The 409,117-nt window shown below is 43.1% G+C and carries 327 protein-coding genes, 4 tRNA genes and 5 pseudogenes (1 of these 336 only partly in view); 76 read left to right on the top strand and 260 right to left on the bottom strand.

Annotated features, from left to right (window positions below; translation table 11 throughout):
• A partial coding sequence (locus tag NYE25_RS30835; protein ID WP_341147656.1) for a ketopantoate reductase family protein occupies window positions 1-860 on the bottom strand: 860 nt, incomplete at its 3' end.
• Between the two features lie 148 nt (window positions 861-1,008).
• Between NYE25_RS30835 and NYE25_RS30830 the strand changes: the two genes are divergently transcribed.
• Window positions 1,009-1,560, top strand: a complete 552-nt coding sequence (locus NYE25_RS30830; RefSeq protein WP_076301174.1) for a TetR/AcrR family transcriptional regulator — start codon at window positions 1,009-1,011, stop codon at window positions 1,558-1,560.
• Window positions 1,561-1,983: 423 nt separating this feature from the next.
• Here the strand turns inward: NYE25_RS30830 and NYE25_RS30825 are convergent, their stop codons facing one another.
• A complete protein-coding gene (locus tag NYE25_RS30825) occupies window positions 1,984-4,494 on the bottom strand; it encodes a DUF4855 domain-containing protein (protein WP_076300827.1) in 2,511 nt (836 codons plus the stop codon).
• Between the two features lie 387 nt (window positions 4,495-4,881).
• On the opposite strand from NYE25_RS30825, the gene NYE25_RS30820 reads away from it, so the two are divergent.
• Window positions 4,882-5,139, top strand: coding sequence for a hypothetical protein (locus NYE25_RS30820; RefSeq protein ID WP_341061673.1), 258 nt, complete (start codon window positions 4,882-4,884; stop codon window positions 5,137-5,139).
• Window positions 5,140-5,456: 317 nt separating this feature from the next.
• On the opposite strand, the gene NYE25_RS30815 is transcribed toward NYE25_RS30820, so the two are convergent.
• The 9 genes from NYE25_RS30815 to NYE25_RS30775 form a co-directional block, all read right to left on the bottom strand.
• Entirely contained in the window at window positions 5,457-6,413 is a 957-nt protein-coding gene (locus tag NYE25_RS30815) for a pectinesterase family protein (RefSeq protein WP_341147655.1), read from the bottom strand.
• Window positions 6,414-6,440: 27 nt separating this feature from the next.
• Complete coding sequence (locus NYE25_RS30810; protein WP_341061671.1) at window positions 6,441-7,331, bottom strand: dienelactone hydrolase family protein; 891 nt, start codon at window positions 7,329-7,331, stop codon at window positions 6,441-6,443.
• A gap of 11 nt (window positions 7,332-7,342) precedes the next feature.
• A complete protein-coding gene (locus NYE25_RS30805) occupies window positions 7,343-8,704 on the bottom strand; it encodes a glycoside hydrolase family 28 protein (RefSeq protein ID WP_341147654.1) in 1,362 nt (453 codons plus the stop codon).
• Window positions 8,705-8,726: 22 nt separating this feature from the next.
• Window positions 8,727-9,848 carry a glycoside hydrolase family 88/105 protein gene (locus tag NYE25_RS30800; protein ID WP_042186653.1) on the bottom strand — a complete coding sequence of 374 codons (1,122 nt, stop codon included), beginning with the start codon at window positions 9,846-9,848 and terminating at the stop codon, window positions 8,727-8,729.
• 112 nt (window positions 9,849-9,960) lie between these two features.
• Window positions 9,961-11,064: a glycoside hydrolase family 88/105 protein gene (locus tag NYE25_RS30795; protein WP_042186651.1), complete on the bottom strand. Its 1,104-nt coding sequence runs from the start codon at window positions 11,062-11,064 to the stop codon at window positions 9,961-9,963.
• A gap of 41 nt (window positions 11,065-11,105) precedes the next feature.
• On the bottom strand, window positions 11,106-11,981 hold the full coding sequence (locus tag NYE25_RS30790; protein WP_042186649.1) for a carbohydrate ABC transporter permease: 876 nt from the start codon (window positions 11,979-11,981) through the stop codon (window positions 11,106-11,108).
• Between the two features lie 21 nt (window positions 11,982-12,002).
• Window positions 12,003-12,971, bottom strand: a complete 969-nt coding sequence (locus NYE25_RS30785; protein WP_042186647.1) for an ABC transporter permease — start codon at window positions 12,969-12,971, stop codon at window positions 12,003-12,005.
• 104 nt (window positions 12,972-13,075) lie between these two features.
• Window positions 13,076-14,638: an extracellular solute-binding protein gene (locus tag NYE25_RS30780; protein WP_341147653.1), complete on the bottom strand. Its 1,563-nt coding sequence runs from the start codon at window positions 14,636-14,638 to the stop codon at window positions 13,076-13,078.
• A 183-nt stretch (window positions 14,639-14,821) separates the two neighbouring features.
• The gene (locus tag NYE25_RS30775; protein WP_341147652.1) at window positions 14,822-16,339 is read right to left on the bottom strand and encodes an extracellular solute-binding protein; all 1,518 of its coding nucleotides are present in this window, start codon (window positions 16,337-16,339) and stop codon (window positions 14,822-14,824) included.
• 179 nt (window positions 16,340-16,518) lie between these two features.
• On the opposite strand from NYE25_RS30775, the gene NYE25_RS30770 reads away from it, so the two are divergent.
• The 5 genes from NYE25_RS30770 (at window position 16,519) to NYE25_RS30750 (ending at window position 23,262) form a co-directional block, all read left to right on the top strand.
• Complete coding sequence (locus NYE25_RS30770) at window positions 16,519-18,864, top strand: helix-turn-helix domain-containing protein (RefSeq protein ID WP_341147651.1); 2,346 nt, start codon at window positions 16,519-16,521, stop codon at window positions 18,862-18,864.
• 429 nt (window positions 18,865-19,293) lie between these two features.
• Complete coding sequence (locus tag NYE25_RS30765) at window positions 19,294-20,010, top strand: rhamnogalacturonan acetylesterase (protein WP_339246683.1); 717 nt, start codon at window positions 19,294-19,296, stop codon at window positions 20,008-20,010.
• A complete protein-coding gene (locus NYE25_RS30760; RefSeq protein ID WP_341147650.1) occupies window positions 19,997-21,097 on the top strand; it encodes a mandelate racemase/muconate lactonizing enzyme family protein in 1,101 nt (366 codons plus the stop codon). Before NYE25_RS30765 ends, NYE25_RS30760 begins: the two co-directional genes overlap by 14 nt.
• A gap of 17 nt (window positions 21,098-21,114) precedes the next feature.
• Window positions 21,115-21,957 (top strand): sugar phosphate isomerase/epimerase family protein, encoded by an 843-nt coding sequence (locus tag NYE25_RS30755; protein WP_341147649.1) that lies wholly within the window; start codon window positions 21,115-21,117, stop codon window positions 21,955-21,957.
• A gap of 108 nt (window positions 21,958-22,065) precedes the next feature.
• Window positions 22,066-23,262 carry a glycosyltransferase family 4 protein gene (locus NYE25_RS30750; RefSeq protein ID WP_341147648.1) on the top strand — a complete coding sequence of 399 codons (1,197 nt, stop codon included), beginning with the start codon at window positions 22,066-22,068 and terminating at the stop codon, window positions 23,260-23,262.
• On the opposite strand, the gene NYE25_RS30745 is transcribed toward NYE25_RS30750, so the two are convergent.
• The 5 genes from NYE25_RS30745 to NYE25_RS30725 all read right to left on the bottom strand — a co-directional run bounded on the left by NYE25_RS30745 (window position 23,234) and on the right by NYE25_RS30725 (window position 37,036).
• A complete protein-coding gene (locus NYE25_RS30745) occupies window positions 23,234-23,698 on the bottom strand; it encodes a DUF2269 family protein (RefSeq protein ID WP_341147647.1) in 465 nt (154 codons plus the stop codon). The genes NYE25_RS30750 and NYE25_RS30745 overlap by 29 nt on opposite strands.
• Window positions 23,699-23,846: 148 nt before the next feature.
• The gene (locus NYE25_RS30740) at window positions 23,847-30,035 is read right to left on the bottom strand and encodes a rhamnogalacturonan lyase family protein (RefSeq protein ID WP_341147646.1); all 6,189 of its coding nucleotides are present in this window, start codon (window positions 30,033-30,035) and stop codon (window positions 23,847-23,849) included.
• Window positions 30,036-30,453: 418 nt separating this feature from the next.
• On the bottom strand, window positions 30,454-32,286 hold the full coding sequence (locus tag NYE25_RS30735) for a UbiD family decarboxylase (RefSeq protein WP_341147645.1): 1,833 nt from the start codon (window positions 32,284-32,286) through the stop codon (window positions 30,454-30,456).
• Window positions 32,287-32,396: 110 nt separating this feature from the next.
• The gene (locus tag NYE25_RS30730) at window positions 32,397-32,918 is read right to left on the bottom strand and encodes a serine O-acetyltransferase (protein WP_341147644.1); all 522 of its coding nucleotides are present in this window, start codon (window positions 32,916-32,918) and stop codon (window positions 32,397-32,399) included.
• Between the two features lie 359 nt (window positions 32,919-33,277).
• Window positions 33,278-37,036, bottom strand: a complete 3,759-nt coding sequence (locus NYE25_RS30725) for an alpha-L-arabinofuranosidase C-terminal domain-containing protein (protein ID WP_341147643.1) — start codon at window positions 37,034-37,036, stop codon at window positions 33,278-33,280.
• Between the two features lie 257 nt (window positions 37,037-37,293).
• Here NYE25_RS30725 and NYE25_RS30720 point away from each other — a divergent pair, with 257 nt between their 5' ends.
• Window positions 37,294-37,878 carry a GNAT family N-acetyltransferase gene (locus NYE25_RS30720; protein ID WP_341053529.1) on the top strand — a complete coding sequence of 195 codons (585 nt, stop codon included), beginning with the start codon at window positions 37,294-37,296 and terminating at the stop codon, window positions 37,876-37,878.
• 89 nt (window positions 37,879-37,967) lie between these two features.
• Here the strand turns inward: NYE25_RS30720 and NYE25_RS30715 are convergent, their stop codons facing one another.
• Window positions 37,968-38,405 carry a MarR family winged helix-turn-helix transcriptional regulator gene (locus NYE25_RS30715; RefSeq protein ID WP_081951075.1) on the bottom strand — a complete coding sequence of 146 codons (438 nt, stop codon included), beginning with the start codon at window positions 38,403-38,405 and terminating at the stop codon, window positions 37,968-37,970.
• A 163-nt stretch (window positions 38,406-38,568) separates the two neighbouring features.
• Window positions 38,569-39,606 carry an NADH:flavin oxidoreductase/NADH oxidase gene (locus NYE25_RS30710; protein WP_341061664.1) on the bottom strand — a complete coding sequence of 346 codons (1,038 nt, stop codon included), beginning with the start codon at window positions 39,604-39,606 and terminating at the stop codon, window positions 38,569-38,571.
• Window positions 39,607-39,827: 221 nt separating this feature from the next.
• Here NYE25_RS30710 and NYE25_RS30705 point away from each other — a divergent pair, with 221 nt between their 5' ends.
• Complete coding sequence (locus NYE25_RS30705; RefSeq protein ID WP_341125715.1) at window positions 39,828-40,208, top strand: VOC family protein; 381 nt, start codon at window positions 39,828-39,830, stop codon at window positions 40,206-40,208.
• A 31-nt stretch (window positions 40,209-40,239) separates the two neighbouring features.
• On the opposite strand, the gene NYE25_RS30700 is transcribed toward NYE25_RS30705, so the two are convergent.
• Together NYE25_RS30700 and NYE25_RS30695 are read right to left on the bottom strand one after the other, a co-directional pair.
• The gene (locus NYE25_RS30700) at window positions 40,240-40,890 is read right to left on the bottom strand and encodes a suppressor of fused domain protein (protein WP_076300815.1); all 651 of its coding nucleotides are present in this window, start codon (window positions 40,888-40,890) and stop codon (window positions 40,240-40,242) included.
• A gap of 59 nt (window positions 40,891-40,949) precedes the next feature.
• A complete protein-coding gene (locus tag NYE25_RS30695) occupies window positions 40,950-42,026 on the bottom strand; it encodes an alpha/beta hydrolase family protein (protein ID WP_341147642.1) in 1,077 nt (358 codons plus the stop codon).
• 179 nt (window positions 42,027-42,205) lie between these two features.
• Between NYE25_RS30695 and coaA the strand changes: the two genes are divergently transcribed.
• Together coaA and NYE25_RS30685 are read left to right on the top strand one after the other, a co-directional pair.
• A complete protein-coding gene (coaA, locus tag NYE25_RS30690; protein ID WP_076283280.1) occupies window positions 42,206-43,141 on the top strand; it encodes a type I pantothenate kinase in 936 nt (311 codons plus the stop codon).
• 162 nt (window positions 43,142-43,303) lie between these two features.
• Window positions 43,304-44,329: a glycosyltransferase family 8 protein gene (locus tag NYE25_RS30685; RefSeq protein ID WP_341147641.1), complete on the top strand. Its 1,026-nt coding sequence runs from the start codon at window positions 43,304-43,306 to the stop codon at window positions 44,327-44,329.
• 111 nt (window positions 44,330-44,440) lie between these two features.
• Here NYE25_RS30685 and NYE25_RS30680 read toward each other — a convergent pair whose 3' ends face one another.
• The 7 genes from NYE25_RS30680 to NYE25_RS30650 form a co-directional block, all read right to left on the bottom strand.
• The gene (locus NYE25_RS30680) at window positions 44,441-45,682 is read right to left on the bottom strand and encodes an RICIN domain-containing protein (RefSeq protein WP_371915714.1); all 1,242 of its coding nucleotides are present in this window, start codon (window positions 45,680-45,682) and stop codon (window positions 44,441-44,443) included.
• 261 nt (window positions 45,683-45,943) lie between these two features.
• Window positions 45,944-46,753, bottom strand: a complete 810-nt coding sequence (locus NYE25_RS30675; RefSeq protein ID WP_076283283.1) for an acyltransferase domain-containing protein — start codon at window positions 46,751-46,753, stop codon at window positions 45,944-45,946.
• A 404-nt stretch (window positions 46,754-47,157) separates the two neighbouring features.
• A complete protein-coding gene (locus tag NYE25_RS30670) occupies window positions 47,158-47,805 on the bottom strand; it encodes a hypothetical protein (RefSeq protein ID WP_042186601.1) in 648 nt (215 codons plus the stop codon).
• 134 nt (window positions 47,806-47,939) lie between these two features.
• Window positions 47,940-48,461: a flavodoxin family protein gene (locus NYE25_RS30665; RefSeq protein WP_076283284.1), complete on the bottom strand. Its 522-nt coding sequence runs from the start codon at window positions 48,459-48,461 to the stop codon at window positions 47,940-47,942.
• Window positions 48,462-48,481: 20 nt separating this feature from the next.
• The gene (locus tag NYE25_RS30660; RefSeq protein ID WP_218640832.1) at window positions 48,482-48,904 is read right to left on the bottom strand and encodes an FMN-binding protein; all 423 of its coding nucleotides are present in this window, start codon (window positions 48,902-48,904) and stop codon (window positions 48,482-48,484) included.
• A gap of 118 nt (window positions 48,905-49,022) precedes the next feature.
• A complete protein-coding gene (locus NYE25_RS30655) occupies window positions 49,023-49,604 on the bottom strand; it encodes a TetR/AcrR family transcriptional regulator (RefSeq protein WP_076283286.1) in 582 nt (193 codons plus the stop codon).
• 181 nt (window positions 49,605-49,785) lie between these two features.
• Window positions 49,786-51,873, bottom strand: coding sequence for an alpha/beta hydrolase fold domain-containing protein (locus NYE25_RS30650; RefSeq protein WP_341147640.1), 2,088 nt, complete (start codon window positions 51,871-51,873; stop codon window positions 49,786-49,788).
• A 204-nt stretch (window positions 51,874-52,077) separates the two neighbouring features.
• On the opposite strand from NYE25_RS30650, the gene NYE25_RS30645 reads away from it, so the two are divergent.
• Window positions 52,078-52,443, top strand: a complete 366-nt coding sequence (locus tag NYE25_RS30645) for a VOC family protein (protein WP_052404224.1) — start codon at window positions 52,078-52,080, stop codon at window positions 52,441-52,443.
• A gap of 115 nt (window positions 52,444-52,558) precedes the next feature.
• On the opposite strand, the gene NYE25_RS30640 is transcribed toward NYE25_RS30645, so the two are convergent.
• From NYE25_RS30640 to NYE25_RS30580, 13 genes are all read right to left on the bottom strand, one after another.
• Window positions 52,559-56,680 carry a beta-N-acetylglucosaminidase domain-containing protein gene (locus NYE25_RS30640; protein WP_341147639.1) on the bottom strand — a complete coding sequence of 1,374 codons (4,122 nt, stop codon included), beginning with the start codon at window positions 56,678-56,680 and terminating at the stop codon, window positions 52,559-52,561.
• A 19-nt stretch (window positions 56,681-56,699) separates the two neighbouring features.
• Entirely contained in the window at window positions 56,700-57,566 is an 867-nt protein-coding gene (locus NYE25_RS30635) for a carbohydrate ABC transporter permease (protein WP_042186596.1), read from the bottom strand.
• 13 nt (window positions 57,567-57,579) lie between these two features.
• Complete coding sequence (locus NYE25_RS30630; RefSeq protein ID WP_042186594.1) at window positions 57,580-58,476, bottom strand: carbohydrate ABC transporter permease; 897 nt, start codon at window positions 58,474-58,476, stop codon at window positions 57,580-57,582.
• Window positions 58,477-58,562: 86 nt separating this feature from the next.
• Window positions 58,563-59,936: an extracellular solute-binding protein gene (locus tag NYE25_RS30625; RefSeq protein ID WP_341061655.1), complete on the bottom strand. Its 1,374-nt coding sequence runs from the start codon at window positions 59,934-59,936 to the stop codon at window positions 58,563-58,565.
• A 211-nt stretch (window positions 59,937-60,147) separates the two neighbouring features.
• Complete coding sequence (locus NYE25_RS30620; RefSeq protein ID WP_341147638.1) at window positions 60,148-64,056, bottom strand: glycosyl hydrolase family 95 catalytic domain-containing protein; 3,909 nt, start codon at window positions 64,054-64,056, stop codon at window positions 60,148-60,150.
• A gap of 46 nt (window positions 64,057-64,102) precedes the next feature.
• Window positions 64,103-64,828: a cohesin domain-containing protein gene (locus tag NYE25_RS30615; protein WP_341147637.1), complete on the bottom strand. Its 726-nt coding sequence runs from the start codon at window positions 64,826-64,828 to the stop codon at window positions 64,103-64,105.
• A gap of 49 nt (window positions 64,829-64,877) precedes the next feature.
• On the bottom strand, window positions 64,878-69,758 hold the full coding sequence (locus NYE25_RS30610) for a discoidin domain-containing protein (protein ID WP_341147636.1): 4,881 nt from the start codon (window positions 69,756-69,758) through the stop codon (window positions 64,878-64,880).
• A 96-nt stretch (window positions 69,759-69,854) separates the two neighbouring features.
• Window positions 69,855-73,820 (bottom strand): family 20 glycosylhydrolase, encoded by a 3,966-nt coding sequence (locus tag NYE25_RS30605; protein WP_341147635.1) that lies wholly within the window; start codon window positions 73,818-73,820, stop codon window positions 69,855-69,857.
• Between the two features lie 94 nt (window positions 73,821-73,914).
• Window positions 73,915-79,071 (bottom strand): endo-alpha-N-acetylgalactosaminidase family protein, encoded by a 5,157-nt coding sequence (locus tag NYE25_RS30600; protein ID WP_341147634.1) that lies wholly within the window; start codon window positions 79,069-79,071, stop codon window positions 73,915-73,917.
• Window positions 79,072-79,214: 143 nt separating this feature from the next.
• On the bottom strand, window positions 79,215-80,228 hold the full coding sequence (locus NYE25_RS30595) for an S-layer homology domain-containing protein (protein WP_341147633.1): 1,014 nt from the start codon (window positions 80,226-80,228) through the stop codon (window positions 79,215-79,217).
• A gap of 99 nt (window positions 80,229-80,327) precedes the next feature.
• A complete protein-coding gene (locus NYE25_RS30590) occupies window positions 80,328-81,959 on the bottom strand; it encodes a response regulator transcription factor (protein WP_341147632.1) in 1,632 nt (543 codons plus the stop codon).
• 27 nt (window positions 81,960-81,986) lie between these two features.
• The gene (locus NYE25_RS30585) at window positions 81,987-83,282 is read right to left on the bottom strand and encodes an ABC transporter substrate-binding protein (protein ID WP_143759572.1); all 1,296 of its coding nucleotides are present in this window, start codon (window positions 83,280-83,282) and stop codon (window positions 81,987-81,989) included.
• 118 nt (window positions 83,283-83,400) lie between these two features.
• On the bottom strand, window positions 83,401-85,200 hold the full coding sequence (locus tag NYE25_RS30580; protein ID WP_341147631.1) for a cache domain-containing sensor histidine kinase: 1,800 nt from the start codon (window positions 85,198-85,200) through the stop codon (window positions 83,401-83,403).
• Between the two features lie 353 nt (window positions 85,201-85,553).
• On the opposite strand from NYE25_RS30580, the gene NYE25_RS30575 reads away from it, so the two are divergent.
• Both NYE25_RS30575 and NYE25_RS30570 read left to right on the top strand, forming a co-directional pair.
• Window positions 85,554-86,135 (top strand): TetR/AcrR family transcriptional regulator, encoded by a 582-nt coding sequence (locus NYE25_RS30575; RefSeq protein WP_094871492.1) that lies wholly within the window; start codon window positions 85,554-85,556, stop codon window positions 86,133-86,135.
• 24 nt (window positions 86,136-86,159) lie between these two features.
• Entirely contained in the window at window positions 86,160-87,362 is a 1,203-nt protein-coding gene (locus NYE25_RS30570; protein ID WP_341053496.1) for an MFS transporter, read from the top strand.
• 98 nt (window positions 87,363-87,460) lie between these two features.
• Here the strand turns inward: NYE25_RS30570 and ptsP are convergent, their stop codons facing one another.
• From ptsP to NYE25_RS30475, 19 genes are all read right to left on the bottom strand, one after another.
• Window positions 87,461-89,197: a phosphoenolpyruvate--protein phosphotransferase gene (gene ptsP / locus NYE25_RS30565; RefSeq protein WP_341147630.1), complete on the bottom strand. Its 1,737-nt coding sequence runs from the start codon at window positions 89,195-89,197 to the stop codon at window positions 87,461-87,463.
• A 33-nt stretch (window positions 89,198-89,230) separates the two neighbouring features.
• Window positions 89,231-89,488 (bottom strand): HPr family phosphocarrier protein, encoded by a 258-nt coding sequence (locus NYE25_RS30560; RefSeq protein ID WP_341147629.1) that lies wholly within the window; start codon window positions 89,486-89,488, stop codon window positions 89,231-89,233.
• Window positions 89,489-89,506: 18 nt separating this feature from the next.
• Window positions 89,507-90,724 (bottom strand): phosphopentomutase, encoded by a 1,218-nt coding sequence (locus NYE25_RS30555; protein WP_341147628.1) that lies wholly within the window; start codon window positions 90,722-90,724, stop codon window positions 89,507-89,509.
• Complete coding sequence (locus NYE25_RS30550; protein WP_339270015.1) at window positions 90,724-91,893, bottom strand: YhfX family PLP-dependent enzyme; 1,170 nt, start codon at window positions 91,891-91,893, stop codon at window positions 90,724-90,726. The genes NYE25_RS30555 and NYE25_RS30550 overlap by 1 nt, the downstream gene beginning before the upstream one ends.
• A 41-nt stretch (window positions 91,894-91,934) precedes the next feature.
• On the bottom strand, window positions 91,935-92,840 hold the full coding sequence (locus NYE25_RS30545) for a phosphotriesterase family protein (protein ID WP_341147627.1): 906 nt from the start codon (window positions 92,838-92,840) through the stop codon (window positions 91,935-91,937).
• Window positions 92,841-92,858: 18 nt separating this feature from the next.
• Window positions 92,859-94,208, bottom strand: a complete 1,350-nt coding sequence (locus tag NYE25_RS30540) for a YhfT family protein (protein WP_341147626.1) — start codon at window positions 94,206-94,208, stop codon at window positions 92,859-92,861.
• A 31-nt stretch (window positions 94,209-94,239) separates the two neighbouring features.
• Window positions 94,240-94,605 carry a DUF2620 domain-containing protein gene (locus tag NYE25_RS30535; protein ID WP_341147625.1) on the bottom strand — a complete coding sequence of 122 codons (366 nt, stop codon included), beginning with the start codon at window positions 94,603-94,605 and terminating at the stop codon, window positions 94,240-94,242.
• The gene (locus NYE25_RS30530) at window positions 94,605-94,964 is read right to left on the bottom strand and encodes a PRD domain-containing protein (RefSeq protein ID WP_341147624.1); all 360 of its coding nucleotides are present in this window, start codon (window positions 94,962-94,964) and stop codon (window positions 94,605-94,607) included. Before NYE25_RS30530 ends, NYE25_RS30535 begins: the two co-directional genes overlap by 1 nt.
• A gap of 30 nt (window positions 94,965-94,994) precedes the next feature.
• The gene (gene yhfZ, locus NYE25_RS30525) at window positions 94,995-95,918 is read right to left on the bottom strand and encodes a GntR family transcriptional regulator YhfZ (RefSeq protein ID WP_341147623.1); all 924 of its coding nucleotides are present in this window, start codon (window positions 95,916-95,918) and stop codon (window positions 94,995-94,997) included.
• Between the two features lie 169 nt (window positions 95,919-96,087).
• Entirely contained in the window at window positions 96,088-96,918 is an 831-nt protein-coding gene (locus NYE25_RS30520; RefSeq protein ID WP_341147622.1) for a carbohydrate ABC transporter permease, read from the bottom strand.
• The gene (locus NYE25_RS30515; protein WP_339270003.1) at window positions 96,918-97,802 is read right to left on the bottom strand and encodes a carbohydrate ABC transporter permease; all 885 of its coding nucleotides are present in this window, start codon (window positions 97,800-97,802) and stop codon (window positions 96,918-96,920) included. Before NYE25_RS30515 ends, NYE25_RS30520 begins: the two co-directional genes overlap by 1 nt.
• Before the next feature lie 33 nt (window positions 97,803-97,835).
• The gene (locus NYE25_RS30510) at window positions 97,836-99,188 is read right to left on the bottom strand and encodes an extracellular solute-binding protein (protein ID WP_341147621.1); all 1,353 of its coding nucleotides are present in this window, start codon (window positions 99,186-99,188) and stop codon (window positions 97,836-97,838) included.
• A gap of 416 nt (window positions 99,189-99,604) precedes the next feature.
• A complete protein-coding gene (locus NYE25_RS30505) occupies window positions 99,605-101,515 on the bottom strand; it encodes a beta-N-acetylhexosaminidase (RefSeq protein ID WP_341147620.1) in 1,911 nt (636 codons plus the stop codon).
• A 62-nt stretch (window positions 101,516-101,577) separates the two neighbouring features.
• Window positions 101,578-102,438 carry a carbohydrate ABC transporter permease gene (locus tag NYE25_RS30500; RefSeq protein WP_341147812.1) on the bottom strand — a complete coding sequence of 287 codons (861 nt, stop codon included), beginning with the start codon at window positions 102,436-102,438 and terminating at the stop codon, window positions 101,578-101,580.
• A gap of 56 nt (window positions 102,439-102,494) precedes the next feature.
• Window positions 102,495-103,367 carry a carbohydrate ABC transporter permease gene (locus NYE25_RS30495; protein WP_149644697.1) on the bottom strand — a complete coding sequence of 291 codons (873 nt, stop codon included), beginning with the start codon at window positions 103,365-103,367 and terminating at the stop codon, window positions 102,495-102,497.
• Window positions 103,368-103,399: 32 nt separating this feature from the next.
• The gene (locus tag NYE25_RS30490) at window positions 103,400-104,731 is read right to left on the bottom strand and encodes an extracellular solute-binding protein (protein ID WP_149644696.1); all 1,332 of its coding nucleotides are present in this window, start codon (window positions 104,729-104,731) and stop codon (window positions 103,400-103,402) included.
• 105 nt (window positions 104,732-104,836) lie between these two features.
• Window positions 104,837-106,381, bottom strand: coding sequence for a response regulator transcription factor (locus NYE25_RS30485; RefSeq protein WP_341147619.1), 1,545 nt, complete (start codon window positions 106,379-106,381; stop codon window positions 104,837-104,839).
• Window positions 106,382-106,417: 36 nt separating this feature from the next.
• Window positions 106,418-108,199 (bottom strand): sensor histidine kinase, encoded by a 1,782-nt coding sequence (locus NYE25_RS30480; RefSeq protein ID WP_341147618.1) that lies wholly within the window; start codon window positions 108,197-108,199, stop codon window positions 106,418-106,420.
• Window positions 108,200-108,606: 407 nt separating this feature from the next.
• A tRNA-Lys gene (locus tag NYE25_RS30475) sits at window positions 108,607-108,679 on the bottom strand.
• Window positions 108,680-108,736: 57 nt separating this feature from the next.
• Between NYE25_RS30475 and NYE25_RS31385 the strand changes: the two genes are divergently transcribed.
• Window positions 108,737-109,078: a hypothetical protein gene (locus NYE25_RS31385; RefSeq protein ID WP_445667193.1), complete on the top strand. Its 342-nt coding sequence runs from the start codon at window positions 108,737-108,739 to the stop codon at window positions 109,076-109,078.
• 16 nt (window positions 109,079-109,094) lie between these two features.
• On the opposite strand, the gene NYE25_RS30470 is transcribed toward NYE25_RS31385, so the two are convergent.
• Window positions 109,095-113,228 (bottom strand): DUF4855 domain-containing protein, encoded by a 4,134-nt coding sequence (locus tag NYE25_RS30470; protein ID WP_341147617.1) that lies wholly within the window; start codon window positions 113,226-113,228, stop codon window positions 109,095-109,097.
• Between the two features lie 29 nt (window positions 113,229-113,257).
• A complete protein-coding gene (locus NYE25_RS30465) occupies window positions 113,258-117,562 on the bottom strand; it encodes an S-layer homology domain-containing protein (protein ID WP_341147616.1) in 4,305 nt (1,434 codons plus the stop codon).
• A gap of 592 nt (window positions 117,563-118,154) precedes the next feature.
• Here NYE25_RS30465 and NYE25_RS30460 point away from each other — a divergent pair.
• The 3 genes from NYE25_RS30460 (at window position 118,155) to NYE25_RS30450 (ending at window position 119,419) form a co-directional block, all read left to right on the top strand.
• The gene (locus tag NYE25_RS30460; protein ID WP_341147615.1) at window positions 118,155-118,925 is read left to right on the top strand and encodes a hypothetical protein; all 771 of its coding nucleotides are present in this window, start codon (window positions 118,155-118,157) and stop codon (window positions 118,923-118,925) included.
• 183 nt (window positions 118,926-119,108) lie between these two features.
• On the top strand, window positions 119,109-119,276 hold the full coding sequence (locus NYE25_RS30455; RefSeq protein WP_341147614.1) for a hypothetical protein: 168 nt from the start codon (window positions 119,109-119,111) through the stop codon (window positions 119,274-119,276).
• Between the two features lie 77 nt (window positions 119,277-119,353).
• Window positions 119,354-119,419, top strand: coding sequence for a putative holin-like toxin (locus NYE25_RS30450; protein WP_341147811.1), 66 nt, complete (start codon window positions 119,354-119,356; stop codon window positions 119,417-119,419).
• A gap of 215 nt (window positions 119,420-119,634) precedes the next feature.
• Here NYE25_RS30450 and NYE25_RS30445 read toward each other — a convergent pair.
• The 6 genes from NYE25_RS30445 to NYE25_RS30420 form a co-directional block, all read right to left on the bottom strand.
• Window positions 119,635-119,707 (bottom strand) — tRNA-Lys (locus NYE25_RS30445).
• 717 nt (window positions 119,708-120,424) lie between these two features.
• Window positions 120,425-121,990 (bottom strand): histidine kinase N-terminal 7TM domain-containing diguanylate cyclase, encoded by a 1,566-nt coding sequence (locus NYE25_RS30440; RefSeq protein WP_341055695.1) that lies wholly within the window; start codon window positions 121,988-121,990, stop codon window positions 120,425-120,427.
• A 374-nt stretch (window positions 121,991-122,364) separates the two neighbouring features.
• Complete coding sequence (locus NYE25_RS30435) at window positions 122,365-123,354, bottom strand: glycoside hydrolase family 43 protein (RefSeq protein WP_341147613.1); 990 nt, start codon at window positions 123,352-123,354, stop codon at window positions 122,365-122,367.
• 29 nt (window positions 123,355-123,383) lie between these two features.
• The gene (locus NYE25_RS30430; protein ID WP_341147810.1) at window positions 123,384-124,217 is read right to left on the bottom strand and encodes a carbohydrate ABC transporter permease; all 834 of its coding nucleotides are present in this window, start codon (window positions 124,215-124,217) and stop codon (window positions 123,384-123,386) included.
• Between the two features lie 16 nt (window positions 124,218-124,233).
• A complete protein-coding gene (locus NYE25_RS30425; protein WP_042185833.1) occupies window positions 124,234-125,130 on the bottom strand; it encodes a carbohydrate ABC transporter permease in 897 nt (298 codons plus the stop codon).
• Window positions 125,131-125,215: 85 nt separating this feature from the next.
• On the bottom strand, window positions 125,216-126,553 hold the full coding sequence (locus NYE25_RS30420) for an ABC transporter substrate-binding protein (RefSeq protein ID WP_341147612.1): 1,338 nt from the start codon (window positions 126,551-126,553) through the stop codon (window positions 125,216-125,218).
• A 263-nt stretch (window positions 126,554-126,816) separates the two neighbouring features.
• On the opposite strand from NYE25_RS30420, the gene NYE25_RS30415 reads away from it, so the two are divergent.
• Complete coding sequence (locus tag NYE25_RS30415) at window positions 126,817-127,881, top strand: GntR family transcriptional regulator (protein WP_341147611.1); 1,065 nt, start codon at window positions 126,817-126,819, stop codon at window positions 127,879-127,881.
• 485 nt (window positions 127,882-128,366) lie between these two features.
• On the opposite strand, the gene NYE25_RS30410 is transcribed toward NYE25_RS30415, so the two are convergent.
• Window positions 128,367-129,338, bottom strand: coding sequence for an aldo/keto reductase (locus tag NYE25_RS30410; RefSeq protein ID WP_341147610.1), 972 nt, complete (start codon window positions 129,336-129,338; stop codon window positions 128,367-128,369).
• Between the two features lie 144 nt (window positions 129,339-129,482).
• On the opposite strand from NYE25_RS30410, the gene NYE25_RS30405 reads away from it, so the two are divergent.
• Both NYE25_RS30405 and NYE25_RS30400 read left to right on the top strand, forming a co-directional pair.
• Entirely contained in the window at window positions 129,483-129,953 is a 471-nt protein-coding gene (locus NYE25_RS30405) for a MarR family winged helix-turn-helix transcriptional regulator (RefSeq protein ID WP_341055704.1), read from the top strand.
• Window positions 129,954-130,328: 375 nt separating this feature from the next.
• The gene (locus NYE25_RS30400; RefSeq protein WP_341147609.1) at window positions 130,329-130,871 is read left to right on the top strand and encodes an IS110 family transposase; all 543 of its coding nucleotides are present in this window, start codon (window positions 130,329-130,331) and stop codon (window positions 130,869-130,871) included.
• A gap of 474 nt (window positions 130,872-131,345) precedes the next feature.
• On the opposite strand, the gene NYE25_RS30395 is transcribed toward NYE25_RS30400, so the two are convergent.
• From NYE25_RS30395 to NYE25_RS30385, 3 genes are all read right to left on the bottom strand, one after another.
• Window positions 131,346-131,516, bottom strand: a complete 171-nt coding sequence (locus NYE25_RS30395) for an alpha/beta fold hydrolase (protein WP_341147608.1) — start codon at window positions 131,514-131,516, stop codon at window positions 131,346-131,348.
• Between the two features lie 244 nt (window positions 131,517-131,760).
• Window positions 131,761-132,351 carry a YdeI/OmpD-associated family protein gene (locus NYE25_RS30390; RefSeq protein WP_341147607.1) on the bottom strand — a complete coding sequence of 197 codons (591 nt, stop codon included), beginning with the start codon at window positions 132,349-132,351 and terminating at the stop codon, window positions 131,761-131,763.
• A complete protein-coding gene (locus NYE25_RS30385) occupies window positions 132,327-133,268 on the bottom strand; it encodes an alpha/beta fold hydrolase (protein ID WP_341147606.1) in 942 nt (313 codons plus the stop codon). The genes NYE25_RS30390 and NYE25_RS30385 overlap by 25 nt, the downstream gene beginning before the upstream one ends.
• 99 nt (window positions 133,269-133,367) lie before the next feature.
• Between NYE25_RS30385 and NYE25_RS30380 the strand changes: the two genes are divergently transcribed.
• Window positions 133,368-134,279: a helix-turn-helix transcriptional regulator gene (locus tag NYE25_RS30380; protein WP_341147605.1), complete on the top strand. Its 912-nt coding sequence runs from the start codon at window positions 133,368-133,370 to the stop codon at window positions 134,277-134,279.
• 38 nt (window positions 134,280-134,317) lie between these two features.
• On the opposite strand, the gene NYE25_RS30375 is transcribed toward NYE25_RS30380, so the two are convergent.
• From NYE25_RS30375 to nrdR, 4 genes are all read right to left on the bottom strand, one after another.
• A complete protein-coding gene (locus NYE25_RS30375; RefSeq protein ID WP_341055715.1) occupies window positions 134,318-134,722 on the bottom strand; it encodes a hypothetical protein in 405 nt (134 codons plus the stop codon).
• Window positions 134,723-135,167: 445 nt separating this feature from the next.
• Window positions 135,168-135,240 (bottom strand) — tRNA-Lys (locus NYE25_RS30370).
• A gap of 10 nt (window positions 135,241-135,250) precedes the next feature.
• Window positions 135,251-135,326: transfer RNA gene (locus NYE25_RS30365), tRNA-Ala, on the bottom strand.
• 159 nt (window positions 135,327-135,485) lie between these two features.
• Window positions 135,486-135,962: a transcriptional regulator NrdR gene (gene nrdR, locus NYE25_RS30360; protein WP_042126015.1), complete on the bottom strand. Its 477-nt coding sequence runs from the start codon at window positions 135,960-135,962 to the stop codon at window positions 135,486-135,488.
• A 164-nt stretch (window positions 135,963-136,126) separates the two neighbouring features.
• Between nrdR and NYE25_RS30355 the strand changes: the two genes are divergently transcribed.
• A complete protein-coding gene (locus tag NYE25_RS30355; protein WP_042126012.1) occupies window positions 136,127-136,345 on the top strand; it encodes an alpha/beta-type small acid-soluble spore protein in 219 nt (72 codons plus the stop codon).
• 79 nt (window positions 136,346-136,424) lie between these two features.
• Here NYE25_RS30355 and NYE25_RS30350 read toward each other — a convergent pair whose 3' ends face one another.
• The 11 genes from NYE25_RS30350 to NYE25_RS30300 form a co-directional block, all read right to left on the bottom strand.
• Window positions 136,425-136,988: a lytic transglycosylase domain-containing protein gene (locus NYE25_RS30350; RefSeq protein WP_339290104.1), complete on the bottom strand. Its 564-nt coding sequence runs from the start codon at window positions 136,986-136,988 to the stop codon at window positions 136,425-136,427.
• Window positions 136,985-137,581: a dephospho-CoA kinase gene (gene coaE, locus NYE25_RS30345; protein WP_076300911.1), complete on the bottom strand. Its 597-nt coding sequence runs from the start codon at window positions 137,579-137,581 to the stop codon at window positions 136,985-136,987. The genes NYE25_RS30350 and coaE overlap by 4 nt, the downstream gene beginning before the upstream one ends.
• 9 nt (window positions 137,582-137,590) lie before the next feature.
• On the bottom strand, window positions 137,591-138,337 hold the full coding sequence (locus NYE25_RS30340; protein ID WP_076283314.1) for an MntP/YtaF family protein: 747 nt from the start codon (window positions 138,335-138,337) through the stop codon (window positions 137,591-137,593).
• 127 nt (window positions 138,338-138,464) lie between these two features.
• Window positions 138,465-139,301, bottom strand: coding sequence for a DNA-formamidopyrimidine glycosylase (mutM, locus tag NYE25_RS30335; protein ID WP_042186551.1), 837 nt, complete (start codon window positions 139,299-139,301; stop codon window positions 138,465-138,467).
• A 52-nt stretch (window positions 139,302-139,353) separates the two neighbouring features.
• The gene (gene polA, locus NYE25_RS30330) at window positions 139,354-142,023 is read right to left on the bottom strand and encodes a DNA polymerase I (RefSeq protein WP_341049178.1); all 2,670 of its coding nucleotides are present in this window, start codon (window positions 142,021-142,023) and stop codon (window positions 139,354-139,356) included.
• Window positions 142,024-142,332: 309 nt separating this feature from the next.
• Window positions 142,333-142,992, bottom strand: a complete 660-nt coding sequence (gene phoU / locus NYE25_RS30325) for a phosphate signaling complex protein PhoU (protein WP_042186547.1) — start codon at window positions 142,990-142,992, stop codon at window positions 142,333-142,335.
• 73 nt (window positions 142,993-143,065) lie between these two features.
• The gene (gene pstB, locus NYE25_RS30320; protein ID WP_042186541.1) at window positions 143,066-143,821 is read right to left on the bottom strand and encodes a phosphate ABC transporter ATP-binding protein PstB; all 756 of its coding nucleotides are present in this window, start codon (window positions 143,819-143,821) and stop codon (window positions 143,066-143,068) included.
• A gap of 199 nt (window positions 143,822-144,020) precedes the next feature.
• The gene (locus NYE25_RS30315; RefSeq protein WP_042125998.1) at window positions 144,021-144,749 is read right to left on the bottom strand and encodes a response regulator transcription factor; all 729 of its coding nucleotides are present in this window, start codon (window positions 144,747-144,749) and stop codon (window positions 144,021-144,023) included.
• A gap of 109 nt (window positions 144,750-144,858) precedes the next feature.
• Window positions 144,859-146,655, bottom strand: a complete 1,797-nt coding sequence (gene pnpS / locus NYE25_RS30310) for a two-component system histidine kinase PnpS (protein WP_076300910.1) — start codon at window positions 146,653-146,655, stop codon at window positions 144,859-144,861.
• A 180-nt stretch (window positions 146,656-146,835) separates the two neighbouring features.
• The gene (locus NYE25_RS30305; protein WP_339269977.1) at window positions 146,836-147,222 is read right to left on the bottom strand and encodes a VOC family protein; all 387 of its coding nucleotides are present in this window, start codon (window positions 147,220-147,222) and stop codon (window positions 146,836-146,838) included.
• A 197-nt stretch (window positions 147,223-147,419) separates the two neighbouring features.
• Entirely contained in the window at window positions 147,420-148,982 is a 1,563-nt protein-coding gene (locus NYE25_RS30300; RefSeq protein WP_341147809.1) for a fumarate hydratase, read from the bottom strand.
• Between the two features lie 102 nt (window positions 148,983-149,084).
• Here NYE25_RS30300 and yfbR point away from each other — a divergent pair, with 102 nt between their 5' ends.
• On the top strand, window positions 149,085-149,690 hold the full coding sequence (yfbR, locus tag NYE25_RS30295) for a 5'-deoxynucleotidase (RefSeq protein ID WP_341147604.1): 606 nt from the start codon (window positions 149,085-149,087) through the stop codon (window positions 149,688-149,690).
• 88 nt (window positions 149,691-149,778) lie between these two features.
• On the opposite strand, the gene NYE25_RS30290 is transcribed toward yfbR, so the two are convergent.
• The 6 genes from NYE25_RS30290 to NYE25_RS30265 form a co-directional block, all read right to left on the bottom strand.
• Window positions 149,779-150,648, bottom strand: a complete 870-nt coding sequence (locus NYE25_RS30290) for an SDR family oxidoreductase (RefSeq protein ID WP_042186532.1) — start codon at window positions 150,646-150,648, stop codon at window positions 149,779-149,781.
• A gap of 224 nt (window positions 150,649-150,872) precedes the next feature.
• Window positions 150,873-153,071, bottom strand: coding sequence for an S-layer homology domain-containing protein (locus NYE25_RS30285; protein WP_341147603.1), 2,199 nt, complete (start codon window positions 153,069-153,071; stop codon window positions 150,873-150,875).
• 190 nt (window positions 153,072-153,261) lie between these two features.
• Window positions 153,262-153,690 carry a hypothetical protein gene (locus NYE25_RS30280; RefSeq protein WP_042125989.1) on the bottom strand — a complete coding sequence of 143 codons (429 nt, stop codon included), beginning with the start codon at window positions 153,688-153,690 and terminating at the stop codon, window positions 153,262-153,264.
• 173 nt (window positions 153,691-153,863) lie between these two features.
• Window positions 153,864-154,805, bottom strand: coding sequence for a malate dehydrogenase (gene mdh, locus NYE25_RS30275; RefSeq protein WP_341061637.1), 942 nt, complete (start codon window positions 154,803-154,805; stop codon window positions 153,864-153,866).
• A 56-nt stretch (window positions 154,806-154,861) separates the two neighbouring features.
• Window positions 154,862-156,157 (bottom strand): NADP-dependent isocitrate dehydrogenase, encoded by a 1,296-nt coding sequence (icd, locus tag NYE25_RS30270; protein WP_042125986.1) that lies wholly within the window; start codon window positions 156,155-156,157, stop codon window positions 154,862-154,864.
• A 251-nt stretch (window positions 156,158-156,408) separates the two neighbouring features.
• Complete coding sequence (locus tag NYE25_RS30265) at window positions 156,409-157,521, bottom strand: citrate/2-methylcitrate synthase (RefSeq protein ID WP_042186527.1); 1,113 nt, start codon at window positions 157,519-157,521, stop codon at window positions 156,409-156,411.
• Window positions 157,522-157,916: 395 nt separating this feature from the next.
• Here NYE25_RS30265 and ytvI point away from each other — a divergent pair, with 395 nt between their 5' ends.
• Entirely contained in the window at window positions 157,917-159,032 is a 1,116-nt protein-coding gene (gene ytvI / locus NYE25_RS30260) for a sporulation integral membrane protein YtvI (RefSeq protein WP_076283318.1), read from the top strand.
• Window positions 159,033-159,123: 91 nt separating this feature from the next.
• On the opposite strand, the gene NYE25_RS30255 is transcribed toward ytvI, so the two are convergent.
• The 3 genes from NYE25_RS30255 to NYE25_RS30245 are packed head-to-tail and all read right to left on the bottom strand — an operon-like array spanning window position 159,124 to window position 161,265.
• Window positions 159,124-159,522 carry an FxsA family protein gene (locus NYE25_RS30255; protein WP_042186523.1) on the bottom strand — a complete coding sequence of 133 codons (399 nt, stop codon included), beginning with the start codon at window positions 159,520-159,522 and terminating at the stop codon, window positions 159,124-159,126.
• Complete coding sequence (locus NYE25_RS30250; protein ID WP_042186522.1) at window positions 159,519-160,046, bottom strand: acyl-CoA thioesterase; 528 nt, start codon at window positions 160,044-160,046, stop codon at window positions 159,519-159,521. Before NYE25_RS30250 ends, NYE25_RS30255 begins: the two co-directional genes overlap by 4 nt.
• A gap of 37 nt (window positions 160,047-160,083) precedes the next feature.
• Window positions 160,084-161,265: an MFS transporter gene (locus NYE25_RS30245; protein WP_341147602.1), complete on the bottom strand. Its 1,182-nt coding sequence runs from the start codon at window positions 161,263-161,265 to the stop codon at window positions 160,084-160,086.
• 109 nt (window positions 161,266-161,374) lie between these two features.
• Here NYE25_RS30245 and NYE25_RS30240 point away from each other — a divergent pair, with 109 nt between their 5' ends.
• Complete coding sequence (locus NYE25_RS30240) at window positions 161,375-162,070, top strand: G1 family glutamic endopeptidase (RefSeq protein ID WP_341147601.1); 696 nt, start codon at window positions 161,375-161,377, stop codon at window positions 162,068-162,070.
• Between the two features lie 118 nt (window positions 162,071-162,188).
• On the opposite strand, the gene pyk is transcribed toward NYE25_RS30240, so the two are convergent.
• From pyk to NYE25_RS30210, 6 genes are all read right to left on the bottom strand, one after another.
• Window positions 162,189-163,607, bottom strand: a complete 1,419-nt coding sequence (gene pyk, locus NYE25_RS30235) for a pyruvate kinase (protein ID WP_042186514.1) — start codon at window positions 163,605-163,607, stop codon at window positions 162,189-162,191.
• Window positions 163,608-163,939: 332 nt separating this feature from the next.
• On the bottom strand, window positions 163,940-164,941 hold the full coding sequence (locus NYE25_RS30230; protein ID WP_341147600.1) for an acetyl-CoA carboxylase carboxyltransferase subunit alpha: 1,002 nt from the start codon (window positions 164,939-164,941) through the stop codon (window positions 163,940-163,942).
• A gap of 1 nt (window position 164,942) precedes the next feature.
• The gene (gene accD, locus NYE25_RS30225) at window positions 164,943-165,836 is read right to left on the bottom strand and encodes an acetyl-CoA carboxylase, carboxyltransferase subunit beta (RefSeq protein ID WP_042186509.1); all 894 of its coding nucleotides are present in this window, start codon (window positions 165,834-165,836) and stop codon (window positions 164,943-164,945) included.
• Between the two features lie 72 nt (window positions 165,837-165,908).
• Complete coding sequence (locus NYE25_RS30220) at window positions 165,909-166,097, bottom strand: hypothetical protein (RefSeq protein ID WP_042125966.1); 189 nt, start codon at window positions 166,095-166,097, stop codon at window positions 165,909-165,911.
• Window positions 166,098-166,243: 146 nt separating this feature from the next.
• The gene (locus NYE25_RS30215; RefSeq protein ID WP_042186505.1) at window positions 166,244-166,744 is read right to left on the bottom strand and encodes a phosphatidylglycerophosphatase A family protein; all 501 of its coding nucleotides are present in this window, start codon (window positions 166,742-166,744) and stop codon (window positions 166,244-166,246) included.
• 74 nt (window positions 166,745-166,818) lie between these two features.
• The gene (locus tag NYE25_RS30210; protein WP_341147599.1) at window positions 166,819-170,457 is read right to left on the bottom strand and encodes a DNA polymerase III subunit alpha; all 3,639 of its coding nucleotides are present in this window, start codon (window positions 170,455-170,457) and stop codon (window positions 166,819-166,821) included.
• 326 nt (window positions 170,458-170,783) lie between these two features.
• Here NYE25_RS30210 and NYE25_RS30205 point away from each other — a divergent pair, with 326 nt between their 5' ends.
• The 3 genes from NYE25_RS30205 to NYE25_RS30195 all read left to right on the top strand — a co-directional run bounded on the left by NYE25_RS30205 (window position 170,784) and on the right by NYE25_RS30195 (window position 172,039).
• Window positions 170,784-171,107, top strand: a complete 324-nt coding sequence (locus NYE25_RS30205; RefSeq protein ID WP_094874151.1) for a YtrH family sporulation protein — start codon at window positions 170,784-170,786, stop codon at window positions 171,105-171,107.
• A gap of 5 nt (window positions 171,108-171,112) precedes the next feature.
• Window positions 171,113-171,619: a hypothetical protein gene (locus NYE25_RS30200; protein WP_341049185.1), complete on the top strand. Its 507-nt coding sequence runs from the start codon at window positions 171,113-171,115 to the stop codon at window positions 171,617-171,619.
• 87 nt (window positions 171,620-171,706) lie between these two features.
• Window positions 171,707-172,039: a YtpI family protein gene (locus NYE25_RS30195; RefSeq protein WP_341147598.1), complete on the top strand. Its 333-nt coding sequence runs from the start codon at window positions 171,707-171,709 to the stop codon at window positions 172,037-172,039.
• A 95-nt stretch (window positions 172,040-172,134) separates the two neighbouring features.
• On the opposite strand, the gene NYE25_RS30190 is transcribed toward NYE25_RS30195, so the two are convergent.
• Window positions 172,135-173,469 carry a DRTGG domain-containing protein gene (locus NYE25_RS30190; RefSeq protein ID WP_341049186.1) on the bottom strand — a complete coding sequence of 445 codons (1,335 nt, stop codon included), beginning with the start codon at window positions 173,467-173,469 and terminating at the stop codon, window positions 172,135-172,137.
• Window positions 173,470-173,646: 177 nt separating this feature from the next.
• Here NYE25_RS30190 and NYE25_RS30185 point away from each other — a divergent pair, with 177 nt between their 5' ends.
• Entirely contained in the window at window positions 173,647-174,480 is an 834-nt protein-coding gene (locus NYE25_RS30185) for a hypothetical protein (RefSeq protein ID WP_341147597.1), read from the top strand.
• 104 nt (window positions 174,481-174,584) lie between these two features.
• Window positions 174,585-174,725 carry a hypothetical protein gene (locus NYE25_RS30180; protein ID WP_341147596.1) on the top strand — a complete coding sequence of 47 codons (141 nt, stop codon included), beginning with the start codon at window positions 174,585-174,587 and terminating at the stop codon, window positions 174,723-174,725.
• 308 nt (window positions 174,726-175,033) lie between these two features.
• Here the strand turns inward: NYE25_RS30180 and NYE25_RS30175 are convergent, their stop codons facing one another.
• The gene (locus NYE25_RS30175) at window positions 175,034-175,318 is read right to left on the bottom strand and encodes a hypothetical protein (RefSeq protein WP_042186490.1); all 285 of its coding nucleotides are present in this window, start codon (window positions 175,316-175,318) and stop codon (window positions 175,034-175,036) included.
• Between the two features lie 192 nt (window positions 175,319-175,510).
• Here NYE25_RS30175 and NYE25_RS30170 point away from each other — a divergent pair, with 192 nt between their 5' ends.
• Window positions 175,511-176,086, top strand: a complete 576-nt coding sequence (locus NYE25_RS30170; RefSeq protein WP_042186488.1) for a hypothetical protein — start codon at window positions 175,511-175,513, stop codon at window positions 176,084-176,086.
• A gap of 126 nt (window positions 176,087-176,212) precedes the next feature.
• Here the strand turns inward: NYE25_RS30170 and NYE25_RS30165 are convergent, their stop codons facing one another.
• Complete coding sequence (locus tag NYE25_RS30165) at window positions 176,213-176,551, bottom strand: YlbF family regulator (RefSeq protein WP_042186485.1); 339 nt, start codon at window positions 176,549-176,551, stop codon at window positions 176,213-176,215.
• 331 nt (window positions 176,552-176,882) lie between these two features.
• On the opposite strand from NYE25_RS30165, the gene NYE25_RS30160 reads away from it, so the two are divergent.
• The 6 genes from NYE25_RS30160 to NYE25_RS30135 are packed head-to-tail and all read left to right on the top strand — an operon-like array spanning window position 176,883 to window position 183,578.
• The gene (locus NYE25_RS30160) at window positions 176,883-178,250 is read left to right on the top strand and encodes a YheC/YheD family endospore coat-associated protein (RefSeq protein ID WP_341049190.1); all 1,368 of its coding nucleotides are present in this window, start codon (window positions 176,883-176,885) and stop codon (window positions 178,248-178,250) included.
• A 10-nt stretch (window positions 178,251-178,260) separates the two neighbouring features.
• Window positions 178,261-179,439 carry a YheC/YheD family endospore coat-associated protein gene (locus tag NYE25_RS30155; protein ID WP_341147595.1) on the top strand — a complete coding sequence of 393 codons (1,179 nt, stop codon included), beginning with the start codon at window positions 178,261-178,263 and terminating at the stop codon, window positions 179,437-179,439.
• Complete coding sequence (locus NYE25_RS30150; protein ID WP_076283328.1) at window positions 179,440-180,813, top strand: YheC/YheD family endospore coat-associated protein; 1,374 nt, start codon at window positions 179,440-179,442, stop codon at window positions 180,811-180,813.
• Window positions 180,810-181,922 (top strand): YheC/YheD family endospore coat-associated protein, encoded by a 1,113-nt coding sequence (locus NYE25_RS30145; protein ID WP_076283329.1) that lies wholly within the window; start codon window positions 180,810-180,812, stop codon window positions 181,920-181,922. The genes NYE25_RS30150 and NYE25_RS30145 overlap by 4 nt, the downstream gene beginning before the upstream one ends.
• 25 nt (window positions 181,923-181,947) lie before the next feature.
• On the top strand, window positions 181,948-182,466 hold the full coding sequence (locus NYE25_RS30140) for a GNAT family N-acetyltransferase (RefSeq protein WP_076283330.1): 519 nt from the start codon (window positions 181,948-181,950) through the stop codon (window positions 182,464-182,466).
• The gene (locus NYE25_RS30135) at window positions 182,448-183,578 is read left to right on the top strand and encodes a YheC/YheD family endospore coat-associated protein (protein WP_341147594.1); all 1,131 of its coding nucleotides are present in this window, start codon (window positions 182,448-182,450) and stop codon (window positions 183,576-183,578) included. Before NYE25_RS30140 ends, NYE25_RS30135 begins: the two co-directional genes overlap by 19 nt.
• A 120-nt stretch (window positions 183,579-183,698) precedes the next feature.
• Here NYE25_RS30135 and NYE25_RS30130 read toward each other — a convergent pair whose 3' ends face one another.
• Window positions 183,699-183,974: a hypothetical protein gene (locus NYE25_RS30130; RefSeq protein ID WP_076283332.1), complete on the bottom strand. Its 276-nt coding sequence runs from the start codon at window positions 183,972-183,974 to the stop codon at window positions 183,699-183,701.
• A gap of 217 nt (window positions 183,975-184,191) precedes the next feature.
• A complete protein-coding gene (locus NYE25_RS30125; protein WP_341147593.1) occupies window positions 184,192-184,917 on the bottom strand; it encodes an HAD family hydrolase in 726 nt (241 codons plus the stop codon).
• Window positions 184,918-185,111: 194 nt separating this feature from the next.
• Between NYE25_RS30125 and NYE25_RS30120 the strand changes: the two genes are divergently transcribed.
• Window positions 185,112-186,275, top strand: coding sequence for a YhgE/Pip domain-containing protein (locus NYE25_RS30120; protein ID WP_341147592.1), 1,164 nt, complete (start codon window positions 185,112-185,114; stop codon window positions 186,273-186,275).
• A 96-nt stretch (window positions 186,276-186,371) separates the two neighbouring features.
• Window positions 186,372-186,881: a PadR family transcriptional regulator gene (locus NYE25_RS30115; protein WP_042186461.1), complete on the top strand. Its 510-nt coding sequence runs from the start codon at window positions 186,372-186,374 to the stop codon at window positions 186,879-186,881.
• 143 nt (window positions 186,882-187,024) lie between these two features.
• Here the strand turns inward: NYE25_RS30115 and NYE25_RS30110 are convergent, their stop codons facing one another.
• From NYE25_RS30110 to NYE25_RS30085, 6 genes are all read right to left on the bottom strand, one after another.
• Window positions 187,025-187,282: an AbrB/MazE/SpoVT family DNA-binding domain-containing protein gene (locus NYE25_RS30110; protein WP_042125931.1), complete on the bottom strand. Its 258-nt coding sequence runs from the start codon at window positions 187,280-187,282 to the stop codon at window positions 187,025-187,027.
• A 540-nt stretch (window positions 187,283-187,822) separates the two neighbouring features.
• Window positions 187,823-188,845 (bottom strand): CapA family protein, encoded by a 1,023-nt coding sequence (locus tag NYE25_RS30105; protein WP_445667192.1) that lies wholly within the window; start codon window positions 188,843-188,845, stop codon window positions 187,823-187,825.
• Window positions 188,846-188,969: 124 nt separating this feature from the next.
• Window positions 188,970-189,629, bottom strand: coding sequence for a class I SAM-dependent methyltransferase (locus NYE25_RS30100; protein ID WP_076283335.1), 660 nt, complete (start codon window positions 189,627-189,629; stop codon window positions 188,970-188,972).
• A gap of 153 nt (window positions 189,630-189,782) precedes the next feature.
• The gene (locus tag NYE25_RS30095; RefSeq protein ID WP_341147591.1) at window positions 189,783-190,805 is read right to left on the bottom strand and encodes an SDR family oxidoreductase; all 1,023 of its coding nucleotides are present in this window, start codon (window positions 190,803-190,805) and stop codon (window positions 189,783-189,785) included.
• An 82-nt stretch (window positions 190,806-190,887) separates the two neighbouring features.
• Entirely contained in the window at window positions 190,888-191,736 is an 849-nt protein-coding gene (locus NYE25_RS30090; protein ID WP_341147590.1) for an NAD-dependent epimerase/dehydratase family protein, read from the bottom strand.
• 30 nt (window positions 191,737-191,766) lie between these two features.
• Window positions 191,767-192,699: an aldo/keto reductase family protein gene (locus NYE25_RS30085; protein WP_149645917.1), complete on the bottom strand. Its 933-nt coding sequence runs from the start codon at window positions 192,697-192,699 to the stop codon at window positions 191,767-191,769.
• Between the two features lie 174 nt (window positions 192,700-192,873).
• Here NYE25_RS30085 and NYE25_RS30080 point away from each other — a divergent pair, with 174 nt between their 5' ends.
• A complete protein-coding gene (locus NYE25_RS30080; protein ID WP_042186450.1) occupies window positions 192,874-193,218 on the top strand; it encodes a winged helix-turn-helix transcriptional regulator in 345 nt (114 codons plus the stop codon).
• Between the two features lie 191 nt (window positions 193,219-193,409).
• On the opposite strand, the gene NYE25_RS30075 is transcribed toward NYE25_RS30080, so the two are convergent.
• The 10 genes from NYE25_RS30075 to NYE25_RS30030 all read right to left on the bottom strand — a co-directional run bounded on the left by NYE25_RS30075 (window position 193,410) and on the right by NYE25_RS30030 (window position 212,085).
• Window positions 193,410-194,411, bottom strand: a complete 1,002-nt coding sequence (locus NYE25_RS30075) for an anti-sigma factor (protein WP_341147589.1) — start codon at window positions 194,409-194,411, stop codon at window positions 193,410-193,412.
• Complete coding sequence (locus tag NYE25_RS30070; protein WP_341147588.1) at window positions 194,408-194,899, bottom strand: RNA polymerase sigma factor; 492 nt, start codon at window positions 194,897-194,899, stop codon at window positions 194,408-194,410. The genes NYE25_RS30075 and NYE25_RS30070 overlap by 4 nt, the downstream gene beginning before the upstream one ends.
• 180 nt (window positions 194,900-195,079) lie before the next feature.
• Window positions 195,080-203,056 carry an Ig-like domain-containing protein gene (locus NYE25_RS30065; RefSeq protein WP_341147587.1) on the bottom strand — a complete coding sequence of 2,659 codons (7,977 nt, stop codon included), beginning with the start codon at window positions 203,054-203,056 and terminating at the stop codon, window positions 195,080-195,082.
• 253 nt (window positions 203,057-203,309) lie between these two features.
• Window positions 203,310-204,422, bottom strand: a complete 1,113-nt coding sequence (locus tag NYE25_RS30060; RefSeq protein WP_341147586.1) for a response regulator — start codon at window positions 204,420-204,422, stop codon at window positions 203,310-203,312.
• Window positions 204,419-207,505: a hybrid sensor histidine kinase/response regulator gene (locus NYE25_RS30055; RefSeq protein ID WP_341147808.1), complete on the bottom strand. Its 3,087-nt coding sequence runs from the start codon at window positions 207,503-207,505 to the stop codon at window positions 204,419-204,421. Before NYE25_RS30055 ends, NYE25_RS30060 begins: the two co-directional genes overlap by 4 nt.
• A 168-nt stretch (window positions 207,506-207,673) precedes the next feature.
• Entirely contained in the window at window positions 207,674-208,801 is a 1,128-nt protein-coding gene (locus NYE25_RS30050) for a hypothetical protein (RefSeq protein WP_341147585.1), read from the bottom strand.
• 5 nt (window positions 208,802-208,806) lie between these two features.
• Window positions 208,807-209,670, bottom strand: a complete 864-nt coding sequence (locus NYE25_RS30045; RefSeq protein WP_076301124.1) for an ABC transporter ATP-binding protein — start codon at window positions 209,668-209,670, stop codon at window positions 208,807-208,809.
• Window positions 209,660-210,484, bottom strand: a complete 825-nt coding sequence (locus NYE25_RS30040) for a hypothetical protein (RefSeq protein ID WP_339269924.1) — start codon at window positions 210,482-210,484, stop codon at window positions 209,660-209,662. The genes NYE25_RS30045 and NYE25_RS30040 overlap by 11 nt, the downstream gene beginning before the upstream one ends.
• Window positions 210,481-211,086 (bottom strand): RNA polymerase sigma factor, encoded by a 606-nt coding sequence (locus NYE25_RS30035; protein ID WP_339269922.1) that lies wholly within the window; start codon window positions 211,084-211,086, stop codon window positions 210,481-210,483. The genes NYE25_RS30040 and NYE25_RS30035 overlap by 4 nt, the downstream gene beginning before the upstream one ends.
• 141 nt (window positions 211,087-211,227) lie before the next feature.
• Window positions 211,228-212,085 (bottom strand): LysR family transcriptional regulator, encoded by an 858-nt coding sequence (locus tag NYE25_RS30030; RefSeq protein ID WP_341147584.1) that lies wholly within the window; start codon window positions 212,083-212,085, stop codon window positions 211,228-211,230.
• A gap of 124 nt (window positions 212,086-212,209) precedes the next feature.
• On the opposite strand from NYE25_RS30030, the gene NYE25_RS30025 reads away from it, so the two are divergent.
• The 4 genes from NYE25_RS30025 to NYE25_RS30010 all read left to right on the top strand — a co-directional run bounded on the left by NYE25_RS30025 (window position 212,210) and on the right by NYE25_RS30010 (window position 215,784).
• Window positions 212,210-212,719 (top strand): GNAT family N-acetyltransferase, encoded by a 510-nt coding sequence (locus tag NYE25_RS30025; protein WP_076301127.1) that lies wholly within the window; start codon window positions 212,210-212,212, stop codon window positions 212,717-212,719.
• 150 nt (window positions 212,720-212,869) lie between these two features.
• On the top strand, window positions 212,870-213,826 hold the full coding sequence (locus NYE25_RS30020) for an ROK family protein (protein ID WP_341147807.1): 957 nt from the start codon (window positions 212,870-212,872) through the stop codon (window positions 213,824-213,826).
• 74 nt (window positions 213,827-213,900) lie between these two features.
• Complete coding sequence (locus tag NYE25_RS30015; protein WP_076283349.1) at window positions 213,901-214,518, top strand: sugar O-acetyltransferase; 618 nt, start codon at window positions 213,901-213,903, stop codon at window positions 214,516-214,518.
• 66 nt (window positions 214,519-214,584) lie between these two features.
• Window positions 214,585-215,784 (top strand): MFS transporter, encoded by a 1,200-nt coding sequence (locus NYE25_RS30010; RefSeq protein WP_042193534.1) that lies wholly within the window; start codon window positions 214,585-214,587, stop codon window positions 215,782-215,784.
• A gap of 117 nt (window positions 215,785-215,901) precedes the next feature.
• Here NYE25_RS30010 and NYE25_RS30005 read toward each other — a convergent pair whose 3' ends face one another.
• The gene (locus tag NYE25_RS30005; protein ID WP_445667191.1) at window positions 215,902-216,660 is read right to left on the bottom strand and encodes an HAD-IIB family hydrolase; all 759 of its coding nucleotides are present in this window, start codon (window positions 216,658-216,660) and stop codon (window positions 215,902-215,904) included.
• An 80-nt stretch (window positions 216,661-216,740) separates the two neighbouring features.
• Between NYE25_RS30005 and NYE25_RS30000 the strand changes: the two genes are divergently transcribed.
• Window positions 216,741-217,430 carry a Crp/Fnr family transcriptional regulator gene (locus NYE25_RS30000; RefSeq protein WP_076283350.1) on the top strand — a complete coding sequence of 230 codons (690 nt, stop codon included), beginning with the start codon at window positions 216,741-216,743 and terminating at the stop codon, window positions 217,428-217,430.
• 16 nt (window positions 217,431-217,446) lie between these two features.
• Here NYE25_RS30000 and NYE25_RS29995 read toward each other — a convergent pair whose 3' ends face one another.
• Window positions 217,447-217,785, bottom strand: coding sequence for a hypothetical protein (locus NYE25_RS29995; RefSeq protein WP_341147582.1), 339 nt, complete (start codon window positions 217,783-217,785; stop codon window positions 217,447-217,449).
• A 146-nt stretch (window positions 217,786-217,931) separates the two neighbouring features.
• Here NYE25_RS29995 and NYE25_RS29990 point away from each other — a divergent pair, with 146 nt between their 5' ends.
• Entirely contained in the window at window positions 217,932-218,108 is a 177-nt protein-coding gene (locus tag NYE25_RS29990) for a hypothetical protein (RefSeq protein WP_179085880.1), read from the top strand.
• A gap of 71 nt (window positions 218,109-218,179) precedes the next feature.
• Here the strand turns inward: NYE25_RS29990 and NYE25_RS29985 are convergent, their stop codons facing one another.
• From NYE25_RS29985 to essC, 33 genes and pseudogenes are all read right to left on the bottom strand, one after another.
• Window positions 218,180-218,533: a hypothetical protein gene (locus NYE25_RS29985; RefSeq protein WP_081383105.1), complete on the bottom strand. Its 354-nt coding sequence runs from the start codon at window positions 218,531-218,533 to the stop codon at window positions 218,180-218,182.
• The gene (locus tag NYE25_RS29980; protein WP_341147581.1) at window positions 218,533-220,431 is read right to left on the bottom strand and encodes a zincin-like metallopeptidase toxin domain-containing protein; all 1,899 of its coding nucleotides are present in this window, start codon (window positions 220,429-220,431) and stop codon (window positions 218,533-218,535) included. Before NYE25_RS29980 ends, NYE25_RS29985 begins: the two co-directional genes overlap by 1 nt.
• A gap of 482 nt (window positions 220,432-220,913) precedes the next feature.
• Window positions 220,914-221,396: a hypothetical protein gene (locus tag NYE25_RS29975; RefSeq protein ID WP_076287109.1), complete on the bottom strand. Its 483-nt coding sequence runs from the start codon at window positions 221,394-221,396 to the stop codon at window positions 220,914-220,916.
• A gap of 3 nt (window positions 221,397-221,399) precedes the next feature.
• The gene (locus NYE25_RS29970; protein WP_076287108.1) at window positions 221,400-221,642 is read right to left on the bottom strand and encodes a hypothetical protein; all 243 of its coding nucleotides are present in this window, start codon (window positions 221,640-221,642) and stop codon (window positions 221,400-221,402) included.
• A complete protein-coding gene (locus tag NYE25_RS29965) occupies window positions 221,639-222,721 on the bottom strand; it encodes a hypothetical protein (protein WP_341147580.1) in 1,083 nt (360 codons plus the stop codon). The genes NYE25_RS29970 and NYE25_RS29965 overlap by 4 nt, the downstream gene beginning before the upstream one ends.
• Window positions 222,722-223,277: 556 nt before the next feature.
• Entirely contained in the window at window positions 223,278-223,691 is a 414-nt protein-coding gene (locus NYE25_RS29960; RefSeq protein ID WP_076287058.1) for a hypothetical protein, read from the bottom strand.
• 21 nt (window positions 223,692-223,712) lie between these two features.
• Window positions 223,713-224,120 carry an EndoU domain-containing protein gene (locus NYE25_RS29955; RefSeq protein WP_076287059.1) on the bottom strand — a complete coding sequence of 136 codons (408 nt, stop codon included), beginning with the start codon at window positions 224,118-224,120 and terminating at the stop codon, window positions 223,713-223,715.
• Window positions 224,121-224,244: 124 nt separating this feature from the next.
• On the bottom strand, window positions 224,245-225,489 hold the full coding sequence (locus tag NYE25_RS29950; RefSeq protein ID WP_076287060.1) for an IS110 family transposase: 1,245 nt from the start codon (window positions 225,487-225,489) through the stop codon (window positions 224,245-224,247).
• A 165-nt stretch (window positions 225,490-225,654) separates the two neighbouring features.
• A pseudogene (locus NYE25_RS29945) lies at window positions 225,655-226,200 on the bottom strand (recombinase family protein); the annotation flags it as partial.
• Window positions 226,201-227,112: 912 nt separating this feature from the next.
• Complete coding sequence (locus tag NYE25_RS29940) at window positions 227,113-227,493, bottom strand: DUF4274 domain-containing protein (RefSeq protein WP_341147579.1); 381 nt, start codon at window positions 227,491-227,493, stop codon at window positions 227,113-227,115.
• A gap of 146 nt (window positions 227,494-227,639) precedes the next feature.
• Complete coding sequence (locus tag NYE25_RS29935) at window positions 227,640-228,107, bottom strand: contact-dependent growth inhibition system immunity protein (protein ID WP_341147578.1); 468 nt, start codon at window positions 228,105-228,107, stop codon at window positions 227,640-227,642.
• Window positions 228,108-228,130: 23 nt separating this feature from the next.
• Complete coding sequence (locus NYE25_RS31380; protein WP_445667163.1) at window positions 228,131-228,337, bottom strand: hypothetical protein; 207 nt, start codon at window positions 228,335-228,337, stop codon at window positions 228,131-228,133.
• A gap of 286 nt (window positions 228,338-228,623) precedes the next feature.
• A complete protein-coding gene (imm47, locus tag NYE25_RS29925) occupies window positions 228,624-229,409 on the bottom strand; it encodes an Imm47 family immunity protein (protein ID WP_341147577.1) in 786 nt (261 codons plus the stop codon).
• A 24-nt stretch (window positions 229,410-229,433) separates the two neighbouring features.
• The gene (locus NYE25_RS29920; protein ID WP_341147576.1) at window positions 229,434-231,545 is read right to left on the bottom strand and encodes a hypothetical protein; all 2,112 of its coding nucleotides are present in this window, start codon (window positions 231,543-231,545) and stop codon (window positions 229,434-229,436) included.
• 109 nt (window positions 231,546-231,654) lie between these two features.
• Window positions 231,655-232,038, bottom strand: a complete 384-nt coding sequence (locus NYE25_RS29915; protein ID WP_341147575.1) for a WXG100 family type VII secretion target — start codon at window positions 232,036-232,038, stop codon at window positions 231,655-231,657.
• A 41-nt stretch (window positions 232,039-232,079) separates the two neighbouring features.
• Window positions 232,080-235,070 carry a DUF5704 domain-containing protein gene (locus tag NYE25_RS29910; protein ID WP_341147574.1) on the bottom strand — a complete coding sequence of 997 codons (2,991 nt, stop codon included), beginning with the start codon at window positions 235,068-235,070 and terminating at the stop codon, window positions 232,080-232,082.
• A 333-nt stretch (window positions 235,071-235,403) separates the two neighbouring features.
• Complete coding sequence (locus NYE25_RS29905) at window positions 235,404-236,594, bottom strand: copper amine oxidase N-terminal domain-containing protein (RefSeq protein WP_341147573.1); 1,191 nt, start codon at window positions 236,592-236,594, stop codon at window positions 235,404-235,406.
• 80 nt (window positions 236,595-236,674) lie between these two features.
• Entirely contained in the window at window positions 236,675-237,655 is a 981-nt protein-coding gene (locus NYE25_RS29900; RefSeq protein ID WP_341147572.1) for a hypothetical protein, read from the bottom strand.
• Complete coding sequence (locus NYE25_RS29895) at window positions 237,642-238,193, bottom strand: hypothetical protein (RefSeq protein ID WP_341147571.1); 552 nt, start codon at window positions 238,191-238,193, stop codon at window positions 237,642-237,644. Before NYE25_RS29895 ends, NYE25_RS29900 begins: the two co-directional genes overlap by 14 nt.
• A gap of 14 nt (window positions 238,194-238,207) precedes the next feature.
• Window positions 238,208-238,570: a hypothetical protein gene (locus tag NYE25_RS29890; protein WP_341147570.1), complete on the bottom strand. Its 363-nt coding sequence runs from the start codon at window positions 238,568-238,570 to the stop codon at window positions 238,208-238,210.
• Window positions 238,567-239,100: a hypothetical protein gene (locus NYE25_RS29885; RefSeq protein ID WP_341147569.1), complete on the bottom strand. Its 534-nt coding sequence runs from the start codon at window positions 239,098-239,100 to the stop codon at window positions 238,567-238,569. Before NYE25_RS29885 ends, NYE25_RS29890 begins: the two co-directional genes overlap by 4 nt.
• A gap of 57 nt (window positions 239,101-239,157) precedes the next feature.
• Window positions 239,158-239,661, bottom strand: a complete 504-nt coding sequence (locus tag NYE25_RS29880; protein WP_341147568.1) for a hypothetical protein — start codon at window positions 239,659-239,661, stop codon at window positions 239,158-239,160.
• A gap of 57 nt (window positions 239,662-239,718) precedes the next feature.
• On the bottom strand, window positions 239,719-240,225 hold the full coding sequence (locus tag NYE25_RS29875) for a hypothetical protein (RefSeq protein WP_341147567.1): 507 nt from the start codon (window positions 240,223-240,225) through the stop codon (window positions 239,719-239,721).
• Window positions 240,226-240,238: 13 nt separating this feature from the next.
• Window positions 240,239-242,320, bottom strand: a complete 2,082-nt coding sequence (locus NYE25_RS29870; RefSeq protein ID WP_341147566.1) for a hypothetical protein — start codon at window positions 242,318-242,320, stop codon at window positions 240,239-240,241.
• Window positions 242,317-244,164, bottom strand: coding sequence for an ATPase, T2SS/T4P/T4SS family (locus NYE25_RS29865; RefSeq protein WP_341147565.1), 1,848 nt, complete (start codon window positions 244,162-244,164; stop codon window positions 242,317-242,319). Before NYE25_RS29865 ends, NYE25_RS29870 begins: the two co-directional genes overlap by 4 nt.
• Window positions 244,157-244,990 (bottom strand): hypothetical protein, encoded by an 834-nt coding sequence (locus NYE25_RS29860; RefSeq protein ID WP_341147564.1) that lies wholly within the window; start codon window positions 244,988-244,990, stop codon window positions 244,157-244,159. The genes NYE25_RS29865 and NYE25_RS29860 overlap by 8 nt, the downstream gene beginning before the upstream one ends.
• Before the next feature lie 6 nt (window positions 244,991-244,996).
• A complete protein-coding gene (locus tag NYE25_RS29855) occupies window positions 244,997-245,566 on the bottom strand; it encodes a hypothetical protein (RefSeq protein WP_341049235.1) in 570 nt (189 codons plus the stop codon).
• Between the two features lie 5 nt (window positions 245,567-245,571).
• Window positions 245,572-246,621, bottom strand: coding sequence for an SAF domain-containing protein (locus NYE25_RS29850; RefSeq protein WP_076208263.1), 1,050 nt, complete (start codon window positions 246,619-246,621; stop codon window positions 245,572-245,574).
• A gap of 21 nt (window positions 246,622-246,642) precedes the next feature.
• Complete coding sequence (locus NYE25_RS29845; protein ID WP_341147563.1) at window positions 246,643-246,993, bottom strand: hypothetical protein; 351 nt, start codon at window positions 246,991-246,993, stop codon at window positions 246,643-246,645.
• A gap of 21 nt (window positions 246,994-247,014) precedes the next feature.
• Window positions 247,015-248,472: a hypothetical protein gene (locus NYE25_RS29840; RefSeq protein WP_341147562.1), complete on the bottom strand. Its 1,458-nt coding sequence runs from the start codon at window positions 248,470-248,472 to the stop codon at window positions 247,015-247,017.
• 27 nt (window positions 248,473-248,499) lie between these two features.
• Window positions 248,500-248,751, bottom strand: a complete 252-nt coding sequence (locus NYE25_RS29835; protein WP_076286996.1) for a hypothetical protein — start codon at window positions 248,749-248,751, stop codon at window positions 248,500-248,502.
• 20 nt (window positions 248,752-248,771) lie between these two features.
• Window positions 248,772-249,479: a hypothetical protein gene (locus NYE25_RS29830; RefSeq protein ID WP_341147561.1), complete on the bottom strand. Its 708-nt coding sequence runs from the start codon at window positions 249,477-249,479 to the stop codon at window positions 248,772-248,774.
• 20 nt (window positions 249,480-249,499) lie between these two features.
• On the bottom strand, window positions 249,500-253,486 hold the full coding sequence (gene essC, locus NYE25_RS29825) for a type VII secretion protein EssC (protein WP_341147560.1): 3,987 nt from the start codon (window positions 253,484-253,486) through the stop codon (window positions 249,500-249,502).
• A 557-nt stretch (window positions 253,487-254,043) separates the two neighbouring features.
• On the opposite strand from essC, the pseudogene NYE25_RS31375 reads away from it, so the two are divergent.
• Together NYE25_RS31375 and NYE25_RS31370 are read left to right on the top strand one after the other, a co-directional pair.
• A pseudogene (locus NYE25_RS31375) lies at window positions 254,044-254,262 on the top strand (cyclic nucleotide-binding domain-containing protein); the annotation flags it as partial.
• Between the two features lie 18 nt (window positions 254,263-254,280).
• Complete coding sequence (locus tag NYE25_RS31370) at window positions 254,281-254,616, top strand: Crp/Fnr family transcriptional regulator (protein WP_445667190.1); 336 nt, start codon at window positions 254,281-254,283, stop codon at window positions 254,614-254,616.
• 1,236 nt (window positions 254,617-255,852) lie between these two features.
• On the opposite strand, the gene NYE25_RS29815 is transcribed toward NYE25_RS31370, so the two are convergent.
• The 4 genes from NYE25_RS29815 to NYE25_RS29800 form a co-directional block, all read right to left on the bottom strand.
• A complete protein-coding gene (locus NYE25_RS29815) occupies window positions 255,853-256,107 on the bottom strand; it encodes a hypothetical protein (protein ID WP_341147558.1) in 255 nt (84 codons plus the stop codon).
• Between the two features lie 250 nt (window positions 256,108-256,357).
• The gene (locus NYE25_RS29810; RefSeq protein ID WP_341147557.1) at window positions 256,358-256,492 is read right to left on the bottom strand and encodes a hypothetical protein; all 135 of its coding nucleotides are present in this window, start codon (window positions 256,490-256,492) and stop codon (window positions 256,358-256,360) included.
• 496 nt (window positions 256,493-256,988) lie between these two features.
• Window positions 256,989-257,417 carry an SMI1/KNR4 family protein gene (locus NYE25_RS29805; RefSeq protein ID WP_076287069.1) on the bottom strand — a complete coding sequence of 143 codons (429 nt, stop codon included), beginning with the start codon at window positions 257,415-257,417 and terminating at the stop codon, window positions 256,989-256,991.
• Window positions 257,418-257,419: 2 nt separating this feature from the next.
• Window positions 257,420-259,489: an HNH endonuclease gene (locus NYE25_RS29800; RefSeq protein WP_341147556.1), complete on the bottom strand. Its 2,070-nt coding sequence runs from the start codon at window positions 259,487-259,489 to the stop codon at window positions 257,420-257,422.
• A 462-nt stretch (window positions 259,490-259,951) separates the two neighbouring features.
• Between NYE25_RS29800 and NYE25_RS31365 the strand changes: the two are divergent.
• Window positions 259,952-260,267 (top strand): annotated as a pseudogene (locus NYE25_RS31365) (transposase); the annotation flags it as partial.
• 487 nt (window positions 260,268-260,754) lie between these two features.
• Here NYE25_RS31365 and NYE25_RS29790 read toward each other — a convergent pair.
• From NYE25_RS29790 to NYE25_RS29665, 26 genes and pseudogenes are all read right to left on the bottom strand, one after another.
• The gene (locus NYE25_RS29790) at window positions 260,755-261,384 is read right to left on the bottom strand and encodes a hypothetical protein (protein ID WP_076287036.1); all 630 of its coding nucleotides are present in this window, start codon (window positions 261,382-261,384) and stop codon (window positions 260,755-260,757) included.
• 441 nt (window positions 261,385-261,825) lie between these two features.
• Window positions 261,826-262,611: an Imm47 family immunity protein gene (gene imm47 / locus NYE25_RS29785; protein WP_341147554.1), complete on the bottom strand. Its 786-nt coding sequence runs from the start codon at window positions 262,609-262,611 to the stop codon at window positions 261,826-261,828.
• Between the two features lie 24 nt (window positions 262,612-262,635).
• On the bottom strand, window positions 262,636-263,472 hold the full coding sequence (locus NYE25_RS29780) for a hypothetical protein (RefSeq protein WP_256721785.1): 837 nt from the start codon (window positions 263,470-263,472) through the stop codon (window positions 262,636-262,638).
• Window positions 263,473-263,817: 345 nt separating this feature from the next.
• Window positions 263,818-264,087, bottom strand: coding sequence for a hypothetical protein (locus tag NYE25_RS29775; RefSeq protein WP_076287038.1), 270 nt, complete (start codon window positions 264,085-264,087; stop codon window positions 263,818-263,820).
• Window positions 264,088-264,693: 606 nt separating this feature from the next.
• A complete protein-coding gene (locus NYE25_RS29770; protein ID WP_076287039.1) occupies window positions 264,694-265,161 on the bottom strand; it encodes a DUF6985 domain-containing protein in 468 nt (155 codons plus the stop codon).
• A 17-nt stretch (window positions 265,162-265,178) separates the two neighbouring features.
• A pseudogene (locus NYE25_RS29765) lies at window positions 265,179-265,743 on the bottom strand (HNH endonuclease).
• Between the two features lie 586 nt (window positions 265,744-266,329).
• Window positions 266,330-266,545: a hypothetical protein gene (locus tag NYE25_RS29760; RefSeq protein ID WP_341147553.1), complete on the bottom strand. Its 216-nt coding sequence runs from the start codon at window positions 266,543-266,545 to the stop codon at window positions 266,330-266,332.
• Between the two features lie 7 nt (window positions 266,546-266,552).
• A complete protein-coding gene (locus tag NYE25_RS29755; protein WP_256716444.1) occupies window positions 266,553-266,699 on the bottom strand; it encodes a hypothetical protein in 147 nt (48 codons plus the stop codon).
• A gap of 609 nt (window positions 266,700-267,308) precedes the next feature.
• Window positions 267,309-267,908, bottom strand: coding sequence for a pentapeptide repeat-containing protein (locus NYE25_RS29750; protein WP_341125800.1), 600 nt, complete (start codon window positions 267,906-267,908; stop codon window positions 267,309-267,311).
• An 11-nt stretch (window positions 267,909-267,919) separates the two neighbouring features.
• The gene (locus NYE25_RS29745; protein WP_341147552.1) at window positions 267,920-268,399 is read right to left on the bottom strand and encodes a hypothetical protein; all 480 of its coding nucleotides are present in this window, start codon (window positions 268,397-268,399) and stop codon (window positions 267,920-267,922) included.
• A gap of 675 nt (window positions 268,400-269,074) precedes the next feature.
• Window positions 269,075-269,320, bottom strand: coding sequence for a hypothetical protein (locus NYE25_RS29740; protein WP_076287045.1), 246 nt, complete (start codon window positions 269,318-269,320; stop codon window positions 269,075-269,077).
• 16 nt (window positions 269,321-269,336) lie between these two features.
• A complete protein-coding gene (locus tag NYE25_RS29735) occupies window positions 269,337-271,403 on the bottom strand; it encodes a hypothetical protein (RefSeq protein ID WP_341147551.1) in 2,067 nt (688 codons plus the stop codon).
• Window positions 271,404-271,936: 533 nt separating this feature from the next.
• Complete coding sequence (locus NYE25_RS29730) at window positions 271,937-272,416, bottom strand: antitoxin YezG family protein (protein ID WP_341147550.1); 480 nt, start codon at window positions 272,414-272,416, stop codon at window positions 271,937-271,939.
• A gap of 27 nt (window positions 272,417-272,443) precedes the next feature.
• Window positions 272,444-273,037 (bottom strand): DNA/RNA non-specific endonuclease, encoded by a 594-nt coding sequence (locus NYE25_RS29725; protein WP_341147549.1) that lies wholly within the window; start codon window positions 273,035-273,037, stop codon window positions 272,444-272,446.
• 554 nt (window positions 273,038-273,591) lie between these two features.
• Window positions 273,592-274,065 carry a hypothetical protein gene (locus NYE25_RS29720; protein ID WP_341147548.1) on the bottom strand — a complete coding sequence of 158 codons (474 nt, stop codon included), beginning with the start codon at window positions 274,063-274,065 and terminating at the stop codon, window positions 273,592-273,594.
• A gap of 6 nt (window positions 274,066-274,071) precedes the next feature.
• Complete coding sequence (locus NYE25_RS29715; protein ID WP_341147547.1) at window positions 274,072-274,437, bottom strand: CdiA C-terminal domain-containing protein; 366 nt, start codon at window positions 274,435-274,437, stop codon at window positions 274,072-274,074.
• A gap of 37 nt (window positions 274,438-274,474) precedes the next feature.
• Window positions 274,475-276,232, bottom strand: a complete 1,758-nt coding sequence (locus NYE25_RS29710; RefSeq protein ID WP_341147546.1) for a hypothetical protein — start codon at window positions 276,230-276,232, stop codon at window positions 274,475-274,477.
• A gap of 87 nt (window positions 276,233-276,319) precedes the next feature.
• Window positions 276,320-276,559 carry a WXG100 family type VII secretion target gene (locus NYE25_RS29705; RefSeq protein WP_341147805.1) on the bottom strand — a complete coding sequence of 80 codons (240 nt, stop codon included), beginning with the start codon at window positions 276,557-276,559 and terminating at the stop codon, window positions 276,320-276,322.
• A gap of 402 nt (window positions 276,560-276,961) precedes the next feature.
• Window positions 276,962-277,141, bottom strand: coding sequence for a hypothetical protein (locus NYE25_RS29700; RefSeq protein ID WP_341147545.1), 180 nt, complete (start codon window positions 277,139-277,141; stop codon window positions 276,962-276,964).
• 206 nt (window positions 277,142-277,347) lie between these two features.
• Window positions 277,348-277,725 (bottom strand): hypothetical protein, encoded by a 378-nt coding sequence (locus tag NYE25_RS29695; RefSeq protein WP_341147544.1) that lies wholly within the window; start codon window positions 277,723-277,725, stop codon window positions 277,348-277,350.
• 14 nt (window positions 277,726-277,739) lie between these two features.
• Complete coding sequence (locus NYE25_RS29690) at window positions 277,740-278,213, bottom strand: hypothetical protein (RefSeq protein ID WP_341147543.1); 474 nt, start codon at window positions 278,211-278,213, stop codon at window positions 277,740-277,742.
• Between the two features lie 901 nt (window positions 278,214-279,114).
• Window positions 279,115-279,591: an SMI1/KNR4 family protein gene (locus NYE25_RS29685; protein ID WP_341147542.1), complete on the bottom strand. Its 477-nt coding sequence runs from the start codon at window positions 279,589-279,591 to the stop codon at window positions 279,115-279,117.
• 21 nt (window positions 279,592-279,612) lie between these two features.
• The gene (locus NYE25_RS29680; protein ID WP_341147541.1) at window positions 279,613-280,959 is read right to left on the bottom strand and encodes an HNH endonuclease signature motif containing protein; all 1,347 of its coding nucleotides are present in this window, start codon (window positions 280,957-280,959) and stop codon (window positions 279,613-279,615) included.
• Between the two features lie 503 nt (window positions 280,960-281,462).
• Window positions 281,463-281,876, bottom strand: coding sequence for a hypothetical protein (locus tag NYE25_RS29675; RefSeq protein WP_341147540.1), 414 nt, complete (start codon window positions 281,874-281,876; stop codon window positions 281,463-281,465).
• Between the two features lie 18 nt (window positions 281,877-281,894).
• Window positions 281,895-283,712: a hypothetical protein gene (locus NYE25_RS29670; RefSeq protein ID WP_341147539.1), complete on the bottom strand. Its 1,818-nt coding sequence runs from the start codon at window positions 283,710-283,712 to the stop codon at window positions 281,895-281,897.
• Entirely contained in the window at window positions 283,684-283,872 is a 189-nt protein-coding gene (locus NYE25_RS29665) for a hypothetical protein (protein WP_341147538.1), read from the bottom strand. The genes NYE25_RS29670 and NYE25_RS29665 overlap by 29 nt, the downstream gene beginning before the upstream one ends.
• A 390-nt stretch (window positions 283,873-284,262) precedes the next feature.
• On the opposite strand from NYE25_RS29665, the pseudogene NYE25_RS31360 reads away from it, so the two are divergent.
• Window positions 284,263-284,578: pseudogene (locus NYE25_RS31360) on the top strand (transposase); the annotation flags it as partial.
• A 402-nt stretch (window positions 284,579-284,980) separates the two neighbouring features.
• On the opposite strand, the gene NYE25_RS29655 reads toward NYE25_RS31360, so the two are convergent.
• The 7 genes from NYE25_RS29655 to NYE25_RS29625 all read right to left on the bottom strand — a co-directional run bounded on the left by NYE25_RS29655 (window position 284,981) and on the right by NYE25_RS29625 (window position 288,452).
• The gene (locus tag NYE25_RS29655) at window positions 284,981-285,232 is read right to left on the bottom strand and encodes a hypothetical protein (RefSeq protein ID WP_076284165.1); all 252 of its coding nucleotides are present in this window, start codon (window positions 285,230-285,232) and stop codon (window positions 284,981-284,983) included.
• Window positions 285,233-285,249: 17 nt separating this feature from the next.
• Window positions 285,250-285,882 (bottom strand): hypothetical protein, encoded by a 633-nt coding sequence (locus NYE25_RS29650; RefSeq protein WP_341044531.1) that lies wholly within the window; start codon window positions 285,880-285,882, stop codon window positions 285,250-285,252.
• Window positions 285,883-285,896: 14 nt separating this feature from the next.
• Window positions 285,897-286,079, bottom strand: a complete 183-nt coding sequence (locus NYE25_RS29645) for a hypothetical protein (protein WP_341147537.1) — start codon at window positions 286,077-286,079, stop codon at window positions 285,897-285,899.
• 598 nt (window positions 286,080-286,677) lie between these two features.
• Window positions 286,678-287,181 carry a hypothetical protein gene (locus NYE25_RS29640; protein WP_076284167.1) on the bottom strand — a complete coding sequence of 168 codons (504 nt, stop codon included), beginning with the start codon at window positions 287,179-287,181 and terminating at the stop codon, window positions 286,678-286,680.
• Window positions 287,168-287,425 (bottom strand): hypothetical protein, encoded by a 258-nt coding sequence (locus tag NYE25_RS29635; RefSeq protein WP_341125805.1) that lies wholly within the window; start codon window positions 287,423-287,425, stop codon window positions 287,168-287,170. Before NYE25_RS29635 ends, NYE25_RS29640 begins: the two co-directional genes overlap by 14 nt.
• The gene (locus tag NYE25_RS29630; protein WP_076301039.1) at window positions 287,406-287,543 is read right to left on the bottom strand and encodes an AraC family transcriptional regulator; all 138 of its coding nucleotides are present in this window, start codon (window positions 287,541-287,543) and stop codon (window positions 287,406-287,408) included. Before NYE25_RS29630 ends, NYE25_RS29635 begins: the two co-directional genes overlap by 20 nt.
• Window positions 287,544-287,684: 141 nt before the next feature.
• A complete protein-coding gene (locus NYE25_RS29625) occupies window positions 287,685-288,452 on the bottom strand; it encodes an AraC family transcriptional regulator (RefSeq protein WP_341147536.1) in 768 nt (255 codons plus the stop codon).
• A 110-nt stretch (window positions 288,453-288,562) separates the two neighbouring features.
• Here NYE25_RS29625 and NYE25_RS29620 point away from each other — a divergent pair, with 110 nt between their 5' ends.
• The gene (locus NYE25_RS29620; protein ID WP_341147535.1) at window positions 288,563-290,851 is read left to right on the top strand and encodes a glycoside hydrolase family 65 protein; all 2,289 of its coding nucleotides are present in this window, start codon (window positions 288,563-288,565) and stop codon (window positions 290,849-290,851) included.
• Between the two features lie 20 nt (window positions 290,852-290,871).
• The gene (pgmB, locus tag NYE25_RS29615) at window positions 290,872-291,564 is read left to right on the top strand and encodes a beta-phosphoglucomutase (RefSeq protein ID WP_341147534.1); all 693 of its coding nucleotides are present in this window, start codon (window positions 290,872-290,874) and stop codon (window positions 291,562-291,564) included.
• 127 nt (window positions 291,565-291,691) lie between these two features.
• Here pgmB (NYE25_RS29615) and NYE25_RS29610 read toward each other — a convergent pair whose 3' ends face one another.
• The 17 genes from NYE25_RS29610 to NYE25_RS29530 form a co-directional block, all read right to left on the bottom strand.
• A complete protein-coding gene (locus NYE25_RS29610) occupies window positions 291,692-293,476 on the bottom strand; it encodes an ABC transporter ATP-binding protein (RefSeq protein ID WP_341147533.1) in 1,785 nt (594 codons plus the stop codon).
• A gap of 3 nt (window positions 293,477-293,479) precedes the next feature.
• Window positions 293,480-295,282 carry an ABC transporter ATP-binding protein gene (locus NYE25_RS29605; protein ID WP_341147532.1) on the bottom strand — a complete coding sequence of 601 codons (1,803 nt, stop codon included), beginning with the start codon at window positions 295,280-295,282 and terminating at the stop codon, window positions 293,480-293,482.
• 230 nt (window positions 295,283-295,512) lie between these two features.
• On the bottom strand, window positions 295,513-296,892 hold the full coding sequence (locus NYE25_RS29600; protein ID WP_341147531.1) for an MATE family efflux transporter: 1,380 nt from the start codon (window positions 296,890-296,892) through the stop codon (window positions 295,513-295,515).
• Window positions 296,889-297,251 (bottom strand): MmcQ/YjbR family DNA-binding protein, encoded by a 363-nt coding sequence (locus NYE25_RS29595; protein WP_042193530.1) that lies wholly within the window; start codon window positions 297,249-297,251, stop codon window positions 296,889-296,891. The genes NYE25_RS29600 and NYE25_RS29595 overlap by 4 nt, the downstream gene beginning before the upstream one ends.
• Window positions 297,252-297,434: 183 nt before the next feature.
• Window positions 297,435-298,004, bottom strand: coding sequence for a manganese catalase family protein (locus tag NYE25_RS29590; protein WP_042186391.1), 570 nt, complete (start codon window positions 298,002-298,004; stop codon window positions 297,435-297,437).
• A 50-nt stretch (window positions 298,005-298,054) separates the two neighbouring features.
• The gene (locus tag NYE25_RS29585; RefSeq protein WP_042186389.1) at window positions 298,055-298,321 is read right to left on the bottom strand and encodes a spore coat protein CotJB; all 267 of its coding nucleotides are present in this window, start codon (window positions 298,319-298,321) and stop codon (window positions 298,055-298,057) included.
• Window positions 298,322-298,324: 3 nt separating this feature from the next.
• Entirely contained in the window at window positions 298,325-298,543 is a 219-nt protein-coding gene (locus NYE25_RS29580) for a spore coat associated protein CotJA (RefSeq protein WP_042186387.1), read from the bottom strand.
• A 202-nt stretch (window positions 298,544-298,745) separates the two neighbouring features.
• On the bottom strand, window positions 298,746-299,762 hold the full coding sequence (locus NYE25_RS29575; protein WP_076301033.1) for an AI-2E family transporter: 1,017 nt from the start codon (window positions 299,760-299,762) through the stop codon (window positions 298,746-298,748).
• Window positions 299,763-299,810: 48 nt separating this feature from the next.
• Complete coding sequence (locus NYE25_RS29570; protein WP_042186384.1) at window positions 299,811-300,305, bottom strand: DedA family protein; 495 nt, start codon at window positions 300,303-300,305, stop codon at window positions 299,811-299,813.
• Between the two features lie 7 nt (window positions 300,306-300,312).
• Window positions 300,313-300,837, bottom strand: a complete 525-nt coding sequence (gene pssA, locus NYE25_RS29565) for a CDP-diacylglycerol--serine O-phosphatidyltransferase (RefSeq protein ID WP_149645893.1) — start codon at window positions 300,835-300,837, stop codon at window positions 300,313-300,315.
• A gap of 41 nt (window positions 300,838-300,878) precedes the next feature.
• Window positions 300,879-302,633: a sensor histidine kinase gene (locus NYE25_RS29560; protein ID WP_340968355.1), complete on the bottom strand. Its 1,755-nt coding sequence runs from the start codon at window positions 302,631-302,633 to the stop codon at window positions 300,879-300,881.
• Window positions 302,630-303,310: a response regulator transcription factor gene (locus NYE25_RS29555; RefSeq protein WP_060624606.1), complete on the bottom strand. Its 681-nt coding sequence runs from the start codon at window positions 303,308-303,310 to the stop codon at window positions 302,630-302,632. Before NYE25_RS29555 ends, NYE25_RS29560 begins: the two co-directional genes overlap by 4 nt.
• A 164-nt stretch (window positions 303,311-303,474) precedes the next feature.
• Window positions 303,475-304,803: a hemolysin family protein gene (locus tag NYE25_RS29550; protein WP_042193528.1), complete on the bottom strand. Its 1,329-nt coding sequence runs from the start codon at window positions 304,801-304,803 to the stop codon at window positions 303,475-303,477.
• Window positions 304,804-304,854: 51 nt separating this feature from the next.
• Window positions 304,855-305,991, bottom strand: coding sequence for a radical SAM/CxCxxxxC motif protein YfkAB (gene yfkAB, locus NYE25_RS29545; protein ID WP_341147530.1), 1,137 nt, complete (start codon window positions 305,989-305,991; stop codon window positions 304,855-304,857).
• A 230-nt stretch (window positions 305,992-306,221) separates the two neighbouring features.
• A complete protein-coding gene (locus NYE25_RS29540) occupies window positions 306,222-307,325 on the bottom strand; it encodes an HD-GYP domain-containing protein (RefSeq protein ID WP_341049259.1) in 1,104 nt (367 codons plus the stop codon).
• A 145-nt stretch (window positions 307,326-307,470) separates the two neighbouring features.
• Window positions 307,471-308,298, bottom strand: coding sequence for an undecaprenyl-diphosphate phosphatase (locus NYE25_RS29535; protein WP_042186371.1), 828 nt, complete (start codon window positions 308,296-308,298; stop codon window positions 307,471-307,473).
• Between the two features lie 72 nt (window positions 308,299-308,370).
• Window positions 308,371-309,810: a bifunctional metallophosphatase/5'-nucleotidase gene (locus NYE25_RS29530; RefSeq protein ID WP_341147529.1), complete on the bottom strand. Its 1,440-nt coding sequence runs from the start codon at window positions 309,808-309,810 to the stop codon at window positions 308,371-308,373.
• Window positions 309,811-309,946: 136 nt separating this feature from the next.
• Between NYE25_RS29530 and NYE25_RS29525 the strand changes: the two genes are divergently transcribed.
• The 3 genes from NYE25_RS29525 to NYE25_RS29515 all read left to right on the top strand — a co-directional run bounded on the left by NYE25_RS29525 (window position 309,947) and on the right by NYE25_RS29515 (window position 312,642).
• Entirely contained in the window at window positions 309,947-310,660 is a 714-nt protein-coding gene (locus NYE25_RS29525) for a molybdenum cofactor biosynthesis protein (RefSeq protein WP_042186367.1), read from the top strand.
• Window positions 310,661-310,737: 77 nt separating this feature from the next.
• Window positions 310,738-311,778, top strand: coding sequence for an HD-GYP domain-containing protein (locus tag NYE25_RS29520; RefSeq protein WP_076284183.1), 1,041 nt, complete (start codon window positions 310,738-310,740; stop codon window positions 311,776-311,778).
• Between the two features lie 615 nt (window positions 311,779-312,393).
• Window positions 312,394-312,642 carry a DUF7667 family protein gene (locus tag NYE25_RS29515; RefSeq protein ID WP_042186363.1) on the top strand — a complete coding sequence of 83 codons (249 nt, stop codon included), beginning with the start codon at window positions 312,394-312,396 and terminating at the stop codon, window positions 312,640-312,642.
• Between the two features lie 69 nt (window positions 312,643-312,711).
• Here NYE25_RS29515 and NYE25_RS29510 read toward each other — a convergent pair whose 3' ends face one another.
• The 3 genes from NYE25_RS29510 to NYE25_RS29500 form a co-directional block, all read right to left on the bottom strand.
• Window positions 312,712-314,571, bottom strand: coding sequence for an ABC transporter ATP-binding protein (locus NYE25_RS29510; protein ID WP_042186361.1), 1,860 nt, complete (start codon window positions 314,569-314,571; stop codon window positions 312,712-312,714).
• Window positions 314,572-314,576: 5 nt separating this feature from the next.
• Window positions 314,577-316,337, bottom strand: a complete 1,761-nt coding sequence (locus NYE25_RS29505) for an ABC transporter ATP-binding protein (protein WP_341061588.1) — start codon at window positions 316,335-316,337, stop codon at window positions 314,577-314,579.
• Window positions 316,338-316,776: 439 nt separating this feature from the next.
• Window positions 316,777-317,634, bottom strand: coding sequence for a helix-turn-helix domain-containing protein (locus NYE25_RS29500; RefSeq protein WP_341049264.1), 858 nt, complete (start codon window positions 317,632-317,634; stop codon window positions 316,777-316,779).
• Between the two features lie 355 nt (window positions 317,635-317,989).
• On the opposite strand from NYE25_RS29500, the gene NYE25_RS29495 reads away from it, so the two are divergent.
• Window positions 317,990-318,544 (top strand): PadR family transcriptional regulator, encoded by a 555-nt coding sequence (locus NYE25_RS29495; protein ID WP_341049265.1) that lies wholly within the window; start codon window positions 317,990-317,992, stop codon window positions 318,542-318,544.
• Window positions 318,537-319,523: a BtrH N-terminal domain-containing protein gene (locus NYE25_RS29490; protein WP_341147528.1), complete on the top strand. Its 987-nt coding sequence runs from the start codon at window positions 318,537-318,539 to the stop codon at window positions 319,521-319,523. The genes NYE25_RS29495 and NYE25_RS29490 overlap by 8 nt, the downstream gene beginning before the upstream one ends.
• A 197-nt stretch (window positions 319,524-319,720) precedes the next feature.
• Here NYE25_RS29490 and sufB read toward each other — a convergent pair whose 3' ends face one another.
• The 7 genes from sufB to NYE25_RS29455 form a co-directional block, all read right to left on the bottom strand.
• Entirely contained in the window at window positions 319,721-321,118 is a 1,398-nt protein-coding gene (sufB, locus tag NYE25_RS29485) for a Fe-S cluster assembly protein SufB (protein ID WP_042186357.1), read from the bottom strand.
• Between the two features lie 24 nt (window positions 321,119-321,142).
• Complete coding sequence (gene sufU, locus NYE25_RS29480; protein WP_036684339.1) at window positions 321,143-321,574, bottom strand: Fe-S cluster assembly sulfur transfer protein SufU; 432 nt, start codon at window positions 321,572-321,574, stop codon at window positions 321,143-321,145.
• Window positions 321,561-322,787 (bottom strand): cysteine desulfurase, encoded by a 1,227-nt coding sequence (locus tag NYE25_RS29475; protein WP_076284184.1) that lies wholly within the window; start codon window positions 322,785-322,787, stop codon window positions 321,561-321,563. The genes sufU and NYE25_RS29475 overlap by 14 nt, the downstream gene beginning before the upstream one ends.
• Entirely contained in the window at window positions 322,784-324,085 is a 1,302-nt protein-coding gene (gene sufD / locus NYE25_RS29470) for a Fe-S cluster assembly protein SufD (protein WP_042186353.1), read from the bottom strand. The genes NYE25_RS29475 and sufD overlap by 4 nt, the downstream gene beginning before the upstream one ends.
• A 27-nt stretch (window positions 324,086-324,112) precedes the next feature.
• Window positions 324,113-324,895 carry a Fe-S cluster assembly ATPase SufC gene (gene sufC, locus NYE25_RS29465; protein WP_042186351.1) on the bottom strand — a complete coding sequence of 261 codons (783 nt, stop codon included), beginning with the start codon at window positions 324,893-324,895 and terminating at the stop codon, window positions 324,113-324,115.
• A 286-nt stretch (window positions 324,896-325,181) separates the two neighbouring features.
• Entirely contained in the window at window positions 325,182-325,643 is a 462-nt protein-coding gene (locus NYE25_RS29460) for a Dps family protein (protein WP_042125852.1), read from the bottom strand.
• 243 nt (window positions 325,644-325,886) lie between these two features.
• The gene (locus NYE25_RS29455) at window positions 325,887-326,189 is read right to left on the bottom strand and encodes a YunC family protein (RefSeq protein ID WP_341147527.1); all 303 of its coding nucleotides are present in this window, start codon (window positions 326,187-326,189) and stop codon (window positions 325,887-325,889) included.
• Window positions 326,190-326,404: 215 nt separating this feature from the next.
• Between NYE25_RS29455 and NYE25_RS29450 the strand changes: the two genes are divergently transcribed.
• The gene (locus tag NYE25_RS29450) at window positions 326,405-326,932 is read left to right on the top strand and encodes a hypothetical protein (RefSeq protein WP_042186347.1); all 528 of its coding nucleotides are present in this window, start codon (window positions 326,405-326,407) and stop codon (window positions 326,930-326,932) included.
• Window positions 326,933-327,011: 79 nt separating this feature from the next.
• On the opposite strand, the gene NYE25_RS29445 is transcribed toward NYE25_RS29450, so the two are convergent.
• Window positions 327,012-327,398 carry a DUF423 domain-containing protein gene (locus NYE25_RS29445; RefSeq protein ID WP_076284185.1) on the bottom strand — a complete coding sequence of 129 codons (387 nt, stop codon included), beginning with the start codon at window positions 327,396-327,398 and terminating at the stop codon, window positions 327,012-327,014.
• Between the two features lie 169 nt (window positions 327,399-327,567).
• Between NYE25_RS29445 and NYE25_RS29440 the strand changes: the two genes are divergently transcribed.
• Window positions 327,568-328,029: a hypothetical protein gene (locus NYE25_RS29440; RefSeq protein WP_052404212.1), complete on the top strand. Its 462-nt coding sequence runs from the start codon at window positions 327,568-327,570 to the stop codon at window positions 328,027-328,029.
• Between the two features lie 87 nt (window positions 328,030-328,116).
• Here the strand turns inward: NYE25_RS29440 and NYE25_RS29435 are convergent, their stop codons facing one another.
• Entirely contained in the window at window positions 328,117-328,584 is a 468-nt protein-coding gene (locus NYE25_RS29435; RefSeq protein ID WP_076284187.1) for a hypothetical protein, read from the bottom strand.
• A 204-nt stretch (window positions 328,585-328,788) separates the two neighbouring features.
• Between NYE25_RS29435 and NYE25_RS29430 the strand changes: the two genes are divergently transcribed.
• The 4 genes from NYE25_RS29430 (at window position 328,789) to yhbH (ending at window position 339,224) form a co-directional block, all read left to right on the top strand.
• On the top strand, window positions 328,789-329,433 hold the full coding sequence (locus tag NYE25_RS29430) for a methyltransferase domain-containing protein (protein ID WP_341061587.1): 645 nt from the start codon (window positions 328,789-328,791) through the stop codon (window positions 329,431-329,433).
• A 121-nt stretch (window positions 329,434-329,554) separates the two neighbouring features.
• The gene (locus NYE25_RS29425; protein WP_341147526.1) at window positions 329,555-336,292 is read left to right on the top strand and encodes a DUF7507 domain-containing protein; all 6,738 of its coding nucleotides are present in this window, start codon (window positions 329,555-329,557) and stop codon (window positions 336,290-336,292) included.
• Window positions 336,289-337,974, top strand: a complete 1,686-nt coding sequence (locus NYE25_RS29420; RefSeq protein WP_341147525.1) for a hypothetical protein — start codon at window positions 336,289-336,291, stop codon at window positions 337,972-337,974. Before NYE25_RS29425 ends, NYE25_RS29420 begins: the two co-directional genes overlap by 4 nt.
• Window positions 337,975-338,060: 86 nt before the next feature.
• Window positions 338,061-339,224 carry a sporulation protein YhbH gene (gene yhbH, locus NYE25_RS29415; RefSeq protein ID WP_042193520.1) on the top strand — a complete coding sequence of 388 codons (1,164 nt, stop codon included), beginning with the start codon at window positions 338,061-338,063 and terminating at the stop codon, window positions 339,222-339,224.
• 206 nt (window positions 339,225-339,430) lie between these two features.
• On the opposite strand, the gene NYE25_RS29410 is transcribed toward yhbH, so the two are convergent.
• The 6 genes from NYE25_RS29410 to NYE25_RS29385 form a co-directional block, all read right to left on the bottom strand.
• Window positions 339,431-340,936 (bottom strand): alpha-glucosidase/alpha-galactosidase, encoded by a 1,506-nt coding sequence (locus tag NYE25_RS29410; RefSeq protein ID WP_341147524.1) that lies wholly within the window; start codon window positions 340,934-340,936, stop codon window positions 339,431-339,433.
• 118 nt (window positions 340,937-341,054) lie between these two features.
• Window positions 341,055-341,987: an AraC family transcriptional regulator gene (locus NYE25_RS29405; RefSeq protein ID WP_445667162.1), complete on the bottom strand. Its 933-nt coding sequence runs from the start codon at window positions 341,985-341,987 to the stop codon at window positions 341,055-341,057.
• 166 nt (window positions 341,988-342,153) lie between these two features.
• Entirely contained in the window at window positions 342,154-344,208 is a 2,055-nt protein-coding gene (locus NYE25_RS29400) for a methyl-accepting chemotaxis protein (protein ID WP_339801965.1), read from the bottom strand.
• Between the two features lie 92 nt (window positions 344,209-344,300).
• Window positions 344,301-345,143: a sugar ABC transporter permease gene (locus tag NYE25_RS29395; RefSeq protein WP_339269869.1), complete on the bottom strand. Its 843-nt coding sequence runs from the start codon at window positions 345,141-345,143 to the stop codon at window positions 344,301-344,303.
• The gene (locus NYE25_RS29390) at window positions 345,140-346,453 is read right to left on the bottom strand and encodes a sugar ABC transporter permease (RefSeq protein ID WP_042125830.1); all 1,314 of its coding nucleotides are present in this window, start codon (window positions 346,451-346,453) and stop codon (window positions 345,140-345,142) included. The genes NYE25_RS29395 and NYE25_RS29390 overlap by 4 nt, the downstream gene beginning before the upstream one ends.
• Before the next feature lie 107 nt (window positions 346,454-346,560).
• Window positions 346,561-347,895 (bottom strand): sugar ABC transporter substrate-binding protein, encoded by a 1,335-nt coding sequence (locus NYE25_RS29385; protein WP_341127557.1) that lies wholly within the window; start codon window positions 347,893-347,895, stop codon window positions 346,561-346,563.
• 806 nt (window positions 347,896-348,701) lie between these two features.
• Between NYE25_RS29385 and NYE25_RS29380 the strand changes: the two genes are divergently transcribed.
• Window positions 348,702-350,447 carry an alpha-glycosidase gene (locus NYE25_RS29380; protein ID WP_042186327.1) on the top strand — a complete coding sequence of 582 codons (1,746 nt, stop codon included), beginning with the start codon at window positions 348,702-348,704 and terminating at the stop codon, window positions 350,445-350,447.
• 168 nt (window positions 350,448-350,615) lie between these two features.
• Here NYE25_RS29380 and NYE25_RS29375 read toward each other — a convergent pair whose 3' ends face one another.
• Window positions 350,616-358,349, bottom strand: coding sequence for a pullulanase (locus NYE25_RS29375; protein WP_341147523.1), 7,734 nt, complete (start codon window positions 358,347-358,349; stop codon window positions 350,616-350,618).
• Between the two features lie 743 nt (window positions 358,350-359,092).
• Between NYE25_RS29375 and NYE25_RS29370 the strand changes: the two genes are divergently transcribed.
• The 6 genes from NYE25_RS29370 (at window position 359,093) to NYE25_RS29345 (ending at window position 367,451) form a co-directional block, all read left to right on the top strand.
• Window positions 359,093-360,139 carry a LacI family DNA-binding transcriptional regulator gene (locus tag NYE25_RS29370; RefSeq protein WP_042186323.1) on the top strand — a complete coding sequence of 349 codons (1,047 nt, stop codon included), beginning with the start codon at window positions 359,093-359,095 and terminating at the stop codon, window positions 360,137-360,139.
• A 223-nt stretch (window positions 360,140-360,362) separates the two neighbouring features.
• Window positions 360,363-361,019: a beta-phosphoglucomutase gene (pgmB, locus tag NYE25_RS29365; RefSeq protein ID WP_042186321.1), complete on the top strand. Its 657-nt coding sequence runs from the start codon at window positions 360,363-360,365 to the stop codon at window positions 361,017-361,019.
• 322 nt (window positions 361,020-361,341) lie between these two features.
• Window positions 361,342-363,660, top strand: a complete 2,319-nt coding sequence (locus NYE25_RS29360; protein WP_341147522.1) for a glycoside hydrolase family 65 protein — start codon at window positions 361,342-361,344, stop codon at window positions 363,658-363,660.
• Between the two features lie 93 nt (window positions 363,661-363,753).
• Window positions 363,754-365,436 (top strand): glycoside hydrolase family 13 protein, encoded by a 1,683-nt coding sequence (locus tag NYE25_RS29355; RefSeq protein ID WP_341147521.1) that lies wholly within the window; start codon window positions 363,754-363,756, stop codon window positions 365,434-365,436.
• Between the two features lie 144 nt (window positions 365,437-365,580).
• A complete protein-coding gene (locus NYE25_RS29350; RefSeq protein ID WP_341147520.1) occupies window positions 365,581-366,444 on the top strand; it encodes an AraC family transcriptional regulator in 864 nt (287 codons plus the stop codon).
• A 155-nt stretch (window positions 366,445-366,599) separates the two neighbouring features.
• Window positions 366,600-367,451, top strand: coding sequence for a DegV family protein (locus NYE25_RS29345; RefSeq protein WP_341147519.1), 852 nt, complete (start codon window positions 366,600-366,602; stop codon window positions 367,449-367,451).
• 60 nt (window positions 367,452-367,511) lie between these two features.
• On the opposite strand, the gene NYE25_RS29340 is transcribed toward NYE25_RS29345, so the two are convergent.
• The 8 genes from NYE25_RS29340 to NYE25_RS29305 form a co-directional block, all read right to left on the bottom strand.
• Window positions 367,512-369,152 carry a PAS domain-containing sensor histidine kinase gene (locus NYE25_RS29340; protein ID WP_341147518.1) on the bottom strand — a complete coding sequence of 547 codons (1,641 nt, stop codon included), beginning with the start codon at window positions 369,150-369,152 and terminating at the stop codon, window positions 367,512-367,514.
• A 206-nt stretch (window positions 369,153-369,358) separates the two neighbouring features.
• Complete coding sequence (locus NYE25_RS29335; protein WP_341147517.1) at window positions 369,359-370,060, bottom strand: ABC transporter permease; 702 nt, start codon at window positions 370,058-370,060, stop codon at window positions 369,359-369,361.
• On the bottom strand, window positions 370,044-370,964 hold the full coding sequence (locus NYE25_RS29330; RefSeq protein ID WP_042186309.1) for an ABC transporter ATP-binding protein: 921 nt from the start codon (window positions 370,962-370,964) through the stop codon (window positions 370,044-370,046). The genes NYE25_RS29335 and NYE25_RS29330 overlap by 17 nt, the downstream gene beginning before the upstream one ends.
• 117 nt (window positions 370,965-371,081) lie before the next feature.
• On the bottom strand, window positions 371,082-372,017 hold the full coding sequence (locus NYE25_RS29325; RefSeq protein ID WP_341147516.1) for a sensor histidine kinase: 936 nt from the start codon (window positions 372,015-372,017) through the stop codon (window positions 371,082-371,084).
• Window positions 372,017-372,730, bottom strand: coding sequence for a response regulator transcription factor (locus tag NYE25_RS29320; RefSeq protein ID WP_341147515.1), 714 nt, complete (start codon window positions 372,728-372,730; stop codon window positions 372,017-372,019). The genes NYE25_RS29325 and NYE25_RS29320 overlap by 1 nt, the downstream gene beginning before the upstream one ends.
• Before the next feature lie 282 nt (window positions 372,731-373,012).
• Window positions 373,013-373,846 (bottom strand): DUF4362 domain-containing protein, encoded by an 834-nt coding sequence (locus tag NYE25_RS29315; protein ID WP_341147514.1) that lies wholly within the window; start codon window positions 373,844-373,846, stop codon window positions 373,013-373,015.
• Between the two features lie 248 nt (window positions 373,847-374,094).
• A complete protein-coding gene (locus NYE25_RS29310; protein WP_042186303.1) occupies window positions 374,095-374,856 on the bottom strand; it encodes a CPBP family intramembrane glutamic endopeptidase in 762 nt (253 codons plus the stop codon).
• Between the two features lie 26 nt (window positions 374,857-374,882).
• The gene (locus tag NYE25_RS29305; RefSeq protein ID WP_341147513.1) at window positions 374,883-375,701 is read right to left on the bottom strand and encodes an ROK family protein; all 819 of its coding nucleotides are present in this window, start codon (window positions 375,699-375,701) and stop codon (window positions 374,883-374,885) included.
• A gap of 318 nt (window positions 375,702-376,019) precedes the next feature.
• Here NYE25_RS29305 and NYE25_RS29300 point away from each other — a divergent pair, with 318 nt between their 5' ends.
• Window positions 376,020-377,411: a SpoVR family protein gene (locus NYE25_RS29300; RefSeq protein ID WP_076284206.1), complete on the top strand. Its 1,392-nt coding sequence runs from the start codon at window positions 376,020-376,022 to the stop codon at window positions 377,409-377,411.
• A 101-nt stretch (window positions 377,412-377,512) separates the two neighbouring features.
• On the opposite strand, the gene NYE25_RS29295 is transcribed toward NYE25_RS29300, so the two are convergent.
• The 3 genes from NYE25_RS29295 to NYE25_RS29285 form a co-directional block, all read right to left on the bottom strand.
• Window positions 377,513-377,944: a GNAT family N-acetyltransferase gene (locus tag NYE25_RS29295; protein ID WP_234529879.1), complete on the bottom strand. Its 432-nt coding sequence runs from the start codon at window positions 377,942-377,944 to the stop codon at window positions 377,513-377,515.
• Window positions 377,945-378,293: 349 nt separating this feature from the next.
• Window positions 378,294-379,193: an AraC family transcriptional regulator gene (locus NYE25_RS29290; protein WP_341147512.1), complete on the bottom strand. Its 900-nt coding sequence runs from the start codon at window positions 379,191-379,193 to the stop codon at window positions 378,294-378,296.
• A gap of 471 nt (window positions 379,194-379,664) precedes the next feature.
• Entirely contained in the window at window positions 379,665-381,560 is a 1,896-nt protein-coding gene (locus NYE25_RS29285) for a PrkA family serine protein kinase (protein WP_042186251.1), read from the bottom strand.
• 180 nt (window positions 381,561-381,740) lie between these two features.
• On the opposite strand from NYE25_RS29285, the gene NYE25_RS29280 reads away from it, so the two are divergent.
• Window positions 381,741-382,679 (top strand): DUF2161 family putative PD-(D/E)XK-type phosphodiesterase, encoded by a 939-nt coding sequence (locus NYE25_RS29280; RefSeq protein WP_341147511.1) that lies wholly within the window; start codon window positions 381,741-381,743, stop codon window positions 382,677-382,679.
• 1,110 nt (window positions 382,680-383,789) lie between these two features.
• Here the strand turns inward: NYE25_RS29280 and NYE25_RS29275 are convergent.
• Both NYE25_RS29275 and NYE25_RS29270 read right to left on the bottom strand, forming a co-directional pair.
• Window positions 383,790-385,007 carry an aminotransferase-like domain-containing protein gene (locus NYE25_RS29275; RefSeq protein WP_341147510.1) on the bottom strand — a complete coding sequence of 406 codons (1,218 nt, stop codon included), beginning with the start codon at window positions 385,005-385,007 and terminating at the stop codon, window positions 383,790-383,792.
• A gap of 145 nt (window positions 385,008-385,152) precedes the next feature.
• Window positions 385,153-385,803, bottom strand: coding sequence for a DNA-binding response regulator (locus NYE25_RS29270; RefSeq protein WP_341147509.1), 651 nt, complete (start codon window positions 385,801-385,803; stop codon window positions 385,153-385,155).
• A gap of 283 nt (window positions 385,804-386,086) precedes the next feature.
• Between NYE25_RS29270 and NYE25_RS29265 the strand changes: the two genes are divergently transcribed.
• Window positions 386,087-386,494, top strand: a complete 408-nt coding sequence (locus NYE25_RS29265; protein ID WP_042186244.1) for a hypothetical protein — start codon at window positions 386,087-386,089, stop codon at window positions 386,492-386,494.
• Window positions 386,491-387,558 carry a phosphodiester glycosidase family protein gene (locus tag NYE25_RS29260; RefSeq protein ID WP_341049311.1) on the top strand — a complete coding sequence of 356 codons (1,068 nt, stop codon included), beginning with the start codon at window positions 386,491-386,493 and terminating at the stop codon, window positions 387,556-387,558. The genes NYE25_RS29265 and NYE25_RS29260 overlap by 4 nt, the downstream gene beginning before the upstream one ends.
• 366 nt (window positions 387,559-387,924) lie before the next feature.
• Here the strand turns inward: NYE25_RS29260 and NYE25_RS29255 are convergent, their stop codons facing one another.
• From NYE25_RS29255 to NYE25_RS29220, 8 genes are all read right to left on the bottom strand, one after another.
• Window positions 387,925-388,179 carry an AbrB/MazE/SpoVT family DNA-binding domain-containing protein gene (locus tag NYE25_RS29255; protein WP_039871533.1) on the bottom strand — a complete coding sequence of 85 codons (255 nt, stop codon included), beginning with the start codon at window positions 388,177-388,179 and terminating at the stop codon, window positions 387,925-387,927.
• A gap of 124 nt (window positions 388,180-388,303) precedes the next feature.
• Window positions 388,304-388,768: a tRNA (uridine(34)/cytosine(34)/5-carboxymethylaminomethyluridine(34)-2'-O)-methyltransferase TrmL gene (trmL, locus tag NYE25_RS29250; protein WP_042125678.1), complete on the bottom strand. Its 465-nt coding sequence runs from the start codon at window positions 388,766-388,768 to the stop codon at window positions 388,304-388,306.
• Between the two features lie 123 nt (window positions 388,769-388,891).
• Window positions 388,892-389,980, bottom strand: coding sequence for a 3-phosphoserine/phosphohydroxythreonine transaminase (gene serC / locus NYE25_RS29245; RefSeq protein ID WP_042186243.1), 1,089 nt, complete (start codon window positions 389,978-389,980; stop codon window positions 388,892-388,894).
• A gap of 110 nt (window positions 389,981-390,090) precedes the next feature.
• Window positions 390,091-390,978 (bottom strand): hypothetical protein, encoded by an 888-nt coding sequence (locus NYE25_RS29240; RefSeq protein WP_341147508.1) that lies wholly within the window; start codon window positions 390,976-390,978, stop codon window positions 390,091-390,093.
• Window positions 390,979-391,128: 150 nt separating this feature from the next.
• On the bottom strand, window positions 391,129-393,867 hold the full coding sequence (locus tag NYE25_RS29235; RefSeq protein ID WP_341147507.1) for a GH36-type glycosyl hydrolase domain-containing protein: 2,739 nt from the start codon (window positions 393,865-393,867) through the stop codon (window positions 391,129-391,131).
• A gap of 29 nt (window positions 393,868-393,896) precedes the next feature.
• Window positions 393,897-394,733 (bottom strand): carbohydrate ABC transporter permease, encoded by an 837-nt coding sequence (locus tag NYE25_RS29230; RefSeq protein ID WP_341147506.1) that lies wholly within the window; start codon window positions 394,731-394,733, stop codon window positions 393,897-393,899.
• Entirely contained in the window at window positions 394,733-395,626 is an 894-nt protein-coding gene (locus NYE25_RS29225) for a carbohydrate ABC transporter permease (protein ID WP_042125669.1), read from the bottom strand. The genes NYE25_RS29230 and NYE25_RS29225 overlap by 1 nt, the downstream gene beginning before the upstream one ends.
• A gap of 108 nt (window positions 395,627-395,734) precedes the next feature.
• Complete coding sequence (locus NYE25_RS29220) at window positions 395,735-397,108, bottom strand: ABC transporter substrate-binding protein (RefSeq protein ID WP_341049320.1); 1,374 nt, start codon at window positions 397,106-397,108, stop codon at window positions 395,735-395,737.
• A gap of 375 nt (window positions 397,109-397,483) precedes the next feature.
• On the opposite strand from NYE25_RS29220, the gene NYE25_RS29215 reads away from it, so the two are divergent.
• Window positions 397,484-398,518: a LacI family DNA-binding transcriptional regulator gene (locus NYE25_RS29215; protein WP_341049323.1), complete on the top strand. Its 1,035-nt coding sequence runs from the start codon at window positions 397,484-397,486 to the stop codon at window positions 398,516-398,518.
• A gap of 206 nt (window positions 398,519-398,724) precedes the next feature.
• Here NYE25_RS29215 and glnA read toward each other — a convergent pair whose 3' ends face one another.
• From glnA to liaF, 9 genes are all read right to left on the bottom strand, one after another.
• Entirely contained in the window at window positions 398,725-400,149 is a 1,425-nt protein-coding gene (glnA, locus tag NYE25_RS29210) for a type I glutamate--ammonia ligase (RefSeq protein WP_042186233.1), read from the bottom strand.
• A 283-nt stretch (window positions 400,150-400,432) separates the two neighbouring features.
• Window positions 400,433-401,479: a 3-deoxy-7-phosphoheptulonate synthase gene (aroF, locus tag NYE25_RS29205; protein WP_042186231.1), complete on the bottom strand. Its 1,047-nt coding sequence runs from the start codon at window positions 401,477-401,479 to the stop codon at window positions 400,433-400,435.
• 264 nt (window positions 401,480-401,743) lie between these two features.
• On the bottom strand, window positions 401,744-402,700 hold the full coding sequence (locus NYE25_RS29200) for a 4-hydroxy-3-methylbut-2-enyl diphosphate reductase (RefSeq protein ID WP_341147505.1): 957 nt from the start codon (window positions 402,698-402,700) through the stop codon (window positions 401,744-401,746).
• 60 nt (window positions 402,701-402,760) lie between these two features.
• Window positions 402,761-404,206, bottom strand: coding sequence for a sensor histidine kinase (locus tag NYE25_RS29195; protein WP_042186227.1), 1,446 nt, complete (start codon window positions 404,204-404,206; stop codon window positions 402,761-402,763).
• A gap of 1 nt (window position 404,207) precedes the next feature.
• Window positions 404,208-404,897, bottom strand: coding sequence for a response regulator transcription factor (locus NYE25_RS29190; RefSeq protein ID WP_042125657.1), 690 nt, complete (start codon window positions 404,895-404,897; stop codon window positions 404,208-404,210).
• A 110-nt stretch (window positions 404,898-405,007) separates the two neighbouring features.
• A complete protein-coding gene (locus NYE25_RS29185; RefSeq protein WP_341147504.1) occupies window positions 405,008-406,669 on the bottom strand; it encodes a S1C family serine protease in 1,662 nt (553 codons plus the stop codon).
• A 637-nt stretch (window positions 406,670-407,306) separates the two neighbouring features.
• Window positions 407,307-407,960 carry a response regulator gene (locus NYE25_RS29180; protein ID WP_042186223.1) on the bottom strand — a complete coding sequence of 218 codons (654 nt, stop codon included), beginning with the start codon at window positions 407,958-407,960 and terminating at the stop codon, window positions 407,307-407,309.
• 3 nt (window positions 407,961-407,963) lie between these two features.
• On the bottom strand, window positions 407,964-409,040 hold the full coding sequence (locus tag NYE25_RS29175; RefSeq protein WP_042186220.1) for a HAMP domain-containing sensor histidine kinase: 1,077 nt from the start codon (window positions 409,038-409,040) through the stop codon (window positions 407,964-407,966).
• A protein-coding gene (gene liaF, locus NYE25_RS29170; RefSeq protein WP_341147503.1) for a cell wall-active antibiotics response protein LiaF crosses the window boundary here: on the bottom strand, window positions 409,041-409,117 show its 3' portion. The gene runs 1,003 nt beyond the window's last position; only the last 77 of its 1,080 coding nucleotides appear in the window; its start codon lies off the right edge, out of view; its stop codon occupies window positions 409,041-409,043.

The following is a 409,117-nucleotide window of genomic DNA, read 5'->3' as shown; positions in this document are numbered from 1 at the left end:
AGCTGCACAATCTCATTGTTAGCATTATTCGCATAATCCGGCAACATCATATCCCTAACCATTTTAGTTCGTAGCCATGTCATAAAGAAAAGGTCCAAAAATAAGTTTGGAAATTTAAGCACCATTTTAAGCATTGGTGGATCAATTGAAACGCCAGCTTTTTGTGTTGCCCTTAGATACGCTTTTAAAGTGAATGTTATTTTGCGTGCTGTCTTTCTAGTTCTGGCTGTTTTTTTGTCAATGATCTTATTCTCAGAATGCAAAAAGCTCAACATGGCAATGTCTGATACGGAATGTGTGATCAGATACGCTTGCATATCTTTTTTAATAACGTAGGGAAGCTTTGCAGTTTTAAATAATTTTGCAAGGTTTTCTATGCGTTCTGTCACTACACCATTAATTTCTCCAAATGCAGTTGCCGCTATAAACTTTGGTAGAAATCGAGCATGCAATACTCCATCTTTAATCTGTCCGCCGAAGCCGGGAAAAGCTGGTAAAAGTCTATCCCCTACGATATCCAGCCACGAAGAAAATCCAATTGAATTACTAGTCATCGTAACTATATTTTTGCTTTGATTATCTTTTAGCGCTAACAACGCTGCTTCGGACCGATCATAACGAACGGTAACGAAAATAAAATCGTATACATCGTCATTTTCGAGCGTATCAATGACATTCACTTGTATCGATCTAACTGTACCATTTTCTATATACTGCAGGCCATTTTCTCTTAATGATTTATATCTATTCGAATGTGCAAACAGGCTAACGTCAAACCCTGCTTCAATAACCTTAATTGCGTACATGCTCCCGATGACACCTGCACCAAAAATTAAAATTCTATCTCGTTTTGCTGACATATAAACCACCCCTACTTATTAATATTCCCTTTTGATTATCCGACAACATGTTGTATGATGTGATTATAAATCTTCATTATTCCTTGATCAACCATCAGTTTTTTATGATTTGTCGGATGATATTCTTATTCACTAATAGGAGGGAAACATGAAAAAGCAACCCCAAATAACGGAGAAAACAAAACAAAAGTTTGTAGAAGTTTTTTGTGAGTTATATAGCCAAAAGCCGATTGAGAAAATTTCGATTCAGGAAATTTCGAATAAGTCAGGATATAACCGCAGCACCTTTTATCAATACTTTACTGACATTTACGAATTGTTAGACTCTGTTGAAAATGACCTATTGAATGAAATGAAAAAAGAATTGGCAAATAAAGAGCTATCGATGGATAAGGTTCAAGATACGCTCTATTGTCTGGATAAAAAAGAACATCTCCTGGTTCTTAATGCCCTTTTGGGTGATTATGGAAGTGCCCGTTTTTTAAAACGCTTAAAAAAAGAAATCACTTTGGATCAATTAGAATTAAACGTTCCGCAAAACCAATCCTTAACACCATACTTCATTGAGTTTTACCTGACAACTGCCCTTTCTTTATTTCGTCTTTGGCTCCAGCGTCAAAAGGATTTATCGTCAGAAGAATTTTTCAAGTTAGTAGAGAACCTATATTCAAAAGGGATTACACCCTATTTTAAAGAGTGAGTCTGTCATTCAAAATAAATCCATATGTTGTATAACAATAAAAAAGCGCGCATAGGCTTGTTTACACAATATACTCCATAAAGACTGACCTACTCTTAATGGTCCGCATTCTGTAAATACAGACTTCTGCAAGTTTTTCTTCAGAGAAATTGCCTCTATTTGTGATACGGTTCACCGCGCTGTCTGTAACGGCAAGTTTTTGAGCCATCCTTTGCGGGAGTGTCAATATTTTTTCAAATACGCAGTCCCGCCGACACGTGCCCACCAGCAAATCCGGTCAACTAATAGCCGAGATATTGGATATATTCCGCCTGACATGTGATGGGGTCCAAGCTAAACAAGCCCGGCACAGTGTTTCGTGCATGGGCTTGTTTTGTTATTTGGGATGAGAACCCCATATTAGGCTTTACGTATGCTAATGGATCAGCTGCCATAAACTTCGAACTCATAAAGAGAATACCAGTCGCCTGTGCCTCGATCTGTCGCATGCATCCTTATATACCTTGCATTTACCGGTTCAAAGTAGATATCGTCTATACCACCGTCTCCATTCGTTGTCATGTATATATCCGTCCAGTTGGTTGCATCGTTCGACACCTGAATCTTATAGCCCTTAGCATGAGCATACTCCCAGTTGAGTTTGACATTGTTGACGCGGGTTTCCTGTCCGAGGTCTACATAGATCCATTGCGGATTTGAATACAGGCTGGCCCATCTTGTCGTTACATTACCATCCACCGCTTTATCGGCCGTTAATGTGGATGTCTCGTTGGAAGAGGATGTTGCCGATTTGTTTAAAGCTAGATTCGGTTTGCCATAAACCTGGAATTCATATAAGGAATAACCATAGAAGGAGTAAGCTCTTTGGGTTCCGTACATTCTTACATACCTTGCATTTACGGCAGTAAAGAATATATCGTCAATCCCCCCGTCTCCATTCGTTGTCGTATACACATCCATCCAGTTGACAGTGTCATTCGATACTTGAATCTTGTAGCCTTTGCCATAGGCAAGCTCCCAATTCAATATAACTCGATTTATGTTATAAGCCTGCCCAAGGTCGATCGTAATCCATTGCGGGTCTGCAAACTGACTGGCCCATCTTGTCGTCACGTTACCGTCAACCGCATTATTCGGAGAAAGAGCTACCTCTTGATTGGAAGATGACGTAGCTGTATTATTTAACGCCAAATTTGTTGTAGTAGCGGATCCGACGCTGTCTCCATATACTTGAAACTCATAAATAGAGTAACCATAGCTCGTGCCCCTCTCTGTTGCGTGCATTCTCACGTATCTTGCCGTTGTAGGCACAAAGCCTATATCGTCTACACCTCCGTTGCCTGTCGTTGTCGAATACACATCGGTCCAATTGACCGCATCATTCGATACTTGAATTTTGTAGCTCTTGCCGTAAGCATACTCCCAGTTAAGTTTAACGCGTTTGATGTTATTAGCTTGCCCGAGATCGACGTAAATCCACTCTGTACTTGAATACTGTTGGCTTGACCACCGTGTACCCGGCAAATTGTCAACAGCTTTAGCAGCGGATAGAGAAGAACTTTGGTTGGATGAGGCTACTGCCGATTTACCGCTTGCAAGATTAACTGGAATGGTATACGTTCCTTTAACAAATTTGTAGATATCTTCATACATCTGTCTCCCGTCATAAACTCCGTTTACACCGTTGTTATTCTTGTTTTTATACAAGTTGTATATCCCAAAAATATCTTGATACCAACCCTTGACCGCTCCCGTCATGTATCCGTATTCTACGCCGGCCTTTAAGTAATTATCGAATCTGTTTTTAAAATCGGGGTCGAACATCGCTCTTTCGTCAAACTCCATTTCGATGCCCTTATTATATGTTTGAGCTTGGGTCGATACATTCGTCATTCTCGAATAATCAGTCTCCGGAACGAAATAGTGATTGGGCTGCTGGATGCTAAAATCGATTGCATAATTATTCCGGTTGTTGCTTTGTCCGGCACCAAAGTATGGAATCCAGGCAAGTTTCAGACCAAGCGTATGAAGATAGTTACCAGAGTTATTAATTGCATTTACTTCACCCGGATTGCCGGGATCAATATCTTCATGGAACCAGTAGAAGCCTTTTAATTCAAGGTTGCTGTATTGGGCTTGATTCCATCTGCTTAATACGGTGTCGATATACCATTTGGTTACCTTCGTCATATTGCTAGGCATCGAATTCAGATTTTCGCTGATTCCGTCGTTATCGACATCTCCGAAATTGGTGATTTCGCTATTAGGATAAGGCAGCATAATATATACTTTGGATTTGTAATTTGTTAGGTTTAGTGTGGTTGCAACTTGCTGGGTTGCTTGGTTGAGGGCATCGAGCTGTTGATTAGAGGTGAAAATGCGGTTTATATACCATTCCCAATCCGCCTTATAGGTCCACTTGGCAGGGTCCGCTGTATCACCAAAATCTCTATAGTCAGATGTGTTGATTCCTAGAAATAGAAATGAATCGAAAAAGGTGTCATCCATCACATTATTACTGTTGTAGTGCGCAACATAGGGCAAAAGCGTATTCTTGTCATACGTGCCGATTTCTCTTCCCTCGTATGTCGTTCGTCCACCGTAATATCCAGTATAAAGCAAGGCCATGTTCTTCACATTCCCAGATGCCGCGGTATTTGGTGGGAAATATCCTGTTGCAGCAGCAGCGGCAAGCGGCTGTTCTAAGTTAGACTGGGGTTGTTGCTCGAGATCAGGATCGGACTTTTCTTGTTGTCCCTGCTGATTAGGAACTTCAAGTAAAGGCTGTTGATCCTCCTGCCCCTGCGAAATCTTCGGCGACCTATCCCCTTCTCCCTTCACTACTGATGGTTGAACAGAAAAAACAATCGATAAGATTAACACAAATGATAACAGCAAGGAACTTCGTCTTGGATACCTCTGACTTCGCTTCATCTTTCATCCCCATTTCTTAGGTTTAAATGAATTTTAACAAGTCTGGTACATGGTCTTGATCCGAGTGTCCATTTTATCCAAGCTCCAAACGGCCCCTTTACGACTAATTCTATGAGGCAATTTTATGCTTGAAAATAGATATCTGTTTACTTTCATATACACCTTTTTACAAATCAAAAAATGAACCGATGCACCTTTCTCTTGTTTCTTCGAAATGTGACCTACGCACATATATTCAAACCCATACGCCGCAAGGAATTCCAAAAAAAACTTGCCCTTATTTGTGGTACGGTTCTCCGAGATTGATCTTAAACCTCCTACCCATTAGCTTAATGAACCACTCCATTTATTAACAATTATATTGCATATTCCACAAAGAAAAATCTAATGCCATTTTTTTGCGCTATTTTAATCAAATCGGAGCTAACTTTAGAAGAATTAAATAATTTTTATTCAAAGTATCGCGAGAATGAGTGGAGCTACGTAGTTGAAAAGCAAGTGAGTAATAACATTACCTTTATTGAACATCGTGATTTGAAATTCAAAGCATTGAAAGCAGAGGAACAACTAATCAGCTATTATATTGTTTATACTTGGGGCAGTAGTGACTATCCATTAAGTGACCTTGGTATACAAGTGCATTAACACTCAAAGCTAGCAAAATATTTTTTTAGTATTAAACAAAAGGTGGGAAGAAGAAATGCATTGGAAAAAGTATTTTATTCTATTGCTACCAACGATATTAATTGGGCTATTTTTATTTTACATTCTTCCAGCAATCCAGAGACCTTATGTTTTAATAGTTCCTATGGTATTTTGGTTGATCTATTACTTTTGGATATATATTGAAAGAAAACAAAAGAATAAATGATAAAGCGCTCATTCATTAAAAAACGGCAGCCTAGGACTTTGTTTCACTCGTCCAGGGCTGCCTCTTTTTTTAGACAAGTCAATTACAGTACCTACTTCCAAAAATCCGACCCAGCAAAAACAAACTTTTTATCCAGCGCTTCTCCCCCATCCTCAAAGCAATCTGCCCAAGGAACACGCTTCTTACTTAGGAGCGCAGCATCCTTCACCGCATATTCCTGATATCTTACAGTTTGCTCATTCGCTGAGTTATTCCAGTTGTCCCAGCCCAAAGGATGAATATGCGAACCCATCTGACAACCCACAAATACAGTCTTAGCGTACTCACGCCAAGGACGTCCTAGATACACCGGAGCAATATCAGGGTCGGCTGTTAAGAAGCAATTTTTAAAAATAAAACCATGTGACTGTCTCTCGGGTGTGGAGGCAGCTGTTATATACCCTGTATTGTTTTCATAATGACGTAAACTGCGGATTTCACATTGATCAAAATAAGCCGTTGCACCGCCAAAAATAAAATCAATCGTTCCTTCTATATAGCAATGCTGATAAAACTGATGATACTGGGCATGATGTTCTCTCAGCGGAACGCCTCCGAATGCCCCTCGCTCTCGTGGAGTAGGTGGCAAAGGCCCTGTGAACAACGTGTCTTGATGCCCTTTAAAGGTACAATGTCTGAACACAGTTCGGTCACAATGCGCATAAACGGCTACCGCCTGACCAATATGTTCTCCCTGCCCAGCACTATTAGAAATCACCAGGTTCTCTAAGACCAGGTCGGTACCTCCCAGAAATAACGTTGGTGTAGCAAACGTATTGATTTCTTCACCCGCTTCATCACGCTCTTTGGCATAATGATTCATGGTTATTTCCACGAGGCCAATCCCTATAATCGTTAAATAAGAGCGATAAATCCTAACTGTCTCATTATAGATGCCTGACAAAATATAAAGCGTATCTGCTTGGCCCGATGGCTCGCACTCTAGCGAATCTATCGCCTCTTGAATCGTGTGATAGTCACAAAAGGATTCTTTGCCTACTACTAGCATCGTTGGTTCAGTTCCCTTCTATGGATTTTAGAGATGCTTCGCCAAAAATTGCTGCCATAGAGTCCGCATTTCCAAGGTCTCCATATGCCCACCACTAGAAATGACAGGTTGCCAATGTTCTGATTTCCCTGCCGTTTGATAAGCTTCGGACAGCCCCCTATCCAAGAGTGCTACTCCTTCAGTGGGACATAGCCGATCATTTCTGCCTACTAGGCTCATTCGCGGGCGGGGAACGATCCGCTTTTGAATATCGAGCGTTGTGAAATGCTTCAATAACCCGGGCACATAAGAATAGTAACCATGGTGATCTAGTCCTCTTACAGCAATTAGGGTATGTGCATCTACTTGACCACAAATATCGACAATCACCCCGACTCGTTCGTCTAATGCAGCCAGCCACCATGCCATCAAACCACCCATGGACATACCGATTGTTGCGATTCGTGACGTATCAATATCCTCACGTTGGCACATGTAATCTAGCATACGAATATTGTCATATAGCATCATGCCCCACATGACCTGCCCCTGCCACAGCATTTCCTTCACTAACTCACTCTCAGTTCTGCCACCACGCTCATTAAATCCCCACATGTCGATACAGCAAGCAGCGTAACCCATCTCTGTTAAGACTTTAGCAAAAGAGGGCTGTTGCAAATAGGAACTACTCCGAACAAACTCGTTACGTCCATTCGCGTAATTCCCTCCATGAGAATGATTAAAGACAACTAGTGGAAACGGCCCTTCCTTATCCAAAGGGATTGCTACATAAGCAGGCACTTGTTCAATTCCATTAAGATCCAGTAAAAGAGATTTCAGACTATATCCGTCCCGCTCCTCTTGGTTCATCACAGTTACGGCAATCGGCTTATCCAACGGAAGATCGCCCAACAGTTCCTTCAGTTTATCACGATCCATGGTTCCCTCCCTTACGGACACACATTCTGTTCTGTGGGCGAAACTGTAACTTGTTCTACTAGTTTTTCAGGCTTGCTCGTGTTCTTCGAATGACAATTCATGATCTCTATCGCTTCGCCATTTTCAATATAAAAAGCAGGCCCTTCATGATTCTCGATGCTCACCTGATGAAATTGCACATCCCTTGCATTGCCCAGAAAAAATCCGCGATTGTTCATATTCTCGATCCCTGTCATCATATCCGGATGCCCGGGAACTGCATTGCGTGCCATGGAGATATCAATATTTGTAAAAGTAATCTCCGATACATACTGCTCTGCAAGTCCATATAAGAATCCCGCAGATGCATGTACATTACGTGCGGTAATATTGGCGAAATGAATTCGTCTAAAGCATGGCGTTTCATCTGTAATCGGATAAGGGTTTTTGTCCCACACATACTTCTCTTTCCCGCGAGGTCCACAGAAATAGTATAGATTTAGTGTGAACGGACAAATGACGTCTTCCATTACAATATTACTGATCCGAATATCTTCAATCGTCCCTCCTCGTCCACGTCTTGATTTCATTCGTATGCCACGATCGGTTTGTTTGAATACACAGTTACTAATGGTTACATTACGAATATCTCCGCTCATTTCACTTCCGAGTACAACTCCCCCATGTCCATGAACCATGGTACAATTGGTGATCGTAATATTCTCGCATGGAATGCGCTCTTTCGTATCTTCAGTTCCCGCTTTGATAGCAATGCAGTCATCACCTACATCAATATTACAGTTACTAATCCGAACATTCGTACAAGATTCTGGATTAATACCATCTGTATTCGGAGAATCAGCCGGGTTCAAAATAGACAGATTATCAATCGTCACATTGTAGCAGCCCACAGGATTAACGGTCCAGCTTGGAGAATTCACTAGCGAGACATCCTTAATCGTTACCCGCTGACAGCTATCAAATCCAATCAAAGTCGGACGGGGGTACTTGAGCTCTTCAGGGCGGTTCCGAAATACATCCCACCATGCTTTGCCATTACCATTAATAGTTCCATTTCCGGTGATCGATATATTGACTAAACCTTTGCCATGAATACAAGGCGTATGAACCTGCTGCTTCACCCCTTCCCATCTGCATTCCACCGCAGGATAATTCACCGAATTCGTACTGAATGAAAGAATCGCTCCTGGATTTAAATTTAATTCAATATTGCTTTTCATAACAATCGCACCCGTATAGAAAGTACCTGCTGGCACATAAACGGTTCCTCCACCAGCCTCACTTGCCGCTTCAATCGCATGCGCAATCGCCTCTGTCGCTAACATCCCGCTATTCTTAAGCGCCCCAAAATCCTCAATATTATATACGGACATTTTATAGCACTCCTATTCTATATCAGATCCAGCCTCTTAATTGTTCGTACTCCACACAGGCTTGCAAGAAAGCACCGACACCCTTTTGGTCGTTAGTAACAATAGGCTCACTAATGTAATAAGCGAACGTGCCGTCGCGTTGATCTGCTCCACCTAACCCTGCTACTTGGCAATTCTTATTTAAATTGACCCATCCTTCTTTGGTCTCAAGAACAAACTCTGAGATAAGTCCTTGGAAGGCGAGATCTAACGGTTCGTACCAACTAGCCTCTAATACGCCTAATCGAATACCTTTTGCCATAGCATACACAATCATGCTAGAAGCGGAAGCCTCTAAGTAATTCCCTTTGCGTTGCCCCAGATTCACTACTTGATACCAGACGCCAGATTCAGGATCCTGATATTTCTTTACAGCTGATAAAGTATCGTTTAGAATACGCACCAGCTCTGAATAATCGGAATGCTCACTCGGCAATAACTCTAGAACATCTACTAAAGCCATAAGATACCAGCCAAGTGAACGCGCCCAAAAGTTTGGAGAGCATCCTGTCTCGCGGTCACACCAAGGTTGAAGACGCTGTTCATCCCATGCATGATATAACAGACCTGTTTCCGAATCCTTCGTATGCTTCTCACACAAGATAAATTGTTTCGTAACATCTTCAAGCCCCTGCCCTTCTTCAAAAGCTAGCAAGTAGGCTAAATAGAAAGGCGCGCCCATATAAAGACCATCTAACCAGATTTGATAGGGATAAATATTTTTATGCCAAAAAGCACCTTCCGAGGTTCGCGGATGTGTCTCTAGCTGCTTTCTAAATAAGGTAGCCGCTTGTTTATATTTTTCCTGCTTGGTTTCTTTATATAGCGTAAATAATAATTTCCCGTTGTTAATGTGATCGATATTGTATTCATCTAGTCGATAACCCTTAACGCTGCCATCCTCCTGAATAAAGTTATCCATCTGATCTTGAATGAATTGCAGATACTTCGCATCACCGGTTTGCTTCCAAAGCCATTCAAATCCATTCAATACGACACCATAGTCATACGTCCAGCTTCCGTTGTAGCCTTTATCTTCATAGAGCTTTGGTGTCCTCGCCATGATTGAGTCTGCTGTGCGGATTGCCCAATGTGATCTCTTCATCCCAACCCCCTGATTATCATTAAATTTAAGAACTACCTTCTCCCACAAAATAATAGGACTTGATTCTCAGTCCCAGAGAATCAAGTCATTGTCTAGTAAGAATTCAATCGAATCACCCTTGGATTAAGCTCTCCATCTCAACACAAGCCATCACCAACGCGCCTACGCCATGTAAATCATTTTTAACTTTAGGTCTAGTGACGTAACTCTCGTAATCCCCAGCCGAAGTACCGATACAGATGTCCGGCAAAATCAACCTATCCTGCTCATCCCACTGAATGATTTGGATTAACCCTTCATACCCTTTTTTAGCCGCGGCTGTAGCGACTTCCACATCACTTACAATGCCATGCTTCACTGCTTTGGCAATTGTGTAGACGAATAAACATGAACCTGAGGCCTCCAGCCAATTATCCGGCTCATGCCCCTTATCTACGACCTGATACCAAAGTCCACTTACCGGATCTTGATAACGAATAAGGGCATCAACAAAATCACGTAAAGTAGAAGATAATTCAGCTCGGGCTGGGTCTTGGACGGCCAACAGATCAAGAAATTGCGACAATGCGAGACCATACCAGCCCAGCGATCTGCTCCAAAATTCCGGTGAGCACCCTGTCTCCGGGTTTGACCATGGCATCCGGCGGCTCTCGTCCCAAGCATGATACAATAACCCGGTTGTCTCATCTTTCATGTACTTACGCATTAACATCTCTTGATGGAGAACTGTATCACGCAAGCTAGGATCGCCATAGACATTAGCATATTTTAACGAGAATACGCCTGCCATATAAAGCCCATCTAACCACATTTGGTTAGCATATTTATCCTTATGCCAATACCCACCTTCAGAGGTTTTGTTTAACGTAAGCAATAAATTCCTCAGCTTCTCCGCAGCAATGCGATACTTGAGTTTACCTGTCCGTTTATGAAGATTAAACAGTAGTTGTCCAGCTTGAACAGCATCCAGCTCATCGCGGGCGAAATAAAAGTTACCATATTCATCTACCAAATCATCCACGTATTCCTGAATATAGTTAATATAGCGGTCTTCTTGATAAGCACTCCACAAAAGCTCCATCCCACACAGAAATACACCTTGATGGTAATGCCAACGATGTGCTGGAGGAAGCTCTCCCGCTCTATAAGTATCCATTAAAGAATCGCATGCCTTTTTTGCCCAATCCATTGGTGTTGTTGGTATCCTGCCAGTCATCTCCAAGCTCCTTCCAAAGAATAATCTCTCTCTTCCTCTTATTAGCCCTTCATAGAACCTAACATGGCACCTTTGGCAAAATGCTTCTGTATGAATGGATATACACAAACTATTGGTAAAGTAGCAACAACGATAACAGCCATTTTAATTGTTTGGTCTGGCGGTGGAACAGTTGTATCCAGTGTAGAGCTGTGATCCATACCGCTGGCAAGGACAACAATTTGTCTGAGCAGAACCTGTATTGGCCACTTCGAACTATCATCCAAATACAGAATCGCATTCATGTAAGTATTCCAATACGTAACCGCATAGAACAATCCGATAGTCGCTAACGCAGGTAAGGATAATGGCAATACAATTCGAAATAATATTCCGAAGTCGTTGCAACCATCAATTTTGGCCGACTCCTCCAAACCTTCAGGTATATTCTGGAAAAAATTTCTCAAAATGATCATGTTAAACGCACTAATTGCTGAAGGAAGAATAAGCGCTGCATAACTGTCTATTAGTCCCAATTCCTTTACCACGAGGAAGGTTGGGATCATTCCACCATGAAAGAGCATCGTGAACACAACCATAAAGTTAACCACTTTACGTCCGTCCAGATCTCTTCTGGTAAGAGCGTAGGCCATCAAAGAAGTTATAAACAAACTAAGGAAAGTACCGACTGCCGTAACACCAATGGAAACACCCATGGCTTTAAATATTGTATTCGTTGAAAAGATGAACTTGTATGCTTCCAGACTCCATACCTTTGGGATCAGTACAAACTTACTAGAAGCTAGTTCTGCACTCGTTGTGAAAGAGCCTGCTACAACGTGAACAAGGGGGAGCACAGTTATTAAAGCAATGATCGCAAGCAGCGTGAAGTTTATAGCAGAAAAAATTCTGCCACTGATTGTTTTATCTTCTACCATTTCTATTCCTCCCACAACATATCAATAAACGCCTTCTTCTCCCATTTTCTTAGATGCTTTATTCACCAACATAACCATGATCAAGCCGACAATTGATTTGAAGAATCCAATGGCTGTACTGTAACTAAACTGCCCCTGTCTCAGACCAGCAGTATATACATACGTATCGATAATTTCCGCAACTTCTCGATTCATGGAGTTAAGCAGCAGAAACACATGTTCAAATCCAAGATCCAGAACGGAACCAATTTTCAAAATAAATAATGTGATAATTACGCCTCTAATCGCTGGAAGTGTAATATGCCAGACTTGTCTGAGTCGTCCAGCTCCATCCATACGTGATGCTTCGTAAAGTCCTGGATCAATGGCAGCTATGGAAGCTAAATAAATAATCGTTCCCCAGCCTGCTTCTCTCCAAATCACCTGAATAATATACATGGGCCTGAACCATCCAGGATTCAGCAGGAAATTAATTTTTTCAAATCCGAAATAGGAAAGTAGCTCGTTGATAATTCCTCCATCCATCGTAACCATTACAAAAGAAATGGAGACGATGATAACCAACGACAGAAAATGGGGCAAATAGAAGATCGTCTGAAAGGTTCTTTTGAAAAAGCTGCCTTGAAGTTCATTCAACATCAGGGCAAGAATAATCGGCATTGGAAAATAGATAAGAATGTTTAATCCGAAAAGCACAAGTGTGTTCACTAAAATATTTAAGAAATCCGGCTCTGTGAACAACCTGCTGAAATGCTTCATTCCTACCCAGTTACTGCCTGTTATTCCTTGATAAGGTTTGTAATCTTGAAAGGCGATAATTAGTCCGTACATAGGAAAATATTTAAAAATAATAAAATATAGCACTCCCGGTGTTAGCATGACGTAGAGCCATTTATTTCTCCACAGACGCTTTTTAAGTTCACTGCTGCTCTTGTAAGTCTCACGCTTTATTTGTGGAGCTGGACTGGGCTGTGCGGTGAGTTCCTGCATGATTCTCTTCCTTTCTCCTTCTTTATTCAAACTCTTTATTTCTCCATGTGACTATGAAGAGAAAAGGTTGTTGAAACAAAATCAACAACCTTTTCAGCTAGGTTTTATTTCTTATACAATGCGTTGTACTCATCAATAATCTTAGCTCCACCACGGTTCTTCCAGTTCTCAACTTCTTTTTCGAACCCTGCTTTGTCGATCTGTCCATAGATATATTTATAAGTTGCATCGGTAATAATCTGTTGAAGCTCAACACCTTTTTCTGTGTACGTAGCCGAATCCATCGCAGCTGTTGGATCTGGTACCCCCACCTTGACATTCTCAAGAACCAATTGATCCGCATGAATTCTTCCTGGCAGCGTGTTATAGTTCTCGTACATTCCATTGGTTTCAGCTTCGCCGATAACGCTGTCCTTATATCCTTTTACTTCACGTTCAATCAATTCTTTGTCATCTGTAGCTTTCGCTTTACCGTCTTCAACGGTATAGTGAGTACCCTCGATTCCCCAATACATCAAATTAGCTACTTCTGGGGTCATCATTTGATCAAAGAAAGCAAGAATCTTCTTGAGTTCTGCCTCATCCTTCACAGCAGATTTTGGGAACAAGACAACATTGTTATAGCCTGGAATCATCCATTGAGCATACTTTCCATCTGGACTTGCAACCATACTATGCGCATCCAAAACAGCATCAGGGTTATTCTTAATAGTATCTTTATTGAGGGAATCAATATCTTGCATGGAGCCCCCAATATACAGTCCACCCTTTCCAGCCTTAAACATATTTACAGCATCTGTTTTACTGGTAGCAGCGAAATCTTGATTAATGTATCCGCCATCACGAGCTTTTTTGAAGAAGTCCATCGTGTCGAAATATTCATCGAATGTAAATTCAGGCGCTAATTCTCCATCCTTCTCTCCCCAGGTGTTCGGTGTTCCGAACCAAGAAGAGACAGTTTTGAAAGCTCCATAGGTCAACTCATTACGGTCAATAATACCTGTAGTATCTTTCTGTCCATTACCGTCTGGATCTTGTTCCGTGAAGGCCTTAGCCATTTCGAATAATTCATCAACATTTGCTGGTGCAGCAAGTCCTAATTTATCAGCCCAGTCTTTTCTGTAAATGATACCTTGACGTGCTAGAGGGCGGCCGATATATAAGGTGTACAGCTTGCCGTCCACTTTCGTGTTATTCAGAATTTCTGGTTTCAATTTACTCAAATTAGGAAACTCGCTTAATAGCGGACCTATTTCCCAGAATTGTCCGTCTTTTATCGCTTCTTTCATCTGAATGAAGGTTGTCTGATTCTTCAAGTACGTCACTTGCGGCAGTGAGCCGGTTGCAAAAGATGAATTAAGTTTTTCTTCATAAGTATCAGCCGGGAAAAATTGATAGGTCAGCTTCGTGTTGGTCAATTTTTCAAGTTCAAGCTTAATCGTATCAGGCGGGGTCTCTGGAATATTTAATGGAAGCATAATCTTAATTTCTGTTGGTCCTGCTTTCACTTCTTCTTTAGGTGCTTCTGTCTCAACCGGCTTAGCAGTGCTCTCACCACTTGCAGTTTCAGAACTTGCTTGATTGTTGTTGTTACCACCACATCCAGCTAACAATGTGCTGAACGCTAACAGTGCCGTCAACAACATGGTGAAGGATTTCTTCTTCATACCATTTTGACCTCCATAATTTGTATTGGTTACGAGTTCCACGTTACATCGTCGGCAAGGTTACGAAAACAATCATTTCCCCATAAAGCCCCGTTCTTAAAGGGATCTGATCAAATGATTATGGTGATAACACAAAAAAATCCACCGCGTCATCCGCAGTGGATCAAAGATTATCTAACCTATTTACTTTTCTATCCCAAGCTCAGCCTCACCATATTCCTTAATAATCTGATCTCCTCCGCTAGCTCTCCATTTCTCAACTTCCTTCTGGAATCCCTCAGCGGTTATATTGCCTAGTATGTAATTGTACGTAGCATCCACAATGATTGTAGACAATTCCACATTTTTCTCATCATAGGTGGATGAGCTTAAAGACACGGTCGGATCGTCGACCAGAAAAGATTCATTATCTTTACTTAGCTGATCTGCAAGTGAGGTCAATTGCTCCTTCTGAGCCACCTCCATAATGTTCTTATTACTAATATCTGCAATCATCAAAGAATATAACGGATTTACTTCTTGCACCCGCAGTTCTGAGGTTTCCTCGGGAAGAATGATTTTCCCTCCCTCAAGCTTATAATGGCGCCCTTCAAACCCATACATCATTATATTCGCTACATCTTTATCCATGGTTCGATCAAAGAATTCGAGTACCTCGCGGAGTTCATCCTCCGTAGCAATGGCTTTTTTGGAGAAGAGATAGAGTCCATTATAATTGGGTATCGACCACACCTTATATCCTACTGGCCCTTCGATCCGATTGATTAACGTAAGTTCTGCCTTTGGATTCAAATTCTGAGCTTCAATAGACAGCCGCTTTACATCTGTCATACTGCCAATAAATACACCAGCAATACCATTAATGAACTTATCACGTTGTACTTCTTTGCTCGTTAAGGCGAAATCCTGATTAATAATTTTCTCATCATATAATTTCTTCATGAAATTCATGGTGTTCATATACTCAGCGGTCACAAATTCAGGAACGAATTGATGATTCTCTAGTTTCCAATTATTCGGGGTGCCAAAATACGAACTTAATGTCTTGAATACCCCATACACAAGATCATTTCGATCGACTAATCCGAAGGTATCCTGTTTGCCATTCTGATCTGGATCGTTGTATGTAAATTGCCTCATAACTTCATACAGTTCATCCAGTGTTTGTGGATTACTTAGATGGAGATTGTCGAGCCAATCCTTACGAATAATGACCCCCTGTCTGGAAGAGGGGCGTTCCGTATATAGGCCATAGATCTTACTATCTACAGAAGTCTGCTTAAGAATAGCGGGGTTCAGTTGTTTAAGATTGGAGAACTCCTGAAGATAGGGGCCGATCTCCCAAAAGGCATCCGAACGAATAGCATTTTTCACCAGATTGTAGTCTGAGAATTTTACAAATGTGACCTTTCCCAGGGAATTGGTCGTAAGCGCCGTGTTCATCTTATCCGTGTAGACCCCCTCTGGAACCCACCTTATATCGAGCTTCACACCTGTCAGTCTTTCGATCTCTGCCATAATTTCTTTCGAAGGCTGTTGTGGAAAATGAAGGGGTGCCAAAATTGAGATGCTCGTGGGAGATACTACTGGGCCGGCTTCGGCAGATTCCTTATCGTTGCAAGCGCTTAAAAAAGAGAAGACGAGCATGGTAAATAAGCAGAAATACAGCGTTGCCCTTTTACCCATAGATACTTTAGACATTTCTGTGGCCTCCTAGGTATTGTAAGGATTATCACTCTATATCTTGAAAATTTTACAATTTATAAGCATAATTAGAGCTAATGATTATCACAGAACGAGATGATTATTGTTATTTCATACCAAGTTACATACACTTAGATCAAGTGTCTACTTCTACATAAGTAAAGGTGCTGAGTCCCGTGAGACCATTAAGCTTTCTAAGTAAGCTAACGATGTTTGCCTTTGTAATTAGCACGCTGCCTGTATTGTTCATCGGTTCTTTTTCATATTTCACATCTTCAAAAGAAATTCAAAAAAACGTTAACAACAGCAAAATGGAATTAATCTTACAAATCACCTCAAATGTAGAACATAAGTTAACAACTGTCAATCAAACATTAAACCAAGTGATCAATTCTAGTGTATTAAAGAAAGCACTAAACAACCCTTTAAATGAAACCGATTTCATTTTATACAATGATTTAAGAAACGAAATTCGCAATATGCAGTCCTTCGATACGAAGCTGGAAGATGTCATCTTATTAAATCAGCAGCAAAATTGGATGATCAAAAATTCTGGTGTTTATCGCTTAAATGAGTACAAGGACCATGCGCAGCTCACCAACCTGATGAATATTGCCGAAGATACCTCGTGGATCCTGAACCCGTCCTCCATATTTTACAGTGAGGAAAGCATTAACGTCACAGGCTGTAACTACAGCATTAGTCTTATCAAGAAACTCCCAACCAATAAGCTGCAAAAATATGGGCTTGCCTTAGCTAATATTCCTGTCTGCAGTCTTCAGGATTTCATTAACTCGGATGTACAGCCACTCGATGATATTATCGTTCTGGATAAGACAGGTCGATTCCTGCTCCATCCGGACCGCAACTTGATCGGGAAACCAATGAAAGAAGGCGGATTTACAGAAGATTCATTCATTACTAATCCATCTAAACTTTCAGGTCAGTTTAAGACCAGGATCCACAAGAAGGATTACTCCGTCACTTACATGCGCTCTCAGATGAATGGCTGGGTCTATCTTTCGGTCACATCCATGGAAAGTTTAACGAAAGAATCCAAAAAAATTAGCCTGTTTACGATATTCGTGTGTAGCTTTATGCTTCTATTGTCTATTCTCTTGGCATGGATCGGTTCAAGACGGATGTACACTCCCATTGAAAGACTACTCAATCAAATGGGCCAACGCAAACCGGACATTAAATCCAGACACACGAATGAATTTCAGATTATTGGAGAACAAGTTCATTCTTTATTCCAATCCAAATCACAGCTGGAAAAAGAAGTCCGTCAGCATATTCAACAGGTGCGTACCTTCTTCCTAATCAATGCTTTCCATGGCAACGTTAAGAAGCGCGATCTGCATGAAGAGCTGGAACAATTCGGCTACCATAAGCAGCTCGAAGAATGGAAGACGATGGCTGTGATTACGTTGTCGATTGATTTTGCCGATGATTCCAGCTATGAGAAAAAAGATCTTAATCTCTTATTATTCGCTGCCCACAATATAATCGAAGAGTTAGTCTGCCCTGAACAACGACTGGCACCAGTAATTATGGATCATGCAGTAGTCGTCTTATTGGGGAGTCCAGACAGTGATACCAAGTCTTTTCACAAGACATTATATTCATTAACGGAGAAGCTGCAGCAGGAAATAAACAACTACCTAAAGCTTCAGGTGAGCATTGGTCTGAGCCTTCCCTTCAACACCTTCGATAAATTATCCACGGCTTACAGAGAGGGACTCGAAGCACTGAAGCATCGGATCAAACTTGGTAAAGGTGTCATTATCCAGTATGAAAATATTAACTCTGGCAAGCACTATCTGAATTTGAACTACCCTACTCATAAAGAAAATGACTTACTGGACGCTATCAAATTAGCTGAAACAGATAAAGCAAAAGAACTCATTCATTTGCTCTTCAAATCTATCTTTGCTCATGAGCTTTCACCACAGGAATACCAGATCCCGTTGACGCGCTTACTCAATAATTTACTCATTATGATGCAGGAATCCGGTATTAGCTTAAATCAAATTTATCATGCTAATGGTTCCATATTTGAGGAGCTGCATGACCTCCATACTGTAACGGAGATTGAAGATTGGTTCTGGAGCATGGTCATTTATCCGATGATCAAGATTTTTAACAGCAGACAAAATGCTCAATACCACAACATCTCAGAGAAGATCATCGATTTGATACAACATGATTACGATACAGACCTTACTTTAGAAGAATGTGCTTCACGTCTGCATTATAATGCCAACTATATCAGCAGCGTCTTCCGTAAGGAGACTCAGTACTATTTCAGCGAATATTTAACGATGTACCGATTTAAAATGGCGAAAAAATGGCTGAAGGAAACTGATATGCCCATTAAAGATATTGCAGCCAAATTAAGATATAACAACTCTCAGAACTTCATTCGCTCTTTCCGTAAGCAGGAGGGTATGACACCCGGACAATACCGGGATCACAACGCTGGCACAAAACTTAAATCCACCTTTGACGAATCAATGTAAAAAGAGAGAACTATTGTTCAGGTGGAATCAAAAAAAAGAGTCTCTCTTTTTTTCTAAAATATGTTAACGTGTGCATATAATCTTTTAAGGAGGAATTGGAACACAATGTTGAGCTTCCGTGTACATTCCAACCATGCAGAACAAACCGAGCTCTCTCTGGAAACCTCACTACTCACCCTTTATCCTCTTGCAACGCCTGGGAGACCGCCCAACACAAGCTGAGCTTCACGCCTACTCCTCAGAATCACAGATGACTTCTCTATCACCTCCAACTTTTATATGGACTACAGCAAATGATGCCAGCGTTCCTGTGGAGAATAAGGACGGCATGGTTTAAGGCTTGCTTAAGAACATCCTCATTGCCAGCAATGGCTTTCCCTTTCTGAGAAATGGCTAAGTAAACACCACTACATTCAAGGAGAAGATCCTATGACACCCACATTATTTATCGCGGGAGATTCCACTGCGGCTATCAAAGGCGCTGGAGAAAAACCTATGACTGGCTGGGGAGAATACCTGCAAGGTTATTTTGGGATTTCTGTTCGAATCGAGAATCGCGCCATTAATGGTCGCAGTACCAAATCCTTTATAACTGACGGCCGTTTGGAGGACATCCTTAAAGACTTCAAGACCGGTGACTACCTCTTCATTCAATTTGGACATAACGATGAGAAAAAAGAAGATCCTTTGCGTTACACTGATCCCGACACTGAATATCGCCGCAACCTAATTCAATATATTGAAGCTGCTCGGCAGTTAGGCGGGACTCCGGTTCTACTAACCTCTGTAAGTCGCCGCCGCTTCAACTCCGATGGAGAGCTTGACCCGCTTGCAGTAGGCGCTTATCCCGAGGCTATGAAGCAGGTAGCTGAAGAAACGCAAACACCACTGCTTGATATTTTCGCAGCTTCGCAAGTGCTCTATCGTTCGTTAGGTGTTGAAGAATCCAAAAATTTATTCATGCATTTGCCTGAAAAAGCACATCCGAATTACCCAAATGGAGTTATGGATGATACTCATTTCTCTGATCAAGGTGCTCAGCACATCGCCAGACTTGTGGTTCAGGCTATTGAACAATCTACTGCCTTACCATTAACAGACTTACAACAACTACTACAAGGAGTGATCACAGATGTCTCTAATTAAAGAAGTTATTACAGAGTACTATCGTATCCCTTTGCCGGAAATCATGGAGGACGCTAAACACGGACTGCACACTCACTTTGAAGTTCCCATTGTCAAAATTAGAACCGATGACGGTCGTGAAGGGGTAGGTTATACCTATACTGGCGGATTTGGCGGCAAAGCGATCTGCTCACTAATTGCGAATGAATTAACTCAGATTTTAATCGGTAAGGATGCTAGCTGTGTGGAAAGTATCTGGGAGCAGATGAACTGGGGAATACATTATGTTGCTCGCGGGGGTCTGGCTAGCTTCGCCATTGCAGCATGTGACATCGCTTTATGGGATTTACGTGCGAAGAAAGCAGATGAACCGCTTTACAAACTTCTGGGTGGCGCAAGCAATGAAGTCAAATGTTATGGCGGAGCGATTGATTTGAATTTCCCATTAGAAAAGCTCCTCCTCAACAATCAAAAATACCTAGATATGGGCCTCCAGGCTGTCAAAATTAAACTAGGACAAAAAACATTAGCTGAAGATGTGGAACGAGTGACAGCGGTGCGCCAATTAATCGGTCCAGATGTGGCCTTTATGGTCGATGCGAATATGAGCTGGAGTGTAGAAAAAGCGATTAAAGCCGCTCGTGAATTTTTAAAATACGATATCCTCTTCTTAGAAGAACCAACGATTCCGGAAGATTATGCCGGCTATGCGCGTATTGCAGAAGAATCAGGCATTGCTGTTGCAGGCGGAGAAAACCTTCGGACCTTAACCGAATTCCATCACATGCTGCAATATGGCCATGTAGATTTCCCTCAACCGGATGCTTCCAATATAGGCGGAATTACGGGCTGGTTAAAGGTAGCTCACTTAACACAAGCCTATAACCTTTCCGTTTCCACACATGGGATGCAGGAATTACACGTTAGTTTATTAGCAGCTATGCCAAATGCAGGTTATCTCGAAATGCATAGCTTCCCTATCGATCAATACACTACACGTCCGCTAGTGATTAACAAAGACAATGGGATGGCAGTTGCGCCTGAAGTAACAGGCACTGGGGTTACCTTTGACTGGGATAAATTAGCACCTCACAAACAACAATACTAATAGGAGCGATCGATCATATGAGTATTCCCCTGCACCTAGGTGTTCGAGCACATGATTTCACACAAGTTCCATTGAAGGATTTAATTGAGAAGCTTCAGTTTTATAATTTCGCTCATATTCAGTTTGCACTTAAGAAATCTTTTCCTGACAGCACTCCGAGTCTGACTGCTATAAGCCCTGGAACAGCTAGTTATTACGGAAATGCCTTTAGACAGGCTGGTATTCAGATTGCGGTGCTTGGCTGTTACGTTAATATTGTAGACACCGATCCATACAAACGGGCACAAGCGTTAGCCGAGTTCAATACCCATCTTCGCTTGGCCAGAGATTTCGGTGCTAGTCTAGTAGGTACGGAAACCGGAAGTATGGGACTTGGGTATACCACAAATAATTTTACAGAAGAAGCTTTTCAACAGGTCGTTACTTCGGTAAAGCTAATGGTCGCAGAGGCCGAACGTTTTGGTGTGACGGTAGGTATTGAAGCAGGACTTCATCATCCGCTGTATTCCGCTTCCTTAACTCGCCGACTGCTGGATGAGATTCCTTCTAATAATCTTCAGATCATATTGGATTGCGCAAATCTAATGTCACCTACAAATTACTTGCATCAGGAAGCAATTATTATGGAAGCTTTGAAGCTCTTAGGAAATCGAATTGCCATCATTCATTTAAAAGATTTTATCGTGCAAGATGGAGCCATCAAAATTGTTCCTGTAGGTCAGGGCTGGCTTGAGTTTGAGCCGATTCTCCGTTATATGAAATACGAGCGTCCGCATATTCAGGGCATCTTAGAGAGTACTCCTGAATCGCATCTAAGAGAAAGCATCGCTTTTATACAGCAGATATATGAAGAAGTGTAAATATAAGATCTCATACAAAAAAATCCACTGTACACCTCATTACCTTGTGCAGTGGATTTTTATATTCTGTTTAACATCCGTTTGACCTCCATGAAATAATGGGCTGTTATGATCAAGACATCAAGAGTACCTGGGAGGGGTTCTATCCGTCTTGCTTTATTTACAGACACATTTCTTCCGCAAACGAATGGTGTCTCACTTACGCTTCAGCGCTTAACCACTCATTTGAACCGGCGAGGTATCGAGCATCTGCTATTTTCGCCGAAATCTGCTCCTGAAGACAGTTATGCCGATCCCATACGTCCCATTACCAGTATCCCCTTTTTCTTATACCCGGAATGTAGACTCGCGCTGCCGAATATGTCCTCCATCCAGTCAGAGCTAAAAGCTTTTCGACCCGATCTGCTTCATTTGGCTACTCCATTCAATATTGGTCTATGCGGCCTTCGCTATGCGCGAAAGCTTGGCCTGCCTCATGTCGCCTCCTATCATACCCATTTTGATCGCTATCTTGAATATTATCGGATGAAAAAAATTGTTCCTCTTTATTGGAAGTACATGAAGTGGTTTCATCGGTCCTGCGATGCTACCTTCGCTCCCTCCAATGAAACACTCGATTCCCTACAAGCTCAAGGTTTTCAACGTTTGAAGCTTTGGTCTAGAGGCATCGACTGCAATCTCTACACTCCGAAAAAACGCAGCCATCAGGTCCGTGATCGTTACGGAATTACCGCACCGATATTACTTCTGTACGTGGGAAGGATTGCTCCTGAAAAAGATATCAACACCCTTGCTCTCGCCATGCAGCAATTGCCCGAGTCTATGCAAGCTCAGGTACATTGGTTAGTTGTCGGAGACGGTCCCTTATTATCAGAGATGCGGGCGCAGGCGCCGCAAAATGTCACGTTTACGGGCTACAAACACGGTGAAGAGCTTGCCCAATTGTATGCCTCAGCTGATCTATTCGTATTCCCTTCCAGTACGGAAACCTTCGGTAATGTTGTCCTTGAAGCCATGGCCTCTGGACTGCCTGTCCTCGCCGTAAATGAAGGCGGGGTGAAGGATCTGGTTACACCCGGTCGCACCGGAATAATCGCCCCACCTCGTTCCCCGGATGCTTTTATTCGTGAGATTTGTGCATGTATAGAGCAACCCCAAAAGCTGGCTGCTATGGGTTATGAGGGGCGACAGCTGGCGCTCGGCCGCTCGTGGGAGAGCATTTTTGATGGACTCATTCGCGATTATGAAGAGATCATTGAGAATAGACGCTTCGATCTTATACCGGCTTTACTACCATTAATATAATAATGACGATAGTGAGCACATGAACAGCTGCTTCTAACGGAGCGATCTTGTTCATAGCGGCGGTGTAGCCTACAGGGATTTCGTCGCCTTCACTCGCCATCACGAGCTGGGTCAGCTTTTTCAATCGAGGCTCAACAAATCCAATAATAATGACTTCTATCACGATAAAAAATAATAACGAAAGATTGATCCACAACACCGACAAGCCCATTTTATCAATGATCATTAACAAAATGCCTGTAACGATCAGGGTAATCCCACCCGTTTTAGGGAATCTGTTGATTGTCTTCATCATGCCAAATACAAAACGAAGCTGGCTGCCTGTCTTGGCAGAGCTTGTCAGTATTGGCAGCACAAAAGCTGGTCCAATTCCCACTATGGCCGCTATAACATGTATGACTACCACAATCTTAGAGATAATATCCGTCAATTCCATGATTACAATCCTCCCTATCATTCGTTGTTTAGATTCATATGACGATGATAGTGGAAATAGTCTTGCAGAATCCTTTAAATCTTAGATAATCTCAAAAAGCGCCTAGCCGGATATTACCGACGTAGGCGCTTTTTTAACTATTGCTTAATTATTTTACCGAGACTTTCATAACTGTACTTTCACTAACGCCTTGATCATTCATCAGTTCTACACGGTATTCATAAACACCCGGAGATCGATTCGTGATCGAAGTAGAAGCCGTTTGGGCATTCGGAGTATTTGCTGTTAAAGTCTGTGTATCGATCAGCACTCCATTCTCATACAAGCGATACACTTTGCCGTTCATCCCCCACCATAGATTCATGGTCACTTTATACTCTCCATCACCATCCCAGTTGTCATTAGATAACACTGGCTTACCTGGCGCAGCATCCTTCACAGTAACCACATGAGAAGTAGATACCGTTGTTCCAAAAGAATTGGTTAGCTCAGCCGTGTAGGTGTAGGTACCGTTTTCTTTTCCAGTAACACTAGTCACTGCGGTCTGTGCGGTTGGGGAGTCGTCACGTAAGGTTTGCGTGTCAATCAAGGTACCGTTCTCATAAAGCTTGTAGACCGTACCGTTATTGCCCCACCACATATTCATTGTGATTTTGTAATCCCCGTCCAAGAGTCCTGTATCCTGCCCATTGTTATTGGATAGAACCGGTTGTCCCGGAACTCCTGTTGCCTTCTGAGGTCCACTTACGACCACAATTACTTGTTCAGTCGTCGAGAGTCCAGCGTTATTCACAGCTGTTGCGATGAACGTATGCGATCCCGCAAGTCCTTTGAGTGGAATCTCATCTCCATAGACAACTTCTTTTCCATCAAAGGTGATATCCAGACTACGAATACCAGACTCAGGATCTTCTGCTACGACCTGTACCTTCAAGATATCCGATTCACTCATTTGAATAGAAGGTAAACCAGTGATTACAGGCGTCGTAGTGTCCTCTGTTTCCACAGGCGAGCCTACATATTGAATTTTAGGTGCTGCTGATTGTTCCATGCCTTCGCCAAGAAAAAATCCAGGATGCGGAGGTTGATTATAACCCGCGTTCTGCCAAGCCACTCCCAGTCGGTAGATCGGATCATGCATCAAAGTGCGAATACGATAATCTGTCATATCCGTTGTTGTATAGATTCGTAATTCAGAACTGTCCGTTGCTCGCCAGATCACTTCTTCACGCCAATCCCCGAACAGATCCGCCTGCAAGCTTGGATTCGCCTTGGTGCCATTATTAGAAGAGGCTCCAGTTGCCGTCAACAAATTAGCTGTTGTCTGGTTGGTATAATCCCACTTATCCACTCGATTAGAATCCAGCAATTCACGTAAAAGATCACCGTCCCACCAAATGCCAAAATTCGTAGAAGAAGGCAGCTTATTCGTGATTAGCTCTCCCTGTGCACTATATATGCCTGTAACAGGAATCTGCACCTCATTGGTAATCGTTGCAGCCCATACCTCTTCACCGGTATAACGCGGGTCAATATCTGCTGACATTCCGCGTCCAGTATCAATTCCCGTGAACACACCCCATATGGTTTCCCCTGTAGCTGCATCACGCATTTCAATACCATACTTGGAATCGGTATGCTCATGTACATCAAAGACCTCCAACCCCGGTCTGGTAGGATCAAGATCTCCGAAATGGATCGCATCCCCATGACCAAGCTTTGTATTATACAGTGGCAATCCATCATCATCGATCGCCATCGCGCCGAAGGTTATTTCGTCCTTGCCGTCACCATCTACATCTCCTACTGAAAGGTTATGGTTTCCTTGCCCTGCGTAATCGCCATACCCTTCTTCATTACTATCAAATCGCCATACCTTCTCTAGCTTACCTCCGCGATAGTTATACGCTGCAAGTACAGTTCTTGTGTAATATCCACGGCTAAAAATCACGCTTGGCTGTTCACCATCTAAGTAAGCTACGGCGGCTAAAAAGCGGTCCACCCTATTACCATAGGCATCGCCCCAAGCACCTACGTCACCACGCGGCGGATCATAACTAACCGTATCCACAGCCCGGCCTGTTGCCCCTTCGAACACTGTTAAATACTCATTGCCGAGGAGCACATAACCCGAGCTATTGCGATAGTCTGCACTAGCATCACCGATCACAGTACCTTGACCATCAACCGTACCATCTGCTGTCTTCAGCATAATCTCAGCACGACCATCACTGTCCAAATCGTAAACCATGAATGGTGAATAATGCGCGCCCGCACGAATATTAGGCCCTAAATTAATCCGCCATAAACGTGTACCATCTAGCTTATAAGCATCCATATAGACTAGTCCTGTGTAACCTGCCTGGGAATTATCTTTGCTGTTCGAAGGCGACCATAACATGATGATTTCGTACACCCCATCACCATCCACATCCCCTACACTTGCATCCCCTGCACTATACGTATAAGGCTGACCATCTTTGGTGTAATCATCTGCTGGTTTTTGCAAGGGGATAGATAGGTATTGCTTCTGCCATACGCTGAATTCTTCCGAAGCCGCTTTTTCGACTCCATTGATTACTGATGTAATTCTGTATTTGGCGTCAGCTGTACCGGAAGTGTCGAGATAGTTCGTGCTTTGCGTAATTAACGAATCATTTAGCTTCTCTTTCCCACGATACAGATTGAATCCAATCGATTCTGAATCCAGACCTAACATCCGCCAGCTGATATAAATACCCGCATCTGTCTTAACCGCAACAGGCGCACGATCCAGCGCTTCCATCTTCCGGTATAGCGTTGTCACCGCTGAGGTTTCCAGCGAAGCGGAAAGATCAGAGATACCGCCTGCATTTACCGAGGCAACTTTGTAATAGTAAGGAATTGTACTTAAAATGGTCGTGTCTGTGTATGAAGCTTCGAATGATTTGCCGATTAGAATGAACTCACCATCCGCGGATTTCGCACGATAAATATTGAACATCCTTGCATCTGATACCTCATTCCACGTAAAGGTCACATCATTTTTGTTCGTAGATTGTACTGCTAGACCACTAGGTACGGCTGCTTTTGCTACAGCTGGATCAATCATAGACACCTTTAAGGCATTAGATGTTACGGATTCCAGTCCCGTGCTGTCCACCGAAGTTACCGTATAGATGTATTCCATACCGATATCCGCAGTGGTATCTGTGTAAAGCGGCTCTGTTGTATCGCCCAGCAGCTCTGAACTATTCGCAACCGTTGCCTGACGATACACTCGGTATTTTAGCGCACCATCCATACCATCCCAAGAAAGATTAGCTGTAATAGGCTCATTGTTTAAGTCCAGACTACCCAGTTTCAGATTCGTTGGGGCTAATAATAGCGGTGTGATTTCCAGTCCATTGAGATGAGCCGTTGTGCCACTAAAAACAAGATTCATCTGACCGTCTTTGACAGCGATCTGGTTATACAGCTTCTCAGCAATATTTTCCTTACCTGAAGAGACTGTTCCATAATCTTTGCCTTCAATCGCTACATTCGTCTTGGTAGAACCAATCCAATCTCCGGTATAGGTCTTAACGGAATAATAACCATTCGGTAAATCAACTTTAAATTCATACGAGCCTCCAAAATAGATCACGAAATCTCTACGAAGGGCATCAGTTGCACTACCGCGATCTCGATCACTCATACCTTCACTTGAGGACAAGCCATAACCACGTTCTGTTGTATAAAGTACATTACGATTCACTTCCGTATAACCGGCGGCAACGGGTGAGCCAACAGGTCCAAAATCATAACGATATTGAGCGGACTTCGTAGTCAGCTTAACTTCATCTGAAGGCTCAGACTCTCCTAACCCATTTACTGCAGTCACTCGAACGGAGTAGCTGTTACCTTCCGCCATTCCGCTTAATGTTAAAGTTGGAACAGTGGCAGTTCCCGCCAATGCGTAAGCAGTTTCAGCTTCGGACGCTAGCTTACGATAGATTTTATAAATATCAGCACCCTCTACTTTATCCCATTTCAGTACTGCACCTGCATTACTGATACTTCCCGCTACAAGACCTTGTGGCTTGGCAGGCACTGTTTCTGGCTGCTTAATGTCCTGTACAAAGCTGGAGAGCGGAATGTTTAATTGCTCTATTCCTTTGGCCAACAGACGAGCCATTTGAATCGCTCCGTACTCTTGAAAGTGAGTATCGTCTGCTGACCCATTCGGGAAAGCACCATATATCCCTGCATCGAGGTGAAGGAATACAGAGCGTGTAGCTGCAAAACCAATCGAATTGTAATAAGCGACACTTAGCGCGCTAAGATCAACCATTTCCACATGCAGCTCATTGGCTACCTCTTTCATCGCCTGCACATATTCAGGGAAACTCACATTAAATTTTTCCGTGGCAGCATTATAATCTCTGCGGCCCATCGGGGTCACCAGAATCGGAGTCGCTCCTCTTTGTCTGGCACCCTCGACATACGTTTTTAAATAATTTTTGTAATCTGCTGGAGAGGCATACCGATCAGGAACACTGATCGTTGCGTCATTGTGGCCAAATTGGATAAGGAAATAATCACCTGGCTGTATCTTTCGCAGTACTTCATCCAGCCGCCCCTCTACAATAAATGACTTAGAGCTGCGGCCTCCGATAGCGTGATTCTTAAACGTTACTTCCTCACTAAAGAAATCAGGAATCATTTGTCCCCAGCCAGCCTGTGGTATCCAGTAAGGATCGTAAGTCTGCACAGTGGAATCACCCGCAATATAAACTGTAGGCAATTCATTAGCAGGACGATCTGGCTGCTTAGTAATCACCATTGCATTGATATTAGGCTTCATGCCAGAGAACACCAAGTTCATTTGTCCATCCACCAGAGCAATGTCAAAGCTCATTTCCAAATACTGACCAGCTGTTTTACTTGTCTGCTGAACTTTTTGAATGGATTCTACTTTGATGTCAATGTCCGTGTCTCCGGCGCTATCTCCAGCGATAAGTGACACAGTATAGTCACCATTCGGTAAATCTACATTAAAGGTAGTATCCTTAGGGACTACCAAATCCGATCGCAAAGGATCAGTGGTTCCCCGGTCTACACCAGTTACCTTTGATATATCCGTAAATCCATATTTAACCGCAGAGGAATAAGATACCCCCGCATCGACCTTAAGATAACCTTCCGCCGCAGCACCTGGGCCAAAATCAAAGGAATATACATTTCCTTCTGGCAATGTTACAGGTGGCGTGTATACCATACTTTCCACTTTGTTAGATAACTGGGATTCTCCTTGGGCATTAGCAGCTTTTACTCCATAATATTGCCGTTTAGAGGTATCCACTGCTACATCCGTAAATGTCGCCGTCCCCGACTGCCCAATCTCATGGAAACTTCCATCTGCTGAATCAGACCTTAAGATTGTATAACGGGTAGCTCCCGCCACGTTGTTCCAACTTAGCTGAACAGAACTCGCACCCACGCTGACAATCGAAAGGCCCGTTGGTACTGCCGGAACCTCTGCCCCCGGAATTTCATCTACCGTCACAGATGCACTCAAAGCAGACTCCTCACCGCTGCCTTTAACAGCAGACACATTATAAATGTAGCCACTGCCTTCATTTACGTCTGAATCCACGTAGTTGTTCGCAGCAACTTGATCTATTGATTGAATGGTCCCGCTAGGAAGCTCTGTCCGATATATATTGTAATAGACTGCTTCTGTCACGCTGCTCCACCCGAGGGAGACTGCAGTGGGCGAGAGATTCGTAACCGCTAAGTCCTCAGGAGCCTGCAGTGGACCCGGCACGATTTGCTGAATTATAAGTCCATTTAAATACCCGCCAACCCCTGTACCCGTGATGCCAACGGTTAGTTGACCGTCTTGGACAGTCGTGCGGTAAGTGGCTTGATTTACAGCCTGCTTGCTGCTTATTGAACCAGCCGTAACATCTTCTAAGGTAATCGTAGTTTTAGTTGTACTTGTGCCTGCCAATAAATCTCCTGAGAATACAGTCACATCGTAATCCCCATTAGGAAGATCCACTAGAAAGGCGTAGGACAATCCCAGTACAAAATCATTAGTCAGTTCATCTCCGCCCGAGCGATTTCTTGAGGCAACCGCCTGATCTAAACCATATCCTAGCTCCTTCGTATACAACTTTGATTCATGCACAGCTGTATAACCACTCATTACAGGACTTGTTGCCGTTCCAAAATCATATCGCAAAGTTATTGGACCTGAATCCGCACTGGCTGGTTGCACTCCAAATGTTGTAGAGGGAAATAGAGATGAACAAATGAAGACCCACGACAATAACACAATAAGTATTTTATTCCCCATTTTATTTCTCTTCATCTTCCGTGCTTCACCCGCTTTCTTATGATTGAAAGAACTTAGTACGCATCTGGCCCTTTTGTAGTAAACGCTTACAATAAGCTTCATTGTCATTCGTTCTTCAAATATAAGTTCACTTCGTGCGCGTATCCCCTCCTCCTTGCTCAGACACTTTTCTGGATAATTATTTCCAGATGCACTCATATCCAACACGATACTACCACCTAAGTTTCACTATGAACATTTAAAAAACAGAGTTTATCATACACTAAACCGTTCAATTCACTCGCCTCTAGTTATAAAATCCTACGATTTTGTGACAAGCTGGGACATAAAACCCAGAATACACCTATACATTTTTAATTTCATATGAGTAAAATCATTTCAAAAAACAGCAAAAAGACCTCCTTGGTTTCCCAAGAAGGTCTTTGAGTTATGGTTAGATCTTACCGTTTAAGCTCCCACCTGGAGCAAATAATCGTTCGATATGCTTTTGAACCGCTGGATCCGGAATTAATGGTGGCGCTTGATGAGGTTTTACACGCGCATCAATAATCACGTTATCACATGACCAATGCTTATACTCCGTTGAACTGTTCACGCCATATATATCATGAGAAGGATTGCTGCGTGTGAACGTCGCCCATAGGAAGTTCTCAATTCTATCACTTAAGAACTCGCTATCATCACACACAATAATCATCGGACAAGATGGGAGTGCTCCCTGTTCTTGAATCGCTTCGCTAAGCTTGTTCATTTCCTGCGCTGCTTCAGCGTAAGTAGTGAATTTAGAGCCTTGAAGCGCCACGAGACCCGGCATCACCATCTTTGCATGTCCAAATCCCTGTAGTTGTTCAAGTATGTCAGGAACCTCTGTACATAGTTCTCTTTTCTTCTCCCCAACCGCAGCGAAAATCACCTTACTTCCGCTGTTAAGTCCTGTACCGGAATAATCAAGAGTATCAATCGTTGTATTCGTATAGAAATGAATATCTCTGCGAAGATTAATTCGCTCTAAAATATACGTCAAGAAATCCTCAACATCATGTGTGCTGATAGGTTGTTTCTCTTCGGCTGTAATAAACAAGAATTTAGCTAAACTAAGCTGACCTGTGCCTAATATCCGATTCGCGATCGTAAGAATCTCCGCTGGCTGCTTCACTTGTTGATAAGGCGTATAACGTTCACTGCCAATCGCAAACAGAAGGGGATGAACTCCCGCAGCATCGACTGCGTGAACTTCTTTAACGCCCGGGATTTCTTGGCGAATAGCTCCGCCCGTCAACTCGTGAATTAACTCGCCAAAAGCGGTATCCTCTTGTGGGGGTCTGCCGACAACCGTAAATGGAAAGATTGCATTCTTTTTAGCGTACACTTTATGTACTTTCATAACTGGAAAAGGATGCACCAAGCTATAATAGCCTAAATGATCGCCAAATGGCCCTTCTGGCTTCGTCTCACCAGGATGAATTTCCCCTGTGATCACAAAATCCGCATCATTACTAATGCAATATCCATCTACATAGCTATAGCTAAAATGACGTCCCGAAAGTAAACCGGCAACGATCATCTCACTCATACCCTCTGGCAAAGGCATTACAGCCGATAACGTATGCGCAGGAGGTCCGCCGATAAAACAGCTCACTTTAAGCGGTTCTCCTTTTCGATTAGCTCTCTCTTGATGCACGCCGATACCCCGATGAATTTGATAATGAATGCCAACCTCTTTGTTGAGCTCATAATCATTACCATTCAACTGCACACGGTACATCCCCAGATTGGAATTCATAATGCCCGGCTTGTCTGGATCTTCGGAATACACTTGCGGCAAAGTGACAAAAGCGCCACCATCCTCCGGCCAATGTGTGATCAGCGGAAGATCAGAAATACTGATTTCCTGAAAACCACTTGGTAGACCACCCGGCTTTTTAATAGGCAATGCTTTTCTCGCAGATAGTCCTGTCCCTACATATTTAAAAGGATTCTTAAGTGCCTTCATAGGATCGTTACGAAGTGCAATTACGTTATGTGTGGAGTTCCAAGTACGCCGAAAGATAAACTTACTACGCTCTAGCGTTCCAAAAAGGTTAGATACGGCACGAAATTTCGAGCCTTTTACATTTTCAAATAATAATGCAGGGCCACCAGCTTCATAAACCTTCAAGTGAATCGCGGCCATCTCCAGATAAGGGTCCACTTCTTCACGAATACGAACCAAATGTCCATGTTTCTCTAAATCATTAACACACTCTTCTAAATTGCTATATTTCATTTCATTACTCCGATCTCTAGAAGGTTATTACAAGATTTCTTGGATGCTTTAATTATACCCTGTAACTTTTTAAAATAAAGCGATACCCTATGTAATAGAACATCCCGCCGTTATCTTGTATTCTCAGGTTTGGGTTTATCTCGCAAAATATTTCTGGCAGGAATCCCTACTGCTGAAGCATTATCCGGCACATCCTTAACCACAACAGACATAGCTCCGATATTAACATCGTTCCCCAGCGTAACCGGGCCTAGTATCTTAGAACCTACTCCGATAAATGCTCTATCACCAATCACGGGTTCCCCTAAGTTATTTCTCCCCCCAATGGTCACTTGGTGAAAAATAGTAGCGTTGTTGCCAATCACCGCTTTAGGACTAATGATAATGCCATTTAACCCATGTGGTAAATGAAGCGCATCACCAATTTGAGCCTCTGCATGAAGCTCTCCACTGGCAACAATTCGAACAAAAAGCACATCCATTATTCGATATAGGAGCCACAAAGGTTTGCGGATCAGGCCACTTTTCACCCGATAATACACCCAATTTCCAAAACGATAAGTAAACAAAGCCATAATCGTTTGTGGATTTTTTAGATTTGCTTTCCAGTCCGTTTTGAATGATTTCATCATTGTATCATCCTCCTATAGGGGCAAGATATGAACTATATTCTCGTGAAATGAAAGCATTAGTGTGGCAAGCATAAACGCCTTCGGCGTCCTTACAAGGACGGTAAGCGTTTAAGCGAGAAATAGAAGGATGATGTATAGCGTGAAACTTATACTTTCTTATATTTTGAAAAAATATTCTGGGAGGATCGCAGGATGGAGAGTCATTCGGGTGATTGTGCTTTCACCAGTGTATGTTAGATTCAGAGATTCATCAAGAAGTGGACAGTTCTCCCTATATAAACATCAACCGATTACAAGCCTTCCTAAACAACAACACGCGCCGAAGTATTATCGGCGCGCGCTGAATGCTATCTTTTCTATTAAATAAGATCCAGAACAATCACGTTCACAGAATGGGCAGCTAGATTTACAATTGCAGTGTCTTTATCAAACCTGATTTCCGTTTCAACTGGAGTAACCTTCTCATCATTTTTTCTGTTCACATTAGGTGTGTGAACTAGCGAAGCATCGCCCGTTAAAGTAATCCATTTACCGGTAGTAGCTACGTTTAAGCCTTTCAGATCAAGCTTCGTTGCTTTCTCTACACGATCCGCGTTCACAAGCTTCACATAGAGATGCTTATCATCTTTAGTAACGGAATTATATACTTCTCTGTTATACGCTTCGAGCTTATAATCAAGCACTTTGCTTGTTGCCTTGCCATCTGTGTAAGAGCAAATCAAATGCTTGCCATCTGCTCCACCATAATTAACAGTGATGGTATATTCCGTATGATCCGCTAGTTCTTCATAGCAACTAGCTCTTAGGTTACCCGCTGCTGTACTAGAGGAATAATCGCCGAGTGTATAAGCCTCAATCCCTTGCTTGTACACCTTGACTCCTGTGGCATCGCCATTATAGCCAATCGCATATTCGATAACATCTTTATTTTCCGGTGAAATGTCTGTCAGACCTGCACCTACATAGAAGCCATCTTCGCCGGAAGCTTTTTCAAGAACGACCTCTACTTTATAATTAGTCCACCCGTCATTGAGAATATACAATCCATTCAGCCCGCTGTTCTGTGCCTTCAAGACTAGACCTTTGGAAGGATCAATCGTATATCCGGCAGAACCAGGAATGACTTTCCAAGCTTCATGCAGCGGCTGTGTAAAATCTTGCTCTAACATAACGCTGTCATCCGTATTCGAAGTAACCTTCACCCGCTTCACAACTACAGATGATTTTCCGGCAGCCACTTCAATTCCTCCGTGAGGAATGAGGTCTACCTTTTCCCCGTTGCGATATGTCGAGAACGATGTGCCAACCACTTTGGTGCCGAGATATTTAGCATACAGCTGTTGAACATAGTAGTTCGGCGTGTACCATACAGTTTCATCATCGAACCAAATGCAATCTGGTGTCCATCTGTAGGTGCCATCTGTTAATACCTTATTGAACAAAGGTGCCGTTGCAGCTAGTCTAATCACATCAGAGTTATTCTCAAAGCTGGACATAATCGCCGCTTCAGCAATCGCTCCTGCCAATGTATTTTTATCTGTCGAAGCATATTCACCCACAAAAACCTTCGAAGTTTCAGCCTCGTCCAAGCTGCCGTCTTCTTTATAAGCTCTGTAATAGTAATTGTAGCGATCCGCATTCTCTAACAAATACTCGTTGGAACGGTAGTAATGCTCGTCCGCAATCGTATCCATGTAGTTTTTTTGTTTCTCATACCAGGTAACCGTCTCTTCAATACTCGATGTTCCATCCGTGAAGCTGATCTGTTCCGAGCCCTGTAGATTTCCGCTTAGGAATTTCCAGCCTTGCTGATAAGCATCGTCATCTGCTTGTGCGCCAACCGTAGAAAGAATGGTCAGTTCATGATCAGGGTAGTTTTTCACCATATATTCATCAATCGTTGTTTTAAAATATTCGAAGTTGGCAAAAAACTCTGTTCCCCAGTTTTCATTCCCCACGCCCAAGTAACGCAGGTCAAACGCTGCTTCATGGCCCATCTTTTTACGCAAAGCGGCCCACTCGTTATTGTCAAAATCCATGCTAATCGCGAAATCAATCAGATCCGTAAAGTTCTTCACATAATAATCTCTTAACGCACCGCCAGCTGGATTCGCATAATCCGAACGAGCTTGACAGAGTACGCCGCAGGCCATAACCGGAAGTGGTGTTGCATTCAAATCTTCGGCTAATTGAAAATACTCCATATATCCAAGACCCATGGTCATCATGTAGCCCCATACATTATAGTTCTCTTTGCGAAGCTCAATATCGTTGACAGACTCTTTCCAATCGTACACATTCTCCCAAATGTGAGAGCCTTCAGAAATACAGCCCCCCGGGAAACGTAAGAATGTTGGATGAAGATCAACAAGTGCATTCACTAAGTCTTTTCTTAATCTATAGTTTGAATTCCCCTTATAGTTAGCGTGAGCTGTAGCAGAACGTTCTTCTTCCCCAGCGCCCCAAACATCTTCCGGCATTAAGGAGACCATATCAATGGAAATCTCACCATTAAAGGTTAACGCCAGCTGACCGAGTATAGTTTCAGATCCTGTTAATACAAGCTTAGACTCTACACCATACTTCTTCCAGTTACCGTCACCGTTCACCTCAACTACCGTTGCATCACTAATGGCTTTACCATCTTTGTCGAGCAATTGCAGGGTGATTGTTCCCGCTGCCTCTGCCTTCGCCCAAATCGTGAAGTTATACTTAGCATCCTTCTTAATAAACATTGAGCAGTGCTGATTGGAATCCGCAAAGCCTCTATTATTGATCGTCGCGCCATCTGCCACTGTCACATAATGCGCATTCATATCTTTATCTTCGATTCCGAAGAAATCATTTAATCCGCCTGTATGATGAACCGTCATTTTGTCCGTGTCACCGGACCATGCATGAAGAGGTGTATAATTTCTTCCTGTTGAAGTCCCGTGCACACCACATACATGCGAATAGCTGTCAAAAGCAAACGACTCAAAGGAACGATTCTGCACTAGCTCTGCATAAATTCCACCATCTGCCGCATTATTAATATCTTCATAGAATAGGCCATATAGAACTTCGCTAACATCCAAAATCTCATGGTTTCCATCGATCGTTAAGGTGTAGGGTGGCAAACCTTCTGGGAGCACAGATACGGTGAAGCTCTTCTCTACTGTACTGTCACCTTTTTTCAAAACTGCTGTAAGCGTTACACCTTTAGCAGAATGGACGGTTTTATTTACAACTCCCGCATTAGAAATAATTGCTGAGTCACTGGATACCCAGGACACGTCAACTTTTCCACCCATGAGCGAAGCTGGTAATTCGATATCTTTGGTGATGATTGAACTAGTGAAGGTTAAATATTTATCTTTTGCGAGCTTAACGATCTCTTCATCTGTCAAAGACTCACACATAATCTCAATCACTTCGTCCTGCGTTAATCCCGCTTTATATACACGGAAGTCCGAAAGAGAGCCGCCAAAATCTACATCTGCAGCGTACTGGGACTTGCCGATCGTATTGTTACTATAATTAACTTGATCCTCAAATGTAGCAAACCACGTGCGTAGCTTAGCATATGTACCGCTAGAAGTCTGACTTATCATTCCATCCGCAACGATCTCACCATTGACATACATCACAGGTCCTGCACTGCTTAGTGTTCCACCTTTTGTTCCTGTGACCGCAAAGGCAACGTGCACCCATTCACCAGCAGCAAAGGATTTACCAGGATCTGCGACTAAATCTTCCCCCGCAAAACAAGTCCCCCGGAAATTACGCGTTAAAAAAATATAGGGTCCTGTCTCGCCTTTGCCGAAATCGAACAGTCTTTCCCATAAGCTCCCGCCAGTACTTACATGCATCCAAGTCGAGACAGTAAGGCCAGCTTGGTCGCTGACTTCTTTAAGAAGATCATCTGGCAAAGAAATATAGGATGTACCATGTTCTCCACCCACTAGTGAAACAGCACTTCTACCCGCTACAGTCTGTATGGATGGCAGCTTAGTCCCTGAAGCGGTTCCATCGTTCCCATTCCCTGAGTAATCTTGACCCACATGATCGGGGTTATCAAACTTATAATGCGCTATCAAATTACCATTAATAGATTTATTACTGTTGTCATTGTTCATAGAAGATCACCTGTCATCTTTTGTATTAGAAATCATAAAAGCCTAACCAATCTACTGATTACTACGACAAAACCGCCCCATCCGTGAATCATTTAACCTTTATACGAAACATAATAACACACTTTATAATCAATTAATATATTAACTAATTAATATTTGTGTGAAATAAAAGAAAACTTTTTTATAATTAAAAATTACCAAATAGACCCTTTTATTCATGATAAAATGAATTTGAATGTATGAAGGAGAGATTAAATATGAATAACCATGTAGGTTATGAAACAACAAAACGCGATTTATTTACAATTGAATGTAAAGATATCCTGTTACGAGAGTTTAGAGTGGAGGATTTAGACGAATTTCACGCACTTACCACGCAGCCTGAAATCATAGAATTTCTGCCCGACTGGAATGTCCCTAAAGAACAACGGCTAGATTGGTTAATAAACTATGAAATAAAAGAAAACCAACAGTTTCTACAAGCGGTCTCAGCGGATGGAAATATCGGGGAGCTTCGTCTTCGTTTAGGCATTATTTTAAAAGAGACGAATGAGTTTATCGGTTGGTGCTGTACAGGAATGAAGGATGAATTACCCGCTCCGAACAGAGAAATCATGTATGCCATATCCAAGGATCATCGCGGCAAAGGGTATACCACACAAGCTGCCGAGGGGTTAATTAAGTATTTGTTTGAGCACACTTCTACCGATGTATTAAACGCTATTGCTCTGGTACACAATACGCCCTCAAATAGAGTCATACAAAAATGTGACTTCGACTTAATGAATGAAATTACGATTGAAAATGAAAGCTATAATTATTACCAGCTTTCTAAGCGGTAATGGAATAAGATATTCTCACGCAAAAAAACCTCTGCATGGGAAATGGAGATACGATCCATTTACCTAAACAGAGGTTTTTTTGAGCTGATTCATGATTGCTGCTTCATACGAAGCATTTGCGCTAGAAGCTGTTCTACATCTTTTTCCGGGAATGCCTTCATTAGCGTGTCTTTAAAGGTTTCTTGTGCACGGATGAGCTTGGCCTCACCAATGGAGGTTAGGGAGGTATAAATACTTCTGCGATCACTGTCGCATGCTTTTCTCTCTAAGGCTCCGCAGCCCTTGGCTTCAAACCGGCTAACTAGACGTGAAACGGCACTTTGGCTTAAACCAACCATGGATTCAAGTTTCTGCAATTTCAGTTTTTTCTCTGGGGCTTCCGACAAGAATAATAACAAGTAGAACTCTTTTAAAGATAATCCATGATTCGCTTGCAAATTAACTTCTAATTCATTCGTCACATTCATTTGTATATGCGTTAACGTCAACCAATTCGCGATAAGGTCATTGTTAAGAATTTTGTCCATCTATCTCTTCATCTCCTGAGCGTATGACTATTCATGAATTTTTTCTTCTATATAATAGTACTACACTCCACATCCATTGTGCCAAGCTTAATCCAAAAAAGAGAAAAGACCGTTTCTCCAAGAAGTCGGTCTTTCCAATTGATTCCATTTAGTTTGTTATTCCTTAGCCTTTAATTCTAGGAAATCCAAAGGCATACTGCCGAGGAATACTAGGGTCTTGCTGAAGCTCAACCCCAGCCTCCAGCGTCCAATATGGATTTCTCAGCATCCCCCGACCAACCGCAACAAGATCTGCTTCCTCATTCCCAATGACTGCATTAGCAAGAGCAGGTTCATCCAATCTGCCTACAGCAATCACCGGTACATTCAAACCATATTTGATCTCTCTTGCCAAAGGAACTTGATACGCCGCATGTGTTCCTGGCTTGCCAGCAGCCGCGATAGGACCTTCACCACCTGCACTGATATGGAAAATATCTGCGCCAGCTTCTTTATAAGCTTTACTAAATGCCAAGCTTTCTTTAATGCCGTATCCGCCCTCTACATATTCTTGAGCTGAGATACGCATGATCAATGGCATTCCTTCAGGCATTTCACTTTTCGCTGCACGAATGATTTCAGTACCAAACAAGGTCAAATCTTGGCCATATTCATCTGTTCTTTGATTCGTTAGTGGTGAATGGAACTGATGAATAAGGTAACCGTGCGCACCATGAAGCTCGATAACATCAAACCCCGCTTGAATCGCACGCTTCACGCCCAACCGAAATTTTTCAACCATACCCTTCACTTCTTCAGTCGTTAGGGCACGTGGTGTTTTGGAGTCAGCATCAAATGGAACGGCAGAAGAGGATACAGGAACTGCTGCATCTTCAGCCTTACGCCCAGCATGAGCAATTTGAATACCTACTTTTGCCCCATAAGCATGACAAGCATCAACAATTCTAGCCAATCCAGGTATTTGCTCATCGGACCAAATGCCAAGGTCAAAATCAGTAATTCGGCCATCAGGCTCTACATCGGTCATTTCAATAATAATTAATCCTGTTCCTCCAATGGCGCGGCTTACGTAATGATTATAATGCCAATCGGTAGCAATTCCGTCCTTGTTAGTCACTGAATACTGACACATTGGAGGCATAACCACGCGGTTCTTCAATTTCAAATCCTTCATTTCATAAGGGGTAAACAAGTTCTTCATGATATCTCTCCTCTTTATAAAAAACTAAATTTATTATGAACATTAAAAACATGTTTTAGCAGAAATTAATTAATGCATGCTCATGCATGTATATTAGTATAGAATAACTATGGTGTCAACCATGAATGTCTCCTGCGGTTTAATAACTCCACGTATTGTTGAAATCTTAGCCCCAAGGTAATATATGGGTATCTATTTTCTTAGAAAGGATGAACTCACAAGTGGACAAAAAGCTTTTACAATCACATAGTATCTTTCCTACCCTGAATATTGAGCGCACCGCTGCTTATTACAATCAGTACTTAGGCTTTCAAGTTGTGCCCTATTTAGATACGGAAGAACCGCATGTTTGCCTCTATCGTGATGATACAGAAATTATCCTTACTCAATCCCAAGGACAAAGGGTTATTCCTAATCGAGAATTGTATGGCTATGGTTACGATGCCTATTTTATTACGAAACAGCAAAAGCAGTTGGAGAAAGAATTTGAAGCGGCTGGTGTTAACATTGTCCGAGCATTAGCAAACACCGACTATAATAACAAGGAATTTGTTATTGAAGATGTTGATGGGCGCTGGATTGCTTTTGGGATTAAAGGATAAAAAAAACGGCCCTCGGCCGTTTTTCTTATTTTTAAAAGAGTCCAAATATCTTCTTACAGCTATTTTTACGGGAAGGATTCAGAACATCGGTGACCCCAATCTTATTTAACTTATTAAGAAGTTCTTCCTCGCCATGCTTAACTTTATAATCTAACTCTTCTCCATAAAGCGGAATTAAAGTATAGAAGTGCACAACTTTCTCACTGTTCATTTCCAAATTAAAAAATCCAGCTGTATCTTCAACATCTGGCACCCACACAAACATCCCTTGAAATCCTGTATCCTCACTATAAGGCTTTACTGGATTACCGTTTACTAGCGTATGCCCCATATAGAGCCAAGTATTATATTCATGTGGAAACCTAGCCGTTGTTTTTAGCGCACGTACAGGCCAATAATTTCTTTCGTCCTTAAAAGCCTCATCAGACAGCTTCCATGTAGGAGGAAGGCAAATCATTAATTCAGTAAATTGATATTCTTCTGCACCATCTGGAACCTGCATCGCAAATTCACTCATTCCTGATGTAATTAAAGTATAGTAATTCCGCTCAGGCGTCGGGTTAACGATTAGAATATCAATGGACAGAACATCTGAAATAACCTCTTTAAAAACATTATCAATAACCCCTATGTATTGTTCAATATGATTACATATTATCTGATGAGACTGAGCTGAATGCATTTATAATCCCCTCCCTTATATATGTTTATCGGTATAAACGAAGTGGATTTATTACTAGATTACAGAATTTCATCTCCACTGCCATTGATCACACAGAAATCACTATGATTATAACTAATGAATATAGAATAAGCATTACCCTGATTCAATAGATGCTCCTGAAAAAAATTAGCGACAAGCTCATTTATCTGATTATGAATCCCACAAGTTCTATGATATAAAGTCTCGTCCTCCTCAAAAAGAGGCATATCACTAAAGGACATATGCGTTGCCTTTCGTATTTTCAAAAAAGACTTATATCCATTCCAATTCCGGAAAAGCTTCTCTTGTCCTTTGATGAAATCATTTGCTATTTTTTCCTGTAAAATAATGCTTAAGGATTCTAAAGTAGAAGCTTTTTGCCTTATTACAAGCAGGGGTACGGTATTCTTCACTTCATTCTCAATATATAAATGCATACTTGCATCTAATAAAACTGCGGCTTTAATTCTATCATCTTCCATAGTTAAATCTAATGCAGTAGCACCACCGATTGAATGTCCAACAATGCCAACCTTGTCCATATCCAAACTTTCCATTCTTGAATTCAGATTGGATAGGTGATCTAATACATACTTTATATCCTTTTTTCGAATAGAAATTAAGTGATGTAATTCGCTATAATCTGTAGCCTGTATTGTCCTCATGACCTCTGATTGATTCATAAATTCTCCACTTGGACTAACTGTAAACATGGCTTCATAAGCAGCACTGACGGTTACCACTATAAATTCTCGCTTTACCAGCGCTTGTATATTGTAAATATACATATCTCTATCTAAGCCTAGTGCAGGAGAGTAGATAATGACAGGATAGGATCGTTTAGATTTTTGTTGCAATGCTCCCTCGCTGATTGAGGTAGATAATCCATCTATGATATCCATATTCATTCCAATATCTTGTAGAATTTCTCTTGCATGTTGTTCACAGGGCCGGAAAAGATCCATATATTTCATTTCAGATTCGTTGTTATCGAGCAAACCATCCGTATCCGGATAATAAATACTTATCACGATTTTTCTGGGCTCTGACTCTTCTTGGAACGTACCCTTGCGCGTGTAATCCGTTAATACTTCAACTTTTCGAAAAACTCCCATGGTTCCACTCCATTCTTCCTCGTTCACTATATTTTAATTTATTTTCCTATTTATTGAAATGAATTCTCAATAATGTCCATACTAATGTCGATTGCTATGAATGGAATCAAGTTGAATGAACGGTTATAATACCTAAGTGCAGGTGAATCTTTAAAAAACTCAGGGATGTGGAAACTTTAATGGTGAATAATTCAGCATATACACTTTATTTACGTGAGGATTGGAAGAAGCTAAGCGATTTCACCGCTATCCAATTATCAGAAGAAGAGCTTAGCGATATCCAAAGTATTAACGATAAAATTTCGATTGAGGATGTAAATGAGGTCTATCTTCCTCTATCCCAATTGATACATTTGCAGCTTCAAGCCTCTCATACATTTAAAGATTCTATAAATCACTTTCTTAATAACGATCTTAAAAAAGGTCCATTTATCATAGGCATCGCCGGAAGTGTCGCTGTTGGCAAGAGTACAACCGCTAGACTTCTTCAGAAGCTCCTCTCTCAATTACCTTCTCATCCAAAAGTAGATTTAGTTACGACTGACGGGTTCCTACTTCCCAATGCTGAGCTGGAAAAGCGTGGAATCATGAAGAAAAAGGGATTTCCTGAAAGCTATGACACACGTAGTTTAATTTCATTTTTAACTAAAGTGAAGTCTGGTGTTTCGGGTGTTCAAAGCCCTGTATATTCGCATCTAACTTATGATATCGTGCCAAATGAATGTATTACGATCGAGAACCCGGACATCCTAATTGTTGAAGGATTAAATGTTCTTCAGACTAGTTTGACAATTAATCAAAGTATGCCAAACTATTTTGTATCTGATTTCTTTGATTTTTCAATTTATGTGGATGCTGATGTGAATAATATTGAGAAATGGTATATTGACCGGTTTATTAAGCTTAGAGATACCGCCTTCCAAGATGAGCAATCTTATTTTAAAAAATATGCACAGTTATCACTAGAAGAATCTATCGAGATCTCGAAAAGAATATGGAAAGAAATCAATTTTAAAAATTTGATACACAATATTTTACCTACCAGAAATCGTGCAGATCTTATTCTATTTAAAAATAACAATCATCACATAGATCGCATTAAGCTGCGAAAATAAATAAGTGCTTTCATAAACCAAGCCTCTGATTTGCAGAGCTTGGTTTTTTTATGTACAAAAAAAATTGGGTGAATATCGTAGGTGTAATGCCTTTATCCTCTCGCCAGGGCAAACGTATACTGTGGTACATTCGTACACTAATGTAGAGAGAGGATAAATCATATGATCGAAATTGCCTTGGCCTTTCAAGATAAGGATGGAAAATATGTAGAGCATGCCGGTGTCGTTTTAGCGTCAGTTTTTCATCATACAAGTTCCCCAATCCATGTTCATATTTTACATGATGCCTCTTTAACCGAAGTTAACAAGCGAAAGCTCACCAGATTAACCACTAAACATCAGCATACGATTAGCTTTTATTCGATTACTTTACCCGAAGATATGCTCCAGGTTCTTGCCAATATTAATTCTATCGATATGTGGACACATGCAAGTATGTACCGATTGCTGCTTCCCGCGTTAATTCCTTCTGACAAAATTATTTATCTGGATTGTGATGTATTGGTAAACATAGACATCGCGGAGCTGTGGCAGGTCGAGCTGAATGAAAAATATTTAGGGGCGATTTGGGATCAGGGCATTATGGATGTTGCACCTATTGTGAGCGCCAAAGGGCTGAATCCCGAGATTTATTTTAATTCTGGAGTGATCGTATTTGCTTTGAATAATATCCGCCAGAATACGAACTGGTACCAAGAGATGCTGAACTTCTTGCGCACTTTCCCTGATGTCACCATGCCTGACCAGGATGTTTTAAATGCGGTTTTTGGAGCGAATTACCTCCCACTCGATATCCGTTTTAATTCATTTAACATGGCCATCCCAAATCATGACTATAATAATAAAATTGTCCATTTTGCCGGGGATGAGAAATGCTGGAATAAAGACTCCTCAGGGTTTGCGCTGTATCGCAAGTTCCTAAATTTAACCCCTTGGAGAACTTTTAAAGCCAAATTAAAACGAAGAAGACGGAAGGTCAGCTATGTTAAGCGGCGGTTCATGCGAAAAAGTAATAGACGAATCATTTATAAACGTAGAATTAAAATTATTCGCACAAGAATCTCGCCCCTTTCGCTGTTTCAATTGAAATTAATTAGAACGATTAGGAGAAGAAAAGGGACAGTAATCAACACAAGAATTCAATATCAACGACGTATTAACCGTAAAAATACAGCCCCTATTAGATAGGGGCTGCAGGATCTCGAGAAACCCAAGGCCATCCAGTGAATTGGGTTTCTCGTCATTCTGAAAAACGGCATCTCTGCCGTTTTTCTTAAACATGATCGTATAATAGATTCTTTAGTTCACTTTAGTAAAAAACCATTTCTGAGCATCGCTACCATTATCCGTCCACTGCTGAACCGCTGCGCCATCTGCGGTTGAGGCTCCGTTTACATCCATAGCTAATCCACTCACTTTAGAAATTAGTTTGTAGTAGCCACCCCCTACATCTACAATGCTCCACCGCTGAGCGTTGGTACCATTGTCATCCCATTGCTGCAACTGTACGCCGCTGGCGGTTGATGAGTTTGGCACATCCAATACTTTTCCACTATGCACTGCTGTCAGCTTATAGTAGCCGTCTCCCGTACTTTCCACCTTGAATTTCTGATTATTGGCTGTGTAATTGGTCCATTGCTGCATCTTTGCCCCACTTGCTGTGGACACATCCACTACGTCCAGAACCTTGCCACTAGCCTTGTCGGCTAAAGTATAAATCCCACCACTAACGATGTTTGAGGTAGGCGCGGATTGATACACCCGTACATAATCAACCAGCATTTGCGCCGGGAAAGCAGTTGAAGCGTTTGGACTTCCAGGCCAATTCCCACCAACAGCAAGGTTTAGCAGGATAAAGAAGGGTTTTTGGAACTCCTCCGTATTTCCCGTTCCATTCTCGATATAAAAAGCATTAAATTGGTTGCCATCTACAAACCACTTGATATAATTCGCATCCCATTCAACGCTGTACACATGGTATTGAGAGAAATCCAGATTTCCGGATACCTGCCCATACTCGGCATGCCCATTGGCATCCCAGTGTACCGTCCCATTAACAAAAGCATTATTGTTCACACGTTCCATAATGTCTGTTTCACCGGATTTAGGCCAACCTACTGTATCAATATTTGATCCAAGCATCCAAAATGCCGGCCAGAGTCCTTGACCCGAAGGCACCTTAACTCTAGCTTCGATTTTCCCATAGGTAAAACTTTTGAGTCCTTGTGTTTTGATCCGTGCAGAGGTGTAATTCATTCCACCGTAGGATTCTTTTTGCGCTGTAATAACCAGATTTCCACCCGTAACTTGCAGGTTCTGCGAACGACTAGTATAGTACTGAAGTTCATTGTTACCCCAGCCACCGCTCCCTGTGCCGATTTCGGCGGACCAGTTACCAGTATTCAGAGAATTCCCGTCAAATTCATCACTCCATACCAGATTCCAGTTCGAGGCTGCACTTGAATTACCTGTAGGCACTAGAGCAATCATGAGTGTAAACAGCAGAAATAGACTTAGCATTTTTCCTTTTCTCAACATCATCGTCTCCTCCTAATAAATGAAAAAATTATAGGACACAGGAATGCTTAAGACGATATCTGCCCAGGGTCAGCCCAATGGAATCACCTCTTTGATCTTATTGATTTCATTGCACGGCGCGCTCGTACATCTGAAACCGGTTTCGTTTTTGGATAAAACAAAACACTATCCCCAAAACCAGCTATTACAGCCAGAGTCAGGTTAACGCATCACTTCATTTGCAGTGTACGTCTTCTCTATCCGTAATATGCCAAGATTTCAACCTTACTTATGTACTTTAATCCCATAGCCACTTCCTAGTTTACCTCCTGCAATTAAAAAGGCTTTTGCACGCCGTTGCAGTTGGGTGTTCTCTTCGTACTCTTGAGGGGTCATACTTAGTTTACTAAATATTCTTTCTTCTGCTTCCTTGGAACTTTTATCGACTTCATAAATGTAGAACCGACTTTGAAACTGAATAATGTTCGATTCTGGATTCAAAATCTCACTTAATTCCGGATCAAGCAGCCATGAATGACAAATAAACACTGGAGTTATACCTCTAAAAAAAAATCTGGCTAACTGAAAGGATTCCTCGACACTTTGAACGGATAAAGGCTCTCCCGCTGGAATGTGCACATTAAGCACGATTTGATTGGTAAAGATTTTACAACCATCAACAACTAAATCGCGGTCCATCGCAAAAGGTTGAAATTGCATTCTTCCCAAACGAAATAAACGAAGCTGAACATGCTCTTGCAGCCAGTTATATTCTTCAATACCATATTCACCGTAATCACGTAGACATTGCATGCACCAGATCTGAATATCTGAGAATGTATCATAATAGATCTCATCCTCAATGTTACGAATACGATACTCTTCATAAGCATCTACTGCGAATCTCACAAATAAATATAATAGTTGCTTTCGATAGCCCTCCGATGCTTTCACAGATTCAAAAAAAGAAAATCTGTCAAAATAAAAATGTTGTTTATAAACTAGATATTCATCCTCTTTCATCTGAAACTCATAAACCTGCTGTCTAGCCGCTGGATCAAGCTTTATCCCTTCACACAATGCTCTGATGTTCACTAGAAAACCTCCTAAAAGACTACGTTAAATCATAGCCTTAATTATACATTCTCACGCGCTGGAATGCTAAATTCATAACTATAGAATCCATATCGTGTTGTGCATAATATAGAATCAAGTGCTTCTGTTGTCAACGGAATCGTTGACCGCACTCCTCATGGCTTTGCAGTAATAGCTCTCCGATGGCGGCTGTGGTACCAAAAGTCCCATCGATTTGGAAGATTGCGCGAAATAATCAATGGTAGTATCCACCATATACGGATGCCCATCAAAAAGATTAGAATTTCAAAAGCGCTTCTAAAGTGAATTGACTCAACGGATTGTAAAAACTCATAAAATAAAACAAAGAAACGGCATTTCTGCCGTTTCTTTGTTTTATGGATGGCCAGGGCTCTGAGCCTGTTTTACTCCAATCCATGTTCCTTACGGATGTTATACATGCCTTGAACAAGCAGCTCGGAAGGATCCCGATTCAATTGCAAGTGCGTTAACAATAAATGCAGTGGGAACGCACAAACGTTATTCCCATCGCTTATCGCTGGAAATCCAGCCTCGAAAACCGGACCTAGTTTTTCGTTCCAAGCTAGACCAACATGTACATCTTCTGGCGCAAATTCTTCGGTGATTTCTTTTATACATTGCGGGACTAATACATTGTCTATGATCGCTTTAGCTTCTTCTTCACTTGAAGGCGGTTTTGGAAGCGTTTTGCCTCCCTCAATCTTCATCAGATCAACAAAGAATGAAGCCATCCATGCTGCAGGATCCTTACCCGATTGGAATCTTGCAATCAATTCACGCAGAAAAAAGCCACAAGAATAGACATGGTCTAACTCAGACTTTACGTGAAAAACAAAAACCGGGCCGTAGGCCTCCATATTCAACACTTGTCCTTCAACGTCTTGAAAGTGCACTCTCAAAGCTACGAGACCGTTATGATGAACAGCCATCACTAGCTTATTCATATCCTCCTCAGACATTTCTGGATCATTGGTTATTTCCTCGTTCTCGTTTAATGTTTCTTCGTTCTCATTTGTTATCTCATTGGTCATTTTAAATTCCCTCCCGCTCCTATCATACCATCTAGTGAATTGAACTGACACTTTAATAATAGACAAATTCCTACCAGTTGAGGAGAAAATAAATAAACGGCATCTCTGCCGTTTATTTATGGGTCAACTCTTACTTAAGTCACATCCATTATTTTCTTCACTACTATACTGGTTAATTGTTTGATATCCCCAGGATCTAACTTGTAAGCAGAAGTAGCTTTTCGTGTCGGTTTAGGATTCGTCGATATTAAGTCAGCGATATACAGATCTATAAATACAACGGGATCAGCCCCAGTTCTTTTCCTGAGTTCGCCTGGTACCTTCGTGTTGGGTCCGTCCGCTCCGCCACTGATTGAAATAAAACCATACTTGTTCGGGTTTGTTTTCAAATGCTTTAAATAGGGTCGGAGTGGTGTGGCCACTTGCCCCATCCAGATCGGCCCGAAAAAGAGGATCAAATCATACTTCACTAATACATTAGGTGATGGCTGTACCAACGGTATCCTGCTGAAAATCATATCCATTGTAATGGAACTCAATGTCCGCGGCTTGGATTCAGAAATCTGAAAATATTCAGATGACAGTTCTTTAGCCACACTGCCAGCTAATGCATCATTGTTGCCTGTGAATGAATACGATATGACTGCAATGTTCATCTTAGCCCTCCTGAAACGAATTATTTCGTCTTTGCTTGCTCCAGTGCATTTTCTAGTGCCTTAAGATGTGCTTTAGAGGTAAGCGTTGCCCCACTAATAACGTCTACCTGAAGGGATTGTGATTCAATCACATGTCTAAACAAATCACCAATGCTTATCCCCCCCTTCATTTTCAGCGGATTTCCATTTTTATCTAAAGCGCCTTTGAATATTTTAATATCTAAAATTTGACCCTCAGATATTGATGCCTGAACCTTGGTATCTCTGGAATGATCCTTTGTGCCGATATATTCTCCCACATAGGTTCCATCACGCAGCTTTTGGAAATCAATGACGTTGATAGTAAGCTTCTGAACTTCACGCCTCCCTGGAGCGCTTAAGAGAATCCCTCCCCATACGATGACTACAATCACGACGAAGATGATCAGTATAACCATCCACATTGAGATCTTCCTTTTACTTCTTACAACAATGTTCATTCGCATGCCCCTCTTCTCAGTTTTTGAATGAATATTATTATATTCATTCACTTTAAGAGATAAAAAAACTGCCTCATTCGTTCTATTTGGGGCAGTCTGTAAGACCCTTCATGATTAGTTCCATCATATGGTCCAGTAGTTGTGGAAAGAACTCCAGTCCTATTTCTTCCTTGTGGGTTTCCACATTGATCATGGCGGCGAAGACCATCATAATCATTTTGCTGTCCATATCGCTTCGCATCTTGCCTTCGGTTTGCCATTGCTGCACAATTTCATGGAAGCTGTCATATAAGAAATCGTTCACCTGAATGCCGGTTTCTTCTCGATAAAGCTGTTCGATTTTCCCAAAAACACTTTTGTTGTACCATTCCTTTAGAATGGGGTTGGATATTATGCCTTCCACATTGAGTGCCATCATCTGCCGAATTACAATCACAGGGCTTTGGGTCATGTCAAGGGATTCCATACAGTTTTTTTTGAGTTTCGCATTTTCTTCAAGAAAGATATCCATAAAAAGCTTTTCCTTAGAAGGATAATAATTGTAAAAAGTTCCTATAGCTATTCCAGCTTTTTTTGTAATGTCCGAGACATTCGTATCCTTAAAACCTTTATTGCTAAATATCTCTTTCCCACAATCATAAATCTTTGTTTTTTTATCTTCCACTTTCCGCATCTCCATGAATGAATAATTATTTTTTCATTCATATCATAATGTCAAAAGTTGGATGTGTCAATGCAAAACTTATTTGTTATCTTTTCGTTCATTGAGCGACAATAAAATAAAAAAACGGCATCTCTGCCGTTTTCCCGATAGTTACAGAAACTTATAGTTTCATGAGATCCTCTTAATCCATCAGGTACAGATCCCCGAAGGCATTAACATCCTTCGAAGAACCTATGCCACTATTGTATTCCAGCCAGCCTCTACGCCCCTCGCCGTCATTATCATTGACCAGCAGCGAAAACTTAAGCTTCATTCCTTGCTTCACCTGCGTAATGTCATGGCTCAGTTCACGCCAGGGTATGGCTAATTCGTAGCTGGTTGTTGAATCTGAACGACTCACCGCATACTTTAGCTCTAGGGCATCATTTATATTGAATCCCATTGGGGTTAGCCAGCGCCACTTGAGTAAATTCCCTGCATTTCCCCGAGCCACACCTAGTTCATGATACTCCGAGGGTACCGTTCCGTCTAAGTTTGCAATACCAATCCCAATCTGAATGCTGTCCCCACTCCAAATGGCATCGCCTGATGCCGACTGTTCATGCTTGTCATCTATAACTTCTACCCCTAGATAAAGGTTATCCTCGTCCCAAGCTAAGGAACCGGTCGCACTGATATCCTGCTTACCTCGCCAATTGATTTTGATATCCTTCACATCAAAGCGAGCCAGATCACTCCAATCTGTTAGGTTACCATCAATTTCAACGGGCTTACTGAGTTTTGGCAACAACAGCGCGTTAAAGGAATCTAACGTCGTCTGCAATAGATTACCTATGTCATTATAAGATTTAAGCGTCCGTTGTCCTCTAGCAAGCTCAGGAATCTCTAACCGCACACTCTTTCCTAATTCCAGATTCTCCACAGTGGCGTTGTAGGTCCCCTGAGTAGAACGTTCTGTATCATAATCGGCTTCCACAGAACCATTGAAATTGTTCGTAGACTGATTAGTAACATCCATATGAGTTTTTATTTCCTTAGCAGCTTCATCATAAAATGTCTCATATTTCACCATCAGCGGGTCGATTACGTTAACATTGACAGCGAAGCTCATTGCCGTTTTAGGATCTTCGCCTCGTGAGACAAACAGTGTATCGTTTCCTCGCACCAAGCCTTCCGGAACCTGTATCCGAAGTCTGTCTTCTTCCTCCTGCTCACGAAGTATCCAGCCCTCAGGCAAATCGATGTTCATCGACTCCTTCGCAGGAATGCGATAGGCCCCAGGCAGCTTAATATCAAAGGCATCGCCGGAAGCAATCGAAATCCCGGAATTCTCTGGCAGCTCTGCAAGATCAGAACTATTCATGACATTCCATAGAAAATGTGTTGTCGTCTCCATAATTTCATCGATGTATTTATCATTCTTGTAGTCATGTCCGACACCTTCCATGGTGAGTAGATTATGATACACCCCCTTCTCTTTCAGCTGTTCGGCCAATTCAACACTTTGCTGGTACGGCACCAGTTTGTCTATCGTTCCATGAATGATGAGGACCGGCGGCAGCTTGCTGTCCGCACTTTTCGTCAGATCACCGCCATAAATATCAACAATAGAAAATACAGATTTAATGATGGAAGGATCCTGTGATACATATTGATTGACAAAGTTTATGGCTAGATGTCCCCCCGCCGAATCACCACCGATAACAATACGGCTTGCATCCATCCCGTAAATCTCTGCGTTATCGTTGATCCATTTAATCACATCGGTTATATCTTCATAAGCGTCATTAAGCGTGTGGCTGAAATTAGTAAATGGATCTTTTTTTAGCCTATAATCAACGGACGACAATACAGCATATCCTCGCTTCGCCAATCCCGTAGAAAAATCTGCTGCATCGTTCTTATTCCCTTCTGTATAACCTCCACCATGAATGAAAATAAATACAGGTCTCTTCTTGTTATTATCGCCATACGGCTCGTACAGGTCGAGTTTCAGCGGTTCTACAGCATCTGTCTCATTCTTCTTGCTCGCATACAAAGTATCTCCTTTCACAGTAACCTTATAAGCAGGAGTCAAGTACTGAACAGGAATTTGTCCATTATTGACAGTAACTTTAGCCGCTGATGTACTGCTGTCAGTAGTAATCACGTTAGTCACTTCTTTTCCTCCCTTTTCTAAAGCGCTCTTATTCTCTCGGTTATGCAGTAACAACCAAGAACATAGAACGATTACTAGGATCGTAAGAACGTAAATAAGCCTACGCTTCATTATGACAACCTCCCAGAATGATTTTGGATTTGAAAAAGTAATATAATTCCAATATCATCATTCTAGAATTCAAGGCATCGTTTAACAATTATGTATTCCTTCGTGAATTAGGTTTAATATTACGAACTTTTAGTGAACAAGAAAGCGTATAATTAAGTAGAATCGGCTTTGTCATAGAAATAGATAGAGGAGGACATTACAATCATGAAGTTGAGCATGAATTGGGTAACGCTTAGAGTGCGCGATCTGGAGGCTTCCCTTGATTTTTATAACCGGATTCTGGGGCTTCCCATTGACCGCAGATTTGAGAGTAGAGGAAAACAAATTGTTATGTTAGGCACGGTGGATCAGCCCAAAATCGAGCTTATTCAGGGTAGTGATCCGGCACTGAAGCCGGAATGCGGCGTTTCTGTTGGTTTCGAAGTGGAATCGCTCGACGATGCCATAGCGTATTTGAAAAGCCAAGGCATCCCCGTCGCACGCGGACCGATCACACCAAATCCCCATCTGCGATTCTTATATATACTGGACCCGGACGGCTTCGAGGTACAATTAGCGGAGCATAGCTAGGCTAGCACTCTTCAAGCAAAAAAAGGAAGTGTCCCAAAAGCCATGAAATGGCTGCGGTGACACTTCCTTTTTTTTGATTATATCTGCTAATTTGTTATAGGTTGAAGGCTACTACTCATTCTGTTATCTTACGAGCTACCAGCGCCAAGTCTTTCAAATCAATCACGCCATCTTTATTGATATCGGCACGTTTGGCCTCAGCCCAATCTGGACTGCTAGTATCCTTGCCATAATTAGCAGCGACAATCGCTAAGTCACCGATGGACACTTTGCCATCTTTATTGATGTCACCAGTCACACCAGGCTCCGGCTCCTCTGCAGTTATCTTGAGCTTATGGCTCGACGTAACAGTTTCGCTCTCCTTGCCTTCCGCATCTGCTACGATCACTTTTTCAATCTGAATAGTACTCTCTGTAGCTTCCGCCACTGTTTTAGTACCGAAATCCAAGGTTACCAGCTGCATATTGCCAGTCACAGCATTGTCCGCTCCTTCACTGACCACCAGTAGTCGCAATTTTCCTGGCGTGTTATTAGAGGTTTCAAGCACCTGGATTCCACTACGCAAGGAAGTAGCCGATTTGAATTCCAATAGCTTAGGATCATAGTTCATGGTTACATCCATCGCATAGACAGCTTCAGTTACACTCTTCACTCCAAACGCTAGTTGAAAATCTCTTCCGCCAGCTACAGTGTCTACCCCAGACAGAACAGAAGTCATCTTACCCGATGGATCAACCTCCCCATTCCCGTCTTTTTTAACGGTAATGATCTCGTGGATTTTGGGTTTAGTCGAACCCTCCCACTGAATCTTCACTTCAAACACATTACTATACTTGGAGGTATCAAATGTATTATAAGATGAGGAAAGGTTACCTACCTTATGCCATCCACTCGCATCTCGCACGGACACCGCAGCGTTTGAATTATCCGATGGATTTTGCAAAACTATCACTTCTTTTACCTTTGTATCCTTCGACAACTTATAATTTAAGGAACCCGTATTCCCAGTACCCGGCATATAGAAGGTGGATAGCTTTTGATCAACGGACAGAGACGCTTCATTCCCTATAACTCCAGAAGGTTCAGCCTGAATAGCCGGATTGGCAGTTCCCGGTCTTTCAATTCCTTCATTAACCAAAATTTCATTGAGCGCGAGCCATGCATCTTGTGTTTCTGTTGAAATTAATCTTACATATCGGGCTTGCTTGCCACCGTCAACTTGAACTCGCTTATAACGGTAAGGCACCTCGTGCTCTGGGAAATTCAAACTCCGATCGCTCGGATTAGTAAACGTATGGATCGTATCCCATGTCTCTCCGTCTAGCGACAGCTGTAAATCTCCTTTACGGAAGAAATCTCCTTCACCGTCTCCAATCACGACAGCTACATTCTGGACATTCACCACACCGCCCATGTCGATCTGAATATACTTCCCTTTCGATTGAATCGAACCGAACCAAACCTTGTTCTCTAAAGAAGCATTGTACACGTTGTTGATAGAACCTTCATAAATGCTTCCGTAATTATGAGTAATCATTGGTGGAGAGAATTTGTTCAGCTTGATCATGAGCCTTGTCAAATCTACAGTGATATTCTCAGTTCCCTTGTTTATGATCCGGAAATAGGTAGCACTAGCAAACGCCCCATTCCCCTCATTAATCTGTTCCCATTCCACACCGTTCTTTGAGGATTCTAACCGAACTTCTCCGTTAGAAGCTTCAAGCGCAACTTGCGTGATCTCTTCAATGGATTTCAAATTAATCCCAACATATTGGGATGGCTTTAATGTGATTCCATTCATATTCGATAATTGCACAGAATTATCTGCTACCATAACAGGAGTATCCTTCAACTCTGTCACATCGGTGTAAATGGCTACCTTATCTTTACCTGCATTTACGGAAAACTCGCGAACTGCCGTCCATAAATCAGGCTTACCTCCAGGTATTCCAGCATGCGTCAATCGATATCGAACCATCCTTGCCTCCACATTGAGCCCGGAAGCAGAAATTTTATACCCAGAACGCTCTTCTCCGATTGCAGTCCATTCTTGACCGTTCACGGAATACTCAAGAATCCCCCTTTGGAATATATCGTGATCCGCATCATTTCTACCTTGTGTGATCGCAATTTCTTCCACTTTAATGGTTTTTCCAAAATCAACACCATACCAGTCTCCATTCTGTTGAAGCGTCTGAATATAGACGTTCGTTGCTAAATCTCCGTCTACCATCAGGTTTAATCCTGAAGGAGAACCATAAGAGCTTACAGCTAGAGGTTTAACATATTCCGGGTTCACCAAAGTATAAATCTGAGCATCCAGTTTATTGATAAGCTGCTCAGCAAAAGGAACCAGCCGCTTTGCTCCTGCCTCGACCGTCACATCTGGAGAATTAAGCTTCTCAATTTTGAATGTTTTGGATAAGCTTAATGCGCTTGTGGCCTTAGCCAATGCTTCCCATGCCTGATCAACATTCTCTTTCTGGATTGCTATCGCAGAGAGAACTGCCAATTTATCGGCAAGAACGACATTTTGCAAGCTATTTAGCCATGGATCAATTTCTTCTTCCATATTTTCATTCGTGTTATTTACTCTAAACGACGCGATGGCATCCAATACTAGATCAAATTCTTGAATCAATGTATTCCCCGTCGTTTCTATCGGCTGACCACTTGAGTATTCACTTAAGAATTGCGCTAGCTCAGCTTTGATATTTTCCGATTCACCTACTACAAGTCCATGACCGCTAGGCGATGGGTCACTCATATGATAGGCGATCGTATTAAGCTCAGAGGCAACTTCAGGAGCAATATGTTTAAATGAATCGAGCCAGCTCTCCTCTTGATCAAAATCATCTACATTCCAAGTGTAATCCGCAACCGCGAATATACCGATCTTAGATAATTCCGCATGCTTCATAGGATTAGACACTACACCTGAAATATTATGTGTACCTGGAATGAGCACTTCTGCTTTACCGAGCAGCAGTCTTGCATCCTTATAGTCATTCACTGGCCAGTTTAACCACATATAAGGGTCTCTTCCATGTGCATCTTTGGGCCACTGCATATCTGCTGCATTAACAGAGGCAACAACGCCGTTTCCGGTCCACATTATATCTACATTCTCTGGCACATTTCTCAAGGCTTCAAGATAGGGTCTGCCAGTCGTTCCTGTCCAGCTTTTATTATAATATGGAGGACAATAAATTAATGATTTGACGTCTTTCTTGGACGTTACCCAGTTCGCAACATCCGTAATAAGCTTAACATGTTTATCCTTATCCACTAACGATTGTGATGTGCTGATATCATCCATAAATAGTCCAAATTGACGTACGCCTACACTGTACAATTGTTCAAGCTTTGCAAGTAAGGTTTGAAGTTCTGCATCATAATTGTTCCAATTGATCATATTGAACCCTGGATGAATTGCCCATACAAACTGCGTCTTGGATTCATCGCCAACTTCAACCAGTTCTTTGATCTTGGCAAGCTCAGCTGCAGGATAGGGTGTTCTCCATTGCGCGTTATGGTACTTGTCATCTTTAGGTGCAAAAATATAAGAGTTCATCTTCAGCTCTCCACCGAAACGCATCAAGCTTATTCGATCTTCATGTGACCAAGGTGTGCCGTAAAAGCCTTCGATAAATCCCCGTGAGCGAGTATCAGAGAAATCTTCGATGGTGAGATTACGAACCTGCAGATCAGGAATTTGATCAAAAATCATCTTCAGCGATGCCAGGCCATAATAAGCCGCATCCGTATTTTTACCTAATATCGCAATAACACCTTTATTCTGTTGCTTGGTGCTAACGTTAAGAACATAAGCGTCCAGCTCATTGAAGTGATCCGCCTCATAGGGAATATTCTGAGTGAAGTAGTTGTCTACATAGCCTGATGAATTTCTAGTTCCCAAAAAGATATTTGTTTTCCCTGCTACTACAGCTCCTGACTCAGTGACCTGAAGTGATTTGGAATCCAGTATCCTTTGAAGCAGCTTTCTTGTCGGCTGGTCAATCGAATCTTCAATAACAACGTTTACATTTTGTGTAATGGTTAAGGTTGTCTCTTCTTCGGTTTGTTGCTGCGGTAATGGATAGATTTCATAGGATTCCGTTAATTTTGCATCTTTTTGTGGAAGATCAGAAGCTACATCCGCTGCAGCTGCAAAACTGGAGAACAAGCCGGCCACCATCATAAGTGTAATGAAGATACTGAGAATCTTCTTCGGCATTTCCTTAACCCTCCTATAATTAACCTTTCAACGCACCTGCTGTTAACCCACCCGTAATTTGACGTTGATACAACACATACATCACAATGACGGGAATCATAGAAATGGAAAGACCCGCAAACAATGGCCCCCATTCCGTTCTGTACTGCATTTCCCCTTGCATAATGGCTATTCCGACAGGAATGGTGTATTTCGCTGGATCGTTGATCAATACTGTGGCCATAATGTACTCATTCCACACGGTTAAAGCATTCATAATTCCTACTGTGATTAATCCTGGCTTCGATAATGGCAACATGATCTTGAAGAAAACGCCGTATAGTGAAGATCCATCAATTGTTGCGGCTTCTTCAAGCTCACGGGGAAGTGCCTTGAAAAATCCAACCAGAAAGAAGATACCGAATGGAAGGATGCCAATCGTTCCGACAGAATAAACAAGCGTGAGCCCTACTAAGGAGTTGGACAAATTCATATCTCCGAGAAGAAAGAACAACGGTATCAATCCGAGTGTGGTTGGAATCATCATTGAAGCAACGTATACAAAATAAAACAGGCCTCTAGATTTAAAGGTAAACCGAGCTAATATATATGCTGTTGTAGCAGCCATAATAAGCGATAACAGTGTACTAGCCACGGTTACTATAATGGAGTTCAGGAAGTAGTCGCCAAAGTTTGCTCTGCTCCACACATTTGTATAGTTTTCAAAACGAAAAATAGATGGGAAATCCCACGGTTTCCCGAGCATAACCTGCTGATTATCCTTTAAGGATGTCAGGAATGTCCAAAGAACTGGATATAAGACTACCAAGCTCCACAAGATGAGGAAAAATCGAACTGCAATTTTTGATATCAGCAGAAGTGGTTTTTTGGCGGGATTATCGTTCAAAGTATTTTCCTCCTTACATTTCAATGGACTCTCGGTGAAGAATGCGCTGCAAAATTAGAGTAGTGATTAAAGATAACAGTAAGATCAGCACCCCGATGGTTGCCCCGTAGCTTAAATGGAACTGTTTGAAGCCCATCTGATACAAATAATAACCGAGCACTTGTGTCTGATTATCCGGGCCACCATCCGTCATCAGCTTAACGATAATAAAGGAGCCGTTCAGTGTTGTGATTACGATGTGAATGATAGAGGTTTTGAATTGCTCCCAAATCAGGGGTAAAGTAATTCGAGTAAACTGTTGCCATTGCCCCGCACCGTCAATACTGGCTGCTTCATATAGCGAGGAAGGAATACCTAGAATAGAAGCGATAATGAGCAGCATATAGAATCCGATACCAGCCCATACACTAGGAGGAAGAAGTGACCACATTGCAAGGTTTGAATCACCTAACCAGTTCGTTTCCACTGGTTTTCCTGTAAATAACGAGATGAATGCATTCAGGAATCCAAGACGGGGATTGTATATAAAACTCCACAATACACCGATAACGGCTACGGAAATGATATTCGGAAAGAAAAACACCACTCGGTAAAAACCGTATTCTTTCAATTTTAAACGGGTTAATGATACTGCGAAAAACGTTGCAAATAACATGATTAAGATGACCTTCCAAAAAATCAAGAAATAATCATTCGAAATGGCTTTTGGTATGATCTCATCCGAGAATAATTGTCTATAATTATCAATACCGATAAAATTCATCGATTCGGAACCGCCTGACCAATCGAAGAAGCTTAAGTACAAGCCTCGAAACAGCGGATAAATAGTAAATAGACAAAAGATAGCAAACGTAGGCAGCAAGAAACTCGCAATAAACAAATTACGTTTCCACAATTTATTGTTCTTCATGGGCGTAAGCCATCCTCCCCTTAAATTTGAAAGAACAATCAGAGGCACCTATGTCCTCTGATTGTTTAGAAAGAAGAGTCATGAACTTACTTCCGGATTTTGGCTGCCGCCTTCTCCATACGGTCCATCCATTCTTCTGGTGTAATAGAACCTTGCAGCAATGCAATGGTTGCATCATTCTCAGCCTGCTCAATGTCCGCGGCCAATTTAAATACAGGAGCAACGATCGTGTCACTACCGTTGAAATATTTCATTGCCGTTTTAACAACATCACTTGCGCCTGAAGATTCCAGATCTGCCTTGACGTTCATCAAAGCGCCAGTCAGCTCAGCCCAACGAACTGCGGCTTGTTTCGTAAAGATAAATTCAATAAATGCTTTTGCTGCATCTGGATTTTTAGCCTTCTTTGCAATTGCAATGTTACTAGTGTAAGGAATAGCCACAAATTTACCGCCTGGCTTTTGCATAACGGAAGGAATGAATCCAAATTTGAAGCCTTCTGGAACATCTTTTTTCATTTCATTTTCGAGCCACAAGCCATTAGGAATCATTGCATCTTTATGCTGCAAGAAGAGCATTTGGGAGTCTGTATGACTCATACCGAACGATGCGTTATCGAAATACCCTTTGTCCCTCATATCAACGATCTTTTTCAAGGTATTCGCTACAGCATCATTTTTGAAAGAACCTTCTTTAGCAGCTTCTTGATCCTTTAAGATCTGCGGATTGTCCCCATTCTCAGATACAAAACCTGTATTTAAGAGACCTCCCACGATGTAGTATGGGTATTTACCGGTATGAATGTAAGGATATACGCCATCCGCTTTGATTTTTTCACTTGTGGCGAGGAAGCTATCCCAATCTTTCGGAACATCCCATCCCTTTTCAGTAAACAGGGTTTCATCATAGAAGGTTCCCCATGATCCGAATACGAGTGGAATCGTATAGTTTTTGCCACTGTAGTCTTGTGGAGGTGCGATCAAGTTGCTCGTAAGCTGCTCGCCGTCCACATTGCTCGCATCTTTAACCCAATCTGTAATATCCATCAATTGGTCGTCGAGCACCATTTGCGTTTCGTTCGAGCCTGCTCCATCGATGTATACAACATCTGGTGGATTACCTTGGATCCAGCGGGGCTTCATTTGCTCGTTGATTTGTGAACCTGCGGATTCCTTAATGTTGACATCTGGGTACTTCTTCTTGAATTCACCAATGACTTCTTTCCACCAACCGTCTCCATAACCACCGACAAAGTATTGGATTTCGAGGTCTCCCGTTACTTTCGGCTCTTCAGGCTTGGGCTCGTCTGTCTTCGCTGGCTCAGTCTGCGTCGCAGCTGTTGTTTTCTCGGGAGCTGGAGCTTCAGCCCCATTTGTCCCCCCGCCACATCCTGCCAGAGACAATACAATGGACATCATAACTAGACTTAATGCCGCTTTCTTTTTACCCTTGCTTTTCATTGGCTATCCCCCTCGAATAAACTTGCTCGACTTCTCTAAGCACTTGATTTTACAATTCTGACTGTAATTCCATTAACACTTTTCCATTATATAGGCTATAAAAACGTAACCACATGATCTCTTTTGATGTGGAGTTGATACTTTTTGTCCTATAGAACCTTTTTTGTTTACAAAAGAAGGACACCTGAGTAAAAACTCAGGTGTCCTTCTCTCAATTCAATATTTTTTGAGCAATTGCTGCTAAATCCATAATGTCGATCTTTCCGTCATTATTAAGATCTGCACGCTTAGCCGTCTGCCAATCTGCACTGTTCTGATCTTTACCATAGTGCGAAGCTGCAATCGCCAAGTCACCGATGCTCACTTTACCATCCTCATTTAAGTCTCCGGATTTTATCGGCGGCTGCTCATCTGCCTTAATCTCGACTTCGATATTTGAAAGATCGGCTTCTGTCTCCAGTCCATTCGCGTCACCAAATACAGCACTGCTTACCTTTATGCTCGCTAACTCAGACTTCGTCACTGGCTTTGCTTTGAAGTTTAGTTCAAGCACCTTGGCATCACCGGTTAGACCAGTTCCCGTACTAGCCGTGATTAGGCGAATGGTTCCGATTGGATCATTCTTTGATTCTAACACCTGTATCCCATCGTTCATCGATTCGCCCGAGATGTACTCTAGAAGATTCTCGTCGTACTTCAATCGAATGTCTTGCGCATAGGTCGCATCCGTGACATTGCTAACGCCCATGTCAACTGTAAAGGTCAGACCTTGATTTATCGACTTAGGTCCACTTAAAGTTATCGCAGTAGGTTCATTCCGTTCAACAGGAACATATTCGAAAGCATCAATCATCGCAATGGTATTTGAAGAGGCGTTGTTCTTCGCCCCTTTCACGACAATCTTAATTGTATGTTCCCCTTTGGAGAGATCGGATTGTTGGAATAATACCTGCTGCTTCATCGTCGATGGACCATATCCATCAACACCCTCAGCTACTAGCCCTCCATCGAGATACACATCGAAATGTCCGTGGTTTGCCTGCAAAGCGCTGATAAATTTAATCGATGTTCCTGTAAACGTGAACGACGCTGAAGCCCCTTGCTGATTACTATAGCTTTCTGTGCCTTTGTAATCGCCTGCGTCACTGTAAGGACTCCACGTTCCGGTATATACAATCGACGGATCTTTATCATCTACTTTTATTGGAAGCACTGGTGGCTTTACACTGGATACAATCTTATATTGCTGTCCTTTCACTGTTGGGAATTCAATCAAGTTCCCATTCACCGTGAAGTTGATGGATTCCCCGCTTCCTGCGCGAACGACCTTAAATTTATCGGATTGTTCAAATCCAGGGTATTTAACAGAAGCCTTATTACCCTGCTTAGAAGTAAGCAAGGCTTCTTTCAAGATCGTACCTTCCCAGCGCATATCCACTTCAAATCCGCCTCTTGCCACAAGTCCTTTAACGTTTCCGGTAGCCCATGCATCTGGTAAAGCAGCTAATAAATCAATACTTCCAGTTTGGCTTTGTAGAAGCATTTCTGCGATTCCTGAAGTTGCTCCGAAGTTACCGTCAATTTGGAACGGTGGATGTGTATCGAACAAATTGTCGAGCGTGCTGCCTCTAAGCTGCTCACCTAACAGTTTATGTGCACGGTTACCATCAAGCAGACGTGCCCATAAATTGATCTTATTCGCTTTACTCCACCCCGTTCCACCATCGCCACGAGAATTCAAGGTGACTCTTGCTGCTGCAAATAACTCCGGATTATTCACTTCATTAATAAGCGTGCCTGGATACAAGCCGATCAGATGCGAGATATGGCGGTGCTGATCTGTTGGACTATCGATATCATTCTTCCACTCCTGCACCTGCCCCCAGCTTCCGACCTGCGGCATCCATAGCTTGCTTCGTTTCTCCATGACCTCGTTACGCAGCTGTTCATCCACACCCAAGATATCACTAGCCTTGATGAACTGTGTGAACAACTCCCAGACTAATTCCTGATCATAAGACACACCGATGGATATATCCCCTTGCTCTGGAGAGTAGGAAGGAGATGATACTAGACTTCCGTCTGAATCTTCGACCAGGTATTTAACCCAGAATTGTGTTGTTTCTTTGATAATGTCATACACTTGGCCTCTTAAAAGATCTTTATCTCCACTAAAAGCATAGTGATCCCACACCTGCTGCACCATGAAGGCGTTGGCAGCCGGTGACCAGCCCCAATAGAAATCAGAGCCTGGTGCAGTATAACCAAATGGGTTGTTGACGGTATGAATCGCCCAGCCTTCCCCTTCAATTCCATGATGTCTTTGGGCTGTTTCCCTACCCGGCTCGCGCAGGGAATCAATATAATCAATGTACGGAATATCGGTTTCCGCTAAATTAACAACCTCGGAAGGCCAATAATTCATCTGCACATTGATATTCGTATGATAGTCACTGTTCCATGGTGGATTATTTACTTGATTCCATACCCCTTGTAGGTTAGCAGGCAGTGAGCCTTCCCGGGAGGATGCGATAAGCAAATAACGACCATATTGGAAAAATAATGCCTCCAAGCTTCTTTTCTCTCCGTCACTAGCATTCGTTTTATAACCATTCAAAAGCTCATTCGTAGGAAGATTTGTAGCAACCCCACCAAGATCAAGTGAGACTCTATCGAACAGTTCCTTATAATCTGTCAAATGGGATGCACGCAACTGATTGAATGATTTAGCGGATGCTGCGTTTAGGTTCGCTTCTACAATTTCTTTTGGCGTCTTGTCACTCTTATACGTAGGATAATTATTGGCATAATCTGTTGCAGCGGTCATCAGGATCGTGACAACACTCGCACCGTTTACGGTAAGTTTCCCATCCTTCGCTGTTACAGTTCCTCCTTCATGCTGTACTTGAAGCTGCGCTTCGTATGCCATCTTATTACTGGGTACCTTTCCACTTAGCGTTAGTTTATTTCCTTCACCCTTAACGGTATTAGAGGGCTGAGCACCAGTAAGGCGAACATCAAAGGTCATCGGCTGATTCTCTTCCGTTGTCAGTCTCATGACCATGACCTTATCCGGATAACTGATGAAATACTCCCGCTTGTATTTTACATTGCCCGAAGTATAGGACACTCTTGCCATGGCATCATTAAGATTCAATTCACGCCGATAATCAGAGTACGTCTGAGCACCGCTATTCCCCGATGCGCTTGTCATCTCCATCTCGGACAATTGAATTTTCGTTCCGCCCTTGCTTACAAGATCGAATTTATAAAATTTATAAGCTGTAGTATTGGAAAAAGTATATGATTTCTTCTGTTTGCGGCTTGCAAACTCTTCATTGGATCTGTTATCTAGCGGGGTCCACTGCTGCCCGTCATTCGAGCCTTTCAGCGTCCAGCTCTTCGGATCCCGATCAGGCACATCATTCCCTGAAGTGAACGAATAGCCGGTAATTACCTTAGCCTCTTCATATGCCCACTGCACCCAAAAAGGTGGTGCTCCATCACCTGAATACCATTTCGTATTTACCGAACCATCGGTTAAATTGGAAATAGGCTCGCCGTATTGTGGATTATCCGAGCTCGCTGTTACCGTATACGCTGACTGACGATTAAAATCTAAGAACACGTCGCCAAATGCTTGATACGCCCCAAAAGAGCTATCACCAGCTCCCATAACACCAGTAATTTTCCCCACCAGAGCCTTAGCTTCATTAATTTTCCCTTCTTTTAGAAGCTGTCTTATGGTCTCAACATGTAGCTGAGCACCGTCTTTAATACCATATTGGTAATTTGGATCTGCTCCAGGCCCACCGCTCCACAGTGTTTTTTCATTAAATTGAATTCGCTCCTGCTCTACACCACCAAATACCATGCCACCCATATAACCGTTTCCGATAGGGAGAGCCTGCGTCTCCCAGTTCGTGGCCGGCGCTTGATACCATAATGACAAATCCTGATCTGCTGCAGCAGTTTCAGCCAGTGGCTGTTCATCTGCGTACACTTTTTGATCTAGAACCCCATGAACCGGAAGTATACTACTGAGTAACTGTGAGCAAGCGATCCATACAGATAGTAGAATTGCCGTCCTTCTGACTAATCTACTTTTACCGATTGGCATGCGTTGATCCCCTCTCATAATAACAACCAATGTTTATAAGATGATACTACTCTTGTTCAACTATTTTCTTCGCTACTATTGCCAAATCTGCAACATCAATCGTACCGCTTCTATCGAGGTCAAGACGTTTCACAGCATCCCACTCCGAGCTGCTCGAATCTATGCCATACTTCGCTGCGATAATCGCTAAGTCACCAATACTCACTTTGCCGTCGCCGTTAAGATCTCCAGGTAATCCTGTATTTACTGTGATCTGAATGGTTAAGGATGCCGGTTGGAGCACGGATTCTTCCCCTTGACTGTCACTTATTATCGCTTGAGTAAGCCGGATAACTCCCTCTGTGTCTTGTATTACATCTGCTGCTTTGAAACCAAGTTCAACAATTTCAGCATCGCTAGTAATCGGATACTGACTACCCAAACTTGCCAAGAGAACCCGTAGCTTACCGGGAGTACTTGTAGATGGTTCATTGATAATAATTACGCCTTCCTGCAGTGAGCGGATTGAATCTGGAAGGTATTCCATGACAGCCGGATCAAATTCAAAGGTAATGTCCTGTGCATACACATCACTGGAGACACTGGTGATCCCATACTTCACGGTAAAAGACTCCCCCGGCATAACAACCTTCTTACTCCCTACTAAAGTAGCTGAAGGCATAGGATCAGATGCATCTGCGTTCACTACAGGATTCGTAAAAGATACACAGCTTAAAACCACGGCGATAATGGTCATCATTACCGCCTTTTTGTACCATCGACTACTGTTCAAATTCTTCTCACCTTCATCTTTTAAATTTTGTTCAGGATGTTAGCGTGTGTTATTGAGTTACGATTTGTTTCGCTAATTGAGCAAGATCTGTAATATCGATCTTACCGTCACCATTCATATCCGCACGCTTCGCTTGCTGCCAATCAGGACTTGATGAGTCTTTGCCGTAGTGTGCAGCAACGATACCCAGGTCACCAATGCTGACTTTTCCGTCGCCGTTAAGATCGCCTGATATTCCTGTTTGTTCTGGTTTCACTTTTACAGAGATTGTAGCTGGAGCAGTTGCGGTCTCTGCTCCGTCTTCATCACCTAGCAATACCTCTGACACGCTGATATTAACGGTAACCGTCTCAGATACTTCTTTTGCCTGGAATGTCAGTTCGGCAATTTGTTGATTTCCGCTTAATCCGTATTCCGCACCTTCACTCGCCATAATCAAACGAAGCTTTCCAGGTGTTTTAATTGTCTCTTCAACAATCGCAACACCTTGGATCAGTGATTTAGCGGACACATAATCCATGCGGTCAGCATCGTACTGAATGGTGATGTCCTGTGCAAATACCTTCCCGGAGATATTGTTCACATCATACCGGACAACAAAAGGCTTGCCGGAAGTAACGGATGCATCAGCACTCAATACGGCTTGCACTTGAGCCGTTTCCTGCTGCACTTGATACACTGTTATCTCGGCTGCGGATGCGAATTCACCCACGCCTTTTACAGCTTCCAGCTTAATGTGAGTCGCCTCCACCGGAGCGAAATTCACTTCCTTGAGCTGTTTGCTTCGCAGCCAGTTCCCGCTTGTCATGAGCGTGTAATTCACACCATCGGTGCTTGTGTACACGTTGTAAGCAGTAATTGTGCCATTGCCTTCATCCGGCCGAGGTAAGTATCCTAGCTTGCTGATGGTATACTTTCCGCCCAGATTCACCATTATTGATTGCGGAAGTGGATCAACGTTAAACCACTTCGTATGCCAATGTGTATCCGGATCGCCGTCCAATGCCAAATTCGGATCGTTTTCGCCTGCTTCATAGCTCGTAGCTTCTGCACTCATTTGACTTTGCGGAATTTCGGTTAGGTTGCTCTGTCCAGTAACCGTCACCACACTTGTTGCTGTAAATCCGCCTTCTTCCGTCGTCGCGGTAATCGATGTCGTACCCTGCCCTTTTGGCGTGACCATTCCCTTACTGTCTACGCTGGCAACACCAGGATCGCTGCTTACCCACTTAACTGTCTTATTACCGGCATTCTCAGGCTCAATGCTCGCTTTCAATTGAACCGGTGCGTCCAACGCCTTAAGTGAGAGTGTCTCACGGTCAAGCTTTATGCCAGTAACCTTCTGTCCGTCTTCCAGCGGGATGCCGAACAGCTTGAATTCACGAATAGCAGCCTTTGATTGAGCATCAGGCAGTCCGGTGATCGTAATCCTAGCGAATCTACCCTGGCTTCCAAATGTATCCTGAATGGTGCCAGTTTCCTGATTATTCGTTCGATTCGTTACTGTAATCCAATTGGAGTTCGCGGTTTCCCGAACTTCAATTTTGTACTGATAAGCCTTGTTACTGTGTTCAAAAGAAACTTCGGAGGATTTAATGGAATGCATCATACCGAGATCAACCGTCCAGCTATGGCCATTGTTCTTATCCGCTGCTGACCAGAATGTGTCCACATTCCCATCATTAGCGAGGCCAGCCGGATGCGCTTGATCCTCACTGTCCGCTGTAGCAGGTTTACCTTCTGAAATCAATCGAACTTCAGGAGCTGCCTTCGGCGCCTCATAGACATCGACCTCCGAAGCCGAAGCGAACCCTCCAAGTGCAACAGCTGCTTCAAGCTTCACATAGCGGGCGGAAACACTATCGAAAAGGATGTATTTTTTCAAGTTGTTTCTGAGCCATGTACCACTGGATACCTTCGTATATGCTTCTCCATCTGTGCTGACGTAAAGGTTGTATGAGGTAATGGTTCCGTTCCCAGCATCCAGACGTGGTGCATACCGGAATTGGCTAACATTGCGAACCTTACCTAAATCGAGAATGATGGATTGCGGGAGCTTATCGGATCCATCCCATTTCGTATGCCATGCGGAATTCCGGTCCCCATCAATCGCTTTAGCTGCTTCCGCACCAGGCTGAAAGCTTTTCGCTGAGGCTGTCATCTCATTTTTAGGTATAGCTGTCGGTGAAGGCTGTGATAGATCACGATACAGATTGATCTCTGCAGCAGATACGACACCCCCAACAGCTTCTGTCGCTTCAAGTTTCACAAAAACAGCTTCAACTGTATCAAAATTCACCGTCTTCTCTAGTTTGTCATCATTCCATTGTCCACTGCTTACGAGCGTATAGTTGGTTCCATCCATACTCGTATACAGCTTGTAACCTGTAATTGTGCCGTCTTTGCCACCGTACTGTCTTGGCAAGTATTTCATTTTATTCACATACTGTTTAATCCCCAGGTCTAAAGTGATGCTCTGCTTAATTCCAGCATTTGCTGAAGAAAGCCATATCGATTCATAGCTGCCATCCAGCACATTAGCTGCCGGCGTATCCGAAGCCGCATTCGTTGCAGTTGCAATCATATCTTCCTGCGGAATACGACTTGGGTCTGTGTCCACCTGAGGCAGCTCAATTTTGACAGCATCTACAAGTGGAGTCGTATCTGCTGTAAAGCCTGCGACTTTCACAACAAATTCCTTATCAGTGGATATGGATGGTGTTTTAATGTACAGGATGCCGCCTTTATCTTGCTTAGCATAGTACCAGCCACTTGTTGCGCCATCCCATGCTGCTTTGGACTGCAATTCAGGATAGGATGTTCCATCTACAGAAACAGCCTCCGGGTGATCTGGCATATGGATTGTAAACTGATTCTTACGTGACTCCAATTTGCCTTTATAGTCACCTACGCTTGCTCCAACCTTGATAATCAAGTCTCCACTCCCTTGCTCAGGAGCGGTGGAGGTTATTAATGTTTTAGCAAATTTGCCTGTACGATGCTCCTTCGATGTACCATCATCTTCATACATCGTAAAGCTTGACGATTTATAAGGATAAATATCATAAGTAATTGGATCAGGAGGAACCTGACCGTCGTATAACGATTCAGGATACATCGGGATGATAGCCCCGCCCTTTACTAGAAGCGGCAAGCGATCCAGTGGAGCATTGTATTCGTCTAACATTTTTGAACCGTAATGTTCTTCTCCTGTCCAGTAATCGATCCATTTTCCTTTTGGAAGATATATTCCGTTTCGCATAGTCGTGTCGGTATATACTGGCGCAACCAGGAACGATTCCCCGGACATGAATTGATACTGTGTTAAAGTTCCTTTGGAGTTCGGATCATTCGGATAAGAATAGATCATTCCCCGCATAATCGGAGCTCCGGACTCGTAAGACTCATTGAGATAGGTATACAAGTATGGTGTCAATTGCTGTCTTAGTTTCAAAGCATCCCTGTTATAGCTCGTATAAGGTTCTCCCCATACCCAAGGCTGCTTATCTTTGGCTGCCCAACCAGACATGTTCATCAGGATTGGAGTGAAGATCTTCCACTGTAAGTCTCGAACGTAGGTTTTAGCGCTTCCTCCGAAAATCCCATCAATATCTCCGGTTGAGTACGGCATCCCAGATAGCCCTGCTCCGATCATCGACGGGATATGGAATCGAATGTATTCCCAGTTGCCCGACTGATCTCCAGACCAGACGGTAGAATATCGCTGGGTACCTGCCCAGCCACCAACGGACCAGACATAACCTCTGTCGTCAGAGTTATCTTCAATTCCTGTAAACGCCTGTTTGCTGGCACCCAGGGCGAAATCGTATCCAGGTCCCACCCAGGCAACGTCGAGTTTAGCGAGCCTTGTACCCTCTACGCCAACTTCTTGCGCAATTTTATCAACACCATTTTGAGTCCATAGTCCGGTATAGAAACCTTCCTTATGTAGTTCGTCAACGGTGTTGCCTAGATCCGTATAACCGCAACCATATCCGTCATTCGGCAAAATCCAGGCTCCAGGCATATCATTTTCCCGATACTTTTTAGCAATAAGGTTAACGACATCGGAGGTCTTTTCTGGATCTCTGTTGTAACAATCCGCATCACCAAGTCCCATACCCCAACGAGGAATCAAGGATGGTTTACCTGTAAGATCTGTATAAGCGTTCAAAATATCTTTCATTGTCTCACCGTAGAAATAATAAGCATCAAACCGATTTTCGTTATGCGTCAGCTTGACGGTCGAATCAAAATCATAAGTACCGCTTTGAAAAGTGTTTCGAAGCACTCCGTATCCTGCAGTACTCAAGTAGAATGGCGCAGGATTCGAAACCGTGCCGCTTCCCCAATCCCCATAGTTGTTAGCGATAGTAATTTTGCGATCACGATGATTGAAGAATCCATTCTGCATACCGCCACCGTAGAAATATTCATCCTCACCCCGGATAAGCTGTTGTGAGGCTGACTGTCCGTTATAGTTCAAGCTAGCAGATTCTTCCCACACCACCGTTTGGTTGTCACTTTTGTACATGGCGAACTTTAACGGATTTTTGTAGGCTCTCAGCACGAATTTTCCTGTTTCCATCTTGTAATACGTACCTTCATCAGACCACTTTACGTTAACAGGTCCGAAATCATCCTTGATGACGATTGGCTCGATCGGCTTTTCCACGCTTTTTCCTGACAATTCCTTGAATTGCCCGTTCACACCAAGCCAAATCCGGAACATATCCTCCCGCTGAAAAATCACTTTAATCTTGTCAGAGCCTGACGTAATCTCAAACGTGTTATTATCTTTCTTTACGAAGTCAGAAATGTTACCAACGGAAGCACCATGGGCGGTTTCCGGGCGAATCATGAGCCCTGTAACCATAAGGATCATCAATGCCAGCATCCACATACCAAAGCGATTATAAATTGATCTCAATCCATTCCCTCCATTCAAATGAAGCGGCAAGACAGGATACAGCCTCCACTGTAGTTTGAATTCCTTGTCTTGCCGCTTGGATTCAAGTTGCTATTGTTATTCAATCACAATATCTTTAGCTATAAGCACCAGGTCCGTCAGATCGACCTTGCCGTCACTATTGATGTCTGCCCGTTTCGCCTTATCCCAATCTGGGTCTGCAGAACTCTTTCCGTAGTTAGCTGCGACAATAGCCAGATCGCCGATGCTGACTTTGCCATCACCATTCAAATCCTTAGAAGGTTCTGGCACTGTTGTTGTAAACTCCACCTGAGCCGAGGAAGTAGCTGCGCTTGTTTCCTGTCCTTCGCTATCCCCAAGCGTTGCACGCTTTACAGTAATACGTCCGGTTTGGGGTTCTGTCAGATCCTTAGCCTTAAAGGTAATCTTAGCTACATCAACATCCCCTTTAATCGCACTCCCTGAACCTTGGCTAGCCAGAATCAGACGTACAGTGCCTTCTGTATTCTTCGTCTCAAGGATACTCACGCCGTCCACCAACGCATTAGCGGATACATAATCCATTAGTGAAGCGTCGAATTCAATCGTGATATCTTGGGCGTACACCGCCTTTGTAACATTGTGGAGACCTATCGTTATGTCGAAATTCTGACCATAAGGAACGCTTTTCGGAGCAGCTAAACTTGTTGCCACTTCACCTGGAACCTCCCTAGCCACTGTAATCTTACTCACCGCTTTATGTCCTCCGGATACGGTAGTTGCAGTAATATCAGCGGTTCCTGCCTTTAACGCAGTCACGACAGCTTTCCCGCCTTGAACTTGAACAGTCGCAATAGCTTCATCGCTGCTATTCCAGGTCACCTGTTTATTCGTTGCATTCCCCGGTTGAAGGGAAGCACTCAGCGTTTGTGTTTCTCCGGCCTTCATCGAAATTTCAGCTTTATCCAGCTTGATACCGGTTACCGGAACTTCAGGAACGTTATTGCTGTACATAAAATTATCAAACACGGTAACTGAAGGACCGAATACTCTAGCCCCCATTTTCCCAGCGTCTGTTGGGATCTGTGCAATAGCATCATCGAAATAAGTCGTTCCATTGATAATCAGCGTTACATGTTTCCCTTCAAACTTCACTTTTACGGTCGATGTTGTGCCTTTTTTCAATTTGGCGGCCTGAGCATTGCTCAATAAACCGTACGAATCCTGAGCGTTCACCCAGTACCAAGCACCTTGATCAAAGCCTATAGAAGCCCAAGCATCATTATTGACATAGCGCAAAATAACACCCGTTCGTATAACATCACTCTGCGGCGTAATCTTAAACTCGATCTCACCATCTCCAATGCTCGGAGATTGCTGATCGATAAACAGATTATTTACACTGTTGGAGGTGAACTTAACGGCATGCTCACCCGCTTGATCAGGTGCTTCTACAAGCTCCATACGTCCGACACCTTTACCGATGACATGCTCCCAGCCTTCGAGCGAGTTATTCTCAAAGCTCGCTGAATATCTCACAGGCGCTGGAACTTCTACAGGATCCTCTGGGTTAGGAGCGTAGGCTTCAAATTCATACATGGAGTAACCATAGGTTCCCACTCGCTTCGTACCTAACATTCGGACATATCTCGCTTGTTCAGTTGGGAATTTGACAATCTCTACTCCGCCAATGCCAGCGTTAGTCGTGTAAACGTCCCGCCAGTTCTCCGCATTATCGGATACTTGAACTTTATAGCCTTTGGCATAAGCACTTTCCCATTTGAAAATAACCTTGCTAATGTCAGTACTTTGGCCTAAATCAACATAGATCCACTCGTTGTCGGTATATTTAGAGGACCAGCGAGAAGCACCCGTATCAACCTCATCCACTACAAGACTAGCCGGAAATTGAGGTACTTCGACGGAAGAAGCTACTGCTGTTTTGTGAGCAGCTAAATTGATGGTCCAAGCGGGTGATCCTGCTTCCTCCGCAATTTCTTTTCCTGATAGCACCCGATTAAAAATCTTGAATTCATCCAGTAGTCCAGTGAATGCTTTGGATGAACTGCCGATTATAGCCGCAGGTAGCATTGTCGTTACAGCAACAGAACCTTTTAGATCCCCATCAATATACAGAGAAGTTCCATATAGATCTCCTCTGAAGGCAACATGTACCCAGCGCCCAACAGGAATCGCTGCATTAAAGCTGTAATCATAGCCCTCTCGGGTGAATCCGGCATTTGGTGTCCCTTTCTGCTTCAGCTTAATTGCACCATATTCGGATTCCATCAGTATTTTTTCATCTGCTTCTTGTTGATCATTAAGCTTAACCCACGTGGAGACCGTCCAAGGGAAGCCCTTTATTTGCAGCGGTGTTTGAATATGATCTGAAGTCCCTGCAAACCGTACGCCTTTTCCTGTTTTTCCATCATCCACGCGAGTAACGCCAGCTCCTAATGTAGCATCATAGGAATTTCCGGACTGATCAGAGACCGTCTGCGCGCCTTCTTCAAATGGATAATGAACAACAAGATCAGTGGCCGTATTCACTTCATGTAATAAATTCGTTCCAGGACCTTCGCCTAGCTTCGCTGACAACTGCTGGAACTCGGTGAATGTGCTGTCCGTGGACTGGCCTCTCCACATCTTTTCTGCAAGGACAGGCATCGCTTTCTTCACACGATCGTGGACGTCCGCCTCACTTACTTTCTTGCCCATCATATCGTTCCAAGCCCCAAACATCGCACCGAGCAGGTTCGGCTCACCTTCCTGCAGCTTCGTATTTCCACCAAAGTTCGTTGGGTCCCAGTTATTAAACAACCACTGAGAATCCAGATAATCATGGTAATATCCAGCCTTCGGTACAATGTAGAGCGTGGAATCCACCGTATTGATAATTTTGAATCCATCTCTCACCGATGCTACCGGATCTTGCCAACCGTTATTCCAGGCGTTTACGGCTATATCCTTATCTACTACCGTGGTACCCGGGAATGCATTCAAGCTGCCCCACATTCTTGATTTCTTTCCCTTGCTCTTTAAGTGTTCGTTCATCGTGTTCAAAAACTCGCGATACTTCTCAAAAGTAGTCCGATCATTAGGTGCGAATTCATCGCCTCCAAAATGAACCGTTTCTGAATCAAACCATTCCCCATCTAAATATTCGTCCCACACATCCTTGATGAAATTGACCGTTTCCTGACGTGTAATATCCAGATGATCGACAGGCAAATTATCCTTAACCAGATCTGGTCTAACCTTTGTAAATGAAAGAGCATGGCTGGGGGTATCAATTTCCGGCGTGATGTTAAGCCCCCGTATTTTGGCGATGTCCTGCAATTCACGCATATCCTGTTTCGTGTAGTGTCCATCCTTTGCCGTTAATTCCGGATACTTGGTACTTTCTAAACGGAAAGCCGTATATTTGTTCCAATGCTCCCTGCTGTTATCCTTAAAAATCTCGTTATCGTTCAGATGGAGCTGGAAATCATTCATTTTGTAGTAGGACATAAATTTGGCGTAATCCTTCAGGAAGTCTATCGTGAAAAACTTGCGTCCTACATCAAGCATAAAACCGCGTTCTCCATACTTAGGAAAATCCTTCGCTACCCCTTTTACAATGCTTGCCTTCTCAGGATCTTGCTCCAAAATTTGTAGTGCCGTTCTTGTTCCATAGAACACACCGGTCTCAGTGTTTGCATGTATTTCCACATAATCTCCTACTTCAAAGTAGTAGCCTTCCTTGCCAATCGATTCATCAGCTGTCTTATCGAGCCTAAGCAGGAAGTCCCCTTTAGAAGCAGGCTTATTTTGAACAATTGGCAAATCATATCCAGTTAATTCTTTAAGATCCTCTTGAAAGACCTCTGCGGTAGCTGGTAGTTCACATAAACATTCACTCGTGGGGACTACGATTCTGGAACTGTCAGTCATCTTGAAAGAACCACTACCGCCAGTCCACTCTTGTAAACTTGGTATCACTTTTGGTTTAGCATTCTCTGCTTCAGCCGCTGCTGCAAATGGTAGTGGAGTAGAGTAAAGCACTAGACAAAAAACTGTAAAGCCGTACAACCATTTTTTCATCTGTCATCCTCCTACTAGTCAAATCATCAATTTTGAAAAAAACCAGGTACATCATGTTTAGTTACTCACACATGTACCTGGCCTATGACTTTGATTACTCTACAATTTTGCGTGCTACAATAACCAAATCTTCCAAACCGACTTTGCCGTCACCGTCAATATCTGCTTTCTTCGCTTTCTCCCAATCTGGGCTTGCTGTAGTCTTGCCGTACTGCGCTGCAACCATTGCCAGGTCACCAATCGTTATTTTGCCGTCACCGTTAATATCGCCTTGCGTTCCTTTCTTACCAATCTCTACGTTTACGGAAGAGATCGCTGCCGAAATTTCTTTACCCTGATCATCTGAAATGATTGCACTCTTAACTGCGATTGCCCCATTTACCGTTTGGTTAACTTCCTTCGCTTTAAAGGTTAATTCGAGGACGTCTGCACTGTTACTAATTCCATTGGTCGCACCTTCACTTGCTACAATAAAGCGAAGTTTACCTGGGGTGCTGTTGATTGAATCAATAACGCTTACCCCACTAATTAACGAACGCGCCTCAACGAATTCCATAACATCCGCTGCATACTCTAGGGCGATGTCCTGCGCAAAAATCTTATCAGACAGATTCCGTAGTCCATATTGAACTTTGAACACTTCTCCTGGCTGAACTTGACTTGGCGCTGTCAAAGTAGAGGAAGATTTTAACTCACCGTCTGTTTCTGTTACGATAACCCGACTGGTCGCAGAGAAGCCTCCATCCATTGTTGTTGCCGTAATTACGGCTTCGCCTGCTTTCAATCCCCTAACAAGAGCATGATCGTCTTGCTGTTCAACGGTTGCTACAGCTTCATCACTGCTGCTCCAGAGTACTTTTTTATTCGAAGCATTCAGAGGCTCTATCACAGCGTTCAATTCGCCCGTGCTGCCTACTTTAATCTCTAGCCGTTCTTTATCCATAACGACGCCTGTGACTTTTACTGCTTCTGCCTCATCCTCCGTCTTGAACACATTGAGTTCTGCAGCAGATGCAAAGGTACCCACACCTTCTATAGCCTCAAGTCTCAAATGTGTTGCTTCTACAGCTGTAAAGCGAACAATTTTTGTGGTCTGATCGAGGGACCATGATCCATCTGCAATTTTTGTGAAATTCGTTCCGTCAACACTCGTGTACAGGTTATAGCTTGTAATCGTTCCATTGGTTCCAGATACTCTAGGTGAATAATTGAATTGATTAATGTTATATTTGCCTCCGAGGTCCAATGTAATGGATTCCGGTAAGTGTGCCGGAGTCCATTTCGTATGCCAGATTGTAGACATATCTCCATCAAGTGCAAGACTCGCTTCACCTCCAGGCTGGAAGCTACTTGCCGTTGCAGTCATTTGCGATTGTGGAATTTGCGTGTTAGGCATATACACATTAATCGTCGAGGTTGCACTTTTTTTACTTCCATCCTTTGCGGTAGCAGTAATGATGGCTGTTCCCGCTTGAAGTGCAGTAACTTTTCCGGCTTGATCCACGGATACAATTTCCGGGTGGTCAGAAGTCCAGAGCAGTGTCCGGTCGTGGGCATTTGCTGGTTTAACTAGAGCGCTAATGGAACTAGACTGTCCTTTGTTCAGATCCATCTTATTTGGCGTTAGTGTAATAGTCGAAACAAGTACACCTTCCTCCGGAAAGATCGCACCCTCATCATCGACGCGAATGTTATCGACCACCAGCGTACCGGTTAACTCCTTCTGACTGTTCAGCTTGTTTTTAATAATGGCCAGATAGGCATCTTTCGCCCCTTCGGTTGTAAAAGATAGATCCAGCGTGTCGCGTCCTTCTTTCAAATTCTCACTAACCAGATCACGAACTACCCCATTCTCCTTCACTCGAATAGCCACTGTGTACATATCCGTCTCATCTGAATTGTAGTCCATCGTCAGATGGTAACGGTTATCCTCCTTCATTCGGAGCGTGTGAGGCAATGTACGCAGCCATTCACCGGTTGCATCTTCATTCGTTTTAAGCGACCAATTACCATCCAGAACATAATTCATGATCTGATTGTCGCCTTTTTCAACTAAATGCGTACGAACTGGACCTATTTTAGAATAAACGAAGGGACCCCAGCCCTCATCAACGTTCTCGAAATCCTCGAACAATACAGAATTACCAGCGTCAGTCTTGGTTGGATTCTCCCATACTCTTACATCGTCAAAGGTTACAGTCGAACTTCCATCTTCTACATTCAAATAGAGATTGGCGGTCTCACTAACCGCATCAAAGGTAACCTTAATCCGCTGGAAGTTCGTGCTCACATATTTATGCTGCTGGGCTAAAAAGCCATGCTCTGTGTTATCCAGTGTATTGACAACCTTGTCAGCCCCTTGCTTCACACCGATTTCCACGGTGCGTTTCCCATCTACTTTCACCCATACTGATGCAGAATACGTCTTGCCCGGTGTAAGTCCGGTAATCTCCTGCTGAATTACTGCATCATCAGGACCCTTCACTTGAAGCTGGTCATCGGCGTTACTGTTCTTCACAAATTTAATGTGATCATCACTTACAGCTGTGGAAGATTTCTTCCAGCTGCCGAATGTTTGGCTGTCAAAGCCCGGGTCCTTTACCGAACTCCCTTCGCCCCATGCCATTTCCGGCTCTTCAGCAGCTGTTGTCTTATACAGGGCATAACCAATCCCCGGCTGCGCGGTAAGTGTGACTTTACCTCCAGTTACTTCTACACTGCCAACATGCTCACGTCCTAAATCTGTCAGCTTATACAACTGTGCCGTCGTTACGTTACTCCATGATTCTGGAAGACTCCAAGTCGTTTGGCCACCTGCTGGATTCCAGTGATAGATTTTTTCTTCTGTCTCAGGACTCCATGGAATAAAGACCGTACTGTCACTAATGTTGCTGCTATCTGTCATGATAGCGATTTCACGACCATCCTTACTTAAATGGATCTTACCGTCCTGCTTACGTTCAACTACAACCTTCTCTTCAAAATCGATACGGTTATCGGTCATCTTGATGATCGGGAAATGCTGCATATATTTTGTTGGTAGATTGTGATTGAAGAATGCCGCACTAGTTGATTGGTAGCTGTAGAATGGAGCACTGTTCTGCCAATAACCCACGCCTACCTGCTTATTCCCTTTCAGTAAAGGGGTTGTTAAGAAGCCATCCAGCGATTGATTCCGTAGGAAACGGGTAACCTTGCTGTCGTCACCTTGGTTCGGGTACCCCGGATCTGTTCCCCAATGAACCCAAGCTGCCTGCTCAAACAGAGGTCCTGCAAATTCTGTTCCGAGCATCCAGCCGTTACCGTTGATATAATCTGCGAGTTTCTTCGCATTGTAATCGGCACCATCATATACATCCACATATACAAACGATAGGTTGTCACCTGTATCACTTTTCAGCATATCCAGACGTCTTTTTAATTCGCCGGATTCCACGTCTTTGGTTTTGTTTACATAGAATGTCTGATCCAGCCAGCCCCAGCCTTTACTCAATGGCTGATTCATATTTTCCATTTTGGTGCCGAAAGCATCCAGCGCGTATTCTGTTGCGTTAATGTGTACACCGCCACGGATATTGTATTTCTTTCCTTCACTCAAAATATAATTAAAATCCTTCGCTCCACCCTGACGAATACCGATATGACCGCCGTAATCTGGGTGAGAGTCATCATGTCCTTCCGCCTGATATCCTTTGAATAGAATCAGCTGTCCAAAGCCATCCGTGAGATTAGAAATTTTCTTCGCATTATCAAAAGCACGCAAGAACGGAGAAGTTGTAGTAGATCCAATGTTCATGCTGATATAGGAGATATTGTCCCTTATCATTTCACTGCCGGTTGGAGCATCCGTATTCTGACGATATACAATAGCTCCATCTTGCCAGTCAACAACTTTATCTCCATTAGCATCTGGAGTCAGTACAACCTTAGCCCAAGGCAGTGGCTCCGGATCAAGCACAGTACTTCCACGATAAACCCATGAGCCTCCTGATAACGCTGCTTTCTTCGTATGAAGCGCTGTATCATCGCCTACCTTAATACGTACCTTATCAAAACCATTTACTACATTGGTGATTACACTCGCAGCTAAGACGTCGGAGTTAACGAATGCATATGCTCGCCCTCCACTCACGTCTGCTACTCCCGTCTTAAGGTCGTTAAATTCGTCTTGTACAACGTTCCAGCCCCCAGTTATCCGGACAGCCGTTTCCTGCGCTGTAGGCTGGGTTCCAATTACAGAGACAAGGTCATGATCAGGGAATTCGATCGTTTTCACTTTTTCAGTACCATTCTCTTCAATGCTGGCCACTTTGAACTGAAGTATGTTATCCTGAACCTCCATTTCAACTTTGAGATTCACTTTAATTTCTGGAATCTGAAGCGTGTAGGCTGCAGACTCACCATGAGTGGCATCTGCTGCTTTTTTACTAAAATCAGAAGCGACTACGAAATAGGACTTCTCATTGATTTTTATTTCATTAAATCCATTTAATTGTCCATACATTTCCACGCCGCTGTCTAACCATGTGTATTGTTTAACCCGTGGGAACTCTTTATCGATTTCAACCTTCATCGTATCCGAGCTTAAAGTTTCTGTAATCGTAATCGGCCTCGGTACTGGATCAGTGGATACAATTGGAGTTACCTTCACATCGTCAATCCATAGGGTCTTGTTATTAAACCAGCTGCGAAGTCCAATCTTCCCTGCACTTGTCGATAATGAGGGAAGACTCGTCGTAAGCACGTTATTGCCATCGATCGATAAAGCTACGCTACCTTTCTCATAGCGCAATTTGAGGGTATACTGTTGGTCAGCAGCAAAGGTAAAACTAGGAGCCGTAATATTTCCATACGATTCCGTCCCTCCTTTCATTGCATCCCAGCCCCAAGAACCCGCATCATATTGGATAACATTGTAGTTATTGCTGTCGACGAATCGGTAGACCAGTCCAAATCGTGTGGCAGGCTGACTAAATTTTAACTTCACCTCATATTCAGCATTGGCAACCTGAGGTGAATCTTGGTCTGCTAAAATAACAACCCCTTGTGTCACCGCCTTAACAGCACCTTGATCCGCCGAAAAAGTAGTGGTCCCCTTAGCTGCAGCCCATCCGTTGATGTTGCCATCATTGTAATCTCTGAAATACACGTCCGATTCTTGAGCCGCGAATACAGCTGCCGATGGCAAGCCAAGCTGTACCCCTAGCAACAACGTCAATAGCAAGCTAACCGCTTTGTAACGTTTTCTCATCTCTACGACCTCTTTTCACTTAAATATAAGTAGAATGAACATTATCAATTCACATATTTCCTTTAATTGTATGTTTTTGACATCACAAGGCCATAATGAGCCCTCCTTCCATAAGAAGGTGCGTCATTATATGTTTTTTTGTATTACTTGGAATTTAACAATCGCTTGATAACAGCGGCTGATTCCGCTCTTGTAGCAGATTCTTTTGGTGCAAATGTAGTCTGAGTTCTACCTTTCATTAATCCCGATTTCAAGGCAAATCCCACCGACGCTTTAGCCCACGGGCTTATTTTACTATCATCTTTAAACGTAGTGGTGGAATCTGAGGCCATACTATCGACCTTTACACCAGAAGCATAAGCTTTCGCTCGCATCAGCATCGTTGTCATTTCTTCACGAGTAATGCTTTTTTCCGGAGCAAATTTCGTCTTGGACAAACCACTAATAATTCCGGCCGCATAAGCTTTCTTTACCGTATCTTCGTACCAAACTCCTGATTTCACATCCGTAAACGGATTACCTCCAGAACCTTCTGTAAGATCTAATGCCCTGGCTATAAGAGCTGCAAATTGTGCACGAGTGATGTTATTATTCGGGGCAAAGCTGTCGGCATCCATGCCTTCAACAATTCCTTTAGTGACCATTTCCATGATATCTTGCTTCGCCCAATGTGAGACGATGTCGCTGAAAATCTTGGTGAATGTTGAGGATTGATTCGGGGTGAATTCCTGATCTTTCAGATTACGATCAAGAACCTTTAATGCGGTCCATTTTACTGCAGTTGTACCAGCCCTTTTAGCTTTAAAGGTAATCGTGGCAATGTCCAAATTACCCTTTTCACCATTCACATTTCCGATCTTGGTATGGGCTATCGTAATTTCATTGTTTTTCACGATTGGAGATACAGAAAAGCCTTTGATCTTCGTTTCTGCTTTTACAATCTCAAGCACTTTCGGGTCAAAATTAAATTTAGCTTCATATGCGTATAAGTCTTGAATATCTTTACCCTTTAATGTAACGGTGAACGTAGAATTAGCAGATTCAGTAGCTGATGTCTGCATCTCGAAGTCAGAGACTTTTTCAGCATGGACTGTACTCAACCACATGGAAGAACATAACGTACAGATTAGTGCGAATGTGAATCGTTTGCGTCTCATAAGAACATCCCTTCACCCGTGAATTTTAACTCCCCCCTATCATATGGATTTTGAAATCGGATACACATGATTTATTTTGTTCAACATTGATTATTTTTGTTATTCATTCTCTCTGCGATAAGCTAAGGGACTAATTCCTGTGATTTTTTTAAAAATACGACTGAAATGTTCTGGATTCACGTATCCTACTTGCTCAGAAACCTCGTATATTTTCATTCCGCTCTCCAGCGCCTTTTTAGCCTTCTCGATTCGCAGATTCGTCAGAAACTGAATGAAATTAACACCTATTTCTTTGGAAAACTGTTTGCTTAAATAGCTCTCGCTTACACCGACAATCTGACTAATATTCGACAAATGGACATCTTCGTTAAAGTTTTTCTCTATGAGCTCTTTCGTTTTAGCAACAACAGGGCTAAGAAAGCATTCTTTGGGTTGATCTTTCGGATGCAGCTTTTGATGCAGATGTTCCAAGAACAGTCGGCACCAATGCACCGTATTCTCCCAGGTTTCCTGCTTATAAATATGATCCGTGATGGGATAAGGCAGCTTATCATGAAGCTTTTCCCAAGAAACGCCTTTTTGATAAATTAATGCACTTGCCTCCCAAGTCATATCGACTACATCTGATTTGATAAACTCAGGTGAACAAGGGTATCGCTGAATCAACAAGTTACAGCAGTGTTCATAGACCTCCTGCCATTTCATTAAATCCGGATCACTTAATGACTTCAGCATTTCGGTTCTAGCCAAATACCATGCTTCTTTCCAGTCACTTTCCTTAATAGATGGACGCCTTTCAGCTTCCGGATAATATAATCGATTGTACCCCTGGTAGAAACTCAACCCTGCTAATCGTTCAGCTTGGCGGAATAATCGGTTCCACTGCTGATGACCATCCACAATATCACTGATGCCCATAGATAACTTCAAATTAATAAATTGCTTTAATCTCATGCTCACCTCAGACAAGATTATGTCTGTCAATCTACGAATGGCGATGATGCTGCATTGCTCTGGAAAAGAGAAGAACAAAACATAATGTCTGTCATCATATCTGCATACTTTGCAGATCCCTTCACTTCTACTTCGATTCGTTACCGTTCGTATCGTCTGCATAATCATACGGTGTGAATCTTCAAATTGAACGGTATCTGATAACCTAAGAAGCGCAACCTCCAGATTTTTTTCCCCCATATGCTTTCGAACAAGCTCCAAAGAAGGTGTTATATCATTATCTGTAACTTCTAAAGAATCCGATAGGCAAAGTCGATGCAGAACGGAACAGATCGAAGCTTCTACGTCCTCTAAGGTTGATACTGTCTTTGAGGAGCTTTGCCGCCGCTTCAATTCATCCACAGTCTTAGTCAGTACCGGTGCAATATAAGTTTCATCTAACTTGGCTTTAACAATGTAATCAAAGGCGCCGAGCACAAAGGAATCTCTTACAAAAGAATAATCTCCGTATGCGCTAAGCATGATGGTTAATGGTTGATTCGAAAAAGTAGTGTTATTCAGTGCTTCGAGTAGCTCTACTCCATTCATATTTGGCATTTGAATATCCGCCAGAACTAGATCCACATCTGGATGGATTTTCAGCATATTTAATGCCTCCTTACCATCTCCTGCTTCCCCTGCAATCTCAAAATCGGTCGAAGCAATGGATATATACTCCCGGAGGGCTAACCTAGCTAATGGTTCATCATCAACAATGAGAGCTTTAAATTTCATCATAAATCCCTCCATAATTGATCTATAGGATTACCTCAAAGCCTCAACCGCTATCTCCCAATCATCATTCAATTTTTCTTGAATATCGGACACCTCAGCACCTGAAAAAATTTCTTGTGCAGCCTTCTTTTCATCAAACTGTATGGCATTTTTTACTTTTTCAAACTTCTCATCGATCCCCAGGTACATAAACGGCTCAAAGGGGTGCTTCTCTTGAACATTGTTGAAGAACGGCAGGAATGATTCAATATTGATCACTGTCGATGAATTTTGCGAATAATTAATATACACTTGGTAAACATCCCGGCTAAATACCCACTCCAAAAATGCTTTAACTTCTTCCGTATTCTTGGAATTTTTATTGATCGCCATATATTGATCTGGCATAGTGATTGCCTGCAAACGCTCTGAAGTTGTCTCTCTCCAGGGCAATGTGAACGCATCTAAATCTTTATCATCCTTCATTTTGGATAAATGATCTCTAAGATACCACTGACCGAGTGCAAGCATAGCCGCTTTATTATTTTGAAACAGCAGTGTTGCCTGATCCACACCAATATTGAGTGCATCGGGCCCTGCTAGTTCATTCTCTGCTATTTTCTTAATCATCACTGCTGCTTTCTCGAAAGGAGAACCTTTTCCGAAAGGGCGTTTCGTCTGCGCGATTGAAGATAAATAATTCTCATCCTTGGACAGTAGAGGCGGTCCGAACTCAGTGAAAGGATAAAACGTCCAATTCTCTTTCCCACCAATCGCAATTGGAATATATTTTCCATGCGCTTTAATCTTCATCATCACATCCATAAATTCATCCATCGTTTGTGGAATCTCTACGCCGGCCTCTTGAAAGATACTTGGATGGTAATAGACATATTCAGAGAAGGATACAAGTGGTAGACCAAGAATGGAATGATCTAATCTAGCGGGATATTTATTGTTTTTTGCTGCGGTTAATCCATCCAGTGGAAGAAGCACTGCTTTGTAAGTGAGTAGGTCATCTGGCTTCAGGTAAAAAATATCCGGCAAATCATTGGCTGCTAAACGAACCTTTAAATACTGACCGCTATTATCGGGAATTGTCTCTACTTCAACCGTTACATTAGGCTTAATTTTAGAGTAGTCTCTTACTTTTTCCGTCCAAAATTTGATATCTGTCTTCGCTTCCCACATGCCGAATTTTATTTTAATCGGTTGATCCAGATTCACCTTTCCCTGTTGTTGCTCTATTGCCCCTCCTTTGGGACTGAACTTACTTAAAGAGAAGAAGCCACCTACAAAAATAAGAGAAATGATCCCTATTAAGGACACACGAAGTATTATTTTCACTTCTATTAATCACAGCCTTCGAAAAAAGTTTATACCATCATACCTCCTCTGAAGTTACACATGAATGATGTTTTCCCTCTGGACTATGATCTTTTATGATCCTCCGCAGCATTTTGCTTCATCCTCCCTCCCCTAACAACTGATCCAGCATCTCTTCCTCCGGCGTGTCGATCAACGGTAGCCTTATCGATACTATCGTTCCCTGAGGTTTATTCTTCTCGTACTTTAAACCGTAACGCCTCCCGTAATGTAGCTGAATTCGCTTATTAACGTTACTGTTTCCCATACCACTGAAAGAATGCTGATGGCGTATACCATCGCTGTCATATTCCTGAGCATCCATATCCAACATGCCTACACCATTATCAGCTATGGTTATAAGAAGATCTTCCGCTTGTTTGCTCACTATGATTTCGATGATACCAGGATAGTCAACATTCTTTAGTCCATGAATAATACTGTTTTCTAAAATAGGTTGTAGTAGCAATTTCAATATAAAATAACCTGCTAAATCCTCATCTACTTCCCATCTCGTTTGAATGGGTCTACCAAAACGAATCTCCATGATATACAAATAATTCTTTAAATGATCTATTTCCTCATCAATCGTAGTCAGAATTCCACCTCGATTAAAAGAAGAAGCCAGCAGACGAGTTAGCGCATGTGTCATATTCCGTATGTTATCTGCTTTACTGATTAAAGCCATAAACTTGATTGAATTGAGTGTATTTATTAAAAAGTGTGGATTGATCTGCGACTGAAGTGCTGCAAACTCCGCCTTTCGCTTCTCCACCTCTTGCCTTTCATGATGGTAGAGCAGATCCTGAATACGTTCCGTCATATGATTAAAAGAATGCCCAAGCTTAATTAGCTCCAGGCTGCCGGTTCTCATAAATTTAGCGTTTAAATCACCTTCAGTAACCAGATCCATTTGCCGGAGAAGCTCATTTAACGGCTTAGTAACATTAGATACAAAGTAAAATGAAACAAGAATAAATGCTAAGATGATCATCAATGCAAACACCCAGACGATATAATTCACACTAAGATAATTGGCTGTTAGATCAGCATATGGAATGGACTGTACAAGCCACCATCCGGTCTGATCAATCTTGGCGTAGGTTATCAAATTTCTATCTTCACCATTAACATCCACAACGTACCCTTTTTCCTCCGGCCCACGATTTGCGAACCAGTGCATTTGGAATTCCCCCCCTCTAGAGGCAAGGGTATTGGATGAGATAATTTGACCTTCCTCTGTGACGATGAAAAGGCTGGATTCCGTATTATCACGTGACTGCAAGATATGATCAAAGGCACTACTCTCAAACGTAAAAAGAATCATTTCTAGCTGGGATAAAGGATTGATTACACTTGGAGATAGGGCAGCAACCATATTGTAAGGATTGTAGTTACCATATAAAATATTGGGCATCATCCCCAGAAAATGAACGCTATCGGGATTATTCAGCACCTGCCCATACCACGTTTTTTGGCGAAAATAAGAATCATCCAAATTCAAGTTCTTTAAGTACGAATAGGATTGATGGTCTTTAAATAGGAAGTTCACCGACAGTACTCGTCCTGAGATGGATGCCGTGTACTTCTCTATTAAGACCTTTAGCTCATAGTAAGCCTGCTGTTTCTCGACTCCACTCTTACGATTAATTTCATAAAGCTTTGCCATCACATCCCTGTCCATACCGATGGAAGCAAATAGTCCCGTCAACCTCCTTATTTCCTGACTAACGGAATAGGAGATCGCTTGAGCCGTTTGCTGAGATCGTGATGTATTTTGCTGAAGAATATCTCGCTTATAAATATTTAGAATAATGATGGAGAATAAAATGATCGGCAGAATGACTACAAGTATAAAAAAAAGCCTTAATGTGCTAGACATCCGCCAATTTTTTCTCATAAGTTCCCTCCCCTTTAAAAGATAACTTATAACCTCTCACTTCTACCTCACCATGAATATTGAACAACATATTCCCTTAAATTTGTGCTACTTCCTGCATGGCGACAAAAGTACTCAGAATATTACACATTCAAATTTACTTCACAAATAAATCCGAGTTTATTTTCATCTTTCGACATCGCTTACGAGCTGATTCAAAATGAAAAAGAGCCGACACTATTGTAGAAAGTTCTACTTTAGGATCAGCTCTTTTAGTTCGGTCAATCGTCTTTTCAAACAATATTCATTTGCATAAAATAATTTAATTTGATAGTATAACTGACGAACGTTCGTTAATATCGAGGTGATTTTTTTTGAAAAGTAAAGAAATTAAAGACATTGCTTTGAAATGTTTCACAACTCATGGATATGAGGGGGCTTCTTTGTCTCAAATTGCTGAGCAAGTCGGGATGAAAAAACAATCTCTTTATGCCCATTTCAAAGGGAAGGATGATCTTTTTCTGCAAGTTCTACAAGATGCCAAAGAGACAGAAATCTCATCCAAACTACAATATTTGAGTAAGGTAGGGACTCAAAATCCTAAAACGGATTTATTAGGATATCTGCAATTGGTCATTGATATGTTTCAAAAGAACGAGCAGTTAAAGTTTTGGCTGCGTATCTCTTTTTTTCCACCGCCCCATCTTGCTAAAGCGATTGATGAAGAAGTAATCGACACAGAAAAAAAGATTCAACCCGTACTTGAAAGTAAATTCCAAGCTTGGATCGATGCCAAAGTCATCATGGAAGATGCAGCCTCCATCCCAACGCTTGCCTTTTTAGGTGTAGTTGATTCGATCATGCTAGAGCTTGTGTATGGCAATAATGAAATCCGTTTAAATGAAAAACTAAATGCCTCATGGACCGTATTTTGGAGAGGTATTTCACAGCTGTGATTCTACAAAGAGAGGTATTACTTCATGAAGAAACCATTGAAAGAACAAAAAACAGTCTTACTCATTCTGCTAAGTAACATATTCATTGTTTTTCTAGGCGTTGGGCTGATCGTCCCTGTTATGCCTTCCTTTATGAACATTATGCATTTGTCAGGTAAAACGATGGGGTATCTTGTAGCAGCATTTGCATTCGCGCAATTACTCATGTCTCCTCTGGCAGGGCGTTGGATTGACACTTACGGCAGAAAAAAAATGATCGTTATCGGCTTAGTGCTCTTCAGTGCATCGGAATTAATCTTTGGTTTAGGCACACATGTATCCGTTCTTTATATCGCCAGAATTCTTGGAGGGATTGCTGGTGCATTCATTATGCCTGCTGTCACTGCCTATGTTGCGGACATCACCTCAGTAGAGGAAAGACCTAAGGCAATGGGTTATGTTTCTGCCGCCATTAGTATTGGTTTTATTATTGGCCCAGGAATCGGAGGATTTATTACTGAACTAGGTATACGTGCTCCATTCTATTTTGCTGCTGGCTTCGCCTTAATCACTTGTATTTCGTCGATATTTATTCTGAAAGAGCCACTATCCAAAGAGGAGCTTTTGGAAATCAGTAAACTTAAAAAAGACACCAACTTTATCAGTGATCTGAAACGCTCGTTTCATCCAGCATATATTATTGCGTTTATTATAGTGTTTGTCCTCGCCTTTGGCTTATCGGCATATGAAACTGTGTTTAGCCTGTTTTCTGATCATAAATTTGGCTTCACTCCACGGGATATTGCAACCATCATTACAATAAGCTCAATCTTCGGGGTGGTTGTGCAGGTCTTTTTATTCGGTAAAATGGTAGATAAGCTCGGTGAAAAAAAGCTCATTCAACTCTGCTTAATTGCTGGCGTAGCCTTAGCTGTAGCCTCCACCATGATCAATAACTATTTAACTGTTCTGCTAGTAACCTGCTTCATCTTTCTCGCGTTTGACCTACTCCGTCCAGCACTAACGACCTATTTATCAAAAACGGCTGAAAAAGAGCAAGGCTTTGTCGCTGGCATGAACTCAACCTATACTAGCCTTGGTAATATCATCGGACCTGCATTAGGCGGAGTATTATTTGATGTAAACATCAACTATCCATATCTCTTTGCGGCTGTCATTATGTTTATTGGTCTTGTAATTACGATGGTATGGAAAGAAAAACAATCCGCTAGCGGATTGGTAAATTAAGGTGAGAACACTCACAAGGACAAATAAATTCTTATATTTGAAAAAGAAACAGACCGCCCAAAAGGCGGTCTGTTTCATTCCTCATGTTTATGCACGATTCAAACAAATTCCAATACATTGCTCTTAACGTAAGTTTCGATTTCTTCAGCAGATTCCATTTGCAGCACATCTCGCACTAGCTCTACCATTTCAGAACGATTTAATTTGGAGATCAATTCCCTTGCAGGCAGCAAGGCTGCAGGACTCATGCTAAATTCATCAAGCCCCATTCCAATCAATATGGGTATGGCGACTGGATGACCCGCCATTTCTCCGCACATCCCGACCCACTTATTCTGGGCATGAGCAGCTCGAATGACTTGATCAATCAGCCGAAGAACCGCTGGATGTAGTGGCTGTGTCAGATAAGCAACCTGCTCGTTCATCCGATCTGCAGCCATCGTATACTGAACAAGATCATTCGTACCAATACTAAAAAAATCCACTTCCTTCGAGAGCTGATCGGCAATCAACGCAGCAGCTGGCACTTCAATCATAATGCCTACTTCGACTGTATCATCATAGCTTTCGCCCAATGCATTAAGCTCGGCCTTAGCTTCTTTCAATATCTGGTTTGCTGCACGAAGCTCTTGAAGTGTTGCGATCATCGGGTACATGATTTTAACGTTACCATGTGCGCTTGCTCGTAGAATTGCACGTAATTGCATTTTAAACATTTCGGTATTCCCACTACTAAGGCACATACGAATCGCACGATAGCCTAGAAACGGATTGGACTCTTTGGATTGCTGTAAATAAGGAATCTCCTTATCACCACCGACATCAAGTGTACGAATGATAACAGAATCATGCTCGCCAATCGCTGTTACCGCAGCTTTATAAGCATAATACTGCTCCTCCTCACTTGGCATCTCCTTCCTATCCATGAACAGAAACTCCGTCCGATACAATCCGACCCCTTCAGCCCCAACCTTTTTTACTGCCATAGTATCCTTGGGGTGAGCAATATTGATGGCAAGTTGTACCAATATTCCGTCTGCTGTAACCGTAGGCAATTCTCTATACTTTTCAAAACGTGCTAACCTTGTATCCTCATCATGCTTCATTGATCGATAGGCTTCAACTACCTCTAAAGATGGGTTCACTATTACAGTTCCTCGATAACCATCAATAATGATGAAATCACCGGTTTGAATACTGAAGGAGATCTCCTTCAAGCCCACGACCGCTGGAATACCTAGTGATCGAGCAATAATTGCCGAATGTGAGGTTTTGCCTCCAATATCTATAGCGAATCCAATAACTTGGCTTGCATCCAGCTTCGCAGTGAGCGAGGGTGCCAAGTCCACGCCGATCATAATCACAGGCTCGGGAAATTCAGTTTGAACCCTCTCTTCTTCCCCCCCTAAATAAGAACCGATTCTTGCACTTACATCCCGCAAATCAGAGCAGCGCTCTTTTAAAACTTCATTATCCATTGCTTCAAACAGTGTAATTAATTCTTCGGTCACTTCATGTAGTATTGCCTCTGCATTGCTTGCTTCATCTTGAATCCGTTGCGTAACCTCTCCCACAAATTCAGGATCACGTAAAAGAGAGAGATGTGTTGCGAAAATGGCGGCTTGTTCTACTTTGTTATCAGCAACAGCGTCACTTTTTAATAACTCAATATCCTTAATCGACTGCTCTACCTTTGCTTCGAATCTTCCGACTTCAGCAAGAATTTCGTGTGCTTCCAGCCCTCTCCTGCTTGTATCATACAGAGCGCTAGGCAGCACGTACGTCGTTCCCAACGCATAGCCACTCGAAGCTGCAATTCCTACCCACTCGTTCATTGGCTATCCCCTTAATGTGACCCATAATCACTACTAATCAATACTAGATTGTATAATTTCTCCTACGGCAGCCAGAGCTTCAAGCTCATCCTCACCATCCGTAATGACTGTCACCGTATCTCCCATCTTCGCGCCAAGCTTCAATAGACTAACCATGCTTTTAGCATTAGCCATCTTCGCATCCTTCTGAAGGGTAATACGACAGGTGAAGGTTATTGCCTTATCCATAATTGCGTTTGCAGGTCTCGCATGAATTCCCGCAGGATTAATAATCGTGAACTCTTTTTCCATGATATCTCCCACTCCTTACTAATTAACAACCTTGAATTTTGATAGAAATGACTGCCCGTTCTCAGGTATCTCGACGTTAAAATAATCTGCAACCGTAGCACCAATGTCAGACAATGTTTGCATATGTCCGAGATTACACTCATGCATAGGCTCATGATATACAAGTACAGGAACCTTTTCCCTTGTATGATGGCTATGCCCAATTGTTGGATCATTGCCATGATCAGCCGTTACGATGAGTACATCATCCGCTTCCAGTTGATCGATGAGCTTACCTATGTAAAGATCGGATACCTGTAAGCGATCGGCATAAAGCAGTGTATTTTGAGCATGTCCAGCTAGATCTGTCTCCTGAATATTCAGGCAAATAAAGCCGTGACGAATTCGCTTTACTTCAAGTAGCAAAAGCTCAAATAATTGCTCCGTTTCAACTCCCGGTAGATTCCTTCCATTTCGATTTTCAACAATATCTCCCACTTTTCCAATTAAAGAGACCTCAATGCCATTTCTTCCGAGAATGCTTGGCACTTGAACCGCTGCATCAACACCGTATCCCAGATGAGTAACACGATAACCGGAATTGTATAACCCTGATTTCGGAGTGTCGATCCCAACATAAACACCGTCCATTTTGGCGCTCTGGGCTTGTAGCAGCTGGTCAAAGCTAACCTGTTCACCACCCAAAGCAATCACCCGTGACACCTTAACAACACTTCGTACAACCTGACCAATGTTAACAATTTCATCGAATGAAATCACATCTAAACAGCCTGACACATTGAAGACTTGACCGAGATCTGTCTCGAGATTGTCCCCTACTATAACAGATTCATTTACTGCCAGTACTCTCGTGTCATCACCTACATAGTTAGCCGAATACCCCGCTTCAATCAATGCCTGAAAGACCTGATCAATCACTTCACGAAATGGCTGAAGAAGAGGCGGCTTTGGTCTTGTTCCCATAATTTCCTGATGACCTGCGAACGAGTCTGCACCAATATGCGTTAGATTAGCTGTTCCATATGTCGATTCTTTACTAAACCTGTTAACGCCAAGCTCTTCACCTAGCGCATTCATTAAGCCAAGCTTGCACATGTTCATTAGCGATAAATCAGATACGGTCTGCAAAATATGCTTACAGGTATTCGAGCCTACATCCTGTGGCCTAACTTCATGGACGTCATCCATTGCCCCGACCCCAAAGCTGTCCAGTACAACAACGACAAATCTGCCCATTAGTCAGCCCCCTTGATCGGCTTTCCTAAACTATCATACAGGCCGACTAGTCTTGGACGATTCTTAGATAAACCCTCAACGATAGCAACTACACTTCGGGTAACAAAAATTTGTGTACGGAAAGCCATAATGACGGAATGTCCCACGGGATATAATCCATCCAGCTCAAAATGATAATCAATAGAATCAAGTGATGGTGAATGTACTTTACTAGTATGCAGGTTGCCTGATGAATCTGCGATAATTGCTTCTTTTAAAAGCGTCCGTTGATAGTAACCGCCACCATAACAATAACTCATTTGATCCAGTGTATGGGAGATTTCACTTACGTACACGATCGCAGGTCGTTCAACCAAATCCGCAACCGCATGCATCGGTGTCGTACCCAGTAAACCATGCCCAGGCTCACCATGCGTTCCTCCAGAAGCTTTTATTAGCTTAATACTGTGTGAACAGGTGGCCGAAGGCATATTCATTTGCTCGATCTTCAAGCCATACCGTTCTTCCAAAAGCTGTTTGGCTGCGTGCATGGTCTGCACATTTGTCGTCGGAGCGAAATCTTCGAGATTGGCGTCATATAGAAAACAGGGAAATGAAGTTAAACCGCTTACCCGGATATGGCTCAATCCCAATAATTGCTCCATACAGATCGGCAAGTCTTCTAAACGAATACCGCCATATTGTCCTTGATATAAGACGTCTTGATGATCGATTACCCGCAGAAGTACATTTTGAGTGTATCCTAATTTTCGGCAAGCTTGGTTAATTTCTTTCGCTTTTTCCACCGTGTAGACGGTCATCCATGACGGCTTCATGCGTACAACCTGATCAATCATTCGGGATGGGGTTTGCACCAAATGCCCAACATGACCTAATTTAATGCCAAAATCATTCAGTGTCTCAGCTTCCCGGAAATCAACAGCAACGGCTCCCTCGAATCCGAGGTTCATTAACTCCTGCGAGACAATTGGATTTCTGCCAAGCTGCTTTGTCATAAAAAATAGCTTAATTTGCTGCTCATCTGCTTCTTTTAGCATAGCACTTGCATTGCTTGATACTGCATCCAAATCTATCACATATGTATCTGGCATAATTTGCCCAGATTGATGCAGTTCAATCGCATAATGAACCAATGCGGCATTTCTCTCTATAGTTTTTTCTAGGAACATAGTGAACTCCTTAATTCTCTGACTTCAACCCTCACGATCTACTAGAAATTCAAAAAATTGCGTGGATTAACCTTAAGCATTTTCTCAAGCACGGTATCCGTTACACCATGCTGTTTTAACTTCGGAATAAAACTTTCATACAAATGGTTATATCCATGTCCACCATGCTGGCGCAAATGCGATTTGCGCGTAATATCACACGAAAGCATCAAACGATCCTCGAAGCCATCCTCTAATAGCTGAACTAAATTCAACGCACGATCTTCATCCGTACGATAATTGTTTTTGCCGATCGTATCGAATTGAATAAAAGCACCACTCCGTAGGAGCTCTCTTTGTTCATTAGTATCTAAGTTTAAATCTTGATGACCAAACGATACCTTGCTAAGATCAGCTCCGTACTTCTCAAACAAGGCTAATTGCTGCCTACCCATCGTACCGATCTCACAATGTGTGCTAATCGGTGCGCCTGTGGCCTGATGTGCGATAATCGCTGCATGGAATACAGCTTCTTCCGCTACAGTTATTTCGTTTAAGCTGCTGCCGATTTCAGCAATCAACCCAGCCTTAATTGACGTTTCATCCATCCCCACTTCAAGCTCACGAATGAAGATCTCAGAAAGACTCTCCGCGCTACTCTCAAATACGAAAGAAGGGTAAAAGCACTCTTTATAGAACCCGGTAGAAGCAATAATTGAGATTCCTGTTCGCTCCGAGATTTCAAGCATGCCTAGTGGATTACGGCCCATGCCGATATTAGATACTTCAACAATTAGATCACAGCCTGATGCTTGCAAGCCCTCAATCTCTTCTGTTACATCGCTACTATGCAGCTTAGAGTCCGCATCATTACGAACATGCGTTAAATCAAACACAAGATGCTCATGAATCATCGTGCTGTTAATCCCCATAACATCTATAAGTCCATTAACAGTATGCAGCTTCAATTCTATTTCCCCCTCGATCTATAGCAAATGGGTAAAGTAAAGTATATTTAGTGCTAATCCGACTACAATTGCGGCAACAGGCCCAAAAGCAAGTCGCATCACTGGGCGTCCCAGTCCTTCATTAGCAGCATATAGCAGAATATATAACATTAAGCCTAATCCTGCCGTGCTAGACTCCATTTGAAATACAGCCAAAGAACCACCAATCAAGAGTCCAATTTCAATCATCGTATTCATTGCTGAACGGAAATAATCAGACGTTTCACGTATCATCGGATACCGCTGGAGGCACGTCGATATCTTACTTATGGCTGCGATTTCCAGACAAACCACTACAGCCCCTAATAAACCAGCAACCATAGGATTAGGAGATAGGTATCCTATTGGCAAAACAAACATAAGTCCCATGACCCCGTAAACACCCGTTGCTAATGCTGTTGTTACAATTAGTGGCATGAAGCTCAGCAAACGTATGATATCTATAACTGCGGCGCTTTGAAGCCAACCTCCACGGGTTGTTGCTTCGCCAGCGCTCCAAGCATTTTGTAAATAAGGTATAGCTGCATCCGATCCTGTGAATAGGCCAAGATTAGTCGCAATTGCCACACAACCTCCAATAGCCATAAACAAAGGAAGACCTTTAACAATCCGTTTCAAATGAATACGCTGTTCTAACTCTTCTTCTTGCTCATCAACATCCAGATCTCGTCGCTGGGTCCAGGCTTTATGTAATACAAATCCCAGTAGAAGAAGTACTGAAACAATCGTTGTCATGGCTACTTGAATGAAGATTCCGCTATCGGTATATAATGCTAGCGATTGGCGAGTGACCAGTACAATAACAGCACTGGATAATGCCCTTTTCCAACCGAATTGATTCATAATCGCAACCAAAGGAAAAACGGCAACGGCAACCAAGAATCCCACATTTAGCTGACTGAGCGGATCAATTATATCGATGGGCAGCATGGTCGCAAGCGACAGAACACCTGCAAGCCCAAACAATGCAGTAGCTCCCCAAGCAGCACCTAACACTAGTGCGATCCACCAACGGGTTGCAAGGATACCCAAAATATCAGTTGGTAGAAATAACAGCCACGGGTTCAACATCTGAAATGAGAAGGCAAATGAAATTCCGACGGAAACAATGAAACCAAAGCTTAATCCACTAGCAATAGAGACTAGCTCACGCCGGTTCATCCGGGCTTCGATGACTTCAGTCAGAATAGGACGGATACCGTCATGAAATACAGCCTTTCCTAAATGAGCAGCAAGCGCCGTTAGTGCCGTTAAGCACATCACAACAATAAACTGCATAATAGTCAAAGGTTGTATGAGATGTAAGCTATTCCAGTCGATCTTCCCCATCCCCTTTGTAAAAATTAGTATGCTTGCTAGATTACGGATGTTTCTTAAGCAAGCTTTCAACGATAAAGGTAACAGCCGTTTCAATACTTTCTTCAGCGATTCCAAAAGCAATTGTACCGCTGTTGACAAGTGCTTCGATCTTGAGCGGATCAGGTTTGCCCCCACTCTTAGCAACCGTAGCGCACTTGCTATAACCAAGAAGTCCAATTGCGATGGATAGAGCAGCACCTCCACCTGAATTACATGCTCCGATATAATAATCAGCTTGACCAGTCTTCACTCTTTTGGCAGCATCCATATCCGTGGTTATCAATGCTTCTACGCGTTCTCCACCTGCTTCTAAAACACTTTTCTTAATCCGATCCTTCTGCAATCCTGCTATAACAATGCGTATCATTAAACTTCCTCCTCATCCGTCAGTGAGAGTAGATAAGAGGCAATAAATGCTGCCTCAACATCTAAATTAGAGTTATGAATATTAAAGGGAGCCAAGAGTTCTAATGAAAATTCATAGACCTCAGGTTTAGCTAAGGCTTGCTGTACTAATGCTGTCGAACATGTCTGTACAGCTTCATTCGTCTTTATCCGCTGAATAGCTTTCATGAGGTGAGAGGTAAAAGACCCCGCATTCTCCTCTTCAAGCTTAAGCTCCAGAAACTCTTCTACCTTCTTTAATACATTTGGAGTCTGCTCAAAGGTATCACGATCCACTTGTTCAGATTCAAATAATAGCTCTATTCGATCATTAAGTGACATGTCATCTGTCTCCCCATCCATTAGTTAATATTAGTAGCTAGGATCAATTTCAATGTTCACTACCTTGCGCTGGTAGTCGAGTACAATATCCGATTGGATCAATTCTTTTAAAATATTATTGATCCCTTTGTTATTCTTGGCAGTCAATATAACGGCCTCAGAAGTCTCGATGAATGCTGCATTATTCGATATGCTTTGGTAGGAAATCTGTAATTCCTTTTCCTTAATTTCATCCAGGTTCCATACACCAGCGTCTATTTTATTGGATTGAATACTTTGAACGATTTGGTTATATGGCATCTCTAGCAGCTTCACATGCTTTCCTTCGCACAATGCCTTCGTAATATAAGATTGGTCAATCGATTTTGGATCGAGCCCAATGGTCATTCCATCCTCGATGATTTGCTTCGTGCTGTCTGCGAACAAGATGACATGCTCAGACAAATACGTTTTTGGCCCAAAATATAGTCCTATTTCTAGCTCCAATCCCTCAGCAATAGCCTGATTGGCAGCAAGCCGGGAAACGACGACAAAATCATATGCGCCTTTAAGCAGCATTTGAATCCGTACACTCGCTCCCCGAACATACGCCATGTTTAAATCCCCACTATGCTTTTCGGCTGATTTATATAGACCTGTTGCAAAGCCTTCGTATAATTTGGAATATGGAAGCGGCATAGCTCCCATCACAAAATCAATTCCCGTGAACATCCAAACAAGCTTATAATCGATCTCTTTTACAAAGGTACCTACATGCCCTCTACTCTCGAGCGTAACTGCACCTTCTGTTTTCAATACAGAAAGTGCATTCTGGATCGTTCCCCGAGCATAGCCAAGCTCCTTCTCATACTCCGATACCGTTTCAATCCGATCGCCCTTTTTCTTAGTCATAAACACCCTAGCTAGATGCATAATGACCACTCCGCTTTTTTGGTACAATTTATCTTTCATCATTTTAACCTCGCTCCAATTCGATCACTAGAAGTTCATATTCAAAAGTACAAAATTTTGTATTTTGGTTGATGGATCAATTATACAAGAGCTCAAGGAATGATGTAAAGACTACGTCCATACGGAGATTCGATAGAGCCAATGCTTATGCTTTTTAATAAATGTTACTAAATTAACCCTTCACGCTTCCTGCTGTTACGCCTTCGATAATACTCTTTTGGAAGAAGGCGTACATCAGAATGACCGGGAAGATGCTTATTGCAATCGATGCTGTCAGTGCGCCGTAGTTCATGTTGAACTTATCTGCAAAGGCAACTACTGCAACAGGCATCGTACGTAGCTCCTGACTGGACAAGAATAAGCTCGCCATAATGTATTCATTCCAGTTGTTAATGAAATTGAGAATAAATACAGTTACTAATGTTGGCATTGTAAGTGGAATAATGACTCGCAGCAAGATACCATAGGTGGTCAGGCCATCCATTACACCCGCTTCCTCTAGCTCCAGAGGGATCGACTTCAAAAATGCACTCACAACAAACACGGTAAGCGGTATACCGAATGCAGCATAAGGGATAATTAGCGCAAAATAAGTATTATAGAGTCCAAGCTCCTGAATCATGGTATACAACGGTATAAGTAATGAAGCAGGTGGGATTAACAAGGATAACAATAGTAATCCATATACAATCCGGTTTAAGCTTTTGAACTTCATTCTAGTTAGCGCATAGGCAATGGCTGTTGACAGGAGGATCGTAGTAACTGTCGCAATTAACCCAATAAACATACTGTTCATAAAATTGTGTATGACTAGCGAGTTGGATAATACACTAGCATAATTAGTAAGGTTCCAGCTCGGCGGTAGTCCCCATGGATCATTAAACATTTCGGTATTATTTTTCATAGATGAGACAACTACAAACCATAAAGGATACAGTACCGAAAGAACATAAGCCATGAGTATTACATGAGGGAGAATGCGGCGTTTAGGCTTATTGTTCATTAGTATGCATCCTCCTTCGACCGATTGTTAAAGAAATGAAGTCCTAGTGTCACTAGCGCTGTAAATAGGGTAATTACGATTGCTATTGCGTTTGCGTAACCAAAATCATTCATACTGTAAGCTTGTTTGTACATATAGGTCGCCATCAATTCGGTACTACCGAACGGACCACCTTTGGTCATAATAAGTACAATATCAAGTGCTTTCATGGCTCCCGTAACAGATAGTAATAGCGTTACACCGATGACTGGTCGAATTAAAGGGATCGTTAGTAATCTTGCTTTGGTCCATCCCGTAGCACCGTCAATTTCCCCAGCTTCCAGAACTTCTTTGGAGATTGCAAATATGGCTGCTAGGATTAGAACGATATAAAACCCAGTCCATTGCCACCCATTCGTTACAAGCACCGCAAATATCGCGTATGCCTCATCTCCAAGCCATATTTTCACCCATGAATCCAGTCCTATTGTGCGAAGTACTTGGTTCAATAAGCCTGCTTCCGGCGCATAAATAAACTTCCAGATGATGGAGACCGAAGCTGTTGATAAAATACTTGGCAAGAACACAGTCAGCTTGTAAAAACCTAGAAACCGCTTGACCCCACTTACTATAATAGAAATGAAAATGATTAGTGGGACTTGAATGAACACTGAGAAGCCCACAAAGTAAGCGTTATTCTTAAAGGCCACCCAGAACTTCTCATCCGCTAACGCTTTTGCAAAATTCCCAAATCCAGTGTACACAGGATCATTGATACCATTCCAGTCCGTAAAGGAATAACGCAAGGAATTAAATAACGGTATCAGATAAAAAGTAATGTACAACAATAACGCCGGCACTACGAATATAAAGTAAGCTGTATAATTCTTATAGATTTTGCTCATGTCATATCTCCTGTAGTAGGCTTTATACTAAAATCACTTACCTTCTGCATTCGCGCTTTCTTGCGCTTTTTGCATACGCTCTGCTGCTGCTTCAGGTTTGATTTTTCCACCTAACAATTCTTGAACAATCGTTTCTAATTCTACCTTTACACTCGTTTGTACAAATGCGTCAAAAGCTGGGTAAGCGCCTTTGGCTGAACCTTGTTGTTTACCAATCATCGTAATCAATTCACTAGCACCTTTTACCTCCGTAATCCCTTTCATTGCAGGAATTTGGTTGGTTTCCCCGAGGATGCGCGCTTGATTGTCTAACGTATAGAAGTTCTTAATAAATGCTTTTACCGCTTGCAATTCGTTATCTTTCAGATCCGCAGAGAATCCATAACCATTCGACCAGCCACCATTGATATATCCATCACCTGCACCACCTACATCAGGGAAACGGAAGAATCCTGTGGAGTCTTTAACCACTGATGTGTCACCAATTATCGCATTTACAGCCCAGCTACCATCAAAGAGCATTGCCGCTTTACCAGTATAGAAAGTAGCTTGACCTTCAGCAAAAGCCAATCCAAGCACGTTCGGATCAATATATTTTTTATCAACTAAATCAGCAACTCGTTTGAACGTTTCAACTACTGCAGGATCCGTCCATTTCGTAGCTCCAGATGCAAAACCTTCTTGAAGACTAGGCCCACCAAGTGCAATCATCAGATTGTTCACAAGCATGTTCGCCACCCAACCATCACCACCACCAGCACCCATTGCAAGCGGGGTAATTCCTTTGGCTTTCAGCTTTTCCATTGCAACAAGTAGATCATCCCAAGTCGTTGGTACTTCTACACCTGCATCTGCAAACAGCTTCTTATTATAAAAGAAACCTTCGATGTAGCCGGATTCAGGCAAGCCATAGATTTTCCCATCCACTGTGAATTCACGAAGATCGAAAAAGCTATCCTGAATTCCCACCTCAGCCATGATGTCATTAAGCGCTAATAAACGACCTGCTTTTGAGTAGTTCTGAGTATCAGCACCACCGAACAAACTGAAAATCGGGGGTTGAGTTCCGCTTGCCATCTCTGCCTTCAGCTTTACATTTCGGTTCACCGTATCTTCAACGCCATCAAGTGTGAACTTCAAGCCTGGAACTTCTTCTTCTGTCTTTTGTACAACTTCCTCAAGCAGCTTCAAGGTTGGTAGCGCAGTTTCACGAATGTGAATATGACGAAGTACCATCTTGAATGGGTCTGATGAAGCGGGCTTACTTACTTCAGTAGTTGAAGAAGCGGCAGGGCTTGTTTTCTCCGTCGTCTCTGCATTTTTCTCCGAACAACCCGCTAGCGCCACCAGTGTTGTAATAGCCAATAACAATGATTGCTTTTTCATTTTTTCACAACTCCCCATTAATCGAATATGTAGCTATGATTTCAATAATTTCATTGTGCGCTCCACAGATTCGTACTAGGTAGCGCTTACAATATTGCCCCCTTTTCTCTCGACCTCAAAATACATTAATTTGTATATTGGGTCATAAATTTTCCCCCAACTAACTTGTTAATCAACTAACTTACTGCAATCCAATGTGTTGCTTTACAGCTTTTTGAATATATTTTTTTTTGTATTTTGACTCAAGGAAATAATACCATTCTTTTTTCTAATTGTAAATCGCAGATTTCAATGAATTTAATAACAATTGATTTCAATCTCCTTGAGAATACTAATGTTAAGATCAAATCTAAAAATAATAGGACAGCCTCAATCAGCTGTCCTCTATCTATCTTCTTATTCTATAATTCCTCAACCTAGAATGGATTGATCACATGGAAAAAGACGTTAGGTGACGCCATACGGTAATAATAGCTGCACCAGCCTGCACCTTTGTCGGTGAAACGGTTCGTCGTGCTATACAACAATCGTTCCTGCTCCAGCTCCTCGATCCGTTCGAGCTTTCCGTCCGCATATTCTAACAGCCTCATGCTCGCTGTATCCAGCCGGCTTACAACGCCGCCGTAACGAATATCGAGCACCTCCCAGCCGAACGGTTTGAACATCGATAGCCATTGCTTCCGGTGTGCGGCGCGAAGATTTTGCACACCCAGCGAGATTTCGGGCAAAACATCCTCTGCAATCCGCCTAAGCACTGCCTTGTCTCCACTATCATAAGCCCGCTTCAGCTCAAGACCGATTTCGCTCTTCTGCTTCAGCACCGCACACAGCTTTTGCGGCACCTCGAACAAGTAATCTAGCTCTGCCTCAGCTTTTCTGCGGCTAGCAATTTCGCCTTCCACCCATGCATAATGAGCCGCCATATCTAGCCCATCAATCTGTTTGTCGAACAGCCCCAGCAGTACATCCTGATACAACAGAAACTTAGACGGATTGCTCTGCTTCTGATTATTTGGTGCAGCTCCCGGTGTCTCGTCCAAATACTTCAGCCCCATGTAAGCATCCGCCTCGATGCCGGTGCAGAACCGAACGCGCTCGGCCAGCGCCTTGTCAGTCGGCGTCGATGAAGAATAAGCATGCTCCGCATAAAACTGCAAGCCGAGCAAAGCGATGTACGGATTGCTCTCCATTCCGTCGTCACCCCACATCGTCGCATAAACTTCCCGAATACCTTCCTTCTTGCATACCGTCAGCGCTGCATCGGTCGCCGGCAAGGATAGCCCGTAATTGACGCCGAACGTATTGAATACCCACACAGCACCCGCAAAAATAAGATTATTGCCGAGCGGCCGGTGTTTTGCGATCAATGTTTCGTAGTCCTTCTCCTCGACGTGGTTATAGTCCCAGTAAACCATATCTATGTCCTTAGGAATGCGGCTCGACATATCCTCTGATATTTGCGTCTCATGGCCATAATAATCTTCACCGTTAGCTGAAGCCAGCTTCAGGAACATATCGCTCCACATCATCGGTTTCAACCCTAACCGTCGAGTTACTGCCAGCACCCGCTCCAGATGGCCTGTCATGATATCAAAACGGTTCATATATCCATTGCGATCCAAAAATTTACCGCGTCCAAGCTCTTCCGCTTCATCCATGCCGATGTGGATTTTCCGGCTGCGGAATGGCGCGCTAATGCTGACAATCATATTTTCGACCAGACGATCGGTCTTCTCCGCTCCAACTAGCAACGCGCCTTTTGTATCTTTATATTCCTTTACCGGCTCCCATTTCAAAAACTCCTCCAAATGAGCCAGTGTCTGAATGCTCGGAAACGCTTCAATGCCAAATTGATCGGCGTAATCGTCGATTTCCTTCAACTCCGCCGCCGAGTAACGGCCGCGCATATAGCCGAAATAAGGCTCGCCTTCTATCTCGTAAGTGTCTTCCAAATAGAGCATGACGCTATTCAAGCCCATCAGCGCCATTTTGCGCAGCATAAACTTGAAGCTTTCAACGGTCAGCACTCCATTGCGCGATAAATCAAACATCGGACCGATCGCATCGAATTGTTGTTGCTCTGTAATTTGAAATTGCTCTCCGCCACTAATCTTCTGAATCAACAGTCCCAAGCCGCGGAAGAACTGATGTTTAACACTATAACGAATATAAGCGCTTTTACCATCATAACCAACTTCCAGTTCTCCTGAAGACGGTTCTATTAAAACGGGAATTCCATCCTCCGACCATTCTGACTTAAGTTCGGCAAGCAGCAACTGAAGCCCTGATTGAAGCTCGCTCAATTCTCCTATAAAATGTAACTTCACTATCAATCCCTCCACAAAAATGAAATATATATAAAATTACACCAAAAACTCGATCAAGGGTGTTAACCTTTGACCGAGCCTGCTACCATGCCTTTCATAATTTGCTCTTGGAAGACCAAAAAGATGAGAATGGTTGGTATTGCAGCAATAAACATCGCGCCCATCGTTAAGCTGTAGTCCGTTCCGAATCCATCGGAGAAGAGCGACAAGCTGAGGGGCAGCGTCTTCAACGCTTGAGAATTAATAAAGACGAGCGCGAAGGAGAAATCATTCCAAAATCTCAAAAATGCAAGAATTGTAATCGTAGCGACGATCGGCAGGGACAATGGGAAAATGATGCGTCCAAAGATTCCCCACCAGCCGTTGCCGTCGATCATCGCCGCTTCCTCTACTTCTCTCGGAATAGATACGATGTAGGACATTCCAAGGAAGATCGCAATTGGTAATTCAAATGCCGTATACGGTAGGATGAGTGACCAGTACGTATTCAGCATCCCGAGCTTGTTCATGAAAATAAACAATGGAACGAGTGTGCTATGAATTGGAATGAGCATGCCTAGCAAGAACAATCCTTTTATAACGCCACTCAACTTGAATGGGAACCGAGCAAGTACATAAGCTGCAAGCATACCGAGCACAATGGTCAGCAGCAGTGCTGAGAGAGTAACAATTGTGGAGTTGAGCACCGCCCGGCCCATATTTCCGAGATCCCATGCCCGGGTTATATTGTCGAACTGCCATTGCTGCGGCCAGGAATAGGGACGATTGAAAAATTCCTGATTTGACTTGAATGCACTTATTCCTAACCAGTATAGCGGATACAATGTAATTATGGCATAAAATAACAGGATGATTTTCGCAATTCCGGAAATCGGCTTACGCCACAGCGAGCCTCTCATCTTCTCCGACCGAGCGTCTATCATTGCTTGCATAGCGATTCACTCCTTCATCGGCCGGGCTAACATTAGCCGACCGCCCATTAGCCGCGTCTCTTCGTGATGATATGATTTAGGCCAATGAGCACGGCGCTAATCAGAATAATCATTGTGGATACCGCAGAGCCGTAGCCGTAACGGTATACCGTAAAGGTGTTATTGTACATATATGTGGCGAGCAATTCTGTCGATTGTGCAGGACCGCCGCGCGTCATGACGATAACATGGTCGAATGCCTTCAAACTTCCAGATATGCACAGTACGATGGTTACAACAACTGTTCCCCAAATCATCGGGAGCGTCACGAAAAATAGCTTTCTCCAGGCTACCGCCCCGTCGATCTTCGCAGCATCTTCAATTTCTGAAGAGATATTTTGGAGTGCAGCGATGAAAATGATAAGATACGGGCCGATATTCGCCCAGTTAATCGGGATCGATACGGCAAACATATTGATTTTAGGATCGTCTAGCCAAGGTCGGCGCCAAGATTCCAGTCCCAGCGTCTCCAATAATTGATTCAGCAAACCGATTTGCGGGTGATAAATATAGCCCCAGATGAGACCGACGACGACTGTAGACAGCACCATCGGGAGAAATACGGCGGAGCGCATCAACCGATTGAACATCGTGTTCTTGAGCAAGAACAATGAAAGCAGCAATGCGACCGATACTTGACCTATTACTGCCGAGACAACAAGGATCAGGTTGTTTTTCAGTGCTCTCCAGAATACTGGATCCTCTAGTATCATTCGATAATTATCCAACCCGATAAGCTTAGCAGCACCGAGTCCCTTCCACTCAAAGAACCCGTAGTAAGCTGACCAAAAAATCGGGACGATCGCAAAGATGATAAAGATGAGTAGTGCAGGAAGCAGCGCCATGATGACGAAGCTTCTGCTGCGCAATGATGCAGGCATGGCGACAGCCTCCTTTACGTACTTTTGTCTGATTACTTTTTAGTCGAACGCGCTTGCGCATCCTGCAGTTTTTTAGCTACATCCTCCGGCTTACCGCCCATCATAAGCTCTTGAAGACCGTTGTTGATCACTTCGCCTGCTTCAGCAGATAAATAGGCGTCATATACCGGCGTAATTTCAGAATTCACAGCCAATTCATAAGCTTTGAAGTATAGCGGGCTTACTTTCGACTTATCCAGTTCTACTTTGTACATAACCATTGAGTTGCTTTCTGCGATCGCCTTTTGGCCATCCGGTCCGCTTACTGCGTAGATCAGATCAAGTGCTGCCTGCTTCTGTGCGCCTTTTGTATTTTTGTTAAGCGCAAAGCCAGCGCCTGCGCCACCGGAAATCGTATTCGGTTTGCCTGCTCCACCTTCTATGCCAGGCATTGTTGTGACTTCGATAGGTGCCAACTGCTCAGGAGTTGCGGATGCTGCAAGATTCGTAAGCGACCAAGCGCCGTTAATCATCATAGCTGCCTTGCCTTGAATGAAGTATTGCTCTGCTTGCGTGTTGTCGATGCTATTTGCGCCATCTTGAAACGCTTTATTGTCAACGAGCTCTTTGTACTTGCCCAAAGCATCAATGAACACAGGATCTGTAAAAGACGCTCCATCTTGAGCTGCAGCTTTCAAGAACCATTCCGTGCCCGTCACGCGGTCAGCCAACGAACCGATAATCGTCGATTGTGCAACCCATGGCGCTTTATTGCCGAGGGCAATCGGAGTAATGCCGTTGTCGTTGAATGTTTTAATTGCAGTCATCATCTCTTCCCAAGTAGTCGGCACTTTTACACTATGCTTCTCGAAAAGATCTTTGTTATAATACATGAACGAAGTTGCGGACATACCGAGCGGCGCTGTGAAAATTTGTCCTTTTTCAAACTCATAGCGGTCGAATGCACCTGCCAAGAAACTGTTCTTCCATTCTGGGTATTTATCCATCAACTCTGTAATCGGTTGAAGCTTACCGGCATCATAGAACTCTTGGGATTGGCTGCCCGCATATACGAAAAATACATCTGGCATTTCATTTGCCGCAGCCACCGTGCTTAGGCGTTGACGATAACCGTCAACCGGGATCGCTTGCGCGTCTACCTCAACGTCTGGATGCTCCTCTTTATACTTGTCAATCAGGTCTCTAACCGCTTTGGCACGCAGGTCGTCACCCGCGAAGTTATGCCATATTGATATTTTCGTTTTTTCTCCAGAGCTTTTGTTGTCTTCATTGCTCTGCTCCTTTTTTCCGCTGTTGTTGCAAGCGGTTGCCAAAAGGGCAATCATCAAGATAATTGTCGTTACAAACGCAAGTCTCTTCTTCATTCAAATATTCCCCCTTTAGTAATAACCCTAGTATAGATAAGACAGACGAGAAGTCGTAGGGGGGAAAATTAAGCCCATACGGGGGGTATTTTCACCTTCGTCGATTCATCTTGAACGGTATTGCGAAGGAGTTTCGCCACTGTAACGCTTAAATAGCTGGTTAAAATGCTTCATATCCTCGTAGCCTACCCGCTTAGCGATCTCGCTCACCTTCGCCGGCGTTTCCTTCAACAAACGGCTAGCCCATTCCATTCTCGCTTCCGTTACATACTCAATATAGTTTTTACCTGTTTCCTGTTTAAACAGCTTGCTAAAATAGTTCGGATTCATATGTACGCTTGCCGCTACTTGCGCCAAAGACAAGCTGTCTGCAAGATGCTCGCGTATATAGGCTACAGTTCGGTCAATGGCTTCATTCCTGCTGCCGTTTAATCGTTCATACTGCGCATGGATCGCAAGCAGCATCTGCTGCAAAGTTTCTTCTGGGTTCGCAGTAAGCAGCTTTATGTCCAACTGTTCAAGCTGTGGAAGCTTCGGCATCGATTGACCAACGGACGCTGCTGCACGCTCTAGCCAGCGGTACCCTCCAACAATCAAGGAATGCAAATACGCTTGAACGGAACAAGGCGTCGCTTCCGCATCCTGTCTAATGCTCGCCAGTTCACCTTTAATCCACTGTTTTACGACCTCTCGGCTCCCGCTTCTCAGAACGGCGGTTAGCTTACTCTCCACTTCTTCCGTACAAACGGTCTGCATTCCTTTCCGATCTTTAATATCCTCATAGGCCAGCATTCTTGCTTCCTCTGCCAACCAGCGGTACGAGGCGGTATGTTCGGCGGTGCGAAGTGACTCCCTCAGTTCTACCACGTTGCTGGCCCATACACCGCATGCGGCAAAAAAAGGCTGGTTATAAACGCGCTCCGCCCGCTCCATCGACGCCTTAACCAATCGCTTCGCGCCCGGCTGCCCCCTGCGGAAAATAAGCAGCCATCCATATTCCCAATCCAGAATGACGCAGCCAAGTGAATTCCTAATCATCGCAGCCGCCTCATTCATTTCACTTTCCGTCTCCTCCTTCATTGTCAGTGGAGACGCAGATGTAACTAGCCATAACTCTAGCTTCTCCATATCCGATCCGAGCCTCAGCTCAGGATAATAGATCAACAGTTCCTCACTTTCACGCTCCGTCAGGAGATTGTCCCCGCGAAGAAACCGATCTAGTTGCTTCCAACGGAACGCCGTTTGATGGATGGCTTCTTGAAGCACGGCCTCCCGTCTGCTGACGATACGCTGCTTCACGCGCATAACCGCAGTCATGATATCGCCAGGACGGCTATTTTTAAGCAAATAATCACTTATTCCTTCCCGCATCGCTTGCTGTGCATATGCAAAATCATCGAATCCAGACAATATAACAATTTCAATGTAAGGAAAATTCCGCTTAACCTCGCGAGACAATTCCAATCCCGTCATTCCCGTCATCCGAATATCGGTTAGAATGATGTCAGGACACTCTATCGGAATGCGCATCAGCGCTTCCTCCGCGGAAGCAGCCGGCGCGAGCAACTCAATGCCATTCTCTTCCCATTTAATAACCGTGCTAAGGCCGGTCCTAATAATGACTTCGTCATCTACAATTAACAGCTTCATGTACAGATTCTCCTTCCTTCCCACAAAGGTTGTAGCCTATTTGATTTCTGATTGGATCGGTATAATGGTAAAACTAACTTTAGTGCCGCTTCCTTCTACGCTTTCGATCCGCAAACCGGCTTCATGCCCATAATGAAGCTGCAGCCGATTATGCACGTTGCGCAATCCGTAGCTGCTACCTGCCGAGTCATTATTCTTCAGCGGATCAATGCCCAAGTTTGCGCTTATCTTCTCCCTCAGCAGCTCCAATCTTTCCCTGCTCATGCCGACACCGTCATCCTGAACAATAAACGTAATACGCTCTCCCGCTGACACCGCTTTAACGATAATGCTTCCTTTACCCTCTCTTTTCAAAATGCCATGAATCATCGCATTTTCAATTAGCGGCTGGAGCAGCAGCTTCAGCATTCTCATATCGAGCAGCTCCGCCGGAATATTCGCCTCGTAATCAAATTTATCTGGATATCGAATGGACTGGATCTTCACATAATGATCTACATGCAAAATTTCTTGGCTGATTGCACAATATTCCTGTCCTTTATTTAAGCTGAAACGAAGAAAATCACTCAATGAGCCGACCATATCTGCAATTTTTTCGTCTCCCTTCATTAGTGCCATCCAGTGGACTGACGATAACGTATTGTATAGAAAATGCGGATTGATCTGCGCTTGAAGCGCCGACATATCCGCTTCCTTCTTCAACGCTTCGCTCAACTTCACCTCATCGGTTAGATTAATAATTCGCGAGCTCATCCGATTATAGCTAATAATCAGTTGTCCAACCTCATCGATCGATGTGACGGGCAGCGTCGGCAGCGGTTCGTCTGGGCTGGAATTCCTAAGAAACTTAGTTAATGCAGACAACGGTTTCGTCACCTTTTGAATAAGTACAAGTACGAACGCGATGACAAAGAGCATCGAAATGCTGACTGCAATTGCAGTTAACGTTAAGAAATACTGGTTCTGCGCTCTGTAAGCTTTTGCCGGAATGATGCCTACGAGCCTCCAGTTAACATTCGGCATCTGGTAGTACAGTACTGTACTCCGCTCCTCCGCTTCTCCGTAATCGAACGAACCCGACTTGCTCTTGAAATCAACTATTCCGGGAAAATAATCGTTCAAGTTCTTGTTAGTCGAATACCCTTCTGGCCCAGCCAATATCCGATTTTGTCCGTCCAACAGCAGGGCGACGCCTTCACCCTCTAGTCCAGCTTGCTTTAAATGGCTAGAGATAACCGATTGTGTCAAGCTAATTTTAAGCATGCCGATGCTGTAATATTTGGATGTGCTGCGAATCGGCCGCGACATCGTAATGACATCCTCTTTGCCGTCCGACGTAACGAAGTGATGCACCGGAGACCACCATTTAGGATATTCCTCATAATAACCGGGATACTCGCTTTGAATATCGGTCCATTCTGATTCGAGGACGGATCTGAAGGAAACAGATGGCTTATTATCTTCATTGGATTCGATCATGACATTGGCGATATATGGTTTGGAAATCGATAATGTTGTAAGTAAATTAACGATCGAGGTTTGCTTTAACAAATCGTGTTCCGGTGTTTTCAAATAGCTTTGGACATCAGGGTGGCCGATGAGGAATAGTGATAGATTCTCGACATCGCTCACCATATTTTCCAAATAGGCACCAATTTGCCGAAGCGTGTTCATACCGGAGCTTTTCGCTTTCTCCTCCGTTAAGCTTTCAGCAATATAATAAGAGAACAGTCCCAGAGACAACACCGGTACCAATACCGAAATAATAATCAACAAGCTCAGCTTCTGCTTTAACGATTTACCTAACCAGTTTTCCATCGTATCCTCCGTTCAGATTACCTTTGTGCTCTGTAGCTAAATTGTAGCTTTCAAGACTTCCAGAAAACTTGTTTGCGCTTTCATAATAACCTAAGTCGCTCGTACCGACTAGAGTCTATTGTTGACTTGATGAAGCATTGCCTGGTCTTGAGGTCGTCGATGTACCGGGAGAGAGCACCGGATCTTACCTCAGCACAAAAAAATAGACCGCCCTTTCGCAAAGGAATACGGTCTATTTCCTGTTTGATCCTTCGAAAAGCGGCTATTGCACCGGCAGTCGTGTTACCACACGGCTCTGCTTGCATTGAGCGTTTTTTCTACCCAAAGTATGCCATGATTGAAATCAATTAATAATCCATTCATTTTCCACACAACAAAAAAACGGCATTTCTGCCGTTTCTTTAGGATGGACTCTCAGGGGCTCGAACCCTGGACAAATAGATTAAGAATCTACTGCTTTACCAGCTGAGCTAAGAGTACATATGATGTTTGGTGGGGCCAAGGGGGATCGAATCCCTGACCTCATCGCTGCCAGCGATGCGCTCTCCCGCCGTTGTTGGTTTCACTACCAAAGACACCCCGAGGCAATCAAAAATTTTCCAAAAAAAACAACTTGCAATCCATTCTATGGATTTCGTCGGGACAACGTTATCCGGCTATACCCCGCATGGCCCTCGGTCCGAAGGCCCCGACCTGGAGCTCCTCCGGTGGATGAGCGAAGCGCTGTGCGTTACCATTCGTCGCGGACGGCGCATCAGGACACCCGAGGAAGCGCGGGACGGCTTACCGGCTTCATCTGTCCATTCAGGAAGTTTTATTCTGTATCTTCGAAAAAGCACATTCCGGTCGCGTTGCCGCACTAATCGGAATGTGCTTTAATCAATTGTTCCCGCGTCTACTCCTGCTGCTGCCCCTCGATTAATTGAAGAACGCGATACAAGAACGTCGCCGCTTCCGCTCTGCTGGTCGTACTCTTCGGCTTCATATAGCCGCCCGAGCCCGTAACCAGCCCATACTCGAACAGAGTTGCCACGCTGTCCGCAGCATATGGCGCAATCTGGCTCGCATCACGGAAGCCCTCAAGTGTTGAACCGGATGCGGACGGCTTGATTGCCCCCGTCGTTTGAAGCGCTCGGGTTAGCATAACCATAGCGTCCTGGCGGCTGATTGAGTCACGAGGAGCAAAGTTAACTTCGTTCACTCCCGAAACTATTCCCAATTGCTTGACGATGGACACCGCATCGTAGTAATAATCATTCGGTTTCACATCGGTGAACGTCGAGGTAATCTCGGCGCGCAGGTCAAGCATGTTCACCAGCATAAGGATAAAATCAGCTCGCGTTACTTGATTTAAGGGGCTGAAAGTGCCATTTTCGATCGAAGTGCCTTTGACGATACCTCTTTCGGCCAGCTTCTCTATCGCCTCGCGCGCCCATTCATGCTTGCCAAGGTCAGTGAACGCAACTGGTTTCTTGCCGCCGACAGCATAGACGCCGACTTGGTCGATGGAGAATCGCAGTACGCCCTTGTCTTTGTCATAAGACGTGCCATCAATTGCCGCCGCGCTGTCGCCCGTCAGCTCGAAAGCTTGCAGATCAGCAGCTTGCTCGCCCGCTTGAAGTGAATACGGAATCGCAATGGAAATCGGTACCTTCGCATTGTTCCAAGACAGAGCTTCACCGTCCAGTTGCAATGCAACTTCAACGATTGGCCTGTTGCCGATCCGGCCAGCCGCTTCGTTGCCGCGATACTCGCCTGCATGGTCGCTTACGATAACGAGCAGCTTTCCGGCATTCTCCTTGACTCCAGCCAGCATGTCGCCAGTCAAAGCAAGCTGGGCATACGGCGTGGAGATATGCAGAATCAGATTAGACTGGTTCGTCAGATTAGCTGCGGGAAGCTCCAAAGCATAGCTGCCAGCCGCGTTCGACAGCTTCAATTCAAGACGAATATGCTTGTTGCCGTTGCTGTCGGCTGTTGCCTTGAGAATCGCGGCATTCAGATCCGCTGCTCCGACCGAAGCCACAGCCTGATTGCCTTTCAATGTCGGGACAAGCACGGCTTTGACTGAACCGTACGTTTGCAACGTATACGGATCTTGCGCCGAACCGCCTCCAATGCTGCCCCCATTGCCTCCGCCAGTGGAAGGCGGCTTGCGATATTCGAAGGCGGCCTGCGCTGGAGTCGTCATGTCATCCGTTTCAAGCTCGACCGTATACAGTCCTTGCTCTTCTCCGGTCAACGTAAAGGCGATGCGGAAGCTTCCGTCATCCTCAGTGCCCGTCTGGCCGGTATATTGAATGTTGCCTTTTGGGTCAAGCACTTTGACATACAAATGTTCTTTCTTGCCGTTCATGACTAACCCATTGATCGTAACTTTCTTCGTGGAGGCGTCCACGTCGGCTTGTATTCCGTCCAATGTCTTCAGCTCTTGCCGCTGGGAAAGATTGTACACGCCGAATTCATAGAAGGAATAACCGTAGAACGTAGCCCGATTCAGTCCCTCAAACTTGATGTATCTCGCCGTCGTTGCCGGGAATACCAGCGTATTCTTGCCGTCGGACGCTTTAACCATGCCATTGTTGCCGACTTTCAAGGGCTCCCACGTCTGCTTATCATCCGAGACGCTCAGACGGTATTGGTCCGCGCGCGCATATTCCCAATCGATGCGGACCGTATCGAAGGTTTGCTTGCTGTCCAGATCGATCTGGAACCAAGCCGTATCGCGCACTTCGCTCGCCCAGCGCGTACCCGGTGCGCCATCCAGCGCCTTAGAAGGCTCTAGACCTGCGGCTTCCGTCGAGGATGCCTCTGCTTCTTTGTCTTGTGCGATGCTGCCAATCTCGTAATACACGCCTTCCTTCAGGGTCGTATAAGCGCCTTCCGTTACAAATTCAAGGCCTTTAGCCCCTTCCAGCTTCGCATTGAATGCCAGCAAATAGCCTATGGCTTCCTCAGGATCGCTCTCTTGCGTACGCTCCATCATAATCAGAGCGTTGCGCATAGCGCGTACCGTATCGGCATTGCTAAGCTGCTTGTTGTCCGCGTATTTATCAACAAGAGCCAATAGACCTTCAGCGCCCAAACGAGCTTCTATTACGAACTTAACCGTCTTGGATTTGGCAGCCGCCACCGTCAGCTCCAGCACATGCTTGCCCGGCTTGCCCGTCAGATCTACTATAGTTCCTTGCGTATAAGGTTTGCCGTCATACTTGGCCGTTACTTTGACGATACCGCTGTCATCATCTCCCGGAATGGCCCAGGTGAAGGCGGCCTGTGTCGTTTCAGGCACAATCGTATGCTCCGAGATCGGCTCCCCGTTCATGAGCGCTACAACATCAGGCGCAGCGGCGTCTTGCTTCTGATAAGTGCCCTTCACGAATTGGTACAGCCAATCGTAGAGGACGCGGATAGCAGGATCCTCGCTTTTCGCCGCGCTGAAAATGGCGTTGTTGCCTTGATAATACGCTCTATACCCTTGCTGCATTAGCCCTGTATCCACGCCGCTGTTCAAGTAATCGATGAACCGCTCGCGGAAGACGGCGTCATTTATCATCCGGTCATCGAACTCCAGCTCCAGCGACATGCCGTACCGTTTCGCCATATCCGCTGTATCTTCCAGACGCGAGAACTCCATTTTCTCGAAGAAATAGTTCGGCTGCAGAGATACGGCATCGATGCCGACATCCTTCCACATGAATTTCTTATAAGCCAAAGAATGAGGGATCCAGAACATCTTCAGGTCTGCGTTATGAACGATGTCGCTCGCTTTCTTGACCATCTCCGGGCCAGTCGAATGCGTGCTTATTTGTTCCTCCAGCCAATACATGCCGACGAGCTCCAGATTCGAGTAGCCCGCAGCCGCCCATCTTGCTTGCACTTCATCGGTCCACCACTGAATCGCTTTGGCCCGGTTGTTCAGCGATACGTCATTACCGACCACACTTAGGTTGAAGTCCAGATTTTCATCGTTAATGCTGCCAAAATCGGACTGATATTCGCCCGGATCGGGTATCATCATAACAACCTTCGTCTTACGGTCAGGCTCGCCAAGCTTCGCACCTACCTCGGCCGTCGCCTCGTTCAGCGCGCTCATATCGCCGCCGGTGTTAAACGTTTTATTCAAATACCATTCCCATTCCACTCTTCTGGCTTTGCCGGCCGCTTCAACCGCGCCGAAGCCTCTGCCGTTTTCCGACGTCAAACCCAGATACAGCACGCCGTCGAACAGCCAATCGACAGGCTCTCCCTGCTTGTTCACATAGCTGATATTAGGGATAACCCGTTCCTTCGTCCAGGTTCCTGTACCATCCGGGTAATGCCCGTTATACAGCAAGCCCAAATTTTCAATCCCGCCAGTAGCCTCCCCAGGTTGCTGGAGACCATAAGGTTCGGGCTGCACTGGCTGGGCTCCGTCGATCAAGCCGTCCGCGCCAGTTATCGTCACCTCGTCGATCATAGTCCACGCCCTCGGATGCACGGAGAACACCACTTTCACATACTGAGCGTAAACCAATCCTTCGGTATAATCGCCACGCTTGACGACTCCGGTCTCTGGGCTGCCGTCCCATTTATACGTCTCGGTGTTGGTCTGATCGCCCCATAACAATTTAGTCGCATTATGAGACAATACGCCCCAGTTCACCCCATCGTCAGACGCGTAGAATGAAACGGTGAGCGGTACAAGCGTTTCGTTGTTCGGCCAATCTTGCAAGAAACGCGCGCTCACGTCCTTGATCGTTTTTTGCTCGCCTAGATCAAACACAACCGAACGGGATTTCTTGTAGCGGTGGCCCACCCAGTTGCCGCTGTCACGGGATGTGTCTACGGCATTGCCGTCCGTCAGCTTCGTCCCGTCATCCGGGAAAGTGTCCTCCGGCTGATCCAACCATGTGTACGTTTTCCCTTGAACCAAATTATAAAAGCTGGCACTCTCTCCGCCCGGCTCCTCCGCATACACGGAGGATATCAACGAGAATAGCATGACCGGGACAAGCAGCAAAGCAGTCAAACTTCGTCTAGTTTTCACTTAAGCTCACGCTCTCTTTCTATACATAATTAGTTCTGCTCCTGCGCTTGCAATTCTGCAAGCGCATCGAGCATGTTCAGAATGACGACCACAGCTTCAGCACGCGTCGCCGAGGCGGCCGGGGCAAACCTGTTGTCCCCGCGACCGTTCATTACTCCCGCCTCCTGGGCTGCTGCCACATATGGCTTCGCCCAATCCGGGATTTGATCCGCGTCCGCATAAGAGAGCTCATGCCCTTCCGAAGTCTTCAGGCCCAAGCTGCGAACAATCATCGCTGCCAGTTCTGCTCGGCTAATCGAAGCCTTCGGACGGAAGGTCCCATCCACATAGCCGCTGATCAGGCCGGATTCCAAGGCTTGCGCAATATAAGGATTCGCCCAAGCATGAATTGAGCTTGCGTCCGCGAAGTCCAGCGAACTGTTCGTACCTTTCAGCTTCAACGCTTTGACCAACATGACGACGAATTCGTCCCTGCTGACCGTCTTATTCGGCTTGAACGTCTCGTCGGTATAGCCCGCTACGAATCCAAGCTCGACGGCCCGTTTGATGAACGCTTCTGCCCAATGGCTCGCAATATCGTTCAGTCGAACCGTTGTCGATCCGCCAGACTCCCCGCCATTGCCGTTGCCGTTCTCATTGCCATTGCCTGGATCTCCGCCTCCCGGATTCGAACCGCCGTTTTGGCCTCCTTCCGGATCTGGAGTTATTGGAGTCGGAACCCATCCTCCGCCACCAGAGCTAGGCAACGCTTTGATTTTGATCTTGAACGTTTTTTTCGCGGATGCATCTCCCTTGCTGATCGTCGCGGTCAGCACGACCTCCATGTCGCTGCCTGACGGACGTTGCAACAATTGTCCGTTGGCATTCAGATAGTCGGGCTTCGAGCTGCTCCAGACGATACGCGTGCCGAGCTGTCCTTTCTGCGGTAGATAGAGATTCGCGGCAATGCTTTCATTCACATTAAGCTCGATCAGACCCATTACGTCTTCGATCGTTAGACGATCGCGCGCAACGCTCAGCCCGGCATACGCCTGCTCGGCCTCAGGACGAGTCAGCTGGGCGTTTTGAATCGCCGCAGTCGCTTGTACCATCGCCTGTTGAAGCTGTGCCCAGCCCTCAGGAGAGTAATTGTCCTCAACGAGCTTGTTGGCCTCAATAGCCGTCAACAGGTCAATAATCGGCCGTAGATTGCCGAGCTTATATTCCTCTCCGTACACTTCAAATTCCTCAAAGGAATAGCCGAACATTGTAGCTCTGGACACGCCTTCGAACTTCACGTATCTGGCCGGCGTGCTTTGGAAGGTAGTCACGACGCGTCCCGGCTTGCCGTTAATCTCGCCGTTGTTGTCTTTCACGACATTCGTCCAGTTCTCCTTGTCCTCGGACACGAGAATGCGGTACTTCGAGCCGTAAGCCGTTTGCCACAAAATAGATACAGCATCAATGTTCTTCATTTCACCCAGATCCACCATGAACCAGGTATCGTCCACCCAATCGCTGGACCATCTGGTGTCCCCTCTGCCGTCCACCGCTTTGTCCGCCGTGTAGGACGAGGATTCCGGCAGCGAGGATTCGGCTTGCTTATGCAAAGCCAGATTTCCATGTAGGTCCACGTAGGTGTTCCTTACGATGAGTTCGTCAATCAAGCCTTTAAAAGCATTCGTTTCACTGCCTATTTTGGCTACTGGCAATACGAACGTTTCCAACTTGGAGCCGTCTTTGAGAGTAGCCGTATACTCACTGCCGTTAATGAAGATGGAGGTCCCCGTGTCGTCGCCGATCATTATGACATGGGTCCAGCGGTCGGTCGGCAGCTTATAATTGAATTCGCTGACGTAATTTTCTTTCGTGATGGCCAGTTTGCCGCTGCCCCCGATGTTATATTTCAGCTGTCCATCCGGAGATTCCAGCAGCACAGCTCCTTGCGGGTTGTCAGCGTCCGGTTTGATCCACATGGACATCGTCCATCCGAAACCGAGCGTGCGAAGCGGCGTTTCCACGTAGCTTGCTCCCCCTTTGAGCCTTACTGCTTGCCCGAAGATTCCCTTCTCCGCGCCTGCATTTACCGCGTTGCCATCAAAGCCGTTGCCCGAACGATCCGCGAAGCCCTCGTCGAAAGTATAATCGAGCACGATATTGCGCTCATTGTCGACTTGAAGCTTGTGCGACTGATGAACTCCTGGCGGGTCCACATACTTTGCGGCGTCCGCCTGGAAGCTTGCAAAGTTCCGGTCGACGCGGTTGCCTCTCCACAGCTTCTCCGCTAGTACTTGCATGGAAGGCAAGATACGCTGATGCGAGTCCGCCATGGAGACGCCCTTCTCTACGGACACGTCGTTCCAGAGCGCGAACATGCCGCCTTTTACCTGCGGGTGCCCATAAGGAAGCTTCGTCTCCAGCCAATCATTAGGCTCCCACTCATTGTAAATAAAATCGTAATTCAAATAGCTGCGGTACAGTTGCGGAACGATATAAAGCAAGTTCGTGTTGGTATTGACAACGTCGTAGCCAAGCTCAATGGCCTGCAGGACACTTCCGTACGGCTCATACCAGATGTCCATCGTCGCATTGTTGCTGACTGGCGTCGTGCCGTCATATGCGGACAGACTGCCCCACAGACGAGCGCGCTTGCCTTTGCTGTTAATGTGGTTAAGGAGCATATCCGCGTACCTGCGGAACGCCTCCTTGTCGTCACCGAAATATTCATCCGTGCCGACGTGCACGTCCGGGCCGACGAAGGTCGGATTGCTGCCGTCAAGATACTCGTCAAAGAGTTCTTTAATGAAGTCGAGCGTCTCCGGACGATTGATATCCAGCTGATTGTTGCTGCCCAACCTAGGGTCGTAAGCGATGAACGCGCCGGAATGGCCCGGTGTATCGATTTCCGGCACGACGTTTACGCCGTATTCCATCCCAAGCAGCTGCAGGTCTCTGAATTGCTGCTTCGTATAGAAGCCGTCCTTGCTCGTCACTCCCGGGAATTTCTCGCTCTCCAGACGGAAGTAACCGAAATCGCCGACATCATCGTTCAGATGAATCTGGAACCGGTTCATCTTATAGTAGGACATCAACTTCACATAATCCCGCAAAAATTCGATCGTATAAAACTTGCGGCCCACATCGAGCATGAAGCCGCGATCCGCGTATTTCGGATAATCGCGCGATTGCCCCTTGGGCATCGTCTTATGATCGGCATCGTGGCCGAGCAGTTGAAGGATCGTTTTTGTGCCGAACATGACGCCCGTCTGATCGGAGCCAGCGACGGAAGTATATTCGCCGATATTCAGCTCATAGCCCTCTGTCCCCAATCCCGTTTGCGCGGCATCCAGCACCAAATAGATGTCCCCCTCTTGAGGTGAACCAACCGTAACCGTCAGCGGAAGCTTCGTTAATTCAAGCAAGTCCTTCCGCAAAATATTGGCCGTCCCCTGCAGAGCCGCTTCATCCTCCGCGCGAATGACGATATTGGATTTATCCGTCAAGCGGAACTCGCCGGTTGTGCCCAGCCACTCACGCAAAGAAGGAATGACTCGCGGCTCCGGGTTCCGATCGCTCGTCTGCTCGTAAAGACCAGGTACGGTGACTAGCGCATTATCCGCTAACAGATATGTCGGATCGCTGTCGCTCTCGATTTGCAGCAGCAGCTGAACCTGAGTATCCACAAGCGGCGCATGAATATTGCCCTGCTCGTCGATCACCGGCAAGCTGTCCGTGTTCACCAGTGTCAGCGTATAACCATCCGGTACAGCGGGCAGGTTCAGCTGAGTGTCTCCCTCGGAGACGACGATGCTGTTTTTGACCGCATCCATCATAGGCGGCAACAGCGGTTTGCCCTTGTATACCTCGAATTCCCAGAAGGAGTATCCGTAATAGATATCCTCAATTGGACGTCGCGTTACTCCTTGGAACTTAACGTATTGCGCCAGTGTCGGCTCAAAATCGATCGTATCCTCGACTGGTCCGCGGGCGACGAGCACGCGGTTGTCCGCGAATACGTTCCTCCAGGTTACCGCATCGTCAGACACAAGAACTTGATATTGTTCCGCCGGAGTCTGCCAGTTGATGATTACTCTTCCAATTTCTACAGGCTCGCCCAGATCAACGTAGAACCACTGGTCATCCGTTCTTTCCGAAGACCAGCGGCTTGCATCCCGATTGCCACCGTCGACCGCTTTCTCAGGCCCGAAAAAGTCTACTTCGTTCGACGACGAATAAGCCGTCTTTCCTAAAGCCAGATTACCTGTTGCGGCGTCGGACTTCTCCGATGAAACGGCAACTAAAATGAAAGCGGTAACAAAAAACACTAAAAAAATATTCCTATACCGTAAACGCACTAAGATCCCCCCCGTTGTTTATTAGCTCGAATTTTACTCCAGCTTACCGTATGACCCTCCATGCTCAACTGCTGCAGCAATTTTATTATAAGTAGGGGCATTCGTTTCATCGATATACTTGTCTTTACAATACATATACAAATGTGGACATTCGGCCTTCTAAGGTGAATCAAGCATGCCAACATTTCTGTCATATCTCATGCTAATTAATAGTACAAAATCGTGATCCTTTCGAAGAGTAGTGAAAAAGAAAAAAAGCCATTTCAGTAGAATTGGCTTTTCTTCATGTTATGGAAATAGAGCCTAGGGGGCGCTACGCCCTGCACATTCTCCGTCTACCCGTCACGGGAGTCTAAAACGACTAGACCCATGAACAAATCTTGGCATTTGATGTGAAATTAAGGGGAATCGTCCTAGGCTTTAAGCCCTATTCTCGAGGGGGAGTATATCCGTTGCCCTATTCAGGACCCGCCGATCTTATAGGATAATATAGAAAATGTATCCACTTGAATAGGGATGGGAGTGATTCCTCTTGTTACAATTAAACAGCGAACTGTGGGGCAAGCTAACCGGTCCTTACGAGTCGGGCGAAATGGTACCTGAACTGTTGGAGCGTCTGATGCTTGATTTCGATAAAGAAGTTTTCGACGAGCTATTCCAGGAGCACTTATATCACCAAAATACGATCTATACCGTCACTTACGCGGCAATACCTTATCTGGCCAAACTTGCTCTCGCATCAAAAAATATGGAAGTGCGCCATGAAATCTACATCACTTGCGGGATTATCGAGTCGTGTCATGACAAAACAAGATCTGAGCCGTATCACTCGGATTGGAACGAACTCGCTGCTGAAGCGGGAGACGAGGTTTGCGCGGAGATGTACCAATCTTACTTAAAAGCGATAGCGGAGCTTGCTTCGCTGGTTCCAGAGATGTTGGCCTACGCCAAACAAGAAATAAGCAGCGATACCGAAAAAAGATATGTTCTCATTGCCGACGCGGCTTATCGGGAATCCCAGAGCGTGGCAAACATGTTTCTGAATTTTTCGGCTGGCGACGAATATGTGGCCGTTTGCGGAGCATGCGATCAAGAGGCTTACTTGTGGCCGAGCGGAGAAGGCGGTCGTATACAAGCATTCGCGGAAGATCCGGTATTCGAACCCCTTCAGGCGGCACATGAGGTTACTCCCGTTGAGGCATTCGTTGAAGCGGAACATCAAATACTGGCAGAGCGAGCTCATCAGCTGGGCGATTCCTCTTTTTTGAACCAATTGCCGTATTTGGCCGGGGAAATGAATTGTCCTTCATGCGGCGCCAGAATGCAGGTTTGGCCTAGTTTGCTTTCGACTTTTGGAGGGTAATGAACAGTAACTGGATATTGCATCCATTTCTATGTTTGGGGGGAATGACTTATCAGTGTTTCTATTTATTACACATGCACGAGGGAATATGTCCTAACAGAAAGCGAACAACAAGCAATCACAGCCATTGTCCAACGTTATGATCAGGATTTTGAAGGGAAAGACCGGGCGGAGTCTTTCACAGTGTACAAATTCGATTCGTCCAGATCAACGGAGATCTTCGCTGGCGCTACCAAGCTGTCCATGACGGATCAGATTAAAGATTTGCTGAACGATTTATTTCATTGGTTGAAATGTTTGACCGAGGTACGTAGAAAAGTAGACGGTGGCGAATGGCGTCAGTTCTACTGAATCTCGGTAAACCCTAATAGACTCAAAGATCGCTAATCTCCCCGAAGGGAGGTGAGGCCATGGAGGTTTATTAAGCGTTGTCACTGATGTTCATGTTCGGAATGTTCGTTATTGCTTTGCTAAATTACCTCAAAAAGAAATAGACCGCCCTATCGAAAAGGAAAACGGTCTATTTTCTGACTGAACATCTGAAAGCCGCCGCCCTTAAAAGCGGCTATTGCACCGAGAGTCGTGTTGACGCACGGCTCTCTTTGCATTGTACGTTTTATCTACCCAAACTATACCACGATCTAAACCAAAAAAAGTGACTCCACTCTCCAAACAACAAAAAAACGGCATTTCTGCCGTTTCTTTAGGATGGACTCTCAGGGGCTCGAACCCTGGACAAATAGATTAAGAGTCTACTGCTCTACCAACTGAGCTAAGAGTCCATGATATAAAGTTTTGGTGGAGCCAAGGGGGATCGAACCCCTGACCTCATCGCTGCCAGCGATAGAGATGGTCTAGGTTTTAGAATGCTAATGCAAGAAGAATCCTTATTATGCAAGCATTTCCTACGACTGTCAGATGATATAAACAATTCTTTTATGATACTTGGTAACAGCGTTTGTCCCCAGTTCGTCCCCATTAAATGATGTAATATGTTTCAGCACTCCATATGCATCGAATATGTATACTTATGCCCCACATGGACATTTAACATCCACGCCTCTACCCTTAACACATACCTCTGCTTTACCATCACTTGTGATACGGTTCCCCGCGCTGTCTGTAACGGCAAGTTTTTAAGGCCATCCATGCGGATGACCTTTCTCTTTTTGGTATGCCTGACCTGTTACACATAATCCTTTTTCGGTTGCGCTTTCAAAAAATATTCTTTCGATTTCATGCATACTCTCATTTATAACCATCTCATATACCGAAGGAGCCTGTTCAAAGCAACATACTCTAACAACATCTATACTATAGGCTTAAGTAAATAAGAAACACTTCTTACGTTTTCAATATTAGCCTGGTTGAGTAGCATACCTCTTTCCAGTTCATCCTTGATTCTAATTAATATAGGAGTTCCTTCAGGAACAAGACTTATAATACGTCCGCCAAGTTTAATAACTCTTTCTAAATTCTTTTCTTAATATTTTCTTGTACTATTCCACAAATTCGTACTTTTCAGTAAAAACCCGCACTTGATTTCGACCAGCTCTTTTGGCAGCATAAAGTGCTTCATCAGCTTTCTGAAGAAGTTGATAGATAGTTTCCTCCACAGCTCCTGTCGTTACGGATACTCCAAAACTGGAGGTAACCGATATAAATTGCTCATTTTCAACTAGAACCTTCTGTTCAATGCAAAATCTAAGGTAATTAGCGAAGTTTTCCCCTTCCGCTAGTGTATAGCCAGGTAAAGCGAGTACAAATTCTTCACCACCATATCTAGCAAATAGTATATGTTCTCCCGTCTCAGCCTTACATATTTGAGCCACATGTACTAGTATTTGATCTCCGGTTTGATGCCCATAAGTGTCGTTCACTTTTTTAAAAAAATCAATATCAAATAGAATAATTACAAAGGATGACAATTCATCCTTTGCTTTCATCAAGCTTTGCTCACTTTTCTGAAAAAAGGCACGACGATTGTATATTTGTGTAAGCTCATCATAATAGGCTTGATGCTCTAACTTTTGTTGTAATGTATGTAGCTCTGTTATATCCGTAAATATAATTAGTAAGCCGGAGTTATTACTTGATTGTTGAAGCATAGAAATACGTAACTGATAAATATAATTAGCTTGATGAATCGTAACATTCAATTTATCTGATATCGTATCTAATTGAACAGGGAATGATTGATCCGTTAGCATATACCAAACTTGATCAAATGGCTGCCCTAACGTTGATCGATCCAATTCACTAAACATATTTTTAAAAGCTTGATTATATTCGATTAATTGATAGGTATCATTAAGCACAATTACACCATCGTTCATACTATTAAAGATCGTTTCCTTCGCAACTGGCATAATTGATAACATTCGTGAGGAAGTAATAGACCAAAGATACAAAGCAGATGAAAACCAAATAACCATTGGTACAGGATCAATACCATCGGGTGTCGCTCCTATGAATAATAAAAATGCAGTCACTATTGGAAGCAATTGACCGCAGATGAGGGCAAATAATTGAAATCGATATACACTAACTGTTTCCTTCCAGCGTGAAAGTAGCAATAAGAGCGCAGCTAACATACAGCTAAAAATGTAAATATTATGTACAGCAAACCAAGCCCCATATTCAATCTCACTATATGGAGCCCCAAGCACCGAATGGATATCATATATTCTATAGTAAAAATGATGGGATTCATTAGTTACATTGATGAGAAAAGTAATACAAGGCATGGTAAGTAGAACGATTATTCTTTTTCTCGTTATTTTATAACCCAAATATTGCATGACAAACATTAATCCTAACGGAGGGAAAAATGGCATTCCTGCATACTGTACAATATTCCAAAATCTAAGCTGTTCTAACGAAGTCGATGTTAAGCTAAAGGCATAACCAAAACAATAAATCATTGAAGTTAATGTATTCCACATGAACAAATTAGCGATATTTGTATAATAATGTCTCCTCCAATAAGTAAAGACAAGTATAGACAAATTCAGAACAGCCGAAGTACAAACTAATGTTATATATGCTGCTAGCTTCGAATCCAATAGGTATACCCACTTTCATACAATACATATATATTTAAGATGTTGATCTGTTCCTTGAACCATGTAGAGGATTCCGTCCACATCACTATTGTGTCTGTACTACCCACATCGTATTGATTATTGCTTTAACTTAGCATGACATTCATGACAGTAGCAACACATTTCGCCAATCAGTAATGTTATGATTACTATTTCGTCTATACCGATCACGAAATAGTTAGTACAACATTACGTATTTCATCACTTCTATTGCATTGCAAATAAGTACCCATCGATTGAATGGGTACTTGTTTTATTTCTAATTATAAAGGTTTTTCCATGTACGACATAAGTTCAACTAAATCCATTTAGAATTTTGCAAGGCGCTTGCAGATCTATTCGTATTGTGCAGAACGTGCAAGTGCCGCAACAGAACCGCGAAAATCAGGTCTGCCATCGTCCGTCCACAACAGCTCCGCTACAAATGTATGGCGATTCGGATCGTATAGCGGATCTCCTACAATATCCTTATACGTTCTTGCGTGGAACACAAACAAAGTCTTCTCGCCAGTCTCTGACACCGTGAAACTATTATGACCAGGACCATACATCGAGATGCTCTCATCTGTCGTGAGAACCGGTACTTTCGACTTGCGCCATGAGGCAGCATCGAGCAAATCCGCGTCCGCATCGGCTTCAAGCAAACCCATGCTATAATTGAAATCAGTAGCGCTAGCAGAGTAAGTGAGGAATACCCGATTATCTTTGCGCACAAATGCCGCGCCTTCGTTCACTTTATACCCGATGACCTCCCAGTCATATTCGGGCATCGTAATCATCGTTTGCTCCCCAATCAACGTCCACGGATTGCTCATTTTAGATATGTAGAGATTAGAGTTGCCTTCGATTTCCGGATCCTTTTGTGCCCATACGTAATAGAGGCTACCATTGTGCTCAAAGGTAGTGGCATCGAGGGAGAAGCTTTCCCACGCTGTACGAACCTGTCCTCTTTCCGTCCAGCTGCCTTCGAGCGGATTTGCATTTTCATTCTCCAGTACATACATCCGATGGTCGAACAAGCCTTCTGTCGTTTCCGACGTATGCGCGGCAGCGAAATATACGTACCATTTTCCATCAATAAAATGCAGCTCTGGCGCCCAAATATTGGCACTAAGGATGCCAGTCTCTCTCTTTCTCCAGATCACTACAGGAGCTGATGTAATAAGCCCTTTAAGGTCCTGTGCCCTACGGATTTCAATCTGATTATACTCTGGAACCGAGGCCATGAAATAATAATAACCATTTGAATGTCGGCATATAAAAGGATCAGCTCGTTGCTCGATCAATGGTTTAATGACGCGTAACTCCTCTTGTTGGACTCCCATCTTATCACCTATTTCATAAGTAATAGATACTAACCTTTAACAGCACCCGCAGTCATACCATCAATGAAATATTTCTGGAAAGCGATAAACAATATGAAAATTGGAATGATGGAGAAGAAGGAGCCCACGATCAGAAGGTCATAGTTATTCCCATAAGGAGTTAACAATGTTTTTAAACCGATTGGCAGTGTAAATTTATTTTGATCTCCCAACACCATGAATGGCCACAATAGATTATTCCAGCTATTCATACCATTCAGAATGGCCATTGCCGCAAAGGAAGGCTTCATAATCGGCATAATCACTCTGAAATATATCGCATATTCGTTTGCTCCATCAACTCGCCCAGATTGAATAATTTCTTTGGGTATGCTTCTGAGATATTGCCTAAAGAAGAATATCGTCCCGGCATTAGCTATACCCGGCAGAATGATTGCTGAATAGCTATTCACCATTTGCAAATCATTTATTAAGCTGTACAAAGGAACCAGCAATATTTCAAATGGCACCATCATAATGAGCAACACACATATAAAGAGGAAGTTCTTACCTTTGAAATCATACGCTGCAAAACCATATGCAACAAAAGCGCTTACAAACAGTGTTAAAGCAACCTGAATGATTGTTAACGTCATACTGTTCCTAAACCATACAAAATAATCATGTTGTCCAGTAAATAAATAGATAAAATTACCAAAACTCATTATTTCAAAATTCAAACTTAAGTTAAGACCATATCTTATTAAAGCTTCACCTGGTTTAAAGGAAGACAGGGCCACTGCATAGAATGGAACCATAATTATAACGAATAGTATAATAAAGGTACTAATTATGACTATTCTAGCAATTAAGTTGTTCTTCATCTGACTAGCGCCCATTTTAATCCTCCTCCTTTTTGAACATTCCACTAAATTTCAGCTGCGTTAAATTGATAATCATAGCAATGACTAATAGAACGATACCAACTGCAGCAGCGTAACCGAGCTTATTCTTCTCAATCCCTTGTCTATACAGATATCCGACTATAGTTAGGCCAATATTTTTCGGTGAATTGTTACCGTTAAACATCATTAAGCTCTCGGTAAACATTGCCAAACCTGCATAAACACTAATTGTCGTAACATATATCGTGGTCGGCTTCAATAATGGCATTGTAATCGATCTGAACTTCTGCCAAGCAGATGCCCCGTCAATTGAAGCAGCCTCATAATAATCATTGTCAATGTTTTTCAAACCGGATAGATAGTACAGCATATTAACACCCGTCCATCGCCAACATGCAAGAATTAATAGTGCAGCCATACTCCATTCTGCATCTTTCAAGAATTTAGTAGGCTCTACACCAAATAGACCTAGAAAACTGTTCATTAATGAACCATCCATTTCACCGAATGTTAGGCGAAAAATAGTACCCGCCACTGCGACAGATGTCAATGCAGGAAGAAAGAACGAAGATTTAAAAAACTCCCTGCCCAGCATTAACTTACTGTTTATCATAACGGCAAATAACATTGGGAAAGGGATTAACAGCACTAAGGTTCCTAGCATGTATACAACGCTATTTTTAATAGCCGTCAAAAACACTTTATCTGTGAATAACTTCGAATAATTCGCTTCACCAACCCATTTTGGATCCTGTCCCAACATCCTATCTTGAAAACTCATTACGAATGAATTTACAAGTGGATAAGACCAGAATATCAAGAATATGATTATGAATGGCAACACAAAAACATAAGGTGCAACCTTTTGAGAGTATACAAATTTCTTTATCATAATCCCACTCTCCCTTGACTATGACTAAACCTGCCGAGCACCATTCTTGCCGACAGGCTTAATCATAACCATTTACTTATTATTTTTATTTCAATTCTTGTTCAATTGCTGCCTGTGCTTCATCGAGAGCTTCCTTCACGTCTTGGCCATCTTCAAAGATCGCATTCAGAGTAACCGTATTGAGCACACTGCCGATCGTCGGTGAAGCTTTTACGGATTTGATACCTCTAATTTCGTCTTTAATTTCATTCAAAGTATCAAATGCATTTGTTTTAAAATACTGGACGTATTCGTTATCAGGGTTTTTCGTTACAGCCTCATCTTTCCATACTTCCATATTGATTGGGTCAAATCCAAGTGTATTCCAGATTTCAGTAGTAGCTTCTTTCGAAAGCTTAGCAAAAGCTACAAACTCTTTTGCCAACTGAACGTCTTTACCAGTCTTAGTAACAACTGTGCCAGTACCGCCTAAGCCAACGGAACGAGGATTACCTTCTTCGAATACAGGCAAGGGAGCAATTGCATACTTACCTTTAAGGTCCTTCATTTCGTTTACAAAGCGGGACATGTACCACTCAGGCATCAATGCGCTTGCGTAGTTGCCTTTGTTATATTCGCCTTTTGCTTCTTCTGTGTCGGGTTGTCCGCCTGGGATCGTATGAATAACATTATTCTTCTGCAGGTCAACTAACATTTCAAACGCTTTAATCATCTCAGGTGAGTTAACTTTTGGATTGCCATTTTCATCTATAAAATCAGCGTTTTGCTGAGCAAGTAATAGCGAGGCTTGCCACGTAGCGGATGTATCAGCAGTACCTAAGTACTTACCAGTCTTTTCATAAACCTTGATACCTGCTTGTTTGTAATCTTCCCAAGTTTTGATCATCTTGTAGTCAACACCTGCTTGTTCGAGAATTTCCGTGTTGTAGAAAGCAAGCGTAGCACCTACGTGATAATCAAAGCCATAAACCTGGTCAGCTTTGGAGTAAATATCGACACGTGAGGGAACGACAACGTCTTTGTATGGTGCAAATACATCATTCAAAGATTCCAGTGGAACGTTGTCCCCTTCCAAGAATTTAGGGAACTGACCAAGCTCGATATCCGCAATATCAGGAGCACCTTTTCCGCTTGTAACTGCCAATAAGAGCTTGTTGTGCATATCATCGTAAGGCATAACCGTTACATTCAACTTAATCTGTTTGTCTGGATTCTGTTGGTTCCATAACTCCAGCATTTTATCCAAATGCTTGCCATGCAAATCTACGAATGTCCAAAATGACATTTCTGTTGCATTCTCACCGGCATCAGCGCCTAACTGCTGTGTTTCCGTAGATGAACTAGAAGACTTACTACATGCCGACAAAACTAGTGACATCATAAGGATTGTAACGATGGAGATTAATGTAATGCGTTTTTTCATTTGTTCGTCATCCTCTCTTTTTTTGTTACTCATTTGAGATGCTGGGTGACTGGTCAATTCTGTTAATTTAAGCGGTTTCAACACGTCTCGTTACCAACCTTCTTAACATGATTCTAACCTTTCAATGAAAAGACCCCTTCGTAACAAATTTCCTAATTCTGTATTGTAAGCGCTTTATAAATTGCATTATAATATATACGTAATATATTTTATATAACCAATTGATTATAAAAATCATTAAATTTTAAGGGAGATGTACTTATTTGAAAAAGCTGGTGCTCTACAAGCAAATTCAAGAAGATATTGTACAGAAAATTAAATCTGGGCAGCTTCGGCCAACGGACCGTGTCCCTTCTGAACAGGAATTAATGGATGAGTTCAAAGTAAGTAAAATAACCGTCAAAAACGCCTTAACCCAGCTAGCTGACGAAGGATTAATTATACGCGTACAAGGCAAGGGCACATTCGTCTCTTCTAGTCTTGATGTTTCTAGCATTGATTCTCCATTATCTCCACACAGCGCGTCGTCCTTGCCGCTCATCGGCTTCATTATTCCGACGATGGTAACCCGTGTCATTCAGAAGCTCGTCGACTACACGGAACAATTCCTGTCTGAAGCTGGCCTCAGCATGGTACTAAGCATCACGCGAGAGTCCTCCTCTATCGAATCGAACGCCATTCGTACACTAACGGGGCTCGGTGTGAAGGGCCTGATCGTTTTTCCAACAGAAGATGAGAAGTACAACGAATCACTACTGCGTCTGTCGCTCGATAAATTCCCATGTGTGTTCATCGACCGCTACCTGCGCAACATTGAGACGTACACGATTACATCAGACAATTACGGCGGTGCGTATAAGGCTGTCTCTCATTTGCTATCCAAGGGTCATCATCAGATTGCGCTCATCTCACCTGAAAATGCCAATACAGCCATCGAGGATCGCACGCTCGGCTTCGAGAAGGCGTACACAGATCAAGGTATATCAATTGACAAGAGCTTGTGGTGTCACATCCCTCTCGACATTCTACGTGGTGAGCAAGCATTGGAATATGTAAGCGACTTCTTGCAGGGTCATAGTAGAATTTCGGCAGCCTTCACCTTGACCGAAGAAACCGCACGCCTTACATCGGCCGCTATCAGCCGTCTGAACAATCACTCAAACATCGATTTGCTATCTTTCGATAATCCACATCTTTCATTCGTAGCTTATGTACAGCAGGATGAACAGGAAATGGCACGAACAGCCGTAAAGCTGTTACTTGAACAGATAGAGAATATTTATTCACCTAAGAACGCCGTCATTCCCGTGCAGCTCATCTTCCCTTAACTATTTCATTGGACTTTATCGACACTCTGGGGATACCTTCAGTAGAAGTTGCCTTCTCTTTGATCTATTCCCCTTGCTTTGTAAGTTATAGTCGTTTTTGTCGATGACAACCCTAGGTTACATGCATGTAAGCTTTGTTTCTCGATCAATAATAAATAGCGAAGGGGCTTTTGCTGAGAGTCGGCAAAAGTCCCCTTCGAAGTCCACACTATTCTATAGCATAAATAAACCCGCAGAAGCCCGTTTATGCACCATTCCGACCAGAGAGTAACCTACCCTGCTCCTATCGTCGTTATGCTGTAAACACAGCTCCTGCGGGTTTTTCTTAAAAAAACTTGCCCCTACTTATGATACGGTTCTCCGCGCTATTTCTAACGGCAAGTTTTAAGGCCATCCTATGCAGGATGGCCCTTTCTTTAATCTTTCATTGTTCAACTCCTGTTTCTTTAGGAGATATGCCCATACAGATTGGTTTTATACCGATTCTATACAAGCGGGTGTGGTACATAAAGCTCTTCTAAGCTCGCGATTTCCTCCGTTGTCAATTTGACCGATAACGCCGACACGGCATCCTCTAGATGGCTGATTCTGGTCGAACCGATAATAGGTGCTGTGACCTCCTCTTTTTGTAACAACCATGCCAGTGCAATTTCTGCGCGTGAAACTCCTCGATTAGCGGCAACCTCCTCAACTCTTCCCACAATTTTACGATCAATCTCTTCCGTTTTTGCAAACAATGCCTTAGCTATTTGGTCCTTCTCGGAACGTGAGGTCTGCTCATTCCACTCTCGGGTCAGGCGTCCTGCTGCCAAAGGCAGGTAAGGCGTGACACCAACCCCCTCATCTTTGCATAGGGGGAGCATTTCTATTTCTTCTTCCCGATAGAGTAAGTTAAGTCTATTTTCCATAGAAACGAACCGTGTCCAACCATTGTTCACCGCAACATGCTGAGCTTTTGCGAACTGCCATGCTAACATGGAAGAAGCTCCGATGTATCTTATCTTCCCCGCTTTAACTAAATCGTGAAGGGCCTCCATTGTCTCTTCAATCGGTGTATGATGATCCCAACGATGAATCTGGTACAAATCAATGTAGTCCGTTCCGAGTCGACTTAGACTTTTATCAATTTCGGTCATGATCGCTTTACGAGAAAGCCCCATAGCATTTGGACCTTGGCGCATCGGAACGAATACCTTTGTGGCAATGACGACTTCGTCACGACGAGCAAAGTCCTTTAATGCTTGCCCGACAATTTCTTCGCTTGTTCCGTCGGAATACATGTTGGCAGTACTAAAAAAATTAATTCCCAATTCAAGTGCCTTTTTAATAATCGGTCTGCTTTGCTCCTCATTCAGAGACCATGGGGTGTTGCCTCGTTCAGGTGCTCCAAAACTCATGCATCCAAGGCATATTTCCGAGACATCCAAACCGGAACGTCCAAGTTTTACATAATCCATTCCATGACACACTCCTTAATTGTATTAGGAAGACTTTTCCTTGCATCATCAGTGCAGGGCCTAATGATCAATGTGGTTGACATGTCAACTTGTATACACTGTAACACCTTGTGGTTGACGTGTCAACTGTGTTAAAATGGGCGTATGGACAAGAACGAACTGAATGAACAGGAAATGCAAATATGGAATATGTGGAAAGGTTCCTTCAAAAGAATCTTTGGTCGTGTTGTAAAGGACATGTCCGAACACACGGGACTATCTGAGGGTGACTTTGGGGTTTTAGACAGGTTAGTCCAATTTGGAAACGGTAAGCTTCGCCAACAGGAATTAGCAGACTCGATGGACTGGGATAAGAGCCGATTGTCACATCATCTAACGCGTATGGAAAAACGGGGACTTGTTTTGAGGAAACCACTAGATACAGATCGTGGAGTCTACGTCATCATTACTTCTTCCGGAAAAACAGCTCTGGATGAAGCCCTTCCCATTGTTTCAAAGGCAATAAGGAAGCATTTTTTAGATCAATTAACCGACCAGGACATGGAGTCTATTACTAGGCTGGCGGAAAGAACAAAAACAGGACCTTCATCGTCATGTGAAGATCCGTCAGCTTGATGGACCCTTCCCCCAACCACCGGAGGGGGTCTTTGCCTTCTGCAAACCAAGGCCCCCACCTAAAAAACTTGCCTCTATTTATGATACGGTTCCCCGCGTTTGATCTTCAACTCTCCTGCCCGTTCGTATTATGAGATCAACCAGTTCTTTCTGGTTGATCCTTTTTTCATTTGCATAGAGGATTAAAGTAGCCTGGTCGAACGTACCTGCCCGTGGGACTTGATCCCGAGAGCTATAATGTTCACCCCTACTTGTCATGACCATGATTGAGGCTGGTTGGGACGTAAGATCCCGTATAACAAGCGATGCTATGGAGCGACAAGAAGATCAACCTTAGGGGATGCCGGTGAATCTACACTTACAAGGGGAGATGAAATGAATCCAGTTATCGGTCTAGATATTTCTAAAGAAGAAAGCCATGGACAAGCCTTTCTAGAGCGCGGAAAGCCATTCCAAGGGATATTCCACTTCGAGCACACTCGAGATGGTTTAGCAAATTCCCTTCAAGTTTTAACAGAAGTTGAATTTGCATCTCAACAACGTCCTTTGCTTATTCTAGAAGCAACCGGTCATTATCAAAGTCCCGTTGTTCAGTTCCTAGAGGAACATCATTATATTTATATTGTTATTAATCCGCTCATCTCAAATCGACTTAGGAAGTCTCAACTTCGTAAAGTAAAGACGGATGCTGCTGACGCTTACCTATTGGGAGAGCTGTACTACAAAGAAGAATTTGAACCGTTTAAGAAAAGAGGTGTGCAACTTCTCAATCTGCGCTATCTTACAAGACAATATGAGTCTCTTTCAAAGATGTGTGTACAAAATAAACTACAATTCCAAGCTGTTTTAGATCAGGTTTTCCCTGCTTACAAAGGTGTCTTTGGAGCTATGTATTCCGGTATTTCATTACAGTTTTAAGTGAATTCCCAACCTCATATTCAGTATTACAGACGGATGAAAACACACTCAAATCTAAGATGAAAGAACTGCTTTCTTCAAAACGGGGGCGTTCAGAGGACTGGATTAACCAACGGGGGCAACGGCTGCTAGTTGCGGCAAAACAAAACCCATTTCAGCAAACCATGTATGCACGCCACTTAATCAATTTGAAAGTCCTTATTACCCTCATTCTTCAGTACCAAGAGCATCTTACTGGATTGGAACAGAACATAGAGCGATGCTTTTCTCTCCGCCTGTTCAATTATTGCAGTATTTCTGCTTTGTTAGTTATACGCCGTTTCCTTGCGTGAAGTAAAAAACAAACGGCACGGGGCTTTCCCATGCCGTTTTGAATTCCATTTTTATTCCCGTTCTTACCTTTGAGCTTAACTTAATGACATTGCCTGTTTGGGTGTCCTTATTATTTTTCTAAGTTTTGCTTGCTAAGCGACTCTATTCAGCATCATTCTGCTCTTCCAGCCATCTCAAAATCGCTTGGTTTGTTTCTTCCGGCTTTTCTTGCTGGATCCAATGACCGCAATCCAGATTGACCACTTCCGCATTAGGCACGAACTTTGTCAGGTTTTCAGACCTCTGGACCGTATCCTGGTCACCATAGATCATGAGGGTCGGCTGTACCATAAAAATGAAGGGGGTTGCGATTTTGGATGAGCTGTTTCATCCCTTCTTCATTTAGCGATTTGATTTATGCCTCGCATTTAAAACGTTCTGACTTTTGATGAGAATTAAACCCTAAATGATTGAGAAATACAGTAGCTCCACTCTCCTAAAGATCAGGGAAACAATAGACCCAGATTTATGCAGTACCAAAAATCCTTTTAACGATTCTTTTGTTATTTATATTTCCTTATTCTGTAATATTATTTTTGCAATGTTGAAATTTTAGCCCTTCTTCAGATGAAGCGATCAATATTCCAAGCCTTCTTAATCGTGTTTCTTCTTTCTTGGCGCTCATTACCCACCAGATAGAATCTCTTTTATAGGATGGTGATAAATTAGTGAAGAATAGCCAGGCTGTTTGATTTGCCTTGATTTGTTCTTCATATTCTTTGGCAAGTTCCACGTTTCTTTGTTCAGAGGAATAGCCTTGTGCATCGGTTCTGTTGTTAAAGACGTGCATTCCTTCTGGTCTCATCTTTCCAAGCTGTATTAGTGCTTTTACCTTCTTTACGTTCACAGCACTCCATACACTATTTACTTTGCGCGGAGTAAAGCGAATCTTATAGCTTTGTTTATCAATGGTTTTTCGTATACCGTCAATCCACCCAAAACAAAGAGCGGCATCTACTGATGCAGACCAAGTAAGGCTTTCACGCCCTGTACTTATCCCAAAATAGCCCACCCAAATTTCACTAGCTTCAGCATGATGTTCTTCTAACCAATCGTTAAACTCTTCTTGGTTGTTGAAAAAAACTACATCTCCCATTGTTCCAGCCATTTTAGAATCGCTTGGTTTGTTTCTTCCGACTTTTCTTCCTGGATCCAATGACCGCAATCCAGATTGACCACTTCCACATTGGGCACGAACTTTGTCAGGTTTTCAGACTTCGCAACCACGTCCCGGTTGCCGTAGATCATGAGGGTCGGCTGCTGGATGATTGGGTTCACTTTCGCCAATAAGCGCCAGTTGCGGTCAAGGTTCCTGTACCAATTTATGCTGCCCGTGAACCCTGATGTTTCAAAAGCGGAGACGTAAACGTCCAGCTCGCTTTCGCTCAATACGGGCTCACCGAGCGGTGTTTCTGCTCTGGCGAGATTGATCAACGCCATACCTGGCTCAGGTGCTCTGAGAGGCTCGTTCTTCCGGTACAGGTTGCGAAGGAACCTGTATGTATTGTCTTCGAATACGGCGTCCGCGACGCCTGGCTGTCGATTGAAGTGGACGAAATAGAAATCGCCGCCAAGTATTTCTTCCATAAACTCGATCCAGGGTTTTTCTCCGCGCTCTTGGTAAGGCAAGCTCAGATTTATCACTTTATTGACGCGGTTTGGATGCAACAAGGTCAGTCCCCAAACGACGAATGCACCCCAGTCATGACCGACAAAGGTAGCGTCCTCGTATCCATAGTGATCGAGAAGCGCGATGAGATCACCCGACAAGTGTTCAATGTCATAGTCTGTTACTTCGGTCGGACGGGATGAGTTGCCGTAACCCCGCTGGTTGGGGACGATGACATGGTAGCCCGCTGCGGCAAGTGCGTCCATCTGATGGCGCCAAGAAAAGGCATGCTCTGGCCAGCCGTGGCAGAGTACAATAGGTTTTCCTGCGTTTTCTCGGCCTGCTTCAAACACTTCGAGTTCCACACCGTTGGCTGAAATAAGGGTGGGCTTGGGAAAATCGGTTGGATTAAACATTAAATTATAACCTCCTTCTTGTGATACTTGTAGTATAATGGATAAAAGGTGACATCAAGGTGTCACCGTTCTGAAATCATGTAAAAAAAGAGGGCAATTATGGACAAAGTGGAGAGACTCATTTCGATTATCATGATATTGCTGAAAAAAGAGGTTGTTTCTACAACGGAATTCTCACAACTATTCAATGTCTCCAAAAGAACGATCCTTCGCGATATGGAAACATTGAGCTTATCGAACATCCCGATCTACTCTGTCAATGGGGTCAAAGGGGGCTACGGCATAATGGATGAATACAAGGTTGATAAACGCCTTTTAAGCAGCTCCGATTTACAGAATATATTAACTGCGCTCGGCGGATTGGAACAAATCCTCCGTACTGAAGAAGTTGAAAGAACGATAAAAAAAATAGAGGCAATGGTTAGTCCATTGTCTCTAAATCGTTCCATTCAACTGTCGTTTTATGATTGGGAAGGTCGGTCCGAGATTCTTGAAACCTTAAAGACATGTCAAGAATCCATTTCAAAAAAGAGGCTGGCTTCGTTTGATTATACAGATAAGGACGGGGCTGTAACGGATAGAATGGTCGAGCCCTATGAGCTGCATTTTAGCGAATCGAGTTGGTACTTGAAAGGATTCTGTTTACATCGACAGGGATATCGAACTTTCAAGTTATCTCGGATCGATCATATTACTATGGATGAACGCGCGTTTCATCCTAGAGACGATTGGTCAGAGCAAGTACACGAAGCAAATTATCTACCTGAATTCGTCACGATTAAGGCATGGATATCGCCTAGCATAAAAGATCAAATCATCGAAAGGTATGGTCGAAGAAGTATTGAAGACCATAGTTCTGGATTTTTATTAGCAACCATTTATGTCCCACAAAATCGTATGGGATTTCAACTTTTAGCAAGCTTCGGCACTCATCTAAAAGTTGTAGAGCCCAAAACCTATGTTGAAGACTTTCGAAATTATTTATATCAAATGATGGAGAACTATTCCTGATATATTTAGCATTTGTATTTCTTTTAATAAAATTGGAGTTAATTCCATTGCAAATAGTTGTGTAATATATTTTCATAATTTGTAGTTAAGAAAAGCTTAAAGTCCATTTGTTTCAGATCCATATAGTTATGAAGCAAATCATTTTCCACTTTATTAATTTTTCTCTGTACAGTAACTGCTATATGTTCTTGAATATCTTCTTCTTGGACTGTTGTATATTTTTTCAAAGCATCAATTGCCTGCCAGTAATCGTATCTCTGTAAATCTTGTTCTACAGCTAACTTTACAAAAGACGTATCACCTACGGCGTATTTCTCAGCTATTTCCCTTATTAAACTACCCCAATCTGGCACATTAAAAGGTATAGATAGCCCTGCACCGATAAAAGGAACAATTCTATCTTCATTATAATCTTTACATAAATCATCTAAATGCACACTCATATATGTCTCATCTTTCAAATGGGATAGATTTCTTTCATTGTTTAATAGTACCAAATTATGTGAATGTTTCATAGTTGAGTTGAGCTCTGTTCATTTCCTAATTCCATATAATAAATAATACACTCTATTTGTGGTAAGCTTCGTCCTAATTATAACTAAAAGGCAGTATCCTTTCCTGCTTCAAGAATACTGCCTTTTAATATCATTATCTTTTATTTAGTTTAGGTATTCTCTATTATTTGTCAACACGGTATGTTGACACTACACACTCCACATGGCTTGAGTAGTAGTCGCAGACAGATGTATTTGTGTTACCTTAAAATATTGAAAGGAATATTTATCCACTTCACGTTATCAACTCAGTAATTGATTCTTAATCATCGGGAAACTGATCAAAAGTCGCATAAACAGCAAAAGAAACGGCATTTCTGCCGTTTCTTTTGGATGGACTCTCAGGGGCTCGAACCCTGGACAAATAGATTAAGAGTCTACTGCTCTACCAACTGAGCTAAGAGTCCATATGAAGTTTGGTGGAGCCAAGGGGGATCGAACCCCTGACCTCATCGCTGCCAGCGATGCGCTCTCCCAGCTGAGCTATGGCCCCAAACGTAATTTTCAGATGTATGTAATCACACATTCTAAAATTCAGTTCGGTGTATTTAAGTCATTCTGACAAATCCAAGCGCCGTAGGCGACTCCTATATAATATAAAAAATCGCCTTCGCTGTCAACACTTTTTTTAGTCATTAGACTAGCCACAACTCTACAATCTGTCCAAATCCCCAGTGCTCTTAGATAGCAGACCCTTCAGTTCCTTCATAAACATGTTAATGTCCTTAAACTGGCGGTATACGGAAGCAAAGCGAACGTAGGCGACTTCATCTACTGGATAGAGCTGCTCCATAACCAACTCACCGATCTGTTGGCTCTCCACCTCAGCTACGGCGATACCGCGTAGGGATTTCTCTACCTCAGATACGATCTTCTCTAGACGTTCTACAGAGACGGGGCGTTTCTCGCAAGCACGGATAAGACCACGCAGTATTTTATCACGGCTGAACTCCTCGCGGCTGCCGTCTTTTTTGATCACGATTAACGGTGTTTCCTCGATCATTTCAAAGGTTGTAAACCGTTTGCTGCAACGCTCGCATTCACGCCTGCGGCGGATTGACTTATTCTCATTCGCTGGTCGCGAGTCCAGTACTTTAGTATTTGTGTGATCGCAGTAAGGGCATTTCATAAGCTTCATCACTTCCTATTACATAATGTTTTTAGTCCCGGTATGTTAAATATCCGGCTTTTGAAGGGCTATTTCATTTTTTCCAGAAATCACCGTTTTTTTATTGTAATGATTATGGCAAGTCCGGCACATAATACAGTTACCAACAGAGGAGGTGAACAGCAATGAGCCAAAACAACAGCTCCAATAACCTTGTAGCTCCAAATTCCCGTGGTGCTTTGGAACAACTTAAATATGAAGTTGCCCAAGAACTCGGAATCACGCTTTCCCCAGATGGTTACCAAGGCAATAAAACTTCTTATGAAAATGGTTCGATCGGTGGTTACATCACTAAACGTCTTGTAACCCTGGCAGAACAACAATTGGCAGGTCAATACAAATAACCTGTCCACATAAGCTTACTGAAGAAGTATTAAACGATCGCAAGATCGTTTAATGCTTCTTTTTATACATAACACGGTTTTAGAATTCGTTGTAAATATCCGTGTACTGATCATAGTAATAGTTGACGCGCTGTACATAATGGCGGGTTTCACCAAACGGAATATCCTTAATCGTAGCATCCGTTCCATCCCAGATCCCCTCATCCAGCCATTTTTGAACTTTACCCGGTCCAGCATTATATGCAGCGATAACCGCTGTACGTTTACCTTCGAATTGACGGGATAATGTTGAAAGATACCAGGTACCTAGTTCAATATTTGCTGATGGTTCATGCTTTAGCTCCTCCATAGAAACATCAGGAAGCTTGGCCTTTTCAAGGGCCCATTTGGCGGTATCCGGCATAAGCTGCATTAAACCTATAGCACCTTTTTTGGATTCTCGTCCAGTTTTGAAGTTCGTTTCCACTCGGATAATCGAAGCCACTAGAAATGGGTCAATATCGTACGTAACGCTGTGCTTACGGATCTCATCTTTATAATGGATCGGATAAAACCAGGACATCCAGTTCGTACTCAGAAACAATATCGCAGTAAAACCAATGAATAACAGAAGAAGGACTCTTTTTTTACGTAACCATTTCATGATAAGCCCAGCCTGTCCCAAAGAACAGCAACCTGTTGCTCAGTGTGCGCAAGTTCGCCACTGTTGTCAATGATATAGTCCGCTTTGTTACGCTTCGCTTCAATATCCATCTGTGCATTTAAGCGTGCTTCTGCTTGTTCTATAGAAAGTCCGTTACGTTCCATTAATCGAGCGATTTGCACTTCACGAGGCACGTAGACCACCAGTATTTCATGGAACATGTTCTCGAGTCCTGATTCGAAAAGAAGAGGGATATCCACAATGGTTAACTTCTTTGGATCTTCTTCCTCCATGCTGTTCATACGTTCTTTAATCTCCCGCCGGATTGCGGGATGCGTCAGATTGTTCAGGGCTTGCAGGGCCGCCGGGTCTTGAAACACAATGTCCCCCAGCTTGCCCCTATTCAGTGTGCCATCCGAAGAGAGGATCTCGCTTCCGAATTGTTTCACAGCCGCAGCCAGCACCTCATGACCGGGGAGCATAACTTCTCTGGCGATCACATCCGCGTCAACCAGCCTCGCTCCCTTGCTCACAAGCAGTGCGGACACCGTGCTTTTTCCGGATGCAATGCCTCCGGTTAAGCCAATAATCATGTACTCACCTCATAATAGCTTCAGTATTCCCATTGTAATTAATAATAACGCGGGTAGTGCAGCAGCATGCTTCATCCAGTAGTTCCCGGCGAATCTTAATCCAGTCTTCATGCCCAGCAATAGAAATGTACCACTAAACAGAGCAATTGTAAGTGATGTCCATATCGGATTGAACCCCAGCAATGCTGCGCCAAGTCCAGCTCCAAAAGCATCTAGAGAGAGGGCAATCCCGAGCAGCATAGCCTCCATCGAAGAAATACTCCCGGAATCATCCATATCTGCAGAAGACGGAGTACGCAAGATCTGTACAACAATCCCCAATCGTCGTAACTCAAGGGAAAAGACAGCCGACTTTGCCTGCTCAGGAGCCATGGTAACCTGTTCTACAACATCTTCAGTATCAACAGCTACCTCTGCCCGAGCTTCTGTGGATAGCACATTTTCTTCACTACCTACTTTACGCTCACCTGTCTGTTCCTTCTCTTTCTGCATTAACATCTGGACGAGCGACCAGCACCCCATTAGCACGAGTATAACAGCGCCAACCTCAGAAGCTGCATGTGGAGACACTACCTTGGCAAGCAGAACACCCACTTGCATAGATACACAGATAACTACCCCCGAACAAAGCGAGATAATCAGAATGGAGAGCAATGGTATTTTCATTTTACGCAGTCCATATGTAATACCAACGCCAAAACCATCCAAACTCAAAGCAAAAGCTAGTAATATTAGTGAAAAAAATGGGCTGAGCACCCGCAATCCCTCCTGTGAAGAACCGGAACACTGAAGAATACACTTCATTCAGCTTCCGTTCTCTATTAAGCATTCTTCACACAGTATATGGGCGGGACAAGTAGTGGGTGCCAACCTAATTACTTCTTCAGTTTTCAACCTTACGCTGACAGCTTGGACAATAATGCGTGCCGCGGCCACCTACAACCGTTTTCTCAATCATCGTTCCACAGTGGTTACACGGCTGATCTTTACGACCGTAAATCAACAGCTGTTGCTGATAAGTGCCGCTCTCACCTTGACCATTCACATATGATTTTACAGACGAACCACCAGCGTTTACCGCTTCCGTTAGCGTACTGACAATAGCGTGATGCAGCTGATCAAGTTGCTCATCCGAAAGATCTTTGGCGCTGACTTCAGGATGTATCCCTGCACGATGTAACGACTCATCTACATAAATATTACCTATGCCGACGATATATTCCTGATTCAGCAGCAGTGATTTAATTTTTGTGCTTTTGCCTGATACAATCTGCTTAAACCTCTCCGGCGTAAAGGATGGCTCCAGCGGCTCCTGTCCTAGCTTATTAAGAGGAGGCAGCTGGAGGTCTTCACCAATCTGAAAAAGATGCATTGTACCAAACTGACGAACATCCGTGTAACGCAGCTCAGTGCCATCGGTAAAATGGAATATCACATGCGTATGCTTGTCCAGTGGATCTTCGTTCGAAAAAAGTCCGTAACGGCCCTCCATCCGTAAATGAGATACCAGCACCAAACCGTCTAACACGATACGCAAAAATTTCCCTCTTCGTTCAACATTAACAATGCTATGACCTGCGAGCAGGTTGGCAAAAGCCTGAATATCATCCGGCCGCTGAATAATCCGGGCCAACCGGACGGTTACACTCTCTATCTGCTTTCCATTAACTAAATCATTCAGTGTTCTCTTGACTGTCTCTACTTCCGGTAATTCCGGCATGATGTCTTCACCTCAACTACATTATAGCTGATATGCACACCTTAAAGGGAGCCTATTTCGCTTCGTACCAGTTGCTACCAAAACTTACCTCTGCTTTAAGCGGCACCGATAACTGCAATGCTCCACCCATTACTTCCGGCAAAAGCGTCTTCATGAGCTCCATTTCATCCTCTGGCACCTCGAATACAAGCTCATCGTGTACCTGAAGCAACATACGGCTCTTTAGCCCACGTTCAAATAGCGCCTTGTCCATATGCACCATCGCCAGCTTAATAATATCAGCGGCAGTTCCTTGTATAGGTGTGTTCATTGCTGTACGTTCCGCAAAAGAACGCAGATTAAAGTTCTTGGCATTAATCTCAGGCAAGTAACGACGGCGTTCCAGCAGCGTGGTTACATAACCATGTTTCCTTGCATCAACTACGATATCATCCATATATCGACGTACACCTTGGTATACCTCGAAATACTGCTCAATAAATTGAGCGGCTTCTTTGCGAGGAATATTCAAGTTCTGCGACAGACCATAATCACTGATTCCGTACACGATACCAAAGTTAACGGCTTTAGCAGCACGACGCATATTGCTATCAACCTGATCGGCGGTAACTCCAAATACATCCATCGCTGTCTTCGTGTGAATATCCATATCATGGAGAAAAGCTTCCTTCATCCGCTCATCACCGGAGATGTGCGCAAGTACCCGTAGTTCAATCTGCGAATAGTCCGCCGCCAGAATGGACCAGCCCGGTTCGGATGGAACAAACACTTTACGGATTTTACGTCCTTCTTCTAAGCGGATTGGAATGTTCTGCAGGTTCGGAAATTGGCTGCTAAGCCGTCCTGTCGCAGCAATCGTCTGCCGATAGAATGTATGCACCTTCCCTGTTTTCGGGGAAATTTCCTTGAGCAGCCCCTCTACATAGGTGGATTGCAATTTGGCAATCGTGCGATATTGCAAAATCAAACGTACCACGTCATGATAAGGCGCTAGTTTCTCAAGCACCTCAGCATCGGTGGAATAGCCTGTCTTCGTCTTCTTAACAACAGGCAAACCTAGCTTAACGAATAAAATTTCACCCAGTTGCTTTGGTGAATTCAAATTGAACTCCGTGCCACTTAATTCGTATATTTCAGTGACCAGCTTAGAAATTTGAGCTTCGAATTCTTTACCTAGCTCTTTAAGATCCTCTTCGTTGACTGCGATTCCTTGTTTCTCCATATCCGCGAGAATACGTGATAAAGGCATCTCCAAATCTTCGAACAGTCCGGTCATCGCTGTCTCGACAAGCTCCTGCTGTTGCTTCTGAGCAATCCCAAGTACCGCAGCACTCTTACGTGCGACGTGATTTCCTAAGATTTCAAGCTCAGGAATCTTATATTTGGCGCCTTTACCAAATACATCTTCATCAGGTGACAATCTTGGCAAGCCGTATTTCGTAGCGAGATCGTTTAGGTTCTGATTAGCTTCCGTCGGATCCAGCAAATAAGCCGCCAGCTGCACATCATGGGCAGCACCTGCAAAAGCAATCCCCTGCCAATGCAGTGCCAAATCAGCACGGTGAAGATCATATCCGCTCTTCGGAGCCTTCTCATCTCCTAACCAGTCGCGTAGCTTCGCAGCCGCTGGTTTCTGTAGTAATTCAAACGGCACATAATAATGTCGCTCCAGAGTAGATAGCCCTACCCCGATCACCTCGGCACGATGCGGATTATCCCCATTGGATTCTACATGCAGCGCCGAAATACTAGGGAGCGCTTCATTTAGCGCCTCAAGTTCATCTTCACTCACGATCGAAATATCAAGTGTAGCAGCTTCTACTTCCGCTGCACCCTCTTCTCCATCAGCTACTGGAGCATAGGCACTAAGTGACAACCTTTCCAGAAGTGATTTGAATTCTAATTTTGCGAGAGCGGGTCCTGCTGTATCCGCAGAAATTCCGTTAAAGATCATATCTTCCCACGAATGCTCAAGAGGCACTTCACGATAGATGGTTGCCAGTTTCTTACTCATGACAGCGTCTTCCGCGTGAGCTTCCAGCTTTTCTTTCATTTTACCTTTAAGCTCACCGGTTCCTGCTAATACACCTTCAACCGATCCGAATTGATGCAACAGCTTGAGTGCTGTTTTCTCACCAACACCCGGAACGCCCGGAATGTTATCACTCGCATCACCCATCAGTCCCTTAAGGTCGATGATCTGCTCGGGTGTTAAATCATATTTCTCACGAATTTGTTCTGGTCCATAAAGCTCAACCTCAGTAACTCCTTTGCGGATCAACGCAACGGTCGTATGTTCGGAAGCCAATTGAAGCATATCCTTGTCTCCCGACACGATCATAACCTGCCGGCCAGCTTCATCTGCTTGGCGAGAAATGGTTCCAATAATATCATCGGCCTCATAATTGCCAATTTCAAACTGCGGTACACCCAGATTTCTGAGCAAATCTTTCAGCAGTGGAAACTGCTCGGAGAGCTCGGGAGGTGTCTTTTGCCGACCGCCTTTATAATCCTCATAACCTTCATGCCGAAATGTGACTTTCCCTGCATCGAAAGCAACAATCATATGTGTCGGCTTGTGTTCTTCAATTAAACGGAGCAGCATCGTTGTGAAACCGTACACCGCGTTCGTCTGTTGCCCTGCTGTATTCGTTAGCGGGGGCATCGCGAAGAATGCGCGGTAAATAATATTATTTCCATCTATAAGTATCAACTTGTCCATAGTGCACCTCGCCTTTTTCATGCTTACTTCTTACATCTTAACATATGGCCTGTCCAAGTAGAAACGGCTATACAACAAGTAGCCGTCCTAATATAAGGACGGCTACTCAATTTACCTAAAAATAAACAAAAGATGTGAAGGTGCAAGTAATGGAGGAGAGGTTTGGAACTGTAGGAGCAGAGCGCCCGCCTTTGTCTCTGGATTTACACCACTAAAGGTGGTTAAAATAAAATAAATCTGGAGACAACAGCGACCGAAAGTCCAAACGCTCTCTGTAATTACCAGCCACTGAACATCTTTTGCAAAACACTACTCATTCAAATCTGGACGACTACCGGTAACCAGGTAAACTACGCTTTCACCAATGTTAGTAGCGTGATCGCCAATCCGTTCGATATAACGGCCTACCAGTGTCAATAACATAGCTTGGGATACTGTCTCCGGCTTTGTTACCATATAAGAATACAACTCATTGATCATTGCACCATATAACTGATCGACCTGATCATCATCCTGTGCCATTTTATAAGCCAGATCAGTGTTCTCATCCAGGTAAGACTGGATCGCCTCATCGATCATAATTGTCACGATTTCAGCCATACGAGGAATGTCTACAAGGGGCTTAATCAGCTGTTGGCCTTGAAGACGCATGGTCGCCTTAGCTACATCAATCGCCAGATCCCCCATGCGTTCCAAATCGCTTGATATTTTGAAGGCAACGATAATGCGGCGCAAATCCTTAGCTACGGGCTGCTGCGTAATAATTAAGCGTGAGCCAATTTCCATGATTTTATCTTCCATGGCATTCAGCTGTAAATCCGCTTCAACGACTTCCTGTGCGAGCGTTGTATCTAGATTTTGTAATGCATTAATTGCACCTTCAAGAGCATCCTTAACATGCTCACCCATCTGCTGCAGCAGACTGCGCAGCTCTTCCAAGTCTTTATCAAATTCTTTTCTGCGAATCATAATAAGAGCGATCCTCCTCATTAACGTATGGTCAGCTTGCCATTTCCAGGGACGAACACCCTTTTAAATCTGATCAGCCGAAACGTCCGGAAATATAATCTTCAGTGCGGGAATCTTTAGGGTTCGAGAAAAGCACCTCTGTGTCCGCCGCCTCTACAATTACACCATTTAAGAAAAACACGGTTCGACCGGATACACGTGCGGCCTGATGCATGTTATGAGTTACCATAACAATGGTATACTCACTTCTTAGTTCCTGAACAAGCTCTTCTATCTTGAGAGTGGATACAGGGTCGAGCGCAGAGGTTGCCTCATCCATTAGCAGAATATCCGGCTGTACCGCTAGCGCTCTAGCAATACAAAGCCGCTGCTGCTGTCCACCAGACAAGCTAAGGGCAGATTTCTTCAGAAAATCTTTCACTTCCTCCCATAGGGCGGAGTGACGCAAGCTTTTTTCTACGATCTCATCCAGTTCACTTTTGGAACGGATGCCGTGTAAACGGGGACCGTAAGCTACATTGTCGTAAATCGACTTAGGAAAAGGATTCGGCTGTTGAAACACCATACCGACCTGCTTACGCAGGCTTTCCACCTCTACCTCATCACTATAAATATTTTTGCCACCGATGTTTACAGTTCCTTCTATACGTGTGCCAGGAATCATATCATTCATACGATTCAATGTGCGAAGCAACGTGGATTTCCCGCAACCGGAAGGTCCAATAAAAGCGGTAACCTGTTTCTCCGGGATTTGCAGATTCACATTCTTCAGTGCGTGGAACGACTCATAGTAGAGATCAAGATTCTCTATGTCAATGATGGATTTCATTAGTGTTTACGTCTCCTTCTCATCATCTTCGATCTCCATGATAAGCTTTTAGTGTAAATACAGTTGGAGAGAAATGTTAACGCAATGTAAAATCAGTGAGATGAATGGGTCCACATCACAGTATTTCCCCAGAAGCCAACTAGTACTCCGAGCATTTCTTATTTATGAAAAGTATAGAAAAAATAGAACTCCAGTCACTCTAAATGACCGGAGCTCTTTTTTTATTAACCACTAATTTATAGCCTACGCCTCGAATCGAATCGATATGAACGGATTCTGGATCGAGCTCAAGCTTTTTACGAAGTGAACTCACATGCACGTCCACCGTACGCTGCCCACCAATATAATCAAAGCCCCATACAGCATTCATGAGATCATCTCTCGTCAACACAACCCCTGGCTTACGAGCCAAATATAATAGCACTTCGAACTCTTTAGGCCGTAAATTAATACTATGACCACCGAGGGAGACTTCATATCTCTCAGGGTAAATCTCTAATTGACCTAAGATAATGGTAGAAGCAGAGATAGGTGTTTCTGTCGGTGCTTCCTCAGCAAGTCCAGAAATCCTCCGAAGTACAGCACTTACTCTAGCGAGCAGTTCAGAGACGCCGAATGGTTTAGTTATATAATCATCAGCACCTGATTTCAGCCCTCTAACTACATCTTCTTCCGCATTTTTAGCGGTCAACACAATAATAGGTGTTCGGATACCTTGTCCACGCAATTTATCAAGGATGTCAATGCCATTCATACCTGGCAACATCAGATCTAATACGATCAAGTCAAAAGGTTCCCTCGTCGCACGATCATATCCTGCCGTACCATGATCCTCTACTGTTACCTCGTAACCTTCCTGCGTTAAGTTATAGGACAGCAGCCGGGCCAGTGTCGGTTCGTCTTCAATGACAAGCAATCGTTGAGCCATAGGTTCCCCCGTCTTCCATATAGTTTGATTTTTACAAAGCAACAACAAAACAATCATATCACCACAATGTTAACTTGGTGTAAAATCAATAAGATGAATTTACAAAAATCTAATCCACCTTTTCTTCCTGCAAGAGCGGCAACTCAATAATAAATGAACTTCCGATCCCCAGATCACTTTTAACCGAAATCACACCATGGTGCAGATCTATCAAGTGCTTCACAATAGACAGTCCCAGCCCCGTTCCACCGGAACTTCTTGATCTTGCTTTATCCACTCGATAAAAACGTTCGAAAATGCGCGGCAGATCCTTTTTGGGAATCCCCATCCCTGTATCGGTAACGGTAAATTGGACATTCTCTGAACCATCTGGCTTCAGTATATTCTTAACGTAGACTTTTACGCTACCCCCTTCATGCGTGTAATTAATCGCATTGGAGAGCAGATTCATAAAAATTTGACGTAGTTTATCTTCATCGGCCTCAATGAACAGCTCCTCAGGAACCTCTACGTTAAGACTAATACTTTTCTTCTCAGCCACTTTGCTAATGGTTCCCAGCACGGAATCAAAGAATTCAATGATATGAACAGGTGAGCAATCGAGCTGCACACGTTTAGATTCGATTTTAGATAATTCCAGAATATCTCCAATCAATCGATTTAAGCGTTCGTTCTCATCATAAATAATTTGCAAGAAGGAACGGGCTGTCTTCTCATCCTTAACCCCACCACCCAGCAAGGTCTCGGCAAATCCTTTAACAGCGGCAACCGGCGTCTTCAATTCATGGGATACGTTAGCGACAAATTCACTTCGCATCCGCTCCAGGCGACGAATCTCTGTTACTTCCTGCAGCAGGAAGAGCATGCCTCTATACGTCCCATCCTGGATCATAGGTACTGCGTCCATACGTACAATCCGCTCTCTCGGATTGTAAATACTTCGTTCTTCATGGAGCGGTTCTTTATTCGATACCCCTTCTTCAAGCAGACGTGTTAACTCATAATGACGCTTTAGCTCCTTGTACGAATGACCCGCCATTTCACTGTTGCTAACATCCAGCATCCGCTCTGAGGCTCGGTTCAGCAAGGCAATTTCTTCGTCCGCATTGATCATTATGATGCCGCCAGTCATATTGTCCAGTACGCTTTGCAGCAGATCCTCATTATCACGAATAGTCTTAAGCTGAGCTTGAAGACTGTCAGCCATGGCATTTATCGCTGTCGCCAGCTGCCCGACCTCATCTTTACGCTTCAAATGGACTCTTGCATCATAATCAAGATCTGTAATACGCCGCGCGACTCTCGTGATTTGTTCAAGCGGTGAAGTCATGCTCGATGCCACTTTGTAGCTGACAATAGTTGCTGCCAGGAACAAAACAACTAACCCCCCAGCCATAATCATCCAAGCACGGTTAAGCCCTTCCGTTACTGCATCCAGTCCCATCGAGACCCGAATGTAACCGTCAAAACCATGATCTGAGGTCACCCGCTCAGCTACATATAACATCTCGCGATCTAAAGTTTCGCTGTAACGAATGGCTCGTCCAGTCCCCTCTTTAGCCGCAACAATCTCCTCTTCACGATTGGCGTGATTGTCCATCTCCAGAGGATTTTTCTCTGAATCCCCTAAAACTTCACCTGACTTACTGATAAAAGTAATCCGGGAATCTAGAAGCTCGGCGACATGCTCTGCCTGCTCCGTATAATACGGAATGGCATTGGTGGCGTTCATATCTACAAATTCCAATGTGCCTGCGAGTAGATTTATTTCCCGGGACATGTTCTCTTCGAGAGCAGCTATATGGGAGCTCTTAAACAGATGAGCCATCGTAAATCCAGTGCCAATCATGGAAATACCGATTAAGGCCATAAGTATAAACGTAAGACGAGCGCGAAACGGTTTCATCTGAAGTGTGCCTCTCCCTTTTTCATTGTATCTTTTATCCTAACTTCATTTTCATCAAAAAACCAGTGCTACTATTTTCGTGACATAGATCCCTACTATAATAGATTATATAAAAATAACAGTCCAAGTTGATTATCTCTGGACTGTTACTTTGTATTACTTTTGTAAAATATCGTGATTTCATTCTATACAGGTTGCAAGAAACCACTGATTGCCCTGAGCATCTCTAATACCCGCTCCTCTTTCTCCATAAGGCTTATCCAATGGTTCTTCAATGATGGATGCCCCGGCATCCAAGCACTTACGAAAGGTCTCATCCACATTTCTTACATATAGATGAATAGCGAGCTGTACTGGTGAATATTTCTCATTAGCCTCGGAAACCTCGATGATCGAATCTCCTATTCTAAGTTCTGCATGTCTAATCTTGCCTTCATCATTCCGCAGCATATCATTAATTCTTGCATCAAAGCAGTTCACAACAAAATCAATCAATTGATCTGCACCAGCCACGATAAAATACGGAGTAACGTTAAGAAGACCATTTCTAATATAATGTGGTACCATTCGTAAACCTCCCCTTTAGACAGGCATAAACACCTTCGGCGTCCCTATCTATATGGACGCTAAGTGATTATACGAGGAATATAAGGATAAATTATAGCGTGGAACATATAAATTCTTATATTTTCGATAAAACCGGAGAAAAAGCCATAGCAGCGGATGTCCCCACTTTATGACTAATTCACCGGACTGTACCCGACTTATTTAAATACAGGTTCTTTAAACTGAGTTAATTTTGCTGCGGAATCTTTCTCTACATCTGCGTGCAGACTGTTACCATGGGCATCCATCGTTACAATAGCAGCGAAACCATCCACATCCAAATGCCACATTGCTTCAGGAATGCCAAATTCCATAAAATCAACAGCATTTACCTTCTTGATGCATTCCGCATAATACTGTGCAGCGCCACCAATCGCATTGAGATATACGCCTCCGTGCTCCTGAAGTGCTTTTAACGTTTTTGGACCCATTCCACCTTTTCCGATAACGGCACGAATTCCAAATTTTTTGATAATATCGCCTTGATAGGGCTCTTCACGGATACTAGTAGTCGGACCCGCTGCTTTAACATACCAGCCTTCCTCGTCCTTCATCATTACAGGACCACAGTGATAGATAACTGCACCGTTCAAATCCACCGGAGCCTCATGATCCATTAGATATTTATGAAGTGCGTCGCGGCCCGTATGCATTTCACCGGATAAAATCACTACATCCCCAACTCGTAAACTACGGATATCCTCTTCACTAATCGGTGTAGTCAGGTGGACTTCGCGAGATCCAGTAGCTGCATTGTCTTCACCTGCATCTGCCACTTCCGTTTCCGACGCCTGGTCCCGTCCATCATCAACCGAAATCCCTGTACCACTCTCGTACAACCAGTCCTCTATATTGCCTGTTGACGGATCAACCAGCACACCTTGGCGACGGAAAGCCCAACAGTTGTAGGCAACAGATACGAAAAAGCTGGCTGGCAAACGATTCATAACGCCGACCTTACAACCAAGCAGCGAAACTTCCCCACCAAAGCCCATCGTTCCAATACCCAACTTATTGGCATTCTCCATGATGTAGTCTTCCAGTTTGCTGAGATCCTCTATTGGATTAACATCCTCCACTTTGCGGAACAGCTGCTTCTTAGCCAGCTCATAGCCAGTTGTGCGGTCGCCGCCGATACCAACACCAATAAAACCAGCGCTACAGCCTTGCCCTTGTGCCTGATAAACAGCATGTAAAATACATTTACGAATTCCGTCCAGATCACGGCCTGCCTTGCCCAATCCTTCTAATTCTGCTGGAAGGCTGTATTGAATATTCTTATTCTCGCAGCCGCCACCCTTCAGAATCAGTCTGACATCTATTTTTTCCTCTTCCCATTGTTCAAAATGAATGACCGGTGTACCTGCTCCCAAATTATCTCCGCTGTTCTCACCTGTCAATGAATCTACAGAATTTGGGCGAAGCTTACCATTCTTGGTCGCCCGTACAATGGCGTTGTGAATATCTTTTTTCATCTCAATCTGATTTATTCCCACAGGTGTGTGAATGATAAATGTAGGCATTCCCGTATCCTGACAGATCGGTGATACTTGCTGCTCAGCCATTCCGATATTTTGAGCAATCGTAGTTAACGCAAGACCTGACCGGGTAGCTCTGTCCTCTAGTGCGCGACCCTTGGCGACCGCCCGGCGTACATCACCTGGCAAGTTCGTGGACGTTTCAACAATTAGATTATAAATGCTGTCTTCAAAATGCTGCATATTCATTCAAGCTCCTCTCAGCAGATCCAGATTATCAAAAGTCTGATACAATTAGTATAATAATATCATACCTAGCAGCTCATGAAAGGGGTTACTTTAAAATTGAACTACCATTTTTCCGCCTATTTATATCGGCTTCAATATATTCAGCGCTGGAGCCTAATGCGCAGCACCGCACCTGAGAACGTTGCTGAGCATTCTTTCCATGTAGCTCTGCTCACACATATGCTCTGTTCCATTGGTAATATTCATTATGGACGTTCATTAAACGCTGAAAGAGCAGCAACTATGGCCCTGTTCCATGATGCCAGCGAAGTGTTCACGGGTGACATTGCGACACCAGTGAAATACAATAATCCTCGGCTACTTACCAGCTTCCGCGAAATGGAAAGAATTGCTGCGGAACGCTTGACCGGTATGATTCCTCTTGAGCTTCAGGGCATTTACACGCAGCTCATGCAGCCAGAAGACAGTTCTCCCGATTCGGAGGACGTTCTCCTGCACAGCTACGTTAAGGCAGCCGATCGACTGGATGCTTACCTAAAGTGTGTCTGGGAGGTTGCTGCGGGCAACCGTGAATTCGCAGCGGCGAAAGAGCAGACAGGTGCGAAGCTACGCGGACTCGGCTTACAGGAAGTAGATTATTTCCTCACGCATATGGCTCCGAGCTTTGAAATGTCGCTCGATGAGCTGTCTGCTGGAAACTAAATCCCAAGATCAATACAAAAAGCTCTAATTCGGCTAACCCTGAATTAGAGCTTTTTATATAAGTATCTAGGTTTGGTTGGCTGAGCATCTACCCGTTTACGACCTCGCCACCGTTTACATGGATGACCTGTCCGGTCACATAACTCGAATCGTCGGAGGCTAGATATACATAAGCTGGGGCCAGCTCCTCCGGTTGTCCCGGTCGCTTCATAGGCTGCGTACCGCCGAACTCACTAACCTGTTTTGCATCAAAAGTAGATGGAATAAGCGGTGTCCAAATTGGACCCGGAGCAACGCCATTTACCCGAATGCCTTTCTCTGCCAGATTCGTAGATAAGGAACGCGTGAAGCTCAGAATGGCTCCTTTCGTTGACGAATAGTCCAGTAATTGTGGACTACCACGATAAGCGGTAATCGAAGTCGTATTAATGATAGCAGATCCTGCTTTTAGATGAGGCATAGCCGCTTTGGTCAAATAAAACATTGCAAAAATGTTCGTACGGAATGTTCGCTCTAGCTGCTCGGACGTAATATCCTCGATCTTAGCTTGTGGGTGTTGCTCCGCCGCGTTATTGATGAGAATATCCAGTTTCCCGAGGCCCTCTACCGTCTGTTTAATGAGATCTTTACAGAAGGTTTCCACACCAATATCTCCTGGAATCAGAATGCATTTGCGACCTTCCTGCTCCACCTGGCGTTTCGTTTCCTCTGCATCAGAGTGTTCATTCAGATATGATATAACTACATCGGCGCCTTCTTTTGCAAAAAGAACAGCCACTGCCCGTCCGATCCCGCTGTCTCCTCCAGTAATAAGTGCCGCCTTGCCCTGCAATTTACCTGCCGCCTTATAATTAGCCGGCTCATATTTGGGCAACGGCTTCATTTCGCTCTCAATTCCTGGTTGATGATGCTGTTCTTGCGGGGGTAAGGTTTTCGTAGCTTGCTTGTCGTTTGACATAATCCTAGCTCCTCTCGTTAAGTAATTGATAGTTAACTGATCGTCTTAGGATGGCTCAAGCGTATACGTTTATACGCCGGCTTTATCATTTTTTTTAAATTGCTGTATGAAAAGTTACTTACCACATGGCAGAGAGAATCAAACACCCTGAAGTTCATTTGAACGCAAATAAGGACTGTCCCCTAAGCCATGAAATGGCGATGTGGAACAGTCCTTATCGTAATTTAGCTTTGCTTCAGAAGAAGCAATTTTGCCTTAAGCTCTACAATTTTAGTTATAAGATCTCCCGCAATCAGATTCTTTTGATCGTCAGTTAGCTTGATATATCTGTCATACACCCAGTTTACAGCTGCCTCATCATTCAATACTAACAAATCTACAGCAGGAAGCTCGCCAATCTTAAAACCCACATTATTTGCTTTCTGTTGGTCGGTTAAGTTAGTCTTTCCCTGATAGTAACCCAACACCTTTAACTCCGAGTCATATAGAAGAACCATATATTCCTCTTCAAAATTCGGTTGAGTATAAAATGGTGATTCATCGTAATCAAAACTTTCATACGAATACTCAACAGCGCTATAACTTTTAGAAACCTCATTAAGATACGCTACCGTAGATGAAATATGTTCTACATTAAAATCCTTAGTAGGGTCCAACATATAGAAAGCTGTATTTGGGGTTGTAGTAAAGTACTTCACTTCAGGATGTTGCTGAACAAATGCACTAGCTATCGAGATGCTATTTTGAATGTATTGCGAATTGCTCGCTCCTGTAATGTTTACACCTTCACTATATTTAGTTACCATTGACATATCAAGAGTAGTATATTTCACATTAAGATCCAATTTTATTGTCTTATAGCCAATGGGTGCACCATTCTTATCAAATAAAATTATCGTCATGTAATCCTTTACATGCTCTGAGTAGATTGGAAAACTAATTAAGGGAGATACAGGGAAGCTCTCACGTTCTTTTTCCCAATCTAATGCTTCTTCAGGAACGGTAGTGAAATAATACTCTGCGTGATCAATTTTGCTAAATATTTCGTGTGATAATCCAGTCATCTTAATTGTAATAGTAGCTGCATTCGTGTATTTATATACAGCCTCCTGTACTAAAGTTATGCCGTTCACTTCGGGAACATTCACCGCAGGCGTTGGTGTTGGTGTTGGTGTTGGTGTTGGTGTTGGTGTTGGTGTGGTTGTTGGTGTTTCCCCGCCACTACTACCGCCTCCACCACCGCTCGAACCGCCAGCAGCCGCTCCTACAGTAGGTGTAACGGTGGGAGTAGGCATAGTGATGGAATCCTTCTGAGATCCCTCTAACAGATCGGGCTTTTTCTCAAACGAAGACCCTTTAGCCCCATCGTTCACTGTTGCAGATAATAGCTGACCTTGTCCAGTTACCTTTGTGAGTGCATCCAGAATAACCTTACTCACAGTAGTACCTTGGCCTAGATTAAGAATTGCTCCAGTCTGTACAAATATACTCTTGATTTGGGTTGCTCCTTCAGTTACAAGACGAACAACTCCGCCTTTTCTCTGAACGACTACTTGCTCTATGATAGAATTCTTGAAGTGTATAGAATCAACACCTCCACCCTTAACAAAGACTTTTCCTTTTACAGTTACATTATCTAGTGATACTTCACCTTCTCCAATGCCTTCATCCAAAAGCAAATCCCCGTATATAACAGCATTCTGAAGGTTAACCCCATAAGTACTCACTGTTACACTCTCATAACCCGTTAGGTGAGCAGGGTCTTTGCTGCCAAAAACTCCTGACTGCGTGATATGAAATCCACCACCCATTGGTGTATTCAAGGATTCCAATATAGCTACTGCTTCAGCCCGGGTCATAGCTTGCAATGGAGCAAAATTCCCGTTAGGATATCCTTTCATTGCTCCTAGATTCACCATTCCCGCTACCTTGCTCTCACTCCATGACGCTATCTGGTCCCGATCTTTGAATTGATCCAATACGACAGGGTCTGGATCTTCCAATTTCAGCAGCTTACTGATTATTACCGCAACCTCCTGGCGGGTAACAGGATCATTTGGGCGAACCTTATCGCCATAGCCCTTTATGTAACCTTGCGTAACTGCCTTGGAGAATTCCTCATACACCCAGCCGCTTGCAGGCAAATCAGTAAATTTCACTGGTTGAATCTTTGTGATCTCGAAGAAACGATTCACAAGGGCAGCAAATTCAGCTCTCGAAATGCTTTGATTAGGCTTTACCGATCCATCTTCAAATCCTTTTAACCAGCCCTTCTCTAACCAGCTTTCGATCTGCTGCTGCGCCCAGTGACCCTCATAGTCTTTAACCGAGCTATCTGCTGCTGCGGATACGGAACCCAACGAACTAAATACTAAACTGAGACCCAAGCTTACACTCACAATCCTTCTTAACTTCAGACCCATCCAAACTCCCCCGTAATCCCTCAGATAATAAAATAATTGTAATTTTAAACCAATCGCATAAACATTTTTATATTACTCTATTACTACGTAATTGAAAACGTTTTTTTCTCTAGGAAATAACTACTGTGATATTCTCAACACACAAAAAAACCCGCTCTCCTTTACGGAAGCGGGCTCATAGTGCTACAGATTAAATAATATCGTTAAATACCATGAAGAATACCATCAGCAGCAATGACACGGACAGTAGCGCACTAAGCGTACGCAATTTGCCTGTTTCTGCTTTGACATCACGGTTCTCACGAATTCCAGCAGCAGCAAGACGCAGAGGCTTGCTCATAATACCACCAAGCGCAAACATTGCTAGCAACAATACAACGATAATGATCATCCATGCTACAGAATAATCACCTTTGGTCATCATGTAACCACCTGTAAGTAGTTGAATCACTAAACCGTACTGTGCAAAGCGGTTAAATCCAGTAACTGCACTTAACGTACCTTCTTTTGCTGCAGGCGACAATTTTTCAGCACGACCGATGATGAAAGGCAGTACAAGGTAAAATCCTAGTGCCAGCGTCCCGATCATATGTAAGAAAAACAAAACGTTCCAATCCATATCATATCTCCTCCAATTTAACTGTGATAATAGTTACATATAATTATACCCATAATATTAGAATAAGAAAAGCAACTTAGGTGTCCATTCTTTGAAGTTGTTGATATAAAAAAAGAGAGCGCCCTTAAGCCATTTCACAGCCTTAAGGACCCTCCCCTTTCATCTGACACAATCTACACAGATAATATTGCTGTTACGTTACGTACGGACTCTGCGGACTTATCTAAAGCCGCTTTCTCCTCAGCCGTAAGCTCCAGTTCAAAGATCTTCTCAATCCCATTCGCACCAAGAAGAGCTGGAACGCCCAGAAACAGATTGTCATAACCATATTCGCCTTCAAGCAAGGCAATAACCGGAATGATCCGTTTCTTATCCTTCAAGATCGCTTCCGTCATCTGAACTAAAGAGGCTGCAGGAGCATAATACGCACTACCATTTCCTAAAAGGTCAACGATTTCCCCGCCACCCACACGTGTACGCTTCACAATCTCCTCGATACGATCCGCAGGAATCAATGTATCGATTGGAATGCCTCCGACACTAGAATAACGAACGAGCGGTACCATATCATTGCCGTGTCCGCCTATTACGAAACCACGTACATCTTCAACGGATACGTTCAGCTCTTGCGCAATAAAAGTGCAGTAACGCGCTGTATCCAGCACGCCGGATTGTCCAATTACGCGGTTTTTCGGAAAGCCTAACGCTTCAAATGCAGCATAAGTCATCGCATCTACCGGATTACTCAAAATAATTACGATGGATTCCGGTGCTACATCTCTTACGTTCTCGCATACCGACTTTACAATCCCTGCATTGATATTCACAAGATCGTCGCGGCTCATTCCAGGTTTACGGGCAATCCCTGCAGTGATTATTACAATATCAGAATCTACAGCATCTTCATAACTTGAGGTTCCTATAATATGACTGTCGAATCTCTGCACAGGACCTGCTTCTTGCATGTCAAGCGCCTTACCCTTGGTTGGGTTCTCCATTTGTGGAATATCGAGCAGCACAACGTCTCCAAGTTCCTTTTGAGCTAACATAAGAGCTGTAGTAGCGCCGGTAAAACCGGCACCTACCACTGTAATTTTATAACGCTTGATCGCCACAGATTCGCCTCCTAGAAATGATAAAGGTAAGGCTAATGTTATCTGGCTAATCTAACCTATAGGTGGTTAATAATTTCGTCTGCAAATGCGGAGCATTTCAGCTCAGTTGCACCTTCCATCAGACGGGCAAAGTCATAAGTCACGGTCTTATTGTTGATAGCAGTTTCCATACCTTTATAAATCAGGTCCGCTGCTTCCTGCCAGCCCAAGTGCTCCAAGAGCATTACGCCGGACAGAATAACAGAACCAGGATTCACAACGTCTTTGTCTGCATATTTAGGAGCTGTACCATGGGTAGCTTCAAAGATGGCGTGGCCAGTAATGTAGTTAATGTTCGCTCCAGGAGCGATGCCGATGCCGCCGATTTGTGCAGCCAGTGCGTCGGACAGGTAATCCCCGTTCAGGTTCAACGTAGCAATAACATCGAAATCAGTTGGACGAGTCAGAACTTGTTGCAGCGCGATATCCGCAATTGCATCCTTGATAATGATTTTGCCAGCAGCTTCAGCATCCTTCTGAGCAGCATTAGCGGCAGCCTCACCGTCACGTTCCTTAATCACATCATATTGACTCCACGTGAAGACCTTATCTCCGAACTCTTGCTCAGCTACTTCATAACCCCAGTTTTTGAAGGCACCTTCAGTGAACTTCATGATGTTTCCTTTGTGAACAAGCGTTACGCTCTTACGTCCGTGCTTGATCGCATATTCAATTGCAGCGCGCACCAAGCGCTTCGAACCTTCGGAGGATACCGGTTTGATACCAATACCAGAAGTTTCAGGGAAACGGATTTTGTTAACTCCCATTTCTTTTTGCAGGAATTCGATGACTTTCTTCACTTCAGCAGAGCCTTCTTGATATTCAATCCCTGCATAGATATCCTCTGTATTCTCACGGAAAATAACCATATCCACCAGCTCAGGACGTTTAACAGGAGAAGGAACACCTTGGAAATAACGAACTGGACGCAGACATACGTACAAATCCAATTCTTGACGCAAAGCTACATTCAATGAACGAATACCGCCTCCGATTGGAGTAGTAAGTGGTCCCTTGATCGCCACAAAATATTCGCGGATTGCTTCCAACGTATCATTTGGCAACCATTCACCATATGTATTGAAAGCTTTTTCGCCAGCAAATACTTCGTACCAAGCGATTTGCTTAGTGCCACCATAAGCTTTAGTTACTGCTGCATCAAGTACGCGCTTGGAAGCTTTCCAAATATCACGGCCTGTGCCGTCACCCTCGATAAAAGGAATGATTGGATTATTCGGAACTTGTAGTTTTCCTTCTTTAATCGTGATTTGTTCGCCTTCTGTAGGTAGATCGAATTTTTCTAGTTTCAACATTTGAGTGTATTCCTCCTAAAGTTTTGTGGGATTTAAATAGCATTGACAAGCATCCAAGCATAAACGCCTTCGGCGTCCTTATAAGGACGGTAAGTGTTTAAGCGAGAAATATAAGACATAAAGTATCGTGTGAAACTTATACTTTCTTATATTTGAACAAAACTCTCATCATCATTAAAATCAAAAATTTAAAACACTATTGCTAGGGTTCATTCTACTAAACTTTAGGAGCAGCCCGCAAGGCTGCTCTTCTATCTTTCGTCTACTGGAACGTATTTCTGTTCAACCATACCCGTGTATTCTGCACGTGGACGAATAATGCGGTTATCTGTATATTGCTCCAGAATATGCGCAGTCCAACCTGAAGTCCGGCTAATTGCAAAAATAGGAGTGAACAGTTCACGATCTATGCCTAGCTGTGTATAAACAGAAGCCGAATAGAAATCAACATTCGGTCTTAATCCCTTTTGCCCGGTAATCAATTGTTCAATATTTACAGACATGTCGTAAAGGGTGGTGTCATTTTTCATCGTGCCAAGCTCCAGCGACATTTTCATCAAATGTTTTGCACGTGGATCACCATTCTTATATACTCGATGACCGAAGCCCATGATTTTCTCACGGTTATCCAGTTTCTTACGGATAAACGGTTCAACCGCTTCCAAACTTCCGATCTCCTCTAGCATCTTCATAACTGCTTCATTCGCCCCACCGTGAAGCGGGCCTTTGAGCGCACCAATAGCGGAGGTGACCCCAGAATAAATATCGGATAATGTCGCAACTGTAACCCGGCCAGCAAAAGTTGAAGCATTCAGCTCATGGTCCGCATGAAGAACAAGTGCGGTATCAAGTGCTTTGACAGATACGCTGTCCGGCTCTTTTCCCCACAGCATATACAGGAAGTTCTCAGCAATAGAAACGCCTTCTTTCGGAGCCACTGGTTCAAGCCCCTTGCGAATACGCGACAGTGCCGCCACAATTGTTGGGAGTTGTGCCTGCAGTTTTACCGCCTTAATCTCGTTCGCTTCTCTGCTCATATCGTCAGCCGCTTCATCATAGAGAGCAAGGCTTGATACAGCCGACCGCAATGCTGCCATGGTGTTGGCGTCTTTTGGATAGAGCTTCATTTGCTCGATTACCTGTTCAGGAATCTGTGCGAAGGCACTAAGATCCCGCTTGAGCGCTTCCAGCTCTGGCACCGTCGGCAGACTGCCGAACCATAACAAATAAGCTGTTTCTTCGAAGGTAGCATGTTCTGCAAGTTCATCAATATCATAACCGCGGTAAGTGAGTACACCATCCACAATAGAACTAATGGATGAAGTTGTTGCAACGATACCTTCCAAGCCTTTGGTAGCTGTCATAGCATATCTCTCCTTTGCCAACAAGGTATAAAAACAATCTTAGTTCCATGAAAACATTTCCAATTCAAAGCATTAAAAAATCTAATAAGTGCGTGTAAGAACATTTCCGTCAGGAATGCTGTATGACCAACATGCTTCGTATCTTTATTCATCATACTGGATTTTGTCGGTTATGTGAACAATGTGGAAGCTTTGGAGCGCATCAAATGATTTTATCAGAGAGATAGAAAAAAACTTCTAATCCTCTGATTCAATTTTTTCATTTCAGTTTAGAGATTCCGGCCCATTCTAATATTTATCCCGCATTCTAGTCTTTAAATCGATCCTATGAATATATATGAAGACGAGCTCTTATTCCCCTGTCTATGCAGGAATGAAGAAGGTGTGGTCTCGGTATGGATCGTTTGGTATTAAAAAGACTGCTGCGCGGCCTGTGGGTCGTTCTGGCAACTTCCATCCTCCTGCTCGCAATCTATTTATTACTTCCGCTGTTATACCCCCTGTTGCTCGCTTGGCTGCTCGCATATATCATGCATCCATTAGTACTTATTCTTAAAGGCTTTAAATTACCCAGCTGGCTTGCGGTATCACTTGCACTGCTATTTTATATAGGCGGAATCACACTAGTCTTAACCGCGATGATTACAAGACTCGTAAAAGAATTAATCGTCTTGCTGCAAACCTTTAATCTCCACACCGACCAATGGAAGGATCTTCTGATGTCCTTAAGCCAGAATGCAAGCATTCAGAACATCATCAACCAGATTAATCAATTCTACCGAGATAATCCTGACTATCATGCTACGATTGACAGCAATATCAGCAGAACAACGGAAACTGTAGGTTACGCAGTCACCCAAGTGGTCACGGGATTTTTTAATGTAATATTGAAACTGATCTCCGCACTTCCTAGTATGGGTACGATTCTTATCGTGGTTGTCCTTGCTGCCTTTTTCATTAGTACGAGTTGGGAGCGTCATAATGATAAACTTACAGGCTGGCTGCCGACAGTATTCCTAAAGCCTGTGTCAGATATCTGGAGAGATTTACGCAGGGCGCTCTTCGGTTATCTTCGCGCACAGGTCATCCTGATCTCCATCACAGCGATCATTGTAGTAATCGGGCTGTTGCTGCTGGGTGTGAAGTCTGCATTTGCTATCGGCTTAATGATTGGCTTTGTGGATCTATTGCCTTATCTCGGTGTGGGAATTGTGATGCTGCCTTGGGCGTTATATTCTTATATGACGGACAATTTGGCACTAGGGATAGGACTATCCATACTTTACGCTGTTATTCTTATTACCCGGCAGGTGCTTGAGCCGAAAGTGCTCGCCAGCAGCATCGGACTCGATCCCCTTGCCATGTTGATTGGCATGTTCGCCGGTCTGCAGTTGTTCGGTATGCTAGGGCTGATCATCGGACCCGTTGTCCTAGTAGTCCTTGTTGCCTTTAACCGAGCGGGCGTATTCCGAGCTTTGCACAGCTACATTGTTAGCGGCAGATTAAGATAGGAACCGATAATCATCAATTCGTAAAATAGCAAACAGAGCGGTCCCTTCAGCAATGACAGGGGTCCGCTCTGTTATTGTTGTAAAAAGTATACTAACGACGGTAAAAGGTGAAGGTGCCATTCTTCATCTTCTTCTCAATCCACTTCAGCAAAAATATACGGTACAAAGGCCGAGTTAATGGAAATACTAACGTGAAACCGACAATATCGGTTACGAAACCCGGCAATATCAGTAGCAATCCTCCGAAAAAAATACATAAACCATCCAGCATCGTCCGACCAGGAACGCGGCCCTCCTGCATATGTGTTCTGCTGTCCTGCAGCACTTTCTTACCTTCAAATCGCATCATTAGTAGACCGATTACTGAAGTGGTCAGCATAAGCAGCAACGTTTTAAATGCTCCAAGTTGATCTGCTACGTAGATAAAACCGAATAATTCCACAGCAGGAATAATAAATAGTCCAGCCCATAACCATTTGCTTCTAATCATACTGAACCCCCTTCTTCCCGCAGCGCCTCTTTTATTGCGTGAAAGAGCTCTGGAAGGGCTCTATCCAGCCTAGCAGGCCTCCATTCCTGGTTCACCCAAACATGACTTGTCGTGCCGGTAACCAGCAGCTCCCCAGGTGGATCCATCGACCGCAACTCCCCTAGAGTAGCCAATAAATCTTCTGAATTTCCACCTTCTTCTTCCGAAAGCCTCCGCACTTGATACTCAAATACGACTCGTAACGCTGAGAAGGTAGTCATTCGCGCATACACGGAGATAAGATCATCATATCGCGCCGGACTTTTAAATTGCAAATCTGCTGAGGTGACAGGAAGTAAGACGCCTTGTTTCTCAAGTTCGCGATAAGTAAAACCAACCTGACGAAACATCTCCGTACGACCAGACTCAAACCAGTTCAAATAATTCGCATGATACACGACACCCATCTGATCACTTTCCTGATAGCGAACACGCAGGGTCGACTTATACCATCGGCTGGGCAAGCCAGCTCGTTCTAATTCCATCTATAAATACTCCTTTCAGCATAGCAGCAAGGAAGCGTTAAGCCTGGGCCCCGCCTGAAGATAGCGTCGTCGATAATTTGCGCCGAGAGCTTCTGGCAACATAGAACAGCAGCATTGCTCCTGCGATAGAGCTCAACATACAAGACAGATTCATTACTTCTACCCCGCCTTGATTGAGCAAGAATCCATTCAGTAAATTACCGACAATGCCAGAAAAACCTGCAAACACCATATTAAATACACTTTGGCCAGTGGCCTGCATCTCGTTAGACGTGATCTGAGATACATATTCGACTGCAGCAATATAAAAGAACCCAAATGAAAGACCATGCAGCACTTGCACTCCGATCATTACCGATGGATAAGGAAAGGCAACCTGAATACCCCACCGCAAAACATAAATAAGAGCCCCAAGGAGCAAGGTCCGCTCACGACCCAACCTCTTAATCACCTTAGAAGCAAACAGCATGGAAGGCACATTCGTCACCGATGCGAGAAAGAGCGCAATCCCTGCATAGCGTGTAGACCCTCCAACCGATTGAAAAGCAATTACAAAGTATGTACCAAAAGCAGCCATCGTCTGGTTCACAAGAAAGCTGCCACCCAAAAACGCAAGGAAGACCCGATTTCCCAGCAGTTGTCTTACCCCCTGAGTAAACGATTGCCTCATCATATGATTCTCTTCCGCCTGCTTCGGCAATGTAAACGCAATAAGGACTGCAATCAGATTAAAAAAGAGAAAAGGTAGCCATATCGTGGATACAGAGAAGGTAGATGCGTACACCCCTCCTGCATAAGCTCCCAGAGCCGCTCCAATGCTCATCATAAGCCGGATGCTACCGTAAGTGGCTCCAGCTCTATTCGCCGCCGAGATCGCGTAAGAATCGGCTATAGGAGCCTGTGTAGAGGAGAAGATCGTTGAGCACGTATACACCAGAAGAAGTACAATGAAATATTCCGAACGATAAAAGACAGCTAGTAAGGCCGGAACCGCCACACTTAGGATTAGTACTAAACGCGTCTGATTATACCGATCAGAGATAATCCCCCACATCGGCTGAATGGTGATTGCAACTAGTGTGCCTGTTGCCATTAGTATACCTATCTGTCCACTATTAAGTCCATTATGGACCAGCAGCAGCGAAAGATAAGAGCCAAATGAACCGCCGGCCAATCCTAAAAATAGATAAAAGCCGCGCAGCTTCGATAATTTTTCCATTTGTACTATGAGTCCTCCAACTTTATATTTTTATATTTTAACAGAACACCCGTACTTCATATGTAATCATCGCATTTAATATAGCAGTACTATAAAGGCGGTGGACAAGTTGAGCATAAAATATAACTCTCTCATGGTAAATCATCCTTGTCTAACAGACAAATCTAATGCGAGCAATAGACAAAGCTCTGCCTTTGGCTGGTCATCTAAGAACTGGAGTGGCTACACTGTTACTGGTAGAAAAGGCGCTTTCAATCGCATTTCCGGTGAATGGACCGTCCCATACGTAAGACCAACCCACAAATCCACCTATTCCTCCGCATGGATTGGCATCGACGGCTTCAAGAACAGCAACCTTATTCAGACGGGAACAGGTCATGAATTCGTAAATGGGATTGCCCGTTATTACGCCTGGTGGGAAATACTACCCGACGTCGAGACCGTAATCCCTTTTCCAGTATACCCCGGAGATCATATGAAGGGTACTATCACAAAAATAAGCCACACGAAGTGGTCTATCACACTCCGGAATTTAAGCCGAAATTGGACCTTCCGAACGCTTCAGCGATATACTGGTCCGCAGACCTCCGGCGAATGGATTATGGAGGCTCCTGAGGTCGATGGTTCCATCGCAAAGCTGGCCCGCGTGGGCACTACCTGCTTCAACTGCTGCCGAATCAATGGAAAACGACCTAGGTTAACTCTTTCTAATGGAGGGATCATGGTCCAGAATAACACCACCGTTGCGGTTCCTTCCAGTCCAAGCCCTCGAGGGGACTCTTTTAGCGTCAAACGTATATACTAACAGCATAAATGGATTCAGCAAAAAAAAAGAGCTGTCTCATTTGTAGATTTTCACTACATCTGAGACAGCTCTTATATTTTGCGTAAAATCTACGAATCAGGCAAAGCACAGTCGAGTACTACTCGATTGTGCTTACTTTTACCAAGTTAGTGGAACCGGAACGTCCAAGTGGAATTCCTGCAGTAATCACAACTAGGTCGCCAGCTTGAACCAGACCGGAATCCTTACCACCTTGGATTGCTGTTTCAAGCAATTCATCTGTGGAAGTAGCTACTTTACCGAATACTGGCGTTACGCCCCAAACGAGGGACAATTGACGCATAGTTCTTTCTTGTGTCGTAACAGCAATGATTGGTGCTTTAGGACGGTATTTGGAAACAACGCGTGCAGTATGACCTGTAACAGTCGAAGAAAGAATAGCCTTAGCGTTCAGATCCAAAGCGGAAATTGCAACGGATTGGCTGATAGCTTCTGTAACTGTAGTTTCTTGTAAAGTTTGTTGTTTCGAGAAAATTTCACGGTGATCCAGAGCGGACTCCGCTTTCTCAGCAATACGGGACATTGTAAGAACGGATTCTACTGGATATTTACCAGCAGCAGTTTCTCCGGAAAGCATGATTGCATCTGTTCCGTCGAAAATAGCGTTTGCTACGTCACTTGCTTCAGCGCGAGTAGGACGTGGGTTACGTTGCATTGAATCCAGCATTTGTGTAGCTGTGATTACTGGTTTGCCAGCAACGTTACATTTTTGAATCATCAATTTTTGAGCCAAAGGTACATCTTCAGCTGGAATTTCAACACCAAGGTCACCACGAGCAACCATCAGGCCATCGGAAGCTTCTAAAATTTCATCAAGGTTGTCAACACCTTGTTGGTTTTCGATTTTGGAAATGATTTGAATGTGAGAAGCGTTGTTTTTCGAAAGCAGCTCACGAATTTCCTGAACGTCGCTAGCTTTGCGAACGAAGGAAGCGGCGATAAAATCGATGTCCTGTTCGATACCAAAAAGAATATCGTTGGTGTCTTTTTCCGTAATACCCGGCAAGGAGATGTTTACTCCTGGTACGTTAACGCCCTTCTTGCTCTTGATCGTACCACCGTTTACAATACGGGTCTTGATTTCAGTTCCTTGAATGTCGACAACTGTCAAACCAATCAGACCGTCATCAATAAGGATGGTGGAGCCTACTTGAACATCATTAGGAAGCTCGCTGTACGTGATGGAAATACGTTCTTGGGTGCCAAGGATTTCTTCCGTAGTTAGTGTCAGGTACTCGTCCTGAACTAGTTCAATCGGTTCTACTTCCAACTTGCCTGTGCGAATCTCCGGTCCTTTTGTATCGAGCAGGATAGCAACAGTTTTGTTCAGTTCCTTAGATGCTTGACGGATCGTTTTAATCCGAGCACCATGCTCTTCAAAATCGCCGTGGGAGAAATTCAAACGGGCCACATTCATACCAGCCAAAATCAATTTTTTGATATTCTCCAACGATTCACTCGCAGGTCCGATCGTACATACAATTTTACTTTTCCGCATTAGGTTTTCCTCCGTTTTTTCGTTCTCTCTGTCTCACTTTTTCCAACTACAAAATCTACTACAAGGCTAACTAATTAAATAGGAACTTTGTCACATGTGCCTTTAACTACGCCCTTATGAATATTACTGCAACTTAGACACAAAATCAATGTTGTAGGCTCTTTTAGATGTAATTTGAGCTCGAATTATCTGAACGCACAAAAAAAATTAAAATAATCCCGGCATTGTGTCGAGATTATTTTAATTCCAATAAAATGTATAATTTACACTTAATTCAAAATAGTCTACTAAGTATGGTTATATGTCTTAAAGTGCAAATGGAAAGGCACGATTCACACTTCAGATTCCACTTCTTCTTCAAGGAAAATCTGTTCCTGCTGGACTTCAGCAAACTCACCTATTTTACGGAATTTACGATAACGATCTTCTTTCAATTCCGCTCTATCCAGAGGAATCAGCTCCTGCAAGTGACGCCATAATGCATCCTTAATTGCAGCTGCCGTAGCTTCATAATCACGATGAGCGCCACCTTTTGGCTCAGGAACAATCTCTTCGATGACTTCCATTTCAAGCAAATCAGATGCCGTTATCTTCATGGCTTCTGCGGCTTGATCAGCCTTCGAAGCATCCTTCCAAAGGATCGATGCAGCACCGTTAGGGGATATCACCGAATAAATGGCGTGCTCCAGCATAAGCACTCTATTACCAACTGCCAGTGCTAGTGCGCCACCACTCCCGCCTTCACCGATGACCACACAGATTACAGGGACACCAAACTGAGACATCTCGCGTAAATTACGGGCAATTGCTTCAGATTGTCCTCTTTCCTCAGCTGTATTGCCTGGATATGCACCTTTCGTATCTACAAAGGTTATAATGGGACGATTGAACTTGTCCGCTTGCTGCATCAGACGCAGTGACTTACGGAAGCCCTCAGGGTGTGCACTGCCGAAAAAGCGTAAAATATTCTCTTTCGTATCTTTACCGCGCTGCTGGCCAATGACCGTAACCGGGACGCCGTTAAGTTTGGCGATACCGCCTACAATTGCAAGATCATCCCCAAACATTCGATCCCCGTGAAGCTCGATAAAATCTGTGAAGATATGCCCCATAAGATCAAGAGAAGTCGGACGTCCTTGATGTCTAGCTAGATGCATTTTTTGGGAAGGGGAGATATTAGAATAAACTTCCTCCTCAAGCACACGATACCGTTCTTCCAGTCTTGCTACCTCATCCGTAAAATCAATACTTTTCTCTTCGCCAAACTGCTTTAGCTCGGCAATTTTCTTGCGCATTTCAACCAGAGGCATTTCAAAAGGCAACTCTCCTGCCAACCTAAAATCCCCCTTTCACATCATGCAATTCCAAAATTTTGGTCAGTGTGGCGCGCATTTCTTTACGGTGCACAACCATATCAATCAAGCCATGTTGCAGATTAAATTCAGCCGTCTGGAAATCATCCGGAAGCTTCTGGCGAATTGTCTGTTCAATGACTATACGTCCTGCGAAACCGAATACCGCCCCAGGCTCAGCAATAATAATATCGCCAAGACTAGCAAAACTCGCAGATACTCCGCCAGTTGTCGGATCCGTAATTATAGAAATATAAAGGCCGCCCACTTCGTTGAAACGAGCAAGCGCTGCACTGGTCTTCGCCATTTGCATAAGACTTAGAATACTCTCCTGCATTCTCGCTCCGCCAGAAGTAGAGAAAATAAGGAGTGGAAGCTGCTTCTCCGTGGCTTCTTCAATCGCCCGGGTAATCTTCTCACCAACTACAGATCCCATACTGCCGGAGAAAAATTCGAAATTCATCACAGCTACAATCACTGGATGTCCGCCAATAGATCCCTGCCCCGTAATCACGGCATCAGTTTGTCCCGATTTTAGTTGCTGTTGCTCCAGTTTTGAGGCATAACCCGGGAATTTCAGCGGATCTATAGAATACATTTCACTATCAAACTCAATAAAGCCCTCTGGGTCTAACGTCATAGCAATACGCTCTACGGCGTTCAAACGCAAATGATGACCACAAGTAGGACATACTTTTAGGTTCTTTTCCAATTCCTTGCTATACTGGATCGTTCCGCATTTATTACATTTACTCATTAATCCTTCTGGAATTTCCCGTTTGGGGCGTTCGCCTTCTGCAGGCACGCCGCTTCGCTCCAGACGTTCTGAAGGAATAGTCGCGTACTTCCGTTTCTTCTGAAATAAATCTTTGAACACACCCGCACCTCTTCAGCCGTTTATTTGCGTTATGCAGCTTGCCGCTGTCATGACTTTTCTCTTGATAGAAATTCAGGGATGCAGAATAAGATTAAGGACTTCCTGTACTTCCTCCAGTTCACCCGAAGGAACCAATATCTCAAACTGCTGCTTGGACATATTGATTGGACGGCATTTTACTAAAAAACCTTCTTCAGTCAGCTTACTCTTAATCATATCCGCCACTTTGGCGGTCGGCGCGATATATATTACCGTCCACATGCCTTGCAAGGCCTCCCCAATCTTAATTCCCAGCCGTATCCCGTATAATGGAATTATGATAACACAGTTTTCTTTTTTCCCGCAACAGGCGTAGGGCAAAGGAAGCAAGACTGAGGAACTTGTTCAAACGAAATGAATCGGGTCATTTATTCCGTGTCCGTGACCAGAGGATATACTTTTGCCCCTTCCTGCCGATGAGCGATTCTAGCAGAAGCAGCTGCAGCGATACCCGCTACTAAGTCATCCAAGAACACGTGAATCCTCCCCTTATCATCGTTCAATTCACCAATGATTCCAAGCTTTATTTTGTCCAAGTACCCAAATCCTGTAAGTCCGATCATCCCATATACCCCTGTGATGCCAAGGGCTAGAGTCTCGTCCGCTCCATAAAGTGATTCATCCGCTTCCATTACTGCCTGGAGCGGCTGCGGAAGCAGTCTTTTCTCTGCCAGTTCATCAAGTGCGATCCCCGTCATTAACGTGTACTGCACTTCTCTTTTTCCCAATACAGATTTCACACTGGAAAGGCATTCTTCCTTGGATAAACCGGGATAATAGACCGATTGTAAAATATATACGATTTCAGCAATGGAAGAAAGTGATACGCCTCTACGTTCCAACAGATCAACTGCCATTTGATAGGACATGATGTGATTCCCCTTTCCGCCCAGGGATTCGCCCTGTGGTTTCCTAATGTATGCGGAAAAGGGTGGAATTGTTCTTATTTTATTCTTACGGTACCTGCCCCCAGCATAGACTCGATAGCCGCGATTAGCTCCTCGGTAGGCTTAATCCGATAATTATCGCTAAGGGCCAGGAGCTTCTGATCCCGTTCGTAGAACAGAATCGTCGCTACTGGGCCTGGATGATTCTGCAGCAGCTCCTTCAGGCGCGACAGCTGCGCAGCATTCTCGGCGGCCGGCGTGATCTTGATAAAGACACGCTGGCCTGAGCCCGGCGCTGGCGCAGCGGCCGGTGCAGGTGTTGCAGGCGCAGCTGCGCCGCCTGCAGGTCTGCTAGCGGGGCCAGTGGCGGCCCCGCTAGCCCGCGAAGCAGGAGCCGCACCACGCGGCGGCGCTCCTGCTGTGGCCGAGCGTCCCGCGCTATACGAGCGGGATGCGGCGGCACTACGGCGCTGCAGCAGGCCGCGGAGTGTCTCCGCGGATAGCAGCGCCACTTCCTCGGCCAGCAGCTTGAAGCCTTCGTCCTCCTGCTGCACCTTGGCGCGCAAGGCCAGCAGAGCGCCCTTGGCAATCAAGCCGCGGCTTCGCTTCCACACCTCGGGGAAGAGCACGACTTCGCAGCGCTCGATCTGATCTTCCCATTCGATGAAGGCCATCGATTTTCCTTGCTTCGTCGTAATTTCCTTAACGGATACGACCATACCGGCCGTAACCGTCTGGCTCTCATCTGCGGCTTCACCGAGATCCATCAGCCGCTGTATACCCGGCTCCTCAAGCAGCTCAACACTATCGTCGAGCGGATGACCTGATAGATACAGCCCCAGCAGCTCACGTTCCATCTCCAGCTGCTGTCCTACTGTGAACTTAGGGATATCCGGATAGCGAATCTCCCAATTCGGCGTCTCCACCAAATCGTCGAACAACTGAATTTGCAGTTCATCCCGCTCCTTGCGCCATTTCGTCGCGGCGTCAACGGTCTCGTCCAGCATAGCCAGCAGCTGGGCCCTATGACCCGGCAGACAGTCAAAGGCTCCTGCCTGCAGCAAAGACTCCACTACCCGCTTGTTGCAGACCCGCAGATCCACACGTCGACAGAAATCGAGCAGGCTGTCGAACGGTCGCTCCTTGCGGACCGACATAATATTCTCCACTGCTAACGTGCCGACGTTCTTAATCGCTGCGAGCCCAAAGCGGATATGCCCTGTTCCCGTTTCCTCTCCTGGAACAGGGGTAAACAGTACGCCGCTCTCATTCACATCCGGCGGTAATACGCCGATGCCCGTGCGGCGGCAGTCTAGTACATATTCCGCCACCTTACGGTGAGTACCCATCACAGCGGTCAGCATAGAAGCCATAAATTGTACCGGATAATGCGCTTTAAGATATGCCGTCTGAAAAGCCAACACACCATAAGCCGCCGCATGCGCACGCGGGAAGCCATAATCCGCAAACCGTACGATCATATCATAAACAGCATTCGCATCCGTTTCGTTATATCCTTGCTGCAAGCTCCCCTGTACAAAATGACTGCGTTCCTTATCCAACGTCTCGCGCTTCTTCTTAGAAACCGCTCGGCGGAGCAGATCCGCTTCACCAAGCGAGAATCCAGCCATAAGCGAAGCAATCTGCATAATCTGTTCCTGATACACAATTATCCCATAGGTATCCGCTAATATAGATTTCAAATCAGGATGCGGATACTCTACTTCGATCTGACCGTGCTTACCTGCTATATATTTCGGGATAAACTCCATCGGACCCGGACGATACAAGGCTAGAACCGATACGATATCTTCAAAACCATTAGGCTTCAAATCCTTAAGCACACGTCTTACACCCGCCGACTCCAGCTGGAAGACCCCAGTCGTCTCACCAGCACCTAGCATTTCATACGTAAGCGGATCATGATCTGGTATGATTTTAAAATCTGGAACACTGCCACTCATTTCTTTAATCGAATTCATGCAGCGTTCGATAATCGACAAAGTACGCAGGCCCAGAAAATCCATCTTCAGCAGCCCAACACTTTCCAAATGCTCCATAGAGTACTGAGTTAACGCTGTACTTTCGTTGCCCTCTTGAAGGGGTACAGCATCAGTCAGCGGACCTTTGGAAATAACAACCCCGGCAGCATGTGTCGAAGCATGACGAGGCATACCTTCCACTTTCATTGCCATATCCAGCAAACCTTTGATCTTCGGATTACTGTCATACAGCGCTTTTAGGTCTGGAGTAGTCTCCAGCGCTCTAGCAAGGCTGATGCCTAGTTGTCCTGGGATGAGCTTGGCAGCCTTATCTACCTCGTTATAAGGTAAATTCAGCACCCTGCCCACATCACGGACCGCAGCCCGTGCAGCCATGGTTCCGAACGTAATGATTTGTGCCACATGTTCTTTGCCGTATTTCTCCACCACATAAGCGATAACCTCATCACGACGCTCATCACTAAAATCGATATCAATATCTGGCATCGTGATCCGTTCTGGATTTAAGAAACGTTCAAAGAGCAAGTTATACTTAAGCGGATCTACATCCGTGATTCGTAGGGAATAAGCGGTAAGACTCCCCGCGGAAGAACCCCGGCCCGGACCAGTAGCAATCCCCTGACGATGACAATAAGCGATAAAATCCCACACAATTAGAAAATAATCGCTAAAACCCATATTCTCGATGACGCCAAGCTCATAGGCAAGACGCTTCTCAGCGGTCTCTCTTTGCTCAGTCGATGCCCAAAGCGGTGTGTCTATATACCGTTCTTCAAGCCCTTTAAAGCACAACTCTCGCAAATAAGCAGCGGAGTCCTTACCTTCTGGAATTGGTGAATACGCAGGCAGAATATGTTGACCAAAGGTAAGCTCCAAATTACATTTTTCTGCGATCAATAGCGTGTTACTGATAGCTTCAGGCACATGCGGGAACAACGCCGCCATTTGATCACTACTTTTTAGAAACAGCTGATCTGTTCCGATCTTGAGCCGTTCCTCATCATCCACAGTTTTACCTGTTCCAATACAGATCAGAACATCCTGTACCTCTGCATCTTCCTTGGCCAAATAGTGGACGTCATTCGTAGCTACAAGTGGGATCTCACAGGCCTTGGCAAGTGCGATCAGCTTCGGATTTACTCGTTTTTGCTCGGAAATTCCGTGATCTTGAAGCTCCAGGTAGAAGTCTTCGCCAAAAATCTCCTTATATCGCAGCGCAGCTTTTCGCGCCTCGTCATCTCTTCCATGCAACAAATGCTGCGGCACTTCGCCGCCAAGACAGGCACTGAGGCATATGATCCCCTCCGAATGAGCGGCCAGAACCTCCATATCAATACGAGGTTTATAGTGATGACCTTCCAGATGACCGATAGAGATCAGCTTCATCAGGTTCTTGTAGCCGGTTTCATTCTTGACGAGCAGAATCAGGTGATAAATCGGTTGATCTTTACGACTGCCTCGCTCACGGCGAGAGCCCGCGGTTAAATAAGCTTCACAGCCGATAATCGGCTTGATTCCATTCTCTTTACACGCTTTATAAAAGGGGATCGCCCCATACATCACTCCATGATCCGTAAGCGCCAGCGACTTCATGCCGTATTCGCCGGCCCGGCGCACGAGATCGGTAATGCGCGCCGCCCCGTCCAGTAAACTGTATTCGCTGTGCACATGCAAATGCACGAAAGGGCTCATTATCCCACTTCCTTTCTACTACAAAAATCAAACATAAATAGTTGTTCAAAAAATCCGCTTTTGATCACGAAGTAACTTAAGAAGCTTACTCGACATCGAATATTGAATTCAGGCGAAACTTCCGGTGCTCACAAAAGCTTCCACTACGCTCCGCTCCTCATTTTCTACCTTCTTTCAATCTTCTCGGTGCTGAAAACCGTACTTTTTGAACTCGCACTATAAGATGAAACTATTTTATCATATTAAAGGGGGACCCGCCCATAGAATGGATTAAGAGCACATGGACAGGCAACGTTTATAGATGCCTCGTCCGGGAAGGGGCCTTTATGAGCATTTTTATGAGCAAAGCCATCCTCGATTTCTTTATCGCCTTCGGCATCGTACTTGGCGGAGCTATGGTCGGCGGAATCGGCGCCGTAGTATCCCTGCAACCACCGACGCAAACGATGCTAGATGTAGCAGACCGGATTAAAATATGGGCACTTGCCGCCGCTGTAGGGGGTACTATGGACCCTTTACGGGTCATTGAAAGCAACATGATTGGAGGCAACCTCTCTCCCGCCATCAAGCAAATCATGTATCTTGCCTTCGCTTTTCTCGGAGCTCATATGGGCAGCGAGCTAGTAAAATGGGTGTGCGGCAGGGGGTAACGCCAGTGAGAGTTCCACCATTCAGTCGTTTTCGTAGATTCACCCAAATTTCCGCTATATTCATGCTGGGGATCGTCGTAGGAGCCGTCATATACAACGCTATATACCATGTTGGATTCAACGTGTTATGGCTGAATAATGTAGACCTGCGTGCACAGATCGAGCAATATCAAGAGGATATTAAAACACTCAAAAAATACAATAATACCTCGACGGTAATCAGAGAAATCAAAATTCGATCAGAGGAAAGCAAAGCCCAAGCAGAAGGCTCACCCTCAGTTGACCCCGTAACTTTAAAATTAATACTTAGTGAAATACGATCAGATCTGGAGCCCATGCGTGGCCGCAGCATGTTCGATATTGACACAGACAGTAAACTGGTTAGACTGCTGCTGGATGGCAAACTTTACATTGTGCGTGATAAGGAATACTCTGTCAAAATCCGGACGATGCTCGTCATGGAAGGTGTTCTGCAAATCTGGGTGGAAATCACTCCTTTTAAGCGCAACTAACAACAATCGTATGATACAATAATGGACAGACAAAAGTGGAAATTACTTCAAGGCTTTTGCACGACATGATAAAGGAGCTGGCTGTCCATGGTTTTATTTATCAAGTACTTATTGTTTATCCTGCTGGTGATCTTTGTAATCGGCGCCGCTGTGTACAGCTTATCCTCTCGCCGTGCCTTAAATCCCCAAGATAAGGGGCTAAAACGCTCCGTCATGAATGTGATGCTGGGTTGTATGCTCGTAACGCTTTCCCTGATTTCCATGTTTCTATTTCGCGGCTCCACCATTAATATCATTGTTGAAGCTGCCTTTCTTCTAATCGGTGTGTTTAACATCTTCTCAGGAATACGCAGCTATAGTTATTACAGCCGTAGCCGTAGCCGTAGCCGTAGCCAGGAACAACACCAGTCGAAAGCCTAGACTATCCCTCTGATAGGATTACAAGAATAAAATAGACTACCCTCTCTATCATCGTTGAGGGCAGTCTATTTAGCATGTTTGTGATTCATTATCTATTAGCCGTGATCAATGGATTGCAGCATCAGGACAGCTTTCGCTACCAGGGTATCCGAATAGCTGATCTCTATTTCTAGCTTACATGTACGGCGACTTATCTCGAGCAGTCTCGGCATTACAATTATCGCATGTTCGATCTGTACCGGCCGGATAAAATAGGTGGACATATTATCTAATACATAGTCATTTCCTGTAATATCCTTCGCTGCCTTAAACGCAGAGAGCGTCATTAGCGTAGACAATACACCTTCAGAAATGGTACCAAGGTCTGTGGCCATCTGAGGCGTAATAAAGCCGTGAAAAAACAATCGACCCTCTTCATCCCGCTCATCCGCAAAACCGTTCCAGATGAGATGATCGAAGGTCTCCCCAAGCTGTGGAGTGTTACGGACATCTCGCAGACTTTGCAGCACTTCTTTACGGGTTAGGGAGCCCACCAATTTGCGGTTACGGTCTACAATGGGGAGGAAATCGACACCTTCCCACATCATGATCTGCGCAGCTGAAGCTAGTGAGGTATGCAGCGCAGCGGTAACCGGACTCCGAACCATAGCCTTTTCAATACTTTGCCCTTCTGCCAGGTCCTCTACTTCGCGTCGGCCGATAATCCCAATCACTCGGTTCCATTCATCTGTAACGGGAAAACGTTGCTCTCCAGTTTCCTCAGAAATCTGTCGCAGCTCACCTACAGTGCTTGAAATTTTCAACGTAATCATACGCGGTTTGCTGTCGACAATATCTTCTACCAGCATAATTTTTTTCTTAATCAATCTATCAAAAATCGCTCGGTTAATCATTGATGCCACGGTAAACGTGTCATGTCTTGATGAAATGATGGGGAGATCCAGTTCGTCGGCTAATGCCTTCACTTCACGACTCGTCCCGAAACCACCTGTAACCAGAACTCCGGCACCCTGCTCTAGCGCTAAGGAGTGAACATCATCGCGGTTACCCACAATAAGCAGACTGTCTGCGTCTATATAACGAATCATCGCGTCGACCTTCATCGCACCGATTACATATTTATGTAGATGTTTACCCAGTCCGCTAGCCCCACCGAGAACATGACCTTCCACAATATCAACCACGTCACCAAACGTCAGCTGTTCAGAAATGTTACGAGGCTTCTTTTCTACACGTACTGTACCAATCCGTTCCTTCGTAATGACAATCCCAAGATTCTCAGCTTCCTTGACGGCACGATAAGCCGTTCCCTCACTGACCAACATTTCTTTTGCAAGCTTACGAACAGATATTTTGGAGCCTACCTTAAGACTTTCAATATGCTGCAGCAGTTGCTCGTGTTTAGTAATTGCATCCCCTTGACCTTCCAACTGTTACACCCCCGTACTCCGATCTGTACTATACTGTACTCATTATACACGGAGAGAATGGCACAGTACAACCGATTCATATGCATCGAATTCGAATTTAATTGCCCGTTATTTAGCAACCTTTTCCTCTTTTTTATAGTCTGAGAGTTAAAGAAAGAGGAAAGGAGCATTGTGGATATGAACAAGACCACGTTAATAATATTTACCATTACTTTGCTTTTCATAGGACTGATCGGCTGTGGAAATACGAGAACCGAAGTAAAACAATCAAACCAAATAGAGCTGGATGCACAAAATATAGTTTCTATTAACTTAATAGAAAAAGACCAGCCGGTGACGACTATTTCTGAAGCATCATCCTTGAAACGTTTCGTTCAAGCCATAACTGCTGCTGAATATGATAAAGGACAACTAGATATTGCTCCAAGCGATTACAGAACCACCGTAAACATGAAGGACGGCATAAGTTATGAGTTCTCTTTTTGGATCGTCGGAAGCAACAGTGGGTTACTCATTAAATCGGGACAAACGGGTCACTATCGTCTTTCGGATATCAGCAAAAAAGATCTGTTGGACTTATTCCAATCGACTGTTAAAGAAGATAAGATTTCTCCAGCAGACACTACTAACCCACAGCCCCCTAACGTTCAAGTTACTGTTGGCGGTGAGCAATTCGATGCCATTCAAGGCTCTTATTGCTGGAATGACAATGGCAAAGGCGTCTGTGTAGATATGGCTTCTTACGATCAATTAGTTACCAAACAGAAGGTACATCCCAAAGCCATCAGCCGTGATCAGGTAGAACTCAAATTCTCATCTGCACCCAAGGAGATAGAGGTTGTGGCTTCATTTCCGGGTGAGGAACGTCCAGACGAAGCTCTTTCCGTAGAAAATAACAGTTTTCAACTCGCAGCAGGTAGCGGAAAACATCTGTATATAATCCAAGCAAGATGGCCTCAGGGGAGCGCCAGTTATGTATTTGAAGTAGAATGCTCTGTCAGTAAAGAGTAACCCGTTTGTTAGACAAACGGGGTAGTGGGTAGGCGAATAGAGAATAGTCCCTTAAGAAAAAAGGAAAAATATGTTATGATGGAGAGGTGAAAGGGGATGGCTTTATGCAATTTCTTTTTATACTCGCGATTCTCGTTCCTGCGGTGTGGTACTACGCGGCTCTAGGTAAACGGATATCTGCAGAAGAAAAGAAAGCTGGAAAAGATCTCTCGGATGAGATCAATCCTTTTACAGGTACAAGATAACTTTAATCCCCCTGATTTGCGGGCAATTTTAAAGCCCACTGGCTTACGCTAGTGGGCTTTTCTGTGAATCTAGGGGATTTATACCCCTCTTTTAGCTAATTCGGCGCTTTTCACGGAAATCTAGGGGATTTATACCCCTCTTTTAGCTAATTCGGCACTTTTCACGGGAATATAGGGGATTTATACCCTTCTTTTAGCTAATTCGGCGCTTCTCACGAGAATCTAGGGGATTTATACCCTTCTTTTCGCCATTTCAGCGTTTTCCACGGGAATATTTAAATCTAGTTACTTAAGGAAGCTACCCAATTCTATGATCTTTGTGTAACTCTAGTTTCTTCTTTCCATTTGGACTGCCATTGCTCCAATTTTGCTTTTCGCACAGCTTCCAAACGCTTGGTCTTCTCCTCATCAACACCAATAATAAAATGCAGATGTGCTGCAATAACCATAAAGGCAAAAAGTGACCAGACCACCCCAAAGCCAAATACCCAGCTAGGCCCATTCGCAAGCGATAACTTCGGCAGAGCATACAAAAGCATGGCCAACGCCAGCAACAGATAAACACCATGTTTAAACTTGTTTCTTTTTCTCATAACCCACAGCTCCTCGTAGACAAGATATTCGATTAAATCTATATCTCTACTCTATGAACATGAAGCCCGTAATATGAGACAAGTCCATAAAAATATACTTCTATTCAAAAAATTATATAAAATAATACGCATTTTTATAGCTAGCAAAGCTTATATATGAGATGATAATTTCATTTAGGGGGCGATTTAGAATTGAATGCAACTTATACTCATACCGAATACATAATTCGAAAAAAGGTATTTTCCATCATGGGTGCGAAGCTTCATATTTATGATAACGCCGAGCAGCTTGTACTCTATTCACAAATGAAAGCATTCAAGTTGAAAGAGGATATTGCACTGTACACGGATGAGTCTATGCAAAAGGAGCTTCTGCGTATAAAAGCCCGCAATGCCATCGACTTTAGTGCCGTTTATGATGTGCATGATTCGGAGACTGGCGAGCATGTTGGTGCTCTCCGGCGTAAGGGACTCAAATCGATTTTGAAGGATGAATGGACGATTCTCGATCATCATGATCAGGAAATCGGAAAAATCAAGGAAGATAGCACCGCAATGGCTATACTCCGCCGCTTCATCTCTATTATCCCTCAAAAATATAATATCGAGATGAATGATACAACGATCCCGACTTTCAAACAAAATTTTAATCCATTCGTTACTAAAATCATCGCTGACTTCTCTGAGGATCCCAAGGGAATGCTTGATCGCCGCCTAGGTTTGGCTGCTGGTATTCTTCTCTGCGCAATCGAAGGAAAACAAGATTAGCGAGTTTACTCATGTGCTAGTCACAAGAATAAATAGGGTGTTCCCAATGCCAAACGGCTTCGGGAACACCCTATTTAGATTGCACTGATCAAACTTTTCAGGTGAATACCCGCTTACTAAAAGCGTTTATTCGCCATACAATTGCGACAAGCTCTCGGTAATGATCTTGTTTACATCCTCGATTACAACACTCAGACGGCGTTCTGCATCAAACAGACGGCGAATCCCAAGATTCATGTTAAGCACCTCGAATAATTTCTCCATTTTCTCCATTTCTTCCTGCGGAGGCATGTCTCCGCTCATCATCCGTTGTTGAAGCTCCAATTGACCATTGCGGAAGTTGTCGAGCATCGCCTTGGCTTCAGGATCTGTTTCTACCAGTTTCATCGCGTTGGTGATATCCGCTACCTCAGTGCTTTCTTTAATGGCTTTCGCCAGTTCATGTGCTTTGTCATGAATACTCATTATGATTCCTCCTAAAAGTTTTGTAAGTCACTACTTCTCGATTCGTCTTCGTACAAAACTCATTTCGAAAGCGTTGCTTAAGTTTTGTTAGCGTTCGCTTCCTAGAGTTACTTCGTACAAAACTCGCACCGGAAGCATACGCTTAAGTTTCCAAATATTGATTCATCCCATGCTTGTTTCGCTTCTTGGGTCAGACTTATGAAATGATGCGGCAAGGTTTTTAAAGAGTAGGTCAATCACCAAGGGTCATATGTCTCCATATGATGAATGATATGTAACCCTTAGCTACCAAATTGCCGGCATCATGCTGCCTACCGGAAGGAGATCCACGATGTCCCAATTCAAGATCCCGGTCCATACGGTCCACACGGGCATCCTGCAGGAAAACGCTATAATGCTTGGCGAACGATCCATGAAAAGACTCAAAATCCCGTCTCACGGAACGCTCCAGCTGGCTTTCGGCTCTTTCCGGCAGGAGGTTACCATTATCCCGGCTCCCAAATCCGAAAGCCTGCGTGTAAGCGAAGGACTGGCGCGGCGGACCGGATGGAAACATCGGCAAACCCTCAACGCTTCATACAGCTCTGTAAGTCGTACCTTGCGACTTGGACCGTTGATCGGTGTACTCGTCAGCCGTGACCATCCAGATAATCTCGACAGGCTGTTTGGACCCATTACCATGTTCTGTCGAGAATTAACAAATGCCTGCCACTCACAAGGCGCCTATGTATATTTCTTTACCCCGGAAGCGCTGGAAACAAGCAGCTCTTCCATCCAGGGCTGGGTATACAACGAGGGTTGGAGGAAAATGAGTCTGCCCATCGCCGATGTAATCAACAATCGGCTAACGACGCGAAAGGTGGAGAATAAACCTAGCGTACAGCATTTTTTGGCGGATGTAAAATCACGGTATGGAACGCATTTCTTCAACGAAAAATTTCTTGACAAGACAGAAGTATTTGAAGCTTTAGCGCAAGACCCTTCATTGAAGCGGTATTTACCGGAATCGCATGCTTTAAACGGTTTTGCTGTTGTAAAGAAAATGTGCAGCCAATACCCAAGCGTGTTTCTAAAGCCTGTACGGGGCAGTCTCGGCAAAGGCATTCTCCGAATCTCCAAAGATGAAGGCGGAGGATACCGTTTGTTATCTACTACCTCTATAGGTACACGCAAGCAAAGCTACCCAACATTAGCTAAACTGTATCAGTCCATTGCTCCCAAGATGAAGACAACGCGCTACCAGATTCAACAAGGATTACCTTTGATGGAGCTCGGTAAGCGTCCTGTAGATTTCCGAGCACTTGTACAGAAGAATGGTACCGGAAAATGGGGCGTTACCTCCATTGTCGCTCGCACCGCTGGTAGCAATCATTTCGTCTCCAATCTAGCAAGAGGTGGCAGTCTCAGTACTGTCCGTGAAGCCGTTAGCAAGAGCAGCCTTCCTCCAGGTACCAAGGATAGCGTACAGCTTCAGCTTCCAAGAGCAGCACTAGCCATTGCAAGAGGAGTAGAAACCTTTATCCCTGCTCATTTCGGAGAGCTCGGAATCGATCTGGCACTGGATCAATCCGGACGAATATGGCTCTTGGAGGTTAACTCCAAACCTTCCAAGAACGATAATACACCGCTAAACGATCAAAAAATCAGACCGTCCGTCAAGCAAATGATTCTGTATTGCCGCTATTTGGCCGGTTTATAAGGAGGACACAATGACTGAAACAGCTATGGGGTTCCTCGGCATTATGACGGGCCGTCGCCACGGGAATCCTCCGATTGCCGAGCCAGAATTTTGCAGTCATTTATGCCGTGCAGCTCCGCGCTATAACCTTAAAGTCCTCGTGTTTCATCCGGACGGAGTAGCGGCAGACGGGTCATCTATAACCGGTTATACATGGAAAGACGGAAGCTGGCACAATACGACCTCTACACCACCAGATATCATTTATAATCGTTGTTTTTACAATAGTCCGAAAGAAAGAAAAGAAGCCTCGTCTGCACTCTCTTTCCTTCACCGCTCACTACCTTGGTCAAGAGGTCTACCTGATAAATGGTGCGTATACGAGATCTTGAAGCGTAACCGAAGAGCCGCTATTTTACTGCCGGAAACTGTTCTTTATACCGGTACACGCAAGTTAAGCAATATGCTCGCTGAAAGAGAATACGGGGTCTTCCTAAAACCCAAAGCAGGCTCTCATGGCAAACGTACATTACATGCCATACTGCAGAACAGACGCTCTGGAGGAGGCATAAGAGTACGAGGGCGTGATGGGACAAATACACCCTTTCAATATGTATTCAGCTCGCAGGATGAAGGACTGAACTGGATTCATGAATTTATCGGCACACGCCGCTATATTATACAGCCTTATCTGCACCTAACTAATCGTAAGGGGCAACCGTTCGATGTGCGTGTATTGATGCAAAAGAATGGCCTCGGTCGCTGGGATCTTACTGGCATGGCCGTTCGGCTGGGTAATCATGGTTCACTGACTTCGAACCTGCATGGCGGTGGAACTGCGGTTCCTCCTTTGCCCTTTTTGCTTGCAGAATATGGTCAGGACGGAAAAGACATCATGCAGGAGCTTGCTGCAGAAGCTGCATACTTGCCTCCTCTTCTGGAGGCTGCATGCGGTAGGCTTGGAGAACTCGGCCTAGATTTCGGTATTGATTCGAGCGGTCGGATTCATTTACTTGAAGCAAATTCCAAGCCAGGGCGCACGGTATTCCGGCTGACGGGCGACCGCCGGGCTGCTAAGCTCGCCGCCGAGAATCCACTGTCTTATGCGCGCCATCTGCTACTCACACAGCGACGGATACCATCCCTATCTACGGACAGCTCCGTTATAAACGGGAGAATGATAACAATGGTTCCTAAGGAGGATTCATAAATGAGTCTCACTTTTTGCAATGTGCATTTTACTAAGCAGCCCCAAAGAGTTGTATATGTATCAGGTGCACTGATGAAAAGCTTGAAATTAACCGGGAAGAAGAACATTCGCCTTAGACTCGGTAAAGATGCCATCCCGACCATGATCAAGCCCATCAAGCGCGCCGGAAATCATCTATTCCTCGCCACTGGTGTAAAGAGTGCTATCAAGGTTCCGAAATCTGGTGGTATCTATTTACGCAATCTGCAAAACGACGAGGTACAGCTTGGACCTTTGGTCGGTGTATTGACCGATGGGCCAGCATCTCCAAATCAACCCTTCGGTTCTCGCACTGGCTTTATAAAGCAGTTACTGCGGGAAGGCAGTAACAAATGTTATATATTTGCCTTTATGCCGCGTGATATCAACTGGCAACAGGAGCAGGTCTATGGTTATTTCTTAACCGCAGGCGGCAAATTCGAACGTAAAATGGTTCCTCTGCCTGATGTCGTCTACAATCGGCTACCCAGTCGGAGAGCGGAGACTTCACCTTATATCAACCAGCTTCGCGAACGCTTTATGCGCAAGAAAATCCCTTACTTCAACTGGAGCTTTTTCAATAAGTCCGATATTTATCGGTTGCTAGAGAATGACGGAGCTGCAAACCGTTACGTACCTGAGACACACAGCAATCCCTCCTCCGAAAAAATGAGAGAAATGCTGGATCACCACCATTTTGTATATTACAAACCTTCCGCAGGCAGCCTGGGTCACGGGATTTACCGACTTACCTATCTGCCGAAAAAAGGATATTTTGCCCGCTACCGCAAAGGTGGAAAAAACGTACTTCTGCGCTTCACTACCTTTGAAAGCCTCATGCGTATGCTTCGGTCACGACACGGTCAAGGCCTGCAAAATTATATCGTCCAACAAGGAATACGTTTGATTGAAATTGATGGCTGCCCCATTGACTTCCGATTCCATATGCATAAAAACGGCAGTAATCAATGGATTGTAGTCGGTATTGGCGCTAAGAAAGCCGGCCGGGGCAGTGTCACCACTCACCTCAAAAACGGGGGGGCATTGCTTACACCTGGGCAGGCGCTCGGGCGTGTATTCGGCAGCCGAGCAGATGAAGTATTACAGCGTGCGAAGAGTACAGCCATTAAGCTGGCAGAATCCTTAGAAATCCAGCATCGTCATTTGCTCGGTGAAATTGGCTTTGATCTCGGCATTGATCAGGATGAAGACATCTGGATGTTCGAGGCCAACGCCAAACCAGGACGTTCCATCTTCCGTCATCCTTCCCTGCGCGCTGAGGGCAAAGCTTCCATCGAGCACATTCTGGAGCATTGTCTATACCTCAGCAAATTCCGCAGGAGGGATGAGATGTGAACACCCATATTCCGGATGAAACAAAACCCGTTATTGCCATACTGACAACCAGCGATAAAGTAAGGCATTTTAATGGCAACCGTAATAATTTCCGGGACATCATTCGCACAGGCAAGGAACTGGGATTTCTTGTCTACGTCGTCACTGTCCGTGACTTGAAGCTTGAGGAACGGATGGTGAACGGTTATGTCCCATCATCCAGCGGAAGAATATGGTACAGCATTCCGGTACCTCTTCCACAAATCATATATAACCGAATTCCTACCCGTGAGGATGAGGAAAAACCTGCTGTCGTACGCAAAATAGCTCAATGCCTGGAACATCCAGGCATTAAGCTATATAATCCATATTTTTTCAATAAATGGAGTCTATTTGAATGGTTGAAAGGCTCGTATGCTACCTCGAAGCATGTTCCAAAAACCAGACGTTTACGCAGTGCAAACACGCTTATTGCCATGCTAAATAATCATACCAGTCTCTATCTTAAACCTGAGAATGGCAAAGCAGGTAAAGGAATTATGCGTTTAAAATACCGTGCAGATACCACCTTACCCTATCGTCTGCAAATTCAAAGCGGCAAAAAAAATGTGACCTACAAAGCTGCCTCAGTAGAACGCCTCTGGGCACGGATAGGCAAAGAAAAGGGAAGCTCACGCTATATCGTACAGCAAGCTATTGAACTAGCAACTCACCGAGGACGACCATTTGATCTACGTGTACTTCTGCAGAAAAACGGCAGAGGCGGCTGGGCAATGACTGGCATAGGTGCGCGTCTAGCTGGTGCCCGCAGCATCACTACGCATGTACCTCGTGGCGGAAGTATCGAGGAGCCCTCCACCATGCTGGAAAGCACATTTGGAACCGAAAGAGCAGCCTCAATCTTAAAAAGTGTACCTACAACTGCTCTGTTAATTGCCAGACAAATTGAAAGAGCCTCTGATTCTATGCTCGGGGAGATGTCGATGGATCTCGGTGTCGATGAGAACGGCGGACTCTGGTTCTTTGAGGCAAACTCCCGGCCGATGAAATTTGATGAGCCTGCGATTCGCAAGCTTTCTTTGGAGCGAATCTTTCAATATGGCCAGCACTTAGCACGCCATATCAAATAGAATCCATTAAAGGATGTGACACAGCATGCAGATATCCTCTATCTACGACACTGATGCTAAAAAGTGGAAATCGCGGCTAACCGGACTGCTTGAGTTTATAAGAGAGCATGGGGAGCGTCGGATTACAAACCAAGCTTGCAAGGTAATGGCCCGATTAACTCCAGAACAGTTGTCAGAGCCGGGTGTCTCGCTGCTTGTCGCCACCGTACGCGGTCAGAATGGGCGCCAGCTAGCAGGAGTAAGCTTCGTATCCGGTTTCGGTGAAGAGGCTTGTCTCGTTGCCGTGCATCCCTTATACCGAAATAGGCATACGGGCACCGCCCTTATGGCCGCCCAGTTAAAGCGTTTAGGCCGTCTGGAATGCAGTGTTGCCAGCGATAATACAGCCAGTCTGAAAATGTGTTTCAATGTTGGTCTTGCCGCAGTGGCGCTTACTAGTGGCCCTACTGGCAAGCCAACTTTATTGATCCGGTCACCACAGAATACCGTCAGTACTACAAACTCTCCACAAGAAGGTGAACTCCTGTGCCAGAGCCCGTCTTAGGCATTCTTACTTTGTATATAAATGAAGCCAAGCAGCTTGAAGAAAAGGCCGTGTACCGGAGAATGATCATTGAGGGCAATCGAATGGGCTTGGATGTTTTTGTGTTTACCCCCATGGATGTCCATCCCAGCAAAGAGCAGATCCATGCCCTTGTCTTTGATCCAAAGAGCGGGAAATGGTCACGTAAATGGCGTTCCTTCCCGAACATGATTTATGACCGTTGCCGCATCCAGCGCAGCACGCGCTTTCAACAATTGCTTCGTTTCCGTGAACACTATAAACATCTGCTGTTTCTGAATCGTCCACTGCGCAACAAATGGACCATTCACCAAACGTTCTCACAAAAGAGTCGCTTCCGGCAGCATATGCCAGAAACATTACTGTATAACTCCTCTGCGGATCTGCACCGAATGTTAAAGCAGAGCCCGGTCCTCTATATCAAGCCTGCAAACGGCACAGGTGGACGCGGTATCCTTAGAATTGAGCGGGTAAAGAACACTAAAGGGGTATTTGATATTCAGGGCCGCCGCCAAGATCGCCGGATTATTCCACCCCGAAAGGTCTCTGCCTCCCGATTGGATTCCATCGTTCGACAATGGTGTATTGGTGGACGTTTCCTCGTCCAACAGGGGATTCCACTACGTCTGCCTGGTGGACGTTTCCATGATTATCGCATGCTCGTTCAAAAGAATGGGCAAGGCGTCTGGGAGCTGACAGGTATGGCAGCAAGGGTCGGTGCCGCCCGAAGCGTAACCTCAAATCTTCATGGCGGTGGGCACGCCGTTCGAGCTGAAACGCTCCTGAAGGAATGGCTGGGTAGTCAAGATAAGACCGATAAGGTTATGAAAACTGCCGAAAGGTTAGGTCTTGATGCCGCTGCCTTCTTGGAAGAAAGTTTCGGAGCCTTATGTGAACTTGCACTGGATCTTGCCATTGATCGAGAAGGAAAAATCTATGTGCTGGAGGTTAATCCAAAGCCTGCACGTGAAGTGTTTGCCCGATCAGGGGACGGCAACACCTATCGCAAAGCACTAGTGCGACCTTTAGAATACGCGTTATGGCTATATAATAACAAAGGTGCCCCAACCACAGCTAAGACTACTGAGGAATAAAATGATACTCAACAACAAAACGACCGCCTCTCTGCAATATGCAGAAAGTGCGGTTGTTGTATGACTTCTGATGTTCTGAGGAACTTATATTAGAAAAACTCGTTGTATTGAAGATTTTGATTAGCTGAGCCAAGGCGTTAGAAAAAAGAAGAGTATAGTGGTACCCACACAAATATGGAGCAAGAGCTGTAAGTCCTTCTCTAATAGATGTTTTATAAACAAAAGATAGCTCACGATACACAACAAAAAAACAGCAATATAAAAAAATAAGGAATCATAATGAGTAACTATAAATAAGTCTCCGCCACCAATAGAAAAGACTATACCTATTACTAAAAACCACATGCCCACTCCAAGTGCAGCGCTTAAAGCAATAAAAAGGAAGCTCATTATCATTTTTTATACTCCTTTAACATGCTTCTCGATTCCTTATCATCACATAGGAATAACCCCTTTCCATGATCTATCGGATCATTCCCTTTGTTTATGTATATCTTTTTAGCTTTGAGCTATTCCTGCATCTGCATTTAGAACCTTAACATTAAAAAAGGCAACCCTCTGCTTAGATGAGGTTTGCCTTTTATTCTTTTACCAAATATAAATCGCGATATTCCTATTCGCTAACCAATGCGTTGTCGTACAAGTGTATCAACTCATCAAAGGAAGTGATAATTACATCGGAGCCCTTCAGCTCATCCTGACGGCCAAAACCTGCATACGCACAGCCGATGACGGTTTGAGCATTTCCCTTACCTGCCTCCACATCGGACGAGCGATCGCCTACCATCCAGGCACTCTTGATTCCATGATTGTCCAGCAAAATGCGTAGCAATTCTGTCTTCGTAGCAGTGCCTTGACCACCCGCACTATACAATCCTTCAAATAACTCTTTAAGCTCATGCACCACAACTATACTGTGAATGTATTCCTCCAGCCCATTACTAGCCACAAACAATCGTACTCCACGCTCTTTTAGAGCAGTCAGTGTTTCGACCACCTGAGGATACAGTAACGTCCCACCTGCTTCAAGTCCTTCGACCTCAAGCTGCAATAGCAGCTCATCTGCACGGCGGTGCACTGCCTCATCGGCATCAGGCATAACCTTCTTCCAAATATCTGCCAATAGCATCCCTAAGCCGCTTAGAATAAGCTCTTCCGGCGGTGTTGGTCCTGAGTATAATCCCTCTTCCCGCAAAATATCGAACATTTTATGATATGCAGGTAATAAAAGACTTTCAGTCTGGAACAGTGTTCCATCCATATCAAAAACAATCGCTTCCGGCTTGTTCAACTCCGAGTGAACCGCGTTCAGTTCTGTTCCTTGTACCTCTTTACTCATCTGTTGTTCCTCCCCATTCTCTTTTGCTTCAGGTAAGCACATTCATCTGCACGAAATTTCCAGTACAAGCCCTATGATATATGATATCACTTCGGAATGTCCATGCTCTCCACTTTTCTTGTTGCAGTTTATATTTCAACATGTTATATTACAACTTGTAATATAACATGTTGAAATATAAAGGAGAGATAACCATGTCACGTCCATTAATCATGCGCTTCCTCAAGCAGCCTGCTACCATCGTCGGGATTATAACTGCACTGTTGTTCCAAGTCTTTTTCAGCTTAATCTGGATTACAGGGTATGATCATGTAACTGATCGGGTAGATCGGTTGCCCATTGCTATTGTGAATGAGGATGGTGCGAATGCTCAGCCTGTAGTCGATGGCATTACCCATTCCCTTCAGTTCGTAACCAGACAGGACCTTCCACTAAAAGCTGCCAAGGAAGCCCTTGAGCATAGAGAAATCCGCATGATTATCAATATTCCACAAGGGTTCACCGGAGCGGTTAGTAATCCATCCGGAAAGACTGAACTCCGTTACCTCATAAATGAATCTAATCCGCAAATGGTTAGCAATGTTATGCAGACTGTAGCCCTTAAAGTCACGGCTGTCATGAACACTCAAAGCAGTAATACAGCACTAAACCAAACCCTCGAAGCTATGAAGCTGCCGCAAGCACAAGCAGAGATCATCAAAAGTGCAGCAAGCAGCCGAATCTCCGCAAACGTTGAAGTCATCAATCCCACAACTAATTTTGCACAAACTATGGTTCCGTTAATGATTGTTACTGCCTCCTTTACCGGAGCTATGTTACTCGCCATGAATCTGCAAAAAGCCTCTTCCAACTTATCGGGTCAATTTGGTAAATGGGATCGCCTTGCAGCCCGGTTTGCCATTATGAGTGCAACGGCTGTACTAACCTCTCTAGTGGGGACTATCATGGTTAACTCACTCGGTATCCACTCCAGCCATGGCTTTCTGCTCATGTGGCTGTTCGAGTTCACTGTGATTCTCTCCTGCATGATTCTTGCACAGTTCAGTCTGCTGCTACTCGGCGACGCTGGCGCCTGGCTAAATATCGCACTTCTCTCCATACAAATGTTAGCTTCCGGAGCAACAATTCCTCGCGATGTGCTTTCTCCTTTTTATAGCTGGATCGGTCCCTTCTCACCTGCTTACTACGCGGTAAATGGCATGCTCGACCTGGTTATCGGAGGTACTGGTATATGGAAAGATATGTTCTATCTACTCTGCATTGGTGCAGCAATAGCTGGATTAAGCATTATCCTAACCTTCATTCGCAAGGAAACTCAGTTATCACAAGAACAAGAGCCCGTACCAGCAAATGCGTAATTATTTAGTTTGCCTCCTTGGTTATGCCTTTTCAAATTGAGAGCGAAATGCAGTTGTGATATGGTAGGAGATGAAAGAGAGGAGCGACAACGATTCATGAATATACAAGATGTCATTCTAGGGATATTAAGTGAAAAACCTCATTCGGGTTATGAGATAAAACGGCATTTCGAGGAATACTTTTCTTTTTTCTTTGATGCCAGCTACGGCACCATCTACCCAACCCTGAGCAAGATGGAGAAGCTGGACCTAATCACCAAAGAATCCATACGGCAGGAAGGCAAACCTGACAAAAATGTATTTACCATTACCCGTGCCGGCTTGGATCAGTTCCATGCTTACTTGCAAACACCGGCAGAAAAGGAAGTTCTGCGTTCAGACTTTTTTATGCATCTGTATTTCGGAGATAAGACCGATAAAGAGAACATAGATAATCTACTTCGGCAAGCATTGATAGAAAAGCAGGCAATGTACGATGATCTTGATCAGAAATTAAAGCAACTAGATTGCAAACTGTCCCCTTACCAAAAGCTGTGTATGGAATTGGGCCTTGTGCAATATGAAGCCTTTATCAAAAAAATTCAAAGTGTGCTGGAGTCTGAATAAGGATCATGTGGGCAGTAGGTTTCCTATTATTCTAGGGGATTTGCTGCTTTTTTTGTTGTGCTATCATAAAAAAGAACCGGCAGCATGCACAAATTGTGCTTGCTGTACCGGTTCTTTTTTAGCAAAAATGTGTAATCTATCGATTATACTCTGTCAAAGCTAGAAATCAGCTCATCGAGAACATCTTTGCTTACCATTTTACCTTTGAAATTGATGAGGTTCTCTGCGCTTCCGGAGAAGATACAAGTTGGCTCGTATTTTCTAAGAATAATTTTCTCTCCATCTACAAAAATCTCGAGCGGGTCTTTTATGTCAATTCCCATCGTTCTACGTAGTTCAATAGGAATTACGATACGTCCCAATTCATCTACTTTTCTTACTATGCCTGTCGCTTTCATCATCGTACATCCTCCCTTAAATTCACATTAATAATCATTTTTGCTAAAAGCTATGTAGGCTTCTATGTGATAGTAATGATTACGCTATACTCTAATATTAAAGTGCTATTCATTCCCTGTCAATTTTATTTCTACAAAATATGATATTTATCGACAATTATTCGACAAAAATATGTACACTTTCGACAAAATGCTGTAAAGCGATCCAATTTATTCGTCTTGAAATTAATAAATATCCAACATTGCGATTACAAATCAGCTTGCAGAGTATCCCAATTGATACCATCATTTACCCAATACATCAAGTCTGGAAACACTCCGACGTATATCAGAGCAAAGAAACGTTTAGTAGAATTAATACAGACTATTTATGCTTTATGCATCTACTTTTTTCGACAATCCAGCTTTCTACTATGTACTGATTTAATATAAGTATTACATATTATTAATAGAAAGATCAAATATTGGATAAATTTAGCATAATTAATTGAATTTAATTACAAAAAAAACCGACCAGTGATCTCTGGTCGATCTATTCTATCGTTATAATACCTTCTCCGTAACCCTGCCATTCGCATCAATAATTGCATTATAAGAAAGGTTATTCATTAGCTTGATCGTCTTCCTATTGTAAGAATCATCCATAAAGTTGGGCTGTCCCCCAATAATCTTGACTGGCGTAATCTTACTCGTCACCTGGGCATCATTAATCTCAAAATTCACTAGCATCGAGTGAAGGGTTTTTTCCCCACCACGTGTTGAACGATTAAACACAAAGTTTCCAAGTGAATAATAGATCGGTTTATTTTTGTAGTATTCGATGCCCATCAGGCAATGGCTGTGTGCGCCGAGTATGATATCTGCACCACTATCAATCATCTGTTTGGCTAGCGTGCGGGCGTATTGTTCAGGGTAATCCTTAAACTCTTCATTCCAGTGAATGTACACAATCGTGTAATCATTCTCCTTAGACATCTTCTGAATAGCCGTAAGCATAGGCTGCGAGGTGTACGCTGAGGCAGCTCCCGGTTTATTGTTGCCGGCATACCAAGAAGGCCCTGAAAGCACTCGACTTACACCTAAGATAGCGATCTTCTTCCCCTTTACCGTCCTTGTATACGGTTTGAACGCTTCCTCTACATCTTTGCCTGCTCCTGTATGGCCAATCTTGTTTCGATCCAGATGCACCAGTGTATCAAGCATAGCGTCTGTTCCGAAATCTAAAATGTGATTATTAGCCAAAGATACGCCGTCAATCCCAGCATAGGTTAAGCCACTAAGCACTGCTGGTTTGGACCTAAAGGCAAAGGTTTTCTCTGCTGCCTTCCCTCGAATAGACACTGGCGTTTCCAGATTCGCGAAGGCGATATCTGCCTTTTGCAAGGTAGGTGCGACTTTTACAAACGGAAAGTTCACTCCGTATTTCGCGATCTGATCACCCACAAAACCGTCCAAGAGAATATCACCAGCAAAAGCAAGTCTGATAGGTTCTGAAGATGGCGAAGCTGCACTAGATGCAATCGTAGAAGGGAGGATCAGTGATAATAGAAGTGTAGTAAGTAGCATGCTGCGCAGTACATTCGACCCTAATCTCAAAAAATACAGCCTCCTATCCTCATTATGGAATCTATATTAGCTATTATTCTAGCTTACTGGAAATAGATTATTAATTTAAGGGTAAGAAGACCTGTTATGCCTTTGATTTTTTCAAAACAGCCCGGAAGCATTGTAACCCACCCCACAAATCTGTGGACACAGCATCTGCAGGCAACTCAAAATCCGTCTCCCCCCAATATTGAAAACCAGCCTGCAGCAGCAAATCATTCATAAGATTTAAGTTTACCGTCGGGTAATCAAACGTTAGCACGAGCAGCCCCTCTTCATTCAACGTTCGGTGAAATTCCCGTAAAGTGCCCACCGTATCCTCTAAGGTCAAATGCTCCAGCACTGATATGCAAAAAATAGTGTCAAAGCTCTCATCCTCATATGGAAGAGCCGCAAGATTGGCCTGAGCAAGATGCAAGTTGTTAGTTCTTCTAGCTATAACCTGCTTTGCCGCTTTTTCCCCGATCTCATCAGTAATCGCATCTAGGATGTCCTCCCGGTAAATAACCCTGCTGTCCATATCGCAAGCATAAACCTCTGCACATACCCCAGCTAAATAAAATTTCAAGGGATGAGGAATTCCACAAGCAGCATCCAGCACCACACCATGTGGTGAAATAAAGTTAATACACCACTCATATTCAAAGGGACGGCTCCACCAGGATTCTGGCAAATCATAAATTAACTTCTCACGGCTTGCATCTGAGTTTACAAAAAAACGCGAGACAAAGGGATGTGTTGGCATGGCCAGGACTCCTTTTTAACGGAATTTAAGGTAGTGAGAGTATATTCATGATTTGCTGATTCATTCCATAACCTTACATTGAGCGAGACAAACCCAAAAAAAACGGCTGCTCCCTTAGGAACAGACCATCTTTAAATATTATCCGTACAAACCTTATGAGTAAAAGGATAGAGGCTTGGCCTCAACTCCATGTTTCTCGATCAAATGATCTAGTAAAGCAGACCATTCCGCATCAACCGTGCATTGATCTGGATGAGCCTCGAACCAAGCAATTGACTGCTTTATCCCTTCAGAGAAAGGAACGGCAGCCTGGAAGTCAGGCACGAGACGTTTGATTTTACGATTGTCAAAAACACTGCTGACCGCTTGATCGCCGATCAAGCCATCCGCCGTCCCTGGAGGGGAGAAGGCTGTGATAAAGTCTGTTGAGATATGAACCACTTTCGGCTCCACACCTGCCGCTTGCCCAATGGCCGCATAGATCTGATTCCAGTTCAACACCTCATCAGAAGTAATATGAATGGCCTCCCCAATCGCTTCCGGATGCCCAAGCAATCCGACGAACCCTTTGGCAAAATCTGAGTTATGCGTCAGTGTCCACAAAGATGTTCCATCTCCATGGATGACTAAAGGCAAGCCACGACGGATACGATCAATCAAGGACCAAGGATGCTGTCCGCTCGTGAGTGCCGCAGGGATGGCTGTATTTCCGTAAGTATGGGAAGGACGAACAATCGTAACCGGGAATCCGCTGCTCTTGTGTGCTTCCATCAATAGCTGCTCACAAGCAATTTTATTTCTCGAGTATTCCCAATAAGGATTCTCCAGGGGTGTCTCTTCTGTGATTATATAATTACGCTGTGGCTTCTGATAAGCCGAGGCCGAGCTGATAAAAATGTACTGCTTCGTTTTACCTGTAAACAGGTCAATATCTGTCTGCACATGTTCCGGTGTAAAAGCGATCCAGTCTACCACTACGTCAAATTCATAATCTCGCAATACTTCGGCAGCCTCCGCCGGATTACGAATGTCACCTTGAATCACCTTCGCCCCATCCGGAACGAATTCGCCTCTTTGTCCTCTGTTGAACAAATACAGCTCTATTCCTTGTTCTACGGCGAGCGGGGATACAGCCTGACTAATCAGTCCCGTACCTCCGATAAATAATACCTTCATTTCACACGCTCCTTATAGAGGATGTTCAAAAAACGTACTTTTTGAACTCTCATTTATAGTAAAAGTAAACCTGGCTCGTCATTTATTCGTTAACGTAATCTCGCCATAAGTGCTTTGGCTGCCAATTCAGCAGCTTCTTCGCCTTCGCATTGCTGAGTAACGACTCATGGCCTTCCAGCGGCTGGCGGAAATCCGTCACCTCTGGATAACGTGCGGCCATTAACTCTCTGCTAGGAACAGCCATACTGGTCTCATTTGCGCATATATTAAGAGCAACTGCGCCCAATCCGTCCGTTTCAATCGCCAATTGGCAAGCTGTCGCTACATCCCGTGTATCAATATAACTCCACAGAATCCGATCACGCTGCGCGGGATCATGAATGAAGGAAGGGAAACGTTCATACGTCGATGGGTCAATGACATTTCCGATTCTTAGGGAAACGACTTGTATACCCGTTCTGCGCTGGAACATCTCTGCTGTCTTTTCATTCACAACTTTAGATAGACCGTAGCTGTCTTCAGGAAGTTGTGGATGATCTTCATCCATCGGTACATACTGGGGTCCCAACGGGTTAACCGCAAAACAGATGCCGTAAGAGGATTCACTGGAAGCAATAACTACTTTGCGAATGCCTAGTCCAGCAGCAGCCTCCAGAATGTTATAGGTGGATACTACATTATTTTGAAAGGTGACTTCACTCGTCTTTATATTTGCGGCTGGGATCGCAGCCAGATGCACAACTGCATCAGCGCCTGCTAGTACGCCGTACACTTCACCTAAATTATTCAAATCAGCAATGATCGTTTGGCACAAGGAATCTGGAGATTTTTGCGTATCCACATTCACAACCTCATACCCTTGCTCAACAAAATGCCGGACCACCCATCTGCCGAGCATCCCGCTTCCGCCAGTAACAACTACTTTCGCCATGATCATATCTCCTTTTTTATGAATCTATCTCTAGTTAAGAATCTCTTCTATTTTCTTCAAAATATCCTCGGAAAGTTCTATTCCCGAAGCCTTAACATTCTCTTCTACCTGCTGCGGACGACTGGCACCCACTAGCGCACTTGCTACATTAGGCTGACGCAGAATCCAAGCCAAAGCCAAATTTCCCACAGAAATATTCAGCTCCGCAGCTACCCCGCTTAGTTGGCGAACCTTTTCAATCTTCTCTTCTGTAATCGCCTTTTTCAACCGATCCAGCTTAGCCGCACGGCTATCTTCAGGGATGTCCGCGTTATACTTACCAGTTAACAGCCCTTGAGCCAGTGGAGAAAAAACAACCTGTCCAATGCCACGTCGCTCGCCTAGCGGAATAATTTCTTTCTCAATATAACGTTCGAACATATTATAAATTGGTTGGTTAACCACGATATGATCCAGTAAATAGCGGTCTGCTACAGCTAACGCATCTGTCATTTGCGCCGCAGTCCACTCACTTACACCGACATAATATACCTTACCTTGACGAACCAGATCATCCAGCGCACGTAAGGTCTCTTCAATTGGAGTTTCCGTATCGAAACGATGGCAATACATAATATCCACGTATTCTACGCCGAGACGCTGCAAGCTTGCGTGACATTGTTCCGTAATATGCTTGCGGGATAAACCACGATCGTTAGGCCCCGTCCCCATTTCGCCAAATACTTTAGTGGCCAGCACATAGGATTCTCTCGGATAGTTACGCAAGGTCTCGCCTAGCACTTTCTCAGCAGCACCCTTTTCGTAAACATTTGCCGTATCAAAAAAATTAACGCCTAGGTCGTAAGCGGTTTCAATGGCTTTAACAGCATTATCTCTTTCTACATAGCCTCCGTATGTCAGCCAGCTTCCCAGACTAATCTCGCTAACTTTTAGGCCTGTTCCACCTAATCTACGATATTTCATAATAACTGCTCCTTTCCATAGTTCCGTGTTATGATTTCGGCAGTTTGCCTAACGCACATATTCATTCTAGAATAGTTTGTATATAATAGGAAGAAGTGAAATTTAGTTTACTATATGATCTCTAGAGTAGTTACTATACAAGAGTATAGTGGCACCAAAACAGGAGGAGATTCCTTGACAACAGCTAAATCTAGCAATAATTATATCCCTAAAACCCCACTTACTATTGAATGTAATGTAGAAAAAACACTTGAAGTATTGGGCGGAAAATGGGCTTTTCTCGTACTAAGAGAGTTATTCGACGGTACCCAACGCTTTGGAGCGCTTCAGCGAAAAATTACTAATGTCAGCCCTCGTGCTTTGACTAGTACTCTTCGCCATTTAGAGGAACACGGTGTACTAGAACGCCATGTGTTTCCTACCGTACCGGTGACAGTGGAATATTCTTTAACTCCAAAAGGTGAGGATTTGCATCAAATTTTGAAGGAAATGAAGCTGTGGTCGGCCAAATGGACGTAGGTTTGATAGGGTAGGTTGCGAACTTATTCTTACTTTACCCATGGTATATATGCGTTGTACGCTAAAGAGTAATTAGTTATGATAGACTCAGAATGCTTGGGCAACGCAGAGCAGCGATCCTCCAATAACAGGAGAATCGCTGCTCTGTTAAACACTTATGTGACAACCTCTTCAGTATTTTTTCTATAAGCTTAATATTTATCCACAACCGCGCCGAGTACTGCCGTATTTACATACGGTTTTCCTCTAAGGCTTTGCAGCTCCTTAGCAGTGCCTGTAACAACAACTCCCAATAGCTTTACGTCACTGGCATCCGGTGCCGCTTTATCCTTTTTCAAATAGTTCGAGATTCGCTCAAATTCTCCGTAATACTTGCCCTCTTTCTGAAGCCCATATGCTAGTGATTGTAAAAAATCTTCTGGTTTCGGTTTAAATACCCCTTCCCAATTGACACCGTAACCGTATACTTGTCTCGCTGATTCCGGTAATGCATATTTATTCGGGCTGCTGTCATTCGTAATAAACTCAAGCTTCTTTTTATTGTCATACGTATCTACCCAATACCACTTCTGTGTCAGCTCTGTTGGCAGCATCTTCTCTACTTCTGCTTGTGTATAGCTTTTATCAAATGAAACTGCCATTTCTACCAACTTACCAGGTTCCATTTGTTCAAGTGCAGGTAGGTCATTCAACACCTTTCCGTTATAATTCACCCCAGGTACATAGAACATCATTTCCCGCTGTCCATTTTGACTGTTATATCCTCGGTAATATTCATAATTTTGGCTTGTCATTATTGGATCAGGAACATTAATACTAGAGTATCCCCTGTAAAGTAGAGAAAAACGGCTGCTCATACTGAATTCCAGCTTTTTAGTATCCCACACGACAGGTACACCCTCAACAACCTTGTACGTATTCAATTCAACTTTGCCCGATAAAAAGCCTAAATCCAGCTCAGTTCTCAGCTCATGAAGATTAGGACTGCTAATTCCCATCATAATCCTCTCCTCATCCAGACCACGCATCGCTAACCAGCTTGTCAGTTGAGTGATACCGAGCATGCCGCTAAGCAATACAATAATGGTCACGATCAGAGAAATGACCGTATTACGGATCATTGTTTTTCGTTTTGCTTTCTTAATTATTTTTGAAAGGTTTTGATCATCCTTTTGTTCCCATGGAGCCGTCATTCCGCTTCACCTCTGTATTTTTTTTGAAATTGCTTGCGGGCACGAAACAATGCCGATTTGACCGTATCCGTTGTGATCCCAAGGAGCTCAGCTATCTCCTGATAGGACAGCTCCAGCTCGTACTTCATAATAATGAGCTGTTTGTGGAGAGGAAGAAGCTCATCTAGTATACGTTCGATGTCCTCTCGTTTCTCTTTTAACAGCACATGATCCTCCGGCAGTTCCATATCAGGCACATCCACATAATCAATAGGAATGACTATCCGCTTGCTGCGGCGGCACAGATCATAATAACGATTAATCGCCACTTTATATAGCCATGCACTGAATTTGTTCTCATCAATGGAATCGATATACAAAAGCGCCTTATACACCGTATCCTGTACAATATCTTCAGCATCGGCTGCAGGTGCCCCGAGACGAATCAAGTATTTTTGGATTTCTAACATTTTCGGTTGAAGTATCTGGTGTAGCTGCCCGGGCTTCATCCTGCACCTCCCTTCGTATGTATAACGGTTAAGTTCTCCAAATGTTAGCTGATAGTAGAAAAAACTTATAAAAGAAAAGTTACACAAAAAAATCCCCTTACCGCTAACAGTATATAGATACCGTATAGCGTAAGGGGGTTCTCTTTTTAAAAAATATTTATTCACTTATAAAAGATTCATTTATTTTACCTCAGGAATGTATTGCTCTCCACCAATTTGCTGTCTCTCAAAGGAATGGTTCATACTAGCTTCCTGAATGTGTCCGTACGCCCAGTGTTTATCGCTGACGTCTTTCCACTTCTGCTGTGCTCCATGCAATGGTCCTCTGCCCAAAAGTCTGTTAATCATCACAACGGCTTCTGCACGAGTTAATGTCTGATTCGGACGGAATGTTCCATCCAAATATCCGTTGATAATACCAGCTGCTTTGGCCCCATCAATCGCATTTTTTGCCCAATGTCCACTATTAATGTCTTTAAAGCTGCCGGTCCCACTTTGTGCATTATCCAGCAAGCGCTCTACAATGATAGCCATTTCTGCACGAGTAATTAGCTGATTCGGCTTAAAGCTGCCATCTTCATACCCCTTCATTAATCCTTGTGCTGTAACTATACTAATAGACTGCAAAGCCCAATAAGTTGTATCTACATCTTTATAAGATGAGGGAACTTGTGCTTCATTCTTACCCCATAACCGTGCCAAAATCGTTGCCATTTCCGCACGGGTAATCATTCGTTCCGGGTTGAAGCTGCCATCCGCATAGCCTAAAATATATCCTTTATGCGATTCATGGACTACATTTGGATTGTTAGGCTGTTCCTTGTCCGTGCCACTATTTTTAGTAGGATTAGTGATTGTAGTGCCACCGGACGTGTTCGTTCCTTCCGAATTATTCTCTTTATTCGGCTGAGCGGAGAAACTGACGATTTGAAAACGACTGAACTTCGAAATCTCAAATTGGATCCCTTTTGCTACGCCGTTCTCATATTGAATAGTTCCTGCTACCAACTCTGTCGTGCCATCCGTATGTTCGATGAACACCTTTAAAGCGTCTAGGAAAGCTTGTCTATTCTCAGTTGGAATGGTAATTCCACTTAATGGGAGAACAACCTTTGTGGTAAATCCACCAAAGTTTGTTTCAATCTTTCTTGGAAGACCCAGTAAGTTAATCTGATTCCCAGCAGCGGCTAAAGTAACCTTAGGGTCAGTATTCGCTGCTTTTTTAGCCTCACTATCCTCTTGTGCGTTCTTAATCGGTACAATTCGGAAATAAAGATCTGTACCCTTAGCTGCTGCGTCTTTTAAAGCTTCCTGACTCAACTTTACAGAACCTTCATCGGTAAAGATATTCATACCCGCATTTCTGTCAGCCAGTGCTGAAACAGCTGCAGCTGGAATCTCTATGGCAATCTCATCTGCCTTATCATCTGCTTGCTGCTTAATTTCAACAGTTAGCGTCCGGTTGTTAATATCTCCATCCTGAGGATTAAAAGAATTCGTCAGACTTTCCACTTTTGACGGATCAACGATAACAGTATCAATCTTAACCTGATTGCTGAGTGTTGTTCTGAGTATGTTCAGACTCTCCGTGTGAATCATGTCATTTGCGTTTGCCTTTACATCAGCCGTTCTTCCGCTCTCTTGGCGTGTATTTTCTTTTTCCTTCACTATGTTCTTGTTAGTAACAACCAGAAGGAAACTCTTTGTGATGTTGGCGGTACCCTTAGAAATCGTAGCGGTAACAATTACATTCTTATCACCAACTTCTGGTCTGTTCACGGTACCATGTTCCTCACCATCTTTGCTGGATAGCTTAAGAACATCGATATTGGTCGAGGTCCATGTAATCTTCGTTCCATGTTTTCCTGTACCAAGCAACAAGAATTCATTTGTAACTGACTCCCATGTATCTCCATCCGAGAATTTAAAAGCCTTATCTACCCCTAATGCTTTAGCAGCATCTCTAACAGCATCCTCATCTGACATTCTGACAATGGTCACTTTAAATGTCTTTGTACGCTTTTCACCAGTCTCTTTGTCAAGAATCGTTCCAGTTAAAGTGACTTCGATATCCCTTTCATCAGGTCCAGGCTGAACTACTTTACCTGTTGCACTAACGACATCCGGTTTACTTGATTCCCAAGTGATTGATGTATTTCCAGAAGCACCTTTTTCAGTCAAATATAACGTTTTGGTCACATGTTTCGCATGATCCCCTGCACCATAGATAATATCCAACTTATTGTAATCATTTATTAGATGACTTAAGGATGGCTTCGTGGCATCCGTTGGGAACGGATCGTCCTTATCATTGATTCCATCGTGATCTGTATCTGGATGCTTCGGATTGGTGCCGTTAATGAGTTCTTCTGTATCCGGAATGCCATCGTTATCATCATCTGGATCTAGGCTGTCTGGAATTCCGTCGCCATCCGTATCCAACTCACCATTTACTGTCCCTGGTTTCGCTGCATCTGTTGGGAACGGATCATCCTTATCATTGATTCCGTCATGATCTGTATCTGGATGCTTCGGATTAGTTCCATTAATGAGTTCCTGTTCATCGCTCAGGCCATCATTATCATCATCTGGATCTAGGCTGTCCGGAATGCCATCGCCATCCGTATCCAACTCATCACCGACTTTTCCCGGTTTCGTTGCATCCGTCGGGAATGGATCATCCTTATCATTGATTCCATCGCCGTCTGTATCCGCCTTTTTCGGATTTGTTCCAAGCACGATCTCCTGCTCATCGGTTAGACCGTCGTTATCATCATCTGGATCTAGACTGTCTGGAATACCATCACCGTCTGTATCCAGTTGACCACCGTTACCTGGCTTCGTCGGATCTGTTGGGAACGGATCATCCTTATCATTGATTCCATCATGATCTGTATCTGGATGCTTCGGATTAGTTCCGTTAATGAGTTCCTCTTCATCGCTCAGGCCATCATTATCATCATCTGGATCTAGGCTGTCCGGAATGCCATCGCCATCCGTATCCAGCTCATCACCGACTTTTCCCGGTTTCGTTGCATCCGTCGGGAACGGATCATCCTTATCGTTAATTCCGTCGCCATCCGTATCTGCCTTCTTCGGATCTGTACCGAGCACGATCTCCTGCTCATCGGTTAGACCGTCGTTATCATCATCTAGATCTAGACTATCTGGAATACCATCTCCATCTGTATCCAGTTCGCCGCCTCCGTTACCCGGCTTTGTCGGGTCGGTTGGGAACGGATCATCCTTATCATTGATTCCATCATGATCTGTATCTGGATGCTTCGGATTAGTTCCGTTAATGAGTTCCTCTTCATCGCTCAGGCCATCATTATCATCATCTGGATCTAGGCTGTCCGGAATGCCATCGCCATCCGTATCCAGCTCATCACCGACTTTTCCCGGTTTCGTTGCATCCGTCGGGAACGGATCATCCTTATCGTTAATTCCGTCGCCATCCGTATCTGCCTTCTTCGGATCTGTACCGAGCACGATCTCCTGCTCATCGGTTAGACCGTCGTTATCATCATCTGGATCTAGACTATCTGGAATACCATCTCCATCTGTATCCAGTTCGCCGCCTCCGTTACCCGGCTTTGTCGGGTCGGTTGGGAATGGATCATCCTTATCATTGATTCCGTCATGATCTGTATCTGGATGCTTCGGATTAGTTCCGTTAATGAGTTCCTCTTCATCTCTCAGGCCATCATTATCATCATCTGGATCTAGGCTGTCCGGAATGCCATCGCCATCCGTATCCAGCTCATCACCGACTTTTCCCGGTTTCGTTGCATCCGTCGGGAATGGATCATCCTTATCGTTGATTCCATCGCCGTCTGTATCCGCCTTTTTCGGATTTGTTCCAAGCACGATCTCCTGCTCATCGGTTAGACCGTCGTTATCATCATCTGGATCTAGACTGTCTGGAATACCATCACCGTCTGTATCCAGTTGACCACCGTTACCTGGCTTCGTCGGATCTGTTGGGAACGGATCATCCTTATCATTGATTCCATCATGATCTGTATCTGGATGCTTCGGATTAGTTCCGTTAATGAGTTCCTCTTCATCGCTCAGGCCATCATTATCATCATCTGGATCTAGGCTGTCCGGAATGCCATCGCCATCCGTATCCAGCTCATCACCGACTTTTCCCGGTTTCGTTGCATCCGTCGGGAACGGATCATCCTTATCGTTAATTCCGTCGCCATCCGTATCTGCCTTCTTCGGATCTGTACCGAGCACGATCTCCTGCTCATCGGTTAGACCGTCGTTATCATCATCTGGATCTAGACTATCTGGAATACCATCTCCATCTGTATCCAGTTCGCCGCCTCCGTTACCCGGCTTTGTCGGGTCGGTTGGGAATGGATCTAAGCTATCTGGGATACCGTCCCCATCCGTATCTGGTTCAGTCGTAAACGTCCAAGCTGCTTTATCCGTAATTCCAGCGTACTTGTTATCGGCAGCATCCTTAAACGCCCCAGCTGCAACAAGGACATAATATTCTGTACTTGGTTGTAGATAGCCCACTTTCACACCGTTGCCAGGCGTTACAATCATTGGATTAAACGTTACGGTGTTACCCAATACATTGACGCCCATAGCACCTGTTTCGAAGCTGTAGACAACACTATCATCAGATTTCTTGCGAATTTCAATTTTTTTACCCCACACATCTTGAACAGCTGAATTGAATGTCAGCTTCAAACTTGTATCCGCTGCTACATTCGTAGCCCCTTTTACCGGCGAATATGCTGTAGCCGTAAGATCCGTCTTATCTGAAGCTAATCCTGTCGTGAAGTTCCAAGTGGTCTTATCCGTAATCCCTGCAAAAGCGTTACCTTTCGCATCCTTTATTGCTCCGGCATCAACCTGTACATAATATTTCGTATTGTAGTCCATATATTTTCCATCATGATCTGACAGCATCAAATAAGGATTGATCGTCACTGTTCTGCCCGAGACGCTAACACTGGTTATATCGCCCATATCAAACGCATAAACAGTACTGTTATCGAGCTCCTTTTTAAGCATAACCTTTTTGCCTGTCACACCTACTACATTTTCACTAAACGTAAGCTTCAAATCGGAGTCCACTCCAACATTTGATGCTTCATCAGCAGGCGATAGTGATATTACAGTAGGTCCTTTTGCAATTTCCGCAGCTGTAGTAAATCTCCAACCTGTTTTAGAAGTAATGCCTGTAAACAAATTGCCAGCTTCATCTTTAAAAGCACCCGCTTCGATCAGCACGTAATAACCTGTTCCGGCTGCCAAGCTGGACGACAACTTAAGAGTTGCTTTCCCATCCAATAACGTTATCTTAGTCGTATCGTTAGCTGTGATAGTTTCAACCACACTATCATCGGACGTTTTCCGAATCGAGATGTTTTTGCCTGCAACTGGAACTACCTTCTCACTAAACGTCAACCCAAGGTTCGTATCGACCGCAACCTCTGACGCGTTATTGACAGGCGTAAACGTCTTTATTAATGGCGGTGTAGTGTCCGGTCTAGCTACCATTTCAAAGATCCATGTATTTTCTGCTACTTCCTTACCTACCGCAGGTGACCCTGAGAAATGTCTATATTCCGCAAAACCGTATAGACCTTCATAGCTGTTTCCTGCTATATCTACCAAAGCACCTTGATCAATGGTTACATAGTATTCTCGACCATAATCCAATTTGGTCTGTTTAATCGTTACTACGTTCCCTGTGATTGTTACTTTATTAGTATCATCAATAGCAATCAATTCTACCTCTTCAGGGGGATGAGATTCATAATAATCTTCAGAATAAAAAGCACTACCCGGTGACATGATTCTAATATATTTTTCTTCCCCCACTAATGCCTTTACTTTCTCGCTGAACTTGACAGTGAGTTCCGTGTTCAGAGGTACTTTTGTTGCATTAATAGCAGGTGCCAGAGAGGTCACTGTTGGAGCAGTTTCATCTGGCGCCACTGTTGTGAAGTTCCATTTCGTCTTGTCAGTGATACCCGCATAGCTATTACCTGCGATATCTTGAACGGCTCCAGCTTCAATCTGCACGTAGTATTCAGTACCATACGCCAAATCTGTAGCAGGCTTAATCGTTATTTTGTCTCCAGATACCGTAACTTTCGTAGGATCACTTGCTGTTATCGTCTCTATAACACTGTCGTCTGTCTTGTTAAGAATCTTGATCGTTTTACCAGTCACCTTGACATTTTCGCTGAATGCCAATACGAGGTTGGTATTCACTGGAACATCCTTGGTATCATTCGCAGGAGTCAATCCCACTACCGTTGGCGCGAGTGTATCCGCTGGAGCTCCGGTTTTGAAATACCACGGAGCTGTGCCAATCTCCATTAGTACATTATTAATATACTGTACCGAAGTGACCATCCCAACATAATCATTATTGAAGGTATCTTGGAAAGCTCCACTATCCATGGTCACATAATAATATTTATTGTTTGCCATGTTTTTTGCTGGATTGATCGTAACCTTATTGCCTGAAATCGTCACTTTTGTAGTATCACTCGTGGAAATCCGTTCGAACTCGACAGCCTCTGTATAATTGTTAGATGATCCATCCGAGAACATTGTTCCCGGTACCATAATCCTTATAAATTCCCCCCTACCCGCATGTACATTTTCACTAAAAGTTAGAGTCAAATTAGCATCTGTTGCTACATTCAATTCTTTCTTCGCAGGAGAGAACTCTGTTACTATAGGTGCAGTGGTATCACTACCGGAGCCTGTTTTGAAATCCCATACCTCTGCAGCCGTGAAGCCATCCCGCACATGAACTTGGCCATCAAGAATCTCTATCTCTCCATACAATCCCTCATAAAGATTACCTGCTGAATCCTTAAACGCAGCCGGGTCAACCTTTACGAAATAATTCGTTTTATAATCTAGGTCAGCAGCTGGGTTGATCTTTACAATATTGTTCGAAATCGTTACTTTACTTGTATCATCAGCGGCGATCGTCTCTACTTTGGTTGAGCTTGCAAGCAGTTCTGGATATTCGGAACCACCAGCATTAGAAGTGACTTGCGGTTTCCAAATCGATATGCTTTTACCGGAAACGGTCTTTACACCCTCATTAAAAGTCAACGTAAGATCTGCATCGACCTTCACATTCTGCGCATTTTTCTCAGGGGCATATGTCGATACTATCGGCGCTTCTTTATCCTCTGGACCACCACTATTCCCGGGGTCTGTATTGACAGCTACAGCTACAGGAACCATGAAGGTACCTACCATATAAGGTCCTGGGCTGAGATCTATAGTTTTTATTACTGTATTTTTTGTTGTATCTATTACACTCATATTGCTAGCACCATAATTAACCGTAAATGCTTGACTCCCATCTTTGGAGAGACCAATTACATATGGCGTAGAACCCACATTCATAGTTGTTTCCACCTGATTCGTTATTGCATTGATAACAGTAACCGAATTACTTAAAGCGTTAGCTACATAAACCTTACTCCCATCCGGACTAACTTCTGTTGCGAAAGAACCATTACCAACAGGAATGGTAGCCTCCACTTTATTTGTTACTGTATCAATCACATCTACAGATTTATTCGTAATTGTTGCTACGTAGATCTTGGAGCCCGCGGGATTAACTGAAAGGCCATAGGGTGACGAAGATACCGGAATTTTAGAAATCACAGTGTCGCTCTTAACATCCAGTACAGAGACCTCACTTCTACCGGATTGGGTTAAATACAGACGATCTCCAATCACCACCATTGCTACTGGATTATCACTTACAGATATTGTACGTATCACTGAAAGCGTAGCTGTATTGATCACTGAAACAGAGTTACTGGAGTAATTGGCCACATAGGCTTTACTGCCGTCTGAGTTAAATGCAACGCCATGAGGCCACGTCCCCACTGCAATGGTTGAAATCACAGTGTCAGTGGATGGATCTATAACAGAAACAGTCCCATCCGCTCTGTTAGTTACAAAGACCTGGGTCTTATTCGGATTAATGGCGGCGCTATTCGGCTGATTTCCCACCTTGATCTTCGCCTTTTCCACCGATAAATTCGTTAAATCTATTACATCCACTACACCACTCATAAAACTTGTAACATATGCCTTCTGAAATACCGATGTCGTATCCATATCCGCAGAGTCAGCGTAAACCATTTCTCCGCCTCTAATAAATAGGGACGAGCTTATGTTGACCAGTAATACAACTAACAGAATGCTGATTGCCTTCTTGGACCTGACTAATCGAAGCACACTCTCAACTTCTTTCCTATGTATTTTGTTACTCCCATGTTTAGGAAAATCATATCAACCACAACTCACCAAATTCTCACAAATTGTCGGTTAATGCCGAACAAAAGAAAAAAACAGAGAGATTTCTCCCTCTGCTGTAACTTTTTTCATATAAATATTAGGTCAGATATGCAGCTACATAATCTTTAAACTCTGTTGAAGGAACCATTCCCAGCTCCGTACGATAAGCCGTCTCGAATTTTTCATAAAGCCGTGCAATCTTTTCTTTATTTCCGAGTTTGGCATAAATATCAATCATTTGCTGGTTCATTTCTTCATGCAGCGGATATAAGTTTATGAACTTTTCTAATCGTTGCTCGGCTTTATGCCAGTCCTGAGCAGCACAATCACTGCCCACTAGCAAACGAGTCCAGGTTGTGAAATGCTTGCAATATGCTTCCTCCAGCGATATCTTCCATAGATAAGGCTTTCCATCCAGCAGAGGCCCCTGATATAAGATACAAAGCCGCTCCATTTGCGTAGTCTTATGTTCTCCTTCAGCCATTTCTAAATGAAATCTTTGATACTCAAGAGCATCATAACTTTCATTTCCGGTCTCCAGCATATAACCATCATTCATTTTGCGGATTTCCATGCCGAAGCCCTTTTCTTTCAACATTTTCTTCAAAAGGTATATCGTATTATACAAATTGGATGCCCCTCTCTCATCCTGCATATCCGGCCATAACAAGTCCATTATTTTCCACTTACTGATATAACGACCTGCATTACATAGGAAATAAGCAAATAATTCTTCTGCTCTACGTGTTCGAAAATGAATGGGCTTACCTTCTGAATCGCAAACCTCAAATCCGCCAAAACAGCGGATCATAGGCCCCGTTTTCTTTGGCTCTAGGATCACCGCAGGTCTCATTCGTTTAACAAGTCGTTCAGTAACCCTGTTGATCGCTTCGGGAGTTATTGGCTTAAGTATATAATCTAGTGCACTAACCTCGAACGCTTCCAGTGCATAATTCTTGTAAGCTGTTGTAAATACAATTTCCGGTTGATGCATCAGCTTCTGAATTCTGCTTGCCAGCTCAATACCATTCATCTTAGGCATTTCAACATCTATAAACACGACATCCGGTTGTAAATCAGGTATGCACTCCAGTGCCTCTAATGGATTTGAGAAGGCCCCGCTAATGGTATAATCTGGATTACGACCGATCAGTACCTTCATCAAATTCAAAATTGGCTTCTCATCTTCAACAATCACTACACGAATCATCGTGTTTCTCCCTCCATGCCCCCAAGGCTTGCTGGTAAATACATTGTTACTTTGGTCCCGAACCCAAGGTCGGAATGAATTGTAAGAGTAGCTCCGGGAATAGCGCTTATACGCTTTCGAATGTTATGGATACCGATACTGCCATCCAACTGCTCATCTCCGGTTAATTGATATAGCAGATCATCTGGTATACCTATACCATCATCTTCGATGATAACTTTCATGTAGTTACCGCCTGCTTGAACCGTGAGTGAGACTCTGCCCTGCCCCTCTTTTTCAAACAATCCATGTCTGATCGCATTTTCGACAAACGGCTGAATACATAAGGAAGGAATCTCTACAGAACGCAGACCCTCATCCATTTTGAAAATAAAATCGAACCGCTCTCCAAACCGAGCTTTTTCAATCTCCACGTAGGCTTGAATTAGCTCTAACTCCCGGTACAAAGGAACAACTAAAGTGGAACGGTCCATGTCGAGAATATAACGAATGTACTGACTTAACATGGATAACAAGTAGGCGGCTTTCTCTCCATCTGTATAACAGAAAGAGATCACACTACTCAGTGCGTTATACAAAAAATGAGGTTTAATTTGCGCTTGATGAAAGGCATACTCATTTCGGATAGCTTCCTGTATCGATGTTTTCATTGCAATCAGCGTTTGAATTCTCGCAATCAGCGTTTCTCCATCAAATGGCTTGGTAATATAATCATTCGCCCCAGCCCTGAAGCCAAGTGCAATATCCGTTGGCGCATCTTTTACTGTAGCAAACAGAATAGGTAAATCCAGAATGGAGTAACGCACCCGTAACGTTCGGCACAACTCAATTCCTGAAATACTCGGCATCATGACATCTAATATGACTAGATCCACATTTGGGTATTGCTCCATTTTGTCTATTGCTTCATTCGCTGAAAACGCCGTAATTACATTGTAATGATGCCGTCTTAAAATGTTCAGCAGAATATGGATATTAGAAGCTTCATCATCCACAATTAGGATTGTATATCCACTCTGATCCACAATATCAAGCGAGGTCTGCTCAAAATGCGCGTGCTGTCCCACCCCTGTAGCTGCTACTTCGCGGTAGCCTGGGATCCGCTCGATTTTGGGCAAAGTGAAAATCATTCGAGTGCCTTGACCAACCTCAGACCAATCCACCCGAATCTCACCGCCCATCCGCTCAATTAGCTTCCTGCTAATATACAGCCCCACACCCATTCCTGTGTAACCATCTTGCGGAAGTGGTTTATCGACTTGTTCAAAATATTCAAATATGGCGGTATGCATATCAGGGGATATCCCAGTTCCTGAATCTTCGACCGTAACAGATACTGTATTTCCCTCTACATAAGCCTTTATGGTAATAAATCCTTTATCAGTATGCTTGATCGCATTGTGAACTAAATTGTACATGACTTGTCTTAATCGACTATCATCCGCAAGCACCCACACATCGGGTTCCACCTGATTATCTAATCGCACAGATTTCCCTGCGAGCTCAAACTGCAACACATCAAATACAATTTGTGAAGCCACCCTTAGATCAACCACTGTCTGCTGTAGTCGTAATTCTCCATGCTTCAAAAGACTAACATCAATCAAATCCTGAATGAGCATAGACAGCTTTGTAGAAGTGTCCTTAATTAACCAAAGATTCTGTTTCTGTAATGGATACAGATTATCTTCGCCATCTTCTAATAAAAAGGATGTCATATTCATAATGCCATGCAGCGGAGTTTTGATCTCATGAGAAGTGTTCATCAGAAATTCATCTTTAAGCTGGTTCGAGATTAGTAACTGACGGGACAGCATTTCCGTCTTATCATAAGTGTTTGAGAATCGTACAGCTAACATAATATTGAAGAAAACAATAAAACCAATGACTCCGCACTTACCCACCAAATCGGTCTGCAGAACATTTTCAGAGTAAAGACTTACATCTAAGAAAAAAATCAGGAGCGAAATCGCACCACCAATGAACAAAAATAGTTCTTTTCGATCCGTCGTCTGGCTCTGGCTGCGAACATATAAATAGATCATTCTGACTATGATTACCACCATAACGATTCCAAGATAGGTTACGAATAGATACTTCATACGAATGTGTACACCATAAGGGAGCACCAAAACCGATACAAGATACAGGACAAATGGAGACAACACAATCTTCATCCTCTTACTTGACATCAACCGGGACTCGACCGAGCAGTAAAACATAATAATGATAATCGAACCGACAAACTGGCTTATTTCCAATAGCTTGTAAGTTGATTCAAAAGGGAAATGGGGTAGTAACTGTTGAAATATCTTCTCTCCATATAGAGAATTGTTCAAAGAAAGAATAAGCAAATATAAACCGCTGAGCAAATAGGCCTTTTCTCTACGCCCAACGAAATAGAAGCTGAGATGATATGCTCCAAACATCCCCAGGATCAATATAATTCCAATGTCAGTACCCGTCTGAATACTGTTCAGTTTTGTAATATCCCTGTGCACGCCCAGTGGGATTGAATTCACGATCCCCCCAGTAATAAAGTTGAAGTTAGACACTTGAATTACAATTTCTATCTCTTGGGTATTAGACTGAAAAAATACCGTATACGGAGTATTCCCTGGCTTAAATGACTCACTTTCTGTTGAAGGAACCCCGTCCTCTCCTTCCTGCTTCCCATTGATAAATAACTTTTGAGACATACGGATACTTCTTATTTTTAAACCAAGAATCTCATCCGAATCTTTGACCAACACTTTAAGTCGATAGGTGCCAGCCCCTTTACGGTCCATTCCATCTTCTATGATCTTGCCTTTCCATGTGCCTGGGACAGATAGATATGTAGATTTCTTATCTATACTTTGCTGAATCTCAGATGGACTCAGTAATTTATTTTCATAAAACTCCCATTCTCCGTCTAGATCAACTAATCCCTGTTTCTCAAAGTCCCATCTCGACAAATCCAGTACGCCCTGCTTGGCCACCGGGGTATCTTGGTCCTGAATCGTTGGGGAAATAATACTTACTAATAGGGAAAAGGCAAGGATAAAAAACAACCCCATCCCAACTATTCCACGATATTTCATCGTCCTCAACCTTCAGGCTCCTCTCACCAGCGAGTAATTCTACCATTCTACCCCGCTGCTCTCACAAAAATCTCTCAAAGTCCCGCCTGTAAGTTACTTCCAGACACTGTAATTGTTTGCTGACGTTACTCAGTATAATCGGCACTTAGGTAGGCGTCTATCTACATTTCAAGCCTTTAATCGACGTTCAAACGCCTTTGGAAGGAGTAGCGTAGCAATCACACCTATAACTATCACCGAAACGATGGATACGGTCAGATGCAATATCGGTATACCAAAAATATTATAAGATACATATTTTTCGATTAAGGATGTGCTCATGATTACACCTGATGGCAAAAAATCTATCCAATCACCAACAACACCTGGCAGTGAGAAATAAGGCAACATGACTAAACATGCCGCTAGTCCAAGAGTACTTAGACTGCTCCGAAACAAAGCGGAGATCAGCGCAGTCAATAATAAAAGGCCACATGCTGCTAGCAAGGTTACGGCATATTTTAAGAGCATGCCCTGAAGCTGGGTTAAGTCATATGGGCTTTCTACAAAGTAACTATTCAAGGGCGCATTCCAACCCACGAAACCAAACGGCAAACAAGAAAACAATATACATACACCGTAAAAAAGTGTCACAAAGCCACCGGTTACTATAAATCCCGCTAACAATTTTGCAGTGACAATCTTAAGTCTCCCATTCTTACTGGATAGAATAAGAGAATCCATTCTGTAGTTTGCCTCACCGGAATATAGTGGTGCCAAAGCGAAGACTAAAATCAGACCTATCAGCATGTTGCCTACACCCGGGATTGAAAAAAATCTGTACAGAGATCCCCAGTCATTCGTCACATAAAATCCGGGCGGCCGAATCCCTTCCAGCATTGAAAGTCTTTTCGTAACATCCTTTAGTACATATGACCCTTGATCCTGCCTCTCCAGCAGAGCTTTCTGCCCTCTTAAATCGTTCAAATTTTTATTGAATAGATCCAGACTATAAGCCGAAGCTGCATAACGCTGCTCCAGAATTCGAGTCATTTTTTGCTCTTTAGATCCCACGCTATCCTCGGCATATTCTTCTTTAAGCCTTGGTGCGTATTTAAGAGCTAACTCTGGTCGAATCGGTCCCGTATGTGCAGCGATAACTTCGGGTTTTTCCTTATTTACAACCAACAGACTATTTGTACCGGATGGATAGAAGCTGATAAAATAGAAAATTGCAATCGCCAAACCTCCTGCTATGGAAATCCAGACTCTAAGAATCATGATTTTACGGAACTCAAATATAATCAGACGTCTCATGCGAATTATCCCCTCCGAAAGTAGTGCATATATACATCCTCTAGTGAAGGATTCACTAACCTTGCGTCCTCACATGGTGGATCTTTACTAACTACCCGAAGCGCTAATCCGTTATCTGTCTGCTGTACGTTAACCACAGTACCCTTTTCTTCGATTTGAGCGAGCATCCGTCCAGGGACATCTGCCTCCCAAACCTCCCCTTCCAAATCAAAGGTCAAGTCCTTAATCGTTCCTTGACGGAGTAGCTCTCCTCGCCCCATCAGAAGCACCTGCTTGGCGATATGATCGACATCGGAAACGATGTGGGTTGACAAAATAACAATACGCTCAGCTGAAATTTCAGAAATCAGATTTCGAAATCGCACGCGTTCCATAGGATCTAACCCTACCGTCGGTTCATCCAGAATGAGAATACTCGGATGATTAAGCAAAGCTTGAGCGATGCCGAGTCTACGCTTCATGCCGCCGGAATACTTTCCGCATTTTTTATCCATCTCTCCAGATAGATTCACCGTTTGAGCCAACACCTCTATACGGTCGCCTGCCTCCTTCTTGGACAGCCCCTTTAGAGCGGCAACATAATACAAGAAATCGCGAGCTGAAAAATGATTGTACATCCCCAGATCTTGTGGCAAATAACCAATCTGAGCCCGGTACAAATCCCCCATCTCATCCTTGTTCTGTTCATTCAGCAGTACCTTTCCACGAGTTGGATATAGAACATCTGCAACAATACGCATCAATGTCGTTTTTCCTGTTCCGTTGGGACCTAGAAGGCCATACACACCAGGAGACATAGTAAGGTTAATGCTATTCAAAATCCGCTTCTTGCCGAAATTATGCTCGATACCCTGCAGCTTAAGCTCCAATCAGAAACCCTCCTTTTCTCAGCATTCTGGATTGAAAGATCATAGCCACCGTAAAAATAGCTACTGACAGAATAGTGAGTCCCATCAATCCAAGTAATTGGACGGAGGTTGCCCAGTTCGCTACCACTTCTCCTGAAAAGAGAAGCATCCAAAAAAAAGGCAGCATGGAGAGCACAGTCGTCAGATGTCTAAAATTACGGATCTGACCAGACAATACTAACGCTGCAGCCCCATTGATTAGAATCGGAATGAACCATAACAGTGTCGTACGGAACACCAGTTCATGATCCCTTACTGGGAATGCCATTACGGTAACACAAAGGTTAAGCAGTATTGAAATCACACCTGCTATAAGGAAGCGTGCTTGTACATACTTATGCAGAGGGATTCGAAAGCTCCGTGCAAGTTCACCCATCCCACAGAGTATATTACGCGCCGTATGGGAGACGACCACCAGTAAAGGCATGCAACCCACAATAGACAAAATAAACATGGGACTGACCATCTCTGTAACGCTTAAAACTAGATATCCAATTACAAACAAGATCACGCCAAGTACAAGCTCTCTCCACCATCCTTGTGAAAAAAGAATCTTTATCTGTTGCCGAGCCGATAGAGGAACTGGAGATTCCTGCGCCGGTAAAGCTCGCTTGGAGCTTCTCCATCGATTCATTGCTTCTTCTGCAAAACCGTCAAGTAGCGGTGGTTCAGGAATATACTTAATATGAGTCACGATCTCATTCAGTTCCTCTGACGTCATCTCGTGCTGTAAATTCAATTTCATGTAATCTTGTTCATTACGTTGAGTGCTCATTTCTTTACTCCTTTCTTAAAAGGGTGGGATAAAGCATTTGGCTTGGTCTGCTTAAGTAGCTCACGTAGTTTCAATAAAGAGCGGCTCACCCTAGATTTCACTGTAGACTCCGGTTCATGGGTTATTGCAGCTATTTCTGTAAACGTAAATTCATATTTATACCTTAATAAGAGTGCATCTCTTTGATCATCTGGAAGCGAGCAGATTGCGGCGTATACCGTTTTAACCTCTTCACGAAGTAATATGCCTTCTAAAAAATCTTCGTCAACTGTGATCTCATCAGATATGCTTTGGTTCAACTCTGCTTGCCGAGTACTTTTACTGCGAAAATAGTCAATGCAGACATTTTGTGCGATTGCCATCAGCCAAGCCCGAAAGCTTCCGTGTTCATTTTGATACCTGTCGAGCTTGGCCCATGCTTTTTCATATACGGTCTGTGCAAGATCCCAAGCTAATTCATCATTATGTATTTTCCATCTGATAAATCGATAGACATCACTATAGGTATGCCGAATTAATAACTCCACTGCTGCTTCATTCCCTTGCTGTGCTTCTACGATCCATTTGTCCTCGCTAATTTCATTTCCCCTCCAATCTTTCACTCTACTACATATTACGAAATCACCTATGAACTAGACGCATCCTACTATGTACATTTTTACTAGAATCCATAATTCCACATAAAAAAGCCACCCAGAACATGGTTCTGACTAGCCTAAAATAAGATACAATCCTGATACAACTTACCTATCTACCCCAAGCATCTCCAGCCCAAGCCGTACACGAATATCTTCTGCATTCTCAGTTAAATAAAGAGCGTAAGCCTTTATAATCGGCGTGTCTAACTCACATTGAAGTTGAAATAGCTTCTGTTGATCGAGATAAGGTTGTGCTATAGATCGTGGTAGAAATCCAAAGCCTGCTCCTAGTAGCAGCATGTCCAGCATAATCATCGAGTGATCAGTCTGAAGTATAGGCACATAGCCGGCTCCAACGATACTAGTAAACCATTCCGGAAACGGACCTCCCCACTCTAAATGACAATACTGCCGCTGAAAAAAATCCTCCCTGCTTACAGGCGTTTCTCTTAATTGTGTGGAGACCAGAATAATCTCATCTTCAAACAGGAGATGTCTGGTCACCTTAGGATGTTCCGGCGGGTCATATTTAATAGCAACCTGGACTATTCCATCCAGTAAAAGATCACGTATCATATAGCTAGAATCAATATAACTTAGGAATTTGATAGCTACCTTGGGATGATCACGTCTAAATGAAAGAATATGCTGCAGGTAATAATAATGCCATACGGACCCGGGTCCACTCAAAATGATATATTTCTCCAGTTCTTCGGATAGAGTTACCTTACTCTCTTCAAACAAACGAAGCATCCGCTCAGCATATGGAACAAAAGATATCCCTGCCTGCGTTAAGCTAACATTCCGGTTATCACGAGTAAAGAGCACCTTGCCCACGGAGTTTTCTAAAGCTTTTATTCTTGCAGTAACAGCGGACTGGGAGATATGTAGATGTTCTGAGGCCTTGGTGAAATTTCGAATTCTGCATACCGCCAAAAAAGCTTCTAATTGAGATAAGTCCATGGATAACACCCTCTATGATTCAAAATATTAATGATTAAGATCTATAAAATTCGTTATACAAATTATATGTATTCAGTTATGATTTCGCTATATTTTTAAACTTATAAGTGCTGGAGGAATTTATATGGTTAGCAATGTCAGAATCGAACAATTATTTACGATTAAGGAATCTATTAATGAGCTTTCAAAGCTTCTAATACAGGTGGTGGAGGATGGAGCCTCCATTGGTTTTTTACCACCCTTAGATCCGTCAGACTCTACATCATATTGGCACAATGTTTTGGCGCCCGATGTGATTCTTTTTGTCGCAACAATGAATGATATTATCGTGGGAAGTGTACAACTACATTTATGTACAAAAGCAAACGGAAGACACCGAGCCGAAATCGCAAAGCTAATGACACACCCTAATTATCGTCGTAATGGTATTGCTCGTTCTCTTATGGAAAAGGCTGAAGAAAGAGCTAAGCAGGAAGAACGATCGTTATTAGTGCTTGATACAAGAGAAGGCGACCCTTCCAACCTCCTCTATACTTCAATGGGCTACATACAAGCTGGACGTATTCCGAGCTATGCGATATCAGCAAATGGTGAATTACATGCCACGATTTTTTATTATAAGGTTATCGGCTAGACAATTATAAAACACCAAGTTATAGTATTGATAATACTTTTAATAACCATTTTCAAAAGTCTAGAGGTGAATAAAATAAACCAAATCGCAAACAATTCTATTCGTGTTAAAAAGATAAATCAGGAGCTCATCAAGCAAGCCTTGAAATCGATGAAAGAAGGAACCAAATCAACGATTGCAACCGCCACCGGGTTAAGTATTGCCACTTGCGGAAATATTCTGAATGAGCTTATGGAGACAGGTGAAGTCATTGAGACGGAGCTGGAGGCTTCGAATGGAGGTCGGCCGGCCCGAAGATTCATCTATAATGCCGATTTCTCCTACATCGCATGCATCTATGCCAAAATTGAAGATGGCCAACAATCCTTAACCTATGCAGTAACGAATTCTGTTGGCGAACGTGTAGATGATGGATATATCAAGGCTGAGAGTATTGACGCTACAACCATTGATCATTTAGTAGGCACACTAATTCAAGCCTATAACAACATCAAAGCCGTTGGCATTGGAATCCCGGGACTGGTTCACCGAGGCGTCATCAATATTTGTGATATCGACACTTTAATTCATGCTCCCTTAGAGTCACTCCTCAGAGAGAAATACGAGGTTGAAGTCACAGTTGAAAATGACATGAATCTAACCGTTTACGGATTCTATAAACAGCAGGATTACGAAGAGGATAAGACCATCGTCGTGTTGACCTTTATCAAAGGTGCCTTTCCAGGTTCAGGGATGATGATCGACGGGCATATCCACAAAGGCAATACTAGATTCGCGGGCGAAGTCTCATTTTTACCGTTTGGAATCTCGCGTGACGAGCAATTCATTCGTTTGGGGCAGACAGAAACGTTTATCCCATTGGCAGCTCATACCATCGCTTCATTGACGGCAGTTATTAACCCTGAGACGATTGCGCTCACAGGTGAACAAGTTAGACAAGAGGATGTGCCACATATCTATCAAAGTTGTCTGGCATTCATTCCAGAAGAGCATATGCCTCATCTAATTGTGCTGGATCACCCTGATGATTATTACATGGACGGATTAATTGCGATCACGCTGGAAAGCTTGACCTATTCGTTGCAGCTGGTTGAGAAGCGCCGGTAAGTATTTTTTATGACCCTAACATTTGCATTATGGATTGGATCTAAAACCAACAAGAACTTCAGGAGGAAATACGAATGGCAACAAACAAAGAGAATATGATTGCAGGAAAGCTTTACATGGCTGGTGGAGAAGAATTAGCTAGAGATAGCAAAAAATCCAGAATGCTCACTCGTTTATTTAACAATACGACGGAAGAACAAGGCGAATATAGAGTAGAATTACTTAAGCAATTATTCGAGTCTACGGGTGAATCGTTGCATATTGAGCCACCTTTCCGCTGCGATTATGGCAGCAATATTACCGTCGGAAATAACTTTTACGCCAATTTCGACTGCATTATCCTGGACGTAGCAAAAGTAACGATAGGTGAGAATGTTCTCTTTGGACCTAGAGTAAGTGTATATACCGCTGGCCACCCCATAGATGCGGACGTTCGTATTAGTCTGCTCGAATTCGGTACACCGATTACCATTGGAAACAATGTCTGGGTTGGCGGAAATGCCGTTATCAATCCCGGGGTAAATATCGGCAACAATGTAATCATCGGCGCAGGCTCCGTCGTGACTAAAGATATCCCTGACAATGTAATCGCAGTGGGGAATCCTTGCAGAGTGCTAAGAGAAATTACAGAGGACGATAAACAACACTGGGAGAAGCTTAAAGAAGAGTACTACAGAGACATCGAGCAATAAAGATACCCGATTCTGGAGGTTCTCACGTTGAAAAAGCGTTTTGGCGGATTTAATAAGGTTTATGCCATGCAATTGGCAACGATCTTTTTGGGGTTTATTGTGTTTGGGATATCGGAAAATATTAAAGGGCCAGCCATTCCAAGAATTCAGTTTGACTTCAGTCTGGACGAAAAGCAGCTGGGTACCCTTCTATCCCTAAACGCACTAGGTTATTTGATCGCCTGTTCCTTCACAGCTGTATTGGTTCGTAAGTGGGGGATCAAGGCTGTCAGTATTATCGCTTTCGCATCCATGATATTCTCTGGCGTTCTAATTTACATCTCCCATAGCTATCCCCTCTTCTCGGCTTCATACTTCCTGATGTATATTGGAAACGGAATGCTTGAGATTGGACTTGCCATTCTGGGAGCACGTATCTTCGTTAAAAATACCGGGACGATGATGAACTTATCCCATTTCTTTTACGGGTTTAGTTCCACGTTAGCTCCACTAATGGCAACAGGGCTGATGACAGTAAGTATATTCGGTCATACTCTGGATTGGCGCGGAATGTATCTAATAATGCTTAGCTTATCTTTACTGCCTATACTATTTGCCTTACGGAGTACTTTTCCAGGTGACGATCTTCCACATGAAGACCGTATTCCCTTAAAAACGCTTGTCCGTGACCCTGCTTTATGGCTAATGGTTCTTATCCTTTCCTTCGGAGTAGTGTCGGAGCTTGCTGTAGGCGGATGGCTCGTAAATTTCCTTGAAAAAGCATACCTGTGGGATACGGTTACTGCATCTGGGATGCTGTCTACCTTCTTTCTCTGCTTCTCGTTAGCAAGGCTCCTGCTGGGGCCGGTTACTGATAAGATTGGATTTAACCTATCGCTTATCATCTTTTCAGCCTTCTCTGCCCTGTGTACGTTTGCCGCAATTTTGGGTGGAGAAAAGCTCGCATTTCTATTTGCCGCTGCAGGAATCGGGATTGCGATGATTTATCCTACTGTTATGGCTTTTATCGCCAAAAGATATCCACATGGTAGCGACACCGCCATCACATTTACAGTCACGTTAATGGGAGTAGGTAGCGTAATTGGCAACTATGCTATAGGTGCTGTGATCGAAGGCGTGAAGCGGCTTTACGGTGCAGAGACGCAAATAGGTTTATTACGCGGACTTCAAGCCGGTTATGGTTTTATCGGATTATGTGCAGCGATATGCGCGATATCCGGTTGTATTCTATATCGTTATTTACATCGCCGCCAAGAACTTATCTAACCTCATCTATATTACTTAACAAACCTGTCGATTTAATCGGCAGGTTTTTTGGATTTGAACTATAGCTTCCCTATATGTGCTGCACTGTACGATAAGCTAAGATCATCAGTTGATGGACTAAGCGATCTGCAGCCCACTCATCAGCTCCAGTATTTTTCTAACAATTTGCTCCTCTTCGTTGCACACCTTTTCCGTTGCCAATTCACCAAGCTCTGTGTGTTCTCCAACACATACCGAATGAGCGGAATGTCTAAACATTTCTATGTCGTTAGCATCGTTACCAAAAGCAATAAATTGCTGCATTTCTACGCCTAATTGTTGTAATCCTGTCCATTTATTTATACCTTTAGGGCTAATATCAATAATGTCCTCTTGACCATGTCTATAAATCACAACAGGTAGTCTATGTAATTGATCTAATAACTGTTCCCCGTTTAGGCTTCTCAAAATAACTACTTTCACAAGCTCATCCAGCTCAGATGGACTTACATTTTTGGCGCGTTGTTCTGGATCTACATTTCTTCGAATGGGATGATCATCAGAACCCGAGTATGCATAATCCCAGTGACTGTCAATCAAATAAGCTGCATTAAATTCTTCTATTAATTTCAAGAGGATGTCCGAAGTTTGCGCTTCAAAATGTATCGTCGAAATAACCTCTCCGCCTTTTGCAATAAATGCACCATTCCCGCCAACCATTGAAAAATGGTGCATATGTGCAGGCAACACAGGCAATAAATCACGAATAGGCCGGGCTGACGCAAAAATAACCTCATGACCTTTTTCAATTAGAGTATCCAAGGCTTGTACGATTCGTTCACTCAAAGGTTTGCCGCTAAAACATATGGTTCCATCTAAATCAAAAATAAATTTCATCATCTGTATCCTCCCCTTTTTATCTATAATAACGAGTTCGTATATAATAGAAAGGACCGATGTCCAAAAAGGAGTACGCAATGAAAACTATTCAGGATCCAAATCTTATAGCACATTACATTACCCAATTTAATCTAAATCAAGTATTTACGATATCAAAACATGCTTTAATTCAGTTACGTGTCTATGAGCAGAATGAAATCATTTTGCATGAGGGGGATGAGCTGGACGGAATTTATTTTCAAGTGGAGGGGCGTACTAAGGTCTCTTCTAGTGTGGGAACGGGAAAATCCTTGTTATTACGGTTCTGCTCACCCTTGTCATTATTCGGGGACATTGAATACGTGCAGGAGGTTGTGGTCCAATCCCAAGTGGAAGCGGTACAACAAACCTCTCTCTTATTTATCCCGAAACAAAAGGTTGAGTCTGACCTAATGGATAACCATAGCTTTAAAGATTTATTGCTGAAACATCTTTCTTACAAGCTTCTAACCTGCACATCCGCATCACGGACGAACTTACTAGGCGCTGTCGAGGAAAGGTTTGCAAGTTATCTATTAACGATACAGCTCCAACGGGAGTTTGGAAAAGAAATTCAGACACCCTATATCCCAGATATAGCATCGTTAATTGGGACTACTCCCCGCCATTTAAACCGTGTCATTCAGCGACTCACCGACATGGAGATCTTATATAAAGTTAAGCAAGAAATTGTAGTACTCGACTGGGATCGTTTGGATGAAATGTCTAACGGAATAAGATTTGAATAACCTAAAAGCCCATCATTTAATTGAGGATAAAATGATCGATGTCATCATAACGGATATCGATCTTTTCTCCGTTTCTTTTGACAAGATTTATATACAGAGGAGCTGTATCAACACTTCCGCCACCAACTAATACATGGTAGTCATCATTGATTTCATATTTGCGGATGTACAAACCTGAACCGACGTCTTCAAAGGGATAATCTTCAAAATCCTTCCACGACAACGCCTCGCCTTGCTGAGCTAGATCCCGTACTTCATCCATTGACAATATCGCAGCTTTTTTATCATTACAGGCTGAAAGTATAATCGTCAAAGCAAACAATACCAGCATTATCAAGTTACGCTTACTTCTCATTCATAAACCTCCCAACTCTATATTTTGTTATTTATAGGAAAATATAAGGTAATAATAACATAGCTTAGACTAGATGTTAAAAAGGAGTAAAGCCCTTTTGGGGGTGCTTTACTCCTTTTTAAATCATTAATTGGGAGGGATATTGGATGGGCCCGCAAGCTACGACACCGGAAAATGAATATAAAAAAACAGGTCAATCATGGTGGTATCTGACCATAATCGACCTGCTAGACGTAACGCTATTGCGTTATTTAAGTTATAAACCTAAGCATTGCCGTGCGTACAAACAAAATAGTAAAAATCTTTATATAGGTAATATATGAGATATATGTGTCATTGTTTGAATGATGGATTGAGTCGGCAAATGATTGATTCCCCTCGAGTTTAGACTCTTTTACTCATCATGATCTTCATCAAAGATAGCTTCAAACTCTTCATCGCTATAATTTCTATTGCTTGGTATATGATAACGTTGAGGTATCCCGTTATGATCTAGCACATGATCAACAGCACCGTCTTCATCAGAAACAACGAAAGTAATTTCGTCATCACCTTCATAATCTTTAGGAGTTATATCCGCCAAAACAAGCCACACACAACCCTTAATTCTATAAAACTCATTATAAAATCTAACAGACTTTTCTATATCATCATTTATAACTCCATACAGTTTAAACTTATCCTTATAATCTCGAGCTATCTTCAAAGCTTGGTTAGCTGTTAGATTAGTATTTATTCTTTCTTGCATTATTCATCAAATCCTTTCCAATTCGATAAAGGCCATTGTCCGTTCCTTAGTTTGAATATATATCTTTGTGCTTCATATATTTCTTCAATACTAAATTCACCTTTATTTTTCATAATTTCTCTATAAACATACTCTTCCTTTTCTAAAGTCGTTAATTTCATATAATTTTCTTTTCCAAGTTCACCATAGTGCTTAGCGTGATAAGATTCATGAACTACACTTAAGTAAGAAGCATCAGGTCTTAATACGATCTGTCCAGTATTTGGATTGAAACCTCCCACAGCCTTTTCAGGTAGAATAGTTCCCTTCTTATCCATAATAACTTTTATATTATTTAAATTCATTTCGCTTTTAAACTTCTTTATGTCTCTGATACTCATAATTCTTAATCCATCAGTGGTTAATTTATTTTGTCCACTAACAGGCATTTCTTCCCATAATTTAAAATCAATAGTCTCTTGCACTAGATCTATTTCTTTTGGAAGCTTTGGCTTTAGCAATCCGCCTTCTGTGGATAATAAAGATTTTTCTACCGGACCATACAACAGAGTTACCATTCCCAGACTGTTGAGCCAATGATCCGCTGACCATGCTTCGTCTGGATTAAATGCTCCTTTCGCCATCTCCACTGTTCCCAGTGTTAACCAATCCGCAAACTTCTCCTTTGAATCAAACATATGCTCTGATCGATCTTTGGCTGCTTCATATATCCCGACCGGGATATCTCCTGTTATCCCTAATGTTAACCAGTTGAAAAAGTCATAGGGGGAGTCTGTGGCCTTATCCGCACGAGTTCTTAATGTACCTACAAAACCCGTTCCAATCTCTTTAAAACTGTCTATCGATTTATAAAAGGCATTTTTAGAATCCTCGGGTTTTGCTTGATCCTCCGGTTTATTCTTTCTAAACAGATTATAGGAATCCAGTTGGGCGACTGATGAAGTCAATTTTATAACATCTCCCCAAGCCTTTCCACCTTGGTTTGTCATCACGTGTACACACAGACTTACTCCAGTAGCGATCATCTGTTTCATGGTGGTTTGAATGCCTTCCAGTTGGCCTTTTGCCCAGGCTCCCTTCTCCCCTTTTTCCATTGCCGTCCGTAGTAGTAACTGATACGCTTCATTCTGCACTAGTGGTACGCTTCTACTAGTGATAGACGGATCATAATCACATGCCTTAACCGCTGGTTTCTTAAAATAAGTGCTTAGATCCTTACCCGCCTGGTACTGGACCTCGTCTATACCCAAGGATTCCAGCTTCTTGCGTGCCTCTTCCGCTAGCTTATGCATTGCGTCCATTTGAGTCTGATTTCCAAACGCCTGATATACCTTATAGGCGGTTTGCGCCTTCGCGATCTGATCCCGCGCCAGGTAGATATCCTTCAGCTTGCTTTGCGCGGCTATGGAGTCGATCGTTCCCAATCCTGAATTTTTAACAGTTGCTTGGAGCTTCTGCACCATAGGATCCCTCTTCAACTCATCCCAACCCATCAGAGTAGCAACCGAGGTGATCAGATTCGTGACTGCTTTCTGAGCCGTCGTCGGGATAGAAGAATTCCCTATTGCACTTCCGCCCCCAAACCTATCGAACATACCCCCAAGAACACCGAACTGCTGAAAAAGTTGATTTGCCTGCCGCTTATTCTCATCCTGTGCGCCTTGAACACCTTTTATCGCGCCTCGAATGATGTCTTCCAATTTTTCCGCTTCTACCGTCAGTTCGTTGATAAGCGTCTGAGCTCGTATCAAATCTGAACCCAGCGGAATACCACCCCAGTTATTGGTCTGACCTCTCAGCTGCAAGTACAGCCGGTTGGTATCTTGGCTTACCAGTCTGATTGTTGTCTGCAGGCGTTCGACTTCATCTTCTTTAAATACCATTTTGTCCAAAGCCATTTATGACCTCCAGTTCTTACACTTAGACCATCCAATGCACTACTTTTTTCGACCCCTCAGGTCTTTATGTATTACTTCATCTTTAAAAACTTAAGTATTTGGAGCGCACACCTAACCTATATATCGGCGTAACTTCCCAATATTTTACTTTAAATCCTTTCTTTTATTTTTTTAATTCTAATCACTGCTGTAAGAATAAGTAGATAGCAAAAAAACAGGTCAATCATGGTGGTATCTGACCATAATCGACCTGTTCTATGTAACGCTTTAATTAAATTAAGTTATACCTATCAGACTGTTCATGTTTTGCCATTCGTTTCTTCCTCCTTTGATTTTGGGCATGCAAAAAAAGCTCATTCCTAGTCTTGATTCAAGTTGGAAAGAGCTTTGAAAGTTTATCAAGCATTTGTCAAGTTTTTAATTGTTTTAGTTTGTTGGTTGTATTGTACGATCTTGTTGTTGGAGCTGTAAAACCTCACAAGCTAGTTTTTAGGATTCTTATAACACCAATCCGGGTCATACGGTAGCGACTTTAATTTTCTCATATCCTCCCAACTGTAAACCCAATTGTAACCACCCAACCAATAATATTGTTTGGGATTTAATTTTAAGTATTCATAAACAAAGCTAAAAAGCAACTTCTCGTTTTCATACACATCCTCGATACAACCAACCTGATTTAAGCTCAGTGATGGATCCAATCCTGAAAATTGTCCGTTATTATAAAACTCAAGTCCATCGTTCTTAACTCCATCAATATATATTAAAAACTTATTCTCATCAGTATCTGGATTATGCATAATACTTATAGTTGTATATTTGAAGTGATTCTCTTCGGTAAAGTACTTTTCATTTCTGTAGTAAAGCATAGCGTCAGAATGAAACGAGGCTAACATTACTGATGATAGTAAATTATCTGGTGAATATGTGTCTCTTTCAACTAAAAAAAATGATGAGGTTCCCATTTACTATAAAACTCCTTTCAATTCTTCAAGTGAGTTTACTACGATTGCACCCATATTCTTAATCTTACTCAATTTTTGTAATTGTTCAGGCGCTAGATTAACTAGCGGCTCTTCAATATACACAATAACTTTTTTATTTTCTGGATTCAAAAAATCTTTGTGATTTGTATTTATATACTTTTCAATTTGGTCCACTTTCAGAGCACCAACAGAAGCTTTTACTTCAATAATTTCATCTTTTGTCAATACATCAAAATCTCCGGCTGGTGTTTTATCTGCCCTCTGAACCTTTTGTCCAAACCTGTAACTTCTTTTTGTTCTGAAACAAATTTTGCAACTTTCCCCTCTGTCGCTTTACCTATATTAAGACTATTAAGGAATGTTTCAATATCACGACTAATATTTTTCGGATGTTGATCAACCCAAGTTAATTCGTTTCCTGCTGGGTTCGTATATTTCATTTTATTTCCGTCCTTAACTACGCTACCAACATTCGCAGCTTTTGGCGTCCCCTCAATCTTACCACCTTTCACATCCCCAAACCCATTCATCTCATTTAAATAATGCTCCTGCACAAATGTTTTGGGTAGTGGATTTGAATCCATGGAGATCTTACCTACACTGAAAGGCACACCTTCTGGCGTGCTTAATAATGGCTTGAATTTCGGGAGTTCAGCCAAGTGACCGGAATTCTGAAGGACTTTATTAAGGTCCTTCACGCCTTCCATCGCTTTAGTGGCAAAATCTTGTACCCCATCGACCACTTTTCCTGCCTTTGCACCCTTAGTCACAGATAGCCCCGGTACCACTATAGAAGCCACTGCACCCAGCATGGAAGCCTTTTCCTCCGGCGTTCCCTCATTAAAGTTTTGATACATCTTCTTCGCTGCTTCTGCCAATACTTCTGGATGTTGCATGATATAAGATGCTGTATCTGCCATTTCCTGTGTCGTCTTCTCCGGGTCTATGACAAAATGGAATGTAAACGTCACTGTATCCACTACACCCATAACGGTTTCCTCGATAAGAGATCCTACAAATGCCCGCGTAACCGCATCCGCTTGTACTACTTTTTTCCGCCATTCGGTCATTCCGTAGGTTGATTCCAACCACGAATAATATGCCGATAACGAATTGGTCTCGTTAGGTTTTAATACATGCGCATTAAAATAGTTGAGTGTTATCTCATTTTTATTGTTATATGCGGTAATCGGTGTCCCATCTGGAAGCTCCATCGGCGGAATATTCAGTCGTTCCCCTACGAGTTGGCGCTTAGCCCAGGCTCCCTGATCTCCTGGTTCCATCGCCATTCGGAGCATTAGCATATACGATTCATTCTGAACTAATTTAGAGGGCAAGGTGGCTAGCCTTACAACATTACCTTATCTGTATATGTTGACTGGTCGTCACCAGATTTCTTTCCTGCACCGTCATCATCGTTGCAAGTGTCAGTTATGTTACAGACAAAGTGCTACTCTTTGCATAACAACATTACTATAGTTGTCGTGCTATCCATCTTGAAAGGTTCGTTTTTTTATTTCTCAATATTACTATCGTTATATGGTATTTTACAGTTGCTAGTAATTTCGAAAAAACCGCAGATAACAAAGGTAACAAAAAACAGGTCAATCATGGTGGTATCTGACCATAATTGACCTGTTCTATGTAACGCTTTAGCGTTAATTAGGTTGTAAATTATCAAGCATTATTGTGCGTACGAACGAAATAATGAAATCTTTATATGGGTATTACATGGGTTATATGAGTTACTTATTAAATGATGGGTTCATTCGAAACTGGGTAGTTCCCACCGAGGAAAAAAACTTAATAAGCCTAGGCTAATCAAGGTCTACAACGTAATTAACATCCTAATACACAAAATCACAAATGGATTTTCGAAAGGAAATCTTGGAGCATTTTCTTTACTGGTACGCTAGCAATGTGTAATAAGTCATTTACACGTTCGAGTATCTTTGGGTTATCTAATATCATTTTCTTAATTTCTTCATTTTCAAAACTTCTTAGTGTATCAATACATATTTCGAATAATTCCTCATCATTCGTACTGAGCAATGATAATAAAATGTTGAATTCATTTACATTGCACTCATTATCCAAACAATACGCTAATTTTCTCTGCCACTCTATAGGTCTATTATGCACTTGATTAGATAAATCAGCCCAATCACTTGGGTTAAACTCCGAGAGCATCTCGCTTGCAATGACACAGCCATCATCGTACCACGAATCTACTGTTGTATCAGCAGATAGAAGGTTATCTAGTTCTTTGTACATATTTGATTCCTCCATTTTGAATTAAAAACCTGATGGGCGAGACGCATTTATCGTACCTGTTGGATAACCACTTGTTACATCATCACCAACTTTAATTACATCAATTTCTACACCTTTTATAGTAGCCCTATGCCAAGTTGCTCCATCCCTTAATCTTGTAGAAATAGTAGGTGTATTACCAACATCAGTTATGTTCTTGAGAATTTGTTCATCACTCCAAGAATCTGGGAATAGGGTACTCTTTTTTAGTTTGGAAATATTTCCGTCGTCGAACTGCTTTGTAAAAACTACATTTTTTGTACCATCAGCATTAGTTGATACTACTTCAACTGCGAAATTATCGTTAGCATTGTTAATGCTTGGCGAATGTCCTCCTATTAAATCATTCTTTGGAATCTTTCGTTGGCCTTCCAATATCTTAGTTTCCATTTCTGGACTTATTACAGTCTTAGGTGGTGGAACGACTTTACCAAAATCACCCGTCCCCTAAGTTGTAATCTTAAACTCTACTAAAGGAAAGGTGATAACTTTTTTACCAATTACCACCATTATATCATCCGGCTTTGAGTTCCGTTAGAGGACTCGCCGCCCTGTATTCTGTTTTGTTCTTCATCATGCTGTATATGATGTTCACAAGCCTTCTCATAACGCATATAAGGGCTTGTTTCTTGGTTTTCCCTTCTGCTAGCTTTCGTTGATAGAACTCGTAGAACAAGGGATTACGCTGTCTCTTGCTCTTTCCTTTGGCTACTTGGATTTGTTGTACAGCAAGGTTGTGGAAGATACTGTTCAGTACCCGATTACCTTGACCGCTTGCTTGGTCTTTGCCTTTGCCACCCGAACTAAAGCGTATCGGTGCGATTCCTGCAAATCGAGCTAGCTTGTCTGCACTGGAGAAGCGGTGAATGTCTCCAATTTCAGCAACCAGTTCTGACGCTGTAACCACATTAATACCGTCCATCGATTCTAGCTTGTAGTCAGTTTGGGCAAGTACTTGACGAAGATGTTCCTCTGTTTGTTTGATTAGTTCTCTACTTCTTCTCATGTCATGAACCATGTTGACGATGAGAAAGTCTCTGTATTCTTGGAAATCCCTTTTCGTCTCCCCATCCTTCTTAACTAGTTCAAGTATTTCTTCTGCCTTACGGGTAGAACAAGTATTGTTACTTGCTTTACGTAGATAATCCGCTAGTTCGTCAACCCCCACCGTTAACGCTTGATGAGGTGCAGGATACTTCTCCCAAAAAGCAAGTGCGGCTTTACCATCTATGTCACAAAAGAACTTCTTATAGGACGGATAGTGATAGCTTAGTTGTTGGTGCATTTGGTTCTTTAGTCCACTGGCATGTTTGACGATAGAATTACGTTTTGCTACCAGTTGCCCGATTGTCCAGTAAATATCCTGTGGATTCGCATCAGGCAGTTCATCAAGCCTTGCAAGCAACACTTTGGCGAAGCAGACCGCATCCCAACTATCACTCTTCTGTGTAGTTGCATTACTCATACGTTCATTGTACGAGAGGGCAGAGTTGACTTCTTTTACGACTTGCTTATTTTCGACTAAGTGAACGGCTAAGGCTCTACCATTGCCGCCCGTATCTTCTAACCCATACACAGGGGTCAAGCCTTTTGGACATTGCTTCTTGACGAACTTCATCAACTCATCGAACGCTGTGGACTTATTCTCAATTTTAATTTCGCCTAACCGCTCATTCCAACAGTTAACGATAACTGCGGTATGGTTGGCTTTATGTAAATCCAAACCGACATAAATATGATTCTGCTTGTAGTGTGTCAAAAGGATTCACCTCTGTATACGGATTCTGTCGTGACTTGGGTAAAGAATAGGGGCAACCTCAGTTCGAGCGTTAACCTTGAATGCATAGACGAGCAGTTATCGAAGATAACGACCTGTCTTTCGGTTCGCAATGGGACGCAAGCCTCTCTATTCCATTCCTAGTTGTCACAATATAGCTTCATGTAAACCAATGGCTTCTATATCTCCATAGCGGTATGTGCCACTATAAAAATTACGTTTATCTAAGATTCGGTTGATTTGTACTTTTGTAAACATACTGCCTTGCCCAGTCGTAAAACCTTCTTCATTCATAGTTTCTGCTATTTGAGTCAATGACCATGCCACATGCTGTTCCTTTATTTCAAACACTTTTCGGACAGTTTGTGCTTGCCTCTCATCTACTTGGATGCACTTCTGACCTTTCTTTGCCTTGTAGCCAAATGTTGCTCTTCCACCTGCATAGCCGCCCTGTTGGGCTTTCTGGTTACGACCTCTTCCTAGCTTCAATGCAAACTCCAAGCGTTGGTACTGATCAAGCAGTTCCATAAGCCCGTTAATCAGGAAGTCATTCGGGTCTTTCTTATGTATGCTGTAGGTCGGCTGTTCAATGCTCCGAACGTCCACCCCATGCTTCTTAAACTCTCGATGCACCAATACATTCACAATATCAGACCGCCATAAACGGCTTGTATTGAGAACAATAACTGCATCAGTCGTAAACTCGACTGTATCCGGCTACTTGTCTTTGATGCTTCTTATTGGAGTAGCGAGTACCTTGCCAAGTGTGCATATTCCGCCCTGTAAGTGATAAAGTGAACAATTCTGATATAGGTAACGGAATGTCAAACGCCACATCACATCGTACAAATAGGATTTCTCTGGCATTGTCCCTTAATGGCTTTAGCCAAGAATGGAAATGAACTAGGCTATCTGGATGGCACTCTATTCTTAGCGTATTCTTTCTCGACTTTGGAACGAAGGTCAGTTGATATGAAATATGTAGGTAATGCCCACTGTCTCTAACATGCAAATGGTACTTAAATCCTTTTCCCTTCAAACTCAAGGAAAAATTTAGATACTGACGTAATCTTAACTTAAAATGATTAAAGAAATCCCAGTAGATGTCCGTAAACTCGACTACAATGCGATCAATCGAAACTTGTACGTCTTTCATGTTCAGCCCCCAACCGAAATTTTAACGAATTTCGGACTATATTAGAGGGCAAGGTCTAGCCTTACAACGTTGCCTTACCTTCATATGTTGACTGGTCGTCACCAGATTTCTTTCCTGCACCGTAATCATCGTTGCATGTGTCCGTTAAGTTGCGGACAAAGTCCTATTCTTTGCATAAACCTTCACTATAGTTGTCGTGCTATCCATCTTGAAAGGTGCGATTTTTTTTCTTTCTCAGTATCACTATCGTTATATGGTATTTTACAGTTGCGAGTAATTTTGAAAAAACCGCAGATAACAAAGGTAACAAAAAACAGGTCAATCATGGTGGTATCTGACCATAATCGACCTGTTTTATGCAACGCTTTAGCGTTATTCAGGTTATAATTGTCAAGCATTATTGTGCGTACAAACGAAATAAAGTAATCTCTATACGGGTATTACGGAGGTTAGTGAGTCACTGGTTGAATAAAGAATCCATTCGGCACTGGGTAGCCCCCACAAAATAATAACTTCAGTGTAGGTATCTCCTCCTCATTACCAGGAGATTTACTTATTAATATATCTGGAATACTTGGGTTACTCTTTTTTAATTTGAAAATTTGAACCTTAGTTAATGATCGAGTAAAAGAAATGCCCTGAGTGGAGAAGTCTGTATCTAAGAGTTTTTTGTACAAGTTTGTAAGAAACTCTTTCCAACCTTTTAAGGGAGAATCCAGAACTACATCTTGCGAATCTAGCAGTCGATAACCATCAGCATTATAAAACAGTAATAACCCTGTTCCAAAATCACAATATTGGTTATCTAGTATAGCTTGTGGAACATCCAATCCACTATTCCAGTTATAATTGGCTGAAATAATATGAAGAAACAATGTGTTAGTTATATTTTTGATTTCTCTAATAAAATGATCGTTATCTTCACTGTACAATAAATTGCTGAGGAACTTGATATCTTCATTAGCTATTATTCAGTTCAAAAAACTATCAATAGCCCACTTTTAATTTTCTGATTAATTTTATTTATATATGTCCTATACTCATCCTTCTCATCTTCATATAACCAAATTTCTGATTTATTAATTAGATCATTGTCTATGATTAGACTAATGATTTTAATTAATGATTCTTTATTTACTTCTAAGATTTCAGAATCAACAGATGATAATTTTTCCGTTAATTCTACTGTATCAACCTCTGCAAAAAAAGGATTATCATCCTTTAACATTCTTTGAATAATTTCAAAAACGACCATTTCCACAAAAATATTTTGTCTTATACATCGTATAAGATCAAAATTATCCATGTTTTTAAGCGTTTTATCAAGAATATCTAGATACCATTTTATTAAAGGACTATCTGGGTTATCTATTGCGTTTTGAACTGCTTTATCATAAACTTCTTTAGATATGAACAAACTAAGTTTTTTAGTTCTATCAAACACATTCAACACCACCTTATTGATAATTATTTTGGAGGTAATATTCCTCCAAATGGAGCAAATATATCTTCTATTTTATTCATAGAAACGTTTACCTCATTAATTTTACTTGTATACAATTGTCTTAATTCACTATCTAAATTAGGATTTTTAATAATTCCATCATAGCTTTTTTTAAGCTTTTCCAATCCTCTATATGAGTCTGAAACTTCTTGCATATGATTAAATGGCATTCCATCCTCCCTCAATACTAGTGAACCATCCTTCCTTAAGAGTGGGATTCCATTTAATTCTTTTTCAGCACCTAATAAATCATCTGGTGTTACATGAGTATAGACCCTATCGTGTAGATTTAAAGTCGCTTGTTGGCTAGTTGTTATTTTTGACCTTGCAGTGTCTGATAAATCATCAACACTTGAGATTATTCTACCACCATTACCCGTCCCCTAAGTAGTTTCTTGATATTGAGAAATAAAAAAAGTGGTAACCTGATATTCCGGTTACCACCATTAATAAAAATTATAACTTGTGTCCGTAAAAATACTTTTGACCCTTTTCCCAGTTCTTACTTGAAAGTACATTAATATAATTGATAAAATCTTTATAATTATTTGCATTTATTACTGTGTTGTACTCAGCAGGTACTTTCACACCAGTCCAAATAGATAAAACAGACGGTATTAACTCCATTCTTAGCGGTTCTTCATTATTCGCCGCTATCAAAACCCTTTCCATCAATCTTTTCGCCAAGTCCCCAGGGAATGCTAACTTTTTATTAAAATAATAACTATCTACATCGTACTCTTGACTGATATTCACATAATATTGGCCAATCTCATCTACAGATACATTTTCACCTAAATGCTCTTCATAGTTTATAAAAGAATCAATTGAATCTCTGAGGATTAGTGAAGTATCACTAATCTCATCCCAATCTTCAAGTAAGGCCAACAAGTAAGGAATTACATAAAGTGAGAGTGAAGTAGTAGCCGCTGACGCAAATGTATTCACCGTTTCTTCTGTCGCTTCATTCAATAAATGAAAGTTATTAGAATTTCTTAAATCATCGTGTGTAGAGATTGAGAAAAAAATTCTAATACATAAATTTAATACAGCATCATCTTTTGTTTGATTCATTAATTGAATTAATAGTGGTTTTTGTGTAAAATCTCCTATCTTAAAGAGTTCAATTAAATTTAATATAACTTTCGTTTCTGTATCAGATTGTAAAATACTATCTTTAATATCTGAGATATTTTTAGTTGATTTCTCTCCAAACCAAATACTATTCATAATATTGCCCATATCTTTTCACCTACCCTCAATTCGTTATCTCTTGCCATTATCCCGAAGCCATTTTAAAATTTTATTTTGGAACACTGTGACCTCTGTATGAGTAGGATTATTTCCGAATAAAATAATACCATTTTTATTTTGAAATATTTTCAATACCTTAGCATTTTCTTTACCATAACCCATTTCATGATAAAAATCCAAATCCAAGTCTTCAAGCTTTTCTCGTCGGATAGTTGATTCTCCTGTAATTTTTATATTTGAATCTACATTTTCTCCTCCAAACGATAAGCCTTGAACATGATGGCCTTTTTCAAGCTCTCCCCTTCTGACTAATGCTTCATAGTCTGCTCGTGCTTGCTTCAATTCTTCACCTTTAACTACTATAGATTCATCAGGGTTAGGATACCAATCAGGGTTGGATTCATGCAATTTTTTTGCTTCATCATAATATGGGCCATACACATCCTTACCTGAGGCCCGTTTACCTTCACCCGTCCCCTCAACCGCCTTCACTTCTACATCCTTTATTGAATGATTACTCTCACTCTTCCCTTCCATCTTCTCTCTTAAAATCCGATCCATTTCATTCTTAAAATTGATTTGCATCGGAGTCTGTGGAAGTGCCGGGGTATCTACATCTAGATTATTTATCTTGAATTGAAAACCTTCATTTGTGCTGAATGCCGGCAACGGTTTTTTTACCTCAAAATCTTTTACAGAATCTAACCCTTTTGGAGGCTTTAGACCTCCGCTTCCTGTAGGAAGCAAAGATTTTTCTACCGGACCATACAACAACGTTACCATTCCCAGACTGTTGAGCCAATGATCCGCTGACCATGCTTCGTCTGGATTAAATGCTCCTTTCGCCATCTCCACTGTTCCCAGTGTTAACCAATCCGCAAACTTCTCCTTTGAGTCAAACATATGCTCTGATCGATCTTTCGCTGCTTCATATATCCCGACCGGAATATCTCCTGTTATCCCTAATGTTAACCAGTTAAAGAAGTCATAGGGGGAGTCTGTGGCCTTATCCGCACGAGTTCTTAATGTACCTACAAAACCCGTTCCAATCTCTTTAAAACTGTCTATCGATTTATAAAAGGCATTTTTAGAATCCTCGGGTTTTGCTTGATCCTCCGGTTTATTCTTTCTAAACAGATTATAGGAATCCAGTTGGGCGACTGATGAAGTCAATTTTATAACATCTCCCCAAGCCTTTCCACCTTGGTTTGTCATCACGTGTACACCCAGACTTACTCCAGTAGCAATCATCTGTTCCATGGTGGTTTGAATGCCTTCCAGTTGGCCTTTTGCCCAGGCTCCCTTCTCCCCTTTTTCCATTGCCGTCCGTAGTAGCAACTGATACGCTTCATTCTGAACTAGTGGTACGCTTCTACTAGTGATAGACGGATCATAATCACATGCCTTTACCACTGGTTTCTTAAAATAAGTGCTTAGATCCTTACCCGCCTGGTACTGGACCTCGTCTATACCCAAGGTTTTCAGCTTCTTGCGTGCGTCTTCCGCTAGCTTATGCATTGCGTCCATTTGAGTCTGATTTCCAAACGCCTGATATACCTCATAGGCTGTCTGCGCCTTCGCGATCTGATCCCGCGCCAGGTAGATATCCTTCAGCTTGCTTTGCGCGGCTATGGAGTCGATCGTTCCCAGTCCTGAATTTTTAACAGTTGCCTGGAGCTTCTGCACCATAGGATCACTATTCAACTCATCCCAACCCAGCAGAGTAGCAAGTGAGGTGATCAGATTCGTGACCGCTTTCTGAGCCGTCGTCGGAATAGAAGACTTCCCTATTGCACTTCCGCCCCCAAACCTTTCGAACATACCACCAAGAACACCGAGCTGTTGAAAAAGTTGATTTGCCTGCCTTTTGTTCTCATCCTGTGCGCCTTGAACACCTTTTATCGCGCCTCGAATGATGTCTTCCAGTTTTTCAGCTTCTACCGTTAGTTCGTTGATGATTATCTGCGCCTGCACCTGGTTTGATCCTAATGGGATACCACTCCAGTTACTAGCTTGACCTTTCAATTGGAGATACAGCCGGTTGGTGTCCTGGCTTACCTGTTTTATTTTCGTCTGCAGGCGCTCGACTTCATCTACGTTAAATGTAAGCTTCGTTAACGCCATGTGCTTCCCCCTGCTTGCTTCTAATAAAATTAGCTATGCAGCACTCTGCATAGCTAATTGCATTCTTATGTAGTGGAGCTCATGAAGTTTGTTTTACTTAAAAACTATACTAGAATTTTTGCGAATTCTTAACTGCATTTGAAAGCTCTTTATACTTTGTAGATACAGTATTCATATGATCTCCAAGATCCTGAAGTGATTCTGCAAACTTATCAAATGTCGGTTTCAATTTTTCCACCTTATCTGTAAAATCCCTTGCCGCCTCATCCTCCCAAACACTATTAAGATTTTTCATTGTAGTCATAACTTTTTTAATCAATGCGTCTACTTCCGTACCGTAATTTTTAATAATTTTTGCCTGTCCAGCCAATCCATCATAACTCAATGTAACTTTACTTGTTGCCATTCTTAACCTCTCCTTTAAGTGATTGTTTTTATATAAAAATGAACTTAAAAAATGATTTTTCAAACCTATAAGATCTTTTAAGTTCATTATTATAACTCCAGTTTCCTTATTAGTTATTATTTCAAGTTCTATCTACCCTGTCCCTGATAATCGTTTCGCACAGAATAATCTGACTCGAACAGAATGATATCCCCAGAGGAAAAAGAGAACATCTGCCCCATTTCATCTGCGCTCCCAGTCATCTGACCTTCAATCGCCCACATGTTAGCAATCGGTGCCTTGTAGCCTAAAATACGAGTGTCTGCATCTCCATTTTTAGTCGTATAGATTTGGAAATTCACCAGAATATAACCACCAGTCATGAACTCCTTCTCATGCCCATCTAATGCGCCTCCATACTGATTCGCCAGAGTGACGATGTTTGTTCCCTTTGGCAGGATATATGGTGCAATCGGCAAGTTATACTCCCCGTACCAATGCTGTACGCTGCGGACGGCTGTGATCGGATTAACTACATTCGGGATGTCGGTCGGGCCGACTAAAGTTCTCGATTCAAAGGGCAGGACTTCCATGTCGTAGCCGTACGCGATTTTGGTTTTTCGCTTTAGATACTGTTTGTAGAACTTAAACCAAGGCGTCTTATCTCGCTCCGCTTGAGTCACTATATAGTTGTACTCATAGCTTGCTGCCGTCGATAATTCACCACTCGATATATTCCGCAAGCCATCCGCCAAGCGGTAGGTCCGGGTGTAGCTCAGCTTGTCCTTTGGGGAGCCGACGCCGATCATCTTATTCTTCGAGCCGGAAATATCATAGTACAGATCGACGGGTGTCGCTGTACCTCCGTTTTTCGGAATAAAATAGAAGCTTGGCTCGATCCGGATACCCTCGCCCGGCTGCCACAGGTTCCCGATGGTCCGAAAGTCAAACAGGAAGGAATAGCCGTTATGCGGTACCGTCCTTTGCTCCGTGGGGTGAGAACCCTTGCGGATCGGCAGCTGCCACTGTGTTTGTCCGCTTAAATCGGTCGGTATGCCATTCTCATCATTTCCGCCGGTATAATACATCGCGTTGCTATGCTCAAATGTCCCGACACCCGTTCGAAACACCTTCTCAAACCGGAAATCCCCAATGTCCCAAATCCGGAAATCGAACAGTCGACCGACGACCCCAATATTAAAACTCTCCGAAGCGCAGTAATTCGTCAAATTACCGTTCAAGTTCACCTCACAAAGATCCGATCCATCTGATGGAGCGTTAATCGCCCAAGTCTGCGTATGAATGGTATAGTCGCCTTCATTCACCCAGGTTGGCATAGTAAAGGTCATGGACGGTGTTCCAACAGGGATATAGATCCAGGTATTCTCCGGGTAATACTGGCTGCCTTGAAACACACCAAACGGAAATTGAATCCGCTTGTTTTTCGTGTATTTGGCATAATCCCGGTTACCGTACCCAGGGATATTGAGATGCTGGCCACCCTCCGTAAAATGTATGATGAACGGCCGATCCAAGATCAGCACCGCCCTAGTCATATCCGGTGTCATACGTTGATCGAATGGGCGGTTATCGTCTGGAAGAAGAGAGTAGTTGACGACCGGTGTGTGCACGGTGACGGAGTTTATCGGAGAGATCGAAAATTCCTGATCTCCGTTTCCCTCTACGTTCTCCGACAGCATCGTATAATAAATGGTACCCGTGCTGGTTGTATTCTGCCGATTGAGTAAACCGCTATTGATCATCAACTGGCCCTCGTAAAGCACCTCGTCTCCGATGATTTGCGGATCAGGTATCCTCCCTGGGGTGGGCCCGATCTTGTTAGCAACGGTATCATCCATAATCGTTTCCCCGTTAAATACTAGTCGGTCATTCTGCACCTCAGGATCTTTGGTCTGCATTTCAGCAAGGTCTGTGAGCACGTCTGTATCATCAACATCGTTAGGACCCGGTTCGTGGTCTCCACCATCTACCACTTCTGGCTTGAATTCTATCCCTCCCGTATCTTGGGGAACAACATGGTCTTCTACTTCTGTATTATTGGTAAGCTCGACCGTCGGCGAACCATAATTATTAGGATATAGAGTGACTTCTCCTCCAGGCAGCGCATAGTTCTCCATCTGGGCACGATCGATTTGATAAACAGCTAACTGATCTACCTGCCAGTACGCATATTCTTTTGGAGTCAAGTCAAAGGTATAGGTCTTATCAAATTTCCCTGTTTTAGGAAGCGGAGATTGAGGAATCGATGTTCCATTTGGTCCCGGAAGATTCGGCTGCGCTTCGTCCCACTTCGTCGGATATGTAACCTTTACGCTGCAGGAATAACGAATCTCACCTGCCATATTGGCGAAGGTATGTTCAAATAAATAGTTCTTTGTCCAGGCATTGGCATATAGATTCTCTGATGTAGGGATTCCCGATGACACATCAAAATGACGTCCATTTGCCGCGTCGTCACCAAGAATCACTCCGTTCGCATTGGGTTCCATAAATGACGTTTGCGGAGCAGCGATCTTGTTAGGCGGTTGAATGGTGTATGTGCACTCGCCTGTGCCTTCCCCCGGTTCAGGCGGGTCATTGTCTTTTTTGTAGCTAGCTACCATATTGACTCCGCCTACATAAACCTTAAAATTACGCTGAATCACAGCAGGATCATTCGAAGCCTTACTTTGAATATATAATTGTTCACCTGGCCTTAGGATCGGAGAAAGCCAGGATTTGGTGATGGCATATGTCTGCCCCCCATAGGTAACTGTCTCTGGGAAAGATTTGATTACATTATAGCCAGCTTTATAATTACCTATTTCTTGAGTCCTCACCACCGTCCCGTTCGACAGCTTCAGAGTCATATTAACAGGATAGTCTTTTCCTTTAAAGGTTATAGCGACATCGAAATATTGCCTAAAATCTTCGGGGTGAGCCCAACTCTCTGCATGTTTTATTTGATATAGCGTATGGAAGGGTCCCGAAACCTGGGTGGGGTTATTTCTGGGACCCGTCACTACCCGCATAATGGCGCTAGCGTATAACGGGGTGCCTTCAGAAATATTTTGTTCCGCTTTAGCTTGTTTAATAGCCTGAAGCACTTCGGTTTCAGTCCACATGAAATTTGTAGTCACTATCCCTCCTGCAATAGTTTCTGAAGTCACATGTCCTCCACCATTATCCTGTAATTTAAAATGTTTATTAGCTGCTAATTTGGTAGGATCACATTGTACTTCACCTCCATAAGCTTCAGAGGACGCACACGTTGGCTCGGTATGAATATACCAGCCTACTGTTTGGAACCTTATACTTGAGGTGGCTTCATTGGAAGTAGTTGTATATAAAAAACCCCCATTTTCAAACTTGGCATATGGGACAGCCTCAACAAGACTAGTCAAAGGCGAAAGCAACAAAGAAATTAGTAGAATAAACAGTAGGCAATGGAGACATTTACGTCGCATCTTTCATCACTTCACTTCATGCAGGGTAGTATTTTCAAACAAACTGGAGAGTCCATCTAAATTCTTAGTTTCACCGTAAGCACCATCATAGCCAGCACCATCATAATAGTTCGAAGAAATAGCTATATCAGCATAACCTTCATACCAGACACCCTTCTTTAATTTTCCAGAGAGTCTGATATCAGCAAGTTTGAGATAAGTATCATTTAACAATTCTTTATACTCTGTATAATTATTTATTCTGAACCGGAACTTGGATCGAACGAACCAACCAAAACCGGAGTCATATACCATTGAAGGCTCTGGATCGATTGATCCCTCTATTTGAATCTTGTTCTTTTTCACCCATTCGGCATACTCTTTAATATTCTGCTCACGGTAAGAAATCGCCTGATTCTCGTACTTAAAAGATTCTTTTGCATAACTTGCCGGATCAATCGTTTTGTAATCCACGTTCAACCGTAAATCATACCCAATCTTCATACGGTTGATGATCTTGGCCATATCTTCACTTGTTATCTTTTTGCTACTATACATTAGCGATCCGGTCATTGCATACTTGGGATCATAGAATGTTATGGAATTTTTCATTTCGTACATTTCATTTGGGATGTCTTCCAGAATGTATGGATAATTTTTATAGTTCTTAGGTAGGATAGTCGTACGTATCTTCCTTCCAAAATAATCAAGCTCCCCTAAATCTTTACCCGGCATGTGAATATGTACACTTTGAGTAAACTCGTCCACCTCTACTTCTGCGGATAACAGATCAGAGACAACGGTTAATGGAATCATCGTCATTCCATCTTTTTGTACAACCATGGCGCCAAGCGCTACTGGTTGCCCGTTCACTTTCGCAAAAGAAGAACCTACTGTCAGCACAATTTTGTTTTCTTTTTGCTGCAGGGTTAACATCTTGGCAGCTGCGTTCCAGTTGGATTGTGTACCAAGTTTGCCCGAAATCATGCGGAACGGAATCATCGTCGTCCCGTTCTCTGTATAGGGATGGCCGGTTGTCAATGGATATTTCTCCCCATCCATGATGACGTTCACTGCTTTGGCAGCTGTTCCTGCCGCTCCCGCTGTATTGATTAACAATACTAAGCTTGCGAACACGCACATGACTATAGTCATGCCTCTTATTGCCTTCTCTAATCTAGTAATTGCTGATAGACTTTTTAATTTAAAATCCCTCATGTTCTTACTCCTCCACAATGAAACTTTTTTAGAATCCGATGATCCTATTCTCCATACCAAATCTTTTTCTCCCACATCTATCACCTAACCGCACAATCCTCAATAAAATACCCTTTTCGCGCGGCCTCCTCTGGATCGAATAGACTTTCTATAACAGTAACCCCCGAGGGTACACAGCTTTCTCCGTAAGCAATATGTCGCCCAGCTGAATTCCGGGTACCTATCAGAACCTTTCGTCGCATTACTGCCCCACCACCTAAGGAATATGCATCCAGCAGTTCTCCACCAGGAAGCGGATAACCTTGAATAAAAGCCATGATCCCTACATCCTGTATGGATTGCTCCTTCAGTCCTCTGGGTAGTGTGAACTGCACCGACAAGCCCATTCGTTTCACCAGCTCCAAATGTCTGTTAATGGCTGTTGCCAAGTCTTTTTCAACGAGTGATGTGATCGTACTCTGCCGGATTTCGTGAAATAGTTCTATAGAGGTCAGAGGATTAAGATTGGTCTCAGCCGCCAGGGCTGTATACTCCCCCTCATAGAATTCATTAGAACTAGTATCATACACCCGCGCATTGTCATCCAAAGTGAAATAAAGCAAATTGCCGTTCTGAAGCTTGTAGTAATAGGGACGCTCAGGCCAACTCACAGGCTTAAGTTCATCCTTCCCGCTATCACTAGCCGTGTCGTCCAAAGTAACCAACGTATAGCCGCTATATCCAAACATCACCAGTGCGGGTATATGCATTTTTAAATTGTTCATTTCAGTCTGGTTGTTCTCCAGCCCAAATTTCAAAGCTAAATTACTGTAAAAAACACTTAGCACATCCTGATCCAGTTGCAACTGGCGTTCCCGCCCATAGTGCACTGCTGTGATAGTAGGCTGCTGTTCCAGTCGTGACAGATAATCACCAGCATCATCCACTGCGGCTTGAAAATCATCCGAATAGCGTTTATACATGTCCTGATTAAAGACCTGAAGATCTTCTCGAGTGTCACCCATAAGAACAAGAGGAATGACCAGAATTAGAAAAATAAGCACAACACTAAGGGGCTTCACTTCGTACCATCCCCCCATACTTCAAATTGACCGGAATCATTTCACTATGAAACAAGAGCGATCGCATCCGTGAGGCAAGTGTCGTACCCTCAGATTCCAGCCGGACATTGAACAGATCGCCCACATGCATAGTAAACCTTCTACTTGGATCATCTGCAGCCAGTAAAGGTCCTGAATGCGGATATAAGATTTCCAAAATATCCTTGCTGAAATATCCGTCATATCGGACACTAAAGCTGTTCTGGAATGTAGAGTAGTCATCAGGATTCGTATATAAGGGCTGTAAATTCTTTTTGTAATACTCCATTTGCACTTTGAAAACACCATATGAAGCATCCAACGAATGAAGAAACAGCTCATAATTGGAAGTATCCACGTATCCTTTAGCACGAACGGTATCCACGAATTCCACCACAGCCGCATTGGCGGCGAGCTTAGTATTCCTTTCTACAACTTCGGATTGACGGAATGCCGGATAGACTCCGAACACAAATGCCAGCAAAATAATAATAATTACACCTTTCAGCGCGTCTGCCATGCGGCTCCTCCTTTCTAGCGGGTGGCGGAGATTTCCGTAATCATCTCATCGGTTCGCGTGACTCTTAACTGATAAGCAGCATCAGGCACTCCACGTAAATCCACTGCTGTAAGGTCCGTTTCCTCATTAATTGCAATGCCATCAATATATAAAATATATTCCCCCTCCAGTGCTGGAGGGATCATACCGATGACCTGCTCACCGCTAATTTTGTTCAAATCACCTGTCCCTTTGTAAGGTGCCGATGCAACTGTCGGCAGCTCATAGTGACTATTTGGAACAACACTCTCCATCTCCAGACGCAAAAAAGTAAATCCGCCTACGGCGAATAATATCCAAGCAAAGAGGGTTAGTAGAAATTGAGTACTAGTTTTCATTTAGTGGCTTCATCCTGATTAAATTCTATTAATCGAACCTCACCATTCTTATCCCTAAATACTTTGGCTTTAAAAAGAGACTGCGTATTTACATTGCAATTTTCAGCATTTTCAACACCTGTTTTGCTTTGATCCAGCATCTGAGACACACTATGTGATTCCACTGACGACTCCTTAACAAAACCACCTTCAGGATTAGTGTCACTTACTGTTGGAATGCCATAATAAGTTTCATAAGTATTTTCTGCATAAAATCCTTTCGTATTTACTCCAGTCTTTATCAGAATGGAAAATTGCGGACGTCCCTTATATCTCATTGCTGCATTAATAACATCCTGGCCAGAGACATTCTTGTTATCATAACTGTTAAACTCCGCTTGATTAATCATTTGAGTCTGTGCCAGGGTCTGCTCCTGGGCACGGATGAAATAATTATTAATGACAAGATATATACTGACACCTGCGGCAATAATCAAAATTGTAACAATAATACCAATCACCCACTTCAGTCCGGTAGAAATATTCTCCATAATTGCTCACCAATCCCTTATTTTTACATTCATAAAGCAGAATACAGATACAATAATTTAAGGCTGTGTAAATACAATTAGCCTGACCTCTTCGTTCTTATCTCTGTAAATTTTAGCCTTAAAGCGCCCAAGCGTGTTAATGTTATATTTATCACTTTCTATATCCAGCATTTGAGAAACACTTTTGAATTCTCCAGCTCCATCTCTATCTTTAGACAAGTCTACACTCCCACTAGAAGCTGGAACTGGATATTTAGCTCCATAAGTATTTTCCGCATAAAATCCTTCAGTTTTATTTTCCCCTGTATAAATCTTAATCGCGAACTGCGGACGTCCCTTATACCGCATGGCCGCATTAATCACATCTTGGCCGGATACATCCTTATTATCATAGCTATTGAATTCCGCTTGATTTATCATCTGGGTCTGGGCCAGAGTCTGTTCCTGTGCGCGGATGAAGTAGTTGTTGATAACCAGATAAATACTTACGCCTGCGGCAATAATCAGAATGGTAACAATAATGCCAATAACCCATTTAAGTCCGGTCGAGATGTTCTCCATGAAGTTTCCTCCTCACCTTATTTGAAGCTAGTTTTTATTTTATTGCTCTTTACGCATCTACTCCGCTACGAAATAAATAGCTGCAATCCGCTCATTTTTATCTTTTATCAGCTTCGCCTTAAATCTGGCTTGCGGACTAATATAATATCTTCCTGAAGCCTCCGAGAGTTCTTTTACATCTATGCCTCTAGAATCAGGTCCCTCTTTGAAACTCCCACTGGAATAATCGAACGCACGGCAATAACCTTTTTCACTTGGATTCATGCTAAATCTTCTTTCAGCCTCATTCTGACCATTGACATATGGTTTTTCAATGTATAAGCAGAAGCCCTGCTGCGACTCGTACCTCCGATAAGCCGTAAGAATCTGAGAGCCACTGACGATCTGATTGTCAAATGCGGAATATTGCTGCTCCGAAAGCTCCCTGGCCTGTGCCGCCGCCTGGCTATTCGCCAATTCGACAACGGGTTGTGTCTTCCCCCACAAGAACAGACCGGATGATATAATGGCCAGCGTGATCAGAATCGATATCGTTGTTTTCAAAAAGCTTGCTATATTCTCCATGCCTGTATCTCCTTCACATTTTGCCAGTTACAACAGTCAGGTCACCCAGCTGCTGAAAGGCCATATAGACGAAGGGAAGCAGTAAATATAAGGTGAACGTTGCCTGCATCGGCAAGAACCCGAACATTTTACCCAGTGTACTTTTCCTGCTGATGACCTTCTCATAGTGCTCCTTGCGCTGATCCATCGCGAATGCCCTCTCCGCATCCATATCATCAAACGCCTTCTTCACCGGAATCAGATCGGCTGCCACCTGCAAGCGGTCTGCGAGCCGTTCGAGGGGAACGAACCGCGCGTCCTCCTTCAGATTCTCAATGGCGCTCCAGCCTCCAGCCTCATAATCCAGCATGCAGCGCAGCAGCTGCCGCTCAAAAATATAGCTGTAACGATGCAGCCACTCTATCATTTCGTACACGCTGATATTCGGAAATTGAGACAACATCATAGAAAGCGTATTGAAGCCATCCACCTCATTCTGCATTTCCCACTTTCGCAGCTGGGTACGAATGATTAAATAAGCGTCGGGAAGATAGAAGCCGGCCACCGCCAGCCCAAAGGCTAGTAGCAGCTCATACCATTTGTAAATTTCCGCATGATATTGTTCAACCCTATTCACTAACTGTGCAGCATAGGTATTCTGATTCAGACTGTTCTGCACAAAAGACTTGTTCTCAGCTTTCTCCTCAATGTAGGACAACATCTGATCCGGTGTAATATCCTTCGCTACCAGTTCTCCAATTAAAGTCTGCTCAAAAGCGTACCGTTCCTCGCTCAGCATCTTCTGAGATTCTGTCTGATTGCCCCCTGTTGTAATCTGCTTATTGGGGTGCAAAATGTTGTGCTTGATATTGGCATGGATGGAAAATTGAAGCGATACGATCAGCATAAAGATAACTACTGCCGCTAATGTTTTCTGCAAAAAGAAGGCCTGTTGCGACAACCCAGAGTTAGCATCCTTCAATTTGCCGGCTACCTTGAAATGAAGAGGCTCATGTTCTGCCGGCGTGATTCGATCCACCAATTTAAAGATCCATTTTTTCTTCAGAATCCGTTTTAACCACTTACCCTCATCTTTGATAGATTGTGTATCTTCATCCACACCCTTGAGAATCCGCAAGGCAATAAACGATATTATGAACGTGATATAAAGTAAGATTAAAGAATATAACCCCCAGGCCGAATTGTAGTAATTAGATACAATAGGAAACATTCCCTCCGCCCAATTGCGGATTGGATCCAGCATGAATACCGGTGAAATGGCTACAAAAACGATACCATATAACAAACGATCGATTCGTTCACGTCGATTAATATCCATATGAATCTCTTCTCTGATATTGCCAAGCATCGATAGATAAATCGAACGCTCCCCTTTATGGATATCCGCATCACCATATTCACCTATTTTGTAACTCACCCCAGCCAGTTGCTTCATATAACGGTTAGGTGCAATCTCATAATATTTCTGCAGTTCATCTTCCGGGTCCACCGCTGCCAGAATCCCGGCAATCTGCCGGGCATGCACGGCTACCATTGGTTTCGAACGTTCCGCAGAATTCTCCAAGCTGACTTGCACCATATGTGTCTGATGATATTCATGGCGAATATCCAGAATCATGGACGATTGGTCATATAACATCTGCTTTACTAAACGCCCAATGAAGAGATCACTAAGGACACCTCCAAGATAAACTGAGACTAGCATAATAGTCGCACGGCTTACCCAGGATGAAGTCCAGAGGAATGAACTCAACGAAATGATCAGAATACAAGCAACAATCATTAGCGTCAGCGCAGCCGCGCGACTTCTGATCATGATTTCATTGCCTGCATGAACCAAGGTCAGACGCGAGCGCATCCGGTGAAGAAGTTTCTTCACTAATGGCAGTTCATCAAGTACCGGATAAGTTTTATGGGCCTGCTCCAACCATCTTTTTTCCTTTGTTCTCGTTGGCAGGAGAGCCTTTAGTCGCCTTTGCTCTTGATATTGTGTTCCCTTCAATTTACGCTGCACTATGTTAAGCAGCACAAGCAGGACAACCAGTAGCACTCCCGAGGTTCCCAAAATAATCAACAATAGGTTTTGCAGATTCATGCGGATTGCCCCCAATACTTCTCAAGAAATGCAGCGAATTTTAGTGCATCCTCTTCATCCATATTTTTGCGCATTTCATCGATTTTACGGCTGCTGATCGGATGCTTGGTCACGTATTCTCCGGCTTCCCACACAATGACATCCTTATAGTCATAGGAACGCCGATCTGTCATCCGGCCAAAATATTCGGTCACGGTATCCATAAAAGCATCCAGCTTGTCCGTAATATTCTCAGGATCCTTGTAGTTCTGAGGATATTCGAACTGTGGATCTGCCGGGATAATCTCTGTAATCCGTTCGATATATCTTTTCCCAGCACGCAGGACCAGATGGACGTTGAAACCAAGCGCCTCAACAACCTGAACCTCAGCAATTTTCTCATTACTGAAGGCTCCCGATGCGATAAGACTATTGCGCAAAGCGCTGACCAAATTGGGCAGCGTTTTGCCGTGGTGTGTAAATAATGTATATTCAGAAGCTACCTGGGCTGCCTGAATCACATAACTGACCACACTATGAGTAGCCGCCTCACCAACAATATTCACAGCGCCATCCGTTTTTTTCTGCACATCCAGCCCATCCTGCCCACTAACGGAGGGGGTTTCTCTAAAGGATAAAATATTTTTACCCGGATACATTTTTCTTGCCCAGATCTCGAAGGAAGTCTCCTGAATCCGGATATTCTTCGAATCAATATATTTGATCAGTGCCTTAAGCAGCGTTGTTTTCCCCGAGCCCTGTCTGCCAGTGATAGCAGTGACCTGATGGCCCAGGATGAGAAAAACAAGCATATCAATCGCAAGCTGTGCCCCTTGATCTTGGATCTGCTGATCCAATTCCACGAGCGAATCGTTAAATTTGCGGACAAAAAAAGCCCAGCTTTCAGCCATTTTGGGCCGCACAACCACGACCCGGCTGCCATCAGCCATATCGTTGATGATATAACCCTTGGATTCATTTAATTGTCCAGGGTTACCAAACCCATAGATATTTTGGCAAACCCGCTTAAGCTCCTTCTCAGAACCAAAACTTAAGAATTCCAGGTGAAGGGACTTTCCGCGGTAGAACGTCCACACCGCATCATAGGATTGTGGTATGAAATGCTGCTGTTTCGTATATTCCAGAAAATCTGTAGTCTGCACGACATCAGGAGGCATGCCACTTGTTCCTCCATTGACTCCGTCGATATTCTGATCTCGAAGCTCATCAATAACGCCGAGCCCCTTATAAATCTGATAAGCTCTCTGAACAATAATTTCAATCTTGTCCTGAATGGACAATCTCGGCTGCTCGGACTGATAGATATGGCGAATCTGCTCTTCGGTGATCTTATACCCTTTAGATCCATCAGGCAGCTTTTGCAGTGTATCCAGGCTATATTTGCTTACTATTACATTAAATGCATTCTGACCATGATCTTTTTTGAAAACATAAAGCAAGATATCGAAGCAATCCTGTGAAGTCAATCGATTCGTATGGCCGAAGCTGATAATCCTATCTACATTTCCTTCATCCAGACCGTAGGTCTGAACTAATAGATCCTTCATATAAAGCTTCACGTATTTCTTAGCGGATAGATCGCCGTGCATGCAACTTCGGAGCGCTTTCTGCAATTCCCTTCGCCGCGCCTTCCGACGGTTGTATTCTTCCTCACTTGGGCTTCCTTCATAAAGAGACGCAGCTATAATCTCCTCAAAAGCCCTTCTCAGAAACAGCACGATTTCATTCATATCATATTTCAGTTGGACGGAAGGTGGAGCAGCATCCTTACGTCTGCCCAGCCATAAGTACAGGAACACTCCAATAGCTAACAGGACTACAAAGATCAGAATCAGATTAATCATTCGCAGCATCCAATTCCGATACTGGAGAAATCTCCAGCATCCGGAGAATAAGCTGTCCCATATGTCGTACCGCCTCAGTGAAGCTTCCGTCCTCACTAAACTCCAGAAAACGGGATTTAGCTTCTCTTGCCTTCAATAGAAACTGAACAAAACGCCGTTCATTTTGAGCATCCATATAACCAATATGATGTGGGATAACACCTACTGCTTTTTTCTTCAATTCATACAGCTTAATAATTCTCTCTTTATTGAACCTGGAGCTGCGCTCATAAGCCCCAATACAATAGAGGACTGGCTTATGACTCGGCACAGGAGCATTGTTTTTATTCAAAAAATAGGAATCCAGACTTACCTGATTCTGATTTAGGTTAACCACAATCAAATCTGCCTGCTCCATAACCAGAGACACAACATCCGGATCATCTTCAGAGGAAAGGTCCACAAATAACAAATCATAAAACCTGCGATAATCTTTGTAGATATGCGGAAGCAAGAGCTTTGTCTCATGTTTCTCAGTACTCATAGATCCCCTAAGCAGTTCCAACCGATCCTTAAGAATGGACTCCGCATGATCTCTAATTCCTTCAGGTGTAAGCATTCCACACTGCACTAATCTCTCAATCGCATCCATTCCGCCGGTGGTCTGTGCAGACTGAAGCGTTGTTCTTGTCTGTGAGAACAAATGCTCAAGCACCCCTTGCTCCAAATGCGTATGTGTCATTAACACGCGGATATGATGATCTAGCGCTATGGTAGCCGCAACAGCTGCCATATTCGAAGTTGTTCTCCCCTGCCCTTGAGCAGGTCCCCAGAAAGCTACTAGCATAATTACCTACCCCCGTTTCCTTGCATACTGCCACAGCTTCTTGATGTCTTGCTTTGGAACATCGCAAATTTCAATCAAAAAGTCATTTACGGCTTCGGCAAAATCCTTATCTACCTTAAGATCCACCCTTCCATCATGGACCCAATCAATTCTTCGCTCCGGACTACTGATGTAACTGATCTTCGAAGTAATCACTGGATAATATTTATCCACATACTTCAGTCCAAGTCCGCATTCTTCTTCTATGACAAGCAGTACAGTAGGTATCCGTTTCTGATCCAGCAACATATCTACGTTCTCCATAGCCTGACGTTCATAGGTGGTTGCGAAGACAATAATCTCCTCCTCAAGACCCTCAGGATACCCATGATGCCAGTCATACAGAACGATATCCGGTTTGTCAGCTACGGTTGAATCAGCAATCTTTATACCAGACACTTCACCTTCAAAATACTGATAATTCCTGCTGTTATCCGAAATAATCATGACATCGTTGTTGAAATAACTTTTCAACAGAATAGCCGCTGCCAGTATGAAATCGTGCTTCTCGCAATCCCCTGCGACAACAATGTGCAAATCGGTCACTCTCCTTCCAGCAGACTGTCATCTGTGGCTGCTTCTTTATTCGTCACACCCGTTGAACTCTGGTCTGCACTTGAATCGATCGGCGCTTGATTGGTCCGATCTATCACTCCGTTCACGGATTGGCTGTCATCAACTTTCGCAGCCTCCTCTGCTGCTGCCGCTCCCTGCACAGCCTTTCTCTGGATCACACCACTGCCGCTTGGTGCCTGTGCTCCGACACGAATTCTATCTTCATCCTCCATAACTTCGAGTCGTTTCTCCAGTTCTTTCCGAAGATTGGCAGCAAGACTCCACTTGGCCTGATCTATAATGAAAGGATTATCCTTAATTACTCCTAGTACATCCAGATTAGGGACATAATTGACTACAGGTTCAGGCTGAAGCTCCGGTTCTACGTACTGTTTCATATACAGCTCCGCGTTATTTATGTATGCATCCACCAGGGCAGCTTGCAGGAGCTGTGCTTCTTCTTCATTGTCATTAAAAAATGTATATTGATTCGCTAAATCTACGTCCTTCAGCGACTTCTTTCCTACGACTATGTAATCCTCGCCATTTGGGAAAACTATCCGAATATCTACGACATCTTTTTTCGTTAACCGAAGCGGCAGTTTAATATATTCAGTCTCTTCTTTTCGTTCTGATGGCTCCAATCTCGCTTCATCACGTACCATTTCAGTAGTTACCGCTGTGCCTGACAATGCATCAATCTTCAAGTACTTGCCTACAATCGCTTTAGACTCACTGATCAGATTATCCGGTGAGGAGAATTTGGGTAGCTTCTCTTCCATTACATCCTCAGCAGTAATCACCTCTCCAGCTAGCTTTGGAGATATCAGAACATAGGCTGTCTGGGATTGGTCCATATAGCGCTGCAAGACTTCATCTTTATCATTCAGCTGTTCTTCGTAAGCTGCCCGCTCGTCGATCAGCTTAGCGTTATAATGGCGATAAGTTGCAAACCATACCCCGGATGTGGCAACGGCAACAAGACAACCTGATAGGATCGTATATCTCAATATTTTTTTCCGCTTACGTATTGCCACTTCAAGACCTCATTTCCATCCCTATTTGATTTTCCCTTTCGATTTTGCGGCCGCCGCCGCTGCCGCTGCTGCCCGTTCGGAGGCTTGTCTCTCAGCTTCCTTAAGTCTGGCTGCTTCCGCTCTCTCTTCCTCCACCTGTAATTTATCTGCATATTTCATCATATTTGATTCAATTTGGGCGATGGTAGATTTAAATTCGTTCATTTTCTTAATCCATTCCTCACAATGCTGCTTAAACTCTTCCCCACCCAAATCTACCCAATAACCTGACACTCCTGTGATTGCTGCTCTCATCTTATCGCTGCACTCCTGGGCAGGAGAGAGAAGTCGATGGCAATCAAAAGCAATGCCCCTTACCATACCTGAATTCATACCCAGCCTCCTGATTGATAATTACCGGCTCTCCGGAACAAATGAAAATCCTATGCCTATTAATAACAAGGTCACAAACAAAACCGTCCCAACAATTCCCCAGAGCAATGTTTGCTTGCGAAAGAGCTTTTTCTGAACGGTCAGCAGCTTCATTACCCATTCGACAGCCGCTTTATCTGGATACAAAGGATCTTGATGTGCAGGCATCAGTGTCGTTTGAATTTCTGCAAAATCCTTTTTCAACATTTGTAATACTTCCTGATGTCCATTTTCCAGCAGTAGCCTGCACCGCTTGCGCTCATAAGGATTAAGGGTGTTCAGCTTCTCTTTCAGCAGTTCATACTTCCACATAGCCCCGTTGCCTACCAAAATAGGAATTTGCGAGTTCCACCACAGCTCGAGTCCGCTGGTGCCCTTCCGCTCCCGATGGATATCCACCCATAGAATGATATGCGTGAACTCACTGGCCAAAAGCTCCGAAATATCCCACGAATACCCTCTGCGATAGAAAGTGACTCCTTCATATTCGAACATGGTAGAAACCGAATCTTCTTTCTCACCCTTAAAAACAATCTGTTCAAGCGAACTGATTTCGGGCCTGTCATCTCCGCATACCAGAGGCTTCCAGCCCAGTTCTGCTAGACCCGCGGCCAGCAGAAATGCAGCCGCACCTACGTCTTCTTCCCCTCCGACACCACAAACTCCAATGACAAGTGGTACATTGCTGCCCAGAATTCTCGTACTTGCTGCTGGCGTCGACTCCTCTTCTACCGGAATAGATTGTTCCAGACTCTCCAGCGTTTCCGCTTCGGCTAATGACGGGGTCTCCTTTCTGGCCGGAGGCTTAGGTCTAGGCGGGGTTGATCCTGCTGAAGAGCGAGGAGCAACAGAAGGTCTCCTGTTGACGGCATCCGCTACATTGCTGGAACCGGCCACTGGCTGTGGACGGGTAAGCGACTCCACCGGTCTCGGAGGAGCAGACGGTGCCTCTTCCACTGCCGCGCCAGAAGCTGCTCTTGAGGATGAGCCTTTAAACGAAGAAAAAAGGCCTTTCTTTTTACCCAGGATATGATAATAATCCCTTGTAGTTTTTTTCTCTTTGATCCAATTCAGAAGATCATCGCCCTGGAATTCCGTAGTGAACTGAAGATCATGTATGTTCATATTTACCAGGGTCCGTATAAATTCAATATCCGTTTGCAGCGCCGGGTCTAACTGAACAATCAACCGCGTATGTTTAAGATATTTGCGGATCAGTGTCATGAAACTGATAATATCCGCAGCCTTGACCGGTGTGCCCAGACCCGCGCCGCCCTCCATAATTACAATGGCGGAAGGATCGACCTCCTTGCTACTGAAACCACTTATAAAACTATGTAATGTAGAATGTTTACCAGAAATTACATAACCCTCATGCTCCAGCGACCTGGATAGCAGCATTATAAGTTCTGGTGAGCAGACTAAGTGTACGCTTTTCATAGGAATCCTCCTTTACGATCTCCCAGCTCAATAGGGCAAAATACGAACTATGGCTCCGTCCCCTTGTATAATCTCTGCGAGAACAGCATGCGGCCCCAACTCAATCCATTCTTCGCCCGTACGGCTAGCTTCACATTTAAATTCCCAGTTATCCGGAAGCCAGTTGGCTTGCTTAAGTAGCTCGATACATTGCCCTGTAGAAATAGAAAGAGAGACTTCCAAATCCAAATACTTCTCTCTTTCACCTTTAAATACAAAAGTAGTCAGTGCAGTTGACATAGTCTGATCCCCCAGATTTGTTAAGCTTCTTGCAGCCAATTACATAATTCATTTACTACTGTAGACAAGGATTGTGTGGTTTGACTGGCATCTTCTTCCACCCCACGCAGCAGCCACATTTGATCTTCATGAATCAACAGGTTCAGTTCGCGAATCACCTGTGCCTCCTCGGTTATACATTGGATTTCTGCCAAGGAAGTTATGAATGCACCTGCTTGAAGAGACTTCCCCACCCACGTTTCAAGATCTACTTCTTTATTTATCGCTTTTTGTAATTTATCTTTATCGCTCAATTCCCACACTAAAGGGATTCTCTCAATGACCTGATACATCAGCTCATGTAGTGCATAAATCTCCTGAAGCTTATAGGTGTTACTTTCCGGCTGATGCTCAAGTTCAAACCAAACTTCATCCTGAACAAAATAGAAGACCTTGCAAGTCTGCTGATTTGTATGCATAAGCTGGCAAAAATAAGATTTGCAGCTGGATGCAATAGCGATACCTCTATGAAGCACTTCATTCACTTTAGCGAGCCCCACAAAATCAACCTCTAAATATCCCTTCACTTCCAGCGACCTCATCTGAGTATCCATTAGGGAGCGTAAATTGCGCTCCGATTCGCCTTTGAGATCGATGTCCAGACCTGGAAAACTAGTTTCTCCTATCAAAGCAGTCAAATAGATAATTTCTAAAGGATGCAATTCAAACATTTCACGAGCCGGCTTCATCGCTTTCTTCACCTGCTTATCTATAGTTCTGTAATCATTTTGAGGCGTGATATGGTCCCCTCAGTTAGCAGCATCGCTTCAGTATTGTCCAACACCTCGTTCAGTTCATGGTATTCCATATTCTCGAGTAGTGGAGCATAAGACAAATGATCGTTGGGTCTTCCATCGGACAACAATGCATGTCCACTGTTAATCAGTTCACCCGCAAAATCAGTGACCAAGTGCATTTGATTCAGTTCAAACGAATCGCTGCCGACCAGCAGCAATACACCAAGTCCACCGCCAAACCTTGCTATCCGCTCCAAATGATCCAGTGAATCATTCTCCATCAGATCAAAAGCGGACTTAAGATGTGGCATTACAATGACAAGAAGCGGATACTTAGACAGAATATACTCAGCCTCGTCAAATTCTTCACGATTTTGGGCATCTGCAAAAGCTTGCCGGGCATCATTTTTCCTTAGTTGAAGCTGATCCACTAAGGATTGTGTGAGCTGTAAAAACTCTTCAGCTGTACTCATATAGCGCGTAATCGTTGAACTAGCTTTCAGGCTCGGTATACTGACAACACCACTGTCAAACAGATGGAATTCCATATTTACTTCGCCTGCCGATTTATCAAGAGCTTGTATTAAGGCGTTAAATCTAAAGTCCACATGCTTTTGAGTAGTATAAGACACTACAAAATTGCTAACCTGCTTTACATTAATCTCTACCGGAAGTGTAGTATCCCAATCCAGCCCGAGCGGTACCAGATAATTCCCCTGCGCTTGTTCCTTAGGCACACGTTCCAGAAGCTCTGCCAGTGAAAGCTTGTCCGGGATCACTGAAATCCCCACAGGGTTATTTACTCCTGCCACTCCTTTCATCTCCGAACTAATCCGGCGGAGAGAGGCAGCAATCTGATCATCAGAGCTGCCATCCACAGGAAGCGCGGTATGAAATTCCAGAATCCGGTTATCTTTGAGCAGTCCGCGCCCTACGGTATTCGTTGGCTCCATCCCTTCTGTTCTGCCCAGAATACTGGAATAATCCAATCTATCAGACATTTGATATACTAGAGCCTGCTTAATATTCTGGCTGATTCGGTAAGGATAAGAGTTTACAGCATTGGCAGCGAACACGAAGTATATCCCGTAATTACCGCCTTCACGCACCAGCTTGGAAAGCTCTAAGATAAAGTCATCATAGGCTTCTGAGAATCCTGTGTAATTATCGAGCAGAATAACAATATAAGGAACCTTCTCTCCAGTGGCCGCACTGTACGAGACCAAATTGCTGATTCCAAGCTGAGAAAACTTACGTTTGCGTTCATCCAATTGGGACAACAACCAACTGATCAGTTTTCCAAGCTTTTGTTCATCCTCTGGAAAAATAATATCCCCTACATGTGGAAGCTCGTGGAATACTCCCAAGGTACGTGTACCAAAATCCAATATATAGAAATGAACATAATCAGGTTCATATTTCAAGGCGAGGGACATGATAATTGTCTTTAACAGCGTAGTCTTACCGCTGCTCGGCGCTCCATAAACCAGTAAATGTCCATCCTGATTAAAATTAATATCCAGATTGTATTGCTCCTGATCTGACGGATTATCAATTCGTCCAACGGTGGCAATAAGATTCTGATCTGGCTGCTTCCATGATTGCCCATCCCAGATCTGATTCTGATCTATAACATCCGCTAAAGTCATAGTCTCCGGAAGTGGAGGCAGCCACAGCTGAAAGGCCTCTCCGATCGATTGCTCAGCAGAAATGGCAGCTATATGATTAACCACAGCCTGCAGCTCACTCAGTTGCGAGGCATGATCACTGTTTTTCGCTTTCGGAATCAGAGCTCTACGTTCACCACTTAGTGAAACGATATCCATCTTGGGACTTCCATCCTGATCTGTCTCCCCTGCTTGATAAGGCGCTCCGCTCCAGGAGGATTGGAACAAAGTGAATACTTCATTATTACCAACTTGCAAATACCCACGGCCTTTTTCTTTGATCTCTGCTGCCTCCGTGCGTTTCAGCATCTCCTGACTATCCGAAGGTGTCTGCACCTTCAGACATAGCTTAAATCTGGAGTTACTCCAGATCTGGTCATCGACTACGCCAGAAGGTTTTTGTGTTGCCAATATTAAGTGAATCCCCAAGCTTCTTCCGACCCGTGCCGCACTGACTAGCTCTTTCATAAATTCCGGTTGATCTGATTTAAGTTCTGCGAACTCATCTACCACTATGATCAAATGCGGCAAGGGAAGGTTAACTTCTTTATTGCGGTAAAGAACGATGTAATTATCAATGCTGGTCACTCCGGCTTCACTGAATAGTCGCTGTCTCCGCAAAAGCTCACTTTTGATGGATGCAAGGGCCCGATTGATCTGATTACCGCCAAGATTGGTGATTGTTCCCACCAGATGTGGAAGTCCAAGAAAAGCATTAGCCATTCCTCCACCCTTATAGTCGATCAGTACAAAAGCAATCTCATGCGGATGATAATTTACCGCCAGACCCAAAAGTAGAGACTGAAGCAGCTCACTTTTCCCCGATCCGGTAGTGCCGGCTACTAGACCATGTGGACCATAGCTTTTTTCGTGCATATCGAACAAAAGAAATTTCCCGCCTGCCCCGAGCCCCAGAGGAATGGACATTGTACGGTTAGCCTGGTTTTTTGACCAGCGCTCCATTACCTTTAGATCCTCTACCTGCTCAACCTCAAAGCTCTCCAGAAAAGTAACCATTGGTGGGATATAGCTGTTATTTTGACCTTCCTTAATTCTGAGCGGAGACAAGGAACGGGCAAAAAACTCTGAATTTTTTTTATCCAGAGAATCGGCAGAAAAATAATCCGCTAAATGACTTAACAGCTGATTAGTATCTTTTCGAACCATCCCCTTACCATCCTTGATTTCCAGAATAGCCTGGGAATTCAGCGGCAGCGCAACATCAATCTTTTCCGATGTAAAAATGCTGGTCACCCCAAGTGAAGCATTACCTGAGAGCAAATACTTCATCATATCCGTGCTGTCCCACAGTTCAGGAGCAAAAACCAGAAAAACATAATGCGGGGTCTGCATTGGCTGTAGTCCATAACCATTCGTGCTGTTTTCTTCTCTTTTTCTAAGCTCTGGAAGTAATTCATCCGCAATATTGGAGGCATCAAAGGATGTTGTAGCCAAACTTCTCTGGCTTCGATTTTTATTCCATGTATGGGGCAACCATTTCAACCATTCCCAGTGCTGCAGATCATCAGGCTGCATCACGCATATTACTCTTACATCATCGTAGCCTTGGTGTGTTGTTAAATGAACTAGAACACCATTGAGGAAATCACGAACCTCCTGCTGTTTGCCGTATATTCCGAGCGTATTAATATTCCTTAGCGGTATGTAGACCGGAATATCTCGCACAAAATACATCTCTTCGCATATTTTACTGGCGATTTCTTCAAGAGGGTTGTCATCGTCAATCGCTTTCGCTTTCGAGCTATATATTGGCACCAGAGCAATCGGCTGGATACCAACACCAACCCTGAGATTCAAAAAGTCATCTTCAATTCCGGTTTTTTCCCACAACTGCTTGCTTCTCCCCCGTACGATTTCTACGCAGGATTGAATACTTGGATGGATATATGTATAGGCTTCTCGTTGCGTACTGGCGGCACTTTGTAAATCATTACGAACCTGGAATAAGTAGTTGAGATATTTCTTTTCAAGTTTTTTGTTCTGTTCATGATGTTTTTTCACACTGGATTTATAATTCAAAATTGAAACCATGACCGTCAGAACAGTCATACCCATGGTTGATATCAGCATGGTAAACGACCTGGTCAATGTTGACATAAATATAGAGATGACTAACATCCCGATGGGGGGGACTATAATCGTCAACCATGAGAAGGTTGGTTTTCCCGATGGCCGGGCAGGATCCTCCAAAACCAATTCACCTTCCGGGTAATTTGGTTTAATTCGAGGGGTTCTTTGTACCTGATTAGTTAGCATTTCTTGAGCACTCATCTTTTTCATCACCACTGGATAGGAATTTTGGATTAACAAGAATAAATAGTGTAAATTTTAAATAAAAAATAAATTATTTTCCAATTTAGGAGATACATACTGCATTATCGGTTCGACGACTAAATAGTTTATATTTTCCATAACATTTTTTGCTAAAATGGTTCAAAGATCCCCAATAAATTACCATTATATTCATAAAAGTAAAATTACTAGTGTATATAGATCCAGTTCTAAGGTCACCTCATCGTACTTTCTTTTTGATATAATTTAAGACATTTGGCACATTTACTTTTTTTATTTCTTTTTGTTCATCTTACTTCTCAGGACTAAAATTACGAGTTTTTTGTATCCAATATTCCATTTTAGACCCTATGCATCAGACCATTTCTACCAAACTGGAGAGAATTCATACTTCTGGAAGGAATTAACCCGTGAAAAAAGTAGGAAATCCCTGCTAACTCGAACTATTTCCCGGTATCAAATCTCATATATGTTTAAGCAAATGCAAACAGACAACCGCTTAAGAGGCTCCCTGATGTAGTGTTTACGGGCAGAGTGAGATCATTTTACGTGAGGGGGATGAGCTGGACGGAATTTATTTTCAAGTGGAGGGGCGTTCTAATGTCTCTTCTAGTGTGGGAACGGGAAAATCCTTGTTATTACGGTTCTGCTCACCCTTGTCATTGTTCGGGGACATTGAATACGTGCAGGAGGTTGTGGTCCAATCACAAGTGGAAGCGGTACAACAAACCTCTCTCTTATTTATCCCGAAACAAAAGGTTGAGTCTGACCTAATGGATAACCATAGCTTTAAAGACTTATTGCTGAAACATCTTTCTTACAAGCTTCTAACCTGCACATCCGCATCCCGAACGAACTTACTAGGCGCTGTCGAGGAACGACTTGCAAGTTATTTATTAACGATACAACTCCAACGTGAGTTTGGAAAAGAAATTCAGACGCCATATATCCCAGATATAGCCTCTTTGATTGGGACTACCCCCCGCCATTTAAACCGTGTCATTCAGCGGCTCACCGACATGGAGATCTTATATAAAGTTAAGCAAGAAATTGTTGTACTCGATTGGGAGCATTTGGATGAGTTATCTAACGAAATAAGATTTGAATAACCTAAAAGTCCATCATTCAATTGAGGATAAAATGATCGATGTCATCATAACGGATATAGATCTTTTCTCCGTTTCTTTTGACAAGATTTATATACAGAGGAGCTGCATCAACACTTCCGCCACCAACTAATACATGGTAGTCATCATTGATTTCATATTTGCGGATGTACAAACCTGAACCGACGTCTTCAAAGGGATTCCCTTTAAAATCCTTCCACGAGAACGCCTCGCCTTGCTGAGCTAGATCCCGTACTTCTCCATGGACAATATCGCAGCTTTTTTATCATTACAGGCTGAAAGTATAATCGTCAAAGCAAACAATAACAGCATTATCAAGTTACGCTTAATTCTCATTCATAAACCTCCCAACTCTATCGGGATCTTCCCTACATTGAAAGGCACACCTTCTGGTGCGTTTAAAAATGGCTTGAATTTCGGGAGTTCAGCTAAGTGCTCGGAATTCTAATTAGTTAACTTACCTGTATATGTTGACTGGTCGTTACCAGATTTCTTTCTTGCACCGACATCATCTTTACAAGTGTCAGTTATGTTACGGACAAAGTCCTATTCTTTGAATAACACCTTACTATAGTTGTCGTGCTCTCCATCTTAAAAGGTGCGATTTTTCTTTTTCAGTATCACTATAGTTATATAATATTTAACAAGTACGATTAATTTTGAAAAAACCGCAGATAACAAAGGTAACAAAAAACAGGTCAATCATGGTGGTATCTGACCATAATCGACCTGTTCTATGTAACGCCTTATTGTGAATTAGGTTATAACTTTCAAGCATTACTGTGCGTACAAACGAAATGACAAAATCTCTATACGGGTATTACATAGGTTAAGTGTGTTACTGGTTGATTGATAGGTTTATTCGGCACTGAGTAGCTCCCAACGAAGAAAAAACCTTAATAAGCCTAAGCTAAATTAAGTACCTCTAACAACTCTAGTCTCGACCATCTAATTTGGCGACATATGCAATCTCCCTCATGAAAGATGTAACAGCATGAGAATTTTCCAGATCATCCTCATCCAACATCGACCAATAATAAATAGTATTCTTATGAATACTAATATCTTGAAGAAGATGATATCTGATCAGACTAGTTGAACTCTCCTCAGCCTTACTTTCTAATATAGCATCATTGAAGGATGAAATAATAATAATCATTAAAGCAAACTTTTCGTCTATGTTTAATTAGATATTTTCATAGGCGTATAAGAATTCGGTTATTCTTGAAGAGTCCGACACTTCATATTCCCAGTCTTGTGAAAATTCACTATAAGCTGATATGGATTTTTCTTAGCACCGTGCTCTGAAAAAGTATGACCATACGTGGGAGTACTTTTAGGATTTCCCCATTTGAAATTATTGGCAGATTGTCCCGTCCCCTCAATCTTACCACCTTTCACATCCCCAAACCCATTCATCTCATTTATATAATGCTCCTGCACAAATGTTTTGGGCAGTGAATTCGAATCCATGGGGATCTTTCCTACACTGAAAGGCACACCTTCTGGCGTGCTTAAAAATGGCTTGAATTTCGGGAGTTCAGCCAAGTCGGTTGAAATAAACCTCCTGAGAATGGTTGTACAGAGCATCAAGCAGTCGTTGAAACTTAATTAAGTGATCTGGGTGGATTTCAAGTGTGTACTTTCTTGATTTTTTCTGCCACCATGGTTGATAACGCAGATAAAGATAAGCATCCTTATGCCTTAAATTCCAATGGTATACCTACCCTTTGTGCCGAATGGTAGGTTTAATATCAAACCATTCTTTGAATGAAAGTGCCAGTTGGTTATAAAAGTTGACTGTTACTCCATGATATTCAACGGCGACTTTATCGACGGAAAGTTGTACGTTGTTCATGCGTCCCCCTCCGGCAAAACTTTTGACGGATTTACCTCTTGTATTATAGAGATGAGGGAGTCGGTGGCTAGCCTTTAACACATGACCTTCCCGTCAATAGATTTCCAACCTTACAATAACAGTAGTCGTCTTACCCAATTTATAAGTTGCGACAAAGTCCTTTCACCATATCTATCGTTGTGGTAATGTACATTGTTGCGACTCATTTTGAAAAAACGCAAGAAAGCGAAGATAACAAAAACAAGCCAATCATGGTGGTATCTGACCATAATCGACCTGTTCAATGTAACGGATTACCGCTATTTGGGTTATAAAAATAAAGCCTTTAATGTGCGTACAATCAAAATAACCAAATCTTTATACGGGTATTACATGGGTTAAGTCTGCTCAGGCTCAACCGCCCGACTTATTCGGCACTGGGTAGGGTCTATTCATCAACATCCTAAATAGGATAAAAGACCAATAGTAAGGGCGGTATTTCTCGTATTAACAATCCTTAATATAAATTTTCAAAAAAATCGTTAAAACTGTTTTTCAAAAAAAACATATTTTCCATTTCTACATCTGACTCCATGTCATGCATCCAAAAATATATTTTTCCAAAGTATTTCTCACTAACTCCAATACAAATCTCGTTTCCTCCTGGATCACTAGCAATCGAAATAAATCCCTCAGGTAGCTCACCATCTAAAACCTCAAACACCTTAGCCAAATTTCCCTTCATATCACCGATCCCGTAAAATTTATTTACGACACTTTCACCCTCTTCATCAGAAATCTTAAATGTAGATGTTTCAGGATAGCCTCCATTATATTTAAGCAAAAAATCAATATACTGTTCAGGAAGATTAAGAACATATTTACCTTCAAATTCACGAATTTCATTTATAGTTATTTTCTCATTTGCTCGATCCATATTCGCCATGGTTATTCTCCTTTTTTATTTTTTCCATTTACTGTAGACTGACCACCGATATGTCTAAACTCTCTATGAATATCTTCATCAACAAGAATCATTGTCTTTCCATCTTCATGATGATGCCACGAATAACCTTCAGGAGGTTTATTACTTGCTGGCACAGGCGGATCAGAATCCTTATTAAGCCCTGCTTCTAAATTAGCTTTTTTAAAGTCTTCTTGAGGGTTCTTAGGGACAGTAACTTCAATTGGTACTGGTTTAACAGTAGGGTGGTAATATGCTGAAAAGTCAGGATACCCATTAGGATAACTAACTGATATCCCTTCTTTATTAGTATAAGTCCAAGTCCCACTCTTATCTAACGAAATAGTACCGCCTTTATCATACCACTTTTTAGGAACAGGTGAGTTCATAGGCTTGGTATTCATTATTTCTTCTTTAAAATCTGACAGTTCTAACTTCCCTGTCTTTTTACCCGTCCCCTCAATCTTACCACCTTTCACATCCCCTAACCCATTCATCTCATTTATATAATGCTCCTGCACAAATGTTTTGGGCAGTGGATTCGAATCCATGGGGATCTTTCCTACACTGAAAGGCACACCTTCTGGCGTGCTTAAAAATGGCTTGAATTTCGGGAGTTCAGCCAAGTGACCGGAATTCTGAAGGACTTTATTAAGGTCTTTTACGCCTTCCATCGCTTTAGTGGCAAAATCTTGTACCCCATCGGCCACTTTTCCTACCTTTGTACCCTTAGTCACAGATAGCCCCGGTACCAATACAGAAGCAGCTGCACCCAGCATGGAAGCCTTTTCCTCCGGCGTTCCCTCATTAAAGTTATGATACATCTTCTTCGCTGCTTCTACCAATACTTCTGGATGTTGCATGATATAAGATGCTGTATCTGCCATTTCCTGTGTCGTCTTCTCCGGGTCTATGACAAAATGGAATGTAAACGTCACTGTATCCACTACACCCATAACGGTTTCCTCGATAAGAGATCCTACAAATGCCCGCGTAACCGCATCCGCTTGTACCACTTTTTTCCGCCATTCTGTCATTCCGTAGGTTGATTCCAACCACAAATAATATGCCGATAACGAATTGGTTTCGTTAGGTTTTAATACATGCGCATTAAAATAGTTGAGTGTTATCTCATTCTTATTGTTATATGCGGTAATCGGTGTCCCATCTGGAAGCTCCATCGGCGGAATATTCAGTCGTTCCCCTACGAGTTGGCGCTTAGCCCAGGCTCCCTGATCTCCTGGTTCCATCGCCATTCGGAGCATCAGCAGATACGATTCATTCTGAACTAATGGTACGCTGCTGGTAGTAATCGACGGATCATAATCACACGCCTTAACCGCTGGTTTCTTGAAATAACCACTTAGATCCTTACCTGCTTGGTAATGGACTTCGTCTATGCCTAGATATTTCAGCTTTTGGCGTGCGTCTTCCGCCAGCTTATGCATTGCGTCCATTTGAGTCTTGTTTCCAAACGCTTGATATACTTTATAAGCAGTCTGCGCTTTTGCGATTTGATCCCGTGCCTGGTAGATATCCTTCAGCTTACTTTGGGCTGCAATAGAGTCGATCGTTCCCAGTCTGGAATTCTTAACCGTTGTTTGGAGTTTCTGCACCAAAGGATCGCTATTCAACTCATCCCGTCCCATTAAAGCAGCAATCGAGGTGATCAGATTCGTGACCATCTTCTGGGCATACGTTGGGATCGGAAACTGCCCACTTGCATTGCCTCCCCCAAGTTTTCCGAACATCCCTCCAAGAGTACCAAACTGCTGAAAAAGTTGATTAGCTTGCCTCTTGTTCTCATCCTGTGCACCTTGAACACCTTTTACTGCAAGACGAATAATATCTTCAAGCTTTTCAGCTTCTACTGTCAGTTCATTGATAAGTGTCTGAGCTCGTATCAAATCTGAACCCAGCGGAATACCACCCCAGTTATTGGTCTGACCTCTCAGCTGCAAGTACAGCCGGTTGGTATCTTGGCTTACCAGTCTGATTTTCGTCTGTAGGCGTTCGACTTCATCTTCTTTAAATACCATTTTGTCCAATGCCATTTATGACCTCCAGTTCTTACACTTAGACCATCCAATGCACTACTTTCTTCGACCCCTCAGGTCTTTATGTACTACTTGATCTTTAAAAACTTAAGTATTTGGAGCGCACACCTATATATCGGCTTAACTTCCCATTATTTTACTTTAAATCCTTTCTTTTAATTTTTTTAATTCTAATCATTGCTGTAAGAATAAGTAGACAGCAAAAAAATAGGTTGATTATAGTGGTAGCTCCCTATAATCAACCTGTTTAACTGAACGCTATAGCGTTCTGTTATAGCCCCCATAGGATTGATTCTTGTATCTGATGCTTTATATTATTCAATTAACATTGTTAGAAATTCTTCGAAGTACTTACTCGTCAAATGAGTCTGTAAAATATATTGTGTAAACTCTTAAACCATTAAAATGAAAATAATAGAAGGGTTGGGGAAACACATGTGACTTTGGACAAAACAACAATTGCGGGAGTTTATCAAGGAGAGTAATTTGGTTTCTGCAAAAAATGAACAGAATGCCTTAAAGGATCTATTTTACCGAAACGATTCAGGAGATGTTAGAAGCCGAAATGGATACTCATTTGGGCTATGGCAAGCATGAAGTCAGGGCGAAGCTCACACAAAACAGTCTCAACGGAAAGAGTCGGAAAACGGTAGTCAGTGAGTATGGAGAGCAGGAAATCGTTATCCCTCGAGACTGTCTATGGTAGTTTGAGCCTCTTGTCGTTAAGAAGTATCCATCGCACAAAACGGGATCGAAGAACAAATTAGTTACCTTACCTGTACATGTTGACTGGTCGTCACCAGATTGCTTTCGTACACCCTAAACATCGTTGCAAGTGTTCGTTAAGTTGCGGACAAAGTCCTATTCTTTGCATTTCACCTTTACTATGGTTGTCGTGCTATCCATCTTGAAAGGTGCGATTCTGTCTTCCTCTCCCTCACTATCGCTACAAGGTAATCTACAGTTGCGAGTAAATTTGAATAAACCGCAAGAAAGCGAACATAACAAAAAACAGGTCAATCATGGTGGTATCTGACCATAATCGACCTGTTATATGTAACGGAATAGCGATATTCAGATTAAAAAATTAAAGCAATTGATGTGAGTACACACAAAATGACGAAATCTTCATACGGGTATTACATGGGTTATTTGTGTTATTGGTTGAATGATGGGTTCATTCGGCACTGGGTAGCCCCCACAATAATAATTGCACGAAGACAAAAAGCAAGACCTAACCACCATTCATGTCATTTACTTCTTTAACTAAAATATTCATTTACTACCGCAGTTAATTGGTCGTTTCCTAACTCAATGTTAGTCAAATAATAAATGAAATAATCTTCTACTTCACTTTGTTTGAATAGACTCAGATATTGAAATGCAAGTAGTGTAGTATTGTCTATTGCATAATTATCTTCCAATTTTGTTTTTACATATTGAATTACTTGATTAATAAATCTATTGTCTTTTGTCTTAAAAAGAACATTAAGAACGAATGTAATCTCATCCTCGTTCTCTAGTTCAAAAATCTCACGCATCTCATTCTCATCTAATTCTTCTTGAAATAGCTGTTCCTTAACCAAATTAAATATTTTTAAAGCCTCTAATTCATCAGTATAATAATCTTCCCAAAAACTTAGATAAGCAAATTGCTTCGGTAATAAAGCTGAACTATTATTGGGCTTGTTCCACAATATCCAATCAGAATTTACTTTCTCGGATACAATGTCAAATAAAGAGATTGAATAAGGCACAACTTGTTTTATATCATTTTCCAATCTATATAGTTCCTCGCCGTTTTTGCTTGTTTCCACAGAATAAACCATATATTTTTTATTTATTGATAGATTCTCTTTTTTCTCTAAATCCTCTTTAAGACGTACTCTCATTTATCTTACTCCTTTAATATTAAAATCGACATCCAATTCAATTATCCAGAATAGGTCGTTTTCATTTGCTCTGAGATTCTTAGGTTTGGATCCTTCAATTTTATATCAAACGGGCTAATTCCTCCTGTTTTCTGATTTTGATAAAAATGAACTTCTCCCTTTCCATACGGAGTTTCATACTGTTGCTTTGATGTCATTTTAGCCCAATCTTCTATTTTACTACCGTCACTAGTTAATATCCTTCGAGCCTTATCATCTCATAAATCCTCGCCTTTAATGATGACATCGGAGTTAGATAAAACATCTTCTTTAAGAAGTGATTGCTTATACTGTTGATGTTTATAAATGTCACTAGATTCACCCGTCCCCTAAGTAGTTTCTTGATATTGAGAAATAAAAAAAGTGGTAACCTGATATTCCGGTTACCACCATTAATAAAAATTATAACTTGTGTCCGTAAAAATACTTTTGACCCTTTTCCCAGTTCTTACTTGAAAGTACATTAATATAATTGATAAAATCTTTATAATTATTTGCATTTATTACTGTGTTGTACTCAGCAGGTACTTTCACACCAGTCCAAATAGATAAAACAGACGGTATTAACTCCATTCTTAGCGGTTCTTCATTATTCGCCGCTATCAAAACCCTTTCCATCAATCTTTTCGCCAAGTCCCCAGGGAATGCTAACTTTTTATTAAAATAATAACTATCTACATCGTACTCTTGACTGATATTCACATAATATTGGCCAATCTCATCTACAGATACATATTCACCTAAATGCTCTTCATAGTTTATAAAAGAATCAATTGAATCTCTGAGGATTAGTGAAGTATCACTAATCTCATCCCAATCTTCAAGTAAGGCCAACAAGTAAGGAATTATATCAAGGGAGAGTGAAGTAGTAGCCGCTGACGCAAATGTATTCACCGTTTCTTCTGTCGCTTCATTCAATAAATGAAAGTTATTAGAATTTCTTAAATCATCGTGTGTAGAGATTGAGAAAAAAATTCTAATACATAAATTTAATACAGCATCATCTTTTGTTTGATTCATTAATTGAATTAATAGTGGTTTTTGTGTAAAATCTCCTATCTTAAAGAGTTCAATTAAATTTAATATAACTTTCGTTTCTGTATCAGATTGTAAAATACAATCTTTAATATCTGAAATATTTTTAGTTGATTTCTCTCCAAACCAAATACTATTCATAATATTGCCCATGTCTTTCCACCTACCCTCAATTCGTTATCTCTTGCCATTATCCCGAAGCCATTTTAAAATTTTATTTTGGAACACTGTGACCTCTGTATGAGTAGGATTATTTCCGAATAAAATAATACCATTTTTATTTTGAAATATTTTCAATACCTTAGCATTTTCTTTACCATAACCCATTTCATGATAAAAATCCAAATCCAAGTCTTCAAGCTTTTCTCGTCGGATAGTTGATTCTCCTGTAATTTTTATATTTGAATCTACATTTTCTCCTCCAAACGATAAGCCTTGAACATGATGGCCTTTTTCAAGCTCTCCCCTTCTGACTAATGCTTCATAGTCTGCTCGTGCTTGCTTCAATTCTTCACCTTTAACTACTATAGATTCATCAGTGTTAGGATACCAATCAGGGTTGGATTCATGCAATTTTTTTGCTTCATCATAATATGGGCCATACTCATCCTTACCTGAGGCCCGTTTACCTTCACTCGTCCCCTCAACCGCCTTCAATTCCATGTCCTTTATTGAATGATTACTGTCACTTTTCCCCTCCATCTTCACTCTTAATATCCGGTCCATTTCATTCTTAAAATTGATTTGCATCGGGGTCTGTGGAAGTGCCGGGGTATCTATATCTAGATTATTTATCTTGAATTGAAAACCTTCATTTGTGCTAAATGCCGGCAACGGTTTTTGTACCTCAAAACCTTTTACAGAATCTAACCCTTTTGGAGGCTTTAGAACTGCGCCTCCTGTAGGAAGCAAAGATTTTTCTACTGGACCATACAACAACATTACCATTCCCAGACTGTTGAGCCAATGATCCGCTGACCATGCTTCGTCTGGATTAAATGCTCCTTTCGCCATTTCCACTGTTCACGATCATCATAATCACTGTAGGATATTCTACAGTTGCGAGAAAATTGAAAAAACTCAAGAAACGAAGGTATCAAAAAACAGGTCATTCATATGGTGGTATTTGACCATAATCGACCTGTTTTATGTAACGCTTTAGCGATAATTATGTTATACCGTTCAAGCATTAAATTGCGTACAAAAAGAAATCAAGAAATCTTGTAGCGGTATTACATCAGTTAAGTGTGCTACTGGTTAAATGTTGGGTTCGATCGGCACTGGGTAGCTTTACTAACAACCTTAAAACTAATACCATGATTATTTAAATTCTAATTTAATAATCAAGATATTATGAATCTAAGAAAAAGAATATACCACCGATCCTAATGGTATATCTGTGGGTCTAATTGATTTACCAAGACATATGCCTACCATTTTTTTATTAATAGATGAGTTAGAAACTTGAAATGAAACAACTTCCAATTCTAACTCTTGGTCTTCAGGTGTCCTAACAAAAATCTTGTCCCCGATCTCGTTAAATGATGAGTGAACAGGGTTAATTCCAACTATAATAGTCCCATATTCTTTGGATTCAAACACATCTCCAACATCCATTAACTTTTGCATTTGATACCTTCCTTTTCATCTACTTTGAATGTATAATTCATCCTTCACGTCTCGAATATGAAAACCACCGTTTTTCAATCGTGTGATTGCATCCCTAAGTAACGTCATTCTTTCAGTTAATGTTAAACTCGGAGCAAATCTAGCCGCCTTGATGCTAGCCTGCGCGTCATTTAAAGCAGAATGTCTTGCATATGTTGCAGGATCAACATCATAAAGATTAAACGCTTTTCCATTTACGTACGCCTCATAGTATCCAACAATTTCATGGGCTATGATCGCCTTACCTGAGACACGATTATTCGCACTTAACGTTCCGATTCCACTAGATTTAAAAGGTAGTACGTCGGTATTTATATAAAGCCTGTCATACAGCTTTCAAATATTATTGTGCGTACAAACGAAATGACTAAATCTTTATATGGGTATTACATGGGTAAAGCGTGTTACTGGTTTAATAAGAATTCGCACTGGGTAGCTCAACCAAAAAGAAACCTTGAAAGGCGTAAAGCCCCTCAAGGTCAACAACCTCTAATTTAGCAGGTAATTCTTTATAAATACTCAGAAAAATTTTATATGGTTACAGTAGATAGCAAACCTTATAAAACTTTAAATGGCAACATCTTGGTATCCTACCTTAGCGACTTCTTCATCTATTAGACGCATACCAACCCCATTTTCCGCGTCCCATATACATTCAAACGTTAGTCCGATATATCTGCCTTCAAAGCGTCTCGCAGAAGGTACATATATACCTACTAGCCTGATATTTTTTAGAAGTTCGTCGACGGTATCAATTATGGGGTAATTCTCATTGTATGAAACATCATATCCAAGCTCAAACCGTTTTTGTTGGTAATAATCTAAAATTGGTTGTAAAATACTTTGTTGAAGATGCCCCCAGTCTTCTATTAAAGAATGATATGAAGCATACTGTTTTTCACTAAATTCACCATCGTCGTCTCCGTCTACCATCAAAGCAATATTGGCTTCTGTTTCACAAAACTCAATGGTAGTGTACCTAACCCACCCATAATTATATTCAAGTTCACCGAAAACTGCATCATTAATTTTCATTTTGAAAAAGCTCCTTTCTAATTGTTTGCAAATTCTCCCGGTGCAAATGCACCTGCGTCTATCTCTCCTACACCACCTAGATGTCCAAATTTGCTATTAATTTCTGATGGCACAAGTTGCATCGTTTTCCCATCGTTCAATTCGTGCCATGTCAACTTCAGTTCTTCACGAATATCTGCGATGTCTCCTGCTTTAATTTTTCCTGAGCTCAGCCCAAATTGATTAGCCAGCTCAGGCGAGTTATTAAGTTGTTCAGCCAATTTTATTATCTGCTTGCTTAAAATTAGCCCTTCTAGCATCTGCGCCTCTATTTCCAGTTCCACCTAACATATGATCGATTTCCAATTCTGCTTTTGCTACAGGCGAAAAATCAGGTACAGCATTCTTATAATTTATACCGTCAATGCCAGCTCCGTCTAATATTTTCTTCAACTCTGGATCAGGAGGTGGTTTTAAGATACATTCTCCTCTTTGTCCTTCAAAACCAACCTTTGGATTCTCAAGTGCAGGTGTTTAATTATATCTAGATTCATATGCACTGGAAAATTCATTTTGCTTGAAGGCAGGTGGAATGTCATCAATCTTACCCGTCCCCTAAGTAGTAATCTTAAAATCCACTAAAGGAATGTTGATAACATTTCACTAATTACCACCATTAAATCAGCTTGGTAGAAGTTCTGTTAGAGGACTCGCCGCCCGATATTCTGTCTTGTGCTTCATCATGCTGTAGATGATGTTTACACGCCTTCTCACAACGCATATGAGGGCTTGCTTCTTGGTCTTGTTGCGGACAATTTGCAGATAAGTCATGACAATATTAATGGTCGGGCTATGCATCCTAGAAGGTGCAATCTCTTTCCTTAACTTTCCAAGATCTCTATCGGGGCGGCTTATTCTATATTTAAGTAGCATGCTTTTAGTTTGGTAACTCTTGAAAAATATAAGGAAATCGTAGTAAAGTGATTATTTTGTTTGATAGATACTTTTTCTGGTATTGAGCTAACTTAGTATTTATGATTACAGTAGCATTTTCTTTTCTGAATATTTGATCTGTACCATTTTCCACAAACACCATGTCAGGATTAAAATCCAATAAAATATTACCGAAAATTTTAAACAACACTTCTAATCCTTCCTCGAATAATTCCCCAAATAATTTAATTCCAATTTATACATTAATTTCCATCATATATTCTTCTCTTAAAAAATCAATACTAATAATATCTTCTGTTTCAATATCAAGTGTGAAGTATTTACAGCTAAGACAAGAAAAATCTCCGTAGTTAGTTACTTTATCTTCAACTGTATTGCATACTATGTCATAAATTGTTCTTATAAGTGCTTCCTTATCCAGATTTGAGACTAAGAATAACGTAAAGTCCATCTCACTTCTAACCTCCAAATACTCTTGTAATCTTTCCATCCTTCACTACAATTAATTCTTCTAGTCTTTTTAAATCTCCATTCGGAGTTGCTTTTCTTAAAATTGCTTCGATAATTTCGGTAACTTTTTCATTAGGAAAGTTGTCTATGTTCAAAACAATTCTTACAGAATGTTTCTTCGTCTTTCCTGCTATTACTTTTTATACTTTGTACCTTTCCATCTAGTCTTGCTCCATAACAATCAAATACATTTCCTTCGATTAGAAAATCTGGATTCGACCCGTCTGCAATGCCATGACCATTTCCACCATCAATTTCATCTAACACGTTAATGTCATAGCCATTATCAGCCAATACATCGGATGTTTCATTTTGTTTCTTTATTCCATGGGAATCTCCTTCTCCATAATTCCCTTTAGGTTGCTCCCCGTCTCTTAACCTTCGCGCTTGTTCTGCTGTGGTGGATGATGCACAACTCGGCTAACCGTATCCTCTTTACTGGCTTTTACAACATTCTCAATTCAGTAACCTCTCATTTCCTCTACGATTGCCTGATACTCTGCTTGTGCCTGGGCAATCAATCCCAATGTTTCATCTACTTTTTGTACCTGTTTCGCCATTTCCCTTTTCCTCCTTTAAATTTGGGCATGCAAAAAAAGCTCATTCCTACTCATAAAACAAGTTGGAAAGAGCTTTGAAAGTTTATCAAGTGTTTGGTTTGTTGGTTGTATTATACGACCTACTTTCTTACTGATGTAAAGGGTCTACTTATTATCTTCTAACCATTTTCTAGCTTCTTCACCTGCTAGAATATTGGGTTGTTCTGGCGTCCCAATATTGATGCTTTTTATAAAAGCCTCTTCTAGCCCACAAACCCCAGTTAATTTAGCTCCTTTTAGCAATACTCTTTCAAACGTAGCTAACCGCACATCAGCATTAAATAATATTGCATTGCGAAAATCCGTCTCATCAAAAAGACCAGCTACTAAATTAGCATCTGATAAATCAGCTTGAACAAACACCGTCTCAATACATTCACTATCAGCAAGTCTAGCAGCTTTTACATTGGCATTTGTGAAGTTCACATACGAGACATTAGATTTACAAAAGTCTGCCCCTTCTAAATTTGTAGATATAAAAGTTGATGAACTTAGTAAAGATGAAGAGAAATCTTTGTGATTTAAGTTCATTCCATCAAAGATACAAGCTGTAATATATGCTTGGTCTAATGGATATTGTGACATATCTACATTTCGCAAATCAATTTCATCTATACCTAGTTTCTCGCCTTGTTCTCCAATAGTTTCGATCCAAAGACGGTGTGATTCTAATCGAATCATAATTTCTTTTATATCAGTTGTCATACCTAACCCTCCTATGGATACCAAATAATCCTATCTGATATTCCAGCTTTCTCTATTGCCTCTTTTAACTGTTCAACATGTTCAGGAATCATGTCTCTTTTATCCAGAATTACATTGTAACTTTTATCTAGTTCTTTATTAATTGCCTTCATCCCGTTATTTACTGTGAATGCGCCTTTTTTGGGTGAAGTATGACCATTTGGATAAGATACGAAACTTTTAACGTCCCATTTAACGTTATTTGTTGTATCAATAAATTCCGTTCCACCATTTCCTTGTGGGTCACGTACTATTTTCCCTAGTTTACCTTGTTGTTCCAAATCTATTCCTATCTCTCTTTCTTTCAAACCTTGATCCCTAATCTCACCACCATGTGAAGGGTCGCCTGCTAAATCGTCCAGTTCCTTTTGAGTTCTTCCTCCTGTGTACCCTAACTGACCTTTACCCGTCCCCTCAATCTTACCACCTTTGGCATCCCCAAACCCATTCATCTCATTTAAATAATGCTCCTGCACAAATGTTTTGGGCAGTGGGTTCGAATCCATGGGGATCTTCCCTACACTGAAAGGCACACCTTCTGGCGTGCTTAAAAACGGCTTGAATTTCGGGAATTCAGTCAAGTCCTCGGAATTGTAATTAGTTACCTTACCTGTATATGTTGACTCGTTGCCACCAGATTTCTTTCCTGCACCGTCATCATCGTTGCAAGTGTCCGTTATGTTACGGACAAAGTGCTACTCTTTGCATAACAACATTACTATAGTTGTCGTGCTATCCATCTTGAAAGGTGTGATTCTGTCTTTCTCTCCCTCACTACCGCTACAGAGTAATCTACATTTACGAGTAAATGTGAAAAAACCGCAAGAGAGCGAAAATAACAAAAAACAGGTCAATCATGGTGGTATCTGACCATAATCGACCTGTTTATGTAATGCTTTAGTTAAATTAAGTTATACCTATCAAACTGTTCATGTTTTTCCATTCGTTTCTTCATCCTTTGATTTTGGACATGCAAAAAAAGCTCATTCCTAGTCTTGATTCAAGTTGGAAAGAGCTTTTGAAAGTTTATCAAGTGTTTGAATTGTTTAGTGTTTGGTTTGTTGGTTGTATTGTACGATCTTGTTGTTAGGGTTGTAAAGGAGCTTATGCAAGTTATCTACAGATTCTTAAGAAGCATAGGACGTTCTATCTGGAAAAACACCGTTACTCTCTTTTAAGATTCTAATTAATTTTGAAGCTGCACGTAAATAATAGAAATTTGTAGTTGAACCCGGAACATTTTCGATTTCCTCACATTCCCCATCTGATTTACTTAGCTTTATCTTCCCTAATGAATCTTCATCAGGACCAAATTTATACACTACAAAATCTTTAGTCTCTTCTTCCTTAACTAACAGAACATAAGTAGCCAAAATTCCACCTCCCTAATCATTCATATACGCTATCTGACCAATTATACTTCTTTTGCGCTTCTGCATGTGCTTTTTCATAAGTTACCCCATATTTTTTCATATATTTGGATTCAAATAATTCATGATTGAGAAATAAAATATCGTTTTTGTTATAATTACCTTTCATTAATCGTTCCCAGGCCAAAGCCTGTTGATAGTTCGGATCAAATGATTTAATTTCTCCACTATCAAATTTGTGCTTTTCAAATAACAAATGATCCTTAATTTGTTGAATATCAGATTCCTTCCAACCTGTATTCCTAGTAATGTCGCTCGTATCATTTTTTAGTTTTTTAAATGCCCCATACATATCAAACGCCAAATCCTCCTGCCTCATAAACTCAGAGACAGAAGAAGGTTCTTTTACTTTTGGAACATCAACATTATCAATTCTATCTCCATTAGCATTATGTGTAGGGTTTGGAGTTCCATTAGGATGTCCCGTCCCCTCAATCTTACCACCTTTCACATCCCTAAACCCATTCATCTCATTTATATAATGCTCCTGCACAAATGTTTTAGGCAGTGGATTCGAATCCAGGGGGATCTTTCCTACACTGAAAGGCACACCTTCTGGCGTGCTTAAAAATGGCTTGAATTTCGGGAGTTCAGCCAAGTGTCCGGAATTCTGAAGGACTTTATTAAGGTCTTTCACGCCTTCCATCGCTTTAGTGGCAAAATCTTGTACCCCATCGGCCACTTTTCCTACCTTTGTACCCTTAGTCACAGATAGCCCCGGTACCAATACAGAAGCCGCTGCACCCAGCATGGAGGCCTTTTCCTCCGGCGTTCCCTCATTAAAGTTATGATACATCTTCTTCGCTGCTTCTGCCAATACTTCTGGATGTTGCATGATATAAGATGCTGTATCTGCCATTTCCTGTGTCGTCTTCTCCGGATCTATGACAAAATGGAATGTAAACGTCACTGTATCCACAACACCCATAACGGTTTCCTCGATAAGAGATCCTACAAATGCCCGCGTAACCGCATCCGCTTGTACCACTTTTTTCCGCCATTCGGTCATTCCGTAGGTTGATTCCAACCACAAATAATATGCCGATAACAAATTGGTTTCGTTAGGTTTTAATACATGCGCATTAAAATAGTTGAGTGTTATCTCATTCTTATTGTTATATGCGGTAATCGGTGTCCCATCTGGAAGCTCCGTCGGCGGAATATTCAGTCGTTCTCCTACGAGTTGGCGCTTAGCCCAGGCTCCCTGATCTCCTGGTTCCATCGCCATTCGGAGCATTAGCATATACGATTCATTCTGAACTAATGGTACGCTGCTGGTAGTAATCGACGGATCATAATCACACGCCTTAACCGCTGGTTTCTTGAAATACCCACTTAGATCCTTACCTGCTTGGTAATGGACGTCGTCTATGCCTAGATATTTCAGATTTTGGCGTGCGTCTTCCGCCAGCTTATGCATTGCGTCCATTTGAGCCTTGTTTCCAAACGCTTGATAGACTTTATATGCGGTCTGCGCTTTTGCAATTTGATCCCGTGCCTGGTAGATATCCTTCAGCTTGCTATGGGCTGCAATAGAGTCGATCGTTCCCATTCTGGAATTCTTAACCGTTGTTTGGAGTTTCTGCACCAAAGGATCGCTATTCAACTCATCCCGTCCCATTAAAGCAGCAATCGAGGTGATCAGATTCGTGACCATCTTCTGGGCATACGTTGGGATCGGAAACTGCCCACTTGCATTGCCTCCCCCAAGTTTTCCGAACATCCCTCCAAGAGTACCAAACTGCTGAAAAAGTTGATTAGCTTGCCTCTTGTTCTCATCCTGTGTACCTTGAACACCTTTTACTGCAAGACGAATAATATCTTCAAGCTTTTCAGCTTCTACTGTCAGTTCATTGATAAGTGTCTGAGCTCGTATCAAATCTGAACCCAGCGGAATACCACCCCAGTTATTGGTCTGACCTCTCAGCTGCAAGTACAGCCGGTTGGTATCTTGGCTTACCAGTCTGATTTTCGTCTGTAGGCGTTCGACTTCATCTTCTTTAAATACCATTTTGTCCAATGCCATTTATGACCTCCAGTTCTTACACTTAGACCATCCAATGCACTACTTTCTTCGACCCCTCAGGTCTTTATGTACTACTTGATCTTTAAAAACTTAAGTATTTGGAGCGCACACCTAACCTATATATCGGCTTGACCTCCCATTATTTCACTCTAAATCCTTTCTTTTATTTTTTTGATTCTAATCACTTCTATAAGAATAAGTAGACAGCACAAAAACAGGTTGATTATGGTGGTATCTGACCATAATCAACCTGCTAGACGTAACGCTATTGCATTATTTAAGTTATAAAATTCAAGAGTTGATGAGCGTACAAACGAAATAATGAAATCTTTATATGGGTATTACATAGGTTAAGTGTGTTACTGGTTGAATGATAGGTTTATTCGGCACTGGGTAGCCCCCACCAAATCTACAAATCTTCTCATCATGATTCCAGATGGAAGTCAGGACTTTAATAGAAAGATGTTTAGACATGACATATTTATAATTTCCGCCCATATTTTGAGTCTGTCAAAGTGAGATTGGTTCTACAGCTATTTATCTTGACTATTAACATAGTTTTCTACAAACTGTCTATTCTTCTCTTTTTCAGGAAGCAAACCTAAATAACGGTACTCAAAAATCATTTGTCTTTGAGTTGGGGTTACTTTTGAAGCTATTATATCTTCATAATCGTAATGAATCTTTAACTTACCAGGATACTTCAAGGTAAAGGTTAAATTTGTCCATGCCTCTTGGTCGTTATCAATAAATATTTGTCTTAACCCTTTAAATTTTGTTTGTAATTCTAATAATAAGTTATCGTAAGTTTTTTCACTCACGCTATATTTTTCTGGAATATCATGAGAGTATATAAAATCCTCATTCTCAGAAGTATTGAAATAAAAGAATACCTCTTTAGAGCCATCCAGTATTTCGGCATACAAGTAAATCTCGTTCCATCTGTCATCAGGTATCATACCTATAACATGCTCTGCTATCAGGGGATAAAGTTGCTCCATCTGTTGCTCCATAATTCCACTAACCTCCAATTTGATTCTCTATTGTAATTTTTTTGTCCTACCACCATCTATCGAGTACTCCACTGTAAAACTATCAGGTCTAGCAGCATTACTAGTGTATTGGGGGGTTATCTTTACTTTTACGTTTTCTTTTCTTTCTAACGCTGATGCCCATTCTTGTTCCATCTGATGCCATTTCCCACCGGCTTCATTAATTTGGGAATTCATTGGAACTAAGTTATCAATGTCCCCAGAACCTTTAAATTGACGACCTATTAAATGACCACCATCATCTCTCTCTGGATAATCACCTCGGATTCTATCTGTTTCTCCCACATTACTTTGAGCGTATTTATTTCTTGTACCTTTGCCTAGTTGTAAGTCAGCCTCGACACTATCAATACGACCAAATTCATTTGTCTCATAAGTATATCCTTCTGGTGTTGTGTACTTTGCATTCGGTTTTAGTGTTTTTTTGTTACCGACTTTATCAATTTGTGTTCCATAAGGAATTTCAACCTTACCACCTTCACCCGTCCCCTCAATCTTACCACCTTTCACATCCCCAAACCCATTCATCTCATTTATATAATGCTCCTGCACAAATGTTTTAGGCAGTGGATTCGAATCCATGGGGATCTTTCCTACACTGAAAGGCACACCTTCTGGCGTGCTTAAAAATGGTTTGAATTTCGGGAGTTCAGCCAAGTGACCGGAATTGTAATTAGTTACCTTACCTGTATATGTTGACTCGTTGCCACCAGATTTCTTTCCTGCACCGTCATCATCGTTGCAAGTGTCCGTTATGTTACGGACAAAGTGCTACTCTTTGCATAACAACATTACTATAGTTGTCGTGCTATCCATCTTGAAAGGTGTGATTCTGTGATTCTGTCTTTCTCTCCCTCACTACCGCTACAGAGTAATCTACATTTACCAGTAAATGTGAAAAAACCGCAAGAGAGCGAAAATAACAAAAAACAGGTCAATCATGGTAGTATCTGACCATAAGCAACCTGTTTGATGTACCTGAAAAGCATTATTTAGGTTATAAAATTAAAGCGTTGATGTGCGTACAAACGAAATGCTGAAGCTTTCATACAGGTATTACATAGGGTAGATGTGTTATTGGTTGAATGATGAGTTCATTCGGCACTGGGTAGTCCGTTAAAGTCGGATGAAATACCCTATTTTTTCAATTTTTCTTCGATATAAGAATGATCAAGTAGACTAAGTAGACTTGAGGTTAAGTACTTTATCTGGTATTGATCCAAATCACTATTGACAATTAACTGAACATTCTCTTTTCTAAGTAGCTGATCTGAACCATTTTCTAAAAACAACAGATTGCCACCACATTGTTTTATAAACTTCCCTATAACTTTAATCAAAGCTTCTAGTCCTTGATAAAAGGTGTTACCAAATAACTGACCCCTAATGCAAATATTAACATCTAAGTCATAATGATTTCTAACAAAATTTATGTCGGAAATATCCTCAAGTTCAAGAGCCAATGAAAAGTATTCAGTTCCGATAACTATTTCTTCTTCATCATTGTGAATCGATACCTTTTCGTTCAAAATGTTAATTATTATTTCCTCAATAACTTCTGCCAATGATTTACAACTCAAATTAGATTCTAAAAACAATTCAAAATCCATGCATATCTATCCCCCAGATATCCGTGTGATTTTACCATCAACCACAATTAATAATTCTTGCAAGTTCTTTAAATCTCCGTTTGGATTAGCTTTCCTTAGAACCCCTTCAGTGATCTCAGTTATTTTTTCTGAAGTGAAACCATCTAAATTAAGTACAATTCTCTCTGCCTGTGATTTTGTCTTTGTTCTAATATTTCTTAAAATATTGTCCACATTTGTATCTATTGTAGGTGCATAACAGTCAAATACTTCACCTTCAATTAGAAAATCTGGATTTGATGATTCCTTTATACCACGTCCATTTCCACCATTCAATGTCATATCCCTGATCTGCAAAGATATCTGCTGTTTCAATCTCTTTCTTAACACCATGTGAATCACCTTTAGTATAATTCCCTTTTGGTTTACCTCAATTAGATAAAGAAGGTTCGGTCAGGTTAGCTCCCCCTTTACCCGTCCCCTCAAGAACCCTTTTCTTCTCTATCTCTTTAAGTAATTCCTTCTCTTTCTTTAAATACTCGCCGTAATTTGAGGTTTCTCGGGCGGCTTTACTTTTCCAAATGTTCTCCAATACATTCTTTTTGATCTCTTCAAAATTGGGTACCTTTATCTTCGACAGCTTCCAACTCACAAATCTCATCGTAATTGCAAGTACTTTGCTTCCCGCCCTGATCGCTACATCTCCCGCACCTGCAATTACGGTATTGATACCAATCGCACCTATCCGTTCACCCAAGCTTTGCTTTCCATCATCCCTATAATCATTAATGGTATCAAATGCTTCTCCTATCGTACCACTGATTGCTCCCGATACCATGGATTTCAATAAAGTTGGTGAGAATTTCCCTAGCATGCCTGGGGTCTTTACTGCTTTTAAATACTTAAACGGTAGTCCTATGCTGATTAGTTGCCCTGCAAATTGCCCAGCCTTTTTCCCGTACGGATCGTCCATAGGATCTACATAACCCTTCGGTTTCGGTCCTACAATCCAATCGGTGATCGTTCCTGCCATTCCAAACGACGCCGTATCGATGGCATGGGTCAGGATACTACTTCCACCCTCTAAAATATTGGCAATCGTCTGGTTTCCAACGCCACTGCTTAGTCGGCGGTTTTTATCCGCCGCTTCCTTCTCACTCTTCTCATAATAAGCCTTTATCTCTGCATATCTCCGATCCTGCTCCTCTATCGACAATTCGAACCAGTATGTACCCTGCAATCGCTTGATGACCTCAGGATCTTTCCGATTTAAAATATCTGCTTCCGATACAGAATCATGCGGGTTATAGGGTCCTATTGTAGCTTGTGGCTTCAGCATTGCTAATTGTTGTTTCGCCCATTCTCCCTTCGTCCCTGTCTCCATCGACAATCGTAGCAGAAATGCATATTTTTCATTCTCCATAAGTGGTACACTTTTGGTGGTAATCGACGGATCATAATCACACGACTTGACCGCCGCCTGCTTGAAATAGCCGCTTAGATCTTTCCCCACTTGGTACTGAACTTCGTCTATACCCAAGGATTCCAGCTTCTTGCGTGCGTCTTCCGCCAGCTTATGCATTGCATCCATTTGCGCTTGGTTCCCGAATGTTTGATATACCTTATAGGCTGTCTGCGCCTTCGCGATCTGATCCCGCGCTAGGTAGATATCCTTCAGTTTACTTTGCGCGGCTATGTAGTCGATCGTTCCCAATCCTGAATTTTTAACAGTTGCCTGGAGCTTCTGCACCATAGGATCACTATTCAACTCATCCCAACCCATCAGAGTAGCAAGTGAGGTGATCAGATTCGTGACCGCTTTCTGAGCCGTCGTCGGGATAGAAGACTGCCCAATTGCACTTCCACCCCCAAACCTTTCGAACATACCGCCAAGAACACCGAGCTGTTGAAAAAGTTGATTGGCCTGCCTCTTGTTCTCATCCTGTGCGCCTTGAACACCTTTTATTGCGCCTCGAATGATGTCTTCCAGTTTTTCCGCTTCTACCGTCAGTTCGTTGATGATTATCTGCGCCTGCACCTGGTTTGATCCTAATGGGATACCACTCCAGTTACTAGCTTGACCTTTCAACTGGAGATACAGTCGGTTGGTGTCCTGGCTTACCTGTCTTATTTTCGTCTGCAGGCGCTCGACTTCATCTACGTTAAATGTAAGCTTTGTTAACGCCATGTGCTTCCCCCTGCTTGCTTCTAATAAAATTAGCTATGCAGCACTCTGCATAGTTAATTGCATTCTTATGTAATGAAGCAAACTATACTAGAATTTTTGCGAATTCTTAACCGCATTTGAAAGCTCTTTATACTTTGTAGATACAGTATTCATATGATCTCCAAGATCCTGAAGTGACTCTGCGAATTTATCAAATGTCGGTTTCAATTTTTCAACCTTATCCGTAAAGTCCTTTGCTGCCTCATCCTCCCAAACACTGTTGAGATTCTTCATTGTAGTCATAACTTTTTTGATTAAACCGTCTACTTCTGTACCGTAATTTTTAATTATTTTACCTGTCCAGCTAATCCATCATAACTCAATGTAACTTTATTCGTTGCCATTATTAACCTCTCCTTTAAGTGATTGTTTTTATATAAAAACGAACTCAAAAAGTACTTTTTTCACCCTAAATGATCTTTTGTACGGCCTCCATTTGAGCCTTGTTTCCAAACGCCTCATAGACCTTGTAGTCCGTCTACGCCTTCGCGATCAGATCCCGCGCTTCGTAGATATCTTTTAGCTTACTTTGCGCCGTTATGGAGTCTACCGATCCTATGCCAGACTTTTGGATCATATCCCGGAGCTTCTTCACCATAGGACACTATTCAGTACATCCCGACCCTCAAAAATGGTAATCGAAGAAATTAGATGGGTAACCGCCTTCTGTGCAACGGCTGGAATCGTAAATCATCCTTGGCTCGCGTTCCCCCCAAAGCTTCCAAACCTGCCCTCAAAGAGGCTGAACTGCTGACCCCATTGGCTCGCCTGCCGCTTGTTCTCGTCCTGAACATCTTGAACACCTTGGACCGTAGACCAAAGGAAATCATCCAGTTTTTCTGCTTCTACCGTCAGTTCGTTGATCAACACCTGCCTGCAGAGGTTCTGGCCCAAAGGGATACCACTCCAACTGTTGGCCTAACCTCTCAGCTGTAAGTACAGCTGGTTGGTGTCCTGGCTCACCTGTCCTATTTTCGTTCGCAGGCGCTGAACTTCATCTGCATTGAATATCAACTTCGTCGATGCCATGTATTCCCTCCCTTAACCGAAACATGCTTATAATGCCTCAAGGACATCTATAACGGTTTCCGGGAGATGCTTAATTCCACTTCAGTTTTTTGAATCCACTTTTGGTACACACCTCTATCTACCATTTTCATGCTCAGTTGTTCGCAAATTTTATAATACATGTTGGTTGCAATAATTAACAATTTATCACCTGAATCCTCAATGACGACAAACTGGTAATTCTGATATGTCGCTTGATAATATTTCTTATATATATCTGTCAACTCAGTTCTCTTAACTTTTTTGATGTACTTTATTCCTTTGTACAAAACAAATCCTCGATTTAGAACTGCCGGGTCATCCGAACGCAAAACTACTTCTTGGTCATTAACGACTCCTGCTTCATACTCGGTTCCATTGTATATAGCGTATATATTTTCCTTCATAAAATCTCTGCCTCCTAAGGATTAACTTTTATAAACTGCCCCAAGATCACATCGTAAGTGGCTAATAAGACTTCTGAACCCTTTTTACTTACTGTGTATAATTCCGCCCCATCAAAAAGGGATAAATATCCATCACACTTATACTCTGGAATCGACTGTCCATTTGTCGCTTTAGTAAAGCCATTTCCAGTAAACGGTTGTGGCTCGGAAACAATCCCTCCCATTTCATTGCTATATGGAATTTTTATATTTGAAGACTTTGGTGTTTTAAATCTTATGACCCCTAAGACTTCATCCGTTGCAGCTTTAAATTTTGTGTCAGTGTAATCTAATCGTAGGCTCTTATAAATGTTCATATAATCTTCTAACTGAGTTACATCTGATGCCTTGGTAATATAACCTCCTACTTGGCTATATGTTCCTTCAAGATATTTTGAAATGTCTTCATAAGGTATAACCTTTTGCATTATAGTCGTGTTATCAGTCATGGGTATACTCTCTCGTATGGACTTCATCATAATTTTTTCACTATTGGATAACAAACTAACATCTTTAAGACGGAGGTCATTAAACTCTCCAAGAGAAATATTATATTTAGACAAAAGTGAATTAATTTCATTGGTAAAACCAGAAATGTCCTTTAAATTCCCTTTGTTAAATCCCCGCGCACCTGCAATGACCGTATTGATTCCGACTGCCGTTATGCGTCAAACGCTTCGGCTACGGTTAATGGTTCCTAAAATAGTTTATTAAAGTTATGCCTCATGTAAATCAATCAATTGCTAGATATATTAGATACATCCTTTTATTATCGGATTAATCTCCCTTAAACTATATGTATTTAGACAACTGAATTCCTGTACTAGATCTGCAACGACAATCCAACCATATTAGAGCTTCAGCATTAAAATCTATCCTTACCTGTATATGTTGACTGGTCGCCATCAGATTTCTTTCCTGCACCGTAATCATCGTTGCAAGTGTCAGTTATGTTACTAACAAAGTGCCATTCTTTGCATAACACCTTTACTATAGTTGTCGTGCTATCCATCTTGAAAGGTGCGATTCTGTCTTTCTCTCCCTCACTATCGCCACAGGGTAATCTACAGTTGCGAGTAAATTTGAAAAAACCACAAGAGAGCGAACATAACAAAAAACAGGTCAATCATGGTGGAATCTGACCATAATCGACCTGTTCTATGTAAGGCTTTAGCGTTAATTAGGTTATACCTTTCAAACATTACTGCACGTCCAAACGAAATGGCGAAACCTTTGTACGGGTATTACTTAGGTTAATTGTGTTACTGGTTGAATAAAGAATTCATTCGGCACTGGGTAGCCCCCACCCTTGAATGGAAGCAAAAAGACGTAAACAAAATTTTGCAAGACTCATTCGGTTAACATATTTAGAAACTCATCAAAGCTGTTACTTGTAAAATAAGTTACAGGGTCTAAATCTGAAGATTCTTCATGATTCCAAACGCAAACAGATGGCTCTATTTTATCAGTATTTCTATAGTCTAAACACACAAAGTCACCTGCAAATAGAACAGCTATTGGTAATAACTCAGTACCTACTAAGTTTTCGTCTGAAACAATTCTCTCATCTAACTGAGTTCTAACTACTCCTATTTCGTAGAATTCATCATCCCTTTCCCCAGTTACCTTCAAGATACTTAAAAATCTATCAATTGCATAACTATGGTTGTTACACATAAAACTATCTTTTACAGGAGAAGCACCATTAAATTTTTTTATAAATTCTTTATATTCATCCGGCAATTTAATTCTCCACTTGTTTTCTTTTTCAGTCAGCAGAACATCATCCGGCAATGGATATATTATAGTTTCATCCTTAACTTCCATGTCTCTACCTCCTAAAAAATATTATCTCGGAGCGTCAGCCCACATACCTGCCGTCCGCCCACCATTGTGAGGTGTAATATTGTGAATACCAAATGGAACAAGTTCCATTTTACCAGGGATTTCCGTATGATGCCACGTCATTCCTTTTCTCGTGCCACCTATCTGCTCATCTAACCACTTAAACTGTTCTTTATCCGATAACTCCCAAAATTTTTCTGGTAGCTGAACAGTTTCTTCAATTACACCTGCACCGGAAAAATCAGCAAATCCATATCTCATTCCATCAACTTTTGTAACCTTTATTTCAGGAATATGTCCATTTGCTACTGCCACTTCTTTTATCTTTCTTTTTTGAGCAGCAGACAAGCTATCCCCACCAGGGATAGTATCATCCCAAGACCATGGTTTGTTTAAATCAAATTGTTCTTTGTATATTTTTGCATAATCTTCAATTACTTCATTAAATTTCTTATTCCCATTTATAAAGTCATCTATATTTTTTAGATTTGCTTTACCCGTCCCCTCAATCTTACCACCTTTCACATCCCCAAACCCATTCATCTCATTTAAATAATGCGCCTGCACAAATGTTTTGGGCAGTGGATTTGAATCCATGGAGATCTTTCCTACACTGAAAGGCACACCTTCTGGCGTGCTTAAAAATGGCTTGAATTTCGGGAGTTCAGCCAAGTGACCGGAATTCTGAAGGACTTTATTAAGGTCTTTCACGCCTTCCATCGCTTTAGTGGCAAAATCTTGTACCCCATCGGCCACTTTTCCTACCTTTGTACCCTTAGTCACAGATAGCCCCGGTACCAATACAGAAGCAGTTGCACCCAGCATGGAAGCCTTTTCCTCCGGCGTTCCTTCATTAAAGTTATGATACATCTTCTTCGCTGCTTCTGCCAATACTTCTGGATGTTGCATGAGATAAGATGCTGTATCTGCCATTTCCTGTGTCGTCTTCTCCGGGTCTATGACAAAATGGAATGTAAACGTCACTGTATCCACTACACCCATAACGGTTTCCTCGATAAGAGATCCTACAAATGCCCGCGTAACCGCATCCGCTTGTAACACTTTTTTCCGCCATTCGGTCATTCCGTAGGTTGATTCCAACCACGAATAATATGCCGATAACGAATTGGTCTCGTTAGGTTTTAATACATGCGCATTAAAATAGTTGAGTGTTATCTCATTATTATTGTTATATGCAGTAATCGGTGTCCCATCTGGAAGCTCCATCGGCGGAATATTCAGTCGTTCTCCTACGAGTTGGCGCTTAGCCCAGGCTCCCTGATCTCCTGGTTCCATCGCCATTCGGAGCATCAGCAGATACGATTCATTCTGAACTAATTTAGAGGGCAAGGTGGCTAGCCTTACAACATTATCTTACCTGTATATGTTGACTGGTCGTCACCAGATTTCTTTCCTGCACCGTCATCATCGTTGCAAGTGTCAGTTATGTTACGGACAAAGTGCACTCTTTGCATAACAACATTACTATAGTTGTCGTGCTATCCATCTTGAAAGGTTCGTTTTTTTATTTCTCAATATTACTATCGTTATATGGTATTTTACAGTTGCTGGTAATTTCGAAAAAACCGCAGATTACAAAGGTAACAAAAAACAGGTCAATCATGGTGGTATCTGACCATAATTGACCTGTTCTATGTAACGCTTTAGCGTTAATTAGGTTATAAATTATCAAGCATTATTGTGCGTACAAACGAAATAATGAAATCTTTATATGGGTATTAAATGGTTTATATGAGTTACTTATTAAATGATGGGTTCATTCGACACTGGGTAGCTCCCAACGAAGAAAAAACCTTAATAAGCCTAAGCTAAATTAATTACCTCTAACAACTCTAGTCTCGACCATCTAATTTGGCGACATATGCAATCTCCCTCATGAAAGATGTTACAGCATGACAATTTTCCTGATCATCCTCATCCAACATCGACCAATAATAAATAGTATTCTTATGAATACTAATATCTTGAAGAAGATGATATCTGATCAGACTAGCCGAACTCTTCTCAGCCTTATTTTCTAATATAGCATCATTGAATGATGAAATAATAATAATCATTAAAGCAAACTTTTCCTCTATGTTTAATTCGATATTTTCATAGGCGTATAAGAATTCGGTTATTCTTGAAGAGTCCGACACTTCATATTCCCAGTCTTGTGAAAATTCATCAGGAGCCGGTAATTTAATTTTCTTTACAAGACCTTCTACAGCACTCTTAGTAACATACTCCGGGTATACATTCTCCATGGTTATTGCTCCTTTTTATTATTTTCCTATTCCTGAAGGATGAGCACTGCTATATGGAAAAGCAGACCTAATTCCACCATCCTCTTTCACTATCACTCTAGCCATATCAGGTTTTATTTCAGTACCATCTGGCAAGTATCCTCTGGACTTAATAGATGATGGTAATGGAATTTTATGAACACCAGGGCCCTTTTTCGCCACCTCTGCAAGAAAATCTGCCGCACTGTTCTCATCAAGCCATTGGCTGATTTGATGTCCCTTCCCTCTGGCTCTATCTATAAGCTGATTTGGATTTTTCTTAGCACCGTGCTCTGAAAAAGTATGACCATACGTGGGAGTACTTTTAGGATTTCCCCATTTAAAATTATTGGCAGTTTGTCCCGTCCCCTCAATCTTACCACCTTTCACATCCCCAAACCCATTCATCTCATTTATATAATGCTCCTGCACAAATGTTTTGGGCAGTGGATTCGAATCCATGGGGATCTTTCCTACACTGAAAGGCACACCTTCTGGCGTGCTTAAAAATGGCTTGAATTTCGGGAGTTCAGCCAAGTGACCGGAATTCTGAAGGACTTTATTAAGGTCTTTCACGCCTTCCATCGCTTTAGTGGCAAAATCTTGTACCCCATCGGCCACTTTTCCTACCTTTATACCCTTAGTCACAGATAGCCCCGGTACCAATACAGAAGCAGCTGCACCCAGCATGGAAGCCTTTTCCTCCGGCGTTCCCTCATTAAAGTTATGATACATCTTCTTCGCTGCTTCTGCCAATACTTCTGGATGTTGCATGAGATAAGATGCTGTATCTGCCATTTCCTGTGTCGTCTTCTCCGGGTCTATGACAAAATGGAATGTAAACGTCACTGTATCCACTACACCCATAACGGTTTCCTCGATAAGAGATCCTACAAATGCCCGCGTAACCGCATCCGCTTGTACTACTTTTTTCCGCCATTCGGTCATTCCGTAGGTTGATTCCAACCACGAATAATATGCCGATAACGAATTGGTCTCGTTAGGTTTTAATACATGCGCATTAAAATAGTTGAGTGTTATCTCATTTTTATTGTTATATGCGGTAATCGGTGTCCCATCTGGAAGCTCCATCGGCGGTATATTCAGTCGTTCCCCTACGAGTTGGCGCTTAGCCCAGGCTCCCTGATCTCCTGGTTCCATCGCCATTCGGAGCATCAGCATATACGATTCATTCTGGACTAATGGTACGCTGCTGCTGGTAATCGACGGATCATAATCACACGCCTTAACCACTGGTTTCTTGAAATAACCGCTTAGATCCTTACCTGTTTGGTAATGGACTTCGTCTATGCCTAGATATTTCAGCTTTTGGCGTGCGTCTTCCGCCAGCTTATGCATTGCGTCCATTTGAGTCTTGTTTCCAAACGCTTGATATACTTTATATGCGGTCTGCGCTTTTGCGATTTGATCCCGTGCCTGGTAGATATCCTTCAGCTTGCTATGGGCTGCAATAGAGTCGATCGTTCCCAGTCCGGAATTCTTAACCGTTGTTTGGAGTTTCTGCACCAAAGGATCGCTATTCAACTCATCCCGTCCCATTAAAGCAGCAACCGAGGTGATCAGTTTCGTGACTATCTTCTGGGCATACGTTGGGATCGGAAACTGTCCACTTGCACTGCCTCCCCCAAGTTTTCCGAACATCCCTCCAAGAGTACCAAGCTGCTGAAAAAGTTGATTAGCCTGCCTCTTGTTCTCATCCTGTGCACCTTGAACACCTTTTACTGCATAACGAATAATATCTTCAAGCTTTTCAGCTTCTACCGTCAGTTCATTGATAAGTGTCTGAGCTCGTATCAAATCTGAACCCAGCGGATGAACCCAGCGGAATACCACCCCAGTTATTGGTCTGACCTCTCAGCTGCAAGTACAGCCGGTTGGTATCTTGGCTTACCTGTCTCATTTTTGTCTGCAGGCGTTCGACTTCATCTTCTTTAAATACCATTTTGTCCAATGCCATTTATGACCTCCAGTTCTTACACTTAGACCATCCAATGCACTACTTTCTTCGACCCCACAGGTCTTTATGTACTACTTCATCTTTAAAAACTTAAGTATTTGGAGCGCACACCTATATATCGGCTTAACTTCCCATTATTTTACTTTAAATCCTTTCTTTAAATTTTTTTAATTCTAATTACTGCTATAAGAATAAGTAGACAGCACAAAAACAGGTTGATTATAGTGGTAGCTCCCTATATTCAACCTGTTGAACAGAACGCATAGGATTGATTCTTGTATCTGATGCTTTATATTATTCAATTAACATTGTTAGAAATTCTTCGAAGTACTTAAAATGAAAATAATAGAAGGGTTGGGAAAACACATGTGACTTTGGACAAAACAACAATTGCGGGAGTTTTTCAAGGAAAGTAATTTGGTTTCTACAAAAAATGAGCAGAATGCCTTAAAGGATCTATTTTACCGAAACGATTCAAGAGATGTTAGAAGCCGAAATGGATACTCATTTGGGCTATGGCAAGCATGAAGTCAGGGCGAAGCTCACACCAAACAGTCTCCACGGAAAGAGTCGGAAAACGGTAGTCAGTGAGTATGGAGAGCAGGAAATCGTTATCCCTCGAGACTGTCTATGGTAGTTTGAGCCTCTTGTCGTTAAAAAGCATCCATCGCACAAAACGTCATCGAAGAACAAATTAGTTACCTTACCTGTATATGTTGACTGGTCGTCACCAGACTTCTTTTCTGCATCGTAATCATCGTTACACGTGTCCATTAAGTTGCGGACAAAGTCCTATTCTTTGCTTTCACCTTTGCTATAGTTGTCGTACTATCCTTCTTTAAAGGTACGAAAGCGAACATAATAAAAAACAGGTCAATCATGGTGATATCTGACCATAATCAACCTGTTCATTGCAACGGAATAGCGTTATTAAGTTATAAAATTAAAGCATCTTATGTGCGTACAACCGAAAGGGAGAAATCTTCAAACAGGTATTACATGGGTTATTTGTGTTATTGGGTGGATGATAAGTTCATTCGGCACTGGGTAGTCCCACCAATGAAAAAAACCTTGAAACGCACGAAGCCAATCAAGGTTTTCATTAACATTAAGATTCAAATGTAGTTCTATCGGGGAAATGTCCATTTTCCCTAATGAAACAAACTGATAACTTTTGTGCTGCTCTATCGAAATAAAATTTTGTTGAAATGTTCGGGTCAGGAATCGGGTCTAATTCGGCAAACTTCCTTGTTATTTTATTTAATTCAATTCTCCCCATAACAATCTCATTCGGACCAAATTTATAAATAACCTTTTCCTCATCTTCCATTTCCTTAAGTAACAAAACGAATGAAGCCAATATATGTCTCCTCCTTATTATGGATTCCACGGACGACCTGATTCTAAAGTTTTATCATGTGCTGTCCTATAATTTGTTTTGAAGATTCCTTCGAATCTCGACTCAAACAATTCATGATTTAGTAAATCTATATCACTTTGATTGTACGTCCCTTTTTGTAGTCGTTCCCAAGCTTGAGCAATATCATAATCAGCATCAAAGCGCCCAACACCATGGTCTTTTATATGTTCTTTGATAAACAAATGCTCCTTTATTCTCTGAACCCTACTATCCTTCATACCAGTATTTCTTGTTATTGATGCTACATCCGTGGTTGAACTCCTAAAAGTATCGTACATTTCATCGGCTTTATCAAGATTTCTTAAATATTCATCCGGGTCAAAAATATCAGATTTCCCACCTGTCTGAACTTTACCCGTCCCCTCAACCGCCTTTACTTCTACATCCTTTATTGAATGATTACTGTCACTTTTCCCTTCCATCTTCTCTCTTAATATCCGGTCCATTTCATTCTTAAAATTGATTTGCATCGGAGTCTGTGGAAGTGCCGGGGTATCTATATCTAGATTATTTATCTTGAATTGAAAATCTTCATTTATGCTGAATGACGGCAACGGTTTTTGTATCTCAAAACTTTTTACAGAATCCAATCCTTTGGGAGGCTTTAGACCTCCGCCTCCTGTGGAAGCAAAGATTTTTCTACCGGACCATACAACAACGTTACCATTCCCAGACTGTTGAGCCAATGATCCGCTGACCATGCTTCGTCTGGATTAAATGCTCCTTTCGCCATCTCCACTGTTCCCAGTGTTAACCAATCCGCAAACTTCTCCTTTGAATCAAACATATGCTCTGATCGATCTTTGGCTGCTTCATATATCCTGACCGGGATATCTCCTGCTATCCCTAATGTCAACCAGTTGAAAAAGTCATAGGGGGAGTCTGTGGCCTTATCCGCACGAGTTCTTAATGTACCTAAAAAACCCGTCCAATCTCTTTAAAACTGTCTATCGATTTATAAAAGGCATTTTTAGAATCCTCGGGTTTTGCTTGACCCTCCGTTCTTTTTAATCAATCGCTGCAGGTTAATCTACAATTGCGATAAATTTGAAGTAACCGCAAGAAAGCGAACATAATAAAAAACAGGTTAACTATGGTGGTATCTGACCATAATCAACCTGCTAGACGTAACGCTATTGCATTATTTAAGTTATAAAATTCAAGAGTTGATGTGCGTACAAAGGAAATGACTAAATCTCTATACGGGTATTACATAGGTTAAGTGTGTTACCGGTTGAATAATGGGTTCCTTCGGCACTGGGTGGGATCTTGAATAACAAATGCCCATATCTTTGATAACGGGTTATTTTATAACCTCCTATGTATCTGTTAATAAAAAAATAATCACAACACAGTGGTTAGCTCGCATTGTGATTTATTTTTACTTAATCACTTTTAATTATTAATTTAAAATCATTATCAATAACCACAAACTCATTGCTAACATTAACAAGTAAATCAGAATAACTCTCCTCTAATCTACATTTGAGTTCATTCATTTGAGGTAATACTTGTACATATATATAAATCTCTGTGATTTTATGGCTATCAGGATCAAGAAACATTGTAACATTAGTAATGTCATTTCCCTTCCGATTCACCTGATTAACACTGTAGATAATCTTTTTCTTGTCTTCAACTCTCTTTTTTTCAATGCCGAATAGACTGCCTAAATTGATGTAATTGGGATTCCCTTTTCTAAATATCAAGATTAGATCAACTAACAAACCATCGAGAGGCTTTTCAAAGAAATCTTTTTGTAGTGCATCCCATTCATGATCAATAAAAGTAAACCAATTAGGGCTTAGCGATGAAGTATCGATCATCCCAGGTTTTGATTGTTCGTATAAATCTCTTTTTAGGCCGATTTCATCATTATTTGAAAACACTATAGATTCCTCCAATTTTATTAGCTATTTCTTCTATCAACATATCGTTTACTTTAGCATACCCTTGTTCTCTATTAATCCGCATTATTTCAGGATTATTCCTAAATGAATTTTGAATGTCTGCAAAAATATCCCTTACATCGTAATATGGGACACTCCAACCGTTTGGTCCCCTTTTCATTCTAAGCGTCAAACCATTTGGAAGAGCCTTAAAACGTTTATTTTCAAGCTTTCCCTTTAACAATCCAGATAATTTCCATTTCCTTATGCCAATGTGGTGTAGTTAATATACTGCCATCGTTCTCAATACAGCGGTAAGGAAAGGCTTTATCCAGTCGTGGGAATTCCAAATAAATGGCCATCTGATCGTCTCTCTTACTTATTTAGTGGATTTATAATCTCATTTATAGCGGACAAAGGCGAGTTTGGCTATTGAAGCTGAAACGTAAAAAGAGCTATCCATTACCCAACCAGGGAGCATGGACAGCAAATTTTAGGGATCGTTAATGATTCAATTTCTCACATTTCGTAATTGCTCCACCATCCCGACGAAACTGCTTGGGGGTCAAGCCAGTGTATTTTTTAAATAACTGTGTATAGTAACTTTGGCTACAAAATTTAAACATCAAAGCGATTTCGGAAATAGACTGATTCGTGTGAATGAGGATCGACTGCGATTCCTCAATTCTACGCCGGTTGACAAATTCCGTGAGCGGCATACCCGTTTCACGCTTGAAGCGGTCGGACAAATAACTGGGATGCACACCAACATGCCGGGAGATCAGGCTAAGGCTCAAATCTTGAAACAGATGCTCGCGTATAAAATATACGGATAAATTGACAATATGTGAATAGTGAAGGTTCTCCTTCTGCTGGCGCATCACTGTAATGAATTGCAGGACCATTTCATATTCGTATCGATGAAGTGCCTCAATCTCCGTCGTAGCTTCCACCGCACGGATGAACGTATCACTCAGCTGAAAAGCGGTCTCAGGGTCAACACCACCCCGGATAATCGCACGTGTAAACAAGGTGCAGGATGCAATCATAGCGTTTTTCTTGGAGCGCAGCGGATATCGGGCTAGCGTAGCAGCTTCCATTGCGTTAATTCTATGCAGTGCTTCCAGTGCCCGGTTCTCGTCACCAAGTCGGATAGCTTCCAAAAGCTCTTGTTCATAATCCAGCGGAGGATGGACAAATCCCTCTGACAGATCCACAGAACGTGTGGACCAATATTCCGGTAGTTTATGTTGTCCTTTAAGTTGATCCATACTTGTTACCTCACCTAAAAATTTTGATAATATCCTAAATAATTTAGTATAATTCTAGCCCTTTCGGACTTAAAATTCAATTCATAACCATCAAGGGAGGAAACATAAGCATGAGCTGGAGCATTGCCAATCAGGGATTGTCGGCAGATACCCTACTGAATTTAGAAAGTATTTTTGCGCTGGGGAATGGATATTTGGGCGTGCGTGGCAATTTTGAAGAAGGGTATTCCGATAAAGAAATCCGCAGTATCCGCGGAACATATTTGAACGCCTTTCACGATGTGATTGACATTCCCTATGGGGAGAAGCTATTCGCCTTTCCAGGTACCCAGCAAAAACTGGTTAATATTATAGATTCCCAAGGGATAAATATTTATATAGGCGAAGATATGGAGCCATTTGCACTTACAGCAGAGAGTGTCCTCGCCTATGAGCGTAACCTCCATCTGGACAAGGGTTATTCGGAGCGTAAAATCCACTGGAAATCCCCCTCTGGTAAAGAACTCAAGCTGCATTTTCGTAGACTCGTTTCTTTCACTACCCGTGAACTTTTTGCCATTCATCTGACTGTTGAGCCTGTCAATTTCACCGGTCCAATCCAAGTTGTATCTCGTGTAAATGGCGATGTTAGCAACTATACGAACCCGAATGACCCGCGTGTAGCTGCAGGACATTCCAAACGACTGAGCGTAGTAGCGTGCGAAGCTCGGGGTGAATATGTATGCTTGGAGAATGAGACGATGGCTTCGGGTCTGCGAACCTCCTGTGTCACCCGTCATGAATGGGTAGGTGACTGGCAGGTTGAAACTCAGGCAGGAGAAACCGATCCTACAGTGACTGCAACCTCCTCCTTGTCTGGGCCACTATCGCTGACCAAATGGAATGTCTATACCGATACACTACGACATGAACAAATGCTTGTGGATACCGGTATTCAGGTACAGGAATCATTGAAGCACCTCTCCTTTGAAGACATGCTGGAACAGCAGGCGCATTATTTGGCTGACTTTTGGAAGCGTTCCGATGTAGTCATTGAGAACGACTTGTCGCTTCAGGAGGGCATACGTTTCAACCTTTATCAGCTGCTGCAATCAGCCGGACGCGACGCGCATAGCAACATCTCCGCTAAAGGCTTATCCGGTGAAGGGTACGAAGGCCATTATTTCTGGGACACGGAGATTTATATGTTCCCTGTGTTCCTAATGACTTCGCCTGACTTGGCCCGGCAGCTCCTATTATACCGGTATTCCAAGCTGGAGGAGGCAAGGGAACGTGCTAAAGAGATGGGTCACGCCCAAGGTGCATTGTTCCCATGGCGGACGATTTCAGGTACGGAATGTTCCTCCTTCTTCCCATCCGGTACAGCTCAATATCATATCAGCGCCGATGTAGCCTACAGCTATATCCAATACCATCTAGCGGAAGAAGATGACGCCTTCTTGCTCCAATACGGCGCCGAGGTGCTATTTGAGACAGCGCGGCTTTGGATGGAGATCGGTCATTACTACGAAGGCAAGTTTCACATCGATGAAGTGACTGGACCGGACGAATACACATGTCTTGTGAACAACAACTATTACACCAATGTAATGGCCAAACATAATTTAAAATGGGCCGCACGCAGTTTTGCGCGACTTCAAGAATATGACGAGGCTGCATTCCAAGCTTTGTGTGTGCGCCTGCATGTAACTGGACCAGAAGCAGACAGCTGGCTGAAGGCGGCGAATGCCATGCTGCTTCCTTACGACGAGAAGCTGGGCATTAATCCGCAGGATGATACTTTTTTACGCAAAGCGGTCTGGGATTTCGAGAATACACCACCGGAGAAACATCCGTTGTTGCTGCATTACCATCCACTCACGCTATACCGTTATCAGGTCTGCAAGCAAGCCGATACTGTACTGGCTCATTACTTGCTGGAAGACGAGCAGTCGCATGAGACCATTCGTAAGTCGTATGATTATTATGAGCAAATCACTACCCATGATTCCTCCTTGTCCTCTTGCATATTCAGCATTATGGCTTCGAAGATCGGGTATAAGGACAAAGCGTATAACTATTTTATAGAGACAGCGCGGCTCGATCTCGACAATACGCACGGAAACACTAAAGACGGATTACATCTCGCCAATATGGGTGGAACGTGGATGGCTATTGTGTACGGTTTTGCCGGAACACGTCTCAAGGAAAATGGCCTGTCGCTCGCTCCGTCCCTACCTGCGGGCTGGCAGAAATATAACTTCCGCCTCACCTTCCGCGGCCGCCTCATTGCTGTAACCATTCGCGAGGAAGGTGTGGAGCTTGAACTGCTAGAGGGTGAAGCCCTTGAACTTACGCTCTACGGCCAATCGGTAACTCTGGGCAACGAGAAGCCGGTAACTCAGGCGCTGCAAGCCTAATTCATAAGGAGCGAAACACAATGAATGCAACATCTCAAATTCAAGCCGTAATCTTTGATCTAGACGGCGTTATTACCGATACCGCAGAATATCATTATCAGGCTTGGGGCATGATTGCGAAAGAGCTGAGCCTCCCGTTCACCCGAGAGTTCAATGAGAACCTCAAAGGTGTATCGCGCATAGCCTCACTGGAGTTGCTACTTGGACAAGCGGCAACTCCGCACACCTACTCTCCCGAAAAGATGGAGGAGATGGCGACCCGCAAAAATGAGTTTTATCAGCAACTCATTCAGCAGGTAACCCCAGCCGATGTGCTGCCTGGTATTTCTGAATTGCTCGCCGAGCTGAAGGACCACGGAGTGAAGACTGGCATTGCCTCCGCTAGTAAAAATGCCTTTACAGTTATCCGCCTTCTAGGTATGGAGAAAGACTTCGGAGTTATTGTAGATGCAGCCAAGCTTGCTCGCAACAAACCAGACCCGGAAGTGTTCCTGACCGCCGCCGATGCGCTTGGTGTAGATCCGCAATTTTGCGTCGGGGTAGAAGACGCAGTCGCCGGGGTAGAAGCGATCAGAGCGGCAGGTATGTTCGCTGTATATATCTCCATACAGGAGAGCTTGTCCATCGCTGATATGAACTTGAACAACACTGCTGAACTTAACTACTCCGAGCTAAACCAGCAATTCGGTAATAAGAATAGAGTAACTAAATAATCGGGAATCCCAGTCTAAATATATGTAAGTTACGAACTAAGCCGGCAAGCTCCTAAGGGAAGCTTGCCGGCTTTTGTTTAAAATATACTTTTCAGAAAATCCGCTTCTGATTTCGATCATCAATAACCTATTGATAATATTGTGCTTGCGCTTTCCACATCGAACTATACTCTTGTTGGTCTTTCAACAATTGATCATGTGGACCGTATTCGCGCAATTCACCATTGTTAAAAAGTGCGATTTTATCGCAGAATTTACAAGCAGATAAACGATGTGAGATATAAATAACAGTATGATTTGCTGCCAAAAGATTAAAGTTGTTGTACATCTCAAACTCCGCATAAGGGTCCAACGCAGCTGTAGGCTCGTCCAAAATAAGAATAGGTGGCTTTTTGAGTAAAGCCCTAGCAATTGCAATCTTCTGACTTTCACCACCCGAAAAGTCTATGCCTTTTTCATCAAAGATTCTAAATACCTGTGTATCTAGTCCTTTGTCCAAACCTTTCATTTTTGCTTCCAATCCTACTTGATTAAGCATTTCTTCCATTTCTTTTTCTGATGTTTCGCTATCCATCGAGCATAAGTTGTCTTTGATAGAAAATGAAAATAACTTATAATCTTGAAATACTACGCCTAAGATTTTCATATATTCATCATATCGATATTCTCGAATGGATCTTCCATTCAGAAAAATCGCACCTGAATCAGGTTCATACAATCTGCACAGCAGTTTAATAAAAGTCGTTTTACCCGCGCCATTTTGACCTACTATGGCTAATTTCTCTCCATTTTTTATGGTCATTGACACATTTTTCAATGAATAGGTCTCACTTCCCGCATATTTAAAAGACACATTACAAAATTCAATCTCAACATTCATAAGTTTCTCAAGACGCTCTTCTCCGCTTTTCATTGTTGGACTTAGACTTTCAAATTCTCTAAACACCTTAATGTACTTACACATTTGGCGAAAATCAACATAAGCATTCATTCCCAGAGACACTTGCGTAGAAAAGCTATTGGCGGCGGAGATATACATAACAAAACCACCAATTTGAATTTTCCCCGTAACTACTTTCACAACCATGTAGGCGTAGATAATGACCATTTGCAATTGAAGATTAACACTGGTCAGTCCCTTATATCTCCCCACTTTTTCGTAAAGCCCTCCAAAACCACGAACGCTTTCATTATGATATGCATCCACTTTATTCAGCAAATAAGGAGCCATCCCAAACAAACGGACATCTTTAGCCATGGAAAAATCAACAGCCAGTTTGGAATAATAACCAAATTTCCGATTCAGAGGAGCTAATAATTTATGAAAATTGAATTGAGCTTGTTGCGACTTCCTAAAGATAAAGGTATTAAGTACAATCATCCCTATAATTACCACGATGATTCCAATGTTTAACGTAGAGATTAAGGCCGTTAGTCCCAATAGGGAGAGCATTGTTTGCAGCAAAATCTTCATACTATCTAGCATTTTACGTATAACATCCTGCTGCCTAATGGGAGTAAGCGCCTGTTCTTTAAGATCTAGCACTTTGGAATTCTCTAAATTCTCATAATCCAGGTTCATAATATGATTTCCAATATGTAGCTCTAAACTATCCATGACCAATAAATTGGACAGTTCAATTTGTTTAGTAAGATAACTCTGAAGTAACCCCAAGACAGCATTACCTGCCACCAAAATTCCTATCCAAAGGATAATATTCATTTCGCGGCCAGCTCCCATCAATTCATCAATTAAATATTTGGGAAGGATAATGTTTATAAACGGAAAGATTGCGCTACATAGTGAAGAAACTACCATTAACGGAACATAAGATTTTGACATGGAATGTACCAGCTTCAAAAAGTAAAGGGTCACATGCCAATCCTTTTTCAGAGCAGGGAATGGATTCATAAGCTAGGTATCACTCCCCTTATAATATTGTGCTTGAATCTGATACATTTGATTGTACTTTCCTCTGCGTTCCATCAATTCACTGTGAGAACCCGCTTCGGCAATTTCTCCTTGCTCCATATACAGTATCTGATCACAGAACCGTGTGCTGGACAAGCGATGGGAAATATATAATGCTGTTCTCTCTCCGATCATTTCATTAAATCTTGTATACAGATTGAATTCTGCAATTGCATCAACTGCTGCAGTCGGCTCATCCAAAATAATCAAATCTCCATTCTTATAAAGCGCCCTTGCCAACATCATTCTTTGATTCTCCCCTCCAGAGAACTCAACGCCTTGATCATCTAAAAACTTTTGCATTGGGGTGAGAATACCTGATTTCAATGAGGCGACTTTTTCGCTTAGTCCCGCTTTTTCAAGACTGTCATGAATTCTTAAAGCGTCAGACTCTCTATGTTCTTTTAGAGAAATATTCTCTGCTAATGAGAAAGCGAGTACGCGAATTTCTTGAAATACCGTAGAAAATAATCTCCAGTAATCCGTTTTAGCAAAATGTTTGATATTGATTCCATTCAGCGTAATCTCTCCACCATCGGGTTCATACAACCTGCATAACAATTTGATAAGCGTTGTCTTGCCAGCACCATTATGACCCACAATAGCAAGTCTTTGATGTGGAGGGATGATGAAGGATATTTTATTAAACACAGGCTGGCTAGTACCAGGATAAGTAAAGGAAACTTCTTTAAATTCTATCGAATAAGGGCCAGTTGGGAGTGTATGCATACCTCCTTCCCCCTGCTTATCTTGCGGTATCTCTAAAAAGTTACGGAGTTCCTCTATGTATAAATTCTGTGTGCGCAGATGGGCTAAATCTTTCATAAATCCCTGAAGAACGCCAGAAAATCCAGCGACAGCAGTTGTGTACATCACAAAATCACCTATAGTTATCCTGTGATGAAGGTAAAGATACGCCAAATAACCATATACAATCCCCTCACGGAATAACCGGATCAAAATATCTAATATTTCACTTTGAAAATAAGAGCTGCTGATTGAGGACTGAATTTTCTGTCTATTTTGAACACTTGAATGGTATAGGGAGACCAATGTATTGTTAAAGAAATTAATCCGAATTTCCTTACCAAAAGTAAAGTCTTGCATAATATCCGAATAATACTTTCTCTTCCTCTCCAATTCCGAAAGTTGTTGTTCATGTTCATACTCATAACGTTTAGCACGTAGGGAAAACACATAAGAACACCCAATACTTACAATTAGAAAAACAATAACAGCAAAATTTAATCCTCCAATTACAGTGATATAGCCCGCAAAAGCAAGAAATCCAGCCAGACATGAAAAAAATGTATGAAAAAATCCCTGAAACCCATTCTTCACACTTTGTAGAGAACACTTGGCCTGCTCCATCTGATTAAGATAACCGGGATCTTCTGTATTTTTGAGGTCAACATTCATATTTTGTGCAGTGTGGGCGTGGATCTGTTTAAATACAACTTTCATTAATTGAGTTAAACCCAAATTTTGTAGATATCCTGTAAAATAGCTAGTGATAGTCAGTATTAAAAACATCAGTGAAATTAGGAAGATAAAATGTTGAGGTCTTTGCTGTCCCGTCAGTTCATCTATAATAAATTTTGGGAATAGGATTAAAAGGAAGGGCTGCACAGCTAAAAGAAGCGTTACAGTAGAGTAATAAATAATGGAACGTCTACTGTTAATCCATGATGTGGAGAGGACATAGCGAATGCTGGTCCAAGTGGAGGTTAATGATTTTGTTCTCATTACATAAAGTTCCCCTTAGTATTTAAAATGTTTCTTGATTACATTTTATCAATACTATTATTTGGAAACAGTATGAATAAATTAGTATAAACAGTATTATTTTAGGTGGATTAACGGGTGAATTCATGCATCACAAATAAAAAGGTTCTTGCTAGCCGGAAGCTAGCAAGAACCTTAATCTTTAGTTTCATCCTCAGAACACCGACTTCTATTCGCCATTGCGGGCATCCTCACAGTATTCCAGCTTTATCAGACCTATCTTTAAAAAGCTTCTTTATAGTGAGTCCAAATAAAACACAGCAAGTCAGTGCCGCACAAAAATCAGCAATAGGCTCAGCAATAATCACTGCATCTGTTTTCGGGCTAATAAATATCGGGAGCAAAAGTACTAATGGAATAAGCAAGATAATCTTACGCAAGATCGCGATAAAAATAGAAACTCGTGCTTGTCCCAAAGCAATAAATACTTGTTGAAACGCTAATTGAATACCAAAAATACAAGTGCCAAGGAAAAATATCTTCATTAATCTAGCAGTCAGATCCACCAGCTCAGGATTATTGGTAAAAATGATAATGGGCAGCTTCGGAACAAAAATGGCCACGCCCCACATCGACAATCCGAAAGCTGCACAAAAAACACTGCAATATAAAATGGTGGATTTTACACGTACGTAATCGCGAGCTCCGTAATTATAGCTAATAATAGGCTGTGCCCCTTGCGCAAAACCAGATAACAACGTCCCAAAGATTTGCATCAGCGTGCCCATAATCCCCATGGCAGCAACGTACATATCGCCTCCAAATTTAGCTAAGGACGTGTTAAATACAATTTGAATTAAACTTTCGGTCGACATCATAATAAACGGAGAAAGCCCCAATGCAAGTACACTTGCAGCTTCTTTAGGTTTAATGCGCATATTCGATAGACGCAAGCGCAGATGAGCTCGTTTAGAGATTAAGAACCCTAATACCCAAATAGCCGAAATAAATTGGGCAATTACAGTTGCCAACGCTGCACCCTTAATGCCCATATTCATCTCAAAAATAAAAATGGCGTCAAGGACGATATTCACAACCGCTCCAATACATACCGTGAGCATGGCTGTTTTGGCGTATCCTTGTGCTGCAATGAACGGATTCAATCCTAAAGAAATGAGCACCGCCACAGTTCCTAGAAGGTAAATGCTTAAAAAATCGTCGGCTAGCGGCAATGTATCGTGACTCGCCCCGAATAACGTTAAGAATGGCGACTTAAAGATAAGAAACAAAGCGATTAGGATTATGGATGCCATCAGCAGCATAGTAAAACAACTTCCCAGTAATTCTTCTGCTTTTTTATGTTCTCCTTCGCCCATCTTTATGGAAGCTAGGGGTGCCCCACCAGCTCCGATTAGAGCTGCAAATGCTGAAATCAACATAATAATCGGAAAAGAGATCCCTATAGCGGATAAGGCTAGCGTTCCCCCCTCCTCCATTCTTCCGAGGAACATCCGGTCAACTACACTGTACATGGCATTGATTAGCTGAGCTATAACGGCAGGAATAGCCAATAAGAAAATAAGCTTGGGTATACTTTGGTTGGCAAAACGATCCTTCATTTGATTATTCATTTATTCATTTCCAATATAGCTTCACGGAGGCTTTTAGGAAGCTTTTTGACAACCATATCGTAGGAATGGTCTATCATGTCAAAGACATCCGACGCTGACAAGGAACCATCGATCATGATTGAATTCCAGTGTTTTTTATTCATATGAAAGCCTGGTCGAACGCAATCATGTTGCTCTCTTAAGTTCTCCGCAATGATCGGGTCACATTTTAGATTTAAGCGAACAACCTTCCCTGTTTCCTCAAAAATAAGTGCGAACATTTTATCAGCCACTTTGATGACCAATGGAGTAGGCCCAAACGGATGCTCCTGAGTCGCCCCTTTCTTTTTCAAACAATATTCGATGATGTTATTCTTCAACTCTCTCTCTCCTTTGCTGATCAACAATCTGATCATTTCTGCCATTAACCACGTTTCTTAATTATATCATTTTGTTCACCCGAGCAGTTCCCACAATCATTTATAACAGAGAAAAGACCGTCTCCATCAGGAGCGGTCATAAAGTTCATTAATATATAAATAATAGTAATGCGACAACTTCTCTCAGAATACCCGCTTCTGATTCCGATCATCAATAATAATCTGCACGGCTTCTTTAAACCGAATCGCATGGATAATCTCCCGCTCCCGCAAGAACTTAAGGCTATCCTGCAGATCCACGTCATCCGTCATGTCAATCAGCCACTGATATGTAGCCCGAGCCTTTTCTTCAGCCGCAATGTCCTCATAAAGATCAGCCAGCGGGTCACCCTTAGCTTGAATATAAGCCGTTGTAAACGGTACGCCTGAGGCATTATTGTAGAACAAGGCATGATCATGTGCTGCAAAATGCGGTCCTAATCCAGCTTCCTCTAATTCGCAAACCGATGCATCCTTTGTCAGCTTGTAGATCATCGTGGCAATCATTTCGAGGTGGGCGAATTCTTCTGTAGAAATATCGTTCAAAACGCCAATAACTTTATCCGGAATCGTGTATCTTTGATTCATATAGCGCAGGGCTGCGGCGAGCTCACCGTCGGCTCCTCCGTATTGCTCACTTAAATAACGCGCCATCCGGATATCACATTTACCGACCCGTACCGGATATTGCAGCTTCTTCTCATATATCCACATTCGGGAACTTCCCCTCCTCTAGAAACTTAGTTCCTTACAGTACACACTTCTTACACCTGCCAAGGCCAAGGAGCCTGATTCCATTCCCACGGACATTTCGAATAAGCGCGACCAAAATTCTGCAGCGGACCATATAATTCCTGAAATTGATTCGCTAGCTTAGTACGTTCCTGAGTCAGCTGATTAAATTGTTCAATACTTCTTAAATCATCTGGATGAGTGTTCAGATATAAGTTTAACTCCACCAAGGCAAAATCAAGAGTCTGCAGCTGTTCAAGCATTTCATAATATCGTTGATCGCAAGGGTTTGCCTCCATAGTCTACTTTCCTCCTCCTTTGCACTTAGATTCATACGGGCTGAACAGTGCTGGCCAGAGCGTGCCATACTTCAAAGCTTCCTGTAAACTAAACTGCGGAAGATCGGGTGGCTGAAAGTTAATGAACTGATTCGGTGGAACTACATATGTCTTGAATGGTACCGGTGGGCAAGGATCAAACGGGCCCCTAAACGGGGTATACCTCCGTAGCTGTGATTCCATTTTTCGTACCTCCTTTGTTCCTGTTCCTTGTTTATTACTCCCTTAGCTAACTTATGACAGCAGGACACATTATAAAACGTTATTTATAAAAAAAGCACTGGAGCAAGATTTGTCATGCAATTGCACAACAAATAAGCTGCCTTCGGAAAAGTACCGAAAACAGCTTATTATTTGGATCTTATTGAATATTAAGATCTAGACTTCACTTTTTTGACGAATCTTCGTGGGTAATCTCAAGGATATCCAACATAAAAACAAAGATGGGAATGCCAAGAAGAAGTCCCCAGACACCTATATAATGCTCAGAAAATAACAACACGATAAAGGTGTAGAACATCGGCAAATTCATTTTTGTGGACATCAACTTGGGATTCAAGAAATACCCTTCGATAAAATGTAATATCGCAATAATCGCCAGCACATAAGTGACTGTTGTCAGACCGCCGATGTTGTAGCCGATGATTAAGAGCGGAATGAGCGAAATCAAAAAACCAACCACCGGAATGAGACTGAGCAGAAAAATCAAGATCGATAAGGCAAATAAATATGGGAAGTTAAGCAGCCACAAGCCAATAATAGTAAGACAGGTGTTGAATAAGGCAATGAGAATTTGCGCTTCAATTACTTTCCCAAAGGAAACGATGAATTTTCGGCTAAAATACTCCAGATCTATATAAAACCAGGCAATTCGGCTCTCTCTCATTCTAGAAGTGAAACTGACAACCCGGTTCTTCTCCAGAATAAATACAAAACTTAGAATGGTCGATATAACGAAAGTCGCACCCCAGTTGCTAACCTTCAGCACATAATCGATACCTCTTTTGATGTAGGACTGATAGTTAAGGTCCCTGAGCATATCATACAAATACAATGTAATCTTGTTCTGCGGGAGATCTTCTGGTTTGAGATTGGTAAGGAAGATGGTTAATTGCTTAATCTGTTCCAATACTTTAGGGAGATATTTAGCAAGGGCCAGTGCAATCACTGCGATTAAAGCGAGGTATAAAATGACAATAATCACCTTACTGTTAACCTTCATAAATTTACCAATTCGTTTACTAAGCAATGTCTGAAAGCTGTTCATGACAAAAGCAATCAAAAACGTCAGCAACACCAGATTAAGCATCCCTCGAATACTGAACAGCAGCAACCCGATAAGTGCGAGAATAAAAAAACGCCTGGTGGTTATATTCGCGTAGAATCGCTTCAATACATTCATAGATCTTGCTCCATTCGATTGCGATTAATATTGCTGATCATCCACTGGCTATAAAAAGGAAAACTTAGCCCCCACAAAAAAGCCGATGGAAACAAAAAGGAGTGACCAGGTTAGCGCTCCTGCAGTCGTTATGAGTATATATTTTTTGAAAGACATAGCACTGATTCCAGAGATATAGCTTGATACATGCCTCAGACCGGGAATGAAATAGGCAATGAAAATCGCCCAGTTGCCGAACCGCAAAAACCATCTTTTCATACTGGCAAAACGCTTGGGTGTAAGGCCAACCCACTTGCCGAATTTTTCTACCACAGGTTGCCCTAGTCTTAAACCAATGGTATAGCTGATAAGCATTCCTGTGATAGATCCCATGAAACAAACTAATACCGAAAGTGAAAAGTCCAAAACCATAACGGAGGATAAATAGCCTACAAACAGCATTAACACCTCATCCGGTACAGGAAGTCCGATAATCCCAAGCGCCATAAGGGCAAATATGGCTAAATATCCGTACTGCGAAATGATCTCAATAATCCAAGGCATGGGTGTATCACTTCCTGTTGAAGGATTTTTTAAGTGACGGAAATGGAATACGACTGACCATCATTACAGACAGTATTGCCATTAATACGATGACCAGTCCTGGTTTCATGCGTTCATCTAGTAAAGAAATCATCGACAGAATGACTCCAGCAGCAGTAATGGGCATCCCCACGAACCCTTTGGAAGGCGCCGATAGATTAAACCTGGCCAAACGAAGTGCACCACAGATCAAAAAGAAAACTGAAGCTGCAGGTCCAATCCAGTGAGCATCTTCTAACCTATACAATAAGATAAGGAAGGTTGGCGCTAAACCAAATGATATAATATCCGCCAATGAGTCCAATTGTTTACCGAATTCACTGGTACATTGCAGTATTCTTGCCAGTAATCCATCGAGTACATCGCAAATTGCCGCAAGCAATATCATTAATAAAGCCAGGCTGTATCGTTCTTGAATCGTGAAATACAAAGATAGTGATCCGAGCCCCAAGTTTGCAAGTGTGCACATTGAAGGCAACCAATTCAATTTCATACGATTTCACCCCTTTCATTGTAGTATTTTTGTTGATCCGTTTAACCTTCAAAGGTCACAGTAAAGCTGACGCCGTTCTCCGTATTTTTCACAGTATAAAGACAAGCGTGCATATCTAATATTCGCTTCGCAATGGAAAGCCCCAGACCTGTACCGCCCGTCATTCGACTGCGAGATGGCTCAGACCGATAGAACCGTTCCCAGATTTGCTCTAGCTGATCTTCGGGGATGGATTCTCCTATATTTTGAACAGTGAATACAATAGTCTGGGCATGACTCTCAATATTGACGGTGATAGAACTTCTTTCTTCCGCATGTCTGATAGCATTGGTCATAAAATTCAGCAGAACTTGTTCGATCCAGTTCACATCAGCATATATCGGTAATTCGTTTGCAGGAATAATGATGACCTCCAAATGTTTTTCACTCAGCAAGTGAACCAGCTTGTCCGTCACCTTTTCCGTCAGTTCACTTAACATAAAGGAAGTTTTCCGAAGTTTAATCGTGCCCGACTCCAACCGCGCTAGATCTAACATATTTTTAACAAGAAACTCCATTTTATCTGCTTCCTCAATAATCACCTTAATGTAGTGATCCTGCTTGCCGGCGCTAACGCCGTCTTCCAATCCCTCGGCAAAACCTTTGATAATACTGAGCGGTGTCTTCAATTCATGGGAGGCATTGGCAAAAAAGTCCTGCTGCATGATCTCCATTCTTTGTTTCTGCTCCATATCCTCAACTAGCTGCTGATTGGCCTCTCTTAACTCTCGTAAAGCAGAATCCAGACTTAGCGATAAGGTGAACATGCTGTTAGAAAGGCTACCTAACTCATCCTTCTGCCGAATAGATGTATCCCCTGTAAAGTCCAGAGAAACCATCCGTTTGGCTATGTTGTTTAACTTAATCAGCGGTCGTGTTACCATTTTCGAAAAGAAGAGGGAAAGCACCAGAATCAGGACAATACCGCCAATCCCCAAATATAAAAAGAACCAACGCAACGCCTCATTAGAATCCTTAACTTCCTGTAACGAGGTCACTGTGAATAGTAATTCAATTTCTCCGGTACTTTGCTTAAGGGGCAGAATAATCACAGCATTGCGACTCCCACTCCAGGGAGCAATCCAGTCTTGCTTCTGTATTTTCAAATTCTTGAAGTCGTTTATCTGCGCCGGTGTCAAAGGAAACCATTCCTCTAGAGCTTCAAACAGTATTCCCTGGCGTGGATTCCATATTTTCAAATCAGGCAATACAATTTCTGTAACAGTACCTGAAGCGTGAATCATCCCAGTCTCTTCCGTATCCCCTATTGTTCCGGTCTCTTTTTTTGTAATACTTATAGGGTAGATTATAGCGGGTGAAGAACTGTCTTCATCCAGTAGTTCGCCTTCGATGCTGAGCTGATCATCTACTTTAATGTTCGCTGCTCTAAGCGCATCTCCGTACTGATTCATGAACAGGGATAAAGAGACAACCATACTCTTTCCATCATCATCGATTAACTTTATATGAAATGGATCTTCCGAATTCATCTTTCCATCCAGCTTCAAAATAACCATTTGTGTTTTATTCCGCAGCATAAACCGAACGAGCTCCTGGGAGGTTCGAGTGCTTCCCCACGGCTCGCTTATATATCTTGCAGCAAAGCTCTTAAGATGTTTCTCCACGCGGTTCTCTTTTTGCTTCTGATAGAAATTGTCAAACAACAGCAGTTGGCTTAGAATCACCATGCCATAGAAGCAAAGGAAAAAGATAACGGTCATCACAAACAGTTTAAAAGTAATTCCCCGTCTTCTCATGCCTCTTCCTCGAACATGTACCCTGTGCCAATCACCGTACGAATAAAACGTGATTCATAACCCAATTTACTTCGCAGCTTTTTAATATGACTGTCCACAACTCTAGAATCTCCTTCAAATTCAATTCCCCAGATCCGACTAAGGATCGTATCCCTTGAAATGACAATCCCTTTGTTTCGTATTAAAAGCCATAAAAGATCATATTCCTTAGGGGTAAGCTCCACTTCCGCATCTTCTACCTCTAAGCGATGAGCTAAGGTGTTAAACATCGCGGAACCAAATTTTATTATGCTGGATTCAGGCTGATGGGAGCCTTCAACACGCTTCATAAGTGCATTTGCCCGGGCTACCAGCACCTTTGGACTAAATGGCTTTGTAACATAATCATCCGCTCCTAATTCAAAGCCGTAGATTTTGTCGTCATCTGTAGACTTGGCGGTTAACAAAATGATGGGTACCGCTGATTTCTCACGAACTTCACGGCACACTTCAAAGCCATTCATAGCAGGCATCATGATATCCAAAATCAGCAGATCCGGCAGCAGTGAGTCAAACCAAACCAATGCATCTATTCCATTATCGGCTTCGAGTACTTCCCAATCATTCTGTATGAAGTAATCAGACACCAGTTCACGAATACGAATTTCATCCTCAACGAGAAGAAGCTTCTTTTTCAATCTAGACCCCGCTTTCAAACCATTTATAAATATTAGCATAGTCGAGTGTTATGTCCTTTATGTGTCCACAAAAAAACTCCCCCTGTCATGAGCCATGCAGCTCTAGCAGGAGGAGTTCATTTTATCCCTGATCACTCGGAACAATACGCACAATTTTCAATAGGTTATTCTTTATTTCCGTCCGGCTCTGATGGATTTTCTTCGTTCTCAATGGGGGGTTCCCGATGGATATTAATTCGAGTGATCCGCAATCTTGTCGATTCCTCGACTTCAAATATCACATCTTCTACTTTAACCCGTTTTCCTTTGGTTGGATTCCCCTCCAGCTCCTTAAACAACCAGCCACCAATGGAATCCACTTCATCATCCTCGATCACTACACCCGTAAGATCGTTGACATCTTCAATCAACATCCGGCCTTCAACGGAAATATAATCACCATTACGCTCCACACTCGGACGCTCATCTTCGAATTCGTCATGCAGATCGCCTACGATTTCTTCCAGAATTTCTTCTGCTGTCAGTAACCCGGCTGTACCGCCGTATTCATCGACAACTAGCGTTAGCTGAGCTTTATTCTTCTGCATAAAACGAAGCGTATGGCTAATCTCCATCGATTCCGGCACGTTAAGAATCGGTCGAACCAGCGTCGTAAGATCATTCTGCTGCTCAGGTGGAGCAAACAGCAGGTCGGTAATATGAATAAAACCAATAATACGGTCCTTGTCTTCAAAAGCAACCGGATAACGTGAATGTCTTGTTTCGGTAATAATCTTCATATTTTCTTCGAGCGAAAGATTGCTGTACAGCACATCCATATCCGTACGAGGCAACATGACTTCACGAGCGAGAAGATCAGAGAATTCAAAGATGTTATCCATCAGCTTCATCTCATCTTTATCAATGACACCACTCTTAGCACTCTGATTCATCAGGATACGAATTTCCTCTTCCGAGTGGGCTGCCTCACTCTCATTCGCGGGCTCAACACCCACTAAACGAAGCAATGCGTTCGCAGATGCATTCAGTATCCAGATAAAAGGCATAAAGAGATTGTAGAAGAACATCAGCGGTGCCGAGAGCAGTAGCGCAGATCCTTCTGTTCTTTGAATCGCAAGCGATTTCGGTGCAAGCTCACCAAGTACGATATGTAAAAATGTAATAATCGAAAATCCGATAACAACAGAAACAGTAGAAATCAGAGTACCGTCGGTAATCCCCATTTTATACATTAACGGTTCAACGAGCAGCTCTGAAATAGCCGGCTCACCGACCCAGCCTAATCCCAGTGACGCGAGTGTAATCCCAAACTGGGTGGCAGATAAGTAAGAATCCAGTCTCTTATTTACCTTGAGTGCATATCCAGCCATTTTATTACCTTCACTGACAAGTTGGGTCAGACGAGACTGCCTGACCTTAACTAATGAGAACTCCGCTGCTACAAAAATACCGTTCAATAATACGAGCACCAGAACAAGCAAAAGATTAAGCATTAATCTCCCTACTTCAAATTCCGTATGCGCCACTTTAACAACGCCTCATTTCTACAGATTGATCGCTTTTCTAGTTTTGAAATCAACTTCCGGATAATACATATCCGCTACTAACAGGTTAGGTCCGCAACAACCTGCTGCATCGCAGTAACAATTCACCTTCTGGTTCAGCGGATGCTTCGTCTGCCAATCGATAAATATATCATCCAGTTTTTGGTTGTCTATGTTCCCAAAGGCTGCGATATCAGCGAAATCTGTAACGAAAACATCTCCAGTAAACATATTTACGTTCACACGATTCCGACCATCCGGATCGTTACGAAGCGTAACATTCTTCTCTGCACGCATTCTACTTAGCAATTTCTGATCTTCTTCAAGGAAGCTGCAAGCAAAAAACGGAAGCGTGCCGAACAACATCCATACCTCTGGATCACGCTGGTCCAGTAACGAATGGATCGCTGTCCGCATTTCATTTAAAGATAACACTGGCAAAGCGGAAGCAAAGCTCGAATTGTACATCGGATGAACTTCATGGCGTTTTGCTCCCATGTCGAGAATCAGCTTATGAATTTCAGGCAGCTTAGTGTGGGTACGGTAATTAATCATAGTTTCCGCAGAAATTAACATACCATCCTCACTTAGTTGGCGAGAGTTCTCAATCATTGTATTATATAGCCGGTAAGCGGCTTCCTTGGCAACCGCATGACCACTGTTCGCAAAACCGACTTCATGAAAATCGTCACCGTTCACATAATTAAATGAAATATGCATAACGTCCAGATATGGAAGCAGCTTCTCATAACGGGAATACGGCATAGTCAGATTAGAATTAATTTGTGATCTGATTCCCCGCTCTTTGGCGTATTTCAACAATGGCACAATGATATTATCCACCGTTCCGGCGCGGAACATGGGCTCTCCACCCGTAATACTAATAGTTTCTAGATGCTCAACTTCCTCTAAACGGTCTAGCATATTTTTAAGCGGTAGCATATCTCCTTCTTTGGAGGTTAGACTATCACCAACAGCACAGTGCTCACACCGCATATTGCATAAATTGGTTACAGTGAATTCCACACTCGTTAGCACATGGCGGCCATGCTTACGTAGAGAAGTGATTGGATCCCATGGATCGTAACTTGGCGACAGCTCCCTCGTTGAAGATGTTAATGGTCTTAAAACATTCATTTGCACTAGCTCCTTTAAATCTTATTCCTATTATTAACCCAAAATCATGAAGAAAGAACGATGACTTACCCTATATCATACCACGTTAGTCAAAAAAACTGCACTTATGATGTCTTTCTGGCCTTCTATACTTGCGCTACATTTCAAAAAAAAAAAGCAGCGAGACGAAAAATAGGCTTCCGACATATCTTCGGATAAGCCTAATCTTCTCTCCACGCTGCTATAAATAATCAATTTGGCGTTTCCGGAGAACCGCCTTGTTCTGCGACGTCAATAATAACAACGGAGAGGGCCTTACTAAGATCTCGTTCAAACGGTACGACTTCCTCTCCTTCAGGACCCGTAAGCACACGTACGGTGGGTCTGTGAGGCGTACTTGGATCTATTTTGACCACAACCCCGCTCTCCCCCGTACTGAGCTTCACCGTAAGCCCCAGCGGATAGATAGCTACGCGATCTCTAAACAATTCTAAATGCTTCTGCTCATATAAAGTACCGGAACCAACATAGAGGGCCTCAACGGCTTGATGTGGCAGCATAGCCTTTTTGTAGACTCTATTGGAGGTCATGGCATCATAGGAGTCCGCTACACCCAGCCACTTGGCATATTCATGGATTTGGGGTCCTGTTAATCCGCGAGGATATCCGGAACCGTCAATGCGTTCATGATGCTGCAAGGCACAATGTGCTGCGAGCAGCGGGATATTCGGCTCCTCCTTTAGAATCTGAAACCCAATCTCGGTATGAACCTGCATGTGGCGGAATTCTTCATCACTGAGCCTGCCGGGTTTCTGTACGATTTTTATCGGGATTTGTGTCTTTCCAATATCATGCAGCAGCGCGCCTAGCCCAATCACTCGAAGTTCCTCTTTACTATACCCGTGAGCAATACCAAGCACTAAAGTGTACAAGCAGACATTCAGGGAATGGACATATAAATAGTTATCAGCAGTGTGCATATCCATCAGCATGATCATCGGATCTTCTTGTAAAGACATATCGTCTAAAATGTTATCCATGATCTTAGAAAATTTTTTGTCCAGATGATACAGACCCTTGGTAATTCCTGAAGCCCCAGACATTTGCTGAAATTGATTACGAATCACCTTTAGGGCCTGATTGCGCGTCTCATCCTGTAGAATACCAGTAATCACAATATCGTCCGTGACAGAATCCTCTATGTAGATATAGCCGATATCAATTCTTGCAAGACGCTTGATCAATGCATCCGTAAGCTCTACCCCGTCCGCGAGTAGAGTTAGACCTTCATCATTATATATTTTTTTACCTAATTTCATGCCTGCTTGAAGCTGATTCACGGATACTAAACGCACTAAACTCACTCCTGCCTTTAACGGTAAAATGCTATTCTGTATTGAAATCCTTGGGTCACACGCTTTGTCTATACCGTTTCTATGGAAATTCAGACAGGTGTACCTTAAAGAAAATCAGATGTGTCTAGGTCTATGCCAACGGGCATTAACGCATAATAAACAACCAGAATACAGCAGCAAGAATAAATCGATAAATCGCGAAATGCGTTAATCGAATCTTTTGAATCCATTTCATAAACAAAATGACCACTAAATATGCCACTACAAAAGAAATCAGAAAACCAATTACAAAATAACCAATCGTCTCACTTGTGAAGTTTTTATACGAATCCAGCAGTTCATATCCGGAAGCCGCACACATAATAGGAATGGCTATGAGGAAGGAAAAATCCGCAGAAGCCTTGTAGCTGACCCCGCTTAACATCCCCCCGGAAATAGTAGACCCGGAACGGGAGAAGCCCGGCCAAAGTACCGAAATAATCTGATACAATCCAATCGCGAGCGCCTGTCCGTAAGACAAATCATCCAGTTCGTGAGCAGTAATTCGTATTTTGCGTCTGTTCACCCATTCTGCAACAATCATTAGAATCCCTCCGGCCACAAGTGCCCAGAGTACAGTCGAAGCTCCAAAAAGACTTTTGATAAAATCGCGGGCAAAAAATGCCACAGCAAGTGCTGGGGCAATCCCGAGAATCACATGAATTAAGTTCAGACGGGATGCCGGCATAACGCCACCTCTACCTGAACTACTACGTCCAATCCCTAGCAAATTGAGTACTCGTTTGCGGTAAACAAGTGCAATCGCCAAAATCGCCCCTAGTTGAATTACAATTTCATAAGTCTTCATAATCGAATCTTGCTCCGCGAAGCCTAATAGCTTCGTGGTCAAGATCATGTGTCCGGTCGAAGATACAGGAATAAATTCAGTGATCCCTTCGACAATTGCTAAAATAATAGCTGTAATCGTGTCCATAATGTCCTCCTATTTTTGGGAATCTAGCACTGTTAAATGGAGTCTATAAGTGTAGATTATGAGCTGTCGGCCTTATTCAGACTTAGCCTCCCAGCGAGTGAGCATGCATTCATCGAGGCTGTTTGGACGCTGTAACTCCATCCGCAAGAGATCGCGCAAAAAATGTGGCAATAGAAACAAAGCATCCTTCCCATTCGCGATCGTCTCATAGCCGGCCCTGAAAGTAAACATGTCCAGCGTACCAACATTATACTCTCTTTCATCCTCCAGTGGGTTTCCTTCGACAAAAACTGCAACACTCTTATCATACGGTATCATTAGTGGGTCGTACAAGATTTTTAATCCATCTACTGCCAAGCTGCCCAGATGATTCCCGCGGAAACCATACCCGTAAATGACCTTACTATAAAACTCCTCTGTAAGGCTCTGTTCCAAAGCTGTGCGAATATCTATACCCTTCAGCTTAATGATGCAAGTATTGATGGGAGAAGGACAAAGTGCGTGCAGCATCCCTGTCGTAACCTCGCCTTCCGGCAATGGTCCTAGCAGCTGACCCGTGTTAACTAATGACATACTAGTTCCTGTAAATCTACGGACTGCTTGTGCCAAAAGATTGCCAAAGGGGGACTCTCCCCGCAAGTTCAAAGGAAGCTCACGGTCAGTAATCGCAGCGATCGTCTGAAGAGATTCTTGGCCATGCTTCAAATGAATAGCGACTGCAGGACCTATAACCTCCTCCTTCAGAAGGGGGTCAATAGGAATACATTCACCCGTCACTAAGCTAAAATCAGACTGAGGATCTAGTCGCTCAAATTGAAGACGCCCGAGATACCGACCGAATTTACCAGCACCGCATACGGCAGTACCATTAATCATAAGAGGCTCTTCTAACAGATGGTGCGTATGTCCACCAAGAATGGCATGTACGCCCTCTAACCGTTCTGCCAGAATTTTATCCGTAGGAAGTCCAAGATGAGATAGAACGATTAAAATATCCACCTGTGGCGCTAAAAGTAGGCATTGTTCCCGGAGTGCAGTCTCAGGATCTAAAGCATCCCAGCCCAAAAGGGAATAGAACGAAGTAAATGCCGCTGTTGCTCCGGTCACTCCAATTCTAATTCCATCCTTCTCCAAGACCGCATGACGCTTCATCCAGCTTGGCGGCTCTCCTGTCGAAGACTCTACAAAATTACAGCATACTACCGGGCACTGTAACCCGGAAAAAATAGATGACAACATCTCCTGAGAGAACGTGAGCCCCTCATTATTGCCAATGGTTACAGCATCATATCCTGTTAAATTTAATACATCGATGTTAGCCTGACCCATAGTGCCTTCTGTCTCAACAGCTGCACGATCCATATGATCACCAATATCCAGCAGCAGTACAGGCTCTTCTCCCGCTGCAGCCCTTTGTGCGGCGATTTCCGCTGCCACCGGACTTACCATTTCAAAATGGCTATGTATATCATTGGTATGAAGTATGGTCAGTCTTTGTGGCACATGCCCCATAAGCAACATTCCTCCTACCCTTGAGCTGCTCTTTAATGAAGCAGTCGGTGCGTGATCTTATAGAGCCTAGCATAACATTTTCAGACACATTATGGTATATTGAAGACATCAGATCATACATCAGAGGAGAATAAAAATGCATATTACTATCCGACTATTCGCGGGTCTGGCTGAGACAATCGGCTCTTCTTCTCTGTCCTTCCAAGCGACTGAGATTCCCTTAACAGCTGGCAAGCTGAAGGAGCTTTTATCTGCCTCTTATCCGAATGCAGCATCCCAAATTGGGGCTTCTTTAATTGCCATTGACCGGGAATATGCTCCTGATGATTCTATCATCACAGCGTCTTCCGAAGTCGCACTTATTCCTCCAGTTTCCGGGGGAGAGAATGGCACTATATATGAAACTACTACTGATGGTCTCTATAGCATAACGGACCAGCCTTTAAATGCAGAGAAGCTTCTAGATGCCGTTCTTGACGTCAATCACGGAGCATCCTTATTATTTATCGGCACTACACGTGAAATGACCGGAGAACAACGTACAACCGCACTTCATTATGATGCCTATATTCCTATGGCCTTAAGTAAACTAGAGGAGATTGGTAAAGAAGTGAAGAACCGCTGGAACGCAAACTGCGCCATATCTCACCGCATTGGGCTTGTAGGTTTAAAGGAAGCAAGTGTTATCATTGCCGTCTCCACACCCCATCGCGATACCTGCTACGAAGCCAGTCGCTTTGCCATTGAACGATTGAAACAGACGGTTCCCGTTTGGAAAAAAGACATTAATGAATCGGGCCAACATTGGGTGAACTCTGATCAAAAAGCTAGCGATACAATCCACAAATAATCTTTTCTCCTTTTTGATTGAAAAATCTGAACTTTGTTGATATTCTGGATAAAATCGGATAAAAGGTGGCATAGGCATTGAGAGTACACGTCTCGGATCTAAAACCTGGTAATCACCTTAACGCGGACGCATATAGTTCTAGGGGTTTACATGTACTACCAAAAGGATCACTGCTCCAAATAAATGATATCGCCAAGCTGATGCAGCTTGGAGTTGATTATGTTGATATCGAGACGTTAGAGGAAGAGGTATCACCCCTCAGCAGACCTTCAATTATTCAGACGGTGACCACTAGTTTTGATACCATGATTGACGGCTTCGAGTCTCTTTATATGGAAGCGTTATTAAAAGGAAGCTTCAACCAATCCGTGGTAAACGACATTCTTCAGCCTTCGCTTCAAACTTTGGACAAGCATAAAGATGTAGTGTCCCTCCTGCTTTTGCTAGATCGGGAAGATAACTATACCTATAATCACTCCCTTCAGGTAGGCATGCTCTCTTATTATATTGCGATATGGCTTGGTTATTCCAAACAAGAATGCTATGAAATTGGTCGTGCAGGCTATTTGATTGATATTGGAAAATGCCGAATTTCACCCTCTCTCTTGAATAAACCAGGGAAGCTAACGCCAGATGAGTTCGAGGAAATCAAACTACATACTAAGTACGGCTACGAAATTATACGTAATTCCATGGACGATTCTTACACAGCTTTGGCTGCGCTCCAACATCATGAGCGTGAGGACGGCTCTGGCTATCCGAGCGGTCTAACCAAATCTGATATTCATCCTTATGCACAAATTGCAGCTGTAGCTGACATTTATAGTGCGATGACTTCTAAACGAGTCTATCAGTCGAAGCAAGAGCTTATTTCCGTCCTGCGTGAAATAAACAATCTAAGTTTCGGTAAACTGAACGCTAAAACCGTTCAAGCCTTTATCCAGCATTTAATGCCCAACTTCATCGGCAAGCGTGTGTTGCTGAACACAGGTGATATTGGCGTAATTATTATGAACAATCTGGTCGATATTTTCCGACCACTGGTAAAGGTTGACGGAATGTTCGTGGACCTTTCCCGCGAACGGAACGTTGCCATTGTAGAAATTTACATGGACTAAGGCATTTCGATCCCTCCCAAACCCTCCCTTCCAAGGGAGGGCCCCAAGGGCTCCGCCCTCTGGACACCCGGAAGTTTGATGTATACTTGTGGCGATGGTGGATAGAAGGAACGCCTTGTGTAACCTCACCTTGAGGCTCCTGCTTTGCTGGCGCAAAGATCGAGGCCTCAAAGCTATCTTTCGAAATCCATGATCCCCCGTTTTCTTTCGGGGGATTTTTTCTGTTGTATTATGTGCAACAGAATTCTTGTACGTAGAGCTGGATTGTAGTTCTGTTGTATTTTATGCAATCAAAAATAAAGAAAACGTCTTTTATAAGCACATTTTCCTAATACTGTTGCACAAAGTGCAGTAGATGCTATTTTATGAGTGGATTCGGAGCTTTCTATTGTAAATACTGCAATAGAAAGCTCCGAATCCAGGTTCCTTATTCCTTACCTTCTTTAATCTGTACCTACCTAAATTCTTCCTTCCTACAAATCCCCAACAGATCCTCCCATTGCCCATAATCCTTAGTCAGTTGTACCCCTCCTATCATTAATCTCTTGATGATTGAATTACACTTTTCTTGGCGAGACTAATATGTGGTTTAAATATTTCTAGGAGGTAAAAAGTATGCTTCCAGTCCATGAACGTCTTGCCGAGCTATTCACTCTAAGTCGTCTACGCCAGCTTACAGCCTCCGAAGAAACGGAACAACAGCAATGCCTTCAGGTGAATGCCACTTACTGTTGGGAGATGGCACGACTACAGAATGAAATACTGTTAGCGGAACAAACAACGGATACACAGTGGCATCAGGATATTTGTGCCCAAATGTTTGAGCTACGTATAACGGGTAGATTGCCTAAACGTCCGAAATAATTGGACGTACGATATAAAACAGCCCACTCCTCATTTGCTTTCGCAATTGGAATGGGCTGTTGTTCTTTGCTATAGAAAGCGGAACTGCGCTTCTATTAATCCGTTATACACACCATCACGTGATGTCAGTTCTCGATGGGTTCCTTCTTCTTTAATCTCACCATGGTCCAGAACGACTATTTTATCCGCATGGCGAATGGTAGATAGTCTATGAGCGACGATAAAGGAGGTCCGGCCCTGAAGTAAGATTTTGAGTGCCTCTTGAATCTTCAGCTCCGTCTCTGTATCAATACTTGCCGTAGCTTCATCAAGGATCAAAATCCGTGGATTCGCCAATAGTGCACGGGCAAAGGAGAGCAGCTGACGCTGTCCCATGGACAAGGCACTACCACGCTCTTCTACCTCTGTCTCATACCCTCCAGGAAGCTTCATAATAAAGTCATGGGCATCTACTGCTTTCGCGGCATTTTCCACTTCTTCATCGGTAGCATCCAGTCGACCAAATCGGATATTATCGCGAATCGTTCCTGAGAAAATGAAGGTGTCCTGCAGCACGATTCCGATCTGCCTTCTCAGACTATCTAGAGTAACTTCACGGATATCTTCACCGTCAATCGTAATTCTTCCGCTCTTAATATCATAGAACCGGCCAATCAGGTTAATAATCGTACTTTTCCCCGAGCCAGTATGACCCACCAGCGCGATCGATTGCCCAGCTTTTACATCCAGATCGATGCCTTTTAAAGCCGCCCGACCTTTTTCATATTCAAAAACAACCTTATTAAAGTTAATATCTCCACGAATCGTTCCTAGTGGTTTAGCCCCTGGATTATCTTGAACCGAAGGCTGCTCATCCAAATATTCAAAGATCCGTTCTGAGGAGGCCATCGCTACCAGCAGCTGGTTATACATCTGCCCCAGACGGTTGATCGGGTCCCAGAAGTTGCTAACATAAGAACTGAACGCTACCAGCAAACCGACAGTAAGCTCGCCAGATTGGATGAGATACGCCCCTAACCAAAAGAGGATCATCGTTCCAAAACCACCAGTGATCTCGATCATCGGCCCGAAAGCTTGGTTCATCGCAGATGCTTTATTCCAGGACTTTTTGCTATCTGTATTCATAAAATCGAAATAATTCATGTTTTCACGTTCTTGTGTATAGGCCTGTGTGACTCTGATCCCCTGAATCGATTCGTTCAAGTGAGAATTAATTCTAGAGTTCTTCATCCGCACATCCTGCCAAGCGATCCGAATCTTCTGACGCAGCTTAGTAGAAATAAAGAACATGATCGGAACCGTAACCATTACTGCAAGACCAAGTTTCCAGTTGATCAATAACAGAATAATGGTAATCCCCAAAAGCTGTACACAGTCAATCATCAGATTGACTACCCCGTTCGTGAACAAATCCTGCAATGAGTTGATATCATTCGTCACACGTACTAATACCGAACCTGCTGGGCGTTTATCGAAGAAGTTAAAAGAGAGCTTCTGAATATGCTTGAACAAGTCAGAACGCAAGTCATAAATGACTCTTTGTCCAATGATGTTCGTGTACTTAATCCGGTACACACCTGCAATCCATTGAATGAGATATAAGACAATGACACCTGCGGTAAGCGAATAAAGAAGTGTTAAGCTTGGATTCCCAACCTTAGGCGCTATAGCACGGTCGATAGCTAAACTTGTCAAGAAAGGAACGGTCAGCTTCGTAATGGTTCCCAGAATCATCATGATAGAAACCAGTGGAAGCATCTGTTTGGCGTAAGGCTTCATATAGCTGAATAATCTGGTGAACTGCTTCCAGTCAAACGCTTTGTCGATCACATCATCATCTTTGTACACGAAACGTTCGTCAAGTGTCTTCTGCTCGGCTGCTTTACGCTTTGCTCCCGAAGCGGTGTTCTGTTTGGCTTCAAGTTTCATATGCCTCACTCCTCCCCTCTTCCGGTAGCTCTGGCCAGAAAGTCAGCATATTGTATCCGGTATACATCTTGGTATGGACCCGGAACTTCAATTAGCTCCTGATGAGTACCACGCTGCTGAACATGACCTTCGTTCATAACAATGATCTGATCCGCATGTCGCAAGGAGGATATCCGATGGGCAATTATAAGTGTTGTACGCCCATTCATGACCTCCTGGAATCCCGCTTGAATCTCATGTTCCGTTTCCATATCGACCGCACTGGTCGCATCGTCGAGGATGAGGATACGCGGATTCTTAAGCAGGGCTCTTGCGATCGCAATCCGCTGCTTTTGTCCGCCAGAGAGACCCATCCCGCGTTCACCCACTACAGTGTCATAGCCGTCTGCCATCTCCATAATGAAATCATGCGCCTTTGCCAGCTGTGCAGCACGGATAATCTCCTCCATGCTTACATTTTTCAAGCCATATGAAATATTGTTGCGGATGGATGAGGAGAACAGGAATGTTTCCTGAAATACGGTGGCAATCTGTGACCGCAGGCTGCGCACACTGTATTCTCTAATATCAATGCCATCCAGCGTAATACTCCCTTCATTGACATCATAAGCACGCATCATCAGTTGAGTAATAGTGGATTTACCTGAACCTGTGCCTCCAAGAAATCCGATAATTTCACCTGATTTAGCTTCAAAATGGATGTCAGTAACAGCAGGCATTTTGTTCCCGTACGCAAAGGTGACATGATTAAAGGCAACGTCCCCCTTAACCTCGGAAGGTACCAGTTCACGGGCATCCTCTTTATCCTTAACATCAATTTTTTGATTAAGTACTTCAAGTACACGTTCTCCCGAAGCTTTGGACTGTGTATAGTTATTAATATGAAAGCCTAGACCCCATACCGGTCCAATGATGTACCAAATCAAACTGAAGAAGGCAACCAATTCACCTAGTGACATTTTCCCGTTAATAACGAGTGTACCACCTACGCCTAACAGGATAGCTATACTTACCGATGCTAAAAGCTCCATGACAGGAAAAAACTTACTCCAGAGCTCAGCGGCAAAAATCTGATTATTCTTATAACGTTCATTACGGTGTGAGAATTTTTCAACTTCGTGAGCCTCTCTAGCAAACGATTTGACAGTTCGCACACCCGTGATATTCTCCTGTACAGCCGTTGTCAGAGAACTCAGCGCAAGGCGCATCTCTTGGAAGGCCGGATGAATCTTGGACTCAAATCTTAAAGCTACTGCTGCCAGAAATGGCATAGTAATCAAAGTAACCAAGGTTAGCTGCCAATTAATGGTGAACATCATGATCGAACCAAAGAGCACCATAAAAAACACATTTAGCAACTGAGCAAAACCAAAACCGATAAAGTTCCGAATCGCTTCCAAATCCCCGGTCAGCCGGGACATCAGATCTCCTGTTTTCGCGGTATCATAATAACGGAAAGATAGAAATTGTAATTTCTCATAACAAGCGTTACGTAGCCGATATGCTAGAAAATTACCTAACCGCCCTCCAAAAAAACCATGTGCAAATTGCAGGCATGCTTTTACGATTACTACAGCTAACACACTGAGAGCCAACACGGGCACCTCTTTAAACTTAAGTGGAACAATTACTTCATCGATCAGCTTCCTTAACAAATTGGGGGTAATTAGCCCCACTGCAGTTGCGGCGGCCAAGCATACGATCGAAAGAATCAAATAATGCAGCTTCTCTCGGTAATAGCCTCGCAGTTGCCTGAGAACATCCATATCTCTCCTCCTAGTAAAGCAATTTTTGAATTAAAACTAACATCATAAGCTTGTTTTTTAGCGCTTACAATTTTAGTGACTTTAAGCAGTGTATCATCCCTAATTTAAAGCGGCAAAGGGTAGAATTGAGCGTTTATCCTGTTATTTCGGAAAAAAGCCCCGTATATAGGTGATAAACGACCATCATTGTCTTAAAATACTCGATTTTCCTCCTTAATGCTGTTGAATTAAGAAACATCATGATCCTTGAAGTGATTGGCCACTAAAAAGAAGGCCTTTATCAGGTCATTTACGTAATTATTGGAAATTTTCCTCAGATCAGGAGAATTATCATCGATTTCCAAATGAAAATCCATTGTCCAAGTTGTTCGGTTTAAGCCAAAAAAGACCTACAAGAAGGACACTCTTTTTCAAAGTGTTTATCTTGTAGGTCTTACATCTATTCTATGGGAAAATAAAGATCCATGTAGACCGAACCGTCGATCTCTTGTACCTCTTCCAACCAGAAGCGTTCCTGATCACAAGAGGTTTTGTAACCTCTGCTGTTTACCCATCCTCCAAGCTTTTTCCATCCTAACGGAATACGCTCAAAAGGATCAACCATCGGCTCTGTAATCCGCAGGATTGCATATTTGCAGTCCTCAACATGTTTATATTCAAGCCCCGATTCCAGGAGAGAAGGCTCTTCCTCTACAACTACCCAATATTCGTAGCCCCTTAGCCCTTTCTCTTGATCCTCATCGCTAACAGGAACATCAAAACCAAATTGTCTAGCATCGGTCCTAATCCCAGCCCTCTTAGCCCATTCAGTGACAAAGCTAATTACCTCATCCTCAGGATTATCACTGACCCTTACCCCACTCACTACCTTCATCGCGCCCAAGCTGCCTATTGTGACTTCACTTAAATAGTCCACTTTAATTCCTCCGCGTAATTGGTTTATTTGATCATTTAGCAACGGTTTAGACGGCAAGGCATATCTCACATTTCTGCAGCAACTGGGTAGTTGACCGAACTCCTGCTGAAAAGCTCTACTAAATGACCTTTCTGAGCTATAGCCATAGTCCAGCGCAATGTCCAGAATTCTTCTGCCGTTTATGACATCAACCATCGCATAACCCAACCGTCTCCTACGGACATATTCCATTAGGGTGACATCAAGGTGGATTCCAAAAATCCGGTGAAAATGAAATTTTGAGAACCCTGACCGTAACGCACATTCCTCAATGGAAATGGGTCCTTTTAGATTTTCCTCGATGTAATCAATAGTTTTCTGCAAACATTCTATATAACCCAAATGCTTCACTTCCTCGTTGCAACGATTAACTTTATTATAAGCTTTGCTTCCATTCAGAATAGGACATTTCTTGCTGTTTCTAAGAACACTATCTAAAAATCGTACTCACAGAAAAAAAGAATCTGCTATAGCTAACGATTGCAGAAATCTCTTCATTCATTAATAGACCAATATTCCTTATTTCGGATGCTGTGACCTTCAAAAAAATGAACTGTGTCTTATTTATTTCGCCTTTTTGCTTAATACAATTACAACCTTTCAAATCCGTCCAGCCATACGCCGAGCTGGTTATTGATTTTATATTACACACATGTTATATTACATGCGTGTAATATTGAGAATGGGAGGTTCCTCTATGCTACTTTCGAATGTCGAATTCATGCTGCTGCAAATGATCGCGGAATGCCGCCAAGCTTCCGGCTACGATATCAAGAAGCTAGTCGATCTGCGTGGCTATCGGGATTGGGCGAATATCGGCACGACTTCGATCTACTTAGGACTGAAGAAGCTTAAAGATAAAGGATGGGTTACATCCGAGGAATCCGAAGGAAAATCAGGCAAGGGACCTTTGCCACACCGGTTCTCCCTCACCGAAGCCGGTATGATCGCGCTAAGAAACGAAATCTTGGACAGCCTTTCATCTGCGCGGGAGCGCGACATCCGCTTCGATCTCGGCCTTGCCGCTTTACCTTATATTAGGAAAGAAGAGGCCGTGGAAGCTTTGCGGAAACGGTTGGATTTTCTTCACAAGGCTTCAATAAAAATAAATCAAAAATACGAATCGCAAGGCGGAGTTCAATTGCCGCTGAACGTAAGAGCACTGTTCTTGCATCCTATAAGCCTCATCAAGAGCGAAAGAGCGTTCGTTGCCAGTCTAATTAATGAATTATTGGAGGAGACAGGTGAATAAGGCCAAAATCATTGAAAGATTCGTTCCTTACCAAGGCGAACATTGCGAAACGACCGCCATGGGCAATCTGCTGCAATTTGCGGGAGTTCACTTGTCGGAGCCGCTGCTGTTCGGGCTCGGACAAGGCCTCGGATTTATTTACTGGGATTCGAAAGGAATGGACTTTCCGTTCATCGGAGGAAGGGTGAAACCGGATGAATTGACAGCCAACCTCGCCGCCCAGCTGGGTTTAATCGTCAACATACAAGAAACATCGTCCGTCGACAAGGCATGGCAGAACGTACGGAGTTACATCGATCGCGGAATTCCGGTCGGACTAAAGTTGGATTCATATTACTTAGACTATTTCACGAGCAAAGTGCACTTTGCCGGTCACTATGCGGTTCTTTACGGCATGGATGATGCCAACGCCTACATGGCGGACACCGGACAACAGGGCGGACTGTTGAAGACGAGTTTAACAAGCTTGGCCGCGGCCAGAAATGCAAAAGGGCCCATGAGTTCCCGTAATCGTTCTTTCACACTCGAGCCATTTGATACCTTCCCGCCTCTCGTTCAAGCTATACGCGTATCCTTGGCCAAAAATGCACATGACTATTTGAACCCGCCCATTCGCAATATCGGGAATAAAGGCATTGTAAAAATGAGCGATGAAATCTTGAAGTGGCCTTCCCGCAGCAACAATGTTGAACATGATTTATGCCTGACCGCATTGCTAATGGAACGTGGTGGAACCGGCGGTGCATTGTTTCGGATTCTGTATCGGGATTTCCTGAAAGAATGCGCAGATCAGTTGGCAGACCCGAAAATCGAGCAAGCCTATCGCTTGTTTGCGGAAATCGCTCCAATGTGGGCCAACGTCTCTGCTTCGATCGACCATGCCGGAAAAACGGGCAGCCTCCAGGAGCTGCAGCAGGCGTCCAAACTGTTGCTCGAGATTGCGGATAAAGAACGCGCAGCGATGGAGCTATTATTGTGAATGTAAGCAGTTACGGTGTTTAAAAACCCCAAAGAGGAATTCTTGTTCACAATCAATACAAAGGCATCATTGTGTATATGAACACAGTTCCAGTCAGAAAATATTTCACGAAAACAAAAAATACCCCGTCAACCAATAACTATGGTGACGGGGTATTTCTTATTCACTTATCATGCAGTAAACATCAGCAACAGAAATTAACCGATAGAACCTTCCATTTCGAACTTGATGAGACGGTTCATTTCGACCGCATATTCCATCGGCAGTTCTTTGGTGAACGGCTCGATGAAGCCCATAACGATCATTTGAGTTGCCTCAGCTTCTGTTAGGCCGCGGCTCATTAGATAGAACAGCTGCTCCTCAGAAACTTTGGATACCGTTGCTTCGTGCTCAAGCACGATGTTATCGTTCATGATTTCATTGTAAGGAATCGTATCCGAAGTGGATTCGTTATCCAAAATGAGCGTATCACATTTGATGTTCGATTTCGCACCTTCTGCCTGACGGCCAAAGGAAGCAAGACCACGATAAGTTACTTTACCACCGTGCTTACTGATCGATTTCGATACAATAGTGGATGTTGTGTCTGGAGCCAAATGGATCATCTTGGCACCAGCATCCTGATGCTGGCCTTTACCCGCTACCGCGATGGACAGTACTGAACCTTTAGCTCCACGGCCTTTAAGAACAACCGCAGGGTATTTCATAGTCAGCTTGGAACCGATGTTGCCATCGACCCATTCCATCGTAGCATTCTCTTCTGCAACCGCACGTTTAGTAACGAGGTTGTAAATGTTTGGAGCCCAGTTCTGAATCGTAGTATAACGAACGCGTGAGTTCTTCATACACAAGATTTCAACAACTGCACTGTGCAGAGAATTCGTGCTGTAGATTGGCGCTGTACAGCCTTCTACATAATGCACAAAGCTATCTTCGTCAGCGAGGATCAAGGTACGCTCAAATTGTCCCATGTTCTCAGAGTTAATACGGAAGTAAGCCTGCAAAGGAACTTCACATTTCACACCTTTAGGAACGTAGATGAAGCTTCCGCCTGACCAAACTGCACTGTTAAGTGCTGCAAATTTATTATCGGTTGGAGGGATGATCGTCCCGAAGAACTTCTTAAGAAGTTCTGGATGTTCACGCAGTGCAGTATCGGTATCTGTAAAAATAACCCCTTGATCTTCAAGGCTCTTCTGCATGCTGTGGTATACAACCTCAGATTCATATTGTGCCGATACGCCGGCGAGGAACTTCTGTTCCGCTTCAGGAATACCCAGCTTATCAAAGGTTTCCTTGATTTCGGAAGGAACTTCTTCCCAAGTCTTCCCTTGTTTCTCGGAAGGTCTTACATAATATTGAATATCCTCAAAATCTAAATCATCCATATTGCCGCCCCATGTAGGCATCGGCATTTTACGGAACTGTTCAAGGGATTTTAAGCGGAAATCAAGCATCCACTGTGGTTCATTTTTGATTGCTGAAATTTCTTTAACAATTTCGGCCGTCAAACCTTTACCAGACTGGAATATCGACTTATGCTCATCACGGAACCCGTATTGGTACTCTTCCATATCAGGCGCTTTCTTAGCCATGGTGTCAGCCTCCTTGTTCTACTGTTATTTATGTTGCTCTTCTTCGTCAATTCCTTTACGAAGCGCGTTCCAAGCCAGTGTTGCACATTTGATCCGCGCAGGGAATTTATTCACACCCGATAGGGCTTCAATGTCTTCATAATCTCCAAAATCCACGTCTTCACCCTTCATCAGTAAGGAGAAGTTATCGGCTAGTTCGAGTGCTCGTTCAACCGTTTGACCTTTGATCGCCTCAGTCATCATCGAAGCCGATGACATACTGATCGAGCAACCTTCACCGTTATAACGGGCATCCTTGACGATTCCATCCTCTACCTTAAGCTGAAGTGTAATACGGTCACCACAAGTTGGGTTATTCAGTTCAATTTTCAGAGCATCATCTTCAAATGAACCACGATTCCTAGGACTTTTATAATGATCCATAATTACGCGTCTGTACAAGTCATCCAAGTTCATAGCCGAAGTACTCCTTTGTCTTGATTAAAGCGTCCACCAGTCGATCTACATCCTGCTCGGTGTTATACAGGTAAAAGCTCGCACGTGCTGTTGAGCTGGCTTCCAGCCAGCGCATCAGCGGCTGACAGCAGTGATGACCAGCACGGATAGCAATTCCCTCCGCATCTAGTACTGTAGCGACATCATGCGGGTGAACGTCACCCAGATTAAAAGTCACAACGCCAACTTCACGATTGCGCGGACCATAAATGGTCAAGCCATCAATTTCAGATAAACGCTGTTCTGCGTATGCGGCAAGCTGCTTCTCATGGCTGTGAATCTCATCCATGCCGATTTCTTGTAAGAAATCTACGGCTGCACCTAATCCAACAGCTCCTGCAATGATCGGCGTACCGCCCTCAAACTTCCAAGGAAGTTCTTTCCATGTCGATTCATAGAGACCCACATCATCAATCATTTCGCCACCGAACTCAATAGGTTCCATGGCTTCAAGGAGTGCTCTTTTGCCGTACAAAGCCCCAATTCCAGTCGGTGCTAGCATTTTATGTCCGGAAAGTGCATAGAAATCACAATCCAGATCCTGCATATCGACCTTCACATGAGGTGTGCTCTGTGCGCCGTCTACGACAATTACCGCACCGTTTCGATGAGCAATCGCCGCAAGCTCTTTAATCGGATGAGTTACTCCCATAACATTTGACACATAAGCGATAGCAACGATCTTGGTTTTATCCGTAATCGTCTTCTCAGCATCTTCAAGCGTAATCGTTCCGTCAGGTTGCAACGGTATATATTTTAAAGTAGCACCTGTCTTCTTAGCTAGCTGCTGCCAGGGGATCAAATTACTATGATGCTCCATCAGGGTGATGACAATTTCATCGCCTTCACCCACTGCAGATGGCCCGTAAGAAGAGGCAACAAGATTTAGGGCAGTGGTTGTGCCGCGCGTAAAGATGATTTCTTTAGTGCTGCGGGCGTTAATAAACTTAGCTAGCTTCTCCCGGGCTCCCTCGTAGGCATCTGTTGCACGGCTGCCTAGAGTATGGACGCCACGGTGTACGTTGGCGTTATCCCACTCATAATACGACTTGACCGCCTCAATCACTTGACGAGGCTTCTGTGAAGTAGCAGCACTGTCAAGATAGACCAGTGGATGGCCGTTCACATTCTGGTTCAGTATGGGAAATTGCTCCCGGATGGCGTTGCTAATCATTGACCTAACTTCCTTTCCACAAGAGATTGGAGCTGATTGCGCAGTCCCTCTAGTGGAATTTGCGACACTACAGGAGCCAAGAAGCCATAGATAATCAGAGTTTCTGCATCATGCCGTGTAATTCCGCGGGACATCAGGTAAAAGACTTGCTCGTGATTGACCTGTCCTACGGAAGCGGCATGGCCTGCTGTAACATCATCTTCATCGATCAGCAGGATCGGATTGGCGTCACCACGGGCTTTTGGACTCAGCATCAATACTTTCTCTGTTTGCTGACCGTCGGCTCTTGTAGCACCTTTCTCGATCTTGGTAATTCCGTTGATGATAGAAGTAGCATTATCACGCATAACCGCACGAGTGATCATGTCACTTGGGGTATTTTTGCCGAAATGCTGAGCTTGAGTAGTGTAATTCAGTTTCTGTGATCCCGTACCTACAGCAATTACTTTAGCATCCGAGCTAGAGCCATTACCTTTGAGCACAGATTTGGTATCACTTGCTGTATCACCATAGTTCATCTCTCCAACAATCCATTCGATCGTTCCGTCATTCTCAACAACAGCGCGGCGGTAAGTCACATCTGTTGTATCCACGCCCAGCTGATGCACTGTAGCATAACGTACTTTAGCACCTGCACCCACGAATACTTCTACAGCACCATTGTGCAAGCCAGCTTCCTCTTTATCCGACACGTAGTTGTCTACGTATGTCAGGGAGCTGTTAGTATCCGCTACAATCAGAATGTGAGGAACAAATGAAGCTTCCGCATCATCTGTTAACAGCACCGCCTGAAGTGGAGTTTCAACCACTACATTCTTAGGAACATAGAGGAATACTCCCCCGTTCCATAGTGCTGCATGAAGCGCAGCGATAGAATGCTCGTCAGGCTGAATCGCCTTATGAAGGTAACGTTGTACCAAATCTCCGTGCTCTTTAACAGCCGTTTGCAGATCGGTAAAAATAACACCTTGTGCTGCAAGTTCAGGAGCTAGTCGTGTATATACTGCACCAGAGTTACGTTGAATAATCAGACTGCCTTCTTCCTGATCCTTGATCAAGGAGGAAATGGAAGCAGGTGCATCCTTCAGTGAAGCAATGGTTTCGCTTGCTTTGTAGCTACCATAATTATTCACATTCCAACGATCAATCCGTGTCTTCTCTAATTTAGGCAGTGTCAGAGTAGCTGCCAGTTCAAGTGCTTTCAAGCGGCTTTCTTTCAGCCAACCCGGTTCGCCGCTACTATGCGATAATTCGCTCAAGCGCTCGGCATCCACCGGAAGAATGGTCTGTGTCGTCATAAGTGTTCTCCTCCTTCCTGGCGTTTCTTACGCGTCTTGCCCTACTGTTTCGTCTTCAATTCCAAGTTCTTCTTTAATCCATTCGTAGCCTTCTGCTTCCAGACGTTGTGCAAGCTCAGGACCACCGGATTTTACAATTCTGCCCTGCATCATAACATGTACAAAATCTGGCTTGATGTAGTTCAAGAGACGTTGATAGTGGGTAATAACCAGGAAACCGCGATCTTCACTCCGCATGGAGTTTACGCCTTCGGCAACAATTTTCAAAGCATCAATATCAAGACCAGAGTCAATTTCGTCAAGAATCACGATTTTTGGATCTAGCATCATCATTTGTAGAATTTCGTTACGTTTCTTCTCACCACCGGAGAAGCCTTCGTTCAGGTAACGGTGTAGGAACTCAGGATTCATGTCCAGTTCTTTCATCTTCGCTTCCATAAGACGGATAAAACGAATCAAAGAAATTTCGCTGCCCTCTTCACGACGGGCATTAATGGCAGAGCGCAAGAAATCGGAGTTTGTTACTCCGGAAATTTCACTTGGGTACTGCATAGCAAGGAAAAGACCTGCACGTGCGCGTTCATCAACCGCCATCTCCAGAAGATCTTCACCTTCAAGTGTTGCTGTTCCTTCAGTTACTTCATATTTAGGGTGACCCATAAGAGCTGACGCCAAGGTACTTTTACCTGTACCGTTTGGTCCCATGATGGCGTGAATTTCGCCACCTTTCATTTGAAGGTTAATCCCCTTCAAAATCTCTTTTCCCTCAATCGTCGCTTTAAGTCCCTCAATGACAAAATCTGCTGCCATAATATTATTCCCTCCATTGATCGATTTGCGAAATCAAAAGTTGTATTGAAACAGGATGATCCTGATTCCCAGCACAATTAGATTTTATATCACATTATAATTATTATAAATTGAATCACAATGATTATCAATGATTCTCAACAATTTTATAACAAACCCTGTCTTTTTACAAATATCTCTTTTTATTTATCCTTATAATGCACCGCATGTTTCGCTATTTTCCGTAACCACCTAACGCAAAAAATAAGACCTCCCGCAGGAAGCCTTATTTCATACGCTTTATCGTTTAGCTAAGGTAGGAACGCAGCATCCATTGATGTTTCTCAAGATCACCACGAATTTTAATAAACATGTCAGAGGTAGGCTGGTCCTTAATTTCCTCAGCAAGCTCAATGCCTTCTGTCAACTCTTCAGAAATAGTAGCGAAGTCTTCAATCAGAGACTGGACCATACCACGTGTATCCTCTTTACCAGTAGCTTCTTGAATCGTTGCCAATTCCAGATATTCTTTCATCGTTGCAGCAGGACTTCCTTTGATGCTTAGCAGACGCTCTGCAACTTCATCCATTTGCAGCGTCACTTCATTATATAGATCCTCAAATTTCACGTGAAGAGAGAAGAATTGTTCTCCTTTTACGTACCAATGAAAATTATGGATTTTAACGTACAATACATTCAAGTTAGCAACCTGACGATTCAAAATTTGTTCCAGTGAAGTTGTATTTACTTTATTAGATGCTTTAGCCATGAGATGATCCCATCCTTATCCTTTATATTTACCGGGCTACTTAATCCTTCATCCGGCAGCAACTTGTCTATTCTTAATTTACCCCTTAGCATGTAAGACGAAACAAGGAGAACCCTTCCATAAAATCTCTGTTTAAATTATTTACACTAAAGACACTCTCTATTATGTTCAATTTCTGATTCTTGCAAAAAAACACAAGAGGCCAATGGCCTCTTGTGTTTTGGATTTTGTAAGATTGTTCAGTCAGACCATAAGAAGTAATGCATCCGCACCCGTCATGCCGGGTACGATACCTAGACGCTCCGCTTCTATGGTTACAGACTCCAATGGGGCAGCTAACAGCTGTGACAGCGTACGTACACCAACCGCCCGGGCTGCGATAATATGCCGTTCACTGAGCTTCTCATTGAGCAAACCAACATCCAGCGCACCACACATAATATACCCTCGGCTTGTGCTGATTGAGAGCAGCGTTGTTTTCGGAAGCTTAACTTCTACCCCGATCAGCGTATGTTCACCTACGGTAATGGGCTCCATAGTAACCAATAGCAGCACCTCCTTTATTCACCAACCACGATGTATATGTATGCTTCACCCCCTGCTGATGTGCAGTTGGTAGTCCTAGGCTTTTCGTAAAAAACACAGTACCTTGGTCCCATTTTCTCTAGTGTCAGGTATATGATTATTACTTGTTTAATGTTATAGTTTATTTACATTCTTATAATTGTAAAGAAATGTTCAAACGAAAAGCTGGGGGATCTATGGACGAGAAACTACAACACACAGACGGCAACTATTTATTTAATGTCGACATCCTGATTAATGCCCGTACCAACCCGCTTGCATTGCAATATCTGCTTGAAATGTTGAACAATAATGACAAAATCACAGATTTCAACATTAACTCCGGTCTTGAATTGGGGAGAACCATTGACAGCTTGCTTCGTTCTGCCAAACTAGCCTTGAATCAAAGCTCTGCTCCTCCAACTTCATTTAAGCTGCCACCAAAGACCACTAAAAAGCAGCTCGATAAACCGATTGATAAACAGGCAATATTGCCTGCACAGCAGTCAGCTATTGAGACGCCAGCTGATGCATACGGGAAAATTCGACAGTATATTCAGAACAACCAATTAGTACGTTTACGAGCGAATCGGTACGGAAAACAAGTGTCCATGCCCTGTCGTATTTTAAATTTTGATGAAGCAGCCAACTCAATTAGTGTCTATCACGTGGATGAGAAACAGGTATACAGCTTTAATTTAAATGAAATCGACGAATTTCTGTAAACGTATACGTTACAGATAAATAAGCATCCGCCCCTTTATGGAACGGATGCTTATTTATCAACTTCTGTAACTTGATCGCTTAGGATGCCTCTTTGCTGCGTGAGAATGCTTCCACAGCCAGACATAACCAGCCTGCTATGAAGCATACACCACCAATAGGTGTTATCGCTCCAAGCACCTTAATCCCGGAAATGCTCAGTACATATAAGCTACCAGAGAACAAAATCGTCCCTGCTATTAATAGCCTTCCTGCCCAGCGTAACCGGGTACTTTCTCCCCATTGACCTACAGCCAGTGCTATCAGAATTACACCCAGCGCATGTACCAAATGATACTGTACACCCGTCTCATATACCTTCATATATTCTTCGCTAATAACAGGTTTTAATAAATGAGCGCCAAAAGCGCCTACTCCTACTGCCAGCATTGCTAGCACAGCCCCCCAGGCCATAAGTTTCCGTTGCATGCGATTACAACTCCTTAATATTAGACTTCTTCTATCATAAACGATTACCGATTGCTTTTTCCAGCAGCCATTTACGAATTAGCCACAATCAGGGGTTGCTTTTTTAGCATCAATATGAAAAAGTGGATATTAACAACATTTCATTCTTATCTCTCAAGGAGTGCAACCTATGGACCTTAATTCTCTCTCAAAATCTGACGCGCCTACAGCAGAGGTAGGAAATACCCAACCTGATCTGAGTCAGCCAAGTGCTGGTTCGTCGTATTCGTACCAGAAAGTAGATCATGACCTCCAACACTCTGGACCTGGTATTGCTTCTTTCATCATCAGCCTCGTGACCATAATGGGTTATGCAGCTCTCTTCGTTTTCATTATTATGAAGGCTTCTTCCATGGTTAACGAGAACTCGAATCTATTAGCCGAATCATCGCAGTCCATCATGCTTCTTGGAATGACTGTTATTATTCTTTCAGCTCTTAATGTAATTGGTGTTGTCATCGGCATTATTGGGCTTTCCATCCGGAAGAGACGTAAGGTTTTCGGCGTTATAGGCACTATCATCAACGGTGTGATTATCCTACTCTTTATGCTGCTTATTACTATTTTCTTAGTCAATGCCGGGACGCTATAACGTTCACTTCTAATTCCAAGACAAAAGGGCTGTTCCTGAAATCAATCAGGAGCAGCCCTTTTGTTATTCATAAATGATAGCGTTTCTTTATTTTGCAAGAGACAGCTTCGAAAGTACACGCTGTTTAACTGTAGCATCGCCTTCCACTGCTTTTTCAACATATTCAAAAGCTACAGGATCATCCGTATTTAACTTCTCAATAACGCTCTCCATACCTGCTGTGATCTCAAAAGCCGTAGGACCTTCTTTGGTCTCAATCTCAACAGAATGACTATCTATTTGGCCGACGTAAACGCCTGTTCCTTTAAGAATTTTAGCTTCTGGATTTGCAGTAGGTTTGGGTGCGGGAGTACTTGGATTCTCTGTTGGTGCAGTGGTACTTGTACCTTCTGTAGGTACGGGTGTGCTTGTGGTCTCCTCTGTTGGCACTGGAGAAGCTGTTGCACTTGGTTCTGCAGATGGCTGTGCTGAATTATTAGTAGCACCGCAAGCGGTTAGGGCTAGCGTTAATGCTGCGATTGCAGCTATAGCGGGTAAGGAACGTTGTTTTTTCATGTTGACTGCCTCCTCTATGTTTAGCGGTTGTTTGCAAAGTCATTTTCTATAAGCCTACTCCTATAAACGTATCAACTCTGCTAAGGTTTCATAATACGTTATTTTTAGTAACTTCCAATCTTTAATAGGCATCCGCCGGATGCAGGCTTAAGCGAGATTAATACAATAGTGTTGAGCCTGATTTATCCCTAAGGAGTGGTCCCCTTGAGAATCGATATCGGCTGCGGATCCAGTAAAGAAGCAGGTTATCTCGGGATCGATCGCATCGCGGGTCCCAACGTAGATATTGTCTGTGACATTAGCCAAGGCATCCCTTTGCCGGACAATACCGCCGAGTTTGTAATGGCTAGTCGTGTATTACCTTATATCGACGATTTATCCGCGGTTATGTCGGAAATTCACAGAATTAGCACCCACAAAGCCATTGTTTGTATACTGGCCCCGTATGCCCACAGTTTTGTTCATATGTCCAATCCTTCCTTTAAGCAGAAGTTTGATGAATATACTCCGAGGTATTTCACAGGATCCTTTTTCCAGCCCCCGTCCGGTCCAGTATGCCCATCGATTCCTGACTATCCCATCCCGGTGCCGCCGTTCGATTATCGATTGCTGCGGATGGAGCTTTTCTATCAATACCCTTATGAAGATCCTCTTTATGAAACAGAAGAACTAGAAATACTAAAGACGCTTCAAGCCAATGTTGTGCATGAAATCATGTACCATTTCACCGTAATCAAAGAAAATATTTCTATTCATGAGCTGGAATTGATGAGTAGAGGGCTTTACGCTGAACCGCGTGTTCTTATGAAACGCAGGCTAAAATCACACGATAGACAAAATTCCCTATAATTTATTGATGGGACATACAATTATACCCGAATTACATCATAGGCTAACATACAGGTATTAACTGTGCCGTCCTGATTATGGGACGGTTCACTTTTTTAAAAGAAAATTAACCTCGAAGGAGGTGAGAATCATTCCACTAGTCGTACGGGCAACGATCAATGCGACCGGTGCTATCACATTTACGGGCAACACACTTGGACTTAGTCGCTCTGATACAGTCGGAGTACCTGGGACACAGGACAGCATCGGTGGCTTTACCACTGTCAATACATCGTCTATTTTTGGAACCTACCCTAACGGAACGACTAGTCTTTATACAAGCAATAGTTCAGCAGCCATACTGGTCCTTCCTTCAGGTAGCACAGTGCTGTATGCAGAGCTGATATGGGGTGGCACCTATATAAATGGAACCGTAAACCTCAGTTCGGCGATAAACAACCCAGTCACCTTAATTACACCTACCGGAAGTACGTTCAGCATAACTCCCGATGCAGCTACTAGTAATACTGTTGATTTGGGAGGTGGTGCTTCTGCATATGTCCGTTCCGCCAATGTAACCAGCATTATACAACAAGGTGGTGCCGGTACCTATACTACAGGCGGCGTTGTAGGCACAATTGTAATTCCAGGAGACTCGACAGCCAACCATGCCGGCTGGACTTTAGGTGTTATCTACCAGAATACAGCCCTCCCATTCCGCAATATGTCCCTTCGGGCAGGTGCAATACTAGTACAGGCAACATCAGCCCCGGTTTCAACTACGATAACTGGATTCGCAACACCAATAACAGGTGCGCTTGGAGGCAGAGCATTATTCAGCGCACAGGAGGGAGATGCAAACCGTTCAGGCGACCAGGCCTTGTTTGGTCCAACTGCTGCTACACTCGTAGCGTTATCTGGCCCCAATAACTTTGCTAACAACTTTTTCGCATCACAAATCAACAATGATACAGGTAATCTCAATACAACTGGAACATTTGGAACACGCAATCAGACGAACGGGAATCCAGGAACCAACATCATCGGTGGCCGACAAGGCTGGGACATTACTAATGTTGACGTGTCAGCCAGACTTGTAAATAATCAGTCTTCAGCGATTTTACAATTAACTACCTCTGGTGACGCTTATGTGCTTAATGGAAATGCCATACAAGTAGATATAAATGCACCCAAAATAAACCTTACTAAAAGTGCCAATGTGTCCGGGCCAATAGTCGGGGATACGGTAACTTACACTGTAATTGTCAATAATACTGGTACAGCGAGTGCAGCTAGCGTCGTTTTATCAGATGCGCTGCCAGCAGGATCAACCTTTGTTACCGGAAGCGTTGTAGTGGCCGGCGTCGCTAGACCAACCTTTGATATTACAGCAGGAATCTCTCTAGGTTCATTAGCTTTGGGTACTTCAATAACGGTTACATATCAAGCTAAAGTCACTTCATTACCACCAAGTCCACAAAATATAGCCAATACCGCAAATGCTGCTTTTACGTTTCAAAGTGTAGCAGGAGGCCCTATCATGACCGGGGTTATTCCATCCAATACGGTAACTTTACCCGTATATTCCCCTATTCTTAACATTGTAAAAACTGCCAATACTGCAAATGCGACGGTCGGAGATCAGATCACCTATTCCCTTCAAATCACCAACACTGGAAATATTGGTGCTATAACAACCCTTACCGACAATATTCCTTCAGGTAGCTCATATATTGCGGGTAGCTTTACCGTCAATGGAACACCTGTCGCTGGAAATCCTGCTACAGGTATTGCTATTGGAACGATAGCTGCTGGAGGCAGCTCTACCGTTCAATTCCGCGTAGTGGTGAACAGTCTCCCTTCACCGCCACAACTGGTCGACCAAGCGAGCACCACTTACACCTTTCAAGTTCCAGATGGGCGAACCGTAGCTGGATCAGCCTCATCCAATTCATTGTCTATTCCAGTTACAACTCCCAACGTAACAGTGCTCAAAAGCGCTGGATTTGCTGACGTCGCTGTAGGAGATACACTGCTCTACACCTCCGTTATCAGCAATAATGGAATTGCAGCAGTTACCAACGTATCGCTTTCAGACATTATCCCTGCTGGGACTTCACTAGTCTCAGGTAGTGTTACGGTAGGTGGAACGGCACAGCCATCTGCTAATCCCGGTACAGGAATTTCTATTGGAACCATCACGCCTGGAGGTTCCGTTGCGGTCACCTTTCAGGTCAACGTGATCTCATTGCCAACTCCCGCTCAACTATTAAACAGATCCTCTACATCCTTCAGCTCAGGAGCCTTTACTGGCATTTCGCTTTCCAACACGACTACGACTCCGGTATATCAACCTGTAATCCAGATTGTCAAAAGTTCGAACGTTTCCAGTGCCACTGTAGGGGGCAATATTCTCTACACGTTGAATGTTCAGAATTCTGGAAATATCGGGGCATCTGTAGTCCTCAGTGACAATATTCCTTCAGGAAGTTCCTTTGTCTCGGGGAGTGTCACAGTTAATGGAGTTGCTAGACCAACTGATTCTCCACTTACAGGAATTAACTTAGGAACTGTAGCTTCAGGGGCTAGTGTTCCTGTAACCTTTCTTGTCTCTGTACAATCTTTGCCTTCACCAGCTGTTCTGAACAATCAAGGCAGCAGCAGCTACACCTACCAACTACCAAGCGGTAGATCCTTATCCGGAACTAGCCAATCAAACACCGTTAGCATCCCAGTCTCCGCTCCAAATATTACGCTAACCAAATCCGCAAGCCTTGCTGATGTCACAGTCGGCGAGAATCTGACTTACACAGTCCAAGTGTCCAACACAAGCAGCGTAGCTGTGAATAACGTTGTCGTCTCTGACCCCATTCCTACGGGAGGCACTTTTGTAGCAGGGAGCGTTATTGTTGGCGGTTCATCGGTACCAGCCGCAAATCCAGGTACAGGAATATCTATCGGTAGTATTGCGGCTGGCAGCTCTATTACAGTCTCTTTTAGAGTGAATGTTTCTTCTTTACCAAATCCATCACAATTTGCAAACAGAGCTAGTGCGTCTTTCTCATCCGGTGCCTTCACTGGTTCTTCACTTTCGAACACGGTAGTAACCCCTGTGTATCAACCTATTATTAGTATGGTCAAAAGCGCGAATACCGCTCAGGCATCCGTAGGAGGATCTTTGTCTTTCTCGATTCTCATCAGCAATACCGGGAATATTGCAACCACTCTACTATTAACTGATAATCTTCCACCTCAAGCTTTATTTAACGCGAACAGTGTAATCATCGGGGGAACACCTTTACCCGGATATAATCCAGTAACCGGAATCCCTGTAGGCCCATTGGCACCAGGTGACAGCGTATCTGTGAGCTTTCTGGTTACGATAACAGCGTTACCTCCTTCACAGATGTTACTGAACTCCGCTTCGGCAACATATAGCTTCACCCTCCCGGACGGGCGTCAACTCGGAGGAAACGTAGTATCAAATACGCTCTCTGTCCCTGTATCCGCACCTAACGTCAGTGTCGTAAAAAGTGTGAATGCAGCTACTGCCGTTACGGGCGATATCCTTACATTCACCTCAGTATTGACGAACAACAGCATAGCTACTGTAAGCAACATCATTCTCAGCGATCCTCTGCCTGAGAATGTAGCTTTTATTCCCGGAACCGTAATTGTAGGCGGCATTACTCAGCCGCTAGCAGTTCCGTCCGCCGGCATTCCAATCGGTAGTCTGGGTCCAGGCGCCACAGCTACCGTAACATTCGAGGTGAGGATAACGATGCCGATACCATCACAAATTAATAATCAGTCGTCCGTCAGTTTTACATCCGGTGTATTCTCCGGTTCTTCTTCATCCAACATTACTAGCACACCAGTCATTCAGCCACAGATCTCCTTATTAAAAAGTGCCGTCGATGGAGATGGTGATGCCGATGCTCTCGTTGTAGGTGATACCATCATCTACACAGTGGTTGTAAGTAATGCAGGTAATCTTGCTGCAAATGTAACCTTAACCGACAACATTCCTACTGGAACTGTCTTCAATCCTAACAGTGTTATTGTAGGAGGCATGCCGCAACCAGGTGCAGCACCCAATACCGGCATAGCTGTAGGAAGTGTAGCTCCGGGAACCAGTGTCCCTGTTAGCTTCTCTGTTAATATCGTTTCCTTGCCATCACCACAACAAATCAGCAATCAAGCTTCTGCAAGCTTCACCTATACTCCGCCTGACGGTAGACCCTTAAGCGGAACTGCTGTATCTAATACCGTCACACTACAGGTCTCAGCTCCTAATATCGTGGTAGTCAAAAGCTCCACCTCAACTTCCGTAGCGATCGGAGATACGGTCACTTATAACGTAAATATTACTAATAACGGTTTAGAAGCTGTTAATAGCGTGTTACTTAACGATCCAACACCAGCAGGCGCTGCTTTTGTAACGGGTAGCGTATCCGTAAATGGAGTACCTTTTCCAAACCTGAATCCTTCTTCGGGGATATCAATTGGTACCCTGGCGCCTGGAGCTTCAGCTCTGGTTGCTTACAGTGTTACCGTGATCTCTGTTCCTCCTACTGCTACACTTATCAATAAGGCATCCGTAACCTTTACATCAGGTGTTTTTTCCGGTTCGACTTTCTCCAATACCGTTACCATCCCTGTGTACCAGCCGAACATCTCGGTTGTCAAAACAGCAAGTACGAATAACGCTACAACAGGTGACGCTGTCAGCTACACCCTGACCATTAGTAACACGGGGAACTACCCCGCAAGTTTGGTAGTTACAGACAACATTCCAGCCGGCACTACCTTCGTTACGAACAGCGTACTTATTAATGGACTCCCTTTAGCGCAAGTAGATCCGTCTACGGGTATTCCAGCCGGAGTGATTCCTCCAGGTGGTACAACAGCAGTAGTGTTCACAGTAAATATCACCTCATTGCCAAACCCACAACAACTGGTCAATCAGGGCACAGTTACTTATAGCTTCACGCTTCCGGATGGGCGTACACTTGGTGGCTCAGTCCTATCTAACACGATTACTATCCCCGTCTCTTCTCCTAATGTAGCTGTAGTTAAATCCACTACAACAACATCAACCACGGTTGGGGACACCATCACATATTCCATCGCTATTACCAATAATGGAATCGATACTGTTAATAATGCCGTATTCACGGATGCACTTCCTGCGGGTACTACATTCGTATCTGGCAGTGTATTAGTAGATGGCGTACCTCGTCCAGGGGGTAGCCCTTCCACCGGGGTAACCTTGGGCAGTATTGCACCAGGTGTAACTGTAACTGTGGCATTCACAGTGAATACAGTCTCATTGCCACCTTCAGGCCTCCTAAATAACCAGTCAACGGTGAGCTTCACCTCTGGAGTTCTCTCGAATGTTGCCTTCTCTAATATTGTATCAACGCCTATTTACTTACCGATTCTAGCCGCAGCAAAAAGCTCGAATTCAATTCAAGCGACCGTTGGAGATACGATTACCTACACGATTAATGTAACCAATTCAGGGAATTACGGGGCTTTGGCTACTCTGAGTGATACTATCCCATCTGGAACAACATTTGTGCCAAACAGTGTGCTTATTCAAGGTGCCCCAGCTCCGGGAGCAGATCCAGCGGCTGGCATTCCACTCGGTGTCATATCCGCAGGTGCAACACTATCTGTTATGTTCTCAGTACTCATTTCAACACTGCCAGCAAGCCAGCAACTGATTAACCAAGCATCGGTAGCATTTGCTTACACCTTGCCTGATGGGCGGACGTTTAACAGTTCGATCAATTCCAATTCGACAACGATTTCGGTATCCTCACCGAATGTGATCGTAACTAAGTCATCACCAGCAACAGATGCCGTTATTGGCGATACAATTACTTACAACCTTACAGTTACCAATAGCGGAATCGCCAATATCAGCAATGTAAACATCAGTGATCCAATACCAGCAGGCTCTTCGTTTGTTGCTGGCAGTGTGATCGTTGATGGCACTCCGCATCCTAATGCCAATCCAGCGAATGGCATCTCGCTCGGCACAATTGCACCGGGCGTTTCGGTCAATATCTCGTTCAACACTATCGTCAATGTACTGCCTAATCCTGCCACGCTCACCGATCAAGCTTCCGTCAGCTTCACATCTGGAGCATTCTCGGGATCCTCATTCTCTAATACACTTGTTATTCCGGTGTATCAGCCTATCATCGTTGTAGTCAAAGGGGCAGACAGAACCGCCGCAACTGTCGGAGATACGATTACTTACTCCTTGAATGTGACTAATACTGGTAACCTCATAGCAAATGTAGTCATAACTGACACGATTCCTAGCGGAGCTATCTTCGTTCCAAACAGCGTGCTCATTAATGGGGTGCCACAACCAGGCTCCGACCCGGCTACTGGATTAAATATTGGAGCAGTTGCTCCGGGAAGCACGGTAACAGTGACCATAACCCTGCAGGTTACAGTAGCCTCCCTCCCGTCACCGCAGCAGTTAGTCAATCAGGCTTCAGCAACTTTCTCATTCACACCTCCAGATGGTCGTCTGCTCACCGGAACTTCACTTTCAAATGTCCTAATTATCCCTGTCTCTTCTCCGGATGTAAGTGTCGTTAAGAGCACTACTTCTATTGATGCCGTTGTCGGCGATATCATCACCTATACGATTGTTGTTACCAACTTAGGGATTTCACCAGTCAATAACGTCATCATGGTTGACCCTATTCCAGCAGGCAGCCAATTTGTAACAGGCAGCATCACTGTAGACGGAACCCCACGACCTAATGGCAGCCCGGCTTCCGGTATTGCCATCGGAACGATTGCTGCTGGCGCTTCCTCAACCATCACCTTCCAGGTTCAGGTAGTAGCGTTATGATTCCCGGCTCACGTACCCAACCTGTCGTAACTAATCAATCTATGGTACTCTTCAACTCGGCAGCGGGTGTTGACGGCATTGTCTATTCCAATACCGTTAACACCCCGGTCGTGGGCCCCGTGCTTTCATTGCTGAAGAGTACAGACAAACTCCATGCCTCTTTAGGTGACACTCTGGTGTATACCATTAAAGCTTCTAATAATGGAAACACAGATGCTTTGCTAACGGTGTATGACATTCTTCCAGAGGGTGTATCCTTTATTTCCAACAGCGTGCTTAGAGACGGTGTGCCTCTCCCAGGGGCTACACCGTCTTCGGGCATACCGCTAGGTTCTATTGCTCCGCAGAGCCAAGTGAGCATCGCCTTTCAAGTGGTTATCATTTCACTTCCCTCTTCACTAGTGCTGCAAAATAAAGCACTGGGCCGTTTTTCTTTTGCCACACCCGAGGGAAGAATCGTTAACGGAGATTTATATTCTAATTCCGTACTAGTTTCTTTACGCTCCTACCAGCTCTCTACCAGTTTGTCTGCAAGCACTCCGACCTCTTTTATAGGTGATGTAATTACCTATACATTACGGCTTACGAACGAAGGTAACAGCCTATTAAACCAAATCATCGCAACGATTTCTATTCCTAACGGATCTGTGTTCATTCCAGGGAGTGTCATTGCAGGTGGCGTCTATTATCCAGAATCAGAGCCTACGCAAGGAATATTAATTGGTCAACTTGATAAAGACCTAAGCATTGATATTACCTTTCGCGTTCGAGTTACAGAGATCCCCTCATCCTTGGACCTGACTAACCGTGCTGCTGTCACTTATACCGTCGACGACGATCCCAATACAACCGAGAGTAACACCGTCGTTATCTCACTTGTTCTGGCAGGGGTCACCATCAGCAAGAGAGTAGATCATGTTACAGCAGCTCCAGGTGACAACCTAAGATATGAACTAACGGTAACCAACAGCGGGAACTTGGCCGTGAATGCGGTTCTGACCGATGCTATCCCTTCGGGCACTCTTTTCGTATGGGATAGTGTTCTCTTAAACGGAGTGATGCAAAAAGGCGCCCGTCCTGCTGATGGCATTCAGCTAGGCACATTAAGAGGCGGAACTTCAGCGGTCGTGGTCTTTCAAGTGAGCATTCCTGCAGCCATAAACATTCATGCCCACGCAGCTGTCCAAAATCATGGCAGTGTTCAGTATACTTTTGTGCTCCCGGACGGACGGACAGTAAGAAAAACCTCTCGTTCCAATATCGTTACTACTTTAATAGTCCTGCCTATCATTTCTCTCGAAACTCATGCAAAGCCTACCCTTGTGGAAGAAGGAGAACATGTCCAATGCTGGATCTCCCTAACGAATAGTGGGAATTGGCCAGCAGAAGTATCCCTTGATCGGCTCACACCGGAGGAATGTCTTATTGATCCTAGCAGCATTGTGATTGATGGGATTCCAAATCCACAATCTTCATTTAACGGTATCTTGTCGCTAGGGACAGTCAAAGCTGCTGCCACTGTAAACATCCATTATTTTGTCAGGGTTAGTGAACATGTACTGGGTCGTTTCCTTAAAGGCTTAGTAACCGCTCCATACTTCTTCAATCTGGATGGACGTGAATACACTGGCGAGAGCCAGTCGAACAGTTATATATTGACTGTGGAAGAGATCAGTGAATAAGAAATCACATATCCCCCATCCCCATGAATATACTTTAGTTACAACCCCAAAACATAAATATTTATATTCCATGGGAGGTGGTCATCCTGTCGCAATCATCTGGTCCCTTTTCCTTTGTAGTCTCAAAAGAAGACTGGTCCCTTCATCGCAAAGGCCATCAGGATCAGGAACGTCATCAGCAAAAGGTCAGAGAAGCTATCAAGGATAATTTGCCGGATCTCGTGACCGAAGAAAATATTATTTTGTCAGGCGGTAAGCAGATTGTAAAGGTTCCGATTCGCAGTCTGGATGAATATCGAATTATCTATAACTTTCGTAAGCAAAAGCATGTAGGACAGGGCGACGGGGAAAGTCAGGTCGGTGATGTACTTGGGCGGGATTCACAGTCGGCACAGCCCGGCAAAGGGGAAAAAGCAGGCGATCAACCCGGTCAGGACACCGTGGAAGCAGAGGTCAATCTGGAGGATCTGGAGGACATCTTGTTTCAGGATATGGAGTTGCCACATCTGAAGCCAAAGAATAAGGAAGAGATCGAGGTTAAATCCATCATCTTCAACGATATTCGTAAAAAAGGCATGATGTCCAACATCGATAAGAAACGTACCCTGCTGGAGAACCTTCGGCGTAATGCAAGCAGAGGTAATCCCGGCATTCACAGCATAAGTCCTGATGATCTGCGCTACAAAACATGGGATGACATTCGAACGCCTCACTCCAATGCGGTCATTATTGCGATGATGGATACGTCAGGTTCGATGGGTTCTTTTGAAAAATACTGCGCTCGCAGCTTCTTCTTCTGGATGACCCGCTTTCTACGCCGCCAGTATGAGAAGGTGGAGATTGTCTTTCTCGCCCACCATACGGAGGCTAAAGAGGTCAGCGAGCATGATTTCTTCACCCGCGGAGAGAGTGGAGGAACCATCTGTTCCTCAGCTTATCAAAAAGCGATTGAGATTATCGACAGCCGATACCCGCCAGCGCAGTACAACATTTATCCGTTTCACTTCTCTGATGGCGATAACCTCACCTCCGACAACGAACGCTGTGTAAAGCTAATTGGAGAACTGCTAAAACGAAGCAATATGTTTGGTTACGGGGAAGTGAATCAGTACAACCGCAGCAGCACACTAATGTCCGCTTATCGTCATCTGAAGCACGAGCAATTCATGCATTATGTCATTAAAGACAAAAAAGAAGTGTACCAGGCGCTAAAGACCTTCTTCAGTCAAAAGGGCACTGTTAATTCATAATTCCTACGTTTGATTATAGCCCACAGCTAGACTGCCTGTTTTATTGTCCTACCCATATAAAAAAACCTCCATTCCAGAGCTTGGTAGGGGAGGTTTTTTATATTGAAATCTATTCAACTTTCCTAAACCGTTGCACATTACTTTTATTACCACTCAGAAAATAGATGGCAAGAGTCATATTCCAAGTGAGCTTTAAACTCTACTGCCTATTGTACCTTCTCTCTATCCTTGCCTTTATCAGATTCACCCGCATTTCTATTCGCTGCTTCCCGGTCCTCCATCATCTCGTCCACCGTCTTTACCTTCAGACGAGCTGCGCCTTCATTGTTGGCATTCGTTGGAATAAGATTTCCTGAAGCTAAGCGTTCCTTCGCTTTTGCAATGGCCTCGCTGTATTGTGGCAGCCACTGCTCCCCAGCTACGAGCATCTCATCGACCATCTGCCAGATTTCTTTCGGGTTACATACGGCGCCTACCAACGAATCCATCATAAATGCTTGACGTAACAGCTTGTCATCGCCGTGCACAGCAGCTTCGACGGCTAAACGTTGCACCGAGATACTAACGTTGCACACTGCGGCTGCTCCTAAAGGCAATTCACCTACAAGCGGCATCGATATACCGTTCCGATCCACATACCCTGGTGCTTCGATGATCGCATCATCTGGCAAATTAGAGATCACGCCATTGTTCACAGTGTTAAAGTGACCTCTATACACTCTGCCCGTTTCCAAGCCTTCAATAATAAATGAACCATGTTCTTCTCCGCGATTCTCCACTGTATACTCCAGTGCCAAGTCCTTCATCCAATTCGGAAAATCCGTTTCGAACCAATTCCGCCCTTCGGTGCAGACACGTAGATATCCACCCGTCTCACCGTTAATCCAGCTTCCCAGGTCGATCCAATCCATAATTTCATCGCTGCGTTTACGATACCATGGCACATATTCACTTAGGTGACCATTGGATTCTGTACTGTAATATCCAAAGCGGCGCAGCATGTCGATCCGAACTTTTTCTGTGCGGCTGAATTCTGGATGACTCTCAAAAGCTTCTAAAAGACCTTCGGTCAAATCTTTACCCTTATGACTCGCCGAAATATACCAAGTCTGGTGATTGATACCCGCACAAATAATATCGACTTCCGACTTTTTCAGCCCATACACATCTGCAATTTGCCCATGCCCATGCTGCACCCCATGACACAGACCAATCGTCCGTACACCACCGTATTTGTTGCAAGCCCAAGTCAGCATAGCCATAGGATTCGAATAGTTAAGTAGGAGTACATCCGGCGCAGCCATTTCCCTAATATCACGGCAAATATTCAGCATTTCCGCAATCCCGCGCTGACCATACATGATGCCTCCTGCACAAAGGGTATCCCCTACGCACTGATCGACTCCGTATTTCAATGGAATATCCACATCTGTAGCAAATGCTTCCAGTCCACCCATACGAATAGTACAAAATACATACTTCGCATCCTTCAGGGCTTCTCTTCGATCCGTCGTTGCCTGGATTTGAATATTTAATCCATTCTCTTTAATATCACGTTGGCACAGCTCGGTAACCATCTCCAAGTTGTGGCTATTAATATCCATAAATGAGACTTTAATATTATTAAATTCCGGCACGGTTAGTAAGTCCCGCAACAATCCACGGGTAAATCCAATGCTGCCTGCCCCTATAAAAGACACTTTAAATGACATCCTTATCAGCCTCCGGTAATGAATTGATTGTTCCTGTCCATTGTAGCAAGGGCGCTAGGGAAAGCGTAACCAATATCATGACCTCTTTTGAAGGAAGGTGTCAAAAATCCTAACTTATCTATTGAACATCCATCTCTTCATAACTCCAAGAATGACGCTCAATGGAATTGCGATATTCTACGGGCGTGTTGTCAGTATATTTTTTGAAGAGGAGGTGAAAATATTGTCTGCTACTAATCCCTACATAATCGGCAATTTCAGCAATCGGAATATCACTCTGCCCCAGCAGCATCTTCGCTTTCTCCATTCGCAGCATATTCAAATAATCACTGAGTGTCCTACCTGTATGTGACTTAAAAATACGATGCAGATATCCGGGATGCAGATTGACCGCGGCAGCGATATCCTTAACCTGAATACTCTGGTCGTAATTCTGATGCAGGAATTCGATACTGCGCCGCACATAGAGCTGCGAAGGCTGTTGAATGGCATGAAGCTGATCCTGTCGCAAGCTAGATAATCGAAGCAGAAGCTCACAGAACAATAAGTCGACCATACTTCCGCCTTTCCCGCCACTTTGATCAAGCTCTAGTACAAGTCCTTTTAGAACATGATAAATTTCCTCCGGATCAGGCATGATTAGACTGGAAAAGGGCATCTGTAACCATTCAGCTAGTGCCGTTTCTTTCCGAGCGAGCTTGCCGATAGATGGAGCAACCCCTGTATATTCCATAAATCCAAACTCCACATTCAGCATTCGGCAGGGCGTCCCATCCTCGACAATCAGTCTGTGCGGTACATTTGCATCGAGGATGATCAGTTCTCCCCGCTTCAACCTAAATCTCTCTTCTTCACCTGCTTTTGAACGGACATCCACGACACAGCTTCCTGAGATCAAATACATGATTTCAGTTGAATTATGCTGATGGTAGGTCATATAGTAGTTGTTCCATTGTTTATAATAGTAAGCAAAAAAATGAGGACTATAATCCCCTTCGATTAATGCCTGCTGAAAAAGACTCCCACTAAGACTTAGATGCAATTTCGTCAATCGATCACTCCTTTCTTCTATTAAAATGTTAACCCAAGTGTATCTCTCAAACTACTTCTAAGACAAGAAGAGCTACTTGAAGTCATTAAGTTAGAAAAAAACGAGCAAAACTCCAATACACAGGAGAGTTGCTCGTTTTATTGTTTTTACTAATAAGATTTAATTCTCATACTTGAAAAGAAACCATAGATTGCTTAAGATCTGCTGCTAAGCTCTCCAGCTTTTGAGATAAGGAAACTAGCTCCTCACTTACAGTAAATTGCTGTGAAGACATAGAAGCTACCTCCTGCGTCGAAGCCGTCGTCTGCTGCACAATGGAACTGACACTCGCCATGGATTCACCTAATTGACGCTGAAACTCTATCAGTTCATGAATAGAAGCAGAGGATTCACTAAGATGTCCCATGAAGTGTTCCATTTCCTCTTTGACACTCGCAAAAATCGTTGACGACTCACGCACGGAAGAAATCTGCTCACGGAACTTTGGAGCGGTCTCATTGATATCTTTTACCGTGTTCTCAATGTGTAGACCAATCTCTTCCGTAATCTTGGAGACCGATTGGATCGACTCATTCGATTGGTTAGCGAGCTGTCTGATTTCATCAGCAATCACTATAAAGCCTCTGCCTGCTGCACCGGCTCTTACCGCCTCTATAGTGGCATTTAGCGCCAAAATATTGGTCTGCTTATTTACGGCAATCATAGGACTAAGAATACTACGAATTAAATGAGTACTCTCTCTTAGCTTATTGGAGTTCTCTTGTATTCGATTGAACATCTCCACCGTAGATTCACTCTGCTCTACTAGCAGCTTCATCAGTTCTGTCCCCTGATCACTAACCTCAATAACCCGCTCCGCCGAAGCGTCCATTACTGTATTTAGTTCAGTTACTTCACTCATCTTACTGCCAATGATTTCGACATTAGCATGGCTTTTTTCTGCTTCGACAGCAAGGCTTGCTGCTCCAAGTGCAATCTCACCCGTAGCAGATGCAACCTCTCTGGCATGAAGTGATGTTGTACCTGACGCTTTGACTAATTGCTCTGAAGTACCAAGCACTTCATCCGCTGACATTTCACTCTGGCTTGCAAGCAGAGAAATTTGCTCCATCATTTTGTTAAAGCTATGCCCGAGCCGACCAATCTCATCCTTACCCTTAAAATTCGTTCGTACACGAAGGTTTCCTCGCTCACCTTCTTCCATTAAGGTCGCCAGTTTACCTAGTGGACGCCCAACCAAACGAACAAGAACATAACCAATTAGCAGAGCTATCACGGCAGCTGCCAGCACCACAGAGAACGTGATATAAAGAAGCTTATCTGCCGACTTCGTAAAATCACTAACGGGTGCATATCCCATGAGCGTCCACTTTGCAGTCTTTAAAGGCTGATACACGACAAGCTGCGGACTTCCGTTCTCATCGGCTGCTGTAAATGAATGTTTCTTTTCTACATCTTGCCCTTCTGATACTTTTATGTAAGAGGGTTGACCCAGTTTAGCATGATCCGCACCATAAACTATGTTACCTTCTGAGCTCAAAATTCGAATCTCACCTGTAATTCCAATCTGAAGATTAGACAACATTTCGGTCATTGCCTTGCCTTTAACTTCGATCAGCATGTAATACTCCGCTTCAGGATGTACAAGATTGCGAAGCAATCTCCCCATAGTTAAAGTAGGTTCAGTATAAGAATCAAAGAAGCCCTTCTCACGAACCGGAAACCACACTGGCTCCCCTTTAGCATCTGCAATTTGTTTCAGTCTTTCAGCAATACCTTCATCACTACGAAGGCCACTAATTCCTGTAGATTTATACGATTCTGTTTCTTCCAAGCTCTTAGATACCAGTCTGACGCCATACATCCGCTCATCTGATCCTTTAACTAAGTCTAGCTTTCTACGAATCCGATCTTCTGCGGAAACTTTGGCTACCGTTGTAAGTTCTCCACTTTTTATGTTTTCCAAATCACCTTTTAATGTGGAGTCGAGGGCAAACTGCCTTGAGAGCGCTTCGTATTCTGTTAGGACAAAATCCAGCTTGTCCGCTGCTTGAACTATAGACTGTGAGGAGGCCGCGGCAACCTCATCTGTAATGATATCTTTGGCAGCAAAATATGAAGTCAATCCTAGAACAGAGGATAAGAGCACTATGGAGCTGAAAAGAATAACGAACAATTTTATCCCAACTGATCTAAACTGTAGGGTCCATAGCTTTTTCATTAAGTTCACTCCCTATGATGGAAAAAGGGTACAGCCTTCCATTTCTGTACAAAGGCTGTACCCAGTTCATTCTTTAGTATGAAGCGAAATTGTTACCCCTTACTAGCTCCTGCAGTCAATCCATCAACAAGCAGACGTTGCAAGAATACAAACAAAATCATAATCGGGATAGAGATCAGAACAGCACCGGCAGAGAATAAGGTGAAGTTAGTGTTTTGGTTCGTGTTAACCATATCCCACATTCCGACTGCGACGGTCCAGTTCTCCTTTGTCCGCAAAATAAGTCTGGCGAAAATGAAATCGACCCAAGGACCGACAAACTGAGTCAGTGCCATGTAAGTGATCATAGGACGTGACAAGGGAAGAATCACTCGCATAAAGATCCCGAAATTACTCGCCCCGTCTATTCGAGCCGCCTCATCCAAAGAACGAGGAATCGTGTCGAGGAAGCCTTTGGCGATAAAGGTTCCCCCCAGCGGCGCCCCGGCTGCATAGACGATAATCAAGGCAATATGCGTATCCAGCAAATTAAACTCCTTAAGGAGCATATAAATGGCAATCATACTCATAAAACCAGGGAACATACCAAGAATCAGAACCGTAGATAACGCTGTTTTACGCGCTTTAAAACGGAATCTGGATACTGCATAACTGGTTAACAAGGTAAGAACTACACCGATAAGCATGGAGAATATAGCTATCTTCAATGTATTCGCATACCAAGTTCCAAACATATAGCTTGGTGACGTGAACAATTCTCTGTAGTGATCAAAGGTGAATTGCTCAGGGATAAACGATTTACTGTACAGTGATTTACCAGGCCGGAAGGAAGCAAACAGAATCCAGAGGGCCGGATAGAGTGCCGCTATCGACAAAGCAATCAAGATGATGTAACTACCACTTAAGCGAATAAAGTTCGCGATCTTTCTGCTCATTGGATCATATCCTCCTCTTTGAATGATTTCGTCCGGCGGTAATTGTACAGGGAGAATGAAGCAACAATGATAAAGATAATAATCCCTATTGCCGAAGCCATGTTGTTTTTATTCTGATCAAGTGTTAATTTGTATAGCCAGGTTACTAGCAAGTCCGTGGAACCGGCATATTGATAATCACCATTTACAGGACTACCGCCTGTCAATAGGAAGATCGCATTAAAGTTGTTAATGTTACCTGCGAATTGCGTAATTAAAGTAGGCGCTGTGGAGAACAATACCATTGGTAACGTAACGATACGGAACTTCTGATAACCTGATGCTCCATCCACCTCAGCGGCTTCATACATATCCCGAGGAATTGTAGTCAGTACGCCCATAATAAGTAACATCGAGACTGGAATACCAACCCACATGTTAACAATAATTACCGTAACCTTAGCCCAGAATGGATCTGTCAACCATGGTAATCCACCCATTCCAAAATACCCAAGGTATTGGTTGATAGGACCGAATTGACCGTTAAATAAATTGCGCATGAGCAGTAAAGAGATTAACTGCGGTACTGCGTAAGGTACAATCAGAATAACTCTCCACATTCCTTTGAAACGAATACCTTTTTGGCTCACCAATAAGGCTACCAATAGTCCTCCGAAATATGTAGTGATCGTCGAAAGAACTGCCCATATAATCGTCCATGTTAATACACCATAAAAAGTGTGGCTCCATGTTTTGAGAACTAATAAATTTCGGAAAGTCTGAAATCCAACCCAGTCAACCAATTTAGCGGGTGGAAGATGATCAGGTGCGGAATAGTTCGTAAACGCCAGCAGGATCATGAAGATGATTGGCATGATCGTAAAGAATAGAACACCAATACCCGGCAAGACCAAGAACGTCTGAGCGAACTTATAATCCAGTATATAGCGAACACTTTGTTTAAAGGTGTTTGCCTGAAGACCGTTATCGCGTTTCTCTCCAGTCTTATAAGCATCTTTAATGTTCAAATACCAAGCGAGGATTATGATGATAAGCATTAGAATGGTGATCAAGCTTTGAATCAAAATATAAATCGAGTGATCCCCAGCTACCATCTTAGCGATGCCTTTTACTTTTACCAAACGGCTAGGGTTCTCTCCTAGTGTGACAAAACCCCATAAAGCAGTAGCAAGATTCTGAATAAAATAATAAACAGCGGCGGCTTCTACAACTAAAAACATGATTCCTTTGATGAATTGGCGGTTATATATTTGTCCCAATCCCATGAAAATCGTCGACAGTACTGCGGCCCTCGTGCGATGTCGCTGCATTTCGCTTCCGTTCTCCTCTCCGAGTGAAAATAAGAAGCTGCCCTCCGCTAAACATGCGACGGGCAGCTTGATTCACTGTATGCTGTTAAGACTGTGATTTATGATCCTTATTGCGATGAACTGTTGTTCAAATCTTTGATTTGTTGAACGGCTTTGTCCATTGCTGCTTTTGGATCCACATTTTTATCCCAAATTTCTGGAAGCGCTGCATTTACAGGGCTCCAAACGTTACCCATTTCAGGGATAGAAGGCATTGGCTGGGAACTCTTAGCTTGTGCTGCAAAAGCGGATACGAATGGATCATTAACGATTTGTGGATCAAGAAGCGCTTCGTTGTTTGTAGGAACAGAACCGATCGTTTTGTTCAATAACAATTGAGCGTCTTTGCTTGATGCAAAATGAGCGTACAATTTAGCAGCATTCGGATATTGAGTAAACGAGTTAACTGCGAAAATTTTGATACCAGAGAATGTAATAGCTGTTTTGCCATTTACTGTAGGGATCGGTGCGATACCAAGGTTATCTCCAAGAGCTGCTTTGTATCCTCCAAGCTCCCAAGGACCAGTAATATCCATCGCTACATCACCTGAGTTGAACAAGCTGCGTTTGATGTCACTATTGATATCTCCGCTCTTAATTGGCAATGCTTCTTTCATTTTCACAAATTCTTTAAGTCCTGCAACAGCTCCTTCATTAGCAAGTCCGATGTCATCTTTATCTGTACCGTCCTTACCGAATAGATATCCACCATCAGAAGCGATAAACATGTAGTTGAAGTACAGGTTTCCTACTTCCCACATAATTCCGTATCTGTTCTTGGATTTATCTGTGAATGTTTTGCTGAAAGCAAGAACATCGTCGAAAGACTTAGGTGCTTCTTTAACGAGTGATTTATTGTAGAACAATGCATAAGTTTCTGCTGCTCTTGGGTAGCCATACAATTCGCCATCGTACGAAGATCCGATAATTGAAGCTTCAGTATTGCTAGCTTTTGTTTCTTCACCGAAGACGTCATTAGGAAGAACCAAGCTCGCACTTGCCGCTTTACCTAAGTTGTCGTGAGGGATAAGAACAACGTCTGCTGCTAATCCTGAAGGACCATCTTGCGTAAGTTTAGTTACTTGATCTGGTGGTGCCAACTCTTCAATCTTGACTGGAACGTTATATTTTGCTGTGAACTGCTTAGCAATTTCATCTGCGAATGGTCTTTCTTCCTTACTTTCCCATACAACTAGTGTCGCTCCATCTTCAGGTACAATTTCTTCTGTTGCTGCTGCATCTGTGGTCTCTGGCGCTGCAGTCTCTGTAGTGTTGTTAGCAGCATTAGTAGCTTTTGCTGCATTGTTTCCCCCGGCATTCCCATTGTTGCTCGAACCACACGCTGTAACGGACAGTGCCATAGAGACAGCAGCGGTGATAACCATCACTTTTTTTAACTTCATTACTTTAACCCCTCCCAATTTTAAAAAAGCATAAGATGATAAAATAGTAGAGCAAGAAATTTGCGCAAACGATTTCAGAAAAGCTAAAAAAAAAGTTATTCTTTTAGCTCGCTCCTTCTTGAGCTGCATTTCGCAGTGCAAGAAAGCGCTTCATTCATGAATACATCATACAACAGTATCGTTTGTTTTTAAAAACGTTTGCACATACCATATTTGACCATTTTCCATTAATTGATAAACACTATAGGCATTTATCTCCATTTTTCACATGATATCTTTTAATTAGTCGATTATTCATGTGTTTAAAAATGGAATTGCTATTTTATTTGCCCCTGATATACCACAAATTCACTTTTCCAGTAGATTTACAATTATCGGGCAGTAGAAACGCTCATATACTCAAGTGAAAATTTGTGCAATGGTTTGAACAAGAGTATTGAAAGCCCTTTTATTCCATGCTATAATCCAAATCGTTAAGAGGCAACCCAACATGAATCATTGCATCTATTGTCTGCCTCCTGTTCTATATAACTAAAAGGCAATGTTACTTATGAAAGGTACAACCTCGGACAAGCTACTTCGCGGCGGTTGTGCCTCTTTGTTATGTGCAAGATTGTCTCATCATTTGCGCATGTTGCATAAAAAAACTGTGCAACCAATAACAATAGCGACATTCTAAAACCCATGCGCTGTGGTGAATGGTTCGGGAAAGTATCGCTCACAAAACTTAAGCGTATACTTTCGAGTTAATTTTGCCGAAGCTGGTCAGGGAAGTATCGCTTACAAAACTTTAGGAGGACTTATTCATGTTACTGGAAGCTGTGTACCATCGCCCGCGGTTAAATTGGTCTTATGCCTATAATGAGAGTACGATTCACTTGCGTCTCCGCGCTAAAAAAGGGGATTTAACAGAAGTATTTGCTTTTGCAGGGGATAAGTACACTTGGGATACCACGAAAGAGCTAATTCCCATGACCCTCTTCACCTCTGATGCTATGTTCGATTATTGGGAATGTGCTTCAGTTCCCATCTATCGCCGATTGAAATACGGATTCTTACTGCAAAAGGATAACGAGAAAGTTTGGATGACCGAAAATGATTTTCAAACGAACCGGCCAGAAAATCCAAACAAGCTTTTCGAGTTCCCATTTATTAACCCTGTTGATGTGTTCACTCCACCTGCCTGGGTAAAGGATGCTGTTTTCTATCAGATCTTCCCTGAACGCTTTGCAAATGGCGACCCTAGCCTTGATCCAAAAGATGTTCAGCCATGGGGAGCAGAGCCAACACCAACCAACTTTTTTGGCGGCGATCTGCAAGGGGTTATTGATCATCTGGATCATCTTAACGAGCTTGGCATCAATGCTATTTATTTCACACCACTCTTCACTGCAACTACTAATCATAAATACGATACAGAAGATTACATGAAAGTTGATCCGCATTTCGGGGATATTGCAACGTTAAAAAAACTCGTCGACCTCTGCCATAAACGTGGTATTCGTGTGCTGTTAGACGCTGTATTCAACCACTCCGGTGGAACCTTCGCTCCATTTTTAGATGTTCAGGAAAAGGGAGAAGACTCCATTTACAAAGACTGGTTCCATATTCGTGAGTTTCCGCTTCAAGTTGTAAACGGGATTCCTACTTATGATACTTTTGCCTTTGAACCACATATGCCAAAGCTTAATACCGAACATCCTGAAGTTAAAGAGTACTTACTGAAGGTCGCTGAATTCTGGATTACAGAAGTTGGAATCGATGGTTGGCGCCTTGACGTAGCCAATGAAGTAGATCATGATTTCTGGCGTGAATTCCGCAAGGTGGTAAAGCGCGCTAATCCGGAGGCCTACATCCTTGGAGAAATCTGGCATGAATCTGCTCCATGGCTGGAGGGTGATAAATTCGATGCCGTCATGAACTATCCCTTCACTGATGCTGTCTTAGACTTTTTTGTTCATGGTAACCTTGATGCAGAGGGGTTTGCCAACTCTATTGGTAGACAGTTATCGCGCTACCCACTGCAAGCAAGTGAAGTTGCCTTCAATCTGTTAGATAGTCATGACACTCCACGCTTACTCACGCTGGCTGCTGGGGACAAAAATAAAATGCGATTAGCTGCACTATTCCAGTTCACCTTTATGGGTACTCCTTGTATCTATTATGGCGACGAGTTCGGAATGGACGGTGAAGGTGATCCAGGTTGTCGTAAATGCATGGAGTGGAACCCTGAGAAGCAGGATCGTGATCTGTTCGAATTCTACCGTCAGCTCATTCAAATCCGCAATGAGCAACCTGCACTTCGTACGGGGACATTTACTTTCTTAGAGGCAGGTCGACAAGGCAGTAAGATAGCCTATGAGCGCCGATTGGATCTTGAGACTATAGTTGTACTGATCAATAGCGAAGAGACCGCTCAAACGTTCCGTATTGACGTAGACGAGCGAAATTGGGAGAACTTGTTCACGGCCGATACAGTGCGTGCTGAGCGTGGCAAGCTGAACGTGAAGATGCCTGCTTATGGTTTCGCCATACTTAAAGCAATCAACTAGATTTAAATGCCTTTGGCCATATAAAACATAACAAAACAGGGTATCTCACTAGCTATGATAGCTGTGGGATACCCTGTTTTCTATTAGAGATGACTAAGAACGACTGTCACATTACTAACCAACTACTAATACTTCGGTGCACTAACAATCAGCACACCGAAGTCCAGTTTACTTGCTCAGTAGTGTATAAATAATCTGTGCGCTTTCGGCGCGGGTCATCCACCCTTTTGGAACAAATTGATTGTTCTCTCTGCCTTGGAGAAGCCCTAGACCTGCTGCTGTCTTCACGTAGCTATCTGCCCACTTGCTAATGCTAGATGCATCTGCAAATGTTGTGACACCCACTGCTGGTTCGATCTTCTTACCAGACTTCACTTCAAGCGCACGGATCACCATGATAGCCATTTCCTCACGGGTAATGGAAGCATTCGGCGCAAAAGTATCGTTGCTTCGACCACTAACAATGCCCAGCTTAGAAGCTGTTGCTACGTATGATGAATACCATGCATCTGACTTGATATCAGTAAATTGAACCGGCCCTTCCGCTTTTAAACCAAGTGCACGAACTAGTAATGCAGTAAATTCCGCACGACTAACATTGCTCTTCGGATTAAATTCGGTTATCGTAACTCCTGAAACAATTTGTTTTGCAGCAAGAGACTGAATGGCATGGAATGCCCAATAAGTAGTTGGAACATCCTTAAACGACTTCACAATCTCAAGTACGGCATATTTACTAAAGTGCGTGACTTGTGTAGATATCACGTCTCCATTCAGCTGTCCACCTACGTACTCAAGCTCGCCATTATCGCCTAAATAGTAGATCCCCAAAAGATCTTTATTCGATTGACCTTTAATCTTAAACGATATCGTGATTGGCTCATCGAACTTCTTAACTACAATCCGGGTACCATCTTTCTTCAGAATGCTAAGTCTCAGTTCAAACACATCGGAAAGCGAAGTTACGTTCCCCACCTCTTTGTTTAAACCATCGATTAATGCTTTTGTAGCAGACTGGACCAATGGTTTCAGCTCCAACAGGATTTGAGCACCTTCCGCATCCACACCTGAAGCTAAACTTGGTATTGTGCTTAACAGTTTGTTAGGGAGTGTAACTAATAGATCCCCCACTTTAAATACTAGATCATTAGATCCCAATGTTTTTGCTGCTTGCAACGGTAACAATACTGCTGTCTTACCAGCAGCAATATCGATTTGTACCTTTCCATCTTTACCATTCTTCAAACTGTCCTCACTGACAACTTGCATATCAGCAGGAGTTGTTGGGCTAACTGCCACGCTTCCAGAAGTCGGTGAATTTGTCACTTCAGGCGACGGCGTTGGTGTTGGTGTTACTTCTGGTGTCACTGTTGGTGTCGGTGTTGCTTCTGGCGACACTGTTGGTGTTGGTGTTGTTTCTGGTGTCTTCGTTGGTGTTGGCGTTGCTTCTGGTGTCTTCGTTGGTGTCGGTGTTGCTTCTGGCGACACTGTTGGTGTCGGAGTTGCCTCTGGTGACGCCGTTGGTGTTGGTGTCGGTGTTACATCCGATGCCTCTACCAGAATAACCGTACCCCCATCATCTCTACTTGGTAGATCAATGATTACTTTTTGATCTTCGGATACCGTGTATGTTTTACCGCTGTACTCATCCTTTACAGATGAATTGGCAGCAAACGGTACTGGAATCGTTGCGGATTCCTCACTTGTCTTAGTGTTAATAACCGTCACGACGTTCTCATTATCGTAAGACTTATTGAAGGCTAAATAACCTAAATCATCTGAACCTGCCAGCTTCGTGCGCGTCCCTTTGGAATACACTTTGGAGTATTTTGCACGGATATTCAACAGCTTCTGATAATGATCATGAAGTGGCTTTTCTGCAGTCAACTGATCCCAAGGCATATCTTTACGGTTCTCACTGAACTCACCTTTAGACATGTCTCCTGCATTTTTGCCCGATTTCCCCAGTTCTTCTCCGTAGTAAATGACTGGCTGTCCCTTGGCTGTGATTTGCAGAGCGGCTGCGATTTTCAGCTTGCCTTTATCTCCATCTACATAATTAGACAAGAAGCCATCCTCATCATGACTACTCAGGAATTGAGCCATCATCTTCGTGTTATCAATCTTTAACTCTCGTTCCTGCAAATAGGAATCAACACTGTTAACTTTACCATCAGTAAAGTCTTTCGCAGCATCATTAAATCCAAAATCAAGCAGTCCGTCCATCTGGCCAGTTTCGAGCATTCCACCATTGCTATCAATGGTTCCGCCGAAGTATTCACCGGTCATTTTGAAGTTTGGATCAATTGAAGTCAGTGCATTTTTAAATGCTTTCCAAGTTGTATCTTCTACATGTTTGACTGTATCCACACGGAAATAGTCAATCGTATCTCCACGTTCCGTCCGAGCGTTATCTAACCACCCTGTTTGCCAAGTGATAATTTTTTCACGAACGGCTGGATCTTCCGTTTTGAAATCCGGCAATCCTGCAAGCTCGCCTTTGATTGGATCTGTATCCGCCGATACACCATCCGTACGAAGCATTCCTTCAAAACGTGCTTTATCCTCAGCTGTAATCGTCGGCTCTTTATCCTCAGCCTTTAAACCGTAGCCCGTATGATTGAGTACAACGTCGACCATGATCTTGATGCCCTTGTCATGTGCCTTTTCGATCAATTCCTTGAAGGTCTCCATATCACCAAGATGCTCGTCGAGCTTTGTAAAGTCCTTGGCCCAATAGCCATGATATCCGTATTGTTTGAAGCCATCCCCTTTATTAAAATCAATATTATCTACAATTGGCGTAATCCAAAGCGTGTTAATACCAAGTTCTTGCAAATAATCGAGATTGTCGATCATTCCTCGGAAATCACCACCGTGGTATGCTTCCAGTTGATCTTTATCTACATTCTCATTATTTGTTGGATCTCCGTCTTTGAAGCGGTCTGTAAGCGCGAAGTATATACGAGCCTCATCCCAATCAAAATCCAGCTTATCTCCTGTGTAGGTTCTCGCTTTTACCTCGAGTTTAGCATTTTCTTTATGTGAATTTCCGTACTGGTCCACGAGCGTAATCGGAATATTTTTGATCCCCGCTGACACCGTGTCCTTCACAGCAACTGTCTGTTTCATCAGCCCCGTATCCAGCTTAACTTTGCTTGGTCCCCCAAGATTGGTTAAATCCATGTATCCCTCTGAATATGTTACCTCTTCTGAAGTCACTACATTGATGGTTACAACCGCATTCTGAGTAGATGTAACTGCTTCCGGATTCACGGATGTCGTAATCATAACGTCAGGAATATGATACACAACAATAGATTCATCATTCACTGTATTCTTAGGATCTGTAAATTCAGTAGTGATTCCATTTTTCGTGATCAAGAACGTATACTTATACGTACCTTCTACTAAATCAGTCAACGTGTAAGTGAACCACTCGTTAGCGGAATCATAAACCATTGGATATGTTTTTCCATTCACTTTTACTTTTGCAGCTGTGATCGCATCCATATTTCCATTACGGAACAAGGCATCATCGCGATATCTAAAAGTAATCGTTCCATCCTTAAGGATAGGACCGCTAATACTTGGTTTGATATCAAACTCCTTCACCCCGCTAGTTACATTCACTTTAGTGAATAATTCACCAGGCGTCAGCGGAATGATACGGTCATCCCCGTAGGGGTCCTTAATCGACCAATCGGTACCTTTACGAAGGACGAACCCTACACTTGTCGCATTCTCAGCAACCTCAATCAAAACACTCGCTGTGCCATTCTTAAAGGTTGTAAAATCAATCTGATCATTTTTAACTCCTGTATTCCAGACCCAGATGTTCCAATCCTTATAATCCTTATCACTACGGGTATAAGTGAACAGAACATATCTCTTATCCGTAACCTTAACTGTAACGGTTGTAGAAATACCGCCATAAGTAATGGTAATTACAGCTGTTCCATTACTAATTGCCTTCACTTGACCTTTATTGGTTACTGTAGCCACTTCAGGCTTATTGGAAGTATAAGTAGCCAATTGCGTAACATTTCTTCTGCTGTTGTCGTCGTACTTCGCAAAAACAGCTGTTTGATGCGTATTGCCTGCTGCCAGCGTGTAGCTTGCACTATCGGTCTCTATAGAAGTAAGCGTAGCGGCTTCAGCTTCCATTTTGATAATCACTGCAGTCAAAGGATCAAGCTTGATTGAACTCGCATTTAAAATGAAACCACTCTGTTGACTAACCGCAGTAACACCAGCTTCATCATTGTCAACAACCACTTGACCACTCGTCAAATCCTCCGATAAAGTCAGAGTTCTTTCTGTGCTATCGCCATTCATGAAGACATAATAGATACCTGTGCCATCAGTAGCTTTGTTTGAATAGCCAATGACAAGATCATCGGTCTTCATTTCTGGTGCAGGAATTAGGTTAACATTGGAATCAACCAGATCCTTGTCGCCCAATCGGAATGCATCGGTAGACTTTCTTAATTCCATCAGCCCTGACGTATATTTTCTTGTCGTGTTCTGTACTGGGAATTGTGACTCATCCGTTGCTTTGGTCCAATCAAACATGTTGACAGCATCCGAAGAATCATACGAATCATGAATAAAATAACCAAAGGATTTGCCTTCACTATCAAACATTTCAGTGTATTTATCCTGAGGAACCGAAGTGCTATTCCATTGCTTGGTACGCCCATATTCCTGGCCTGCATGAATGAAGGCAGTGCCTTGGGAGGTTAGAACAAGCATGTTTCCAAGTCTAATCCGTTTCTGGATTTCAAGCTCATTCTTCTCAATGGCAGGATCTTTCTTGATCGTTTGTGCAATAACATCGTGCAGCGTCAGGTTATCATGCGCTTCGATGTACGGAACGATATCACCTGGATCATCAGCAGGCGTATTTGAGGGCTCCGCCTTAATATTGTTAAAGATTGTCGCTATTGGACGCGCTCCACCTGTGATAAATCTAGGTTGACCTTCGGAACCATAACCAGATTTCAATTCATTACGGAATTCGTCAGAGAAAACACCGACGCTATCCGTTTTATCCATCCAGTCCTGATCTGCCCCTTTTCCAGCAAGGGAAGGATCAGCTGCGGCACCACCGAATGTTCTCCAGCCTTCACCGATAAAAAGTGCCTTCGGATTAATATCTGCCGCGGCATCATAAGCATTCTGAACAGCCTCTGCTGTCGCATCGCCCATCATATCCCAGCGCATTCCATCTATCTTGTACTCTTCAAACCAGTATTTCACGGAATCAACCATCAACTTCTCAGCCATCTTATGGTTGGTGGCCAGATTGTTTCCGAAACCTCCGATAAAGTTGCCATTTGCATCTTGGAACGCATAGTAATTAGGTACGATGTCGTTTAAAAATTCTTTTTTAGCCATATGTGTGTACACTACATCCAGAATGACACCCATTCCAGCTTCATGTACGGCGTCAATCAATCCTTTTAATTCTTTAATCCGCTCCTCAGGATCAGCAGGTTTCTGAGAATAAGCACCATCTGGAGAGAAGTAGTTGTGAGGATCATATCCCCAGTTGTATTCATTGTTTTTAGCGGAATAATCTGTTTCTCTAGTCCCCATCTTCGTTTCGTCCCCGTAATACCAAGCCATTACAGGAAGCAATTGAATATGAGTTACACCGAGAGATTTAATATAATCGAGCTTCTTTTCAAAAGCGCTATAAGAGCCCCATCTTTCGCCACTCAGACTATCTTCGATCGATACATCGGATGTAAAGTCTCTGACGTGGACTTCATAAATGATTGCGTCCTCGCGTTTTTCGTAGCCTTTAATATCAGCATAACCAAAGGTATCCGGGTTCGTCTGGCTTAAATCAACGATAGCCGCTTTACCGACTGTATCCCCGCCAGCACCAGCTGCACCTGTGGTATCCATAGTAAATACCGCCATTGATTTAGCATAAGGATCAAGGACCTTATTGGTTACACCGTCATTCGTCACTTCATATTGATAAAAGAATCCTCTTACATCGTTTGTAGTCGTGCCTGTCAAATCAGTCGGCTTCAAATCAACCGACCAGACCCCTTGATCTCCACTCGTTAAGTCAACACTGCCCACAAGCACGTTGGAGTCATTCTTATCGTACACATTTACGACAACCGAGCTAGCTTTAGGAGCCCACAATTTTAACGTGGCTGTTTTGTCAGCGTTGTACGTAGCCCCTAGATCATCTCCTGTATAATTGTACATTTCATCAAGCATTCTCCAACCACTAGCCGCAGAGACCGTTTTACCTGAATAAGTAACGCTAAGCGGAACTTTATCCAAATCAAAGGCTTTTGTATCAACTTCAATTGAAGTTTTGCTAGTAATGGTTACAGCCGATACAGGAATAGCAACACCGTCTTTATCTTTAACGGTAATCTCATTCTTCAATGCTGCTGCATCCAAGCCGTCAGTTAACGTGAAGCCAAGAAGGATTTTGCTCGTCGACAACACTTCAGCAGATACTAAACCGATAGGTGTTTCACCAAATGGTGAAACATATACATTGTTGTCTCCTTCTTTTATCCACAGCTGGTTGTAACGATCCAGTAGAGTAAATCCTTTGTCACCGCCGTCTTTATTATCGCCATTCAACGGGTTCACTACGAGAAACCCAATTTTTTTTGCAGCTTCTTTCAATGGAATATCAATATAAGCACCAAAGCGACCTACTTGATCGGCTTGGAATGGAACTGCATCTTTAGGCCAATCCTTAAGTGAAACTGCTACGTCTTCCCACAACCATAATCCATACTGACTTTGATTGGAATCTGATCTCATATAATGGATCCGAACAGTATTTGCCGGAAGCTTAACCGGTTCATAAGGCGTAACTACATCAGAGCCTTCTGTGATCCATACTTCATTAGTTTGTGGAGTATTAATCGAGAAGTTCTTATCTCCTCCATCTTTAGCACCACTTGCACGCTGAAGTGCGATGAATGAGATTTTCTTAGCCCCATCCTTAATCGGCACATCAACATATGCACCATAAGAATCCATTTGTCCTTCAGGGAAAGGGGTCGCACCCATAGCCCAATTATCAGAAGGATTTACAACATCACCCCATAACCACAATCCCTTATCAGTGTATTCACTAGCTTTGTAGTGAACACGAATGTGCCCTGCTGGAACAGGTGTAACCTCTACAGGTCCCGAAGGAATTTTATATTCTGCAGTTACACTATGATCTCCAGTGTTGTACTTGAAGGTTACCTTAAGATCTAACGGTAGGCTCAACGCTAGATCGCTTTCTGGATAAGACATATCCTCTGCTTCTGTGACTCCTGGAACAGAAACCTTATATGTGTAATCTCCCTGCGGCACAGTAACAACTGTACTGTACACACCATCAAAATCAGGATCTGATAACGTGGACAACGCCTCTGCTGGCAGGTTTCCTGTCAATCTTGGCAGTTTATTCGCAGCAATTGGCGTGTAGTACGTAGAATCAGCTATTTTATGAGTGATGTCATTATAATAAAAGGTTACAGTCGTTTCTGTTTCTAGCTTGATGTGGATATCGCCTTTATTATCAACTCCATTAGGATTGGTATAATTTCCGTAGCCATAACTCTCATCAAAACTATCGTTCAGAGCAACCTTATAATTATATTCTCCTGCTGGCAGAGTCCCAGTAAAAGAATACAACCCATTGTCTGAGTAAGTCATTTGGGTGACTACTGATCTCTCATCCCAATCCTTGCCGGGATTTTCCGCCCCAGTAGAAATAAACTGTGATTGCAAATCACCGACCAATACTACCTTTGTCGTTTCTGCTGAAACCTTAACTGGGTGTAAGCCGAGACTGGAGAACACAAGAGCAACGATCATGAAGATCGCGAACGTCCTCTTACCCCATAAATTTATTTTCATTTTTGTAAAACCTCCCATAATTATGAATTCCCTTTGTGCAAGCGGATACATAATTTCTCGAACCCCGCCAATTATTCTGAGGTTATGAAATCACGCGTCTTCCTTCTGTGGTTGGAGAAGGTCTATGTGTGCGGCTCGTCAAACCGGATTAACAGCATCATCCTCCCATCAAAGTTAAAGATCAAACCAAAACCATGAATTTAGTGCAAACGTTTGCAAATAGTCGTGCACAAACCTAAGTACATAAAATTCATTCCTTAACACAACTGATAACGATCCAAAATCGCCCAATGTAAACGCTTGCTATATTTTGATTTACATACTAATACTGTATTTATGGTATTGTCAACCAGTATTTTTATGTGTTTAATGAACTCAAATTATCATAAAAGTAAAAATAAAGAAAAGTAAACCTGATAATCCCATTTAGTATTTATCCGTTTTTTTGAATGTCTCTCTAATTCCATTTCTCGAATCGAATTGTTCCAAAAAATTCAAGCCACACGTTTGCATTTACGAAATGCTCCTTTCGAAGAAATTGGATATCTTTTATACATATTAAGATCAATCTTGCTAAATCATTCATACTTTTTTGGTGAAAACAAACAATTTTACGCATAAAATTCTAATACTCTTTCCAAAAGTAGCAATATTGCCCTTCCAAATGACTTTATCTATTTACAATTTAGAACTCTTAGATTAATATTACTGTGTAAAGCAAACGGTTCCATAAGGAGGTTTCTATGACAGTTACCATTAAGGATGTGGCCAAGAAAGCGGGAGTATCTCCCTCCACGGTATCCCGGGTATTGTCCAATCACCCCAGAATCAGCCTGGAAACTTCCCGCAAGGTCAAAGCTATTATGGAAGATATGGGCTATACACCTAACATGATGGCTAAGAGTCTAGTGTCGAAAACTACAAATAGCATATGCTTCAGTCTTCCTAAACCAGCTGAAGAGCTGTTCTCAAATCTATTTTTTATGGAATTAATCCGAGGGATTGTTACACAAGCTAGCCGTTCCGGCTACGACGTGTTAATTAGCTCCGGAGCAAACGAGAAGGAAGAATTGGAAGCCGTTTCAAGACTTCTAAAGGGTCGTCGAGTAGATGGTGTTATTCTGCTTTACTCTCGTACAGATGATGCTGTTATTGATTTTCTAGAGAGTAACGATTATCCATTCGTACTGGTAGGCCGAAGTGATCGATATGAGAATATTTTATCTGTCGATAATGATAATGTGATGGCAGCATATGATGCTACAAACCACCTCATTTCAATGGGTCATGAACGTATTGGCTTCGTAAGTGGACCGCCTAATCTAATTGTTTCTCGCGATCGTCTCGCAGGATACCGTAAAGCATTGCTGAATAGCGGTCTTGAAATGCGTGATGAATGGATTGTAGAAGGTGAATTTCTACAGGATAGCGGATATAGAGCGATGTCTTTTTTCATGAATTTGCCTAATCGGCCTACTGCTCTAGTTGCAGTGGATGATATGGTATCGTTCGGAATTTTACGCGGATTGAATGAGCTGAAATACAAAGTGCCTGACGATCTCGCTATTGTAAGCTTTAACAATATTCCATTATCTGAATTATCCAGCCCTCCAATCAGTAGTATTGATATTGGAATTTATCATCTTGGCTACACTGCATCTCAGGTACTTATCCAGAATATCAAGAGTCCGAACCACGATGCTGGTTATACAAACCGATTTGTTATTCCACATCGCTTGATCGTGAGAGAGTCATCCATGTACTCTCATGCTAAGAACAAAACCGAATGAATAAGTGAAGCGATCAACGCTTCATTTATTTTTTGAAAATCTGTACAAACGTTTGCGCTAAATTACTAAAACTTCTTGATCCAGTTCTTTTCAGGGTGAATATTCGAATCTGAGGTTAAGATAAACTTAACATCTTTAGCAAAGCTTATACGAATTGAAAGCAAATTCAGATACGATTACCCAATGGATCACGATACTGTCACAAATTTTAGGAGGTACTACAATGACGGAAATTAAAGCCTGCTTGTTCGATTTGGATGGTGTTATCGTTGATACTGCCAAATACCATTATATCGCATGGAAAGAGCTTGCAGATGGATTAGGGTTTCTCTTCACAGAACAAGATAACGAACGCCTTAAAGGAGTCAGCAGAACTGCCTCGCTAAATATTTTGCTGGAAATCGGCGGACTAACTATCGATGAAGAAGAGAAAGCTAAGCTTGCAGAACAGAAGAATAATCGATATGTCGAATATATTGCGAAAATGGACAGCTCAGAGATTTTGCCAGGTGCGCTTGATTTTCTGAAAGAGTGCCGTGAGAATGGCATCAAAGTTGCCCTCGGTTCTGCTAGTAAGAACGCAATGACGATATTAAATAATACCGGATTGACCCCTTACTTTGATGCAATCATCGATGGCACACACACAAGTGCTGCTAAACCTGATCCGGAAGTTTTTCTTTTAGGAGCTAAAGCACTTGGCGCTGATCCTAAACACTGTGTTGTCTTCGAAGATGCAGAAGCAGGAATTGAAGCTGCGTCGCGTGCTGGAATGTTCAGCGTTGGTATTGGTTCACCGGAAACGCTCAATGCGGCGAACATCGTCGTTCCATCGCTCGCTCATATGAGTGTGTCACAACTCAAAAAATCTTTTGCTTAAAGTCTAAGGAACATTAATCAACTGAAAGTGTTAATGTGATTCGCCCTGCTACATCTAACCTACAATCAAATGAACTAAGTATTAATCATTAGATTTCTGGTGATGAGGTGACGGAGAGGAATTTTGGAACTGTAGAAGCGTAGCGTTCGCCTTTATAATCAGATTTCATCCGCAAAACGTGGCTAAAATATAGAAATCTGATTATAACAGCGATCGAAAGTCCAAAGATTCCTCGCAGTCGCACTTATACCACCGGAATTTTAATGGAAGAATGATTTGTTCATTATATATCCCCACAACATATTTAAAGGAGCCGGTTATCGTGAAACAATATTTAACAATTGATGAATGGTCCATTATTGAAGAATCCTTTGATCCACAGACACAAGAAATCTCTGAAAGTGTATTTAGCCTTGGCAACGGATTTATGGGTGGTCGAGCTAATTTTGAAGAGCAATATAGTGGAAGTAGCCTACAAGGCAGCTACATGGCTGGCGTTTACTATCCTGACAAAACACGGGTCGGCTGGTGGAAGAACGGCTATCCTGAATATTTTGCTAAAGTACTGAACAGCACGAACTGGATCGGTATTAATATCGACATTGAAGGAACTCCTTTAGACCTGGCAAAATGTACGGTTTCCGATTTCCGTCGTGTTCTTAACATGAAGGAAGGTACGCTTTCCCGTTGTTTCACTGCCACACTCGAAGATGGTAAGGAAGTTAAAGTTGAGAGTATCCGATTCGTCAGCATGACTCGTCAAGAAATCGGTGCTATTCGTTACTCCATCATTCCTGTGAATTTCTCAGGCAAGATTACGATCACTCCCTATCTCGACGGTGACGTGAAGAACAAGGATTCCAACTACGACGAGAAATTCTGGAATGAAGTTGAGAAGCAAGCAGGCACTGAAGGTGGACACCTCACCCTTAAGACCAAAAAGCTCGATTTCCATGTAACCTCTGCTATGGCTTTTGATATCCTTGTTAACGGTGAGAAAGTCATCGCTGATGCTGAAGCCATTGAACAAGAGAAATATGTAGCCAGCAAAATGAATGTATCCGTACAATCTGGCGATCAAGTCGTCATTTATAAATATGTTGCTAACGTAACCTCGCGTAATCACGGTCTTGGACAATTGGTCGATGCCGCTCAAACTGCTTTGCAAGCTGCTAAGGAAGCTGGTTTTGTAACCCTTCTGACAGAGCAAATAGAAGCTTGGAGAGAGAAATGGAAAGAAAGCGACATCATTATTGAAGGTGACGTTTCGGCACAGCAAGCGATTCGCTTCAATATTTTCCAGCTAAACCAAACCTACAATGGTGAAGATGACCGTCTGAACATTGGACCTAAAGGCTTTACAGGTGAAAAATACGGCGGCAGCACTTACTGGGATACAGAGGCGTATTGCGTTCCCTTCTATCTCAGTACAGCAGACTCCTCTATTGCTCGCAACCTGTTGATCTACCGTTACAAGCATTTGGAGAAGGCTAAGGAAAATGCTCGTAAGCTTGGTTTCGCAAAAGGCGCATTGTACCCAATGGTTACAATGAATGGCGAAGAGTGCCACAATGAGTGGGAAATTACATTTGAAGAAATTCACCGTAACGGTGCTATTGCTTATGCGATTTACAACTATGTGAACTACACAGGAGACAAAGCTTATCTTGGTCAATATGGCCTTGAAGTTCTGGTGGAAATCTCCCGCTTCTGGGAAGAACGTGTTCACTATGCAAATCGTAAAGACAAATACGTAATGCTTGGCGTAACGGGACCTAATGAATATGAAAATAACGTAAATAATAACTGGTACACCAACCGGATGGCTTCCTGGACTATGGAATATACCTTAGAAGCTCTGGATTATCTGAAAAAGAACGAATCCACACGCTATGCAGAACTAGTTGACAAACTAGGACTCCAAGAGAGCGAAACCGCTAAATGGAATGATATCATTGCCAAAATGTATTATCCTGCGGATGAAGAACTGGGTATCTTCTTGCAACAAGATGGCTTCCTAGATAAAGAAATTATTCAAGTCAAGGATCTGGCAGCTGAGAACCTGCCGCTAAACCAAAAATGGTCATGGGATCGTATCCTTCGTTCTTGCTTCATTAAACAAGCAGACGTTCTGCAAGGATTATATTTCCTAGGGGACCGCTACGATCTGGATACCAAAAAACGGAATTTCGACTTTTACGAGCCGATCACTGTTCATGAGTCCTCCCTATCCCCTTGTATCCACTCTATTCTAGCCAGCGAACTAGGATATAAGGATAAGGCTTATGAAATGTACTTGCGTACTTCAAGACTGGATCTTGATAACTATAACAATGATACCGAAGACGGCTTACACAGCACTAGTATGGCCGGTACTTGGATGTCAATCGTACATGGCTTCGGCGGATTACGTGTTCATGATGGCAGACTGGCTCTGAGCCCATCGAACCCAGGTCACTGGACAGCGTACTCTTTCAAAATCATGTTCCGCGGCTCCCGTCTAAAAGTAAGCGTTTCGGACGCACAGGTTACGGTTACGAATGAAACTGATATTCCAGCTTCTATTACTATCTATGACAAAGAATATACCGTGAACGGACTAAGCAGCATCACTGCTGACAGCAATTCCGTCACAGTATAAACCGACACCACAAGAGACCCTTGGAGCCAATAGCTTTTTAGGGTCTCTTTATTTTTTTCCTAAATGGATAACTTATATAAGGAGTGATTATTAATGAAAAGAACCTTTTGGAAGGAAGCTGTCGTTTATCAAATTTATCCACGCAGCTTTCAAGATAGTAATGGTGACGGTATTGGAGATCTGCAAGGCATCATTTCACGTCTGGATTATTTGCAGAAGCTCGGTGTCGATGTAGTTTGGTTGTCACCAGTATATAAATCGCCAAATGATGATAATGGTTATGACATCAGCGATTACGAAGATATTATGGATGAGTTCGGCACGCTAAAAGACTGGGAGGAACTACTGACTGGACTGCATGATCGTGGCATTAAGCTAATGATGGATCTTGTAATCAACCACTCTTCTGATGAACATCAATGGTTCGCAGAGTCCCGTTCGTCAAAAGATAATCCATACCGTGATTACTACATATGGCGTCCAGGTGGACCGAATGGCGAACGTCCAAACAATTGGAGTTCCATATTCAGCGGTCCGGCTTGGGAACTAGATGAGACTACCGGTGAATACTATCTACATCTGTTCTCACGCAAGCAACCGGATCTCAACTGGGACAATCCAAAGCTGCGCGATGAATTATACAAGATGATTACCTTCTGGCTCGACAAGGGTGTGGATGGATTGCGGATGGACGTCATTAATTTGATTTCTAAAGCGGAAGGGCTACCTTCCTTTCAAATCGAGGGCGAGGTGCCAGAGGAACTTGCTTGGGGTGGCGATTACTTTATGAATGGCCCCCGAGTCCATGAGTTTTTACATGAAATGAACCAAAAGGTTCTTTCAAGCTATGACATTATGACCGTCGGGGAAACGCCAGGGGCTTCAGTAGAGGATGCCGTTCTTTACACAGACGAAGATCGTGAAGAACTTCAAATGGTATTCCAATTCGAGCATATGGACGTAGATTCCGGCCCAGGAGGCAAATGGGATGTAGCCCCATGGACATTAACTAAACTGCGCGACATACTTCATAAATGGCAGGTCGGTCTGGCTGACAAGGGTTGGAATAGTCTGTACTTAAACAATCATGACCAGCCGCGTATGGTTTCACGATTTGGTGATGATGGGAAGTATCGCGTAATATCTGCCAAAATGCTCGCTACCTTACTACATACACTTAAAGGCACCCCTTATATTTACCAAGGTGAAGAAATTGGGATGACGAATGTAAAATTCACAACGCTGGAAGATTATAAAGACATCGAAATTCTGAATATGTACCGTGAAAAAGTAACTGAGGGTGGCGCAGATCATGAAACGATTCTGAACGCTATCCATGTCAAAGGCCGAGACAACGCCCGTACCCCAATGCAATGGGATGCATCTGCTAATGCTGGATTTTCAGAAGGAGAACCATGGCTCAAAGTAAATCCGATTTACAAGAAAATTAATGTGGAGCAAGCATTGGCGGATTCTGATTCAATCTTCTACTACTACCAGGAATTAATTGCTTTACGCAAAAAAAATCCGATTATGGTATATGGAGAATATAAGCTGCTACTGCCTGATCATGAGAACCTTTATGCTTATACAAGAACTTTAGAGGATGAACAATGGCTGATCCTGCTGAACTTCAACGAGGCTCCTCAAACCGTTGATCTCTCCGCTGAGCTGAGCACCGTTACTGATTTAATCATTGGAAATTACCCGGATGAATCTCCAACACGAGAAATTCTGCGTCCTTACGAAGCAAGAGTGTACAGATTACAAAGCTGACTCTCTCCACCTTACTGAGTTATACTATATAGGATGATTTTGTTAAGATCATTCTTCCATCAGCAACCTGTCATTAAAGAGCAAGGAATAACAGGATTTGCAAATGGTGGCATGATAGTATGAACTCAAAGGGAGATGGCAGGCTTGGAATGGCTTATCCGCATGAAAGAAGCTTTAGATTATATGGAGAGCAAAATGGAGGAAACCTTTAATATAGAAGATATAGCAAAGGTTGCTTATTCCTCCCCTTTTCACTTCCAGCGTATGTTCTACATGCTCACCGGAGTATCAGTCAAAGACTATATCCGTAAACGGAAACTAACTCTGGCGGCACAGGAACTCGCTATATCTAAAGTTAAGGTACTAGATGTCTCATTAAAATACGGATATGACTCTCCCGAGTCGTTTGCCAAAGCATTCCGCAAAGCACATGGAATTACTCCTTCTGCTGCGCGGGAGTCAGGGGTACAGCTCAAAGCCTTCCCTAGACTCTCCTTCCATCTATCACTGAAGGGAGATAAAGAAATGGACTACAGAATTGAGACAAGAGAACCTTTTAATGTTATCGGACTAGTAGAGGAAATGACAACGAAAGATGGGGAGAATTTACGCCGTATCCCCCAGCTGTGGATTGAAGCTAATGAAAATGGTACGTCGGATAAGCTGATTGAGATCGGTGTTGATAAGGACATCCTTGGTATTTGTAAAGATTTCAATCACGAAAAAGAAACCTTCTCCTATTGGATTGCTGTCGAAGCCTCTCCAGAGACGGACGCTCAGGGCTTTGCTTCTACGACGATACCAGCTGCGAGTTGGGCTGTGTTCACCTCAGTAGGGCCAATGCCGAATGCTATTCAGCAAGCATGGTCACGGATCTTTCAGGAGTGGTTCCCTGCAACAGGCTATGAGCATACAGGAGGACCCGAGTTTGAGTTATACCTTCCGGGAAGTCCTGATGCAGAGGATTATCGCTGTGAGATCTGGATACCGGTTATGAAAAAAAATTAATGCTTACTTAGACTATTCGGAATTCCGGATAGTCTTTCTTTCTTTCAGAATTTCTACGATTTCATTTTGAGAATCGGCTTAATCTTGGTATAATAAATAGATTATGTGATTCAATAATGACTATTGTCGTCCGATTATCGGTGAAGGAGAAATTCATGTCTACTGTAAAAATATTTTCAGACAGCACTTCCGATTTGCCTCAAGGCTGGAAGGATACTTTTAATATCGGCATCGTTCCCCTTTACGTAGTGTTTGAAGAAGGAACCTACAAAGATGGTGAAGATATCACACCAGAAGAAGTGTATCGCCGTGTCGCAACAAGCGGAGTATTGCCAAAGACAGCCGCGCCTTCGCCAGCTGACTTTATCGCCGCTTTTCATCCGGTAATTAGCCGTGGAGATGATATTGTATATATCAGTCTCTCCTCATCACTATCCTCTACATATCAGAATGCACTTTTGGCTGCTGGGGAATTCCCAGAGGGGCGTGTACAGGTTATTGATTCACAGACCTTATGTGGAGGCATCGCTCTTCTCGTTATGAAAGCTGTCAGAGCCGCTGAAAAAGGTTACAGTGCCATTGAGATTGCAGCTATGCTGAAGCAGAGTCGTAATCTTGTAGAAACAGAATTCGTGGTAGATACGCTAGATTACTTATATATGGGTGGACGCTGTTCAGGTATGCAGAATTTCATCGGTAGTCTGCTAAAAATTCGTCCTGTTCTTAGACTTGTAGACGGCAGCATCGTACCTACTAGTAAAATTCGTGGCAAAAAAGAAAAAGCCGTGGAACAAATGCTCCAGAACGCCTTGGTTAACGTCGATCGGATGGATAAAGAGCTGCTCATCGTTGTTCATACCTTAGCGGAAGAAGATGCTCGCTATCTAGAGACAGCGATACGAGAGAAAACTCAAGTGAATGAGATCGCTATCCTCAACGCAGGTTGTGTTATTGGTAGCCATTGTGGCCCACATACTGTAGGTCTCATGTATATGCTTCAAGATTAATAATCTAACGCAAATCTCCGGCCATTGCTTCGTAAGACAATGGACCGGGGATTTGTGCGTTTACCCCTCCTGATTTGAAGTTGAATTTAACTCGACCTCTTTTTTTATGAAGGGTAACATAAACCGGAACGTTGAACCTTTATTCTCTTCACTTTCTACAAAAATTGTCCCACCCATCAGCTCAACCAGCTGCTTACAAATAGCGAGTCCCAACCCTGTACCGCCATATTTACGGTTGATGGTCGGGTGCAGCTGTGAGAAGGATTGAAATAATAAATTGAGTTTATTATCGGCAATCCCAACACCTGTATCACGGACAGAGAATTCCAATAAATATTCTTTTGAATCCGAAAGTGGAATGTTCTTAACCGATAGTGTAACGCTCCCATGTTCTGTGAATTTCAGAGCATTGCCTACCAGATTGACAATAATCTGTCGCAAACGGATCGGATCAGCCAGTAACGTTGTTGGAACACTCGTATCCGCCCACCACCGCAAGGCCAGCTTCTTCTCTTCGGCTTTAGGTGTAAATAAATCAATGATGTCCGATATCATCTCTCGAAGTTCAAACGATTCGGTTTGCAGTGGCATTTTACCCGCTTCCATCTTGCTGAAATCAAGAATGTCATTCAAGATCTGTAAAAGCGTGTAACTACAGCTTCGTAAAATCTCGACATACCCCCGCTGTTCTTCTCCAAGATCAGTTTCAAGTAAAAGATCTGACATCCCTATCATTCCATTCATCGGTGTCCGAATTTCATGACTCATCATCGCTAAGAAATCAGATTTGGCTTGCGCCGCCTGTTCCGCAGATTCTTTAGCGCGAATGATTTCTTTCGCATTCGTAATATCACTAAAAGCAATAACTGCTCCTGAGATCATCCCCCCATCCATAAGAGGCGAGACCCGATAATTGACAAAAAAGCTGGTTCCATCCTTACGCCAGAAGATCTCATCGTCTTTCCTGCGGATAATTCCATCTGCAATTGTAAGACTGATCTGACAATCAGGGGTTGAATAACGTGAGCCATCGCCTTGGATTTGATGAATATATTCCATCAGCTTCAGGCCAACCAATTCTGTAGGCTGGTAACCTAACATATCTGCTCCCTCACGGTTAATAAAGAGCGTTCGCCCTATATTATCTAGTACGAATATTCCAGCTGAGACGGAGTTCAGAATAAGGTTCGCTCGTTTATCTTCGACTTCAGCAGCAAAATTAGATTTGAAGTTTGACTCTAGTTCTACCTTATCCGATAATTTAGCATGAAAAGAATCTGCTAATGCGTTTAGCCAGTCATGTAACCCTTCCGAATAATGATGATAGTTGCTGTTATCCACTTGTATGATCGCGAATACCCCGACAATTCCCTCGTCTATCGTTATAGGAATAAAGTTTCCCTTCACAACGTCCGCTTTGGGATTGTTCACATCTTGCAATTCAAAGCTAGAGGGATTCCCTTGCAGGGCAGCCTCAAAACTAGCTACATCAACAAGGTATATTCTTTTAAGTGCTGTCAGACCTATATCTTGGAACGATGCTTCTGCACTGGGTTCTAGATAGAACGTACGATTCGTTCCTACGCAGCGACCTTGCCGATCCAACACAAATATCAAATTAGGATGATGGTCATATAACGATTTATAAGCGCTCTCTTCCGAAAGCAATCGTATTAGAATGGACGTCCAGTCTTTATCCACAATTCATTTCACCTCAGGCTCTCTCATCCATTATCATTACCCTAAAATGAGCGGAAATCATCTCAAATTTTAAATTCTTCTATTTTGACCATTATAGCAAATATACTTTAATCGGTCGCAGATAAACACTAAATCCCCCTTTAGAACCCAACCACGATGACTTACACATCGTACTGAGATTCTTAAGAGGGATTTCTATAAATATTTTAGGCTATATCTTTATGGTCAATATTGCGAATCGCCATATAGGCAATACCTGCTCCTATCAAGCCAAGCGAGATCGACACCGCCGCTAAATTACCTAAGCGTGCTTGATCAAATCCACCAGAAATTAGGGACGTAACTAACACCGCCGAGACGATGGTGGCAGGGACTGATTTTTTCTTCATTCCAAAGTACAAAGGAATCAAAGCAATACCCGCTGCGTAAAATGAGTTTGCGCCTAACTTGATCAGCTCTAAAGTGATCATGGGAAGGTTTAACTCACCCGGAATAAGCCCTACAAAAGAATTGAATCCTATTAGGATAGCGCCAACCACAATGTCTGACACGATGATGGCAACAAATGTGAAGGCGAACACTATCAATATTTTCGCAGTCATTAGCTTTTTACGTGAGATAGGGTACATGAAGAGAAGAGTAATTGTGTTGTTCTTATACTCATCAATCACCAGCTTGCTAATAATAACGGAAGCGAAAATAATATAAGCAGCCTTAACAAAAACGAACACACCCTCAAACATATCTGCGTAAGAAGCGAACGACGGTTCATTCTCATTTCGATCAACGAATAAAACCATAATCATAAACCCAAGAATAGCGAGATTGACGATTGCTGCCCCTGTAAGAAGAGTCTTTAGCTTATTCTTCCGAATCTCCAAAGATATTAATTTAAGCAACGCCTTCACCCCCGATCAATTGTAAAAAATAATCTTCCAGCGTATGTTGTTTCTTGCTGATGCTCTCAATCTCCACGTCTGCTAGCACTAACGCCTTATTCAGATCACGTTGTGAGATTCCACCGTCATAGATTCTTACTGTAATATGATCAAGTACTTTGAAGTTATTGAGGCCAAGCTTGTGCTCCAACACGTACACTGCTTTGTTAATCTCATTCGTAACCACTTCGATATATTCTGTATTTTGACCGCGAATGGAATCCATCGCCACCTCTTCTACCAGAGCACCCTGCCGGATCACACCGATAGTATCAGCAATCTGCTCGATTTCCCCCAGAATATGACTAGATACAAGTAACGTCATTCCATATTCCCGGCTAAGCATCCGGAACACTTCACGCATCTCTTTGATTCCCACAGGGTCTAGTCCATTAATCGGCTCATCCAGAATGAGTAGCTCCGGTTTCGTCATAAAGGCTCTGGCAATACCAAGGCGCTGCTTCATCCCAAGCGAAAATTGCTTCACCGGCTTTTTATCGATACCCGTAAGCTTTACCAGCTCCAGCGCTTCGCCAATCGCTTGCGGATCATAATAGCCCATATATTCTCCATGCAGGATCAGGTTTTCCTTGGCTGTGAGTTTATCATAGAACACTGGATATTCAATGATGCAGCCCATCCGTTTGAGCATTTCATACGAATGATTTGTCATTTTTTCATTAAAAAACTCAATCTCACCACTCGTCGGTTTAACGAGGTTCGTGATCATTTTCATGACCGTTGTTTTGCCGGCACCATTCGGTCCAAGAAAGCCATAAATTTCACCTTGTTTAATATTCATATTCACATTGCTAACGGCTTCTTTGCCTTGGTAGGTTTTCGTTAAATTTCTTGTTCGAAGTATCGTAGTCATTTCCGCGCTCCCCTTTGTTTTCGTCTCGTCTTCCTTAGTTCTTATTGTACACAGCAGAATTTTCTTTTTTATTACTCGATTCTTACAAAAATCTTAAGCTGTACACAATTTCATTCTTTAGAAGCTTAATCTACGAAAAGAAAGGGTAAATACTGTTCTCACAAACGGTTGACTAACCAGTGTAATGGTACCATTCATCTGCTCCGTTAATCTTTTGGTGATCGTCAGACCCAGACCACTCCCTTGATATGATCGATTTCTCGAATCCTCCAGTGTATAGAGCCGTTCGAATACTTTATCCTGGTGAACTTCACTAATGCCTTTTCCCCTGTCCCAAACATCTATGTATACTTTATTCTTATCACTATAGAGTTTCAAACCTAATACGCCTCCGGCATCCCCGTAAGCAATCGCATTCGATAACAAATTGGTCAATATCCGGTCAAGCGCCTCTTCGTTTCCCATGAAATAAAGCGAGTCATCAGGAATCTCTATCTCTACCTCACTGCCCTTGGCGCTAAGGATATCATAGAAAGAGAGAATATTACGTCTGCATACCTCGCCTGCCTCAACACGTGAAAGATTGATTTCCCGATCCCCCGATTCCAGCTTGGCCAAGTCAAAGAACTTGTTCATCAGATGGATCACTTCATTCGCTTTTTGGTGAATTGTGTTCATCATACGTTCCCGTTCCTCGGCTGGCATAAGTTCATCCTGCTGAATCGTCTCAATATAACCGAGTACTACCGTTAGCGGAGTCTTAAGATCGTGGGAAATGTTCGACAGCATATTACGCATGGACTTCTCCAGCTTCACGCGCTCAATGCTTCCTTTATGATTAATGTCGAGCAGCCGATTTAGATCAATCAGCACACTTTGCAGCTCCACATTACTACTGAATAACAGCAGTCTTTCGTGTGAACCTTCAGCCATGATGCTACTTAGCTTGTCATGAATATATTTCAGGTCTCTGGAAGCTTTACGCGAATGCTGATGTTGCCATACAATGACGACGAGCAGGAGTACAATGACCACACTAAGCGCCATGCTCATTATAGCTGCTCTCCCAGCTTATATCCGATCCCCCACAACGTCTTGATGAACTCTGGATGGGAGGGATCATCTTCTATTTTTTCGCGTAATCTTCTCATATGTACATTAATAACGTTCTCATCTCCGAAATAATCATCTGCCCATACGCTAGCATAAATCTGCGCTTTGGTGAAGACCCTGCCCGGATGCGTAACGAACAGCTTAAGAATATGAAATTCCTTAGACGTTAACTTCACTTCTTCCCCGTTCTTTAGCGCAGAGAAATTATCCAAATCTACAGTCAGGCCACCAATGGAAATTTTTTGCTTCGCAGGAATTGGAGCTTCCGGTTGGATGGTGGGGGTAGCATAACCCGCTCTTCGAATCGCAGCCTTCACTCTTGCAGCTAATTCGATCATTGAAAATGGCTTGGTAATATAATCATCCGCCCCAAAGCCAAGTCCAAGCGCTTTATCCACATCGCTGTCCTTGGCTGACATGATCAACACCGGAACTAGACTTGTCGCACGGATCGTCTGGAGAATATCAGTACCGCTGCGCTTGGGCAGCATGAGATCTAATAATACAAGATCAAAAGGATTACTAGTACGGAATGTCATTTCCGCTACTTCACCATCAAACGCCGTTTCCACTTCATAGCCCTCTTTTACTAAATAGGACCTAACCATTTCACTAATTGCTTCGTCATCTTCAATTAACAATATTCGGTGCATGAATGCTGCCTCCAATGATTTGAGAATAAAGATTAGTTAAAAACTTAAGGTATTTCTTTAAGGTAAACGTGACTGCGGTGAATGTTTGGACTTCCGGTCGCTGTTGTCCCCAGATTTCTTGATTATATACCGTGTTTCACGGTTGAAATCCGGTGACGGCCCATGCTTCCGAAGCGAGCTTTCCTACGGAAAGCTTTCAGGCGAACGCTATCGCTCCTACTGTTCCAAACTTCCCCTCCGCCACTCTTCCTTTTTAGAATGTTTTAGTTCAACTTATTTAAATTATTCGTAATACCCCTTAACCTCAGGCAGTTGCTTATAAATGCTTCCAGCCTGCACGATCTTAATGATCGCTTGAGCTAGTTCAGTCATCTGACCATCATCCTCAGTATTCTGGCATTCCGTCCACTGATAATGACGCTCTCCACTATTAATCTGAACCGATAAATCGTAACTTACAGCAGGTTTTCGATTACACTCGGTAGATAACTCTTTTTCACCTAAGTAATTCGCTAGTACCATTTCTTTATAGATTTGTCCTCGTTCCTGTTCAGAAAGCTCAAAATCGCTAACCTCGACTACTTCCCCATTCTGGAGATCTTTGACCAACTTCTTCTCTATCGTATTAATTTCGTTCTTTTGGTTCACACCATACTTTAAAACAAATTCAAACTTATCTTGTTTCGTTACGTCAAAAGGAATCTGTAGCAGCTCGATCTTTGCTTGTTCGCCCTCGCAGCCCGTTAAGGTATACGACAGAAGTTTATCCGTTTCGTTTCTAACAAGGTTCTGACAAGTGTATGTGGTTACTTGGGGACTACCAAACGTATCTTCGGAATTATCATGCCGCATTTCAATCCCTTGGTCAGTATATTTCAAGTCATTAAAGATCGGATCACCCTCAATTGTGTAATGAACCACTCGCTGCGTACCCGCTTTATTTTGGATAAAAGCATCCAGCTTCTTAAGATTCTTAACAATCATTCCATGGCTGTTTATCACATCTTCTTGTTCATTAATGGTAATTGTGAATTTGTCTTCTCCATTGGATGGCTGGTTAAAGCAACCGGTTACTATAAGCGCTATAAAAATCAGAAGAATACCGCTCGATCTCATCGATCATAACCTCCTTAAACACTCCATAAGTAGAATCTTTTGTTAAAGTATACCAATAATAACGGGGGCTGGGTATCCCTTCAGAGGGATATCTGATGATAGAGAGATTGATAGAAATTTAAACTAGATAGCAAAAAAAGCCGATTGGATATCCAATCAGCTGTGCTTCTGTACCTCAGAAATCTTCTCAATATCTATCGTACTATATGCTTAACCTCTTTGTGAGTCTACGGAAATTCCTCCGGCTCTTAATGCAAGAAATGCATCAGGAACGGTGCTGCTACTGCGCCACCTAACATACTAGTCCCAAATATTGCCCAGTCATTTAAAATATGTGCAATGATCGACGTCCAGATATTCTTTGTTTTCATGTAAGCAAGCGTTAGAATAATTCGAGCGATTCCGATTCCCAGAATGGCCTGAGCAAAATTAAAATTGTACGTTTTTAAGTGTAGTGCACCAAAAATGAGCGCTGTTACGATTAATGCAATAAACACGGACGCCTTGCGTGACATTTTAAAGCCAATAAAGCAAAGCTGCATAATCGCCAGGAATGGCAAGATCGTTAACAATTCCTCGCCAATTAATTGAAATCCTGAGAAGAACAATGTCCAGAGCTTCTCACCTGTTGAAAGGGTATCCCCATGACCTAGCACCGCATTTACTGTTACAGCTCCCATCGATGAAAGCAGCGCGGCTACCCCCAACGTTACGATGAAATTAATAATAAAGAATAAAATCCCGTATAATACATGACTTACTTCAGGCTTTTTGAAGAGAATTCCTAACTTCCCTTTGGTTGCCCACACTAATGCGATTAACGGAAACAGCGTGAATAGAAACGGAGCAATCTTGCTCTGCACTTCATTAGGCAGAAAAGGAATCTCTACTGTCATTGTTAAATAGCCTACAACGATACTTGCAAGGATCACTACCCATTTGCCAATAGGCATGAAATACGGCTGTCCATTATACAATGGATAATCTACGGTTTGTTTTACTTTTGTCATGTTGCACGACCTTCCAACGCTTATTATTATACTGTGAATCCTATCACTGGAATATGAACTATAAATGAACCGACAAGTTCATTTATAATCCCTGATGAAATGCTCAATTTCTGGCCGAAGATGGAGCATAAAAATAACACCTTGCAGCACAAGCTATTCCCGTTTCTTGCTTGATCTGCGAGGTCCTTCACGTCCATTCCTTTTTCTAGAGCTCCCATCTGCTCAGCCAGGCGAAGAATTCCGCGACGTGAGAAGGCGTTATCTATGGTGCTCTCCAGGAAAGGTTTATCAAAAAGCCAACCGTCCTTGGGAACACCTGGTCCTTCGTTCAGGATCAATGCACGATCAATAAATGCGGAGCCTAACCCTGTCCCTATAGTTAACGAAATATATCGTTCATTTGGAAATAATCTGCTTACGCCTAAGGCAAACAGCTTCGCATCATTCTCAAATCGAATATCTGCCTGCAGCAGGTGCTTCGCCCATTCCTTATGTTGTAAGGTATTGAACCGGGTATATAATACTTCTCGTATATTCTCACCATACAACGCCTCATATTTACTAAGCCCCTGAATATAACAGATGCCTTGCTGATAATCAAAGGGCCCGGGAAAGGCGAGACCGATGCGCCAAGTACAGTCTGAGGATTTCCCTAGTGTAACGGAATAGAACTGATATTGATCTTCAAATATAGAAATAAATTGGTCTATAATGACATCGGCATCTTGGTCAGCGAAGGAAGGATGTTGCTTGCAGCTAGCCTGTAGCAAATCTCCATCCACGACCAAACCAGACTTAATAAAGGTTCCTCCCACGTCTAAAGCGATCACGACTTTAGGCTTCAAAGGAGACTCACATCCCAGACCTTGGATACGCCAGCTTTCACTACTCGTGCGCCATAACCATTCTATTGTTCTATTGAATTAATAATTCTCCACGATAATTAATATGATGGTATTTTGATAACTGCAAGCTACTTACGAATCACCTTGAGAAAATCATAAAGATATATAACGGATTCTCCCTCCCGTCATATTGCCCCTCCCCTACCCATATACATAATATGAACTACATTGATCGACCCATCTATATGAAGCCAAACCCCATTTCGTGAGGGTTTATTCAGGTTGGATCTACAGAATTATAGGAAGGAGCACAGAATCATGCCAAGCGAAGAAATTAATGCGTTGGAGCGGGCGATTGCTGAAATTACGGAAATAGCTACTGGCTTCGGCTTGGATTTTTATCCCATGCGATATGAAATATGCCCTGCCGATATTATTTATACATTCGGTGCTTATGGAATGCCGACAAGATTTGGTCATTGGAGCTTCGGAAAAACATTTCACAAAATGAAATCCCAATACGATTTCGGGCTGAGTAAAATATACGAGCTCGTCATTAACTCCAACCCTTGTTATGCTTTCCTGCTCGACGGAAACTCGCTGATTCAGAACAAGCTGATCGTAGCTCACGTGCTGGCGCACTGCGATTTTTTCAAAAATAACATGCGTTTCTCCATGTCCAACCGGGATATGGTCGAGAGCATGTCGGCTACAGCGGATCGGATCGCCGGTTATTCAGTAACCTACGGTACCGATGCAGTGGAGCGCTTCATCGATTCCGTGCTGGCCATTCAAGAGCATATAGATCCCAGCCTGATTCAGCCGCGTAAGCTAGGTAAGACCCATCTGCTGGAAGCCAAAATGAAAGAACTCAAGGATGCCCCTCCGGGTGGCTCCAAACCAGCTAATCCGTACGACGAGTTATGGAATCTAGACAAGAGCAATTCTGGACCACAGGAAGCATCATCCGGAAATCGTGCGTTCCCACCTGAGCCGGAAAAAGATATTGTCTGGTTCATCCAGCAATATTCCACCGTCTTGGAGGATTGGCAGCGCGATATTATGACGATGCTTCATGATGAAATGCTCTACTTCTGGCCACAAATGGAGACGAAGATCATGAACGAAGGCTGGGCTTCGTACTGGCATCAGCGTATCGTCCGTGAACTGGATCTGACCGTTGAAGAAACCGTAGAATACGCTAAACTGAATTCCTCCGTCGTGCAGCCCTCACGGCAAAGCCTGAATCCATACTATCTTGGTCTAAAAATCTTCGAAGATATCGAACGCCGCTGGGACCGCGAGAAAATATTTGAGGTACGCGAGTTGGAATCCGATACCTCTTTTATCCGCAGCTATCTCTCCAAAGAACTGGTGAACGACCTCGATCTTTATGTTTTTGAGAAAAAAGGTCCGGAATGGAAAATCACCGACAAAGCATGGGAAAACGTACGTGATCAACTGGTACTCGCTCGAGTCAATGGCGGGTCACCTTACTTGGTCATAGAAGATGCCGACTTCGAGAAGAATGGCGAGTTATTTATCACCCACCGCTATGAAAGTATCGAGCTGGATCTGAAGTACCTGGAGCGCACACTCCCGCATATCTACTCATTATGGGGGCGCACCGTTCATCTACAGACCGTCGTGGAGGACAAAAAGGCGCGGTTCTCGTATGATGGCAAAAAGGTGCAGCGTAAGTTTATTTAAAAGAAGAATAAGTGAGTAGTGCTCTATTGCTTGAATAATAAAGCGGCAGAACTGGACGCGTAGTATGTCCCTGGTCTGCCGCTCTTTATTTGGTCTGTTGATTACTCGGATTCATTTAACATCTTTGAAAAATATTTCGGAGCCTCAGTAAATCCTTGTCGGGCATAAAATCTATGCGCATCAGTTCTTCTAGAGTGGCAATGAACTTGAATTCGGTCACAGTTTCTTTTTCTAGCTAAATCAGTGCAATATTCCTCAAGCATCCGTCCAATGCCTTTGCTCCTAATCGCATTACTTACCACAAGATAGCTTATAATTGCAGTATCCCCTGTGAGCCCTAATTGAGGTATGTAATGCATGGAAATGCAGGCGACTACTTTATGATCTTCCTCGAAAACTAATAATTCCTCATCCGGATGCAGGACTAGCTTTTCTATTTTTTCTTGCATGAATGCTTCTGTCTCTGGATAACCCAACTGCTCTAATAATTCGGATATGTCTTTCCAGTCCTCTACTTTTGCTTCTCTAATCATCTGTTTCACTCCCCGAGATTATCAAGTTACACGTCTATTTAATCTATTAGACTACGGGAGGGGATAAGCGTCAATCCTCCTGCAATAAATGAGAAAGCCCGCAGCGTATAACCCGCTGCGGACCTTCTTACGTCGACACCCCGTATCGACTGAATAATTGAACTTTGCAAATGCTGCAAAGGTAAAAGTAACGTAGGGGAAGTTTGGAACTGTAGGAGCGTAGCGTTCGCCTTTGTTTCTGGATTTAATCCGCTAAGGAATAATCAATAAATCCAGAGACAACAGCGACCGAAAGTCCAAACATTCCCCGAAGTTACGATCATCACCGAGCAGCATTTGCCCTTACACATCATTCGGTCGATTTTTTCACAGGAACATAGATCTCCATCACCGTATCCGGACGCGAGTGGCAGCGTTCATCATAGAATTCGAAATCCAGTTTACTATCATCATAATCGTAGCCACTATCCTTAAACCATTCTTCGAAGATATACTTCCATGTGCTTTTTATAACCTGTGCAAACTGTATTTGCTCTGTATCCGTTGATGTATCCACTGGCGGCGTTGTGAACACAGCATATTCGGCTTCTGGCACATCCATCGTCAACATATCATCTTCCACCTTGGAGTAGTCCTCTACAATAACACCTAGAAGATAAGTCGCATTACCATTATCTGAGGAAGGAATACATAAGCCGACTTCTCCGTGTTTAGGCGGGTTTAGTATTTTATACATTTTGGACTCCAGATTCTCACCCTCATAATGACTCCAAAAAGATGCAATATCCTTGGTGTACATACTTCCAGCAACATTAGTTTGGATCCCATACCCAGCGACCTTAAATGCAGGCTTGCGAACAATAACAGGGTTCATTATAAAACCTCCGATTTCAATTAGTGTTTTTCCTTTAGTAAATCCGTCCATCCGTGCGGCATACTGTGTCGGGCTATAGCCAAAAGCCTTGCGAAAGGCCTTAGTGAATCCACTTTGTGTCTCAAAACCATAGTCCAGCGCGATATCAATGATTCTTCTACCGGCAAACAATTCAATGGACGCTAAAGATAATTTCCGGCTCCGCACATATTCCATCACGGACATTTCCTTGCATAAGCTGAACACTCGGCAAAAATGATACACCGAATATCCAACCTCAGCGGCTATTTCTTCCACTGTTATATTTTCTTTGATATGAGCTTCAATATATTCAACACATTTCTCTATATCTTTACTGTAATTCAAGTGCAGCACCAGCCTTCCCCCGTACGGTGATTTCATTATATCAACTGCAAGCGAGTAGGATTGTTCCTGTTTTGCTGAGCTGTATGATGCTGTATGATCTAACACTTTCTTTAGTTAGCTGTCATAGAAAACTGCAAATGTGCAGCTTTTTACATTGATATCGTCCTCATCTAGCTCAAAAGCTGCAAAAATACAGGAATTTTCCCTACTTGGGGTTTGAAAGTGACTTACACCGCAAAAAAACTGCAGATTTGCAGGAATTACTAATTTAAAGAGCTTTGCCATATATAATAATGTACATTTGCAGTTTTTTCCTGTAAGGGCGGCTCCCCCTGCTACTTTTCATGGTTCATGCATTACTTTTCGGATGCGCGACCAAAGCCTAATTCCACACAATCTCACGTATTGATACACGTAAAAAATATCTATCACATAAAAAAAGACCACCAAATGGTGGTCCGCAAATTTACTTGTATTCTTTTACCGATTAAGCAGACTGCCCACATACTTCAGCAGCTCATTAGCGCAAATTGGGCAATAGTGATGCCCATCAATAAGTCTAGCGCACACCTCATTGATCCGTTTAAGCTGACTTTCATCCGGCGTTTTGGACGAGGTGGTGATTTTGACGATATCTTTGAGATCTGTGAATAGCTTCTTCTCAATCGCTTCCCGTAGGCGGTCGTGGTTGTTGTACTCGAATTTCTTCCCTTTGCGTGAATACGCGGAAATCCGGATCAGGATCTCTTCCCGGAACGCTTTTTTAGCATTCTCAGAGATACCGATTTGCTCTTCAATCGAACGCATTAACCGCTCATCCGGCTCCATCTCCTCATCCGTCAGCGGATCACGGATTTTGGACCAATTGCAGAAGGCTTCGATATTATCGAGATAATTCTCAAATAATGTCTTGGCGGACTCCTCAAAGGAGTAGACGAAGGCCTTTTGCACTTCGCTTTTAGCTAAAATGTCATATTCTTTGCGGGCAATGGAGATGAAGTTCAAATAACGCTCCCGCTCCTCTTTTGTAATCGATGGATGCTGATCCAGGCCGTCTTTAATTGCCCGCAACACATCCAGTGCGTTCATGCACTGCAGATCACCTTTGATCAAGGCGCTGGAAATCCGGTTGATAACATACCGCGGATCTATTCCGGACATGCCTTCATCCAAATACTCCGTTTGCATCTCCTTGAGATCTGCTTCTTTGTAGCCTTCGACCTCTTCACCATCATACATGCGAAGCTTTTTGATCAGATCCATGCCTTGTTTTTTACTTTCTTTCAGACGGGTCAGGATCGAGAAAATAGCAGCGGCACGCAGCGCATGCGGCGCAATATGCACATGGTTCATATCACTCTGGGCGATCAGCTTCGCGTAGATTTTTTCCTCTTCCGATACTCTGAGGTTATACGGAACAGGCATCACAATCATACGGGACTGGAGCGCTTCATTCTTTTTATTAGAAATAAACGACTTATACTCGGTTTCATTGGTGTGAGCTATGATCATTTCATCCGCACTGATTAGCGCGAACCGGCCAGCCTTGAAATTTCCTTCTTGCGTCAGTGACAGCAGATTCCATAGAAACTTTTCGTCGCATTTGAGCATTTCTTGAAATTCCATCAGCCCACGGTTAGCTTTGTTCAGCTCTCCGTCAAAACGGTAAGCGCGTGGATCGGATTCCGAACCAAATTCAGTAATGGTCGAAAAGTCGATACTTCCTGTCAAATCGGCGATATCTTGCGACTTCGGATCGGATGGACTAAAAGTACCAATCCCTACCCGCTCTTCTTCTGACAAAATGACACGAGCCACTTTAACCTGCTCAATATCTCCCGCATAATCATTTCTCAGCCGCATCTGGCAGGATGGGCACAAGTTGCCCTCAATACGCACACCGAGTTCTTTTTCAATCTCTGGACGAAGCTCCAGGGGGATCAAATGTAGTGGATCCTCATGCATCGGGCAGCCCTCAACCGCATATACCGCACCCGCATCCGTCCGCGAGTATTGTTCCAAACCTCTTTTTAACAGCGTGACTAGGGTCGATTTCCCCCCACTGACAGGTCCCATCAATAACAGAATCCGTTTACGAACATCTAGCCGGCGTGCTGCAGAGTGAAAATACTCCTCCACTAACTTTTCGACTGCACGATCAAGTCCAAAAATCTCTTGTTCAAAAAACTTATAACGTTTGCGTCCGTTTATGTCCTCTACGCCATGCGACTTGATCATGTCATAAACGCGGGAGTGAGCGGTTTTTGCGGGAGAGGGGTCTTTTTTCAAAAGTTCTATATATTGCTTGAAGGTCCCGCTCCACGCCAAACGGTCGTTCTCAGCCCGATACGAAGCTATTCGCTCAAAAATATCCATTGCTCGCTGCCTCCTCTTGCGCTCCTACTTGCTCTCCTATAGCGTTAAAAAGTGTATTACATACCTATGCGGCAAGCGCGGAATAGTTGACCTCTTTTTTGCTGTGCTATAATAGAGAATCATAAAATCGCAGTAAAACCTTAATGAGAACCCGAAAAAAAGAGCTACGGGAGTGACACTATGGCGGTACGACATGAAACGGAGCTGTATGCTCCTTTGAAGGTTTTTTTTGAAAAGCAAGGATACAGCATCAAGGGTGAGGTTCGGACTTGTGATTTGGTGGGTATTCGTGAGGATTTAGAGCAGCCTCTAATCGTAGAGATGAAAAAATCGTTCAACCTCGCCTTGCTCCTGCAAGGCGTGGAACGGCTAAAGCTCAGTCCTACGGTCTATCTCGCAGTAGAACGTGTCCGTGATAAAAAAGGAGCGGTAAACCAGCGCTGGGGCGAGATTAGCGGACTGTGCCGCCGCCTTGGTCTCGGGCTGATCACCGTTGTTTTTTATAAGACCAAGGCCCCGCTGGTCGAGGTGCTCGTCGAGCCGGACGAGACGCCACCTGCGCAGCGCAGCAACAAGCGGCGGCGCGAGCGCCTGCTCTATGAGTTCCGCGAGCGCAGCGGAGACTACAACACCGGCGGCAGCACGCGCGTCAAGCTCGTGACGGCCTACCGTGAGAAAGCGCTGCGTGTCGCGCTTTCTCTGCAGGCAGCGGAGGCGGAAGCCGCCGTCGCTGCCGAGAAGGCCGCTGCGAAGGCTTCGCTCGCAGCGGGCAAACGTGCAGCGGCGAGCACCGCTGCACAGGCTCCGGCGCTGAGCTCAGCGCCGGAGGGGCGTGCTGCCGGGGACACGGCAGCACGGGAGGCAGCGGCGGCTGGCACGCGAAGCGGTGCCCCTAGCGCTGCCTCAAGCGCCCGCTCGGCCGGGATCTCTCCGGCCGAGCTGCGGAAGCGTAGCGGCGTACCGAACGCCGCCGCTATGCTGCAGCACAACTACTACGGCTGGTTCCACCGTGTCAGCCGTGGGCGCTATACCCTGACCCCAGCCGGTCAGGCCGCGCTAGTAGAATACGCCGCTATAACTGGCGGCGTACCCCATGACAGCAATCATCACAGTAATTAGCTTGCCTATACTAAACAAAAAATTCTTTCAATTTCAAATTTTTGCTGGAGCCTTTATCTTTTTCTCTGCTTTTGATCTTTCACTCTGACTTTTATCATTATCCGATTTTGATCTTTTACTTCTATTTTGATCTTTTACTTCGATTTTCGTCTTTGAATTAGGTTCTAATCATTTACTCGGACTTTAAACTTATTATTCTAATGCACACGTAACGATGTCTAGGTAACGCCAAAAAGCATCCCATCGACGGGATGCTTTTTGGTATTCCAATCTTGCCACATTAGTATCTGATTTCGTACCACGTTCGTATTGCACTCATATCACATTTGTTGTCATACATGCCATGTTCGTATTACGTTTTTATCAAATTTGTATCACATTCGTATTCGTATCTCATTACGTAACTTGTTCACATAGCATCCATATCACATTTGTAATTATTTCGTACCAACTTCATCACTTATTAGTATCACAAGCAAGTACCTCATCCAGCTCTTCGGGACTATACTTTAATTAGCTTATTACACTTTCGAACACAATCCTTATTTACTATTTCCTCTATTATTGCTTTAACATGCTACTATTGCTGAACCTTTCACCTTAGAACCCCGATGTTACCTTCAACAACCACTAATATTAAATCTTCGAAAATTAGGGAAATCCTCCCTAAAAATCTTCTCTTTACGCGCTCTAAAGCGAATTTTAGGGAATTTCTCCCTGATTTTCGTCAGATTTGCCCATGAAAAGGGTTTTTCCTTAATTTTTTAGGGACAAATTCCCTAAAAGCTCCATTTCAGAGCTTATACTCTCCAGTTTTAGGGATAAATTCCCTAAAATAGTCTCACACGATACCTCACAGCTGACCAGATGTACATTCATGGTCATTTCAAGCGGTCCTACGTTCCGCCACCGTCAATCCGTATGTCTGTCCTTCTGTCCTTCTGTCCTTCTGTCCTTCTGTCCGTCCGTATGTCTCACCGTCTGTCATTCCCTCCCGTTCATTCATCACGATAAAGGAATGAATGTGGTGATGAATGGACAGATAGGGAATAAGCAAGGTACAGACAATCAGATCCTTTAATCATCCACACCCCCACCAGCCCCACCCACCTAACTCCGAGCCGTGAACTCCTTAACCGCCTCGCTCATCAGATTCATACCAAGTAGAAGCTCATCCCGGCCGGGATGGCTGAAGTTAAGACGAATGTGATTTCCACTTCCATCTACGCTACATAACGGTCCTGGCAAAAATGCCACGCCCTTACCTAGCGCACATTTTAGCAGTGCCATAACATCCATTCCCTCCGGTGGAGATACCCATAGAAACATACCTCCTGACGGGAGGTCGTAGGAGCTTCCTTTCCAAGCTGGACGTTTTAGCAGTTCAACCATTAACTTCAGTCGGGTGTTATATTCTCGGTTCAGCTGCGCAATATGCTCACGAAGATCAAAAGCGGTCACATCCAACAAATGATGCAAGAGCCGCTGATTTAATGCGCTCGATTGCCAGTCTGCCATCTGCTTAGCAGCAGCCATCATCCCGATCACTTCCCGGCTACCTGCAGCCCAGCCCGTCCGCAGCGCGGGCGCAACGGTCTTGCTGAACGAACCGATATATAATACGTGTCCGCCATCACTTACATTTTCCAGCGCATACAAGGATGGATATCTTGTGGCCCAATGCTCACCATACTTCTGGAAATGTAGATCACCATAAGAATCATCTTCTACAATCAGGATGTTATACGCGATGCAAAGATCCAACACCTCACGCCGTCTCTCTAAGCTCCATAGGATGCCACTTGGATTCGTAAAGCTTGGTGTTCCGAACAGCATCTTAGGCTTATGCAGTTCAATTTGCCTCCGCAAATGATCTGGATGAAGCCCGTCCAAGTCACCCTCTACAGGAATAATGATGGCACCCTGCATCCGAAGAGTTTGCAAGAATCCTGGAGATGTCGGATTTTCTACTAATACACGATCTCCCGGATCAATATACACCCGCGACAACAAATCAATCGCTTGCTGGCTCCCCGTTGTTAGCAGAACTCCACCCTCAGTAACAGTTACCCCTTTTTCTCTGAGCCAATCCCCGGCAAGCCACTCCCGAAGTGGACCATACCCTGCAGGATCACCATATTGAAGTGCTCCTGCATCTGCAGATATCACCGTAGAGGCTGCTTCGGCAAGCAGCGATAATGGGAACAGTTCTTCCGCTGGTAATTCTTCAGCAAGCGATATCATGGAGCTTCTCCGTGTTTGGGTGCGAATACTTAGAAGCGGTGACGATAGCAGTGTGTGCGCGCGAGCAGAAAATTGGTAAAGCATGCGAAATCCCCCTTCCCTAGTACCAAGTAGAAATGGCTAAGTTATCCTCTTTCGAGGACGATTATCCATTTAACGTGATATGCTTTCTTCTATTTCAAGAATATTCCGCCTTTCCCGTCATTATGTCGTATAGCTTGGGTTATGCTTAGATTTGCCTGTTTTGTCTTGAAAAGAGAGCAAATTTCTCAATGGCCTGAGCTCGCGTCGAAACATCAAGCTTCACATAAATTTTGCGCAAGTAATTGTCAATCGAACGACGACTTACTGCAATTTCAAGCGCTATTTTATCATAAGTAATCCCCTGAACGATTCGCTCCATAATAAACATCTCTGTCTGCGTCAATTGAAGAACATCATCCAGTCCTTTAGAAGTCGAAATCGGCCAGGATCCTTTTTCTATCCATTCTAGCGGCATTGAAAGAAAACCCACCCGCAAACCCAGGATCAGCTGTAAAAGCTGATGAGGAGAAGATCCTTTGGAGAAGATCCCGCTGGCTCCCAGCTCTATGAGGGGCTGAAGCAGATCCCTGCCGTCTTCATCCGTCATTACGACAAAATGTGAGTTTGGTGAGCTTTTTTTCATATTTAACAGCACACTCTCAATATTACCTTCAGGCATATGATAATCTGCCAGCACTAGCTCGGGATTCTTTTCCCTTACGATGGAAGCGCCTTCGTCCCAAGTTGAATACATTCCTAGAACTTTAAGCTCTCCTCCCTCTTCCAAAATCAATTTTGTCCCCAGCATACTTGTAGGATGACACCCCACAATAACCACCTGCCAAACCTTCATCATTAATGCCCAGACCCCCTGCTTTATATAATCATCCAGAAAGGAAAGCGCCGCAGCGTTTCCGGTTTAAACGCAAGCAAGGAAGTATGATGACTTGTTCGTTTATTCTCTCGCTGGTTACCTTGAGTACGTCTATCAGAAATTCCAATCTATAGAAATTGTATCGCAGTAGTTTAATAGGATGCAATTACTTTTTCTAGTTTTCACACTCTCTTACATTTTTGCGAAACTAGTCAAAGTCTGATAGAATGGGGACTTGAAAAAAAGACCAACCCGAGGTGATCAAATGCAACCGCTAGCGGAAACGTCCCCGGTACACTCGCGCCGTGCTGCTGTGAGAAGCGGCCCTTCCGTAAAATGGTTTTTACTGTTCTGGATCGTGATGATTGGAATTGGTGTATATGCTGTATACAGCTACACAAACCATTTGAAGCAGCAAGTGCTGAGCGAACTTAGCAATCAGAGCCAGCAGCAGCTAACCGTTCTTAAGACCGACTATGAGTCGAAAATTGCCGTTCTCACTGAAGAAGTGAAGGAATTGCAGAATACAGTGCAAAGTTTTAACGAACTATTAACCTTCACTAAAGATAATGCAAGTGCCAAGACAGACAATAGTAACAAGCTATATACGCAATTGAGCGAAGTTAGCAAACAGTTAGAAGCTTTGAAGAAAGAAATGGATCTGATCAAATGATGACGCCAGTCAAAAGAGTGAACCGTTTCTTTATGCTTCTGACCGCACCTTTTTTAGGTTTACTGATATGTATGTGGTGGTATCGACCACCGCTCGAGCTGGATCTTGATGTAGGACAATTTGCACCTATCTCAGGGCCTCTGAATGAAACAGCTATCCTAAAAAAAGATTTAACCCTAGCCGAAGGCACTGCATCCTACACCATAGATGCAGTCAGCGCTAGCGCTAAGCTATATAAAGGAACCACTACTGCTATGAATAAGTTAGTCGAGACAGCGAAGACTCAAGCGAGCCGTCCTGAGCTTATCTATAACCGCCGGATATCTGCCAAGCTTGGAATACCTTCGGAGGTCCTTACTAGCGACCGGATTAGAATCGAGCTGTATAAGCTGAATCCAGGTAACTATAAGGCCTATGCTTTGAAGATCAAATTGAAGGATCCAACTGCGATGCAGATGAGTCTTGCGAAGGAAGCTACTGGTGGCGCAGAAACCACTATGCACGCTGTACAAAGTCATGGTGCTATTGCAGGTATTAATGCTGGAGGTTTTGCGGATAAAGCCGGAAAACGCTATCCCTTAAGCACTACTGTGGTTGATGGAAAGTATCTCAATGGTTTCGAACCGACATTCAAGGATCTCAGCTTCGTAGGTCTGAACAAGTCCGGACAGTTAATCGGCGGGAAATTTTACAGTCGCGCACAGTTAGATCAACTCGAACCCGTATTTGGTGCAACCTTTGTGCCTGTTCTACTTAAGAACAACGTCAAAGTACCGATCCCGGAAAAGTGGAAAACATCCCCCAATCGGGCGCCACGTACAGTAATCGGTAATTATAAGGATGATCAGCTTCTCATCTTTGTAGCGGATGGCTATAATGAGCTTGGCAGCTCTGGTGCTCGGCTAGAGGAAATTCAGAACAAGCTATACAACATGGGTGTCATGGATGCTTATAATCTGGATGGTGGAGGATCGTCATCACTCATCTTCAATGGAAGAGTAGTCAACAAGCCATCAGACGGAAATCTTAGAGCTGTACCAACAAATTTCCTGTTTTTTAAATGATTATAGTAAAATGTCTATGCAACATATCACATTTGCGTTTATTTTTATTGATTTGCAGGGTATAATCTTGATAACGAATACATTTGCTAATGGAGGTGCCAGTATGTCGTTCTCATTAACCTTTTGGATCGTAACTATCGTATTTGTGTTATTTATGGTCGGCATCCTTACCTCATCTTACAACGACGACAAAACAAAAGGTCTATAAGCAAGAAATGTCTCAGCAGCCACTTGGCTCTGAGGCATTTTTTTATAAGCCTGAAACAAAAAAACTGCCACATAAGTAGAGAAATCTACGAATGGGACAGTTTCTTTATTTAGAAAACTATTGGCTGTCAGAATTCTAAATGTGTAAATATGTACTTCCTAGGCGTGTCTTGGCAATTGCGTCATTTCTGATAGGCATGCAGCGCAAATATAACGATCTTTATATTCACTCACACCTTCCATTGATCCGCAGAAAACACATTTTGGACGGTAACGCTCCAAGATGATATGGTCACCCTGTACTAAAATTTCAACCGGGTCGCCTTCATTCATCTGATACCTTTTACGCAGGGACTTAGGCAGAACAATTCTACCCAGCTGATCCACTTTGCGAACTACACCAGCAGGTTTCATATCTAACGTACACCTCTCCTGTTCAACTAATAATTTGTAGCTACTATATATTTCGGCTCATTCATTATATTTCGTTATTAAAATGTCGAATCCTGCTGAAAAAAACAAAAAAAATGTCTTTTTTCTAAACAAGATTAGGAAAATCCAGCTGTCGAAGGGCTTCATATACAATAATAGCTGCAGAATTCGATAAATTCAGCGATCTCACGGCATCACTCATTGGCATGCGCATTTTTGTTTCTTTACCCGCTTCCAGAATTTCAGCAGAAAGCCCCTTCGTTTCTTTACCAAAGACAAAGAAGTCTCCATCTTGAAAATCAAAATCGCTATATCTCTTCTCCGCTTTCGTCGTTGCGTAAAAGAAACGTCCCTCACTGTACTTCTCAAGTACCTCAGCAAAAGAGTCGTGGTATTCAATGTTAACAGCGTGCCAGTAATCCAATCCTGCTCTTTTCAATGTAGCATCGTCTGTACGGAATCCGAGCGGGCGAACCAGGTGAAGATGAGTGCCTGTTGCTGCGCAGGTACGCGCAATGTTTCCAGTATTGGCCGGTATTTCCGGCTCAACTAATACGATATGGAGTGCCATTATATGGTTCCTTCCTCTCTAAAGGCTTAATAGCCAGATGTTTTACTCTAGTGCATAACCATAGCTTCTCCAAACAAACTGAAAACCTTCCACCCATAGGCGGAAGGTTTACGATAGAGTTCATTAACCTTGAGTTTGCCGGAAATGGTTCATGAAATCAGAAAGTGCTTTAACACTTTCGTAAGGAACTGCATTGTAAATGGAAGCGCGCAAGCCACCCACACTACGATGTCCCTTTAAGCCGACAAAACCTTCCAGTTCAGCAGCTTTAACAAACCGTTTTTCGAGTTCTTCCGATTGCATCCGGAAGGTAACGTTCATAATGGAGCGACTGCTCTTCTCAGCAACGCCACTGTAGAAGCCGTCACTTCCATCGATGTGATCATATAATAGACCCGCTTTTTCAAGGTTCTTGGAATGGATACCAGCAAGACCACCTTGCTCCTCAATCCATTTTAATACTTCGTTAACCATATATACAGAGAAAGATGGAGGTGTATTGTAAAGAGAGTTATTTTTGTAATGAGTGCTGTAACGCATGATAGTTGGAATGTTAGAAGGTGATTCTGCGAGTAATTCCTCTTTAGCAATAACTACAGTCACACCGGAAGGACCAAGGTTCTTTTGTGCTCCAGCATAGATCATTCCGAATTGGTTGACATCGATTGGCCGGCAAAGGATATCACTGGACATATCTGCGATGAGCGGAATCGAGCCAGCATCCGGATATTCTGCATATTGCGTTCCTTCAATGGTCTCATTGGAAGTAACGTGAAGGTAGGCAGCATTTTCCGCAGCTTTAATCGAACTCAATTCAGGTATAGCTAAGAATTTCTTGTCTTCGGAAGAAGCAGCAACATGAGCGCCCCCTACCAATTTAGCTTCTTTATAAGCCTTATCTGCCCAGCTACCTGTCATAACATAGCTACCTACTTGGCCTTCGGAAATCAGGTTCATAGGGATCATAGCAAACTGTGTGCTTGCTCCACCTTGTACGAACAATACCTTATAGCCCTTCGGATTGCCGAGGAGCGAAAGCAGACGTTCCTGCGCTTCATTATGCACGGATTCGTAGATTGCTCCACGGTGCGACATTTCCATGATAGACATTCCACTTTCTCGGAAATCAACAAACTCCGCTTGTGCGCGTTCCAGTACCGTAAGCGGCAATGCTGCCGGTCCGGCATTAAAATTGTATGCTCTCTTATTCAAAACTACTCCCCACCCTTTCTCTCCTATCAATATGGATATCGCTTATGATAGCAATAATCTCACACACCAGCAAGTATAATTATTCACATAAAAGCTTTGATTACTGCTTATCATGATGTGAAAAAATGATAAGTTCGGCTCCAGGACTTGCTTTCATGCGGTAAAAGACTAATGTTCACAAAAACTTCAGGTGAGACCACATGGCGTTCTCCCCATAGCGCCATTCGTGCTACTGGGAAATCTCCGCTCTCGCGTACTCCTGTTCCACTAGGCTTATGAACTAACTCCCAATTGAACTCAGCCTCTGGACCTCCCCAGCCACTCAGCTTGCAGTAAAATGACCGGTCTGGCGCTTCTGACCAAGTAAGGGTATTACCAGATACCTCTAGCAAATTATTCGTGTATTTAGATTCTGGCTCTTCTACTTTGAGCCCATTCGAGAGGCGCAACTCAAAATCCGAACCTATATTCAAACCATCAATTCCTACGAAATTGTGGATGTATTCCTCGGTTTGGATTGGCTTATCCCCTTTGTTATGCAATTCATATGCAATTTTCAATTGGTCGTCCTTTATAGAGATCGTTTTGGTCAAAAGCATCGCGTATCCATTACTTTCCATCGGCTGGACAGTATATGTAATCGAATCATCCCTAACCTCCATATCAACAGCAAAGGGGGTTAGTGGATATTTATTATGAAAGCTATAGCTCTGCGAATCCAGCTTTTGTAACAATCCGATTCCGGGCTTTGGAAACCAGCCTCCGATCGGCGCTTCATCATACCCAATTGCCCGGGAAATGCCAAACTCGTTGCATAGTCCACTTCCGCCAGTACCTTCGCCTTCCTTCAAGCTCTCTGGCACACAAAACGTATGGTTACCCTTTTCTAACGTAACTTGTGTGATAAACCCCGTCCAGTCAAAACGAGTCCCTTTATAATCTTCTCCAATATCAGCGATATCCACAGATAATACGCCATTTGACAGCCTGTAACCCATCCTTCACAAACCCCTTTCAATCATTCAACAAATAAGTAAATTAGCCCCATTATATCATTTATGAAGAACCTTAGTTTTTATAATTTTCAAAAAAACGTCTGCAGCCGCTATTCATAACGGTGCAGACGTTTATAAAAATTTCAGTTAAGATTACGCCAGAGTCACTTCAATCACGTGAAGCTTCTCTGTCTGCAGAGCAAGTAGCTCCTCACGTGGAATAATAGCACTTCCTGAGCCGCGCTGCAGCGTCACCTCGCTGCCGTTCAACGTAACGGAGTGTATTTGGTACTCTCCGTAGTTAAAGCTTCTAGTGGCTTTATAGACCACTTCAAACTCACGATCTGCAAAGATCGTCTTAATTGATGCTTTACCCTCGGAATCAAATTGTTCTTTTACTAATTTAGGTTCTAGCAATAGATCTCCCAGCTTGCCCTTCACACCAAATACTTCAGTGACCATGGTTAGCAAGAGCCAGCTTGCGGAGCCTGTTAGATACGTGTACATCCCTCTGCCTTGCTCGTTAATATATTCAGGAATACCTGGGTAGATGCGAGCTTTTTCGAAATCCGTACTCAAGCTGTAAAGAGATTCAAGGACCTTATGACCTTCTTTTACATAACCACGTTTGTACAATGCATTTCCATACATGATGGTCATGTGACTGAACATGGCCCCATTTTCTTTATGGCCAAAAGCAAAACCAAAAGCACGACCCAGATTTTGCTGAATCCCACCGAAACGGGAGTTAAGCCTGTATCCTATCTTGTCATCAAACAGATTACGATCTACAGCTGCTATAATGTGTGGAATTTGCTCCGGAGCCGCTGCATGACCCATAAGCGGGAACACTTGACCCGTAAGCGTCATACGAACGCCTTCAGAAAATTCACCCTCTACCTGTTCACCATCGTTATTATAATAACCATTAAACCAGCCATCGCCATTCTCACTCTGTACCCACTCGTTGCTACGCAAATGGTTAAATAACCATTCCGCTTTTTGCTCCAGATCATCAGCTACTTTATCAATATCGAGAGATACACGAACTCCACTCACCTTATTTGGTGCGGCAGCATAATATCGATCCAATCTCTCATGCTTACCTGATACAGAACCATAATCCACAGACTCGTTAAGGGTATCCAGCAGGAGCTGCATTTCTTCGGCTAATTCAACAGTTTCCTGACCTTTAGAAATCTTAAGGTTACGCAGCACCCGGGAAATATCCAATAGATTGCTAGCATAGAAAGATGTAAATGCTACACTCTCTCCGCGATCCGCCCCCATATCGAGGCCATCATTCCAGTCCGCGCCTTCGAGCAGGATATTATTATGTTCTCCTACATTAAAGAACGGAACTAGATTTTGCAGCAAAATATGTTCCAGAATCGTACCTTTGTAGATTTCCCCAGAAACTGTTCTAAGATCACTGCCTACAGAGGTATTCCATGAAGAATCACGTTCCTTACAACGACTCATAAACGTATCCCGGAAATAAGTCTGTTCTTGCAACAAGAAATCAAGATCACCACTCTGATCCAGATAGAGCATCGTTGTTAAAAATGGCCATGCCCCATGATCCATCCATACACGAGGGATATTGTTACGGTCAGCGATAAATTCACCTGGCTGTTGACCGATAATGGTTGCGTTACTGCCATCAATTCTCACACCAGCGTAATTGTTGAAGAGTAGGCTACGAACTTCGGCAGGCTCCATAATGAGCAGTGCCAGACAGTCTTGCCAAAGATCTCGCCAGCCACGTCCGCCTCTTCCATAATCATGATACGGTAAGAAGGAGTTACCATACAGTCTTCTAAGGACCGGTTGGATGGTTACCCATTTCATCCATTGATCTGCATCCGAGTCGCCGGTATGAAATTCAACCATATTCACTTTGTCTGCCCAGAACGCTTTAGTTTCCTTTAGCAGATGATCAAAAGCTTCAGATGTACCATATTTACTCATCAACGCTTCAACGTTAATTCTATCACTATCAATTGCCATAACTACGACATAAGAATGGCTTGCACCAGAAGACAAGGTAATTGAAGCAAAACGAAGACCACCAACGGCTTCATAACCCTCTCTATCCACGCCGCCACCTTTACCAATCTCTGGCGTAGCATTCAGAATAACAGCTTCTGGCCAGTCAAGACTTCCACCTTCACCGATAAATTCTTCTTGAATCGGGAAGAAACCATCAGGTTGACTGCCATCACCTTCTGCACCAAATACACCGTAAGAAGTGTGATTAATGCGATGACCACGCTCATCGAAAGATAGTGCAGGTTGAACCTCAACACCATAAGCTGAAGTGTAAATCCGGTTCAGCAGGGAGGTTACATGTCTGTGATCGCGCAGATCATCTGCGGAACGGGCATACAAGGGAACTACAGCCGTTGGTGTAAGAGTAAGCTCCTCTGTTCCCGTATTCGTCAACGTAACTTTCATAAGTTCTACCTTGTCGTTACCACTAGGTACGAAGCTGGTAATCTCAGCTTTGATACCCATCTCAGAGTTGCTGCGAGTCACACGATGCCATAGGAATCCAGCCTCAAGTACTGCATCATCAGCAGATGGGGTGTAGAACGCTGCATTTTGCTTAGCAGAGTTTCCAGCTGCAGACCAAGCACCTTTGCCTTCGACGTAAACCCAGAAATTACGCGAGGCGCGTGAATTATGCAAATCTTCAACAGATAATGGCGGTGTTAAAAATGTATTATGACCTGTTGTCGCCTGACCATGAAGCTTCGGGGTTACAGTCGACATCATTCCCCCCTCATTTACTAGAGGGAAGTATAAGAAACTACTATGATCCGGTTGCTGAAGCTTGAACTCCCCGTCCTTTCCGGTGAATTCAAAGCCTTGAATTTTTTTGCGGTCCATTGTCCCCATCCTCTCATTTACACATCTACTTAAGCTTTAACCGCACCTGCCAATGCACCGTCAACAATATACTTTTGAATGAAGGTGTACAGGACGATAAGTGGTGCGGATACGATCATGATACCGCACGCCAACATAGGCCAGTTGTTCCCGTATTGACCACGGAATTCTTTAAGCCCGAAGGTAATTGGATAATGTTCCGGACTTGGCAAATACATGACCGGTCCCACAAAGTCATTCCAGATGGTAATCGCTGTTAAAATAACACCCGTTGCGATAACAGGTTTCATCAGCGGCATAATGATCTGGAATAGATATCGCATATATCCAGCGCCATCCATACCCGCAGCTTCATCCATTTCCCGACTAATCCCTTTAATGTAACCAACGAACATCATGAACACGATGCCTGTTCCGCCTGTTTTAAGCAGAATATAACCCAGCTTCGTATCATAACCCACAAACCCAAGCTCCTGTTTCATGGTAAGCATCAACTTGAACTGCGCTACCATTGGATTCGGCAGGAATTGAGACATCAAGAAGAACAAATAAATAAACCCGCTCCACTTCACATAATTTCTCGCCACCGGGAAAGCACCGAATAACGACACGATAAGTGTAAGTACTGTTGCTACGGCTGTATACAGCAGACTGTTCAGGAAATAATTAGAGAAATTACCTTTTAACCAAGCTTCCTTGTAATTATCCCATTGAATACTTTTCACAAGTCCGATCGGGTCTAGCAGGTAATCTGTGAAGGACTTGAATGAAATATTTATAACAAACAATAGCGGCATGATATACAAAACAAGCAACACTGCAATCAGAATATAAGAGAGAGTTTTGGCGGTTTTGGAATCTTTCATTAATACTCCACCTCTCTCTTACGCATTTGTTTAACTGCAAATACAACAAAGACTAGAATCATAAGGAACTGTACCACAGAAAGCGCGGATGGAAGTCCCATCTGTAGAGAACCACGGAACGTCTCTTTATACACGTCATAAGCCATCGTTCTTGTGTTAAAGCGACCGTCCGTAGTTGCGAGAATAATATCAAAGGTCGACATCGCACCGATAATGGACAAAATAATATTAATGGTGAACGATGGAGCAATAAGTGGGAACGTAATGTTCTTAAAAGATTGCCACTTCGTGGTTCCATCAATATATCCAGCTTCATATAGATCTTTCGGAACGGATTGAAGTCCTGCAAGGAAAATCAGCATGGAGTAACCCATGTACATCCAAATTTGCGTGAATATAATATAACCAAACGCATGGGTGAAGCTTCCAAAGAACATATCTTTATAACCGAACAAAGAATCATACAGTTGATTGACAGGACCACTAAGCGGATCGAACATCAAGCCCCATACCAGTGCAACTACCGATACACCGAGGACAACCGGCAAAAAGAAAACTGCGCGATAAAAATAATCGCCTTTCAGCTTCTGATTAATCACTACGGCCATAAGGAGACCGACACCGTTCTGTACGATTGTAACAATGATCATGAAATAAACAGTTCGTATAATGGAATCCCAACGTTCGCCTGAATTTCCGGAGTTAAAAACACTATAATAATTGTCAAGGCCTACGAAATTCAACTTGCTTCCAGGAACGTTAGTAATATCTGTAAATGAATAGATGACCGTCATCATAGAGGGTCCAAAATAAAAAACAACGTACAACGATAATGGAATCATAAGCAGCAGAAGTGGTAAATATCTTTTTATACCTTTTCCGAACGGATACATTTCTCTCACCTACCCAATCCTAATTCAATAAAATGATCGGGGTCTGTACGAACAGACCCCGATGTTGTACACAGTATGTTGTAGATATCTGTTTATTGGGATAACAGCTTATTTAGGAGCTGCAGCTTCCCATTCTTTTTGTTGAACATCTGCAAGTTCTTTAGCGGTTTTAAATTCGCCACCTGGTGCAAGGTATTCAGTGTGTACACCCTCAGCAGCAATGTGCTCGCCAACGTTATCACGGTTAATCATCATGATTTCATAAGCTAGCTCAAAGTCACCTGTCATGTAAGGAGCAAGCTCTTTGTCAATAAAGTCACTGTCAGTTGCAATGTTATCTTGTGTTGGCAAAAAGCCTGCAGCTTTAACGTATTCCGTGTAGTTTTCTGGTTCAGAGAAGAATTCCAGCCATTTCAAAGCGCCTTCTTTGTTCGGACCTTTTTCTGCTGCATACCAAGTTACATCGTATTTACCTACAAGTGAATTGTTTTTAGCAGCGTCTTCAGTAGCTGGAATTGGGAAGTATCCAAATTTCAGATCTGGATTAGCAGCAGCAATCGTAGGAGCATCCCAAGTTCCGTCAGCGATCATAGCTGCTTTACCTGTTGCAAAGTACGAGGGTGCTGTTGCATAGTCAATCCCTAAGAAACCGTCGATGAAATAGTTATCTTGAAGCGTCTTCATTTTTTCTAGCACTTCTACAGCCTCAGCATCGTTGAACGCTGAAGTACCTTTCCAAACGCCTTCAATCCATTTTTGTTGGTTGCCGCCACCTAGAATCTTAGACTGCAAACCGAACACTGGTAGTTTCAAAGGCCATACATCTTTACCAGCCACTACGATTGGCACGATGCTCTTGGATTTCAGAGTATCAAGAAGACTAATAAACTCTGTCCATGTAGTAGGTACAGTCAAACCGTTTTCTTCAAACATTTCTTTATTATAGAAGAAACCTGACATTGCTACTTTACCGGTTGGGATCGCATACACTTTATCGTTGTAAGTACCCGCCTTGGCAATATCATTCGCATTGTAGTTTTTAACGAAAGCTTCGCTGCTCAGATCAGCAATCAAACCGGAATCAATCCATTGTTGCCAGTCTGGCACTTTCGCACCTGGTGTCCAATCTTTCGGAGACAATCTCATACCGGAAAGATCGGCAAGGACGTCTACGTCACCAGCTGTGATTCTCGCTCTTTGCGCTTGTTTGAATTCATCATCCGGACCAGTGGTTGTGTATTCCACTTTATATTCTGGATATTTCTCTTCAAACTTCTTATTAATGTCTGTAATGACTTTGTTAATGTTCTCTTGTTTCCAGTGCAAGATCTTAATCACTTTCTTGTCACCAGATGCTGGCTTGTCTGTTCCGTTCCCCGGAGCATTTGTAGCCTCACCTTTTGTGTTGTTGCCGCTTCCACATGCTGCTAATGAGAGCACTAGCGCTGAGCTCAACAATATTGCAGAAAGCTTCTTTACCATTTTTGTTACCCCCCAGATAATTTGTTACGACCTTTTAACGAAACACTATTTTAATTACTGAAATCACGAAACTTTAACGACAATAATACAGAAAGCGGTTTCGTTGTTTTTATTATTACATCGTTATTTATCTTTGTAAAGTCTTTTTTATTCTTAGTCTTTGAACTATTTTTGACCATATATCTATAAAAACCCTTTGATATATAGGACATTCCTGCCAGACAACTAAACATCTCATTGACTATCTACCTATATAATTATAAAATCATTTACGAAAACGTTTCGTAATTCATATTTGAAATCCATAAAAAGTTTAACTCAACTATACTTTTATCATAGATTACGGAGTATTTCGCATTATAAGGAGGACTAAAGTTGGCCTATAACATTAAAGACATAGCGAAAATAGCTGGAGTTTCTGTTTCGACAGTATCTAAAATCATAAATAACTACAGTGATATTTCGGAAGACACCAAGACTCGGGTACAACAAATCATAAAGGAAACTGGATATACTCCCTCCAACTCAGCAAAAACATTAGCTACAAAATCATCGAATCTGATTGGTGTTATTTTTGCAGGAATGCTGAACGTTGACTTTACCCACCCTTTTTTCATCGAAGTTCTAAATTCCTTCAAAAAACAAATGGGACTGTTAGGTTATGACCTGATCTTTTTCTCTAACGAAAAATTTAAAAGTGGCGATACTAATGATTATCTTGCCCGTTGTCTGCATTTTAATGTAGATGGCTGCCTACTTATTACCGGACAAGAGCTAGAAACCTCCATCAGCGAATTGGATAATAGTTCTATCCCATGCATCGGCGTAGATTTAAAGCTGTCAGGCGACAATTCGGGTTATATCATGTCTGATAATTTTAAGTTGTCTACCAAGGTAGTCGAACACTTTTACTTATTAGGCTATCGAGAACTTGGTTATATCGGCAGCTCCTCTGAGTCAGAAATCTCCAATATACGTGAAAGTGGTTTCCGCAAAGCACTTGAAGATTTAGGACTACCGATCAACGAAAACTGGTTCTTAAACGGCAGCAACTTCTTTGAAGCCAGCGGGTATGAGACCATGCGTAGAATGATTTCGAATGGAAACTTGCCCAGAGCGATATTCGCGGCTTCTGATCAGCTAGCTATTGGAGCTATGCGTGCCCTAAAGGAATCTGCTATTGCTGTTCCTGGAACCGTCGCGATTATTGGCTGTGACGATATCGAAGCCTGCAATTACACAACACCACTCTTGACTACGATTAAACAAAATAAAGATAAGATTGGTCGTCTAGCCGCGTTAATGCTGTATGATCTAATAAACAATCAATCAGGCACGAGCTCTTTCAGCGTCGAGCCAGAGCTCATCATAAGAGAATCCTGCGGAGCTCCTGAGCGGGGTTTAGTATAGATCCCTAAGTGATACCTCTACTTAATTAAAGCGGAACACAGGTCAGAATATTAAACTATAGAAGCAAAAATGAGGATATCCTTAGTCATATCAATGGCCAAAGATATCCTCATTTTTGTTAGGATCAATACAAAAGGTGTTCCTAAGTCATTTCCATGACTTAGGAACACCTTTATTTGTTAAAGCTTTATATGATTTGAGTAATCTTACAGGTCGAAGTACAAAGAATATTCATGTGGATGAACACGAATCGCAACCTCTTGAGCCTCGGAACGTTTCAGAGCAATATAGTTATCAATGAAGTCCTTAGTAAATACGTCGCCTTCTGTAAGGAACTCGTAATCAGCTTCCAAAGAATCAAGCGCTTCGCTCAGGCTACCTGGAACGCTGCGGATCTTTTCTTTGTCTGCATCGGACAATTCGTAGATGTTCTTATCCAGAGGACCGTAACCCAGTTCTTGTGGGTTGATCTTGTTTTTGATTCCGTCCAGACCTGCCATCAGCATTGCGGAGAATGCCAGGTAAGGGTTAGCGGTGGAGTCCGGTGTACGGAACTCGATACGACAGCCCTTCGGTGTCACAGCCGCTACTGGAATACGAACTGCTGCAGAACGATTTCCTTTGGAGTATACCAAGTTAACCGGTGCTTCGTAACCAGGAACCAAACGTTTAAAGGAGTTGGTGCTTGGGTTAGTCAAAGCGATCAAAGCTGGTGCATGATACAAAATACCGCCGATGTAGTGAAGAGCCATTTCGCTCAAGTTAGCATAAGCGCCTTTTTCGTAAAACAAAGGAGTGTCTCCGTCAAAGATCGATTGGTGTACGTGCATTCCGCTACCATTATCGCCAAACAGTGGTTTTGGCATGAAGGTTGCTACTTTGCCGTACTGACGTGCAGTGTTTTGTACAATATATTTATAAGTCATGAGATTATCAGCAGTTTTCTTCAAGGTATCAAAACGGAAGTTAATTTCCGCTTGGCCTGCAGTTGCTACTTCGTGGTGATGACGCTCAATGCGTAGTCCCACTTCAGCAAGCAGACGACACATTTCACTACGGATATCCTGTTGGGAATCCACAGGTGCTACAGGTACATATCCACCTTTAACGCCAACTTTAAATGCAAGATTGCCGCCCTCTTCTTTACGACCCGTATTCCAAGCCGCTTCTTCAGAGTCTACGAAGAATGAGGAGCTGTTCATACCGCTCTCGTAACGAACATCATCAAAGATAAAGAATTCAGACTCAGGTGCGAAGAATGCTGATGTTCCAACTCCGCTCTTCTGAAGGAATTCTTCTGCTTTCACAGCAATACCGCGAGGATCGCGCTCATAGCGTTCACCATCAGGAGTGAAAATGTCGCACATAACGTTCAGCGTTGGATGAGCTGTAAACGGATCAATGAACACACTGTTCGGATCAGGCATCATAACCATGTCTGATTCTTCAATACCACGGAATCCTTTGATGGAAGAACCGTCGAATGCTACCCCATTTACAAAAGTTTCATCTTCCACTTCAGATGCAGGCAGAGAAATGTGGTGAGCACGGCCACCTAAATCTACGAATCGAAAATCTACCCACTCGATATTGTTTTCTTTAATTGTTTGCAACACTTTTTCAACCGACATGAATTTTTCCTCCCCCAAGTTCCGAACATTAAGCCCCTCACAGTATGCAAATGTTCTTGTTTCATTTTTATTTGCTGTCGTCATTATAAATCTCATACCTAACATCGTCAATGCTTATGTCAGGTATTTCTTTCAGCAATGTAAGATATTCTAACGCTTTCGTGAAATCCATTATTTTCGCTAATATTCATAACATTTCTAACTTATCCAATAGCAAAGAAGCCCTACTATCCCGCTGTACCGCGGGTTTAGAGGACTTCCAAGGTTGTTATATTCTTAAAAATTATAGCGCCGAAACGGTTTCTGGTGAAGTTGAAAACTTACGTCCAACAATCGGAGCAAGCTTTTCGAGATCCTTAAGCAGATTATCGAACTGCTCAGGGAATAACGATTGAACACCGTCACCTGTCATAGAATTGTCCGGATCTGTGTGCATTTCGATGATTAGACCATTTGCACCAGCTGCAACCGAAGCTTTAGCCATAGGTTCAACTAACTCACGACGTCCAGTGCCGTGACTTGGGTCAGAGATTACCGGAAGGTGGCTTAAGCTTTGTAGAACCGGAATAGCCGATAGATCCAGCGTATTGCGTGTGTAAGTCTCAAATGTACGAATACCACGCTCACAGAGCATTACATCCTTATTTCCGCCTGCCAAAATGTACTCCGCTGCATTGAGCAATTCATCATAGGTTGCACTGAAGCCGCGTTTCAGAAGGACAGGTCTTCCACAAGTACCCAGCTTACGCAACAAATCAAAGTTCTGCATGTTCCGTGTACCCACCTGGAGGATGTCAGCATGTTCTGCACAAATATCCACATACTCTGGTGTCATAACCTCTGTAATGGTTAATAGGCCATGACGCTTTCCTGCTTCAGCCATCATAGTCAAACCTTCTACACCTACGCCTTGGAAGCTGTATGGACCTGTACGGGGCTTAAACGCGCCTCCACGCAGTACCTGAGCACCTGAAGCTTTAACCAGACGGGCAATCTCATCAATCTGCTCTGGAGACTCAACGGCGCATGGTCCGCCCATAATCACCAGATTCTCTCCACCAATCTTCACACCCTTGATATCGATAATGGTATCCTCTGGATGGAAATCACGGCTAGCTAGCTTATAAGACTTGGAGATCTTTACGACGTTCTCTACTCCCTTCATTTGCCGCAAATGCTCTGCAAGCTTAGGAGTGACACTTCCTACTAAACCGATAACAGTGTGATCTGCACCTTTAGAGAGATGTACCTGCAGACCCTCTTTTTCGATAACTGCAATAATATCTTTAACCTGCTCTTCTGGCGTTTGATTGGATGTAATGACGATCATTTTAATAACTTCCTCTCTACACTTAAAATTTATAATAATTTCGCTCAACACACTCGCACTACGACGCGTGTTCGCTTTTAAGCTTTTAAGCTTTTATGCTTTTAACCGATAAAGCGATTTTACTCTAAAAATCCTTTACCGTCAATCCTATTTCCTGATTTATAAGATGAAACCGCTTTTTCTAAATAGAAAAGCGCGTAACCTCGATAGACGAGGTTACGCGCTTTTGTCCTAACACAAATATATAAGTTCGCTTACAGCGCATTAAGTAGTGCTTGTGCTCTTATTCTTAACCGGAGGAAGTAATTTCGCCATATTCACTGTACGTTTGATCTCCCATGTCTCGGGATTCTCGGAATCGTACTGCTCCAAATAATTAATAACTTCTTTGGTAATTGGTGTAGGTGTAGACGCGCCAGAGGTAACCCCCACAATATTTACACCCTTCAACCAGTCGGTGTTTAGTTCAGAGATATCAGAAATCCGATGAGCAGGCACACCTGCGATCTCTTCCGACACCTGTGCCAGACGATTAGAGTTGTTGCTTCGTGGATCGCCAACGACAATCACTAGATCGCATTGACCCGCCTGTTCCGCTACAGCCTCTTGACGCACCTGAGTAGCCATACATATCTCATTATGCACTTCAGCACCTGGGAAGGTCTCTAGTAGCTTTTTCATAATATTCTTAATGTCCCACTGGCTCATAGTGGTCTGATTCGTAATTACAATCCGTGAAGAAGGAATGGATAGAGTTGCAATCTCATCTTCTTTTTCAATTAAATGCACATGCTCTGGCGCAATGCCGACAGCACCTTCCGGTTCCGGATGGCCTTTCTTGCCGATATAAATAACCTCATAACCGTCATCGACTTTCTCCTGAATGAGATCATGCGTCTTTGTCACATCAGGACAGGTAGCATCGACCGTAGTCAATCCTTTATCCCTAGCCATCTTGCGTACCTCAGGTGAAACTCCGTGAGCAGTGAATATAACAGTTCCACTGTCTACTTTATCGAGAATATCCAGACGGTTATGACCGTCCAAGGTAATGATGCCATCGTCCTCAAACGAATTCGTGACATGACTATTATGAACAATCATGCCCAGTATATAAATCGGCCGGGGAAGATCGAGATTTTGCGCAGCCTGCCGTGCCATTATCATAGCATCGACTACTCCGTAACAATATCCCCGGGGAGAAATTTTAATGACTTCCATGACTTCACCAACTTTCTGCTTTCGTTGACTTCTGTAATAGGACACACTTTAAATTATACCCTATTCCAGCGGCGGAGCAAAGAGAAGCGGCAACCAGATCACAAAAGTAGTTCCTTCGCCTTGGCGTGTAACAACTTCCACAGACCCACCATGCTCGTCAATAATCCATTTAGCAATGGATAAACCAAGCCCAATTCCTTCTGTAATTCCACGTGATTCATCTGCACGATAGAAACGGTCGAAAATATATGGAACCTCATCTTTATCCATACCTATCCCCGTATCGGTGATCCGAATACCAACCTGATTCTGATAGAAAATCGTATCTAAACTTACCTCACCAGAAGGCGTGTATTTAAAAGCATTATCAATAAAAATAAATAACATTTGTTGTAAATAATCTTTATTACCCACAACATATTTTCCATTTAAGACGGACATATCCCCTGTAACCCACTCCGCTTGACGAGGCAGGAAGGATGCCCTACGCGCGATCTCAGTCATCATTGGTTCCAGTGCCACCGGCTCTATCTCGAAGGTTCGCCCTGTATCAGCACGAGCGAGCGAGAGCATATCTGCTACAAGTCGGCTCATTCGCTTAGACTCGTCCGCGATATCCTTCACCGATTCCATCGAGAGCTGGCGAATTTCAGCCTCGCTCATCTTCCCTTCGCCCGGTTCCATCTCCCAAACCTTTTGCAGCAGATCGATATTCCCACGAATGGTTGTTAGTGGAGTCCGCAGCTCATGTGATGCATCGGAAACGAATCGACGCTGAGCTGCATAAGAATCCTCTAACTCTGTGTAGAATCCTTCCATCCGCCCAAGCATGTTATTGACAGTCTCAATTAAACGACCTATTTCGTCCGGAGGTCCATCATATTCAATACGGGAGCTTAGGTCTGTCCCAGTCTGGATACCGTTTGCAGCTTCAATCACTTTCCCAATAGGACTCATCGCTTTACGTGCCAGGAATAAACCAAAGGTAAATGCCGCGATCAAGGTAGCAAAAGAACCGACAAGCAATATATTTTTCAAACGCTCCAATAGCTTATTCTGCTCATTCACATAGGCAGCGACTTGTAATACAGCCACTGGATTATTATTATAATGCTCTAGTTCGATAGGCATCTCGTAGATCAAAAACTGATTGCCGTCCACAACAACATTACGAAATCCTTTTGCAATTTTATCTTTAGCAGGATAATCAAACCGTAGGCCAAAGTTAATCATATTTGTCGATTGTGACAAGCTTTTGCTGCCATAAGTATAAATCTGCGTATATAAATTGGAGTTTTCAGGACCGACTCCGCCAAGTTTCAGCTCACCATTGTAGCGATCAACGCTAAATAAAAGTTTCGTTTGCTCAGATTGTACCTTCAGACGATCCTTCAAGTCCCCATACGTATTAAAATAGACAAAACCGTAAATTGCGGCTGATAAGGCCAGCAGCATAACGGCCAAAATCCCTGAATACCAAGCAGTCAGCCGCAATCTTATAGACATGTTAGTTGTCACCTCTTAGAATGTAACCGGCACCCCGGATCGTTTGAATGAGGCGTTTACCGCCATGCTCCTCCGTCTTTTGACGTAGCATAGCTATGTATACCTCAAGTACATTTGATTCACCGCTATAATCATAACCCCATATTTTATCCATGATCAGATCCCGCGAAAGCACCCGTTTCGGATTCTGCATAAAGAGATGTAGCAGCTCAAATTCCTTCGCTGTCAGCTCCAGTCTCTTGCCGGCGCGTGTCACTTCACGTGAATCCACATCCAAGGTAATATCCTCGTAAGTAACCGCTTGCTCACTGCCGCCACTTTGCTCACTCTTGCGCCGAAGCAATGCTCGCACACGCGCAAGTAACTCTTCCAGCGCAAATGGTTTAACTAGATAATCGTCCGCACCCAGATCAAGCCCTTTCACACGATGCTCAATTTCATCCTTGGCCGTAAGCATTAGAACAGGTACATTACTGCCCCCTTCTCGCAAACGACGACAGACTTCAAATCCGTCTACCTGAGGCATCATAACATCCAAAATCACCACATCCGGATCGCTGCTTAGGATTGCTCGTAAACCATCCGCTCCATTCACCGCTGTCTTCACATCGTAGCCTTCAAAAGCTAGCCCCCGGCGCAGCATGGAAATAATTTTTTCATCATCATCAATAATAAGAATATTCGGTCGCATCAAGCAGCCCCCATTGTTCATTTCTATTTATTTATATTGTAGCAGTCACACCATGTTTAGACAAAAAACGGAAGGGTTGCCCCTTCCGCGTTATTCACCGTCCGGTGTTATTACTTCTGACTTTGCCCAGTAGTCGTATCAAAATCATTCTTGTTGCCGATTGTTACGGAAAGATCCATATTTTTACCATCGCGCACCACATTCAGCGTTACTTTGTCACCGACTTTTAGCGTTTGAATGAAAGCGATCAGATCTTGGTTTGTTGCATATTTTGTTCCATTTGCACCTGTAATGATATCGTAAGGGCGCAAGTCAGCGGCATACGCTGGCGATTTAAAGATAATGTCTGCAACTACAGAACCTTCTTTAATATCCGTGCCCATTTGCTTAGCTACTTCATCTGTAATCGTCATAAGCGTTGCACCAATGAATGGTACGGGTTCTTTTGGAATCGCTTGGTTCGCTTCGAGTTTATCTACGACTTCTTTAATCGTATTCACAGCGATAGCGAAACCAATACCTTGGGAATCTGTGCTAACAGCTACGTTCATACCAATTACCTGTCCATTCATATTGAGCAACGGACCACCGGAGTTACCAGGGTTGATAGAAGCATCCGTTTGCAGCAGGTTTTTGTAGTTGCGTGTTCCACTACCGTCTTCTTCGTTGATATCGATGCTGCGTCCTTTTGCACTAAGAACACCAGAAGTTACTGTATGGTCGAAGCCTTGTGGGTTACCGATAGCAACCACTTCTGAGCCTACTTTCAAGCTATCCGAATCTCCCAGAGCAACTGTAGGGAAATCAGTATCTCCTTCAATCTTCAGTACTGCCAAATCCAGATCTTTGCTAGAACCTAGCAATTTTGCTTCGTAAGGTTTGGTCACGCCATCCACTGTAACTTGGATGACATCGGCATTTTCAATGACGTGTTGATTGGTCAAAATATATCCGGATTTCTCATAAATGAAGCCTGTTCCAATTCCATAAGGGATGAGCTGCGATGAAGAATTTGAACCTGACTTCGAGTCCTGCTCATTTTGTGAAGAACCACTTCCACCGTATTGATCCCCAAAGAAAAATTGAGAGAACGGATCACTCAAATTCGGACTGGATGAACTTCCATTACGTGAACCGGATTTCACTAGCGTCTCAATCTTGACGACTGCTGGTCCAACCGCATCAACTACGCCAGTCACATCACGAGATCCTTTCACCAATGATGTAGTGGTAGTATTAGGTGTAGTACTAGCACTCTCATTCGTCGTCTTCGCCGTTCCATTTGATCCTGAGCTTGCAATGGTTGTTGCGTCCCCTGTGAACCAGTTGCCTCGATCTGCCATGAACATAGAACCTGAGAGAACGACCATACCCGCTAAGAAGGAAACAAATATTGTTTTCACTGAGCTTTTTGGCTTTTTATTAAATTGCCAGCCACCGCCACCTTCAGAACCGCCTCCGCCGTTTCCTCCACGTCCACCGCCATTACCATCAAAGCCTGTACTGCGATATGAACTGTTATATGGAAGTTGTTTTACAGGTTGTGGAGGTGTAATCTCGACACGCTCCGGCTCCATCCGGTTGTAATGCTGAGCACTTCCGTCTACGTTACTTTCATCTTTGTTCAATGATTTAAATGGTCCATAAGAATAGTAGTATGATGATCCGGAATCGGATGACTGATTATTATTGCTATTATGGTTATTATTGTCCCAATCCCGATCTGGTGCTGGTCCATTGTCTCGATTAAAGTTGTTTTTGTTATCGTCCATGTTTATTTACCTCCTGCATCCTGTCGCCTGACAAGGATTAATTTGTTTTCTTGTTTCTTATTTTGTACTTTAAACCTTAAGGTCACATTAAAAACAATTTAAGCGGAGATAAAAGATATAGGCAAATAGACGGGATTTGGTTCAAAAGGCGCACGCTGTTGGTCAGGACTAGGTTTCAGGCTACACCGCTGTTGAAATCATGTTCCTATGAATTGACACTGCGAGTGGAACATGATTTCAAGGGCGGACGTAAACTTTTCGCTCTGATACCCAATCCCTAGGCAGGTATGTAAAAAAGAAGCTCGGGCGCGGATAACAACGCGGCCCGAACTTCCAACATACAACCTAGAACAAAACCCTAGAACGACGTCCAAGAACAAGGAACAAACAATGATCAATAATTATAGGGAAAAACTCCCTATAATTAACCAAAAATCACAAGAAATCAAGATTTAAAGGGAATACCTCCCTATAATTCTCAGCAATATAGCTATTTATGAGAAAAACAAGGAATTTATACGGAGGATTTCCCTATAGTCCTGTATACAAGCGTAAAACTCAAGTTTAAAGGGACGTTTTCCCTATAACTTACTTTTAAGCACCCGTAAACTACCCCAAATCATCTTGAACAACAAACCTAACCCTGAGCCCAACCCTTCCGATGAGCATAAATAGCCAACTGGGTTCGATCATCCAGCTCGCATTTCATCAGCAGGTTACTGACATGCGTCTTCACTGTCTTGATGCTGATATGTAGTTCCTCGCCGATATCCTTATTGGTCTTGCCCTCAGCAATGAGCAGTAAGACCTCCTTCTCACGCTCCGTCAAGCCGGAGGAATCACCTTGCACGGTACGCTGGCGAATGCCACGTGTCAACGCTTGCGATACATCACCAGTCATAACTGGCATACCGCGAAATGCGCCTTGCAGTGCGTAGATCAGTTCCTCTGCCGATACGGTTTTGAGCACATAGCTGACTGCTCCAGCTTCTATAGCGTCCACGACGAGGTCATCCTCTAAGAAGCTGGTCAAGATAACGATTTTGAGACCAGGAAATTCCGATAGCACTGCACGAGTAGTCTCCACACCATTCATCACAGGCATCATCAGATCCATTAGCACGAGATCGGGTAAGCCTTCATGTCCGCCAGCACGCAGCATCTCCAGCGCTTCCTGTCCATTTGCTGCTTCTCCTATAACCTCAAACGTCGGCTCCAGCATCAGATATGTTTTAAGACCCATCCGCACCATATCATGATCATCCACGAGCAACACTCTTATGACGCTCATGCTCTATTCCTCCTCGTCCTCTGTATCTGTTCCTAATGCTCTTTTTTCCTCTAACTCAGAGTTCCCTTGCACAAACTTAGGGATATGTACGCGTATGGTCGTTCCCGCACCCTTTCGGCTAATAATCTCCACTTGTCCACCCAGTTTCTCCGCACGTTCGCGCATGGTGGTAAGGCCGTATGATCCCTGTTTTTGCTGTATATGTTCAAAACCTTGACCGTCGTCGCTAATACTCAGCACAACCTGTCTTGACCCTTCACGCAGTGATAAACTGACCAGTCTAGCTTCAGCATGCTTCACGATATTCGCCATAGCCTCCTGGATAATCAAGAATAACTGATGTTCAATAGCCTCAGATAATTCTCCTTGCAGCTCAAGCTCCTTCATTCCTTTTAAGCCGTTCTGGCGGCAATAATCAGGGAACCATTTTTCCAGTGCTTCGAAAAGATTCCTGCCTTCCAGCTCCACCGGTCGCAACTGTGCAATAAGTGCTCTCATCTGCTTTTGTGCCATCTGTGACATTGCAATTAACTGATCCATTACCAATTGACCTTGAGCTTCATTAACCTTCAGCACTTTAGGCAGCGAAGAAGCCGACATATGGATGGCAAAAAGCTGTTGGCTCACCGTATCATGCAAATCCCGGGCCATACGCCTTCTTTCCTCCAACACCGCACTCTCCGCTGCCTGTTCCTTCTCAATAACCTCTTGTTCACCCAATCGCTGTAGAAGCTGCATCTTGTTCTCAACCGTATCCATCATGACATTAAATTCATGGTACACTCTCGCAAAAGACTGGTCATCACTCTCTGGCATACGAACGGACAAATTCCCTTTTGCCACCTGCAGCATGTTTAGATCCAGATGATCAATCCGCCGCTGAATACGCTGACCTGCCATATAGCCGATTACAACAGTGAATAACACGATCCCAAGACATAAGTACAGCCACATGCGATAATCCATTACTTCGATATACCCAAGGCAAGTGCCTGCATACATCAACCCGGCGCTTACGGCTCCAGTGAGCAAAAAGTAAAACAACAACAACCATTTGGTATTACTAAAGATTGTTCCCATCTAACCCACCGTTTTAACTTTAATGTCACCTATAAAAGCACTTACGTTAATGCGGACTTTTTTGCCCGCTTCTTTAT

The organism is Paenibacillus sp. FSL E2-8871 (assembly GCF_038000345.1).
GTDB lineage: Bacteria > Bacillota > Bacilli > Paenibacillales > Paenibacillaceae > Paenibacillus_AQ.
Note: the sequence above shows the minus strand (reverse complement) of the source record. Positions and strands in the feature narration are given on the sequence as shown.

Excerpts from the sequence above, each read along its gene's own strand:
- NYE25_RS30830 (WP_076301174.1), top strand. The coding sequence starts at position 1,009 with ATGAAAAAGCAACCCCAAATAACGGAGAAAACAAAACAAAAGTTTGTA.
- NYE25_RS29990 (WP_179085880.1), top strand. The coding sequence starts at position 217,932 with ATGGGCCCGCAAGCTACGACACCGGAAAATGAATATAAAAAAACAGGT.
- NYE25_RS29715 (WP_341147547.1), bottom strand. The coding sequence starts at position 274,437 with ATGGTGTTAAGAAAGAGATTGAAACAGCAGATATCTTTGCAGATCAGG.
- mutM (WP_042186551.1), bottom strand. The coding sequence starts at position 139,301 with ATGCCGGAATTACCGGAAGTAGAGACAGTCAAGAGAACACTGAATGAT.
- icd (WP_042125986.1), bottom strand. The coding sequence starts at position 156,157 with ATGTTGAAACTAGAAAAATTCGATCTACCTACAGAAGGCGAACAAATC.
- NYE25_RS30755 (WP_341147649.1), top strand. The coding sequence starts at position 21,115 with ATGAGTATTCCCCTGCACCTAGGTGTTCGAGCACATGATTTCACACAA.
- NYE25_RS29570 (WP_042186384.1), bottom strand. The coding sequence starts at position 300,305 with ATGCCTTGGATTATTGAGATCATTTCGCAGTACGGATATTTAGCCATA.
- NYE25_RS30735 (WP_341147645.1), bottom strand. The coding sequence starts at position 32,286 with ATGAAATATAGCAATTTAGAAGAGTGTGTTAATGATTTAGAGAAACAT.
- NYE25_RS29975 (WP_076287109.1), bottom strand. The coding sequence starts at position 221,396 with ATGGGAACCTCATCATTTTTTTTAGTTGAAAGAGACACATATTCACCA.
- NYE25_RS30500 (WP_341147812.1), bottom strand. The coding sequence starts at position 102,438 with ATGATAGACGCTCGGTCGGAGAAGATGAGAGGCTCGCTGTGGCGTAAG.
- NYE25_RS29690 (WP_341147543.1), bottom strand. The coding sequence starts at position 278,213 with ATGACTGATAACACGACTATAATGCAAAAGGTTATACCTTATGAAGAC.
- NYE25_RS30185 (WP_341147597.1), top strand. The coding sequence starts at position 173,647 with ATGAACAAGACCACGTTAATAATATTTACCATTACTTTGCTTTTCATA.
- NYE25_RS29525 (WP_042186367.1), top strand. The coding sequence starts at position 309,947 with ATGCATATTACTATCCGACTATTCGCGGGTCTGGCTGAGACAATCGGC.
- NYE25_RS29475 (WP_076284184.1), bottom strand. The coding sequence starts at position 322,787 with ATGATTAGCAACGCCATCCGGGAGCAATTTCCCATACTGAACCAGAAT.
- sufC (WP_042186351.1), bottom strand. The coding sequence starts at position 324,895 with ATGGCAGCAGATTTTGTCATTGAGGGACTTAAAGCGACGATTGAGGGA.
- NYE25_RS30355 (WP_042126012.1), top strand. The coding sequence starts at position 136,127 with ATGAGCCAAAACAACAGCTCCAATAACCTTGTAGCTCCAAATTCCCGT.
- NYE25_RS29355 (WP_341147521.1), top strand. The coding sequence starts at position 363,754 with ATGAAAAGAACCTTTTGGAAGGAAGCTGTCGTTTATCAAATTTATCCA.
- NYE25_RS30215 (WP_042186505.1), bottom strand. The coding sequence starts at position 166,744 with ATGTCCTATCAAATGGCAGTTGATCTGTTGGAACGTAGAGGCGTATCA.
- NYE25_RS30300 (WP_341147809.1), bottom strand. The coding sequence starts at position 148,982 with ATGCAGCATTTTGAAGACAGCATTTATAATCTAATTGTTGAAACGTCC.
- NYE25_RS29735 (WP_341147551.1), bottom strand. The coding sequence starts at position 271,403 with ATGGCATTGGACAAAATGGTATTTAAAGAAGATGAAGTCGAACGCCTA.
- NYE25_RS29810 (WP_341147557.1), bottom strand. The coding sequence starts at position 256,492 with ATGAACAACGTACAACTTTCCGTCGATAAAGTCGCCGTTGAATATCAT.
- NYE25_RS29625 (WP_341147536.1), bottom strand. The coding sequence starts at position 288,452 with ATGGATCAACTTAAAGGACAACATAAACTACCGGAATATTGGTCCACA.
- NYE25_RS30650 (WP_341147640.1), bottom strand. The coding sequence starts at position 51,873 with ATGAAGCGTAGGCTTATTTACGTTCTTACGATCCTAGTAATCGTTCTA.
- NYE25_RS29860 (WP_341147564.1), bottom strand. The coding sequence starts at position 244,990 with ATGCTAGTAGCTTTCTGGGGACCTGCTCAAGGGCAGGGGAGAACAACT.
- NYE25_RS30540 (WP_341147626.1), bottom strand. The coding sequence starts at position 94,208 with ATGGGGAAGATCGACTGGAATAGCTTACATCTCATACAACCTTTGACT.
- NYE25_RS30580 (WP_341147631.1), bottom strand. The coding sequence starts at position 85,200 with ATGAGAAAAAATTGGCGGATGTCTAGCACATTAAGGCTTTTTTTTATA.
- NYE25_RS29580 (WP_042186387.1), bottom strand. The coding sequence starts at position 298,543 with ATGGAATCACAGCTACGGAGGTATACCCCGTTTAGGGGCCCGTTTGAT.
- ptsP (WP_341147630.1), bottom strand. The coding sequence starts at position 89,197 with ATGAACGAGTGGGTAGGAATTGCAGCTTCGAGTGGCTATGCGTTGGGA.
- NYE25_RS30020 (WP_341147807.1), top strand. The coding sequence starts at position 212,870 with ATGAAAGAAGGAACCAAATCAACGATTGCAACCGCCACCGGGTTAAGT.
- NYE25_RS30595 (WP_341147633.1), bottom strand. The coding sequence starts at position 80,228 with ATGAGACGCAAACGATTCACATTCGCACTAATCTGTACGTTATGTTCT.
- NYE25_RS30490 (WP_149644696.1), bottom strand. The coding sequence starts at position 104,731 with ATGAAGAAGAGACTTGCGTTTGTAACGACAATTATCTTGATGATTGCC.
- NYE25_RS30165 (WP_042186485.1), bottom strand. The coding sequence starts at position 176,551 with ATGAGTATTCATGACAAAGCACATGAACTGGCGAAAGCCATTAAAGAA.
- NYE25_RS30510 (WP_341147621.1), bottom strand. The coding sequence starts at position 99,188 with ATGAAAAAGCAATCATTGTTATTGGCTATTACAACACTGGTGGCGCTA.
- NYE25_RS30425 (WP_042185833.1), bottom strand. The coding sequence starts at position 125,130 with ATGATAAAGAAATTTGTATACTCTCAAAAGGTTGCACCTTATGTTTTT.
- NYE25_RS30385 (WP_341147606.1), bottom strand. The coding sequence starts at position 133,268 with ATGTTTAATCCAACCGATTTTCCCAAGCCCACCCTTATTTCAGCCAAC.
- NYE25_RS30730 (WP_341147644.1), bottom strand. The coding sequence starts at position 32,918 with ATGATGAAATCATTCAAAACGGACTGGAAAGCAAATCTAAAAAATCCA.
- NYE25_RS29370 (WP_042186323.1), top strand. The coding sequence starts at position 359,093 with ATGACAGTTACCATTAAGGATGTGGCCAAGAAAGCGGGAGTATCTCCC.
- NYE25_RS29375 (WP_341147523.1), bottom strand. The coding sequence starts at position 358,349 with ATGAAAATAAATTTATGGGGTAAGAGGACGTTCGCGATCTTCATGATC.
- NYE25_RS30150 (WP_076283328.1), top strand. The coding sequence starts at position 179,440 with ATGAGTCTCACTTTTTGCAATGTGCATTTTACTAAGCAGCCCCAAAGA.
- NYE25_RS30765 (WP_339246683.1), top strand. The coding sequence starts at position 19,294 with ATGACACCCACATTATTTATCGCGGGAGATTCCACTGCGGCTATCAAA.
- NYE25_RS30640 (WP_341147639.1), bottom strand. The coding sequence starts at position 56,680 with ATGCCGAAGAAGATTCTCAGTATCTTCATTACACTTATGATGGTGGCC.
- NYE25_RS30205 (WP_094874151.1), top strand. The coding sequence starts at position 170,784 with ATGAGCATTTTTATGAGCAAAGCCATCCTCGATTTCTTTATCGCCTTC.
- NYE25_RS30700 (WP_076300815.1), bottom strand. The coding sequence starts at position 40,890 with ATGCATTCAGCTCAGTCTCATCAGATAATATGTAATCATATTGAACAA.
- NYE25_RS29505 (WP_341061588.1), bottom strand. The coding sequence starts at position 316,337 with ATGGATGTTCTCAGGCAACTGCGAGGCTATTACCGAGAGAAGCTGCAT.
- NYE25_RS30100 (WP_076283335.1), bottom strand. The coding sequence starts at position 189,629 with ATGCCAACACATCCCTTTGTCTCGCGTTTTTTTGTAAACTCAGATGCA.
- coaE (WP_076300911.1), bottom strand. The coding sequence starts at position 137,581 with ATGATTATTGGCTTAACCGGAGGCATTGCATCCGGAAAAAGCACGGTG.
- NYE25_RS29865 (WP_341147565.1), bottom strand. The coding sequence starts at position 244,164 with ATGATTAATCTGATTCTGATCTTTGTAGTCCTGTTAGCTATTGGAGTG.
- NYE25_RS30005 (WP_445667191.1), bottom strand. The coding sequence starts at position 216,660 with ATGAAATTTATTTTTGATTTAGATGGAACCATATGTTTTAGCGGCAAA.
- NYE25_RS30555 (WP_341147628.1), bottom strand. The coding sequence starts at position 90,724 with ATGGGCAGATTTGTCGTTGTTGTACTGGACAGCTTTGGGGTCGGGGCA.
- NYE25_RS29995 (WP_341147582.1), bottom strand. The coding sequence starts at position 217,785 with ATGAGAAGTAAGCGTAACTTGATAATGCTGGTATTGTTTGCTTTGACG.
- NYE25_RS30175 (WP_042186490.1), bottom strand. The coding sequence starts at position 175,318 with ATGAGAAAAAGAAACAAGTTTAAACATGGTGTTTATCTGTTGCTGGCG.
- NYE25_RS30430 (WP_341147810.1), bottom strand. The coding sequence starts at position 124,217 with ATGAAGAACAACTTAATTGCTAGAATAGTCATAATTAGTACCTTTATT.
- NYE25_RS29225 (WP_042125669.1), bottom strand. The coding sequence starts at position 395,626 with ATGTATCCGTTCGGAAAAGGTATAAAAAGATATTTACCACTTCTGCTG.
- NYE25_RS29300 (WP_076284206.1), top strand. The coding sequence starts at position 376,020 with ATGCCAAGCGAAGAAATTAATGCGTTGGAGCGGGCGATTGCTGAAATT.
- pyk (WP_042186514.1), bottom strand. The coding sequence starts at position 163,607 with ATGCGGAAAAGTAAAATTGTATGTACGATCGGACCTGCGAGTGAATCG.
- NYE25_RS30780 (WP_341147653.1), bottom strand. The coding sequence starts at position 14,638 with ATGAAGAAGAAATCCTTCACCATGTTGTTGACGGCACTGTTAGCGTTC.
- NYE25_RS29175 (WP_042186220.1), bottom strand. The coding sequence starts at position 409,040 with ATGGGAACAATCTTTAGTAATACCAAATGGTTGTTGTTGTTTTACTTT.
- NYE25_RS30025 (WP_076301127.1), top strand. The coding sequence starts at position 212,210 with ATGGTTAGCAATGTCAGAATCGAACAATTATTTACGATTAAGGAATCT.
- trmL (WP_042125678.1), bottom strand. The coding sequence starts at position 388,768 with ATGGCACTCCATATCGTATTAGTTGAGCCGGAAATACCGGCCAATACT.
- NYE25_RS30520 (WP_341147622.1), bottom strand. The coding sequence starts at position 96,918 with ATGAACAATAAGCCTAAACGCCGCATTCTCCCTCATGTAATACTCATG.
- NYE25_RS29235 (WP_341147507.1), bottom strand. The coding sequence starts at position 393,867 with ATGGACCGCAAAAAAATTCAAGGCTTTGAATTCACCGGAAAGGACGGG.
- NYE25_RS30050 (WP_341147585.1), bottom strand. The coding sequence starts at position 208,801 with ATGAGACGTCTGATTATATTTGAGTTCCGTAAAATCATGATTCTTAGA.
- NYE25_RS29610 (WP_341147533.1), bottom strand. The coding sequence starts at position 293,476 with ATGAATCCATTCCCTGCTCTGAAAAAGGATTGGCATGTGACCCTTTAC.
- sufD (WP_042186353.1), bottom strand. The coding sequence starts at position 324,085 with ATGACGACACAGACCATTCTTCCGGTGGATGCCGAGCGCTTGAGCGAA.
- NYE25_RS30375 (WP_341055715.1), bottom strand. The coding sequence starts at position 134,722 with ATGAGTGTGCATTTAGATGATTTATGTAAAGATTATAATGAAGATAGA.
- coaA (WP_076283280.1), top strand. The coding sequence starts at position 42,206 with ATGGTGAATAATTCAGCATATACACTTTATTTACGTGAGGATTGGAAG.
- NYE25_RS30130 (WP_076283332.1), bottom strand. The coding sequence starts at position 183,974 with ATGATAATGAGCTTCCTTTTTATTGCTTTAAGCGCTGCACTTGGAGTG.
- NYE25_RS30560 (WP_341147629.1), bottom strand. The coding sequence starts at position 89,488 with ATGGAAAAAGAGTTCACGATTATTAATCCTGCGGGAATTCATGCGAGA.
- NYE25_RS29230 (WP_341147506.1), bottom strand. The coding sequence starts at position 394,733 with ATGAAAGATTCCAAAACCGCCAAAACTCTCTCTTATATTCTGATTGCA.
- pgmB (WP_341147534.1), top strand. The coding sequence starts at position 290,872 with ATGAATGCAACATCTCAAATTCAAGCCGTAATCTTTGATCTAGACGGC.
- NYE25_RS30825 (WP_076300827.1), bottom strand. The coding sequence starts at position 4,494 with ATGAAGCGAAGTCAGAGGTATCCAAGACGAAGTTCCTTGCTGTTATCA.
- NYE25_RS30625 (WP_341061655.1), bottom strand. The coding sequence starts at position 59,936 with ATGAAAAGCAAGGGTAAAAAGAAAGCGGCATTAAGTCTAGTTATGATG.
- NYE25_RS30775 (WP_341147652.1), bottom strand. The coding sequence starts at position 16,339 with ATGTCTAAAGTATCTATGGGTAAAAGGGCAACGCTGTATTTCTGCTTA.
- phoU (WP_042186547.1), bottom strand. The coding sequence starts at position 142,992 with ATGATTCGCAGAAAAGAATTTGATAAAGACTTGGAAGAGCTGCGCAGT.
- NYE25_RS30220 (WP_042125966.1), bottom strand. The coding sequence starts at position 166,097 with ATGTGGACGGTAATATATATCGCGCCGACCGCCAAAGTGGCGGATATG.
- NYE25_RS30400 (WP_341147609.1), top strand. The coding sequence starts at position 130,329 with ATGAATCCAGTTATCGGTCTAGATATTTCTAAAGAAGAAAGCCATGGA.
- NYE25_RS29985 (WP_081383105.1), bottom strand. The coding sequence starts at position 218,533 with ATGCAAGAAAGAATAAATACTAATCTAACAGCTAACCAAGCTTTGAAG.
- NYE25_RS29630 (WP_076301039.1), bottom strand. The coding sequence starts at position 287,543 with ATGGCCATTTATTTGGAATTCCCACGACTGGATAAAGCCTTTCCTTAC.
- NYE25_RS30115 (WP_042186461.1), top strand. The coding sequence starts at position 186,372 with ATGAATATACAAGATGTCATTCTAGGGATATTAAGTGAAAAACCTCAT.
- NYE25_RS30805 (WP_341147654.1), bottom strand. The coding sequence starts at position 8,704 with ATGTCCGTATATAATATTGAGGATTTTGGGGCGCTTAAGAATAGCGGG.
- NYE25_RS29560 (WP_340968355.1), bottom strand. The coding sequence starts at position 302,633 with ATGAGAAGACGGGGAATTACTTTTAAACTGTTTGTGATGACCGTTATC.
- NYE25_RS30090 (WP_341147590.1), bottom strand. The coding sequence starts at position 191,736 with ATGGCGAAAGTAGTTGTTACTGGCGGAAGCGGGATGCTCGGCAGATGG.
- NYE25_RS30000 (WP_076283350.1), top strand. The coding sequence starts at position 216,741 with ATGAAAACTATTCAGGATCCAAATCTTATAGCACATTACATTACCCAA.
- NYE25_RS29585 (WP_042186389.1), bottom strand. The coding sequence starts at position 298,321 with ATGGAGGCAAACCCTTGCGATCAACGATATTATGAAATGCTTGAACAG.
- NYE25_RS29270 (WP_341147509.1), bottom strand. The coding sequence starts at position 385,803 with ATGATGAAGGTTTGGCAGGTGGTTATTGTGGGGTGTCATCCTACAAGT.
- NYE25_RS29605 (WP_341147532.1), bottom strand. The coding sequence starts at position 295,282 with ATGAGAACAAAATCATTAACCTCCACTTGGACCAGCATTCGCTATGTC.
- NYE25_RS29885 (WP_341147569.1), bottom strand. The coding sequence starts at position 239,100 with ATGGAGAATATTTCTACCGGACTGAAGTGGGTGATTGGTATTATTGTT.
- NYE25_RS30590 (WP_341147632.1), bottom strand. The coding sequence starts at position 81,959 with ATGATGAAATTTAAAGCTCTCATTGTTGATGATGAACCATTAGCTAGG.
- NYE25_RS30795 (WP_042186651.1), bottom strand. The coding sequence starts at position 11,064 with ATGACTGGCAGGATACCAACAACACCAATGGATTGGGCAAAAAAGGCA.
- NYE25_RS29185 (WP_341147504.1), bottom strand. The coding sequence starts at position 406,669 with ATGGACGATAACAAAAACAACTTTAATCGAGACAATGGACCAGCACCA.
- NYE25_RS30140 (WP_076283330.1), top strand. The coding sequence starts at position 181,948 with ATGCAGATATCCTCTATCTACGACACTGATGCTAAAAAGTGGAAATCG.
- NYE25_RS29180 (WP_042186223.1), bottom strand. The coding sequence starts at position 407,960 with ATGAGCGTCATAAGAGTGTTGCTCGTGGATGATCATGATATGGTGCGG.
- NYE25_RS30180 (WP_341147596.1), top strand. The coding sequence starts at position 174,585 with ATGCAATTTCTTTTTATACTCGCGATTCTCGTTCCTGCGGTGTGGTAC.
- NYE25_RS30350 (WP_339290104.1), bottom strand. The coding sequence starts at position 136,988 with ATGAAATGGTTACGTAAAAAAAGAGTCCTTCTTCTGTTATTCATTGGT.
- NYE25_RS30820 (WP_341061673.1), top strand. The coding sequence starts at position 4,882 with ATGCCATTTTTTTGCGCTATTTTAATCAAATCGGAGCTAACTTTAGAA.
- NYE25_RS29575 (WP_076301033.1), bottom strand. The coding sequence starts at position 299,762 with ATGAATGTATTGAAGCGATTCTACGCGAATATAACCACCAGGCGTTTT.
- NYE25_RS29815 (WP_341147558.1), bottom strand. The coding sequence starts at position 256,107 with ATGGATTCGAATTCACTGCCCAAAACATTTGTGCAGGAGCATTATATA.
- NYE25_RS30245 (WP_341147602.1), bottom strand. The coding sequence starts at position 161,265 with ATGGAAAAATTATCGAAGCTGCGCGGCTTTTATCTATTTTTAGGATTG.
- NYE25_RS29770 (WP_076287039.1), bottom strand. The coding sequence starts at position 265,161 with ATGAAAATTAATGATGCAGTTTTCGGTGAACTTGAATATAATTATGGG.
- NYE25_RS30515 (WP_339270003.1), bottom strand. The coding sequence starts at position 97,802 with ATGAGCAAAATCTATAAGAATTATACAGCTTACTTTATATTCGTAGTG.
- NYE25_RS30435 (WP_341147613.1), bottom strand. The coding sequence starts at position 123,354 with ATGGGAGTCCAACAAGAGGAGTTACGCGTCATTAAACCATTGATCGAG.
- NYE25_RS29800 (WP_341147556.1), bottom strand. The coding sequence starts at position 259,489 with ATGGCATTGGACAAAATGGTATTTAAAGAAGATGAAGTCGAACGCCTA.
- NYE25_RS30065 (WP_341147587.1), bottom strand. The coding sequence starts at position 203,056 with ATGGTTTACGCTGACTCTGCGGATATGGATACGACATCGGTATTTCAG.
- NYE25_RS30015 (WP_076283349.1), top strand. The coding sequence starts at position 213,901 with ATGGCAACAAACAAAGAGAATATGATTGCAGGAAAGCTTTACATGGCT.
- pgmB (WP_042186321.1), top strand. The coding sequence starts at position 360,363 with ATGACGGAAATTAAAGCCTGCTTGTTCGATTTGGATGGTGTTATCGTT.
- pssA (WP_149645893.1), bottom strand. The coding sequence starts at position 300,837 with ATGAAATTGAATTGGTTGCCTTCAATGTGCACACTTGCAAACTTGGGG.
- NYE25_RS30075 (WP_341147589.1), bottom strand. The coding sequence starts at position 194,411 with ATGACGGCTCCATGGGAACAAAAGGATGATCAAAACCTTTCAAAAATA.
- NYE25_RS30800 (WP_042186653.1), bottom strand. The coding sequence starts at position 9,848 with ATGAAGAGATCACATTGGGCAATCCGCACAGCAGACTCAATCATGGCG.
- NYE25_RS30125 (WP_341147593.1), bottom strand. The coding sequence starts at position 184,917 with ATGAGTAAAGAGGTACAAGGAACAGAACTGAACGCGGTTCACTCGGAG.
- NYE25_RS30815 (WP_341147655.1), bottom strand. The coding sequence starts at position 6,413 with ATGCTAGTAGTAGGCAAAGAATCCTTTTGTGACTATCACACGATTCAA.
- NYE25_RS30665 (WP_076283284.1), bottom strand. The coding sequence starts at position 48,461 with ATGAACATTGCAGTCATATCGTATTCATTCACAGGCAACAATGATGCA.
- sufB (WP_042186357.1), bottom strand. The coding sequence starts at position 321,118 with ATGGCTAAGAAAGCGCCTGATATGGAAGAGTACCAATACGGGTTCCGT.
- NYE25_RS30110 (WP_042125931.1), bottom strand. The coding sequence starts at position 187,282 with ATGATGAAAGCGACAGGCATAGTAAGAAAAGTAGATGAATTGGGACGT.
- NYE25_RS29665 (WP_341147538.1), bottom strand. The coding sequence starts at position 283,872 with ATGGCATTGGACAAAATGGTATTTAAAGAAGATGAAGTCGAACGCCTG.
- NYE25_RS29905 (WP_341147573.1), bottom strand. The coding sequence starts at position 236,594 with ATGAGGGATTTTAAATTAAAAAGTCTATCAGCAATTACTAGATTAGAG.
- NYE25_RS30210 (WP_341147599.1), bottom strand. The coding sequence starts at position 170,457 with ATGAGCCCTTTCGTGCATTTGCATGTGCACAGCGAATACAGTTTACTG.
- NYE25_RS30480 (WP_341147618.1), bottom strand. The coding sequence starts at position 108,199 with ATGGAAAACTGGTTAGGTAAATCGTTAAAGCAGAAGCTGAGCTTGTTG.
- NYE25_RS29200 (WP_341147505.1), bottom strand. The coding sequence starts at position 402,700 with ATGGAAGTCATTAAAATTTCTCCCCGGGGATATTGTTACGGAGTAGTC.
- yhfZ (WP_341147623.1), bottom strand. The coding sequence starts at position 95,918 with ATGATGAAAGATAAATTGTACCAAAAAAGCGGAGTGGTCATTATGCAT.
- NYE25_RS30695 (WP_341147642.1), bottom strand. The coding sequence starts at position 42,026 with ATGGGAGTTTTTCGAAAAGTTGAAGTATTAACGGATTACACGCGCAAG.
- NYE25_RS29620 (WP_341147535.1), top strand. The coding sequence starts at position 288,563 with ATGAGCTGGAGCATTGCCAATCAGGGATTGTCGGCAGATACCCTACTG.
- NYE25_RS30315 (WP_042125998.1), bottom strand. The coding sequence starts at position 144,749 with ATGGCTCAACGATTGCTTGTCATTGAAGACGAACCGACACTGGCCCGG.
- NYE25_RS30085 (WP_149645917.1), bottom strand. The coding sequence starts at position 192,699 with ATGAAATATCGTAGATTAGGTGGAACAGGCCTAAAAGTTAGCGAGATT.
- NYE25_RS30740 (WP_341147646.1), bottom strand. The coding sequence starts at position 30,035 with ATGAAGAGAAATAAAATGGGGAATAAAATACTTATTGTGTTATTGTCG.
- NYE25_RS29495 (WP_341049265.1), top strand. The coding sequence starts at position 317,990 with ATGCTACTTTCGAATGTCGAATTCATGCTGCTGCAAATGATCGCGGAA.
- polA (WP_341049178.1), bottom strand. The coding sequence starts at position 142,023 with ATGGACAAGTTGATACTTATAGATGGAAATAATATTATTTACCGCGCA.
- NYE25_RS30760 (WP_341147650.1), top strand. The coding sequence starts at position 19,997 with ATGTCTCTAATTAAAGAAGTTATTACAGAGTACTATCGTATCCCTTTG.
- NYE25_RS30785 (WP_042186647.1), bottom strand. The coding sequence starts at position 12,971 with ATGCAGGAACTCACCGCACAGCCCAGTCCAGCTCCACAAATAAAGCGT.
- NYE25_RS30040 (WP_339269924.1), bottom strand. The coding sequence starts at position 210,484 with ATGAGCACTCAACGTAATGAACAAGATTACATGAAATTGAATTTACAG.
- NYE25_RS30105 (WP_445667192.1), bottom strand. The coding sequence starts at position 188,845 with ATGCTACTTACTACACTTCTATTATCACTGATCCTCCCTTCTACGATT.
- nrdR (WP_042126015.1), bottom strand. The coding sequence starts at position 135,962 with ATGAAATGCCCTTACTGCGATCACACAAATACTAAAGTACTGGACTCG.
- NYE25_RS30420 (WP_341147612.1), bottom strand. The coding sequence starts at position 126,553 with ATGAAAAAACGCATTACATTAATCTCCATCGTTACAATCCTTATGATG.
- NYE25_RS29805 (WP_076287069.1), bottom strand. The coding sequence starts at position 257,417 with ATGGCGAATATGGATCGAGCAAATGAGAAAATAACTATAAATGAAATT.
- NYE25_RS29590 (WP_042186391.1), bottom strand. The coding sequence starts at position 298,004 with ATGTGGATATATGAGAAGAAGCTGCAATATCCGGTACGGGTCGGTAAA.
- NYE25_RS30605 (WP_341147635.1), bottom strand. The coding sequence starts at position 73,820 with ATGAAAAAATGGTTGTACGGCTTTACAGTTTTTTGTCTAGTGCTTTAC.
- NYE25_RS30750 (WP_341147648.1), top strand. The coding sequence starts at position 22,066 with ATGATCAAGACATCAAGAGTACCTGGGAGGGGTTCTATCCGTCTTGCT.
- NYE25_RS29515 (WP_042186363.1), top strand. The coding sequence starts at position 312,394 with ATGCTTCCAGTCCATGAACGTCTTGCCGAGCTATTCACTCTAAGTCGT.
- NYE25_RS29980 (WP_341147581.1), bottom strand. The coding sequence starts at position 220,431 with ATGGCTTTGGACAAAATGGTATTTAAAGAAGATGAAGTCGAACGCCTG.
- NYE25_RS30285 (WP_341147603.1), bottom strand. The coding sequence starts at position 153,071 with ATGGGTCTGAAGTTAAGAAGGATTGTGAGTGTAAGCTTGGGTCTCAGT.
- NYE25_RS29960 (WP_076287058.1), bottom strand. The coding sequence starts at position 223,691 with ATGTACAAAGAACTAGATAACCTTCTATCTGCTGATACAACAGTAGAT.
- NYE25_RS30030 (WP_341147584.1), bottom strand. The coding sequence starts at position 212,085 with ATGGACTTATCTCAATTAGAAGCTTTTTTGGCGGTATGCAGAATTCGA.
- essC (WP_341147560.1), bottom strand. The coding sequence starts at position 253,486 with ATGAGTGCTCAAGAAATGCTAACTAATCAGGTACAAAGAACCCCTCGA.
- NYE25_RS30405 (WP_341055704.1), top strand. The coding sequence starts at position 129,483 with ATGGACAAGAACGAACTGAATGAACAGGAAATGCAAATATGGAATATG.
- NYE25_RS29725 (WP_341147549.1), bottom strand. The coding sequence starts at position 273,037 with ATGGATTCGAATCCACTGCCTAAAACATTTGTGCAGGAGCATTATATA.
- NYE25_RS29890 (WP_341147570.1), bottom strand. The coding sequence starts at position 238,570 with ATGAAAACTAGTACTCAATTTCTACTAACCCTCTTTGCTTGGATATTA.
- NYE25_RS29445 (WP_076284185.1), bottom strand. The coding sequence starts at position 327,398 with ATGCAACGGAAACTTATGGCCTGGGGGGCTGTGCTAGCAATGCTGGCA.
- glnA (WP_042186233.1), bottom strand. The coding sequence starts at position 400,149 with ATGTCGGTTGAAAAAGTGTTGCAAACAATTAAAGAAAACAATATCGAG.
- NYE25_RS30195 (WP_341147598.1), top strand. The coding sequence starts at position 171,707 with ATGGTTTTATTTATCAAGTACTTATTGTTTATCCTGCTGGTGATCTTT.
- ytvI (WP_076283318.1), top strand. The coding sequence starts at position 157,917 with ATGGATCGTTTGGTATTAAAAAGACTGCTGCGCGGCCTGTGGGTCGTT.
- NYE25_RS29385 (WP_341127557.1), bottom strand. The coding sequence starts at position 347,895 with ATGAAGTTAAAAAAAGTGATGGTTATCACCGCTGCTGTCTCTATGGCA.
- NYE25_RS29875 (WP_341147567.1), bottom strand. The coding sequence starts at position 240,225 with ATGGAGAATATAGCAAGCTTTTTGAAAACAACGATATCGATTCTGATC.
- NYE25_RS29460 (WP_042125852.1), bottom strand. The coding sequence starts at position 325,643 with ATGGCTAAAGCATCTAATAAAGTAAATACAACTTCACTGGAACAAATT.
- NYE25_RS29265 (WP_042186244.1), top strand. The coding sequence starts at position 386,087 with ATGCAACCGCTAGCGGAAACGTCCCCGGTACACTCGCGCCGTGCTGCT.
- NYE25_RS29535 (WP_042186371.1), bottom strand. The coding sequence starts at position 308,298 with ATGGACACGATTACAGCTATTATTTTAGCAATTGTCGAAGGGATCACT.
- NYE25_RS30570 (WP_341053496.1), top strand. The coding sequence starts at position 86,160 with ATGAAGAAACCATTGAAAGAACAAAAAACAGTCTTACTCATTCTGCTA.
- NYE25_RS30685 (WP_341147641.1), top strand. The coding sequence starts at position 43,304 with ATGATCGAAATTGCCTTGGCCTTTCAAGATAAGGATGGAAAATATGTA.
- NYE25_RS29260 (WP_341049311.1), top strand. The coding sequence starts at position 386,491 with ATGATGACGCCAGTCAAAAGAGTGAACCGTTTCTTTATGCTTCTGACC.
- NYE25_RS29380 (WP_042186327.1), top strand. The coding sequence starts at position 348,702 with ATGTTACTGGAAGCTGTGTACCATCGCCCGCGGTTAAATTGGTCTTAT.
- NYE25_RS30670 (WP_042186601.1), bottom strand. The coding sequence starts at position 47,805 with ATGACCAATGAGATAACAAATGAGAACGAAGAAACATTAAACGAGAAC.
- NYE25_RS30620 (WP_341147638.1), bottom strand. The coding sequence starts at position 64,056 with ATGCCAATCGGTAAAAGTAGATTAGTCAGAAGGACGGCAATTCTACTA.
- NYE25_RS31370 (WP_445667190.1), top strand. The coding sequence starts at position 254,281 with ATGGATAACCATAGCTTTAAAGACTTATTGCTGAAACATCTTTCTTAC.
- NYE25_RS29965 (WP_341147580.1), bottom strand. The coding sequence starts at position 222,721 with ATGCTAATGCTCCGAATGGCGATGGAACCAGGAGATCAGGGAGCCTGG.
- NYE25_RS29220 (WP_341049320.1), bottom strand. The coding sequence starts at position 397,108 with ATGGTAAAGAAGCTTTCTGCAATATTGTTGAGCTCAGCGCTAGTGCTC.
- NYE25_RS29315 (WP_341147514.1), bottom strand. The coding sequence starts at position 373,846 with ATGAGATCGAGCGGTATTCTTCTGATTTTTATAGCGCTTATAGTAACC.
- NYE25_RS29920 (WP_341147576.1), bottom strand. The coding sequence starts at position 231,545 with ATGGCGTTAACGAAGCTTACATTTAACGTAGATGAAGTCGAGCGCCTG.
- NYE25_RS29750 (WP_341125800.1), bottom strand. The coding sequence starts at position 267,908 with ATGACAACTGATATAAAAGAAATTATGATTCGATTAGAATCACACCGT.
- yfkAB (WP_341147530.1), bottom strand. The coding sequence starts at position 305,991 with ATGAATGTTTTAAGACCATTAACATCTTCAACGAGGGAGCTGTCGCCA.
- NYE25_RS30095 (WP_341147591.1), bottom strand. The coding sequence starts at position 190,805 with ATGAAGGTATTATTTATCGGAGGTACGGGACTGATTAGTCAGGCTGTA.
- NYE25_RS29345 (WP_341147519.1), top strand. The coding sequence starts at position 366,600 with ATGTCTACTGTAAAAATATTTTCAGACAGCACTTCCGATTTGCCTCAA.
- NYE25_RS29395 (WP_339269869.1), bottom strand. The coding sequence starts at position 345,143 with ATGAGCAGAAAGATCGCGAACTTTATTCGCTTAAGTGGTAGTTACATC.
- pnpS (WP_076300910.1), bottom strand. The coding sequence starts at position 146,655 with ATGAAACCGTTTCGCGCTCGTCTTACGTTTATACTTATGGCCTTAATC.
- NYE25_RS29310 (WP_042186303.1), bottom strand. The coding sequence starts at position 374,856 with ATGACAAAAGTAAAACAAACCGTAGATTATCCATTGTATAATGGACAG.
- NYE25_RS29720 (WP_341147548.1), bottom strand. The coding sequence starts at position 274,065 with ATGGATTTTGAATTGTTTTTAGAATCTAATTTGAGTTGTAAATCATTG.
- NYE25_RS29760 (WP_341147553.1), bottom strand. The coding sequence starts at position 266,545 with ATGGACTTTACGTTATTCTTAGTCTCAAATCTGGATAAGGAAGCACTT.
- NYE25_RS29240 (WP_341147508.1), bottom strand. The coding sequence starts at position 390,978 with ATGGGTTACAGGCTGTCAAATGGCGTATTATCTGTGGATATCGCTGAT.
- NYE25_RS29320 (WP_341147515.1), bottom strand. The coding sequence starts at position 372,730 with ATGCACCGAATATTGTTAATTGAAGATGACGAAGCAATTAGTGAAATG.
- aroF (WP_042186231.1), bottom strand. The coding sequence starts at position 401,479 with ATGATCGTCATTACATCCAATCAAACGCCAGAAGAGCAGGTTAAAGAT.
- NYE25_RS29410 (WP_341147524.1), bottom strand. The coding sequence starts at position 340,936 with ATGTCATTTAAAGTGTCTTTTATAGGGGCAGGCAGCATTGGATTTACC.
- sufU (WP_036684339.1), bottom strand. The coding sequence starts at position 321,574 with ATGAACTTGGATGACTTGTACAGACGCGTAATTATGGATCATTATAAA.
- NYE25_RS30715 (WP_081951075.1), bottom strand. The coding sequence starts at position 38,405 with ATGGACAAAATTCTTAACAATGACCTTATCGCGAATTGGTTGACGTTA.
- NYE25_RS29420 (WP_341147525.1), top strand. The coding sequence starts at position 336,289 with ATGATTCCCGGCTCACGTACCCAACCTGTCGTAACTAATCAATCTATG.
- NYE25_RS30710 (WP_341061664.1), bottom strand. The coding sequence starts at position 39,606 with ATGAAGAACTTGTTTACCCCTTATGAAATGAAGGATTTGAAATTGAAG.
- NYE25_RS29790 (WP_076287036.1), bottom strand. The coding sequence starts at position 261,384 with ATGAGAGTACGTCTTAAAGAGGATTTAGAGAAAAAAGAGAATCTATCA.
- NYE25_RS30070 (WP_341147588.1), bottom strand. The coding sequence starts at position 194,899 with ATGAAGCCCGGGCAGCTACACCAGATACTTCAACCGAAAATGTTAGAA.
- NYE25_RS30720 (WP_341053529.1), top strand. The coding sequence starts at position 37,294 with ATGAATAACCATGTAGGTTATGAAACAACAAAACGCGATTTATTTACA.
- NYE25_RS29600 (WP_341147531.1), bottom strand. The coding sequence starts at position 296,892 with ATGAATAATCAAATGAAGGATCGTTTTGCCAACCAAAGTATACCCAAG.
- imm47 (WP_341147577.1), bottom strand. The coding sequence starts at position 229,409 with ATGGGCAATATTATGAATAGTATTTGGTTTGGAGAGAAATCAACTAAA.
- NYE25_RS29510 (WP_042186361.1), bottom strand. The coding sequence starts at position 314,571 with ATGAAACTTGAAGCCAAACAGAACACCGCTTCGGGAGCAAAGCGTAAA.
- NYE25_RS30280 (WP_042125989.1), bottom strand. The coding sequence starts at position 153,690 with ATGGATTGGAACGTTTTGTTTTTCTTACATATGATCGGGACGCTGGCA.
- NYE25_RS30660 (WP_218640832.1), bottom strand. The coding sequence starts at position 48,904 with ATGTGGATGGTTATACTGATCATCTTCGTCGTGATTGTAGTCATCGTA.
- NYE25_RS30410 (WP_341147610.1), bottom strand. The coding sequence starts at position 129,338 with ATGGATTATGTAAAACTTGGACGTTCCGGTTTGGATGTCTCGGAAATA.
- NYE25_RS31385 (WP_445667193.1), top strand. The coding sequence starts at position 108,737 with ATGCGCTCTCCCGCCGTTGTTGGTTTCACTACCAAAGACACCCCGAGG.
- NYE25_RS29645 (WP_341147537.1), bottom strand. The coding sequence starts at position 286,079 with ATGTTTGATTCAAAGGAGAAGTTTGCGGATTGGTTAACACTGGGAACA.
- NYE25_RS29330 (WP_042186309.1), bottom strand. The coding sequence starts at position 370,964 with ATGACTACGATACTTCGAACAAGAAATTTAACGAAAACCTACCAAGGC.
- NYE25_RS29390 (WP_042125830.1), bottom strand. The coding sequence starts at position 346,453 with ATGCAGCGACATCGCACGAGGGCCGCAGTACTGTCGACGATTTTCATG.
- NYE25_RS30160 (WP_341049190.1), top strand. The coding sequence starts at position 176,883 with ATGTCCCAATTCAAGATCCCGGTCCATACGGTCCACACGGGCATCCTG.
- NYE25_RS30790 (WP_042186649.1), bottom strand. The coding sequence starts at position 11,981 with ATGGTAGAAGATAAAACAATCAGTGGCAGAATTTTTTCTGCTATAAAC.
- NYE25_RS29845 (WP_341147563.1), bottom strand. The coding sequence starts at position 246,993 with ATGAATTCAGGTATGGTAAGGGGCATTGCTTTTGATTGCCATCGACTT.
- NYE25_RS29675 (WP_341147540.1), bottom strand. The coding sequence starts at position 281,876 with ATGGAGAATGTATACCCGGAGTATGTTACTAAGAGTGCTGTAGAAGGT.
- NYE25_RS30645 (WP_052404224.1), top strand. The coding sequence starts at position 52,078 with ATGAAGTTGAGCATGAATTGGGTAACGCTTAGAGTGCGCGATCTGGAG.
- NYE25_RS29280 (WP_341147511.1), top strand. The coding sequence starts at position 381,741 with ATGGCGGTACGACATGAAACGGAGCTGTATGCTCCTTTGAAGGTTTTT.
- NYE25_RS29295 (WP_234529879.1), bottom strand. The coding sequence starts at position 377,944 with ATGATTAGAGAAGCAAAAGTAGAGGACTGGAAAGACATATCCGAATTA.
- NYE25_RS30305 (WP_339269977.1), bottom strand. The coding sequence starts at position 147,222 with ATGGTACCACATTATATTAGAAATGGTCTTCTTAACGTTACTCCGTAT.
- NYE25_RS30495 (WP_149644697.1), bottom strand. The coding sequence starts at position 103,367 with ATGCCTGCATCATTGCGCAGCAGAAGCTTCGTCATCATGGCGCTGCTT.
- NYE25_RS29550 (WP_042193528.1), bottom strand. The coding sequence starts at position 304,803 with ATGCTTAATCTTTTGCTTGTTCTGGTGCTCGTATTATTGAACGGTATT.
- NYE25_RS29190 (WP_042125657.1), bottom strand. The coding sequence starts at position 404,897 with ATGCGACCGAATATTCTTATTATTGATGATGATGAAAAAATTATTTCC.
- NYE25_RS30380 (WP_341147605.1), top strand. The coding sequence starts at position 133,368 with ATGGACAAAGTGGAGAGACTCATTTCGATTATCATGATATTGCTGAAA.
- NYE25_RS29195 (WP_042186227.1), bottom strand. The coding sequence starts at position 404,206 with ATGTCTATAAGATTGCGGCTGACTGCTTGGTATTCAGGGATTTTGGCC.
- NYE25_RS30390 (WP_341147607.1), bottom strand. The coding sequence starts at position 132,351 with ATGGCTGGAACAATGGGAGATGTAGTTTTTTTCAACAACCAAGAAGAG.
- NYE25_RS29285 (WP_042186251.1), bottom strand. The coding sequence starts at position 381,560 with ATGGATATTTTTGAGCGAATAGCTTCGTATCGGGCTGAGAACGACCGT.
- NYE25_RS29685 (WP_341147542.1), bottom strand. The coding sequence starts at position 279,591 with ATGGAAGTTAAGGATGAAACTATAATATATCCATTGCCGGATGATGTT.
- NYE25_RS30680 (WP_371915714.1), bottom strand. The coding sequence starts at position 45,682 with ATGATGTTGAGAAAAGGAAAAATGCTAAGTCTATTTCTGCTGTTTACA.
- NYE25_RS29710 (WP_341147546.1), bottom strand. The coding sequence starts at position 276,232 with ATGGCGTTAACAAAGCTTACATTTAACGTAGATGAAGTCGAGCGCCTG.
- NYE25_RS30630 (WP_042186594.1), bottom strand. The coding sequence starts at position 58,476 with ATGAAGAACAATAAATTGTGGAAACGTAATTTGTTTATTGCGAGTTTC.
- NYE25_RS31380 (WP_445667163.1), bottom strand. The coding sequence starts at position 228,337 with ATGCCATTTAATCATATGCAAGAAGTTTCAGACTCATATAGAGGATTG.
- NYE25_RS30810 (WP_341061671.1), bottom strand. The coding sequence starts at position 7,331 with ATGGATCGTGATAAACTGAAGGAACTGTTGGGCGATCTTCCGTTGGAT.
- NYE25_RS29730 (WP_341147550.1), bottom strand. The coding sequence starts at position 272,416 with ATGGAGCAACAGATGGAGCAACTTTATCCCCTGATAGCAGAGCATGTT.
- NYE25_RS29745 (WP_341147552.1), bottom strand. The coding sequence starts at position 268,399 with ATGAATGGGTTTGGGGATGCCAAAGGTGGTAAGATTGAGGGGACGGGT.
- NYE25_RS29780 (WP_256721785.1), bottom strand. The coding sequence starts at position 263,472 with ATGGCGAAAGGAGCATTTAATCCAGACGAAGCATGGTCAGCGGATCAT.
- NYE25_RS29895 (WP_341147571.1), bottom strand. The coding sequence starts at position 238,193 with ATGGCAGACGCGCTGAAAGGTGTAATTATTATTATTTTGCTGGCATTT.
- NYE25_RS30010 (WP_042193534.1), top strand. The coding sequence starts at position 214,585 with ATGCAATTGGCAACGATCTTTTTGGGGTTTATTGTGTTTGGGATATCG.
- NYE25_RS30600 (WP_341147634.1), bottom strand. The coding sequence starts at position 79,071 with ATGAGAAAACGTTACAAAGCGGTTAGCTTGCTATTGACGTTGTTGCTA.
- NYE25_RS30255 (WP_042186523.1), bottom strand. The coding sequence starts at position 159,522 with ATGATTAGAAGCAAATGGTTATGGGCTGGACTATTTATTATTCCTGCT.
- NYE25_RS29255 (WP_039871533.1), bottom strand. The coding sequence starts at position 388,179 with ATGAAACCTGCTGGTGTAGTTCGCAAAGTGGATCAGCTGGGTAGAATT.
- NYE25_RS30155 (WP_341147595.1), top strand. The coding sequence starts at position 178,261 with ATGACTGAAACAGCTATGGGGTTCCTCGGCATTATGACGGGCCGTCGC.
- NYE25_RS30460 (WP_341147615.1), top strand. The coding sequence starts at position 118,155 with ATGGTACCTGAACTGTTGGAGCGTCTGATGCTTGATTTCGATAAAGAA.
- NYE25_RS29530 (WP_341147529.1), bottom strand. The coding sequence starts at position 309,810 with ATGGGGCATGTGCCACAAAGACTGACCATACTTCATACCAATGATATA.
- NYE25_RS29400 (WP_339801965.1), bottom strand. The coding sequence starts at position 344,208 with ATGAAAAAGCTATGGACCCTACAGTTTAGATCAGTTGGGATAAAATTG.
- NYE25_RS30725 (WP_341147643.1), bottom strand. The coding sequence starts at position 37,036 with ATGAACAATGACAACAGTAATAAATCTATTAATGGTAATTTGATAGCG.
- NYE25_RS29880 (WP_341147568.1), bottom strand. The coding sequence starts at position 239,661 with ATGGAGAACATCTCGACCGGACTTAAATGGGTTATTGGCATTATTGTT.
- NYE25_RS29440 (WP_052404212.1), top strand. The coding sequence starts at position 327,568 with ATGGACCTTAATTCTCTCTCAAAATCTGACGCGCCTACAGCAGAGGTA.
- NYE25_RS30120 (WP_341147592.1), top strand. The coding sequence starts at position 185,112 with ATGTCACGTCCATTAATCATGCGCTTCCTCAAGCAGCCTGCTACCATC.
- NYE25_RS30535 (WP_341147625.1), bottom strand. The coding sequence starts at position 94,605 with ATGATACGCATTGTTATAGCAGGATTGCAGAAGGATCGGATTAAGAAA.
- NYE25_RS30485 (WP_341147619.1), bottom strand. The coding sequence starts at position 106,381 with ATGAAGCTGTTAATTGTAGATGACGAAGTCATTATTAGGACCGGCCTT.
- NYE25_RS30055 (WP_341147808.1), bottom strand. The coding sequence starts at position 207,505 with ATGAAATATCGTGGAATAGTTGGGATGGGGTTGTTTTTTATCCTTGCC.
- NYE25_RS29915 (WP_341147575.1), bottom strand. The coding sequence starts at position 232,038 with ATGAACTTAAAAGATCTTATAGGTTTGAAAAATCATTTTTTAAGTTCA.
- NYE25_RS30060 (WP_341147586.1), bottom strand. The coding sequence starts at position 204,422 with ATGATTCGTGTAGTGATTGTTGAAGATGAGAAGCCAATTTTGAATTTG.
- NYE25_RS29435 (WP_076284187.1), bottom strand. The coding sequence starts at position 328,584 with ATGAAAAAACAACGTTCCTTACCCGCTATAGCTGCAATCGCAGCATTA.
- NYE25_RS30550 (WP_339270015.1), bottom strand. The coding sequence starts at position 91,893 with ATGTTCCTAGAAAAAACTATAGAGAGAAATGCCGCATTGGTTCATTAT.
- NYE25_RS29870 (WP_341147566.1), bottom strand. The coding sequence starts at position 242,320 with ATGAATCTGCAAAACCTATTGTTGATTATTTTGGGAACCTCGGGAGTG.
- NYE25_RS29695 (WP_341147544.1), bottom strand. The coding sequence starts at position 277,725 with ATGAAGGAAAATATATACGCTATATACAATGGAACCGAGTATGAAGCA.
- NYE25_RS30290 (WP_042186532.1), bottom strand. The coding sequence starts at position 150,648 with ATGTCAAACGACAAGCAAGCTACGAAAACCTTACCCCCGCAAGAACAG.
- NYE25_RS30530 (WP_341147624.1), bottom strand. The coding sequence starts at position 94,964 with ATGTCACTTAATGATCGAATAGAGCTATTATTTGAATCTGAACAAGTG.
- NYE25_RS30395 (WP_341147608.1), bottom strand. The coding sequence starts at position 131,516 with ATGATCTATGGTGACCAGGATACGGTCCAGAGGTCTGAAAACCTGACA.
- NYE25_RS29835 (WP_076286996.1), bottom strand. The coding sequence starts at position 248,751 with ATGTCAACTGCACTGACTACTTTTGTATTTAAAGGTGAAAGAGAGAAG.
- imm47 (WP_341147554.1), bottom strand. The coding sequence starts at position 262,611 with ATGGGCAATATTATGAATAGTATTTGGTTTGGAGAGAAATCAACTAAA.
- NYE25_RS29325 (WP_341147516.1), bottom strand. The coding sequence starts at position 372,017 with ATGAGCATGGCGCTTAGTGTGGTCATTGTACTCCTGCTCGTCGTCATT.
- pstB (WP_042186541.1), bottom strand. The coding sequence starts at position 143,821 with ATGAAATCCATCATTGACATAGAGAATCTTGATCTCTACTATGAGTCG.
- NYE25_RS30745 (WP_341147647.1), bottom strand. The coding sequence starts at position 23,698 with ATGGAATTGACGGATATTATCTCTAAGATTGTGGTAGTCATACATGTT.
- NYE25_RS29275 (WP_341147510.1), bottom strand. The coding sequence starts at position 385,007 with ATGCTTTACCAATTTTCTGCTCGCGCGCACACACTGCTATCGTCACCG.
- NYE25_RS29775 (WP_076287038.1), bottom strand. The coding sequence starts at position 264,087 with ATGCAAAAGTTAATGGATGTTGGAGATGTGTTTGAATCCAAAGAATAT.
- NYE25_RS29450 (WP_042186347.1), top strand. The coding sequence starts at position 326,405 with ATGGACGAGAAACTACAACACACAGACGGCAACTATTTATTTAATGTC.
- NYE25_RS29830 (WP_341147561.1), bottom strand. The coding sequence starts at position 249,479 with ATGAAGCCGGCTCGTGAAATGTTTGAATTGCATCCTTTAGAAATTATC.
- NYE25_RS30265 (WP_042186527.1), bottom strand. The coding sequence starts at position 157,521 with ATGACAGCTACCAAAGGCTTGGAAGGTATCGTTGCAACAACTTCATCC.
- NYE25_RS29955 (WP_076287059.1), bottom strand. The coding sequence starts at position 224,120 with ATGGAAACTAAGATATTGGAAGGCCAACGAAAGATTCCAAAGAATGAT.
- NYE25_RS29840 (WP_341147562.1), bottom strand. The coding sequence starts at position 248,472 with ATGAAAAGCGTACACTTAGTCTGCTCACCAGAACTTATAATGCTGCTA.
- NYE25_RS30250 (WP_042186522.1), bottom strand. The coding sequence starts at position 160,046 with ATGGAATTAGAACGAGCTGGCTTGCCCAGCCGATGGTATAAGTCGACC.